Genomic DNA, 447,551 nt, shown 5'->3' on the forward strand with positions numbered 1-447,551 from the left:
AACGTCGGTCGTGGTGGCGACGACACGCTCTTCGCGCTGTCGGCCGGCGCTGTCGAGTTCGGCACCAAGGGCGGCCGCAAGGTCGTCAACATCGTCGCGGCTCAGTAAGTCGCAAGCTTTCTGATCGGGGCGGGCTTCGGCTCGCCCCGACCTGTTTTATCCGGAGGATTCCGATGGTCACGTTCGTCGACGAGGTCACCCTGCACCTGCGCGCGGGAAAGGGCGGCAACGGCTGCGTCTCTGTGCGCCGTGAGAAGTTCAAGCCGCTCGCCGGCCCAGACGGCGGCAACGGGGGGCACGGCGGCGACATCGTGCTGGTCGCAGACCCTCAGGTGACCACGCTGCTGTCCTACCACCACAGTCCGCACCGCAGTGCCGGCAACGGCGGTTTTGGCATGGGCGATCACCGTTCGGGCGCGCTCGGAGAGCCGCTCGAGCTTCCGGTGCCCGTGGGAACCGTGGTGAAGGATCCCAACGGCGAGGTGCTCGTCGACATGATCGAACCGGGCATGCGCTTCGTCGCGGCTCCGGGGGGTCAGGGCGGCCTCGGGAATGCAGCGCTGTCCAGCCAGAAGCGCAAGGCCCCCGGCTTCGCGCTGCTGGGTACGCCGGGCTGGGAGGGCGATGTCGTCCTCGAGCTGAAGACGGTCGCCGACGTGGCGCTGGTGGGCTATCCCTCCGCCGGTAAGTCGAGCCTGATCGCGGCGATCTCCGCCGCTCGGCCCAAGATCGCGGACTACCCGTTCACCACCCTGCACCCCAACCTCGGTGTCGTGCAGTCCGGTGATGTCCGCTACACGGTCGCCGACGTCCCCGGGCTGATCGAGGGTGCCAGCGAGGGCCGCGGCCTCGGCCTCGAGTTCCTCCGTCACGTCGAGCGCTGCTCCGCACTGGTGCACGTGCTCGACTGCGCCACCCTGGAGCCCGGCCGCGATCCGCTCAGCGACCTCGACGTGATTCTCGCGGAACTGGCCGCGTACCCCGTACCGGAGGGCCAGATTCCGCTGCTGGAGCGTCCGCAGGTGGTGGCGCTCAACAAGATCGATGTGCCCGAGGCGCGGGATCTCGCCGACCTGGTCCGCCCGGACATCGAGGCCCGCGGCTTCCGCGTGTTCGAGATCTCCACCGTCGCCCGCAAGGGCCTGCGGGAGCTGAGCTTCGCCCTCGCCGACATCGTGGAGCAGCACCGCGTCGAGACGGCGGCAGCGCCGGCTCCAGAGCGCATCATCGTCCGCCCGCAGGCGTCCGAGAAGGAGTTCTCCGTCACGGTCGAAGGTGGCACCTACGGCAACCTCTACCGCATCCGCGGTGCGAAGCCCGAACGCTGGGTCGCGCAGACCGACTTCACAAACGACGAGGCGATCGGCTACCTCGCCGACCGACTCGAGCGCCTGGGGGTCGAGGACGAGCTCTATCGTGCCGGTGCGACGGCCGGCTCCACCGTGGTGATCGGTGGCGACGGGGGAGTCGTGTTCGACTGGGAGCCTGCGCTCTCGTCCGCGGCGGAGCTGACCGCGGCCCCGCGTGGCACCGACCCGCGTCTGTCGGGTTCCTCGCGTCGTACCACGTCCGAGCGTCGCGAGCAGTACCACGACCGTATGGATGCCAAGGCGGAGGCGCGTGCTGAGATGGAAGCCGAGCGCGTTGCCCAGAAGTACCGGGACGAGCAGTATCTGGAGGAGCGGTGAGCGCACGTTCGCGCGCCGACCTGCCCGGCATTCGTCGGCTGGTCGTCAAGGTGGGATCGTCGTCGATCTCTGGCGAAGGATCGTGGCGTATTCCGATGCTGGTGCACGCCCTCGCTGAGGCGCACCGTTCCGGCACGGAGGTGGTGCTGGTGTCGTCAGGTGCTATCGCGACGGGGATGCCGTACCTCAATCTGGAGAGCCGTCCCACTGACCTCGCGACCCAGCAGGCGGCGGCCGCCGTGGGCCAGAACGTCCTGGTGTACCGGTATCAGGAGGCCCTTCGTCCGTTCGACATCGTCGCGGGCCAGGTGCTCCTCACTGCCGGTGACCTGGAGAACCCGGTTCACCGTTCCAACGCGCGCCGGGCGATGGAGCGACTGCTGAGCCTGCGGATCCTGCCGATCGTGAACGAGAACGACACGGTCGCAACGCACGAGATCCGCTTCGGAGACAACGATCGGCTCGCTGCACTCGTGGCGCAGCTGGTGGGTGCCGACGCTCTCGTGCTGCTCAGCGACATCGCGAACCTCTACACCCGTCCTCCGGGCGAACCCGGGGCCGAACCCCTCGACGTCATCGCCGCGGGCGACGATCTGGCCGGCCTCGAGTTCGGCGCGAAGGTCGTCAACAGCGTCGGCACCGGCGGGGCGGCCACGAAGGTGTCCGCCGCACGGTTGGCTGCCGCAGCCGGAATCGGCGTGCTGGTGACCTCCACCGACCAGGCCGCACAGGCTCTCGCCGGCGCACACGTCGGCACCTGGTTCGAGCCCGCCGATGTCACACCGCAGGCGGCGACCGACGCCATCGCTAAGGTGGAAGCGTGAGTATCCCCGACGCACTCCTGGACCGCTTCCGCGCCGCCAAGACGGCCTCGCGGGAGGTCGCTCGTCTCACAAGCGGCGAGAAGGCGGAGGCGCTGCGCGCCATCGCCACGGCGCTCGAGGCGGCGGCACCGCGCATCATCGAGGCGAATGCCGTCGATCTGGAGCGTGGGCGCACCGAGGGCATCGCGACCGGACTTCTGGACCGGCTCCTGCTCGACGCGGGGCGTATCTCGTCGCTGGCGACAGCCGTCCGTGATGTCGCGGCACTGCACGACCCGGTCGGCCAGGTCGTCGGCGGTCACCGCCTGCCGAACGGCGTCGCCCTGGAGCAGATCCGCGTGCCGTTCGGTGTGGTCGCGGTCATCTACGAGGCGCGCCCCAACGTCACCGTCGACATCGCCGCGCTGGCGCTGCGCTCCGGCAACGCGGTGCTGTTGCGAGGCGGATCCGCTGCCCGGGAGTCGAACATGGTGCTGGTGGAGGTCATGCGCGATGCGCTGGTCGGCCGCGGCATCACGGCGGACGCGATTCAGTCGGTGGACGACTTCGGACGCGAGGGAGCGAACGCCCTCATGAACGCGCGCGGCTACGTCGACGTCCTCGTCCCGCGCGGCAGCGCTCAACTCATCGAGACCGTGGTGACGCAGTCCACGGTTCCGGTGATCGAGACCGGCGCGGGCAACGTGCACATCTTCCTCGATGAGACCGCCCCCGCCGACTGGACGAACGACATCGTGGTCAACGCGAAGGTGCAGCGTCCGAGCGTGTGCAATGCCGTCGAGACCGTGCTGGTTCACCGTGCCGCCGCTGATCGCCTGGTGCCCGATCTCGTCGCAGCGCTGCAGGCGCAGGGCGTCACCGTCCACGGCGACGACGTGGTGGGCTCGCTCGGCAGCGGCATCGTTCCTGCCACGGAAGCCGACTGGGCGACCGAGTACCTCGATCTCGACATCGCGATGCACGTCGTCGCTGATCTCGACGAGGCGCTGGAACACATCCGCACCTACTCGACAGGCCACACCGAGTCGATCATCACCACCGACAGCCGCAACGCCGACCGCTTCCTGGCCGAGGTGGACTCGGCCGTCGTCATGGCGAACGCGTCGACGCGTTTCACCGATGGCGGGGAGTTCGGCTTCGGTGCCGAGGTGGGCATCTCCACCCAGAAGCTGCATGCGCGCGGCCCGATGGGCCTCGCGGAGCTGACGAGCACCAAGTGGCTCGCGCGTGGCTCTGGCCAGGTTCGCGGCTGACCGCAATAGACTGATACCTGTTACAACCCGATCGGAGTTTCCATGTCTCTCTCCACGCTCGTTCTCGCAGCCGCAGAGGAGCACGCCGAGAACGTCATGCTGCACACTTTCCCGGCAGCCATCATCGCCGCGTGCGTGTTCTTCCTGCTCGCGATGGTGACCCTGTCGTACCGCAACGTGGCCAACCGTCACGCGGACAAGGCGGAGAAGTTCGCTCACGAGAACCCCGAGTCGGGCCACGGCGCAGGACACGGAGCCGGCCACTGAGGCCTGCCGCATGACGAGCGAACGGCGACCGCGGATCGGCGTGATGGGTGGAACCTTCGATCCCATCCATCACGGCCACCTGGTTGCCGCGAGCGAAGCGGCACAGTGGTTCGACCTCGACGAGGTCGTGTTCGTGCCGACCGGTCATCCGTGGCAGAAGTCTGACGTCACGGGCAGCGAGCACCGCTACCTGATGACGGTGATCGCCACGGCCTCGAACCCGCGCTTCACCGTGAGTCGCGTCGACATCGATCGCGGCGGACCCACCTACACGATCGACACCCTCCGCGACCTGCACGCCCAGCGCCCGGATGCCGACCTGTTCTTCATCACGGGAGCAGACGCCATCGCTCAGATTCTCAGCTGGCGGGATCATGATGAGCTCTGGGACCTCGCACAGTTCGTCGCGGTGTCTCGGCCGGGCCACGTGCTCAGCACCGAGGGCCTTCCCTCGGAGGTCGTCAGTCAGTTGGAGATTCCGGCGCTGGCCATCTCGTCCACGGACTGTCGCGAGCGTGTTCGTCAGGGACACCCCGTGTGGTACCTCGTTCCCGACGGGGTCGTCCAATACATCGCGAAGCATCACCTGTATCGGAGCACCGCATGACTACCACTGATCACTCCGGGGAGCAGTTGACCCGACGCCAGTTGCGTGAGCTGCGGCTGACCGGCCAGACCCCCGTGGTCGCCGACGAATCGGCTGTCGAGGACAGCGCGCCGGCGGATCCGGTTCCGCCTCGTCGCGACGCACCCGTGAACAACCCGCTGCCACGGGCCGCCGAGCCGATCATCGTCGCGGCCCCGGACACCCCCGCTCGCCCTGCCGCCCACGCGGCGGAGCACCGCCTCACACGGCGTGAGCTGCGTGATCTTGAGCGCGTGCGCACCGCTTCCGTTCCGGTGGTTCGTCCCGCGGGAGATGACACGTCTTCGGTGGCGGAGGATGTCGCTCCGGCCGTGGAGACGGCTGTTCCAGCCGCCGAAGAGCCAGTGGCGGCGGTCGACGAGCAGCAGGAGTCCGCTGCACTGGAGGCCGGCCAGGAGCCTGCGGCCGACGCGGATCACGCAGAAGCTGCGGAGGACGTCGAGCCGACCCCCGATGCATCTGTCGGGGCCGAGTCGTCCGCCGTCGCGGAGCCGTCTGCGCAAACCGAGTCATCTGCCGACGGCGTTGCTTCGTCCGACGCGGATGACGCACCGACGAACGCTGTCGAGACCGACCGCACGTCCGCGGACCACCTCCAGCCCGCGGTCCCTGCAGCCGAGGAATCTCGTCCGGCATGGGCACCGCCGGCGGAAGCCGTGACTCCGCCCCCCACGTTCGAAGCTCCTGCGAAGCTGAAAACCGCCGAGAAGCACCGGGTCGAGCAAGGCGCTGCGACCGACGGTCCCGTATTGAACGCTGCCTTTGGTGCGCAGGTCGCCCCGGGCGTCACGTCGGGCGAGCAGTCCTTCGACGAGCTCATCTCCCGCGACAGCGGAGGATCCACGGCGGCGGGCCATTCGCTCGTGCTCCCGGACTCCGCCCTCCCGCCGCTGACGGCACCGGTCACCTCGACCGGAGCCATGCTCGTCACTGGCACTTTCAACCTCCCCGAGCTCGGCTCCCAGGGGCACGCGCCCGGAGTCGCCGACGGCAAGGATGTGGACGCCGTCCTCATCGACGGAGAGCTGCCCGCCGCGTCATCGCCTACGCCTATCGCCGCCACCGCGGCTGTGAGCCAGGCGAAGGCTCCCGGCGAGATCATCAAGCCTCCCGTGCCGGAGAAGAGCAACAAGCTGATGCTGGTCCTCGCGATCACCGCGGGCGTTCTCGCCCTGGCCCTGGTGGGCGTGATCGTCGGGGCAGCCCTGACAGGAATGATGCAATGACCGCAAGCGAACAAGCTCGCAAGATGGTGCAGATCGCGGCCGTGGCCGCGGACGCGAAGGGCGGCGAGGACATCGTCGCGCTGGACGTGTCTGAGCCGCTTCCGTTCGTCGACGCCTTCGTGATCGTGACGGGGCGCAATGAGCGCAACGTCGCGGCGATCGCGGACGAGGTGGAAGAGAAGCTCCTCGAGGCGGGCCACAAGCGCCTGCGTCGCGAGGGCCGCCAGGATGCCCGTTGGGTGCTCAGCGACTTCGGCGACATCGTGGTGCACGTCTTCCACGAGCAGGAGCGGGTGTACTACGACCTGGAGCGCCTCTGGAAGGATGGCGCGACCATCGACTTCACCCTTCCGCAGCCGGCGTCGATCTGATCGATCCGGCAGGATGGTCGGCAGCACCCTCACGGGTGTTGTAGGCTAAGGGGGTTGGTTCACCAACGCCCATTCCGGGCCTGTGGCGCAGCTGGTAGCGCACCTGCATGGCATGCAGGGGGTCAGGGGTTCGAGTCCCCTCAGGTCCACTCAATGAGGCTCCCGCTCAGCGGGAGCCTCTTCTCGTTGGTGCGTACCCGTGTATCGCGGGTGCAGGCTTAAGCGGTGAACTCGGCGAGAGCTTCGCGATAGCGTTCCGGATCATCGCGGGTTTGAGCGGTGACGAGAAGCGCCCGCGGGCCGATCGTCCGCGTGAAGGAGCCCTCGCAGGGGATAACGACGATCCGCGTCAGTCCTCGCTTCCACGCAGGAATCAGCGCGTCCAAGCTTCTGCGCTCGGGGTTCTCGTTCGCCTTGTGCCGTGCGTGCATCCGGTCGATGAGTCGCCCGGTGTGACGGGACTGCCACGCCTGGAAGGCGTCACCGAGGCCAGCGTCGTCGAACCGGTCGCCCCACGTCGGTCCGGTCAGCTGCTGTAGCAGCTCTGCGTGCTCGGTGGGATCGAGATCCGATCGCATCAGTCTCTCCAGCAACAGGGGACTCTGCTCCTCCGCGGCATGTGCCACCGCACCGCTCCATAGCTGTGGCCAGGCGTGTTCCCACACGGTGACATCCTGCGCGGCGCGGGCGTCGGGGGCTTCCGCCTTCGGCGGATCGATGAGCGGTCCTGGGGCGTCAGCCGTGACCCTCAGGCCCCACGCGTCACGAACCCAGAGCAGTTCCAGGAGAGTAGCCGGATTGTCTTCGACGGTGATGGTCATCTCATGGGGCCAGGGGTTGCCTGGCATCGGCCAGAGGGAGCGCATGGGCGACATGCTACCGCCGACCCGTCGGGGTGCGTCGGCTCGTATGGCGGCTCAGCGGACCTGTTGGATGAGCTCCGTGAGCCACTCGGGCTGGGGGAGCGGCTCGGACTCGAGATACACTTCGCGGCAGCCGCCCACGGGCTCCTCGCCGTCTGCGAGGATCGCGCTGGTCAGCTCGTTCCATGCGCGACCGATGCCAGCCATGTCGCCGCGATAGGGGAGCACCGCGGCGCGCTCGATCGCGGGCAGCGTGATGACCTCCCACGCGGGGTCTGTCTGGGGGACCGGGCCGGCGATCCACGAGACCCAGACGCGCAGATCGTCGGTGCCGGCCACGTTCTCGTACCAGAACACGCCCGGCTCGTGATATTCCACGCCCGACGACTGCAGCGCGTCGTGGAGCGGCGGGAGAAGGCGATCGACGAGGGCGCTCACATCCTCGCCGCCGGGAGCGACGCCGCTCGCCGCGTAGACGGTGACCTCTTCGATCCGGCGGTACTCGATGGCGGGGGTGTCGACTTCGGGCATGGGGTGATTCCTTTCGAGGCCGGAGAGTCGCTGTTCCACGCGTGCGAGCCGGGCCCGCTCCTGGTCGATCGCGGTGTGTAGCTCGGAACGCCGACGCGCGAGCACGGCGATCAAGGCCGCGCGCGCATCGTCGGCGCCCAGTACCGCTGCGGCATCGTCCAGCGAACAGCCGAGGTCGCGAAGCTCCACCACGCGCAGCAGGTCTTCCAGCTGTGCCGGTTCGTAGCGTCGATACCCGCTGAAGGGATCGACCTCGGCGGGGCGCAGCAGGCCGATGGCGTCGTAGTGGCGAAGCATGCGGACACTCACGTGCCCGAGTGCGGCGAACTCTCCGATGGTGTACATGATGGAATCACGCTCCACCCTGACACAGTGGCAGGGTCAAATCGTCGGATCAGGTGTCGTACTCGCCGCTATCCCATGGGCTGTAGAAGGCCATGAAGTCGCCGGGCTCGATGGTGACGTTCCAGTACCACTCATCGTCTTCATCGTCGTCCTCATCGGGCCCGTTAAGGATCATGCCGAATTCCACACCGTCGTACGTCAGGCGGAAGGGGGCGATCGTGATGTCAGCGAACGTGACGGGACCGATCTCCTCCAGCAGCGCTTCCACCGCGCTCTGCTGTCCGGCGAACGCGGAGACGTTACCCGGCATGCGGCCGTCCCCCGGACGCTGTCCGAGCGGGATGATCGTTGCATCGAGCAGCACGCCATCGTCGTCGAACAGATAGCGTGCGGCGAACTCACCGCCGCCCGCCGATGAGTTCGCCCACACGAAGGGCGTGGTCACGAAGAACTGCCGTCCGTCGGCCGTTCGCCCGACGTGGCGCGCGTGGTAGTCATCGTGGGCGATGAGGAAGCGCTCCGGTGCTGTCTCCCCGTTGGCGTCGCGCAGCTGCGTGTTGCTCATGCGATCAGTATGCCGGGAGCCCCGATGGCACGCCGCCGACGCGCGCGAGATGCGGGTCGATTGTGTACCGACCGGCCAGTTCGCTTAGAGTATTCCTGTTCGGTTCGCCGGACGAGATGGGCCTGTGGCGCAGCTGGTAGCGCACCTGCATGGCATGCAGGGGGTCAGGGGTTCGAGTCCCCTCAGGTCCACCACAAGATGAACGTTTGAACCGTGCCTCATTTCATCGTGGGTGCTTTCTGTTTGTGTGTGGTCTGGGGTTGGTTGCGAAGATCATCTCAATCGGCTGAGTGCTCGGGGCTGGTGGATGAGGCTGGGCGCGGGCTTCAGTCTGCGTGCGGTCCAGTCAGTAGCATCAGTGAATGGCCCTCAGTACACGCGACCGCAGATGGAACGACCTTGCGACGACGGTCCCATCGCTCCCAGGCGGGGCAGATTCGCAGTTCACGGCTTTGGTTGGATTGCTCACGCAGTTGCGTGACGGCGTCGACGTCGAGCTGGTGGCGAATGCCTCTGAAGCTGACAAGCTTCAGAGGCAGCTCGGAACGCTCAAGTTCACGAAGCGTGAGGGCCAATCCCTCACACTCACCGACGAGGGACGCGCCTGGCTCGCTGTTGGATCGCCGGAAAGCCTCGCGGCGATCTTCCATGACCGCTACGCCTTTTTTGGCGAGATCGTAGACTTTCTTCAGCGCGAACCCGCGGACGTTGAGGCCATCCGGGCGCACGCATCTGACGTGTTCAAGGTTGGCTGGAGGTCGCTCGATCAAGTTCGGCGTCGTCTCGCGTGGCTGCGCGTGCTAGGCCTCGTTGAGGAAGGCGCCCACCGTCGATATCGGACTACGGATGCCGGAGCGACGTGGCTCGCGGGCATCGAGGTGCTCGGCGCTGTGCCCGATTTGGTGGACAAAGCTGTGTTCGTACCGGCGCCACCGCTTCTCGGGGATCGCCTCGCGAGCCTCGACCACGAAACACGTGTCCTCTCCTGGGATTACCTGCCCAAGGGCCCGGTCGAGGCAATGTCATTCCTGCTTGGGCAAATTCAGGAGCCGCGGCGAAAGAGCGACGTCATCGTGTCTGTCAGTCAGGAACTCGAAATCGCCGCCAGCTCTGCGAAGTCATTCATCGATGGGACAAGTCGGCTTGAGCTTTTCGAGTACGTTGGCAAGTCGGAGATACGCGCTACTCCGCTCGGCTTGGAATGGCTAGCTTCCGCGTCCTCGCTGAATCTCGTCCGACTCCTGCACCGTCGTTTTCTGGGGCTTGGTGAGGCACTCACTGTCACCGATGACGAGCCGCGAACAGTGGGTGAGCTGCATCGGGCTCTCTACGTAGGAATCGAGAGCCCACCGAATCAGAGCCGCACAGCCTCGATGTTCAAGCTACTCACGGACGCTGGGGCGGTTGCACACGTGGGACCCATCCGTTACGTGATTACGGAGGTTGGAAGGAATCTCGCGATTGAGTTGCCGCTCGCAAAGATTGATACGGCTGCTGTTGTCGACTATGAATTGCCCGCGGCTGAAGCGCGAGTTGAGACGGTCGAGGGGGTCGTGGAAGAGCTGATCACCGCCTCGCGGTTTGCCTCTAACCCTGCACGGTTCGAGGCGGCCTGCGCTGCCGCTTTCGAAGCGCTTGATGTGTCCGCGAAGCACCTTGGCGGTCCGGGACGCACCGACGTTCTTGTGACGATCAACTCGAACTTGAGAGTCATAGGGACGGCAATTGTTGATGCGAAGGCCGCGTCGGGACAACTGAACGAGAAGTCGGTGAACTTCGAAGCGCTCAAGGAACATGCACGCAAGGCGCACGCAACGCTCATGGCGGTAGTTGCGCCGACTTATGAGGGTGCCGGACGCATCCGTGAGTGGGCGACTTCGAATGGCGTTGTACTGTTTACCGCCGACGAACTTGGCGAGCTTGTTCGGTCCCATCAGGTATCCCCGTTCTCTGCAGCTGACATTCGCGATCTGCTCACTGTGGAAGGCCACGCCGCCGCGCTCTCGCGTCAACAAGCCAACGTCAACCATCTCGGGCTGGTCGCCAGCGTTGTCGATGAGTTGACGCAGGAGGAAGACGAGCCGGTGTCTGCTCGCGATATTGCGCGCCTCCTCCGCCGCAACGGCCAGAGCACGACAGACGCTGATGTGTCCTCGGTTCTCGAGTTCCTCGCGCTTCCGCAGGTTGCCGCAATCGATGGCGATCCACGAGGCGGATACACGATGCCCTCGTCGCTGGCCGTCGCGGCGAAGCGCCTGCGAGCGATTGCCACAGTGCTAGACGAAGCTTCCGTATAGATCCGACGTAAGACGTTGATCAGCTTGCGCTGTTCATTAGCGCACCTGCATGGTATGCAGGGGGTCAGGGCTTCGAGTCCCCTCAGGTCCACAAACACGACAAAACCGCCGGCATCACGATGTCGGCGGTTTGTGGTTTCTGGCCTTCAGCTATCCGTGGTCAGGGCAGATCCCAGGGCGGCGTGACGGCCAGCTTGATGGGTTCGCTGCGTTCGAGCCCCGCGGTGAACTCCCCGAGCTCCTGTTGCGAGATCACGGACTGGACATCGTACGGACGAGCTCGCAGCCCGGCCAGAAATGACCTTGTCGCGATGTCGCGCGCTGCCCAATCGGTCAGCGTAGCCGCGACGCCGCGAGGCAGGAACGGAGCCGCCTGTCGCAGATCCGTTCGCACTGCCTCGAGAGCACGCCCCTCGGCGACACGCTCGATGACGGCACCGAGGTCTGTCAGAGCCTCGGCGAAGGCGATCGCCGCCCAGGTCTCGAAATCGGGGTACGCGAACTCGCTCGTCTCCTCGTCGTGCCACACCAGGCCGCAGCCTGTTCGGCCATCTGGCGTGCGAACGAGGGTGTACATATCGCCGGCTCCGGACCGCGCGAAGGGCAGAAAGGCGGCGCCGTTCTGAGCCTCGGCGAAGAGCCACTCATCAACGGTCTCGGTTGCCTCGGCCAACGAGAGCCATTCGAGATCGGGATGACCCACCAGCGCGAGCGGGTGGTCGGCGAGGAACTCGCTGAAGGTCGTCTCCAGGGCCGGTGGCAGGCTCGTTCTTCCAGCTTCGATCCAGGCGCGAAGCAGATCGGGAACGCCGATGCCTACGCGCGCCGCGAGGTTGGAGAATCCAGCGAGGTCATCGGGAGCCATGGCGGCGATCCTAGCGGGCACCGGCTACAGGGAGCCCAGCACGTCGCGAGGTTCGGCGTCGAGCGCCAGCGCGTCCAGGACGCTGATCAGTTCGCGCTCCTCGTAGCGGAAATGGGACTCCATGATCGCGGCGATGCCGTCCAGGTGGCCACCGATGTCCTGTGCGGAAGCTGACTCGAGTCCACTGATGAGCATTGCGATCATGGCGTGATCCTGCTGGAGTCGCGCGAGCGTGTCGCCGAGTTCCGGATGGGCCGCGGCGATCGCGGGAAACAGCTGCCGATCCTCGCCCTCGTGGTGCTGGGTGAGGGCGACGCAGAATCCGTGACAGACCAGAAGGAGGTCCCGGGTCACCACAGCATCGGACCCGTCCGCCTCCCTGACCACTGCGAGGGCTGCGCGCAGTCGCGCATGCACAGCGCGCAGCTCGGCACCCCAGGCCACGAGTCGCGCCGATTCATCGGGGATGTTCATCGCCCCCATCCTGCCAGAGCTTCTCCGCGCCGCGACATGCCCCGGGGCTGGAGCATCGGAGCATCGCTGGCGCCGCGAGGCCAGGCTTGAGTGACCAGCTTGGGTACGATGAGCGCGATGAAGGTGGCTGAGTTCGTGGGAGTGCTCGCCGAGGTCGCGGGCCGCATGGGCACCACGCCGGCGTTCACGACCCGCCGTCGTACCTGCCTGGCGGCGTATGAGGAGTTCTTGATCGCCACAGAGTCTGACCCGTCGGCGTTCCTGGTGCATGAGTCGCAGGGTGTCTTTCGCGTGCCCGGGCTGACCGACGAGCCGCTGTTGATTCCTGGCAGCCAGGCACGAGCTGGGGACCCGGAGCTGCTGACCTATGAGGCGGGCAGCATCGTGGAGTTCGGCGGGACCGCCGCCGCAGTGCTCGCCAGCGAGTATGCGTTCCGTCGGGTGGCCCGTCACCCGTTCCGCTTCGCGACGCAGTTCGACGGATACGGGATTTACCAACCGATCAAGGCGCACTGGGAACTACTGTTCAACCCCACCGGATATCCGAACAAGATCTGGGCGTCGGAGAACACGGTCCTCGTGATCCTGAACGAGCTGTCCTGCATTGTCGCCGCTGGTCGGACGCTCACCGATATCGCGTGGGCCGCTGATCAGCTCGGTGCGTCCGACCTCGGGGACGAGTTCTGGGCGCGGTACTGCTCATGAGCGATGCGCGACCATACGGGCCAGGCATCGGGGCCTCCGAGCGGTGACACGCCTCTAGGCTGAAGCGGTGGAGCATCGCTGGATCGTGGGACCGATCGTCGTGGCGATGCGAGAGCACGGGAGCGGTCGCCGGAGCCCGACCGCTCGTGGCACGGGTGAGGAGATGCTAGCCCAGCTCATTCGTGAGTTTGTCGGCGTGGACCTTCCGGTTGGGCGTCGCTGCCCGAACTGCGGGGCGGCAGATCACGGCCGCCCGACCGTGCAGGGGAATGTCCTTACCCTCTCCGTCTCGTACGGATCGGGAGCGGTCGCTGTCGCTGCTGCGCCGAGTGCGGCGATCGCAGCGCTCGGAGTCGACATCGAGGAGGGAGCAGCAGATGTCGAGGCGATCCCCGGAATCACCCTGCGCGACTGGGCTCGCGTGGAGGCCGCCATGAAGGCGGATGGACGGGCAGCACTTCTGGACCCGAGTGCGGCGCTGCTCCATCCGGACGGCGTCCGCTTTCCCGGAGCCCGTGCCTGGGTCAGCACCGTGCTCGACGCGCCGGCCGGGTTCCAACTGGCACTGGCCCATCGCGCGCTGTGATCCGCGAGGAAGTTAGAGACGCCCCTCAGGATCGTCCGAGATCCCGCCGCGGGGGAGCAGGATCACCTCGGTGAGCGGCGCCGGCTCGTGCGCACCAGGAGCTGGCGGTAGCGAGGGGAGTGCCTTCTGCTCCAACCAGGCCTGGAAGAGACCCGTGAGAGCAACGCCGGACACGTCCTCGGCGAGAGCGATGAAGTCCTGGGTCTTCGCCGTCGCGTGAGCAAAGCGACGGGTCCAGGCGCGGAGGAGCTCGAAGAAGCTCTCGTCACCCACCGTCTGCCGCAGCGCATGCAGGGTGAGGGCGCCACGCTTGTAGACGCGGTCATCGAACATGGCGTCCGGACCCGGATCGGAGATCACCAGATCCTGCGCTTCTGTCGCGAGGCGGCCGTGATGTGCGAGCGCCTTACTGTGAGCCGTCGGTCCACCGGAGGCTTCGGACCAGATCCACTCGGCGTAGCAGGCGAATCCCTCGTTGAGCCAGATGTCGCGCCAGCGTGCGAGCCCCACGCTGTTTCCGAACCACTGGTGGGCGAGTTCGTGCGCGATCAGGCGTTCCAGTCCGCCCTCGCCGTCGATGTGGTTGGCGCCGAAGATCCCCATCGCCTGCGCTTCCAGCGGGATCTCCAGCTCGTCGGGCGTCACAACGACGGTGTACCGGTCGAACGGGTACGCGCCGAAGAGCGTCTCGTACGTGCGCATCATGGCATCGAGGTCCGCGAAGTCGCGGGCGACCCGGTCCTGCAAGAGCGGCGGGTACAGGATGATGCCGGCCGTGGAGCCCAGCCGCACGTCCGTACGCGCATAGCGGCCGATCTGCACGGTGGACAGGTACGTGGCCATCGGCGCCGCCTGGGTGAAGGTCCACTCGGATCGGCCCTTCACCAGCCGACGAGTAGCGGGAGCGCCCGTGGCCACGGTGTACAGCGGGTCGGTGGTGAGCACGACCGTGTGCTGCGCCTTATCGGCAGGAACGTCGTTGCACGGAAACCAGGTGGCAGCGCCGATGGGCTGAGAGGCCACCAGCACGCCGTCCTCCAGCTCCTCCCAGCCGAGGGTGCCCCAGCGGGTGCGACGCGGACGCGGCGACCCCGCATAGGAGATGCTCACCTCGAACTCGTCGCCCCGCTCCCGCTCCGCGCTCAGGGCGATCTTCACCTTGCGATCCGACTGGGTGAACGTCGCTCGTGAATCTCCGGCCACCTTCACCTTCGTGACCGCGAGACCGACCAGATCGAGACTGATCGAACGCGACGGTCGACGGAAGCGTCCGCGGATGAGAGCCGTTCCGCTCAGCCGATTGGTCGACGCCTTGTAGTCCAGCTCGAGGTGATACGTCGACACCCGCAGGGAGGAGTCGCCGGAATGGGGTGTGTAGTCGTCCGCGATCACGCGTCGGCGTCCTGATACGACCGCACACGGACAGCGCGCCACGGACCGATCGGGTTGCCGCTCCACCGGCTGCCGACAGGGACCGTCTCTCCGCGCATCACGAGCGACGCGGGACCCACGGTGGCGTGCTTGCCCAGCGTTGCGGCGGGCAGGACCACGCTGTGCGGGCCGAGAGTGGCGCCCTGCTCCAGGGTCACGGTGTCGAGGCTCATCACTCGATCATGGAACAGATGCGTCTGAACCACACATCCGCGATTCACGACGGCACCGTCCCCGAGCCGCACGAGGTCAGGTTCGGGCAGCCAATAGCTGTCGGTCCAGACGCCACGACCGATCTTCGCTCCAAGGGAGCGCAACCAGATCGCGAGGGCGGGAGTCCCGGCCGCAGCGTTAGCGAACCACGGGGCCGCGAGCATCTCCGTGAACGTGTCGGAGACCTCGGTTCGCCAGACGAAGCTGGACCACAGCGGATGCTCGCCGGGACGAATCGGGCCGACGATCATCCACTTCGCCGCCGTGGTCACGGCTGCCGCCACCGCTCCAGCCAGGAGAAGAACCGGACCCGACACCAGGACGGCCACCCAGAGCGCGCTGCTCTCGATGACCCAAGCGAGCGCGATCAGCACAGCCAGCCCCAGCGCGCACGACACGATCACCGGCAGGATGCGGCACAGCTCCCAAGCGGCTCGCGCGTATCGCAACGCGGGACGCGGGCGGTAGGTGAGTTCGAGATCCGCGCTGTTGACGACACGCCGCAATCGTACGGGTGGGGATCCCAGCCACGACGAACCGGCCTTCGCCTTGTCGGGAGCCACAGACAGCACCGCCACCAGAGAGTCCTTCGGGACCTTGTGGCCGGCTCCCGCCATGCCGGAGTTTCCGAGGAAGGCCCGCTTGCCGATACGCGCGGGTGCCAGCCGCATCCATCCGCCGCGCAGCTCGTAGGTGGCGACCATGGTGTCGTCGGCCAGGAAGGCGCCGTCATCGATCGTCGTGAGCGACGGCAGCAGCAACACGGTGGACGCCTCGACATCCCGACCGACCCGAGCACCCAGCGCGCGGAGCCAGACGGGAGTGGCGAGGCTGGAGTACAGCGGGAACAGGATCGTGCGGCTCGCATCGAGCAGGCGCTCGGTCGTCCAGGCCTGCCAGGCGACCCTGCTTCGCACGGGATACACTCCGGGCTTCAGTCCGATGGCGAGCAGGCGAACCACGCCGAGCACCAGCAGGGCGATCGTCAGCCCGACGCTCAGCACCGCGGGAACCACCCAGATGACGAGTCCCGGGATCGCATCGACGATGCGATCCGCTCCGCGTGTTCCCGCTGCCAACACGAGGCCACCGACGCCGAACGAGACGAGCGGAAGCAACCCCAGCAGGGCGGACGAGGCCGCATAGGCCCACAGCCAGCGACGTCGGACGGGCGGTCGATCGGCTGCGAGCGGCCGAGACTTGCCACCAACGCGAACGGCGGGTGATCCGGCCCAGCGTTGTCCGGCGCGCACGCGACCGAAGACGGCGGACCCGGGTGCCACCTCCGCGCCGCGGCCGATGCGCGTACCCGGGGCCAGAGTGCTGCGGGCCCCAATCGTCGCGCCGGCACCGATGCGGATCTCCCCGATGCGGACGGTGTCGCCGTCGATCCAGTAGCCCGCGAGATCCACCTCCGGCTCGATGGCTGCACCTGAACCCACGTGGAGGAGACCCGTGACGGGCGGGAGCGTGTGCAGATCCACGTCTCGCCCGATCTTCGCCCCGAGCGCTCGAGCGTAGTAGCTCACCCACGGAGCACCCGCAAACCCGACGGGGTCGATCTGCTGCGAGATCTGCTCTGCCAACCACAGCCGGATGTGCACGCTTCCCCCGCGCGGATAGTCGCCGCCGCGCACGCCCGCGAGCAGGATCCGTGCGGCGCCCGCGGCGATTGCCATTCGGCCCATGGGAGTGGCGAACACGATCAGCCCGAGGATGAGTGCCCACACGGGAACATGCGGCAGGAAATCGAAGCCGGGAACGAGTCGGAGCAACCACGACGCAGTGAGCAGCCACAGGAGCCATTTGATGCCGCTCAAGACGAAGAGCGGACCGCCGGCAAGAGTCTGGACGATTCGCATCGTGAGTGGAGTGGGTGCAGCGGCTGAGAACGAGACCGCTGTCGATGTCGCGTCGTCGTCATCGATCGCGTCCGCCATGCGGCCCAGCCGCGGGAGGTCGTATACGTCGGCCATGGTGAACTCGGGAGCGCGCTGACGGATGCGTGACACCAGCTGCGCGGCCGCGAGCGACCCGCCACCGAGCGCGAAGAAGTCCGCATTCTCGTCGGTGGGACGCTGGCCGAGCACGCCGAACCACTGCTCGGCCAACCAGGCGGCCGTGCCCGTGAGCCCCGAGTCCGCCGCGTCACCGTCGTCGAGCGGCCAAGGGAGGGCCGCCTTGTCGACCTTGCCTGACGTTCGTACGGGAAGATCCGTCATGAGCGCGAGGAGGGGGATCAGGGGAGTGGGCAGCGTATCGGCGAGGCGCGCGCGTGCCTGCTGGCGGTCGAATCCCTCGGCGGGAACGACGTAGCCGACGAGAAGCGGAACCCCCGCATCGGTGTGACGCACGGCAACAGCGGCGGCGGATACATCGGGCAGATTCTGCAGCGCGGCCTCCACCTCACCGAGCTCGATCCGCCGCCCGCCCACCTTGACCTGATCGTCAGCGCGCCCGAGGAAGACGAGTCCCTCCGGATCCGCGCGGGCGAGGTCGCCGGAGCGGTAGGCACGGTCCCAGCCGAGTGTCGGCATGGGGGCGTACTTCTCGGCGTCCTTTGCCGGATCGAGATAGCGCGCGAGCCCGACGCCCCCGATGATCAACTCGCCCGCTTCGCCGTCGGGCACGCGCTGTCCGTCCCCATCGACCACGGCCAGGGCCCAGCCGTCGAGGGGGAGACCGATGCGGATCGGAACCGTCCCGTCCATGAGCGCCGCACAGGCCACCACGGTCGCCTCAGTCGGTCCGTAGGTGTTCCACACCTCACGATCCGGTGCCACCAGACGGGCGGCCAGTTCGGGCGGACACGCCTCGCCACCGAAGATCAGCAGACGGACGTTCTCGATGGCGTCCTGCGGCCACAGGGCGGCGAGCGTCGGTACCGTCGACACGACGGTGATGCCGTGCCCGAGCAGCCAGGGGCCCAGATCCGAGCCCGCGCGCACCAGGGCACGCGGTGCCGGGACGAGACACGCGCCGTGACCCCACGCGAGCCACATCTCCTCGCAGGACGCGTCGAACGCGACCGACAGCCCGGCGAGCACGCGGTCGCCGTCACTGATCGGCGCAGACTGCAGGAAGAGGCGGCGTTCCGCATCGACGAAGGCGGCCGCTGACCGGTGCGACACCGCGACGCCCTTGGGCACTCCGGTGGAACCCGACGTGAAGATCACCCACGCATCATCGTCGAGGCCCGGTGGGTCGAGGACCGCGAGTGGTCGCGTTGCGGACTGCGTCCCGTCGCCGGCGAACAGGGAGTCCGCCGCGAGACGATCGCCCTCGGCGCTCTGGAACACGCCACCGGCGACCACGACCCCGCGGACGCCGGCTTCGGCGAACACCAGCGCGGCACGCTCGTCCGGATCATCCACGTCGACAGGAACGTACGCGGCACCGGCCGCCAAGGTGCCGAGGATCGCGATGTACAGCCATCGCTCTCCCGACGGCAGCCGGATCCCCACGCGATCGCCGCGGCGGACGCCGGCGTCCCGCAGGCGTTCGGCCGTGCGCCAGACGTGGGCGAGCAGCTCGGTGTAGCTCAGCGACACCTCACCGTCGTCGATGGCCGACGCATCAGGGTGGGCGGCGGCGGAGGCCTGGAGGATGTCCAGCAGGGTTCGCGCTGGTGCTGCTTCCGCTTCGCGGTCGAGAAATGCCTGCATGTCAGGCGAAGAGTGCGATCAGCTCGGCCTTGGACAGTCGGCTGTAGCCCACCCGGCCCTCGGCCTTCGCCCGGGCACGCAGCGCCGCCACCGTGAGGTTCTGGAGCACGCTCGACGTGGCGGCAGGGGTCGCGATACGTGCGCCAGCGGGACGCGGTGAATCGGCGGCGGGGGAGGATGCGAGCACGGCAGGTACGGGGGCGGATCGCTTCTTGCGTGCGGTCTTTTTCGTTTCTGGCTTCTTGCCGGACTTCTTCCGGTCCGACTTCTTCGGGTCCGGCTTCTTCGTGCTGGACTTCTTCTCGCTGGACTTCTTCGCGTCGGACTTCTTCGCGTCGGACTTCTTCTCGCTGGACTTCTTCGCGTCGGACTTCTTCGCGTCGGACTTCTTCGCGTCGGACTTCTTCGCGTCGGACTTCTCGGCATCGGATCGCTTGGCGTCGGACTTCGTGAGGTGGGATTTCTTCGCGTCCGTCTTCTTTGTGCCGGTCTTCCTCTCGCCCGCCTGCGTCTCTCCAGACTTCTTCACGTGCGCTTTCGTCGCCAGGCGCTGCTCAGCCCTCGCGGTCGCGTCGGCGAGCGCCAGGATCGCTTCTGTTGCCGCGCGCTCGATTCGGCGTGGCTTGTCCTCTAGCTGCTTCTTCGTGACGGTGCCCGCCTTCTTCGCGTCGGTGATGAGCGGTGCGAGTTTGGCGGCCTGCTTGTCGGGGAGCGTCTTCGAGAACTTCGCGGCCTTCCGCGCGGCGGTCACGGCGGAGTCCGCTGCCGCGGCGGCGCGGCGGGTCTTGTCCTGGGATGACATCTGTTCCTCACTCGGTCGAAGGCGCGAGAGCGCTGCAGTCCCCGGACGGTAGTGGGCGCGAGCAAACAGCGGGTGTCCGACATAAGAACGAGGGGGGCACGCGTCTCAGGAATCCGCGGGGTGGCACCCATCGCGTTCCAGGGAGGCATGTCTAGGCTGACGTGATCCCTTCGGAGGCCATATGAAACACCGGTCCTCGACATCGATCCCCCTGACGTCGGCGGCACCCCTCGCAATCGCGACCGCGGTCCTTCTCGTGTTCGTGATCCTCGGTGCGACCATGATCGGCAACGGCGAGGCCGGCGCGGCGGTCGCTCCGTCCGTCCAGGCCTCGGCACCGAGCTCGCCGAGTCCGCGGAGCACCGGCGCGGCTCCGACCGCGCGGGTGTCGCCGAGCACGCCGGCACCGTCCGCAGCAGCACCGCCCAGCACGACGGCCGCGCTCGACCGTCTTCATCCGGTCACATCGGCCGCGGGGTTCGTCCATCCCGGTGTGTTCGTCGATCTCGCCGACCTTGCCGCCACCCGATCACACCTTCGCGCGAAGGATGCGCCCTGGACCGCCCTGTTCAACGATCTGAAGTCGTCGCCGTATCTCAGACTCGGCGCACCGGACTTCACATCGTTCGCGCCTGCCGGCTCCGCGACCCTCGGCGGGTCGTGCAACACGTCGAGCTCCGCGGGGTGTGTGTCCTTCTGCGGCTCGTTCAACAACCCCGACGTGGGCTGCTCACAACAGCAGGCCGACGCGCGAGCGGTGTACGGCCAGGCGCTGATGTACTCCTACACCGGCAAGAGCGCGCACGCCCAGCGCGCGATTGCCATCCTGAACGGGTACAGCGCGCACTATCGCGGCAGTGGGGGATCGAACGGACCCCTGGTGACCGCGTGGATGGCGGAGCAGATGATTCGCGGTGCCGAGTTGATCCGCTACACCTACACCCCGGCGAAGGGACAGCCGGCATTTGACGTCGAAGCCTTTGAAGCGATGCTTCGGACCAGCGTGATTCCGACGCTGACGACGTTCGACTACGGCCGAAACAACGGCAACTGGAAGCTCTCCGCAGCAGACGGACTGATGAACGCCGCCGTGTTTCTCGACGACCGCGCGCTGTACGACCAAGCGGTGAGCATGTGGCGGGAGGCGACTCGCGCCTACATTCATCTCACCTCCGATGGTCCCATGCCCGTCGTTCCCGAAGGCGGGGATGGACGGTTCGAGTCTGCGCCGATGCTCAGTTGCCGCTGGCTCGCGGACAAGCCTGCCGCGTGCCAGACGCGCCCGAAGACAGATCCGCAGTTGGCCGTGCAGAACGGGCAGAACCAGGAGTCCTGCCGGGACTTCGGGCACGCATCCATGGGTCTCGCCGCGATCATCAACGGCGCGGAGACCGCGTCTCGTCAGGGCACCAATCTGTACGGCGAGGAGCAGGAGCGGATCATCACCGGTGTGCTCTATACGGTGCAGATCGCGCAGAACCACTCGAAGTACGGGTGGCCGGCCGGCTTCTGCGCGGGGATGACGGAACCAGCCGCGGGGATGGGGCTCACCGAGCTCGCCGCCACTACCGTGTATGACGCATATGTGGTTCGCCGTGGTGTGGCCATGGCTCCGATTGACATCCCCGGCTATCCGGCATCCGGTGATTCGGACCCGCTCCGAACGTTCATCGCCGCGCACCGTACCGCGACCAGCCCCGTCCGAAACGTGAGCGCGTGGGAGGCTCTGACGTCCTACGACGAGAAGATGACGCCTCGGCGGTCCCGCTAGGCCAAGACCTCCGTCACCGGGCGAGCGCGCTCAACCGCACCGATCAGATCATCGCGCAGCCGCTGCCCGCGGTCGGCGAACGCGCGTTGCTGGCGTACGTACTCCGCCTTCCCCTCCGCCGTCTCCACCGGAACGGGGGAGAAGCCCCAGTCGCTCAGGTCGTAGGGAGAGGCGCGCATGTCGAGCTCGCGGATGTCACGAGCGAGCTCGAAGCTGTCCAGCAGTACCGATCCGGGAACGACAGGTCCGAGTTTCAGCGCCCACTTATAGAGATCCATCCCGGCGTGCAGGCAGCCGGGCTGCTCCGATCGGGGTTGCGAATCGCGGGTCAGCTGTCTCTCGTTGCGGGGCTCCGCTTCCGGCGTGAAGAAGCGAAACGCGTCGAAATGCGTGCAGCGAAGGTCGTGCGCCTCCACCACGTCGTCGGTGCCCGCCTGACCCAGGCGCAGCGGCACGGGATGACGGTGCTCGGTCTGGCGATACACCATCGCCCACTCGTGCATGCCGAAGCACCCGAATCGGGCCGGACGAGTCGAGGTCGCCGACAGGAGAGCGCGCACATGCTCGGTGCCGTCGCCACGGTCACGCCAGAACGCGTCGACGTCCACGCTGACCTCACCTGTCTCGCGCAGCAGTCGGTACCAGCGCCAGGTCGCCTGGGGAGCGTCGGCCGCGTCCGCCAGCACCATGCCGGCACCGGGATGCCAACGACGAAGCACGGCGGGTTTGTACGAGTAGTAGGTGAAGAGGAAGTCCCAGACCGGGTGCGTTTCGCGTCGTGCGATACGTTCGCGGTGCGCCGCCGTGAGCTCGTCCGCTCGAGCGATGTGCCGCTCCTGCAGGTCCTGCCAGCGTGCGCGGGGGAGCACAGCAGCCTGAGAGGACGACACCATGAGTCAATTCTCGCGCAGTTTCTGGGGCGGTACGCGCGTGTCAGTAGCATCGACTCATGCATTCATACCCGACCAGTGGGGCTCCAACGGAACGCGTGTTCCGTCAGTCCCAGACGCGAAAGATCATCTCCGCGATCTTCGTGATCGCGATCATCGCGGTGCTCGCGTTCCTGTTCATCCCGAAGTTCCTCCCGAACACCATGACCCACGCGCTGCGCTTCACGGTGGCAGGCGCGGTGGTCGCCGTGGTGGCCGTCCTGATGTTGGGCTCCGCGCTCGTGTGGACGAACATGCGTGTCGTCGTCACGCCGACCACGGTCGAGGTGCGTCGGCCGGGCAAGGTGCTGCACAGCTGGGATCGCGCCGTCACAGGTTTCTCGACGCATGTCGTCAAGCACAGCACGAACGGCATTCCGACGAACACCGAGCGGACGCTGATCGCGCACTATCCCGGGGGTGAGACGAAAGTCACCTTCAGCGCGATGAGCCGTAACGCGTTCAACGAGATGTATGCGCTCCTGACCGCGGAGAGCCGGGCCGCGATGGCGCAGGCCGAGGCTGAGGCACGTGCTCTGGCGGGTCAGCCCGCTGTCGACCCCTCGGGCGCGCCGCTGACGCAGCAGTTCGCGACGACTCCGTCGGCGGCCATCGGGCTTCCGCGCACGTTCACGGTCAACCTGGCACCGATGCGCAAGCGGGGACGGGTCGCGCTCATCGTCGCGGCGATTGTCGCGGTGATTGCGGCGGGTCTGACCTATCTGGGAATTCGGTCGCCGGATGAGTTCACGCTGCTGATGGCCGCGTTTGTCGCCTGGTTTGTTGCTGTCGTCTGCGTTCTGGTCTGGCTTGGTACCGTCACCGAGTCGCGCAAGTACCCGAAGGTCACGGAGATCGGCAGCGCCGGCATCACCATCGACGGCACGGTCTACCCGTACTCGGGCATCAGCCGTATCTGGCTTACGCCAGAAACCTATCAGCAGCGCCGCCTGCAGCTGGTGGGGCCGACCGGTGTCCGCAAGAAGTTCTCCTACGGGGCCGCGGTGGGCAAGCCCGACGCCCAGCCGATGCCGCAGTGGCCTGATCTTGTCCGCACGCTTCAGGCAGCTACCGCCCACAACCCCGGCCTGGTGTCTTTCGATCTCAACTGATGTTGCGCGATCAGGGGCGACGGACGTGGTCCGTCGCCCCTTTTGCGAGCTCGCCCAGGGACTCACCGCGGTGGCTCCGACATGTCGGCGCGGACGAGCTGCCACGCCCGAGGGGAGAGAGGGCGATGTGCACTGCTCGTCTCACCGCTGCCGCGAAGGCCGTCTCTGAGTGAGGTCAACGTGGGGCAGCGAGTGCCCACGTGCGGAAACGGTGAAGGGCCCCGACCGAAGTCGGGGCCCTTCACCGCTGTGCTTACTTGTGCTCGTCGCTCGCGCCGATCGCGGCGTGCTCGTCGCCGTGCGATCCTTCGACGCCGTGTGCGGCATGAGCCTCCGCGGCCTCGACCTCGGCCTGCGTGACAGGAGCGAGACGGTCCTCGAAGAACCAGCGCGAGAGCGATGCCCGCAGGTTCTGCGTCCACGGGATGCGACCCTGAGCGTTGGGACGCACCACGAGGGGGGCGTAGGTCTCGTAGTCCACCAGCTTGACGCGCTCGTAGGCGTCGACCGGCTTGTGGACCTCGATGAACTCGCCACCGGGAAGTCGCACGATGCGACCCGACTCGTAGCCGTGCAGGGCGATCTCGCGATCCTTCTTCTGCAGTGCGATCGCGATGCGCTTCGTGATGAAGTACGCCACGATCGGACCCAGAATGAGCGAGGCCTGCAGGAAGTGGATCACACCCTCCATCGTGAGGTGGAAGTGCGTTGCGATGAGGTCGGACGATGCCGCCGCCCACATGACCGCGTAGAAGGTGACACCGGCGGCGCCGATCGCGGTGCGCGTGGGCGCGTGGCGCGGACGCTGGGCGATGTGGTGCTCGCGCTTGTCGCCCGTGATCCAGGCCTCGATGAACGGGTACAGCGCGACCAGCACGATGAATCCACCGAGGACCACGAGCGGGATGATGATGTACCAGGTGAACGAGTAATTGCCGATGATCGTCTCGAGGTGCGGCGGGATGAGACGCAGCATTCCGTCGGCGAAGCCGATGTACCAGTCGGGCTGGGTACCGGCCGACACGGGGGACGGGTCGTAGGGTCCGTAGTTCCAGATCGGGTTGATCTGGAAGAGCGAGGCCACCAGGACGATCACACCGAAGACGATGAAGAAGAAGCCACCCATCTTCGACATGTACACCGGCATCATCGGGAAGCCCACGACGTTGTTGTTCGTGCGGCCGGGGCCGGCGAACTGTGTGTGCTTGTTGATGATCATCAGCACGAGGTGCAGACCCACCATGGCGATGACGAGCATCGGCAGCAGGAGGATGTGCAGCGTGTAGAGGCGGCCGACGATCTGGTCGCCGGGGAACTCGCCGCCGAAGAGGAGGAACGAGGTCCAGGTACCGATCAGCGGGATGCCCTTGACCATGCCGTCGATGATGCGGAGACCGTTACCCGAGAGCAGGTCATCCGGCAGCGAGTAGCCGGTGAAGCCCTCGGCCATGGCCAGGATGAACAGCACGAAGCCGATCACCCAGTTGAGCTCGCGCGGCTTGCGGAAGGCGCCGGTGAAGAACACGCGCAGCATGTGCACACCGATACCGGCCACGAAGACGAGGGCGGCCCAGTGGTGGATCTGGCGGACCAGGAGACCACCGCGGATGTCGAACGACAGACGCAGCGTGGAGTCCATCGCCGCGGACATCTCGACGCCGTTCATCGGGAGATAGGCACCCGAGTAGTGCGTCTCGACCATCGAGGCCTGGAAGAAGAACGTGAGGAAGGTTCCGGACAGGAACACGACCACGAAGCTCCACAGCGCGATCTCACCCAGCATGAACGACCAGTGGTCGGGGAAGATCTTGCGACCGAGCTCCTTGACGAAGCCCGAGAGGCTCGTACGTTCGTCGAGGTAGTTCGCGACGCCGCCGACGAACTTGCCGCCGAGAGGCTTGTTGGCGTTGGCCTTCTGCTCGAAAGGCTCGCTTGCGGTGCTCAATGACGCTCCCAGAAGCTCGGGCCGACGGGCTCCTGGAAGTCGCTACGCGCGATCAGGTATCCCTCGTCGTCAACGGTGATGGGCAGCTGCGGCAGCGGACGAGCCGCCGGGCCGAAGATGACCTTGGCGTGCTCGGTGATGTCGAACTGCGACTGGTGGCACGGGCACAGCAGGTGATGGGTCTGCTGCTCGTACAGGGCGACGGGGCAGCCGACGTGGGTGCAGACCTTGGAGTAGGCCACGATGCCCTTGTACGACCAGTTCTTGCGGTCCTCGGCCTCGATGAGCTGCTCGGGGTGCAGACGCACCAGGAGCACGATGGCCTTGGCCTTCTCCTCGAGGTAGCCGTCGTGGTGCGAGACGCTGGCGAGCGACTCCGGGATCACGTGAACAGCGGAGCCGAGCGTGAGGTCAGCCGCACGGATGCGGATGCCTTCGGGGTCGCTGGCGAGGTACTCGCCTTCCTTCCACATGGTGTGCTCGAGCAGCTTCACCGGGTCGCCCTTGATGGGGTCGTCCTCGGTGGAGTGCGGTGCGAGCCCGCGGAAGAGCGTGATTCCCGGGATGATCGAGGCCGCGACCGCCGCGATGAGCGAGTTGCGGATCATCGTGCGGCGACCGAAGCCGCTCTCCTCGTTGGCGTCCGCGAAAGCCTGGACAGCGGCCTCGCGGGTGCTCTCCGTGCCACGTGTGGTGTGCCGGTCCTCGACGAACTCCCGGTCGGACATGAGCGCCTTCGACCAGTGGATGGCGCCGATGCCGATCGCGAGCAGCGCGAGGGCGATGCCGAGACCGATATAGAGGTTGTTGTGGCGCACATCGATGAGGCGCCCGCTCTCGATCGGGAACAGCATGTAGGCGGCGACCGCCCAGATGCTGCCGGCGAGAGAAAGGTAGAACAGGGTGTAGACCGTGCGCTCCGCAGCCTTCTCGGCCTTGGGGTCCTTGTCCGTCATCCGCGCCCGGTGCGGGGGGAGCCCGGGGTTACGGGCAGGGTCAGAGACCTCGACGGCGAGACCCGCTGAGGGCTGGAATTCCAGCGCCTTCGAGTCGTCCTCGTGTGCCATTGTGCTCCTCGTACGTGACTTCTTCTGCGGACCGGGTCAGTTGGACTTCGCCGTGATCCACACGGTGATGGCGACGAGCGCGCCGATACCGAAGATCCAGATGAACAGACCCTCGGAGACGGGGCCGAGCGAACCGAGCGTCGCGCCTCCCGGGGAGACCTCCTGCTGCGTGTAGAGCAGCGAGGAGATGATGTCGCGCTTGTCCTCATCCGTCAGCGTCATGTTGTTGAACACCGGCATGTTCTGCGGACCGGTGACCATGGCTGCGTAGATGTGGAGGGCGCTGGTGGACGTCAGCGGCGGGGCGAACTTGCCCTCGGTGAGCGCACCACCTGCGGCGGCGACGTTGTGGCACATGGCGCAGTTGATACGGAAGAGCTCCGCACCGCGCGCAACGTCGCCTTCGCCGTCCAGGACGTGATCGGCCGGGTAGGTGGCACCCGGAGCGACGGACTGCACCCAGGCCGCCATCGCCTTGATCTGGTCCTCGGTGAACTGGACCGGCTTCTGCGGTGCCTGCGGTCCCTGGAACTGCAGGGGCATGCGGCCCGTGGAGACCTGGAACTCGACCGACAGCTCGCCGACGCCGACCAGCGAGGGACCGCTTTCGCTGCCCTCGAGGTTCATGCCGTGGCAGGTGGCGCAGTTGGCCTGGAACAGCTTCTGGCCGTCCTCGATGGTCAACGTGCTCGCTGCACTGGTGTCGGTCGTCGCGGCGACCGCCGCGGATGCTCCGGCGTAGACGCCGCCCGTGACGATGAGGCCCAGGCCGATCATCGCCACCGCGGCGAGGCGGGAACGACGACCCTTCGCGCGAGTCTTCTTCTCTCGTGCCATGTCGGTATCAGCTCCGGTTCTTACTTGAGGAAGTAGATGACGATGAAGAGTGCGATCCACACGACATCGACGAAGTGCCAGTAGTAGGAGACGACGATCGCGGTGGTCGCCTCCTTGTGACGGAAGTTCTTCACGGCGTACGCGCGTCCGATGACGAGGAGGAACGCGATCAGGCCACCCGTGACGTGGAGGGCGTGGAAGCCGGTGGTGAGGTAGAAGGCGGACGCGTAGGAGTCGGCCTGGATCGGCATACCCTCGGCGACGAGGGTGGCGTACTCCCACACCTGGCCGGTCACGAAGATCGCGCCGAGAACGAAGGTGAGCCAGAACCACTCGACCATGCCCCAGCCCAGGAGGCCGCGCTTCTTGGTGGAGTAGGGCTGCATGCGCTCTGCGGCGAACACGCCCATCTGGCAGGTGACCGAGGAGAGCACCAGGATGGCGGTGTTCACGAACGCGTACGGCACGTTCAGCATCTCCGTGCGGCTACCCCAGAGATCGCCCGAGGTGCTCCTCAGGGTGAAGTAGATCGCGAAAAGGCCTGCGAAGAACATGACCTCCGAACCGAGCCACACGATGGTGCCAACGGAGACGGGGTCGGGTCGCTTGATGGTTCGCGCCACGGGGGCATGCGTCACTGTGCTCGTCACAAGTCCCATTATTGCCGATTTTCTGTCAGGGTTTTCGCAGTTGACGCCTTTCAGACGATGGGGCGACACTCAGGCGGGCGTGCGCGCACCCTGGGAACCAGCAGAGCATCAGGGGCGAAGCAGCGGAAGGCCCGCGGGCAACCCGGCAAAGATGCCGACGCACTGTCGGCGTGTCGCTCGCTTATAAGATCGGCACATGACCGAAACGCTCACCTGGCCCGACCTGCTGACCGCCCTTTTGGAGCGTCGTGACCTCAGTGTGTGGGAGTCCACGTGGGCGATGCGACAGGTCATGGCGGGCGAGGTCAGCGACGCTCAGCTGGCTGGCTTCCTGATCGCCCTGCGTGCTAAGGGGGAGACCGTCGACGAGATCGTCGGCTTCCGTGACGCGATTCTGGAAGCGGCCCTTCCGCTGCCCGTGCCGGTCGATGTGCTCGACATTGTGGGTACCGGTGGGGATCGTCACAGCACGGTGAACGTCTCGACGATGGCCTCGATCGTGTGCGCCGCGGCGGGGGTCCCCGTGGTGAAGCACGGGAACAAGGCGGCCAGCTCGTCGTCCGGAGCCTCCGACGTGGTTACCGCCCTGGGCGTCGACCTGTCGCTGTCGCCGGAGGGCGTCGCCGAGGTGCTGGCCCGCACCGGGCTCACGTTCGCGTGGGCTGCAGCCTTCCACCCCGGGTTCCGCCACGCCGGCGCGACCCGCAGTCAGCTCGGCGTGCCGACGGTGTTCAACATCCTGGGCCCGCTCTGCAACCCTGCGCGTGCCGAGGCCAACGCCGTCGGCGTCGCGCAGCTGGATCGCGTTCCGCTGATCACGGGCGTTTTCCGCACGCGTGGTGCCACCGCCCTCGTCTTCCGCGGGGATGACGGTCTGGACGAGATGACCACGACCGGTCACAGTCGTGTCTGGGAGGTGACCCGCGGCGACATCCATGAGCACGACATCGACCCGCGCGATCTGGGCATTCCGTTCGCACGCCTGGAGGATCTCCGTGGCGGTGACCCGCAGCACAACGCCGGAGTCGTTCGCTCCGTGTTGGCCGGCGATGTCGGTCCTGTGCGCGACATCGTGGTGCTGAACGCCGCAGCGGGTATGGTCGCTCACCGTCTCTCGCAGGATGCGACGCAGGTGCAGCGGCCGATGGTCGAGCGTCTCGCCGAAGCCGCGGCCAACGCGCGTGAGGCGATCGACAGCGGTGCGGCCGAGGCACAGCTGGCCTCCTGGATCGACGTCACGCGGGAACTCGCCACCGCCTGAGCGGTGCCAGGGAGCGGACATGGATCCCGTCGCTGCTCTGACTGAGATCGCCACGCTGCTCGAACGGGAGCGGGCATCGAAGTATCGTTCGAAGGCGTTTCGCTCTGCAGCGGCGGCGATCGCCGGACTCACGGCCGACGAGCTGGGCGACCGGCTGCGCTCCGCACACATCGCGGGTGTGGGTGACACGAGCCGGGCGGTCATTCTCCAGGCGCTCGACGGACAGGTGCCCGACTACCTGGCTGAGTTGCGTGCACGATACTCCGTGACGGAGAGCACGCTTCGGCCCCGGCTGCGCGGCGACCTGCACGCACATACGGACTGGTCGGATGGCACCGCCGGCATCGAGGCCATGATCGATGCGGCGGCGGCTCTGGGACACGAGTACCAGGCCATCACCGACCATTCGCCTCGCCTGCGCGTGGCACGCGGACTGACGGCCGAGCGTCTGGCCAGCCAACTCGATGTGATCGACACGATCGAGGCGCCGTTGCGGATTCTGCGTGGCATCGAGGTTGACATCCTCGAGGACGGCACGCTCGACCAGACAGACGAGATGCTCGCGCGCCTGGACGTCGTCGTGGGGTCCGTGCACTCCAAGCTGCGCAGCTCGCGCGAGGACATGACGCGACGCATGATCCGCGCCATCACAGCCGGTCACATGCACGTGCTGGGCCACGTCACGGGACAGCTGGTGTCCGGGGAGCGGGGCACGCGCCCACCCTCCGAACTGGACGCTCGCGCCGTGTTCGCAGCGTGTGCGGAGCACGGCGTCGCGGTGGAGATCAACTCCCGCCCGGAGCGCGCCGATCCGCCCGACGATCTCATCGGTATCGCGATGGAGGAAGGCTGCCTGTTCGCGATCGACTCTGACGCCCATGCGCCGGGCCAGCTCTCGCTCCTGGATCATGGCGCGGCGCGCGCGGAGGCGTGCGGTGTGCCGGCGCAGCGCATCGTCACGACCTGGCCGCTCGCGCGCCTGGAGGCCTGGTTGGCGCGCGCGTGAGCCGAAACGGTGCACGCCTAGACTGAAGTGATGTCCTCCTCAGCCGTGCGCCGTTCCCTCCCTTGGCTGGCGCTGGCGGGCGTGCTGGTCGCAGCGCTGTCGATGCGGTCGCCGATTGTGGCTCCGACGCCGGTGATGTCGCGCATCACCGCCGACCTCGGGATCGATACCGGCACCGCGGGACTTCTCACCACGGCTCCGATTCTGATGTTCGCGCTGATGACGCCCGTCGCCGCGCTGGTGATCCGTCGCCGGGGCGCCGAGTTCGCCCTGATGACCACGCTCGTGGGCGTGCTCGTCGGGACCTTCGTGCGCGGGTTGCCGGGGTTCGGCTGGATGCTCGTCGGGATGATCATCATCGGCGGCTCGATCACGATCGGCAACGTCGTGGCACCCGTCATCATCCGCCGAGAGGCTCCACCGGCGCGCGTGGCGACCATGACGGCCGCGTATACGGCGATGCTCAACGTGGGATCGCTGATCACATCGCTGGCGACCGCTCCGCTGGCGGCAGCGATCGGCTGGCAGTGGGCGCTGATGGCGTGGAGCGGTCTCACGGTGATCGGGATCCTGCTGTGGAGCGCGCACATGGCGCGCCATCGAGCGGCTGCCCCCGTCTACGTCGATGCGCTTCCGGAGCGAGACGCGGTCGCAACGATCACCGGACCGACGCCGGTGGTCAGCGCGGGGTCCCAGAAGAAGAGGATTCGACCGATCACGGTGCTGCTCATGTTGGCCTTCGGCTGTCAGTCGGCGGCGTACTACGCGCTCACCACATGGCTTCCCACGATCGGTGCCGATCGGCTCGGGCTGGATCCCACTGCGGCCGGAGCGATGTCCTCGGTGTTTCAGGGTGTCGCGGTGCTCGGTGCGTTCCTGGTTCCCGTGCTCGCCCGTTACACCCCTCCGATCGTTCCCGTCGTCGTGGTCGGCGCGACCTGGGTCACCACGACCCTGGGTCTCGCGGTTGCCCCTGAGCTGATGCTGCTTTGGATGTGCGTGGGGGCAGTGGCGCAGGCGGGCGGCTTCGTCGCCATCTTCGCGATGATGGTGCAGATCTCCCGCTCCGACGCGGAGGCTGCCGGCATGAGCGCACTGGTGCAGGGCGTGGGGTATGTGATCAGCTCCCTCGGAGCGCCGGTGACCGGTCTGCTCCACGACCTCTCCGGTGGGTGGACCCTGCCGCTGTGGACACTCGTCGGCGTCACCGTGGCATACGCTTTCATGCTCATCGGGGCGGGGCTCACCGCCCGACGCAGCTGATCAGACGTTCACAACCGTGAGGTACCTCTCCAGTGCGGAGGCGTAGCCGTACTTCTCTGCCAGCACTCGTGCTGCGGCGGCTCGGTCTTCGCTCATCGGCGCGATCGTTCCGGGGGTGACGTCGACGTCCACGCCGCGAGCCACGGCGACGACGGTGGGAGCGACCTCCAGATACACCGCTGCCGCCAGGATCTTCTTCTGCACTCCGGCGCTCATGCCGGTCCCGTTCTCCGCCGCGGTGAGAATGCCGGCAAGAGTCTCGTGCTGCTGAAGGAGTGTGGCCGCGGTCTTCTCGCCGACGCCGGCGACACCGGGAAGCCCGTCGGATGCGTCGCCGCGCATCGTGGCGAAGTCCGCGTACTGGTCAGGACGGATCCCGTACTTGGTGATGATGGTCTCGTCGGTCACGACCTCGAGGTTGCTCATCCCGCGCGCCGTATAGATAACGCGCGCGCCGCGGGAGTCGTCGACGAGCTGAAACAAGTCACGGTCACCGGTGACGATGTCCACCGGGTTCGCAGCGCGGGTGGCCAGGGTGCCGATGATGTCGTCCGCCTCATATCCGGGAGCCCCGACGATCGGAATGCCGAGGGACTCCAACATGGCCCGGATAGCCGGAATCTGAGCGGTGAGATCGTCGGGTGTCTCCTCGACGTCGGGTTCGCCGGCGCGCTCCACGACAACGCGATGTGCCTTATACGTCGGGATCAGGTCCACGCGCCACTGCGGCCGCCAGTCGTCGTCCCAGCACGCCACGATCTCATCGGGTCCGTAGGTGCTGACGAGCTTGGTGATGATGTCCAGCAGTCCGCGCACCGCGTTGGCGGGGGAGCCGTCGGGAGCGCGCACGGTGTCGGGGACACCGTAGAACGCGCGGAAGTAGAGCGAGGCGGTGTCGAGAAGCATCGTGCGGGTCACGAGCCCATCTTGCCCTGTCCCCACCTCGTGCGCACGGACACACCCTCGGGAAGCGGCGTACGTTGGTCCTATGGCGAATCGTGACCCGGGTGCGGTGCTTGCGGCACGTCGCACGGCCGCAGAGTCGCGTGCCCAGACAGCAGCCGATCTGCTGGCGCACGTCGGGTCGATGCGCGACAGTGCGGGAGGGGATGACGAGCACGACCCGGAGGGCGTCCCGCTCTCCGAGGAGTGGTCGCGGCTCGACGCCCAGCGCGCGGCGGCAGAGCAGGAGCTCCGCGAGATCGCCGCCGCTGAGACGCGGATCGCAGACGGCCGATACGGCATCTGCGCGGACTGTGGCAAGGTCATTCCTGCAGCACGGCTCGAGGTTCTGCCCTTCGCCCTGCGATGCGTGCCGTGCGCTGAAAAATCGGGTTCGCGTTGAGCGATCACCGACGCGCGCGGGCTACGTCGTTCTGATAGTGTTGACTGTCACGGTTTTGTGGCGGTTTCGCCGCGCCGTGATCAGCAACACAATCATCCAATCGCCTCGCGGCTGAGACGTGCTCGCACGTCGTCGATGTCGCGCGGCCCGAGAAACATCCACACAAGGACAACCCACTACATGACTAACGCAAGCGCCCCGGCCACCAAGCAGGTCGCGATCAACGACATCGGATCTGCGGAGGACTTCCTGGCCGCGGTCGAGAAGACGCTCAAGTTCTTCAACGACGGCGACATCATCGAGGGCACGATCGTCAAGATCGACCGCGACGAGGTCCTGCTCGACGTCGGCTACAAGACCGAGGGTGTCATCCCCTCGCGTGAGCTTTCCATCAAGCACGACGTCGACCCCAACGAGGTCGTCAGCGTCGGCGACCAGGTCGAAGCCCTCGTTCTCCAGAAGGAGGACAAGGAAGGCCGCCTCATCCTGTCGAAGAAGCGTGCGCAGTACGAGCGCGCGTGGGGCGACGTGGAGAAGATCAAGGAGAACGACGGCGTCGTCACCGGTTCGGTCATCGAGGTCGTCAAGGGCGGCCTCATCGTCGACATCGGTCTGCGCGGCTTCCTCCCGGCGTCGCTCATCGAGCTGCGTCGCGTCCGCGACCTGACCCCGTACCTGGGCCAGGAGATCGAGGCCAAGATCCTCGAGCTGGACAAGAACCGCAACAACGTCGTGCTCTCGCGCCGCGCTCTGCTGGAGCAGACGCAGTCCGAGACCCGCACGCACTTCCTCAACAACCTGCACAAGGGTCAGGTTCGCAAGGGTGTCGTGTCCTCGATCGTCAACTTCGGTGCGTTCGTCGACCTGGGTGGCGTTGACGGCCTCGTCCACGTCTCCGAGCTGTCGTGGAAGCACATCGAGCACGCTTCCGAGGTCGTCGAGGTCGGCCAGGAGGTCACCGTCGAGATCCTCGAGGTCGACCTTGACCGCGAGCGCGTCTCCCTGTCGCTGAAGGCGACGCAGGAGGACCCGTGGCAGGTCTTCGCCCGGACCCACGCCATCGGCCAGGTCACCCCGGGTAAGGTCACCAAGCTCGTTCCGTTCGGTGCGTTCGTTCGTGTCGCAGACGGCATCGAGGGCCTCGTGCACATCTCCGAGCTCTCCGGCAAGCACGTCGAGCTCGCGGAGCAGGTCGTTTCGGTGGGCGAAGAGGTCTTCGTCAAGGTCATCGACATCGACCTGGACCGTCGCCGCATCTCGCTGTCGCTGAAGCAGGCCAACGAGTCCGTCGACCCGTACGGCACCGAGTTCGACCCGGCCCTCTACGGCATGGTCGCGGAGTACGACGAGAACGGCGAGTACCAGTACCCGGAGGGCTTCGACGCCGAGACCGGTGCCTGGAAGGAAGGCTTCGACGCCCAGCGCGAGAAGTGGGAGCAGGAGTACGCCGCTGCCCAGGCTCGCTGGGAGCAGCACAAGGCTCAGGTCATCAAGGCCGCCGAGGCCGAGGCGCAGAACGACTCGTTCGACGCGTCCTCGTCCTTCACGAGCGACTCCAGCTCGTCCGGCACGCTGGCCGACGACGAGGCTCTCGCGGCTCTGCGCGAGAAGCTCTCGGGCAACGCCTGATCCAGCCCTTCATGCAACGGGGTCGGGACCTTCGGGTCCCGGCCCCGTTGCCGTTTTCAGACAGGACCGGTGGCAGGATGAAGGCATGCCCCTGATCGCACTCACCGGCGGAATCGCGTCCGGGAAGTCCACTGTCGCGGCCCGTCTCGCCTCCCACGGGGCCATCATTGTCGACGCCGATGCCATCGTGCGTGAGCTGCAGGCTCCGCATCAACCGCTCCTCGATGAGATTGCGGCAGAGTTCGGAGCCGACATGGTCGTGGACGGTGTGCTCGATCGGGCGCGACTCGGGCAGGCGGTGTTCGGCCGGCCCGAGCGGCTTGCGCGGCTCAACGCCATCGTCCATCCGGCTGTCAAGCGTGAGTCGCATCGGCGATTCGCGGAGGCTCGCGAGGCGGACCCGTCGGCAGTCATCGTCTACGACGTTCCGCTGTTGGCGGAGGCGCGAGGCACGGGGGAGTGGGACTTGGTGGTCGTCGCCGACGCGCCTGCCGCCATCAGGGCAGAGCGTCTGGTCACGCTTCGCGGTCTGTCGCCGGACGACGCCGATCGTCGCATCGGATCGCAGGCGAGTGATGATGAGCGTCGCGCCCTCGCGGACGTCGTGATCGACACCGGCGGAACGCTCGAGCACACCTGGGAGCAGACCGACGAGCTCTGGGCCCGTCTGACTCAGCCGGCCTGAGCCGCCCGCTGTTCGCGGCGTCGCCGTCGGCCGCGTCGGATCAGCATCACGCCACCGATCACGAGAGCGACAACGAGCACGATCGCGAGGATCGGGAGCAGGATCGCGAGCACCGAAACGAGGACGGACACGCCATCCTCGATCGTGCTGAGGACGGGCGCAGCCACCCCCGCGGTGGCGAGGTTGGCCACCGGGCGTGCGGTGGCCTTGATCCCGTGCACGACCAGCGCGATCACGACACCCGTGATGATGGGACCCCAGTCGATCGCACTCCACGACGAGGCATCCTCGAGAGTCACGGCTTCGGCACTGGCGCCGGCGCCGAAGACGATCCCGCCCGCGGCGGGGCGGATGGCAGTGTGGATGATGTCGTTCACGGTGTCCAAAGCGGGGATCTTGTCGGCGATCACCTCGACGACGAGCAGCACGCCGATGATCCACAGCGCGACATCGGACGACAGCCACTGCCAGGTTTGCGGCAGCGGCACAAGATCGGTGAAGCGCGACAGCAGGCCCAGCACGAGCAGCGGAATCCAGGCGTTCAAACCGGCTGCGGCGGCGAGCGAGGAGCCCACGAGTGTCTCGATCACTCGGACAGCCTACCCAGCGTGAAGGCGCTCTCATGAGCGTGAGAGAACCCTCATCCCGCTGACCGTGGTGCCTCATCGCGCTTCGTTAGCCTCGAATCACCTCCCTGCGTCCCCGCGTTGAATTCCATTCAGCTTGCAGAGGTACGCCACAATGCACCCCGAAGCGGATGTTCCCGACGACATCCTCCCCGCCACCCGTCGCGCCTCTCGCCGGACGAAGGAGAGCTCCGCGCAACCGGAATCGCGCCAGGACGACGAGCCCACCCCTCGACGCCGCACAGTCATGCGACTCGGCGTCGCTGCCGCTGGCACGGCCGCCCTGGCGGCTGTTGCTGCCGTGATCGCCCCGCGCGGGGGCTCTGCACCCGTGAGCGCGCCATCGCCGAGCGCCTCGCTGATACGCGGCAGCGGACCCGGTGCTGTGCCCACGTCCACGCCCGTACCGGTGCCGCAGCCATCTCAAACGGCAGACTCCTCGGTCTCAACGCAGTCGACCATCAGCCCCGATGAGAGCGCCGACCAGGATCAGGGGGTCGGCCCCGACGCCCCGAAAGACCGCGATGATTCCCTCACGCAGGCGGAGCCGCAACCACCCACCCCGCGGCCCGTGGACCCACCGCTGCCGCGCGAGCCTGACCCCGTTCAGCCCGCGGAACCCACGGACCCTGATGCTCCGGAGACGCCGGATCCTGTCGAGCCGGCGCTGCCTTCCGAACCTTCCGTGCCCTCCGAACCCGCGCTGCCTGCGCCACCGCAGCATCCGATCGACTCCCTGCCGATTCCCGTTGCCGATACCCCCGACGCCCGTCGTCATCTCCTGCGTCGTGCCGGACTCGCGGTGGGCGAGGCCGCGCTGCGGGAGATCGAGACTGTGGGGCTGCGTGCATGGGTTGCCCAGCAGCTCGACCCGGAGGTCGAGGACGCCATCGAGCCGGTGCTGCGCTCCTGGTATCCCGCGTCCTACTTCTCGATCGACGAAGCACGCGCCGCTCTCGCAGACGACGTCGATCCCCGGGCGGCGAGCGAGACCGAGCAGTCCACGTTGGCGCGGCGCCTGTTCGGATCGCGTCAGATCTTCGAACAGATCGTCGACGTCTTCGCGAACACGCTCAACGTGCCGCCGATGTACGGCGACAGCATGACCTGGAGTGTGGCGGACTATCACCGCAGCGTCATCCGCGCTCATGCGCTGGGCAGGTACGCGGACATGCTGCACACGGCCGCCCGGCACCCGGCGATGATGGTCGTGCTCGACAATCGGCGCTCCACGGCGGCGGACGTCAACGAGAACTACGGTCGCGAGCTCCTGGAGCTACACACCGTCGGGTACGGCGCGTACACCGAGGCGGAGGTGCGCAGCTCGTCGATCATCATGTCCGGCCGTCGTATCGCGGATCAGGCCTTCAGCTGGGAGCCCGAGCACCATGCCCTCGGCCCGGTGAGCGTTCTGGGCTTCACCGACCCCAACACGGATGCCGCGGCGGGACTGGAACTCGGCGATCGGTACATCGCCCACCTGGCACGTCATCCGCGCACGGCCGAGACGATTGCACGCAAACTCGCGGTTCGGTTCGTGTCCGATCGCCCGTCTGCCGACCTCGTGGCGAGACTCGCCGACGTCTATCTCTCGACCGACACGGACATCCGAGCGGTGATGGTGGCGCTCATCTGCAGTGAGGACTTCTGGAGCTCGCAATCCACGAAGCTACGCCGGCCGACGGACGATCTCAGCGGAGTGATCCGCTGCATCGGCATGACGATCGATCGAACGAACATCGACGAGGTTCGCCGCATGTTCTGGACGACCGACAACCTCGGCGACGCGCCGCTGCGCTGGGGGCCGCCCAACGGCTATCCGGATGTGGCGGAAGCCTGGCTCGGCGCCGGGCAGGTTGCCGGGCGCTGGGATCACCACCGGGAACTCGTCAACGGTGACCGTCTGACCTTCTCACCGTCCGAGGAGTTCCTGAAGAGCGTCACGCCGCCCTCTGGCCAGACAGCCGCGGGCTGGGCGGATCAGGTGAGCCAGGTTGTGCTCGGCGCTCCGGCTGATGACCGCGACCGCGCCGGCGTCCTCGCGTTCCTCGGCGTCTCTGCAGAGACCACGCTCGATCCTCGCCACGTCAATCAGAGGGCGAGCATTGCGGCGCTCTTCTTCGATTCGCCCCGTTACCTCCTGCGATAGGACCCCGATGAACAACGACTTCATGCCGCACCCGGACTGCCCGGATTGGCGCGACCTCGGACCCAATCACGACGAGGCGATGATCCGCCTGATGGGAGATGCCGTCCGGGCTGACGCCGACGAGCGTCCCGAACAGTGGCGGCGTGGCTTCACGCGTCGCCAGGTGCTCGCGGGCGGGCTCGGCCTGGGTGTCGCCGCACTCGGCGCTCAGCTCGTGACCACGCGCGTGTCCTATGCGCAGGCTGCGGACGACACCGAGCCGAACGGAAACCGACGCACACTGGTCGTGGTGTTCCTGCGTGGCGGGCTGGACGGGCTCTCCGTCCTGGTGCCTGCGGACGACCCGCAGCTGATCGCCTGGCGGCCTGACATCGCGGTCCGCCCCGGCAACCTCATGCGGATGGACGAGCGGTTCGGTCTGCACCCGGCTCTGGGGGCTCTCAAGCCGATGATCGACCGCGGTCGCGTGGCGGCCGTTCCCGACATCGCGACGCCGCAGCTCACGCGCAGTCACTTCCAAGCGCAAGATTGCCTCGAACGCGGCGGGTCCGGCGGGGCGTCGTCTCGTGGCTGGCTGGATCGCGTCCTGGAGGCGAGTGGGGAGGGCACGACCTTTCGGTCGATGTCGATGACGTCCAATCTCACCCGTTCTCTGGCCGGTGTGAGCCGTTCCCTGGTCGCTGAACAGCCGTCCGACCTGACGTTCCGATCGCCCAGCGAGTGGGGTGGCGCCACTCGCGAGGCCCTGTCGACGCTTTACACCGGGCTGGACCATCCGATCGCCGTGCACGCGCGGATCGCACTGGACGTCGACGCGCAGGCGGCGACCATCGCCGCATCTCAGGATTCACGTCCCGACATCTACCCCGAGGGCGAGTTCGGTCAGCAGCTGCGCATGCTCTCCACACTCATCCGCGACGACATGGGTGTGCGGGTCGCCACCGTGGACCTCGGAGGCTGGGACATGCACACGGGCGTCGGTGACGAGGGCAGCGGAGACATGAAGGACATGTTGACCGCGCTCGGCGACGGGCTCGCCGCGTTCTTCACCGACCTCGGCGACAAGGCGGACTCCACCACCGTGATCCTGATGAGCGAGTTCGGCCGCCGCGTGAACCAGAACGCCAGCGGCGGTGTCGATCACGGCCACGGCGGCCTGGCCATCGCGCTCGGCGGCGGCGTGCGCGGCGGCGTCTACGGCGACTGGCGCGGGCTCGACAGCACGATGCTCGAGACCGGAGACCTACCCGGAACCAACGACTTCCGCGACTTCCTCAGCGAAGTCGTGCAGGGCACCGTCGGGCTGAGTTCCGCTCAGACATCCGCCGTGTTCGACGGCTGGCGGCCCACCTCGATGGGTTTCCTCGCGCCGGTGTGAACGCCGAACGTGCGCCCAGAGCGGACGACGAGCTCAATGTCGGTGCCCCGTTCTAGGCTGGAATCATGCAACCAACGCGTGCCGTTCGTCCGTTCGAGGTCGTCAGCGAATATATGCCGTCGGGCGATCAGCCCGGGGCCATCGCCGACCTGGCGGCGCGTATCAACGCGGGTGAGACCGACGTGGTGCTTCTGGGTGCCACCGGTACCGGAAAGTCCGCCACCACAGCGTGGCTCATCGAACAGGTTCAGCGGCCCACGCTGGTGCTTGCCCACAACAAAACACTGGCCGCACAGCTCGCCAACGAGTTCCGCGACCTCATGCCGCACAACGCAGTGGAGTACTTCGTCTCGTACTACGACTACTACCAGCCCGAGGCCTATGTACCGCAGACGGACACCTTCATCGAGAAGGACTCCTCCGTCAACGCCGAGGTGGAACGGCTCCGCCACTCCACCACCAACTCGCTGCTGAGCCGACGCGATGTCGTGGTCGTGTCCACCGTGTCCTGCATCTACGGACTCGGTGCGCCGGAGGAATACCTCCGCGCGATGGTCGCCCTGCAGGTGGGGGAGCGCTACGACCGTGACGCGCTCATCAGGCAGTTCATCGCGATGCAGTACAACCGCAACGACGTCGACTTCTCCCGGGGGAACTTCCGGGTGCGCGGCGACACGATCGAGATCATCCCGGTCTACGAGGAGTTCGCGATTCGCATCGAGATGTTCGGCGATGAGATCGAGGCGCTCTACCGTCTCCACCCGCTCACCGGCGACGTGATCGACAAGCTCGATTCGGTCCCGATCTTCCCGGCCTCTCACTATGTGGCGGCGACGGACGTGGTGCAGCGCGCGATCGGCTCCATCGAGGAGGAGCTCGCGGAGCGACTGGCTGAGCTGGAGGGGCAGGGCAAGCTGCTGGAGGCCCAGCGCCTGCGCATGCGCACCACCTTCGACCTGGAGATGCTGCAGCAGCTCGGCTTCTGCTCGGGCATCGAGAACTACTCTCGGCACATGGACGGCCGTGAGGCGGGGGAGCCGCCGCACACGCTGCTGGACTTCTTCCCCGACGACTTCCTGCTGGTGATCGACGAATCGCACGTAACGGTGCCGCAGATCGGTGCGATGTACGAGGGCGATGCCTCTCGCAAGCGCACGCTGGTGGAGCACGGATTCCGCCTCCCGTCGGCGATGGACAACCGCCCCCTGCGCTGGGACGAGTTCAAGAACCGCATCGGGCAGACCGTGTACTTGTCGGCCACGCCGGGCCGCTATGAGATGGGCATCGCCGATGGCGTCGTCGAGCAGATCATCCGACCCACGGGTCTGATCGATCCGGAGATCGTGGTGAAGCCCTCGAAGGGCCAGATCGACGACCTCCTGGAGCAGATCCGGATGCGGGTGGAGCGGGACGAACGTGTTCTGGTCACCACGCTCACCAAGAAGATGGCGGAGGAGCTCACCGACTTCCTCGGCGAGCACGGCGTGAAAGTCCGGTACCTGCACTCGGATGTCGATACGTTGCGACGTGTCGAGCTGCTGACCGAGCTGCGAGCCGGCGTCTACGACGTGCTCGTCGGCATCAACCTCCTCCGTGAGGGTCTGGACCTTCCGGAGGTCTCGTTGGTGGCCATTCTGGATGCGGACAAGGAGGGATTCCTCCGCAGCGGCACGTCTCTCATCCAGACGATCGGTCGTGCTGCGCGAAACGTGTCCGGTGAGGTCCACATGTACGCGGACGTCATGACCGACTCCATGAAGTCGGCCATCGACGAGACCACGCGGCGCCGGGAGAAGCAGCGTGCGTACAACCTGGAGCACGGTATCGACCCGCAGCCCCTCCGTAAGCGGATCGCGGACATCACCGAAGTCCTCGCTCGTGAGGGCGCCGACACCAAGGATCTGCTGGAGCGCGCCAAGAAGGGCAAGAGCGGTACGAAGTCCAAGCGTGCGGGCATCGGCGCTGAGGGTGCAGAGCGGCTGGAGCAGACCATCGCCGACCTCAGTGACCAGATGCTCACCGCCGCGTCCGAGCTGAAGTTCGAGCTCGCCGCGCGCCTGCGCGACGAAGTGCAGGAGCTGAAGAAGGAGCTGCGCGCCATCGAGCGCGCCGGTCACGCCTGACCTCCGGGCAGGCCGTGACGTCAGGTACACTCGGAGCGGCTGGGGGAGCCGAGCGATCGTCCAAGGGGGACAATATGACGAATGCTGGTTGGTATCCGGATCCGAGCGGTCAGCACGAGCTGCGGTGGTGGGATGGGGCGCGCTGGACTGACCACGTCAGCTCGCGCCCGGACCGAGCGCCGCAGAGCGCGGCGTCGCCCGACGCGGGCGCGCAAGGCGCGGTGCCGTCGGGCACGGCCGGGCAGGGCGTTGTGACGCCGGGTGCGGGCGGAAGGAGCACGGCGCCTCAGGGCTCCGTACCGCACGGCTCTCCGCCTCATGGTGCCGTTCCTGCGGGCGTCAGCTCCCACGGCGTTCTCGCTCCGGGGGGCGGAGCGCCGTATGTCGCCTCGGCCCCGAGCGCGCCGCAGCAGGCCGTGTCGGCGCCTGACACCGCGGCACCGAAGCGGAAGCGCCGCCGGGGCCTTATTGCCGCACTCAGTGTCGTGGCGCTGGTGGTCGCCGGTGGCGGGACAGCCGGTGCGATCTTCCTGACACAGGCCAACCAGACCAACCAGGCCAACCAGGCCAACCAGGCCAACCAGACCAACCAGGCCAGCCAGACCAACCAGGCCAGTGCCACCGTGATCGACGGGCGCCTCTGGCTTCCCGAGATCACCGTGGCGGCCGATCATGAGTTCGCCCTCGACTTCGATACCTCGGTCGATCCATCCTCACTCGTCCCCGAGGAAGCGAAGCTCGACAACGTCGCCAACGGGATGTTCGAGGTCTTCGTGGATTCCGCGCTCACCCGACCCGCAGAGAGCTTCGTTCAGGTATCGTCTCCCGGGTCGGCCTGGAGCGTACGCGGACATAACAACGCCATCCGGATCTCGTCCGGTGAATCATCCGTGGCTCAGATCCCTCGAGGCGACGGGACGGGCGAGGACGTCATCCTGAAGCCGGGGACCGAACGCACGACCGACGACGGTCTCGAGTACAACTCCAGCACCTGGGGCTACTTCTCGCGGTACTACCTCCTGACCTCGGTGGACGATCACGGCCGCCCCCTCGACCAGCCGATCGTGCAACCGTTCCGCACGGAGGAGACTCGTCTGGATCCGGTGCGAGCAACCATTGACCAGACGGCGTCAGAGACCGGCGATGTGGAGATTCGCTGGGATCCGGTCGACGGTGCCACGGAGTACGTGATCGTCCTCAGCGAGCCGTACGCCTCCGGTCGCAGCCTCCAGACGGTGCTGGGTCAGACGACCGAGACACGCTGGTCCAGTGCCGACGCGATCAGCCTGTCCGAGGACTCGGCCATCAGGCAGAACGATGCGCTCCGAGCGTTCGCCTTCAGCGACGACGATCTCAGCGGGGATACCTTCGTCCGGCCCGATGAGCCTCTGCGCGAGGAAAACCACATCGCGATCATGGCCATCTCCGACGACAATTACTCGCCGAAGACCGAGTGGAACTTCGCCGAGACGTTCGGGCTGCTCCCTTATGCGACCGCGTACAACGCGTGGGAGGAGGTTCAGCTTGCCACCGTGAGCGCCGACACGCTGCCCCTGGCATACCCTTACACGACGGTGGACGGCAGGACCGTCACCGCTCCCATGCAGATCCGCCTCGACACCCTGAGGGCGGGCGACACGAACTGGAGCTTCGAAGTTGGGGCGCTCGGAACGAAGCTCACCCAGCTGCTGTGGTTCCCGGCCCTCGCGGGTGTCGACCCGGTTGCCTGGGCCACCGACTTCAACGCCCGGGCGGTTGCCGCAGCGCCCAAGGGCGGCGCGGTCGTCGTCCGGCCTGTCCCGGCGGACGCCGTCGCCAAGCAGGCCGAATGGGCCGAGATCATGGCGGCGGAGCCCGTGTCGACATCCGCTGACGTGGACTATCCCGTGTTCGGCAGCAGCGACTATGCCACCTTCCTGGCGAGCAACCTCATCGCCCGAAAGCCCGCGATCTCTCTCGCGATGTTCGACGACTCGGCGGCAGCCCCCGACGTCTACGACGTGCTGGAGGAGGTGCTCGTACAGAACCCCTACATCCTCGACCTCGACACGTCGATCGGCAGCGACCGAGTGCTGCGGGTGCGGTACACGATGCCCGCGGACGAGTACGAGGCGACGCAGCGCGCGATGTTGGACGCCGCCACGCAAGTGGCCGAGACGCTCTCCGACGAGAGCGATACCGCGAAGGTCACCGCGATCAACCAGTGGCTCGTCGAGAACGGCGAGTACGACTATGCGGCACTGGAGCGGGGCGCAGCCGTACGGCATTCGCCCGAGTACGCCTACGCCTGGCGGGCCGATGGCATATTGCTCGATGGCCGCGGGGTGTGCCAGAGCTATGCGATGGCGTTCAATGCGCTGGCCGCCGCCGCAGGTCTCGAATCAGTCGTTGTCACCGGGCACACCACCGGCGCCTTCGTCGGTCATGCGTGGAACCGTGTGCGAACGGACGGCACGTGGCTGAACGTCGACCCCACCTGGAACGACGGCTCCGACCCATCCCGGTACCTGCTCATCCCGGACTCGGGATTCGTGGACCAGGCAGAGCGGACGGCCGACACGTCGTGGATAACCGACTCGAAGCTGGGGGAGTTCGCCACACCGTGACCTGATGCACTGCCCGTGGCCGCGGTCACGGGCAGTGCATCAGGGGCTTCGGGCCCGTCCGATCGAACGTGTGCTCCGACATGGGGTGGCCGCACAGGGGGCAGGGCGCGCTCTGGCGCGGAGCCGGCGGCTCGGTCTCGTATGGACCGACTGTTGCCGGTCCGGCAACCCGGATCAACGAGGAGTTGAACCAGGCATAGAGACCCCCGGCCTCGCGGATGCGGTCACGCAGACGCTGTTTGTCGCTCATATCATTAGTGTACTAAGTATTTGTCCACGTATGATCGGATCATGGCGGAAAAGGATGAGTATCTGAAGCTCGATGCGCAGCTCTGCTTCGCGCTGGTCACGGCGGCACGCAACGTGGTGGCGATCTATCGCCCGATTCTGGAACCGCTCGGCCTCACCCATCCGCAGTACCTGGTCATGCTTTCCCTGTGGGAGCAGTCGCCTCAGACTCTGGGGGAGCTCGCCGACTCTCTCGCGCTGGAATCGGCAACGGTTTCGCCGCTGGTGAAGCGTCTCGAGGCCCAGGGCCTGGTGCTGCGGCAGCGAAGCGCCGAGGATGAGCGACGCCTCGAGATTGCGGTCACGCCGGAGGGGCAGGCGCTTCGAGAGCGCGCACTCGACGTCCCACCCGCTGTGATGAAGGCCGTGCACATGGATGTGGACCAGGTCAGGGAGCTCCGGGAAGCGCTTCGCCCCTTTGCGGGCGGGCACGACCGCGTCGCCTGATGCCTTCTTCCGTGTCGGCGCGCACAGGGTGAGTCGCTGACATAGGGTGGGCGCATGCGCAGTCCCCGGGAGTCCCAGGATCCTGCGCGATCCCGGTTAGTGGGCGTACCGGGAATTGCTGTGGTCACGTCGATCATCGCCTTTGTCGCCCTGGCCAGCTCGGTCCAGGGCGTTCCGCGCGTGGATCCACCAGACTTCGCCGCTGCCTCGCCGCCGCCGATCACCGCACTGCCGGCCCCGTCCACGGCTCCCGGAGAGGTGCCGACGCCGTCACCCGTTGATGCGGGAGTGTCCGCGACGATCCAGATCGTGCTGGCGGTGCTGCTCGCGGCCGTCGCCCTGGCGCTGGGCATCTGGCTGGTGCGTCGACTGCTCCAATGGATGCGCGAACGGCGCGTCCACGCGCGCGCCGGTGTGAGCGTGAGCGAGAGCATCGGCGGTGTTGCCGAGGCCCAACCCGACGCCCAGGTGATCCGTCGAGGCATCGCCGCCGCCCTCGCGGAGATGGACGCCGAACGTGAGCCCTCTGACGCCGTCGTCGCGGCGTGGGTCGGCCTGGAGGAGTCGGCAGCCGACGCCGGGCTGCGCCGTGAGCCGACCGAGACGGCAGGAGAGTTCGTCGTGCGTATCATCGCCCGGGACGCCACCGCCACCGCCGATGTCGTGGCCCTGCTGCGGCTGTACGAAGACGTGCGCTTCGGCGAACGGAGCATCGACGATGCTGAACTACGACTCGCGCGCGCGGCTCTGCAGCGCATTGAGGCGGTGTGGTCGTGAGACGCCCCACCTTCGGATCGATCGCCGTCGCCCTGCTCGGTGGCGCTGCCGTCTTTGTGGCATGCGCGTTCTTCGGCGTCGAGACGCCGTTCGCGCTGGCGTGGGGTCTCGCTGTGAGCATCGTGATCGCTGCCGCCCGCGTGGTGCAGACAGACGAACTGCCGGTGTGGCCGCCACAGGTTCCCGCCGACGATCGGATCGGCGTCTCCGACGTCGCGCGATTGGCGTGGGTCATCAGCCCGACGTCCGGACATCCGGGACGTAGCGCGGTGCTGCGCGTCACGGATGTGCTGCGTCGCCGCCTGCGGGCGCGCGGTCTGGAGCTCGATGACCCGGATGATGCGGCCGCGATCGACCGCCTTCTGGGCCCCGATGTGCGAGCGGGACTGCTGGCACCGCGCCCGACCGTGAGTGCGCTGGAGGCCGCTGTCGCGGCGGCCGAACGACTTTCACCCGATACACAGGAGAACACATGACGGATGAGTCGACACCGCTGCGAGTGGCCGATGTCGCCGATGCCGGTGCCCGGATTCTCGACCAGGTACATCGGGTCGTGGTGGGGATGGAGGACAGCCTCGAGATCGCACTCGGTGCGGTGCTTGCCGGCGGCCACGTGCTGTTCGAGGATGTGCCCGGTCTCGGCAAGACCGTCGCAGCGCGATCGCTGGCCGCAGCGCTCGGTCTCGACTTCCGCCGCCTGCAGTGCACCCCCGACTTGCTTCCCGGTGACGTCACCGGATCCTTCGTCTACGCCCCCGACACCGGCGAGTTCCGGTTCCGGCCGGGTCCGATCTTCGCCGGACTGCTGTTGGCGGACGAGATCAACCGCACCACGCCGAAGACCCAGTCGGCGATGCTGGAGGCGATGGCCGAGCGACAGGTCACGGTGGAAGGCACGCGCTACCCGCTGGCGGAGCCCTTCCACGTGTTCGCGACCTCCAACCCGATCGAGTTCGAGGGCACGTACGCGCTTCCCGAAGCGCAGCTCGATCGCTTCATGGTCCGCCTGGGAGCCGGCTACCCCAGTCCGGAGGGAGAGACCGAGATCCTGCTTCGTCGTGTGCGCCGTGGGCAGGAAGCCACCAGCGTCGAGCCCGTGACGACCGCCGAGCAGCTGCGTTCGCTCCAGCGAGTGGTCGAGGCCATCCACATCGACGAGGACGTCGCCCGCTACTGCGTCTATCTGACGCGCGCGACGCGATCGGCGCAGCACGTGGCGGTGGGCGCCTCCCCGCGCGGTTCGCAGGCCCTGCTGTTGCTGGCGCGTGCGCTGGCGGCGCTCTCCGGGCGAGAGTACGTCCGCCCCGATGATGTCAAGCGCATCGCCGTTCCCGTGTTGGCCCATCGACTTTCCCTCTCGCCGCAGGCCTGGGCGCAGGGCGTGTCGCCGGAGCGAATCGTGCAATCGGTGGCGGCGCAGGTGCCGGTGCCACCGACCGTGGGCGCACCGCGATGAGTGATCGCCCGCGGGCCACGATGTGGCACCCCAGTGCGGCGCTGGGAATCGCGGCGGCGGGCACCGTGCTGCTCGTTGCGGCGGGCGCCGTGCTCGCTCGCCCCGATGTCGTGATCCTCGGACTTCCCCTCGCGCTGTGGCTGGTGTTGGCGCAGCGTCAGCGCCGGCGATCACCGGGCGTGCGAATCGAGCTTCGGATGGATGAGGCCGCCACCCGTGACGGAGAGCCGCACTCGCGCGTGCGTGTCCACGCCGACGCGGAGGTGGTGGATGCCTGGGTGCTGCAAGGGCGTCGCTCGGTCCGTGAGGTGATCCTGACGCCGGACCAGGAGCTGCGGGCGCGGAGCACGCTGGTCCACTCCGGGCCTGCGCGACTCTTGGATGTTCAGGCACGGGCGCTCGGGGCTGACGGCAGCCTGGTATCCGACACCGTCGACACACGTCCGCTGGACTGGAACGCTGCTCCTCGCCGGAGGCAGATCGGCGAACTCGCCCTCGGTTCCCGCCTCGGTGGCCTCCACGGCGCGCATCCGGGTCGCCGTCCCGGCACGGGAGGCGATTTCCGTGACATCCACCCCTTCGCGCCCGGTGATGAGCTGCGCCGTGTCGACTGGCGTGCGACGGCTCGCCTGGCGCGACGTCCCGGGGACCTGTACGTTCGGCGCACGCAGGCCATGAGCGAAGCCACGATCCTGGTGGTGTTGGACATCGCCGATGATCTCGGTCAGGTCGTCGCCACGTGGGGAAGCGGCGATGAGGAACAGAGCGGCCCGACGTCGCTGGACCTCGGACGCCAGGCCGCGCGTGCCATCGCCGAGTCAGCCCTGGATCGGGGCGACCGGGTGCAGTATCAGGAGCTCGCGGCGGCGGGCCGACTTGTTCGTACGGGCTCCGGGGCGCGTCAGCGAGCGCGCGTTCTCGCGGCGATCAGTGCGGCGCACCAGCGTCCCGCGGGGGAGCGGTATCGACGTTCACCCCTGACGCCGCCGGGCGCGACCGTCTATGTGCTGTCCACGTTCTTCGACGGATCGGCTCCGATGCTCGCGGCTCAATGGCGAGCGGGCGGACACCGCGTCTTCGCCGTCGACATTCTGCCGCAGCCGGACCTGTCCCGGTTGTCGTCGGCACAGCAGCTGGCGGCGCGGACGCTGTTCCTGGAACGTGGGAACACGTTCGCCGAGTTCGCCCGGGCCGGGATCACCGTGCTGGCGTGGTCGGATGACGACTTCGCGACGGACCTCGCGGCGGCACGACGAGATCGGTCGATGACATGAGACCGCGTCTGCATCGGCTGCGAGTCGGACTCGTGGTGCCGGTCGTGGTGCTTCGTGGTCTTGTCCTCGGTGTGCTGTGCGCCGCGGTGTGGTGGATGCCGGGAGGACCGGTGCTCGGGTGGCTCGCCACGGCGACGGCACTGGCCGGGGCCATCCTGCCGCGCTCTCTGGGTACGTGGATCGCTCTCGGTGCCGTGATCGCGGGCAATCTTGTCGTGTCGGCAGAACCCGTCCGCACCGCGCTGCTGATCCTGGTGATCTCGGCAACGCACGGGTTCGGCTCGCTGCTGCTCGTCGCTCCCTGGCGTGCCTGGATCTCGGTGCGCGCGCTCCTTCCCACACTCCGACGCATGCTGCTGATCCAGGTCCTCGCCCAGCCGGTCGCGCTGCTCGTGGGTCTGGTTCCCGTCGTGCGCACGACAGGCGCTGTGCCTCTGGCGGCGGTGGTCGCGGTGCTCGGTGCCGCGGGTCTCGCGGCGCTGCTGTACCGGCTCCTGCTGCCGTCCGAATCCAATGTCCGAGGCCCCGCCTAGACTTGTTCGGTGCCTATCGTTCCTGTCTCCGCCCCGGGAAAACTCACCGTTCGCGGTGCTCGTGTCCACAATCTCCGCAACGTCGATCTTGATATCCCGCGCGACTCACTCGTCGTCTTCACGGGCCTGTCCGGCTCCGGAAAGTCGAGCCTCGCGTTCGACACGATCTTCGCCGAAGGACAGCGTCGCTATGTCGAATCGCTGAGCGCCTACGCGCGCCAGTTCCTCGGTCAGGTGGACCGACCCGACGTCGATTTCATCGAGGGCCTCAGTCCGGCAGTCTCCATCGATCAGAAGTCCACCAATCGCAACCCGCGTTCCACGGTGGGCACCATCACGGAGATCTACGACTACATGCGTCTGCTGTGGGCGCGCGTCGGAGTTCCGCACTGCCCCGAGTGTGGTGCCGTCATCGAGCGACAGACCGTACAGCAGATCGCGGATCGCCTGATGGAGCTGCCCGAGCGCACCCGCTTCCAGGTGGTCGCACCGGTCATCAGCCAGAAGAAGGGCGAGTTCGTCGACCTCTTCCGCGAGCTCGGCGCGAAGGGATTCTCGCGTGCCATCGTCGATGGCGAGATGATCCAGCTGGCCGAGCCTCCGACGCTGAAGAAGTCGTACAAGCACGACATCGCGGTGGTGGTCGACCGTCTCGTGGCCGGGCCCGACATTCTCGGACGCGTGACGGACTCGGTGGAGACGGCTCTGGGTCTCACCGACGGCATCGTGGCGATCAACTTCGTCGACGAGGAGGGCGATGCCGCCTGGACGTCATTCTCCGAGAAGCTGGCGTGCCCCAACGGCCACGCGGTCCAGCTCACCGAGATCGAGCCGCGCACGTTCTCCTTCAACGCACCGTTCGGCGCCTGCCCGTCGTGCTCGGGTCTCGGTACGCGCATGTCCGTGGACACGGATCTCATGCTGGGTGACGAAGACCTCTCGATCCGCGAGGGCGTCATCATCCCGTGGACCACTCAGGGCAAGGGCCTCTACCAGTACTACGAGCGCCTCCTCGAGGGCCTCTCCGCCGACCTCGACTTCTCGCTGGACACGCCGTGGAAGGACCTCGACGAGAGCGTGCAGGAGGCGGTGCTGCGCGGTGACAACTACAAGGTGACCGTGCGGTGGAAGAACCGCTACGGGCGGGAGATGAAGTACTCGTCCGGCTTCGAGGGTGTCGTGCCCTACATCGAGCGTCAGTTCGCCACGGCAGACTCGGACAGCGCACGTCAGCGGTGGCAGGAGTACCTGCGCGAGGTGCCGTGCCCGGTCTGCAACGGCGCGCGTCTCAAGCCCGAGGTGCTGTCCGTCCTGGTGGCGGGCCGCTCGATCGCGGACATCACCTGGCTCAGCCTCGCCGACGCCTACGAGTACTTCCAGACCGTGCAGCTCACCGAGCGCGAGGCGAAGATCGCCGCGCAGGTGCTGCGCGAGATCCGGCTGCGGCTGGAGTTCCTGATCCAGGTGGGTCTCAACTACCTGAACCTGGCGCGGTCGGCCGGCTCGCTCTCCGGTGGCGAGGCGCAGCGCATCCGCCTGGCCACGCAGATCGGCTCCGGCCTCACCGGCGTGCTCTACGTGCTCGACGAGCCGTCCATCGGACTCCACCAGCGCGACAACCGGCGCCTCATCGAGACGCTGGCGAAGCTGCGCGACCTGGGCAACACGCTCATCGTGGTGGAGCACGACGAGGAGACCATCGAAGCCTCCGACTGGATCGTCGACATCGGTCCGGGTGCCGGCGTGAACGGCGGGACCGTTGTGCACTCCGGCCCGTACGCCGAGCTCCTCGCTGAGGAAGAGTCGATGACGGGCGACTACCTGTCCGGACGCCGCAGCATCGAGACGCCGAAGAAGCGCCGCAAGCTTGACAAGAAGCGTCAGATCAGCGTCGTCGGCGCGCGGGAGAACAATCTCAAGAACGTCACCGCGACCTTCCCACTGGGCGTTCTCACGGCCGTCACCGGTGTGAGCGGTTCGGGCAAGTCCTCGCTGGTGAACGACATCCTCTATCGCGTGCTGGCGTCGCGATTGAACGGCGCGCGCACCGTTCCCGGCAAGCACACGCGTGTGACCGGGCTCGACAACCTCGACAAGGTGGTCCACGTCGATCAGGCGCCGATCGGTCGCACCCCGCGGTCCAATCCGGCCACCTACACCGGCGTCTTCGACCGCATCCGCACGCTGTTCGCGGAGACCACCGAGGCGAAGGTGCGCGGCTATCAGCCGGGTCGGTTCTCGTTCAACGTCAAGGGTGGGCGCTGCGAGGCGTGCTCCGGTGACGGCACCATCAAGATTGAGATGAACTTCCTCCCCGACGTGTACGTCGCCTGCGAGGTGTGCGGTGGCAAGCGCTACAACCGCGACACGCTGGCCGTGCACTACAAGGGCAAGAACATCGCCGAGGTGCTGGAGATGCCGATCGCCGAGGCAGCCGAGTTCTTCGAGCCGATCCAGGCGATCCACCGCTACCTGCAGACGCTCGTCGACGTCGGCCTCGGCTATGTCCGTCTCGGACAGTCGGCCACCACGCTGTCGGGAGGTGAGGCGCAGCGCGTCAAGCTGGCCACCGAACTCCAGCGCCGCAGCAACGGCCGCAGCATCTACGTGCTGGACGAGCCCACCACCGGACTGCACTTCGAAGACGTTCGTAAGCTCCTCGAGGTCCTCAACGGACTCGTCGACAAGGGCAACACCGTCATCGTCATCGAGCACAACCTCGACGTGATCAAGTCGGCGGACTGGATCATCGATCTCGGCCCCGAGGGCGGTTCCGGAGGTGGCGAGATCATCGCCACCGGCACTCCCGAGCAGGTTGCCAAGGCGGAGGGCAGCCACACGGGCGCCTTCCTCGCCGAGGTGCTCAAGCGCGACGGCGAGCGCGCGGGTCGCTGATGGCCGACGAACTGCCGTACCGGCCGAAGGCGGGGGAGATCCCCACGAATCCCGGGGTCTACCGATTCCGGGATTCGTCCGGTCGTGTGCTCTATGTGGGCAAGGCGAAGAGCCTGCGGCAGCGGTTGTCGAACTACTTCGCACCGCTGCGCACCCTGCACGAGCGCACCCGCCGCATGGTGACGACCGCGTCGAGCGTGGAATGGACGGTCGTCGACTCCGACGTCGAAGCGCTCCAGTTGGAGTACATGTGGATCAAGGAGTTCGATCCGCCGTTCAACGTCCGGTACAAGGACGACAAGTCGTACCCGTTCCTGGCGATCACGCTGGCGGATGAGGCACCACGTGTGATCGTGACGCGCAACCACCGGATTCCCGGTGCGCGATATTTCGGCCCGTACCCGAAGGTGTGGGCCGTGCACGACACGATCGATCAGATGATCCGGATCTTCCCGATCCGCACGTGCAGCGATGCCAGCTATCGGAAGGCGATGCAGACCGGTCGTCCCTGCTTCCCGGGCCAGATCGGCAAGTGCGGCGGTCCCTGCTCGATGAAGGTGACCATCGAGGAGCATCGCGCGGTCGTCGACGAGTTCATCGCCTTCATGAACGGGGGCGATCAGCGCGTGCGTCGTGACCTCGAGGCGAAGATGGCAGCGGCTGCTGTCGCCATGGACTACGAGTCCGCCGCGGTCTACCGAGACCGCATCGCCTCGGTGGACGCCGTGCTGAGCCGCAGCTCTCTCGTGCTGGCCGAGAACGAGGATGCGGACCTGTTCGGGATCGCGGAGGATGAGCTGTCGGCGGCGGTGCAGCACTTCATCGTGCGGGGTGGACGTGTGCGCGGTGTGCGCGCGACCACGATCGAGAAGGAGATCGACATCTCCGGGGCCGAGCTGGTGGATCAGCTCCTCCAGCGGGTCTACGGCGACGCAGCGGCCGCCGACATCCCCCGCAAGGTGCTCGTGCCGGAACTGCCCGAAGACGCCGAGCAGCTCGAGCAGTGGCTGGAAGAACGACGCGGGAAGCGTGTCTCCCTGAAGCTCGCGCAGCGCGGACGGATGGCGGATCTGCTGCGCACGGCCACGACCAACGCGCAGCAGGCGCTCATCCTGCACAAGACCCGGCGCACGAGCGACTACGTGGCCCGAACGCAGGCGCTCACGGATCTGCAGGAGGCGCTCGGCATGGCCGAGGCGCCGCTGCGCATCGAGTGCTTCGACATCTCGCACCTCTCGGGTACCAACGTGGTGGCCTCGATGGTGGTGTTCGAAGACGGACTGCCGCGCAAAGACCAGTACCGCACGTTCTCGATCACCGAGACCACGGACGACACCGACTCGATGTATCAGACCCTGATGCGTCGCCTTGCTCGGCTGGACGAACCGGTGGAGGCAGAACCTGCGGGCGAGGAAGGGGTGGAGGCACCGCGCAAGCGCCGTCGTTTCTCCTACCCGCCGCAGCTGCTGATCGTGGATGGTGGTCAGCCTCAGGTGGCCGCGGCGGCTCGCGCTCTGCGCGATTCGGGCCGGACCGACATCGCGCTGTGCGGGATCGCGAAGCGGCTGGAGGAGATCTGGCTGCCCGACGATGACTTCCCGGTGATCCTGCCGCGTACGAGCGAAGCCCTGTATCTCGTGCAGCGCCTGCGCGATGAGGCTCACCGATTCGCCATCACCCACCAGCGCCGCAAGCGCAAGCGTGGGATCGCCACAGTGCTGAGCGAGATCCCCGGGCTGGGGGAGTCGCGCATCAAGGTGCTCCTCAAGCACTTCGGTTCGGTGTCGCGACTGCGCGCCGCGACGCCGGATGAGATCGCGGAGGTGAACGGCATCGGCCCCGTGCTCGCCCGCACGATCCACACGCACCTCACCCTGGATGCCCCGAGCACCGCGACGATACCTGAAGAAACCGCGTCCGCTGAGGAGTCGACCGCGGATCGGTAGCATGGTGGTGAGCGAAGGAGAACCCGTGGCTGATCCCCAGGCCGAACACGCGAGCGCCGCCCTCCCCGGCGCCGCGGACTCCGAGGAGGAGCCGGGCGGCCAGAGCGAGGTGCTCATCGTCACGGGAATGTCCGGCGCCGGGCGCTCCACCGTGGGCAACGCCCTGGAGGATCTCGACTGGTACGTGGTCGACAACCTGCCGCCGCAGATGCTCAAACCGCTGCTCGACCTGTCCCTGATCGGCAACTCGGGACTGCCCCGTGTGGCCGCGATCACGGACGTCCGGGGCCGGGATCTGTTCCGCCAGCTCCCGGAAGTCATGCGCGAGCTTCGCAACCGCAGCGACGTGCGCCTGGTGTTCCTGGATGCGTCCGACGAGGTGCTGGTACGCCGGTTCGAGTCCGTGCGCCGGCCGCACCCGCTGCAGGGCGACGGCACACTGCTGGATGGAATCCGGCTGGAGCGGGAGCGGCTGCAGCCCATCCGCGAGGCTTCGGACATCGTCATCGACACCTCGGCGTTCAACGTCCATCAGCTCGCCACGCAGGTCTCGGACCTCTTCAGCGAGGAGGGGAGCGCACGACACACGCTCACCGTGATGAGTTTCGGGTTCAAGTACGGCGTACCCACGGATACGGACTTCGTCGCGGACATGCGGTTCCTGCCCAACCCGTTCTGGATCGACGAACTGCGTCCGCTCACCGGTGAGGACCCGGCCGTCGCCGAGTATGTGCTGAGCCAGCCCGGTGCACAGGAATTCATCGCCGCGTACGAGAAGGCCGTGACGATCGCGCTGGAGGGCTATCAGCGTGAGAACAAGTCCCACTCCACGATCGCGATCGGCTGCACCGGAGGCAAGCACCGTTCGGTGGCGACGGCGATCGAACTCGCCCGGCGGCTCTCCACACACCCCGGTCTGGCCGTGCGCCTCAAGCATCGAGACCGGGGTCGCGAGTAAGCTTGATCCTCTGCGCCACCGCGCAACCCTGAACCATGATTTCTTGACCGGAAACGGTCGAATGTGAGGATCACATCGTGTCATTGACCGCCGACGTCAAGGGCGAGCTTGTCGCCATTCGCGATCCGCGGCCGACCGTCCGGGCAGCCGAACTGACTGCCATTCTGCGCTTCGCAGGCGGACTGCACTCGATCGCCGGTCGAGTAGCCGTTGAAGCCGAAGTCGATGCCGAAGTGCTCGCCCGTCGCGTGACCCGCGACCTGGTCGAGCTCTACGGCGTTCGTCCGGACGTCGCCCATATCCAGTCGTCGAGTGCCCGTACGGGCAATCACTTCGCCGTCCGCGTCATCGACGGCGGTGAGACGCTCGCTCGCCAGACCGGCCTGCTCGACCAGCGTCGCCGCCCGGTGCGCGGGCTGCCGAACCGACTGACCACCGGCTCGCGCGCCGATCTCGCCGCCATCTGGCGCGGCGCGTTCCTCGCGGCCGGCACGCTCACGGAACCCGGTCGCTCCGCGGCTGTGGAGATCAGCTGCCCGTCGGGCGAGGCCGCCATGGCCCTGGTCGGCGCTGCCGGCCGGTTGGGCGTCACGACGAAGGCGCGCGAGGTGCGCGGCGTTCCTCGTGTGGTCGTCCGCGACGGTGAGGCGATCCGTGCGATCCTCGCGATCATGGGCGCCGAGCGCACCGCCGCCGCGTGGGACGAGATGCGTCAGCGCCGTGAGGTGCGCGCCGGCGTGAACCGCCTCGTCAACTTCGACGATGCCAACCTGCGCCGCTCCGCACAGGCGGCCGTTGCCGCGTGCGCCCGGATCGAGCGCGCGCTGGAGATCCTCGGCGACGAGGTGCCCGACCACCTGAAGCAGGCCGGTGAGCTGCGTCTCGCGCACCGCGACGCCAGCCTCGACGAACTCGGTCACCGCGCCGACCCGCCGCTCACCAAGGATGCGGTCGCCGGTCGCATTCGTCGCCTCCTCGCGATGGCCGACAAGCGTGCGGAGCAGGACGGTGTGCCCGGAACGGAAGCCGCCGTGCCGACGGGCGCCGTCGACTGAGACACGTTCTTCGCGAACCCCGCCGATGCTGCTTGCAGCGCCGGCGGGGTTCGTCGTTGCGGGGCGTCATCTGGCGGGAAGCGGCCCCCGTGTCGGTGGGCTTTCACTAGGATGAGAGAGTCCGGCCCCGGCCCTTTCCGGTCTCCCGGGGCGAATAAGCGCCCGCGTGGTGCAGACAGGAAGAAGTGAAGAATGGCGACGTACACGCTGCCCGAGCTGACCTATGACTACTCGGCTCTCGAGCCCAGCATCAGCGGGGCGATCATGGAGCTGCACCACTCCAAGCACCACCAGGCGTACGTGACGGGCGCGAACACCGCGCTCGAGCAGTTGGCGGCCGCTCGCGAGAAGGGCGACTTCGCGAACATCAACAAGCTCGAGAAGGACCTCGCGTTCAACCTCGGCGGTCACACCAACCACTCCATCTTCTGGACCAACCTTTCGCCCAACGGCGGCGACAAGCCGGTCGGCGACCTCGAGGCTGCGATCACCGACCACTTCGGCTCGTTCGATGCCTTCCAGGCGCACTTCACGGCTGCCGCGCTCGGCGTGCAGGGCTCGGGATGGGCTGGTCTGTTCTGGGACTCGATCGGACAGAACCTGATCATCCAGCAGTTCTTCGACCAGCAGTCGCAGTTCGCTGCCGGCTCCGTGCCGCTGCTGCTGCTCGACGTCTGGGAGCACGCCTACTACCTGGACTACAAGAACGTCCGTGCCGACTACGTCAAGGCGTTCTGGAACATCGCCAACTGGGAGAACGTCCAGCAGCGCTTCGAGGTCGCGCGCACGCAGACGAACGGCCTGCTGGTACTGTCGTAAGCGGCGCGGCGTCCCGACGGGGGCGACCCCGTCGGGACGCCGATGTCCCCGATCTGAATCCATCAACGCGCGCGAGCGCATTCATCTCTCAGGGAGACCTACGTGTCTGTCAAGATCGGTATCAACGGCTTCGGCCGTATCGGGCGCAACTACCTCCGCGCGGCTCTCGCGCAGGGTGCTGACCTCGAGATCGTCGCGGTGAACGACCTCACCGACAACAAGACCCTCGCTCACCTCCTCAAGTACGACTCGATCACGGGTCGACTGGACCAGGATGTGACCTACGACGAGACGTCGATCACCGTCGGTGACCGCAAGATCCTCGTCTTCGAGGAGCGCGACCCCGCGAACCTCCCCTGGGGCGAGCTGGGTGTCGACATCGTCATCGAGTCGACGGGCCGCTTCACGAAGGCGGACGACGCCCGCAAGCACATCGCTGCCGGCGCTAAGAAGGTCCTGATCTCCGCCCCCGCGTCGGGCGAGGACCGCACCATCGTCATGGGTGTCAACGAGCACACCTACGACGCTGCCGACGACGTCATCATCTCCAACGCGTCCTGCACCACGAACTGCCTGGCGCCGCTGGCGAAGGTGTTCAACGACGAGTTCGGCATCGAGCGTGGCCTGATGACCACCGTTCACGCCTACACGGCCGACCAGAACCTGCAGGACGGCCCGCACAGCGACCTGCGTCGTGCCCGCGCCGCCGCCGTCAACATCGTTCCGACGTCCACCGGCGCCGCCAAGGCCATCGGCCTGGTCATGCCGGAGCTGAAGGGCAAGCTCGACGGCTTCGCGCTGCGCGTTCCGATCCCCACCGGCTCGATCACCGACCTCACCATCGAGGCCTCGCGTGAGGTGACCGTCGAGGAGATCAAGGCCGCGTACAAGAAGGCTGCGGAGGAGGGGCCGCTCAAGGGCATCCTCAAGTACACCGAGGACGAGATCGTCTCCAGCGACATCGTCACCGACCCGCACTCGTCGATCTTCGACGCCGGTCTGATCCGTGTGATCGGCAACCAGGTGAAGCTGTCCAGCTGGTACGACAACGAGTGGGGCTACTCGAACCGTCTCGTCGACCTGACCGAGTACGTCGCGGAGAGCATGTAATCCATGGGCCTGCGAACCCTCTCCTCGCTCGGCGACCTCGCCGGCAAGCGCGTCATCATCCGCTGCGACCTCAACGTCCCGCTCAAGGACGGTGTGATCACCGATGACGGTCGCGTGCGTGCATCCCTGCCTACGCTGAACGCTCTCATCAACCAGGGGGCGCGTGTGATCGTCGCCTCCCACCTGGGACGCCCCGAGGGCGCGCCCGATGAGCGCTACAGCCTCGCACCCGTCGCCCAGCGGCTGTCTGAGCTGCTCGGCAAGCCGGTGGCGTTCGCTCGCGACACGGTGGGCGAGTCCGCCTCCGATGCCGTGGCGAGCCTGTCCGACGGCGACGTCGCGGTGATCGAGAACCTCCGCTTCAACCCGGGGGAGACCAGCAAGGATGCCGGTGAGCGAGAGGCGTTCGCGGGCCAGCTCGCGTCCCTCGCGGACGTGATGGTGTCCGACGGCTTCGGCGTCGTGCACCGCAAGCAGGCGAGCGTCTACGAGCTCGCGAACCTCCTTCCCTCGGCGGCGGGTCTGCTGATCGAGAAGGAGTTGGAGGTGCTCGACCGTCTGACCGAGAACCCCGAACGCCCCTACACCGTGGTGCTCGGTGGATCGAAGGTCAGCGACAAGCTCGGCGTCATCGATCATCTCCTCCCGCGCGTCAACCGTCTGCTGATCGGCGGCGGCATGCTGTTCACATTCCTGAAGGCCGAGGGCCACGAGGTCGGTGCCAGCCTGCTGGAGCAGGACCAGCTGGACACCGTGCGCGGCTACATCGCGAAGGCGAAGGAACTGGGCGTGGAGCTTGTTCTGCCGACCGATGTCGTCGTCGCCGAGAAGTTCGCCGCGGACGCGGCCCACGAGATCGCAGCGGCAGACGCCATCGAGTCGACCAGCTTCGGTGCCGCAGGCATCGGTCTCGACATCGGACCCGACACCGCAGCGGCCTTCGCCGCCGCCGTTCGCGGGTCGCGCACCGTGTTCTGGAACGGCCCGATGGGTGTGTTCGAGTTCCCCGCCTTCGCCAACGGCACCCGTGCCGTGGCCGAGGCGCTGACGGCCGTCGATGGCCTCAGCGTGGTGGGTGGTGGCGACTCCGCCGCCGCCGTGCGCCAGCTCGGCTTCGCCGATGACCGGTTCGGTCACATCTCCACGGGTGGCGGTGCCAGCCTGGAGTTCCTCGAAGGCAAGAAGCTTCCCGGACTGGAGGTCCTCGGATGGGCGTGAACGCTCGTACCCCGCTCATCGCGGGCAACTGGAAGATGAACCTGGATCACCTCCAGGCGGTGGCGTTCGTGCAGAAGCTGCACTGGACTCTCAAGGACGCGAAGTTCGAAGAGGGATCGGTCGAGGTGGCGGTGTTCCCGCCCTTCACCGACATCCGGAGCGTGCAGACGCTCATCGATGCCGACAAGATCCCCTTCGCGCTCGGCGCGCAGGATATCTCGACGCATGACTCCGGCGCCTACACCGGTGAGGTCTCCGGTGCATTCCTGTCGAAGCTGCAGTGCGGCTACGTCATCATCGGGCACTCCGAGCGGCGTGAGTATCACAACGAGACCGACGAGGTCGTCGCTGCCAAGACGCGTGCTGCTCTGAAGCACGGGATCGTTCCGGTCATCTGCGTCGGCGAGACGGCGGAGGACCTGGAGAAGCACGGCGCCTCTGCCGTGCCGGTGGCGCAGCTCGCCGCCGTCCTCGACGGTCTCGACAAGAAGTCCGACATCGTCGTGGCGTACGAGCCGGTCTGGGCGATCGGCTCGGGCCAGGCAGCCACCCCGCAGCAGGCTCAGGATGTCTGCGCGGCACTGCGCGGTGTGATCGCCGAGAAGCTGGGCGCGGATGCCGCGGCTCGGACGCGTGTGCTCTATGGAGGATCGGTGAAGGCGGCGAACATCGCCTCCTTCATGCGCGAACCCGACGTGGACGGCGCGCTCGTGGGTGGCGCAAGCCTCGTGGTGGACGAGTTCGCCGCGATCGCTCGCTACCAGAAGCACGTCGGCGTCTGACGGCGCGGGCTTCGCGCCCGCTCCGCTCCGCCCCGTATACTGAACGTTCATGCGGTGATTCGTGCCGCGCTCGAAAGGCTGCAACCAAAGTGGAAATTCTCCAGTTCGTGCTGCAGGTGGTGCTCGGCATCACCAGTCTCGCGCTCACCCTTCTGATCCTGCTGCACAAGGGTCGCGGTGGCGGTCTGTCCGACATGTTCGGCGGCGGCACAACGTCGGCGATGGGTTCGTCCGGGTACGCGGAGCGTAACCTCAACCGCCTCACGATCATCCTCGCGCTGGTCTGGTTCGGCGTCATCGTCGCGCTCGGTCTGCTGACGAAGTTCGGTCTCTGATGGCTACCGGAGGTAACGCCATTCGGGGCAGCCGCGTCGGCGCCGGCCCCATGGGCGAGCAGGACCACGGATTCCACGCGGAGCGCGTCGCGGTGTCGTACTGGGATGCCCTCGGCAACGAGACCGTCCGCTACTTCGCAGCGGGCGTCCCGGACGAGGAGATCCCGGAGACGATCGACAGCCCGCACTCGGGTCTGCCCGCGGGTCGCGACAAGGAGAACCCTCCGATGATCGCGAAGCCCGAGCCGTACAAGACGCACCTGGCCTACGTGAATGAGCGTCGCACCGAAGAGGAAGCGGTTTCGCTCCTGGACGACGCCCTCGCCGCTCTGCGTGAGCGTCGCGGTCAGTAACAGCATCACGAGGAAGGGGCGGTCACCGAATGGTGACCGCCCCTTCCTCGTTGTCTGACACGAACGTCGTCTGACAGAGACGCGTTCCGACACAAACGCGATGCCCCACCGAGACGTATCGGTGGGGCATCGTGTTCGTGGTTCAGAACTCCGGATCGATGAGCTCCGGTGGCACCTCGCCGGCCGCAGACTCGTCGGTGATGATGATCGTCCGGTGCGTGCCCTTCGCTCCAGCAGCGGGCACGCTGGCGTAGCTTGCGCCCGCGAGGATCAGACCGAGCGCGCCGGCTTTCTCCGCGCCGGAGATCACCATCCACACCCGGCTGGAGGAGTTGATGACGGGACGCGTGAGCGTGATGCGCTCGGGCGGCGGCTTCGGCGAGTCACGTACGGGGAGCACGGTGCGATCCGTCACCCGCACCTCATCGCGGTCTGGGAAGAGGGAAGCGATGTGCCCGTCCGGTCCGACACCGAGAAGGGTCACGTCGAACGTCGGCCAGGGTCGCTCGTCGGTGCCGAACCGCGCGAGCTCCTGCGCGTACCACTCGGCCGCGGCGTCCAGGTCCAGGCCGTCGTCGGTCGAGGGCATCTCATGCACGTTCGCCGCGGGAATGGGCAGCGCGTCGATGAGAGCCGCCCGCGCCTGCACCGCGTTGCGATCGGCATCGGTGCGGGCGACGAATCGCTCGTCGCTCCACCACAGGTGAACGCGATCCCAGTCGATCAGGGAGACGGCCGGCTGCTCAGCGGCAGCGGCCAGCACCGCGATACCCATGGTGCCGCCGGTCAGCGACACGTGGACCTCGCGGTCCTCGGCGAGACCGAGAACGATCTTGCCGAGGAACCGGCTCGCGACGCTGGTCGCGAGTGTCGACGGATCGGGAGCGACGACGACTCTCTTCTCGGACATGTGCCTACCTCTGCGCGGTGGCGGCGGGCCCCAGCTGGGCCCAACCGTCGCTGATCACTCGACCATACAAGACGTCCGCGTCGAGGCGACGCAGCTCCTCGGCGAGGCACTCGCGCACCGTCCGACGGGGCAACAGCAACTCGTGGTCGGGCTGACCCGGCTGAGTCAGCACGGCGACACCCGGCTCGGGTCGCTCCAGCACGATGTCACCGGAGGCGCGCGTGAGACGGACGGACTTGATGCCCTCGCCCCAGCTGTCGCGTGGCTGGTAGTGCCAGACGACGTCGCACTCCAGCTTCAGCTTCAGCCAGGCGGCCAGCAGACCGGTGGACGGCGAGTCATCTGCACCCTGCACTTCGACCGCTGTGATGGCCTCGTACGGCGGCTGATCGAGCACCGCGGCGAGCTGCTCACGCCAGTGCGTGAGGCGCGTCCAGGCCAGGTCGGTGTCGCCGGGGGCGTAGGACGGACCCAGGAGCGAGACGCGGTCCACGTCCTGGGGCAGCGTCGATGCGTCGGTGATGCGTCGCTGGGCGATGCGACCCAGCGGGGACTCCGCGGGGGCAGCCGGCGGGTTGTCCGGCCACCAGACCACAACCGGGGCGTCCGGCAGCAGCAGGCCCGTGACGAGGCTCTCCTCGTTGGATGCGGCAGCACCAGAGGCGGCGAGGACGATGACCTCGCTCGCTCCCGCGTCGCCGCCGACGCGGATCTGCGCGTCCAGGCGTGACTCGGCCTCCGGAGCTGTGGTGACCACGATCACGCGCATGGGGTGCTCACGCGACGCATCGTTGGCTGCCTCGATGGCCTCCTCCATGACCTCGGCGCGCGTCGCGATGATGAGCGTCAGCACACGACCGAGGGCGACGGCGCCACCCTCTTCGCGCACCTTCACGAGGGTCTTGGCTACAGCCGAGACGGTGGTTTCGGGCAGATCGACGATCACGGGCGCCTCCAGACACGTCCGTCACGGGCCAACAGGGCGTCGGCCGATGCGGGGCCCCAGGATCCGGGACCATACTGTTCGAGCGGGCCGCCCTCAGCAGCCCAGAACTCCTCGATCGGGTCGAGGATCTTCCAGGAGAGCTCGACCTCCTCGTGCCGCGGAAACAGCGGCGGGTCGCCGAGGAGCACATCCAGGATGAGGCGCTCGTAGGCCTCCGGGCTGGCCTCGGTGAAGGCGTGGCCGTAGCCGAAGTCCATCGTCACGTCGCGCACGTTGGTGCCGGCACCCGGAACCTTCGAGCCGAAGCGGATCGTGACACCCTCGTCGGGCTGGATGCGGAACACGAGAGCGTTCTGACCCAGCTCGGCGCTCTGCGCGCGCGAGAACAGATGCTCGGGCGTGCGCTTGAACACCACGGCGATCTCCGTCACGCGGCGACCGAGACGCTTGCCCGTGCGCAGGTAGAACGGAACTCCGGCCCAGCGGCGGGTATTGATCTCCAGCTTGATGGCGGCGAAGGTCTCGGTGGTGGACTGCGGGTCCATGCCGTCTTCGTCGAGGAAGCCGCGCACCTCCTCGCCGCCCTGCCAGCCGCCGGCGTACTGACCGCGTGCTGTGGCCTGTCCGAGGTCTTCGGGAAGGACGACGGCGGCCAGCACCTTCTCCTTCTCGGCGCGCAGGTGCTCCGCCTCCAGGCTGATCGGCTCCTCCATCGCGGTGAGGGCGAGCAGCTGCAGCAGGTGGTTCTGGATGACGTCACGCGCGGCGCCGATCCCGTCGTAGTAGCCCGCGCGGCCGCCGACGCCGATGTCCTCGGCCATCGTGATCTGCACGTGGTCGACGTAGTTGCGGTTCCAGATCGGCTCGTACAGCTCGTTCGCGAAGCGCAGCGCGAGGATGTTCTGCACCGTCTCCTTGCCGAGGTAGTGGTCGATGCGGAAGATCGAGTCGGCTGGGAAGGCGGACTCCAACGCCTCATTGAGGGCGCGAGCTGAGGCGAGGTCGTCACCGAACGGCTTCTCGATCACCACGCGTCGCCAGTGGTCGGGGTCCTGCGTTCCATCGACGAGACCGGACTCGCGCAGCTGCGTGGTGACGACGGGGAAGTCCTTGGGCGGGATCGAGAGGTAGAACGCGTGGTTGCCCATCGTTCCGCGCTCGACGTCCAGCGCGTCGACGGTCGCCTTCAGCCGGGCGAATGCCTCTGCATCGTCGAACGTTCCCTGCACGAAGCGGATGCCCTGCGACAGCTGGTTCCACGTGTCTTCGCGGAACTCGGTGCGCGCGCCGGCCTTGACCGCGTCACGCACCACCTGTGCGAAGTCCTGGTCCTCCCATTCGCGACGGGCGAAGCCGACCAGCGCGAATCCGGGCGGCAGCAGACCGCGGTTGGCGAGGTCGTACACGGCGGGCATGAGCTTCTTGCGGGACAGGTCGCCGGTCACGCCGAAGATCACGAGGGCGCTGGGCCCCGCGATTCGGTTGAGGCGCCGGTCATCGGGGTCGCGCAGCGGATTGTGCCCGCGCGAGATCGATGCGGTCATCGGGGGAAGAACTCCTGTGTCAGTCGGCGTCGTCGAACAGGTCGACGACATCGTTCTGGGGATCGGTGAGGGTGAGGGTGACGACGGGACGACCGAGCGCTGCGAGGACGCGGGCATCGCCCGCTGCCTGTGCGTTGATCAGCTGCCCGAAGGTGTAGGGGCGACCGGGGATCTCCAGGTCGACATCGGTGCTCTCCAGAATCTGGAGGAACACGCCGTTCGCGGGTCCGCCCTTGTGGTACTGACCCGTCGAGTGCAGGAAGCGCGGTCCCCACCCGAAGGTGACGGGGCGTGCTGACGCCGCGGCGGCGAGTTCGCGGAGCCCGACAAGCTGGGGGAGTGCCTCGCGATTGACGTAGGCCTGAATCGCGATGTATCCGTCATCCGCGGCCTGCGAGAACAGCGCGTCGAGTACTCCACGCACGGAACCCGCCGTGACGAGCGTCGCGTCCGAGGAGCGCACCTCGATCCCGCCTTCTACAAAGGCGGGCGCTTCGATCGGGGGGCGCTCGGTCAGGAGGTCGCGAGCAGCGGCCTTGGCCGCTTCCACGTCCGGCTGATCGAAGGGGTTGATCCCGAGGATGCGACCCGCGATCGCCACGGCGTACTCCCACACGAGGAATGCGGAACCGAGGCTCGCGCTGATGAGGATCTCGTCGTAGTGGTCTTCGAAGATGCCGACATCATCGACGTCCTGCACGAAGCGAACGCGCTGCAGGTCGTCCTGCGGCTCCTCCGCCTCGAGGGAGACCTCCGTCAGCACGACCGGAAGGATTCCCGTGCCGTCCTTGCCGGTGGATTCGGCGACGAGCTGCTCGATCCAGTCCGCGAGACCATCCAGGCCCGCGTCCGGTTCGACGATCAGGCCCAGCTTGTCCTTGCGAACGGCGTCGGAGGTGGCACCGGCGATCGCCGCTCCGAGGATCAGAGCGGGATTGTCGGGGCTGTCGATTGCGACGTCCGCGAGAACCGCGTCGGCCTCGTCGAGCACGGCTTCGATATCCGCGCCGGCGAGACCGGACGGGACGAGCCCGAACGCGGTCAGGGCCGAGAAGCGCCCGCCCACGGTCGGCTGCGCAGTGAAAACCCGGTAGCCGCGTTCCGCGGCACGTGCCTCGAGCGGGGAACCGGGGTCGGTGACCACGATGATCCGCTCCGCAGGGTCCAGCCCCAGGTCTGTGAAGGCGGCCTCGAACGCACGCTGCGCCGAGTCCGTCTCCACGGTGGAACCCGACTTCGACGACACCACCAGCACGGTGCGGCGCAGGTCGTCCTCGCTCTCCCCGTCGATCGCGGCGAGCACCTGGCCCGGTGCGGTCGAATCGAGGATCACGAGGGGAGCGTCGGCGCCGCGCGTGATGACTTCCGGAGCGAGCGATGAGCCGCCCATTCCGGCGAGAACGACGCGGTCCAGCCCCCGCCGACGGAGGTCGTCGCGCAGCGCGACGACCTCCGCGACGAGCGGTCGGGAGATCTCGACGGACTGGACCCAGCCCAGTCGGATCTCGGCGTCGGCCTTCGCGACAGATCCCCACAGCGTGGGGTTCTGATCCGCGATTCCTGACGCCACCAGATCGTCGACGAGGGCGGGAACGACCGCCTCGGCCACCTCACGCGGGTGGCCGGAGAGACGCAGTCGGAAGGTCACCGTGCGCTCTCGAGCGCCGTCTGCACGGTGCTCTTGAGGTCCTGCCAGGAAGCGATGAACTTCGAGACGCCCTCATCCTCGAGCAGCTGCGTGACGTCGGCGAAGTCCACGCCGACGGCGGCGAGGCGAGCAACGACGTCGTGCGCGGCGGGGATGTTCGGCGTGATCGTGTCACCGGTGATGACGCCCTCGGCGAAGGTGGCCTCCAGGGTCTTCTCCGGCATGGTGTTCACGGTGTCGGCGGCGACGAGCTCGGTGACGTAGAGCGTCGCCGGCAGTGCGGGGTCCTTGACACCCGTGGAAGCCCACAGCGGACGCTGCGGGTTGGCTCCCGCAGCGGCAAGCTGCTGCGCGCGCTCGGTGGCCGACTTCTGTCCGAACAGCTCGTAGGCCAGACGTGCGTTGGCAAGGCCCGCCTGGCTCTTGAGCGCCAGCGCGTCTTCGGTGCCGATCTCGGCGAGACGCTTGTCCACCTCAGTATCGACGCGCGAGACGAAGAACGAGGCGACCGAGTGGATGCGGCTGATGTCGTGACCGTTGGCCTGTGCCTGCTCGATGCCCGCGTAGTACGCGTCGATCACGTCGTTGTAGCGCTCCAGCGAGAAGATCAGCGTCACGTTGACGCTGATGCCCTCCGCCAGGGTTGCCGTGATCGCCGGGATGCCGGCCTTGGTCGCCGGGATCTTGATGAGCGTGTTCTCGCGGTCGACAGCGGCCCACAGCTCCTTCGCCTGCGCGACGGTGCCCTCGGTGTCGTGCGCGAGGTCGGGGGAGACCTCGATGGACACGCGACCATCGACGCCGCCCGTGGCGTCGTACACCGGACGGAAGATGTCCGTTGCGTTGCGCACGTCGTCGGTGGTGAGCGCGAAGATCGCCTCGTCAACACTGGCACCGGCCTTCGCGAGCTCCTCCAGCTGTGCCGCGTAGTCTCCACCGCCGTTGCTGATGGCGCCCTGGAAGATCGTGGGGTTGGTGGTGACGCCGGAGACGTTGCGCGTCTGGATCAGCTCGGCGAGGTTGCCGGACGTGATGCGCGAGCGCGAGAGGTCGTCGAGCCAGATGCTGACGCCGGCTGCAGTGAGATCTGCCGTGGGGGTGGTCATGAGTTCTCCTTAACGGTCTCGCGGGCCGCCTGCACGACGTGGTCGACAGTGAACCCGAAGTTGGTGAACAGCGTCTTCCAGTCGGCGGAGGCGCCGAAGTGGTCGATCGCAACGGTGCGTCCGGTGTCGCCGACGATGCGGTACCAGCTGGCTGCGGAGCCGGCCTCGACGGAGACGCGAGCCTTGATGCCGGACGGGAGCACGCTCTCGCGGTAGTCCTCGTCCTGCTGCGCGAACCACTCGAGCGAGGGAGCGGAGACGACGCGGGCGTTGATGCCCTCGCCACGCAGCACCTCGCGGGCGCCGACGGCCAGCTGAACCTCGGAACCGGTCGCGATAAGCAGAACGTCCGGGGTTCCGCCCGGGGCCTCCTGCAGCACGTAGGCGCCGCGCGCGACACCGTCGGCCGAGGCGAACGCGTCGCCCGTGGCGGGACCGTCGACGCGCTCATACGTCGGAACGTTCTGGCGGGTGAGGGCCAGACCGATCGGACCCGAGTGGTGACGTAGCGCCTGCAGCCACGCGACGGCGGTCTCGTTGGCGTCCGCCGGACGAACCACCGTCATGTTGGGGATCACGCGCAGCGAGGCGAGCTGCTCGATCGGCTGGTGGGTGGGGCCGTCCTCGCCGAGCGCGACCGAGTCGTGCGTCCACACGAAGACCGGGGCGATGCCCATGAGGGCTGCCAGACGAACCGCCGGACGCATGTAGTCGCTGAAGATCAGGAACGTGCCGCCGAACGGACGGGTGAGACCCGACAGGACGATGCCGTTCAGGATCGAGCCCATCGCGTGCTCGCGGATGCCGAAGTGCAGTACGCGGCCGTACGGGTTTCCGCTCCACTCGTGGGTGGACCACTCGGTGGGGATGAAGGACGGGGCGTCCGTGATGGACGTCATGTTGGACTCGGCGAGGTCCGCCGATCCGCCCCAGAGCTCGGGCAGACGCGCCGCGAGGGCGTTGATGACCTTGCCGGAGGCGACACGCGTGGAGACTTCCTTCCCAGCCTCGAACACCGGCAGGGCGTCCTCGATGTCCGCCGGGAGCGCCTGTGCCTCGAGGCGGTCCAGGAGCTCCTTGCGCTCCGGGTTGGCCTCGGCCCAGGCGTCGAAGTCCCGCTGCCAGGCCGCGTGAACCTCGGCGCCGCGAGCAACCAGGCCGCGGGCGCGCTCGATGACGGCATCCTCGACGGCGAAGTGCTGCTCGGGGTCGAAGTTCAGGACCTTCTTGACGGCGGCGAGCTCGTCGGCACCGAGCGCGGAGCCGTGGATCTTGCCGGAGTTCTGCTTGCCCGGCGACGGCCAACCGATGATGGTCTTCAGGATGATCAGCGAGGGCTTGTCGGAGACGCCCTTGGCCGCTTCGATCTCCGCGTACAGTGCGTCGACGTCCTCGACGTACTCACCGGTCTTCTTCCAGTCGACGACGCGGACGTCCCAGCCGTACGCCTTGTAGCGCGCGGCGACGTCCTCGGTGAAGGCGACGTTGGTGTCGTCCTCGATGGAGATCTGGTTGGAGTCGTAGATGGCGATGAGGTTGCCGAGCTGCTGGTGACCGGCGAGCGACGAGGCCTCGCTGGTGACACCCTCCTGCAGGTCGCCGTCGCCGCAGATCACGTACACATTGTGGTCGAACGGACTAGTGCCCGCTGCGGCCTCGGGGTCGAACAGTCCGCGCTCGTAGCGCTGCGCGTAGGCGAAGCCGACTGCCGAAGCCAGGCCCTGGCCGAGCGGTCCGGTCGTGATCTCCACGCCCTTGGTGTGTCCGTACTCCGGGTGACCCGGCGTGAGGGAGCCCCACGTGCGCAGGCTCTCGATGTCGTTCAGCTCGAGGCCAAAACCGCCGTAGTAGAGCTGGATGTACTGCGTCAGCGACGAGTGGCCGACCGACAGGATGAAGCGGTCGCGACCGATCCAGGTGGGGTCCGACGGGTCGTGACGCAGCACACGCTGGTAGAGCAGGTACGCCACCGGCGCGAGGCTCATGGCAGTGCCCGGATGGCCGTTGCCGACCTTCTCCACTGCATCTGCTGCCAGCACACGCGCGGTGTCCACCGCGCGCTTGTCGACGTCATCCCAAAGAAGTTCCGGCACCGGATCACCTTCCGCGAAGTTGGATGCACGCATCAGCGGTCCGCAGGCCGCATCAGCACGGAAACGGTTCGCACATGCGCACGTATGGTTCCCTGCCAGCATAGTCATGTAGGGGATTCCCGGCGCCGAATCGAGAGTTTGTGACGATTCACTGCGCTGTCGTCTTGCGCGGCTCGGGCCCGTCTGACAGTGCGATGCGATGCCATAGACTGAAAAGACCCGTGCCGACACGTCCGAAGGGGGCGATCGAACTGACTGCGACGTCCACACCGACAGAACAGCTGACCGAGAAGCTGGGAATCGGACGAAAGATCCGAGCCTACGTGGCGCTCACCAAGCCGCGCGTGATGGAGCTCCTGCTGGTCACCACCGTTCCGGTGATGTTCCTGGCGGCACACGGCATGCCGGATCTGTGGCTCGTCGTCACGACGGTCATCGGCGGCGCGATGAGCGCGGGTTCCGCCGCCGCGTTCAACATGTACATCGACCGCGACATGGATGCGCACATGAAGCGCACCAAGGATCGCCCGCTGGTCACGGGGGAGCTCACCCCGCGCAATGCGCTCGTGTTCGCCTGGGTGCTGGCCGCGCTCTCCACGGTGTGGCTGGCCGTGTTCACGAACTGGGTGGCCACGATCTACTCGGTCGTCGCGATCTTCTTCTACGTCGTGATCTACACGCTCTGGCTCAAGCGCCGTACCGAGCAGAACATCATCTGGGGTGGCATCGCCGGATGCTTCCCCGTGGTGATCGGCTGGACGGCCGTGGACCCGACCTTCTCGTGGGCGCCGGTGATCCTGTTCATCGTCGTGTTCCTCTGGACCCCGGCGCACTACTGGCCGCTGTCGATGAAGTACAAGGACCAGTACGGTGCCGTCTCGGTCCCGATGCTCGGCGTCACGCGCGGCACGACCCAGGTCGGGCTGCAGGTGATCCTTTACACGTGGGCCACCGTCATCTGCTCGCTGCTGCTGATCCCCGCGGGGCCGATGCACGCGATCTACACCGTGTCGGCTCTGGTCTCGGGCGGCTGGTTCGTCTACGAGGCGCATCGTCTCTACAACCAGGCTGTGAAGGGAAAGCAGGCTCCCGCGCCGATGCGTGTCTTCCACGCATCGATCACCTACTGCACCATCCTCTTCCTCGCGATCGCGCTGGACGCCCTGTTCCCGATCGCCTTCTGATCTCGAACCGCGAAACGCCCCGGATCATCCGGGGCGTTTCGCATGTGTGGGGGAGTCAGCGGGTGAGGCTGGGCTCCGTCGTGCTGGCGGACTGCTCGCCATCGGCGCCGGTCCGCGGTGTCTCGGACGCTGTAGCGGGCTCCGACTCTGTAGCAGGCACCGACTCCGTGGCGGGCTCCTGGGCCGGGTGGGCCTCGGCGCTCGGCTGTGCAGCGACAGTCTCCGCAGCACCGGTCTGCTCGCCCCAAGCCGGCTCCGGCAGTGGCTGGACGTACTCGGTGGCGGGGGCAGCCGGGGCGGCCGTAGCGACGACCCGCGGCCCCAGAGCCCACACGGCCAGTGCGACCAGCACGCCAACGATTCCTGCGCCCGCCAGGATGGATTCCAGCACCACCCACGACTGACCGCCGTAGACCTGCGCAGTGGTGGCCGAGCCGTCGGTCAGGCCGGCCTCCATCGTCGTGATGCGGCTCACCGCCGCCTGGACACCGTAGGCGGCGACGCCCGCAGAGGCGACCAGCAGAATCCAGAACGGTGCGCGCTTGAGGGCGCTGGGGTTCTTCATCAGTACAAGCTCCTTGTTCGAACGGAGAGACTCTCCGTTCGAACAAGGGTGACAAGCTCGTATCCGAGCCCCCGATGCGCGAGCTATGCCTGTGCTGTGAGGGTCTTCGTCGGCTGCTTGAGAGAGAGGACGACGCTGACCATCGCGGCAGCCGTCAGCGACGCGAGCACCATGTGGATGCCGACGGCGAGTGGCGGCAGGCCGTTGCGCGCCTGGTAGAGGCCGACCGCGATCTGGACCAGTTCGACGGCGAGAAGCAGAACAACCCAGCGCAGGGTCGGCAGCTTCTGGCGCCAGGCGGCGATCGCAAGCACGAGCGTGAGTGCGAACAGCACGTACCCGGGCCAGGCGTGGATGTGTTCGAGGATCGTCGCGTCGAACCCGTTGCGACGCAGCACGTCGTCATCGCCCGAGTGCGGGCCGGCGCCGGTGGTCAGGACGCCGAAGATCACGCTCACGGCCATGGCCAGTGTCGCCACGTGGGTGAGGATGAGGTACCACGTCGGCACTACTCGCTGACGCGGCCCCGTGGGGGAGTACACACGCCACAGCAGAACCGCGGTGATGCACACCAGCGTCAGCGATGCGACGTAGTGGAAGCCCACGATGAAGGGGTTCAGTCCGGTCCACACCGTGATCCCGCCGACCACGGCCTGCGCGAGGATGCCGCCCATCACGATCCACGAGAGGGTGAACAGGTCGCGTCGCTCCTGGCGCATGCGCCAGATCAGCACGAGCAGCAGCAGGGCGAGGATACCCAGCACGGGGCTCATCAGTCGGTTCCCGAACTCGATGTACTTGTGGTACCCCTCCTCCATGCCGGGGACGGGGACGAGGGAGTCCGCCGTGCACAGCGGCCAGGTGGGGCAACCGAGTCCTGAGCCGGTCAGACGCACAGCGCCACCGGTGGCGATGATCACCACGTTGCCGATGAAATTCAGCCACGCGATCACCCGGACGCGGCGATCCGGGACGGCGGGCAGCCACGCGGCGAAACGCGCGAGCGGCGAGGGGGCGGAGGTGGTGGACGCCGACATGCGCAGCCTTCCGGACGGGCGGTGCTGATCGGTGACGGCACCGCGGCAGGTCCGCCCAGTGTCCGAGCAAACCTGTAGAATCGAGGGGTCGAGATGCGGCGTTCGAAGACGCGGCATCCCTACACAGTCTAGGCGTCGGAATCCCGGCGTCTGAGAAAGGCCCGAAGCGGCATCCCCACCCCGTCCACCTCGTCGGGCGTCCGGAATGCCGGGACGGATGAGACCGTTTGGGCCAATTGAGGAGAGTGTGACGCCATGTCTGATGTGCTCATTGACCGACCCGAGCTCGAGGGGCTGGGGGTGTACGAGTTCGGCTGGCACGATCCCGATGCCGCCGGTGCCAGCGCGAAGCGCGGCCTGAGCGAGGCCGTCGTCCGCGACATCTCGGCGCTCAAGAGCGAACCGGAATGGATGCTCAAAACCCGGCTGAAGGGCCTGCAGCTCTTCGGTCGCAAGCCGATGCCCACCTGGGGCGCCGATCTGTCGGACATCGACTTCGAGAACATCAAGTACTTCGTGCGCTCCACGGAGAAGCAGGCGCAGTCCTGGGAGGACCTCCCGGAGGACATCCGCAACACGTACGAGCGCCTGGGCATCCCCGAGGCCGAGCGTCAGCGTCTCGTCGCCGGCGTCGCCGCGCAGTACGAGTCCGAGGTGGTCTACCACCAGATCCGCGAGGACCTGGAGGCACAGGGCGTCATCTTCATGGACACCGACACCGCGCTGCGCGAGCACCCCGAGTTCTTCGAGGAGTACTTCGGCACGGTGATCCCGGCCGGCGACAACAAGTTCGCCGCACTGAACACCGCCGTGTGGTCGGGTGGCTCGTTCGTGTACGTGCCGAAGGGCGTTCACGTCGAGATCCCGCTGCAGGCGTACTTCCGCATCAACACCGAGAACATGGGTCAGTTCGAGCGGACCCTGATCATCGCGGACGAGGACAGCTACGTCCACTACATCGAGGGCTGCACGGCCCCGATCTACAAGTCGGACTCGCTGCACTCCGCCGTGGTCGAGATCATCGTGAAGAAGAACGCCCGCGTTCGCTACACCACGATCCAGAACTGGTCCAACAACGTCTACAACCTGGTGACCAAGCGTGCCGTCGCCCACGAGGGCGCCACCATGGAGTGGGTCGACGGAAACATCGGCTCCAAGGTGACCATGAAGTACCCGTCGATCTACCTGATGGGCGAGCACGCGAAGGGCGAGACGCTGTCCGTCGCCTTCGCGGGTCCCGGTCAGCACCAGGACGCCGGCGCGAAGATGATCCACATGGCGCCGTACACGCAGTCTTCGATCGTGTCGAAGTCGATCGCTCGCGGTGGCGGCCGTGCCGGTTACCGCGGCGAGGTCCGGGTGGATGCCAACGCCCACCACTCCGCCAACACCGTGCGCTGTGACGCGCTGCTCGTGGACACGATGTCGCGCTCCGACACGTACCCCGCGATCGACATCCGCGTGGACGATGTTCAGCTCGGTCACGAGGCCACGGTCTCGAAGGTCAGCGAAGAGCAGCTCTTCTACCTGCAGAGCCGCGGCCTGCCGGAGGACGAGGCCATGGCGATGATCGTCCGCGGCTTCATCGAGCCCATCGCCCGTGAACTGCCCATGGAGTACGCCCTCGAGCTGAACAAGCTCATTGAGATGGGCATGGAAGGATCGGTCGGCTGAGATGACGACCAACACTGAGGCACCCCAGGTGGTGCCGGGTTCCCTCGCGCACAGCGACGGCCCGTTCGTCCCCGTTCAGACGCGTTCCGAGCGTCCCACCTCGTTCGTCCCGGATGAGCTGCCCATGCCCACCGGGCGTGAGGTCAACTTCCTCCACACCCCGGTGGATCGCCTCCGCGGTCTGCTGATCGATGAGCCGGGCGACGAGGGCGCCGTGCAGTACGACCTCGACGGCGTCGAGGCGCACCTGTCGGCCGACGAGGTCGCCAGCGGCGACGAGTTCTTCCGCCCCGAGGACCGCATGGCCGCCATCGCGTTCAAGCAGGCACCGGGCGTGATCCACCTCAGCATTCCCGCGAACGAGGAACTCGACGCTCCGCTCGTGCTGCCCATCCTCGGGACGGGTGCGGACAAGCGCGCTTTCGGCCACATCGTGATCGAAGCCGGCGCGAACGCCCGTGGCACCGTGGTGCTGGATCACAAGGGTTCGGCACAGTACGCGCAGAACGTGGAGATCATCGCTCGCGACGGATCCGACCTCACGGTCGTCTCCGTGCAGCGGTGGGATGAGAACTCGGTACACGTGGCCGCTCACCAGGCGCGTGTCGACAAGGACGCCACCCTCACGCATATCGTGGCCAGCCTCAGCGGCAGTCTCGTGCGCGTGAACCCGTCGGTGGAGCTGTCGGGCTCCGGATCCGAGGGCAAGCTGTTCGGCGTGTCCTTTGCCGACCCGGGCGAGCACCTGGAGAGCCAGGTCTACCTGCACCACAAGGGCCCGCACACCACTGGCGACGTGCTCTACAAGAGCGCACTGCAGGGCGAGACCGCCCGGACCGTGTGGGTCGGCGACGTGCTGATCGGCCCGGACGCCGTGGGTACCGACTCGTACGAGGCGAACCGCAACCTGGTGCTCACCACCGGTGCGCGTGCGGACTCGATTCCGAACCTCGAGATCGAGACCGGCGACATCCAGGGTGCCGGTCACGCATCGGCCACCGGTCGGTTCGACGACGAGCAGCTGTTCTACCTGCAGGCTCGTGGCATCGATGAGGAAGAGGCGCGCCGGCTGGTCGTCGTCGGCTTCCTGGGTGAGATCGTCCAGAAGATCGGCATCGAGTCGCTGGAGCAGGAGCTCTTCGACGCCATCACGGTGGAGCTGGACCGCGGAGCGGACAAGTGACCGCATCCCGCGCCTGCTCCGTGAGCGAGCTGGAACAGGACACCGCGCTGCGCGTCGTGATCGACGACGTGGCGATCTGCATCGTGAAGGATGCGGATGACGTGATCCATGCGATCGGCGACACCTGCACGCACGGCGACATCTCGCTGGCGGACGGGTTCGTCGAGGGCGAGACCATCGAGTGCTGGGCCCACGGCTCGGCCTTCTCGCTCACCAGCGGCAAGCCGCTCACCCTCCCTGCTTTCGAGCCCGTCCCGGTTTTCGACGTCGTGATCGACGGCGACGACGTGCTCATCGACCCGAATGTGAAGAAGGAAATCAACTGATGGCTGTTCTCGAGATCCGCGACCTCCATGTGACCGTCGAGACGGAGGAGGGCACCACGCCGATCCTCAACGGCGTCTCGCTGACGATCAACACGAACGAGACCCACGCGATCATGGGTCCCAACGGTTCCGGCAAGTCGACGCTCGCGTACACGATCGCCGGTCACCCGAAGTACACCGTCACCGGTGGCACCATCACGCTGGACGGCGAGGACGTCCTCGACATGACGGTCGACGAGCGTGCTCGCGCCGGCCTGTTCCTGGCGATGCAGTACCCGGTGGAGATCCCGGGCGTGACCGTCACGAACTTCCTGCGCACCGCCAAGACCGCCATCGACGGTGAGGCTCCGGCCATCCGCACGTGGACCAAGGACGTGAAGGAGGCCATGAAGGGCCTGCGCATGGACCCGAAGTTCGCGTCGCGCAACGTCAACGAGGGCTTCTCCGGTGGCGAGAAGAAGCGCCACGAGATCCTGCAGCTGGAGCTTCTGAAGCCGAAGTTCGCGATCCTCGACGAGACCGACTCCGGCCTCGACGTCGACGCGCTGAAGATCGTCTCCGAGGGTGTCAACCGTGCCAAGGAGAAGACCGGCATGGGTGTGCTGCTCATCACGCACTACACCCGCATCCTCCGCTACATCAAGCCCGACCACGTGCACGTGCTGGTCAAGGGCAAGGTCGCGGAGGAGGGCGGCCCGGAGCTCGCCGAGCGCCTCGAGAACGAGGGCTACGACCGCTTCTTCGCCCCCGGCGAGATCATCGAGGCGTAAGGTCGAATCATGACCGCGACACTGACCCCCGAGAAGTACGACGAGGTGACCGAAGCGCTCAAGGACGTCATGGATCCTGAGCTCAACGTCAACGTCGTCGATCTCGGCCTGATCTACGATCTGGGCTGGGACGAGGAGAACGACGCTCTGGTCATCCACATGACGCTCACCAGTGCCGGGTGCCCGCTGACGGATGTGCTGGAAGCGCAGACGGGCGAGGCCCTGGACGGAGTGGTCGAGCAGTTCCGCATCAACTGGGTGTGGATGCCGCCGTGGGGTCCGGAGCGGATCACCGACGACGGCCGCGACATGATGCGCGCCCTCGGCTTCGCGATCTGACGATTCACCGCAACGAGCCCTGGTCAGGAACTTCTGACCAGGGCTCGTTCCGCCCACGGCACGCACGCGTTCACGCGCGCGGATTGGATACATGACATGACGGACCCGATCGACGCCCTGCCGATCGAGACACTGCGGAGGCGTGGCAGCACCAAGTGGGCGAAGTATCCCGACGACGTGCTGCCGCTGTTCGTCGCGGAATCCGACTTCCCGCTGGCGCCGGCGATCACCGAAGCCCTGGCCGACGCACTCGCCATCGGCGACACCGGCTACACGCCGCCGACGCACCCGCTGCAGGACGCGTTCGTCGACTTCTCGGCACGGCGCCACGGGTGGCAGGTCGACGCGTCACGCGTACGCACGACCGGCGACGTCGTGATGGGACTGGTCGAGATCATGCGCGGCGTGATCGCGCCGGGCGACGGCGTCATCGTCACTCCGCCGGTGTACCCGCCCTTCTTCGACGCCGTTCCGGAGGCCGGGGGCGAGGTCGTGCAGGTGTCGCTCGTTGCCGACGAGGACGGCTGGCGCCTGGATCTGGTCGGCATCGATGCTGCCTTCGCTGCGGGGGCGCGCGCGATGCTCCTCTGCAACCCGCACAACCCGACAGGTACGGTGCACGATCGCGAGACGCTCGTCGAATTGGCCCGTATCGCTCGCGCCCACGGCGGCTTCATCATCAGCGATGAGATCCACGCGCCACTGGTGCGCGAGGGCGTGATGTTCACACCGTTCCTGACGGCCGGTGACGATGCGCGTGAGGTGGGCTTTACCGTCACCAGCGCCAGCAAGGCTTACAACCTGGCCGGCCTGAAGTGTGCGCTGATGGTGACGGCGTCGGACCGCACCACCGATGTCGTGAATCAGCTTCCGGTCGAGGTGGAGTGGCGTACCGGGTGGTTCGGCGTGATCGCGGGTGTGGCAGCGTATGCTCCTGCCAGCGATGCCTGGCTGGCCGCCGTGCGCGCACGTCTGGATCTCAATCGTGAGCTGGTGGCTGACCTCGTCGCCCGGCACTTGCCCGGCGCACGCTATGTCGTCCCGGACGCGGGCTACCTCGCCTGGATCGACGTCCGGCCGCTGGGCTGGGGCGACGATGCGGCCGAGTGGATTCTCGAGAACGCACGCGTCGCGGTCAACCCGGGGCCGACGTTCGGCGAGGAGGGGCGCGGTTTCATCCGTGTGAATTTCGCGACCTCTCCCGAGATCCTCCAGGACGCTTTCGCGCGCCTCGGCGCTCTCGCGTGAGCCGCCAGCAGCGTCCGGTGTCCATCTGGTCGCCGGAGTACGTGTGGACCACGGCGGGTGCCGTGGCGCTCATCTTCCTCGCAGCGTTCGAGTCGCTCGCCGTGACAACCGTCATGCCCGTGGTGAGCGAGGATCTCAACGGCGCATCCCTCTACTCGGTGGCCTTTGCGGGCACGATGGCGGCCAGCGTCATCGGCATGATCGTGGTGGGCATCTGGTGCGACCGCGCACGGCCGCTGTGGCCGGTTGCGACCGCGGTCATCGTGTTCGTCGCCGGCCTTGTCATCGCGGGCGTCGCCACCGAGATGCCGACGCTCGTCGTGGGGCGACTGGTGCAGGGGCTCGGCGGTGGTGGCGAGACGGTCGCGCTGTATGTGGTGGTGGCGCGCGCCTACCCGGCCGCGCTGCACGGCCGCGTGTTCGCCGCCTTCTCCGCCGCGTGGGTGGTCCCATCGCTTATCGGCCCGTTCCTCGCCGGTTTCGTCGCGGACCAGCTGCACTGGCGATGGGTGTTCCTCGGCGTCGCAGTGCTGACCGGGCTCGCCTTCGTCATGGTGTTCGCCCGCCTGCGCACGATCGGAGGGCCGACCGAGCGCGCCTCGAACGAGGGGATCGCCGGTCGGGTCGCCGCCGCGGTCGTCGTTGCCGTGGCAGCGACGGCGCTCAGCATGCTCGGAGATTGGAACCTGCCCGCGCCGGTGCTGGTGATCGGAGCGCTCCTGCTTCTCGTGCTCATCGCTGTCGTCGTGCGTCCGTTGATTCCGGTCGGGACTCTCCGCGCTCGTCCCGGACTTCCCTCCGTGGTGTCGATGCGCGGACTGATCGCCGCCGCGATGCTCGGTGCCGAGGTCTACGTGCCGTACGTGCTCCGTGAGGACTACGGCTTCACGCCTACACTCGCCGGGCTCGGACTCACCGGCGGCGCGATCCTCTGGTCGCTCAGCTCTGAGCTGCAGGGACGCTTCGGGGACCGGGTGGGAAATCGGCGCACCGCGCTGATCGGGCTGACGATCCTGGCCGCATCGATCGGCGCCGTCGCACTGGTGGCGCTGGTCACGGCCCCCGCGTGGCTGATCATTGTCGCCTGGACGGCGGCCGGGGCGGGCATGGGCTTCATGTACCCCCGGCTGAGCGTGCTCGGGTTGGCGTACTCCACGCCTCAGACGCAGGGCTTCGTCTCCTCGTCGTTGACCATTGCCGACTCGCTGACGACGGCATCGGCGATCGCGATCTTCGGACTCATCGTTGCTCTCGGCGGCGGGTTCCCCGCGGTGTTCGCGTTTGCCATGATTCTCGCGCTCGTCGCCTTCATTCCCGGCACTCGGCTCGGACACATCCGCGAGACCACCTCGAACGGCTGAGGCCAGGGGCGTACGTCGCCATGGCCCTGCGTCTCGTCGGAAGCTCCTTGGCGAGAAACCAGACTGGGTGTGCGCTTGATCCGTGCGCGTCAGGGGCGGCGGCGCACGCGATCCGTGTGCGTCAACGTTGGCCGTCGGCCACACGGTGAGCGACACCCGCGAGGAGGGCGTCGAGGCCCACGGTGAACTCGGCGTCTGACGCCGCGATCATCGCGTGCTCATCACCCGTCAGAGCGCCGAACCGGAACGCCGTGAGTCGCTGCTGCAGCACCGAGGCGTTGCCCAGCACGAACTGCAGCACAGCGGCAGCCACCGTGGGGCGCAGTTCCGCCGCCACGGCGGGGCGAAGGGCCGCCTGCAACGCGGCGGCCGCCGGGCTCGTCCCGAGGGAGAGCGCGTAGGTGCTCAGCACGACCTCGGCGCCATCGCGATGGGCGAGTAACGCGGTGCGCAACCGCCGGGCGACGGCAGCGGGGGAGAGGTCCTCGCCCAGCAGCTCCGGCGCCGGCGGCACGATACGGTCGGCGACCGCGGCAAGAAGTTCCTGTTTGTTCGCGATGTGCCAGTAGAGCGCGCTGGGTTGTACGCCCAGTTCGCTGCCGAGGCGGCGCATCGACACGTCAGCCAGACCCAGCTCGTCCAGCAGCCGCAGCGCCGTCTCGACGATGGTGTCTCTGTCGACACGCGGCGTGCGCGAGTTGCGTTCCATGGCCATCTGATCACTATAGTGAACACCGTTCAATGAACACCGTTCAGGAGGCAGCATGACCACCCCATTCGAGACGCGAGACCTTGCTCGCATCGCCGTCTTCGCCGCGCTCATCGTGGCCCTCGGACTCGTCGGTCCGATTCCTGTGCCGGGTCTCGTCCCCATCACCGCGCAGACGCTGGGCGTGATGCTCGCGGGCCTCGTGCTCGGCGCGCGGCGCGGCGCGGCGGCTGTTGGCGTGGTGATCCTCCTGGCTGCGATCGGTCTGCCGGTTCTCTCCGGCGGCCGCGGCGGGCTCGGGGTGTTCTTCGGTCCGACGGTCGGGTATCTGCTCGGCTGGCTGTCCGGCGTCATCATCGCTGGTCTCATCGCTCACTCGGGCCGTCGCACGTGGTGGCGCTTCGGCCTGGGAGCCGTGGTCGGCGGGATCCTCGGCGTGTATGTGCTCGGCATCCCGCTCCAAGCGCTGATCACCGGCGTTCCGCTCGCTCAGACCGCGCTGACGAGCGTCGTCTTCCTGCCGGGCGATCTGATCAAGGCAGCAGCGGCGACGATCATCGCGACGGCACTGCTGCGCGCGTACCCCGCTGCTTTCGCACCGCCGCGATCCCGTGCTCTCGAGCCGAGCGGCGCGCCGGCGAACGCGTGATCGAGACGCGAGACCTCGATGTTCGCGGTGAGGACGGCGCCCTCGTCCTCACCGCGGTATCCGTGCGGCTCCCGTACCGGCGGACCGCTGTGATCGGGGCGAACGGATCGGGCAAGTCAACCTTCGCGCGCGTGCTGGCCGGCCTCGTCAAGCCGTCGCGGGGGTCTGCGTCGGTCACGGGCGTCGATGTGCGGGATCGGAAGCTGCGCGAGATCGTCGGCATGGTGTTCTCCGATCCTGACGCGCAGATTCTGATGCCGACACCGCGCGAGGACATCGCGCTCACCGCGGGCGCCCTCCGCATTGCCGGCGATGAACGTCGCGGGCGCGTGGAAGCGGCCGTCCAGCAGTTCGAGCTGGAGGAGCTGGCAGATCGCTCTGTGAGTGTCCTCTCCGGGGGCCAGAAGCAGCTCCTCGCCCTCGCGAGCATCGCGGTGCGCCGACCCGCGGTCCTCATCGCGGATGAACCGACCACGCAGCTGGACCTGCGCAACTCTCGACGCGTGGGCGCGCTCCTGCTCGGCGATGAGACGCAGGGCACTCCAATGGTCACGGATCGGCTGGTGCTCGTCACACATGATCTGGCGCTGGCGCGTCGGTGTGATCATGCCCTGCGTTTCGAGCGGGGTGAAGTGGTAGACCAGGGCAGCCCGGATGACGTCGTGGCGCGCTACGAACGGGACTGCGCGTGACCGGCGCGGCAAGCACAAGACGCGCCGCGCTCCGCCTCGTAGCGCTGGCACTGCTGGCTGTGGTCGTCTCGCTGATACCGCCCGTTGCCGGTGCGGTCGTGGCGATCGTCATCGGCGGTGGGGCGGTCTGCGTGGGGTGGCGAACGCCTCGACACCGCTCCGTCCTACGCGTGCAGCTGCGGTCCTTCCTGTTCGTCGGAGCGTTCGTGCTGGTGTCGGTCGGCGTGTTCTCCGGTGTCGCGGCAGCGCTCATCGCCACCGGTCGCGTCCTGGGTCTGCTGCTGGTCGCGGCCGTCCTCGCCGTGAGTACGTCGCAGACCGACATGATGGCCGTCATCCGCGCTCTGCTCAGCCCGATGCGTCGATTCGGAGTGAACCCGGATCGTGTCGCCCTGGCACTGTCGCTGACGATCACCACGGCACCCGTGCTGATCCGTCATGCGCGCAGGATCCGGGAGGTGCAGCGTATGCGGGGTCTGCGTGTCGGACCGCGGTTCGTGCTCCCGCTTCTCGTCATCGCGCTCCGCCATGCCGACACCATGGCCGACAGCCTGACGGCGCGGGGCCTGTGACGCCACCGTGATCGGGAGCGAAGGCTGCTCGCACGCGAAGGCGATAGAGTAGGAGGCTGGCCAGTCGGCCGCATCCCCTCACAGAAGGAGCTTCGTCGTGCTCGCCGTGCAGAACCTCGAGATCCGCGTCGGCGCACGCGTGCTGATGGAGGGCGTCTCCTTCCGGGTCAGCCCCGGAGACAAGGTGGGTCTGGTCGGGCGCAACGGTGCCGGCAAGACCACGCTCACGAAGGTGCTCGCCGGAGATCTGCTTCCCGCGGACGGCAACGTCACGCGAAGTGGGGAGCTGGGCTACCTGCCGCAAGATCCGCGCACCGGTGACCCGTCGATGCTCGCCCGCACCCGCATCCTCGATGCCCGTGGGCTCGGCACGCTGGCGCTGGGTATGAAGGAAGCAGCGCTGGCGATGGCGTCGGATGATGCCACGGTGGCCGAGAAGGCGATGCGCAAGTACGGCAATCTCACCGAGCGCTTCGAGTCGCTGGGCGGCTATGCCGCCGAGGCGGAAGCGGCATCCATCGCCCACAACCTGTCGCTGCCGGACCGCATCCTGGATCAGCCGCTGAGCACGCTCTCGGGTGGTCAGCGTCGTCGTATCGAGCTGGCTCGCATCCTGTTCTCCGACGCGGACTCGATGATCCTCGACGAGCCGACCAACCACCTCGACGCGGACAGCGTCGTGTGGCTGCGCGAGTTCCTCAAGAACTACAAGGGTGGCCTCATCGTCATCTCCCACGACATCGAACTGGTCGGGGAGACCGTGAACCGGGTGTTCTATCTGGACGCCAACCGCCAGGTCATCGACGTCTACAACATGAACTGGAAGAACTACCTCCGCCAGCGCGCCGCCGACGAAGAGCGTCGCAAGAAGGAGCGCGTCAACGCGGAGAAGAAGGCCACCCAGCTGCAGCTGCAGGCTGCACGATTCGGCGCCAAGGCTTCCAAAGCCGCTGCCGCGCACCAGATGATCGCGCGTGCCGAGAAGCTGCTCTCCGGTCTCGAGGAGGTCCGCCAGGAGGATCGCGTGGCGAAGCTGCGCTTCCCGAAGCCGGCTCCCTGCGGGAAGACGCCCCTCATGGCGAACGGCCTGTCGAAGTCTTACGGGTCTCTGGAGATCTTCACCGACGTCGACCTCGCGATCGACCGCGGCTCGAAGGTGGTGGTGCTCGGGCTGAACGGCGCAGGCAAGACCACACTGCTGCGCATCCTCGCAGGCGTCGACAAGTCGGATACCGGCGCGATCGAGCCCGGCCACGGCCTCAAGGTGGGCTACTACGCCCAGGAACACGAGAATCTGGACGTCAGTCGCTCCGTGCTGGAGAACATGATGTCCGCTGCCCCCGACATCAACGCCACCGAGGCGCGCAAGGTGCTCGGCTCCTTCCTGTTCACCGGTGATGACGTGCTGAAGCCCGCGGGCGTCCTTTCCGGCGGCGAGAAGACGCGTCTGTCGTTGGCCACCCTGGTGGTCTCGAGTGCGAACCTGCTGCTGCTCGACGAGCCCACGAACAACCTCGACCCCGCGTCTCGCGAGGAGATCCTCGGGGCGCTTGCACATTATGAGGGGGCCGTCGTCCTCGTTTCGCACGATCCGGGAGCCGTCGCTGCGCTGAACCCGGAGCGGGTGCTCATCCTTCCGGACGGCGTCGAGGACATCTGGAACCAGGAGTACCAGGACCTCATCGAGCTCGCCTGACTTGAACGTCAGAACACCCCCGCTGTCTCGGCGGGGGTGTTCTTGTCAGGCGGAGAGGATCGCGTCCTCTTCTTCGGCGTCTCGATCACGCCGCTTCTTCTGCTGTCGCTTGACGGGCGCACGTCCCTCGGCCAGCGCGGCCGCGTCTTCGGCATCCTCACGGCGATGCCGTACCTCGGTGCGGATCATGTAGAAGATGAAGACGAACCCCATGATGGCGAACAGGATCCACTGGATCGCGTAGCTGAGGTGGGGGCCGGGGTCTTCGGTGGGCTTCTCCAGAGCGTGCGGACGCTCGGCGGGCGCCGGCGACTCCTCCGCCATGAGGCCATAAGCGGACGTCTCCACGGCCACACCGCTGACGTCGGCGACGGCCGGCAGGTTGATCGTCGGTACCTGCCCCTCGGGAGCACCACGTCCGGAGGCGGGGAGCATCTCTCCGGGGCGCAGCCGGACCGTCACCGTGACGGTTCCTGCTGGTGGCGCGGGGATGGCGCTGGGGGAGGAGTCCTCTGCGGGCGGGATCCACCCACGGTCGACCACGATGATGCGGCCGTCATCGGTGGCGAACGGCACGAGCACCTCGAAGGCGCTGGTGCCACCCAACGGGCGATTGCGCGCCAGTACAGTGTCGTCTGCGAGGTACTCGCCCGTCAGCAGCACGGGAGCCCACTCATCAGCGGGGTCGAACGCGGCGCCGCTCGGGATGCGTTCCGCCAGCGGCACCGGGGTGGCGTCGTAGTTCGTCTCGATGAGCAGGTTCGCTCGCGCGCGCTCCTGGTTGCGGTCGAACTGCCAGTGGGACAGGAACGCGCACACCACGGCGAACACGATGGCGATCGCGATGTAGATGCTCCAGCGGGCGACGGTGTTCGTGGGCATCAGTCGGACTCGTTCACATCATTCGGTGGGGGAAACTCGCGGGCGGCCGCGCTGTGCGCCTCGACACGCACGGGGAACTCACGCGCCGCGAGGAAGTCGCGCAGATAGGCGACGTGGTCGTCGCAGGCCAACCAGATCTTCTGACGATCCGCCGCGTGGATCCGCGGATTCCGCCAGATCACGCGCTGCGTCGCGGGGGCGGAGCAGCCGGTTCGCGAGCAGGTGTCGGCTCCCGCGCCACCGCCGAAGGTACCGAGGATGTCACCGAGCATCAGACACCTCCTGCAGGCTCATGGCGTACCGCGCGAGTCGGACGCGGTTCCGGTCTGCGGTGGTGTCTCAGTCAGCCGGATGACGCTGGGCCGCACCTCAGCCTCCACAACGTCCGCTGGCGGAGCGTCCAACGACAGCTCGGGAGACTCCACGCTGCGTGCATCGCTCTCCTCACCGGCGTTCGCACGGACGACCGCAATGTAGGGCAGGAAGATCGCGCCCGCCGCGAACACCCAGCTCCACCAGCCGTACGGCTGAATGAGGACCATGAGCAGGAAGCATGCGATACGAATGCCCATGGTGATCGCGTAGCGCTTCAACCGCGATGCCGCCTCATCCTGAGGGGAGCGCGGGAGCGAAGTCGCAGAGTGGGAGGGACGGTTCTTGTTCACGGCCCCTCCAGCCTACGCCGCCGATCGACGACCGGCGGCGTAGGCATGGATCAATAGCCGCTGTAGGTGCTCGCGGCCGCGATGCCGATCACGAGCGCGATGATGCCGAAGACGATCGCGACCGCCCACAGGCCGATCGCGATGTAGCCCATGATGAGGCCCGCGGTGGCCATGCCGGATCCGCCCTCGTGCGTCTGCGCGATCTGCTTGCGCGCGATGTGACCGCAGATGACCGCGACGATCGAGCCGATGAACGGCACCAGCGTCCAACCGGCGATGCCTGCGATCATCGAGACCAGCGCCATGGTGTTGTTCTGCGGCGCGGCGGGGTATCCGTACGCCGGAGCTGCACCGTACGCGGGAGCCGCGCCGTACGCGGGCTGACCGTACGCCGCGTAGGCGTCCCCGGTCGGTGCACCGTAGCCGCCGGCGGTCTGCGTCTGACCGTACGGGTCGGCCGCGGGTGCCGCGTATCCCTGGCCGGCCGACGGGTCGGTGTAGCCGGGCGCCGCATACGGGTCAGCAGGTGCCGCGTACGGGTCGGATGCGGGCGCCTGACCGTAGGTGCCGGCGGACGCGGCATACGGGTCAGCTGCCGGGGCCGCGGGTGCCTGACCGTACGGGTCGGCCGGTGCCGCGTACGGATCGGTCGCGGGTGCCTGACCGTAGGGGTCGGCCGGTGCCGCCGGGGCACCGTAAGGGTCGGCGGGGGTGGCTGCGGCGGCAGCGTACGGGTCGCTCGGTGCGCTGGGTGCGGCCGGGTCGTAGGGGTTGGTGCCGTCGGGCGTGCTCATGAGAAGTCCTTTCAGGGCGTGATCGCCGGATTCCAGCGTGGTCTGGGCGAGCGATCCTGTCAATCCGGCGCCGATAAGCTGGACTCCCGCTCACAAGATTATGGAGGCTCCATGACCACCGATTCCGCTCCCGCACGCGTCGTTCTGGTGACCGGCGGAAACCGGGGTATCGGACGCGCCATCGCCGAGCGCTTCGTACGCGACGGATACCGGGTCGCGGTGACGGCACGGTCCGGGGAAGGCCCGGAGGGCACCCTGACCGTTCGAGCTGATGTCACTGACGCGGCGGCTGTGGATGCTGCATTCGCTGAGGTCGAGGAGAAGCTCGGCCCGATCGACGTGCTCGTCGCCAATGCGGGCATCACGAAGGACACGCTGCTGCTGCGGATGAGCGAGGATGACTTCGACTCGGTGGTGAACACCAACCTCGGCGGCACCTTCCGTGTGGTGAAGCGAGCGTCGAAGAACATGCTGCGACGCAAGTACGGCCGCGTCATCCTGATCTCGTCCGTCGTCGGGCTCTACGGTTCTGCCGGCCAGATCAACTACGCCGCCTCCAAGAGCGCTCTCGTCGGATTCGCCCGTTCGCTCACACGAGAGCTCGGCGCGCGCAACATCACGGCCAACGTCGTGGCCCCAGGCTTCATCGAAACCGACATGACGGCCGCTCTTCCGGAGGAGACGCAGGCCGAGTACAAGCGCAACATCCCCGCGGGTCGTTTCGCCGCGGCCGATGAGGTTGCCGGCGTGGTCACCTGGCTCGCATCCGACGATGCCGCCTACATCTCCGGCGCGGTGATCCCGGTCGACGGCGGCCTCGGCATGGGGCACTGACGGTCTCTCGCCGGCGCAGATCGCTCCGCACCCTTGAGGTGTGGGGCCATCTGCTCATCCGGCGGGATTCAGGGCAGAAGCGGAATCACCTCGGCGAGTGACAGGGGACCGATGACGAGGTCCGCTTCGGCGCGGACACGCGGCTTGGCGTTGAACGCGAGACCAAGATCGGCCGCCGCCATCATGAGCAGGTCGTTCGCGCCATCGCCGATCGCGATGGTCACGTCACAGCCGTGCTCGACCGCCCACGCTTGCAGGCCATCCGCCTTCGCCTGCGCGTCCACGATCGGACCATCCACCTCTCCGGTGAGGGCGCCGTCGGCGACGGAGAGACGATTGGCCCGCCAGACGTCGACGCCGAGAGTCGGAGCGACATGGTCGAGGATCTCGTGGAAGCCGCCGGAGACGACGCCCACCACCCCTCCGCGCTCGTGCACGGCGGCGATCAGGTCGCGAACACCCGGCGTCGGCTCGATGCGCGCGAGCACGCGCTCGAACGCCGTGACGGGAACACCGGCGAGCTGTTGGACGCGGGACCGCAGACTGGCGGCGAAGTCGACCTCGCCGCGCATGGCCGCCTCGGTGGCGGCCGCGACCTCGGCACCGCGACCGGCCTCATCGGCGATGAGTTCGATCACCTCGTTGCGGATGAGAGTGGAATCGGCATCGAGGACGACGAGAACGCGCGGCATACCGCGAGCCTATCGGCACCGGACGGACGCCCCTGCCCGCATGACGACGCGTGAACGATGAGGGGCGGAGAACGCGTCTCGCGCTCTCCGCCCCTCATCCGTGCACTCGTCAGCGAGTGACCCGGACACCCTTCCCCACGACGGTCAGTCCGCTGTCGGTGACGGTGAATCCGCGAGCGATGTCCCGCTCGCGATCAACACCGACGGTGGCGCCGTCTTCGAGAACGACGTTCTTGTCGAGAATCGCGCGATTGACGCGCGCCCCGAGGCCCACCTCGACCCGATCGAACAGCACCGAGTCGGTGATCGTCGAGCCGCCTCCCGCCAGGGTCCACGGCCCGACGACGCTGCGCTCCAGATGGGTGCCGGACAGCACCGACCCCAGCGACACGATCGAGTCGATGGCGTTGCCGATGCGGCCGACGCCGTCCCGCACGAACTTCGCCGGCGGCGAGTTCAGCGCCTGCGCGTAGATCGGCCACTCGGTGTTGTAGAGGTTGAAGATCGGCAGCGTGGCGATGAGATCCATGTGCGCGTCGAAGAAGGAGTCGATGGTACCCACGTCGCGCCAGTACCAGCGATCGCGCGGTGTCGAACCGGGCACCTCGTTGCGCACCATGTCATACACGCCGGCTTCGCCGCGATTCACGAAATAGGGGATGATGTCGCCACCCATGTCGTGGCCGGACGTGGTGTCCTCTCCGTCGGCCTCGACGGCTTCGATCAGGGCGTCCGCGTCGAAGATGTAGTTGCCCATCGAGGCGAGCACCTCGCCCGGCGAGTCCGTGAGCCCGACGGCGTCGTTGGGCTTCTCCAGGAACTCGCGGATGCGGTCGTTCTGCTCAGGCTCGACATCGATCACGCCGAACTGATTGGCCAGCGCGATGGGCTGGCGGATGCCGGCCACGGTTGCTCGCGCTCCCGACGCGATGTGCGCATCGAGCATCTGGCGGAAGTCCATCCGGTACACGTGATCAGCACCGATCACGATGACGATGTCGGGCTTCTCGTCGTTGATGAGGTTGAGGCTCTGCAGAATGGCGTCCGCGGAACCGGTGAACCACCGTTTCCCGAGGCGCTGCTGCGCCGGCACGGACGCGACGTACGAGTTGAGCAGAGCCGACATGCGCCACGTCTGGGAGATGTGACGGTCGAGACTGTGCGACTTGTACTGCGTCAGCACGACGATCTGACGAAGACCGGAGTTGATGAGGTTGGAGATGGCGAAGTCGATCAGACGGTACTGACCGCCGAACGGCACTGCGGGTTTCGCCCGGTCGGCGGTCAGCGGCATCAGCCGCTTCCCCTCACCACCGGCAAGGACGATTCCCAAGACCTTTGGAGCTGCTGGCATGACACCAACCTAGGGGTTGGGGCCGGTCTGTACTAGCGTTCCTCACATGCGCGTCGACATTGTGACGAAGGAGTACCCGCCAGCGATCTACGGAGGGGCGGGGGTGCACGCCACCGAGCTGGTGAAATCGCTGCGAGACGGCGGAACCGAGGTTCAGGTGCGCGCGTTCGGCGCGCCGCGCCCGGAGGCCGACACGACGTCATACGACACGCCGGTGGAACTCGCGGATGCCAACGCGGCCATCCAGACGCTCGGAATCGACCTGGAGATCGTCGGCGATGTCGCGGGTGCCGATGTGGTGCACTCGCACACCTGGTACGCCGGTTTCGCGGGGCACATCGCCGGGCTCTTGCACGGCATTCCGCACGTCACCACGGCGCACAGCCTGGAACCGCTGCGCCCGTGGAAGGCCGAGCAGCTCGGAGGCGGCTACGCGGTGTCCAGCTACATCGAGAAGACGGCGATGGAGGGTGCCGCCGCCGTCATCGCGGTGAGCGAGGGCATGCGCCAGGACATCCTGCGCTCGTACCCGACGCTGGATCCGGCGAAGGTCCGCGTGATCTACAACGGCATCGACGTGGACGCCTGGCGTCCGGTCGATGACGCCGCCGTCCTGGCGCGGTACGGCATCGATCCGAACCGCCCGTCCGTGGTCTTCGTGGGTCGCATCACTCGTCAGAAGGGGCTGCCGTATCTGCTCCGCGCCGTCGCACAGCTGCCGGAGGACGTGCAGGTGGTGCTGTGCGCCGGAGCTCCGGACACCGCGGAGATCATGGAAGAGGTACGGGCCCTCGTCGCGGGCCTGCGCGAGGCCCGCGAGGGCGTGGTCTGGATCGAGGACATGCTGCCGCGCGATGAGCTGTGCGCGATCCTGACGAGCGCCACCACGTTCGTTTGCCCCTCCGTGTATGAGCCGCTCGGGATCGTCAACCTGGAGGCGATGGCCTGCGGTGCTGCTGTCGTCGGCACGGCCACGGGAGGCATCCCTGAGGTTGTCGTGGACGGCGTCACCGGGCGGCTGGTGCCGATCGAGCAGGTGCAGGACGGCACCGGTACGCCTGTGGATCCCGACCGCTACGTGGCCGATCTCGCACGCGTCCTCACCGAGGTCGTGTCCGATCCCGAGGCGGCGCGTGCGTACGGCGAGGCGGGGCGCCGGCGCGCCACCGAGAGCTTCAGCTGGGCACAGATCGCCGCCGAAACGCGGGCGCTGTACGCGGAGGTCATCGCCGCCAGCCGATAGGCTGAGAGCATGTCCCGCGTTCTCGAATTCCGTGACGTCGTCGTGCGTCGCAATGGTCGTCACATCGTCGACGCTTTCGACTGGTCCGTCGAAGAGGACGAGCGCTGGGTGGTGCTCGGCCCCAACGGCGCAGGTAAGACCACCGTGCTGCGCATGGCCGCCACGATCGATCACCCCACGACCGGCGAGGTGGACGTGCTGGGGGAGACCCTCGGTCGCACGGACGTGTTCGAGATCCGTCCCCGCATCGGTTTCGCCTCGACGGCGATGGCCCGGCGTATCCCGGGCGACGAGACGGTGCGCAACGTGGTGATGACCGCGGCGTACTCCGTGCTCGGTCGCTGGAACGAGCAGTACGACGGCATGGACACCGATCGCGCCGACGAGGTCCTCGCCGACTGGAAGCTGACGGAACTCGCCGACCGAGCCTTCGGAACGCTGAGCGACGGCGAGCAGAAGCGCGTGCAGATCGCGCGCGCAGCGATGACGGATCCCGAGATGCTGCTGCTCGATGAGCCGACCGCGAGCCTGGACCTCGGCGCCCGCGAGGAGCTCCTCGCACTGCTGTCGCAGTATGCCCAGGAGCCGATGACTCCGGCGATGGTGATGGTCACCCATCACGTCGAGGAGATCCCGGTCGGCTTCACCCATGCTCTCCTGCTGCGTGACGGCCGCGCCGTCGCACAGGGGTCCATCACCGAGGTCCTCACCGAGGCCAACCTCAGTGAGACCTTCGACCTCCCGATCCGGCTGACGTCGTCCGACGGGCGCTATGCCGCTCGGGCGAGCTGAGCCCCGAGTCTGATAGACTCGATCTTTGGCGCTCGTCGCCACAGACTTTTCTTCCGCACACATCCCATCCCGCAAGGAATCCAATGAAGACTGACATCCACCCCGACTACAAGCCCGTCGTTTTCCGCGACCTGGGTTCGGGCGAGACCTTCCTCACCCGTTCGACCGTGTCCTCGGACAAGACGATCGAGCTCGACGGTGTCGAGTACCCGGTCATCGACGTGGAAATCTCGTCGGCTTCGCACCCGTTCTACACGGGCAAGCAGCGCATCATGGACTCGGCCGGTCGCGTCGAGAAGTTCAACCAGCGCTTCAAGAACTTCGGCAAGTAATCGCCGCAGCGAAGGGCCCGACCAGGTGGTCGGGCCCTTCGTCGTATCCGATGTGCGTCAGGAGCGAACCGCGGTGACGAGCGCCTCCGTGAGTCGCTCGGGCGCCGAGAACTGTGGCCAGTGGGCGGTGTCGAGCTTGACGACGGTGCGGTCGTCGATGGCCGTGTACTCGGCGGCATACGGGCCCCACTCGGCCAGCATCTCCTCCAGGGCATGCTCATCGAGCGATCCCATCAACAGCGTGACGGGCACGCGATAGCGTCGCTCGTCTGTCAGTGGCAGGGGATCGGTGGCCACGCGCGGCGGGATGGAGCCGACGAGATCTGCCGTGGCGGCGCGGTGCTCCGGAGTGAGGTCATACACGTCCTCGTCGGGGAAGAAGTTCCACCCCGGGAAGGGGATGACGCCGTCGACAACCGGGAACTCGCTGATGCCGCGATCGGGTGCCGGGGGCACGGTGTCGACGAAGATCACGCGCGCGACACGCTCGGGTCGGCGGTCCGCGGCGCCCCAGACGACGTTACCGCCTCCGGAGTGACCAACCAGCACGACCGGCTCGCCGGCGGTGTCTATCACTGCCACGACAGCGTTCACCCAGTCCTCGATGCCGATGTCAGCCACCTCGTCCGCCGGGCGGCCGGTGCCCGGCATCGTCTGGGGATGGGCGCGGAGCCCTGCCTCGCGAAGGCCGGCGAGCACCGGATCCCACGAGCGGGCGTCGAGCCAGAGGCCCGGTACCAGAATCATGTCCATGTCGGCACGCTACCCCGCGGCTCCGACATCCGGGAGTCCCGCAGGTGCCGCCGTTAGGATCGACAGCGTGTCATCCCCGTACGCCGCGCAGCTCTCCCGCATTCCCGTGACGCGTCACGAGGCGCCCGCTGCCGGGGGAACCACCGCGTACTGGACGTACGGGCCGGAGGACGCCGACACCACGATCATCGCGGTGCATGGCTTCCGCGGTGAACACCACGGTCTGGAGCCGGTGTTCGCCCAGCTTCCGAACGTCCGCTTCATCGCGCCGGATCTCCCGGGCTTCGGGGAGACCGCACCGCTTCCCGGGCGACGCCACGATCTGGATGCCTACGTTGACTGGCTGGCGGACTTCGCACGCGTGGCCCCCGGCGCGATCATTCTGGGGCACTCGTTCGGATCGATCGTCGCCTCCGCCGCTGTGGCGCGCGGGCTCCAGACCCCGCGACTGATCCTGGTGAATCCGATCGGTGCCCCTGCCCTCGAAGGCCCGCGCGGCTTCATGACCCGACTGGCCATCTTCTATTACTGGGCCGGCGCGCATCTGCCCGCGCGCGTGGGGACGTGGTTGCTCCGCTCTCGCGTCATCGTGCGCATCATGAGCATCACGATGGCCAAGACGCGCGATCCGGCGCTGCGCCGGTTCATTCACAACCAGCACGACACCTACTTCTCGCGGTTCGCTGATCGCGCCCAGCTACACGACGCCTTCGTGACGAGCGTGTCGCACGACGTTCGCGAATCCGCCGCGCGGATCACCGTGCCCACGCTGCTGGTCGCCGCGCAGAAGGACGACATCACGCCGATCGAGAAGGAGCGCGAGCTGGTGCGGATGTTCCCGGATGCCCGACTGGTCGAGATTGCCGACGTGGGTCACCTGATCCATTACGAGACCCCAGAGCCGGCGGCCCGGGCGATTCGGGAGTTCCTCGCGCTGCCCTGAGCGTCAGGCGTCGCGACGCGCCAGCTCCATGAGGCCACCCAGGCGGTAGGGGATGACCTCGCCCATGACGAGCGACGTCTCGGTGCGCTCCACGCCCTCGATGGCGAGGATGCGGGCGTCGGTGTCGAACAGGTGACGGGCGTCACGACACGCGACACGGATGAGCAGGTCCACCTGTCCGCTCAGACCGTGCCCCTGGACGACCTCGGGGATGCGCGCGATCTCGGAGATGATCCGGGGAAGCTCGCTCTGACGCACGCCCACGCTCACGACCGCTTCGAGCGGGAATCCGAGCGCGGTTGAGGAGATCGACCGCTGGAACGAGAGGAAGACGCCGCCGCGTTCGAGCCGCGTCATACGGGCCTGCACGGTGTTGCGCGACAGCCCCAGCCGATCCGCCAGCGCCACCACGGTGGCACGGGGCTCATCCGACAGCGCGGCGAGCAGTTCCAGATCGGTGCGGTCCAGGGTTGTCATAGTGCGCAAGATTAGCAGGATTTCGATCGCACGCATGGCGCATGTTGCTCATGCCGGTCAGATTTGGTTGAGCGAGGTGATGAGCGCGCCTACGCTGGCCACAATCCGGCAATGTCGCCGGTCGACGCGCAGAGCTCACGAGGCGAAGCGCGAAGGAGGCACACAATGGTGTACACGCTGGGAGCAGCGGCCGACCCCGCCACCGGGACCGGGCGCATTCATACGCTCATCACCGCCGAAGGCACGCGCGTTGCGGATGTGAATCTGGATTCGTACGTCGCGGACCTCACGGCGAACGATCTGCGCGAGCTGTATCGCGACATGACGATGGTCCGGCGGATCGACAGTGAGGGATTCTCGCTGCAGCGTCAGGGGCAGTTGGGCCTGTGGGCACCGGTTCTCGGTCAGGAGGCCGCCCAGCTCGGGACCGCGCGAGCACTGCGTGGCGATGACTTCGTCTTCCCCAGCTACCGCGAACTCGGTGTGGTGTATGCACGCGGCGCCACGACGAGCGACCTGGTGAACACGTGGCGTGGTGAGCGCAACTCCACCTATGACCCGTACGAGATCAACACCGCCACGATGCAGATCATCATCGGCGCGCAGACGCTGCACGCTGTGGGCTACGCGATGGGCATCCAGCGCGACGGCCAGGATCAGGTCGCCGTGGCGTACTTCGGTGATGGGGCCACCAGCCAGGGGGACGTGAACGAGGCGATGGTGTTCGCCGCCTCCTTCGCGGCGCCGGTCATCTTCGTCTGTCAGAACAACCAGTGGGCCATCTCGGAGCCGGTCGGGGTGCAGGCCGCGGCGCCGATCGCGGGACGTGCTCCCGGTTTCGGCATCCCGAGCGTGCGCGTCGACGGCAACGACGTCCTCGCGTGCTTCGCCGCGATGCGCTGGGCGCTCAGCCAGGCGCGGTCCGGTCAAGGCCCGGTGTTCATCGAGGCGGTCACCTACCGCATGGGACCACACACCACCTCCGACGACCCGACCAAGTACCGTGACGAAGCCGAGCTGGAGCTGTGGCGCACGCGTGACCCGCTGACGCGCGTCGAGGCCTTCCTCCGTTCGATCGGCGAGTTCGACGACGCCTTTGCGGCCGAGGTCGCCGCTGAGGCGGATGCGCTCGGTGCGGACGTGCGTGCCGCGTGCCTGAGCATCGAGAAGCGCGCCCCCATCGAGGTGTTCGACCACGTGTACGCGGAACCGCACTCCGCGCTCGACCGTGAGCGCGCGCAGTTCGCGGCGTACCTCGCCGGGTTCGAGGAGGACGCACGATGACCATGATGACGATGGGCAAGTCGCTGAATTCGGCCCTGCAGAGCGCGATGCGCCGCGACGAACGCGTGCTCGTGATGGGCGAAGACGTCGGGCGTCTCGGCGGGGTGTTCCGCATCACCGAGGGACTCCTCGATGAGTTCGGGGCAAAGCGCGTGATTGATACGCCGCTCGCCGAGGCCGGGATCATGGGGACCGCGGTCGGGCTCGCGATGCGCGGTTTCCGCCCGGTCGTGGAGATCCAGTTCGACGGGTTCATGTACCCGGCTTTCGACCAGCTGGTGTGCCAGGTGGCGAAGCTGCACTACCGCACCCTCGGGCGCGTGAAGATGCCGCTCACCATCCGCGTGCCGTGGGCGGGTGGTGTCGGCGCCGCGGAGCACCACTCCGAGTCTCCCGAGGCGTACTTCGTTCACACGGCGGGTTTGCGGGTGGTGGCGGTCTCCAATCCGCAGGACGCGCACGTCATGCTGCAGCAGGCGATCGCCAGCGACGACCCGGTGGTGTTCCTCGAACCGAAGCGGCTCTACCACACCAAGGGCGAGGTCGATGTCGACGCGAACCTCGCCGATGCGGCACCGATGGGGCTGGCCCGCGTCGTCCGCCCGGGCACGGACGTGACGCTGGTCACCTATGGCGCGCAGGTGCGCACCGCGGTGGATGCGGCGATCGCCGCTGAAGACGAGGGCGTCTCGATCGAGGTCATCGACCTGCGGTCGATCTCGCCCGTCGACTACGACACGGTTGACGCGTCGGTGCGGCGCACGGGCCGGCTCGTCGTGACGCATGAGGCCGGGCGAGAAGCCGGCGTGGGTGCTGAGATCGTCGCCTCCGTGACGGAGCGCGACTTCGAGTACCTGGAGTCTGCGCCCGTGCGTGTCACCGGACACGACGTGCCGTACCCGCCGTCCAAGCTGGAGCACAGCCACATTCCGGATCTGGATCGGATCCTCGACGGTGTGGACCGTGCGCTCGGGCGCCCGAACAGCCTGACGGGGGTGACCCTGTGAGCACCACCACCGACTTCCGTCTTCCGGACCTCGGGGAGGGGCTTCCCGAAGCCGAACTCATCCAGTGGCACGTCGCCGTGGGCGACATCGTCACCATCAACCAGCCGATCGCCGAGGTCGAGACGGCCAAGGCGGTCGTCGATCTTCCGTCTCCCTACGCGGGCACCGTTGCGGCACTGCACGCGGAAGCCGGCGCGGTCGTCGAGGTCGGGGCGGTGCTGATCACCTTCGATACGGGCGAGGGTGCCGCCGAGCCGAGCGCAGACGCGTCGACAGATGAGGTGGTGCCACCGAACCTCGTCGGATACGGGGCCGCGCCGACCAGCACATCCCGTCCGATGCGCAAGCGACGTGGCGGCGACTCCGCATCGTCGGCGGGCACGGCGACGATGACGGCTCCAGCTCCACCCGCCCCGGCCCCACCGGCGCCAGCGGAGCGCACCGAGCGCCCCCGATCCACCCCGCCGGTTCGCAAGCTCGCTCGTGATCTCGGCGTCGATCTGGCGCAGCTCACCGGCACCGGACCGAACGGGCTCATCACCCGCGATGACGTCTCGGCCGCGGTCGGAGCCCCGACTGAGGTGGCGGCACCCTCACCGGTCGTGTCCGACGGCGATGAGATCCGCATCCCGATTCGTGGCGTGCGCAAGCACACGGCGGCCGCGATGGTGCGCAGCGCCTTCACCGCACCGCATGTCACCTGCTTCCACACGGTCGACGTGACCGAGACCATGTCCCTCGTGCGCCGGCTTCGGGATGATCGCGAACTCGCCGAGCACCGCATCGGACCCCTCGCGATCGTCGCGAAAGCGGTGTCGCTCGCGCTGCGTCGCACTCCTGAACTGAACTCGCGCTGGGATGAGGAGGCGCAGGAGATCGTCCAGCCGCGGCGTATCAACCTCGGCATCGCCGCAGCAACGCCGCGCGGTCTTGTCGTCCCGGTGATCCGCGATGCCGGCTCGCTGGCCCTTCCCGCGCTGTCCGACGCGATCCGAGACCTCGCGGCGACAGCGCGAGAGGGGCGCACGACCCCCGCGGACATGACCGGCGGAACCTTCTCGATCACGAACATCGGAACCTTCGGGATCGAAGCGGGAACGCCGATCCTCAACCCCGGTGAGGCCGGGATTCTGGCGGTCGGGGCGGCGCTCCGGCGTCCGTGGGAGTACAACGGGGAGGTCGCCCTTCGTGAGGTGATGACCCTCAGCCTGTCGTTCGATCACCGCCTGGTCGACGGGGAGCAGGGAGCACGGTTCCTGGTCGACGTCGCGCGGATCCTGGAGGACCCGGCGCGCGCGCTGCTCGTCGCCTGAAGGACGGGGCCGCGGACGATCCGTCCGCGGCCCCGTCTCTACCGTTCGCCGAACAGGCCGTGACCGTGCTCTTCCAACAGAGCGAAAGCATCGGCGTACGTCCTCGGTGCTCGCCCGTCGCCCAGGCCCTCCCGTGCCATCAGCAGCCCGAGGAGTCCGCGCGCGGGTGGGGTGAGCGCCGTCTTGCTGGACTTCATCGTGGCGCGGTCCAGAGTCGCATCGGGGTTGGGCGGTGTCCACATCGGAGTGACGGACGGCCAGGTCGCCGGGTCGCGTGGCGAAGAGAGGTTGAGCGCCACCCGAAGGTCGCGCGCGTCCGCGTCTCGATCGGTGAGAGGTGCCAGTCCGTGCTGATGGCAGAGGGTGGCGATGACGGCAGCGTGGTGCAGCTCATCGTTGACGATCGTGCCGGCGGCCGTGTACGCGGACACCAGGATCGCGGGAACCCGCAGCCCGAGTCGATCGAACCCGAAGTCCATTTCGGTGTCCTCGCGATGGTCGGGCGGAACGGCAGCCGGAGGGGGAACGTGGTCGTAGGTGCCGCCGTGCTCATCGAACGTGATGAGCAGAGCGGTGTTGCGGGCATGCGAACCTGTGGTCGACGCCGCGGTGCGAACGGCGTTGTACACGTCCGCGACCAGCGCCTCGCCGGCGCGCACGTCCGACACTGCGGAGTCGACCAGCGTGGTGTCATCCGCCTGGGCGGTGCGGTACTCGCCGAACGGCGGATGGAAGTCGTTGTGGTTGTAGATCATTCGCGGCTCGATGAAGGCGTAGGCCGGCAGCGTGCCGTTCGCAACGTCGGCATAGAAGTCGCTCATCACGGCGAAGTGCTGTGTCTTCCAATACTTCTCAAGCACGGGGGCATGCAGGAAACCCGTCAGAGAGAGCAGCTGGTCCTCGTCGAAGTAGATTCGCCAACTCAGACCGGCCTCTTCCAGCCTGTTGAAGATCGTGGGTGCGGGGTCTGTGTCCAGCCACTTCCGATATCCGCCGCCGTGGTTAGTCACGAAGCCGTGAGAGGTCGATGCGTGGAAGAACGAGCGGTTGGCGTAGGTCTGCGTCGGCACCGCCGCGTACCAGTTGTCGAAGACAGCGAACTCGCGCGCGAGCGTCGACAGCACCGGGAGCATGTCGGGGGAGAACCCACCCATGATCTGGTCGACCACCTCCGGCGGGGGCGGTGATCCGACCTCGCGCGTCGCGGTGTTGACGTAGTCGGTGATGAATCCGGACATCGTCGGCACACCCGGGTGCGGTGGCAGGTTGTACGGGCTCGTCATCTCCTCCACGCCCCGCGTCGCGTTCGAGGCCGGGAGGACCTCGCCCCACAGCTGGGTGTTGACGTGCGGATACTCCTCACCGGGATCCGGCGCGGGCATGCCCATCACCTCGTCCGTGGTCCCGGTGTACACGTGCGCCGGCACCCGTCGTCCGTCCGGCGTCACATTCGCGTAGGTGCCGAACGCGAGACCGTTGAACCTGCTTCCCGACGGCAACGTGTCGCGGTCGTAGAGAAGCCCGAGCAGGTTGTCGAACGAACGGTTCTCGCCCATCAGGACGATGAGGTGGTCGAACGCGCTCGCAGGATCGGCGGGTGCCGGCGCGAACGCGTCCTCCTCCGTACGAGCGCCCCAGGCGTAGCCGGCGATGCCACCGAGAGCGGCACCCGCCACGCCGATCGCTCCACCCTGCAGGAACCGGCGACGTGAGGTGCCTCGAGTCCGGGGCGCGGTCGGATCGTCCTGCGGCGGCGTGGGGGAATCGTTCGCGTGCACGCCCCGAGCCTACGCGCCGGGCACCGCTGTGGCTGGGGCCGACGAGACCGTGAGTGCCGCCCACGCCGCCGCGGCCAGCTCGGTCGCCGCCACGGCGCGGTCGGCACGCGATCCCCGCAGGGCGTGGGGCGTCGAGTTCAGCAGTCCGAAGACCGCATGCACGCGCAGTCGTGCGACCGCGTCGGAGAGTGCGGGGTCGACGACGCGGAGGGTGCGCACCCAGTCGTCGACATAGGCGCGCTGCAAGGCGCGCACGCGGTCCCGCGCGGCCGGGTCGAGGGATGCGAGGTCTCGATCCTGAACGCGGATGACGTCGGTCTCGGCCAGGGCGAAGCGCGTGTGAAACTCCACCAGTGCGCGCAGTGTGTCGGTCGGCGGCGACCCGGCGGCGCAGACCTCGCGCCCTCCGTCGTGCAGCCGCGTGCTGACTCCCACGAGGAGCTCCTCCAGCACCGTCTGCTTGCCCGGGAAGTGCCGATACACGGCGGGACCGCTGACGCCGACCGCGGTGCCCAGCTGATCGATGGTGACGGCGGCGTAGCCGTGCGCAGCGAACAGTCGCGCAGCGGCGTCGACCAGCGACGAACGTCGTTCGGCCTTCGCGCGATCGCGGGGCGTGGCGGGTCTTGTCATCGTGCGCCTTCCGCGTTAGCGTTCATTTCAGTTAGTAAACACTAACTGAAATCCCGACGACACCGGCAGAGCCGCCACGATCGCGAGGACACATGACCCGGCTGACCAGCGCAGTGGTTCAGGACGAAGCGTTCCACGAGAACGCCGCAGCACAACGCGCACTGCGCGACGACCTTGTCGACCGCCTCGCTCGCGTCGCGCGCGGAGGTTCGGAGCAGGCGCGCGAGAAGCACCTCGCGCGCGGAAAGCTGCTTGCGCGAGACCGCATCGAGCGGCTGCTGGACGTCGGCAGCCCGTTCCTCGAGGTCGGCGCGCTCGCGGCGGAGGCCCTGTATGACGGGCACGCGGCCGCTGCCGGGGTGGTGGCCGGGATCGGCCTTGTGCACGGTCGACACGTCATGGTGATCGCCAACGACGCCACCGTGAAGGGCGGGACTTATTACCCGCTCACCGTGAAGAAGCACCTGCGCGCGCAGGAGATCGCCGAGGAGAACCGGCTGCCGGTGATCTCACTCGTCGATTCCGGTGGGGCCTTCCTGCCCCAGCAGGACGAGGTGTTTCCGGACCGCGATCACTTCGGCCGGATCTTCTACAACCAGGCCCGCATGAGCGCGCAGCGCATTCCGCAGATCGCCGCGGTGCTCGGCTCCAGCACCGCGGGCGGAGCCTACGTTCCGGCGATGAGCGATGAGACGGTGATCGTGCGTGGGCAGGGAACCATCTTCCTGGGTGGTCCGCCCCTGGTGAAGGCCGCGATCGGTGAGACTGTGACCGCCGAGGAGCTCGGCGGCGGTGAGGTCCACGCCCGGCGCTCCGGGGTCGTGGACCACCTGGCCGAAGATGACGACCACGCGCTGGAGATCGTGCGTGACATCGTCGCGACTCTGCCGGCGCCCGCGCCGCTGGCGTGGGAGGTCGTCGACGCACGGGAACCGGAGGTCGCGCCTGACGAGCTGTACGGTGTCGTACCCGTTGACGTCAATCAGCCCTATGACCCGCGCGAGGTGATTGCGCGCCTCGTGGACGGCTCCGACTTCACGGAGTTCAAGAGCGAGTACGGGACGACGCTCGTGACCGGCTGGGCTCGCATCCACGGCCACCCGGTCGGCATCATCGCCAACCACGGCGTGCTGCTCAGCGAATCGGCGCTCAAGGGAGCTCATTTCGTGGAGCTCTGCGACCAGCGAGGGATCCCGCTGCTCTTCCTGCAGAACATCACGGGATTCATGGTGGGTCGTGACGCGGAGGCGGGCGGCATCGCCAAAAACGGGGCGAAGATGGTCACCGCCATCGCGACCTGTCGGGTGCCGCGCCTGACAGTGATCGTCGGGGGATCCTTCGGCGCAGGAAACTACGCGATGAGCGGCCGGGGCTACTCACCGCGCTTCCTCTGGGCCTGGCCCGGCAGTCGGATCTCCGTGATGGGCGGGGAGCAGGCGGCGCGTGTGCTCTCCACCGTGAAGCGCGACCAGATCGAAGCCGGCGGGGGAGAGTGGAGCGACGCCGACGAAGAGGCCTTCCGTGCTCCGGTGCGCGAGCAGTACGAGCGTCAGGGCAATCCCTATTACGCCACCGCCCGACTGTGGGATGACGGCATCGTGGATCCGCTCCAGACCCGCGACCTGCTGGGACTCGCCCTCGACGTCGTTGGTCGAGTGCCCTTTGCTGACAGCCGCTTCGGCCTTTTCCGGATGTGATGGACATGACGACACTGACTTCTCCGCCCTTTCGCACGGTGCTCGTCGCGAACCGCGGTGAGATCGCCCGACGCGTGATCCGCACGCTCCGCCGCCTCGGCATTCGCTCGGTTGCCGTCTACAGCGACGCCGATGCCAACGCTCCGCACGTGCGTGAGGCGGATCATGCCGTGCGCCTGGGGCCCGCGCCCGCCGCAGAGAGCTATCTCAACATCGACGCGGTCATCGCCGCCGCCCGTGAGAGCGGTGCCCAGGCGATCCACCCCGGCTATGGGTTCCTGTCAGAGAACGAGGCGTTCGGTCACGCGTGTGCTGCCGCTGGGCTGGTGTTCATCGGCCCCGGCGAGAACGCACTGGACGTGATGGGCGACAAGATCCGTGCGAAGGAGCATGTGGCCGCATCGGGCGTGCCGACCGTCCCCGGCTTCAGCGCCCGAGACCTCTCGAATGACGAGATCCGCGACAGAGCGGCGGACGTCGGCTTCCCGCTGCTGGTGAAACCCTCTGCCGGTGGCGGGGGGAAGGGCATGCAGGTGGTCAGAGCCGCCGCCGAACTCGATGACGCGCTGGTCACCGCACGGCGTGTGGCCGCGGCGTCCTTCGGCGACGACTCACTGCTGCTGGAGCGGCTGATCGAGCGACCCCGTCACATCGAGGTGCAGGTGTTTGCCGACCAGCACGGCACGGTCATCCACCTCGGCGAACGCGAGTGCACGCTGCAACGGCGGCACCAGAAGGTGATCGAGGAAGCGCCGTCGCCGCTCATCGACGACGCCACCCGTGAACGCATCGGAGCTGCGGCCTGCCGAGCAGCGGCAAGCGTCGACTACGTCGGTGCCGGCACGGTTGAGTTCCTGGTCGCCGCCGACCGACCGGACGAGTTCTTCTTCATCGAGATGAACACCCGACTGCAGGTGGAGCACCCCGTGACGGAGATGGTCACGGGGCTCGACCTGGTCGAACTCCAGCTCCGCGTGGCAGCAGGTGAGCCGCTGCCGCTCCAGCAGGAGGACGTCACCCTCACCGGTCACGCGGTCGAGGCGCGCGTGTACGCGGAGTCACCCGCTCGCGGTTTCCTGCCCGCGACGGGCGATGTGCTCCTGTGGCAGGCTGCCGTGGGCGCGCGCACCGACTCCGCGGTGGAAACCGGCTCCGTCGTCACGGCGGACTACGACCCGATGATCGCCAAGGTCATCTGCTGGGCCGACGACCGCGACACTGCCGTCGCCCGCCTGGACGCGGCGCTCGCCGAGACCGTGCTGCTGGGCGTCGACACGAACATCGGGTTTCTGCGCTCGCTCCTCGACGACGAGCGCGTGCGCGCCGGCGACATGGACACGGGGCTCATCGATCGCCTGCCGGCATACCGTGATCCGGAGCCGACCGCCGCGCTGCTGAGCGCCGCGGCGGCAGCGGTTCCCCGGCACGAAGATGCTGCGCCGACGGGACCGTGGCAGTCGCTTCGCGGCTTCCGCCTCGGTGCCCCCGAACATCGTGGGGCGCTCGCACTGATCGCGGACGACGGCGTGGTTCACACCGTGACCCTCACTTCCGCAGCTCCGGATGACAGCGACTCGGCGACCGACGCGGACGGCGCCGTCTGGGCGCACGCAGACGGACTCACCGCGCGATTCACACCGATCGGACGTCGTGAGCTGGGGGAGAAGCGTCGTCGTGAACGCGACCGCGTGGCGGGCGCTGTCGACCCCATTCTCAAAGCGCCGATGCCCGGCAACGTCGTGGCCGTCCACCCCGGTGGGGCCATCGCGGCCGGAGAGCGGGTGGTCGTCATCGAGGCGATGAAGATGGAGCACCCCGTGCTTGCACCCGCGAACGGAACCGTGATCATCGATGCGCGTGTGGGCGATCACGTGCGACGCGACCAGACCGTCGCCCACTTCACCCACGAGGAATCAGAGGAATCCGCATGACCATGGAACTCACCGACGAAGAACGCGAACTCGCGGGTCTGGTGCGGGCCTTCACCGAGGAGGTCGTCGCACCGGCATCGTACGAGGCGGATCGCACCCACACGCTGCCGCTCGACGTCGTCGCGGCGATGGGAGAGCTCGGGCTGTTCGGGCTGCCGTTCCCGGAGGAGGTGGGTGGCCAGGGCGGCAGCTACTTCGCCCTGGGACTCGCGATCGAGGCGATCGCTCGCGCCGATCAGTCGCTGGCCATCACACTGGAAGCGGGAGTGAGCCTCGGCGCCATGCCGATCTTCAAGTTCGGCACTCCGGAGCAGCAGGCAGAGCTGCTTCCCGAGCTGCTGGCGGGGCGGGCGCTCGCCGGCTTCGGTCTGACGGAGCCCGAAGCGGGTTCGGACGCGGGGGCCACACGCACCACCGCACACCTGGACGGCGACGAGTGGGTGATCGACGGCAGCAAGCAGTTCATCACGAACTCCGGCACCGCGATCACCCGCTTTGTCACCGTCACGGCGGTCACCGGGACGGCGGCCAACGGCAAGCGCGAGATCTCGACGATCATCGTGCCGAATGGAACGCCGGGTTTCACGGTAGAACCCGCGTACGACAAGGTCGGCTGGCACGCGTCCGACACGCATCCGCTGACATTCGCATCGGCGCGGGTTCCGGCCGGCAACCTCCTCGGCGAACGCGGCCGCGGATTCCGCAACTTCCTGGAGATCCTCGACGAGGGACGGATCGCGATCGCCGCGCTGGGCACCGGTGCTGCCGAGGGGTGCCTGGAAGCTGCCGTCGACTACGTCGGCAAGCGGAACGTGTTCGGCTCCGCACTGTCGACGCGCCAGCACGTGCAGTTCCTCCTCGCCCGGATGCGCACTCGTGTTCACACGTCTCGCCTGGCGTGGCAGCACGCAGCACGGCTACGCGATGCCGGGCGTCCGTTCGGCGAAGAGGCGGCGATCGCGAAGCTGGTCTCGAGCGAAGCCGCGATGGACAACGCCCGCGACGCCACCCAGCTGTTCGGAGGCAACGGCTTCATGAACGAGTATCCGGTGGCGCGCCACTATCGCGACTCCAAGATCCTGGAGATCGGCGAGGGCACCAGCGAAGTGCAGCTGCTGATCATCGCGCGGGCGCTGGGGGTGGCGTGATGAGCGACGAGCGCATCGTCGAGCAGCGCGGACTGTTCTTCGAGGAGTTCGAGGAGGGCGTCCGCTACGTTCATCGTCCGGGACGAACCGCGACGGAGGCCGACAATGTGCTGTTCACGACGCTCACCATGAACACGCAGGCACTGCATCTCGACGCGCAGGCTGCCGCGGAGAGCGGCTTCGGCCAGCGATTGATGAACTCCATGTGGACGCTGTCGACGATGGTGGGACTCAGCGTCGCGCAGCTCACGCAGGGCACGCTGATCGCCCAGGTGGGGCTGAGCGACATCGCCTTTCCCGCGCCGCTGTTCGCGGGGGATACGCTCACCGTGTCCTCCCGGGTGACCAGCAAGCGCCCGTCCGCCTCTCGTCCGGGTCAGGGACTGGTGAGCATCGAACACACCGGCACGAATCAGGACGGTGTCGTGGTGGCGACCGCGACGCGCACGGTCCTGGTGCGGATGCGGGATGCCGTATGAGCGCCGCGGTTCTCGACAGCGGTCCTGCGGTCCTGTTCTGTCCTGGCGATCGACCCGATCGCTACGGCAAGGCGCTGGAACGCGCGGACGCCGTCATCCTCGACCTGGAAGATGCCGTACTGCCAGCGGCGAAGCCCGAAGCGCGCATCGCGATGGCCGCCGCTGACCTCGACCCGGAGCGGGTGATCGTGCGCGTCAACGCGACCGGCTCGGAGTACTTCGCCGATGATCTGGCGGCGGTGCGGCGCAGTCCGTTTCGAACGGTGATGCTCGCGAAGGCCGAGTCGACGGCACAGCTGGATGCGATCGGGGACGGGCTCAGCGTGATCGCGCTGTGCGAGACCGCTCGCGGCGTTGTGATGGCCGATGCGATCGCCGCTCACCCCGCCGTTGTTGCGCTGATGTGGGGTGCCGAGGACCTTGTCGCTTCTCTCGGCGGATCATCGAGCAGGAGCGAGGACGGCGGATATCGGGACGTCGCCCGGCACGCGCGATCCCGCGTGCTGCTGGCCGCGGGGGCTTTCGGTCGCCGCGCGATCGACGCCGTCCATGTGGACATCCCGGACCTTGCGGGCTTGGAGGCGGAGTGCCGTGATGCCGTCGCCAGCGGCTTCTCCGCGACCGCGTGCATCCATCCCTCCCAGGTGGAGGTGGTGCGGCGGGCCTATCGTCCCGCGGACGCCGATGTCGCGGCGGCCCGCCGCGTGCTGGACGCGGCCCGTGGTGAGGCCGGTGCCTTCCGCCTGGACGGACGCATGGTGGACGAACCGGTGCTGCGTCAGGCCCGCGAGGTGCTGCGGCGCGCCGGAGGCTGATCGGGAGATTCAGGCGACGGGCAGCAGGTGCGGCTCGTGGACGAGGAGCGTGCCGTTCTCGACGCGCAGCGTGTGGGCCGAGCCGTTCGCGATGCGAAGCCCCGGCAGCGGATCGCCCGTCAGATGGCGCAGCAACGACCCGATGACGCCGCCGTGCGACACGGCCACGACGTGTGTGCCGTCATCGACTCCGGCAGCGATCTCGGCGAGGGCCCGGAGCGCCCGCTCAGCGACCTGCTCGCGCGGTTCCGCATCCGGGATCTCCGCGGTGTGCCAGGAGCCGAAGCGAGTGACCAGTTCGGTATCGGTCATTCCCTCGGCTACGCCGTAGTTGCGCTCCCGTAGTGCCGTGAACGTCTGGGGTCCGGCCCAGCCGCGTTGCGCGCCGATGATCTGGGCGGTTTCCACGGCACGTGCGAGGTCGCTGGAGACCAGCAGCACCGGATCTGTCACGATGAGATCGGCAGCGGCCTCCCGTGCCTGGCGGCGACCGGTGTCGTTCAGCGGAATGTCGGTGGAGCCCTGGATACGGCGGGCGAGGTTCCAGTCGGTCTGACCGTGGCGCACGAGAGTGATGAGAGTCACCGTGCGAGCGTAGCGCGCCGTCGCTGGGACTCCGCCGCGATGAGGGGCGTCAGTCCAGTAGCGCCTGCGTCAACGCCGGCAGGATTTCACCGATCGCACCGTCCAGCTTGAGAGACGCGCGATCATCCCAGCGCGTGAGACCACGGTTGATGACGACCAGCGGCAGATTCCGGCGACGCGCGCGTTCGAGCAGACGTGTCGCCGAGTTCACGACGAGCGAGGAGCCGGCGACGAGCACGGCGTCGGCCGCCGCCACGATTCCCTCCGCAAGACGGAACGTCGCGGTTGGCACGAACTCCCCGAAGAACACCACATCGGGGCGGAGGAGCCCACCGCACACCGTGCAGTCGGGAACGATGAAGTCCGTGGTGTCGGCGGGAATCGCGTCGCCGTCCGGTCCGAGTTTGACGTTCGTGGTCTGTCCAAACGAGGGATTATCGCGAAGGATCCGAGCCGAGACGGCACGCCGATCGAACACCTGGCCGCAGGACAGGCACCGAACCCGGCGCCCGGTGCCGTGCAGCTCCACGACCCGTCGGCTGCCCGCGGCCTGATGGAGACCATCGACGTTCTGTGTGACGACGCCGGTAGCCAGCCCGTCGCGTTCGAGCCGAGCGACGGCGCGATGTCCGGCGTTCGGCTGACGAGTGGAGAAGTCCTTCCAGCCCAACTCGCTGCCAGCCCAGTAACGGCGTCGGTCCGCATCGTCCTGCGCGAGGAAGCGCTCGTGCGTCATCGGCGTCCGCACCGGCGCGCCCTCCCCGCGGTAGTCCGGGATACCGGACTCTGTCGAGATGCCGGCACCCGTGATGATCGCGATGCGATGACCCGCCAGCAGATCCGCCGCGCGGAAGACGTCGGCGACAGAGAAGGAAACAGCGTTCACCACTTCAGCCTAGGCTCGTTCCACCCTGTCACGGCGGGTTCGTGGTCACGGGCGTGCGGCTTCTGTCAGCGCCGTGTCACGGTGTGCCGCTGGGGCGCCCATCGCCGGTGTACCCGTCACTCGCGGTGGGCGGCGCGGGAGTCGGTGGCTGCGCCGCGTCGCCACCCTGACCCGGGTGCGGCGCTGTGCCCGGGACTGGCTGCGCCGGATGGGCCGAGGTTGCGGGCGGGTTCGCGAAACTCGTGGGTGCCGACGGACCCGCGGGCTGCGCCGGTGCGGCCGGGTATCCCTGCGCGGCGGGATACCCCTGCGCTGCGGGGTACGGTTGCTGCCCCGGGGCCGGATAACCCTGCTGCGGCAGGTATCCCTGTTGTCCCGGTGCGGGGTAGCCCGGCTGCGGAGGGTATCCCTGTTGCGCCGGATACGCGGGTTGAGCGCCATAGGCCTGCTGCTCGGGGCGTGGCTGCTGTCCGGGAACCGGGTAGCCCTGCTGCGCGGGATAGCCCTGCTGCGGCGGGTACGCCGGCGCCTGGGGCGGATAGACCGGCTGCGCGTAGCCCTGCGCGACATGCTGCGGCGATGCATCGTCGCGGGGCTGGAAAGCCCGGATGATGAGCGGGATGACGGTGAGCACCACGGCGATCAGCGCGGTGGCTCCGGCCACACGCCACCACCAGTCCGGGTAGTCCGGGGCGGGGAACGCCGCGGGGATCGCGAGCACCAGCGCGGTGAGCCACCCGAACGCGATGGCACCATACCCCGCGATTTTCGACACCTGCGGAGTCGTCACCTTCCGCGTGAACGGGATGTAGAGCTGGGTGATGCCGAGCGCGGCGCGCAACAGCAGGAGAACGCCGATCAGCCGGAGCATCTGAACGGACCACACACGCTCATCGGCGGTGTCAGCAGGCTGACCCCAGCCATTCCAGATCTTGAGGAGCCCGACAGCCACGATCACAACGTTCACCACCGTGGAAGCACCCAGATACCAGGGGTCTTTGCCTCGTGTGATGGCCGTGTCGATGAGAACAGCTCCCGCAAACGCGGCTACCAACAACAGCGTCAGCCAGGCACGACCGGCCACGTTGGACTGGTCGCCGACGATGATGAAGAAGCCACCGAGCAGGGCGGCCGCGACGAGCATGCCGATCGCGAGCCACATCGCGATCCTGCTCACGTTAAGACCGGAGGTCGGTGCGGGACCGGGCTGTTGTGTATGAGACATGAACTCCCCCTTCTGAGTGAGCCCACAGTACCGCGCGGTGCCCGCGAATGCTGGGCCTCAGGGCGCATGTGAGCATCGCGTCGAGGCACCTGTGGACAACCTGCGCGATGATGGAGCGATGCCCGTCCACGAGCACTTCGACCCGACCGACGCACGACTCGCGCCCCTGCGCTCGATGACGGACGCGGCCCACCGTCGCGCGTCCGATGCCGCTTACGGTACCTACGTCGCCGAGTCCCTGCCCGTGCTGGAGCGTGCCATCGCGGTCCGACACCGCGTGCGATCGGTGCTCATCGCACCGCGCTGGCTCGAGCCGGTGCAGGAGGTCGTCGATTCCGACGTCGACATCTTTGTGGGGGAGCCGGGCGAACTCGCCGCTGTCACGGGGTTCGACATGCACCGCGGCGTGATCGCGGTGGTCGAACGTCCCGCGCCCCGCACGCTCGACGCCCTGCTCGACGGGCGTCCCGTGGTGGTCCTGGAGAACATCACCGACCAGGCCAACATCGGCGCGATCTTCCGCAACGCCGCGGCTCTGGGTGCGGCCGGCGTCCTCCTCACGCCGAGCACCGGCGATCCGCTGTACCGGCGCAGCGTCCGCGTGAGCATGGGCACCGTCTTCCAGGTGCCATGGGCACGCGCAACCTCCTGGCGTGAACTCCGCAGCGCTCTCTCCGCCGCGGGATACACGCTCGCGGCGCTCGCGATTGATCGGCGCGCGATCGAGCTGCAGGACTATCACCCGACCGAGCCGGTCGCCCTCATCCTCGGAGCCGAGGGGCCGGGTCTCGCGCCGGAGATCGTCACCTCGGCGGACGACGTCGTGATGATTCCGATGTCCGCCGGTGTGGATTCGCTCAACGTCGCCGCCACCAGCGCCATCGCGCTCTGGCATCTCGGAACAGCTGCGCGCTGAGCGGTTCAGTCCGGGCTGTCGCCCACGGTGCTGACCGGCAGCGGCTCGGGACGCTTCGCGGTGACGGTGTCGCCCGACGACTGGTGACGCAGTCGACGCAGAACCCAGGGGACCAGATGCTCTCGTGCCCAGGAGATGTCGCCGACGCGGGCCTCGCGCCAGGTGCGGGGCACGATCGCGTCCGGTTGCATCGGCACCAGGTCGTTCGGAACGTTCAGCGCACGCAGCACCATCCGCGCCACTTCGTGATGGCCAAGCGAGTTCATGTGCAGCCGATCCTCGGCGAAGAACCGCGCGTCCTGGATCTCCTTGAGCGCCCACTGATCCGCCACGATGCAGTCGTACTTCTCCGCGACCGCACGCACGTTCTCGTTGTAGATGGCGATCTTCCCGCGGAACGGTCGGAAGACCGGGGTGAAGGTGACGTCGATTCCCGTGAACACGACGATCGTGGCGCCGTCGCGGCTCAGTCGCGCAATGGACTCGTCGAACAGCTCCGCGATGTGGTCGGGATCGGTGCCGGGGCGGATGACGTCGTTACCGCCGGCGCAGAAGGTGATGAGGTCGGGCTTGAGTTCGAGAGCCGCATCGATCTGCTCGTCCATGATCTGCTGGATGAGCTTTCCGCGGACCGCGAGGTTCGCGTAGGCGAAGTCATCGACGCCGGAACCCAGGACCTCGGCCACACGATCAGCCCAACCGCGCAAGCCGTTGGGAGCGGACGGCTCCGGGTCGCCTACGCCCTCCGTGAAGGAGTCCCCGAGAGCCACATAGCGCCGCCAGGGGTGGTGTCCGTCGTTGTCACGGGCGGTGTGCGGCAGGGTGTGTCGCATCTCGTCCGGCTGCTCGTCGCGCTTCGTCATGATCGCCTGCTTTCCGCGTCGGGCCGCGCCCACCGGCGGGCCACCCGGAAGCATAACAGCGGTCTCCGATGGTGTCCTCTGCATCGCGCGGAGCAGTGTCGGTGGACGCGACTATCCTTGACCGAGTGCTGTCACCGTCCTATCCGCAGAGAGCCCCGTGGGGTACCGCGGGCAAGCTTCGAGCGTGGCAGCAGGAGGCCCTGGAGCAGTACTTCGCGCAGAACAAGCGGGACTTTCTCGTCGCCGCCACCCCGGGTGCAGGAAAGACGACGTTCGCGCTCACGTTGGCGCAGGAACTTCTGCGCACGGGCGTCGTCGACAAGATGATCGTGGTGGCGCCCACGGAGCATCTGAAGACCCAGTGGGCCGACGCCGCGGCTCGTCTGCACATCCGCCTAGACCCCGTGTTCCGCAACTCCCACGTCGCGCCGGCGCGGTACTACCACGGCGTCGTCGTCACCTATGCGCAGGTCGCCGCCCGTGCTTCTGTGCACCGTCGACTCACGCAGTCCGCCCGCACGCTGGTTGTCCTCGACGAGGTCCACCACGGCGGTGACGCGCTCAGCTGGGGTGACGCGATTCGCGAGGCCTACGGACCCGCCACCCGCCGGCTGTCGCTGTCGGGTACGCCGTTCCGATCCGACACCGCGCCGATTCCGTTCGTGGAGTATCACCCCGACGAGTCGGGCGGACGCGTGTCCACCACCGACTACAGCTACGGGTACGGTCGCGCCCTCGCCGACGGCGTCGTGCGGCCGGTGCTCTTCCACGTATACGCCGGAACCATGCGCTGGCAGACCAGCATGGGCGACGAGCTCGAGGCCAACCTCGGCCAGGAGAACACCAAGGACGTCAACGCCCAGGCGTGGCGCACGGCGTTGGATCCCGAGGGCGAGTGGATGCAGGTGGTCCTGCGATCCGCCAACGACCGCCTCACGGAGATCCGCAAACACGTCCCCGATGCGGGTGGCCTGGTGATCGCGACCGATCAGACCGTGGCGCGCGCGTACGCAAAACTGCTGCAGGGAATCACCGGCCAGCACCCCACCGTCGTTCTCAGTGACGAGAGCGATGCTTCGGCCCGCATCGAGAAGTTCGCGGAGTCGACCAGTCGATGGATGGTCGCCGTTCGCATGGTGTCCGAAGGCGTCGATGTGCCTCGGCTTGCGGTGGGCGTCTATGCCACCTCCTCCTCGACGCCGCTGTTCTTCGCGCAGGCGATCGGTCGCTTCGTGCGTGCTCGGCGTCGGGGCGAGGCGGCCAGCGTGTTCCTGCCGAACGTGCCGCCGCTGATGAAGCTGGCCAACGAGATGGAGAAGCAGCGCGACCACGCACTGGATCGCCAGACGAAGGACGACGACGGACTCGAGGATTCGCTGCTGGATTCCGCGAACCGCGAGGAGAAGGCGGAGGACGCCCTCACCGAGGAGTTCCAGTACCAGGCGATCGCGTCGACAGCGCACTTCGATTCCATCGTCTTCGAGGGCCAGCAGTTCGGTCAGCTCGCCGAACCCGGAACGGCGGAGGAGCTGGAGTTCATCGGCCTGCCCGGACTCCTGGAGCCGGAGCACGTGCACGAGCTGCTGATGCAGCATCAGGCGAAGCAGGCCAAGCATCGCGAGGCCCGGGAAGCGCGTGAGAAGTCCAGCGGCGAGCGGGAGACCTCCCTACCGGAACCGCTGCACCGTACGCTTCGTGAGCAGCGCCAACTGCTGAACACTCTCGTGGGGCTGTATGCGCGCCAGAGCGGCGAGCCACACGGCGTCGTTCACGCCCAACTGCGTCGCGAGTGCGGTGGCCCCGCCGTCGGAACGGCAACCGTGGCGCAGCTGCAGAAGCGCATTGAGGTGATCCGCCGCCGCGTGCGGTCCTGAGCTTCTCGGGGGCCGTTCGGCGGCCCGAAATGCTGGCAATCCGCGAGATTCCGCGGTTTTCGGGCGTGCCGAGACCTACGGTGGAAGCTGCCGTCCCGAGGAGAACGATGTCTGCGCCCGCCCCCGTTGCCCCCACCGATGCCGATCGTCGCCGCTGGGCGAAGTACCTCGCTGACGAGCGCGCCGAGGCTCACGTCTACCGCCGTCTCGCCGAGCGTAAGACGGGGGAGGAGCGTGAGATTCTGCTGGCGCTGGCCGAAGCGGAGGGGCGTCACGAGTCCCACTGGCTGGCGCTGCTCGGAGGCGAGCCCTCCCGGTTGCCCCGCGCCGGTGTGCGGACGCGGATGCTCGGTTGGATGGCGGGGAACTTCGGATCGATCTTCACCCTTGCGCTCGCGCAGCAGGCCGAGGCCCGCTCGCCCTATGCGGACGAGGAGTTCGCCACCGCGGCCATGGCGGCGGACGAGAAGGTCCATCACGAGGTGGTTCGTGGCCTCGCCGCTCGGGGCCGGCGCCGGCTCGCGGGCACGTTCCGGGCGGCCGTGTTCGGGGCGAATGACGGCCTGGTGAGCAACCTGGCGCTGATCATGGGCATCGGCGCCACGGGGGTCGCTCCGCAGTTCGTACTCTTCAGCGGTCTGGCGGGTCTGCTGGCCGGCGCGCTGTCGATGGGTGCGGGAGAGTTCGTCTCCGTGCGCTCGCAGCGTGAGCTGCTCGACGCCACGCAGCCGAGTGATCTCGGCGACGATGCCTTCCTGGATCTCGACCTGGACGCGAACGAGGTCGCGCTCATCTATCGCACGCGCGGCGTTCCGGAAGAGGAGGCGATGATCCGGGCTCGCAGCGTGCTGGAGGCGTCTCGTGCGGGCACCAAGCCCCAGCGCGAGGTGCAGGAGGATGACGAGGTGATCGGCTCCGCCTGGGGTGCGGCGATCTCCAGCTTCCTGTTCTTCGCGTCAGGTGCCATCATCCCCGTCTTGCCGTGGCTGTTCGGCGCGTCCGGTCTGCTCGCCGTGGTGCTCGCCCTGGTGCTGGTCGGCATCGCCCTGATGTCGACGGGCGCGATGGTGGGAATCCTGTCCGGTGGCGCTCCACTCCGTCGCGCCCTGCGTCAGCTGCTGATCGGGTTCGGCGCCGCCGCGGTGACCTATGTGCTCGGCCTGGTCTTCGGCGTCGCCGTGGCCTGAGCCCCCAAGACGGTGACCATGTCTGTCGCTCGCTGTCAACCCGGTTGCTCGCCGGATTGCACGCGGGTGAGCGTGGATTGTCGGCGCGTTCATGCGTCGGCGATCGACGAAAGGACACCCCATGGCTGTTGGAGACAAGGCACAGCACAAGGCTGAGGAGCTCGCCGGCAAGGTGAAGCACGCTGCCGGCAAGGTCACCGGGAACGATGACCTGGAAGCGCGCGGCTTCGCCGAGGAGGAGAACGCCAAGCTGAAGCAGGGCGTCGACAAGGCCCACGACGCTGCGGAGCACGCGAAGGACGAGATCGAGGATCGTCTCGACGACAAGTGACGCCGCGTGCATGGCACCCGCGAGGCATGGAAGTCAACCCCCTCCGGCGCGGATGCACATGACCGTAGCGTGAAGTCCCGGTCGCACCCGCGACCACGGAAGGAGTCCCTCATGAACATCCTGTTCATTGTGATCGTGGTGATCGCGATCGTGCTCGCCATCACGGGCGGACTGGTGCAGTCCCTGAACTTCCTGCTCTGGGTCGGACTGGTGCTGCTGGTACTGGCTGTGATCGCCTGGCTGATCCGGTCGATGACGGGGCGCAGGACGCCCTGATCGGTTCCCGGCGGGAGGGGCGTACGTGCGCAGGCCCCTCCCGCCGGTGGGTCACCGCTCCGATAGGTTGGGGAGGTGACACTGCGCCGCTACACCGAGGTGGACGTCTTCTCGCCCGTGGCGTATCGCGGCAACCCGGTGGCCGTCGTGCATGATGCCGACGACCTGACAACGGAGCAGATGCAGCGTTTCGCGAAGTGGACCAACCTCGCGGAGACGACTTTCCTGCTTCGACCCACGACCCCGGCAGCGGACTATCGCGTTCGCATCTTCTCCGCCTCGCAGGAGTTCCCGTTCGCCGGGCACCCCACGCTCGGTTCAGCTCTCGCGTGGTTGCACGCGGGTGGCGTTCCGCAGCGCTCAGGCGACGTCGTCCAGGAGTGCGGGGCGGGGCTCATCCCCGTGCGCGTCGAGGACGCCAAGCTCGCCTTCGCAGCACCGCCGCTGACGCGATTCGGTCCGGTCGACGAAGCGGAGCTGGGGGAGGTCGCCGAGATTCTCGGCATCGATCGTGCGGCGATCCAGGACGCCTCCTGGCTGGTGAACGGCCCGGAGTGGATGGGCGTGCGACTTGCGAGCGCCGCTGACGTTCTCGCGCTGCGACCGGATCCCGCCGCGCTCGGGGCGCGCTGCATCGGTGTGATCGGCGAGCATCCTCGCGGGAACGAGGTCCGATTCGAGGTGCGTGCGTTCGTCGGGAACGACCCGGTGTGGGAGGACCCGATCACCGGTAGCCTCAACGCCGGACTTGCACACTGGCTGCGGGAGTCGGCCATGGTCACCGACGGATATGTTGCCGCGCAAGGCACGGTGATCGGCCACAAGGGCCGCGTCCACGTGAGTTATGACAACGGTCGGATCTGGGTCGGCGGGAACGCGTTCGTCTGCGTCGACGGCCGCGTCGAGCTCTGATCGCCATCATCAGAGGGGAGAAGGAACATGCTGGTGAAGACCACGTACCGTACGGTGCTGGAGGAGGGCGTTGTCGAGGCAGCGCCGACGGAGATCTGGCGCGTGCTGACCGATCCTGTGGCCATGGTGGCCGTGGACGATCACCCGGTCGAGGTCGTGGAGCTCAGCGGAGCCCCCAGTGTGGCCGGGTCGCGCTGGGTGGAGGTGCACGAACCGTCGTGCGGCAACGACCGCGTGCGCGTGCGGGTCGCTCGATCAGACGAGAACACCCATCAGGTTCTTCAGCTGTGGCAACGCGGAATCCGTATGACGATTGATCGCCGCCTCGAGCAGGTCACGGCTGAGACGACGCGTGTCGTCGTGACCACGAGCTACCAGCCGGCGCTCGCCGGTCGGCCAGGACAGCAGATCCTGCCGTGGTTGTTGCTGGCGATCGGGGTCATGCCGAAGCTGGCTGCGGACTCCGACGACGCATGGTTCGATCGGCTGCGAGAGGCTGCACACCCGAGGTCGGTAACCGCCTGATCAGGCCTCAGCAGCGTCGTCGTGACGCGCCGCGCGCAGCGGTGAGAAGAGCACGATCGCCGCAGCCGCTGCGAAGACGACGGCGCCGATCCCCAGGGTCGCCGCGAATCCGAGCCAGGTCATGAGCCCGCCTGTGAGCAGCGCACCGACGAAGAAGACGACACGATTGACGGTTCGGATCGTGGCGTTCATGCGCCCCTGGATCTCATCCGGTGCCACAGCTTGGCGGTAGGAGATGTCGTTGGTGTCCTCGATGCCCATGGCGAGGCCGTAGACGAACTGGGCGGCCGCCACGACCGGCAGCGCGAGCGCCAGCGCGGTCGCAGGGGAGAGGGGCACCAGCGCCAACGCAAGCCACGGCAGGACGATGAGCGCCCGCCCGAACAGGATCGCCCGTCCGGCTCCGAGCATCGTGCCGATTCGTGGGGCGATCACAGCGCCGAGAAAGCCGCCAACGCCTCCGGCCGCGAGAGCGACGCCGAACGCCCAGTCGGGCAGGTCGAGGTGTCGCAGCGCGAAGACGCCGAAGGTGGTCGTGACAATGCTGTTTCCCAAGAACCAGACGTGCACTGAGAACGCCAGCGGCCTCAGCGTCGGATGCTGGTAGGTGAAGCGCATGCCCTCGGCGATGTCGCGACCGATGTGGCTGCCCGTGTCACGCGGCGCGGGGCGCGGCTCATCCACCCGGATCCGCGACTGCAGCACCGCGGCGACGGCGTTGACAACCGCATCGACCGCGAACAACCACGCCGGCCCGATCAGCCGGAGCAGGAGACCACCGAGCGCCGGACCCGCCGTCGCCGCGACCGTGTTGCTCTGTCCCAGCCGCGCGTTCGCCGCAACGAGGGATTTGCGCGGCACGATCCGCGGGAGCAGCGGCTGCGCGGCGGAGTCCGCGAACAGCGTCAGCACGCCGAGCGCGAGGGTCACGGCGGCCAGCGTCCAGAAGTTGAGGGTGTTCGTAAGGAGCAGCACCGGTACTGCAGCGAGAACGAGGGCTCGTCCGATGGTGGTGATGATGAGTGTGCGCTGCCTGCGCCACCGGTCCATGAGCGCGCCGATGATGAGTCCGAGGAACAGGTACGGCACCACGCTCAGTGCCGCCAGGACGCTGATCTCCGTTGCGTTGGCGTCGAGAACTGTCACGATCAGCACTTGGAATGCCACGCCCGCAACCGCTCCACCGAACGCACGGATAGTGGTGGCGCTCCAGAAGTAGGCGAAAGCAGGTTCTTGGAGGATCTCGGTCCCGTGCTTCGCCACGTCGCGCATGCTCCGAGCGTATCGGCTCGCTCACGCCGGCCGTCACCGAGTGGGTGGGCGCCGGCGTGTGTGTATGGACCTCGCCCCTTTCCGTGTCCTCGGTAGGCTGCCACCATGTGGACACCGTGGTCGAAGTCGCGTCGGGTGAAGAGTCCGGAAGCGCGAGTGCTGGCATTCCTCACCGACTATCAGGATCAGCACAAGACAGCCGCGGGACTGTACGCGCAAGCTCAGCGGCGTGTTGAGTTGCTGGACGAGTTCTTTCGTCAGTGGCGGAGTCTTCTTGAGCCGGTGAGGCAGCGACATTTCGCCGCAGCATCTCCCGTGCGATTGGGGGAGAGCTTCAGTTCTTCTGCCGCGTATGGGTCGCGTCGGGAGGACTACATTCGCACGGACATCGTCGGCGCTGCTGCATATGTGCTCTTCGACAACGCGGGAGGACCGCACCGGGGACTACACGAGTACGTGGTTGAGAATCTCGAGGGCGAGTTCAAGATCGTCGACATCCTCACTCACTACAGCGACCCGGCTTTGCCCTCCGTGGACGCGGCAACCATCGCCGAACTTCAGCGCGATTGCGCCTCCGATGCCGCGTTCATCGCCGTACCGGAGTACGAAGCTTCCCTGGATGAGAACCGAAATTTCACCGATCGAGAGGTGCGCGATCCAGACGACGGGGAGATTTCTCAGGCATCGGTGACTCGTGTGGGCGAGCTGTCCACTGCGACCGGCATTCTCACCATCACGGACTTCGGCTGGGACAACCACTACGCTCGTCCCCTTGCCCACACCGTCGTGCCGGGAACGTACCCCGTGGACCGGGTCACTGCGTTCGGTCGCAACGCGGCCGTTCGCGTCGTGTTCGGCGAGAGGCGTCCGGTCTCCTGGAAGCTCGCGAACTGCGCCGGAGGAGAGAACGACACCGTCGGCGTCGACCACGGTTCCCTCTGCATCGCCGACTTTACGGCGTACCTGTCGATGACTCCACGAGACAAGAACGTGGTGTTCGCGCGGTTCGCGGACGCCCCGAAACCGGCCGCGGGTTCCTTCGGCCTCGGGGCCGGGAACGTGGGCTTCGCTTGCGAAACCGGCTGGGGCGACGGCCGGTACCCCGTGTACTGGGGTCTCGACGAAGACGACCGGATCGTTCAGCTTGTCGTCGACTTCTTCGTACTGGTGAGGAAGGTCGACGGCGAAGATCGCCACATCTGATCACAGAAGGGACAGGGCAGGCTCATTGGTAACACGGCGGTGTGGGGTCATGTCCGATCTGCGGAGGCCGCGGACCATGTCATCTGCGGTCTGTCCTGATCCTGCCAGCCCGGAACGACAGTCACCGGGATACCTTCTGCTTGCCACAGTTCGACGACGCTGGGGTTGTCGTCAATCGCTGCGACGATCTGGAAGCCACGACGGCGAATCGTCTGAAGGATGTCGGCCTTCACCTCAACGTCCGCGCGGTCGTCGTCGTCCGCGCGCATCAGAAGGTGCTCATACGAGACTTCCCATTTCCGCAGCCACACACGCGTCAGGTACTCCCAACGCTGGCGGCGTGCCGTCACGACGAAGACGGTGTGCCCCTCGGCTCGGCGAGCGCCAACCCAGGCGAGCGTGTCCGGCACCGGCGGGCACAGCGCGCTGGCGCGGTGGAAGGCATCGAAGTTGCGATAGCCGTGCTCACCCGAGACGTAGTGACGTACGCCCGCGACGTCGCAGAGAGTTCCGTCGACGTCGACGATCACCCCCGTGCTCGTCACCTCATCCATCTCGGATCCCCCCATCTACGCAAGGAACCGATCCTACGCCCCGCGTGCCGGGCGCCGTGGTCAAATGGACCGATGATCGGCAGACTTCGCGAGGCAACCGGCGCCGACGCCAGCGCGATCACAGCGGTGCACGTCGCTTCGCGTTCGTTCTCATACGGAAGCGCGCTGGACCCGGAGGACGCGCGGCGCGATCGCCTGCCGATGTGGTCTCGCTTCCTCGTGGACGCGGATCGCACGACGCTGGTGATCGAGTCTCCGTCGTCGTCGCTGCTCGGCTTCATTCACTTCCGCGAACCTGCGGATCAGTCGGGGCCGGTTCAGGTTGTGGGGCTCTATGTCGTGCCTCCGGCCATCGGGACCGGGATCGGCGCCCGCCTGTACGAAGCGTTCGAAGCCCGTCGCAACCGTCGTGCCGCCGAGCTCGAGGTGTGGGATGGAAACGAACGTGCGAAGTCTTTCTACCGTCGTCGCGGGTGGGATCCGACCTTGCGGATACGCGAGGGCGTCGCGGGGCAGCCGTTTGTCACCTGGGTTCTCCAGCCCGCAACAGGCCAGCACGGAGCGCGAGCAGGGTGACAGTTGCGAAGAGAAACCGAACGCCGAGAAGACAGATCCAGATGCCGACGGCGGTCGGCAGCGTGAATCGACAGATCACAAGAACGACAGGCGCGACGATCACGTAAGAGACGATCAGGCCTGCAAGTCCTGACCGTGAGCCGAACGCCACCCGCAGGAACGAGAACAGCGAGCCCGCACAGGGCTCAACGAGAAGCTGAACCGTAACGAGAAGTGTGAGCACCGCATCGGACAGCGGACTGTGGCCCAGCGACGCCGACACCGCGAGGAGACCAGCCAGTGGCACCACGATCACCGCGGTCGCAGAGATCGACGCGCCGGCTAATGCGCGACGCGCGCCGGGCTCGCGGAGACTCAGGCGTCCCGCCGTCACTCCGATCATCTTCAACGGAATGATGACCGTGCGGCAGAACGCTACCGCACCCGCGACCTGCGCTCCCACCTCCACCGAGATGCTCGCGGCGATGAGCTGCGCCACAATGAAGAGCAGCATGAACACGGCACCATCGAGCGAGTTGACCGCCCGATCCCAGATCGCTCGGCCGTCGAATGCGGGTGGCGGGAAAACACGCGTGTGGATGTTCGATCGCACAAGTCGGCGTCTGCGTTCGGCGAGCATCGTTCCGGCCATGACGGACCCCACCACGGCCTGCAGCCCGATCGCGGTCAGATCGTCATCGACGAACAACACCACGACGACACCGACGGCGAGGGCGACGGCGCTTCTGCTCAGCGTGATGCTGAAGTTCTCCTTCTCGCGGTCGAGATGCTGGAACACCGACGAGAGCACACTGATGTGCGGGCTGATGAGGTAGCTCGGGATCTGCAAGAGGAAAGCGATCAGGATGCCCGCTCGCGCCAGGGATCCCTGCGGGAGCACCAGCCAGAGCGCCACGGTCGTGATCAGGCTCACCGACAGCGTGACAGCGGAGATCGCAGACGCGATACGAAGATTCCAGGACAGAGCCCGCGCGATCTTGTCGGCATCGTCCCCCGCGTGCGCAAGATCGCGAAGGGTGGCGATGGCAACGCCGACAGTGATCAGCGCGCCGAGACCGGCGATCGTTGCGGACATTCCGGTGACGGTGACGAAGTTGTCCCGACCCAGACTGAGCGCGAGTGAGACGATGACAAATCCTGAGGCGAGAGGAATGAGTTGTGCGAGCATCATGGGCATCGCGTGCCGCATGACCACCCACGTCCGCTTCATATCCCCGTTCCGATCGGGAGTCCCCGACGACCTCGTCCCCGACCGCTCCGGCCCGAGCCTAGCCGGATTTCGCCGCGCAGAAGCCTGACGTCGGTGACTGTGGATTCTCATCGCGCACGAAGGCGGCGGACGCACTGCGCCCGCCGCCTTCGTGCGTAGTCATCGCGACGTGCCCTGGGACACGGATCCCTGCAGCTGACGCTGGAAGAGGATGTACACGACGAGCACTGGGACGATGGTGATGACGACGGCAGCGAACATGGCGCCGAAATCCACCTGATATCCGGCCGCGGATGCGAAGGTCGCCATGCCCTGAGAGAGTACGTAGTTGTCCTGATTCGTGTTGAGCGAGATTGGGAGGAGGAACTGGTTCCAGAGTCCGAGGAAGTTCATGATCGCAATCGCCGCCATACCGGGCTTGGCCATCGGGAGCATCACCTGGAAGAATGTGCGCCATTCACTGGCGCCATCGACGTAGGCGGCTTCCTGGATCTCGTATGGCAGTGATTTGAAGAACGAGAACAGGAAGAACACGGTGAACGGGAGAGCGAACGCCACGTACGTGATGATCAGTCCGGGGAGGGTGTTGAGCAGACCCATGCCCTGCAGGATGAAGAACAGCGGCACGATCGCGAGGAACACCGGGAAGGTGAGACCGGCGAGCATCAGGTAGTACACGACGCGACTTCCCGGCAGGGAGAAGCGCGCGAGCACATACGCGCACATGGCACCCAGGACCATGACGAGCGCCAGGGAGACCCCGACCACGATGATCGTGTTGAGGAACATGCCGCCGAAGTTGTTCTTTACCCACGCGTTCACGTAGTTGTCGAAGTTCCAGCTGGCCGGCAGGCCGAACGGTGACGAGAAGATCTCCGGCGTGGTCTTGAAGGACCCGATGACGGTCCAGATCATCGGGAGGATGACGACCAGCGACCACAGGCCGAGCACCACGTGCGAAGAGATGCCGACCGCACGATCGCCGCGAGTGGTCCCGATCCGTCTGCGTCGCGGAGCCGGGACGGGAGCGGTCGCCGGTGGCGTTTCCTGCTGAACGGTCGTGTCGATCGCGGTCATGCTTTGTCTCCATCATCCTTGCCGCCCAACAGTCGGAACACCCCGATCACGAGCGCGGCGAACACGAGAGTGATGGCCGCGAGAACCACGCCCATGGCACTTGCCAAGCCGAACTGACCCTTCTCAAAGGCGGTACGGAACAGATACTGGCTCATCACGAGCGTGCTGTTGCCCGGCCCGCCGGTGGCATTGAGGCCCGCCATGTAGACGAAGGCGTCCAACGCCAGGATGCCGAGGTAGATGTATGCGGTCTGGACGTTGTCGCGCATCTGCGGCAGCAGGATCGAGACCACGGTGCGGAAGCGACCGGCTCCATCCAGTCGCGCGGCTTCGAGTGTCTCCGCGGGGATGCCTTTGATGGCAGCCACGAAGAGGACCATGTAGAAGCCCACCATGCTCCAGACGATCACGAAGATCGTCGCGCCCATGGCGGTGCGTTCATCACCCAGCCAGGAGAATTCGTTGGTGTCGAGCCCGACCAGGGCGAGCAGTCCGTTCAACAGACCGTTGGGCTGGTAGATCATGTTCCAGAGGATCGCGATGACGATCGCCGGGATGACGTAGGGGAAGAACGAGATCACGCGGTAGAAGCTGGAGCCCTTGAGCCCGCGGACCTGACCGTGGCTCGCGCCGCCCACCGTGATCATGCTGGCGAACACCAGCGCGATGGCGATGGTGATCAGCGGCACCACCACCGCGAGCACGATGTTGTTGCCCATCGCCTGGAGGAACGACGAGTCCTGAAAGAGACGGACGAAGTTGTCGAGCGCGACGAAGTCCATCGCGGGGGAGAAGCCGGTCCAGTTGGTCATCGAGTAGTAGACGGCCTGGAGGAACGGCGAGATGACGAAGATCAGGAAGATCGCGAGCGGCAGCCCGAGGAAGACGAGCAGGAAGGACACGTAGTCGAGCGTGAGCTTGCGGGGCATTCCCGCCCGGGGCGCGCGACGACGCCTCGGGCGGGGTGCCTCGATCTCTCGACCACGCGTCGTGGTCGAGACGGTCACTTGATCTCGATCTTCTCGACGGAGCTGTCGTTGCGGACTTTGTCGACGAGGGCTTGGAGTTGCTTGGTGATCTCTTCGACGGTCATCTTGCCGTCCAGGAACGAGTTCCAGATCGGGAGCTGATCACTGTTCATGCCGTACAGGTTGGTGGACTTGATGGTGAACATGCCCGAGCCTGCCGCGTCGATCATCTCGACCTGCGAGACCAGGGCGGTGGATCCGAACCCGTCGTCCGGGACGGTGCCCTTCACGACCGTGGGAGCGAGCTTCTCCTTCGAGAACGCCGACGCCGCCTCCTTCGACAGCATCGTGCGCAGCAGCTCCTTCCCACCGGCGGGGTTCTTGCTGTTGCTGGGGACCACGAACGGCTCACCGGCCTCGGCGCGCATGTACCCGGCGGGGGTGGTGGCCTTGTCGTCCCAGGGCAGCTCACGCACACCCTTCATCTGGAAGTTCTCGGCCGTGGTCTTCTTCATCTCGTTCTCGATCCACGACCCCGACGGGTACAGCAGCGCCTCCTGGTCGAGGCTCCACTGCGACTGCGCCTGGGTGAACTGCGTTCCACCACCACCTGGCTTGACGTAGCCCGCCTGAATCAGCGCGTGCAGCTCGGTGAGGATCGCCTGCAGCGTGGGGTGGGACCAGCAGTTCTCGGCGAGGTTCTCAAGCGGCAACCGCACGTCGTCACCGGACTGGATGACGGCGGAGTCGATGACGAAGGTCTGGTAGTAGGTCGCGGCCTCCTTGCCCCACAGGAAGAGATACTTGCCCTTCTCCTTCGCGGCAGCACCCAGAGTCTTCAGGTCCTGCCACGTCTTCGGCGGCTCCCAGCCGTTCTCCTCGAACAACGACCCCGAATACCACAACCCATACGTCGTGAACACATAGTTCAACGCCGCGAACTTGTCACCGAACGTGCCCGGAGCCTTCACACCGTCGAACAGCGTGTCGGCGATCTTCTCGCCCTCCAGGTTGTTCGCCTCGAGGACCTCGCTGAGATCCTCCAACTGGTCAAGGATCGTGTTCCAGCCGATCGAGTTCGCACCAGAGTTGTCGATCAGATCCGGCGGGTTCCCACCCACGAACCGCGGCTGCAGCTCCTGAGCGATCTTCGTGGAGGCCGAGACCTTGACCTTGACGCCGGAGAGGCCCTTGTTGCCCTCCATGATCTTCGCCGCGTTCTCGACGTAGTCGACGCCATAGCCACCATCGAAGATGACCGCGTCAACCGTCGAATCCGCAGCAACGCCAAACGGATTATCCGCAGTAATCTCACCCGCCGGAGCGGACGAGCCACCCGTCCCACCGCTTGGCGCCGCACACGACGCCAGAGACAACCCGAATGGCACCAGGACCGCTGTGGCGGCCGCACCACGCAACACCGTACGACGACTGAGGAAAACTTCTGTCTGGTTCATTGCACGACTTCTTCCGATGCGGGGGCGAGGCCGCCGGCGCTTCCGATTCGTGGATCCGAACCCGCCCGCGGCTTCCCGCCCCGATCAATGTGAGAACGAGGAAATGCTCACACGCGCGTGTTTCGTCGGAGTTTCGTTTGGATTCCAAACAAACTCCGCCTGTCGGCGTTCTTGTTCGCGCAAACACCACGGGCGGTGTCCGACCTGGTCGAACACCGCCCGGAGCCTGCTCCTCGGGCTTATTGCTGGATGAAGGCGAGGATGTCGGGGTTGATGACGTCCGCGTTGATGGTGAGCATGCCGTGCGAGTAGCCCTCGTAGATCTTGAGGGTGGCGTTGCTGAGCAGCTCAGCCTGCTTGAGCGCGGCGTCCTGGTAGGGGACGACCTGGTCGTCGTCGCCCTGGAGGACGAGGACGGGGACGGTGATGGCCTTCAGGTCTTCGGTCTGGTCGGTCTCGGAGAACGCCTTGATGCCCTCGTAGTGGGCCTGTGCGCTGCCGGTCATGCCCTGACGCCACCAGTTCGCGATCACCGGCTCGGAGACCTTGGCACCGGGACGGTTGAAGCCGTAGAACGGGCCGGACGCGACGGCCTGGAAGAACTCGGCACGGTTCGCGGCGAGAGCCTCACGGAATCCGTCGAACACCGCGATCGGGGTGCCTTCCGGGTTCGCGTCGGTCTGCACCATCAGCGGCGGGACGGCGGAGACGAGGACGGCCTTCGCCACGCGTCCCTGCGGCTGACCGTACTTCGCGACGTAGCGGGCGACCTGACCGCCGCCGGTGGAGTGGCCGATGTGGATCGCGTTGTGCAGGTCGAGGTGCTCGACCACCGTGTTCACGTCGCTGGCGTAGTGGTCCATGTCATGGCCCTCACCCGTCTGCGAGGAGCGGCCGTGGCCGCGACGGTCGCTGGCGATCACACGGAACCCCTTGCTCAGGAAGTACAGCATCTGGGTGTCCCAGTCGTCCGAGGACAGCGGCCAGCCGTGGTGGAAGAAGATGGGCTGGGCGTCCTTCGGGCCCCAGTCCTTGAAGTAGATGTCGGTGCCGTCTTCGGTGGTCACAAAAGGCATGAGAACTCCCGTTCCTGCGGAGCCGGCTGGTGTGTCGACTCTCGTGGTATCCCGCAGCGTATGTCGGAATACCCGTCCCAACCGCGGCTCCCCGTGGAGGATTCCCGGAATGGATCCCGCGCGTGTCGAACGCGTCCATCTGCGTGCATTCTGCGATCGGGAGGTGTCGCCCCCTGACATTCCTGATGGGAGACGTCTACGGTTGGGGCATGCACACGACCTCAGCGATGCGACTCAGGTCGGCAGCGCGCATTCTCCTCGGCACCACGCTCGCCGTGGCGGGCGTGAGTCACCTCACCTTCGCCCGATCCGACTTTCGAGCTCAGGTTCCGGACTGGGTGCCCCTCAGCAAGGACACCACCGTGGTGGCCTCCGGCGTCGTTGAGATCGCGCTCGGTGCTGCGTTGGTGAGCGGCTGGAAGCGTCGCGCCGTAGGAGCGATTGTGGCCGCGTTCTTCGTCGCGGTGTTCCCGGGGAACGTCTCGCAATGGAAGAACAAGCGCGACGCCTTCGGCCTCGACACAGATCGCAAGCGGCTGCTTCGCTTGCCGTTCCAGATCCCGCTGATCGGTCTGGCGCTCTGGTCTACCTCGTCGCGCCGTCGAAGGTGACTCGCGCTGACGCACGGCGAGAGACGAAACGAATCGCCACACCGTGGTCCGCTGTGAGTTCTACGCTGAGCTGAAAAGCCGACTCGGACAGCGAGCAACGAGCGGGGGCCGCCGGTGGTCGGTCGGCCCCGCCATGCATCGGCTACACGGCCGAACGAACCCACATTCCGTCCTCCAGCGAATATCGGAACCAGCCGGAAATACGCTTCATTTCGTCGACGTTTTTCAGGTCGTAGATCGGACCCTCATAGACCAGAATGTTGGTTCCATCGAGCCACGGCATCTCATCTTCTCGGAGCGAGATGTACGCCGACACCTCGCCTTCGGATGAATCAAGCTCTTCGCCGTCCAAGGGCTGGCCGATGAGAGTCGGATCGCCGCTGGATACGTCGAGCGCCACGATAGTGGTTAACACTGACGCTCGGCCGGCGCAGCAATGCGCAACAGGTGTTCCGGTACAGTCGATTGCCAGCACCGCATCCTCGCTGCCATCTCCGTTGAGGTCAGCCTTGCCGATGAACTTGGTTTCTACGATGCCAGTACCTCGCTCATCGGCGTCGAAGTTCTCTCCCTGCCCGTTCTTCAGCTGAATCGGCTTCGATCCCTCCCACTGCGGGCATGCTCCGGCAGGTATCAGATAATTCGCGACGGCCTCCGGCGAGATCGGCTTGGATTCGAAGGCGTTCTTGTTCAACGAAATGGTCAGAGCTCGCACATTCCGCGGGAAGTTGACCTCTGCGGCGTAGTCGAACGACGACACGATCGCTGGCATGAACGCCAGGACCAGGGAGAATCTCGCTACGAACTTGGCTGCTTGAGCTGCTGCAGCCTTCTCTGCCAACCCGTGTTTCAGCAGCATCGTGGCGTACATCTGAGCGATCTCCGTATCTGCGCCGGACAAGCACTTGAGCACGGAGATCGCGACCTTCGAAGCGTTGTCTGACGAGGCGAAGTCGCTCCAGCAACTCGCGACGGCGATGCTCGCTCCCAGCATCCCGCTGACGTTGTCGACTCCCCACGCAAGAACCAGTTGCGAAATGGTCGAGACGACAAACTGTGCTCCTGTGGGCGCTGGCAGCTCGATCAGGTACTCCGCGTCGTACCCCTTCATCGCGCTCGCCGGGATGCCGTAGCTGATCTCTTGACCAGCTGCCACGAAGCGTCCGTTGTTGAGGAGCTGTCCCATCGCTTTCCCGACCACCTCATCGATGTGCCCGAGCATCTCGATATCAGCCCCGAGCGTGTTCTCCGATGACGAGTTGTACTGCCACGTGGGTTTCACAGCGAGTTCAACAGGGAAGCCGTACCCGCGGTTCGAGCGAGCATTCACAACCAGCAGCTGAGGCTGCGCTTTGTCGTACCCGACGCAGAATCGAACGGGGTCGTCGACGTCCGTGCGTACGGAGATCTCCTGCACCCAGTTGGGCGTCGGAAAGTCACATTCGGGAAGTTCAACGCGGGTTGAGAAGATGTTTCCCACTCCCCAGCGGAGTCCTTCAGCGAAGTCTGTCGCGGAGTCGTTCACCCATTCGCCCACGGCCTGGCCAGCATTCTTCGCCCCTTCGACAATCTCGTCGATGACCTCTTTGCCACCGGCGATGAAGTCGTTCCACCACGACAGATGGTGTACGACCGCGGTGAGGGTGCGCCGGTCGTCAGAGAGTGTTGAGGGGACCGCCTGCCACGATTCAACTTCCGCGTTCCAGAATGCGAATGTCGCCGCAGCAGCCTCCGGGAGGGGAGTCGCGTAGGTGCGGGTGAGAGTCACGCCCGTGTTGGGGATCTCGCCCGCGAGCTCAACGCTCATCGGTGTTCCGGCGACGAAACCGGTGATGGCACCAAGATCCGTGATCCCTTGCCGGGACGGCGCGTCGAGCGGGGCGACTTCGACAGTAGGTTGTGTGTCCGCCTCGACACTGGCGACAATCGCCGTTGGTCTTTCGGGCTTGGCCTGCTCTTCAGGTGCGCAGGAAGCCAGTGAGCTTCCGAGTATCAGCACCGCCGCCAAGGCGGCGACGGCTCGAATGAGTCGGGATCCGGTGCGGGTCGGGTGCATGGCGTCAATCTATCGGGGTGCACACCGGGCGTACACGACGACTACTTCGGGAAGGTACGGACCGCGTAAACCCGAAACATGAACCGCGATCTGCTGTGGTGTGGATGATCCTCGAACGAGGAGTCGATGGTCTGACAGTGGCGCCCGTCGACCGAGCGCGCGGGCCAGAAGCGTGTCATAGGTGTGTCATGAGTTGCACCCAGGAAACAGAAACGGCCCCGAAAAGTCCTGTATGACCAGGACTTTTCGGGGCCAATATCACGTGCGCGAAGGGGGACTTGAACCCCCACGCCCTATCGGGCACTAGCACCTCAAGCTAGCGCGTCTACCTATTCCGCCACCCGCGCGTGATGTTGTGTTGTTCGTCTTCCCGGCTTGTTTCCACGCCGTTCCGACAAGAGTCGACTTTAGCACGACTGTTCGTGACGTCGCGAACACGGGGCGACCTCGGGCGTGCCGTACCGTGGAGACATGGCCCAGGATGAGACTCCCGAGGTCGCGCGCATCGCCGCCGATCTGATCCGATTCGACACCAGCAACTACGGCGAGGGCCGTGCCAACGGCGAGCGTGAGGCCGCCGAGTATGTGGTCGCGTATCTCGGCGCGTTGGGATTGCAGACCGAGACGTACGAGTCTGCGCCAGGGCGCACGAGCGTGATGGCCCGCATCGCCGGACGCGACTCCTCCAAGCCCGCACTCGTCGTGCACGGCCACCTCGATGTCGTCCCCGCTGTCGCGGCGGACTGGAGCGTCGATCCGTTCGCCGGCGAGATCCGCGATGGCCTGCTCTGGGGTCGCGGCGCGGTGGACATGAAGGGCATGGACGCCATGATCCTCACCGCGGTCGCCGAGATCATCCGCGCCGGCGCGAAGCCCGAGCGTGACCTCATCGTGGTGTTCTTCTCCGACGAGGAGGCCGGCGGCGAGTACGGGTCCGCGCGCGTCGTGGAGGAGCGTCCCGAGTGGTTCGCCGGCGCCACCGAGGCGATTAGCGAAGTCGGCGGATACTCCGTTGATGTCGCCGGGCAGCGCTCCTACCTGCTTCAGGTGGGGGAGAAGGCGCTGCTGTGGTTGCGACTGAGCGCGTCCGGCACGGCGGGTCACGGCAGTGGTTACCACCGCGACAACGCCGTCACGAAGTTGGCGCGTGCTGTGGCACTGCTCGGTGAGCGCGACTGGCCGGTGGTTCTCACCGATACGACGCGCGAGCTGGTCGCCCGCATTCGCGAGATCGCCGGCGCCGACACGAACGACCCCGACGAACTGGCCGCGTTCGCCGGTGCTGCACAGCGTTTCCTGCGTTCGTCGTGGCGCACCACCACGAACCCGACCGGTCTCACCGCCGGCTACAAGCACAACGTCATCCCGGATCATGCCGAAGCGCTCATCGACGTGCGTGTCCTTCCGGGTACGGAGGAGCAGTTCCTCGTCGAGCTGCGCGAGCTGCTGGGGGAGGACATCACCGTCGAGACGGTGGTCGGAGACGTCGGGCTGGAGACGCCATTCGCCGGCGACCTGGTCGAGGCAATGGTCGCTGTCCTCGGTCGCCACGACCCGGGTGCTCCCGTGCTGCCCTACCTGCTGTCGGGTGGCACCGACAACAAGGCGCTGGGTCGGCTCGGCATCACCGGATACGGTTTCGCCCCGTTGCGCCTCCCGAGCGACCTGGACTTCACGGGTATGTTCCATGGAGTCGACGAGCGAGTGCCTGTCGACTCACTTGTGTTCGGTCAGCGGGTGCTGATCGACCTTCTCCGGAGCTACTGATACATGCACGTTCTCGAGGCGATCATCCTGGGCATCGTCCAGGGTCTCACCGAGTTCCTTCCCATCTCCTCCAGCGCGCACCTCCGCGTCGTGGGGCTCATGCTCCCCGGCGGAGCCGACCCGGGAGCGACGTTCACCGCCGTCACCCAGCTGGGCACCGAGCTCGCCGTCATCATCTTCTTCTGGCGCACGATCGTCCGCATCATCTCCCGCTGGGCGCAATCGCTCACCGGGAAGGTTCCGCGCAACGACCCCGATGCCCGCATGGGCTGGCTCGTGATCATCGGAACGATCCCGATCGGCGTGATCGGCTTCGTGGCCCAAGAGCAGATCCGCGGACCGTTCCGCAACCTGTGGCTCGTCGCCGGCGTCCTCATCGTGTTCGGCCTGATTCTCGGACTCGCCGACTACCTGGGCAAGAAGAACCGGGAACTGCAAGACCTCACGTACCCCCGCGGACTGGCCTTCGGTCTCGCACAGGTGCTTGCGCTCATCCCCGGCGTCTCGCGCTCGGGAGCCACCACCACGATGGGCCTCGCGCTCGGCTTCTCCCGGACCGCGGCGGCCGAGTACTCGTTCCTGCTCGCCATTCCGGCTGTTTTCGGATCGGGGCTGTACGAGCTCTACAAGAGCTTCGACGAGACCGGCCAGACCTACTCGATGGGCGACACTGCGATCGCGACCGTCGTCGCATTCGTCGTCGGCATTCTCGTGATCAAGTACCTGATGCAGTACCTCAAGAAGGGCAGCTTCCTGCCGTTCGTGATCTATCGCGTGGTGCTGGGGGTCGTCTTGATGATCCTGCTCGGCTTGGGTGTGATCCCGGCGATCTCAGCCTGATTCCGCCCGGCTTGATGGCCCGCCGCGTCACGGACGCTGCGGGCCATCTCCGTCTCGTCGTAGGTACCGCTCGAACTCGCGCGCGAGCGCATCACCCGTGGCGTCGGGGGAGTCCCACTCGTCTCGGGCGCGCTCCAGCTCGCCGACGTAGGCGGCGAGTTCCTCGTCCTCCGCGACCGCGGCGTCGACGGCCGCCTCCCAACGACGCCCTTCGGCATCGAGAGACCCGTGCGACGGCTCCGTTCCGGTGATCTCACCGATCGCGGTGATGAGAGCGAGCGCTCCGAGCGGGCTCGGCCCCTGCCCTGCGGTGTAGTGCGGCAAGCTCGCCCACAGGCTGAGCCCCGGGACCCCGACGCCCTCCATGGCGAGAGACAGGACGGAGAGAATCCCCACGGGCCCCTCGTACTGCGACCGCTCGAACCCAGACTCTCCGCGGATGTCCGCGTTATCGCTCGACGCGTGGATCGGAACCTTCCGAGTGTGCGGCACATCGGACATCATGCCGCCCAATGTCACGAAGCCGGTGATGTCGGCTGCCAACGCCTGGTCGACGATCTCCGCGGCGAAGCCCTGCCAGGCTCGAGCAGGCTCCGTGCCGGACAGCAGCCAGACCTCGGGAAGTCCGTCGCCGAGAGGTCGCCAGAGCGACGCGCCCGGCCAGGTGAGGACGCGCTCGCCGCTCGCCCCGTAGGAGACGGCGGGGCGGGTGTACTGGTAGTCGAAGTAGAGCTCGGGGTCTACCGACCAGACCTTCTCGTACGAGCCAGCCTCGCGCAGTGCGGAGAGCGCGGTCGTCGCAGCCTCGCCCGCATCGTTCCAGCCGTCGAACGCGGCGACGAGGATCCGGGATCCGAGCCCACGGAGCGGGCCATGCCTGTTCGTCATCGCTCCAGCTTAGGCAGGTGCCGGGCGGCTGGGGCGGCAACAGCTAGGCTGGTTCAGTGACTGCGCCCTCTCTCTCCGCTGTGCTCTGGGATATGGACGGAACGATTGTCGATACCGAACCGCTCTGGATGGCGGCGGAGACGGCGCTCGTCGGGTCATTCGGAGGCAGCTGGGACCACGAGCAGGCCCTGCAGCTGGTCGGCATGGGGCTCGACACCTCGGCGCGTATCCTGCAGGACGCCGGCGTGCGCATGTCGGAAGACGCGATCATCGACCACCTCACCGACGCGGTGATGGAGCAGCTCGGTCAGGGCCACGTGGTGTTCCGTCCGGGCGCTCGGGAGCTACTGGCAGCGAATCGTGCCGCCGGCCTCCGTAACGCGCTGGTCACCATGTCGCACCGCCGGATGGCGCTCGTCGTCGCGGGTCTACTTCCGGACGGGACCTTCGACCTCGTCGTCGGCGGAGACGAAGTCCCGCGACCCAAGCCGTTCCCCGACCCCTATCTGCAGGCGGCCGAGACTCTGGGCATCGCACCGGAACAGGCGGTCGTGATCGAGGATTCCCCGGGCGGCACGCGCTCGGGCGTCGCCGCAGGAATCGCCACCATCGGCGTTCCGCACATGGTTCCCCTGGAGGGGCTCGGTGCCACCGTGCTCTGGCCCACTCTCGCTGACCGCACCCCGGATGATCTCCGTGATGTGCACGAAAGGTTCACCCGATGACTTCCGCACGCCCCACCGGCCCGTTCCGCCTCGGCGATCGGGTGCAGCTCACCGGCCCGAAGAACCGGATGCACACCATCACCCTGAAGGAGGGTGGTGAGCTGCACACCCATCACGGCGTGCTGGCGCACAAGGACCTCGTGGGATTGCCGGACGGCTCCGTCGTGCTCAACAGCAATGGCCACGAGTACCTGGCGCTGCGACCGCTCCTGCGCGACTTCGTGATGTCCATGCCGCGCGGCGCCGCGATCGTCTACCCGAAGGACTCCGCCCAGATCGTGTCGCAGGCGGACATCTTCCCCGGCGCCGTCGTGGTGGAGGCCGGCGTCGGCTCCGGCGCGCTGTCGCTGTCGCTGCTGCGCGCGATCGGCCCGGAGGGACGCCTGTACTCCTTCGAACGTCGTGAGGAATTCGCCGATGTCGCGCGTGCGAACGGCGAGACCTTCTTCGGTGCGGTTCCCGAGAACTGGTCGATCACCCTGGGCGACCTCGCCGAAGCGCTGCCGGAGACGGTGAGCAGCGGTTCTGTCGATCGGGTCGTGCTCGACATGCTCGCACCGTGGGACTGCATGGATGCCGTGGCCGAGGCTCTCGCGCCTGGTGGCGTGGTGATCTGCTACGTCGCGACGGCGACACAGCTGTCCCGAGTGGCCGAGTACATCCGCGGCATGGGCGTCTTCACCGACCCGGAGGCGAGCGAGACGATGGTGCGCGGCTGGCACGTCGAGGGTCTCGCGGTCCGCCCCGACCACCGCATGATCGCCCACACGGGATTCCTGTTGACGGCTCGTCGTCTGGCACCGGGAACCGTCGCTCCCGAGGTTCGTCGTCGGGCTTCCAAGTCCAGCTACTCCGATGAGGATGTGGAGCTCTGGACGCCGGGCGCCGTCGGAGATCGCTCGATCACCGACAAGAACCTTCGCAAGCGCGTGCGTGAGGCGGAGAAGGGCGCGGCCGGTGCCCGCATCGCACGCGGTGAGGGCACCGACGCGTCGAGTGAAGCCTGAACGGGATCGTAGACTGACATGGTGCGCAAGATCTCTGCCGTCATCCCCGTCATCGCCCTGACCGCGCTCGCTCTCGTCGGCTGCGCCCCCGCAGCCGGCACGGCGAACTCATTCGGCTGCACGCCGACGAGCGCCCCCGGCCCGATTGCCGACGCGGTCTCCGTGAGCGGTGAGTTCGGTGTGGATCTGAAGATCGAGGCACCGAGCGCCATGAACGTGACCGCTCAAGAGCGTGACGTTCTCATCGCCGGCGACGGCCCACAGATCGTGTCGCCCAATCAGGTGGTGACGCTCAGCTACGCTCTCCTGCGCTCGACGGATGGAGCCGACGGTCCGGCCCAGCCGGTCGGACCTGTCGTCGTGGCGAACCTCGCGCAGGCCGTGCCCACTCTCGACGAACAACTGCTGTGCGCCCGTGAAGGCGACCGCATCCTCGCGAGCCTTCCGGCCAGCGCACTCGACCCGGCCGTCGCGGCACAGAACGGGGTGGGGGAGAGCGAGGGATATCTCATCGCCATCGACGTCACCAAGGTGTTCCCGGACCGCCCGCAGGGGACCGACGTCTTCAACAGCGGCTGGGGGCTCCCCTCCGTGGTGCGCGCCCCGGACGGACGTTCGGGCGTGATCGTTCCGGACGGCAAGGCTCCGGCTGCCACCACCGTCGAGACGCTGGTGCGTGGTGACGGTGCAGCCGTCACCGCAGACGACGCCGCCATCCTCAACGTGCTCGGGGTGGGCTGGAACGACAAGAAGCAGTTCCGGTCGTCGATCGACTCGGGCACCCCGTCGGTCTCCTCCGCAGGGGATCTGCCGAAGGCTGTCACCGACGCCATCACCGGTGCCACTGTGGGCTCGCAGCTGCTCGTGGTGATCCCCGCAGCGGATGCCGCGAGCGAGACGGCGGACACCATGGCACCGAAGGACACCGCACTGATCTACGTCATCGACGTCCTCGGCACGCTGCCCACGTCCTGACAGCGGCGGGCGCTGACGCGCCTCCCGCACCGACGCGTGCAGCGACCATAGGATGTTCTGGTGGCTGAGAAGATTCCCCCGGAGGAGCGTCTGACGAATCTCGTCGTCGCTCTCATGGCGACCGAGATCGGCCTGACCAAGCAGCAGATCCTGGAGTCCGTGTCGGGCTACCGCCAGCGCTACGAGCAGGGCGGCGTGACCACCGCCCTGGAGAAGATGTTTGAGCGGGACAAGGATGACCTGCGCGCTCTAGGTATCCCGATCGAGACGCTCGGCGACCTCGCTGATCCCAACGACCTGCGCGAGGCGCGCTACCGTGTCCCGCAGGCGGAGTACGACCTCCCGGGCGATATCACGTTCACGCCCGCTGAGCTCGCGGTGCTGAGCCTTGCCGGAACCGTGTGGCGCGAGGGATCGTTCTCCCAGGACGCCCGTTCCGGGCTCCGCAAGATCCGTGCGCTGGGCATCGACGTCGACGAGCCGATCATCGGCTTCGCGCCGCGCTTGGACCTCACGGCACCGGCGTTCGCACCGCTGCAACAGGCGATCGAGAATGCAGACGTCGTCACCTTCAGCTATCTCAAGCCTGGCGATGCCGCAGCGCGCCTGCGCAGGATGAAGCCACTCGCGCTCATCGACGCGGAGAACCGCTGGCACGTGTACGGCATCGATGTGGACATCGACGAGGAGCGCACGTTCCTGCTCTCGCGAATCGTGAGCGACGTCACGCCCACGGGGGAGCACTTCGACGCTGATCTGCGCGCGGGTGCGGGCGAGCGCGGACTCGCCGGCCTGCTCGAGGTGCTCGAGCGCAACATCGCACACCTCGAGGTGAACCCGGGTACGGAAGCCGCTCTTCGCCTCAGCCGGCGATCGCGACCCGCCGCGCGGGGAATCGATGTCCCGTATCTGGACGAGTCGATCTTCGCCGACGAACTCGCCTCCTACGGCCCTGAGGTCCGGGTGATCGCCCCCGAGCGGCTGCGGGATGCCGTCATCGTGCGCCTCCGTGCGGTCCTGGAACTCCACGAGGCGGTGAACTGATGGCACGTCGCTCCCAACCGCTGCTGGCGCCGGATCGCGTCAAGCTCTATCTCTCCCTGGTGCCATACCTGGCCGAACGCGGCCAGGTGACCGTCACCGAGGCGGCGTCCGACTTCGATGTCAGCCCCGAGGACATGCGCCGTATGGTGCAGAAGCTCACGGTGATCGGCTTGCCCGGCGAAGACGGATACTGGCAGCTGGACCAAGATCTCTTCAACATCAACTGGGATCTTCTCGACGGCGAGGACGTCATCGAGCTGACGAACACCGTGGCGCTACGCCGGGTTCCGCGCTTCACGGCGCGCGAAGCCGCCGCGCTGCTGTCCGGCCTCCGCTTGGCCCGTGATGTCCCGGGCATGGACGACGACGGAGTTGTCACGGGGCTCATCGAGAAGCTGTCACGCGGTGCATCGGCTGCCCCGGCCGATGTGATCGTCGCCCCGTCGACCACCGATGACGTGCGACGCGTGGTAGCGGAAGGCCTCCGCACCCATCGCGCGGTCCAGTTCACCTACCGCGCCCCCGATGCTGATCCGCTCGTACGCACGGTCGACCCTGTCAAGGTCCATATGACCAGCGGCGAGTGGTACCTGCAGGGTTGGTGCCATCTGCGCCGCGCCATGCGGACGTTCCACCTCGCCCGCGCCAGCGATCCCGTGCTGCTGGACCTTCCGGCAGAGCACGGTGCTGAGCACGCCAGCGAGCTGTTCGGAGGGATGAACGCCACCCCGTCCGCCGCCCCGGAGGACGTCGCGGCCACGATTCGCTTCGCCACGGATACAGCACCGCTGGTCGGCGACTATCTGTCCCGCGCTGAAGCGACGAGCGAAGCGGGTGTCACCACCGCCCGAGTCAACGTGGGAGATCCGCGCTCCCTCAAGCGCCTCGCCGCTCGTCGCGGCGGAGCGGTCGAGGTCGTCGCGCCGCCGGCTGCACGCGCCGCGACGGCGGAGTGGGCGCGCGCCGCGCTCGATCAATACGCGACGTAGTTCCTTTCTGTCTGCCCGCTCCGGGCATGTCGGCGAGGATGCGGGTTAGACTGCACACAGACTTCACGAACGGAGACCACACATGCTCGGTAACCTCACCGGCTGGCACCTGCTGCTTGTTCTCGCCGTCATCCTCCTGTTGTTCGGTGCTGCGAAGCTCCCCGCGCTCGCCAAGAGCATGGGTCAGTCTGCGCGCGCATTCAAGGGCGAAATGAACGCGATGAAGGAGGACGACGCACAGCGCGCCGCCTCCCAGACCGACAACACGGCGACGAACGCGACCCCCGGCGTCACGCTGAACGGCGTATCCGACGGCACGGTCATCAACGGAACGGCTGCCAAGCCCAACGATCCCGCGGCCTGACGCCCTATGGCGACACCGCCCATCGACGACCCCACCGTCGAGGTGCCCCCCGGCGAGAAGCGCATGTCGCTGGGGGAGCACCTCCGCGAAGCGCGTCGTCGCATCATGATCTGCGCTGCGGCGATTCTCGTCGCAGCGGTCATCGGCTTCATCTTCAGCGGCCTGGTGCTGGATGTGCTCTCTCGTCCCATCGAGCTCGTGCGTGAGAACCGTGGCGACACCGACCCGGGCTCGACCGGACTGATGATCCAGACCGTCACCGGTGCGTTCGATCTGCGCATGAAGGTCGCCTTCTCCATCGCCATCTTCCTTGCTGCGCCGGTCTGGCTCTGGCAGATCTGGGCGTACATCATGCCGGCGATGACCAAGAAGGAGAAGCGCTACACGCTGGGCTTCACTCTGGCTGCCGTGCCGCTGTTCTTCCTCGGCTGCTACGTGGGGTTCACCATCGCTCCCCACGTCGTGGAGATCATGGCGTCCTTCCTCCCGGAAGGCGTGAACGCCCTGTACGACTACGCGTACTACTACGACTTCATGTTCAAGCTGCTTCTCGCGGTGGGCGTCGCCTTCGTGATTCCGGTGTTCCTGGTTGCTCTGAACCTCACGGGCATCATGAGCGGACGGGACATCCTCAAGGGATGGCGCGTGGCGATCCTCATCGCCACGATCTTCGCGGCGGTCACCACTCCGGGTGCCGACGTCACGTCGATGCTGCTGCTCGCCGGCATCCTGATCGTGCTTTACTTCCTGGCGGCGCTCGTGTGTCTGCTGTTCGACCGTCGCAAGCGCAAGCGGATGGACGCGTTCATGGCCGCGGAGTCGCCTGCGTGAGCTCCCCTTCGGAGAAGATCCCCGAGGAAACCCCGACTCGGCCCCACCCGCTGACGCGTTCGTTCGCCCGGCTGCAGCGTTTCGCGCTGGATCCCTTCCAGGTCGCAGCGTGCGAGGCGCTGGAAGAGGGCCACGGCGTGCTGGTCGCTGCCCCCACCGGCGCGGGTAAGACGATTGTCGGCGAGTTCGCGATTCACCTCGCGATGTTGACGTCGCGCGACAAGGCGTTCTACACCACGCCTATGAAGGCGCTGTCGAACCAGAAGTTCCGCGAACTGCAGGACGTGTACGGCCCCGAGAACGTGGGCCTGCTCACGGGTGACACCAACATCAACGCGGGTGCCCGTGTGGTCGTGATGACCACCGAGGTGCTGCGTAACATGCTCTACGCCGATTCGCCGGCGCTGCAGGACCTGCGCTACGTGGTGATGGACGAGGTGCACTATCTCGCCGACCGCTTCCGCGGTGCTGTGTGGGAAGAGGTGATCATTCATCTCCCCACGGAGGTGAAGATCGTCGCGCTCAGCGCCACCGTGTCCAACGCCGAGGAGTTCGGCGACTGGCTCGACACGGTTCGCGGCGACACCGAGGTGATCGTCTCGGAGATCCGGCCCGTGCCGCTCGAGCAGCATGTGCTGTTTCGCGGCGACCTGATCCCGCTGTTCGACGAGCGCAGCTCCGCGGCCGCCCACGAGGTGAATCGCGAACTGCTTCGTCAGGGCCGAAGCACTCTGTACGAGAACAACCGCCGGACGCTGCACGGCAGGTCGGAGGGGCGTCGCGGCAAGCCCTCGTATCAGCGCCACGGGACGGCGCGCGCCGATCGGCTGGATCGCTCCGATGTGATCCGGCTGCTCGAGCGCGATTCGCTGCTGCCCGCCATCTTCTTCATCTTCAGCCGCGTCGGCTGCGACGCGGCTGTCGCTCAGACCCGTCGCGCCGGAATCCGGCTGACCACGGGGGAGGAGCGCGCGGAGATCCGCCGCATCGTCGAGGCGCGAACCCGCTCCCTTCCCGACGAGGATCTCAGCGTCCTCGGCTATTTCGAGTGGCTGAATGATCTCGAGCGAGGCGTAGCCGCCCATCACGCCGGAATGCTACCGGCGTTCAAGGAGACTGTCGAGGAGCTGTTCCAGCGCAAGCTCGTGAAGGTCGTGTTCGCCACCGAGACTCTCGCGCTGGGCATCAACATGCCGGCGCGCACGGTGGTGCTGGAGAAGCTCGAGAAGTTCAACGGCGAGGCGCGCGTTGCGATCACCTCGGGGGAGTACACCCAGCTCACGGGTCGTGCCGGTCGCCGCGGCATCGACGTCGAAGGGCACGCGGTCATCCAGTGGAGCGACGCACTGGACCCGCAGTCCGTGGCGGCTCTCGCCTCGCGGCGCACCTACCCGCTGAACTCCTCGTTCCGACCGACCTACAATATGGCGGTCAACCTGATCGACCAGTTCGGACGCGGCCGCGCGCGCGAGATCCTGGAATCCTCGTTCGCCCAGTTCCAGGCCGACCGTTCCGTGGTCGGCGTCGCAGCGAAGGTGCGTGATGCGGAGGAGTCCCTCGCGGGCTATCGCAACGCGATGACGTGCGATCGCGGCGACTTCCTGCAGTACTCGTCGATCCGCCGCGAGCTGAGCGACCTCGAGAAGCAGAACCGTGCTGATGTCAGCGCGCCGCGGGGAAAGCGCGAGAAGCGACTGAAGCGCATTGCGACCCTGCGGACGAACATGCAGCGGCACGCCTGCAACAGCTGCCCCGACCGAGAGGCGCACGCGCGCTGGGCGGAGCGGTACTGGAAGCTCAAGCGTGAGGTCGATCGCATGCGCAAGCAGATCGCCACCCGCACGGGGACTGTCGCTCGCGTGTTCGACCACGTGGTGGACGTGCTCGAGACGATGGACTACATCCGCACCGGCGACGACGGCCAGGCTGCCATCACGGAGGCGGGCGCCCGGATGCAGCGCATCTACGGTGAACGGGACCTGCTGGTGGCGGAGTGCCTGCGCACGGGCCTCTGGCGCAACCTTGATGCGCCCTCGCTCGCAGCGCTGGCCAGCACCCTCGTCTATGAGCCGCGGCGTGGCGAGGACGGCGGCTCCGAGCGCGGCCTGCCTCGCGGAGCCTTCCGCATCGCGCTCTCGGAGACACAGAAGCTCTGGGCCGAGCTCGACGATTTGGAGCGAGACCACCAGCTGCCCGGATCCGAACCGCCCGCCACCGGTATCGCGCAGGCGATGCACTCGTGGGCGCGTGGTTCGCTGTTGGATCGAGTGCTCGACGAGGCTGATCTCGCGGCCGGCGACTTCGTGCGCTGGACAAAGCAGACCATCGATCTGCTCGATCAGATCGGGATGGTGGCCGACGGCGAACTGGCCACCACCGCCCGCCGTGCACTCGACGCGATCCGCCGCGGGATCGTGGCGTACACCGGTCTCTGAGCGGCACCGGCCTAGGCTGATCCAGTGCCCGAGACTGCTGCGCCTGCACCCACCGTCCCGGATCGCTCCGCGCGCAGAACGGAACGTCGAGGCATGCGACAGGCACGTCTGGGACGACCGGTGCTTCCGCTGTGGGCTGCTCTCCTCATCGCGGCCCTCGCGGGTCCGGTTCTCGACGCGGCATACCCCTCGCTCGGCATCTGGCCGCTCGCGTTCCTCGGCATCGCCCTTTCGCTGATCCCGCTGATCGGCCGCAGCGCCTGGTCGGCGCTGCTGGTCGGGTTCGTGTTCGGCGCCTCCTTCTTCCTGATCCACATCATTTGGATCACGCGCTACCTCGGGCCCATTCCGTGGCTCGCGCTGGGCCTGCTGGAGGCCGTGTTCATCGCGCTCGGCTCGGTGCTCATAACCCTGGCCTATCGGTGGCTGCCGCGGGCGCTCCCCGGTCGATGGGCGCGATTGATCGCGCTGCCGCTGCTGGTCGGGGGGATCTGGACGACGCGCGAACTGTTCCAGGGGTCATGGCCGTACACGGGGTTCCCGTGGGCGCGCATCGGGATGAGCCAGTCCGAGAGCCCTCTCGCGCACCTGACGAGCTGGATCGGCGTGAGCGGGCTCAGCTTCGTGATGGTCGCGGTGATCGCGGCTGCCATCGAGGTGGTGCGCATGTGGCGCGGCAGCGGATTCCGACCGATCTCCCTGGTGCCCGTGGCCGTCGGTCTCGTCGTCCTGTTCGCCATCCCGCAGTTCCCGACCACCGACGCGGGAACGATGCGCGTTGGCAGCGTGCAGGGCAACGGCCCGGCGGGGTACTTCGACACGCACACGCCGAACGCCAACATCCAAGCCCAGCTGGACGCCACGGCGCCGGTTCTGGACGATGATGTGGATGTGCTGCTGTGGCCGGAGGGCGGCATCGACTCCGATCCGCTGAACAATGAAAACACCGCCAGAACCCTCACCCGTCTCAGCGAGCGCATCGACGCACCGCTGCTCGTGAACGCGGCGACCACGCGCGGCGACGACATCTTCAACACGTCGATGCTGTGGGATGGCGCGTCGGGGGCCGTCCAGCTGCACGACAAACGCAACCCGGTTCCGTTCGGCGAGTACGTCCCGGATCGGGAGTTCTACGCGGCGATCGTGCCCGACCTGATCGGACTGATCGGTCGCGAGTACACCCCGGGAACAAACGCGCCGTACATGAACGTCAACGGAGTCGGCGTCGGCCTCGCCATCTGCTTCGACGTTATCTACGACAGCGTGATCTGGGAAGGTGCCACCGACGGTGCAGAGGTCTACATGTTCCAGACGAACAACGCCGACTTCCGCGACACCGATGAGAATCTGCAGCAGCTCGCCTTCGCGCGTATGCGGGCACTGGAGACGGGCCGCAGCGTCGTGAACATCAGCACCGTGGGCACCAGCCAGGTCATCTCACCGACTGGCGCGACGATCGACGAGCTTCCGGCGGGCGAAGCCGGAGCCATGATCACCGACGTTCCGCTGCGGACGGGACTCACTCCCGCGGTTCTCTTCGGTTCGACGATCCAGCTGGTGCTGTTCGTCGGCAGCCTGCTCGGCCTTGTCGCGGCTGGCGTCGCCGCGATGATCCGCCGCCGGGCATGAGAAGAGGCGCCGCCCATTGGGGCGACGCCTCGTGTCTTCTCTTCTCGGTGCGATCCGATCAGATCGGTACGCCGCTCAGGCGGCCGCACCACCGCGACGCTGACGCACGAATTCCAGGCGCTCAGCGAGCACCTCTTCGAGCTCTTCGATGGTGCGTCGCTCCAGCAGCATGTCCCACGGGGTGCGCACGGCCTTTTCATCGGCCTGCTCCACCTCGACGTCCTTGCCGTTGACCTGGAGACGTGCCTCGGCACCACAGGTACGGCACTCCCACGTGGCCGGCGGCTCAGCGTCGGCGGCGAAGGTCAGAGTGGTGTCACGGTCGCACTGCGTGCACTTGTAGGTGAACTGTGCGCGGTCCATCAGCACGACGCCGTCCTCACTCTGGAGGCTCTGGGCGCCGAGTCGGATACCGCGAAGGCTTCGTTCTGCCATGGTGAATCCTCTCCTCAGCACTCAGGTATAGCCCTTCAGCCTGGGCGGATGGTCGGAAGGAGAGGAACCGAGCAGGAACTCCCAGCGCACACCCAGGTACAACGACCGATGTTCGGGGTATAAGCGCGCAAAAGCCCGGATGTCAGCCGAAGGCGCGTAGCCCGAGATCCGCTCGGTCCGTCACGATTCCGTCAACACCGAGCTCCACCAGACGCCGCATCTCTGCGACGTCGTTGATCGTCCAGATGTGCACCTCGACGCCCGCTGCGTGCGCGGCGCGCAGGAGTCGCGGCGTGAAGACGGCGATCCCGCTCATGCGCACCGGGATCTGGAGGGCGTCGAGACCCGTCAGAATGCGTTGGACGCGACCGCTCTGGCGGAGAGCAAGTGCCAGCACGAGTTGGATCATGACGCTGCGCCCCGGGGAAGTCGCGGGCTGGCCGCCTGCCGCCCGACACGCGGCCAGCGCTCGAAGTCGTGCAGCATCGTCGAAGCTCGTCAACAGCACGCGGTCGGCGTGTGGCGCGATGATCCGTCCGGCGGGCTCGGCAGCCTCCGGCACCTTCACGTCCACATTGAATCGGAGTTCCGGGAACGCCACCAGCAGGTCGGCGAGGGTGATGAGGCCGCCGCGGTCCGCCATGATCGCAGTGAGCTCGGCGAGAGTGACATCGCGCACCCGCCGCTCGTCACCCGTCACACGGGTGAGCTTCTGATCGTGGAAGATCACGACCTCGCCATCGGCGGTGAGGTGACAGTCGAGCTCGACGTAGCGAGCGCCGGCGGCATCGGCGGCAGCGACGGCCGCCAGAGTGTTCTCCGCAACACCGGCCGAGGCCTCGTCGGGTGTGACGAGGCCTCGGTGGGCGAGCACGCGCGGGTGAGGCGCGAACTGCAGGTACGGATGAGTCATGCCGGCGGGTTCTGACCCGTGCCGAAGTCGATGGCGGGCGGCTCGTCCAGAGGCGGAATGACCTCGGGTTCCGGGATCACCGGATCCTGAACGACACCATCGATGACAGCCGACGACGGCGGCACCGCCGACGGAGGCACGACGGGCGCGTCCGCCGCGGCCTGCGCCGCGGCTTCGGCGCGCGTGGCCGGGGCAGGGGAGACCGGGTTCGGAGCCTTCGGCTTCGGGGGAGTCCACGTCGATGGCGATGCACCACCGGTGAATCCGGAGGCGATGCCCTTGACGGCTTCGGTGAGCTCGCTCGGGATGATCCAGAGCTTGTTCGCCGAGCCCTCGGAGATCTTCGGCAGCGTCTGCAGGTACTGGTAGGCCAGCAGCTTGTCGTCCGGCTGGCCCTCGTGAATCGCGTTGAACACGGTCTCGATGGCCTCGGCCTCACCCTGTGCACGAAGCACCGCGGCCTGCTTGTCACCCTCCGCGCGGAGGATCTCGGCCTGGCGAGCACCCTCGGCCTCGAGGATGGCCGACTGCTTCGTACCCTCGGCCGTCAGGATCGCCGCACGACGGTCACGCTCGGCGCGCATCTGCTTCTCCATCGAGTCCTGGATGGATACGGGCGGATCGATGGCCTTCAGCTCCACACGCGACACGCGGATGCCCCACTTGCCGGTGGCCTCGTCCAGCACGGCGCGGAGCTGGTCGTTGATCTGGTCACGGCTCGTCAGCGCCTCTTCGAGGTTCAAACCACCGACCACGTTACGCAGCGTGGTGGTGGTCAGCTGCTCGACGGCACCGAGGTAGTTGGCGATCTCGTAGGTCGCGGCGCGAGCGTCGGTCACCTGGAAGTAGACGACGGTGTCGATGGAGACGACCAGGTTGTCCTCGGTGATCACGGGCTGTGGCGGGAACGACACAACCTGTTCCCGGACGTCGATGAGTGGTCGCAGGCGATCGATAAACGGGACGAGCACGTTCAGACCGGGGCTGAGCGTCTTGTGGTAGCGGCCGAGCCGCTCCACGATGCCGGCGGTGGCCTGCGGGATGATCCGGATGGATCGGGCGATGATCACGATGACCACGATGACCAGCACGATGCCGACGATGATGCCGACGACCGTGCCGACAGAGATGTCGTTCATGAGTGCGCCCTCCTTTCCTCGGGGTCTTGCCTCATCGGAGGAGACGAGGCGCTGTTCGGGACGAGTGATATCGGGGCGCGGCCTCAGGCGTAGGTGCCTTCGATGCGAGCAGGAACGACCTCGGCGAGAGCGCCGCGGATGACGGTCACTGTCACCGGCGTCTCGGGAGCCAGTGGCAGCCCGTGCGTGCGCGCCGTCCAGACGTCGCCGTTGCTGAGCTTCACGCGGCCCTCGGTGGCGGTGGTGGTCTGCACGACGATGCCGGCCATGCCGATCAGCGCGTCCACATTGCTCTTCGCCTCATCGGCTCCGCGTCGCAGCCGCCGCAGGAGCGGCGGCTTGAGCAGGAAGATGAGCAGCACGCCCGCCACCGCGGCGAGCACGAGTTGCAGCCAGAGCGGACCGCCGAACAGCGCCGTGACAAGGCCCAGCAGACTCGCGATACCCAGCATCAGGAACGTGAACTCGAGCGTGAACATCTCGATGACGAGGAAGAGAACGATGAGCACGAGCCAGGCGACCCAGACGAACTGGAGCAGTGTGGTGATGTCCATGGGAGAACCCCCTCTCCTACAGGAAGCTATCAGATGCCTGCGCTCCCGGAGGGGGACGCGGCCACTTGATAGCGTGGTGTTCACGCGCGATCGCGCACCCGCACACGTTCAAGGAGTACTCGTGTCCCAGATCCTCGCCCCCGGCTCTCTCGATGGGAAGACCGCCCTGGTCACCGGGTCGTCCCGCGGCATCGGAGCCGATACCGTGCGCTACTTCGCCGAGGCCGGCGCGAACGTCGTCATCAACTACCGCAACAAGGCCCCGCGCGCCCAGAAGCTCGCCAACGAGCTGACTGAGCTCGGCGTCGGCACGCTGGTCGCCGGAGCCGACCTGACCGACTCCGCCGCGGTCGCCGACATGCTCGGCGCCGCGAAGGATGTCTTCGGGGGGATCGACATCCTCGTGCTGAACGCCTCGGGCGGCATGGAGGGTGGAATGGCCGAGGACTACGCCCTCACGCTGAACCGCGACGCGCAGGTCAACGCCCTCACCGCCGCCCTGGACGTGCTGAACCCGGGCGCGCGCATCGTCTTCGTCACCAGCCACCAGGCGCACTTCATTCGCACGACGCCCACGATGCCGGAGTACGAGGGCGTCGCCCTCTCGAAGCGTGCCGGCGAGGACGCTCTGCGCGAACTCATCCCGGCGATCGAGGAGCGCGGCTTCTCCTTCGTCGTGGTCTCGGGCGACATGATCGAAGGAACCATCACCGCCACCCTGCTGGAGCGCGCTAACCCGGGGGCCATCGAGGCGCGTCGCGAGTCCGCAGGCAAGCTGCTCAACGTCGCCGAGTTCGCCGCCGAGGTCGCGCGTGCGGCCGTGGAGCCGGTGCCGGCCGACCACACGCGCCTGACGGGCGACGTCAGCGGCTTCGTCGCGGAGTAGTCCACATAACGAGAAGGGCGCTGTCACCGCACGGTGACAGCGCCCTTCTCGTTATGTGGACTCAGCCGCGTCCGAGCGTGAACGCACGCACGAGCTGGACGATGCCCATGACGATCAGCGTGATCGCGATCCACAGCACGATCACCTGGAGTCCGATCAGCGGCGAGAACAGCAGCGCGATACCACCGAGGATCGACACGATCGCGTAGAACACGGTCCAACCCTTCGCCGGCGAGAGCTTCAGCGAGGCGAGTGCGGCCGCACCCTCGAAGATCCACGCGATCGCGATGAAGGTCACCACCATGACACCGACGATCACGGATGTGGTCGACGGGTTCAGGAACGCCACGATGGCAGCGACCACGAAGAGCACGCCGACGAGGACGTGACCGATGCGCGACCAGACGCCTGCGAGCGGTGCCGTGATGCCGATCACCGCATACACGATGCCGGTGAGCAGGGTGTAGAAGGCGAGCACCATCGTCGCGGCGACGACGGCGCTGCCCGGCCAGATCAGCATGATGATGCCGGTGATGAGCGAGAGCGCGCCACCGATACCGAGCCACAGGCGAACCCGCTTGGCCGTCGACTGCACGGCGTCGGAGAGAGTGTTATCAGACATGTTGCGTCCTTTCCGGGGGATAGCACGCACGATACACTCCCAGCCGACACACAGGTACGGGGCTGGCCGTGTTTTGTTTCAGCGCTTCCGGTACAGGTTCTGCGTCTGATACTCGGGCTCGCTGGTGACGTTGACGCCCAGGCTGCGGAAGATCCCTTCATCCACGGAGCCCAGAATCACCGACGTGTGCGCTTCGCAGCCGTGCAATCGCGGGAGCTGATCCAGCGCTGCACGCGCCGCGGCGTTCGTGGTGGCGCCGACGGCCAACGCGATGAGGACTTCGTCGGTGTGAAGCCGCGGGTTGCGACTGCCGAGGTGGCTGGTCTTCAGGGTCTGGATGGGTTCGATCGTCTCCGGCGCCAACAGTGCCTCGGCGTCATCGAGGTTCGCCAGTGCCTTGAGCGCGTTCAGCAGAACAGCGGAGCTCGCTCCCAGCAGCGCGGATGTGCGGCCGGTGACGATCGTGCCGTCCGGAAGCTCGATCGCTGCCGCGGGACCCCGCGAGCTCTTCGCCAGGTCGCGGGTCGGCTGCACCACCGGGCGATCCGTCTGCGCGATTCCGAGCTGCCCCATCAGCAGCGCGATCCGATCCGAGGCATCCGGGTCGAGTCCCTCACGGCGCTCGGTGACGAGGGCCTTGAAGTGGCGACGCAGTACCTCCTGGCGGCTGGCTTCCCGGCACGCCTCGTCATCGCTGATGCAGTGGCCCGCCATGTTCACACCCATGTCGGTGGGGGAGCGGTAGGGCGAGGAACCGGTCAGTTCTTCGAACAGCCGGTTGAGAACAGGGAAGACCTCCACGTCCCGGTTGTAGTTCACGGCTTGTTCGCCGTATGCAGCGAGGTGGAACGGGTCGATCATGTTCACGTCGTCCAGGTCGGCAGTCGCCGCCTCGTAAGCGATGTTCACCGGGTGGTTGAGCGGGAGGTTCCAGATCGGGAACGTCTCGTACTTGGCGTAGCCGGAGTTGATGCCGCGGGCGTGGTCGTGGAACATCTGCGAAAGACAGGTAGCCATCTTGCCGGAGCCGGGTCCGGGTCCGGTGACCACGACGACATCACGCGTGGTCTCGATGTAGTCGTTTCGTCCGAAGCCCTGATCGCTCAGGATCATGCGGACATCGTTCGGGTACCCCTTGATCAGGTGGTGGCGATAGACCTTGAGCCCGAGCCGCTCCAACTTGCGTTTGAAGGCGGTTGAGGCACGATCACCGTCCCCGATCTGCGTGATGACGACGCTGCCGACGAACAACCCCTTCGCTCGGAACTCGTCGACGAGGCGCAGCACGTCGGCCTCGTAGGAGATGCCGAGGTCGGCGCGAACCTTGCTGGAGGCGAGGTCCTTCGCGGAGACGGCGATGACGATCTCGACCTCATCGGCGATCGTCATGAGCATCTCGATCTTGTTGTCCGGGGTGAAGCCGGGCAGCACGCGGGAGGCGTGGAAATCGTCGAACAGCTTTCCGCCGAATTCGAGATAGAGTTTCCCGCCGAACTGGGCGCGTCGGGCATTGATGTGCTCCGACTGCATCCGCAGGTATTCATCGCGGTCGAATCCGATGGTCTGTGGCACGTCGTGATCTCCTCTTCGCCAGCGAGAAGCCTATCCGTCGCCCGATCGGAAGACCGGGAGAGACCCGGCCCACACCGGTTCGTCGAGCGCTTGCTCAGAGACGACTCATAGGGTCGAGACAGCGGATCATCGCCGATCCCGTCCCCACCGTCGACCCGCAGGAGCCGACCCATGAAGACGTCCACCAAAGCCGCCCTCATCTCGATTGCGGTGGTTGTCGTTCTCGCCATCGCCGCGGTGTTCGTCGTTCTTCTCACTCGTCCGTCCGCGCCGCCCTCAGCCGAGACGGAGGGTGCGCTGCCCGGCACACGCGCGAACTCTCATGTGATCGATCGCGCGGGGGAGGACGCCCCAACACTGGTGGAGTACCTGGACTTCGAGTGTGAGGCGTGCGCGGCCTTCCATCCCGTGGTCCAGCAGCTACGTGAGCACTACGACGGTCGTATCAACTACGTCGTGCGGTACTTTCCGCTGGCTGGGCATTTCAACTCCATGAACGCGGCGCTTGCCGTGGAGGCCGCCGCGCAGCAGGATCGATTCTTCGAGATGCATGACAAGCTGTTCGAGACCCAGGCGCAGTGGGGCGAGCAGCAGGTGTCCGCAGCCGACACCTTCCGCGGCTACGCCGAGGAGCTCGGACTTGACCTCGCGGCGTACGACGCTGCCGTCAGTGATCCCGCGACCCAAGCGCGGATCGAAGAGGACATGAACGACGGAAAGCTCGCGGGAGTTCGCGGAACCCCGACGTTCGTGCTGGACGGCAAGCGGCTGCAACTCACGCAGCCCACCGATCTCACGGACGCGATCGACTCCGCGCTCGCTCATTGATGCACGAGCAGTGGGACACGTCACACCGGGCGTGTCCCACTGGCTCAGTTACGGTCGGCGATACAGCGACTCGTAGCGCCAGCCGGTCTTGCCGTTCACGGTGATCTTCGTGCACTCAGAGCCGCCGTAAAGGACGTAGCCCTGGCGGATGAAGTCGCGCGCCTTCACCCAGCTCGCTGTGACGCACTGGCTCTTGGTCGCATACAGCGGACTCCGGAACACGGCGGCCTGCGCGGGCGCGGCAGCGATGACGCTCCCGCCGACCAGCAGGCCAGAGACGAGCAGGACACCGGCGATGCGTTGCTTGAGCTTCATGATGTTTCCCCCTTGCCGCGGGCTAGATCACCCGCGAATACGGTCCACCATAGCGAACCGGCGCGTCTCCTGGGGCGCAGTCCTGCCCATCAGTGGGGTGCGCGCAGCTGGTCCTCAGGGCGCAGTGCAGTGGCGGGGGAGCAACCGAGCTCGCCGGGCTGCAGAAGGATCTTGGGCACGTCAAGCACCGCAACACCCTCCTCGGTCCGCTTCACGAGGAGACAGTCCGCCGCATCGCCCATCGCAAATCCGATCCGGCCGTCGGCGACCAGCGCCCGAGGGTCGAACGCGACTTCGCGTTCTCCGGTGGGCTGTGTCATGCGCCCCGCCACCTCGGCCTCGATCTGCTGGGCGGTGGCATCGTCGGGCGCGGCGGTGAGGATCTCGACGACGAGATCTTCAATACCGTCCGGAACGACCGGCACGGGACGCGTGTCGGCGGGCGGGTTGATCCGCGTCGCGTGAGAGGGGCACTCGATCTCAGGCGCGACCTGTTCATCAATGCTCCAGCCGCGGCGCTCGGGCGTGGACACGCCCCAATAGTCGACAGTCGACTCGAAACACGCGACGTACGTATCCCCGGTCAACACAGCGCGCACGCTGACTCGGTACTGCAGGACGCCGAGCGGCTCGCCGTGCACAGCATCGGGATAGACCTCGTAGCCGACGAGCTCGACGTCATGACTCTTGCGCGTGTCCTCGTCAGCCCAGCGCACGTAGTCATCCATCAGGTCTGTGCCGTGGCGGTAGAGCCCGCGGGAGATGTCTGCCGCGGCGGATTGCGCGGCTTCATGAATCGCCGAACCCGCGGACGGCTCGCTGGTACATCCCGTCATGATGAGCGCCGCAGCGACCACCACGAGGCTGCGCGACAGGGTGAGAAATGGACGCTGCATTCCCTCAGCCTGGACGACGCGGTGTGCTCGGGCAAGAATACTCAGAGCCCGAGCCAGGCCTGTCCGTCTGCCAGACGCCGGATCGTGGCCGGGACAAGCGCGTCCATCACGGCTGTCAACGCGGCAACCCGAGCATGGCGATGCGAAGGTCAAATGCACCGGACAGCAATCCCACGGAGGACAGCCTCGCGAGGAATCCGGTGTCAGTGGGCGGTGCGCGAGCCCGACCAGCTCACGCGTCGTGACGGAGCTTCGCGCTGAGTCGGATCGCCGACACCAGGAAGAAGATCGCGCCGACGGCGGCGTAGCCCGCTGCTCCAACGATCGCGGAGCCGCCCTGCAGCCCCTGGAGCAAGAAGGCCGCGCCGGCGAAGACGGAGATTCCGCCCGAGAGCATCTGTGCAACCTGACCGCGCGTGCGGCGATTGCGGATCGCGGTGATCAGCTGCGGGACTCCGGCGACGATGGCCCATGCACCCCAGACAGCGAGGGCGGTGGACAGGGAGAACGACGAGGTGATTCCGAGAATGATGGCGACCGCCACGCTGACGACGATGCTGACCAATTCCGAGGCTCGCGACCGATGAGCGTCCGGGGTCGCGCGCAGTTGCCACAACACGGCACCCGCATCGAAGAGTGGATAAATGACGAGCAACGCTGTGAGAACGGGGGAGGGGGCGGCAAGGGATGTCGCCACAGCAGCCGTCACACCCACCCAGATGATTGCGAAGGCGAAGCGGACGAAGTAGAGGCTGCGCAGCGATCGGCTTTGCGCGAGCGCGGTTGCGCCATCTGTGGTGGTCATGATTTTCCTGTCCTGTGGGGTTGTTAAGTGCGGAAGTAGAGTTACTAGTTCGTCTACATGATTGAAGGTAGACTAGTTCGTACACCAACGCAACCGGTGGGGAAGATCTCGAGGTCCGCATGAGCGCAGAAACGCCAACAGAAGCAACGCAGCGCCGCTCAGCCGGGGCGACGCGCGAGCGAATCCTTGAGGCGAGCAGTCGACTGTTCTACGCGCAGGGAATTCGGGCGACAAGCGCTGATCGCATCATCGAAGATGTCGGCATCACGAAGGTCACGTTCTATCGTCATTTCCCGACGAAAAGTGATCTCACCGTGGCGTATCTCACCCAACAGGCCGCGATGGAACGGGGCTGGTTCGAAGGCGCGCGCATCCCGGGCGAACCAGTCGCGTCGCTGCGTGCCATTGCAGCCGGAATCGGCACGGCGAGTTGCAGTCCTGGATTTCGAGGATGCGCGTTCATCAACGCCGCCGCGGAGTTCGCCGACGTCGAGGATCCGGTGCGCACCACAGTCGACGCGCATCGCACGTGGATGCTGAGCGAGTTCGCCAGCATCGCCGCAGAGGCCAACGTGGATGACCCCGAGCAGGTCGCGCGCACACTCATGATGCTGCGCGACGGTGCCATGGTGAACGGCTACCTGGGCGACGCCGATCACGTCGCAGAGTCGCTGACAATCGGGTTCACTACTGCGCTGGGAGCATGAACGCCTGGTTGACCCTGGACAGTGTGGCGACTGGCAAGCACCCGTGTCACGTCGTACTGAGTTAGGTGACGCGTGAGCTCCATGGTCCTGACATCGACTCCTCTTCGGCTCAGCTGAGCCTCAGAAATTTGTTCGATTCTCGTGGGTGTCGTGGTGGTCGTCGTGCTCGTCCTCGAGGAGCATCCCGACGGATGTGGCGCAGGCATCGCCCTGCCAGGCATCGATGCCCTCCCGGATCGCGAATGCGGCGATAACTAGGCCCGCGACTGCGTCTGCCCACCACCATCCGAACAAGCTGTTCACGATGAGTCCGATGAGCACTGCGGCGGACAAGTAGGTGCAGATTAGGGTCTGTTTCGAGTCAGCGACCGCGGTGGCGGATCCCAACTCGCGTCCGGTCCGGCGTTCGGCGAGGGACAGGAACGGCATGATGATGACGCTGAGCGCAGTGACGACGAGGCCGAGGGTGGAGTGCTCGACGGCGGCTTGACCGATGAGCGCGAGCACGGACGTCGCTGTGACGTAGACGGCCAGAGCGAAGAATGCGATCGCGATGACGCGGAGCGTGCCCTTCTCCCAGCGCTCGGGGTCGCGTCGGGTGAATTGCCAGGCGACCGCGGCGGCGGAGAGGACCTCGATTGTGGAGTCGAGTCCGAAGCCGATGAGCGCGGAGGACGACGCGACGGTGCCAGCGGCGATCGCGACGATCGCCTCTATCAGGTTGTAACCGATGGTCGCAGTGACGATCCAGCGGATGCGGCGCTGGAGGACGTGCCGGCGGCCGTCCGCCAGCGGGGCATCCGTCGTGGTCATGCGCAGGTGCAGCTTTCTCCGGCGCAGCAGCCGGGCTCGACGTAGAGGACGACGCGCAGCAGCTCGTCGAGCGCCGGGGCCAGGTGGGGGTCGGCGAGCCGATACCAGGTGCGGCGACCGTCTGGCATTGCCTCGACGAGCCCGCAACCGCGAAGGCAGGCGAGTTGGTTCGACATCACCTGGCGGGAGACGCCGAGCGCGTCGGCCAGGTCTGAGGGGTAGGCGGGCGCCTCGCGGAGGGCGAGCAATACCCCCGTGCGCGTGCTGTCGGAGAGTGCGTGCCCGAGTCGTGCCAGCGCTGCAGTGTGGGTGGCTGTCGCGGTTGCCGTGAGGGTTGCCATGCGACCAACAATACAGCGTTCCATGAATTAACGGAAGCGTGTACTAACTGGTGTCGGGTGAACATGCTGCGGCTTGGCGGGGGAGGGGTTGTTGTCTCATCGCCTTCACGTTGGCGATGTATTTGGCGTAGGTGGCGCCGGAGTCGACAGAGTGCCGCTCAAGGGGTTGTCGGGGCATAGCCGAGCGCTTCCGCGGCGATGGTGACGGGGGCGAGCTTGGTGAGTTCATTGATGGTGCCCAGTCGCGCGGCGCGGACTTGAAGATGCTGTCGCAGTCGATTGGCGAGATGGTCGGGATTGACTGGCTGTCCCGGCTTCTGGCCGGGGAAGACCCAGGTGCTGTTCGGGTGTGCGGCGGTCTGCTGATTTCGTGGTGTCTGGCGCAGCTGCCAGTTGTAGCCGATGCGGCGGTGCTCAGGCACTTCGGCCCTCCTGCAGCTGTGCGACGCGTTGCGCGATCATCCGGTGGATCTCCTTCTGCTTGAAGTCGGCTGAGACGCTCGTGTAGATGCCAGTTTTCGAGGCGTTCTGGTGTCCAACCTGTGTCTGAACGAACGTCGGATCGTAGCCGGCTTCGAGGAGGTGGGTGACATACGAGTGGCGCAGGCAATGGAGCGACGCGTGGTTGACGTTCGCTGGGCCATAGAGTCGCGCCGCCCTCAGCCTTCGGAAAGCGATCTCGCTGACCAGGGGAGAGCCAATACTCGAGAAGAGGATCACCCACTCGAACTCCGGGACAGTCAACACTGTGCGCCGTCGCGGGCCTGACCCGGCAGTGCCCTTGCCCCAGCGAACCGTCAGCGCGCCGTAGACGCCGTAGGCCGGGACGTGAGGATTGGGCCCGAAGTCCACCAGTTCGAGCATCGTGAGCTCGCGTTTACGAAGGCCGAAGGCATAGCAGAGCTTGAACGCCACGGAGTTCCTGAGCAGACTCATCCAGCGTCTCGAGCCGGCGGCATACTCCCTGTCGACCGCGTCGTCCATATGGTCGAACAACGCCTGAAGTTCCGGACGAGTCAGAGCCCGCCGCGACGCCGGGACCGCGCTGTCGGACGTGTGGTGCGGAGAGTTCCAGTCGAAGACAATCTGAGACGGGACGTCGCCGAACGTGCCCTCGCAGTAGTCGACCCAGCCATAAGCAGGATTGGTCGCATAGCTGCAGAACTCGCCGATGCCGCCGGCATACATCCTCACCGTCGACCGTGCGCGGGGCTCACCATTGGCCTTCGGCTCGCTCGCAAACTAATGCACGAAACCGACGCCGGTCTGGTGATGACGTGCAAGCACGGGTTCCTAGCGGCGTTCCTCGCGTTCCTGGAATCCGCGTTCGATCGGGACTTCCTTACTGGCACGCTTGAATACTGAGTGATTGCATCTAATGCGACTCAGGTAGTCTGTTGCCGATAATGCACATTATGTCAGATCGTAACGGGTACATCTGCGGAACTTGCAGATGTACCCTCCCCTGATAGCCGGGTTACCGAGTTCTCGAATAGCACGCGGATCAGGACTATTCCGGTCAGTCTGAATGTGGTTGGTGGCGCTCGGGGTGCCTCGCTTGTGCGGGCGCTGAGATGTGCTCTGAACTGGGATTCTCTACGCGCCTCTTGCAGGTTCTGCATCTTCTCTGCAAGATTTGCACTCGATGGATGGGGTTGGTGGTTGGGCGGCTGAGCTGGCTGCCAGTGCCCGACATGCAGGCGGATCCGGATGCCTTTCTGAGCGAAGTCTTGACCGGGTGGAAGCGTCAGCAGCTCGCGCGCTTCGTCGTTGGAGCGTTCGCGAGGCGACCTCGTTGCGGACTGCCTGGACGCTACCGCCGGCGTCGAATGACGACGAATACCACCACCATGACAACGAACAGAGTAGTGAGAACCGCGACCAGGGCTCCGCTGCTGATTCCCATCCGGTCCTCCTTCGGCATCCGCGGGCCTTGTCAGTGGCGCCAGTTTCTCACACAAATGAGGGTTCTCTGCAGCGATAGCTACAAGATCGAGGGCTGAGCTGAAATGACGGCCTCACAAGTCGGTCGCTCAAATCCCCGAAGCAACCAAGCCCTGATCGCAGTCCCCCGTTACTCTCTTTGTGGCCCTCTCGGCGGCCATGCTGAGCGGTGACGGCCTGCCGGGCTCGGCATGAGTTCTGCCCCCCTGTCCTTGATGATCCGTACGTTCGCCTGAACGAGGAGAACTCCGCCCCCGAACGCAGCGGCTCGGTCGCGACGGGCGCCGCGCCTCAGCGCGCCTCCCACTGGAACCAGCGGATCCCGATCCCCGCGAACACGACCAGGTAGCCCGCGACAGCGACGATCGCCCATCCGTCGTCGCTCGTCCACGCAGCGGTGCCCTGCGCCGCGGTGAACAGCGTCATCAGGGCGCCGACCGGCGACCACTTCGCGATGTTGGTGAACGTGTCGCCGAGCACGCCGGAGATCCCGAGGATGCCGAGCAGGAGCAGGACGACGTAGAGCACCCTGCCGAGGGCGTTCACGGCCGTCGACGAGCGCAGCAGGCCCACGACCGCCTGCCCGATGCCGAGGAACATCGCGGCTCCGTAGAGGGCGACAGCGAGGATCAGCAGGTAGGTGCCCACCCCGTAGCTGAGGCCGTGCATGATGCCGCCGACGACGATCACGACGATCGCCGTGACGATCGCGGCCGCGAACTGCACGAGGAGTCGGCTCAGCATGATCGCCCAGGTCGGAGTCGGAGTCACGCGCAGCCGCTGAAACACGCCCGCCTCGCGATCGCGCGCCACGGTGATCGAATACCCCAGCAAGGCGGACGACAGCAGTCCGTAGCTGAGCGCCAGCGCGATCATCATGGCCGGACCCGCCGCACCGAATCCTGCGCCGCCCCTGCGCGTCGCCTGATTCGTGATGATCAGCATGACGATCGGCACGGCGAGGTTCAGGATCAGCGTCTGCCTGCTGCGCAGGAGCACCATGAAATCGGCGGTGAGGAGCGAGCGCAGGGTGAGCCCGATCGGCGGCCGGGCGACGGTGGCATCAGTCACGGAGATCACTTCCCGTCAGGGCGATGAACACGTCTTCCAGGGTCGGGTCGCCGTGCGCGATCGCACGCACGCGCCGGTCGTCCCGGTGCGTCGCGATGAGCTCGGCGGGGCTGCCGGTGGTGACGATCCTGCCGTGGTCGATGATGACGATGCGATCGCACACGGCCTGAGCCTCCTCCATGGAGTGAGTCGTGAGCAGGATGCTTCCGCCTCGTCGTCGAGAGGCCTCGATGCGCTGCCACAGGCTGCGACGGGACTGCGGATCCAGGCCGCTCGTCGGCTCGTCCAGCAGGAGCAGGAGCGGATCGTGCAGAGTCGCTATGAGCAACGAGAAACGCTGGGCCTGCCCTCCGGACAGTCCTTTGAGCCGCTTCGACGCCTCCTGCTCGAGCCCGATCCCGTCGAGAGCCTCCCGTGCCGCCGTCCGCGTCAAAGGCACGCCATAGAGTCCCGCGTACAGACGCAGGAGCTGCTCGATGTTCAGCTCCGGCTGGAACCCGGAGCTCTGCAGCTGCACCCCCAGCCGGGCGCGGGCGTCGATCGGATGGCGCAGGGCGTCGATCCCGTCGACCAGCACCGAGCCGCGCGATGGTCGGCGCAGACCCTCGATCACGCTGAGCGTCGTGGTCTTTCCTGCGCCGTTCGGCCCGAGCAGCCCGAGGATCTTCCCTCGCGCGATACGGAGGCTGATCCCGTCGACCGCGATCCGCGCGCCGTAGGACACGACCAGATCCTCGACCTCGAGCACGGCGCCGCTGGTCGCCGTCTCATCGGTCCTCGTCTCCCCTGATGGTGTGGACATGACTCCCCCCTTCGAGCAGCAGTCATCCTCCAGCCGTTCGCTATCAAACACCCATGAACATCCGGGGATGTTGCTGCCGGGCGTCGAGGCCGACGTATCTACCCGGAACTGATAACCCCGTTATCCAGTCGTAGTCTGATTGCTCCCCTATTTCGCGCGTCACAGCCCCTCCGAGCATTTAGTCGAAGGTGTACGCACCAGGCGACCATCCAGTGACGTCTGCGAGCGTGCCGCGCCAGCTTGAGACCTTCAGAACCTTCGGTCCCGTAAGGATGACGACGTCACGCATGTGAATGTAGCGACGAGCCAGCAACGGTAGATCCTTCGCGATGCGCTCCGCCCGCCACTTGTTCACGTCCTCTCGGAGCATCTGGGTGGCTAAGGAGAATCCCCGCGCCATCGCGTGCTACCTCCGCAATGGATTCAGGTTCGACGGTGTTGAGCGTTCTGACCCCACGGTGCCCGCGATCACTGACGCCCAGATGGTGCGCTAGAGCTCTTCTCCCCCGTGTACAGTCGGGGCCATGACGGCGGACGTGGAGAGCACAACGGCAAAGCCGTGGTTCCTCCGCCTGGTCGTCGGGCTCGTCCTCGACGTGGGCATCTGGCTGGGCCTGTACTACCTGGTTCTTGCGCTCGGCGGCGGTGTGATCGGCGGCTTGATCGCGGCCGGCAGCGTCGCCCTGGTCCGCGCGATCTACCTCGGCATCCGAACGCGCACCCTCGACGCCTTCTTGGCCCTGGTCGTCCTCTCCTTCATCGCGTCGATCCTTCTCGCGCTCCTGACGGCCGACCCACGGGTGCTGCTGTGGAAGGGCGTCCTGATGACGGCGGTGTGGGGCATCACGACGCTCCTGACACTCAGGTTCGCGAAGCCTCTTCTGTTCAGCATCACGCAGCGATTGGTCGCTCCCGGCCCTGACGGTTATCGCGAATGGTCACGACTGTGGGCAACAAGCACCCCCTTTCGGTGGCTGTACCGCCGGTTGACGCTTGTGTGGGGCGCCACATTCCTCGTTCTGGCGGTGGTCCAATCGGCGATGATCATCATGCTGTCTGCGCAACTCGCCGCACCCGTCGGCGCGGCTGTCTCCCAGGTTGTCTACATCGGCCTGATCGCGTGGACCATTGCATATTCTCGATACGCCGAACGGAGCCTCAACCGCCCACTTGTCGACGACGACAACGACCCGCACACGGCGTCCGACAGTCCGCAACTGGCGTCCAATCCAGCAGTGCACGGCCCTCTCCCTCAGCGGGACGCGCCACAGTGAGGTGAGAACGAGGATGAGGCCGCCAGGTCGTCTCGCGAACTGGTGCTCTGGGGTGAGTCACTACCCAGACCCGTGTCCGATCACGGGCCGATGCCCCCGACTCCCTACAGGAATCGGGGCCATCGGCCGGCGCACTACGGCAGCGGTGCGGAGTCGACGACCTCGTACGTGTAGGTCTGTCGGCTCTGCCACTCAGGCAGCCCCTCAAGGGTCGGCTCGCCCCCGGTGAGTGCGGGCGACGAGGTCATCCCCAGCACAAGACCGCGCGAGGTGTCGATGTCGATCAGCGTCCAGGCCGTCCACCACTCGGTCGACCAGGTGAACCGGATCGTCGTCACGCCACCCTCCACAGATTCGACTGTCGACCCAGGGAGCAGTCCCAGCACCCGCAGCCAGGCGGCGCGTCGCTCGGGCGGCGCGGCACCGTCCGTGAGCCGCGCCGTCAGCGTCTCGACGATGGAGCTATCGGATTCTGCACTCTGCGCATCCTCGGCGCCCACAGACAATCGAAGTGATGCGAGGAGCTCCTGCGGGTCGGTCGGCTCGTCTTCCCAGGACTCGCGACCGTCGAGCGTGTAAACCTGGTCTGCTTGACCGCTGTCACCAGGCGCGCTGTAGGTCCCGCCGGGAGCCGCCAGTATCGAGCCGAAAAGCGCGACATGCTCGGCAGCGGCTTGGTCCGCATCAGGCCCGTAGGTCACCACGAGCTCGTCCGGAGCAACCGCGACCACCCAGTCCTGGCTCTGATCCGCGGGAACATAGAGCTCCCTCGTCTGCCGTACCTGGAGGGCGGCCTCGGCATCCGCGGGGTCTCCATTGTTGAAGTGCGACATCTCGTCCGGCATATCGATGTCCCAGTACGCGAATCCGTCCACGCTGCTCGTGATCTTGAGGTACTTCCCCGCCGGCACGTCGAACGCTTCTCCGATGACAGCGATCTCCGCCGCCTTCTCGAACACTGCGGCCGCCGCCGGTGCCAGCACCGACCCGGCCACGATCGCCCCGGTCACGCATGCGGTGACCAGACCTCCCGCACCGATCCATGCCGCGCGGCGCCTTCGGGCCGGTTTCCGCACGGAGCGGGTGATCTCCTGCAGCAGCACGCGACGTGCGGCCGCTACCTGCGAATCATCCACGTGCTCATCGGCGCGAATCTCACGCACTCGTTCCAAAAGCTGCATCGCTCTCCTCCTTCGCCATCCAGGTCAACCGTGCCGCGCCGTGGGATCCGGGCGGCGCGAGCTTGCGTCGGACGCGGTTCAGTCGCGATCGGACGGTACCGACCGGCACATGCAGTGCCTCCGCGATCTGCTCGTAGGTGAGATCGCCCCACGCATACAGCAGCAGCGTGTCTCGGTCCTTCGACGAGAGCGCCGCGATGCGCGGACCCAATGCCCGCACCGCTGCGGACGCGTCGAGCCGCTCATCAGCTTCGCGATCGTGGGATCCGGCGAATCTGTCCTCGACGACCGAGGCGCGATCGAACGCCTTCCACTGTGCGGCTTCACTCGCGCGGTGGCGTTTGATCACCCTCGTCGCGATCCCCAGAAGCCACGGACGCGCCGAGTCATAGCGACGATCGAACGAGGTCCTCCGTCGGAATGCGATCAGGAAGGTCTCGCTGAGGACGTCGTCCACCGCCGCGCCTCCGACACGTCTTCGCGCGTAGTCACCGATCGTTTTCGCATGCCGATCGAAGATCTCCGCGAACAGCGCGGGACTGTCCGTGGAGGCCTCGATGATCTCACTGTCTGTGCTCACACTAGGTATTCCTCATTCCCGGCAACGTGGTTCACACTTTTCCACGCCGGTCGATTCGAGGGCGGAGGCGTGAGCGGTGCCGCTCCGCGGCGGGTGATTACCGAGAGCGCATCGCGGGCCGACTCGATGAACCGCCCACGGCGGAGTGGATGCGCATCAGGACTGCGGACTCGCGCTCATCGACTCCCCTATGACGGTGACGCCGCTCCACGTCGCCCGCGCGCCGGCATCGGGTCCCGCAGCAGCGCCTCGATGGCCTCGACCACCTCATCGATCGGCCGCTGCGCATCCAGTTCGACGTCAGCACTGGCACGCAGCAGCGGCTCGATCTCCGCGGTGTGCTGACGGATCAGGGCTTGATCCCGCGCGGATTTCCCGTACGGGTTGTTGATTCGACGGATCACGCGCTCGATGAGCACCTCTACGGGAGCGCTGAGCAGCACGACGACCTCGAAGCGGTCGGAGAAGCGCCCCTGGTTCTCGACGGTGCCCGACACGACGAGCTCACCGTCGGATGCGAGGAGGTCGGTCACGCGTGCCTCATCCCACGTCCCATCGGGGAGCACCCAACCGTCGTAGTCGGTATCCACCGTCCGATGGCCGCGCTTGCGCAGTTCAGCCAGCACCGTGCTCTTGCCGGTGCCGGACATCCCGGTGATCAGGACTCGCGCGCCGCGTCGCTCAGCGGTCATCGACAGGGAGACCGGACTCATCGAAGCTGACCCCTTCGGATTCGAGTCGCTTGCGCGCAGCATGGTGAACGACGCCTCGCTTGCGCGGATCCGGCTCCAGCAGGCTCAGCAGGGTGGCGCGGGAGGCGTTCGGGTGCGCGGCCACCTCGATCCGCGCGCCCCAGAACCGATCGCGCGCGAATCGAGCCAAAACCGCATCGTCGGCGTCTGGGTTGGCCGCGGCGACCGCCCGGATTCCCTGGTTCGGATCTGCCAGCAGCGCCTCGAACTCGTCTGCCGTGTGCGCGCCGCTCGCCAGCACATAGCGGCGCTGTTCGTCCGCGATCTGCTCCGGTGTTTTCCGCTTGCCCATCGTTGCCTCCCGCTCTCGTGGCCCACGCTACCGTCACGGGCATATTGCGGCCGCCACTTTCCATGTTGGAAAGTAGGATCTATACTTTCCAACATGGAAAGCTCAGAAACCCCACGGACTTCGGCCGCCGCCGATCTCGCATTGGTTGGACAGACGCGAGCAGGCCTGCTGCCGCCGCGAGGTTTCGCCCTCGCGTACGACTCACTGTTCAGCGTCATGTGCGGCGCGTTCGTCGCCGGCCAGGCACTGCCACTAATCCCGCGAATCTCCCTGACTGTGGGCGTTCTCCTGGCCGCCGTCGGGTTGATCACCTGGTGGCGAAATCGGATGGGGTGGTGGCTCAGCGGCTACTCGCCGCGCGGAGCACGCTGGGCGAGCATCGTCCTCGTCGTCGTACTGACGGGGCTCGCCTTCTGGGTGATCGCCGTCCCAGAACTCAGCACGAGCATCACCGCGGGGGTAGCGGCAACCATCGCGGCCTTTGCCGCCAGCCGATTCTGGGCGAGAGTCTGGCGCCGCAAGAACGCTGGCGGGAGGAGTACCACGTGAGCGGTCTGGATGAGCGCGTTCACCACCCGGTGCGACTTCAGTTGTGCGCGCTGCTCAACGCGGTCGACGAGGTTGAGTTCGCGTTCGCGCGCCAGCAGATCGGCGTGGCCGACTCCGTGCTGTCGAAGCACGCGAAGGCACTCGAAGAGGCCGGGTACCTCATCGCGCGCAAGGGGCTGAGCGCCGGACGCCGCCGCACCTGGTTCGCCTTCACCGCGACGGGACGTCGAGCGTTTGCCGAGCACATCCAAGAACTGCAGCGTCTCGCCGGAGGCAGCATCCCGCGATGACCGCGGGCCCGCCTGCCGACACCGACGTCCAGATCGGACGATCGACTGCTCCCGTTGCGGCGTGACGGCCACCAACGAGTCAGCGCGTGCCGCCGGGCGGGCGCAGCGCCTCGCCCCGGGGCGCGGCCAGCGACGCGCCCGCGACATGACGACACGCTACGAGATTCTGCGCGCTCGGGGCGACGACACCTCGCTCGAGCACGTCGATCAGCGCCGCCACCCCCTGCCGACCCAGCTGCTCCCCCGGCACCGCCCAGACATCCAAGCGCGGGTCGATCATGGAGGCGATGTCCGCCGTCGAGTCGATCAGTCCCACGGAAAGATCCTCCGGCACCCGCACACCGAGCGCGCGCAAACCCGCGACGAACCCGGCCGCAAGCAGTTCGTCGTGGACCAGCACGGCGGTGGCGGAGCCATGCTGGGCCACCACGCGTCCGGCCGCGGCGAACCCCGCGTCGGCGGTGCGCGCGGCGCCGAAGGCCGCCGTGCGCATTCCGAGATCCCGCCCGATCCGCTCGAACGCCGCGCGGACCCGCAACGGCGGCGCATAGCCTCCGACGTCGTCCGCGTCGGTCACCGTATCCAGGAGGAGCACGTCGCGATGCCCCAGCGCCTGGAGCCGCGCGAGCGCGTCGGCGACGGTTGCGTCAAAGTCGATGTCCACGTATGCGATCCCCGTGACATCCGTCGTCCGCCCGACCAGAGCGAAGGGCACCCCCTGGGCCTGCAGGAACCGGACGCGCGAATCCTCGGCGTGAACCTCCATGACGACCAGCCCCTCGATGAGGCCGGCACCGGTCAACTCGCCGAGCTCGGCATCGGAGCCCACTGTGGGCGAGACGACGAGCGTGTATCCCTGAGCCTGCGCCTCCGCGGCAGCGCTCGTGAAGAACTGGAACGCGGACCCTTGAACGGCCCGCTGCGCCGTCGGATACAGCAGACCGATCACGCGCGTGCGTTTCGAGGCGAGAGCCCGCGCGATGACGTTGCGACGATAACCAGCCTCGGCCATCGCACGTTCCACGCGCTCGCGCGTCTCATCCAACACAGGCTTCGAGCCGTTGATCACGAAGGAGACGGTCGCGACGGAGACGCCGGCAAGGCGCGCGACATCGCGCATGGTCACCGTGTTGGCCGTCATGTTCTCCACCTGCCCGACGTACGCGGCCACGTAGGCCGCTCCCCCATCATGCCCTACTTCCGGCACGAGCATTTAACCGATTAACTGCGGGTTGACATTTGGCGATCACATCGCCACACTCGTTACCAGTAGCCGCGGTTAACCGGTTTACTGACCATCCGTATCGGCAAAGGAGCCCGTGATGAAGAAGTCCACAGCAATCGCATCGGCCGCGATTCTCGCCCTCCCGCTCGCCCTCGCGAGCTGCAGCGGAGGCCCATCGACCAGCAGCGGAGATGCCGACACCATCACGGTGATGGACTACTACAACAACGAGCCGGACAAGACGATGATCGGCGACGTCATCGACGAGTGCGCGGCCACCATCGGCATCACCGTGAAGCGCACCACGGTGCCCGGCAAGGATCTCATCCAGAAGGTGCTGCAGCAGGCATCCAGCAAGACCCTGCCTGACGTGCTCATGCTCGACAACCCCGACGTCCAGCAGATCGCGGCGACCGGTGGCCTGACCCCGCTCGGCGATCTGGGGCTGGACGCCGCGGGCTCCGCGCAGGGCATGGTCGATGCCGGTACGTACGACGGTGAACTGTACGGACTGGCACCCACCGCCAACACGTTGGGCCTGTTCTACAACAAGAAGCTGCTGGAGGAGAAGGGCATCACGCCGCCCACCACGTGGGAGGAGCTGAAGACAGCGGCCGCCGCACTCACCGCGGGCGACCAGTACGGCGTCGCATTCTCAGCCATCGCGACCTACGAAGGGTCCTGGCAGTTCCTGCCCTTCATGTGGACCAACGGTGGCGATGAGACGGATCTCACGTCACCCGAAGTGGCGGAAGCTCTGCAGCTCTGGGTCGATCTCGTCGATGCCGGTTCGGCCTCCGACAGCGTCATCAACTGGTCACAGGGAGATGTCAAAGACCAGTTCGTGGCAGGCAAGGCCGCGATGATGATCAACGGTCCCTGGCAGATTCCATCGCTGGACGCAGAGACCGATCTGGAATGGGGCAGCGTGCAGGTGCCGGTGAACACCGCCGGCCAGACGCCGATCGCCCCGCTCGGCGGCGAACTCTGGACCATCCCGCAGACCGGAGACAAGGCCAAGCAGGCGAACGCCGCGAAGCTCGTCGAGTGCCTCACCACCGATGAGACCGAGATGAAGCTCGGCACCCAGCGATTCACCGTGCCGGTCCGCACGAGTCTCGCTGCCGACTACGTCGCCGAGATGCCCACGATGGAGGCTTTCGCCACGCAGGTGGAGAACGCGCGCTCGCGCACCGGCAAGCTGGGTGAGGAATGGCCCGAGGTCGCGACGCAGATCTACACCGCGATCCAGCTGGCGCTCACCGGCCAGGCCAATGCCGAGGACGCGTTCGCGCAGGCAGCGGCTGGCTGATCGTCCGATGACAAGCGCAACACTTCGGGTCGCTCCCCCGCGCCGCCGCAGTGGGCTGCGGGGTGAGCGCCTCGCGCAACTGCTGTTCATCGCTCCGGCGGTGCTCTACCTCGTGCTGTTCTTCGGCTATCCGGTCATCAAGAACATCACGATGAGCTTCCAGGACTACACGCAGAAGACCTTCTTCACCGGTGAGGCGCCCTGGGTCGGCATCACGAACTATGTCACCGCGATGTCGAGCCAGCTCTTCGTACCCGCGCTGTGGAACACACTCCTGTTCACGGCCGGCTCCATCGTCGGTCAGCTGATCATCGGGCTCGCACTGGCCTCGTTCTTCAAGCGGCGCTTCCCGCTGTCGGGGCTGCTGCGCTCGCTCCTGCTGCTGCCGTGGCTGCTGCCTCTGATCGTGTCCAGCGCCGTGTGGCGCTCGATCCTTGACAAGGACAGCGGGATCCTGAACCAGGTGCTCTCCGCGACAGGGTTGGAAGCCGTGCCCTGGCTGACCAGCACCCAGTTCGCACTGATCGCGGTCATCATGGTGAACATCTGGATCGGCATCCCGTTCAACGTCACGATCCTCTACGGCGGACTGCAGGACATCCCCGAGGAGCTGTACGAGGCCGCCGCGCTCGACGGAGCCACGAGATGGAAGGCGTTCTGGCACATCACCCTGCCGAACCTCCGGCCCGTGCTGAGCGTGGTGCTGGTGCTCGGCGTCGTCTACACGATCAAGGTGCTCGACATCATCCTCGGTCTCACCAACGGCGGTCCGGCCAATGCCACCCAGACCATCGCGGTGCGTTCCTATCAGGAGACGTTCGTCAACTTCGATTTCGGTGTGGGAGCCGCGTTCAGCAACATCCTGATCGTCATCTCGCTCGTCTTCGCCGTCATCTACCTCCGGGCCTCGCGTCGCCCGGTGGACGAGTAAGGAGGTCGTCATGTCCGTGATGTCCGCCGCCACGTCCCGCGTGGTGCTACCTGCGCGTCGTCGCACCCGCGCTCCGCGATCCGCGCGGTCGTGGGTCTACACCGCCATCGGCATCGTAATTCTCGCGGTCATGCTGTTCCCGGTCTACTGGATGATCAACATGTCGTTCCAGCCCTCCGGCAACACGCTCAACAGCGAGTTCTTCCCCACCCAGCCGAGTCTTGACGGCTACGCCATCGCCATCCGCGACCAGGGCGTCAACCTCCTCACCAGCCTCGTGATCTCCCTCGGTGTGGTGGTGGTGAGCCTCGCGATCGCGGCGCCCGCGGCCTACGCGCTCGCGCAGTTCCGTGGCCGCTGGGTGGACGGGGTCCTGTTGGCGATCCTGATCTCGCAGATGATCCCGCACATCGTGATCGCCAACGCGCTCTACACCGCGTACAACGACCTCGGCATGCTGAACTCGATCCTCGGCCTGATCCTCGCCGACTCCACCACCGCGATCCCGTTCGCGATCCTCATCCTCCGAACCGCGATGGCCGCGGTCCCGGTGTCGATCGTGGAAGCAGCCCGCGTGGACGGGGCGGGCCTCTGGCGTGCGTTCGTCTCCATCGTGCTGCCCGGGGCCCGCAACGGCGTCATCACCGCCGCGCTGTTCTCCTTCCTCTTCTCGTGGAGCGACTTCCTCTTCGCCCTCACGCTGACCACCACGGAGGAAGTTCGTCCGGTGACGCTCGGCATCTACACCTATCTCGGAACTCAGGTGGCCAATTGGGGTGCGGTGATGGCAACTGCCGTCCTGTCCTCGATCCCCGCCATCCTGCTCCTCGTCCTCGCCCAGAAGTTCGTCGCCGCCGGGGCCGCCGGCGGCGCCGTGAAGTGAAACAGAAAGCACCCCTCATGACTCAGAACAACCGCCCCGTCCGCGTCCTCGTGTGGGGCGAGAACCGCCACGAGCAATTGGAACCCGAGGTGGCCGCGCGCTACCCCGACGGCATGCACGGCGCCGTCGCCGACGGCATCCGCGAGAACCTCGGCGATGGAGCCGCCGTGGCTACCGTCACCCTCGATGATCCCGAGCACGGCCTCACCGAAGAGATCCTCGCCGGCACCGACGTGCTGGTCTGGTGGGGTCACGCCGCGCACTCCGAGGTGGCGGACGAGATCGTCGACCGCGTGCACCGACACGTGTTGGAGGGGATGGGCCTCGTGGTGCTGCACTCCGGCCACTGGTCGAAGATCTTCCAGAAGCTCATGGGGACCACGTGCACGCTGCGGTGGCGCTCCAAGCACGATCGCGAGATCGTTTGGACCGTCGATCCGACGCACCCCATCGCTCAGGGCGTGCCGCATCCGTTCATCATTCCGGAGCAGGAGATGTACGGCGAGTTCTTCGACGTGCCCGCACCCGACGAGCTGGTGTTCCTGTCCACCTTCTCCGGCGGTGAGGTGTTCCGCAGCGGTATGACCTATCGACGCGGGTACGGCAAGATCTTCTACTTCTCCCCCGGTGACCAGGACTACCCGGTCTACTTCCACGAGCACGTGCGTCGCGTGATCGCGAATGGCGTGCAGTGGGCGCAGACGCTTCGTCCCGAGCGGGAGATCCCCGTGCTGCTGCGCTACGAGACCGAGGACTTCTGGAACGGACAGGGCTACCGCGGAGCGATGGCGCGATGACGGCAGCACCTCTCCGCCTCATTCAGGTGGGCGCCGGTGCGATGGGGCGCGCCTGGCTGAGGACGATCGCCGACAACCCCGACGTGGAGCTGGTCGCGCTCGTCGATCTCAATACGGCGGCCGCGGAACAAGCGGCCATGGAGCACGACGCCGCGGGTATCGTGATCACCGATTCTCTCGAGGACGCCATCACCCGCACGGCACCGGACGCCGTGGTGGACGTCACGGTTCCCGTCGCCCACTCGGTGGTCAACATCACGGCGCTGCGCGCGGGACTGCCCGTGCTCTGCGAGAAGCCGATCGCTCCCACCGTTGCGGACGCACGGGAACAAGCGCGGGTCGCCGAGGAGACCGGGCTGCTGCTCATGACCAGCCAATCCCGTCGCTACTACCGCGCGCTGTCCCGATTCCGCGACCAGATCCGCGCACTCGGTGCGGTCGGCTCCGTGTCCACGAGGTTCTTCAAGGCTCCGCACTTCGGCGGGTTCCGTGAGGAGATGCGGCATGTGCTGCTGGTGGACATGGCCATCCATGCCTTTGACGCGGTGCGCTACCTCACCGGTAGCGATCCGATCGCCGTGGTCTGCGTCGAGTCGAATCCGCCATGGAGCTGGTTCGCTCACGGAGCCAACGCCGTAGCGGTGTTCGAGTTCGAGGACGGCAGCACGTTCACCTACGACGGCAGCTGGTGCGCGCCGGGTGACGAGACCAGCTGGAACGGCTCCTGGTTCGTCAGCGGCGAGCACGGCACCGCCACCTGGGACGGCGACGGCGACCCGGTGTTGACCGGCTCTGTTGAGCTCGCTCACACTCCTGCCAGCGGCCGTGAGGAGATCGCCGGGGCGCTCGAGGACTTCGTGGACGCGGTGCGCACCGGACGCACACCCGACACGGAAGTGCACGCGAACATCGTGAGCCTCGCGATGGTGGAGGCCGCCGTGCTGTCTGCGGAAGAGGGCCGTCGCGTGCTCCTCGCAGAGGTACTGGGTTCCTGAACCGTGGCGATGGGCCGCCGTCACGCACCCGCGCGAGGGCGGCCCATCGGCGTTCCCCCGCAATTCCCTGGAAAAGCCGGTAAAGTCGGCTGGTGACGTCTGACACCCCCACGACCGAATCCACGCCCGACACCGAGGGCGAGATCCTTCCGACCTTCGCCGACCTCGGCATCGACGGCCCCGTGCTGCATGCCATCCGCGACCTGGGCTACGAGCGCCCGTCACAGATCCAGGCCGCCACCATTCCGGTGCTGCTGGAGGGTCACGACGTCGTCGGCATGGCCCAGACCGGAACCGGCAAGACCGCCGCATTCGCGCTGCCGGCGCTGCAGAACCTCGACCCGGCACAGAAGACGCCGCAGATCCTCGTGCTCGCCCCCACGCGCGAACTGGCGCTCCAGGTGGCCGAGGCGTTCGAGAGCTACGCCGCGCGCATGAAGGGCGTCCACGTGCTGGCCGTCTACGGCGGTCAGGGCTACGGTGTGCAGCTGTCCGCCCTCCGTCGCGGCGTGCAGGTCGTGGTCGGTACGCCCGGTCGCGTGATGGACCACCTCGCCAAGGGCACGCTCGACCTCTCCGAGCTGCGGTACCTCGTCCTCGACGAAGCCGACGAGATGCTCAAGATGGGCTTCGCCGAGGACGTCGAGACGATCCTCGCCGAGACGCCCGACACCAAGCAGGTCGCTCTCTTCTCCGCGACGATGCCGCCGCAGATCCGCCGGATGTCGCAGAAGTACCTGAACGAGCCGCGCGAGATCACGATCGCCGGCAAGACCACGACGAACACGAACATCACGCAGCGCTACCTGATCACCTCGTGGCAGCGGAAGGTGGACGCCCTCACGCGCATCCTCGAGGTCGAGAACTTCGACGCGATGATCATCTTCGTGCGCACCAAGAGCGAGACCGAGGGTCTCGCCGAGAAGCTGCGCGCCCGCGGCTACAGCGCCGCCGCGATCAGCGGTGATGTCACCCAGATCCAGCGTGAGAAGACTGTCAACCAGCTGAAGTCGGGCAAGCTCGACATCCTCGTGGCCACCGATGTCGCTGCTCGCGGTCTGGACGTGGAGCGCATCAGCCACGTGGTCAACTACGACATCCCCACCGACACCGAGTCGTACGTGCACCGCATCGGCCGCACGGGTCGCGCGGGTCGTTCGGGCGATGCGATCAGCTTCGTCACACCGCGCGAGCGATACCTGCTGGCGCACATCGAGCGTGCCACGCGTCAGGCACCCACCCAGATGCAGCTGCCGGGCCTCGCGGAGATCAACTCGACGCGACTGGAGCGTTTCGACGACTCGATCACCGCCGCACTGGAAGACGCCGGCCGTGTCGAGCGGTTCCGGGACATCATCGCTCATTACGTGCGCAACCACGATGTGCCCGAGGTGGACGTGGCAGCAGCACTCGCCATCGTGGCGCAGGGCGAGACTCCCCTCCTTCTCGACGAGGACGAGGACCGTGCGTTCCAGGACGAGCTGGCCTCGCTGGAGCGCGGCAAGCAGCGCACCCCGCGCGAGGGCGGCGACCGCGGCACACGCGAGCCGCGTCGCTCGCGTGACGCCGGCGACTTCGCCTCCTACCGCATCGAGGTGGGACGGCGCCACCGCGTCGAGCCGCGTCAGATCGTGGGTGCCCTCGCCAACGAGGGTGGCCTGCGCCGCGACGATTTCGGCGCGATCAACATCCGTCCCGACTTCTCCATCGTGCAGCTGCCGGCGAACCTGTCGTCCGACGTGCTCGACAAGCTGCGCGACACCCGCATCTCCGGTCGTCTCATCGAGATCAAGCCGGATCGGGGCGCCCCGAACCGCCGGCGCAATGACGATGGGGACGACCGCCGTGGCGGGTACCGTCGCGATGACCGTCAGGGTGGCTACGGAGACCGTCGGGAGAATCGCGACGACCGCGGTTACGGCGATCGCAAGCCGCGGCACCGTCGCGACTGAGCGTTTTCGTGCTCCCGCGCCATGCGCGGGAGCAGGACGTTAGCCGCGCGATTGCGGGCGCGGGCATAATCGATCTATGCCGAAGATCTCCGCCGCGACCGTCGCAGAGCACCGCACCGCGCAGCACGCGGCGCTGCTCGCTGCGGCTGAAGAGCTGCTGCTGAGCGACGGCATCGACGCAGTGACCCCGAGCGCCGTCACGTCGCGTGCCGGCCTCGCGCGGTCGACGTTCTATGAGTACTTCCCGTCGAAAGACGACCTTCTCGTCGCCCTCGCGCGTGAGGCGTTCGAGCTCTGGACCAAGGAGCTCGCCGAATCTGTCGCTGTCGCCGAACCCGGCCGCGAGCAGCTGCGCGCGTACATCGCGGCGACCATCCGTCTCGCCGCCGACGGCAAGCACGACCTCGCCACGGTCCTGCGAGGGGTTGCACTCTCCCCCAAGTCCCAGGCGGATATCGTCGCCCTCCACACAGCACTGGATGACCCGCTCGGCGCAATCCTGCGCACTCTCGTCGGCCCCCACGCCCGCACCGCGGCGCCGCTCATCCACGGCCTGCTGGGAAGCGCGATGAAGCTGGCCACGGCGGGACGGCCGGCGGAAGAGGTGACCGACATGGCGACGCGGATGGTGCTCGACGGCATCGGAATCACCACCGAGTCCTGAACCGACTGTTTTCCCGACACAGTGTCGGATAAACTGCGGACATGGACATCCTCATGAACATTCTGCTGGCGCTGCACATCATCGGCGTCGCCAGCCTCCTCGGCGGCATGCTCGTGCAGATGAAGAAGATGAAGACCGGTGAGACCACGATCCTTCCGGCCATCATGCACGGTGCCTGGACGATGCTCGCCACGGGATTGATCATGGTCGGCATCGCGGAGATGAAGTGGCATCCGGGGGCGGCGTTCCACATCTGGCTCGCGATCAAGGTCGTGATCCTGCTTGTCATCGTCGTGATCGCGCTGATGAACCGAAAGAAGCCGAAGCTCGCCGGATGGGTGCTCCCCGTGCTCGTGGTGCTCACGGTGCTCAACATCTTCGTCGCCGTGTTCCGCCCCCAGGGCAGCTGAGACACCGACACGAAGCGCCGGTTGCGCGAGAGGACGCCGAACCTCTCGCCCGACCGGCGCTTTGTTGTTGCAGACCCCGCCCGATCAGACCGCGGGACTCACGGTGATCCAGTCACCGAACTTCGGCGCTCGACCGTCCCCTGAGCTTGTCCGGGTCAGGCGCCGCTTCACCCACGGCAGCACGTGCTCTCGATAGTAGGAGGCGTTGCGGAGCGCCGGCGCGGTGTCGACGACGGGAAGCGACCACCACCCGTCCGGAACCTGCTCGCCGAGCGCACGGAGTACCCGCGCGGCAACGCGGTGGTGACCCCGAGCGTTCATGTGGAGCCGATCCTCGGACCAGTACCCCGGCTGGGAGAGCTCGCGATCCGGCCAGTTCAGCGCCCGGATGACATCGGGCCGGTGTGCGAGGCGCGAGATCACAGCGTCGGACAGCAGATCACCACGGCGTTGGATCAGCGACGACAGCGGGAGCCCGGCGGAGGGGTTCGCACCGGAGAGGATGATGAGCTGGACACCCTCCTCGTCGCACCGACGCAGCACTCGGGAGAACGCATCCGCGATGTGCTCGACATCGGTGGACGGGCGGAGCATGTCGTTGCCGCCGCCATTGAAGGACAGGTGGGTCGGCTTCAGTGCGAGCGCGGGCTCGAGCTGCTCCTCCACGACCGGCCACGCCAGCTTGCCGCGGATGGCCAGGTTCGCGTACTCGATGTCGGCGCCACGCGAGCGGGCCCAGCCCCGCGCGACCAGATCGGCCCAGCCGCGTGGAACGCCGTTCGCATCCTCATCGCCGACTCCTTCCGTGAAGGAATCGCCGATGGCCGCGAACCGGATCTGAGTCACCCACCCAGCCTACGACCGTCAGCGATTGTCGAGCGCGCGACCGCGGAGGTCGCTGAGTCCCCACGTCGCGATGGCCGCGATCGCGAAGAACACCGCGAACACGACGAAGAGAATGGGCACGCTCCCCCATCCCAGCACCCACGGCACCACCAGCGGCGCCACGATTGAAGCGATCCGGCCGACGCCTGCCGCCCAGCCGGATCCGGTCGCGCGGAGTGACGTGGGGTAGGTCTCCGGCGAGACCGCGTACAGCGCACCCCAGGCACCCAGGTTGAAGAAGGAGAGCAGCATGCCGGCGATGATGATGCCCGTCGGGTCGCCGGCCGTGCCGTAGAGCACTGCCGAGACGGCCGAGCCGACCAGGAACACCGACAGCGTGATGCGCCGCCCCCACACCTCGATGAGCCAGGCGGCGACCGCATATCCGGGCAGCTGCGCGAGGGTGATGATGAGCGTGAACTCGAACGACTTGACGAGCGTGTATCCCTGCGCCACTAGCAGCGACGGAATCCAGATGAACGCGCCGTAGTAGGAGAAGTTGACGCAGAACCAGACGAGCCACAGCGAGAGCGTGCGTCCGCGGAACTCGGGTGCGAACAGCGCGCGGAGTCGTCCGCGAATGTTCTCTCGCGGCTTCACGTCGGCGGGCGGCGTCGCCACGGGAACCGTCCGCCCCTTCGCGGAGACCTCGAACTGACGAACGATCAGATCAGCCTCAGCGTGACGGCCGCGCGATTCCAGCCAGCGCGCGGACTCGGGCAGGCCCCAGCGCACGATCAGTGCGTAGATCGCCGGGATCGCACCGAGAGCGAACGCCCAGCGCCAGCCGTCTGGCGAGCTGGGCACGACGAACACGCCGATGACGGCCGCGGCGAGCCAACCCACGGCCCAGAACGCCTCCAGGAAGACAACGACGCGGCCGCGGATACGGGCGGGCGCGAACTCGCTGACGTAGGTCGACGCCACCGGGAGCTCCGAACCGAGTCCGAGACCCACAATGAATCGCAACACGAGCAGGAGTGCAAGTCCGCCGACGAGCGCACTGGCGCCGGTCGCGAGGCCGTACACGAGGAGCGTGATCGCGAACACCTGTCGGCGACCGAACTTATCGGCCAGCAGGCCGCCGAGGCTGGCACCCACTGCCATGCCGACGAAGCCCACCGAGCTGATCAGGCCCAGCTCTTCCTTGCCGAGCTGCCACTGCACGCCGAGCGCGGCGATGATGAAGGAGATCAGTCCCACATCCATGGCGTCGAGCGCCCATCCGAGACCGGATCCCGTGAGGACTCGACCGAGTTTAGGGGTGAACGGGAGCCGATCGAGACGCGTCGCAACGTCGTCCTCGCGGGGGGCTGAGGTCATTCGCTCATCGTATCGGGCGCCCGCGGAGCGAATGAACCGCCGGGCGCCCATATGACGCTGCGCGACTCAATCGGCCAGCAACGCCCGCACGCGCGGAATGACCTCGGTGCCGTAGAGCTCGATGCTGGTCATCAGGTGCTCGTGCGGCGTGGTTCCGGAGGCGAACTTCATGTCGAAGCGCTGCGCTCCCAGCACCGAGATCGTGTGCGCGATCTTGCGCGCCACGGTGTCGGGCGAGCCGATGTACTGCGACCCGTCGGGTCCCACCTCCTGCAGGAACCGAGCCCGCGAATAGGGCGGCCAGCCGCGCTCCGCGCCGATGGTGTTGTTCATCGCCTCGAGGCCCTCGTAGGTCTGCTCCTGGGCCTCCGCGTCGGTCGCGGCGACATGACCCGGAGAGTGGACGCCGACAGGCAGAGGTGCATGGCCGAACTCCGCCACAGCGTGATGGAACAGGTCAACCAGCGGACGGAAGCGTTCGGGGGCGCCGCCGATGATGGCGAGCATCAGACCATAACCGTACCGCGCGGTCCGCACGACGGACTCGGGCGATCCACCCACACCCACCCAGGCACGAACGCCGTTCGTCGTCTTCGGGAACACGTCCGCGTTCACCAGCTCGGCACGGGTGCGTCCGTTCCACGAGACCGGCTTCTCCTCGCGCAGCCGCGAGAACAGCTCCAGCTTCTCCTCGAACAGCGTCTCGTAGTCGGCGAGGTCGAAGCCGAACAGCGGAAACGACTCGATGAAGCTGCCGCGGCCGAGAATCACCTCGCTGCGGCCGTTCGACAGCGCATCCAACGTGGCGAAGCGCTCATACACGCGCACGGGGTCATCGGAGCTCAGCACCGTCACCGCAGTTCCGAGCTTGATGCGCTCGGTGCGTCCCGCGATCGTGGCCAGCACGATCTCCGGCGCCGAGACGGCGAACTCCTTCCGGTGGTGCTCCCCCACGCCGAAGAAGTCGACACCGACCTTCTCGGCCAGGTCCGCCTGGGCCACCACATTGCGCAGCGTCTCCGCATCCGAGAGGAGGTTGCCGTCCAGATCCCGGCTGATGTCGCCGAAGGTGTCCAGACCGAGTTCGATGTCAGCCACGGGGGCTCCTTTCATCCATGTGAATGCAACGTCGAGGCGCTCACGACATTCCCGAAACGACGAAACGGGCGGGATCCGCAGACCCCACCCGTTTCGTCGTTTCGATATCAGGAACCGAGAATCGCGGTCCGCAGGGTGTCGAGGCCGACGCCGCCCATGTTGAGGGCAGTCCGGTGGAACTCCTTGATGGAGAACGCTTCGCCGGCACGCGCCGCAGCCTCGTCCCGCACCTGCTCCCAGATGCGCTGGCCGACCTTGTAGGACGGAGCCTGCCCCGGCCAGCCGAGGTAGCGGTTCACCTCGAACTTCACGAACTCGTCCGGCATATTGACGTTGGCGCGCATGAAGTCCAGCGCGTAGTCGGCGTCCCAGGTACCGGTGCCATCCAGGCGCGGCTTGCCCAGGTGCACGCCGATGTCCAGCACGACGCGCGCGGCGCGCATCCGCTGACCGTCGAGCATGCCGAGGCGATCCGCCGGTGCGTTGAGGTAGCCGAGCTGCTCCATCAGACGCTCCGCGTACAGCGCCCATCCCTCGGCGTGGCCCGAGGTGCCGGCCAGGAGACGGCGCCACGAGTTGAGTTCGGCCCGGTTGTACGTGGCCTGCGCGATCTGCAGGTGGTGACCGGGAACGCCCTCGTGGTAGACGGTGGTGAGTTCACGCCACGTGTCGAAGGTGGTGACACCCTCGGGGACCGACCACCACATGCGTCCGGGTCGCGAGAAGTCATCAGTGGGACCCGTGTAGTAGATCCCGCCCTCCTGCGTCGGCGCGATCATGCACTCGAGCTTGCGGATCTCCTCCGGGATGTCGAAGTGCGTGCGGCCGAGTTCGGCGACCGCCTGGTCGCTGGTGCGCTGCATCCACTCCTGGAGCGCTTCGGTGCCGTGCAGTTTCAGCGACTCGTCCTGCTCGAGGAAGGCCACCGCCTCCTCCACCGATGCGCCAGGCAGGATCTCGTTCGCGATGGCGGTCTGCTCGGCCACCATGCGGGCGAGCTCCTCGCGCCCCCACTCGTAGGTCTCGTCGAGATCGATGGTCGCGCCGAGGAACGAGCGGGACATCAGAGCATACAGATCGCGACCCACCGCGTCGTGCTCGCTCGCGCCGGCCAGCAGGTCACGGGAGAAGAACTGTCCGAGTTCCTGGTATGCGACGCGCGCGGCGTTGGCGTTGTCTGCGATCTCACGCGCGAGGGATGCGGGAAGCTGTCCCTCGGCGGGCTGCGCGTTACCGGCGAACTCCGCGAAGAAGCCGGAGTCCGCCTGAATGCGATCGATCTGGCCGATCGCCTCGATCACCTGGCGACGCGCAGGGACGATGCCCTGGCGCAGTCCCTCACGAAGCGTCTCCTCATACCCGTTGAGCGCACCGGCCACAGCGGCGAGGCGGGTGGAGATCACCGACCAGTCCTCGACACTGTCGGTGGACATCAGGTCGAACACCTCGCGAACGCTCTGCACCGGCGACGCGATGACGTTCACGTCGCGCAGGTGCCAGCCGGCGTCGCGGATCTCCAGGTCCAGGTCGAGGGAGCTGAGCAGGTCGGTCTGGGTGACGCGGTCGATCGCGTCGACGGGCTCCAGGGCGGCGAGGGCATCGCGTGCGGCGCGCGTCGCCTCCGCGGCGCGCTCGTGTCCGGCCAGGCTGAGGTCGTCCAGACGCGCGTTGTGCTCCGTCCGGCCGATGTAGGTCGCGATCGAGGGGTACAGATCGGCGACTGTGTCTACCCAGGCCTCGGCGACGCCGTCGATGGGCGTGGGGTTTCGGGGGTCAGTCATCCCTTCAGTTTAGGACGTGACCACCCGATCCCGCCTCCGCTCTGCACAGAGCCCCGTACGCGCCGACTCAGTGAGCCGCCTCGTCCCAGTTGGATCCGCGGCCCACCTGCACGTCGAGGGGCACCGAGAGCTCCGCCGCATCGCCCATCCGTGCCCGGACGATCGCCTCCGTGGCATCCCACTCGCCTGCGGCAACCTCCACCACGAGTTCGTCGTGGATCTGCAGGAGCACTCGCGACTTCATGTCGGCTGCGCGCAGATCCTGATGGATGTGGAACAGCGCGATCTTCATGATGTCGGCCGCGCTGCCCTGAATCGGGGCGTTCAGCGCCGCACGTTCTGCGTTCTCCCGCAGCACGCGATTGGGGCTCGTCAGGTCGGGGAACGGCCGGCGACGACCGAAGATGGTCTCCGTGTACCCGTCCACCTTCGCCTTGCCCACGGACTCGCGCAGATAGTCGCGCACGGCTCCGAAGCGCGCGAAGTAGTCCAGCATGAGCTGCTTGGCCTCCGCTTGCTCGATGCGCAGCTGCTTGGACAGACCGAACGCGGACAGACCGTAGACCAGGCCGTACGACATCGCCTTCACCTTCGAGCGCATGGCGCTGGTGACATCGGCCGGCTCAACCCCGAAGACGTGCGCCCCGACGTACCGGTGCAGGTCCTCGCCGGTGTTGAAGGCCTCGATCAGCCCGGGGTCGCCCGACAGGTGCGCCATGATGCGCATCTCGATCTGCGAGTAGTCGGCCGTCAGCAGCGTCTCGTAGTCGGCACCCACCTCGAAGGCAGCACGGATGCGACGGCTCTCCTCGGTGCGCACCGGGATGTTCTGCAGGTTGGGGTCGGTGCTGGAGAGCCGGCCCGTCTGGCTCCCGGTCTGCACGTAGGTGGTGTGCACACGGTGATCGGGCCGGATGGCCACGTCCAGCGACTCGATGATCTGACGGAGCTTCGTCGCCTCGCGGTGCTGCGAGAGCAACTCGAGGAACGGATGCGGCGCCTTCTCCTGGATGTCGGCGAGGGAGGCTGCATCGGTCGAGTAGCCCGTCTTGGTCTTGCGCGTCTTCGGCAGCTCGAGCTGTTCGAAGAGCACCTCCTGCAGCTGCTTCGGTGAGCCGAGGTTCACCTCACGTCCGATAGCACCATAGGCGTCCTGCGCGATCACCTCTGCTCGAGCGCCGAGTTCTGACGAGAAGGTGGAGAGCTTCTCGTGGGAGACCTGCACGCCGGAGAGCTCCATGTCCGCCAGCGCGGCGAGGGTGGGCAGTTCGATGTCCTGCAGCACCGAGACGACACCCTCCGGCATCTGCTCGCGGATCGCCTCGGCGGTGCGCAGAGTGAACCACGACAGCTGTCCCGGTGTGGCACCCTCCGTCTCGGGAACAAGTTGGCGCGGGTCGGCCTCGGGGAGCTTCTCGCCCAGATACCGCTCCACCAGATCCGCCAGGGACTTGTCGGGATAGCTCGGACGCACCAGCCATCCGGCGAGGTTCGTGTCGAAGACGATCCCGGCCAGGTCTCCGCCCAGCGCTCGCACGGCCTTCAGCTGCGGCTTCGCGTCGTGCAGCACCTTCTCCGCCGGCGAGGCGAGCCAGGCGGCGAGATCGGCGTCATCGCTCCAGTCGAACTCGACGGATTCGCTCGCGTCGGCCACGCCCACCCGCGAGGGCGTCAGACCGTTGACCGTGATCGTGAGCGCCAGTGGCGCGTCCTCACGAGCGCGAACCCATGCGACGGCCTCTGCCACACCGACCTCGCGCGCGGGCGGAACGTCCACCGCCGTGTGCGTCTCCGCCTCGCCGGCGTCTCCCCCCGCCGCCTCGAACACGCGCGGCAGCAGCGTTCGGAACTCCAGACGGCCGAACACATCGCGCACGGCCGGCCCATCAAGCGGACGGACAACCAGGTCACCCGGCCCGACGGGAAGCTCGACATCCGTGACGAGACGGTTGAGCTTGCGGTTGCGCCGGACGTCGTCCAGGTGCTCGCGCAGATTGCCGCCCACGACACCCTTGATCTCGTCCGCACGCTCCAGCAGCGCGTCCAAGGAGCCGAACTGCGTCAGCCACTTGACCGCTGTTTTCTCTCCCACCTTCGGCACACCCGGCAGGTTGTCGCTGGTCTCCCCGACCAGAGCGGCGATGTCGGGATACTGCTCCGGCGGCACGCCATAGCGCTCCACCACGGTGGCGGGGTCATAGCGCTTGAGCTGGGAGACGCCTTGAACCGACGGGTACAGGAGGGTGACGTCCTCGTTCACGAGCTGGATCGAGTCGCGGTCTCCCGAGACCACGAGAACCTCGTAACCCTGCTCCCGGCCCTGCACCGAGAGGGTGGCGAGGATGTCGTCGGCCTCGAAGTCCTCCTTGGTGATCACCGTGATACCCATGGCGGCCAAGGCCTCCTGGATGAGCGGGATCTGACCCGAGAACTCCTTCGGCGTCTCCGCCCGGGTGCCCTTGTACTCCGCGTACTCGCGCGTGCGGAACGATTGCCGCGAGAGGTCGAACGCGACCGCCATGTGGCTCGGCTGCTCCGCCTTGATGAGGTTCACGAGCATCGAGAGGAAGCCATAGACGGCGTTGGTGTGCTGCCCGTCTTTCGTGGTGAAGTTCTCGACCGGCAGCGCGAAGAACGCGCGGAAAGCGAGCGAATGGCCGTCAACGACCAGGAGGGTAGGCTTTGCGGAGTCCGTCACCCCTCCAGCCTAATGAGGGGCACCGACATGGAGCGAGGAGAGCATGAGCGAAGGCGCCGCGGAGATCGAGAAGAGCCCCCTGGAATGGGCGCGCGAGCGGGGTCTCGGAGCCCTCGCGGACAAGATGGGCATAGAGCTGGTCGAGTTCACCACCGAGCGTGTCGTGGCCACGATGCCAGTGCTCGGCAACACCCAGCCACTCGGGTTGATGCACGGCGGCGCGTACGTGGTGCTGGGTGAATCGCTCGGTTCGATGCACGCGACCCTGCTCGCAGGACCTGGGCGTTACGCCGTGGGAATCGACATCAACGCCACACACACGGCCTCCATCACCGAGGGTTTCGTGACGGGGGTGTGTACGCCAGTGCACGTGAGTCGCTCGCTCGCGGTGCACGAGATCGCCATCACCGATGATCGGGGCAGGCGCAACTCCACCCTGCGGATCACCAACATGCTGCGCGACGTCCGATAGCAGTGAAACGACGAAGGCCGCCCCGAGGGGCGGCCTTCGTGATGTCGGGGGTTCAGGCCTTCTTCGGCGCGAGCTGGTCGATGATGGCCTTGGCCACGTCCTGCATGGTGAGGCGGCGATCCATCGACGCCTTCTGGATCCAGCGGAACGCCTCGGGCTCGGAGAGGCCCATCTTCTCGTTCAGCAGGCCCTTCGCCCGGTCCACGAGCTTGCGGGTCTCGAAGCGCTCGACCATGTCAGCGACCTCGGCCTCGAGCGTGATGATCTGCTCATACCGCGCCAGGGCGATCTCGATCGCGGGCAGCAGGTCGTTCGGCGTGAACGGCTTCACGACGTAGGCGAGCGCACCGGCCTCGCTTGCACGCTCGACGAGCTCCTTCTGGCTGAATGCCGTCAGCAGCACAACGGGTGCGACGTGGTTCTTGCTCAGCTTCTCGGCAGCCGTGATGCCATCCATCTGGGGCATCTTCACGTCCATGATCACCAGATCGGGGCGCAGCTCGGTCGCGAGGGCAACAGCCGTCTCGCCGTCGCCGGCCTCACCGACGACATCGAATCCGTTGTCGCGCAGGATCTCGACGATGTCGAGACGGATGAGCGATTCGTCTTCCGCAACAACCACACGACGAGGCGTGGGAGCGGCCGGAGTTTCGGTCTGGTCCTGATCGGTCACCAGCCGATTCTATGGCATACATCCGTGATTCACCCGGACAGCCACGCTTCGCGGGAGCCGTGGCCGGAGAACCGATCTGGTGCCGGTGGTGGGACTCGAACCCACACGCCCTTTCGGACAAAGCATTTTGAGTGCTCCGCGTCTGCCATTCCGCCACACCGGCAAGTGCGTTGAAGACCACTCGACACTACCGCACGACTCCGCCGCTTCGCGCATCGCCTGCAACGCGCGCTAGGCTGACCGGCGACACGGGGTGCGCCCACCAGGGCGCTGAGATCACACCCGTCGAACCTGATCTCGTTCACACGAGCGGAGGGATGTCACCATGACGTCGTTCGTCCATACGTCCGTTTCCGTCGAGGACTGCGCACTGCTTCTCGATCGTCTCAGGGAGCGCGCGCCGCTGGTGCAGGCCATCACCAACGGCGTCGTGACCAACTTCACTGCGAACGTGCTTCTCGCCCTCGGCGCGGCACCCGCGATGGTTGACATCCCGGTGGAGTCCGGAGCGTTCGCCGCCATCGCCGACGGGTTGCTGGTCAATCTCGGAACGCCCCACGAAGAACAGCGCCGGGCGATGCGCGAGGCCGCAGAAGTCGCACGCGCCTCGGGCGTGCCGTGGGTGCTCGACCCGGTCGCCGTCGGCTTCCTTCCGGTGCGCACGTCCCTCGCGGCGGACCTGCTCTCTTTCGAGCCCACGATCATCCGGGGCAACGCGAGTGAGATCCTGGCGCTCGCCGGCGTTGGTGCCGGTGGGCGCGGCGTCGACGCGTCGGATGGCGTCGAAGCCGCGAGCGAGACCGCAAGCCAACTCGCGCTCCGCACGGGCGCGGTCGTCGCCGTGAGCGGGCCCGTGGACCACCTCACGGACGGTCGGCGGCGGGTGCGCGTCGGAACAGGGACCCCGCTCCTCACCCGCGTCACCGGTGGCGGGTGCGCCCTGGGCGCCGTCATGGCGGCGTTCGCCTCGCTGACCGATGACGCGCTCCTCGCCGCCACCGCGGCGACCACCGCTTACACGATCGCCGCGCAGACAGCGGCAGCTTCGTCGAGCGGCCCAGGCAGCTTCGCCGTCGCCTTCCTTGACGCGCTCTCGACGCTCACAGCCACCGATGTCCGCGAGCTGGGAGCGGTGTCATGACGATCGCGGGCATCTACCTCGTCACGACCGAGCCCCCGGCGGGAACCAGCCTGCTGGACGTCATCGATGCCGCCGTTGATGCAGGCGTCGAAACCGTGCAGCTGCGAGCGAAGCAGTCGGCGACGCGCGACTTCCTGGACCTCACCGCAGCAGCGTCCGACGTGATTCGTGGGCGGGCGCGGCTCCTCATCAATGATCGGGTGGACATCGTGCTCGCCGCGCGTGCCTCGGGCATTCACGTCGACGGTGCCCATCTGGGACAGAGCGATCTCCCGCCCGCGATAGCCCGCACACTCCTCGGCGACGAGAGCGTGCTGGGGCTCACGGCGGACACGCGCGCACATCTCGCAGCCCTGGACGGCGAACCATCGAGTGCCGTCGACTATCTCGGCGTCGGTGCCATCCATCCCACCAGCACGAAGCCGGATCATCCGCGGCCGCTCGGTGTCTCCGGTTTCGCGGAGTTCGCAGAGAGCGCGCCGCTGCCCTGCGTCGCGATCGGGGGGATCACCGTGGCGGACGTCGCGGCGCTTCGGCGAGCCGGTGCGGCGGCGATCGCCGTGGCCTCAGCGATCTGCGCGGCAACGGATCCCGGCCGCGCCGCCGCCGACCTGGTTTCCGCCTGGACGTCTGCCGAGGTGACGCGATGATCCCGCGCGTGCTCTCGATCGCCGGATCGGACCCGAGCGGCGGAGCGGGGATCCAGGCCGACATCAAGTCGATCAGCGCACTGGGCGGCTACGCAATGGCGGCCCTCACTGCCCTCACTGCGCAGAACACGCGAGGCGTCACGGCCGTGCACGCGGTGCCGCCGGAGATGGTCCGCACTCAGCTCGACACGCTGTCCGCTGACGTGACGATCGACGCCGTGAAGATCGGCATGCTCGGCACCGAGGCCAGCATCGGCGTCGTCGCCCAGTGGCTGCGCGCCCACCGCCCGCCGATCGTCGTCCTGGATCCGGTGATGGTCGCCACGAGCGGTGATCGACTGCTGGAGGCGCCCGCCGAGGCGGCGCTACGCGCCCTCAGCGCCCTGGCGGACGTTGTCACGCCGAATCTGCCGGAGCTCGCCGTACTCGCCGACGAACCAGCGGCGGCGGACTGGCCTGCGGCGCTGGACCAGGCACGACGTGTCTCGCAGCGCGACGGTGTCGTGGTGCTCGTCACGGGTGGCCACCTCAGCGGCGATCGATCTCCGGACGCTCTCGTTGACGCGAGGACCGATCGGGTGATCATCATCGATGGCGAACGCATCGAAACCCGCAACACGCACGGCACCGGCTGCTCCCTCTCCAGCGGCCTGGCCACGATGCTGGCACAGGGTCGGTCGGTGGAGACCGCGCTGCGGGAGACGAAGCACTGGCTCAGTCTGGCGATCACAGCGGGGGCGGCCCTCCAGGTCGGCGGCGGGCACGGACCGATCGATCATTTCGTGCGCTCACGCCCGTTGGACGATCCTGCGCGCTGGTGGTCGCTCATCAAAGACGTCCGCGGGCAGATCGATGGCTGCGCGTTCGTGCAGGCGCTCGGCGACGGAACGCTCGATCCCGCCGCGTTCCGGCACTACGTTCGCCAGGATGCGCTGTACCTGCGCGACTACGCGCGTGTGCTCGCCCGTGCCAGCACGCTGGCTCCCTCACGCGAGGAGCAGACGTTCTGGGCGGATGCGGCCAGTGCGGCGATCACGGGTGAGCTGGAACTGCACACCCGATTCCTCGGTGAGGAGCCCGACGTCGGAGAGATGTCCGGGACGACCCGGGCCTACCTCGACCACCTGCTGAGCGCCGGCCCGAGCTACGCGGTGGTGGTCGCCGCCATCCTCCCCTGCTACTGGATCTATCAGGATGCCGGCGAACGACTCGCCGCCCGAAACCGCGCGGATCATCCGTACGTGACCTGGTTGTCCACGTACGCGGACCCGGCCTTCGCGAACGCCACGCGTCGAGCGGTGGAGTACGCGCGGATGGCGTGTGCGGCAGCGGGACCGGACGAACGGGCGGCCGCGGAACGGGCGTTCATCCGAGCCGCCGAGCACGAGCTGGCATTCTTCCGTCAGCAGGATCATCTGGTGGACCGCTGAGTCGGATGCCGAGACCGCCCCGCCGGACGCCTTCGGATCGGCGATCGGGCGGTACTCGGCTCCTGGCCGGCTGCGCTGGTCGGGACGATCCGCGTCCGATCTCGGATCCACGGTGTCGCCCTTCAATGGTCGCGCGCCACCACAGCACCAGGAGGGTGACCAGCCCGGTGAGCGCGATCACGACGATGGCCCAGGGGGCACGGCCTCGCTCTGCACAGGCGTTGTCAATGATGCGGCGATAGAGTTGCAGCGTCAGATCGCGATCGGGACGACCCGGTCGAGCACGATGTGCGAGGACGACCTCGCGGAAGCACGGAACGCTCGTGACCGTCTCGCAGATCCGTCGGATTCTCTCCCCCGCAGCCCTCTTCCGGCTCGTACTCCCCTGGGCCGCGGTGGTCGCCACCGCCCTCCTTCCCCACGAACTGCCGCTGCCCGCCGTATGGCTCGTGCTCGGAGCCATCGTCGCCGTGATCCTCGTCGCCGCGTTCGGCGTCGTGCACGAGGCCGAAGCGCTGGCACATCGTCTCGGCGACCCCTACGGAACACTGGTGCTCACGCTCAGCATCGTGCTGATCGAGGTGATTCTGATCTCCGCCGTCATGCTCGGCCCCGGTGAGCACGCGACCATCGCCCGAGACTCCGTCACCGCGGTGATGATGATCATCCTGAACCTCGTGGTCGGCGTCTGCCTCCTCGTGGGTGGGCTGCGGCACGGGGCGATGCGCCCGAACCGCTCCGGGTCGAGTGTGTACGTCGCGATGATCGCCGTGCTGTCGGCGACCGCGATGATCATCCCGGCCGCGCTGCCCGGCGGCGCATACCCTGCTGCCGCAGCCGTCGCGGTGAGCGTGATCACGATCGTGCTGTACGGCTTCTTCCTGTGGCGTCAGACGGGTGTGCAGGCGGACGATTACCGCGAGGTCGGCGAGGTTGCGCAGACGCAGCGGGCACCGCTGGCTGACACGGTCCGGGACCACGGGCGCGAGCTCGCTGTGCGTACGGCGCTCCTTGTGGCGACGATGGTGCCGATCGTGCTGCTGTCTCACCACCTCGCGACGCTGCTCGATGTCGCGTTCGACGCGATCGGCGCGCCGACCGCACTCGCGGGCGTCGTGATCGCGCTGATCGTCTTCACGCCGGAGACCATCACCGCGGTGCGGGCCGCCCGCACCGGCGAGATCCAGCGTGTCGTGAATCTCTGTCTCGGTGCGTTCGTGTCCACGGTCGGCCTGACGATCCCCTCGGTGCTGGTCATCGGCTTGGTGACCGGACAGTCGGTCGTTCTCGCCGAGTCGCCGATCATGCTGGTGCTCGTGGCAGCCACCATCGTCACCACCGCCGTCACGTTCCTCGGCAAGCGCGTGACCGCCACGCATGGCGCCGTCCACGCCGCCCTCTTCGCCCTCTTCGCCGTGCTGCTGTTCCTCTAACCCCGCCGAACTCACCCCAACACAATGGCCGGCCCCGAAGGACCGGCCATTGTGTTGCACGAGGGAGTCGTGCGGGGCTGCTTATGCCTCGTAGGCGGGGGCGGCGCCGTGAACGGCGTCACCGACCTTGTGCACGCGCAGATCGTTGGTGGAGCCCACGATTCCGGGAGGGGAACCGGAGATGACCACGACCTTGTCGCCGGGCTCAGCGAGACCGGACGACAGCAGGTGCTCGTCCACCTGGGCGAACATCGCGTCCGTGTGCGACACGAAGTCGACCAGCGTGGTGCGGATGCCCCAGGTCAGCGACAGACGGCGACGGATCGCGGGGTCCGGCGTGTACGCCAGCATCGGGATCTTCGAACGCAGGCGCGACATGCGACGAGCCGAGTCACCCGACTGCGTGAACACGCAGAGGAACTTCGCCTCGACGAAGTCCGCGACCTCGGCGGCCGCCAGCGTGATGGCGCCGCCCTGGGTGCGGGGCTTCGTGCCGATCGGCGCGATGCGCTCCAGGCCGTGGTCCTCAGTCGACTCGATGATGCGGGCCATCGTCTGGACCACGATCACCGGGTAGTCGCCCACGCTGGTCTCGCCCGAGAGCATGACAGCGTCGGCACCGTCGAGAACGGCATTGGCGACATCGGAGGTCTCGGCGCGCGTCGGCACCGGGCTGGAGATCATCGACTCGAGCATCTGCGTGGCCACGATGACCGGCTTCGCCATACGACGCGCCAGCTCCACGGCGCGCTTCTGCACGATCGGCACGGCCTCCAGGGGAAGCTCGACACCGAGGTCGCCACGGGCCACCATGATGCCGTCGAAGGCGTCGACGATCTCTTCGAGCGCATCAACGGCCTGCGGCTTCTCGATCTTCGCGATAGTGGGCAGGAACTTGCCCTCCTCTCGCATGATCTCGTGCACGCGCTCGATGTCGGCGGCGTTGCGCACGAAGGACAGGGCGATGAGGTCCGCGCCCGTCTTGAGAGCCCAGCGCAGGTCCTCCTCGTCCTTCTCGCTCAGCGCGGGGACGTTCACGGCCACGCCGGGAAGGTTGATGCCCTTGTTGTTGGACACGTTGCCGGCCACGATCACGCGGGTGGTCACGGTAGTCCCGTCGGACTCCACGACCTCCACACGGACCTTGCCGTCGTCGATCAGCAGGTGATCGCCCGGCTTCACGTCCTGGGGCAGGCCCTTGAACGTGGTGCCGACGATCTCCTTGGTACCGGGGACGTCTTCGGTCGTGATCTTGAAGATGTCCCCGACTTCGAGGTAGTGGGGTCCGTCCGCGAACTTCGCGAGGCGGATTTTCGGACCCTGCAGGTCCACCAGGACGGCGACGGCGCGACCAGCGTCGTCAGCGGCCCGACGCACGTTCGCGTAGTTCGCGTCGTGCACCGAGTAGTCGCCGTGGCTGAGGTTCAGCCGGGCGACGTCAACGCCCGCGTCGATAATGGCGCGGACACTCTCATAGGTGGATGTTGCAGGTCCCAGGGTTGCGACGATTTTCGCGCGTCTCATCCGTATGTGCTCCGGTTGTCTGGGTGGGGGTTTTCGGGCCGAGGGCCGGTGCCAGCCTACGCGGTGGGCAGACCGATGGCGACTTCGCTCGCCCGGACGGGCGCGGCGAGCGTCGACGTTCCCATCAGGTACGCATCCACGGCTGCTGCCGCGGCGCGTCCCTCCGCGATGGCCCAGACGATCAGGGACTGACCCCGACCGGCATCGCCGGCCACGAACACCCCGGGTGTCGTGGTGCTGTAGTCGTCCTCGCGGGCGAGTGCGCCTCGCTCCGTGAAGACCGCGTTCAGCTGCGCGTCGATGCCGGAACGCTCGGGCCCGGTGAAGCCCATCGCGATCAGCACGAGGTCGGCGGGGATCTCCCGCTCGGTTCCATTCTTGGGCACGCGACGGCCGTCCACGAACTCGGTCTCGGCGACACGCAGAGCGCGCACCTCTCCCGCCTCGTTCGACAGGAACTCGACGGTGGAGGCCAGGAAGACCCGCTCACCGCCCTCCTCGTGCGCGGAGGAGATCTCGAACACGGTCGGGTCCATCGGCCACGGCTGGTGCTCCGGGCGCTCGGTTCCGGGCTGGCGGCCGATCGCGAGGTTCGTGACGCTCAGCGCGCCCTGGCGGTGGGCGGTACCGATGCAGTCCGCACCGGTGTCGCCACCGCCGATGACCACGACATGCTTGCCCTCGGCGCTGATCTGGTTGGCCACGGTGTCGCCCGCAACCACCTTGTTCGACTGCACGAGGTAGTCCATCGCGAAGTGAACGCCCGCAAGGTCGCGGCCGGGGATCGGCAGGTCGCGCGGCACCGTGGAACCGGTCGCAACCACGATCGCGTCATAACGATCCTGCAGATCCGACCAGGTGATGTCCCGACCGATCTCGACGCCGGCGCGGAAACGCGTGCCCTCGTCCTGCATCTGACGCAGGCGCGTCTCGAGGTGGTGTTTCTCCATCTTGAAGTCCGGGATGCCGTAGCGCAGCAGGCCGCCGATGCGGTCGTCACGCTCGAACACCGCCACGGTATGACCGGCGCGCGTCAGCTGCTGGGCAGCGGCGAGACCGGCGGGGCCGGAGCCCACGACCGCGACCGTCTTGCCGGTGATGCGTCCCGGCGGCTGCGGCTGCACCCAGCCGTTGCCGAAGGCCTCGTCGATGATCGTCTGCTCGATCGACTTGATCGTGACGGCGGGCTGGTTGATGCCCAGCACGCAGGCGCTCTCGCACGGTGCCGGGCACAGGCGGCCGGTGAACTCCGGGAAGTTGTTCGTGGCGTGCAGGCGATCGATCGCCGCGCGACCCTCGCCGCGCCACGTCAGGTCGTTCCACTCCGGGATCAGGTTGCCCAGCGGGCAGCCCTGGTGGCAGAACGGCACACCACAGTCCATGCATCGACCGGCCTGACGACGCACGACCGCCGTGTCACCGGGCTCGTACACCTCCCGCCAGTCCATGATCCGCACCGGGACGGGGCGGCGGCTGGGCAGCTCGCGCTGCGTGGTCTTCAGGAATCCCTGGGGGTCAGCCACGGGTCACCTCCAGAATCTGGTGCCAGACGACGTCGCCGTCGGGGTCGAGCCCCGCGGCCTCCGCGTCCTGGCGGGTCTTGAGAACGGCCGCGTAGTCGCGCGGCACCACGCGGGCGAACTGCGGCGCCTCGTCGTGGAAGTTGGCCAGCAGCGAGGCGGCACGGGTGGACCCGGTGCGCTCGACGTGCTGCGTGAGCAGGTCGCGAAGGATCTCCTCGTCCGCGGCCCCCAGCGACTCGACGCGCAGCTCACCGCTGCGCAGGGCGTCCTGGTTCACCAGTTCGCGGCGCAGGCGATACACGTACGCCGTTCCACCGCTCATACCGGCACCGAAGTTGCGTCCGGTGGAACCGAGGATCACGGCCAGACCGCCGGTCATGTACTCGAGCGCGTGGTCACCCACACCCTCGACGACGGCCGTCGCACCGGAGTTGCGCACGAGGAACCGCTCCCCCACGACGCCACGCAGATACAGCTCACCCGACGTCGCACCGTAGCCGATGACGTTGCCCGCGATGACGTTGCGGGAGGCGTCGAAGCGCACCGCCGCCGGCGGCTGCACCGTGACGATCCCGCCGGAGAGGCCCTTGCCCACGTAGTCGTTGGCGTCGCCGGACAGGTTCAGGGTGATGCCGGAAGGCAGGAACGCCCCCAGCGACTGACCGGCGGAGCCCTGCAGGTTCACCGTGATCGAGTCGGCGGGCAGACCGAACTGCCCGCGTGCCTTCGTCACCTGATGCCCGAGCATCGTGCCGACCGCGCGCTCCGTGTTCCGAATCGGCAGATCGATCGTGACCGTGCCGCCATCAGCGATCACCGCGCGGGAGCGGTTGATGAGCTCGACGTCGAAGTGCTTCTCCAGCTCGTGGTTCTGCTCCCGACCGTGCTTGCGCGGCGCGTCTGCGGGCAGGTCCGGGCCGGCGAGAATCGGCGTGAGGTCAAGCCCCTGCGTCTTCCAGTGGCGAACGGCGTTCTCCACGTCGAGCAGCTCGGCGTGGCCGACCGCCTCGTCGATGGAGCGGAAGCCGAGCTTGGCGAGGTACTCGCGCACCTCCTCGGCGATGAACTCCATGAAGTTGACGACGTACTCGGCCTTACCCGTGAAGCGCTCGCGCAGCACCGGGTTCTGGGTGGCGACACCCACCGGGCAGGTGTCCAGGTGGCACACGCGCATCATGATGCAGCCGCTGACCACCAGCGGAGCCGTGGCGAAGCCGAACTCCTCGGCCCCGAGCAGCATGCCGATGATGACGTCGCGTCCGGTCTTCAGCTGACCGTCGACCTGAACGACCACGCGGTCGCGCATGTCGTTGATCATCAGAGTCTGCTGCGTCTCGGCGAGGCCCAGCTCCCACGGAGTTCCCGCGTGCTTGAGCGAGTTCACCGGGCTGGCACCCGTGCCGCCGTCGTGTCCGGAAACGAGCACGACGTCGGACAGCGCCTTCGCGACGCCGGCCGCCACAGCACCGATGCCGGACTGCGACACCAGCTTCGTGTGGATCCGCGCCGACGGGTTCGCCCGCTTCAGGTCGAAGATCAGCTGCTTGAGGTCCTCGATCGAGTAGATGTCGTGGTGCGGCGGCGGAGAGATGAGGCCGACGCCCGGTGTGCCGCCACGCGTGCGTGCGACCCACGGGTACACCTTCTCCGGCGGCAGCTGACCGCCCTCGCCGGGCTTCGCGCCCTGCGCCAGCTTGATCTGGATGTCGTCGGCCTCGGTCAGGTAGAGGCTCGTCACGCCGAAGCGGCCGCTGGCGACCTGCTTGATGGCGCTCCGACGCTTCGGGTCGAGCAGTCGCTCGACGTCCTCTCCACCCTCACCGGTGTTGGACTTGCCGCCGATGCTGTTCATCGCGATCGCGAGCGTCTCGTGGGCCTCGCGGGAGATCGAGCCATAGCTCATCGCTCCGGTGGAGAACCGCTTGACGATCGACGACACCGGCTCCACCTCGGACAGCGGCACCGGCGGACGCATGCCGAAGCGCAGTCCGAACATGCCGCGCAGCGTCTTCAGTTCCGCCGCCTGGTCGTCAACGGCCTTCGTGTACTCGCGGAAGATGTCGTAGCGACGCGTGCGCGTGGAGTGCTGCAGCCGGAACACCGTGTCCGGGTTGAACAGGTGCGGCGGGCCGCTGCGGCGCCACTGGTACTCGCCACCGGTCCACAGCCGCTCGTGCACGCGCGCGGCTTCGTCCTTGGGGTACGCGAAGTCGTGACGCTGCTGGTTCTCGGCCTCCAGCACGGCGATGTCGACGCCGCCGAGCTTCGATTCGGTGCCGACGAAGTACGCGTCGATCAACTGCTGCGACAGACCGATGGCCTCGAACACCTGGGCGCCCGCGTAGGAGCGGACGGTGGAGATGCCCATCTTCGACATGATCTTCAGCACGCCCTTGCCGAGCGCGTGGATCAGGTTGTGGACGGCCTCGTGCTCGGTCACGCCCTCGATGAAGCCGGTGCGCACCAGGTGCTCCACGGTCTCCATCGCCAGGTACGGGTTCACGGCAGAGGCGCCGTAGCCGATCAGGGTCGCGACGTGGTGTACCTCACGAACGTCACCGGCTTCCACGATCAGTCCCACCCGCATCCGCGTCTCGCGACGGATCAGGTGGTGGTGAACGGCGCTGGTGAGCAGCAGCGACGGGATCGGCACCAGGTCCTTGTCGCTGTCGCGGTCCGACAGGATGAGGAACTCGGCACCCGACGCGATGGCGGCGTCGACCTCGTCGTAGATCTCCTCGATGCGCTTCGCGAGCGTGCCGGGACCGGCGTCGAAGTGGTACAGACCGCGGATGGTCGCCGATGAGCGACCCGGCAGCGCCTTCGCGATGTGCTGGATCTTGGCCAGTTCGTCGTTGTCGATCACCGGGAAGTCGAGCGTGACGCTCTGGGCGTGCTCGGGACCCCAGGAGAGCAGGTTCTTCTCCGGACCGATGCCGATGCGCAGGCTCGTCACCACGGACTCGCGGATGGAATCCAGCGGCGGGTTGGTGACCTGCGCGAACTGCTGCGTGAAGTAATCGAACAGCAGGCGGGGGCGGTCGCTCAGCACGGCGATCGGGGTGTCCGAACCCATCGCGCCCAGCGGCTCCGCGCCCGTGCGTCCCATGGGGGCGAGGATCTTGGTGACCTCTTCCTCCGTGTAGCCGAAGGTGCGCTGGCGGCGCGTGATCGACGCCACGGGGTGCACGATGTGCTCGCGGTCGGGAAGGTCGGCGAGGCGCACGGCGCCGGTCAGCCACTCCTCCCACGGCTCCAGGTTGGCAAGCTCGGTCTTCACCTCGTCGTCGCTGATGATGCGACGCTGCTCGGTGTCGACGAGGAACATGCGGCCCGGCTGCAGACGACCGCGGCGCTTGATGCGCTCCGGCTCGAACTCCAGCACGCCGGTCTCGGAACCGATGACCACGAGACCGTCACGCGTCTCGGTCCAGCGTCCGGGGCGCAGTCCGTTGCGGTCGAGCGTGGCACCGACCAGCGTGCCGTCGGTGAACAGCAGCGCGGCCGGTCCGTCCCACGGCTCCATCTGCATCGCGTGGTACTCGTAGAAGGCGCGGAGCTTCGGGTCGATGTCCGACTGCTTCTCGTACGCCTCGGGAACCATCATCATGATCGCGTGCGGGAGGCTCCGACCGGTCAGGGTCAGCAGCTCCAGCACCTCGTCGAAGGAGGCGGAGTCACTCACACCGTCGGTGCAGACCGGAAGCAGGGGTGCCATGTCGCCCAGCAGCTCGGACTCGAGCTGGGACTGACGGGCGCGCATCCAGTTGCGGTTGCCGCCCACGGTGTTGATCTCGCCGTTGTGCGCGAGCATGCGCAGCGGCTGCGCGAGCGGCCATGAGGGGAAGGTGTTCGTCGAGTAGCGCGAGTGCACCACGGCCAACTTCGAGGCGAAGCGCTCGTCCTGCAGGTCCGGGTAGAACGGCTCGAGCTGAAGGGTGGTGACCATGCCCTTGTAGCCGATGGTGCGCGAGCTCAGGGAAACAAAATACGCGCCCTGCTCGGTGCGGGCGCGTGTGCGAAGGCGGTAGGCGAGACGGTCGAGTCCCAGGCTGCTCATGGCCGGAGCGCCACCGATGGCGGGGCGCGACAGGAACAGCTGCTCCACCTGCGGGCGAGCGTTGAAGGCGAGCTTGCCCAGGTTCTCCGGAGCGGTCGGAACGACACGCCAACCCAGCACCTCCAGGCCCTCGGAACGGGCGATGTCCTCGATGGCGGCCTTCTGGGCCAGGCGCGGCTCCTCCTCCAGCGGCAGGAAGGCAGCACCGGCGACGTACTCGCCCACGGCGGGGAGGTCGAAGTCGACGACGGCGCGGAAGAACTCGTCCGGCATCTGGGTGAGGATGCCTGCGCCGTCACCGGTTCCCGCGTCGGAACCGATGGCACCACGGTGCTCGAGGTTGCGCAGCGCCTCCAGGGCGAGGCTCACGATGTCGTGGCCCGCTTCACCGCGAAGGGTCGCGACCATGGCGAGGCCGCAGGCGTCCTTCTCGAAGCGCGGGTTGTACAGGCCCTGCTGGGCCGGGAAGCCGGCGAGGCCGGTGGGAAGGGTCGATGACATGGCGTCGTCCCCGGTTTCTCTCAAGGGGTTCGTGGGACGACGTCGGCCCGCGAGGAGGGTATTAGGCGCCGGCAACCTTCGTGGTTTCGGCGGAGGGTCCGCTCGTGGCGGCTTCGGAATCGTCCGTGGACTGGGCGGGTGGCTCGCTCACGTCGACGTATTCCGGGGTGGCTGCGGACGAGCCTACCGCATTCTGCGGACCACGGCCGACAACGTACGGCGAGGGTTCCTGTCCCTTGTGGCGCGACTGGACGATCAGGACGACCAGACCGATCACGATTCCGAGGATGGCGGACCACACGTTGGTGCGCAGGCCCAGGATGATGTCGCTCGGGTCGATGCGGATCGACTCCCAGACGACACGACCGGCCGAGTACCAGATCAGGTAGACGGCGAACAGGCGGCCCCACTGCATGGCGATCTTCTTGCGCAGCATGAGCAGGACCACGACGCCGAGGACGTTCCAGATGATCTCGTACAGGAACGTCGGGTGGAACAGCGTGTCCTCGCTGAGGCCGACCGGAATGGCATCGTTCGGGCGCGGGATCTCCAGTCCCCACGGCACATCCGTGGGAAGACCGAACAGCTCGTGGTTGAAGTAGTTGCCGAGGCGACCGATCGCCTGCGCGAGCAGCATCCACGGCGCGATCGCATCCGCAAAGGTCCAGAACCGCAGTCCCGTCCACTTGCAGCCCAGCCACGCCCCGATGGCACCGCCGATGAGGGCGCCGTAGATGGCGATGCCGCCCTCCCAAATCTTCAGCCACGCGAGAGGGTCGGTCTGACCCTCACCGAAGTAGAAGCCGAAGTGGGTGAAGACGTGGAACAGCCGCGCACAGATGATCGAGATCGGGACAGTGATCAGCAGGACGTCGACGATCACCCAGGGCTCCGCGCCACGCTTGGTCAGCGTGCGGTTGGCCGCGACCGTCGCGATGATGATGCCCAGGATGATGAACAACGCGTAGAACTTGATAGAGAACGGGATGCCGAACATCGTGAAGTCGAACGAGTTGATCTCCGGGCTCGGAATGCTCGCGGGCAGGGCCAGGGCGGAAAGCAGCATGGTTACGAGTCTACGACGCCCGAGGACGCTCCCCCGTCACCGGCGACGTAACCCGCGGTCAGCGGCGCGTTCCCGCCGACAGGGCGCGTGCCTCCGCGGCGAGGCCATCGACGCCGCCGTCGCGCAGCGCACGGACGAGCGCAGTGCCCACGATCGCACCATCGGCGTATTCGAGCACCCCGGAGACGTGGTCCGCGTTGGAGATTCCGATGCCGACGCAGGCGCGACGGGCCCCCTGCTCACGCAGACGTGCGACCAGCGTGCGCGCCGCCGAGTCCAGCGAGGCGCGCTCTCCCGTCGTTCCCATCGTCGACACCGTGTAGACGAAGCCCGTGGACTTCTCGATGACCATGCGCAGACGCTCGTCGGTGCTGGTGGGTGCCGCGAGGAAGACCCGGTCCAAGCCCGTGCGCTCCGACGCCGCGATCCACTCGCCCGCCGCCTCGGGTGTGATGTCCGGGGTGATGAGCCCGGCGCCGCCGGCAGCCAGGAGATCGTCCGCGTACCGGTCGACGCCGTACTGCAGCACCGGATTCCAATACGTCATGACGAGGATCGGCACGTCGACGCGGTCGGCGATCGCGCGAATGATCGGGAACAGCTGCTTCAGCTTGAAGCCGGCCGCCAGCACCTGCTGCGTGGCCTCCTGGATGACGATGCCGTCCATCACGGGATCCGAGTACGGCGGCCCGAGCTCGAGGATGTCCGCGCCGTTCTCGGCGAGGGCGACGGCTGCCTCCACGCTCGTCTCGATGTCCGGGAATCCGACCGGCAGGTACCCGATCAGCGCTCCGCGTCCCTCGGCTTCGGCACGTGCGATGGCGTCTTCGACGCGGCTCATTCCTGCTCCCCCGCAGCGTCGTCGTACAGCCCGAAGTACCGGGCCGCCGTGTCCATATCCTTGTCGCCGCGACCGGACAGGCACACCGCGATCAGCGCGTCGGGCCCGAGCTCCTTGCCGAGCCGGATGGCGCCGGCCAGGGCGTGCGCCGACTCGATCGCGGGGATGATGCCCTCGGTGCGGCTGAGCAGGCGCAATGCCTGCATGGCCTCGTCATCGGTCGCCGGGATGTACTCGGCGCGTCCGATGGACGCGAGCCACGAGTGCTCCGGACCGACACCGGGGTAGTCGAGTCCGGCCGAGATGGAGTGCGACTCCACCGTCTGGCCGTCCTCGTCCTGCAGCACGAACGTCCTCGCACCATGCAGGACGCCGGGGCGACCGCGTTCGATAGAGGCGGCGTGCTTGTCGGTGTCGACGCCGTCACCGGCCGCTTCGACGCCGTAGAGCTTGACGGACTCGTCGTCCAGGAACGCGTCGAACATGCCGATCGCGTTGGAGCCACCGCCGACGGCTGCGACCACGGCATCGGGAAGGCGTCCCACCTGCGTGAGCAGCTGATCGCGGGCCTCCTCCGAGATGACCTTCTGGAAGTCACGGACGAGCGCCGGGAACGGGTGTGGACCCGCCGCCGTGCCGAAGATGTAGTTGGTGTTCTCGACGCTGGCGACCCAGTCTCGGTACGCCTCATTGATCGCGTCCTTCAGGGTGCGCGATCCGGTCGTCACGGGGATGACCTCGGCGCCCAGCAGCCGCATACGGGCGACGTTGAGCGCCTGACGCTCGGTGTCCACCTCGCCCATGTAGATGGTGCAGTCGAAGCCGAACAGTGCGGCAGCCGTCGCCGTCGCCACACCGTGCTGGCCCGCACCGGTCTCCGCGATCACGCGCGTCTTGCCGAGTCGCTGCGTGAGCAGCGCCTGGCCGATGACGTTGTTGATCTTGTGAGATCCGGTGTGATTGAGGTCCTCACGCTTCAGGAAGATCCGCGCACCACCCGCGTGCTCGGCGAACCGCGGCACCTCCGTGATCGGCGACGGACGACCCGCGTAGCTGGTCAGCAGCTCGCGGTACTGGGCCCAGAATGTCTCATCCGCCATCGCGGACTCCCACACCCCGGTGAGCTCATCGATTGCGGCGATCAGGGATTCCGGCATGAACCGGCCCCCGAAGTCGCCGAAGAACGGACCGTGCTGATCGCGCAGACTCACGGCGTCTGGCTCCCGTCTGCCGACGCGACGAACGAGCCGGCCTGAAGGTACTGGGTGAGGGTCGCCACCGGATCACCGGTGACAAGGGCTTCTCCGATGAGCACCACATCGGCACCTGCGGAGCGGTAGTGACGCACGTCCTCGGGAGAGAGGACCGCGGATTCGGCGATCTTGATGACGTCGGCCGGGAACATGTGCACCAGCGAGCCGAACAGATCGCGATCGAGCTCGAACGTGGACAGATTGCGCGCGTTGACTCCGACGAGCTTCGCGCCGAGTGCGAGAGCGCGCTCGACCTCCTCGGCCGAGTGCGTCTCCACCAGCGGTGTCATCCCGAGCGAGAGGATCAGCTCGTAGAGGTGACGCAGCGTGTCGTCGTCGAGCGCCGCGACGATGAGCAGGACGAGGTCAGCACCGGCGGCGCGCGCCTCGTACACCTGGTAGTCGGTGGCGATGAAGTCCTTACGCAGCACCGGAAGGGTGACCCTGGTGCGGACCGCCTCCAGGTCGGCCAGGCTGCCACGGAACTTGCGTTCCTCGGTCAGCACGCTGATCGCAGATGCCCCGCCCTGCTCGTAGAGAGCTGCCTGGTGCGCGGGATCGGGGATCTCGGCGAGGTGTCCGCGCGACGGTGACGCGCGCTTCACTTCGGCGATGATCTTCACGCCCTCGGCAGGGGCGAGGGCCGCCAGCACATCGAGGGCAGGAACGCGGTCTGCGGCGTCCTGACGGACCCGGTCCAGCGGGCGAACGAGCTCACGTGTGCGGGCATCCGCCACGGAGCCGGCCGTCAGGTCGGCGAGCACCATCAGTGCTGCTTCGCGACGTACTTCGGGCCCTTCACGCCGTAACCGGCCTTCGCCATCGCCCAGCCGACGATCCATCCGACCACCAGGAGACCGGCCGACGCCCAGACGCCGACAGGCACGTCCAGTGCGAAGAAGATGGTTCCCAGCGTGAAGGCGAGGAGCATGATCACCACTGCGGTCCACGCCGCGGGCGAGTGTCCGTGGCCGGGGTCAGCGATGGGGTTGCTCATGGAAATCTCCTCCAGGAAAACGGGTGTTCGGTTCAGTGTATCGAGTCCCCACCAGCGAACAGGAATCCGCGGTGGGTCGGTGGATCAGGACGTGGGGTCGTCTCCGCGGCTCAGTTCATCCCAGCTGTCGACCGCGTCCAGCGGTCCATCGCCGTGGTGCTGCGCGCCACCGGTTCGGTATCGCGAGCTCCCGGTCCGCCACCGCGACGCGGTGAAGAGCACGAAGCCACCCGCCACGACGAGCAGAATCCACGCCGCGAGTGCCACGATCGGCCAGGCCGTGAGGGACACCGAGCCGATGAGTGTCGACACGGCGTCGTCACCGGAGATACCGGTGGCCTTCGTGATTGCGGGAGCGACTGCCGCCAGCGGCACACCGGTGAGGAGGGGAACGGTCTGCGCCAGCAGCGCAGCGCCGATGAGCACGGCGATGACGCCGAACACGTAGCGCAGCACGCGCCCGGCCAGCGAAAGCACGACGCCCAGGGCCATCGCGGCCAGGCTCAGCGGAGTCAGCAGCGGGAGCGCCGCTGAGCCGGTCACCGCCAGCGCCTGATTCGCGCCGTCATCGACGATCACGTTCAGCCATGTCTGGGTCGCGGCGATCAGTCCGAGCGCGCCGCCGAGGAGGATCGCGAGCACAGAGGTCGAGCGCGCGCGCTCGATCATGACGCCGCTCCGGACGTCAGGGGCAGGAACCGGTCATCGAAGCAGGTGCGCGAGCCGGTGTGGCAGGCGGCGCCGGTCTGGTCGACGAGCATCAGCAGCGTGTCGCCGTCGCAGTCGTAGGAGACGGCGTGCACGGCCTGGGTGTGTCCGGACGTGTCACCCTTGCGCCACAGCTCCTTGCGGGATCGCGACCAGTAGACGGCGCGACCCTCGGTCAGCGTGAGCTGCAGCGATGTCTCGTTCATCCACGCCAGCATGAGCACCTCGCGGGTGTCGTACTGCTGCACGATCACGGGCACCAGGCCGTCTGCGTTGAAAGCGACCTGGGGATACAGCTCGCTCATCGGACCAGCACTCCCTCGGAGCGCAGCGCGTCCTTCACATCGCCAACCGTCATCGCGCCCGTGTGGAAGACGCTGGCCGCGAGCACGGCGTCCGCGCCGGCCCGCACCGCGGGTGCGAAGTGCTCCACGGCACCTGCACCGCCGGAGGCGATCACCGGCACCGAGGACAGCTCACGCATGAGGCGAACCAGTTCGAGATCGAAGCCCTCGCGCGTGCCGTCGGCATCGATCGAGTTGACCAGCAGTTCGCCCGCGCCGCGTTCGATGGCTTCGCGCGCCCAGGCGAGGGCGTCCAGGGTGGTCTCGGTGCGACCGCCGTGGGTCGTGACGACGAACCCCGATGTCGTGGCCGCCGAGCGCTTCACATCCAGCGACAGGACCAGCACCTGCGAACCGAAGCGGTCGGCGATCTCGCTGATCAGCTCGGGACGCGCGATGGCGGCGGAGTTCACGCCGATCTTGTCGGCACCGACACCCTGTAGACGTGCGACGTCCTCCGCAGAGCGGATACCACCGCCCACGGTGAGCGGGATGAACACCTGCTCAGCCGTGCGACGCACCACGTCGTAGGTGGTGGTGCGCTCGTCGACGGTCGCCGTCACATCGAGGAAGGTGATCTCGTCGGCGCCCTGCTCGAAGTAGCGCGCGGCCAGTTCGACCGGGTCGCCCATCTCGCGGAGGTTCTCGAAGTTGACGCCCTTGACGACCTTGCCGTCAGCGACGTCGAGACACGGAATGACGCGGGTGGTGACGGTCATCAGAGTCGCGCCGCCTCGATCGCGCTCACCAGGATGGCGCGCGCGCCGATCGCGTAGAGCTTGTCCATCATGAGGTTCATGCCCTTGCGCGGCACCATGACGCGCACGGCCACCCAGGCGGGGTCCTGCAGCGGGGAGATCGTCGGGGACTCGCGTCCGGGGGCGATCGCCACGGCCTCGTCGACCAGGTTGGCCGGCAGGTCGTAGTCGACCAGCACGTAGCGACGCGCGATCATCACACCGCGCAGGCGACGAAGCAGCGTGTCCACTCCCTCTGCACCGGCGGGTGAGGAGATGAGGACCGCCTCGGACTCCAGCATGACGGGACCGAAGATCTCCAGGCCCGCCGCGCGGAGCGTGGTGCCGGTCTCGACGACGTCCGCGATCGCGTCCGCCACACCGAGCTCGACGGCGGACTCGACGGCGCCGTCCAGCGGGACGACAGTCACGTCGATGCCCTTTTCGGCGAGGTACGAGCGCACCAGGCCCGCGTAGGCGCTGGCGATCCGGACGCCGTTCAGGTCTTCCAGCGTGGTGAAGCGCCCGGGGCGTGCGGCGAAGCGAAAGGTGGAGCGGGCGAAGCCGAGCTCCTGGATCTCGGTGGCCTCGCTGCCGGAATCCAGCAGCAGGTCACGACCCGTGATGCCGACATCGAGGGCACCCGATCCGACATAGGTGGCGATGTCCCGCGGACGCAGGAAGAAGAACTCGACCTCGTTGTCCGGGTCGATGAGGTGGAGGCTCTTGGGGTCGCGGCGACCGGCGTACCCGGCCTCGGCGAGCATGGCGGATGCGGTCTCGGACAGTGCGCCCTTGTTGGGCACGGCGATGCGAAGCATGAATCGCTTTCAGGTGGGGAGGTTCAGAGGTGGCGGTAGACGTCGGCCAGGGTGAGCCCCTTGGCGATCATCAGGACCTGCGCGTGGTACAGCAGCTGCGAGATCTCGAGCGCAGTGTCGTCGTCGGATTCGTATTCGGCGGCCATCCAGGCCTCCGCCGCTTCCTCGACGATCTTCTTGCCGATGGTATGGACGCCGCCGTTCAGAAGCTCCACCGTGCGCGAACCGGGCTCCCCCGCCTCTGCCTTCGCGGTCAGTTCACCGAACAGGTCGTCGAAACTCTTCACCCGTCCAGGCTACCGGGTGCGCGAGTGCGTGTGACGCCCCGCGGCGGTGCGGAGGGCCGCGATGGCGTTCGCCGGGTCGTCTGCGCCGAAGACCGCGGAGCCCGCCACGAACGTGTCGGCACCGGCTGCCGCCGCCTGTTCGATGGTGGATTCAGAGATCCCACCATCCACCTGCAGCCACACCTGGGATCCTCGGCGACCGGCTTCGTGCGCCAGTCGCGCGAGTTTCGCCATCTGATCGGCCATGAACGCCTGACCGCCGAAGCCCGGGTCCACCGTCATGACGAGGATCTGGTCGAACTCGTCGAGGACGTCGAACAGGGGTTCGACCGGCGTGGTCGGCTTCACCGCGACGCCGGCGCGCGAGCCGATGTCCCGCAGCCGTCGTGCCAGGGTCACCGGCGCACCGGCGGCCTCGAGATGGAATGTGACGCTCGCAGCTCCCAGCTCGGCGTAGGCCGGGGCCCACCGATCCGCATCGCTGATCATGAGATGCACATCCAGCGGCACGGGGCTGGTGGCCTGGATGCGCTCCACCATCTGCGTGCCGAAAGTGAGGTTCGGGACGAAATGGTTGTCCATCACATCGACGTGCACGAAGTCCGCAGTTGCGATGCGGGCGAGCTCGGCCTGCATGTTCACGAAGTCGGCGGCCAGGATGCTGGGGTTGATACGCACGTCGCTCACCGTCCCATTATGTCCAGCACTCATGCGCGGCGACGCAGGAGGGCGAGGAACATGCCGTCCGTGCCGTGACGATGCGGCCAGAGCTGCGCGTGACCGGAGCCGTCGGCCGGTGCTGGCAAATCGAGTTCGCCCCGCGAAACGTGCTGGAGCGCGGCACGGGCGTCGAGTTCCTCCACGGCCCCGCCCCAGGTGCGCTGCACATCGGCGACGACTCCGGCCGTTTCCGCGAGATGCGGCGAGCAGGTGACGTATGCGACCACACCGCCCGGCTTCAGTGCGCGAAGCGCGGCATCCAGCAACTCGGTCTGCAGCGGAACGAGGTCTCCGACATCGGCCGGCGATTTGCGCCAGCGCGCCTCCGGACGACGCCGGAGGGCGCCGAGCCCGGTGCACGGCGCATCCACGAGAATCCGGTCGTACGTCTCGGCGTGCGCGGCGGCATAGTGTCGTCCGTCCTCCTCGTGCACCATGACGCCGAGCGGAACACCCGCGATCGCCTGGCGCACGAGTCCCGCGCGCGCCGGCGTGATCTCGTTGGCGTCCAACGTCGCGCCGACCTCGAGCGCCCGAGCGGCGAGCAGAGCCGTCTTGCCACCGGGCCCCGCACAGAGGTCCAGCCAGCGCTCCCCCGCTCCGGATCCCTCCAGCCCGGCCAGTGCGAGCGCCACGAGCTGCGAGCCCTCGTCCTGCACGCGCAGTCGTCCCCCGGAACCGCGCACGATAGGATCCGGCGCACCACCGGCGTGACGGAATCCGATCGGCGAATACGGCGTCGGCTCGGCGTCTGTGGGGATCTCGGCGAGCCCCGGCAGCGCGGACAGCGTGACCGCCGGCGAGGCGTTATCTGCCGCCAGCAGGTCGAGAAGCTCGTCCTCGCGTCCCTCCGCCTTCAGCGCACGACGCATCGCGCGGAGAATCCACACCGGATGAGAGCTCGTGACCGCGAGACGCTCGTCGTCGCTGCGTGACCGATCCTCCAGTCGCGCAATCCACGTCTCGGCGTCGTCGGCGGAGATGCGCCGCAGCACGGCGTTCGCGAACCCGGCGGCCTTGGGCCCGCCGGCGGTGCGGGCGATCTCCACCGACTCGTTCACGGCCGCATGCGTCGCGACCCGCGTGGCGAAGAGCTGGTGCACGGCGAGGCGGAGCGCATCCAGCACCTCAGGCTTGATGTGGGTGACAGAACGATCCGCCGCGATCTCGATCACCGCGTCATAGGTTCCCTGACGGCGCAGCGTGCCGTAGGTGAGCTCTGTCGCCAGTCCCGCGTCCGATCCGGACAGACCGGCGCGGGAGATCGCGGTGGGCAGCAGCAGGTTGGCATAGGCGTCGGAGCCGGAGACCGCGCGAAGGACGTCATATGCGACGAGTCGAGCGGGTGAGATACCAGTCATCGCGTGGTTCCTTCGGTTTCAGAGTCGGTGTCCATGGTGGCCGGGTCTACATGGAGCTCGTCGAGGCGCAGACCTCGCCACCAGTCTCCGGCCGCCATCTCCTGCTTACCCGCCGGCTGCACGCGCACCAGCTGGACGGGTCGGTCCACAGTGCCCAGAAGCACCCGCTTCGCCTCCATCCGGATCGTGCCGGCGGGGATCTCGATATCGGCCTCCACTCGCGCCAGCTCAGCGACCTTCAGCGTCGCGCCACCTACGCGAACGTGGGCACCGGGCTCCGGGGTGACTCCGCGGTAGCGTGCGAAGACTGCTTCCGCTCCCGCGTCGGGATCCAGGAGGCCGTCCACCAGTGTGAGCTTGTGCGCGTAGCTCGGCTCGCCGACCTGCTCCACGGGCGTGGCGCCCTCGCCGATCGCCGTGACGATCTCCGGCAACGCCTCGGCGCCGATCTCGGCAAGCGCGCGCAGTGCGTCGGCCGCGGTGGCGTCGGGTTCCGGCGTGTACGGCTCCTGGCGGTAAACCGCCCCAGCGTCGAGTTCGGCCACGAGCTGGAACACCGCCCAGCCCAGCTCGGCCTCGCCGGCGATCAACGCCCGCTGCACCGGCGCAGCACCGCGCCACTTCGGCAGCAGGGAGAAGTGCAGGTTCACCCACCCGGCGCCCAGCCCCGTGAGCAGCGGCTCGCGCACCAGGCCGCCGTAGGCGACGATGACGCCGAGGTCGGCGGCCGTCGCGAGGATCGTCGCCGTGATGTCAGCATCCAGGCGCGCGGCCTTCAGCACCGGGAGGCCCAGCTCCTCCGCCACAGCGGCCACGGGCGACGGCGTGAGCACGCGCTTGCGTCCGAGCGGCGCATCGGGGCGCGTGACGACGAGCGCGACCTCATGGTCGGATGCAGCCAGGGCGCGAAGGGCGGGCACGGCGGCCTCGGGTGTTCCGGCGAAGACGATGCGCATGGCGTTCCTCACAGTTGGGGATCGGCGACGTCGAGTCGCACACGGAGAGTGGTGGCACGGATGTTGCGGTTCCGACCGCGTCGGCCGCGAAGTGCTGCACTGACGACGCTGCCGCGCAGCGAGGCGGCGACGGCGGCTCCGACACCGTACTCGAAGCGCAGTAGGGCGCGCGAGCGGGGGGTGTCGTCTTCATCGGCTCGCACCGGACCGATCACCGCGTCGGGGGGCAGCGTGGGGACTTCGTCGCGAAGCACGCGCAGAGCCTCATCGACGGCGTCCGGATCCCCCTCGATGACCGCGACGCGCGATGCGGGCGGCATATGCAGCGGGACGCGCTCGGCGATCTCCGACCGCGCGAACGCCGGTTGGGTCCACGTGGCCAGTGCCCGCGCGACAGCGCCGGTGACACCGACGAGGTGAACCGGTGCGCCGGGGGCGGCGAGGGCCGCCGCATTTGACCACCAGCGCAGACACGACTCCGCGATCCGGAGGTCATCCGCCATCAGCATGCGGTCGCCGTCCAGCAGGAGCACGGCGGCGTAGCCGCCGTCGGCACGCGGTTCGGCACCGCGAGTGGCCACGACCAGCGCCGGGCGAGAGTCCACTCGCTCCACGAGATGATCACCGTCGGCGATGATCACCCGCGTGTCAGCGAAGGCTCGCCCCAGCTCGTCGGCGGTGCGCTCCGAGCCGGACGATGCGAGACGCACGCGGTCCGAGTCGCAGTTGCCGCAGCGCCAGCCGTGAGCGGTGCGACCGCACCAGCGACAGACCGGGGCTGCTCCGCGGGACGCGGCGAACAGCGGACCGGAACAGTGCGTGCACCGTGCGGCCGTGCGGCAGTCCGCGCACACCAGCACCGGCGCATATCCGGGACGGGCGACCTGCACCAGTACCGGCCCGTGCTCCAGAGCCTCGCGGGCGGCGCGGAAGGCGGCCGACGGCACGCGCGTCCCGGGCCGCTCCCCCTGCGTCGTGGAGGACAGGATCACTCGTGGTGCGTACCGCCGCGCAGCGACGATCTCGCGCAGATAGCCGAGTCCGACCAACCGCTCAGTGTCCGCGGATCGGGTATGACCGATGAACAGCAGCCCATGGCCGAACAGCTCCTGCCGCACGAGCGCCGCGTCTCGGGCGTGCACATACGGTGCCAACGGCTCGTCGAGCAGCGCATCGCCGTCATCCCAGATCGCGACGAGACCGGCCTCCACCGGGGCGTAGACGGCCGAGCGATTGCCGATGACGATGCAGGGAGCTTCGTCCAGCGTGCGAAGGAACGCGCGATAGCGCTCGGGCCCCGTCTGGCGTGCATCCACACGCACCACGAGTTCTCGGGGAACGAATTCCGCCAACGCCAGTTCGAGCGCATCCTGATCGCGGTAGTCGGGCACGACGAGCACGCTGCTGCGCCCGGCGGCGAGCATCTCTGTTGCGGCAGCCGCGAGCAGCACCATTCCGGCGGAGACCGACTGCCCGCCGGCGACGGCTTCCGGACGCGCCGGTGCGTCGACCACGATCCGCTGCTGCTCTCGCAGACCCTCGGTCAGACCGGGAAACGCGCTCAGGATCTCCGTCGCCCGAGCCTGCGCGCCAACGGAATCCCAGCCTGCGGAGTATTCGTCCGCAGGAGCTCCGGGCACAGAATCCGCGCGATTCGCGAGCCACGCCTTCTCCACGCGCACCTGCCGCTTCGGGATCGCCAGCCGCAGGATGTCGCTGACGGATCCCGCTGCCCGATCCGCCACGCGTCGCGCCAGAGCGTACAACCGCGCGGGCATCACAACGGCGTCGGAGACGACCTCCTCGATGTCGGAGAGCGCGCGTTCCGCCGCCTCCTCCACGCCCAGCTCCACGATGAAGCCGTCGACCACTCGCCCGACCGAGCGCAGCGGGACGCGCACCCGCACTCCGGGCCGGGCGGCCTGCTCCAGTTCCGACGGAACGGCATAGTCGAACAGCCGATCCAGCTGGGGAAGCGGCGAATCGATCAGCACCCGGGCGATCGGGCGCGGAGCGCTCCGGGTCATTTCGGCTGCGCTCAGAGGCCGGCGGCGCGACGCAGGTCGTCCACCCGGTCGGTGCGCTCCCACGTGAAGTCGGGCAGCTCCCGACCGAAGTGACCGTAGGCGGCCGTACGCCGGTAGATCGGACGAAGCAGGTCGAGGTCCTCGATGATGGCGGCGGGACGCAGATCGAAGGTCTGCGAGATCGCGCGGGTGATGACGTCGTCCGCCACTGCGCCGGTGCCGAAGGTCTCGACGTACAGACCCACGGGAGCAGCCTTGCCGATGGCGTAGGCCACCTGCACCTCGAGGCGCTCCGCGAGACCCGCAGCCACCGCGTTCTTGGCCACCCAGCGCATCGCGTACGCCGCGGAGCGGTCGACCTTGGACGGGTCCTTGCCGCTGAAGGCGCCACCGCCATGGCGAGATGCTCCGCCATAGGTGTCCACGATGATCTTGCGTCCGGTGAGACCGGCGTCGCCCTTCGGGCCGCCGATCACGAACGGACCTGCCGGGTTGAAGTAGAGCTGGTAGTCGGAGATGTCGAGTCCGGACTCGGCGAGCACGGGATCGATCACGTGCTGCTTGACGAGGTCGCGGAGCGCCTCCTGCGAGATCTCGGGGCCGTGCTGGGTGGAGAGCACGACCGCCTCCACGGTCTTCGGCGTGAAGCCGTCGTATCCCAGGGTCACCTGGGTCTTGCCGTCGGGGCGCAGCCACGGGATGAGCTCGCCCTCGTGACGCACCGCCGCCAGTCGCTCCGCCATCCGGTGCGAGATCCACGAGGCGGCCGGCATCAGCTGCGGCGTCTCGTTCGTGGCGAAGCCGAACATGATGCCCTGATCGCCCGCGCCCTGCTCGTCGCGGAGGTCCCCCGAGCCCTCGCGCGCCTCCAACGCCGTGCTCACCCCGGCGTGGATGTCGCTGGACTGCTCGCCGACGGAGATCGAGACGCCGCACGAGTCACCGTCGAATCCGGTGTCGCTGGAGCGATAGCCGATGTCGGTGATCACCTGGCGCACGATCCCCGTGATGTCGGAGTACGAGTCGGTGCGCACCTCCCCCGCGACGTGCACGAGCCCCGTGGTGACCATGGTCTCCACCGCGACTTTCGCTCCCGGATCCTGGCGCAGCAGGTCATCGAGGATGGCATCGGAGATCTGGTCGCAGATCTTGTCGGGGTGCCCCTCCGTGACGGATTCCGAGGTGAACAGGCGAAGGTCGGTCATCGTGACTCCGAGCGGTCGGGGGGATGGGAAGGGTCGGGAAACGAGTATGCCCGCCGTCACGGACATTCCGAGACGGCGGGCAATACGATGACTTACTCAGCGGCGCGCAGGCGCAGCTTGTCCTCGTTGATCTCGTGCAGGGCGATGGTGAGCGGCTTGTCCTCCACCGACGAGTCGACCAGCGGGCCGACGTTGTCGAAGAGGTTGCCCTCCTGCAGGTCGGAGTAGTAGTCGTTGATCTGACGCGCGCGCTTGGACGCGTAGATCACGAGCTGGTACTTCGAGTCGACCTTGTTGAGCAGGTTGTCGATGGGGGGATCGATGATCCCGCCGTTGTGTCCGGCCATGGCAAACCTCCTGGATGCGGCGACGGATGCGTAATGCGTTGGTGGGCGCGCGAAAATATCAGCGCGCCGGTGCCTCGTACAAGTCTACGACCTCGCGCGCCGCCGTGGCGACATCCTCGTTCACGACACGGAAGTCGAACTCATTCTGGAAGGCCAGCTCGGTCTTGGCGGTGCGCAGTCGACGGGCGCGTTCCTCGGCGTCCTCGGTGCCGCGGCCGACCAGCCGGTTCACCAGCTCGTCCCACGACGGCGGCAGCAGGAACACCAGCGTGGCGCTGGGGTCGTTGTCGCGCACCTGGCGGGCGCCCTGCAGGTCGATCTCGAGCAGGACCTTGTGACCCTCTGCCAGCGCCTTCTCGATCGGACCGCGCGGCGTTCCGTAGCGGTGCTTGTTGTGGACGGTGGCCCACTCCAGCAGCTCGCCCGCCGCGATCATCCGGTCGAACTCCGCGTCGTCCACGAAAAAGTAGTGAACTCCGTCCTGCTCCCCCGGGCGCGGAGCGCGGGTGGTCGCGGACACCGACAGCATGATGTCGGGGTGATCCTCCCGGATCTTCGCGGCGACCGTGCCCTTGCCGACGGCGGTGGGGCCGGCCAGGACGAGCAGCCGGCTTCGTCCGTGCCGTGCACGCCCCTGCGGAACGCGCCAGTCCAGCCACGTCTGCAGCTCGCGCTGCTGACGCGCGCCGAGTCCGCCCAGGCGCTTGACCGGGGAGATGCCGAGTTCCTCCAGAATGCGGTCGCGCTTGCCCACGCCGATCGCGGGGATCGCCGTGAGGAACTCGGTGACGCGCATGGTTCCCGAGGGCGTGGTCGGATCCTCCAGAGCACGCCGCAGCACCTCCTGCGGCGAGACCACGCGTGAGCTCAGGTCACGTTTCAGCGACGCGCGAGCGCGCCGGGCGGCCACCGCCTTCTGCGATGCCGCGATTCGATCCACCTCGGGGGGACGCTGGCCTTCAGCCACGAGCGATCTCCAGTTCTTCGTTGCGCGTGCGGATCGCGGGGATCAGGCCATGAGGGCCGGCACGCAGGATGCCGCGGCTTTCGCTCGCGATGACAGTCGGCGCCAGGGCGCCGAAGATGTCCCCCAAGTCGCGCAGCAACGCGCCCTGCGCACCGAACCCGGGCGCCAGAATCGGCGCGGGCGGGTCCAGGTGCGCGGGAACGCCGCGCGCGGCCAGATCCACGGTCGCCCCGATGACGAAGCCGAAGCTCCCCCACCCCCCAGGCTCCGTAGTCCGTCTGTTGCGCTCGGACACCTCGTCGATGACCTGCTCGGTCACCGTGCGGGCGTCCGCGTCGAACGCGCTCTGCAGCGCGATCGCCTCCGGGTTGCTGGTCGCTGCCAGCACGAAGAGTCCCTTGCCGTACTGCGCCGCCGCCTCGAACGCGGGCTCCAGAGCGCCCACGCCGAGGTAGGGGCTCACCGTGAGAGCATCGCTCTCCAGCGGCGCACCGGGAGCCAGCCACGCCTGGGCATAGCCCTCCGTGGTCGAGCCGATGTCGCCGCGCTTCGCATCGGCGATCACCAGCAGACCGGCTGCACGCGCCTCACGCAGCACCTCCTCCAGCACGGCGAACCCGGCAGCACCGTATCGCTCGAAGAACGACACCTGCGGCTTCACGATGCCGACCTCGCCCGCACTCGCCTCCACCACGCGCAGCGAAAACTCCCGCGCTCCGGCAGCGGAGACGGGCAGACCCCATTCGGTCAGCAGCGCGTCATGCGGGTCGATTCCCACGCACAGCGGTCCCCGCGTCGCGATGGCATCGCGAACGCGGGAACCGAAGGACTGTGTGGTGGTCACCGGGCCGCCCGGTCGGTCGCGTACTCCTGCAGGCTGCGCACGTCGAACGGCGTGCCCATGGCGTCCAGCGCCGTCACCGCGGCACCGAGGACCGCCATCGTGGTGAAGAGCGCCTTGTCGGCGGCAACGGCTGCCGCGCGAATCTCGTAGCCGTCGGCACGAGCGGAGATCCCGGACGGCGTGTTCACCACGATGTCGATCTCACCGGCGTTGATGAGGTCGACGATGTTGCGCTCGCCGCGCTTGTCGCCGCCGTCCTGCGTCTCGCTGTACTTGGTGACGACCTCGACGGCGATGCCGTTGCGGGCCAGCACCTCAGCGGTGCCTTCCGTCGCCACCAGGCGGTAACCCAGCTGCTGCAGGCGGTGTGCCGGAAGCAGCACGGCGCGCTTGTCCGAGTCGGCCACCGAGATGAAGACGGTGCCGGTGCGGGGAATGCCGCCGTAGGCCGCATCCTGGCTCTTGGCGAATGCCGTCGGGAAGTTGCGGTCGATGCCCATGACCTCGCCGGTCGAGCGCATCTCGGGACCGAGGACGGAGTCCACGGTGTGGCCGTCCTTCGTGCGGAAGCGCTTGAAGGGCAGCACGGCCTCCTTCACCGACACCGGTGCGTCCAGGGGAACCCGCGATCCGTCGTTCTGCGGCAGGAGACCCTCGGCCTTCAGCTCGGCGATGGAGGATCCCGCCATGATGCGGGCCGCGGCCTTGGCGAGCGGAATGCCCAGAGCCTTCGACACGAAGGGAACAGTGCGGCTGGCGCGCGGGTTCGCCTCGATCACGTAGAGCACATCTGCGGAGATCGCGAACTGCACGTTCAGCAGGCCGCGCACGCCGACGCCCTGTGCGATGCCCAGCGTCGCCTCGCGGACACGATCGATGTCCGAGCGCCCCAGCGACATGGGTGGCAGGGTGCAGGACGAGTCGCCGGAGTGGATTCCGGCCTCCTCCAGGTGCTCCATGACGCCGCCGATGTAGAGCTCCTCACCGTCGAACAGCGCGTCCACGTCGAGCTCGATGGCGTCGTCGAGGAAGCGGTCCACGAGCAGCGGGTAGCCCTCGCCGATGACGACCTGACCCTCGTTGCGGACGAAGTAGTCGCGCAGGCTCGGGGTGTCGTAGACGATCTCCATGCCACGACCACCGAGCACGAAGCTCGGACGCACCAGCACCGGGTAGCCGATCTCCTCGGCGATCTTCACAGCGCCCGGGGCGTCGACGGCGGTGCCGTGACGCGGAGCCACGAGCTCGGCCGCGTCCAGGATCTGGGAGAACAGTCCGCGCTCCTCCGCCGCGTCGATGGCGGCGGGGCTGGTGCCGAGGATGGTGTAGCCGGCGGCCTCGATCCCCTTCGCCAGGCCCAGCGGCGTCTGTCCGCCGAGCTGGCAGACGACGCCGAGGATGGTGCCCGACTGTGACTCGGCGTCCAGGATCTCCAGCACGTCCTCCAGCGTCAGCGGCTCGAAGTACAGCCGGTCGGAGGTGTCGTAGTCCGTGGAGACGGTCTCCGGGTTGCAGTTGACCATGATGGTCTCGTAACCGGCGTCGGCCAGGGCGAACGAGGCGTGAACGCAGGAGTAGTCGAACTCGATACCCTGACCGATGCGGTTCGGGCCGGAGCCGATGATGACCACCTTGGTGCGGTCGGACGCGGCCACCTCGGTCTCGGTGTCGTACGACGAGTAGTGGTACGGCGTGAGCGCGGGGAACTCGCCGGCACAGGTGTCGACCGTCTTGTACACGGGGCGCAGGCCGATACTGTGGCGGTGCGCGCGCACGTCCGCCTCGGCGAGACCGCGCAGCTCCGCGATCTGGACGTCCGAGAAGCCATGGTCCTTGGCCAGACGCAGCGTCGCCTCATCCAGCTCCGCCGCGGCGGCGACGTACTCGGCCACCTCGTTGATCAGGACGATCTGGTCCAGGAACCAGGGGTCGATCTTGGTCGCCTCGAACGCCTGCTCCGGCGTCGCGCCCTTGCGCAGCGCCTGCTGCAGGGTCACGATGCGACCGTCGGTCGGGATCTTCGAGATCTCCAGCAGCTCCTCGACGGAACGCTCCTCGGTGCCCCAGTGGAACGCCGAGCCACGCTTCTCCAGCGAACGCAGGGACTTCTGCAGGGCCGTGGTGAAGTTGCGGCCGATGGCCATCGCCTCGCCCACCGACTTCATGGTGGTGGACAGCGTGGCGTCCGCCGCCGGGAACTTCTCGAAGGCGAAGCGCGGAGCCTTGACCACGACGTAGTCGAGGGTGGGCTCGAACGATGCCGGCGTCACCTGGGTGATGTCGTTGGGGATCTCGTCCAGGCGGTAGCCGATGGCGAGCTTCGCGGCGATCTTCGCGATCGGGAAGCCGGTGGCCTTCGATGCCAGCGCGGACGAACGCGACACACGCGGGTTCATCTCGATGACGATGATGCGGCCGTTGTCGGGGTCCACGGCGAACTGGATGTTGCAGCCACCGGTGTCCACGCCGACGGCGCGGATGATGTCGATGCCGATGTCGCGCATCTTCTGGTACTCGCGGTCGGTGAGCGTCAGCGCCGGAGCCACCGTGATCGAGTCACCGGTGTGCACGCCGACGGGGTCGACGTTCTCGATGGAGCAGATCACCACGGTGTTGTCCGCGGTGTCACGCATGAGCTCGAGCTCGTACTCCTTCCAGCCGAGGATGGACTCCTCCAGGAGCACCTCGTTGGTGGGCGAGTCATGCAGACCCGCGCCACCGATCAGGCGCAGGTCGTCCTCGTTGTACGCGAAGCCGGATCCGAGGCCGCCCATGGTGAAGGACGGGCGCACCACCAGCGGGTAGCCGAGCTTCTCGGCACCGGCCAGCAGGTCCTCCATCGAGTGGCAGATCACCGATGCCGCGACGTCGGCACCGGCCTCGATCACCAGCTCCTTGAAGATCTGGCGATCCTCACCCTTCTGGATCGCCTCGACCTTGGCGCCGATCAGCTCCACGCCGTACTTCTCGAGGATTCCGAGACGGTCCAGGGTCATCGCCGCGTTCAGCGCGGTCTGACCGCCGAGGGTCGGCAGGATGGCATCGGGCTTCTCCTTCGCGATGATCGACTCGATGACCTCGGGGGTGATCGGCTCGATGTACGTCGCGTCGGCGAAGTCGGGGTCGGTCATGATCGTGGCCGGGTTGGAGTTCACCAGGATGACGCGCACGCCCTCCTCGCGCAGCACGCGGCACGCCTGGGTTCCGGAGTAGTCGAACTCGGCCGCCTGGCCGATGACGATGGGCCCCGATCCGATGACCAGGACGGAATTGATGTCTTCGCGCTTCGGCATTACTCGGAGTCCTTCGTGTTCAGGTGCGCGATGACCAGGTCGCGGAAGCGGTCGAACAGGTAGTTGGCGTCGTGGGGTCCGGCGGCCGCCTCGGGGTGGTACTGCACCGAGAAGGCGGGGATGTCGATGGCGCGCAGGCCCTCGACCACCTGATCGTTGAGCCCGACGTGGCTCACCTCGACCTGTCCGTACCCGTTGGGGCTCTCGAACGTCCCCTCCACGGGGGCGTCGACCGCGAAGCCGTGGTTATGCGCGGTGATCTCGACCCGGCCGGTGGCCTTGTCGAGCACGGGCTGGTTGATGCCGCGGTGACCGAAGGTCAGCTTGTAGGTGCCGAGACCGAGAGCGCGGCCGAACAGCTGGTTGCCGAAGCAGATGCCGAAGTAGGGCAGACGCGCGTCCAGCACCTCGCGGAGCACCGCCACCTGGGCGTCCGAGGCGGAGGGGTCACCGGGGCCGTTGGAGTAGAACACCGCGACCGGGTCGATCGCCTGGATGTCGGCGAATGTGCTCGCCTGCGGCAGCACGTGCACGTCGAAGCCGCGCGCGGCGAGGTTGTCCAGCGTCGCCTGCTTGACCCCGAGGTCGAGCACGGCAAGGTTGCCGAGGCGCTCCCCTGTGGCCGGGATGACGGTCGGGGCCGTCACCGAGACCTCGGCGGAGAGGTTCTGCCCCGCCATCTCGGGGGCTTCGCGGACGATGCGCAGCTGCTCCTCCGGCGCGAGGCCCGCGGCCTCACCGGAGAAGATGCCGCCGCGCATGGAGCCGGCCGAGCGGATGTGGCGGGTCACGGCGCGGGTGTCGATGCCGGAGATGCCGACGATGCCGTCGCGCTCCAGGGAGTCGTCCAGCGAGCCGGTGGCGCGCCAGTTCGACACGACGCGCGAGGCGTCGCGCACGACGTAGCCCGACACCCAGATGCGGCGGGACTCGTCGTCCTCGCCGTTCATTCCGGTGTTGCCGATGTGCGGTGCGGTCTGCAGGACGATCTGACCCGCGTAGGAGGGGTCGGTGATCGTCTCCTGATATCCGGTCATTCCGGTGGTGAAGACCACTTCACCGAGGGTCGTGCCGCGCGCGCCGTAGGCGTTGCCGGCGTGGCGGGTGCCGTCCTCGAGAACGAGGACGGCCGGGTCGAGGGCGAGCAGGGTCATGCTTCTGTTCCAGTCGATGCGGGGGCCGGGATCAGGGAGTCGATCGCGGCGATGAGTTCTTGGGGTGAGGTCTGCTGGAGGCGGATGTAGGAGTCCACCGGCTGACCAGGGGCGATGAGCCAGACCAGGCGCACCAGTCCGTCGCGCTCCACGACCTTGTCGATCGTGACCGTGGCGGTGCCGACGGACACCAGCGCGGTGCGCGGAATGGAGACGGTGGGCTCACCGGTGAGAGCGAGTCGCACGCCATCGTCGAGCACGCTCACCGTCACGCGAGCGCGGTAGGCGAGGTGCTTGATCGCGAGTCGGTTCAGCGCATCGTCGTGTGCCGTGGTGGCCACATACAGTCCCGATGCCTGATACCGCTCGGCGCCGCCGATCGCGGTGACCGGCGCGATGAGCGCGGCGTCTCGCCGCGTTCGTCGTCGCCAGCCCCAGAGCATGAGGCCGATGAGGAGCACGGCGACCGCGATCATCACCAGAAGGGCGCCCTCGCGGCTCACGCTCCGACCTCCCGCAGCACGCCGTCCGCCACTGTGGCAGCACCCTGGTGGATGGTCCACCGGACGCTGCCGGGCAGCTCGCGACCGAGGTAGGGCGAGTTCACGCTGCGACCACGCAGATCGTCGGTGGTGAAGGTTCCGCCGGCGCTCGGGTCGTAAAGCACGAGCTCGGCGGGCTCCCCCGCCGCGATCGGCGTGCCGTGTCCGCTCAGACGTCCGATGCGAGCCGGCGTGCGGCTCATCACGCGCGCGACATCGTCCCAACCGAGCAGGCCGGTCTCGACCATCGCGAGGTGCACGACACGCAGTGCGCTCTCGAGCCCGACCATGCCGTTGGCTGCTGCTGCCCATTCACAGGACTTGTTCTCGGCGGGGTGCGGAGCGTGGTCGGTCGCAACGATGTCGATCGTCCCGTCGGCCAGGCCCTCGCGCACCGCGAGGACGTCCTCTTCGCGACGCAGCGGCGGATTCACCTTGTAGCGCGCGTCGTAACCGCGCACGAGGTCGTCGGTCAGCAGGAGGTGATGCGGAGTCACCTCGGCGGTGACGTTGATGCCCCGCTTCTTGGCCCAGCGGATGATGTCCACCGACCCGGCCGTCGACAGGTGGCACACGTGCAGACGCGAGCCGACGTGCTCGGCGAGCAGAACATCGCGAGCGATGATCGACTCCTCCGCCACCGCGGGCCATCCGGCAAGGCCCAGCTCGGCCGAGACGACGCCCTCGTTCATCTGCGCGCCCTCGGTGAGGCGCGGGTCCTGCGCGTGCTGCGCGATGACGCCGTCGAACGCCTTCACGTACTCCAGGGCGCGGCGCATGATCAGCGGGTCGAACACGCAGAAGCCGTCATCGCTGAAGACGCGGACCTGTGCGCGGGACTCCGCCATCGCACCGAGCTCGGCGAGACGCTCGCCCTTCTGGCCGACTGTAACAGCCCCGATCGGCTGCACGGTGGTGTAGCCGGCGGCCTCGCCCAGGGCGAGCTCCTGCTCCACCACGCCGGCGGTGTCGGCCACGGGCGAGGTGTTCGGCATCGCGAAGACCGCGGTGAACCCGCCGGCCGCGGCGGCGCGGGTTCCCGTGAGGATCGTCTCGGATGCTTCGTAGCCGGGCTCGCGGAGGTGCGTGTGCAGATCGACGAGACCCGGGAGTGCCACGAGGCCGTCGGCGTCGATGCGCTGCGCACCGGCCGCGCTGAGTCCGGTGCCGACCTCGGTGATGCGTCCGTCTGACACGAGGATGTCGGTGCGATCGCCGCCTTCCAGCGACGCTCCGACGATGAGCAGGGCGTCGTTCATGAAAGGTCCTCTCGTTCGTCGCCGGGGCGTTCTCCGGCGAGCAACAGGTAGAGCACGGCCATTCGAACGGCGACGCCGTTCGCGACCTGCTCGAGGACGGTCGATCGGGGTGAATCGGCCGCCGCGGCGGAGATCTCCAGGCCGCGATTCATGGGGCCGGGGTGCATCACCATCGTAGCCCCGGGAAGCTGCGCCAGACGTTCCGGATCCAGTCCCCACCGCCGCGAGTACTCGCGCTCGTTGGGGAAATATGCAGCATGCATGCGCTCCGACTGGATACGCAGCATCATGAGGGCGTCGGGCGCGGCGGCGATGGCCCGGTCGAGGTCGTACTCCACCGTCACCGGCCATGCGGACACGTTCTGCGGGAGCAAGGTGGGCGGGGCGACCAGCGTCACCTCGGCACCCAGCGTGTGCAGGAGCCAGACATTCGAGCGCGCCACCCGGGAGTGCAGGACGTCACCGACGATCGCGACACGGACCCCGGCGAGGTCCTTACCCCGGCTGTCGGCGCCGAACGTGCGCTTGCGGATGGTGAACGCGTCCAGCAGCGCCTGGGTGGGGTGCTCGTGCGTCCCATCACCCGCATTCACCACGCCGGCGGAGATCCATCCGCTGGTGGCGAGCGTCCGCGGTGCACCGGAGGCGCCGTGGCGGACTACGACGGCGTCAGCGCCGATGGCCTGGAGCGTCTGCGCGGTGTCCTGCAGGCTCTCGCCCTTGGACACCGACGAGCCCTTGGCCGCGAAGTTGATGACGTCGGCGCTCAGGCGCTTGGCTGCAGCCTCGAAGGAGATGCGGGTGCGCGTGGAGTCCTCGAAGAACAGGTTCACCACCGTCTTGCCGCGCAGGGTCGGGAGCTTCTTGATCTCGCGCGACTGCGTGTCGGACATGTCTTCGGCCACATCGAGGATGCGCAGAGCATCCTCGCGAGACAGGGACTGCGTGTCGAGAAGGTGCCTCATGACTCGATCGTCACCTCGTCCACGCCATCGATCTCGGCGAGCCGCACGTGCACGCGCTCCTCGCGGGCGCTCGGCAGGTTCTTGCCGACGAAGTCCGGACGGATCGGCAGTTCGCGGTGTCCACGGTCCACGAGGATCGCCAGGCGCACCGCCGACGGACGTCCGATCGACTGCAGCGCGTCGAGCGCGGCACGGATCGAGCGTCCCGAGAACAGCACGTCGTCCACGAGCACCACGGTGCGACCGTCGACGCCGCCGGAGGGGATCTCCGTGGGGCCGGGCGAGCGCGTGGGCTGGCGGGCGAGGTCATCGCGGAACAGCGTGACATCGAGGGAGCCGACCGGAACGGAGACTCCGGCGATGTCGCTCATGATCGCGGACATCCGCTTCGCCAGCGTGACGCCGCGGGTGGGAATACCCAGAAGGACGATGCCATCGACGCCGCGATGCGACTCGATCACCTCGTGTGAGATGCGGGTCAGCGCCCGCGTGATGTCGGCTTCGTGGAGCACAGTTCGAGTGCCCATGGCCGCTCCCTTCTCCGCCTCTCTGGACGGTGTTAAAGGTTGCTTTCGACTGAGACGAGTCTACCGCCGGTCGCGCGCGCCATCGAACCGATGACGCCTGGTGTCAGGCCTCGCTGAGGTCAGCGGGCGCGGTGGCCGCGAGCGTGAGGTCGTCCCCGGCCTTCGACGCACGGATCGGGTGGCCGAACGAGGTGATGCACTTCCCGGTGTTCAGGTCCCACTTCCAGTCGTGCAGGGAGCAGGTGAGAACGCCGTCCTCGTCGATCTTGCCGGTCTTGGTCAGGTCGGCCCGCAGGTGCGGGCAGCGCCGCTGCACCACCCAGTCGCCGATCTGCGCGTCCTCGGTCTGGTCGGACTGCTCGGCGTACCAGTTCTCCGTGTACTCGATCCGGTCCCGCGACAAGCACTTCATGAAGGTGTAGATGAACTCGTTGAACTTGCCGATGCGGGCTGTCTGGAACTGCATCGAGAGGAAGATCGAGTTGGACCAGTCGATCTCGCCGTCGGCGATGTTCGTGGAGACCAGATCGGCGGGGATGCGGAACCAGAAGTTGCACTCCTCCCCCGCGTACTCGCGCAGCTTCGCCTTCGGGAAGTCGACGACCATGTCCAGCTCGCCGATCGTGTAGCGGACGGGTCCGCCCACGCCGTTTCGCATGATGCGTGCGCGGCGCAGCAGCGGCTCCCACCACTCCTTCAGCTTCTCCAGCATCTCGGCAGGCTCCAGCACGGCGGCGCGCGAGGCCTCCTCGTCGCGGATCTCCTGCTGACGCGACGCGCGCTGCTCCTCGAGATAGCCCCACTTGTCGGCGAACATGCGGTCGATCTCGTCCTGCGTGTAGAACGTCTGCTCGACCGAGACATCACCGTCGACGATCGTGACCACCGTGCCGGGGATGAAGACGTGACCGTCGTACTTCGGCGCCTCCTCCTTCATGCGGGCGATGAACTCGACCTGGTCGGTGAAGATGCCCACGGACTCGTTCCGGCCGAGTCCGTTCGAGTCGAACACGTCGTCGCGCAGGAACATCGGCGGCCCCGCCATCGGGAAGACGTGCGGCGCGTCGACCTTGTCGATGTAGAACATCGCGCGCTTGTGCTGCGCCTCCCGCTTGAGGTGCGCGAAGTTCTGCTTCGCGTCCAGCGGCAGGTCGTAGACCATGGGCCACCAGATGGCGCCGGAGAACTGCGTGAAGTAGGCGTCCGGCTTGCCGAACGACAGCAGCGCCTCCAGGTCGAGGGGGTGCGAGTCGTTCTGATTCAGGATCGATGCGGTGCCGTCGTCCAGCGACAGGGACGAGTCGCCGATGGGGCCGTCGCTGGGGGCACGCAGCGGTGTCACCATGATCTTCAGCGGGCCGCGCTCGATCACCTCGCCGGCCTGCGTGTAGGTGATGTTGTGGTAGCCGAGCTTGCGGAGATCCTGCTCCAGATCGTCCGTCGGGTAGTCGGGCAGCAGCACCTCGATGTCCTTGCGGACGTAGGTCTCCAGCAGCCACGGGTCGAAGTGGTCGCGGTGGCGGTGGGAAACGTAGAGGAAGTCGGCCTCGCGACCGAAGCGCTCCCAATCCAGCCCGCGGTTGTCCGGGAACGGGAACCAGGATCCGAAGAACGCCGGCTTCACCCAGGGGTCGCAGAGGACATTTCCCCCGGTGGTCTCGATGAACATGCCGGCGTGGCCCAGTCCCGTGATCCGCATGACTCTCCTTCTCCATGGAACCTGTCGATTCTACGGGGCCGCACCCGGGGGCCACCTGTGGCCCGCCGTGAGAAATGCACCCCTGACCGCCGTCACGTGGCGGGCGGGCAGGTGTCACGCCCTCTAGGCTGGAGGCACGACCTCCGCCCGCTCCGTCGAAGGATTCCCGTGCAGTACATCTCCACCCGTGGCACCGCTCTCGGCCAGTACACCGATGTCCTCGTCGCCGGCCTCGCGCCCGATGGCGGGCTGGCCGTGCCCGCCGAGGTTCCATCGATCTCGGCGGAGACGTTCGAGTCCTGGCGCGCGCTGTCCTACCCGGAGTTGGCGACCGAGGTCATCGGTATGTTCGCCACGGACATCCCGCGCGAGGATCTCGCACGCTTGACCGCCGCCGCCTACGAGGGGTCGAAGTTCGAGGCAGAGGACATCGTCCCCCTGACCGACATCGGCGGGGGCATGACGCTGGTCGGACTGTCCGAGGGCCCGACGCTGGCCTTCAAGGACATGGCGATGCAGTTCCTCGGCGAGGCGATGGAGTACGCCCTCGCGAAGAACCAGGACATCCTCAACATCCTCGGCGCGACCTCCGGCGACACCGGATCCGCCGCAGAGTACGCTTTCCGCGGCCGGGACCGCATCGGCATCTTCATGCTCTCCCCGCAGGGACGGATGAGCGCGTTCCAGCGGGCGCAGATGTACTCGCTGCAGGACGAGAACGTGCACAATATCGCGGTTGAGGGCGTGTTCGACGACTGCCAGCACCTCGTGAAGACCCTCTCGGAGGATCTCGCCTTCAAGAACGCGCAGCACCTGGGTGCGGTCAACTCCATCAACTTCGGCCGCATCTCGGCGCAGATCGTCTACTACGTATGGGCGTGGCTGCGCGCGACGGACGCTGTGGCGGCGGATGATCGCGCGACGTTCGCGGTGTCGTTCGCGGTCCCGTCGGGCAACTTCGGCAACATCCTCTCGGGCTACTACGCCAAGCTGCTCGGCGTTCCGGTGCGTCGTCTGGTCCTCGCCTCCAACGAGAACAACGTGCTGGACGACTTCTTCCGCACCGGCATCTACCGTCCGCGCACCTCCGCGGAGACGCTGGCCACTTCCAGCCCGTCGATGGACGTGTCGAAGGCCTCCAACCTGGAGCGCTTCGTCTTCGACCTGCTCGGTCGCGACGCCGAGCGCACCGCGGGTGCGTGGCGGACGCTGGCGGAGACCGGTTCGTTCGACCTCACCGCCGAGCAGCCCCGCCTGACTGCCGAGTTCGGCTTCGCGTCGGGCACCTCCACCCATGAAGATCGCATCCGCGTGATCCGTGACGTCTTCGAGCGCAGCGGTGTCATCATCGACCCGCACACGGCCGACGGAGCCGGTGTCGCGGCGGAGTTCGTCGAGGACGGCGTTCCGATGCTCGTGCTGGAGACGGCCAAGCCGCGTAAGTTCCCGGAGACGATCGCCGAGGCCCTCGGTGAGACGCCCGAGCCGCCGGCCGCGGTGCGTGAGCTCATGGACGCACCCCAGCGCGTTGTGCGCATGGCCAACGACGAGCAGGCCCTCCGCGAGTTCATCGAGACCCACGCCGTCCGCTGAAACTCGCGTGCGTTCACGAGATGAGGGGAACGTCGCGGAGATAGGGCTCAAGCTACATGGGGCAGCCGCACCGTGACGCCCGCACCGTGACGCCCGCACCGTGGCAGGTCCGCCGAAGCACGCGTGAAGCGCCGTGCGGGCACGAGATGAGGCCAGCGTCGCGAAGATAGGGCCCAAACTGCCCAACACCCCTACTCCGGCGACATCCTCCTACTCCCGTGACGCCCTCCGGGGCCGTCGCACGTCCCGGGGCGGCTCGATGTCAGCGCCGTCGGTCATACCGGCGGGCGCGCACCGCGGCGACGAACGTGACCAGCGGGCGCTCACCGAAGCGCCACTCACGTCCTCGCACGAGCCGAGCACCGAGATCAGGCGTCGCGGCGAGGAGCATCGCCCGCGCGCGGACGGCGTGAACCGGGTCGGAGACGATCGAGATCAGATCGTCCGGTCGCAGCAGGGGCGTCGTGAAGGTGATGTTCTCAACGGTGCTGCGGCTGTCGCCTTCTTCGGTGATCGCGCCGCGCCATCCCTGACGTCGCGCCTCCGCGGCCAGAATCGTCGCCTCGGGCGTGTCGGAATGCACGCGTCCGCCTGACACGATGAGCACGCGTGGAGCGGGCATCGCCCGGAGCGTGCGCAGTCCCGCGCGCACCCGCCAGCGGTTGATGAGGTTGGCCCGGTCTCCCCTGTTGCCGAAGCCCAGGACGACCACGACCGATCGCGTTCCGTGCTGCGCGGCACCGAGGTTCTGGCGCGTCGCGCGCCACGCCTCCCACTGCCCCCAGCTCAGCGCGGCCACCGCGATGAGCAGCGATCCCGCGCCCAGGAGCTTCCATCCCCGTCCCACGCCTCCACGCTACGCGTCAGGTATGCGAAACGCCCGTCCCTGCAGGACGGGCGTTTCGGACGTGATCAGCTCGAGCGGGCGATGCGAGCCAGGACACCGTGCACGAACGCGCCGGAGTCGTCCGTGGAGTACTCCTTCGCAAGCTCCACGGCTTCATCGATCGCGACCGCGGCGGGTACCTCATCGTTGAAGAGGATCTCCCAGCTGGCCATGCGCAGCAGAGCGCGGTCGATGGCCGGCATGCGGTCGATCTTCCAGTCGCGCGCGTGGGTGACGATCTGCTCGTCGATCTCGTCGCGGTGATCGAGCACGCCGTCAACGATCTCGCGTGCGTACAGCCACGAGGCCTCGCGCGCAGGCTCGCCGGCGGCGCGCTGTGCCTCCGCCGCGAGCGTCACCTCAAGCGCGTCGCCACGGACGTCGGACGAGAACAGGATGTCGAGCGCGCGCTTGCGCGCCTTGGTGCGTGCAGACATTCAGCGAATCAGTCGTTGACGCGGCCGAGGTAGTCGCCCGTGCGCGTGTCGACCTTCACCTTGGTGCCGGTCTCCAGGAAAAGCGGGACCTGGATCTCGTACCCGGTCTCGACGGTGGCGGGCTTGGTGCCGGCCGAAGAGCGGTCGCCCTGCAGGCCCGGCTCCGTATAGGTGATCTCCAGCACGACGGATGCGGGGAGCTCAACGTACAGCGGGTTGCCGTTGTTGAGCGCGATCTGCACCGTCTGGTTCTCGAGCATGAAGTTCGCGGCGTCGCCGACCGTTGCGGCGGCGACGGTGAGCTGGTCGTAGTCGTCGACGTCCATGAAGACGAAGTTCTCGCCGTCGTTGTAGAGGTACTGGAAGTCGCGGCGGTCGACGTTCTCGATCTCGACCTTGGCACCGGCGTTGAAGGTGCGGTCGATGGTCTTGCCGGTGACGACGTTCTTGAGCTTGGTACGAACGAACGCACCACCCTTGCCCGGCTTGACGTGCTGGAACTCCACGACGCTCAGCAGCTGGCCGTCGATCTTGAGGACGACGCCGTTCTTGATGTCCGCGGTGGATGCCATGGGAAGTGATTCCGTTTCGTCTGTGGGAGTGGCCGGCGGTGGCCGACTCGTCATTCTATCGGACGCGCCCGGTGATCCCCTGGGTGACCCGGTCCCTCAGCCTTCCGACTGTCCCGTGAGCACGTCGCAGAGGCGCTCGACCGCGCGTGCGTAGCCGGCGACACCCTCACCGATCACGTGCACCGCGGCGAGGTCACGGACGTAGGAGAACTTCCGGAAGTCCTCGCGATTGTTCACGTCCGAGATGTGCACCTCAGCGGTCGGCAGATCGACGCTGGCGAGGGCGTCCCGGAGGACGACCGAGGTATGCGTCAGTCCTCCCGGATTGATGACGATGCCCGCGCAGTCAAGCCGCGCCTCATGGATCGCGTCGATGATCACACCCTCGTGGTTGGACTGCATCGCCCGAACCTCGAAGCCGCGCGCCGCCGCCGTGGTGCGCACGAGGGCTTCGACGTCCGCGAGGGTGTCCGTGCCATAGACCTCCGGCTGGCGCGTGCCGAGGAGGTTGAGGTTGGGTCCATTCACGAGCAGCAGTCGGCGCGGTGCAGTCATGCTCGGAGGCTATCAGCGCGGGCGTCGCCCCCATGTCACGTAGCCTCGAGGAATGTCCCCAACCGCAGCCGAGATCGCCGCCTTCCACGAGGAGGATCCGCCAGCAGGAGCGGATCCCTTCGTCGTCCGCCGCCCCGTCAGTCCGATCGTGATCGCTGAACCGGATCCGAACTGGCCGCTGGTCGCCGAGGGGGTCATGGCGACCGTCCGCGGCGCTCTCGGGCCGCGGTGTCTGCGCATCGAGCATGTGGGATCGACAGCGGTCCTCGGACTGCCCGCGAAGCCGCTGATCGACCTGGACCTCATCGTCGCGCGACCGGACCGGGAGACCGACTACCTCCCCACGCTGACAGCGGCGGGTTTCACCCTGTCGGTGCGCGAGCCCTGGTGGCAGGAGCACCGCATGTTCATCCACGACACCCCCGCGGTGAACCTTCACGTGTTCGGTCCCGCCGCGCCGGAGCCCTGGAAGCACGTAATTCTGCGGGACCATCTGCGCACCGACGCGGCCGATCGACGGCGATATGCCGAGGCGAAGCGCACAGCGGCGGCTGCCGCCACCGCCGCGGGCGAACGCGTCATGGACTACAACGCACGGAAGGAGAGTGTGCTCCGGGAGATCCTGCACCGCGCTCTCACGGCGTCCGGCTGCGCCACGGATGATCCGTCGGGCTCGTTCGCCTAGACACACTCGGCGACGGATCCATAGGGGGTAACCCGGGACTCCCACTGAGGCTCGCGATGCTCTCGCCCGCGCCGTAGCGTGTTCACATGCGAATCCATGTGCACAGCACGGGTCGCGCTGGCTCGTGCGCTTGGCCTTCGGCATCGCCGGACGCGACCTTCATTGCTGTCCGGTCGGATGTGCCCGCCACTGACGCGGCGGCAGATATCGCGGAAGCGATTGCCCCGATCGCACCGGACGCGGTGTTCGCGCACTCGTACCTCGCGATCCCCGCTGCCCTCGCCGTCCGGAATATCCCTGCTACCCGATTGGTGCTGGTGGAACCCGCGTTCTACGACATCGCACGGGGATCACACGATGTCGACGCTCACATAGCCACCGTCGAGCGCGCCCGAGAGCACCTCGCCACAAGCGATCTGTGGGGCTACTGGTCGATCATCCGCCCCCTGATGTTCGGCGGTCCGGCAGAGGAGAACGCCTGGCCCGAGGAGCAGTCCCTCGCGGCGCAGTTCGCACAGCGCACACTCCCCTGGGGCCACAACCTGAGCGCCGACGACCTCGCCGCCGACCGCACGCTGGTGATCACGGGCGGCTGGAACGCGGAGTACGAGGCGATCGCCTCCCGCCTCGTGGCGGCGGGCGCCACCCACGTCGTGCTTGCAGGTCACGCTCACCGTGCGCAGGACCACCCGGGCTTCGCCGAGGTGGCAGCCGCATTCCTCGGCGGGTGAGGCAGGACTCCTACTCCAGCAGTTCCCAGCGGTCTGGTGAGAGCCGCTGGGCGGTGAGATCCGTGATCGCCGCGGACACTTCGGCGCGACTCAGCACATACTGACGCGGGTAGTCGACGGCCTGTCCGCCCACGGTGAGGTCCACGGTGTCATCGTCATCGTCATCGTCATCGTCATCGTCATCGAGCGCAGAATCGCTCGGGGCGAGTGGGCTGAGTGCGTTGGCGATACGAGCGCCATCCGCACTCGTCGCGGTGACCACGAACTCGTCCGGCCCGCCGCCGACCATCACCTCCCATGCTCCGACCCGGCCAGCCACGAGGGAGCGCTCCGCGCCGTCGAGCTCGTCCACGTCCCTCATCAACTCGACGGTCATCGTTGCTCCTTCGTGCTCGCTCCGCCCGAAGCGCCCTCCGGCGGCGTCCGCCGCAGATGAAGTATCGGATAGGGGCGGCCATCACCGTCGGTCTCACTGCGGCCGACCACCTCGAACCCGCGGCGCACGTAGAAGCCGAGGGCCGCGGGGTTCTGCTCGTTCACGTCGACGCGAGTGACGCCGTGTTGATCGACGACGTGCTGGAGCAGCGCCGAGCCCACCCCATGCCCGGCCGCTGCCGGAGAGACGAACAGCATCTCCAGGCCACCGTCGAGCACGCCGGCGAAACCCACCACTCGCCCGCGGTGCTCTGCGACCACGAGTGACACCGCCGGAAAGTAGACGCTGGTCAGGTTCTCCTCGATTCGCGCAAAGTCCGCGGGGTCGAGGAAGTCGTGTGTGGCATGCACCGCGTCCGCCCAGATCTCCGCGAGGACGGGAAACTCAGCTGCCCCGGCCGCAGGACGCACAACAACGGGAAGGGCATGGTCGGCAGTCATCCCTCCATCCTCACATCCCGCACCTCAGAAGTCGGCGATGACGAGCTTCTTCATCTGGAGCATGTGGGCGAAGGCATCCGGACGCTGCATCAGCTCGCCCATGTTCTCCGGAACGATCTGCCAGCTGACACCGAACTCATCGGCCAACCAGCCACATTGCTCCGCTTCCGGCACGGCGCTGAGTGCGTCCCAGTAGGTGTCGATCTCAGCTTGATCGGCGCATCGAACCTCGAGAGACACGCCGCAGTCGAAGAACCACTCGTGGTCAGTGGCGCCGCCGTCCATCGCCGTGAACCACTGGTCACCGATGCGGAACTCGCTGAACATCACGCGCTCCTCCCCCGGATACGGCATCACCGTGCCGACGGCCGCATCGGGGAACAGCGAGGTGTAGCGTTCGACGGCCTCGCGGGCGCGGCCATCCGAGCGGCCGACGAAGGTGAGCGACGGGATGATGAACGGCCGAGGATCGCCCGTCGGATCGGTGAGGGAGAGTTGCCAGGTGAAGCCGAACTTGTCCTGGACCCACCCGTAGCGCTGGCTGAAGGGGTACTCCTGCAGCGGCATCAGCACCTCTCCGCCGTCGCTGAGATGCGCCCATACCGCGTCCAGCGCGTCACGCGCCGCCGCAGGGTCGCCGTCGAACATCAGCGGATCGAAGTTGACCATGAAGGAGATCGAGGGATTGGGACGGAACTCCGGACCCGCGTTGATCAGCGTGAAGCGGAAGTCGCCGATCGTGACGTCGACGGTCAGCGCCTGGCCGGCCAGCGGCTCCTGGAAGTCAAGAAGCCCCTCAGTGGGGTATCTGCTGGTGACCTGCGCCACACCGCCCGGAAGCGCGTCCGCGTAGAAGCGGCCCGCCTCCTCCGCCGTGCCGTTGCACCAGATGTTCGGAATGATCTTCTGCATGGTGGCCTCCCGCCCTTGGTGGGTACGAGAGTACGCCGGGCCACCGACATTGAACATCCCCACCGGGGGACGGAGGGATCAGCCAGAGATCTCCTGATAGGCCGCGAACAGCAGCGACTCGTCAGGCGCCTGCAATACGGTCGGGCGGGCGATGTCGTCCAGCACGATGAAGCGCAGCATGCCGCCGCGAGACTTCTTGTCGCGCTGCATCGTCGACAGCAGCGACGGCCACCGACCGGCGAGGTATGTCGTCGGCAGGCCGAGGCTCTCAAAGATGTCGCGATGCGCTGCCACGGCGTCGTCGCTGAGACGACCGGCCAGGCGCGACAGCTCGGCGGCGAACATCATGCCCACCGAGATCGCGGCACCGTGACGCCAGCGATAGCGCTCGGCGTGCTCGATGGCGTGGCCGAGAGTGTGGCCGTAGTTGAGGATCTCCCGGAGCCCCGCCTCGCGGAGGTCCTCCCCCACGACATCCGCTTTCATCTGGATGGCGAGCTCGATCGTGCGGCGGAACTCGGCGCTGGTGACATCTGTGGCCCGCTCCGGGTCGGCGCGCACGATGTCCAGGATCTCCGGATAGTGGATGAAGCCCGCCTTGACGACCTCGGCGTAGCCGGCGACCGCTTCGTTGCGACTGAGCGAACGCAGCAGCTCCAGATCCGCGACCACGGCGTAGGGCGGCCAGAAGGATCCGACCAGGTTCTTGCCCTCGGCGGTGTTGACGCCGGTCTTCCCGCCCACGGACGCATCCACCATGCCCAGCACGGTGGTCGGCACCTGGACCACCGGAACGCCCCGCAGCCAGGTGGCCGCGACAAAGCCGGCGAGATCGGTGACGGCACCGCCGCCGAACCCGATCACGGCGTCCGTACGGGTGAAGTCGCTCTGGCCCAGGATCTGCCAGCAGAACGCGGCCACCTCGATGCGCTTGCCCTGCTCTGCATCGGGGATCTCGGCCAGCAGCACCTCGCGATCGCTCATGAGCTGCTGACGCAGATTATCCGCCTGCGCGCCCAGCGTGGGCGGGTGGATGATGAGCACCTTGCGGGCGTTCGGCGGCAGCACCGCGCCGAGGTTCGCCAGCAGACCTTCACCGATCGAGATGTCGTAGCCCGGCTCACCGGAGACGTGGATCGTGGTGGTGCTCATGAACGGTTTCCTCTCACCCAGTCGGCGATGCGCTCGACGACGGCCTGGATGCGCCCCGTCGAGGTGTCGAAGGTCGCATCGGCGACCTCCTCGTACAGCGGTCGGCGTTCGTCGCGGATGCGCAGCCAGCGCTGCACGGGATCCTCACCGGTCAGGAGCGGACGCCCTCCACCCGCGATGCGACCCGCCACGACGCGCGGTTCGACGGTCAGCAGCACCACGTCGTGCTCGGCGAGCAGCTCTCTCGTCGCGGCGGTCAGAACGGCACCGCCGCCCAGTGCCACGACTCCGCCGCCCGCGATGGCATCGGCAACCGCACGTCGCTCCAGCTCGCGGAAGTGTGCTTCGCCATGCTCGGCGAAGATCTCCGGAATCGGCCCGTGCTCGCGAGCGATCACGGCATCCGTGTCGATGAACGACCGCTCCAGCACCTTGGCCAGCTTCTTGCCGATGCTGGATTTCCCGGCACCCATCGGGCCGACCAGCACGACGGCGCGAGGGGTCGGCTCAGACACCGCCGGCCAGCGACGGGTCGCTCGCACCTGCGGTGCGAAGGTTCTCCGGGATCGCCGCGAGGTAGCTGTCGAGGTTGCGACGGGTCTCCGCCACGGAGTCGCCGCCGAACTTCTCCAGGACGACATCGACCAGGGTGATGGCCACCATGGCTTCGGCGACCACACCCGCCGCCGGCACCGCGGAGATGTCCGAGCGCTGGTGGTGCGCGGAGGACTCCTCACCGGTCGTGACATCGATCGTGTGCAGCGCGTGCGGCACCGTGGCGATGGGCTTCATTCCCGCGGTCACCCGGAGCACTGTCCCGGTGGACATGCCGCCCTCGACGCCGCCGGCCTTGTCGGACGTGCGGGTGATCCCGTCCGGCGCGGCGCAGAGCTCATCGTGAGCGGCGGAGCCACGACGGGTCGTCGTGACGAAGCCGTCGCCGATCTCCACGGCCTTGATCGCCTGGATGCTCATCACCGCCTGCGCGAGCTTCGCGTCCAGACGACGGTCCCACTGGACGTGAGACCCGAGCCCCGGCGGGAGCCCATAGGCGAGCACCTCCACGGTTCCACCGACCGTGTCGCCCTTCTTCTTCGCGTCATCGACCTCGGCGACCATGCGCTCGGAGGTCGCCGCGTCGAAGCACCGCAGCGGATCGGCGTCCAGCGCGTCGACGTCATCCGGTGTCGGCAGCGGGGCACCGTCCGGAACGCGAACCGGGCCCATGGACAGCGTGTGGCTCACCAGACGGATGCCGAGCTCCGACAGGAAGGACTTCGCGATCGCGCCGAGGGCGACTCGTGCGGCCGTCTCACGGGCGCTCGCACGCTCAAGAATCGGACGCGCCTCGTCGAACCCGTATTTCTGCATGCCGACCAGATCGGCGTGCCCCGGGCGCGGACGCGTGAGCGCAGCACCCCGTCCACGTGACATCTCGGTGAGTTCGACCGGCTCGGGGTTCATCACCTCGGTCCACTTCGGCCACTCGGTGTTGCCGATCCGCAGCGCGATGGGGCTGCCCAGCGAATAGCCGTGACGCACGCCGCCGGACAGGTGCAGCTCATCCGCTTCGAACTTCATGCGCGAACCACGGCCGTAGCCGAGCTTGCGACGGGCGAGATCGCCGCGGATGTCGTCCAGATCGATGCGGACGCCCGCGGGCAGGCCCTCCATCATGGCGACGAGTTCAGGACCGTGGGATTCACCGGCGGTGAGGACGCGAAGCATTCCCCTAGTCTCCCATGAGCGCCGAGCGCATCGCGTCCAAGATGACGCTCTCCGACTCCAGCGGCTCGACAACCTGCCCCGTCACGAAGATGCGCACCTGGAGCAGAGCCTGATGCAGCAGCATCTGCACCCCGGACGCCGCCGGTCGCCCCGCCGCGATCCACGCCTCACCCAGTTGCGTCGGCCACGGCGCGTACACGGCGTCCACGAGTGCGCCGCCGTGCTGCGCCAGGTCCTCGGCGACGGCGTCGTCGATTCGGGTGCCACCCGGAAGGGTCGCGATGGTGGCGTCGACGTCGGTCAGCCCGGCCTCGCTTCCCAGCGCACGCACCGAGACGGACAGACCGAGATCGGCGGCCAGATCCACCAGAGCAGCCGCCTTCTGCGGACTCCGCGCGACGATCTCGAGCTCCCGCACACCGGTCTCAGCCAGCGCGATCACGGCAGAGACCGCGGTGGCGCCGGCACCGACGATGCGCGCACGCTCTGGCGCCTCGACGCCGTTCTCGCGCAGCGCTCCGATGAAGCCGCCGATGTCCGTGTTGAACGCGGCGGGCTCGTCTCCCGTGAGCAGCAGGGTGTTTGCGACCCCGGTGCGCAGGGCGCGGACATCCCGCCAGCCGGCTACCTGCCACGCGGATTCCTTCAGCGGCATCGTCAGCGACAGCCCACGAAGTTCACGACGTGCGGTCACCAGCTCTCGATCGAAGCTGGCCTCGTTGACCTGTCGGCGACCGTACTCCCAGTCCAAGCCGAGCGCCCGGTAGGCGGCCGTGTGCAGCCGGGGCGACCGGCTGTGCCCGATCGGGTCACCCCAGACTTCCAGGCGCTGCATCAATAGCACCCGCTGTCGGGGTTCGCCTCACACCACTGGTGCCACTTCTCTTCGTTGGCCTGCTGCTCGGCGTACGTCTCGGCGAATAGCGTCTCGCCGGTGTCGAGGTTGACCGTCACGAAGTAGAACCACGGGCCGTCCGCGGGGTGCAGTGCTGCCGCGATGGCCGCGTCGCCGGGGCTCGAGATGGGACCCGCGGGCAGACCCGGATGCAGGTACGTGTTGTACGGGTTGTCGTTCTTGCGGTCGGCGTCGCTGGTGGACACCACGCCGAGCGTGAGCTTGCCGACGCCGTACTGCACGGTGGAGTCCATCTGCAGAAGTCCGTGCGTCTCCATGTTCGACGGATCGAGGCGGTTGTAGATCACGCGCGCGACCTTGGCGAAGTCGTCGGTACGGCCTTCGCGCTGGACGATGGAGGCGATCGTCAGGATCTCCTGACGCTTCTCGACCGGGACTCCGGCCTCGTCCAGCGCCTGCACCATGCGGTTGACGAGCGTCTGGATGGCGTCGTGCGCCGACATGCCAGGCTCGAGCGTGTACGTCGCCGGGAACAGCCATCCCTCGAGCGAGGAGGCGCTCACTCCGAACTGCGAGGGGTCGGCGGCGGCGGCCTTCACGTCGTCGACGCTGATCTCCAACACCGTCGCGAGTTCCTCGTAGATGAGCCCCGTGGGCTCGCCCTCGCGAATCAACAGCGTGTTCTCGCGCTTGTTCGCGGGGTCGATGAGCGCTTCGTATGCCGCTTTCGACGTCATGTGGCTGTTGAGCTGGTAGAGCCCCGGATAGAAATCCGCGGGGCTCGACAATCCCCGCACGTAGTCGTAGAACGCCTCACTGGTCTTGGTCACGCCCGCGGTGTAAAGGGTGCCGGAGATGTCCAGTCCGCTATCCCCGGGTCCGATGGTGACAAGGACCGGATCGCCCTCGGTGCCGGCCTCGAAGTCGGCCGGCTCACTCATCCCGAGCACGTCGCGGATCTGGTCACCGAAGACGTTGTACACCGTGACCACGGCGGCCGCGATGCCGCCGAGCACCACGAGCATCACGATGAGTCCCACCAGACAACCGCGACGGCGCTTGCGGCGCTTCTGCTTCACATCGGCCGCAGGGACAGGCTCCGCCGCGAACAGGTCAGCCATATCGGTGAGCCCGTCAGGCGCCTCAGACGTCTCGGCCGCGGCGCGGCGGGTGGGCTGAGCCGCAGCTGCAGCCGCCGTCGCCGAGGCTGCCGCGGCATCCTGCAGCGGAAGCGCGACAGTCGCTGGCGGATCCGCCGGCGGCACCGCATTCCCTGCATCAGAAATCCCTGCATCGGGGCCCACCGCAGCAGGCGCCCCGTGATCGGGCCTCTGCGCCTGCCCGGACGCCGGCACCCCGGTCGGCGGCTGAGCCTCCGAGCCGTTCTGCGATTGCGCCGCAGCGGCACGCGCCTCACGACGCGACATCGGAGCGGATTCGGGCTCGTGGCCAGCAGGATCAGTCACACAGACTCCTGGGGACGGGGTACAGGGATTCCGGGAAGCGCGCCAGAGCGCTTCTCGGTGTCGATCGCCTGCTGCAGCAGCACCACGGCGGCGACCTGGTCAACGATGCCACGGGTATCGCGTTGCTTGCGACCCGAACTGCGCAATTGGCTGTGCGCGGTCACCGTGGTGAGGCGCTCGTCGATGAGACGAACGGGCACCTCACCCGCGGCCAGCGCCGCGGCGAACTCGCGCGAATCCGCGGTCGAGGGGGTGTCCTCGCCGCGCAGGTTGAGCGGCAGACCGACGACGATCTCGATCGCGGACAGCTCTTCCGCAATCGCCAGCACCCGCGAAACGCTGTGCTCGTCGCGCACCACGGTCTCCACCGGGGTGGCAAGCATGCCATCCGGATCGCAGCGCGAGACGCCGACGCGGGCTCGGCCCACGTCGACGCCCACGCGGACGCCGCGACGGAAGCCGGTCATGCCCGCCCGAGCTGGTCGCGAATGCCCTGCAGAGCCGCCGGCAGCGCCGAAGCGTCCGTCCCGCCACCCTGGGCCAGGTCGTCGCGTCCGCCACCGCCACCGCCGAGAACACCGGCAGCCGCCTTGGCGAGCACGCCGGCCTTTGCACCGGCGTCGCGGGCAGCCGGGTTGGTGCCGACGATCACAACCGGACGCTCGCCCGCGATGCCGCCGAGCGCGACGACGGCGGGCTCGGATCCCAGACGCTCACGCACGCTGTTCACCAGGGCACGGACGTCGTCAGCAGAGCCGACGGCCCCGACGTCAGCGGTCACGACGCGGTAGGAACCGACCGAGGTGGCCGTCTCCGCCAGAGCCGGGACGCGGTCGGCGAGTGCACGGGCCTCGAAGGCCGCGATCTTCTTCTCGGCGGCCTTGAGGCCCGCCGAGAGCTCGGCGACACGGGTCAGCACCTGATCGCGCGGAGCCTTGAGCGTGCTGGTGAGTTCGGCGACGAGTGCACGCTCGGCCGTCAGCTCACGGAACGCATCGCGTCCGACGAGCGCCTCGACGCGGCGGTTCGATGCACCGACCGAGGATTCTGCGACCAGGCTGACCAGACCGATCTCCGCGCTGTTGGAGACGTGGGTGCCGGCACACAGCTCCCGCGACCACGGTCCGCCGATGTCGACCATCCGCACTTCGGAACCGTACTTCTCGCCGAACAGCGCCATCGCACCGGCGGCCTTGGCCTCATCCAGCGACATGATGCGCGTGGTGACCTCGAGACCGTCGCTGATGGCGTTGTTGGTGATCTCCTCGATCTCCGTCTTGGTCTCGGCGGAAAGCGCCTGGCTCCAGGAGAAGTCGAAGCGCATGTAGCCGGCGCGGTTGAGGGAGCCGGACTGTGTGGCGGTCTTTCCCAGGGTGTCGCGAAGAGCGGCGTGGACGAGGTGCGTGGCGGAGTGTGCCTGACGCGCGGCGCGGCGGTTCACGGCGTCCACGACGGAGGTCGCGGGCGCGTCGAGCGAGACCTCACCGGTGACGACCTCGACCGTGTGGCTGATCAGGCCGGGAACCGGCTTCTGCACGTCCAGCACGTCCAGCTCGTAACCGGGGCCCACGATCGTGCCCTTGTCGGCGACCTGTCCGCCGGACTCGGCGTACAGCGCCGTCTCCGCCAGGATCACCTCGGCGATCTGACCGACCGATGCGCGGTCGACGCTCCGCCCGTCCACCAGGATGCCGAGCACGCGGGACCCGGTCTCCATCTCGGTGTAGCCCGTGAAGACCGTCTCGCCCTGAGCGCGGTACTCGCGATACACCGACACATCGGCGATGGCGCGCTTGCGCGACTTCGCGTCCGCCTTGGCGCGGGCGCGCTGCTCCTGCATGAGCGTGTCGAACGCGCCACGGTCGACCGTCAGGCCCGCCTCTTCCGCGATCTCGAGGGTCAGATCGATCGGGAAGCCGTAGGTGTCGTGCAGTAGGAACGCCTCGTCGCCGGCGATGGCGGACTTGCCGGCGCTCTTGGTCTCGGCAACGGCTTCGTCCAGGATGGCGGATCCGGCCGCGAGGGTGCGCAGGAACGTCTCCTCCTCCGCGTAGGCATAGGTGGAGATGCGCTCCCAGTCGCTCTCGAGCACCGGGTAGCCCGCCTTCATCGCATCGCGCGAGACCGGGAACAGCTCGGGGAAGGTGGGGCCCTCAACACCGAGCAGGCGCATGGAGCGGATGGTGCGGCGCATGAGCCGGCGCAGGATGTACCCGCGGCCCTCGTTCGACGGGGTGACACCGTCGGAAAGCAGCATCAGGGCGGAGCGCACGTGGTCGGCGACCACACGGAAGCGGACATCGTCCTCGTGCGAGGCACCGTAGGCGCGGCCGCTCAGAGCGACGGCCTTGTCGAGCACGGGACGGACCTGGTCGGTCTCGTACATGTTCTCGACGCCCTGCTTGATGAACGCGACACGCTCCAGGCCCATGCCGGTGTCGATGTTCTTGTGGGGCAGTTCGCCGACGATGTCGAAGTCCACCTTCGAGCGCACGTTCGCGATGAGGTCCTGCATGAACACGAGGTTCCAGATCTCCAGGTAGCGCGTGTCGTCAACGAGCGGACCGCCGTCGGGGCCGTACTCCGGGCCGCGGTCGTAGTAGATCTCCGAGCACGGACCGCCGGGGCCGGGCTGACCGGTGTGCCAGTAGTTGTCTTCCTTGCCCATGCGCTGGATGCGCTCGACCGGAAGACCCGCGATGCGCTGCCAGAGCTCGGCGGCCTCGTCGTCGGTCTCGTACACCGTCACCCACAGCGAGTCCGGGGCGAAGCCGAGGCCACCGTCTTCCTCGGCGGAGGTCAGCAGCTCCCAGGCGAAGCGGATGGCCCCCTCCTTGAAGTAGTCGCCGAAGGACCAGTTGCCGAGCATCTGGAAGAAGGTGCCGTGCCGAGCCGTCTTGCCGACCTCTTCGATGTCATTGGTGCGGATGCACTTCTGCACGTCCGCCGCACGGGGGTACGGAGCCGGCACCACGCCGGTCAGATACGGGATAAACGGCACCATTCCCGCGATCGTGAACAGGATCGACGGGTCGTCGCTCACGAGCGACGCGGACGGAACGATGGTGTGGTTCTGACGCTCGAAGTAGTCGAGGTATCGCTGGGCGATCTCAGCGGTCTTCATGGAAAAGGGCTCGTCCTTAGTTCTTCAATGGGAAAGTCTGCGTCGGCCGAAGCCGAATCAGTCCGCGTTGCGCTTGGCCTCGTCGACGATGGCTTCCAGCGACGCCTCCTGCTCGCGGTACGCCTCGGTCATGCGCTCGGTGAACTCGGTGATTCGGGCGTCGAGCTCGGCGAGTGCCTCGCGTCCGCGGGGGTCCTTGTTGACGAAGTGAGCGGCCACGAAGCCCGCCGCGATTCCGACCAGGAACCAGAGCAGCTTCTTCATGTTTCGCCTTTCGATGTGTTCGTCCGTGCGCGATCGCACGAGGAGCGGGTGATCCGCGGCATCCCTCCATCGTAGACGGCGATGGCCCCGGGGACGACGAAGGGGCACCGGGATATCCCGATGCCCCTTCGTAGGTGCTGTGATCAGCGAGCTGCGTAGTACTCGACGACGAGCTGGACGTCACAGGTCACGGGAACCTCAGCGCGCTTCGGGCGACGCTCGAGCTTCGCCTGCAGCTTGTCGAGCTCCACCGAGAGGTAGCCCGGAACCGGGGGCAGAACGTCGGCGTGACCGCCGGCGGCTGCGACCTGGAACGGCTCGAGGCCTTCGCTCTTGGCCTTGACGTGGATCGTCTGACCCGGCTTCACGCGGAAGGACGGGCGGTCGACGAGCTTGCCGTCGACAAGGATGTGACGGTGTACGACAAGCTGGCGAGCCTGTGCGGTGGTGCGGGCGAAACCGGCACGGAGCACGAGCGCGTCCAGACGGACCTCGAGGAGCTCGACCAGGTTCTCACCGGTCAGACCCTCGATGCGGCGAGCCTCGTTGAAGGCGATGCGAAGCTGCTTCTCGCGGATGCCGTACTGGGCACGGAGACGCTGCTTCTCGCGCAGACGGACGGCGTAGTCGCTGTCAGCCTTGCGCTTGGTGCGGCCGTGCTCACCGGGAGCGTACGGACGCTTCTCGAGGATACGGGCGGCCTTCGGGGTGAGGGCGATACCGAGCGAGCGCGACAGGCGCGCCTTGCTGCGGGTACGGGACTTCGTCGACACGAAGTCTCCTTTCCTAGGACGTGGTCGCGACGTTCACGACTCACGGACGTATCTCCACTCCCTCGCCCGCCTGGTGCGCACGCCGGGGCGCGCCATACGGTGATGCAGAGGAAGGGGATGCCCGATATCGGTAGATCGAGCCGATCAAGCTTACCAGATCAGCACTCTCCGCCATGGGGCGCCGCGTCAGCCCTCGAGGATGCGGCGGATCCGCTCGAGCCGAGCCTGAACGTCCCGCTCCGCGCCGAGCGCCTTCGGGTTGTAGTAGCGCTTGCCGACCAGCTCGTCGGGCAGGTATTGCTGAGTGGCCACGCCGATCTCCATGTCATGGGGATACACGTAGCCTTTGCCATGGCCGAGGCGTTTGGCGCCCGCGTAATGCGCGTCGCGGAGATGCTTGGGCACGCGGCCGAATCCCCCACCGCGCACATCGGCGATTGCCGCGTCGATGGCCAGGTAGGCGGCGTTCGACTTCGCTGTGGTGGCCAGATAGATGGTGGCCTCCGCAAGTGGGATACGACCCTCCGGCATACCGATGAAGGAGACGGCATCCGCCGCGGCGACCGCGATCTGCAACGCCTGCGGATCGGCAAGTCCGATGTCCTCCGCTGCGGAGATCACGAGACGCCGGGCGATGAAGCGCGGGTCCTCCCCCGCCTCGATCATCCGAGCGAGGTAGTGGACGGCGGCATCCGGGTCGGAACCCCGGATCGACTTGATGAACGCGCTGATCACATCGTAGTGCTCGTCGCCCTGGCGGTCGTATCGCAGCAGCGCGCGGTCGACGGCCTGCGCGACGATGTCCGCAGTGACGACGGCGGTGCCGTCTTCCCCGACCTCTGCCACGGTGGCTGCGGCTTCAAGTGCGGTCAGCGCGCGACGAGCGTCGCCGGAGGCGAGATGCACCAGGGCCGCGACCGCGTCGTCGTCGATGCGCACCGCATCCGCGAGACCGCGCGCGTCCGTGACAGCACGACGCACCAGCAGGGTGAGGTCATCGTCGGTCAGTTGCTGCAGCGTGAGCAGAAGAGATCGAGAGAGCAGCGGCGAGATGACCGAGAACGACGGGTTCTCGGTCGTGGCGGCGATGAGGATCACCCAGCCGTTCTCGACGCCGGGCAGTAGCGCATCCTGCTGCGCTTTGGTGAAGCGGTGGATCTCATCGAGGAACAAAATGGTGGTGCGCCCGTAGAGATCGCGCTGATCGAGCGCCTCCTGCATAACCTCGCGCACGTCTTTCACACCCGCCGTGATGGCGGAAAGCTCGACGAAGCGGCGGCCGGAGGAACGCGCGATCGCCTGCGCGAGCGTGGTCTTTCCTGTCCCCGGCGGCCCCCAGAGGATCACCGATACGGCTCCCGGACTGGCGTCCGGATCTGCCAGCTTCACCAGGGGTGAGCCGGGACGCAGGAGATGCTGTTGACCCGCGACCTCGTCCAGCGACGTCGGACGCATCCGCACGGCCAGCGGCGTCTGCCCCTGATGCAGCGCGGTGGGTCGGTTCATGCTTCCAGGCTAGTCCGGGTCTCCGACGTTGCGACCGGCGATGGTTCGTTCGGACCCGGTTTTGCCGCGTCGCCACGCCACTCAGTAGGCTCATCCGCAGTGCGCCCGCACGGGGTGCCAGCTACAGGAGGTGGCGCGTGGCGTCCGGAGGCAAGTCTGCTCGCGAAGAGCGTGACCGTCAGCGCGCAGCACGTGAGCGCGCACGTGTGTACGAAGCACGTGTGCAGGTTCACCAACAGCGCGCCGCTCGTCGCCGTCGCGACAACATCATCGCCGGCATCGTCGGCGGCGTGATCGTGCTCGGCGCGTTCGGAGCGCAGGCGGCCTACTTCCTCGCAGGTCCGGGCGTTCCGGCGCCCGCCCCCTCGCCAACGGTCACCACGGCTCCGAGCAACACGCCCGCTCCGACGGCGGTGCCGAGTGATTCGGCGACGCCCAGCAGCAGCCCCGAGGCCAGCGCATCGCCGACGGCCACAGCCACGGCGACGCCGAGCCCCACGGCGACCGCGACGCCGACGGCCTCCGCAAAGCCGACCGCGAGCCCTTCGCCGACGAAGTAAGTCGTTCTCGCGGACGCGCTTCGTCACGACGCGCCCGACACCCTGCGCTCAGGTGGGCGCTCGTATTAGGCTGGTGGGGTCCTTTCCGCCTCCACACGGCACAGCCGCGCAAGGAGTTTCACGTGTCTGCCACAGATTCCGCCAACAACGAGACCCCGGTCACCGACGCCGCCGACGCAGCCGTCGAGAACGCCTCGGTCGAAACAGACGCGGCGGTCACCGCCGAGGTCGACGAAGCCGCCGTCGAGGCTCCCACCGAGGAAGCCGCCCCTACTGAGGACGCCGCCCCCGCTGAGGACGCTGCACCCGCTGAGGACGCTGCACCCGCTGAGGAAGCTGCACCCGCCGAGGACGCTGCACCCGCCGAGGACGCTGCACCCGCCGAGGACGCTGCACCCGCTGAGGAAGCCGCCCCCGCTGAGGACGCCGCTGCCACCGATGACGCAGCAACCGCCGCCGACGCAACGTCGACTGACGACGCCGCACCCGCCGAAGAAGCCGCGCCCGCTGCCGACGCAACGCTGACCGAGGCAGACGACGCCGCACCCGCTGCCGCCATCCCGGCTCCCGGCCCGCGCGCCGTTCCGTCGCCGGCGTCGATCCGTCCGCGTCCGGTCGCTCCGGCCGGCTCCGACTCGTCCGAGTTCGGTCGCGCGGAGGCCGACGGAACCGTCTCCGTCCTGGAAGGCGAAGTGTGGCGCGTCGTGGGTCAGTACCCGGACGGCACGCCGGCCGAGGCGCTCGCGTACTTCCGTCGGAAGTTCGACGACTTGGAGTTCAAGGTTCGCAACCTCGAGCAGCGTCACGCCGGTGGAGGTGCTGCCGCGTCTGAGCTGACCGGTCAGTCCCGTCACCTGCTCGGTGAGGTTCGTGGCGCGGACGCCGTGGGCGACCTGCTCGGCCTCGCCGGCCGTCTGGAGTCGCTGATCGCCGCGCTCAGCGAGGCCAGCGCCGAGGAGGCCAAGGCTCAGCGCGAAGCCGTCGCCCAGGCGATCGCCGACCGCACCGTCGTGGTGGAGAAGGCCGAGGCACTCGCTGCCCGTGACCCGCAGACGGTGCAGTGGAAGCAGACGTCCGCAGATCTGTCGGCCCTGTTCGACGAGTGGCAGGCGCAACAGGCCAATGGCCCGCGTCTGCCGAAGAACACCGCCCAGGAGCTGTGGAAGCGATTCCGCACCGCACGGAGCACGGTGGAGAAGCACCGCCGCGAGTTCTTCGCGAAGCTGGACGAGACACACAAGTCCGCCCGCGACAGCAAGACCAAGCTCGTTGAGCGCGCCGAGGCGCTTGTCGCGCGCGGTGAGGAGGGCATCCCCGCCTACCGCGCTCTTCTGGACGAGTGGAAGAACGCCGGTCGTGCCGGCCGCAAGGTCGATGACGCCCTCTGGGCTCGCTTCAAGGCGGCGGGCGACGCTCTCTATGGCGCACGCACCGAGCGCGACGCCGCGGAGCAGGCGGAGTCGCAGCCGCGCATCGAGGCCCGTCAGGCGCTGCTCGTCGAGGCGAAGGCGGTCGCAGACGAGTCCGACCTCCGTAAGGCACGGCAGCTTCTCACCGGTATCCAGCGCCGCTGGGATGAGGTCGGTCGCATCTTCCCGCGCGACAAGGAGCGCCAGCTCGACGACGAGATGCGTCGGATCGAGCAGGCCCTGCGCGCCCGCGAGGACGTCGACTGGAAGAAGAACGACCCGGAGACACAGGCTCGCGCCGATGGCATGAACCGTCAGCTCCTGGACGCCATCGAGAAGCTCGAGGCCGAGGTCGCTGCAGCAGAGGCTGCCGGCAACAAGAAGAAGGCTGCTGAGGCCCGTGAGGCGCTCGAGGCGCGTCGTGCCTGGCTGAAGGCCATCGGCGGCTAACGTCGACGACCAACGATGAAACCCCTGTGCTTCAGCGCAGGGGTTTCATCGTTCCTCCCCAGGTTGCCGGCTGTGGACGGCAACGGCATCGCGGCGACCCGTCCCGGCACACTCGGGAGATGCCACGGTTCCACTACTTCCCCGGCGATGGTCTGAGCACAGCTGAGCTCAGCGCCGCATGCCTGGACGGTCATCTCATGCCCGTCGGCGAGGGCTACATACCCGCCGATGTGCCCGAGACCGCGTGGATGCGTGCCCGCTCGCTGGCCCCGCTCCTCGGCATAGACCTGGCGGCCACCCTGCGCACTGCGGCGTGGGTGCACGGAGCCATCGACACTCCCCCCGCACGCCTGGAGGTACAGCGCCGAGTGTCGCGGCGCGGAAAGGTCATTCCGTCGCGACGTGTGACGTATCGGGATGTCCGCATCCCGCTCGTCGATCTGGATCTGTTCGGCGACGTCGCCGTCTCTACTGTGGCGCGCACCATCGCGGATCTCGCCCGCGAGGCGCCGGATGACCCGGCGCTCGCCGCACTCGTTGCCGAGTACCCCGTGGCCGTGCACGCCGCCGTCACCTGGCTCAACACACACTCGCACCGCCCGGGTATCCGGGCCGCACGCGCACTTCTCCGCGAAGCCGCATAGCCGCCTAGCCGCAAGACAGCCGGTCCGACCCGTGCGTGCGGTGATCGCATGCGGAATTGCACGCAGCGCTCAGACCAGCCCGAGGTTACGCCGGCCCGCTCAGCCCACCAACACCGCCCCGCTCAGCCCGAGGTGACGCGGTACACGTCGTAGACCCCGTCGATACGCCGCACCGCGTTGAGGACGCGGTCCAGATGCACGATGTCGCCCATCTCGAACTGGAACCGGCTGAGTGCCAGGCGCTCGGTGGTGGTCTGCACGGTGGCGGACAGGATGTTGACGTGGTGCTCGCTCAGCACGCGGGTGACGTCTGAGAGCAGCCCGGAGCGGTCCAACGCCTCCACCTGAATCTGCACGCGGAATACGCTCTTCGTCGTCGGCGCCCACTCCACCTCGATGAGGCGGTCCTTGTCGGCCATGAGCGACTTCACATTGGTGCAGTCCGCCCGGTGAACGCTGACGCCGCTGCCGCGGGTCACGAAGCCGACGATCTGGTCTCCGGGAACAGGTGTGCAGCACTTCGACAGCTTCACCAGGATGTCCGGCGCGCCCCGCACGAGAACGCCCGAGTCAGCGTTGCGCGGGGTGCGGTGATGCCGGCCCACCGTCGGGAGCTCGATGGGCCCCGTGGTGGTGTCATCGGCGTTGATGAGCGCGGTGACCTTCTCCAGCACGGACTGCGTGGAGATGTGGCCCTCGCCGACGGCGGCGTAGAGCGCCGAGACGTCCTCGTATCGCATCAGACGTGCGACCTCGGCAAACGACTCCTGGTTCATCAGGCGCTGCAGCGGCAGGTTCTGGCGGCGCATCGCACGCGCGATCGCTTCCTTGCCCTGCTCGATCGCCTCTTCGCGTCGTTCCTTGGTGAACCAGCCGCGGATCTTGTTGCGGGCACGGGACGACTTGACGAAGGTGAGCCAGTCCTGACTCGGACCCGCATCGGGGTTCTTCGAGGTGAAGACCTCCACCACATCGCCGGAGTGCAGCTCGGACTCGAGCGGAACGAGCCGTCCGTTGACCTTCGCACCCATGGTGCGGTTGCCGATCTCGGTGTGCACGGCGTAGGCGAAGTCCACCGGGGTGGCGCCGGCAGGCAGGCCGATCACGCGCCCCTTGGGGGTGAAGACATACACCTCCTTGGCACCGATCTCGAAACGCAGCGAATCGAGGAACTCGCCGGGATCAGCGGTCTCCGCCTCCCAGTCCGAGATGCGCTTGATCCAGGCCATGTCGGCGTCGCTCGCCTTGACATCGCCCTTGCCACCGCTCATCCGCTCCTTGTACGCCCAGTGCGCAGCGACACCGAACTCGGCCTGCTCGTGCATCTCGTGCGTGCGGATCTGGATCTCCACGGTGCGGCCGCCGGGACCGATCACCGTGGTGTGCAGCGACTGGTAGAGATTGAACTTCGGGGTGGCGATGTAGTCCTTGAAGCGTCCGGGAAGGGGCGTCCAGCGCGCGTGAATCGCACCGAGCACGGCGTAACAGTCGCGCACGGTGCCGACGAGGACGCGGATTCCGATCAGGTCGTAGATGTCGTCGAAGTCGCGCCCGCGAACGATCATCTTCTGATAGATCGAGTACATCTGCTTGGGCCGGCCCATGACCTTGCCCTTGATGCGCAGGCCACGCAGATCCTCGTCGACCGCCGCGATGACCTGACGCACATACTGCTCGCGCTGCGGAGTGCGCTGCTTGACCAGTCCCTCGATCTCGGCGTACACCTTGGGGTGCAGCACGGCGAACGAGAGGTCCTCCAGCTCGCTCTTGACCGTCTGCATGCCGAGTCGGTGCGCGAGCGGCGCGTAGATCTCGAGGGTCTCGGTCGCTTTCTTCGCCGCCTTCTCCGGCGGGACGAAACCCCACGTGCGGGCGTTGTGCAACCGGTCGGCCAGCTTGATCATCAGCACGCGGATGTCCTTGGACATCGCCACGATCATCTTGCGGACCGTCTCGGCCTGGGCCGCGTCGCCGTACTTCACCTTGTCGAGCTTGGTGACGCCGTCCACGAGGAGCGCCACCTCGTCGCCGAAGTCCGCCGTCAGCTGCTCCAGGCTGTAGCCGGTGTCCTCCACCGTGTCGTGCAGGAGTCCCGCCGCGACGGCGCGTGGTCCGAGGCCCAGCTCAGCGAGAATCTGCGCGACAGCAACGGGGTGCGTGATGTAGGGCTCGCCGCTTTGACGTTTCTGCCCCTCATGCCACTTCGTCGCGGTCGTGTACGCGCGCTCGACGATCGTGAGGTCACCGCGCGGATGATTCGAGCGCACAGTGCGCAGGAGGTGCTCGAGATCGTCGCGACGGACCGATCGGGAGAAGATGCGGGGAACCATCCATCGGAGGCTGCCCGGTTGATGCGATGCAGGGGGAAGCGTCTCGGTCACCTGCTCACCTCCTGCTGCGTTCAGATAATCCTACGGCGTGCGCGGCCGCAGCCGCGCACGCCGTAGGCAGTGCCGTATATCGATCAGGCGTCGACGGTGTCGAGCTCGCGCGCGCGTGCCACCTTCGCGTCGTGCGACTTGATCTTGGGCTCGTTCTCGCGGAACAGCGAGTACAGCGGAGCAGCGACGAACAGCGTCGAGTACGCGGCCACGACGATACCCACCGTGATCGACAGCGAGATGTCGGCGAGCGTCTGCGCACCAAGTCCCAGGGCACCGATGAAGAGGATCGCGGCCACCGGAAGCACGGCCACCACTGAGGTGTTGATCGAACGGATGAGCGTCTGATTCACACCGAGGTTGACCGACTCGCCGAACGTGCGGTGCGAGGCCGATCCTTGCTCGGACGTGGTCTCGCGGATCTTGTCGAACACGACGGTGGTGTCGTAGAGCGAGTAGCCGAGGATCGTCAGGAAGCCGATCACCGCCGCCGGCGAGATCTCGAAGCCGCACAGCGCATAGACGCCGAAGGTGATGACGAGCACGTCGAGCAGACCGATGATGGCTGCGGCCGACATCTTCCACGTGCGGAAGTACAGCGCGAGGATCACGAACGCGAGGGCGAGGAAGATCCCCAGACCCCACAGTGACTGGCGGGTGACGTCCGCACCCCAGCTGGCACCGACGCTGGAGGACGAGACATGCTCGTCGGCGTCCACATCGTAGGCCGTGGCCAGCGCCTCGCTGATCTGCTGAACGGGCGACGCGCCCTCGGAGCTGTCGGCGTCGAGCGCCTCCGTCTGAACACGGATGCCGTCCGCGCCGACGGTGGTGACCTTCGTGGCGACGTCAACCGCGATCGAGTGCACGGCCTCCGTGGCCTTGCCCTGATCGAGGTTCTCTGCGGCGATGCCACTCACCGTGAACTGCGTACCGCCGGTGAACTCCATCGAGAACTGCGGCGGGCGGATGAAGACCACGAGGATCGACAGGAGCACCAGAAGTCCGGCGATCAGGAACCACAGGTTGCGCTTGCCGACGAAGGGGACGCTGGTCTTGCCGGTGTAGAGATCGTTACCGAGCTGGTTCATCGAAGCCATCAGGCGTCGCCTCCCTTCGAGTCGGAGCCACCGGATCGGGCGGCAAGTGCCTCAGCCTGCTTGCGTTCGGCGATGGTCTGGCGTCGTGCCGCTTCACCGCGGCTCTTGGTGTCGCGTGCCGCCTTGCCGCGAACGGGACCGGTCGTCTCGACCGTCCTGAACTGCGCGCGGCCGGCGTAGACGGCGCCGAGCGCCTCGGAGTTCATGCCGGAGAGCACGTGGCCGCCACCGAAGAAGCGGGTGCGCGCCAGCAGCTGCATCACGGGGTGCGTGAAGAGCACGAAGATCAGGATGTCGATCAGGGTGGTCAGGCCCAGCGTGAACGCGAAGCCCTTCACGGTGGCGTCGGCCAGGATGTAGAGCACCAGGGCGCAGAGGATGTTGATCGACTTCGAGATGTAGATCGTGCGCTTGGCGCGATCCCATCCGTCCTCGACGGCGGCGATGACGGACTTGCCGTCGCGCAGCTCGTCTCGTATGCGTTCGAAGTACACGATGAAAGAGTCGGCCGTGAAACCGATCGTCACGATCAGACCCGCGACACCCGCGAGCGACAGGCGGAAGCCCATGCGCCACGCCAGGATGCACAGCACGATGTAGGTGATGACCGCCATCACAGCCAGCGAAGCGATGATCACGAAACCGAGGGCTCGATAGGACAGCAGCGAGTACAGCGCCACGAGTGCGAGACCGATGAGCGCGGCGATCAGACCGATCTGCAGCTGCTGGGTACCCAGCGTTGCGGAGATGACGTTGTCGGATTCCACGCTGAACGACAGCGGCAGAGCGCCGAACTTCAGCTGGTCGGCGAGAACCTTGGAGGTCTCCTGCGTGAACGTGCCGGAGATCTGCGGGCGACCGTCCGAGATGATGCCGTTCATGGTCGGGGCGGAGATCACATCTCCATCGACCACGAACGCGAAGCGGTTGCGCTGCGTGTCACCGGAGGTGGTGTACCCGTACAGGCGCTTGCTCACCTCGGCGAACTTGGTGGCGCCCTCGCTGTTGAAGTTGAGCTGGACGATCCAGAGACCGCGCTGCTGGTCGTAGCCGTTGCTCGCGTCGGTGATCTCGTTGCCGGTGAGTTCCACGGGACCGAGGATGTACTTCTGCTGCTGGGCCACCGCGACCGGGTCGTCGCTATCCGCGCGGTCACAAGTGACGAGCGGCTGGTCCTTCGGGGCGTTGGACAGATCGGCCGGCTTCGAGCAGTCGTACGCGAGGAACTCCGCCTGCAGCTTCGGCGTGAGCCAGCTGTTGTCGGACCCATCGGTGGGCGACGCGGTGGGCGTCGCTGCCAGAGTCGGGTCGGACGGGTCGGGCGTCGCCTTGCCGTCTTCACCGATCGAAGTGGTGGCGGCCCCCGTGGAGAGCAGGACCGAGCGAAGCTCCATCTGAGCGCTGGACTCGATTCGCGCGCGCTGGGCCTCATCCAGCTTGCCGGGAACGGCCACCACGATGTTGGCGTTGCCCTCGGTGGTCACCTCGGCCTCGCCGACACCGGAGGCGTCGACGCGCTGGCGGATGATCGTGACGGCCTGGTTCATCTGCTCGGAGCTCGGCTCACCGCTCTCGGTGTTGGCCTTGAGGATGACCTGCGTCCCACCCTGCAGGTCGAGCGCGAGCTCGGGCGTCCAGGAGCTCTTCTCGAAGGCGTACACGCCCAGTGAGTTGATGCCGAACAGGACGGCGATGATGGCAAGAAGTCCGATCAGTGCACGCCATGCGTGCCGGACGGGCGTTGATGTGGCCACGGAGTCGGGTCAGCTTTCTCGTTACGCCTCGGTCGTCGAGGCGGCGGAATCAGTGCTTGTCGTTGCCTTCGAGACGGCGGCGCGTCTCCTCAGCGGTCTCGATGCGCGGAGCATCGTCGTCGGCCGCGGGCGGGGTCAGCGAGGAAGCGTCGTCCGGGACTTCGACGTTCTCGTACTCCGACACCTCGGCGGTCTCCTCATCCTCCACCTCGGACGGCGTGATGATGCGCGCGATCGCCTGCGTGTGAACGCGGATGACAACGCCCGGCGCGACCTCGATCTGAGCCGGCTCGTCCAGGTCATCGGCGTTGTAGCTGACGATGGTGCCGAAGATACCGCCGTTGAGCATCACCTCGACGCCGGGAACGGTCTGGCGGGCCTTGGCCTCCTGCTCCTCCTTCATCTTCTTCATGCGCTTGCGGGAGTTCCAGAACATGAAGACGACGAGCGCCGCAAGGACGACGAGCAGGATGATGTCCATGGGGCAGACAACCTTTCGGGGAGGAGCGCGCGGGGCGCGAAGAGAAGACCCGGAGGCCTTCAGCGATTATAGGTCATTGAATCTCAGGGCCACGTCGGCATGCGGGACATCGAGGTGCGCGTATGCATATCCCATGTGATCACAGCTCATCGAATCGCAGCGCCACGTCGGCATGCGGGATGCCGAGGTGCGCGTACGCCTCCGGCGTCGCAATCCGCCCACGCGGCGTACGCCCCATGAAGCCGATGCGAACGAGATAGGGCTCCACGACGCTTTCGATCGTGTCCGGCTCCTCACCGGCGGCCACGGCGAGGGTGTTCAACCCGACCGGACCCCCCCGGAACCGACGCACCAGCATGTCGAGCACGGCTCGGTCGAGTCGGTCCAGACCGATCGGATCGACGTCGTACAGCTCCAGAGCGGCGCGAACGGCTGCGACGTCGGTGGTCCCCGTGTTGACCAGCAGGTAGTCGCGCACGCGCCGCAGCAGACGGTTCGCGATGCGCGGCGTGCCGCGCGAGCGTCGGGCGATCTCACCTAGCGCCTGGCTCGACAGCTCCACGCCGAGGACCAGCGCCGAGCGCTCGACGACCTGCTCCAGTTCTGCGGCGTCGTAGTACTCCAGGTGCGCGGTGAACCCGAAGCGGTCACGCAGCGGGTTCGGCAGCATTCCGGACCGGGTGGTGGCACCCACGAGCGTGAACGGCGCGAGCTCCAGCGGGATGCTGGTGGCGCCGGCGCCCTTGCCGACCATGATGTCGATGCGGAAGTCCTCCATCGCGAGGTACAGCATCTCCTCGGCGGAACGGGCCATGCGGTGGATTTCGTCGATGAAGAGCACCTCACCGGGCATGAGGCTCGACAGCAGCGCCGCCAGATCACCAGCGTGTTGGATGGCTGGGCCACTCGACATCCGCAGGGGCCGACCGCTCTCATGGGCGATGATCATGGCCAGCGTCGTCTTGCCGAGTCCGGGAGGACCCGACATGAGGATGTGGTCGGCCGAACGCTGTTGAATCCGCGCCGCTTCCAACAGCAGCTGCAGCTGATTGCGAACCTTCTGCTGGCCGATGAAGGCGTCCAGCGACTGGGGGCGCAGCGCTCCCTCGATCGCCAGTTCGGTGGCATCCTGCGGGGCGGCGTCCAGCGGAGACTCGTCAACCACGGGCCGCTCCCGGGCCGAGGGCGGCGAGCGTGCGCCGCAGCAGTGCCTGCACGTTCGCGCGTTCGCCTTCGGTGGCGGAGACCGCGACCTGCGCGACAGCATCCACCGCGGTGCGTTCGTTCCAGCCGAGGCCCGTGAGAGCCGCGACGACCTGCGTGGTGACATCGGGCGCGACGGATCCGCCCACCACGGCCACCGGCGAGGGCGGGGCGATCTTGCCCGCCAGCTGCACGGAGATGAGCTTGGCCGTCTTCGGCCCGATGCCGGACACCTTGCGGAACGGGGCATCGTCGTCGTTCGCCACGGCGATCGCGATCTGATCCACGGTGAGCGCCGACAGGATTCCGAGGGCCGACTTCGGCCCGACCCCGGTGACACCGATCAGGATGGTGAACAGCTCCAACTCCTCGCGCGTGGCGAAGCCGAACAGGCTCAGCGCGTCCTCGCGCACGACGAGGTGCGTGTGCAGGGCGATGGTGTCGCCGCGATGCGTGGTGCGCGCGACATCCGGTGGCACCGCCACGGAGAAGCCGACGCCCCCCACCTCGACGACGAGCGAATCGGAGGCGATGTGGAGCACGGCACCACGGAGGGAGGAGATCACCTCTCCACCCTAGCGGGGGCATCGTACAAAGTTTCGAGCGACACTCCCCCGCCTACCGACGACTGCGCTTCTCTGCCTCGGCCCACGCTCGCTGCGCCGGCGTGAGCGCACGCTCCGGCGCCCCCGCTGCCACGGGACCACCCCGCCACGCGTGGCAGAGCGCGATCGCCAGCGCATCCGCAGCATCGGCGGGTTGCGGCAGTGCGTCGAGTCGGAGGACGCGCGCCACCATCGTCTGCACCTGCAGCTTGTCGGCGGATCCGTAGCCCGTGATCGCGGCTTTCACCTCGCTCGGCGTGTGCGTGGCGGTCGGCAGACCACGCTCGGCGGCCAGCATGAGGGCGACACCTGAAGCCTGGGCCGTCCCCATCACGGTCGAACGGTTCTGCTGGGCGAAGACCCGCTCGACGGCGACGACGTCTGGGCGATGCGCGTCCAGCACCTCGCGGATTCCGGCGGCGATGCGCGCCAGACGCATGCCGGGCTGCTCGTCGGGTGACGAACGAACCACCCCCACATGCACGAGCCGTGCCGAGCGGTCTCGTGCCACATCCACCACGCCGACACCGCAGCGCGTGAGGCCGGGGTCGATGCCGAGGACACGCAGCTGAGTCACCCGTCTACGCTACGCCGCCGATCCCGGAAACGAGGCAGCACACGACGAAGCCCGCATCCTCACGGGATGCGGGCCTCGCGACGTGACGCTTCTCAGTCCTCGTCGGACTCGAGCTCCGCCTGAACCTCAGCGGAGAGGTCGAAGTTGCTGTAGACGTTCTGCACGTCGTCGCTGTCCTCGAGCGCGTCGATGAGACGGAACACCTTACGGGCGGTCTCCGCGTCGATCTCCACCTTGAGGTTCGGCACGAACGCCGCGTCGGCGGAGTCGTACTCGATGCCGGCCTCCTGCAGCGCGGTGCGCGTGGCGACCAGGTCGGTGGCCTCCGTGATGACCTCGAACGTGTCGCCCTCGTTGGTGACCTCTTCGGCGCCGGCCTCGAGGGCCGCCATCATCACGTCGTCCTCCGTGGTCCCCTCGGCGGGAACCACGATGACGCCCTTGCGGGAGAAGTTGTACGCCACCGAACCGGGGTCTGCCATGTTGCCGCCATTGCGCGACATGGCAGTGCGCACCTCAGCGGCGGCACGGTTCTTGTTGTCCGTCAGACACTCGATGAGAAGCGCCACGCCGTTGGGTCCATAGCCCTCGTACATGATCGAGGTGTACTCGACCGACTCGCCGCCGATGCCCGCACCGCGCTTGATGGCCCGGTCGATGTTGTCCTTCGGAACCGAGGTCTTCTTCGCCTTGAGGACGGCGTCGAACAGCGTCGGGTTACCGGCGAGGTCGGCTCCGCCGAGCTTCGCCGCGACTTCGATGTTCTTGATGAGCTTGGCCCACGACTTCGCACGACGCGCGTCGATGACGGCCTTCTTGTGCTTGGTGGTAGCCCATTTGGAATGCCCTGACATATGTCTCCCGCTCGTTTCGCGCGATTTGCGCCCTCAAGTCTACGCGTTTTCGAGTTCCGACCTGCGGAACCCGCGTCAGCCTTCGCCGCTGGTGCGGCCGGATCGCGCTCGCGCCGCCGTGATCGACGGAGAATCCGGCAGCCGCGCGGGCATGTCCATCGGGCCGTCGGGGACCCAGGTTCCCCACCCCTCATCCAGCGGCCAGCCGCCGGGGGCGATCACTCGCTCGCTCACCTGGTCGGCGAGAGCACGGACGGCGTTCGCCTGTTCCGATGTGAAGCGTCCCTGCTGGACGGCTTCGATGAGTTCGTCCGCGTCCTTCAACCACACGTCCTCGGAGCCCGGATGATCGGCGTCGATCCAGAGGTCCAGCACGAGGTCGCGCGTGAACACCGCGCCTCTGCCCGCCTCATCCACCGCTCGGCGATGCGGGAGCTCGAGGTTCACGTACACACCGTCCGCTGATCCGTCCGCCCGCCGGAAGAACCAGAACGACCACGGCATCCCGGTGGGTGCGACACGGACGACTCCCGGACCGCGCCACGCGGACTCTCGCATCCGCCACGGCACGCTGAATCGCTCTTCGATCGGGATGTCACGCACGCGCCGACCATCCGTGGGTGCCGCTTCCAACCGCGCGGAGCCCGATGGAATCCACACCACGAGAGCACGGTCATCGTCACGGATCACCCGCACGGCTTCGATGTAGCGGTCGTACCGCCACAGGCTCGTGGCACCTGCGGCGAATCGCGGAGCCCCCGCCTGGCCCGCGGGCACTGAGCTGTGCGCGAGGGCGTCGGCGTGCGCGTCCAGATCCCGCTTGCGACGCAGCCGAGTGAGTGCGTCCTCCAGGGACAGCGGCTGGTCGGCGGCCTGCTGCCACCCCTCACCACGACGCCCGATGAGCTGCATCGTGCCGCCACTCGCGCTGACATCTAGGGATCCGATCGGTCGTCGCATCCTCATACGCTAACCATCGTGACGGGCGACCTCCGCGAGGAACTGCCGATGGACACGATCATCGCCGGTGACCTCCGGATGGAAGGAGAGGCCGATCACGTTCCCCTGTCGCACGCCGACAATGGCGTCACGGACGCGCGCGATCACCTCGACTCCGGGCCCATGGGAGACCACGATCGGCGCCCGGATGAACGACACGTCAATCTCGCCCTCGACCCCGGCGACCGGGATCGACGCATCGAAGGAGTCGCGCTGGGATCCGAACGCGTTGCGACGCACCGTGACATCCAGTCCCCCGAACGTCTGCTGGCCGGGTGCCGGGTTCTCGAGCCGCTCGGCGAGCAGGATCAGCCCCGCGCACGTGCCGAGCACCGGCAGCCCCGCCGCGATGGCTTCGCGGATCGGCTCGGCCACCCCGAAGGACCGGGCGAGTCGGTCGATCACACTCGACTCCCCACCCGGCAGGACAAGTCCGTCGAGCCCATCGAGGTCCTCGACCTTCTTCACCAGCCGCACGGCCGCGCCGAGGCCCTGCAGCATCGTCGCGTGTTCGCGGACGCCTCCCTGCAGGGCCAGCACGCCGATCGTCGTCATCGCCGGGCTCGTTTCACCAGCCGCGCTCGGCCAGGCGGTGCGGCGCCGGCACGTCGGCGACGTTGATGCCGACCATCGCCTCGCCGAGGCCACGGGAGACCTGCGCGATGAGGGCCGCGTCCTGGAACGACGTAGTCGCCTTCACGATGGCGGCAGCCCGCGCGGCCGGATTGCCGGACTTGAAGATGCCGGAGCCGACGAACACACCATCCGCGCCCAGCTGCATCATCATCGCCGCATCGGCGGGGGTCGCGACGCCGCCGGCGACGAACATCACGACGGGAAGAGCCCCGGTCTCCGCGACCTCGCGCACCAGGTCGTAGGGGGCCTGCAGCTCCTTCGCGGCGACGTACAGCTCGTCGGTCGTCTTCGCCTTGAGCGCGTTGATCTCGGCGGTGATCGTGCGAATGTGGCGGGTCGCCTCCGACACGTCGCCGGTGCCGGCCTCACCCTTGGACCGGATCATGGCCGCCCCCTCGGTGATCCGGCGCAGCGCCTCCCCCAGGTTCGTCGCGCCGCACACGAACGGCACCTCGAAGTTCCACTTGTCGATGTGGTTGACGTAGTCCGCGGGTGAGAGCACCTCGGATTCGTCGACGTAGTCCACGCCGAGACTCTGCAGCACCTGCGCCTCCACGAAGTGGCCGATGCGCGCCTTCGCCATCACCGGGATCGAAACTGCCGCCTGGATGTCCGTGATGAGGTCGGGGTCGCTCATGCGTGCGACTCCGCCCTGGGCGCGAATGTCTGCGGGCACCCGCTCCAGCGCCATGACCGCGCTCGCTCCGGCATCTTCGGCGATGCGTGCCTGCTCAGCGGTGACGACGTCCATGATGACGCCGCCCTTCAGCATCTCGGCGAGGCCGCGCTTCACGCGCGTCGTTGCAGTGCGGTTCTCGGTCATGGGGACTCCTCTCGCGGCGTCGTTCGCCGCACGAACATGACAATACACGTTTTGGCATAGGCCAATTGCCCAAAGGTGGTCGGACGATAGGATCGAGCCGATGGACGACCACTTCAGCGGCCTGCGGGGCGCTACCGCCGCGGAGCTCGCGGACGAGCTGCGAACACTCATCGAACGTGGTGCCCTCGCCGCTGGTGACGCGCTCCCGCCCGTGCGCGCGCTGGCCGACCTCCTCGGCATGAACCGCAACACCGTGGTGGCCGCCTACCGTCAGCTGGCGAGCGCCGGACTCGTGGAATCACGTGGCCGAGCCGGAACGCGTGTGAGTGGGTCTGCGCGCTCTGCCCAGGAGGGTTTCGCACCCGACAGCGTTCTGCGTGACATCGGCTCCGGCAACCCCGACCCCGCGCGCATCCCCGATCCGTCGCGTGCTCTGGCCCAAGCCGTCGGAAGACCGATCCTGTACGGCGAGGCCGTCGTGGATACCGATCTCGAACGCTGGGCGCGCGAGTGGGTGGGAGCCGACCTGCAGCCCGAAGGGTTCTCGCTGACGATCACCAGCGGAGCAGTCGACGCCGTGGAGCGCCTGCTCGCGCAGGCGCTGGTGCGTGACGACGCCGTCGGACTCGAGGATCCGTGCTTCCTCGCCAGCATCCATACGGTGCGCCTCGGCGGCTACCGCGCGGTCCCCGTGCCCGTCGATGATGAGGGAATGACGGTCGCGGGACTGCGCGCGGCTCTGGATGCGGGTGTGCGCGCCATCGTGGTGACTCCGCGGGCACAGAATCCCACCGGGGCGAGCCTCAGCCCTCGTCGCGCCGCGGAGCTTCGCAGGGTGCTGGCGGATCATCCCTACGTCCTGATCGTGGAAGACGATCACTTCTCGATGCTTTCCCGTGCGCCGTATGAGTCGCTGATCGGACCCGATCACCGCCGCTTCGCTCTCGTCAGATCCGTGTCGAAGTTCCTGGGTCCCGACATGTGCCTCGCGGTCACGGCATCCGATCCCGACACGGCCGCACGCCTCGGGCTCCGCCTCAGCCCCGGAACGACCTGGGTCAGTCACATTCTGCAGCGCCTGGTGGTCGGGCTCATCACCGACGTAGAGGTACGGGAGGAGATCGCAGCGGCCGCCGACCACTACGCCGCGCGCAATGCTGAGTTCGCCGCGGCGGCGGCGTCCGCAGGGTTGCCGGCTGTCTCCTCTGACGGTCTCAACGTCTGGCTCCCGCTCCCCGTCCCCGCGCGGGCTGCGGCCGAGCAGCTGATGCGGCGCGGCTGGCTGGCGCGTACAGGTGACGAGTTCCGGCTTGCACCGTACGCGCCCTCTCACCACCTACGCCTGACAGTGCATGAGCTCGACGACGATGAGCGATCCACCCTCGTCAGCGACCTGGTGGCGTCCATCGCCGCGGCGAGCTGACCGTCGTGCAGCTCTCGCTCTGGGTCACCCTGCTCCTGGCCTGTGTCGTCATCAGCTTCACGCCGGGTGCCGGCGCCATCAACACGATGGGCAACGCGCTCAGCCACGGACACCGTCGCGCGATCTGGGGAATCCTCGGGCAGCAGGCCGCTCTCGTCGTGCACATCGCCATCGTCGCAGCCGGTGTCGGCTTGCTGGTGGCCTCCTCGCCGATCGCCTTCGCCGTCATCCGGTACGCGGGTGCCGCCTACCTCGTGTATCTCGGCATCCGGCAGATCCTCGCGAAAGTCGAGCCCGTCACAGACGAAGATGGGGCCGCTACGACACCGGCCACGCGCACCGAGTCGCGCTGGGCGATGTTCCGGCGCGGGCTCTGGGTGAACCTGCTCAATCCGAAGGCGATCGTGTTCTTCCTCGCGTTCCTGCCGCAGTTCGTCAAGCCCGACCAGCCTCAGCTGCCGCAGTACGTGATCGTCGCCGTCACGTGCATCGTCGTCGACATCGCGGTGATGTGGGGGTTCTTCGCCGTCGCGGCCCAGGGCTTCCGCCGCTTCACGCGCACCGCCCGCGGTCAGCGCACGCTGAACCGCATCTTCGGGGCGCTCTTCATCGCGGTCGGCGTGCTTCTCGCCGTTCTGCACTGAGCAGCAGCGTCACCCGTCGTAGGCCTCGTCCCACAGCGTCGACCACTGCGCTCCGTCGCTCGGGCAGATGTAGCCCATACCGAACACCATCGTCTGCGCGAGGTTCGGCTCCGCGTCGGGGTTGTCGGATTGGGCGACGAGGGCGCTGATCAGCGGTGACGTGCTCACGTGCATCGCGAAGATCGACGAGTCGACATCGTGCGCGTTCAGGATCGCGGTCTCGCACCCGTCGATCGCCAGCGCGAGCCAGATGCTGACCGCCTGAGACGTGACGGTCCCACCCTGCTGCTCGACCCAGGCCGTCTGGTCGTCGATGAACTGCTGCTGGTCCGGCGTCTTCGGCGTCAGCTCCGATCCGTCCATCGGCTGTTGCTGAGCGGCAAAGAACGCGTCACGCTCGGCGAAGACGGCGGCCATGTCGTCCTCCGCGGGGGTCGACTCCGCAACCGTCGACCAATCGCTGGGCGTGCCGGGATCCGCCGTCGGGGAAGGATCGGCCGGGAAGATCGTCACATCGGGGGTGGCAGCGATCGGGCCGCTCGGTGGTGCCAGCAGTGGCGGGATCGTCAACGCTGCGATCAGCCCGATAGCGACGACCGCTCCGCCGCCCACGAGCCAGGGCCACACCGGGCGGCGTGGTCGCGCGGCCACCGCGGTGGACGGCACCACGCCCGGCTGAACACCGTTCGGATGTCCCGGCGGGTACGCCCGCGGCACCTGCGGATACGGCGGCTGCTGTCCCCGTGGATCCTGTGCCCGCGAATACTGCGGATACGGAACCTGCGGCACCTGCCCCTGCGGATTCTGTCCCTGCGGGTACGGAGCCCGCTGCCCCTGCGGCGGATACGACCCCTGCGGATACGGAGCCTGCGGTCCCCGCGGGTACTGCCCCTGCGGATGAGGAGCCTGCGGCCCCCGCGGGTACTGCCCGGGAGGGTACGCAGCCCCCTGTCCCTGTGGGTACGGAGCCTGCGATCCCTGCGGATACTGCCGAGGCCCGGGAACCGGCGGATTCCCCTGCCCCTGCGGTGGATACTCCCCCCGCGGAGACTGCGCCGGGTTCAGCTGTCCGTCCCCCGGCTCCTGCGGTGGATACTCCCGCTCCGACATGTCGCTCCCCTGACGTCGCTGCGCGAAGCCGCGCGCAACGAATCTACCGCTGCGCGGCTCCGTGCACGAGGGCGGGGTCAGTCCTTCGGCCACCCGAGGGCGATCGTCTGACGCATCTCCCCGAGCAGCTGCGGCAGCGCCTTCGTCTTGGCGATGATCGGCAGGAAGTTCGCATCGCCGCCCCACCGCGGCACGATGTGCTGGTGCAGGTGTCCGCCGACGCCGGCGCCGGCGATCGCGCCCTGGTTCATACCGAGGTTGAACCCGTCGCAGCGGGCCACCTCACGCAGCACGCGCATCGCCGTCTGGGTGATCGCACCGATCTCCGCGACCTCTTCCTCGGTCGCCTCGTCGTACATCGCGATATGCCGATACGGGCATACCAGCAGATGGCCGGAGTTGTAGGGGAAAAGGTTGAGCAGCGCGTACGCGGTCTTGCCGCGGTGGACGATCAGCGTCTTCTCGTCGGGCCGCGTGGGCGCGTAGCAGAACGGGCAGTCCGCGACATGCGGCTCGGGTCCCGCCTCGATGTACACCATGCGGTGCGGGACCCAGAGCCGCTGGAACTCGTCGGGGACACCGACGAAGTCGGCCGCCAGCTCGAGTTCCGGTTCGTCACTCATGCGAAGTCGGACTCCGTCATGATGCGCGCGTGGTCGGCGATCGCCTTCGTGATGCGGGCGACAGCATCAGCCACCGGAACGCCGTTGAGCTGCGTGCCGTCGCGGAAGCGGAACGACACGGTTCCGGCCGCACGGTCCTGCTCACCGGCGATGAGGATCAGCGGAACCTTCGCGGTGGTGTGGTTGCGGATCTTCTTCTGCATGCGGTCGTCGGAGTGGTCGACCTCCGCGCGCACCCCGGCGGCCTTCAGCGTTCCGATGACCTCTTCGAGGTAGTCGGCGTACTGCTCCGCGACCGGCACGCCCACGACCTGAGCCGGAGCCAGCCAGAGCGGGAAGTCGCCCGCGTAGTGCTCCAGCAGGATCGCGAAGAACCGCTCGACCGAGCCGAGCAGGGCGCGGTGGATCATCACGGGGCGGTGCTTGGCGCCGTCGGGTCCGGTGTACTCCAGCTCGAACCGCTCCGGCTGGTTGAAGTCCAGCTGGATGGTCGACATCTGCCAGGTGCGACCGATCGCGTCGCGTGCCTGCACGGAGATCTTCGGCCCATAGAAGGCCGCACCACCCGGGTCGGCCACGAGCTCCAGTCCGGATTCCAGCGCCACCTCGCGAAGAGTCTCGATCGCGGTGGACCACTGCTCGGGCTCCCCGAGGAATTTCGGGTTGCCCTCCTCGTTGGTCGACAACTCCAGATAGAAGTCATTGAGACCGTAGTCGCGCAGCAGCGAGAGCACGAGGTTCAGGTTGGTGGTGAGCTCCTCGCGGACCTGATCCTGGGCGACGTAGATGTGTGCATCGTCCTGGGTCAGTCCACGCACGCGGGTGAGTCCGGACAGCGTTCCGCTCTTCTCATAGCGGTAGACGGTGCCGAACTCGGCGAGGCGCAGCGGCAGCTCGCGGTACGAACGTCCACGGGCACGGAAGACCAGGTTGTGGAACGGGCAGTTCATGGGCTTCAGGTAGTAGTCCTGGCCCTGACGCGTGATGTTGCCCTCATCGTCGACGACCTCGTCGAGGTGCATCGGGGGGAACATGCCGTCCGCGTAGGTCTGCAGGTGACCCGACGTCATGAAGAGATCCTTCTTCGTGATGTGCGGGCTGTTCACGAGGTCGTAGCCGTTGCGCAGCAAGTGCTTGCGCAGGTTCTCCTCGATCTCGTACCGGATGATGCCGCCCTTGGGGTGGAAGACCGCGAGCCCCGATCCGATCTCGTCCGGGAACGAGAACAGGTCCATCTCCACACCGAGCTTGCGGTGATCGCGACGCTCTGCCTCAGCGATGCGCTCCTGGTAGGCGCGCAGCTCGTCCTTGGTGGGCCAGGCGGTGCCGTAGATGCGCTGCAGCTGCGGGTTCTTCTCGGATCCGCGCCAGTAGGCGGCGGCCGTACGGGTGAGCGACCAGCCGTTGCCGACCATGCGCGTGTTCGGCACGTGCGGACCCCGGCACAGGTCTTTCCAGGCCACCTCGCCGTCCTTGCGGACGTTGTCGTAGATGGTGAGCTCGCCCTCGCCGACCTCGACATCGGCACCCTCGGCGCCACCGCCCTTCAGGCCGATGAGCTCGAGCTTGAACGGCTGATCGGCAAGCTCAGCGCGCGCCTCGTCCTCGGTGACCACACGGCGCACGAAGCGCTGGCCCTCACGGATGATGCGCTGCATCTCCTTGTCGATGACCTTGAGATCCTCGGGCGTGAACGGGTTCTCCACACCGAAGTCGTAGTAGAAGCCGTCGGTGATCGGCGGGCCGATCCCGAGGTCCACCTGCGGGTTGAGCTTCTGCACGGCCTGCGCGAGAACGTGGGCCGTCGAGTGCCGCAGGATCGCGAGGCCTTCGGGGCTCGAGATGATGATCGGCTCGACGACATCGGTCTCGGTGACGACCGTGGCGAGGTCCTTCTGCTCGCCGTTCACGTGCATGGCGACGACGGAACGATCGGTGAAGAGGGCGAATCCGTCACAGGGATAGGACGGCTGGGGGTTCTCAGACACGAAGATTCTCCAGTTAGCAATGGATGTCGGCAACTCAGCTTCGGACGCTCCCGCGCCCCGCCCGCTCAGGCCTGGGTCGTTCGCGTGCCGGTGACCGCGAGCACGACGAAGTCATCGCTCGTACGAGTCAGCCGGGCGAAATCCATGCGACGAGTCTACGCCCCGACGGTTCGCCCCACTGCCACGGCACGACGCAGCTGGGCGTCGACGCCGCGCCACCCTCCGGTCTCGTAAGCGATGACGACGCCGACGGGCCCTGCCAGCAGGACGAGCAGGCACAGCCACAGCGGGAGTCCGGCGACGGCGAGGACGATCGCCAGCGCCGGCAGCAGCACACCCGGCAGCTGCAGTCCGATGTTCTTCGTGGGCTCGCGTGTAAGCCAGGCATGGAGGCCGTAGAGGGCGAGGCTGTAGACGATGACGGAGACCGCCAGAGCGACGATGACCGTGACCGTCGGCATGTGCACTTCGGGATCGAAGACGTACCCGATCAGGTGAAGGCTGGCGCCGACAGCGGCGATCGCAAGGAAGATGATGGCGTGCGCGTAGCCCCACACGAAGGCGCGCTTGCGATGCACCTCCAGGATCGGAGCCGACGGCAGCAGGAAGTAGGTCCACCAGAGGGCGAAAGTCATCGCGATTCCCGCCGCGATGACGACGATCGAGTTCGCGCTCCAGCCTTCTTCGGCCGTCACCTCCTGAGCCGCGGCGATGGTGCCGATGACGGTCTCACCGAGGGTGATGATCGCGAGCAGGCTGTACCGCTCGGAGATGTGGTGCGGGTGCCAGGGAGTGCCGCCGTTCGCCGACCGGCGCTCGGCGACAATCGGTCCCCCGAGCTCCACGACCCAGCACAGTGCTGCGGCGATGAGGGTGGCGACCAGCGTCATCGGAACCCAGGCGACGATGATCCAGCCGACCTGGGCGATCGCGATGAAGACCACATACGTGAGCGCAGTGGTCCGGTGTTCCGGGTTGCGTGCGGCGCGCAGCCACTGCCCGATCATCGCCACGCGCATGACGATGTATCCCGCAACGAGCACTTGGTTGTTCAGCTGCTCGCCGTGCTCCAGGGATTCGAACATCGGTGCCAGGCCGATCGCCAGCACGATCACGCCCGCCATCTGCAGCATGGTCATCAGGCGGAACGCCCAGTCATCCGTGTCGAAGGCGGATGCGAACCACGAGTAGTTGATCCAGGCCCAGATGATCGCGGCGCCGCCGAAGGCGAATGCACCGAGCGCGGGCATGACCTCCCCGATGGCGATACCGTGCGCGAACTGTGTCCCCAGCACGCCGAATGCGGCGGCGAAGACCAGGTCGAACAGTAGCTCCAACGGCGAGGCCACCCGCCCGTGCTCCGTGGTGCTGCGTCCCAACATCCGGCTGAGGCCGTGCCGGTAGAAACCCTCAGTGTGATCGCTCATGCGTCCCCTCCCGGCGAATATCGTGGCCTTCCGCGAACCACCGCGCAAGGCGACACGGGCATTGTGATCACACTGGTCCCGGTTCAGAGGTGCTTGGACGCCTCACGCACACTGAGCGGACTCAGCGCGGAATGTTCTGCGAGGAACGCTTGGACCCACTCCGGATCCACCCGTGCCGCCTCGCGCAGAGCCCACCCGATCGCCTTGCGGATGAAGAAGTCACGATCGGCGACGTTGGCCTCGATCGTGTCCGCGAGCAGCTGCCGGTCCACCCGCTCGCGTCGGCCCAGCTGGCTGAGGATCGCCAGCCGACGGATCCAGAGGTTCTCATCCGCCATCCACTCGCGCACCACCGCGGACATGGCAACAGCGTCCGCGTCCAGCAGCTCGGCGACACGGTGCGCCAGCTCGTCGGTGATGTCCCGCCACTGGCCGCTGCGCACGAACTTCTCGACAAGAGGAAGGATCACGGGATCGCCGCGATGGGGCCGAAGCGCAAGCAGCGCGAGAGCGGCGTACCACTGCTCGCGAGCGACAGCCCCGTCCCAGAGCCGTACCGCCGCGTCGCGGAGAACAGCAGAATCGCGAGTCCCTCGCGCAGCGTCAGTGGCGATGCGCCGAGCGCGCGGCACGGGAACCCCGAAGAACGGCAGCGCCGATTTCATGTACTCCTGCTGCCGCGGCGCACGCTGCGGATCGCTTTCGGCCCGCAGTGCCGCCGTGATCGCTGCGGCGAGCTCCGCGCCACTCATACGACCTGCTCGACGGCAGCAGCGTCGGGTGTCGTGTCGCGCACCAACGCGTCGATCGCGCGAATCAGGAGCAGGATCCACGTGAACACCAGCCCGCCGGCGACGATCTCCACCGCGGTGAGGGTGTAGTAGCCGACGACGAAGAAGAGCACGAGGCCTGCGCTGATCCCGAGGAACGTCCATCCCAGTACGACGAAGGAACGCGCGATACCGGGAATCCACCGGGCGATCATCACGATCATGCCGGCGAACACCACCAGCATGCCGCTCGCGAAACCCGTGTGCACGAGGAACGAGACATTCACCGGGATGAGCCCGACCACCATCAGACAGCACCCGATGACGATCAGCCCGATGCGCACGTTACGGGTGCCGCGCGGGTCGCGCGCCCAGAGTCCGCGCGTCGCATAGCGGGCGAGAGCGGTGACGAGCACACCTGCCACGATCACCGTCAGGTTGAACAGACTCGACGACGTCTCTCCCACCATGCCGAGCGCGGACAGATTGTCCTCCCACCAGTGCGGATCGTCCGCGGACAGCGTTGCGGCCAGCACGCCTTGAACCAGGAACACGGCGAGGATCAGAGCGAACTGGGTGAGATCGAGCTGTGATGCCGAGATGAAGACGACGTAGCCAGTGATCGCCGCGACAGATGCGGCGATCAGCGCGGACGGCACCGTGTAGACATCCGCATCGACGAACCCGCGCGCCAGGATGTCGGCGACGAGCGACCATGACAGCGCGGCGATGACGCCATACGCCAGTGCGAGCGCGATGCCGTCCACGATGTCGAGGAACCTCGGGCGCTCTCGGGTACGGAGGTAGTCGAGCCACGATGCCAGAGCGAAAGCCAGGACGGCGACCACAGCTGCTGTCACCGCGGCGAACTGACCGATCGAATCCGCACCGGCGATGGGAACGGTGCGGAAGGCGAACGTCACCAGCGCCAACAGCCCGGCGATGACTCCGCCGCTCGCCGCCGCGAGCAGCGCGATGGCCTCGATTCGCTGCAGACTCGGCTCGGCGATGGCCGTTCGAAGCCAGCGCCAACCGGCTCGGATGCGCGTTCTCACACGACGAGCGTACTGGCGCGATTTCCTGGTATGGGACGCACAAACCTGCACCCGGTAGACTGGTGCCGTTGCATCCCCCGCGGCCATGCAACCTGACACCCGGTGTATCTACCTCCGCCCCTGGCGGCACGGCGGCACAAGCCGCGCCGAAACTCCCAGGAGAAACGATGTCAGACACGGCTCAGCCGGCGTCCGCGCCGTCCGATGCATCCACCACTGCCCCGGCAGCCAACCTGATCCGCGCTGCGGGGCTGGCCTACTTCCCCGTCGCCTTCCTCGCACGGCTTCCGTTCGCGATGAACGTGGTGGGAGTCCTCACGCTGGTCGTCGCCGCACGCGACTCCCTCACCCTCGGCGGGCTCACCTCAGCGGCGGTCGGGCTCGGCACCGCCCTCATCGGCCCCCTGCTCGGTGCGGCAGCCGATCGCTACGGCCAGCGACCGGTGCTCCTGGCCGCCGGCATCGGCAACAGCCTGGCGCTGCTCCTCATGGCGTGGGTGGCGTTCGCTCCGGTGGCCGATCCCTGGGTGCTTGTCGTCGCGATCCTGGTGGGAGCCACCGCCCCGCAGGTCTCCCCCATGTCCCGTAGTCGACTCGTCTCGATCATCGATCGTCGAATCGAGCGCTCTCGTCGTGCGAAGACCCTATCGGCGACGCTCGCCTACGAGTCGTCCGCCGACGAGATCGTCTTCGTCTTCGGGCCCGTACTGGTCGGGCTCCTCGCCACGACGCTGAACCCCGCGGCACCGATGATCGGCGCAGCAGTCCTCACCCTCGTGTTCGTGGGTGCGTTCGCCCTGCACCCATCCGGACGAACCTCCACGCACGTCGACGCCGACGTCCCCCTCGTGCAGGCACCCGTCGCGGAGTTGTTCCACCCGCGCGTTCTCGTGCTCGTGGCGGGAGTCCTCGGCATCGGCTTCTTCTTCGGCTCGACCCTCACCTCCCTCACCTCGTTCATGGTGGACGCGGGCAACAAGGAGGCCGCCGGCCTGCTCTACGGCGTGATGGGCGTCGGCTCCGCGATCCTCGCGCTCGCGGTCGCGGTGTTCCCCGCGCGCTTCACACCCCGCTATCGCTGGCTGGTGTTCGCGATCATCCTCGTGGGTGGCGCAGTGCTGATCGCGTCGGCACGCACGGTGGAGCAGATGATCTGGGCGCTTGCCGTCACGGGCATCGGGATCGGCCCGCTCATCGTCACGGTGTACACGTTCGCGGCAATGCGCACTCCCGTTGGTCGCAGCGCGACGCTGATGACGATGGTGGGATCGGGAGTGATCGTGGGTCAATCGTCGTCGTCCGCCATCGTGGGGACGCTCGCAGACGAGCAGGGCACGGCTCTCGCGCAGTGGTCGCCGTTCGTCGCCGCCGTCCTTGTTCTGCTGTGCGCGCTGGTGAACATGGCGCTGTCGCGCGGCGACCGACGCTGACACACCCCCGCAGCACACCTGATTTCGTACAATGGGCGCATGAGTCAGCACGGTGAGCTCCTCGCCGCCGACGATGCGCTGCGCGAACTGCAGCACGAGGCGGACTTCGCGCACGCGCGTCATGGACGGCTGTACGCGGACGCGCTGATGCACTATCACGATCAGCTCTCGGCGCTGCTGACCCAGGCGTTCGACGAGCAGGCGCGGTCCAACGACCTCTCCCTCCCCAAGCGCGACCGACTGGGCTTGCAGCGTCACGCAGCGGAGATCGCGCGCGTGATCGTGACCGATGTGGAACGCGTTCGTGAGGAGTACCGGAAGCTCAGCAGTCGCGCCGTACCGTCGGATTCCAGCGGTCGCGCTCTGGTCGACTCCGTGGTGGTCACCGGCCGCATGCAGGTGTCGGCGTGGTGGAACGGTCACGCGCACCTCGCGACTCCGGCCGCGACGGCGGTCGCCGCACAGAAATGGGAGAGCTTCCGCCCGGTGCCGCGATGGGTCCCGTACGCGGCGGGTGCCGGAGTCGTCGCTGCCGGCGCTTTCCCCATCGCCTCGATCTTCCTGCTCTGATCAGGACGTCGACACAACGAGAAACGGCCCCTCATCTCGAGGGGCCGTTCTGCTGAGCGGATGACGAGACTCGAACTCGCGACCCTAACCTTGGCAAGGTTATGCGCTACCAACTGCGCTACATCCGCATGCCGTCTTGCGACGACTCCTCGAGTTTACCCGATCCTTGCGACGGGAGCGGACATCGTGGGTTCCCCGAGCGTGTCGCACACGCGGCAGTGATGCCCCGCCGATCATCTCGACGGGACATCACTGCCCGGCGCATCAGCTCTGGTTGACGCGCCGGCGGGCGATCATGACGCCCCCGCCAACGGCAAGCACCAGCAAGCCGATCGCCAGCGCTGGGAACGGGTCGGTACCGGTCGCTGGCAGCGAGCCCGTGGCGGACGGGACCGGAGCCGGCGTGGTCGGACCGGCCGTGACAGTCGGCGTCGGCGTGGGCATCGGCGTGGCCACCGCGATGGGCAGAGCGAACACCGTGTCACCAGCGGTGACGACGAGCTCCTGCGCGCCGGAGACGCCCGCGGGGATGCTGACCGCGACGGTGGCGCGACCGACCTCGTCCGTGGCGTCCACCGGGGTGACGTCCACCTCTGCGGCTCCGACGACATCGTCGCCCAACGAGATCTCGACCGTTGCCGGCTTGGTCTCGGTCGTGCTGAAGGAGAGCGACGACAACGCGATATCGATGACGTCGCCCGGACGGTACCCGTCGGCGGGCGCCGTGGGCATCGTGACACCGACCGCACGCTGAGCGAGATCCGGCGTCGCCGTCTGGTGCTCGGCGAACCAGTCGACCATGGACTGCAGATCGGTCCGCCCCGTGTCGGCGGCACCGGTTCCCTCGGCAAAGACGGTGAAGTTATCGCCGCCGGACGCCAGGAACGCGTTGACAGCCACGAGGTAGTTCGCCGACTCATCGAGCGGCTCCCCGTTCAGGAGGATCTGCCCGATGTGCGAACCGGCCGGTGCCGTCGGATCGTACGTGTAGGTCAGCTCCTTCGAGACGCCCAGCTTGAGGTACGGACGCGATGCGGTCTCGGGCTGCCACTGCTGCTCGAGCACCGCACGCACCTGAGCGCCCGAGAGCGTAAGGGTGACGAGAGTGTTGGCGAACGGCTGCACCGTCGCCACCTCGCGGTAGGTGACGTTGCCGTCGGCATCCCCCGCGCCGCTGGAGGCGTAGCGCAGATCGGTGCGGAGCCCACCGGGGTTCATGAAGGCGATGTCGGCGCCGGTCGATTCCCGCTGGACGTCGGCGACGAAGTTCCCGAGCGTGGACTCGCCACCGCGGTTCTCGGTGGTGCCGTCGGACTGCACGGCACGGTTGAAGTCCGCGGTGATCGATCCGATGGTGACGGATCCGAGCTTGTCGGCCTCCGCCTTCGCATCATCGACGATCTTCTGGACCTCGGGATCCGGTGCCGCGATCGGCACACCATCCTGCGTGAGCGCACGGATCTCGTTCGTGATCGACAGCAGTTCCTTCGTGGTCGGGTCGACCTGGAGCTGCATGACGCCCATGTTCTCGCCGTACTGCCCGGCAGAGATCACGGGGCGCCCGTCGATCACGTGGTTGTAGGCGAGGTGCGTGTGCGCCGAGACGATCGCGTCCACCGCGGGCGTGACACCGTACACGATGCGCCCGAGGGCGGATTCCGGCGTGATACTCGTGACATCCGTGGTGGTGGCACCTTCGTGCACCAGGAGGAGGAGCACGTCCGCCTCCCCGTTGCTGTCGTCGCCATCGGTGAGCTCGGTGGCCACGGCGTTCACGGAGTCGACAATGCCACGCACATCGAGCTCCGCGATGCCCGCGGGGCTCACAAGGGTGGGGAGATCCTCCGTGACCGCGCCGATGAATCCGACCCGGACACCGTCGATCTCCTTCACCCAGCTCGGGGCGAGCGCGTGCTCATCGGTGCCCTTGAGGAACACGTTCGCGTTGATGTACTCCCAGTCCGCCCGATCCTGAATGCGGTCGCGAAGGTCTGCCCACCCCTGGTCGAACTCGTGGTTGCCTGTGGCGCTCACGTCCAGGCCGGCGGCGTTCAACGCGTCGATCGTCGGGTTGTCGTTCTGGATGAAGGAGGTGAACGTCGAGGCGCCGATCAGGTCGCCGGCGGCCGCGAAGATCGTGTTCGGGTTCTCCGCGCGCAACTCCTGGACGGCCGTCGCGAGGGAAGCCGCGCCAGCGGACGCGCCGCTCGCTTCGATCCGGCCGTGGAAGTCGTTGATGGTCGCGATCTGGATGTCGACGGGAGCCGTCACCAGAGTCAGACCGACGAGCGCCGGGTCGTGATCGCTCGAGCGGAACGGCGTGCCCGCCTCCGCGGCCGCGTAGTTGTACGCGCGGTCGCCCCACTCCGGCGAGTTGATGCTCCACACGCCCGCACCGGAAACCGACGACGCCAGTGACGGGGAGGCGAGGATGTGATCCAGCGAGCCCAACTCACCGTTGAAGGTATAGGTGTACTGCGAGGCGTCGAATGCCGGAACGAGGTCGGTCCACCCCGCGTCCGCGAACACCTGGATCGGGTCCTCCTGTGCGTAGGCGTTGAAGTCGCCGAGCAGCAGGATGTCGGAGCTTCCCGACGCGGCGGTCACCGCGTCCGCGAGCCTGAGCACCTGCTGCGCCTGCGCGACGCGGTCGGCGTTGAAGAAGCCCTGCTCGTCCGCGGGCTCGGGGGTGGTCTTGTCCGGCGGGCTCTTAGACTTGAGGTGATTGACGATCACCGAGAACGTCTTGCCGTGCGCTTCGAACGTCTGCGCGATCGGCTCGCGGGCGTTGCCCCACACGGTTTCGTCAACCGGAACCGTGGTGCTGTCCCCTACCGGGGTGACCGCGGCCTTCTTATAGATGATCGCCGTCGTGATCACGTCGGTAATGGCAGGATCCTGCAACGCGGTCGGCGTGGACACGAAGGCCCACTCGTCCGATCCGGCGGCCTCGTTGAGACCGGCAACAAGATCGGCTACCGCGGTGTCGACGGGCTTGCCGAACTGGATGCTGTTCTCGATCTCCATCAGCCCGACGATGTCGGCGTCCAGACCCACGATGCCGGCGATGATCTTCGATCGCTGGATCTGGAACAGCTCCGCAGTGGCGGCCCCGCGGGCGTTCTCGTTCTCGCTGCGGAGGGTGGTGAAGTAGTTCAGGACGTTGTAGGTGGCCACCTTCACGTCTCCGCCGACGCTGGGCGGCGACGCTGGCCGCTCATTCCTCGGCACGAATGTCGGCTTGTGCGATGCGTCGCTGCTGTCATCGATCGGGACCACCGGCTGCAGCCGCCACTCGTCGAACCCGTACTGCAGGATGAGGCCCTCAGCCGGGAACTGCACGGCATCGCCGTTGCGGACAACGTCGTCCGTCGTGAAGTAGGGCTGCTCGCCCGGATGGGTGTTGTTGGTGACCTGTGCCGACCAGCCGTCGTCGAGGAGAATCCGATGCGCAGCGTTCTGTGCGGTGATTGCAGCCGCGTCCGCGCCGGGGCGCAGGATTTCCGTGGACTTGACGGCGAGGTCCTCCCCCGCGCTCAGCCAGAGCGTGCCGTAGTTGTAGAGCTCATGGCTCGACGTGAGTCGGTAGGTGCCAGTGGGCGCGACGAGCATGTTCTCGTACTGTTCGCGATCGGTGCCGAGGACCGACTCATCCAACGCAACGGGCTCGGGAACGCCGACGCCCGCTTCGACAACCTCGATGTCGGCAGCGGCGGCAACCGAGACCTGCGTCTGTTCGAAGTACTCACCCACCGTGCCGGTGACGGAGACGAGGTCGCCGCGCTCCAGGGTGACAGCGTTGTTGCCGAGGAACACGAAGATGCCATCGGAGGCACCTTCGCTCTTCGTCTCGCCGCCGGTTCCCTGCGTCTGAATGACGATGCCGCGATACCCCCCGTCGCGATAGTCGCCGGTCACGATGCCCCGCACCGTGACGGTCTGGCCGTCGAGTGGGGAGACATCACCGCTTCCCTGCACCTCGGCGATGGTGTGCGTGGCCTCCGCGGCCAGCGCGGGACCGGCCGCCAGGCCGCCACCGAGACCGGCGACGAGCGCGGTCACGGTGGCCGCGGTGAACAGCGTCAGACTGCGGTGACGTGGACTTGGCGGCGCTTCCAGCGCACGCCGAACGTCGCCCGTTTCGGGGTGATTCACGTGTTCCTCCATGGTTCGGTGGGCGCACCGATCGGTGCACGATCGCGCTGCTGCGAGACAGACACGACCTGCCTTCGACCGTAGAAGAGGAACACGATTCGCGAAAGAGACCTGCCCGGCGTTCTCTCAGCGTTCACCCAAACGCGCGTACGCACCCAGGTTCTGCGCTCAGATGCGCGATCGCTCGGTAACACCCGCGGCGGGAGACAAAGAAGGTGTCCGGGAACACGAAAACCCCCGGAAAACCGGGGGTTGTTCTGTGCGCGATACTGGGATCGAACCAGTGACCTCTTCCGTGTCAGGGAAGCGCGCTACCGCTGCGCCAATCGCGCCCGAGGGCTGTTCAGTTGTCGGGGATCTCTCCCACCGAGCGGATGACGAGACTCGAACTCGCGACCCTAACCTTGGCAAGGTTATGCGCTACCAACTGCGCTACATCCGCATGCCGCCTCGCGACGACTCCTCCACTTTACCCGACGATCGGCACACCGCCGAACCCGCGACCTTCCCGGGTGAGTCGATGTCGCCCTCGCGAAACGACGAGGCCCCCACGATTTCTCGTGGGGGCCTCGTCTCCTGTGCGCGATACTGGGATCGAACCAGTGACCTCTTCCGTGTCAGGGAAGCGCGCTACCGCTGCGCCAATCGCGCCCAAAGGGCTGTTCAGTTGTGGTGGAGGTGACAACGGGATTCGAACCCGTGTAAACGGCTTTGCAGGCCGGTGCCTAGCCGCTCGGCCATGTCACCATGTGGCTCAAGCCACGTGAGGGGATCCATCACAGATCCATCCCACTCGAGCGGATGACGAGACTCGAACTCGCGACCCTAACCTTGGCAAGGTTATGCGCTACCAACTGCGCTACATCCGCGTTGCCGCTCGGTTGCCCTTGCGACTCGGACAACACTACCCGAGACCCGCGTGCAGACCAAACTGGAACCGGTTCGCGCGTGTCGCCCGTTTTGGTCAAACCGCCCCAAATGATCCGCTAGTATCGAAGAGTGCTCGCGAGAGCATGAGGGCGATTGGCGCAGTTGGTAGCGCGCTTCCTTCACACGGAAGAGGTCATCGGTTCGAGTCCGGTATCGCCCACTGAAAGAAAGCCCCGTCAGGACGCAATTCCTGACGGGGCTTCTTCATTGCCTCCTGTCGGCGTGGGGCAAACCTAGGGCAGCCCTCCCCTGCATCAGCTCATCACGGCGGCAGCGCCACTATTAGTCGGCTTGGTGACCACCCCGCGAAGCGGGATCCGGCCGCACGTGGTGGCTCATGCGCGGGGCACGCGGAGCATGACGGCTGCGAGTCCCACGCTCACGCGCGCTCGCAGGACGTGACCGAAGTGGTCGCCATCCAGCTCGACAGCGTGCGGGGTGTCGAATCGGACATCGAACTCACGACCCTGCACATATGCCAGTGCCTGGGTGCGCCACATACCTCCGAATACTCTTCGCCGCCGGGGTGAGCACTGCACCATCTTCTGCATCGTGAGCTGCGCCGCGATCTTCGCCCACCCGAATCGACTCGCTGGCCGCATCATGACAACGTCGAGAAGTCCGTCATCGATGACGGCGTCAGGTATGAGAAGGAAGCGACCCGCGAGTGTGCCGCAATTGCCAACGATGATCGTGTGAGCGCGGGTCGATCGGCGCGGGCCGCGATCGACCTGATAATCCGCGTGAAAGAGGCGGTTGGCGATGATCGATCGAGCTATGGGCGTCACATAGGCGAGCCAGCCGAGACGACGCTTGCCGCCGCGCTCGTGCTTTGCGCCATCTCGGCATCCAGACCGATGCCAGCCATGACTACGAAGACATGTCGCCGCCGACGCTTGTCTGCGCCTTCGAGTTCCGCGATACCCATGTCGATGGCCCGCTCTTGGCCCGAGAACGCCGCAGCCAAGCACGTGGCGACGTCCCCGAGTAGCAGACCCAGGTCCCGGGCGAGGAGGCTTCCCGTGCCGACTGGCACCAGCGCCAACGGAATGGGGCTGCCTTCGAGCTCTTCGATCACGCTTCGCACCGTGCCGTCGCCGCCCGCGACGACGATGACGCGCGGGATGGAACTTATGGCACGCCCGGCGGCGCTTCTGCCGCCGTCGTCCGGGCTTGTGCCGAACCACCGAGTCGGCGCCCACCCGTGCCTGCGCTCTTGCTCGTTGGCTTCGGCACGCAGCCGATCGACGGACACCGCGCGCGGGTTGTAGACGACAGCAGCGTGCCGACGCCGTAGGTCAAGGTCTTCAGGCATGGTGTGTGTCTGAAGGGACAATCGCGCGGCGCTGCTCGATGAGCGGACAGGCGAACACATCACGTTCACCAAGGCCCACTCGATTGATGTAGCGCACAACGATGGCGTACGAGGCGAACAGTCCCGTCTCGGTGTAGATGACGCCATGATCTCGGCAGTACGCGGCGATCATGGGAGCAGCACGGCGCAGATGAGGTCGAGGCATGGACGGAAACAGATGATGCTCGATCTGGTAGTTCAATCCGCCCATGGCGACATCGAGAAGACGACTCCCGCGGATGTTGCGACTCATCATGGTCTGGCGCCGCAAGAAGTCCAGGCTCGCGTCGCGCGGCACGATCGGCATGCCCTTGTGATTCGGGGCGAACGAAACACCCATGTAGAACCCGAACACGCCCAGTTGCACAGCCAGGAACACGACGGCGATTCCCGGCGACAGCACGAGGAAGATCAGCGCGGGATAGGCCAGGAGTCGGACGGCCAAGAGCGCTATCTCAACCCAGCGTCGAGGAAGCGTTCCCCGCCCGAGGACGCGTCGCACACCCGAGGCATGGAGCGAAACGCCTTCGAACAGCAGGATCGGAAAGAAGAACACCCCTTGGTGCGATCTCAGCCACCGAGTGGCGGCATACCGGGGTTCAGCGCCTCCGGGGGCGACGACGATCACCGGCAACTCGATGTCAGGATCAGCGCCGATCTTGTTCGGATTGGCATGGTGACGTGTGTGCTTGTGCTGCCACCAGCCGTAGCTCATCCCCACGAGCAGATCTCCCAAGAGCAGGCTGACCCAGTCGTTCCACCGTCCGGAAACGAATATCTGACGGTGTGCTGAGTCGTGTCCGAGGAACGCGATCTGGGTGAAGATCACGGCAAGCACCGCTGCGGTGAATAGCTGCCACCAGGTGTCCCCGATCCAGACGAAGGCGACTAGCGTAACGCCCAACGCCGCGGGGAGGCCGACGATCTTCGCCCAGTAGTAGCCATACCTCCGCCGAAGCAGACCGCTCGCTCGCACGAGGGCCGCGAGCTCAGTGAAGTCGCTGTTCTGATCGCGGTTACGCCGCGGTGTCCGCCCTGTCATGTTCATGATGCTCACGCAGCATCCTGAAGTCGCGGGCGCTCAGCGCCCGTGGCCTCCTTCAGCAGCCCAGTTCTCCAATTGGGTACGATCATCAAGCTCGACGACGTCGGGATCCGAAGGCAGAAACGCCACCGATTCCGCCAGCGCTGTGACCGCAGCGACCCGAGATTCCTCGATCACAGCCGCCTCACGCCAATGCGCTGCAGCAGCAGCGCGCAGATCTTGGATTTCGGAGCTGATCTCCGCGAGTCTGTCAGCCAGAAGGCTCGCAAGCCCGTCACGCAGTTCCTCCAGCGTCGTATTCGAGATGATGAGCCGTCGATCCGCAACGGCCAGCCTGACCTCCGGATATCCCGCATCGGCCAAGACCTCCAGAGTCCTGGTGCCGAGAAGACCCGTGACCTCATCATGATCCGGCTGCCGCGTAAAACTCGTTTCGACCGAGTATCGAGACGGTGAATGGTCTGTCATCAACGTGGCAGGCAACGAACCCACCAGCACCGATCTCAGGCCCAGCGTGGCGGTGACAACACCGCTCGTTCGTGTCTGCATGTCCATACCACAACGCTACGCACCCAGGATGTGAGCCTCACAGGTTCGCAGCGAGCACCCGAACGGCAGAAGACCAGCACCCGAGACCCCGTTCGCCGTGCGGCATCCGGGTCAGGCAGGATCACACGGGCTGACGTGATGCCCTCAGATGTTCTGCTTGCGGTTGACAGCTCGCCGGGTGATGCCGAAGGTCAGCGTGGCGACCATGAGGACGATGCCGACGATGGCGAGCCAGAGGAGGCCCGGGAACGCGAACCCCACGATCGTGAGGACCGCCCAGATCGCGAGGAGGATGATGATGGCGGTCATGTTCTCTGTGTCTTTTCTCGAAGAGGCTGAGGGTGTTCTTGAGGCTGGGCCGGGGTCGTGTCCGCTGCCGGTCTCGCCCGGTTGTTGCGCGCCGCGTCCCGATCTGTCCGGCGCGCAGCGCGCAGCGCTTTGCGGTCTTTGACAGCGGCCGGGTCAGCGATCGTGTTCGCCGTCTCGACATCGCCGGCGTCATCGCGTTCGGCCGACGTGATCTCCACCCAGGAGTAGCTGTGTCCTCGTCGATGCGACCCGCCTGCTCCAACGAGCTCGGTGAGATCGGTGAGATCGTCGTTCTGAGGAAGATCGACACGTGGCGACCAGCGCCTGATGTTCATGATGCTCACGCATCCTGAGGTCGCAGGCGCTCAGCGCCCGTGGCCCCCTTCATCGGCCCAGTTCTCCAGCTGGACGAAGTCATCCTCGAGCTCGACGACGTCCGGGTCGGACGGGAGAAATGTCACCGACTCCGCCAGGGCCGTGACCGCGGTGACTCGAGACTCCTCGATCACCGCGGCCGTCCTCCATCGTGCCGCCACGGCGGCACGGACGTTCTGGACTCCAGAACTGACCTCCGCAACCCGGTCAGCCAGAACGTGCGCAAGCCCGTCGCGCAGTTCCTCCAACGTCGTATTCGAGATGATGAGCCGTCGATCAGCAACGGCCAGCCTCACCTCCGGATATCCCGCGTCGGCCAGGACTTCGAGCGTCCTGGTACCCAGCACACCCTTCACCTCGTCGTATTCCGGTCGCCGCGTGAAGACCGTTTCGACCGAGTATCGAGACGGTGAGTGGTCTGTCATCAGGGTGGCAGGCAACGAACCCACCAGCACCGATCTCAGGCCCAGCGTGGCGGTGACAACACCGCTCGTTCGTGTCTGCGTGTTCATACCATGACGCTACGCGCCCAGGATGTGAGCCTCACAGGTTCGTGCAGAACGCGTGGACGGCAGAAGACCGAAGGGACGAACTGCGGTGTTGAGCGAGAGCCAGACACTCCTCCACCGCGTCGCCATACGCGACGATATGACGAAGCGACCGCAACGAGGTGCGAGCATGGAGCATTATGGCCCCTGAGATCCAGCTTCGTCCGTACACGCGGGAGCACGCGTCGATTCTGGCGTCGTACGCGTTGGACGAGGTCTACTGCGCGCACGAAGGATGGCCCTATCCCAGTGACCCAGCCCGAATACTCGCCTGGGCCGAACATCTGGCCGATTCCCCCTCCGACGACCTCATTCGCTTGATGGCCTCTGTGGGTGATGTTCCGGTGGGCTATGTCGACTTTCAGAGGGACGACGCCGGCGTGCGAGAGCTCGGCTACGCGATCGCACCATCGCGTCTCTGGGGCCAGGGGCTCGGCACCGCCGCCGCGCGCGCCGCGCTCGACTACGGCTTTGTCGACATGCAGCTCAATCGGATCTGGGCGGAGGCCGTCGAGGCGAACGCCGCGTCGGTGCGCGTGCTTGAGAGGTCAGGGATGACGTTCGTCCGCTACGGTGACGATGCCCGGTGCCTTGACAGCCGCAGGGCGGCAACGGTCCACCGGATGAGACCGACAACACGGCGCTGAGGACGAGACCTGCGACGAAACGCGCGTCCCGTGATTCACGAGAACACGAAGTTCCGCGGTTCTCGTCCATCACACCTCGGTCGTGGCGGGCGAATTCACACCGACACCGCCCACCCGTAGCGCTCGCGAAGCACCACGGCGACATCCGCGAACCGTCGCCGATCCAGCACGGCCGCCTCCCGTCGAAGACCGCGCTCGTGCACTTCATAGAGCTGATCGACGTCCACCCAGCTGGGGCGGCTCTGCCCATCCCAATCCCCACTGCCGATGGAGACGAAGTCGCGGTCTCCGTCGTGGGACTTGCTGGTGAGCCGCACCGCGTAGACGTGCTGGGCATCACAACGGCCGATGATGAGAACCGGACGATCCTTACCACGCCCGTCGGCCTCCTCGTATGGAATCCAGGTCCAGACGATCTCGCCTGCGTCTGGTGCGCCGTCCTTCTCCGGCGAGTACGACACGGTGATCGCGCCCACGCTCCGGTGCAAGACCTTGAACGTCGCTGTCGCGCCCAGCTGTCCCGGGCTCGGCTCTCCGTCCAGCAGACGTTCACGCGCCACCAGTTCGGTGCGTCGCGCCGCTGACAACGTGTCACTCGAGGACCCCGCAGGTTTGTCCGTGGCCGGGTGCTGGGCCTTCGTCGCCGGTCGCGGGGCCGCAGTGCCGGGGCGCGTCTTGTTGCTTCCGGACGGCTGCGTCTTGATGGTGGGTCGCTTCGTGGTCGGTCGCGGCGACTTCGCCGTCGACGGACGCGGGGACTGCCCCGACTTCGCGACGCTCCCACCGCCGCGGTTCAGCAGGAGCGCACGCAACACCTGCCCGACGACGTTCGCCACCTCGACCAGAAACCCGCGACCAGAACCCACCACGCCACCCTATCCGCACGACACAGCGGGCCGACGTCATCGTCGGCCCGCTGTGTCCATTCATTCGCTCAGACGCGAGCGTCCAGCAGGTATCCTTCCTCGCCGTGCACGACCGTGTCGATGCCGGCGATCTCGTCTTCCTTCGTGATCCGGAAGCCCATGGTCCGATCGATGACCCAGCCGATCGCATAGGCGGCGACGAAGGAGTAGACCAGCACGGCCGCAGCCGTGACGAACTGCATGAACAGCTGCGACAGGTCACCGCCGACGAACAGGCCGGTGCCGGTGGCGAAGAAGCCCAGGTAGAGCGTTCCGAGCATGCCGCCCGCAAGGTGGATGCCCACGACGTCCAGCGAGTCGTCGTACCCGAGCTTCCACTTCAGCTCCACGGCGAAGCAGCAGATCACACCCGCGAGCAGACCCAGCAGCAACGACCATCCGGGCGTGAGGTCAGCACAGGCCGGAGTGATGGCGACGAGTCCCGAGACCGCACCAGAGGCGGCACCGACGCTGGTGGACTTCCCGGCCTTCACCTTCTCCACGACGATCCAGCCGAGGATGGCGGCGGCGGTCGCACCGATGGTGTTGATGATGATCAGTCCGGCGCGGGAATCGCCCGTGCCCAGCAGCCCTGCCGTGCCCTCGGCACCGGCATTGAATCCGAACCAGCCGAACCACAGGATCGCGGCACCGAGCAGCACGAGCGGGACGTTGTGGGGCTTGTTGATGCTGCGGTCGAAGCCGACGCGCTTGCCGAGCAGCAGGCACAGGGCGAACGCGGCCGCACCGGCGTTGATGTGCACGGCGGTACCACCGGCATAGTCGATCACCGTGTGGTCCAAGCCCAGCATCTCGCCGAGCTTCATGGCCCAGCCGCCGCCCCAGACCCACGCGGCGACGGGGAAGTACACCAGGGTGCCCCAGACACCGACGAACACCATCCAGGCTCCGAACTTCGCGCGATCCGCGATGGCACCCGAGATCAGGGCGACCGTGATGATCGCGAACGTGGCGCTGAACGCGGTGGTGACGAGTCGATCGTTATCGGCACCGGCAAGGCCCAGGTCGCCGAACGGGTTCCCCGCGAACTCCCACGGCGAGCTCACGCTGCTCATGCTCGCGCCGTACAGGATCCAGAGCACGGCGATCAGGGCGATCGCTCCGAAGCTCATCATCATCATGCTGATGACGCTCTTGGCACGCACGAGGCCGCCATAGAAGAAAGCGACACCCGGTGTCATGAAGAGGACCAGTGCGGTGGCGGTGAGCGCCCACGCGAGGTTGCCGCTGTCCATTCGAGGCTCCATTCGTGAGAGCCGGCGACGTTCGTGCCGGATTCCCCCACGATGCTGGATCGGCGTTTCCGTCGATGACGCTCATCGTGTCGCGGAGGTTACGAATTGGCCCCTTATGTGAACAGCATGTTTCCGATCAGCTGTGAGTCTGGGCGTTCAATCGGGACACCGCGCGCAGGTACTTCTTGCGATAGCCACCCGCCACCATCTCCTCGCTGAACACGTCGTTCAGCGCAAGGCCGGTGGCGCGGATCGGGATCTGAGCGTCGTAGATCCGGTCCACGAGGGCGACGAAGCGGAGTGCCTCCGACTGGTCGGTGAGCTGGCGCACGTTGCGCAGACCGACCGCGTCCAGACCGGTGACGAGGCGCACGTAGCGCGACGGGTGAACCGTCGCGAGATGGCGGATCACGTCGTCGAAGTCGTCGTCCGAGGCGGTGCCCACGGCCGCCAGCGCGGATTCGTATGAGGCGTCATCCAGGGTGACCGCTGTGCCATCGAGCGCGCGCTGGCGATAGTCGACGCCGTCGATGCGCACCGTTTGGAAGCTGTCCGACATCGCCTGGATCTCGCGCAGGAAGTCCTGGGCCGCGAAGCGTCCCTCGCCCAGTGCGTTCGGGGGCGTGTTGCTCGTCGCCGTCACCCGAGTACCCGCAGCCACCAGCTCGCCGAGGAATCGGGTCATCACCATAGTGTCGCCCGGGTCGTCCAGCTCGAACTCGTCGATGCAGAGCAGGCCGGTGCCGCGGAACAGGTCGACGGCATTGCGATAGCCCAGTGCACCGACGAGGGCCGTGTACTCGATGAAGGACCCGAAGTACTTCCGGCGAGCGGGAAACGCGTGGAACACCGATGCAAGAAGATGGGTCTTGCCGACGCCGAAGCCACCGTCCAGGTAGACGCCCGGCTTCAGCTCCGCCTCCTTCGGCGCCTTCCGCCGCGAGAACAGCCCGCCGCGTTTGGCTGTGGATGCCGGGGAGCAGAACGCCATGAGGAGTTCCTTCGCTTCGCGCTGCGACGGATAGGCATCGTCCGTTCGGTAGGTCTCGAACGTCGCCCCGTCGAACTGCGGCGGCGGCACGAGGCTGGCCACCATCTCGTCGCCGGTGAGCTGAGGGTTGCGGTCGGTGAGGTGCACGACTGTGCTGCTCGCGGCGGACGTCATCGAAATCCTGGTCTGTGTCGTCGAAGAGGAGGCAAGTGGGGAACTGACATGTCGTTGTCTTACGAAACGACTCCCCCGTCCGCATCCCGCAATAGGCTGGAAGGGACGGTGAATACCCTACGCCGTCAGCACCCAGCCCGCCCGCACGAAGGAGAACCCGTGGCCGTCGAATTCGACACGTCGTCCGAGAAGATCAGCGAGTACGCACACCCGGAACGTCTCGTGACGACCGAGTGGCTCGCCGCGCACCTGGGCGAACCCGGACTCGTCGTCGTCGAGTCCGATGAGGACGTCCTCCTCTATGAGACCGGCCACATCCCGGGTGCCGTGAAGGTCGACTGGCACACCGAGCTCAACGACCCCGTCGTGCGCGACTACCTCACGGGCGAGCAGTTCGCCGCCCTCCTCGGTGGCAAGGGCATCTCCCGCGACGACACCATCGTGATTTACGGCGACAAGAACAACTGGTGGGCCGCCTACGCCCTCTGGGTGTTCACGCTCTTCGGTCACGAGGACGTCCGTCTCCTCGACGGCGGTCGCGACAAGTGGATCGCCGAGGGTCGCGAGCTGACCACCGAAAAGCCGGTTCGCGACGCCGTCGAGTACCCCGTCGTGGAGCGCGATGACTCCAGCATCCGTGCGTTCAAGGAGGATGTCCTCGCGCACTTCGGCAACCCGTTGATCGACGTGCGCTCCCCCGAGGAGTACAGCGGCGAGCGCACCCACATGCCCGCGTATCCCGAAGAGGGCGCCCTCCGCGGCGGTCATATCCCGTCGGCGCAGAGCGTCCCGTGGGCGAAGGCTGCAGCCGAAGACGCGACCTTCCGCAGCCGCGCCGAGCTGGACGCGCTGTACCGCGATGGTGCCGGCCTGAAGGAGGGCGACGACATCATCGCCTACTGCCGCATCGGCGAGCGTTCGGCGCACACGTGGTTCGCGCTGACGTACCTCCTCGGTTTCGAGGGCGTGCGCAACTACGACGGTTCTTGGACCGAGTGGGGCAGCGCCGTGCGCGTCCCGATCGTCACGGGCACCGAGCCGGGCGAGGTCCCCGCGCGCTGACACCCGCATCCGATGCCCCGCTGGATTCACCTCAGCGGGGCATCGTCGTCTGTGAGCGGGCGGATCCGAGACGCTTCTCACGTGGGAGGATGGAGGGGATGAACGCTGCAGAACTTCCCGCCACGCTCGCCGAGATCCGCGACGAGTTCCTCGAACTCGACGAGTCCGATCGCCTCGAGCTGCTGCTGGAGTTCTCGAACGATCTTCCCGAACTCCCCGCGGAGTACGAGGGACATCCGGAGCTGGCCGAGCGTGTGATCGAGTGCCAGTCACCGGTGTACATCATCGTCGACGTCGATCAGGACGACGTGGTGTCGATGCACGCCACGGCACCTGCCGAGGCGCCGACCACGCGTGGTTTCGCCAGCATCCTCTCGCAGGGCATCACGGGTCTCTCCGCCGACGAAGTGCTGTCGATTCCCGACGACTTTCCGCAGACCATCGGTCTCACGCGCGCCGTGTCGCCGCTGCGGATCGCCGGCATGACCGGCATGCTCATGCGAGCGAAGCGCCAGGTGCGCGAGAAGCGCTGATCACAAGCACCGGTGTGACGCTGTCGTGATCGCGGCAGCCAGCACATGGGGCTCGCTCAGCGGACGGATCAGCTCGGGTCGCTCAGCTCGTGAAGCCCTGCTGCGCGAGCCAGGAGCGGATGTCGCCGTCCCAGCGACTCTGATCGTAGTTCCAGAGCTTCGTGTGGCGTGCCACCGTGAACGTGTCCATCTGCACGATGTCCGGTCGTGCTTGGGCCAGGGCATGGGCGCCGTCGGACGGGACGAAACCGTCGTCATCGGACGCGAGGATCAGCACCGGCACCTGCAGCCGATCGGCGCCGGCCACCATGTCGAGCCGGTCGAACGGAATCGGATCACCCGCCCCCAGCGCGCGTGCGCTCCATCCGCCTTCCAGCGAAGACACCGCGAGGTTTCCGAGCGGCGCCGGGATGCGGTTCTCGTGTGCCTGATAGGTGAGAACGCTCCGCCAGTCGATGACGGGAGACTCCAGCACGATGCCCGCGATCAGCTCGCGATATGCGGAACGCGTTGCCGCCTGGAGCACGATCGCTCCGCCCATGGACCAGCCCATGAGGATGACGCGAGCGGCACCGTGACGCTTGGCGTAGCCGATCGCCGCGTCGACATCGCGCCACTCCGTCTCCCCCAGCGCGTACATTCCGGAACGGCTGCGCGGGGCTTCGCCGTCGTTGCGGTACGAGACGATGAGCGACGTGACGCCGGCATCATGGAACACGGGCACCGCGCGCAGGCACTCCGCGCGGCGCGTGCCGCGGCCGTGTACCTGGATCACCCAGGTGTCTCCGCCGGGGAAGATCCATGCGGGAGCGGGACCGGCAGCCGTACCGATCAGCTCGGGCTGGTACGGCAGCTGCAGCTGATCGGGACTGTCGAAGTACCAGCCGCTGAATGCAGCATCACGCCCCAGTCGCATCGCGCCGTCGACTTCGGTGAGGAGCTTTCGAGTGACGGTGTGCTCATCCTGCGCGAGGACGGAACCCAGCTTGATGTAGTCGACAGTCCCCGTGGTGAACAGCCCGTACCGCCCGGGCAGGCGCGTATCAGGCGTGCTCTGCAGCGTGATGGTCTGCGCCTTGAGATCCAGCCCGACGATTCGGGTGTCGTTCTCGCGGCTCGCCGGCACGACGACTCGGCGCGCGACGGTGCGCACCAGGGCGAACAGCGCCCCCAGCACCACGGCCAGCGTCCCCGCGAGGATCGCAATCAGAACGCGGAGGACAGTGAGGGTACCGGTTGGGACGGCGCGCCTGGGAGTGTTCATCGCCCACTCACTTTAGTCTGTCGGCGTGGCGGGAGACTCACCAGTAGACGCGATCTTCGCGCAGGCTCAGGAGCTGCTGCGTGCAGTGACGTACCGCGAGGACTTCGTCGTCCGCGAGATTCCGGCGCCGCAGGGGCTCGCACCGTATGCGATCGCCCTCGCCGGCGATGTTCGCCCCAGCGACGAGGGTGAGTCCGCCTATGGCACCGGACGCTTCGTGCTGCTCTTCGACCCGTCCTCGCCCGACGCGTGGGACGGACCCTGGCGGATCGTGTGCTTCGCACAGGCTCCGATGGAGCCGGAGATCGGCGCGGATCCCCTCTTGGCAAGCGTCGCCTGGACCTGGCTGCGTGACGCACTCACGTCGCACGACGCCCAGGCGCACGCCGTCTCCGGAACGGCCACGAAGACCATCTCCACCGGCTTCGGATCGCTGGCTGCGGAAGGCGACGGCGCGCAGATCGAGTTGCGAGCGTCGTGGTCTCCGTCCGGAGCGGTGGACGGACACGTGCAAGCATGGGCTGAGCTGGTCTGCATGCTCGCGGGACTCCCGCCGGGCTCGGAGCAGATCGAGATTTTCGGAGCGCGGAATGTGCGGAGCACAGCGGAGTGAGTGTGACTGAGTACCAGGTGATCGACACCTCGGCGGGGCTGGACGCCGCCATCGAGCGGCTTCGTGCGGGCGCGGGCCCCGTGGCCGTCGATGTGGAGCGGGCCTCGGGCTTCCGCTACTCCCAGCGCGCCTACCTCATTCAGGTGTATCGCCGAGGCTCAGGCGTCTTCCTGTTCGATCCGCCGCCGATCGGCGACTTCCAGGCTCTGCAGGATGCGATCGGCGATGTGGAATGGATCTTCCACGCGGCGAGCCAGGATCTGCCGTCGCTGCACGAGCTCGGGCTCTATCCGGCCACCCTGTTTGACACCGAGCTGGCCGCGCGTCTGCTGGGTCACCAGCGCGTCGGGCTCGGCGCGATCGTCGAGGAGGAGCTCGGCATCGTGCTGGAGAAGGCGCATTCCGCCGATGACTGGTCGACGCGTCCCCTTCCTCAGTCCTGGCTGGAGTACGCGGCTCTCGACGTGCTGCACCTGGTCGATCTGCAGGAGAAGCTGCTGGTCGAGCTCGAGGAGCAGGGCAAGACCCGCTTCGCTCGGGAGGAGTTCGACGCCGTGCGCGACAAAGCTCCGAAGCCGGTGCGCGAGGACCCGTGGCGGCGCCTCAGCGGACTGCACACGGTGCGCGGTCGGCGCAACCTCGCCGTGGCCCGCGAGCTGTGGCAGGTGCGCGAAGCCTACGCGCAGGAGCAGGATGTGGCGCCCGGACGACTGATTCCGGACCGGTCGATCGTCGCGGCAGTGCGTGCGGAACCGGCGACGAAGCAGGCACTCGCGTCGCTCAAGGAGTTCACCGGTCGCGCCAGCCGCACGCAGCTGGATCGCTGGTGGTCGGCCATCGAGGCGGGTCGCGCCACCACCGAGCTTCCGCCGGATCGCGTCGCCTCGGACACCCTCCCGCCGCCGCGTGCGTGGGCGGATCGGAACCCGGACGCAGATCTGCGGTACAAGGCGGCGCGCCCCGTTCTCGAAGAGCGCGCACGTGAGCTCGGCATGCCGAACGAGAACCTCCTCACACCCGATTTCCTGCGTCGGGTGTCGTGGGATCACCCGGGCGACGATGTCCCGGCGATCTCCGCGGCGCTGCGCGCGCTGGGAGCTCGAGAGTGGCAGATCGAGGAGACAGCGCCGCTGATCTCCGCGGCGTTCATCGCCGGGCCGCCGCCGGAACTGCCTGACCCGCCGCTCACCGACTGAAAGAACGCCACCCACGGATTCGCGGGTGGCGTTCTGTGTTCCTTCTGCGCTTCCTCCCGCACACTTCCGACCTCCGATTGTCGAAAGCGTGCAAGGCTCGGAGAGCAGTCGGAAGACGATTCGTAGAAACACCCCAACGGCTTCCGATGAACCTGAGTTCCACAATATGCTGGACTCAATCTCACGACATTGGAGGCAGAGTGGCCGAGAACTCGGACGTCTACTTCATCGACGGCATGCGTACGCCCTTCGGGCGAGCCGGCGAGAAGGGCATGTACTGGAACACCCGCGCGGATGACCTCGTCGTCAAGGCGATCATGGGTGTGATGGAGCGCAACCCGCAGGTGCCGGGCGAGCGCATCGATGACGTGGCGATCGCGGCCACCACCCAGCAGGGCGACCAGGGCCTCACTCTCGGACGCACGGGCGCGATCCTCGCGGGCCTGCCGCTGTCGGTTCCTGGATTCGCCATCGATCGCATGTGCGCCGGTGCGATGACCTCCGTCGCCACGATGGCCGGGTCCATCGGCTTCGGCATGTACGACCTCGCCCTTGCCGGCGGCGTCGAGCACATGGGGCACCACCCGCTGGGCGTCGGCGCCGACCCGAACCCCCGCTTCCTCACCGAGAAGCTCGTGTCCGCAGATGCGCTCAACATGGGCATCACCGCCGAGCGCCTGCACGACCGCTTCCCGCAGTTGACCAAGGAGCGGGCCGATCGTTTCGGCATGCAGAGCCAGCTCAAGGCGGAGGCCGCCTACCAGGCCGGCAAGATCCAGCCCGATCTCGTCTCGGTCGCCACACGCGACGCCAACGGCGCGTGGGGTCTCGCCACGGTGGATGAGGGTCGTCGCCCCGAGACAACAATGGAGGGCCTTGCCAACCTCAAGACGCCGTTCCGTCCGCACGGGCGCGTGACGGCGGGTACGTCTTCGCCGCTCACCGACGGCGCCACGATGAGCCTTCTCGCGGGTTCGCACGCGGTTCAGGAACTGGGCCTCCGCCCGAAGATGCGCCTCGTCTCCTTCGCCTTCGCGGGTGTCGAGCCCGAGGTCATGGGTATCGGCCCGATCCCGTCCACGCAGAAGGCACTGGACAAGGCGGGGCTGACGATCGACGACATCGGCGCGTTCGAACTCAACGAGGCGTTTGCCGTGCAGGTCCTCTCGTTCCTCGACCACTACGGCATCGCGGACGACGACCCGCGCGTCAACCCCTGGGGCGGCGCGATCGCACTGGGTCACCCGCTCGCCGCATCCGGTGTGCGTCTGATGATCCAGCTGGCCGCTCAGTTCGCCGAGCACCCGGAGGTCCGCTACGGCTTGACCGCGATGTGCGTGGGTCTGGGCCAGGGCGGATCGATGATCTGGGAGAACCCGAACTACACCGGAAAGAAGTGACCCGATGACCAACTACGACGCCATCGACTTCTCGCCTCTGCAGGCCTTCGCCGCCGATGAGGTGGTCACGCACTCCCCCGTGCGCGACGTCACCCTGCCGTCCGGCAAGGTGCTCGCCCTCATCACGCTCGACAACGGGCGCGACCACACGCGCCCCAACACCCTGGGTCCGGTTTCGCTGACGGAGCTCGGCGAGACCCTCGCAGGACTGAAGGCCCGCGCTGCGAAGGGTGAGATTCAGGCGATCGGCATCACCGGCAAGCCGTTCATCCTGGCGGCCGGCGCTGATCTGTCCGAGGTCGCCAACATCCCGAACCGCGAGGCCGCGCTGCTGATCGCCCAGCTCGGTCACAAGGTCCTCGGCTCGATCAGCGAGGTGGGCGTGCCGTCGTTCACCTTCGTGAACGGCCTCGCCCTGGGTGGCGGTGTGGAGATCGGGCTGAACTCCCACTACCGCACCGTCGATGCGTCCGCGGCCGCGATCGCGCTTCCCGAGGTGTTCCTCGGCATCATCCCGGGCTGGGGTGGTGCGTATCTGCTGCCGAACCTCATCGGCATCGAGAACGCTCTCGAGGTCGTGGTCTCCAACCCGCTGAAGCAGAACCGCATGCTGAAGCCGCAGCAGGCGTTCGATCTCGGCATGATGGACGCGATCTTCCCCGCAGCGAATTTCCTCGAGGATTCGCTGGTGTGGGCGGATGGTGTCCTGAGCGGCACCATCAAGGTGGAGCGCAAGAACGAGCCCGGCAAGATCGAACGACTCACCAAGTGGCCCATCGCGATCAAGATGGCCAAGGGGATGCTGGAGTCGAAGATCGGCACCATGCCTCGCTCGCCCTACAAGGCGCTGGAGCTGCTCGACAAGGCCAAGTCCGGATCCCGGGCAGAGGGCTTCGAGCGCGAAGACGAGGCGCTGGCGGAACTCATCACGAGTGACGAGTTCGCTGCGTCCATGTACGCGTTCGATCTGGTGCAGAAGCGCGCCAAGCGACCGGTCGGTGCCCCCGACAAGTCGCTGGCGAAGAAGGTGACGAAGGTCGGCATCATCGGCGCCGGTCTGATGGCCAGCCAGTTCGCCCTGCTGTTCGTGCGCAAGCTGCAGGTTCCGGTTCTCATCACGGACCTCGACCAGGCCCGCGTCGACAAGGGCCTCGCGTACATCCACGAGGAGATCGCGAAGCTCGAGGCGAAGGGCCGTCTGGATTCGGATACCGCCAACAAGCTGCGTGGCCTGATCCACGGCACCACGGACAAGAGCGAGTACGCGGACTGCGACTTCGTGATCGAGGCGGTGTTCGAGGAGGTCGGCGTGAAGCAGCAGGTCTTCGCGGAGATCGAGCCGATCATCGCCGAGGACGCGATCATCGCGACCAACACCTCGTCGCTGTCGGTTGCCGAGATCGGCGCGAATCTCGCTCACCCGGAGCGTCTGGTCGGCTTCCATTTCTTCAACCCGGTCGCGGTGATGCCGCTGATCGAGATCGTGAAGACGGACACCACCAACGAGCAGGCGCTGGCCACGGCGTTCGTTGTGGCGCGAGGCCTCGGCAAGAACGCGGTTCTCACCGCGGACGCACCCGGCTTCGTGGTGAACCGACTCCTCGCCAAGGTGATGGGTGAGGCCGCCCGCGCGGTCTACGAGGGCACGCCCGTTGAGAAGGTCGAGAAGGCGTTCGGCCCGCTCGGCCTGCCGATGGGTCCGTTCCAGCTGATCGATCTGGTCGGCTGGAAGGTGGCCGCTCACGTGCAGGACACCATGGTGCGCGCCTTCCCCGACCGTTTCTACGCGAACGAGAACTTCCACCAGCTCGCGGAGCTGTCCGACATCGTCGAGAAGGACAAGGGCGGTCGCGTGACCGGCTTCACGAAGGCCGCGGAGAAGGTCCTCAAGCCGGCCGTTGGGAAGACCCCGACAGATGACGCCACGATCCTGCGCCGCGTGCAGGACGGCCTCGCCGAGGAGATCCGGATCATGCTCGACACGAAGGTGGTCCCGGAGGTCGAGGACATCGATCTCTGCCTGATCCTTGGCGCCGGCTACCCGTTCATCGACGGTGGCGTGACGCCGTACCTCGACCGCGAGGGAGCTTCGGCTCGGGCAGCGGGTGGCGCGTTCCACTCCCCCGAGATTCGAGGCATCGCACACCGCTGAGCACGGTGAATCGACGGCGGGCGGTCTCTTCGGAGGCCGCCCGCTGCGTTTTGTGCACGCGAGTCTTAGAGTGAGCGCATGGAGCGAATCACCAATGCTCAGCCCGAGGACCTGAAGCTTCCCCTCGGCGGGCTGGCCGCCGAGCTGGAGGCAGAGGTTCGCGACGCGGCCTGGTCCCAGGTCGTTCGAGGCGAGACAGATCCTGAGCTGTTCGTCGAACTCTACGAGGATGAGCTCGCGGAATGGGACATCGCGAAGGATGTCGCCATTGCCGCGTTCAACCATGTGGTCGCGGCGCGTCGGGCGCAGCAAGCCGCATGGCCGGCAGACGCACACACGAATCTCACTGACGCCTTCGAGGCGCTGAATCGCGCGGGAATCGTCGCCCGGGAGAACTTCAGCTGCTGCGGATCCTGCGCCGCCGCCGAGATCTGGGACGAACGCGACGACTCACGATCCTCGCGCGGCTACGTGACGTACAACCAGCAGGACACGGAGCAGTTGATCGAGCGTCAGCGCGTGTATGTCTCCTACGGCGCCTTCTGGGATGCCTGGATCGCCGAGTCGGAGTGGACGGATCTCAGCGACGAGGCGAGGGAGTCTGCCTATGCGGACATCGTCATAAAGTTGATGATTGAAGAAGTTGTGCCTGTGTTCGAGAAGCGCGGGATCACGGTGACGTGGAATCGCGACCTCGGCACGCGCATACTGCTGGAGAACGCCGACTTCGCGGTGAGGCTCTCGGGCATGTCTGACACCTGAATCGCTGGTGCGCAGAGTATATTGGTGATGTCGCGGCTCCACGCGTGCTCGCGGATCCTCAGGGCTGACCTGGACCGAGGTCGCGAGCACCTTCACGTTGGCCCCACGCTCATCTCCTGCTGCACCGAAGTCGCGCTCGCGCCCCCCGGCTTCTTGGCCCAAGGCATCTCGACCGCAACGGTGTCTGCATAGTGGTCCACGAATTCTCGGCCCTCGGCGGATCCGCGTGAGCCTTGACGGGGCGCCTCAGAAGGGTGGTGGGGTATCTGGCGGTATGCGTCGGGAGGTGCCCGCGCCGAGAGCCGGCACCGGGTCGTCTGAGCTTGCGGGCGTGAATTTCACGGTGTGGTGTGGTGGGGTGTCGATGTACTCGTAGCCGAGCGGGCTGGTCCAGCGAAGGACCCCGCCGCCCAGGTTCTCGACGGTCCAGGCGGAGTTGTGCTTCAAGACGTGGTGTCGCCGGCAGAGGTGGGCGAGGTTGTCGATACAGGTCTCGCCGCCGTCTTCCCACGCTTGCGTGTGGTCGAGGTCACACTGGTGTGCCGGGCGGCGACATCCAGGGAAGCGGCAATGCTCATCGCGCGCGGCGAGCAGACGCCGCATCCCCATCGACGGGGTATACCGATCAACGGCGAGGATCTCGTTGCTCACAGTGTCCGTCATGATGCGCTCCCAGCCCGGCTGGTGTGCAGCGAGAGCGCGCACGGTCTCGGCATCGGCAGGGCCGACACCGGCGAGAATCGCGCCGGTGTCGGTAAGCCCGGCAAGCGTCGTCACGGGGACCGTCACCTGCACCCGACCGCGGATCGCCGCGACGGCGTCCGACGTCGTGGTCGGCGCAGCCCCCAGCAGGAGATCGCAGAGCACATCGACCGCGATCTGCGGCAACGTCCGCGAATCAGCCTCACCGCCCACACCGCCAAGCCGTGAGTCGGCCGCACCAGCCACGTTCTGATCATGAGTTACGCCGTCAGCGGAGGCGTCGGCCGAGGCATCAGGAGCGCCGGTGTGGTCACTGGTGGTGGCGTCGTCCGGTCCGTTTTTGATGGCGCGTGCCATGCTCATGATCCGATCCAACGCACCATGCGCGAGCAGAGTCGGCAGGAATACCGACAGGTTTGACATCCCGTCACTGTCGTCAGTGAGGGTGATGCAACGCGCCTTACGAGCCTCACGGTGACGCTCATCCAGCGTGATGGGCATCACCTGCTCCGCCAACACTGTGAGGATGCCCTTCAACCGCCACGTCGTCGTCGACTGAGCCGTCGCCACAGCCGCCTCCTCGTAGGCGTCACGCGCCACGTCATCAACGATCCCCGCCCCGGCCTGCACGATCACCCGTGCGTGCGCGGCCGTGATCAGCCCGCCATCCAACGCGGCATGCGTCGCTGGGAAAGACGTCACCAGCGTGTACGCATCATTGAACTGACGCAGCACCTGCTGATCACTCAGATTCAACGCTGCACTGAACTCGGCGGCCACCGATCGCACCGCCAACTCCGACGACGACGATGACCGCGACACTGACGACCGCGACCCCGACGAATCGGAGTCCATCGCCCAGGCCAGAACACGGGACCACAACGATGCCTGGACCGCCGCCAGCATCGCTGTCACCCGCTGCAACCGACGAGCCTGCTGCAACAACCCCGCCAACTCCCTCTCACGCCCACCCATCCCGGAGGCGGCGTCGGGCGTCTCCGATGCAACGAGCGCACCCGGCCCACCCCATGCGTCAAGGGCGGAAGAGGCGGAGACGTCAGCGTTCGCAGGAACCCCCGCTCGAGTCGCCGACATCCTGGACACCATTCCCGACACGTCAACAACCAAGAGAGCGCTCATACCGTCGTTCTCCGCTCGAGGTGTCGTCGTTGAAATGGTCATGTTTCATTCTCTCATTCTTCGAACTTATGTTCGAGGCTTTTGGATGAGAAACAAATGAGACCGCGTCACGACCCTCGCGCCCAACGTCACGACACGACGCGCCCGCGACCCCGCGACGCACCGCGCCGCCGCCTCGGCAACTCACCACCCCGCGCGCCCGCCGCCGCACCGGCCCGCCCCGGCGGCAGCACCCGAAGCAGGCATGCCACCGCACCCAGCACGAGACCGATCACCACCGGCACCGTCACCGCGTCGCCAAGCAGAACCCACGCCGCAACCGCAGTGACGGCAGGGATCACGGAGAACACGATCGACGCCTCCCCTGCGCCGACAGTCCGAACGAGCCACGAGTAGCAGGTGGTTCCCGCCGCCCCGATCAGCCCGATCACCAGAATCAGCAGCCAGACACTCCAGCTCGTGGGCATCGCCGGCGGCGCGACGAACAGGAACGGCGCGAGCAAAGGGAGCCCGACACACGCACCGATGGCGTTCAGCGCGATCGGGCTCTCACCGCGCAGACGCTCGCCCTGCCAGAGCGATCCCAGCGACAGCCCGAGCAACGCGAGCACCACGGCGACGAGCACTGGACCGACACGCGGATCTGCCGCGATCTTCGGAAGACAGGCGAACATGACCGCAACGGCGCCCACGAAAACAGCCCACCACGCAGTCGCTCCCTGCCTGCGTCGAAGGATCAACGACGTAGCGACGGCGGTCATCACCGGATTCATGGCGATCACCAGCGCCACCACCCCGGCGCTCGCGCCGTGGCCGAGAGCCCAGTACGACGCGATGAACTGCGCTCCCTGGGTCAGGACGTTCACCCCGATCGCTTCCCACAGGGCGCGGCCGCGCGGAAGTCGAATCCTCATGGTCAGCACAGCGGCCCAGAGCACGATGACGATGACGGCCCACCGCAGCGCCAGCACGAGAAACGGCGCCGCCGAGCGAACCGCGACGGCGCCCAGCACGTAGTTGAGCGCGTACAGCACCACAGTCGCGGCGGCAGAGACGAGCACCGAAGGTTTGAGCATGTTTCGACCGTGCACCGCGACACTGCCGAACAGAATTCCGCATCACGAATCGTGATGGATCGCCCTCAATGCAGGATCCCGACGGCAGACTAAGGAGGTGAGCACACTCGGCATCCCGGAGCTGCGGAGCCTTCTCGCGGTGTCCGCGTTCGCCGGTGTGGGGCGCGCAGCCGAGGCGCTGCACCTGTCCCAACCCGCGGTCACGGGACACCTGCGACGGCTGGAGCGGGAGATCGGCACGCCGTTGCTCGTGCGGCGAGGACGCACGATCGCTCTCACGGCGGTCGGAGAATCCCTCGTGGCCGACGCCTATCGGATCATCGCGGCTCACGACGACGCGCTGGATCGCGCGCGTGGCCGCATCGACGCTGATCTCGTCGTCGCGTCCACGAACATGGCGGGTGTCGGAACCTTGCGCACTGTCTCACGCGTGCTTGCCGCACACGCCCCGGAGCAGCGCCTGTCCATGAGGTTTCACCGCACGGTGCACCTCGAGAAGTTCGCACGCGCCCGCACCGCGGATGTCGTGCTCGGCTATGGCCGATTCGGAGCGGACAGCGTGTCCATCGGGCGAGTGGCTCTGGACTGGTTCACCTCCGCCACACAGCCACGCACGGATGCCCTCGTCGCGTTCACGGCCCCGTGCCTGGTCCGAGAGACGCTGCTCGGCTCCCCCGTCGCCCGCGGCCTCGACCTCGTGCGCGAGAGCATCGACCTGACCGGCCTGCTCATGGCGGTCCGCGCGGGCGAGGGCATGACGGCGCTGCCCCGATCACATCGCGGGGAACCGGGACTCGCCCCGGTGCCTGGGTTCGCGTCGCCAGGAACGCTGCAGCTGAGCGCGGTGTTCTCCGAGCGAATTCCCCGCGATGTCCGCCACGAACTCATCCGCGATCTGCGCGCTTCCCTCGCGGCGGACGTCGCCTAGGACTGGGGAGGCCGGGCGTCCCTCTCCCCCTTGACCGGCCAGAACGACATGGCGCGTTCGGCGAGAGCAGTGATCGTCAGCGAGGGATTCACCCCGGGATTCGCGGGAACAGCGGAACCGTCCACGACAAACAGTCCCGGATGCCCCCACACCCGGTGATACGGATCCACGACACCGTCCGCCGGTGAGGACGAGATCACCGCACCACCCAGGAAGTGCGCCGTGAGAGGGATTCCGAACACCTCCGGCCAGCTGCCGCGTGCTTCCGCGGGCACCCCCGTGTGTTTCTGAATTTGCGCCGCGATCGCCGCCGTCGCGCGATGCGCTTCGGGCAGATAGGACGGATTCGGCTCGCCGTGACCTTGCTCGCTCGTCAGCACGGAGCGGCCGAGGCGGCGGCGTAGCGACAGAGTGAGCGAGTTGTCGGCGGTCTGCATCACGAGCGCGATGATTCCCCGCTCGCTCCAGCGATGCAGGGAGGCGAGGCGGAGCTCCCGGATCGGATGGCGCAGCACCTTTCCGACGAACGACGCGATGCGTCCCGGCAGCCGACGATCGCCAGGAACCAGCACCGTCGCGAGCATGCCCATCAGATTCGATCCGGGCCCGTAGCGCACGTTCTCCACGTGGGTGCGGTCATCGACGTGGAAGGACGTGGTGATGGCCACGCCATCGGCCAGCCCCGCACCGTCCGGGACACGGGTGGTGACCGCGCCGTCCAGCGCTTCCGAGTTGGTCCGTGTCAGTCGACCAAGGGCGGCCGACAGGCGCGGCAGAGATCCCGACGCCCGCATGCGGTGCAACAGCTGCTGCGTTCCCCACGTCCCCGCCGAGACCACCACGTGCTCCGCGCGGATGGTGCGGCGATCGCGACCGAACCACGCGCCGGTGCGCTGCGTGGTGACCACGAAGCCACCGTCCGGATGCTCCCGCACGTCGACGACCGTCCGCAGAGCTTCGATTGTCGTTCCGCGCCGCTCGGCGAGCGCGAGGTAGTTCTTCATCAGGGTGTTCTTCGCACCTACCCGGCAACCCACCATGCAGTTCCCGCAGAGCGTGCACCCCGTGCGATCCGGTCCGTCGCCGCCGAAGAAGGGATCGGGAACCCGGACACCGGGCATGCCGAGGAAGACCCCCACCGGCGCGTGCCGGAACGTGTCGCCAACCCCGAGATCTCCAGCAGCACCGGCCATGATCTGCTCAACCACCCCGGTGTGGGGATAGTGCTCGACAACCCCGAGCATGCGTCGCGCCGTCGCGTAGTGCGTCTCGAGTTCTGCTCCCCAGTCGCGCCCGTCGGGCCACTGCGGATCGGCGAAGAAGGCTGCCCCCGGCTGGTACAGCGTGTTCGCGTAGTTGAGCGACCCGCCGCCCACTCCCGCGCCTGCGAGCACCATGACATGCGGCAGACGATGGATGCGCTGAACTCCGAAGCACCCCAGCCGCGGCGCCCAGAGATATCGCCTCACATCCCAGGAGGTCTTCGCGAAATCCTCGTCCTCGAAACGCCGTCCCGCCTCGTAGATCCGAACGCGATACCCCTTTTCGGACAGTCGCAAGGCGCTCACCGCACCGCCGAAGCCCGACCCGATCACCACGACATCTTCATCGAACCCGTTCATGCGGCCTCCTCTGGGATCAGCATCGTCAGCGCTCCCGGACGCACGCTCACCTGACAAGAGCCCTCGGCGATCCTCTCACCGTCCGCATACACGACCAGATCAGGTGCTGAAACCTCCACCGCCTGCGCCCGCTGGCGCTGGGCTTCCGGGCGATCCAGGTGGGTACCCGCCAGAAGCCGGGGCAGCAGGAGGATCAGCCGAAGCGGCGACAGCGGCGCGACATGCACCACGTCAAGGAGACCGTCGGCCGGATCGGCTCCGATGCACATCGGCATGCCGCCGCCATAGCTGGCTGTGTTGCCGATGGCGATGAGGGTGCCAGGCCGGTGCGTCGCCTCGGCACCGTCGAGCCCCAGACGGAACCGCATTGGGCGAACACGAAGCACCTCGATCGCGATCGCAAGGAAGTAGCGAGCCCGACCACGCGGATACCGCAGGCGGTTCGTCCGCTCGCTGACCTTCGCGTCGAAGCCGAGCGCCGCAATCGTCAGGAAGAGACGCATACCGTCCGCCACGGCGATCGCGCCCACATCGATTCGTCGCACAGAGCCGCTCAGCGCCGCCTCGGCCGCGTCCTCCGGCGCATCGCGCGGAATTCCCAGCGCGCGAGCAAGATCGTTCCCGGTGCCAGCCGGCACCAGCACGACCGGCGTGCCGGCAGACACGAGCAACTCCGCCAGGGCGGACAGCGTCCCGTCGCCCCCGACCACGACGACGGCATCCGGCGCCTCAGCGAGCAGTTCACTCAACAGGCTCACGGCGTCGGATGCGCTCTCGCCCCGCCGATCCGCCACGACGGCACCCCGTCCACGCAGATGAGCGATGGCCGCGTCGCCGATCGCCGCGCCCCTCCCCTTGCCCGCATGCGGGTTCACGAGAACCGCGATCCGGCGTGCCGATTCAGTCACGGTCGGGCACCAGCACACCGGGGTTGAGGACGCCGTGGGGGTCGAGTTCGCGCTTGATCGCCCGCAGGATGCGCACGCCCGTCTCTCCGATCTCGTCGACCAGCCACGGCGCATGGTCACGCCCGATGGCGTGATGGTGGGTGATGGTTCCGCCCGCGGCCATGATGGCATCGCCGACGCGCTGCTTCACCGGCTCCCACGCCGCCAGCTGGTCGCCGCGTACGCCCGCGAGCACGGTGAAGTACAGCGATGCGCCCGTGGGGTACACGTGGGACACATGGCACATGATGAAACTCTTCGCTCCGGCGGTGCTGAACCCCTCCCGAAGAGCAGTGGTGACCGCGTCTCGCAGGTGATGCAGGTTCGACCAGGTGGTCGCGGTCTCCAACGTCTCGCAGAACACACCGGCCCCGAGCAGAGCGTCGCGGAGGTACGGACCGTCGAACCGGCCGTCCATCCACTCCTGGGCGGCGGTCCTCCCGGTGCTGGTTCCCCCTGCTGCAGAGAGCAGCGCCGCTGTCCTGTCGCGCTGAGCTTCGCTTCCGTCGCCCTCGAACACCGTCACGGCGCTGGCCCCGCGCGCGAGCACGCGACCGATCTTGCCCACCTGCGCCAAGCTGACCCCGGTCTCGACCTCGTCGGACAGGCGGATCACCGTGGGCTGTTCGCCGCGCTGGACCACCTGGCGCAGCGCTTCAACACCCGTGGCGAAGTCGGGGAAAGTCCACGACTCCACGATGCGCTCCGTCGGCCGCGGATGCACGCGAACGCGCACCTCGGTGATGACACCGAACACACCCTCGGAGCCGAGGAACACCCGGACGAGGTCCGGCCCAGCGGCCGATCCCGGAGCGCGCCCCAGGGTCAGCTCTCCCGTGGGCGTTGCGACCCGCAGGCCCATCACCATTGTGTCGAACCGGCCATAGCCGGCCGAGTTCTGTCCGGACGAGCGCGCCGCAGCGAAGCCGCCAATGCTCGCATAGCGAAAACTCTGCGGGTAATGGCCGAGCTCGAAGCCGTGTTCGGCGAGGAGCCGCTCGGCCTCGGGTCCGCGTGTACCCGCACCGAGCGTCGCTTCCCCGCTGACCGCATCCAGCGTGATCAGCCCGCTCAGCGACGCAAGATCCAACGCGATGACGGCGGCATGCGCGCCGGGTTCCGGATCCAGGCCGCCCACCACGCTGGTCCCGCCACCGAACGGCACGATCGCGACATCGAGCCCCGCCGCTTCCCGCAGGATGCGGACGATCTGGGCGTGGTCGGCGGGTCGCACGACCCCATCGGGCACATCCTGCTCGCGGGCGCGGCGGCGCAGAAGATCCGGCGTGGACCGTCCTCCCGCATGGCGCAGGCGCGCTTCGTCGGTCACGTCGACTCGATCCGCGCCCGCGATGTCTTCCAGCGCAGCTCGCTGAGCGGACGACAGTCGCGAGGGCCGCACGACGACCTCCGCCAGCTCGGGAGCCGTTGCGGGACGCTGCACACGGCCGAGCAGCGCCGGCAAGAGCGCGCGCACGGCGAGCGGGAGGGTCGTTGCCCGCCCGGGATCGCCCCAGCCGTTCCAGAGCATCTGCGGGTCATCCGGGGTGGTTTCGCGACTCTGCTTCACGGGTTACAGTGTGACACATCATGGAAAAACGTCAACCGCTGCTTGATCCGGCACCGACCCGCTGGGACGACACACAACACCGGATCCTGGACGCTGCCGAGACGCTGATCACACAACGAGGTGTCGGCGGCCTCACGATCGCGGAGCTCGCGCGAACCTCGGGCTTCAGCCGTCCGACGGTGTACCGCAGCTGGCAGGGCGCTGACGACGTGGTCCGGGCAGCGCTGCTGCGGCGTGTGATGATCCTGCTGGCGGAGTTCCCGACCGCATCCAACCGCGACGAGCTGGTCACCGATGTCCTCGATTTCGCGACACGGTTCCGCGAGGACGCGATGTATGCAGCGCTCTTGGAGCGCGAGCCGGAGGTCTTCACTCGATACACCCTGCAGCGATTCGGCAGTAGCCAGCGCGCCATCCTCGATTGGCTCGCGGAGTCGATCTCGCGGGCTCAGCAGCACGGATCCATCAGGCCCGCCCCTCCGGCAGAGATCGCCACCATGCTCCTCCTCATCACACAGTCGGCGATTCTCTCGCACGGAACGGTCACAGCTCTGCTCGATGCCGAAGCCTGGCGGCGCGAGTTGCGATTCGCACTGGACGGCCACCTCCGACCATGACGGCTGCCCGCTCCTCTTTCCTGCCGGACGCGGTGACGCGGCGCGGCGCGCTCGAACATGCCGCCGACGGCATATGCGATGTCCTCGTGATCGGCGGCGGCATCACGGGAGTGGGTGTGGCTTTGGATGCCGCCGCGCGCGGTCTGAGCGTCGTTCTCATCGAGGCGGAGGATCTCGCCTTCGGCACGAGCCGCTGGAGCTCGAAACTCGTCCATGGCGGTCTGCGCTATCTGGCCACCGGTGACTTCGCGACGGCCGTGGAGAGCGCGCGGGAGCGGCACCTGCTGATGACGCGGATCGCACCGCATCTGATCCGCTCGCTCCCCCAGCTCATCCCGTTCGTCCCAGCCGTGGACTGGCGGCAGCGATTCGGCGGGACGGTCGGAATGGCGATGGGCGACCTCCTGCGGATGCGCGCGGGAACCCCGCGCAGCGTACTCGCGCGTCCACGCCTGGTGCGTGCCGATACGGCCCAGCGTCTCGCCCCGGCGCTGGACTCACGGCTCCTGCGCGGTGGCGTGCTCGGCGCCGACGGCCAGCTCATCGATGACGCTCGTCTGGTCGTCACGGTCGCACGTACCGCAGCCGCGCACGGGGCCACGATTCTGACGCGCGTGCGCGCAGAGCAGCTGCGCCGCGACGGTGCCACAGCGGTCGACCAGCTCACGGGCGAGCGAGTCGACATCCGAGCGCGCGCGGTGATCAACGCCACCGGCGTGTGGGCGGGCGCTCTGGATGACAGCATCCGCGTGCGCCCCAGCCGCGGCACCCACCTCGTGGTCGACGCGGCGGCGCTCGAGAATCCGACCGCCGCCGTCATGGTGCCGCATCCGGGTTCGCTGAGTCGCTTCGTCTTCGCGCTGCCGTCTCAACTTGGACGGGTCATCATCGGCCTGACTGACGAAGACGCTCCCGGCCCCATCCCCCCAATACCGACGTCCACCGAGACCGAGATCGATTTCCTGCTCGACACCGTCAATCAGGCGCTGCGGACACCTCTGACCCGCGAGTCCGTGCTCGGTACTTTCGCCGGCCTCCGCCCCCTGATCGACACTGGTGCCACCGAATCGAGCGCCGACATCTCCCGGCGTCATCTCGTCACCCTCTCGCCCGCCGGCTTCGTGAACGTGCTCGGCGGGAAGCTCACCACCTACCGACGCATGGCCGAGGACGCCGTCGACCTCGCGTGCCGGAGCTTCGCACTCCCTGGCGGGCCCAGCACGACGGCAACGCTCCCCCTCGTCGGTGCTGAGGCCCCGCCCCCGGAGACCGCACCGACGGAACTGAGACGGCGATTCGGTGCGGACGCGAGCACCGTCCTCACGTCGGCCCGCCTCGGCGATCCCTTCTCCCCGATCGCCCCGGGGATCGACATCCTGCGATCCGAGATCGAGTTCGCCGTGCGCGCGGAGGGAGCTTTGAACGCCGACGATGTCCTCGACCGCCGTACCCGCATCGGCTTGGTTCCCGCGGATCGCGCCGCGGCCGCTCCTGCGGTCTCGGAGCTCGTGCGGGAGACGCTCGCGTCACTGACACGCTGACCCCGCACGCACAGCACATCCACGCACTGCCATCTTCCCCGGCAGCGAGTGGGGGTGCGCGACATGCGTGGACACGCGCGAGAACCGTAGGCAAAGCCCTCCGTATCGTCGTCGCTCAGTCCACCGCCCTTGCATCCAGAACCTGCCCGCGGTATTTTTTGAACATGTTCGATTCAACAGGTTCCCGATGAACGCCCCGACGCCCGTGGCACCCGAGGATGTGTTCCCCCGAATGTCCGCCACGCCGCTCTGTCGAGCCTCGGCACGCGCACTGCTCTACTTCTCAGTTCTGGTGTCCTTCTTGATGGTTGGCTTCCTGATGAGTTCGAGCGGCGCCGATTTTCTGGCTTTGATCGGCCCGCTCGCTGCGACGGCGTTCATCGCAGCCATCATCGGCACCGTCCCGACGATGATCGCGTACCTGCTCGCTCTCGTGCTCCAGCGCACATTGGACCACAGCCTCCACCGCTGGGTTCATCGGCTGACCGCCGGTGTTCTGGCTGGAACCGTTGCGCTCGGTGTGATGGCGCTCTTACCATCTCCGTTCTCCTGGCCATACCGGCTGGGAGTCGTGGTCATCGTCGTTCTCAGTGCTTCCACGGCTGCGGTCCTTGCCTGGGAGGTCACCCGGCGAAAGATCGACCGGGCCGCGCTCCGATACGGCGTTCATGGCTGAGATCTCTGCCGACAGAGCGGTGATATTTTGAACATGTTCGATAGACGAAGGAGGGAACGATGGCACGCCCGACCACACCCGTGGACTCCGATGACGTGTTCCCCCGGATGTCCAACACCGCACTCTGGCGCGCATCGGTCCGCGCGTTGCTCTACTTCGCAATCACCCTTCCGACCACGAACGCACTGATCGGCGCGATCCTCAGCCCCGTCGAAGCGAACGGATTCTTCTTCCTCACCGGGCTGGTCATGTTCGCCTTCTTCGGCGTGATCTTCGGCGCGATCCCGATGGCGGTCGGCTTTCTTCTCGCGACGCTGATCCAACGGTCACTAAACCGCACCACCCACCGCGGCCTTCATCGGCTTGCCGCGGGTGCACTCGCTGGCTGCGTGGCCGGTGGTCCCGTCGTGCTGTTCCTGCCCGGATATGTGTCCCCCGGCTTCGCGATCCCCGTCGCCCTCGTCGCCGCGGGGTCCGCCGTCGCCGCGTGGGAGGTCACGCGCCGACACCTCGACCGAGACATTGCACGCTACGGCGTTCGCCAGCCCACCCCCGAAGGAGCCCGTTGATGTCCACCCCGAAGAGCGAACGCACCCGCACGGCGATTCGCGATGCGGCGATCGCCTCATTCCGTCAGCGCGGCTTCGACGCCACCACGATTCGCCTGCTCGCCGATGAGCTCGGCATGTCCGTCGGCAGCGCCTACTACCACTTTCCCAGCAAGAGCCACCTCATCCAGGAGCTCTACGTGCAGGTTCAGGCCGATCATCGCGCCGTCCTCACGCCGCTGCTCGCGCGCGAGACGAAACTGGCCCCGCGCCTGAAGGCCTTTCTGCACACGGGTCTCGATCAGCTGGAGCCCTTCGGCGACCACGCCAGCGAGTTCGCCCTTGCGGCGCTGGCGCCCGGATCCGATGCCAGTCCGCTGTCTGCGGAGTCCGGCCCCGCCCGGGACAGCGTCATCACCCTGCTGCGCGAGACCATCGACGGCTCATCCGACCGCCTTCCCGCGGAGGTCGCACAGCTCGCCCCGGAGGCGCTGTACCGGATCTACCTGGCGCTCACCCTCGCATGGGTACAGGACACTTCCCCGGGACGCGAGCGGACGCGACGACTGATCGACAACGGAACCCGGCTGCTGTCGGTGGCACTGCCGGCGCTCAGACTTCCGCCCGTGCGCCGCGCGATCCTGCCGTTGATGGCCGACGTGGCGAAGCTCGGCGAGTGAGGCGAACACTCACCCAACCACAGGTGAACGCTGCGTCGAAAGGCCCGGATCCGCGTCGCGATCGCTGAACAGGCCGAGATGATGGTGCTGTGCAGCAGCCCACATCCGAGGACACCGCATGTTCGACGCGCTGAACGGACTCCTGTCCGGTAGCGGAATGGCCAGTCTCCTGAAGACGGGTACCGCGATCGCGGGCACGCTCCTGGTGATCCCCGCCCTGATCAAACTGTTTCTCGTGACGGTCGATGAGGGCTCGGCCGCCATCCGCACCCGCAATGGGAAGCCGATCATCCGTCGCGCCGGCACCCGGCGGGGATCCGCCGGCGATGTCGTCGTCCTCGCACCCGGCAGCCATGCGGCGTTTCCGCTGCTGTGGTGGTACCGGATGATCGACGTGCGCACCCGGTCCACCGACCTTCCCGTCCGCGAACTCACCGGAGCCGATGACACCCAGCACCGGGTCCACGCCTCTTTCGACTGGCGGCCGCTCGTGACCGGCCATGACCTGCGCGTGTTCGAGCTCGATGTGGTCAGCGTGAAGGAGCGAGCGGGCAACATCGTCAGCGCGGCGCTGCGCGACATCGTGCGAAGCCTTCCCGGGTCTGCGCTCCCGGTGAACGATCTGCTGTCCCCCGCTGTGGTCGATGCGTGTCGCGAGCGAGTGCGCACCGAGTGCGGCATCGAGCTGCTCCGCGTGATGGTGACGGGTGATGCGCTGACCGACGGTTACCTGCTCGCGACAGCGCTGCGCGACCGCGCGGAAGGTCCCGGTGCGATCGCGACCGCTCTGCTGCCGAGCCTGCGCTGATCAGCGGACGATGCCGGTCGAACCCGTCTGCGTCGTGATCTGTCCCGTCCACAGCGCCCCATCCGGGTGCGGACGAGCCATCGGCACGCGGGTTCCCAGCACCTGGGAGACCACATCCTGCGCGATCTTGGTGGCAGTGAGTCCGGCATCCTCGAGCACCTGCTCGCGCGTGGCGTGGTCGATGAACTCGTCAGGCACACCCAACTCGTCGACCGCCGTATCGATGCCGGCTTCGCGGAGCACCTGACGGATGCGTGTGCCGATGCCGCCGACGCGGATGCCGTCTTCCATCGTGATCACCAGACGGTGACGCGCGGCGAGCTCCACCAGAGACTCGGCGACCGGCACCACCCATCGCGGATCGATCACCGTGGCCCCGATGCCCTGCGCACGCAGGCGCTGTGCAACATCCATCGCCAGGTGCGCGAACGGACCGATGCCGACGAGCAGGACGTCCTCGGACTCGGAGCGCGCCAGCACGTCGACGCCGTCGGCCAGCCGCTCCAGCGCAGGCAGATCGTCCGCGACGGCGCCCTTCGGGAATCGGATCACTGTGGGCGCGTCGTCGATGGTTACAGCCTCCCGCAGCGCTTCCCGCAGGCGGTCAGCGTCACGCGGAGCGGCGATGCGAATGTGCGGGATGATCTGCAGCATCGCCAGATCCCACATGCCGTGATGGCTCGGGCCGTCCGGACCCGTGATACCGGCGCGATCCAGCACGAACGTGACGCCTGCCTTGTGCAGCGCCACATCCATGAGCGCCTGGTCGAAGGCGCGATTCATGAAGGTCGCGTACAGCGCGACCACCGGGTGCAGGCCGCCATAGGCCATCCCTGCCGCGGCGGCGACCGCGTGCTGCTCGGCGATGCCGACGTCATACACGCGATCCGGGAATCGCTCGGCGAAGGCCGCGAGCCCCGTGGGACGCAGCATCGCCGCGGTGATCCCGATGACGTTGGACTGATCCTGACCGACGTTCACGAGCTCTTCGGAGAACACATCCGTCCACCCCGTCCGCGCCTGCTTCAGCGCTTCGCCGGTGCGCGGATCGATCGGGTTGACGGCATGGAACTGATCCGCCTCGTCGTTGCGCGCGGGCGCGTAGCCGCGTCCCTTCTCGGTGATGACGTGCACGATGACCGGCGCGCCGAAGGACTTCGCCTGCTCCAGGGTCTCCATCAACATCGGCAGGTCGTGTCCGTCGACAGGGCCGAGGTACTTGATGTCGAGGTTGGAGTACAGGGCGACGTTGTTCGTGAAGCGCGAGAGGAATCCGTGCGTGCCGCCGCGGACACCACGGAAGACGGCACGACCGACGGGCCCGAAAGCCCGGAACAACCGGTCCGACTTGCGGTGCAGATCCTTGTACGCCGCCGCCGTTCGCACCCGGTTCAGGTAGCGCGACATGCCGCCGATGGTCGGAGCGTACGAGCGGCCATTATCGTTGACGATGATGACCAGGTTGCGGTCGTTGTCGTCGGAGATGTTGTTCAGCGCCTCCCACGTCATGCCGCCGGTGAGCGCGCCATCGCCCACCATCGCGACGACGTGTCGGTCGGCGCGGCCCGTGCGAGTGAAGGCACGGGAGATGCCGTCGGCCCAGCTCAGTGAGCTGGACGCGTGCGAGGACTCGACGACGTCGTGCTCGCTCTCGGAGCGCTGCGGGTAGCCGGCGATCCCACCCCGCGCACGCAGCTCGGAGAAGTCCTGGCGTCCGGTGAGCAGCTTGTGCACGTAGGACTGGTGGCCGGTGTCGAAGATGATCGGATCCTGCGGCGAATCGAAGACCCGGTGCACGGCGATCGTGAGTTCCACGACCCCCAGGTTCGGCCCGAGGTGCCCGCCGGTGCGAGCGACGTTCTGCACCAGGAACTCGCGGATCTCAGCGGCGAGTTGGGCGAGTTCGCGCGAGCTCAATCGGTCCAGATCACGAGGTCCGGAGATGGAGGGCAGGATCGCCATGCTTCACTCCTTCTCGGGACGCAGGAAGCGTCCCGTACACCCTCTCAGTCTAAACGGGTGGATCCCAGTCCGTCTGGGAGCACGCGGTCATCACGTGCCTGTCACTGGCCCCGGGGAGCCGCGCAGCAACGAGACGAAGTACGGCGCTCCCACCAGCGCCACCATCCACCCCGCCGGCAGCTGCGACGGGACGATGAGGGTGCGCCCGAGCGTGTCGGCGATGAGCACGAGAAGCGCGCCGACCCCTGCGGTGAACTCATCGCCGCTCCAGCAGCGTGACGACCTGCTCGGCGAACGGGTCAGCGCCCTCGTGATCGTGCGCGGTGATCGTGACGACGGCGTTGCCGTGGAAGATCAGCAGCTGACCATAGGCCCCGTGCAGCCGCCACGCGGCACCGGGACCATCCCACCCGCCGAGGGCATAGCGACGGTACGAGGGGTCTTCAGCATCGTGCTCCGACCACTCGGCGTGCAGGGTGCGCACAGACTCGGGCGAGACGAGCTGTTCACCGTTGTGGCGCCCACCATCGCGGATCAGCCGTCCGACGGCGGCGAGCTCGTCGAGGGTCAGCTCCAGCCCGCCGCCCGCCTCGATGAACCCGTTCGGACAGCGCTGCCACGCCGGTGCCGCGATACCCATGGGTGTGAACAGCCGGTCCTCCAGCCAGGAGCCGACGTCGCCCACCACGGCCGCAAGAGCACGCATCGCGGTGTAGGTGCTGGCGTTCGAGTACTGGAACACCCGGCCCCGGGAGGGTCGGGAGAGGAACTGCACCGCCAGGTCCGGCCAATCAATGAGCAGTGTCGGCGACCAGGGGAAGTCGACGCCGCTGATCATGCCGAGCAGGTGCCGCACGGTGACGTCGCTGGTTTCGGGCGCGGTCGCCAGGTCCGGCAGGTAGTGCGCGACCGGGGCGTCCAGGTCGAAGACACCGTCATCGACGGCGATGCCCGCGGCGAGCACACAGATCCCCTTCGCCACCGAGTGGACATCGCGCCGCTCATCGTCGTCCCAGAGATACCTCGCCGCGTCATCCCCCACGCGTACATGGATGCCGTGTGCACCGAATCGGTCTTGTTCCACCAGCCGGACGAGATGATCGAGAACGTGCTGCGCGGATGCCATACCCCGATTCTTTCATCGCAGCCCGCGAGGCACCCGCCGGCCGGGGCCCGCCGAAAACGCAGACATCCCGCCAGGCCGAAGCCTGACGGGATGTCGGAGCGATCTGGATCAGACCAGCGAGCGCAGCACGTACTGCAGGATGCCACCGTTGCGGTAGTAGTCCGCCTCACCGGGGGTGTCGATGCGGACGACCGCGTCGAACACGACCTCCTGCTTGCCCTCGGGCGAGAACTCGCTCGGCGAAGCGGTGACCTTGACCGTCTTCGGGGTAACGCCCTCGTTCAGCGCCTCCAGGCCCTCGATTGAGACGATCTCGGTACCGTCCAGACCCAGCGATGCCCAGCTCTCGCCCGCCGGGAACTGCAGCGGAACGACGCCCATGCCGATGAGGTTGGAGCGGTGGATGCGCTCGAAGCTCTCGGTGATGACCGCCTTGACGCCCAGCAGGCTGGTGCCCTTGGCAGCCCAGTCGCGCGACGAGCCGGAGCCGTACTCCTTGCCGCCGAACACGACGAGCGGGGTGCCCTGTGCCTGGTAGTTCTGCGACGCGTCGTAGATGTAGGACTGCGGACCACCGGGCTGGGTGAAGTCGCGGGTGAAGCCACCCTCGACCTCGGCACCGTCGTTGACCGCGCGGACCAGCTGGTTCTTCAGGCGGATGTTCGCGAACGTACCGCGGATCATCACCTCGTGGTTACCACGGCGCGAGCCGTACGAGTTGAAGTCCTTCTGCGCCACACCGTGCTCGGTGAGGTACTGCGCGGCGGGGGTGCCGGCCTTGATGTTACCGGCCGGGCTGATGTGGTCGGTGGTGACCGAGTCGCCCAGCGTCGCCATCACGCGTGCGCCAGTGATGTCGGTGACCGGGGTCAGCTCCATCGTCATGCCGTCGAAGTACGGAGCCTTGCGGACGTACGTGGAGTCGGCGTCCCACTCGAAGACCGGACCGGTCGGGGTGGGAAGGCTCTTCCAGCGCTCGTCACCGTCGAACACCGTGGCGTACTGGGTGATGAACTGCTCGCGCGAGATCGAGGAGTCGATGATCTCCTGGACCTCCTCCGGGGCGGGCCAGATGTCCTTCAGGAACACGTCGTTGCCGTCGCCGTCGACACCGAGCGAGTCGTTGTCGAAGTCGAAGTGCATCGAGCCGGCGAGCGCGTAGGCCACCACCAGCGGCGGCGAAGCCAGGTAGTTCATCTTGACGTCGGGGCTGATGCGACCCTCGAAGTTGCGGTTACCGGACAGCACGGCCGTGACCGCGAGGTCGTGGTCGTTGATCGCGCCCGAGACCTCGGGGATGAGCGGACCGGAGTTACCGATACAGATGGTGCAGCCATAGCCGACGGTGTAGAAGCCGAGGCCCTCGAGGTCCTTATCCAGACCCGACTTCTCGTAGTAGTCGGTGACGACCTTCGAGCCCGGGCCGAGCGTGGTCTTGACCCACGGCTTCTGCTTCAGACCCTTCTCGCGCGCCTTACGTGCCAGCAGACCCGCGGCGATCATCACCGAGGGGTTGGAAGTGTTGGTGCACGAGGTGATGGCGGCGAGGGTGACGGCGCCGTTGTCGAGGATGTACTTCTGCCCCTCGGGCGTGGTGACCTCGACCGGGTTGGACGCCTGCGGCGCGGCGGAGGACGCGAGCACCTTGGGTGCCGTCACGGCCGCCTCGATCTCGACCTCTTCACCAGGAACCGAGCCGGCGTCCGAAGCCGGGAAGGATCCGGCGTCGGCCACGTCCACCGGGGTGGCGTCGGCGTAGTTCAGGATGTCCTGCTCGAACTGGGTCTTCGCTTCGGAGAGCAAGATGCGGTCCTGCGGACGCTTCGGACCGGCGATCGACGGAACAACCGTCGACAGGTCGAGCTCCATGTACTCGGAGTAGGACGGCTCGTTCGTGGCGTCGTGCCAGAGCTTCTGCTCCTTCGCGTACGCCTCGACGAGGGCAACGGCGTGCTCGTCGCGACCGGTGAGGCGCAGGTAGTCCAGCGTCACGTCGTCGATCGGGAACATCGCCGCGGTGGAGCCGAACTCCGGCGACATGTTTCCGATGGTGGCGCGGTTGGCCAGCGGCACGGAGCCGACGCCCTCACCGTAGAACTCGACGAACTTGCCGACGACGCCGTGCTTGCGCAGCATGTCGGTGATCGTGAGCACCACATCGGTGGCCGTCACGCCCGCGGGAATCTCACCCGTGAGCTTGAAGCCGACGACGCGCGGGATGAGCATGGACACGGGCTGGCCGAGCATTGCCGCCTCGGCCTCGATGCCGCCGACGCCCCAGCCGAGCACGCCCAGGCCGTTGACCATCGTGGTGTGCGAGTCGGTGCCGACACACGTGTCGGGGTAGGCGCGCAGCACGCCGTTGACATTGCGGTCGTAGATGACCTTGGCCAGGTGCTCGATGTTGACCTGGTGGACGATTCCGGTTCCCGGGGGGACGACCTTGAAGTCGTCGAACGCGGTCTGGCCCCAGCGCAGGAACTGGTAGCGCTCGCCGTTGCGCTCGTACTCGATCTCGACGTTGCGCTCGATGGCGTCGGGACGGCCGAAGAGGTCGGCGATCACGGAGTGGTCGATGACCATCTCGGCCGGCGAGAGCGGGTTGATCTTGTTCGGGTCGCCGCCGAGGGCGGTGACGGCCTCGCGCATGGTGGCGAGGTCGACGATGCAGGGCACGCCGGTGAAGTCCTGCATGACCACGCGCGCCGGCGTGAACTGGATCTCCGTGTCGGGATCGGCGTCCGGATTCCACGAACCGAGGGCCTGGATCTGCTCCTTGGTCACGTTCGCGCCGTCCTCGGTGCGCAGGAGGTTCTCCAGCAGCACCTTCAGGCTGAAGGGGAGCTTCTCGTAACCCGGGACCTGATCGATCCGGAAGATCTCATAGTCGGTGCTGCCGACTGTCAGGGTGCTCTGTGCACCGAAGCTGTTCACCGTTGACACGAGGTTCTCTCCTTAGCGTCTTTCGTCACCGCTGCGTTCCATCTTGGAGCGCCGAACCGATCAGGGCTAGCAAGGCCCGCCTAACCAGTGTGCGCCGCGAACGCCGCTCGCAACAGCAGGGAATTTATCTTGACGTCAAGATAAATCTACCACGGTGCGCGCACCCGGTCCGTCGGCACGCCACAACGCGGCGGCGGGTGTGGCGAAGTCGCCACACCCGCCGCCGCGCGTCGCTGTCTATTCAGTCAGCGGAAGGAGTCGGAGCAGGCGAATCGGAGCCCGTGACAGCGTCGGTGCGGCGGTACAGCGCGCGAACGGTGAGCCACGTGACGGCCACCATCGGCGCGAACAGCGGCAGGCCCATGACGAGCTTCAACGTGCCAAGAAGCGCCACGGCGCTGGACTCGTTCCCGGGCTGCAACGAGGTCAGATAGACCGGGAACTGCACGGCGAGGCGAAGGAAGAACAGCGCGGCCCACGCGATCGCGAGCCAGAAGAACACGCGGCGCTTGCGCTTGGACTGTCGCCACGCGGTGCCCTCCCCCATCAGGTATCCGGCGGCCAGTCCGATCAGCGACCACCCGATCAGCGCGGACACCAGCAGCGCCACACCGTAGGCGGCATTCGTGATGAGACCGGGGACGAAGTTGTTCGACGCGTTCTGGGTGAAGAGCGCGAGCGCAGCGGCGACCACCGCGGCCATCAGCCCACCGATCGCCGCGGTCGGGGTCGACCGAGCGATCAGACGCAGAACCGTGAACACCACGGCGAGTCCGACGGAGATGATGAGAGCCGGGATCAGCTTCTGCATGCTGTCGCCGGTCCACAGCGTGAAGGCGAGGATGAAGGCGAGACTCGGCAGCACCGACTCGGCGATGCCGCGCCAGCCGCCCATCGCGGCCCAGACCACATGTCCAGTAGTCGCCTGACTCGAGGGATCCATGCCGGCCTTGCGGGCAGCGTTGCCGAGAGCGGCGCTCAGCAGCTCGGACGCGGACGGCTCCGGCGGGGTGAGCGCGGCGCCCTCGGCGTCGGGAGCACTCGCCCGCTCGTCGGTCACGCCGCTCCCGGCGCGGCCGGCATCTTGAGCGGAATCAGATCGCGCGGCGGCATCGGAGTCCCACCGCGCACCACGACGATCGACCGGAACAGGTCCTCGACCTGCTCGGCCGCAGCGGTGTCGTTCGTCGCGGCACCACCGATCACACCGCGCAGGAACCACCGCGGACCGTCGACGCCCACGAAGCGGGCCAGCCGCATCTCGGCAGAGCTGCCGGCGACGACCGGAACCTCGGCAAGCAGCTCAGGACCCAGCGGCCCCTCGCGCTCCTCCACCCGACCGCCCTGCTGGCGGACCTGCTCGCTGATCTGTGCGCGGGTCTCCTCCCAGAGTCCGGTGGTGCGGGGAGCCGCGAACGGCTGCACCTGCAGCGACGAATCGGCGTAGTCGAGTCCGACTGCGACGATCCGCTTGCTCTGCTCCTCGACCTCGAGGCGCAGGTTGAGCCCCTCGCGCGGCAAGACCTTGATGCCGCCCAGGTCGATGTACGGACGGACGGGGTTCGCTTCCGACTCGTCGAACGGGCCGCTGGTGGCGCGGTCCTCGGGTGCCGACTTCTCGGCGGGCGTGGGCGTCTCGTCGCTCATGCGTTCACTCCTGTCTGTGTGCCGTAGCCGGTGGATCCGAACCCGCCCTCTCCGCGTGCGGATTCGGGAAGCTCCGCCACGGGGATGAAGGTGGCACGGGTGACCGGCATGACGATGAGCTGAGCAATCCGATCGCCCACGGCCACGTCGTAGGCGGCCTCGCGATCGGTGTTCAGCAGAGAGACCTTGATTTCGCCGCGGTAGCCCGCATCGACCGTCCCGGGCGAGTTGACGATCGTGATGCCGTGCTTCGCGGCAAGTCCGCTCCGGGGCACCACGAAGGCGGCGTAGCCGTCGGGCAGCGCGATCGAGACGCCGGTGGGCACGAGCGCTCGCTCGCCCGGCTCCAGTCGCAGAGCGACCGCTGAGCGCAGGTCGGCACCGGCGTCACCGGGGTGGGCGTAGCTCGGAGGCTCGGATGCGACAATGAGGACGTCAACGGAATCGGTCACCCCACGAGGGTAATGCAGAATGCAGGGCGAAGAATGACCTCCACCCCCACATACCGCGAGCGTCTCACGCCCTCCCTCTGGATCCTGCTGTCCGCAGCGGTGGTGGCACCGATGGTGGCACTGGTGTTCGTCCGCGTCGAACCGACCATGGCGCTGGCCATCGGAGCGGTGGTCGGCTTCGCCATCATCTGCGCGCTCATCGCGCTGTCGCCGCGCATCGAGGTGTCCGGCGGCGAGCTGCGCGCCGGTCGCGCTCACATTCCCGTGGACTTGCTGGGAACTCCGACACACGCGGTGAACGACGAAGCCCGCGCTGCTCGAGGTCAGGGCCTCGATGCGCGGGCTTGGCATCTGATCCGGGGCGGAATCGACGGCATCGTCACGGTTCCCGTGAACGATCCCGCCGACCCGACGCCGGTCTGGGTGGTGTCCTCCCGGACACCGGATCGCCTGGCTGCGGCGATCGTCGCTGCGCAGGTTACGCAGCACACTCCCGACAGATAGGACCGGAAGCGGTCTCGTGGTCCAGCTGGGAACGGTGCTTCACCAGGAAGCAGCTCACGCAGGTGAACTCATCCTCCTGGGGCGGAAGCACGACGACATCGAGTTCGAGGTCGGAGAGGTCGGCACCGGGGAGCTCGAACCCTGACGGGTTGTCTGCATCCTCGGAATCGATCGAACCGGACGCCTTGTCGGGTACGCGTTCCTTGAGGGCCTCGATCGACTCGCTTTCGTCCTCGTTCTTGCGGGGTGCGTCGTAATCGGTGGCCATGACGGGTATATCTCTTCTTCCGTAAATGTGGGGGTCACCTGTGTGAACAGGCGGCGATAGTTTGCATGACCGTGGGAAGTTTCGCAAATGGGTGTTTTCCCAGGTTTGCCATGCATCCCTCGCAGCCGATCAAACTCGCGGCACGCCCACGGTATTCCCCGCCTCCGCCGGTGGGCGTGGGAGCATGAATCGAACCCACACAGCGGAAGAGGCGTGGCGAATGGAACAGCTCACCATCATCGGTACCGAGGGCGATCAGCTCGTCCTGGTCACCGAGGCCGGCGACCGTTATGCGCTCGTCATCGATGACGTCCTGCGGACCGAGCTGAAGAAGGCCGCGCGTCGGGAATCCGCGCCGGAGGCTCCGCACGCGAGCCCCCGGGACATCCAGACGCACATCCGCGCGGGACTATCCACCGCCGAGGTGGCCGAGCTGCTCGGCACCACCGTGGAGGCCGTACAGCGATACGAGGGTCCGGTGCTGGCAGAGCGCGAGCACATCGTGAGCCAGGCACTCGCCGTCCCGGTTCTGGTGGGCAGCGAGGTGGAACCGGATGGAACGCTGAGCTTCGGTATGGCCATCCGCGCCAAGCTCGCCGAGGCGGAGGCGTCCGGAGAGCGCTGGACGAGCTGGAAGGGCGAAGAAGGCTGGATCGTCAAGCTCGAGTTCGTCTCGGCGGAGGTCGAGCACGACGCACGCTGGGGCTTCGATCCGCGCCGCAGCACCCTGTCGCCGCAGAATTCCGCCGCCACCCAGCTCTCCCGCCAGGGTTCGCTCCCCGAGGGGCTGATCCCCCGTCTGCGCGCGCTCGACACCACTCCGGCGGCCTCGGCGACGCCGTGGAAGGACGAGTCCCGCTTTGACAGCGGCGCCTTCGGTCCTCGGCGCCTGCCGGATCCCGCGCCGACGGACGCGGAGACGAACGGGGAGAACTCCCAGCGTCCGAGCACCGCGGCCGACGCGGCGATGAACCGTGCCCCCGAGCCGGATCGCCCGACGCACCCCGACACCGCAGACCTGCTGGAAGCGTTGCGCCGCCGTCGCGGACAGCGCGAACCTGCTCCGGCACTGGAGGATGAGGCGGCACCCGGACTCGTCACGGCACCGGCGCCGCTCGCACGTATCGACGCCGCACCTGCGGCGACCCCGGCACCGGCGGAGACCGGCGACGACGCGGAGATCGTGGCAGAGAAGCAGGCCGCGGCAGAGCGCGACAACGGCAAGAGCCGACGCGGCCGTCCCTCGATGCCCAGCTGGGACGAGATCGTCTTCGGCGCACGCACCGAGGACTGAGTCCGGGCTCAGGCCGCGAACGCACCCGCACGGATCAGGGGGACGATCGTCTCCTCCGGCGTGATTCCACCGTGCTGCCCGATCATCTTCTGCGGGCGCGTGTCGGTTCCCCGATCGTCGTAGTACGCCCAGATGCCGCGACTGACGACGAGCAGATCACCGATGCGGGGCGCGACGTCGGGGTGAACCTCGCCGAACAGACCGAGAGCGATCGCCTCATCACGGGTGAGGACATCCGCGGTGTTCTGCGCACCCGCCGCCCAGCGGGCATGGACGCGCAGTGGATCGGCGCCCTTGTCCGTGTACACGTGCAGCATGCGCGGCTCCCCGCCGACGTGCGCCACGCCCTCCCATCGCGGGTCGTCCTCACCCAGGAGGACGTGCCGGAAGCGCGGCACGTCGATCATGCCGTGATCGGCCGTCATCACCAGCCCGATGTCGTCAGGGATCGGCACCATGAAGGCACCATCCACGTCTTCCAGAGCTGCGCGCCACTGCGCCGACGCGACGCCGAACTTATGGCCGGCCTTGTCGACCTCGGGAAGGTAGCAGTACACCAGCGCCCCGTCATGCTGCGCGGCGAGGCGCACGGCAACGGAGACGCGATTGGAGATGTTGTCGACCGGGACGTACTCGCTGCCGCGCAGGATCGCACGAGTGAATCCGGAGTCGGCGTACTCCCCCGGACCGACCGCGAAGGAGGGGCGTCCCTCTGTGGCCGCACGCTCGAACACCGTCTCGCTGCGCTGCCAGGTGTGCGGATCGACACCCTCGCGCTCCCAGCCGCTCAGCTGGTTCACGAGGACGTCGGCGTCGGGATCGAGCACCTTGTAGCCGACGAGACCATGCTGACCAGGATCCGTGCCCGTCAGCAGCGATGTCAGCGCTGCGGCCGTCGTGGACGGGAAGACCGACCGCGCCACATCGCGTCGACGCATGAGTGAGCCGAGGCGTCGGGCGTGACCGGTGTGCGCGCGCAGTTGCAGCGCGCCCAGACCATCGACGACGCAGAGCACCCCGGAGCGTGCGGTACCGAAACGTCCTTCGCTCCCCAGCGATTCCAGGACATCCGACGCCACCCCGGTGATGCTCCGAGCGTGCGCGGGCGCGGGCGGTAGCATGAGGGACATCGGGGCCAGTTTCGCACATTTCACCCGATGTACCCCTGCTGTCAGGGCGTTTCCCTCCACCCGAGTCTCCGGAGATCCACACCGCATGGCACGCAAGTCGACCGACATCGAGCCCGTCGTCGAGCGCATCGAAGACGTCGATGTCTCGGCCGAGATGCAGGGATCGTTCCTGGAGTACGCCTACTCGGTCATCTACTCCCGCGCCCTGCCCGATGCACGCGACGGCATGAAGCCGGTGCAGCGACGCATCCTCTATCAGATGGCCGAGATGGGTCTGCGCCCCGACCGCGGGCACGTCAAGAGCGCCCGCGTCGTCGGTGATGTCATGGGCAAGCTGCACCCGCACGGCGACTCCGCGATCTACGACGCTCTGGTGCGTCTTGCTCAGCCGTTCTCGCTGCGCGTGCCGCTGGTGGACGGGCATGGCAACTTCGGCTCCCTGGACGACGGTCCCGCCGCGTCGCGGTACACCGAGGCGCGCATGGCTCCTCCCGCCATGGCGATGACGGAGAGCCTCGACGAGGATGTCGTCGACTTCATCCCGAACTACGACGGCCAGTACCAGCAGCCCGCCGTGCTGCCCGCCGCGTTCCCGAATCTGCTGGTGAACGGTGCGAGCGGCATCGCGGTCGGCATGGCCACCAACATGGCGCCGCACAATCTCATCGAGGTCGTCGCGGCCGCCGTCCACCTGCTGGAGAACCCCGACGCGACGACAGAGGACCTCATGGAGTTCGTGCCGGGGCCGGACTTCCCGTCCGGCGGCATCGTCATGGGTCTGGACGGTGTGAAGGACGCCTACGCCACCGGGCGCGGCGCGTTCAGAGTACGAGCGAAGACGTCGATCGAATCGCTCGGTCCTCGCAAGACCGGCATCGTCGTCACGGAGCTGCCCTACCAGGTGGGGCCCGAGCGGGTCATCGAGAAGCTCAAGGACGCCGTCACTGCCAAGAAGCTGCAAGGCATCAGCGACGTCCACGATTTCACCGACCGCAACCACGGTCTCCGGATGGTCATCACGGTCAAGACGGGATTCGATCCGGCGGCCGTACTGGAGGCCCTCTACCGCTTCACCCCGCTGGAGGACTCGTTCTCCATCAACAACGTCGCCCTCGTCGACGGCCAGCCGCAGACCATGGGGCTCAAGGAACTGCTCCGGGTCTACCTCGACCACCGTATCGAGGTGGTCACGCGCCGCAGTCAGTTCCGACTCGATCGCCGGCGCGAGCGCCTGCACCTCGTGGAGGGTCTGCTCGTCGCAATCCTCGACATCGACGAGGTCATCCAGGTCATCCGCACCTCCGACGACTCGGATGCGGCCCGCTCGCGACTGCAGCAGGTGTTCGACCTCTCCGAGCGCCAGGCCGAGTACATCCTCGAGCTGCGTCTGCGTCGCCTCACGAAGTTCTCCCGCATCGAGCTGGAGGCAGAGCGCGACAAGCTGCAGGCCGAGATCGAAGAGCTGGAACGTCTTCTCGGCGACCCGGTGCTGCTGCGCAGCCAGGTGGCACGCGAGCTCGATGCGGCGGCGGAAGCCTATGGCACTCCGCGTCGCACGCTGCTGCTGAACGCCGCTCCGCCGAAGGCGCGCACGGCACGGGCCGCGGCCGCAGCCGACCTGCAGTTCGCCGACGCCCCCACCCTTCTGCTGTTGTCGGCGTCCGGTCGTGCGGTGCGTGTGGACGGCGACGGTGAGACGCCGCTGACGCCACCGTCACGGCGCAGCAAGCATGATGCCGTGCTCGCTCGTCTGCACACGACGACTCGGAGCGAGATCGGGGCGGTGACCTCACACGGTCGGGTGCTGCGCTTCTCCCCCGTCGACCTACCGTCGGTCCCACCGGCATCGGTGCAGCTGGCTGCGGGCGTGCCGCTCAAGGACTATCTCGGGATCACGGATAAGGCGGAGCGGATTCTCGCACTCATCCGTTTCGACGATGACACCCCGCTTGCGCTCGGAACGCGTGACGGCGTCGTGAAGCGCGTCGTCCCGTCCGCGCTTCCCGTGCGACCGGAGCTGGAGATCATCTCGCTGAAGACGAAGGACATGGTCGTCGGTGCGGTCCCCGCGCCAGACGACGCCGAACTCGTGTTCGTCTCGAGCGACACCCAGCTGCTGCACTTCCCCGCCGAGAGCGTCCGCCCCCAGGGTGCGCCGGCAGGCGGCATGGCCGGCATCAAGCTGGGTGCGGGCGCTGCGGTGATCTTCTTCGGCGCCGTGGCTGCCGGCGCGCAAGCGCAGGTGGTCACTGTGTCGGGCTCGGATACGATGCTCGCCGGTACCGACACGGGCCGCGCCAAGGTCAGCGACTTCGCGGAGTTCCCGGGCAAGGGACGCGCCACGGGCGGCGTCCGCTCTCAGGCGCTGCTGAAGGGTGAGGACCGCCTCACGCTGGCATGGGTCGGCGAGGAACCACGTGCCATCGGGGCCGATGGTGCCGTGCGTCAGCTGCCCGCCGGAGGCGCGAAGCGCGATGGTTCCGGCGTTCCCCTGGAGGCCGTCATCGCCTGGGTGGGCACCGCCATCGCGTGACGGCGACCTACACCCACGGGATGGTGTGAGCCGGCACGGACGGATCAGCCGTCGGCCGCGAAGTCGGTGCGATCGCGAGGGTGACGCGCGGAGACTGCTCATACTGCGCGATCGTGACGAGGTACCGGCCGACGGGGCGAGCGATCCGCGGCGTGACGTCCGTCACCAGTCGCCGGCTCGCAAAGCCCGCAGCGCCGGTGAGTTCCTTGAATGTGGGCGCGGCCAGCACCCCGCGGGAGGCGATGACGCTGTGGAAGAACGTCCGCACCGGTCGGTCCGTGCGCGGCGTGGCCGGCGCAAGCACGTCGAGTGCCGCATCGGGACCCAGGTGGATCACGAGGCCATGCTCGCGCTGGCGCTCCGCGGCGTACCGGGTCAGCTGGTCCGCGCGCGTCGGAGCATCGCTGATGTACGACGCGAACGAGTGCGGATCGATCAGACAGAACCAGCCATCGAGGTCGAGCTGCAGGCGGGTCATCTCAGTCACGGTTCCCACCGTAACCGTCCGACGGGGATCAGGCGTCGATCGACTCCCGCGATAGGCGATCCGACGAGTCGATGATGAACTCCCGACGCGGGGCGACATCGTTGCCCATCAGCAGCTCGAACACCTGGTTGGCGGCGTCCGCGTCGGCCAGCGTGACACGACGCAGCAGTCGGCCCCGCTTGTCCATCGTGGTCGTCGCGAGCTGATCGGCATCCATCTCGCCGAGGCCCTTGTAGCGCTGCACCGGTTCCTGCCAGCGCTTGCCCGCCTTGGTGAGCTTTGCGAGCAGCCCGTGCAGCTCAGCCTCGGAGTACGTGTAGATGGTCTCGTTGGGCTTGGAGCCGGGATTCATCACGATAACGCGGTGCAGCGGTGGCACCGCCGCGTACACCCGGCCGGCCTCGACCAGCGGCCGCATGTAGCGGAAGAACAGCGTGAGCAACAGGGTGCGGATGTGCGCGCCGTCGACGTCGGCATCACTCATCAGGATGATCTTGCCGTAGCGCGCCTGCGTGAGATCGAACGTCCTGCCGGAACCCGCACCGATCGACTGGATGATGGCCGCGCACTCCGCGTTGCCGAGCATGTCCGACACGGACGCCTTCTGCACGTTGAGGATCTTGCCGCGGATCGGCAGCAGAGCCTGGTGCTCCGAGTCACGGGCGAGCTTCGCCGTGCCGAGCGCCGAGTCACCCTCGACGATGAACATCTCGGACTGCGACACGTCACTGGAACGGCAGTCGACGAGCTTGACCGGGAGCGACGAGGACTCCAGCGCGTTCTTGCGTCGCTGGGTCTCTTTGTGAGCGCGCGCGGAGATGCGCGCCTTCATCTCGGAGACCACCTTGTCCAGCAGCTGAGACGCCTGGTTCTTGTCGTCGCGCTTGGTGGACGAGAAGCGTTCGCCGAGCTCTTTGCCGACCACCCGGGCGACGATCTGGCGCACCGCGGGCGTACCGAGGACCTCCTTGGTCTGTCCTTCGAACTGCGGCTCAGGAACGGTCACCGTGAGCACGGCGGTGAGACCGGCCAACACGTCGTCCTTCTCAGGCTTGTCGCTGCCGGACTTCAGCCGGCGCGCGTTGGTCGCCACCTGAGCGCGAATGACCTTGAGGAGCTCCTGCTCGAAGCCCTGCTGGTGTGTTCCCCCCTTGGGCGTGGCGATGATGTTCACGAACGACCGGACGGTGGTGTCGTAGCCGGTACCCCACCGCAGCGCGATGTCGACGGCGCACTCGCGCTCGACGTCGGTGGCTTGCATGGACCCGTCCGCCTGGAGCACGGGCACCGTCTCGTGGAAGGATCCCGATCCCTGCAGTCGCCAGGTGTCGGTGATGGGCGCGTCCGAGGCCAGGTACTCGACGAACTCCGAGATCCCACCCTCGTACCGGTGCAGCGTCTCGTTGCCGCCCTCGGCGCGCTTGTCGGTGATGCGGATGCCGAGGCCGGGGACGAGGAAAGCGGTCTGCCGGGCGCGCGTCTCGAGCTCGGCGAGCTGGAAGGCGGCGTCCTTCGTGAAGATCTGGCGGTCCGCCCAGTATCGGACACGCGTGCCGCTGACGCCCTTGCGCACCTTGCCCACGACCCGCAGCTCGCTGCCGTCGGCGAAGGGAGTGAACGGCGCGTCGGGACGGGGTTCCCCCTTGTCTGCGAAAGTGCCCGGCTCCCCGCGTCGGAACGACATCGCGTAGGTCTTGCCGTCGCGGTCCACCTCGACGTCGAGGCGCTCGGACAGCGCGTTGACCACGGAGGCACCAACACCGTGCAGACCGCCCGAAGCGGCGTATGAGCCGCCACCGAACTTGCCGCCGGCGTGCAGCTTCGTGAAGACGACCTCGACGCCGGTCAGACCTGTACGGGGCTCGACGTCGACCGGGATGCCGCGACCGCGGTCCTGCACCTCGACACTGCCGTCGTCACGCAGAACGACGTCGATGTCGGTGCCATTGCCCGCGACCGCCTCGTCCACCGCGTTGTCGATGATCTCCCACAGGCAGTGCATGAGGCCCGGCGAACCGTTGGATCCGATGTACATGCCGGGGCGCTTGCGGACAGCCTCAAGCCCTTCCAGCACCTGGAGATGATGAGCGGAATACTCGGCAGTCACGATTCCCATCGTAATTCGAGCCACCGACACCGCCCGCCAGGCGCGCGGTTCGTCGTCTCCCCCGCGTATTCCCGCGGAATGCGCCCGTACGCGCTGAGCGAAACACGCGGCCGGACGGGCCGCGTGAGCGCTGTACGTGGTTGACTGAAAGCAGTCTTCAGCCGCGTACCCGATCAAGGAGGCACCCGCGATGAACACCACGCTCACCCCCGCCGAGCCGACGGTCTTCCGGCTCACCGCGATGGACCGCTGCGATTCGTGCGGCGCCCAGGCCTACATCGCCGCCGAGGTCAACGGCTCCGAGCTCCTCTTCTGCGCTCACCACGGGCGCAAGTACGAGGCGAAGCTCCGTGAGGTTGCGACCTCGTGGCACGATGAGACCGCCCGACTCGCCGAGGCCAACTGATCTACCGAAAAGGGGCTCCCGCCGCGGCGGGAGCCCCTTTTCGTGCCCGCGGACGTCAGCCCACGTAACGGCGCGGCAGGTCGGACGCCAGACGCAACACGACCTCCTCGCCGATCGTGCCCAGTCGCTCCGCGAGGTCGGTGGCCGAATCAGCGGGTTTCGCACCGAACAGCGTGACGACCTGTCCCGCCTCGGCGTCGTCCCAGTGCGGGATGCGCAGTGTGTCAGCGGCGATCTCGGTGACGGGGAGCCGGCCTCCGGGCGTCGCTGCCGTCAGTGAGCCGGCAGCAGTCGACATGAGTCCGCTGACGTAGCCGGTGCCGATGATCGTGTCCTTGCGACCGACCTTCTCCACTGCGGCCTGGAGTGAGCCCACGACGGCCAGCCCCAGCTCCTGCTCAGACGGACCGTCTGCGGAGCGGATGCCGTAGTGGAACGCGCCGATCCGCACCATGTCGTAGCGGAACTCGGGACGAGCGAAGGCGGCGGCACTCGCCGCGAGGTGGAGCTTCTCGGGTGTGAGCCCGGCCTCGCGCGCCTGCGAAACAGCAGTCTCGAACACCGCGCGCGAGTCGTCGTCATCCGCATCGGACGCCTCGCCGATGTGCGACCAGATTCCGACGACGTGAATGACACCGAGTGCCTCCAGCTGCACGGCACGGTCGACGAACGCCGGCCATTCCTCCGACCGGACCCCGTTGCGGTGCAATCCGGTGTCGATCTTGAGGTGTACGTCTGCGGTGGCTGATTGCGCTTGGGCGACGGCGGCGACATCCTCCAGCAGCTCTGCTGATCCCACACCGATGTCGAGTCGTGCCGACAGCGCGTCCGCCACATCGTCGCGGCCGGCCAGCATCCACGCGAACACGCGCGCCTCGGGCGCCAGCGCGCGCACCGCCACACCGGTGCTCACGTCGAGAGCTCCGATCCACCGGACGCCCTCGGCGATCGCGCGAGGCACGACCGCGTCGAGACCGTGCCGGTAGGCATCATCCTTCACGACAAGCATCGCCTCGGCCGGCGCGACGCGCTCACGCACGGCACGGATGTTGTCGGACAGCGCTGCCAGGTCAACCACGAACTCGGCACTCATGCCACGACCTCCCGCCGCGCCCGATTGCCGATCGCCGGCAGCAGCTCTTCCAAACCGAGACCCGTGAGAGAGATCCACTCCGCCCAGGCGGGCTCTCCAAGATCCGGATCCCCGAGGAACACGACCTCATCACCGATGGCGGTCTCTCCCGCGCCGATGTCGACGACGCAGACATCCATCGCCACGCGACCCACGATGGGACGACGCACGCCGTTCACCGTGACAGCGAGGCGGTTGCCCAGCGAGCGCACGATGCCCTGCGCATAGCCGCCGGTCACCAGCGCGACGCGGGTGTCCTCCGTCGCCGTGAAGGTGTAGCCATAGGACACGCTCTCCCCCGCTCTGAGGATCTTCACGCCGAGCACTTCACCGCAGAGCGTCACCGCCGGCACCGTCTGTGGCAGAGCTCCGGCGGCGACGGCCGCCGTCACCACCGCGAACGTCGGCGGAACCTCGCCCGTGAAAGCGACAGGCCCGTCATCACCCACGACGCCCGCCAGCGACTGCTCACGAGCAACGGATGCGATCAAGTCGGCCCCCAGCCCCCAGCCGTCATGCCGCGCGTCGGCGTAGACCTCACGCGGGTGGCCCGAGAGGTTGCGGGAGACAGCGGAGCGCGACACGCGCAGCGTGGGGTGTGTGCGACCGATGAGGTCGTGCGCGGCGGTCATCGCGTACGGCCTTTCGTGCGTTCGAGCGGGACGTTGTCGTGCATGGGAGCCTTTCGGATGCGCTTCGGGTCCAGCCTCTGAGTGTCTGCAGGCTGGTCCGTCCGCCGGGCGGACACCGCCGTCGATCCTAGCCGTCGCGGCTCCGGAGGCTCTGTGCATCCTGCCTGGACGCACAGGAGCGTTCCGTGCCCGCCGGTAAACTGAGGCGAGAATCAAAGGAGCACCATGGCCTCGTCTGCCTCATCCCTCCCGGTGCGCGTGAAGTACGCGGTCGATCGCGCGCTGCGCATCAACACCGGATCGCTGATCGCGCGCGCCAAGGAGACCGCCGCGCACCACCACCGCGCCGTCCCGGCCGTGGTGCTGGACATGCTGTGGTCCGCAGCTCGTCACGACGTGGGCTTCCAGGACTACGTCGACTACGACTTCGCGATCCTCAGCCGCGCTGAGCGGGCCACCTACATGACGCACCCGATCTCGAATCGCATGTCGCAGCTGCTCGACAAGCCCGAGGGGCGCGCAACCTTCCACGACAAGATCGCTTTCAACCGGGCCTTCGCTCCGTACCTCGGTCGCGAGTGGCTGGTGCTGGGCGAGAATCCGGCGTCTGATGCCGACGCGCTGCAGGCGTTCGCCGAACGACACCCCACCTTCATCGCGAAGACGCCGCAGGGCTCGGCTGGTCTCGGGGTGCACCGCTACCAGGCCGCCGAGGTCTCGGACTGGAAGACGTTCACCGCGGAGCTCGTCGGTCGCGGGGAGCTGCTGATCGAGGAGGTCATCCTCCAGCACGACGACATCGCCGCCTACTGCCCCGGAACGGTGAACACCACGCGGGTCACGGCCTACTTCGATGGCACCAAGACCCACATCCTCGCCGCGGCGCAGAAGTTCGGCCGCGGTGCGGTGAGCGACCAGATGTCGTTCGGCGGCTTCTACACGATGCTCGACGACAACGGTCACGCGCGGAGCGCGGGATACGACTCGCACGAGAACGTGCACGAGCTGCACCCCGACACCCACAAGCGCATCGCCGACTTCCAGCTGCCGATGTGGGATGAGGTCGTGGCGTATGTCGACCGCATCGCGCGCGTCATCCCGTCGATCCCCTACGTGGGCTGGGACATCGTCGTCACCCCGAACGGCCCCGTCGTCATCGAGGGAAACTGGGCGGCCGGCGTCTACGAGAACAAGCCGAGCGTCAGCGGAATCCGCACCGGCCACCGGGAGCGCTACCGCGCTGCCACCGGCATCTGAAGCCTCGCACAACGCGAAAGGGGCTCCGTCAGGAATGACGGAGCCCCTTTCGCGTGTCGGTCAGGCCTTGCGGATCACGCCGAGCGGCGTGGACTGATGGCCCTGTCCCAGAGGGTTGTCCTTGAGAATGCGGACCAGCCGCTGCTCCCCCGCCTTCGACAGCGTGGAGCCCAGGATGTTGCCGCCCAGGTCGTTGATGTCCACGACGGCCACATCGGCCGACGTCTTCAGCAGCGACTTGAGGTGCGCGGCGACCTCAGCCGGACGCTCCGGTCCGAGCACGACCGCCTTGTTGTAGGGCGGGATGGTGCCGCTGGTGGGTCCGTCGATCGCGCGCGCCTTGTCGCCCGCGATGCGATAGAAGTCGCCCTTGCGCCCGAATGCCTTGGTCACGGCGGCCACGGCCGCCGCGAACAGGATCTTCGGGGTGCCGCACTCGCGCAGCGCCATCTCCATGGTCTCGGGCATGCCGAGACCGATGCCGTACGGGGTGCGGGTGACGTACTTGGAGAGGAAGTGCGCCAGCTTGCGCGGCGTGATGTCCTCCACCAGATACGAGCGACCCTGCGTGATCGCGACGATCTTCTCCGTCACGAACAGCGTGTCACCGGGCACCAGCGTGCCCTCGGTGACGTACTGCGTGATGAACGCGTCCAGGTCGTCTCCCGGCATGACGACGTGCGTCTTGATCGGGAGTCGCTGGAACTGCTCGCCGTCGACCTCGATGAGGAGGTTCTTGCCTTCGTTCGCCTCTGCCATGCTCTGTCCCATCACTCCAGGTAGTCCCGGAGCGACTGGGAGCGGCTCGGGTGGCGAAGCTTCGCCATCGTCTTCGACTCGATCTGACGGATGCGCTCACGCGTGACGCCGAACGTGTCGCCGATCTGGTCCAGCGTCTTCGGCTGGCCATCGCCCAGGCCGAAGCGCATGCGGATCACGCCGGCCTCACGCTCGCTGAGCGAGTCCAGCAGGCTCTCCAGCTGACGCTGCAGCATCGTGAAGCCCACCGCGTCGGCCGGAACCACCGCGTCGGTGTCCTCGATGAGGTCACCGAACTCGCTGTCGCCGTCCTCACCGAGAGGCGTGTGCAGCGAGATGGGCTCGCGGCCGTACTTCTGGACCTCGATGACCTTCTCGGGGGTCATGTCGAGCTCGCGCGACAGTTCCTCGGGCGTGGGCTCGCGGCCCAGGTCCTGAAGCATCTGGCGCTGGACACGGGCCAGCTTGTTGATGACCTCGACCATGTGCACCGGGATGCGGATGGTGCGGGCCTGGTCGGCCATGGCGCGGGTGATGGCCTGACGGATCCACCACGTGGCGTAGGTCGAGAACTTGAAGCCCTTGGTGTAGTCGAACTTCTCCACCGCACGGATGAGGCCGAGGTTTCCCTCCTGGATCAGGTCCAGGAACTGCATGCCGCGGCCGGTGTACCGCTTGGCGAGCGACACCACGAGGCGGAGGTTGGCGCCGAGCAGGTGGCTCTTCGCGCGCTGACCGTCGCGAGCGACCCACTGCAGGTCCAGGCCCAGCTGGCTGGACTTCTCTGCCGCGGTCATCTTGGACAGCTTCTCCTCGGCGAACAGACCCGCCTCGATGCGCATGGCCAGTTCGACCTCCTGCTCCGCGTTGAGGAGCGGGACCTTACCGATCTGCTTCAGGTAGTCCTTCACAGGGTCGGCGGTAGCGCCGGAGATCTGAGTGGAGTAGACGGGGACGTCGTCCTCGTCCGACGAGGTGATGACGATCGCGCCCGTGGGCAGCGGCTCGGCGGCGACGGGCTTCGTCGCGCCATCCTCGTCGTCCTTCTCCTCCGTCGTGTCGTCCGACTTGTCGTCGACGAGCTCGACATCGATCTCGACGTCGTCCTCCTCGTCCTCGTCGGGTTCGTCCTCTTCGGACTTCTTCTTGCGTCCGCCGGCCGCCTTCGCGGTGGTCGCGCGAGGCTTCTTGGCCGCGGGCGTCGCGGCGGCCTTTCCGGTCGTCTTCGCAGCAGCGCCGCGCTTGGCGGCGGGCTTCGCTGCGGCCGCAGCAGTGGCGGTCTCGTCCGTCTCGGTGTCCTTCGCTGCGGTCCGCGTGGTCTTGGTCGTGGCAGGGGTCACGGTTCACCTTTCACCGGCGTGCTCCGGAGGTTTCACACACACGTAAGACCCTTGTCAAGTCCCGGAGCCTTTCAGCTCGTAGGGTCGACAACGGGTCGGTCCCCTATTGTCTCACACGTCGGCGCGGGGAAACGCCAATTGACGCGTTGATGAAAACGCGTTCGCTGGCCCCGGTATTCCCGGGGTCCACCGTGGTGCTGCGGCGTGTCGGCGATCAGCCGAGACCCGGAGCGCCCTTGTCTTCGTCGCCCGGCCGATTCGCAAGGAATCGCTCCAGCTCGGCGGCCAGTTCGTCGGCGCTCGGAAGGGGCGCACCGTCCAGCAGAGTCTCACTCGTGTACTCGCCGCGCTCCATCTCATGGAACTGCCCGGCACGGTACGCGTCGTAGCGCGTCTCCAGGGCGGCGATCATGCGCTGCAGTTCTTCGTTGTCGGCGATCTGCTCCTCGACCTTGACGAGGAACTCCCGGTTCGCCTCGACGATCGGATCCGTCGCGAACACGAGTCCGGTGGCCGCCGTCATCTTCTCCAAGGCGACCAGCATGGCACCGGGGTACTCGGTGTCCGCCAGGTAATGCGGGACAAGTAGCACGAGTCCGGCGATGGACGTGCCGTTCTCGGCGAGCCGGTACTCCAACAGGTGTCCGGCGGTCGCCGGCACCTGGGTCTCGGGCTGCCAAACGGACAGCGACGCGATGAGATCCTCACGGTTCCCCGAGACGGTCACGCCGATGGGCCGGGTGTGCGGCACCGGCATGCCGATGGCGTGGACCCAGGTGACGCCCGATACGCGGTGCTCGGCGGCAAGACCCAGGACGACATCCGCGAAGGCCTCCCAGGCGAAGTCCGGCTCATAGCCGGACAGGAGCAGGAACTGCTGTCCCAGCACGTCATGGGCGAGCGAGAGCTCCAGCCGCGGCGGCCGATAGTCGGTGAGGTGATCGCGCACGAAGGTCACGATCGGACGCCGCGCACGGTAGTCCAGCAGCACATCGTTGGAGAACCGTCCCAGCACGTCGGCGGTCCCGTCCTCACGGAAGCGGTTGATCAGCCCCGCGACGGCACCGCCCGCATCGGTGAAGCCCGTCATCAAGACGACCAGCGGGAGGCCGGCCGGAACGGCACGCGGCGGAAGAACGCGTTCGAAGATCTCGGAGGGCTGGGGCATCCTTCCATGCTACGAGCGCCACGAGCAGCGAGGGCCGACCAGGCGACCGCTGTCAGCGAACACGCCGATCCGCGCAGGCCACGTCCTCCTTAGGATGGGGGCATGTCGGTTCCCGAGATTCAGCTCTCTTCGTCCCTGTCATTCGATCCGGAAGCCGAGGCGACTCTCGTGCTCGTTCCGGCGCTCCCAGCCCCCGACGCCCTGACCGCGTGGCCCGGGCTCGCCGAGGCGCTCGCGGCCGTCGGCTTCACCGGCTCGTTCGGCGGCTTCGCCCGCGTGCCGCTGCTCTCGCTCACCGACAAGCCGGTCGCGGTCGTCGGTCTCGGCGATCGCACCGACGCCGCAGCTGTGCGTGACGCGGTGGGAGCCGGCGTGCGCTCTCTCACCGGTTTCTCCGCCGTGCACGTCCACCTCGATGGCGCACCCGAGGGGACCGCTGCGGCGGGCGTGGAGGGCGCCCTGCTCGGCGCGTACACGTTCGACTCGTACAAGACGTCGGGCCGCACGCAGCGAGCCACCAGCGTGACGGTCCACACCACGGAGCAGGTCGACACTGCTGCGGCAGTCAGCGTCGCCGAGGCCGTCGCTCTGGTGAAGGATCTCACCACCACACCGGCCGAGTGGCAGAGCCCGCAGCAGCTGGCCGAGGCCGCACTGACGGCGGTTGACGGCCTCCCGATCGAAGTGACGGTGTGGGATGAGGAGCGTCTCGCGGCCGAGGGCTTCGGGGGAATTCTTGGCGTGGGGCAGGGATCGGACCGTCCCCCGCGTCTCGTGCGCCTCAGCTACGCTCCCGCGGATGCAGCGCGTCACGTCGCCCTGGTCGGCAAGGGCATCACCTTCGACACGGGTGGTCTGTCTCTGAAGCCGGCGTCTTCGATGCTCGGGATGAAGGATGACATGTGCGGTGCAGCCACCGTGCTCGCGGTGGTCCGCGCGGCCGCGCAGCAGCAGCTGCCCACGCGCGTCACCGCGTGGATGTGCATCGCCGACAACATGCCGTCCGGGCGCGCGATCCGCCCCGGTGACGTGCTGCGCATGTACGGCGGCCAGACGGTCGAAGTGCTCAACACCGACGCTGAAGGACGCCTCGTTCTCGGTGACGGCCTGGTGGCTGCCAGCGAGGAGCACCCCGATCTCGTCATCGACGTCGCAACGCTCACCGGCGCGATCATGGTGGCCCTGGGCAACCGCCACACCGGCGTGTTCGGCGACGACGACGCGGTGGAGGCTTTCCTCGACGCCGCGGCCGCCGCGGGCGAGGATGCCTGGCCCATGCCGCTGCCGGATTTCATGGAGAGCGACCTCGACTCCCCCATCGCGGACATGCGCAACGCCAACATGAGCAACCGCAATGGCGGCGCGCTGTTCGCCGGACTGTTCCTGCGTCGATTCGTCGGCCGCGTGTCCGACGAGGAGAACGCTCCGCGCATCCCGTGGATCCACCTGGACATCGCCGCCTCCGCCCTGAATGACTCCGCCCCGTTCGGCTACACCGACAAGGGCATCACCGGAGCGACCGTCCGGTCGATCCTCGAACTGATCTCGCGCTAGCCACAAGCCGCGCGAATCCGAACTGGAGATCACATGACAACCCACACCTTCGACGTCGTCGTCCTCGGTGCCGGCAGCGGCGGATACGCCGCGGCGCTGCGCCTCGCGGAGCTCGGCAAGACCGTCGCGCTCATCGAGCGCGACAAGGTCGGCGGCACGTGCCTGCATCGCGGCTGCATTCCCACGAAGGCGCTGCTGCACGCCGCGGAAGTCGCCGACACCGTTCGTGAAGCCGCGCAGTACGGCGTCACGGCGCAGCTCGACGCCATCGATCCAGCGGGCGTGGCGGCATACCGTCGCGGCATCGTTGCGAAGAAGCACAAGGGGCTGGAAGGGCTGCTGTCAGCCCGAAAGATCACGACCGTCAGCGGCTCCGGGCATCTCGAGGGCGACCGCACCGTCCGCGTCGGCGACGACCTGTACACCGGTACGGACCTGATTCTGGCGACCGGTTCCTACAGCCGCACGCTGCCGGGCGTCGAGATCGGCGGTCGTGTGCTCACCAGCGAGCAGGCGCTGGAACTGGAGGTCATCCCGGAGCGCGTGCTGGTGCTCGGCGGCGGCGTCATCGGCGTCGAGTTCGCCAGCGTCTGGCGCTCTTTCGGGTCCGAGGTCACCATCATCGAGGCCCTCGATCACCTGGTTCCCAACGAGGACCTGGCGGTCAGCAAGGGCTTGGAGCGGGCGTTCCGCAAGCGCGGAATCACGCAGAAGCTGGGTGTGCGCTTCCAGTCCGTTCAGCAGTCCGACGGCGCGGTCACGGTGACGTTGGAGGACGGGAGCACTCTGGAGGGCGACTACCTCCTTGTCGCCGTGGGTCGCGGCCCCGCTACCGCGGATCTCGGCTTCGAGGAGGCGGGGCTCACGCTTGATCGCGGGTTCGTGATCGTCGACGAGCGCCTGCACACGAATGTGCCGGGCGTGTGGGCCGTGGGCGACATCACTCCCGGTCTCCAGCTCGCGCACCGCGGCTTCCAGCAGGGCATCGCCGTCGCCGAGCGCATCGCGGGACTCGACCCCGTGGCCGTTCCCGACTCTCAGGTGCCGAAGGTCACCTACTCGCACCCCGAGGTCGCATCCGTCGGTCTCACCGAAGCACAGGCCGCAGAGAAGTTCGGCACCGATCGCATCCGCGCGTACGAGTTCAATCTCGCAGGAAACGCGAAGAGCGAGATCATCGGAACGGGCGGATTCGTGAAGGTCATCCGCGAGATCGACGGCCCCGTCATTGGCGTCCACCTGCTCGGCGATCGCGTCGGCGAACTCATCACCGAGGGACAGCTGGCCGTCGCATGGGAGGCCTTCCCGGAGGATCTCGCCCCGCTGCTGCACGCTCACCCGACTCAGAGCGAAGCCCTGGGAGAGGCGTTTCTTTCGCTCTCCGGAAAACCGCTCCACGCCCTGTGAATGGTCGCCGACTGCACCGGCGCATCACTAAGCTGGGTATAGACGTTCTGCATTTTTTGAAGGAGAAATCGACATGAGCACATCCGTCGTCCTCCCCGCTCTCGGTGAGAGCGTGACTGAGGGTACGGTCACCCGCTGGCTCAAGAAGGTGGGCGACACCGTCCAGGCGGATGAGGGTCTTCTGGAGATCTCGACCGACAAGGTCGACACCGAGATCCCCTCCCCCGTCAGCGGTGTGATCGAGGAGATCCTGGTTCAGGAAGACGAGACCGTCGAGGTCGGTGCCGTTCTGGCGAAGATCGGGGACGGCAGCGCCGCACCCGCTGAGGCTCCGGCGCCTGCCGCTGAGGAGCCTGCTGCGGCTCCGGCTCCCGCCGCTGAGGCTCCGGCGCCTGCCGCCGAAGCTCCGGCCGCGCCGGCTGCTGCGCCCGCGGGCGACGCCACCCCCGTCAAGCTCCCCGAACTGGGTGAGAGCGTGACCGAGGGTACGGTGACCCGTTGGCTGAAGCAGGTCGGTGACGATGTCGCCGTGGACGAGCCGCTGCTGGAGATCTCGACCGACAAGGTCGACACCGAGATCCCGTCGCCGGTTGCCGGCACCCTGCAGCAGATCCTCGTGAACGAGGACGAGACCGTCGAGGTGGGCGCTGTGCTCGCTCTCGTCGGCAGCGGCGCACCCGCTCCTGCTCCGGCACCTGCCGCCAAGGCCCCCGCGGCTGAAGCGCCCGCCGCTCCCGCACCCGCCGCCTCGGCACCCGCCGCCGCTGCTCCCGCACCTGCCGCTGCTGCTCCCGCTCCTGCGGCCGCCGCTCCGGCACCCGCTGCCGCTCCGGCGCCCGCCGCTGCTGCTCCGGCGCCCGCCGCCGCCCCGGCATCGTCGGGCGAGGAGAAGGTCTACGTCACCCCGCTCGTGCGCCGTCTGGCCGCACAGCAGGGCGTTGACCTCGCCTCCGTCACCGGCACCGGTGTCGGCGGACGCATCCGCAAGGAGGACGTGCTGGCCGCTGCCGCGGCTCCCGCCGCCGCTCCGGCTGCTCCGGCTCCCGCCGCCCCCGCGGCAGCTGCCAAGCTGGAGACGTCGCCGCTGCGCGGTACCACGGCACCGATGACGCGTCTGCGCAAGGTTCTCGCCCAGCGCGCCGTGGCATCGATGCAGGAGACCGCACAGCTGACCACCGTGGTCGAGGTGGACGTCACCAAGCTCGCGAACTACCGCGACCAGGTCAAGGGCGACTTCCTCGCCAAGACCGGCGACAAGCTCTCGTTCCTGCCGTTCTTCGCCCTGGCTGCCGCCGAGGCGCTGAAGGCGTTCCCGATCATCAACTCCACGGTGAACGAGAACAACGAGATCGTCTACCCCGCCACGGAGAACCTCTCCATCGCGGTCGACACCGAGCGTGGCCTGCTCACCCCCGTGCTGCGTGACGCCGGCGACAAGAACATCGCTCAGATCGCCCACGAGATCGCTGACCTCGCCGGTCGCACCCGTGAGAACAAGCTGAAGCCGGACGAGCTGTCGGGCGGCACGTTCACGTTGACCAACACCGGTTCGCGTGGCGCGTTGTTCGACACGCCCGTGGTGTTCCTGCCCCAGTCCGCCATCCTCGGCACCGGCATCGTGGTCAAGCGCCCCGGCGTTGTCACGGTCGACGGCAAGGACGCGATCTCGGTCCGTTCGTACGTCTACCTGGCGCTGTCCTACGACCACCGCACCATTGACGGAGCCGACGCCGCCCGCTTCCTCGGCGCGGTCAAGGCTCGCCTCGAGGACGCGAACTTCGCGGCAGACCTCGGCATCTGATCCACGATGAGGGCCCCGCGGCGATTCGCCGCGGGGCCCTCATTCGTTCACGGACCGAAGACAGAAGCTGGGCCCGTTCCTGAAGAACGGGCCCAGCTTCGGTGTCTCAGCGGGAGTACCCAACGGTGAGGTCGCCCGCTGCCACGCTCAGTTCCAGTGAGTTCGGCGAGGAGGGCGCGGTGTCCACGTCCACGCTCAGATCACCGAAGGTGGCGTCCCGCTCGACCTCGTATGTCCCCTGCGGGAGACGAACTTCGGCGTTACCCGCGGTCACGCTGACACTCGTCTCGCTGGGTGCCGTCCCAGTGACGTCGGCGATGAGTCGTCCCGCGCTGATCGACAGGTCCAGGCTGTCCGCGTCGGTCACGGCGACGTTCGCCTGGCCCGCGTTCACAGTGGTCGAGAGCTCGCGCGAGGTCCCCTCGTAGCTGAGCTCGCCCGCGTTCACCGTCAACTCCAGATCGTTGAATCCGCCGGCCACGGTGGCACGACCGGCGTTCAACGTGACGGAGGCGTCGACCTTGTTCTCCAACGATTGCGGAAGGACGATGTCGGCGCGCACCTCTCCGTCGTTGCGGAAGCCGAACCATCCCCAGCCCCAGCCGCGCCACCCTCGATCCTGAGAAATCACGAGTTCGCCGTCGCGGACGTCCATGCGCCAGCCGTCGGCGGCACGAGAACCGTTCGATGACACCTCGAGCGTCGCCTCACGAACATCGCCGAATCGAACGTCCACTGTTCCCGCGCTCATCTCGATGTCGATCTCCTCGACGCCGTCGACGGCCGCGCTGGTGGAGTAGGTGCCGGCGCCCGCGGGGGCGGCGACAGCCGCGACGGCGCTTCCGCCGATGGTGCCGGCGACGATCACGGCGCCGACGATGCCCACACCGATCGCGAGTCCACGTCCGCGTCGCGTGTTCTGTGGCGGCTGCGCACCCGGCGTGGGCGGAGTGGGTGTGTGAATGAAGTCAGTCATGATCTCTCCTTAGGAGGTGGCGTCGAGATGGGCGAGCACGGCCAGGACTCGGCGGTTGCCCGCAGCGTCCTGGTCGAGGTCGAGCTTGGTGAAGACCGCCGAGATGTGCTTCTCGACGGAGCCCTCCGAGATGTGGAGGGTGCGAGCGATGGCCTGGTTGCTGCGTCCCTGGGCCATCAGCGCGAGAGTCTCGCGCTCCCGATCGGTCAGCCGGTCGAATCGACTGTCCTGGCGCCGACGGGTGAGCAGCTGTGAGACCACCTCGGGATCGAGGACGGTACCTCCCGCGGCGACGGTGGCAGCCGACTCCAGAAAGTCGGCCACATCTGTGACGCGGTCTTTCAGGAGATAGCCGAGACCCCCGGAGCTGGAGGCGATGAGATCCGTGGCGTAGCGCTCTTCGACGTACTGGCTGAGCACCAGAATCGGCAGCCGAGGATCGCGGGCTCGCAGACTGATCGCAGCGCGGATCCCTTCATCGGTGAACGTCGGCGGAAGGCGGACGTCCAGGATGACGAGGTCCGGCGTGCCGTCCACGACGGCGTCTTCCAAGCCGTGCGTGTCCGCCAGAGCAGCCACCACGGTGTGTTGGGAGTCCTCGAGGATACGGATCAGGCCGTCACGGATGAGGCCCGAGTCTTCGCAGATCAGAATGCGCATAGCGGTCTCCGGTTGCTGAATGCGGTGGGTCAGGGCTGCCACGGCAGGCTCACATCGATGGTGGTGGGCCCACCGACCGGGCTGCTCAGAGTGAGCACGCCGCCGGCCGCGGCGATCCGGCCGCTGATGCCGTCGATGCCGCCGCCCGGCACCCGACGCGCACCTCCGCGGCCGTCGTCCTCGATCCGCGCCCAGAGCATGCCGCCGGGTCGCTCCAGCACTGTGACCCGGCACTGGGTGGCGCCGGAGTGCTTGGCGATGTTGGTGATGCTCTCCGCCACCGCGAAGTACAGCGCGGATTCGATCTGCGCCGGGTATCGATGAGGCGCACGGACATCCAGGGTGACCGGGATGGGGCTGCGGGCGGCCAGCGCCGAGAGCGCGGCATCGAGGCCCCGATCCTCCAGCACGGCCGGGTGGAATCCGCGCGCCAGCTGGCGCAGTTCGGTCATCGCTGCCTTGGTGGAGGTATGCGCTTCATCGATCAGACCGATGGCGGCCTGAGGGTCGGTCTCCACTTTGGCGCGTGCCAGTCCGAGCGTCATGCCGATGGAGACGAGGCGCGGCTGAACCCCGTCATGAAGGTCGCGCTCGATGCGGGTGCGCTCGATGCTCGCCGCGCTCACGGCGTCGTCGCGGCGACGGGTCTCGGTGGCCACGGTGCGCTCAAGCTCACGAATGCGCGATGGAGCCAGCATGGCGCGGGAGATTCCGCGGTGAGCACGGGTCAGTCCCCAGACCCCGGCGAGGCACAGCAGAATCGCCAGGAGGCTGATCAGCGCGGCGGCCCAGACGGGCGGATTCAGCGTGCTGTACGGGAGCATCAAGGGTTCGGCGGCGAATGATCCGCGGATCGCGTACACGAGGTATGACGCCACCGCTCCCAGCAGCCAGAGGGCCACACCACCGAGGCAGGTGATGATCAGGAAGTGCAGGAGGGCGAGCCAGTTACGACCGTCCGTGAGCTGCAGCCACAGCGTGTGGGGTATCCGCAGCCAGTCGGTGCGAGTGGAGCGCCGCAGCGCGCGGGTGGGAAGATCGAATCCGTACAGCCCGCTGACCCGCAGCTCCTCGAAACGTGCGACCCCGGACAGGCTCACCGCGAACAGAGCGAGGAACAGCAGTCCGATTCCGAGGAGCAGCAGGAACCCGACGCCCAAGCCCACGAACCCGCCCAGCAGGGAGAGCACGAGCGGTCCGATGAGGCCCAGCGCGGCCAGGTGGCCTGCGGCCAGGGCGTCTTGCGCGAGTCGTTTCTTCATATCTCCACGCTAGGCGGCACTCGGGTCTCGAACAGCCAGGGAATCCCGAACAGTTGCGGGGGTTATCCCCCACAGGGTTCCCGTCAGCGCCGCGACATCCACTCACCCCGGCATCGCGGTCACCTCCCGGATTCGCCATGCGCCATCCACCTGCTCGATGCTCAACAGGCTCGTCTCTCCCTGGTCCTCGATCACGCGCATCACCACGACGCCGCCGAAGTCCTCGACCAGCTCAATGGCCCCGCCTGCCGGGACGTCGGCACGACCGACGCCGTCTGCGACGAGCGGCCCGCAGGTATCCTGCTCGCCGCATGCTGCGACCGCTCCGAGCAACGCAGCCGCTGTCGCGATGATCTCCGTTTCGCGAGACGACGGTGATGCGACCCCCTCCGCCGGCGCAGGAGTCGCCGGATCCGCCGGATCCGGAAGGTCCGGGGTCGCAACGGGCTGCGGGTCCGTCCGGGTTGGCTCGATCTGCCCCGGGTCGGTTGCGGCGAGCTCCCCCGTCGGCGCAGGCGTCGCGGGTGGCATCTGCGAGTCACCCGACGCGCCGCCGCCATTGACCACGTCGTCGGAAGCCGGGGGCGACGAGGTCGCGCCGACAGCCGCCGGGCCATCACCGTCGGGCTGCGGCCACAACAGCCCGACGGTGAGGATGACGGCGGCGAGGGAAGCCCCGAGCAGCACGGGCGTCCGCCGTGAGTGCTTCCGCGGCGCGTCCTCTCGCCCACCACGAGACATCACCAGCTTGCGCGCTGTGCTTCGCAACGCCTCCGCCCAGGCCCCGCTCGAACCGCGTCGGGGCTCGTCATGTCGCCCCGCTCCGATGAACTGCGTCGTGCTCCGGTCTGACTCCCCGTCGCGAGAGCGCAGCTCTCGCGCTTGCATGGGCCGCAGAACCGACGGGTCCGCGACCCGCACGAGGAGCGGGCGAGGAGCGCAGGCCTCGAACATGTCCTCCTCCAGCCGCACGAGGACGCTGGCCGGGGATCGGACCCTGATCGAGTCGGCGGCCTCGGTAGCGAGGCGCACCACCACACGGTCTGCGCAGGAGCCGGCCAGCAGGCTCAGCAGCTCCGCCGTCTCCTCGCGCGCCGGCGCGCCTTCGCCGACTGCGAAGAGCGGACGTCCCTGATCCGTGAGCCACCAGCGGCCGTGTGGAACCGGGACCGGATCATCACCGAAACGGGCGGGCAGGGCTGCCTCCGCGCAGCCACGCATCAGACTGACAGCGAGAGTGACTCCTTCGCCTCCGGACAGCGGCTCGTCTGCTCGCGCGCGGAGGTACGAGCCGACGGTCACGACGCACCACGGCAACACCGCGTCATGGCCGTCCGCTCGACGTGCGACATCCACGGGCGCGAGCAGGTGCGCCGCGGGATCGTCACGCCACCACGGCGACGGGACGGCATCGACGTCGGCCAGAAGCACCGTGTGATCACCTTCCGCGGCAAGCACACCGGCGATCGGCACGTCCGGTGGCGCGACACGACGGATCGGCCGGTACGTGCTCTCCAGAGGGTTCTGAGTCATGTCCTCACTGTGCGCTCGCGCCGGAAGTCGGATGGGCCGAATCCCGCGCGCCGTGGACGAACACGATCAGACGCGAGAGTGGGGAGGAACCGGTGCCGCCGCCCGGTATTCTGGGAGTATGGCCGCACGCAGCACAGCCCCTGAGAAACGTCAGGGCTTCTTCTCCCAGATCAAGACGCTCTTCACCTTCACGAAGGACGTCTTCCCCTGGCTGCCGTGGGTTCTCATCGGCATCCTGGTGCTCGGCGCGGCAATCGGCGTCGTGGTGGGCTTCCTGATTCCGCCGGTGGCGATCTGGAGCATCATCCTGTGGGGCATCACCGGCCTCATGCTCGGCGTGCTCGGCGCGATGATCACCCTGACCCGCTTCGCCACGCAGGCGATGTACCGCAAGCTCGAGGGCGTCCCCGGTGCCACGGGCCACGTCCTCAGCACGGGCCTCGGCCGCTCGTGGACCGCCAGCGACGAGCCGGTGCAGGTCAACGCGAAGACTCAGGAGGCGGTCTACCGCACCGTCGGCAAGGGCGGCATCGTGCTCGTCGGCGAGGGAAGCCCCTCGCGACTGACCCGACTCATCAACGAGGAGCGCAAGAAGGCCGACCGTGTGGCGCACAAGGTGCCCGTGCACGTGCTCTACGTCGGTCAGCACGAGGAAGGCCTCGCCCTCAAGGACCTCGCCAAGGCGATCAAGTCCCTGCCCAAGTCCATCGACAAGGCCACGCGTGTTGCCGTCATCCAGCGACTGGCGTCCATGCAGACGGGTCTGGCTTCGATGCCGATTCCGAAGGGCATCGACCCTACGAAGGTCCGCGCGCCGCGCCCACGCTGATCCGATGACATATGACGATGCCCGCACCGATTCGGTGCGGGCATCGTCATATGTCAGCGCGTGCAGATGAGGATCGTGCCTGCTGCCTTGTCGTGCAAGCCGCGCTGATCCGCATCCCAGATGACCGCGGGAATCACGAGCACCAGCAGAATCGTGCGGACGATCGGACGCCACAGCCCCGTCCAGGCGCCATCGGCGCGGATCAGACGCATGCCCATCACCCGATGCCCCGGGCTGCCGCCGAGGGTCGGAATGAAGAGAATCTGCACGACGGCGAAGATCGCCATGACGATCGACGGGTTGAAGTCCAGAAACGGGATCGGCTCGATGCCCGGTCCGCGATCGAGGGGCGGGAAGAACGCGATGGTGATCATCACGGCGCAGAGGTAGTCGATCAGCAGCGCCACGAGCCGACGACCGGCGCGGGCGATGCTCCCCGGCCCCTGCTGCGGCATTCCCAGACGTTCGCCGGGATAGGTCTGGGGGGATGCACTCACCCCTCCAGTCTATGAAGCGCTCTGTAACAAGCCGGAAACATCCGGGATACGAGTGAGCAATCCCGGACCGCTAGCTTCGTCTCAGCTCCCCTCTCAGGGCCGCTCGAAAAAACGAATCTGGAGTGCGCATGTTCCGCGAACCATCCGAGGTACTGGCTTACATCAAGGAGAACGACGTCAAGTTCCTTGACATCCGCTTCACCGATCTCCCGGGTGTGCAGCAGCACTTCAACATCCCGGCGGCCACCGTCGACGAGGACTTCTTCGTCAACGGTCAGCTGTTCGACGGCTCCTCGATCCGCGGTTTCGCGTCGATCCACGAGTCGGACATGCAGCTCATCCCCGATGTCACCACCGCGTACATCGACCCGTTCCGCGAGGCGAGCACCCTGGTCATGGTGTTCGACATCTACAACCCGCGCACGGGCGAGATCTACAGCAAGGACCCGCGTCAGGTCGCCAAGAAGGCGGAGAAGTACCTCTCCTCCACCGGCATCGCTGACACCGCGTACTTCGCCCCCGAGGCCGAGTTCTACATCTTCGACGAGGTCCGCTACTCGGTGACCGCGGGCGAGAGCTTCTACAAGGTCGACTCCGAAGAGGCCGCGTGGAACAGCGGTCGCAAGGAGGAGGGCGGAAACCTCGGCAACAAGACCCCGTTCAAGGGCGGCTACTTCCCGGTCGCGCCCGTCGACAAGACGGCTGACCTGCGCGACGACATGACCCTGCGCCTCATCGACGCCGGCTTCGAGCTGGAGCGCTCGCACCACGAGGTCGGCACGGCCGGACAGCAGGAGATCAACTACCGCTTCGACACGATGGTGTCCGCCGCGGATGACATCCTGAAGTTCAAGTACATCGTCAAGAACACGGCCCAGGAGTGGGGCAAGACGGTCACGTTCATGCCGAAGCCGCTGTTCGGCGACAACGGCTCGGGTATGCACACCCACCAGTCGCTGTGGCTCGACGGCAAGCCGCTCTTCTTCGACGAGAAGGGCTACGGACAGCTCAGCGACATCGCACGCTGGTACATCGGCGGTCTGTTGAAGCACGCCAACTCGGTGCTCGCGTTCACCAACCCGTCGCTGAACTCCTACCACCGCCTGGTCAAGGGCTTCGAGGCTCCGGTCAACCTGGCGTACTCCGCCGGTAACCGCTCCGCCGCCATCCGCATCCCGCTCACCGGTTCCAACCCGAAGGCCAAGCGCATCGAGTTCCGCGTTCCGGACGCATCGGGCAACCCGTACCTCGCCTTCGCGGCGCAGCTGATGGCCGGCATCGACGGCATCAAGAACCGCATCGAGCCGCTCGAGCCGATCGACAAGGATCTCTACGAGCTTCCCCCCGAGGAGGCCGCCAACATCCCGCAGGTTCCGAACTCCCTGCTGGACTCGCTCGAGGCACTGCGTCAGGACCACGAGTTCCTCCTCGAGGGCGGCGTGTTCACGCAGGAGCTGATCGACACCTGGATCAACTACAAGATCGAGAACGAGATCAAGCCGATCGCCGCTCGCCCGCACCCGTACGAGTTCGAGCTCTACTACGGCGTCTGAGCAAGGCAGTTCATGAAAGAGCTCGCCGCAGCATTGCTGCGGCGAGCTCTTTCGTGCGTTCGCTGCGCGAAGAAGTCACAACGACGGTGGAAACTATGGCGTTGTCGCGTAAGCCATCGTGTGCGAACGTGAGGTTGTGAGTTCAGTCCCCTAGCGTGAAAGCTGGTGGTTGCGGCTCGAGCGTAGGAACTTCGAGGGAGAAGACTCGTCATGGGAAAGGTCACGTGGGGGTTCACAGCGTCCATCGACGGGTTCATTGCCGGGCCGAATCACGATATGTCCTGGCTCGCCGCCGCGGAGCCGCTCGCGGAGGGCACCACCGCGGAGATGGCCGCGAAGGTGGCCGTCATCATCTCGGGCCGCGATGGGTACGATGCGGCCACGGCGCAGCGGGACGAACGCGACGAGCTGACATCCGAGGCGTACGGCGGCGCGTGGTCGGGAACCGAGTTCATCCTGACCCATCGGCCGGAAGAGCTGGCGGGCGACCCGAACGTCATCGCCATCACCGCCACCATTGAGGAAGCGATTGCGCGGGCGCGAGAGATCGCCGGGGATCGGGACATCCAGATCATCAGCGCCGACATCGCCCGCCAGGCGCTCGAACACGACCTGATCGACGAACTGCAGGTGTTTGTCGCGCCCGTCTTCCTCGGCGATGGGACGAGGATCTTCGACGTTCCCGGCGGGCGCCGCTACGACTCGGAACTCGCCTCGATCGACGAGTCCAATGGACGAAGCTTCGCCCGCACCTATCGTCCCAGGCGCAGGCAGGACGACCAGGTCCGCGGTGCGGAGAGCGGCGGCTGACGCACAGCGGGTCACGCGCATCCGCGGCACATGCCCGTGCCTTGCGCAGAACGAGAGCTAACCCAGCAGGCCATCGTGCAGCGCGCGCAGCACCGCATTCGTCCGGTCGCGGGCGCCGAGTTTGGTGAGCAGCGCCGAGACGTGGTTCTTCACCGTCCCCTCGGACAGGAAGAGAGCGTCACCGATCTGGCGATTGCTGTACCCGGAGGCGATGAGGCGCAGCACCTCCCGTTCCCGCTCCGTGAGCTCGCGAGCGACCTCAGCCGCGTCGTCGGGCAGCGGCTGGGACTGCATGGCTCGCAGCATCCGGTCCGTGATCGCCGGGGCGACCAGCGTTCCGCCGGCTGCGAGGGTCTCGACGGCGGCGGTGAGCTGTTCGAGCGTGATGTCTTTCAGCAGGTAGCCGCGGGCGCCCGCACGAACGGCATCCAGCACAAGATCGCCCTCGTCGAAAGTCGTGAGCACGAGGACCGGGGTGTCGATATCGTCGGAGCGGAGTCGACGAAGGGTCCACAGGCCGTCGAAGCGCGGCATGCGCATGTCGAGCAGCACCACATCGGGGCGGGTGCGAGCGATCACCTCGATCGCGGCCGCTCCGTCCGCCGCCTCGCCGACCACCTCCATCCCCGCGATCGCGAGGAGACCCGCGAAGCCCTGCCGCACGAGCGCCTGATCATCGACCACGACCACACGGATCATGCGGGCACCCGCACGGTCACCTCAAAGCCGGAAGCGGAATCCACCCAGAGTGCGCCATCCAGCTCCTCGAACCGCTCGCGCAGGCCGAGCAGCCCGTTGCCGAACCGCACGGGCGAGGTGCCACGGCCATCGTCGCGGGCGCGAAGAGTCACGGAGTCCGCGTCGGTGGACACCGTGATGCGCAGCTCCCGCGCCTCGGCGTGGCGCAGCGTGTTCGTCACGATCTCCTGCGTTGCCCGGATGAGCGCCGTCGTCTCGCGTTCCCCCACACGCACTTCCGGCGCGACATCGATGATCACGTTCAGGCCGGGCAGCGCGTCGGTCATGTCCCGAAGAGCGGATTCGAGATCGGGAGCCTCAGTGCGCAGCCGGCCGACGGTGGCCCGCACGTCCCTCAGCAGGCCCCGCGCGACGTCGTTCGCCCGTTCCGTGTGTGCCCGCGCCTCGACTCCATCCAGGTGACGGGCCGTCTCCAGCTCCAGCGTCAGAACCGTCAACTGGTGACCGATCAGATCGTGCAGGTCGCGAGAGATCCGCAGACGTTCGGTGGTGCGAGCCGATTCGGATAGCAGCACGCTGGCGGCCTGGACACGCACGTGTGCCGCTGCGAGCTCGCGGCGAGCCGTCTGCTCGCGGATCAACGCGGTGGTGCTCAGAAGGGTGGCGAGCTGGATAAGAAGGTAGAAACCCGTGAGGATCCCACCTTCGACCACGTCGCGATCGGTCAGCACCGCGATGATCGCGATCACGGCCGTGTTGAGGACGATAAGCACCAGACCACACCAGAGAGGCACGACATAGACACTCGTCGCGGCGGCCACCACCAGCAGGATCAACAGGATCCCGGTGCTCTGGGCTGTGAGCACAAGGGCCCAGACGGACACCACCGCGACCACCAGAGCGGCGTATCGCAAGGAACGGCGTCCACTGGCGGTGGCGACGATCAATCCGCCCAGGAAGCACAGGAAGATCGCCGTCCACCACAGTCCGGGAATCGTCAGAGGATCCGCCACGAGAAGTGCCGGAGCCGCGACGCCGATGGACACGACCAGCATGGCCACGCCCGCCCATATCTCGGTTCCCCGACCCCGCATGACTCCACCCTAAGCGGCGGACAGCGCTGAGTCCCGTGCCGAAAGTCATGGGCGACAGAGATGACTTCTCGCACGCGCGAGCGTCGCCGTCACAGATCTACCGTGAATCCATGACGAAACCTCCCGCTGCCTTCACGGCCCAGGACGTGACGAAGAGCTACGGCGGAAGACCCGCCCTCACCGACCTGACGCTGCAGGTCGAGGTGGGCGAGACCGTCGGGATCCTCGGCAACAACGGCGCCGGCAAGACCACCGCACTGGAGCTGTTCGCGGGCCTTCGCTCGCCTGACAGCGGCCTCATCGAAGTCTTCGGTCTTGATCCGCGGCGCCGCCAGGACGAGATCCGGCAGGTGCTGGGCGTCCAGCTCCAGCAGGCGAACCTGCACGGCGCGCTCACCGTGGGCGAGCTGGTCACCCTCTACCGCAGTTTCTATCCGAATCCTCGGAGCAGGGACGAGCTGCTCGATATGGTGGGCCTTCGCGAGAATCGACACACTCGATTCGAGAAGCTGTCGGGAGGCCAGCAGCAGCGGGTCTCGATCGCGCTCGCGCTGGCGGGTCGCCCACGCGCCGTGATCCTCGACGAGCTGACCACGGGTCTGGACCCGAGAGCACGGCGACACATGTGGGACACCATCGAACAGCTCAAGGACGAGGGCGTCTCGGTCCTGCTGGTCAGCCACACCATGGAAGAGGTGGCGCGGCTCTGCGACCGCATCGCGTTGCTCGATGCGGGCAGGGTCATCGCGACGGGCACGCCCGGCGCGGTCATTGAGCAGGCTCACGCCACTACGTTGGACGACGCCTTCGTCGCACTGGTGGGACGAGAAGCGGGTGCCCACGAATGACGACCACCGCACGAATCCGCCGGCCCGGCATACGGTCCCTCGGCATCCTCGTCGTCTCCGAGGCGAAGATGGTTCTCCGCGACACCGCCGGCATGATCGTCCCACTGGGGCTGCCGCTGCTCGTGCTCCTGACCAGCGCGGGCTCCGCCGGAGATCTCGTCATCGTGGACGGCCTGACGGCACTGGATCTGTATGTGCTCCCCCTCGTGATCGTCATCATGATCGCCACGATCGGCGTGATCAACATGCCGAGCTTCCTCGCCTACTACCGGCGGGCGGGCATCCTGCGCCGCCTGGCCGTGACACCGGCCTCGCCGTTCCTGGTGCTCGCAGCGCAGGCCATCGTCAGCGCCATACAGATCATTGCGGGCATCGCACTCGCGTTCACGGTCGCAGCGGTCGCGCTCGGTGCCCAGGCACCGAGGAGCATCGCCGCTGCTCTCGGAGTCCTCGCGCTGGTGATCGCCGCGTTGTACGGCGTCGGTCTGATGGTCGCCGCCATCGCGCCCACGCCCAACTCGGCCGTTGCGCTCGGACTCGTGGCGTTCTTCGCCCTCGGGGCGCTCGGGGGGATGTTCGGCGGTCCGGACTCGCTCCCGTCAGCGCTGGCCGAGTTCGGACGCTGGCTGCCCTTCGGTGCGGCGGTCGAGTGCCTCACCATGGCCTGGGCAGGCGACACCATACCGATCGGGCAGTTGTTTGCGCTCCTCGTGACCGTCTGTGTAGGAACGGCGACCGCAGCGGTCCTCTTCCGCTGGGAGTAGTCCTCGCCGAGCGAAATCGGCGTCGCCCTCACAGGGTCAGAACGAACGTGCCCGGCTCCTCACCGACTGCCACGCGGGCGGAGGTGAGATCCGCGACGCGGGGAGCATCCACCGCAGCCCGGAGGTTCGTCTCCCCCACCACGACCAGCTGAGCGCCCGCAGACTGCACAGCGGCAACGCCGGCGTCGGCGTCCTCGAACCCGATGCAGTCCTCTGCGGCGAGGCCGAGGAGTGAGGCTCCGAGGAGGTAGCCGTCGGGGTGCGGCTTGCTGTGCTCGACGCGCTCGGCGGTGACGATCGCGTCGGGCATCGGAACACCGGCCGCGCCCATGCGCGCGAGTGCAAGCGGCAGGCTCGCGCTGGTTACCAGAGCGACGGGCGCGCCGAGCTCCTGGAGGGCCCGGAGCAGGGCCGCTGCACCCGGGATCTCCACGACGCCGTCGAGTCGCGTCTCCTCCTCCGTGTCGACGTACCGGAGCGCCTGCGCGGCCACATCGCCACCGCGGTCGCCGAGGAAGTGGTGAATCGTCGTGCGGGACTGCCGGCCGTGACCGAAGGCGTGCAGCTCCGCGAGGTCCAGACCGTACCGAGTGGCGAGCTCCGCCCAGACCGCCTCCACAACGGCGGTGGAGTCCACGAGGGTTCCGTCCATGTCGAACAGGAAGCCTCGGGCGGTCAGGGTGGTCATGGTCTCTCCTCCATGGGTACGCGGGCGGAGCTCACCCGTAGAACAGCTTCTCGAACACCCGGCGTGATCGACGCGTCGTCGCCAGGTAGTCCTCTTCCACCTGCGAGGCGGATCGCGGCGGGTATCCGAGCAGGCGCGCGATGCCGTCGAGTTGGCGTCGATCGGTCGGAAGCACGTCACTCGTCCGTCCGGTGAGCAGCGTGTTGGCCGAACGGAGCCTGCTAGACAAGAGCCACGCCGCACGCAGCCGCTCGGCGTTCGCATCGTTGACAATGCCTTCCGCCCGCGCCACCTCGAGCGCATCGAGGGTCGACGTGGTGCGCAGCCCAGGAACTCGGTGCGCGTGCTGGAGCTGCCACAGCTGGACCAGCCACTCGACGTCGCTCAGCGATCCGGGCCCCAGCTTCAGGTGGCGCTTGCGGTCGACGCCCTGCGGCAGCCGCTCGTTCTCCACGCGCGCCTTGATGCGCTTGATCTCGCGTACCGCCGCGGGCTCCGCTGTTGCGGGATACCGCACCTCGTCGGCCAGCGCGAAGAACGCCCCGATCAGGTTGTGGCTGCCAGCTGCTCCGCGCGCTCGCAGCAGCGCCTGCGCCTCCCACGGATGCGACCAGCGGCCGTAGTACTCGCCGTACGCGTCGAGCGAGCGGGCCATCGGACCATTGCGCCCCTCCGGACGCAGGTCGGCATCCAGATCGAGCGGCACGCGCGGATCTTCGCTCAACCGACGCAGCTCGGACACCAGTTTCAGGGCGAGCTGCGTGGCCCGCTCCTCCGGAACGTCCTGTGCATCGAACACGAACATGATGTCGGCATCCGAACCGAAGCCCAGTTCGCGTCCGCCGAAGCGGCCCATCGCGATGACCGAGAAATCCAGTGACGCATCTTCCGGGCGCACCACCTCACGGCGTGCTGCGCGGAGCGTCGCCTGGATCGTCGCCTCGGTGATCGAGGTCAACGACTCCGCCAGCTCGGTGATGGTGGTGACATCGAGCAACGCGGCGATCGCGGTACGCAGCAGTTCACGTCGGCGCAGCGCGCGCACCGATTTCATCGCCTCTTCGCTGGTGCTGTGGCGGTCCTGGATCGCCCGCGCCTCATCGAGCAGGGCCGGTACCGTGCGCGGGCGGAGCATCTCGGGATTGTCGAGCCAGGCGACCGACTCAGGAATCCACTCCATGAGCTCACCCGCATATCGCGAGGAGGTGAGCACACGCGTGAGGTGCTCCGCCGCCTGGGAGGAATCGCGCAGCATACGCAGGAACCAGGGCGTGTTACCGAGACGCTCCGAGATGCGTCGGAAGGCCAGCAGGCCGTAATCGGGGTCGATGCCCTCGCTGAACCAGCGCAGCATGACCGGCATGAGGTGTCGCTGAATCGTCGCCTTCCGGCTGAGCCCGGAGGTGAGCGCACCGATCGTCCGGAGCGCGCCGGCGGGGTCGCGGAAGCCGATCGCGGCGAGGCGGCTGTGCGCCTCGTCGGCGGTGAGCGCGCGCTCGTCCTCGCTGAGTCCGGCCACGGCACTGAGCAGCGGTCGGTAGAACAGGCGCACGTGGATCTCCCGCACCTGGCGCCCCAGCTGCTCCCACATGGCCTGGATCTCCTCGCCGGTCTCGGCGAGTCGTGAGGCGCGAGCGAGAAAGCGCAGCCCGTCGGGCGTGCGAGGCATCAGGTGGGTACGACGCAGGCGGTGCAGCTGCAAGCGGTGCTCCCACACGCGCAGCACACGGTACGCGCGGGCGAACGCGGCGGCATCGTCACGTCCGATGTAGCCCTCCGTCACAAGCGCGTCGAGGGCGGCGACCGTCCCCCGCTGACGCACCGCGTCATCGCTCAGGCCGTGCACAAGCTGCAGCAGCTGCACGGTGAACTCGATGTCGCGCAGTCCCCCGGCCCCGAGCTTCAGCTGGTAGCCCTGATCCTCCGCGGGAATGTGCTCCATCACCCGCTCTCGCATGCGCTGCACGCTCTCGACGAAGTTCTCCCGTGCGGCGCTGCTCCAGACCTTTGGTGCCAGGGCGGCGACGTACTGCTCGCCCAGATCGAGATCGCCGGCGATCGCACGCGCCTTCAGCAGCGCCTGGAACTCCCAGCTCTTCGCCCAGCGCTCGTAGTACGTGAGGTGCGACTCGAGGCTGCGCACCAGCGCGCCCTGCTTGCCCTCGGGACGGAGGTTGGCGTCAACCTCCCACAGCGCCGGCTCCGCCTCGGTGCCGGACAGTCCTCGCATGGTCTCCACGGCCAGACGCGTCGCGGCATCAATGGCGCGGGACTCGGAGATCACCTCTTCGTCGGTCGTGCCGCCGACGAAGATGACGTCGACGTCGCTCACGTAGTTGAGTTCACGGGCACCGGTCTTTCCCATCCCGACGATCGCCAGTCGTGTCGCGGCGATCTGCTCTCGGCTGAACGCGGCGAAGGATCCGGCGCTCACGCGCGTGCGTGCGACCGCGAGCGAGGCCTCCAGCGCCGCCGCTGCCGCGTCGGCCAGAGCCGCCGCGACCTCATCGAGCACGGCGACGGCGTCGGGGGCCGCGAGGTCGAAGGCCGCGATGCGTGCCAGCATGCGGCGATACCGAACGCGCAGGTCGATCCACGCCGACTCATCGCCCCGAGCGGCGAATCCATCGACCGCACCGACCGATTCGAGCAGCTCATCACGGAGCTCGGCGGCGGTGGGAAGGCGCTGAGGAACTTCCGCGAGGCCGGTGAACTCGGCGGGCCGACGGAACACGAAGTCGCTCAGCCCCTCGGATGCGCCGAGCACTCGCCAGAGCGCCTCGATGCTCTCGGGCGAGCGCGGAGCTCGACGGGCAGCGTCCGAGTCGCGACGCGCGACGCGCAGAAGGCCCCGCAGTGCCGCGTCTGCGTCGGCCGCCACTCCTGCCGATGCAGCCAGGTCCGCCGTCTCGATCCCCGTGAGATCGGAGAGTTCCACGAGGGCATCGCGCGCTTCGCTCAGCTCGGTGAACCCGCGTCGTGCCAGTTCTGTCAGCGACAGGGCGCGTTCCCGCTCCACCGTCACCTCAGAGCATCTCGAGGTTGGTCTTCAATTCGAACGGCGTCACCTGGGCCCGGTAGTCGGCCCATTCCTTACGCTTATTGTTCAGCACGTACTGGAAGACCTGCTCGCCGAGAGTCTCGGCGACCAGCTCGGACTCCTCCATGTACTCCAGCGCGTGATCGAGGCTCGCCGGCAGCGGCGTGTACCCGAGCGCACGTCGTTCCGCGTCGGTGAGGGACCACACGTTGTCCTCGGCCTCCGGCGGGAGCTCGTACCCCTCTTCGATGCCCTTGAGCCCGGCCGCCAGCATGAGCGCGTACGCGAGATACGGGTTGGCTGCGGAGTCCAGCGCGCGGTACTCGACGCGCGTGGACTGCGTCTTGTTCGGCTTGTACATGGGCACGCGAATCAGTGCCGAGCGGTTGTTGTGCCCCCAGCACACGAAGCTCGGCGCCTCGTCGCCGCCCCAGAGCCGCTTGTAGGAGTTCACGAACTGGTTGGTGACAGCGGTGATCTCGTTCGCGTGGCGCAGGAGCCCGGCGATGAACTGCCGCCCGACGCGCGAGAGCTGGTACTGCGCGCCCTCCTCGTAGAAGGCGTTGGTGTCACCCTCGAACAGCGACATGTGCGTGTGCATACCCGAGCCGGGATGACCTGACAGCGGCTTCGGCATGAAGGTGGCGTAAACGCCCTGCTCGATGGCCACCTCCTTGATCACCGTGCGGAACGTCATGATGTTGTCGGCTGTGGCCAGCGCGTCCGCATAGCGGAGATCGATCTCGTTCTGACCGGGACCACCCTCGTGGTGGCTGTACTCCACCGAGATGCCGATGTCCTCGAGCATGCGCACCGAACGACGACGGAAGTCGTGCGCCGTACCACCCGGCACGTTGTCGAAGTAGCCGGCGGAGTCGACCGGCACAGGTACGCCGTCGGGACCGAGCTGCGAAGACTTCAGCAGGTAGAACTCGACCTCGGGGTGCGTGTAGAAGGTGAAGCCGGCATCCGCTGCCTTCGCCAACGCCCGCTTGAGAACGTGGCGCGGGTCGGACACCGCAGGACGGCCGTCCGGCGTGGTGAGGTCACAGAACATCCGCGCGGTCGGATCGGTCTCGCCGCGCCACGGCAGGATCTGGAACGTCGCCGGGTCCGGCTGCGCGAGCAGATCGGACTCGTACGTCCGCGTCAGGCCCTCGATCGCCGAGCCGTCGAAGCCCAGTCCTTCGGCGAAGGCGCCCTCCACCTCGGCTGGTGCCAACGCGACGGACTTCAGCGTCCCGGTGACATCGGTGAACCACAGGCGGACGAATTTGACCCCGCGCTCCTCGATGGTGCGAAGAACGAAGTCGCGCTGCTTGTCCATTAGATCCTCTCCTGGCCTGGTGCCAGACTACTGGGCTGCCGCCCTGCTCCCGCCGTTCGCGACGCTGGAGTTCACGAACCCCAGGAGTCCTCCTGCGCTTCTTCCTCCGCCCAAGCGCGCGAGCGTGCCTGCAGTACCTCGGGGGCGTTCGCTGCCTCGGCCGCTGAGTGGAACGGACCGATGCGGTCGTATCCCGGCGATTCCATGCCTTCCTCGACGGCACCCGTCTTCGGGTTGAACCAGAACGTGCCGGCTTCGGCGGGATCGGGCAGATTCGTCTCGGACATGGGTCCTCCTTCGTCGTGATCAGCCTACGGTCGAGACCCCCTCTCGACCAGCATCGGGCGGCGCGTCACGCCAGTAGGCTGAACGCATGACTACTTCGCGTGCGATCGGTGTCGATATCGGCGGCACCGGCATCAAGGCCGGCATCGTGGACCTGGAGAAGGGCGAGCTGATCTCGTCCCGCGTTCGCGTGTCGACGCCCGAGGGCGCCGAGCCGAAGGACGTGCTCGCGGCCGTCCAGCAGGTGCTCGAGACGCTCGAGGTCGCCGACTCTGATCTCCCGCTCGGTGTGGCCTTCCCAGCCATCGTGAAGCGCGGGATGACGCTGTCCGCCGCCAACATCTCGCCGCTGTGGGTGAACTTCGAGGCCGAGAAGTTCTTCGAGAACGGGCTCGGACGAGACATCACCTTCGTCAACGACGCGGACGCGGCCGGCGTGGCAGAGGTCCGTCACGGGGCAGCGCGCGGTCAGGAGGGTCTGACGATCCTCACCACGCTCGGCACGGGAGTCGGCTCCGCCTTCCTCTACAACGGCGTGCTGATTCCGAACACCGAGCTGGGTCACCTCAAGCGCAAGGACAAGTCCATCGAGAAGTGGATGGCGTACTCGGCGAAGGAGCGCGACGAGCTGTCGTGGAAGCAGTGGGCCAAGCGCCTGCAGGAGTTCTACGCACACGTCGAGTTCATCTTCTCCCCCGACCTGTTCGTTGTCGGCGGCGGCGTCTCCAAGCACCCGGACGAGTTCCTGCCGCTCCTGGATCTGAAGACCCCGATCATTCCGGCGGTTCATCGCAACGCCGCGGGAATCATCGGTGCCGCCAGCCTCGCCGGCGACGGACACTGAGACCGACGGAAAGGAGCCTCGTCGCGTGACGAGGCTCCTTTTCCATTCGCCAGGGGGTGAACGGGCCGGCCGATACGCCGGGTTCTGTCCGGTGATGAATCACCGTGACGGCCATCTCTCTCGGCGACACGTTGCCGTGCCGCTCCAGCGACCTACCCGAGGACTCGGCGAGCCGCGTCAACATCCTCTGTCTGGTCTTGCTCCGGGTGAGGTTTACCGAGCAGATCGTGTCACCACGACCCCTGGTGGTCTCTTACTCCACCCTTTCACCCTTACCGGGACGGATCCCGGCGGTCTTCTCTCTGTGGCACTGTCTCGCGGATTACTCCGGGTGGGCGTTACCCACCACCCTGCCCTGTGGAGCCCGGACGTTCCTCGGTGCGGTTTCCCGCCACGCGACCGTCTGGCCGACCCGTTCTCCCCCAGTCTACGCCGGGCATCGCGCTACTTCGACGCGTCCTCGCCGATGCGGAGATCGAGACGGAAGTCGAGCGGGAAGTCGCCGAACAGCAGGCGCCCGGCGGCATCCGCCGCATCTGCCACGATCTGTGCGGTGGTCTCGGCCAACGATGCCGGGACGTGCAGCATCACCTCGTCGTGCAGGAAGAAGGCCAGATGTGCGCGACGGCTGAACACCGGCCCCGAGGCGGGCGCGACCTCGTCCGGACGTGCTTCCGGGAGCGCCTCCAGGCGCGTGCGGATCTCCGCCAGCCACACCAGGGCCCACTCCGCCGCCGTGCCCTGCACCACGAAGTTGCGGGTGAAGCGGCCGCGATCCTTCGCCCAGCGCCGCGCTCGTTCCTCGTCGCTGCCGCGCGCGTCCGCATCGGACGCGCGGCGCTGAACGCCGATCCACTCGTCGCCGGGTTCCGGCGATGTCCGACCGAGCAGGGTCGGCACCCGGCCCCCGTCCTCCCCCGTGCGCGCGGCCTCGTCGACGAGTGCCATCGCCCGCGGAAAAGCGCGACGCAGGCGCGGTACGAGCCGCCCCGCTTCCCCGGTGGTCGACCCGTACATGGCCCCGAGCACAGCGATCTTCGCCTCCTGGCGGGTGGCGACGATGCCCGCCTCCACCAAGCCGGTGTAGAGGTCCCGACCGCGCGCCGCATCCGCCATCGCCCGGTCCCCCGACAGCGCGGCCAACACGCGCGGTTCCAGCTGCGACACATCCGCAAGCACCAGCACCCAGCCCGGATCAGGACGCACGACGGGACGGAGCTGACGCGGCAGCTGCAGCGCCCCGCCACCCGCCGATGCCCATCGCCCGGTCACGACGCCGCCGGGAATGTAGATCGGACGGAAGCGCCCATCGTGCACCCACTCCGCAAGCCAGGCGCGACCGTTCGCGCTCTGCAGGCGCGTGATGCGTCGGTATTCCAGCAAGGGCTCGATCGCGGGATGATCGATCTCGGCCAACTCCCACTTGCTGGTGGACTCCACGAGGATGCCCGCGCGGTGCAGTCCGCGCAGGAGTTTCGGCTGGCTGTCCAGACTGAGCGACGGATCGCCCAGCAGCTCACGTACCTGCGCGCCGAGCTCAGCGATCCGACGCGGGGTCCCCGTCGCGTCGCGCGGGCCGAGTTCTGTGTCCAGGATGGCCTCGTGCGTCGGAACGTGCCACGGCAGGCCCGCCGCGCGCAGCTCCGCAGCGATGAGCGCCCCCGCCGACTCGGCGACTGTCAACAGGCGCAGCCGACCGTCGACCGAATCGAGGATGGCGCGCTGACGGGCGAACTCGGCCAGAGCGTCATCGAAGCCGTGCGAGACGCCGCGCGGCGCGTCGTCGAGATCGAACAGGGCGTCCACGCGAGGTGCTTCGAGATCCACCCCCGCGTCCCACCCTGACGGTGTGCGCAGTTGCTGAGCGTGGGGATCAGACGCGGGAACCAGCGCGGAATCCCGCAGAATCACGTGACACAGGCGGAGATCCAGACAGCGCTGGACGCGCACACCGGCGGAGAGAATGTTCGGATACCAGTGTGCGGTATCGCTCCACACCCACCGGGGCCGGATCGTTCGCTCCTGCTCCGCGATCCACCCCGGCAGGTCAGCGCGAGCGAGGTCGACGCGTTCGATCTCGTCCTGATCACGGAGGGACACCTCCACCCTGTCGCCGCGCGAACCGACCACGGCCCACACGGTGGCAGCGGGTGCGGTCATCGCCGAACGCGCGTGGTCACAGCCCTGACTCGTCGGTACGGACGAGGATGGCACCGCACTGCGGGCAGAACAGGACATCATCCGAAGCAGCCGCAGCCACCTCGGCCAGATCGCTGCCGGAAAGCTCCATGCGGCAGGCCTCGCACATGCGGGCACGCAGCAGGCCCGCGCCGTTGCCGGTCCGAGCGAGCCGGTCGTACTGTGCGAGCAGCGCCTCGGGCACCGTCCCAGCGACGGCATCGCGATCGCGGCGCAACTGCTCCACGGCGGTCGTCGCGTCGGCGACCTGTGCCTTCGCCTCCGCTGTCAGACGGGACCCCTCCGCGTTCGTCTCGGCGATCACCGCCTCCTGCTCGGCAACGCTGGCCTCGGCGGTCTCCAGCTTCTCCATCGCCTCGAGTTCCGCATCCTCCAGGTCGTTGAGACGCTTCGCGAGGTTGGTGATCTCGTTCTCGAGCGCCACGGCCTCCTTCGCCGACGCGCTGGTGAGACGCTCCTTGTCACGCTCGCGCCGGGCCCGGGCGGTGGTGACGTCCGATTCGATCCGGCCGATCTCGGCCTTCAGGTCATCACGGACGCCGATGCGCTGCATCAGCTCCTGCGTCTGGGTGGCGCGCTGTGACGTGAGCTCGGCGATACGTGCACGATGCACCGGATTCGTGCGCTGGTGCTCAGCGTGCTTCAGGCGACGGTCAATGTCCGCCACGTCGAGGAGGATGCGCTGGTCTGCCTGGCTCGCTTTCACTCCACCAATCTACCGTGCGGTCGCGGCTCTCACCGGTCGGCGAGAATCTCGTCCACGCTGCCGAGGATCGGCTCATCCTCGTCGATCACCGCGCGCACGATGGCGTTGATCGCGAATGCGGTCGCCCGCCCCAGATCGACATCACCCGGGGCGTGCAGCCACTGCACCTGAAGTCCGTCCATGACACCGAGAATCGCGACCGCGGCATCGGCGATCACGGAGGCGTCGGCGACACCCCGCTCTGCGCACATCTCCGTGAACGCGTCCGTGATCTCGTGTCGCAGCGTGCTGTATCGCCCAGCGAAGTAGTCGCGGGCGGGGTGACTCTCGGTGACCGACTCCCCCGACAGAACGACGAAGGACTGGACGATCCCGGCTCGTCGCGCGTTCGTGAACGCGGTTCGAATGAGGTGGCGGAACAAGTCCGCTCCTCCCGGAATGTGCTGCTCGGCCAGGTGCTCCACATCCGTGCGGTCCCGGAAGGTGAGCACGTCCAGCAGCAGCTGATCCTTCGAGCCGAAATGATGCAGGATGCCCGCGTGGGTCATCCCGACCTGGTCAGCGATGTCCGAGAGCGTGCCTCCAGCAAATCCCTTCGCACCGAACACCTCCGTCGCCGCGCGAAGAATGTCCCGTCGCTTCTCCAGGGTCTCGGGACGCGGCTTCGCCGCCCTGCTCATTGCCGACATCGAGATCTCCTTCGGCGCGAGTTCTTACTTACTCGTCAGTAACGTTAGCATTCCAAGCAGCCGTACCCGGTTGCACGGGAGCACCGAGAGGATTCGCTATGACCACGAGGCCGCCCTATCAGGACGCGACCCTTCCCATCTCCGACCGCGTCGACGACCTCGTCTCGCGAATGAGCGTGGAGGAGAAGGTCGGGCAGATGATGCAGCTCGATGCCCGCGACGACATCGAGGACCAGGTGCTGCGCAAGCACGTCGGCTCGATCCTGCACGCCTCGCCGGAGCGCCTGCAGCAGGCGCATGAGCTCACCGACAGCACACGGCTGCGCATCCCGCTCATCGTGGGCGAGGACTGCATTCACGGCCACTCCTTCTTCGGGGGCGCCACCATCTATCCCACCCAGCTCGGCATGGCGGGATCGTGGGACGCACAGCTCATCGAGCAAGCCGCTCGCGCGACGGCGGTCGAGGTCGCGGCGACGGGCATCCACTGGACCTTCTCCCCCGTGCTGTGCATCACGCGCGACCTCCGGTGGGGTCGGGTGAATGAGACGTTCGGGGAGGATCCGTACCTAATCGGCGAGCTCGCCTCCGCCATGGTGCGCGGATATCAGGGCGAGGGACTGACCGATCCCACGGCGATTCTTGCGACGGCGAAGCACTTTGCCGGCTACTCGGAGACGCAGGGTGGCCGGGATGCCAGCGAAGCGGACATCTCCCGTCGCAAGCTGCGCTCGTGGTTCCTGCCGCCGTTCGAGCGCGTCGCGCGCGAGGGCGCGCGTACCTTCATGCTCGGCTACCAGTCCACCGATGGCGTGCCGATCACGGTGAACGACTGGCTGCTCACCGAAGTCCTCCGTGGCGAGTGGGGCTACACCGGTACTCTCATCACCGACTGGGACAACGTCGGCCGCATGGTCTGGGAGCAGCGGGTGCAGCCGGACTACGCGCACGCCGCCGCTGCCGCGGTCATCGCGGGCAACGACATGATCATGACCACACCCGGGTTCTTCGAGGGTGCGCTGGAGGCGATCGACGCGGGCCAGCTGACCGAGGCGGACCTGGACCGCGCGGTGCGACGCATCCTCACCCTCAAGTTCGAGCTGGGGCTGTTCGAGGATCCGCGCCGTCCCGATGCGGATCGGATCGCCGCCGTGCTGAACACGCCGGAACACCGGGCGCTGAACCTGGAAATCGCACGGCGGTCCCTCGTGCTGCTCGAGAACGACGGGGTCCTCCCCCTCACGGGCCAGACGGCTCAGCCCGCGCGCCGCGTTGCCGTGGTGGGACCGCTCGCGGACGACGCACAGACCCAGCTGGGCGACTGGGCCGGAAACTCCGGCCAGGCCGGGTGGCTGCCGGACGGCCAGCCCCGCGAGCTGATCACGACGGTGCTGGATGGTTTCCGCCGGTTCGCACCCTCGGGCTGGGAGGTCACCTTCGGTCGCGGTGCAGATGTGCTCACGCTGGAGGCAGACCCGGCCGGCGAGTTCTTCCCCGACGGTCAGCCCCGCCCGCAGGTCGTGGTCCCGGCCGAGCCCGATGAGGCGCTCATCGCGGAGGCGGTGGCTCAGGCCGAGGCCGCCGACTGCGTGGTCGCCGTGGTCGGCGACGTCATCGATCTCGTCGGTGAGGGGCGTTCGACGGCCACGCTGGAGCTGATCGGCGGGCAGATCGCCCTCCTCGACGCACTGGCGAAGACCGGAACGCCGATGATCGTGGTGCTGCTGGCGTCCAAGCCCCTGGTCCTGCCCCCGTCCGCACGCAACGCGGCGGCGATCATCTGGGCCGCATCTCCCGGTATGGAGGGCGGACGCGCGATCGCGGAGCTGTGCCTCGGTCTCATCGAGCCCAGCGGGCGGCTGCCGATCTCGTTCGCGCGGCACGTGGGCCAGCAGCCCACGTACTACAACCAGATCCGCGGCCAGCACGGCGACCGCTACGCCGACCTCACGCAGGCACCGGCGTGGCCGTTCGGGCACGGCCTGTCCTATACGACTGTCACCTACGACGGCATGGTTCTCGACGCCGAGTCATACACGCGCGACGAGACCGTGCGCGCCCGCGTGACGGTCACGAACGCGGGGACGCGACCCGTCCGGGAGACGGTGCAGGCGTACGTGAGCGACACGATCACGTCGGTCAGCTGGGCGGACAAGGAGCTGAAGGGGTTCGTCCAGGTCGATCTCGCGCCGGGTGAGACGCGCGAAGTGTTGCTCGAGGTGCCGGTGACCGACTGCACGATCGTCGACGCCGAGGGGCACCGCATCGTCGAGTCGGGTGCGTTCGAGCTGCGCGTCGGCCCGTCGAGTGACGAGGCGCGATTGCTGCGCGCGACCTTCACCGTGAACTGACGCGATTGGCCTCAGTCGATATCGAGGAATCCCAGGGTGGCGCCGCAGTGCAGGCACCGAAAGCCGAACACGGCGAAACCGGCCTCCTGCTGCGCCACCGCCTCGATCGCCTCCTCGCTGATGCCCAGCTCCTCCCGGCGCTCGGGAGCGAGCAGGCGCAGACCGTCGGCATCAAGCTCTCCGATGAAGGCGGCCGCGTCGTCGCAGTGGGACTGCCACTCCTCCGGTTGATACGTCGAGAAGCCGGGTGTCCGCGTGGCCACTTCGTGTTGGATGTCCTCGGCGATGCCTGCTTCGTCCAGGGCCCAGGTGTCGACGAAGAGCGCGCCAGCGCGAGCGGCAGATCCGTCGGCGATGCACCACGGGCAGATGTGTTCCGGCTCCCCGCGGCCGTAGGGGCGTGAGGCGTACTCCCATCCGCGGGGACGCTCGCAGAGCGAGCAGACGTTCGGTGACCGTCGGAGAGATCCGGTCGCAACGGGGTCGGGGTGATAGCGGAACGTGGGTAGTTCCTCGCCGGTGTCGAACGCCATCGGATCGGGAGCGAGCTCGTCGAGCCGCAGTCCCAGCGACTCGATCGGCGCGAACTGCATCTGCCGGTACAGCGTCAGACCGAGCCGTCCCGGGTCCACAGGGTCTGGGAGCAGCGTCAGGCGTTCGAGTTCGGTCCAGCCGACACCGATCACCACGCCATCGGCGGGGAACGGCTGCCCTGGTTGTGGTTCTCCGAACCCTGCGGAGGAGACGACATCGACCGCGCGTGCGGTGGCCGTGGCGCGGGCGATGTCCTTCGCGGTGCGCATCATGCGCTTGCGGTCGCCGTCGTCGCGCACCGGCAGGATCCGCCACGTGCGACCGGTCCTGCCGGCGGTGTCGTCGAGGATGAATCCGTTCTCGGCGAGGAGCCGATCCCGCAGCCAGTCGGGGAATCGAGCACCCACGGCCGTCTCAACGCGGACGATGTCCTGCTCGCGCGCACCGCTCACGCGAACGCCACCAGCGCGGCGCCGGCCCCGGCGAGGCCCCAGCTGATCAGGCTGCCCACGAGAAACTCCTCTGCTTTTGATCCTTCGCCCGCGTTCTTCGAGATCTCAGGAAAGCGGACGATGCCCTTGGCCGCCATCAGGGCCGCGATGATCCCCTGGGCTCCGGCGAGAGCGAGCGCCAGGATGATCCATCTCTCAAGCGGACCGATCAACCGGCCGCCACGCATCTCGCCGGGGCGCAGCGGTTCGGTGAGCCAGCGTGTGCGCAGAGCGTCCGTCATGCGAGCGCCGAGGGTCGGTGCCCCCTGCTGGGTGTGCCCGGTCGCGGTGATGAGCGACGGCTCCTCCGCGACGCGAGCGCGACGCAGTGCACCACGGCAGACAAGGTTCGCACTCAGGCCGAGGAAGAGCGCGACGCCGACCATCGCCACCGGTTTGCCGAGCGGGATCGAGGTTGTCGCCACGTACCCGAAGGTGCCGAACGTCCCAATGAACGGGAGCCCCGTTCCTCCGGCGACCAGGATGCCTGCGATCACGGCGATGTACCCGAGCACCGATGCTGCCCAGAGGCCCGCGAGCACCGGCCAGACGAAGGTGAGAATGGCGAGCACCGGGGCGTAGGCCACCGGGGCCTGCAGCGGCACCGCTGCAACCGCGACGAGGAGCGACCAGACGGCGATCGCGAGGACCCGCGCGGTGAGCGAACGATTCCTTCTCTGCGCACGCGTGATGAGCCAGCCGATGATGTCGGCGCCCGCGATTCCCACCACGAGCAACCCGGCGATCACGTTCACGCGCGTCCTCCCGTCCACAACGACTGCACCGTGACCAGCGTGGCGGCCCCGGAGCGGCGTGCGCTCTGCGACACGGCGGATTGGGTGATCCCCTCCGCTTCCGCGATCTGCGCCTGGGTTCGCCCCTCGATCATCGCGCGGGCGATGCGCACCTCGCGCGGCTTCATCGAGCCGATGAGTTCATCGCGCAGAAGAAGAGCGGCGTTGATGTCGGCGGGTTCATCGTCGTTGTCCACGACCCAGGTTCGCGCGGGTCCGGTGCGCCCGGCGAGCCGGTGCACGGTGTCGATCGCCCGGCGCGCCGCCCACCACGCGCTGCCGTCGTAGATCGGAATCTCATCCGCTGCCCCGGAGACGATGCGGGACTGCCCCTTGCCGATGCCGAAGCGCACGTCGGTGCCGGCGTCGACCGCGGCCAACCGGACCAGGGTCGTGGCGGCGCAGGCTCGCGCCACAGAGGAGTAGGCGACCTGAAACTCATCGCCTGCCGTTGACCAGAGCGGCAGGACGGGCGTCACCACTTGCTGCGCCTCCTGGAACATGGCGTGAACGCTCGCCTGCACCGCGGCGCGATCCGTCGCACGACGTGACGCGACGATGTCAACGATGACTCCGACGATCTCTGACATGCGAGAAGTCTATAGCTTATATTTCCCACATATAAGCCCTTTCGGGCTATCGCGCCGGAATCCGCGCGTCGTAGTCCGCTCGCGAGGTTTCAATGCCCTCGCGGTTCTCGATCGCCCAATCCGCGAGAGCGATAGCGAGCTCCACGAAGCCGCGCCCTCGATCCGTGAGCTCGTACTCGACGCGTGGCGGCACTTCGGCATGGACCGTGCGCGTGAGCAGCCCATCGCGTTCCAGTTGACGGACGGTCAGCGTCAGCATCCGCTGCGAGATCCCCGGAATAGCATGCATCAGCTCGGTGAATCGGAGGCGCTGCTCGTGCAAGGCGCCGATCACCAGGACCGACCATTTGTCGCCGACCCGGTCCAGCACCTCGCGGATGACTCGGCCATGATCGGTTGGCCCGCGCCCGTCGCACGCCGTCTCGTATGCGCTGGGTTCGACGATCGATGTCACCTGCTTACCTCCGTGTGCCTTTTGCATGCGTTCGGATAGTGACGCATCATGAGGTCTGTTACCTATCGTAACTCTGTTCAGAGAAGGAACCTCATGATCATCGCCCTCTGGGTCGTCAACTCCCTGCTCACCCTCGCCTTCCTCGGCGCAGGGGTCAACAAGCTCGCGAAGTCGAAGGATGCCCTCGTCGCGTCCGGCATGGCCTGGGCGAAGGGATTCCCACCCGCCGCGCTGAAAGCGATCGGCGCGGCCGAGGTGGTCGGCGCGCTGGGCCTGATCCTGCCGCTCGCCACGGGGATCGTCCCCGTCCTCTCCCCCATCGCCGCGTCGTGCCTCGCGATCGTCATGATCGGCGCGGTCGTGATCCATCTCCGTCACCGGGACCCGGCGAAGGCGGTGCTGCCGTCCGTGGTGCTGGGCGCGCTCTCCATCGTGAGCGCCGTTCTCGGTTTCGTCGCCCTCTGACCCGCGTTTCCTGTCGGGTGCTCGGCGACCACCGCGCACCCGATAGGATGGACCACGAGGGCCTTTAGCTCAGCTGGTAGAGCGCCACGTTTACACCGTGGATGTCGTCGGTTCGATCCCGGCAGGGCCCACCAGATTTGCGCGGTGTGATCCGCCTCAGATCAGGAACGCATGAGTTCCGTGAGGGACCATTCCTTGCACCTCGACCGGTGCGTAGGACTGGACACATGACTCTTACAGAGATCCTGCCGACACTCAGACGAAGCATTCCCCTTCATTGCGATGCCCGGTTCTGGCCCGAGCACACCGTACCCACTGTCACCGACGTCATTGTCGGCGGGGTGTATCTCACGCGGCTCGTAGAGATCACGGGCACACCTGCGGTTCTCTCGGGCGACCTCCCTCACTCGACGTCGGCTGTGGCACGCACCCCTGGCGCTGGAAGCGATGTGACTGTCCTGGTCTTCCGCATCACCCTCCGCATCGATGACGAAACAGGAAAGCACATCGCCCTCACCGATTGCGGGCTCGAGCACATCAGGCCATGGTGGAATGAGTGCCGGCTCATCGGCCGGGCCTCGACCGCTCAGAACACAGTCATTGAACTGATCCCGGGTGATGCTGGTGCCGCACCCTGGCCTCACCCGCTGGTCTCGCTCCCGGGCGATCTGCACCAGGGCGACGTCCTTGCGGTCCCGTGCTGCGGCACTGTCGCGTTGAAAGATGTACGCCCCAGGCCGCCGAGAGCGTCCGCTATGAGCAACAATCTTGCACCGGTGGCCAACTCATGAGCATCACCCACAGTCTGATCTCCTCCCGGACGATGGCACTGGCTGCTCTCTACCAGGAACCGCGGCTTTGGCCCGCAGAAACAACGTTCACCGACCATGACATCGTCATCGGCCACCAATCCCTCTGCGCACTCGTCGAGGAGAGAGGCGCTCCGTGTCTGATGATTGCGCCGACCGGTGAGGACCCTCGAAGTGATGATTTCCGCACCGTCGTCATCACCAGAGTGTCGGCCTACATCCCAGGCCACGGCCTCCGCCGCGGAGAGGTGAGCGTTGACTGCAATCTCGATCCGCTCGAGTCTCGCGTCCTCGACGTACGACACCTGCGCGACCCCAACGCACCCCGCAGACGGACGACGCTCCTGAGCTCGCGCGCTGGACAGGTGACGATTCGAACCGCGCTCGCCTCGGCGTGCCGGCCGGGCGACCTCCTCGCGCTGACGTGCCTTGGCACGGTCGCACTCGGACAGATCGCCCGACAGGACACGTCCGATTCCGATACTGACGATGATCCGTGGCTGGGCAGATGTCTCAAGTGAACCTTGCTCGCTCCTTACGGCCCCGATGGCTGCAAGCCCAGCAATCCTGACCGTCAACGCGGCGCCCACCCGTGACGCATGTCACGGGTGGGCGTGACATCACGACACTTCTGCGCACCGTGCCGCGCCGGTTGGCTGGAGATATGCGAAAGCCTCTGAAAATCACCCTGATCACCCTCGGCTCTGTGCTGGCGATTCCGGTTCTCCTGCTGGGAACCACGTTCGCCGTCAATGCCGTGGCCACGCGGCAGGAGCTGGCCAGCATCGAAGACTACGGCCAGCGCGTGGACGTCGACGGGCACCAGATGAATGTCGTGATCACGGGCACGGGTGACGACACCATTGTGCTGCTCCCGGGACTCGGCACGGCGTCGCCGTGGCTGGACTACCAGCCGCTGGTCACGAAGCTGGCGGAGGATCACCGCGTGGTGGTGGTCGAGCCGTTCGGATACGGACTCAGTGACCAGACCGACGTCCCCCGCACCACGGAGAACATCGTCGAGGAGGTGCACACCGCCCTGCAGGAGCTGGACATCACGCGCTACACGCTCATGGGCCACTCCATCGCGGGGCTGTACGCCCTCACCTACGCCGAGCAGTATCGGGATGAGCTGCGCGCTTTCGTCGGCATCGACACCAGCGTGCCCAACCAGCCGGGATGGGACGAGCCCGTATCGACCGCAGGGATCGCGGAGCTGCGAGACCTCGGCATCACGCGAGCACTCGCGGCGCTGAGCGGCGATCCCTACGCGGGCCTGCCCTACACCGACGAGCAGAAGCAGCAGATGGGGTACTTCACGACCCGCAATGCCTCCGCCCGCACCGTACTGAACGAACTCGAGACCGCGTACACCAACTTCGTCACCGCCAGCGCCGCAACCTTCCCGAAAGACCTGCCGGTCCTGTTGTTCATCGCCACCCAGGACGAGGACTTCGACACCTGGAAGCAGCTCCACGATGGACAGGTCGCGCAGCTCGAGAACGGCACCGCGATCCCGCTCGACGGGACGCACTACTTGCATCACACACAGTCGGCGACCATCGCAGCGGACACCAACGAGTTCCTCGCGACCCTGCCGGTACGCTGAGCGGATGACGCAGCCCGCGGACCCGGCGACGCGAAGCTCGCGCGATGCCGTGTGGGCACGCCGATCGACGGCTGTGAGCCTGTACGCGATCATCGTCGTGAGCGCCGGCGTCGCCATCGTGGCGGAGCTCATCCCGAGCGATCCACGTTCGGTCATCCTTGCGGTGCTCACGATGATCTCAGCCGTGGCGATGATTCTCGCCGTCCCGGCGGTGGTGCGCCGCCCGAAGCCCCGCAGCGCCAGACATCCGGCGCTCCTGACAGCCGTCGTCGCCGCGGGTGTCGCCTGGATCGTCGCCATCGCCCCGCCGTTCGCCGGGTGGGGGTGGGCGTTCATCCTCGCGGTGTCCGGCGGATTGCTCGCGAGCATTCTGCGGGCACGGTGGGCGGCATGCGCGATCCTCGCCACGGCGAGTGTGATCTCCACGGGGGCCATCACCGCTTTCACGGGCACATCGACATCCGAGACGGCCACTGCTCCGTTCGAAATGCTGGTAACCCTGGCGATGTTCGTGGTCCTTCCGACAAGCGCGATGTGGGCATTGCGCGTCGTGCTGCGCCTCGAAAACGCACGTCAGGTCGCCACCGAGCTTGCGATCGCCCAGGAGCGCCTGCGATTCGCGACCGATCTGCACGACATTCAGGGACACCACCTCCAGGTCATCGCGCTCAAGAGCGAGTTGGCGGAGCGGCTCCTGGAACAGGATCGCGAGCGAGCTGCGGACGAGATCGCGCAGATCCGAGTGATCGCACGCGAGGCGCTGGAAGACACCCGTGCCGTCGTGAATGACTACCGCTCGGTGACCCTCACCGTCGAAGCCCGGAACGCGGCGGCCGTTCTCCGCTCGGCGGCCATCGACTGTGAGGTCGCGCTGGAGACCGTCGGCCTCGAACCCTCGCTGGAGACGCTGTTCGCGGTGGCCCTGCGCGAGGCCACCACGAACATCCTCCGCCACAGCACCGCCACCCACGCGGCGATCCGACTCCAGGCGGTGGGTGGCGCATGGCGACTGACCGTCGCCAATGACGGCGCCGGGACGACGAAGACCAGCGGCACCGGGTTGAGCGGTCTCCGCGACCGTGTGGCACCCCTCGGCGGCAGTGTCACCTCGAGTCGTGACGGCGCATGGTTCGAGCTCACCGTGACGATTCCCGCTCTCGCACCCTCGGAGGTGAACAGATGATCCGTCTTGTGATCGCCGACGACGAGCAGCTCATTCGCGGAGCCCTCGCCGCCCTGCTCGCTCTGGAACCCGATATCGACGTTGTCGGCGAGGCTCAGGACGGGGCAGGTGCCGTGAGCGCCGCCCTCGCTCATCGCCCGGACATCGCCCTTCTCGACCTGGAGATGCCCGGCATGGACGGCGTCGACGCGGCACGAGAGATCATCGCGCAGTCGGACGCGGTCGTCGTGATCGTCACCCGACATGCCCGACCCGGCGCGCTGCGACGGGCACTGTCCGTCGGCGTTCGCGGATTCGTCCCGAAGTCGACGCCCGCTGGCGAGCTCGCCGACATCATCCGTCGCGTCGCGGCCGGCGAGCGCTATGTCGATGCGAGCCTCGCAGCCGCCGCGCTGACGGAGGACGAAAGTCCACTCACCCCGCGCGAGACGGACGTGCTGAGACTCACTGACCAGGGGCTACCGCTGAAGCACATCGCGCGCGAACTAGGTCTGGCGTCGGGCACGGTGCGCAACCACGCCTCGTCGGCGATCATCAAGCTCCACGCCGACAGCCGCCAGTCCGCGGCTCGGATCGCGCGCGAGCGCGGGTGGATCTAGCGTCTCACGGGCCCTTCCAGCCGATACTTCCTTACGCATCACCTCTTGACTTTGTGGCACAAAGTTGCTGTCATTGCAAAGTAGTTGGTGTTGCAGATCGCAGCACCACACGAGTACGGAGGTATGTCATGAGTGCGGAGAGCAGGGCTGTCGATCCCGCCGCGATCCTGCGGGCGATTGCCGACGACAGCAGTAAGGCGAAGACAGCGATGGCGCCGAGCGCACGCCTGTTGTACGTGGCGTGGGGCGCAGCGTGGATCGTGAGCTTCGCGGCACTCTTCCTCACCTTCGCCCCGACCGGCCTCTCCTTTCCGCTCGTGGCGGCTCTCATCATCGCGGTCGTCTGCGTTGGGGCGGCCATCGTGATCTCGACCGTCCACTCGGTTCGCCGCGGGACCGGCACGCGCGGACCCTCCGTGGTTCAGGGGGCGATCTTCGGCAACATCTACCCCGTGGCGTTCGCCCTCATCGGCCTGCTCGGCTGGCGGTTGGCCAGCACGGGAATCCCCGTCGACGTCATGCTCTCCTACTGGATGGCCGGCCCCTGCCTGGTGATCGGCGCCTTGTCGGTCGCCGGTGCCGTGCTGTGGAACGACAGGTCCCAGCTCGTCTTCGGCGTCTGGATCCTCGTGGTCGGCCTCGGATCACTGGCCGTGCCGCCGCCATACAACCTTCTGGCGGGCATTGTCGGAGGCATGGGGTTCCTCGGCCTCGCGATCATCGAGACGGCGAAGCCCGCCCTCATGTCCGGCCCGATCACGGCTGCCGTCCATGGATGAGCTGGATCCCGTCATCCACGTCCAGGCACGACTGCGAATCGTCACGATCCTCGATGCGCTCGGCGTTGGCGACTCGCTGTCTTTCCCGCGGCTGCAGGCTCTCCTCGGCACGACATCAGGCAATCTCGCGACTCACTTGCGCAAGCTCGAGGACTCGGGCTACGCGATTGTCGAGAAGGTGCTGGAGGGCCGGAATCCCGTCACTTACGTGAGCTTGACCGACGACGGCCGACTCGCGTTCCGCGTCTACAAGAAGAACCTCCGCGCCCTGCTCGACGGCGCCACGACCTCCGACATCAGGAGCACATCGTGATCACGACCGCCGAGATCGCCGCCCGCATTACGGGTGACCGGCTTCCGCTGCTCACCCTCGGCGAGTTCTTCGACGGCAATGTCGCGGAGGACTCCCTCGCGCCGAACCGCTGGGGATTCGGTCGACCGACGCTGGCGGAGATCGCTGAACGACTGCGCGCAGTCGAGGCGCGCGATGACGTCGCATGGATTCGCGTGGGGCTTCACGAGGACACGGAGCTGGACGAGGCGATAGGAGACGTCATCGCCGAATCCATCCTGCTGGCGACGACACTTCCGGCAGCCGTGCTGGAGGAGATTCTGGACATCGCGTGGCTGCACAGCGACGGCATCGTCGAATCAGACGAGTCATCGATGGAGGACTACACCGACATTCCGCCCGTCATCGGGCATCACCGCGTCGTGTTCCTCGTCTGGGACTGATGGCTGCAGTTAGAGACCGGCAGCCTTCAGCGCCGCCTCGACATGCAACGCGGTCGTCGGGAACACCGGCACGGGTGCGTCCTGCTGCGTGATGAGCAGCTCGATCTCCGTGCAGCCGAGGATGACGCCCTCGGCGCCGTCGGCGACCAGATGGGCGATGACGTCGCGGTACTTCTGCCGTGACTGCTCGGTGACGATGCCCTGCACGAGCTCGTCGTAGATGACGCCGTGCACCGTCGCGCGATCCTCGGCGCTCGGAATCACCGCGGTGATGCCATGCTGTGCGAGGCGGTCACGGTAGAAGGTCTGCTCCATGGTGAAGGCGGTCCCGAGCAGACCGACCGTCGTCAGGCCCGCTGAGCGGATCGCCTCAGCGGTGGTGTCTGCGATGTGCTGGAACGGAACGTTGATCGCCTCGGTGATCCTGTCGGCGACGAGGTGCATCGTGTTCGTGCACAGCACGATGAGTCCTGCCCCCGCTGCCTCCAGCCCGCGCGCATGGGCGGCGAGGAGCGCGCCCGCTGCTTCCCAATCGCCGGAAGCCTGCATCGCCTCGATCTCGGCGAAGTCGAGCGAATCCAGCAGAATCGGTGCCGAGTGGAAGCCGCCCAGCTCCTGGCGGACCCGCTCGTTGGCCAGCCGATACCAGTCCAACGAGGACTCCCAGCTCATCCCGCCGAGCACGCCGATCATCTGCATGCGTTCACGCTACCGATGAAGCCCGGAAACCTCGGAGACGCCGACGGTCTCCCGAACACGGAACCACAGGGTGAGCTCCCCCAGCGCCCGAGCCGTCGTCGAAGCATCGGTCGCCGATTCCAGATCAGCGAACGAGTCTCGGAACCCCGTGGGGGCCGCTTCGGTACCTCGACGGAACGATCGGTAGCCCATGCTCCAATCGGGGAAGCTCCGCTCTGCGATGGGCTCGGACAGCAGGATCCGCATGTCGTGGTGTCGCGAGTCGCGGCCGATGCGCTCGGCCAGATGCTCGACCGCCGCGCGCTCACCCTCCAGCACCTGAATGAAGCGACCATCCCGAAACAGCAGCATCCCGGTGATCTCGTTCGCCGTGTTGAATCGGCGGAACTCCGCGAGGAGCTGCTCGAGAGCCGTCTCCCGGAACGGCTGCGATGCCGTGCTGACGTAGACGAGGGTGATGAGGGGCTCGCTGGTCGCGGTCACGAGGTCGCTCCTGGGACGTCAGTGGTGGGGTGGATCGGCGTGCCCGGCTGCGCCCGCGTCACCGCTGCCGTGGCCTCACGCAGCGACGGATAGTCCCCCACCGTCTGAGAGCGCGAGTCGTAGGCGCGATAGCCGCCGTCGGGTCTGCGGTCGACGAATCCGAGGAAATCACCGCCGCGGCTGCCGACGTGGAATCCGTCTTCGACACATGCCCAGAGGACATCGGGTTGATACTTCTGTGCATCTGCCACACTCCGATCGTATGGCCCGCGCACCCGGCCGGTCCGCACCGAGCCTGCGACACATCCATAGGATCGGATGGTGAGTGATGCCGAAACCCAGATCCCGAAGCCGGGGGCCGTCTACTACTTCGGGCGCGCGGTGCTGCGCCCCCTGTTCGCGGCGGTCTACGGCGCACGCACCAGCGGACGGGAGAATCTCCCCGCCACCGGGCCGGTCCTCCTGGTGGCCAATCACCTCTCCGGCTGGGACACCGTGCTGATCCCGACCGCGGCATCGCGCCCCGTCCAGTTCCTGACGAAGGCGAGCCTCTTCACGCGCCCCGGTGTGGTCGGCCGCTTCCTCGGCTGGTTCTTCACCTCCATCGGCGGAGTACCGGTGCTGCGCACCGCGGGCCAGGCGGCACAGGCAGCCCTGGAATCCGGGGCGCGGATCCTGCGGGCCGGCAGCGTGTTCGCCGTGTTCCCCGAGGGTACGCGCTCCCGCGACGGCCGGCTCTACAAGGGTCGCAGCGGCGCGGGATGGATGGCGCTGGAGACCGGCGCGGCCGTCGTGCCCGTCGGCGTGATCGGTACGGCCGAGATGACACCGTTCGGCACGCTGCGCGGGCGCACCCGCCCCGAAGTGCGGTTCGGCACCCCGTTGGATCTCAGCGATCTCACCGGCATGCCTCGAGGTGCCGCTCGTCGCATCGCGACCGAACGGATGATGGACGCGATCGCCGCCCTCACCGGTCAGGAGCGGGCCGATGAGGTGAACGGCTCCAGCCGGGACGCCGGCGCATAGGCATTGCCGACACGAATCATGCGGCCTAGCGTGATCGCATGCGCACTCTCCGCTATTACATCAACGTCACCGTCGACGGCTGCGTGGATCACCGCGAGGGCGATCCCACCGAGGATGTGAATCGCGCGGCGACAGCGAGCATCGCGCGCGCCGACGAGCTCCTGTTCGGTCGGATCGTCTATCAGATGATGGAGGAGGCCTGGCGCAATCCACTTCCGGCGGACTCGCCGGCCTGGGAGATCGACTTCGCGGACACGATCAGTCGCGCCCGCAAGACCGTCGTCTCGCGCACCCTGGAGAGCGTCGACTGGAACGCCACGCTGCTTCGTGGAGACCTCGCCGCGGCCGTCACCGCGATGAAATCGCAGCCGGGCGGCGAGATCCTCGTCTCCGGCGTGACATTGCCGACGGCACTCGCTGAACTCGACCTCATCGACGAATACGAGTTCCTCGTGCAGCCGCACGTCGCGGGACACGGGCCCTATCTGCTCGCGGGACTGACGACTCGGCGCCGCCTGGAGCCTGTGTATCGCGAAGAGTTCTCCTCCGGAGCCGTCCTCACCCGCTACCGACGCGTTGGCTGACCGCCGCGAACCTCCTGCTCGCACTGCCGCACGACGCTTCGCGGAATGTGGGTAGGCTGGGGATGCGCATGCCGTGTGATGTCTACAACACCTCCCCGTGCGCCGATCCGCCCCTTTGGCATGATCTGCCAGTACGACGAAAGGTCGCCCGGTGACTGTTCACGACCAGGATCCCTACAGCCAAGAACCTCTCGACAGCGATCCCGAAGAGACCGCGGAGTGGCAGGAATCCCTCACCGATCTCGTTGATGCCAAGGGCCCGCAGCGCGGCCGGGAGATCATGCTCAGCATGCTCTCCACCTCGCGCGAGCTGCACCTGGGCGTGCCGATGGTTCCCACCACGGACTACATCAACACGATCGCCCCCGTCAATGAGCCCGAGTTCCCGGGCGACGAGGAGCTGGAGCGGCGCTACCGCTCCTGGATCCGCTGGAACGCGGCCATCATGGTGCACCGTGCTCAGCGCCCCGGCATCGGCGTCGGCGGCCACATCTCCACCTACGCCGGAGCCGCCACCCTCTATGAGGTCGGCTTCAACCACTTCTTCCGCGGTCACGGCCACCCGGGCGGCGGCGACCAGATCTTTATCCAGGGCCACGCCTCCCCCGGCATCTACGCCCGCTCGTTCCTCGAGGGTCGCCTCTCCGAAGCCCAGCTGGACGGCTTCCGCCAGGAGAAGTCCGCCGGTGCCAACGGTCTGCCCTCGTACCCGCACCCGCGCCTCATGCCGGACTACTGGCAGTTCCCGACGGTCTCGATGGGCCTCGGCCCGATCAACGCCATCTACCAGGCGATGACCAACAAGTACCTCACCAACCGCGGCATCAAGGACGCCAGCGACTCGCACGTGTGGGCCTTCCTCGGCGACGGCGAGATGGACGAGGTCGAATCGCGCGGTCAGCTGCAGGTGGCGGCCAACGAGGGTCTGGACAACCTCACCTTCGTCATCAACGCCAACCTGCAGCGCCTCGACGGCCCCGTGCGCGGAAACGGCAAGATCGTGCAGGAGCTGGAGAGCTTCTTCCGCGGTGCCGGCTGGAACGTCATCAAGGTGGTCTGGGGCCGCGAGTGGGATGAGCTGCTCGCCCGCGACAAGGACGGCGCACTCGTCAACCTGATGAACGTCACCCCCGACGGCGACTACCAGACCTACAAGGCCGAGTCGGGTGCGTTCATCCGCGAGAACTTCTTCGGTCGCGACCCGCGCACGCTGGAGATGGTCAAGGACTACACGGACGACCAGATCTGGGGCCTGCGCCGCGGTGGTCACGACTACCGCAAGGTGTACGCCGCCTACAAGGCCGCGATGGAGCACAAGGGTCAGCCCACCGTCATCATCGCGAAGACGGTCAAGGGCTATGGCCTGGGCCCCCACTTCGAGGGTCGCAACGCCACGCACCAGATGAAGAAGATGACGCTGGACGACCTGAAGCTGTTCCGCGACACTATGCACATCCCGGTGTCCGATGCACAGCTCGAGGCCAACCCGTACCTGCCCCCGTACTACAACCCGGGCGAGCAGGACGAGACCACCCAGTACATGCTGGAGCGCCGCCGTTCCCTCGGCGGCTTCCTCCCGGAGCGTCGCACCACGCACGTGGGCCTGGACCTGCCGGGAGACGACGCTTACAAGCTCGTCAAGAAGGGCTCGGGAACGCAGGAGATCGCCACGACGATGGCGTTCGCGCGTCTGCTCAAGGACCTGCTGCGTGACAAGAACATCGGACACCGCATCGTTCCCGTCATCCCCGACGAGGCGCGCACGTTCGGTATGGACGCGTACTTCCCTACCGCCAAGATCTACAACCCGCACGGCCAGAACTACGTCTCGGTCGACCGCGAGCTGCTGCTGGCGTACAAGGAGAGCCCGCAGGGCCAGATCGTCCACGTGGGCATCAACGAGGCCGGCGCCACCGCCGCGTTCACCACGACAGGAACGTCGTACGCCACGCACGGCGAGCCGCTGATCCCCGTTTACATCTTCTACTCGATGTTCGGTCACCAGCGCACCGGCGACGCTTTCTGGGCAGCCGGCGACCAGATGGCGCGCGGTTTCGTGATCGGCGCCACCGCCGGTCGCACCACGCTCACCGGTGAGGGACTCCAGCACGCCGACGGACACTCGCCGCTGCTCGCCTCCACCAACCCGGCCACCATCGCCTACGACCCGGCGTACGGGTACGAGCTGGCGCACATCGTGCAGGCGGGCCTGGACCGCATGTACGGCGGAAACCACCCGGACCCCGACGTGATGTACTACATCACCGTCTACAACGAGCCGATCGTCCAGCCCGCCGAGCCCGAGGGCGTCGACGTGGATGGCATCCTCCGCGGTATGCACCGCATCTCCGAGGCCACCGGCTCCGGACCCCGCGCACAGCTGCTCGCCTCGGGCGTCGGTGTGCCGTGGGCGCTGGAGGCGCAGCAGCTGTTGGCCGACGACTGGGGTGTGTCCGCAGACGTCTGGTCGGTCACGTCGTGGGGTGAGCTGCGCAAGGACGGCCTGGCTGCCGACGAGCACAACTTCCTCCACCCGGAGGAAGAGCCGCTGGTGCCGTACGTCACCCGTCGACTGAACGAGACCGAAGGTCCCGTGACCGCGGTGAGCGACTACATGCACGCCGTGCAGGACCAGATCCGCCAGTGGGTTCCGCAGCGCTTCGCCTCGCTCGGCGCCGATGGCTTCGGATTCTCCGACACCCGCGCGGCAGCGCGTCGCTTCTTCAAGATCGACGGCCCGTCGATCGTCGTGCGCACGCTCCTCTCGCTGGCCGAGGACGGCAAGATCGACCGCTCGGTCGTGAAGGCCGCCATCGACAAGTACGACCTGTTCAACGTGAACGCCGGGACCAGCGGAAACGCGGGCGGCGAGAGCTGAGAGCGGTGGCGAACGCGCCGGCCGGGGACATCCCCCAGGACAAGGCTGAGACTCTCGCGTGGTTGCGCAAGATCTCGGGTGACCTGGCGACGGTGACCACGAAGCGTCTCGAAGAGAGGCTTCCGTGGTACGCCGAGATGCCCCCGGCACGGCGCTCGTCCGTCGGTCTGGTCGCCCAGGCCGGCATCACCTCCTTCATCCAGTGGTACGAGGACCCCACCTCCACCCCCTGGATCGCGGCGGACATCTTCGCCGCCGCACCACGTGAACTGCTGCGCAGCGTCAGCCTGCAGCAGACGCTGCAGCTCATCCGCGTCACCGTCGAGGTGACGGAGGAGCGCGTGGCCGGCCGCGGCGGTCACGTTCACGAGGCGATCCTGGAGTACTCCCGGGATCTCGCGTTCACCGCCGCAGACGTCTACGCGCGCGCTGCAGAAGCGCGCGGACTGTGGGATGCGCGTCTGGAGGCCCTCGTCGTCGACTCGATCCTCACGGGCGAGACCGATGACGAGCTGCCCAGTCGCATCGCGGCGCTCGGCTGGCACGGGCACGGCGAGGTCAGCGTGCTGGTCGGCACAACGCCCCCGATGTTCGACGTCGATCAGGTGCGCCGCACCGCGCGCAAGCTGGGCGTCGACGTCCTCGTCGGCGTTCAGGGTGCCCGGCTCGTCCTGGTGATCGGGCGTGCACAGGATCCCGCCGCCGATTCCGAGCCCGTCGAAGGGCGACCGTTCGTCGACATCGCCCGGGCGATGGAACCGTGCTTCGGCGCAGGACACCTGGTGCTCGGTCCCACGGTGCCCGCACTCGTCGACGCCAGCATGTCGGCGCGCGCAGCTCTGGCCGGCTTCGCTGTTGCGAGCGGCTGGCGCCACGCGCCGCGTCCCGTCGAGGCAGACGATCTGCTTCCGGAACGCGCGCTGGCCGGCGACCCGCTGGCTCGCACCACGCTGGTGGAGCGCATCTATCGCCCCCTTCTGGCCCACTCCGCAGATCTCGTCGCCACGCTCTGGAGCTACCTCGACAACGGCCGCTCGCTGGAGGCCACCGCGCGCGAGCTCTTCGTGCACCCCAATACCGTCCGCTACCGGCTCAAGCGCGTCAGCGAGATCATCGGCTGGGACGCGACCGGGCCGCGCGAAGCTCTGATCCTGCAGACCGCGCTGATCCTCGGTTCGATCGGTGCCGCTGACGGTGTGCGACGACGCCCGACACGCCGCAACGGCCAAATCCTGTCGACCTCGCACAAACAGTGATCGATTTCTTGTGAGGAGTATGCCAGCGCCTGGCGAGATTCCTTGGCAAACTGAATCAGTGATCGTCCTCGCATGCCCTGGTCAGGGCTCACAGACTCCCGGATTCCTCACCCCCTGGCTCGAGCTGGCGGGCGCTCGTGAGCGTCTGGAGGCCTACTCCGACGCAGCGCAGGTCGACCTGATCGAGCACGGCACACAGTCCGATGCCGACACCATCCGCGACACGTCCATCGCGCAGCCACTGATCGTGGCGGCGAGCCTGCTGGCATTCCACGCGCTCGGCGACGCGGCTGATCGCGCCACCGGTGTCGCGGGTCACTCGGTCGGCGAGGTCGCCGCGCTGGCGGCAACGGGCATCGTCTCGGACGAGCGCGCGATGCACCTCGTGGGTGAGCGCGGTCGCGCGATGGCAGCAGCAGCGGGTGAGGCAGCCACCGGCATGGCCGCTGTGGTCGGCGGAGTCGAGGACGATGTTCTCGCGGCGATCGCCGCTGCCGGTCTCGAACCCGCCAACTTCAACGGCGGCGGACAGATCGTGGCCGCCGGCTCCCTGGAGGGCCTCGCCGCGCTGGGCGAGAACGCCCCGCGCGGAGCTCGCGTGATCCCGCTGCAGGTGGCCGGTGCCTTCCACACCCGTTACATGGCGTCCGCACGTCCTGCACTGCAGACCGCCGTGGAGACTGCATCTGCGGACGGCGTGCAGGCTCCCGATCGGACCCTCTGGACCAACAGCGACGGATCCACCGTTTCTGACGGCGCACGCGCGCTGGAGCTGATCGTGCACCAGATCACCTCCCCCGTGCGCTGGGATCTCTGCATGACGTCCTTCGCCGATGCCGGAATCACCGGCATGATCGAGCTGGCTCCTGCCGGTGCCCTCGTCGGCCTCGCGAAGCGTGGACTTCGTGGCGTGCCGACGGTGGCTGTCAAGACCCCGGACGACCTGGAAGCGGCCGTCGCGATGCTGAACGGAGACAACGCATGAGCGTCACGCTGACCCAGGGGCAGGGCCCCGCCTTCACCCGCATCTACTCCTATGGAGCCGCCCGCGGCGAGAACGCGGTGACCAACGACGAGATCATCGAACCGATCAACTCGTCGGACGAGTGGATCCGCCAGCGCACCGGTGTGATCACCCGCGTTCGCGCGGTTCCGACGACGAGCGCCACCGACCTCGCGACGGCAGCCGCCGAGGAGGCCATCGCGAAGAGCGGCGTCGACCCGTCGGAGATCGATCTCGTCATCTGCGCCACCATCAGCAACGTGCAGCAGACTCCCTCGATGTCCGCCGTGGTCGCCGACCGTGTCGGCGCGAACCCCGCTGCCGCCTACGACAGCAACGCGGCGTGTGCGGGCTTCACCTACGGCGTCGCACAGGCCGACGCTCTCATCCGTGCGGGCGCTGCGAAGTATGCCGTCGTCATCGGCGCGGAGAAGCTGTCCGACGTCATCGACCCCACCGACCGGACCATCTCGTTCCTGCTCGGCGACGGTGCCGGCGCCGTGGTCATCGGCCCGAGTGACACCCCCGGCATCTCCGCCACCGTGTGGGGTTCGGACGGCTCCAAGGCCGACACCGTCGGCATGGACCACACCCTCGTGGAGTTCCGCGACGGCGAGGCGAAGTGGCCCACGCTGCGTCAGGAGGGCCCGAGCGTGTTCCGCTGGGCCGTCTGGGAGATGGCCAAGGTCGCCAAGCAGGCCCTTGAGGTCGCTGGTGTCGAGGCGTCCGACCTCGCCGCTTTCATCCCCCACCAGGCCAATATGCGCATCATCGACGAGTTCGCCAAGCAGCTCGGTCTGCCGGAGAGCGTCGCGATCGCCCGCGACATCGAGACGACCGGCAACACGTCGGCTGCGTCCGTGCCGCTGGCCACGCACCGCCTGCTCGAGGAGCATCCGGAGCTCAGTGGCGGACTCGCGCTGCAGATCGGCTTCGGAGCCGGACTGGTCTACGGCGCGCAGGTCGTCGTTCTCCCCTGACGACTCCCCCATAAACTGTTTCCCGCCCATCCAACAACAAGGAGAAATCATGGCATTCACGAAGGACGAGGTCCTCGCTGGTCTTGCCGAGCTCGTCACCGACGAGACCGGCATCTCGGCCGACGAGGTCGCGCTGGACAAGTCGTTCACCGATGACCTCGACATCGACTCGATCTCCATGATGACGATCGTCGTCAACGCCGAGGAGAAGTTCGGCGTCAAGATCCCGGACGACGAGGTCAAGAACCTGAAGACCGTCGGCGACGCCGTCGACTTCATCGTCGCAGGCCAGGAGTAATTCCTTCGGCGTGCCGCAGCCCTGTGCTGCGGCACGCCGCCCTCTGATACGTCCCTCGCGGACTCAGGTCCCACCAGGACCGCCCCACGCTTTTCGCACAAACCAGGAGAGAGTGCATGACCAAGCGCATCGTCGTCACCGGAATCGGTGCCATCTCCGCGCTCGGCGCGACCGCCGAGGAGAACTGGAAGAACCTTCTCGCCGGAGTGTCCGGTGCCCGCACGCTCGAACACGAGTGGGTGGAGAAGTACGAGCTTCCCGTCACCTTCGCGGCAGAGGCCGTCATCCGCCCCGAGGACGTGCTGCCACGTCACGAGGCCAAGCGTCTGGACCCGTCATCCGCGTTCGCCCTCATCGCGGCCCGCGAGGCCTGGGCCGACGCCGGCTCCCCCGAGGTCGCCCCCGAGCGCCTCGGCGTCGACTTCGCCACCGGCATCGGTGGCGTATGGACACTGCTGGATGCCTGGGACACGCTCCGCGAGAAGGGGCCTCGCCGCGTTCTGCCGCTGACGGTTCCCATGCTCATGCCCAACGCCGCAGCCGGAAACCTGTCGCTGCAGTTCGAGGCGCGCGCTTACGCCCGCACCGTGGTCAGCGCCTGCGCCTCCAGCACCGAGTCGGTCCTGAACGCCTACGAGCACCTGCAGGAAGGACTGGCCGACGTCGTCATCGCCGGCGGTGCCGAATCGGCCATCCACCCGATCACCGTCGCCTCCTTCGCCTCCGCGCAGGCGCTGTCCCGCCGCAACGACGACCCCGCGCACGCCTCGCGCCCGGGTGCCATCGATCGTGACGGATTCGTCATGGGCGAGGGCGCCGCGGTTCTCATCATGGAGACCGAGGAGCACGCGAAGGCCCGCGGCGCGAAGATCTACGGCTACGTCGTGGGTGGCGGCGTCACCGCCGACTCGTACCACATCACCGGCAACGACCCCGAGGGCTCGGGTGCCGCCCGTGCCGTGGAGCAGGCGCTGGCGATGGCCGGTGCGAGCGCGGACGAGGTCACCCACATCAACGCGCACGCCACATCCACGCCGGTGGGCGACCCGAACGAGTACGTCGCCCTGAAGCGCGTCTTCGGTGACCGCATCGACGAGATCCCCGTCTCCGCCACGAAGGCGTCCACCGGGCACCTACTCGGAGGCACCGGCGCGCTGGAGGCGGTGTTCACCATCCTCGCGCTCCGCGATCGGGTGGCTCCCCCGACGATCAACATGACCGAACCGGATCCCGCCGTGCCGTTCCGCCTTTCCGGCGAGCCGCAGCCGCTGGGCGACGGCCCGCAGCTGGCGATCAGCAACTCGTTCGGCTTCGGCGGCCACAACGCCGTCGTCGCCTTCCGCAACGCCTGATCCGATGTGACGAAGCCCCGCCGGTGAACCGGCGGGGCTTCTGTCGTACTGGGCGAAGGATTCGTTTTCACAGGCTCCGGGAGCGGATCACCGGTTCCCGTTACTCGCGCCTCCTCCGCACATCCTGTTGGTGTCGGCCGTTCGCTGATCGTCTCACGAACGACCGACACCGGGCTCTGATCTGACCGGGGGGACTATCCGACCTTGTGCAGCCAGACCACGCGGGAGTCATCCCCGGCGGTGCGGAACGGCTCCAGTTCCTCGTCCCACGCACTGCCCAGGGCGACATCGAGTTCGCGCTGCAGTTCGAACGCGTCCCCCGCGGCGATCTCCATCGCATAGCGGATACGGTCCTCGCCGAGCACCACGTTGCCCGCGGTGTCGGTCTGCGCGAAGTGGATCCCGAGATCCGGGGTGTGCATCCAGCGCCCGCCGTCGCTACGCGGCGTCGGGTCTTCGGACACCTCGTAGCGCAGGTGCTCCCAGCCGCGGATGGCGGTGGCGAGAGCGGCACCGCTGCCGGCGGGACCCTCCCAGTAGAACTCGGCTCGACGAGCACCGGTGAGCACCGGCTGGTCACTCCAGTCGAAATTGACGGCGCGCCCGAGGGCACGGCCGACCGCCCACTCCAGGTGTGGGCACAACGCGCGTGGCGCCGAGTGAATGTAGATCACTCCGCGCGCCTGTGGTGTAGCCACGATCTCTCTCCGTTTCGTCAGGTGCGTCTTCCCCTACGACCTGATCCGAGCGATCTGCTACGAGCTGTTCGTTTCGGCAATCATCTCAGTTCGATCACGAAATGACAAGCGTGTGATTTCGCGATCAGCGCCGACGCGGCTTGTCTTCGCCTGCGGCGGGCGCATCCTGGGAGACATCGACCCGGTCCAGCCCGCGATGGCTGGTCCAGATGAGCTCCTTGCCCTCCGCCGCGTGGTGCGAGGCGCGGACCGCGCGGTTGTCCGCCCAGCCGTTCAGTCGGTGTCCGGCGTGGCCGCGGACGTGCTGGAACTCCACATCGTCGAGGCCGGCCGCCTTGCGCTCTGCGCGCGCCTGCATCAGCGCCTTGAGAATGTCCACGTTCTTGGTCGGCTGCTTGGACGAGGTCTTCCATCCACGCCGCTCATGTCCGTCCATCCACTTCGTGTAGGTGTCGATCGCGTACATGGAGTCGGCTTCGATCACGAGGTGCTGGACGTGCTGGTGGTCTCGGATCGCGTAGAGCACCGCCAGCAGCTCGCCGATGTTGTTGGTTCCGGACGGAATCGATCCCGCCGACCAGTGACCGTCTTCGCCCACCCACGCCCAGCCGGCGGGTCCGGGGTTTCCCTTGCAGGCGCCATCAGTGGCCACGGTGTACCGATCGATCTTCGTCACGCTCATCCTTCCGACGTGTTCACCTGCACACGTTCTTCCATCCTCGCACCGCCGGACGCACACCCTGCCGCAACACAAGTGGGACACCTGAGACAGGTACGATCCCCTCACCATCAGTGGCACGACAAAGGAGCGTTCGTGAGCGACACGGCCGAGAGCCGACGGGCGAACGGGAGCGCAGGCGAGGTCTTCCGTGCGTTCTTCATGCTCGGTCTGACCTCCTTCGGCGGCCCCATCGCCCATCTCGGGTACTTCCGCGCGGAATTCGTGCAGCGCCGCGCATGGCTCGATGACGCTTCCTATGCGGATCTCGTCGCGCTGTGCCAGTTCCTTCCTGGCCCCGCATCCAGTCAGGTCGGCTTCGGCATCGGACTTCACCGCGCCGGGATGCGCGGCGCGCTCGCCGCCTTCATCGCCTTCACGTTGCCGTCCGCCGTGCTCATGACCGCGTTCGCGTTTGGAGCATCGCTCTTCGGCGGAGCGCTCGGTACCGGACTTCTCGCCGGGCTCAAGATCGTCGCCGTGGCAGTGATCGCACAGGCCGTGCTCGCCATGGCTCGCACTCTCACTCCGGATCGACCTCGCGCCGCCATTGCCGTCGTCGCTGCGACCGCGGCCCTGCTGCTGCCCGGGTCGCTGGGCCAGCTCGCGGCCATCGTGGCAGGCTCTGTGGCGGGATGGCTCCTGTGTCGGCCCGCGGTCGGCGAGACGGCGTCCGTCCTACGCATCCCCGTCCGGAAACGCACCGGTGTCGCCTCGCTCGCGATCTTCACGATCCTGCTTCTCGGCCTGCCGGTCCTGGCCATCGCCACCGGGTGGAGCATCGTCGGCTTCGTCGATGCGTTCTTCCGCTCGGGGTCATTGGTCTTCGGCGGCGGACACGTGGTCTTGCCGCTGCTGCACGGTGCGGTCGTCGACACCGGCTGGGTCGCGGAGGCGGAATTCCTCTCAGGATACGGTGCTGCGCAGGCGATGCCCGGACCGCTGTTCACCTTCGCCGCCTTCCTCGGCGCCGTCGCCTCGACGGGCCCGGGTGGTGTGCTCGGCGCGGCGATCGGGTTGCTCGCGATCTTCCTGCCCGGCTTCCTGCTCCTCATCGGTGTGCTGCCGTTCTGGGATGCGGTGCGCGCGCGTCCCCGCGTGCAGGCGATGATGAGCGGCGCCAGCGCTGCGGTGGTCGGCCTCCTCGCTGCGGCGCTGTACTCCCCCGTGTTCACCTCCGCCGTCCTCGGTGCCGCCGAGTTCTGCCTCGCCCTGTTGTGCTTCGTATTGCTGGTCGCCTGGCGCACGCCGCCGTGGATCGTGGTGATCCTCGGCGCTGCGGGCGGTGTGGTCATCGCTCTGGCGGGGTGAGCGAGCAGAGCGGGCGCGTCGCCTACAGTGAAGCCATGACCGCCCCCGAGTCCACGTCCCCCTCTCCCGTGCCCGCCGCTCCGGTGGAGGCTGCGGAGGACGCTGTCGAGACGGCCGAGGATCAGTCCCGCGACGCCGCGCTGGTTGAAACCGCAGACGACCAGGCGGCGCTCGCCGCTGCGGAGCCCCGGCGGCGACCACGATGGACCCGGATCGATCGGCCCTTCGCCTTCGGCTTCCTCGTGACGCTCGGTGCGCTGGCGGCGGTGCTTCTCGGTCTCGCACTGTCGAATCTGTCCACCATCCTCATCTACATCACCTTCGCCCTGTTCCTCGCGCTGGGACTCGATCCCGCGGTGCGGGCATTGGAGCGGCGCGGACTCGCGCGGGCCTGGGCCGTGGTCATCGTGATCGCCGGGCTCGCGGTGGTTCTCGCCGTGATCGTGCTGGCGATCCTGCCCACCGTCATCGATCAGATCAGCTCGTTCGTCGCTTCGATTCCCGGGACCATTCAGGCCTTCCTGGCCAGCGACTTCTACGCGACGCTGGAGGATCAATTCGGCGTCGGGCTCAGCGACGTGATGACCGAGGTGCAGAAGTTCCTCAGCGACCCCTCGCGCATCGCACAGATCAGCGGTGGCGCGCTGCAGATCGGCGGTGCCGCCCTGCAGGTCGGCGCCGCGATCGCCAATGGACTGTCCGGGGCGCTGATCGTGCTGGTGCTGACTCTCTACTTCCTCGCCACGATGCCTTCGATGAAGGCGGGGCTGATCACGCTGGCACCGGCGCGCGACCGTCGCCGGATCGATGACATCTCCTCGCAGATCACCGACTCCGTGGGCGGATACGTGATGGGAATGGTGTCCCTCGCCTTCATCAACGCCCTGTTGGTGTTCGTCGTCTACCTGGTGCTCAAGCTTCCGTTCCCGCCGCTGATGGCGACGGTCGCATTCCTCATCACCCTGATCCCATTGGTCGGCTCTCTGCTGTTCTGGGTCATCGGCACCGGTATCGCCCTGTTCACCTCACCCGTGCTCGCGCTGATCTTCGCGCTCGTCTACTTCGTTTACATGCAGGTGGAGGCATACGTGATCACACCGCGCGTGATGAATCGCGCCATCGCGATCCCCGGCTCCCTCGTGGTGATCGGCGCACTGGTCGGAGGCACCCTGCTGGGGCTGCTCGGCGCCCTGATCGCCGTGCCAGTGACCGCCTCGATCCTCATCATCATCACGCAGGTGTGGGTCCCGCATCAGAATCGGAAGGTGTGAACGGACCTCGCAGCCCGGTCAGGCGCGCACGAGGCGTTCGTACAGCGTGACGACGCAGGCGCTGCCGAGCCCCAGGTTGTGCTGCAGCGCGAGCGTAGCTCCCTCGACCTGACGAGCCCCCGCTGTGCCGCGCAGCTGCCACACCAGCTCGGCGCACTGAGCGAGGCCCGTCGCGCCGAGCGGGTGTCCCTTCGACAGCAGCCCACCGGAGGGGTTGGTCACGGTGCGGCCACCGTAGGTGTTCTGGCCGTCGGACACGAATCGGTCGCTCGTCCCCTCCGGCGTGAGGCGCAGCGCCTCGTAACTGATGATCTCGTTCGCCGTGAAGCAGTCGTGCAGTTCCACCACCGGGACATGCCGCGGATCGATTCCGGAGGCTTCGTACACCGCGTCCGCGGCTCGTCGGGCGATGCCACTGCCGACCAGCTCGATCGCGTCGCCGGCGAAGGTCGTGGCGGTGTCGCTCGTCATCGCCTGCGCACGGATCACGATCGAATCGTCCAGCCCGTGCGAGCGCGCGAACTCCGGTGTGCACAGGATCGCAGCCGCCGCGCCACACGTCGGCGGGCAGCACTGCAGTCGCGTCAGCGGCCCGTAGACGTGAGGGGAAGCCAGCACGTCCTCGACCGTGATCGGATCGCGGAAGACCGCGAACGGGTTGGCTCCCGCATGACGGCGAGCCTTGACGGCCACCTCCGCGAACAGGCGCACATCGACGTCGTACCGGTCCAGGTACGCCTGCCCGGCATCACCGAAGTAGCGCGCTGCGGGTGGCGCGTCGGATGGCGGTCGGTGCGCATCCCGTGTGGCCGCGAACCGCCAGAGCGACTCGGGGCGGTCGGTGTACACACTGCCGATCGCTCCCGGGGCCATCTGCTCGAATCCGACCACCAGCACGCACTGTGCGGCGCCGGATTCGATCGCCTGCCGGCCAAGCCAGAGCGCCGTCGAGCCACTCGCGCAGTAGTTGTTCGTGTTGATCACCGGAATGCCGGTCGGAGCCACGCCGTAGAGGGCGGTCTGGCCCGCTGCGGATTCGGCGTAGACGTAGCCCGCGTACGCCTGATCCAGGTCAGTGACATCGAGTCGGGCATCGCCCAGGGCCGCCCGAATCGCCTGCTCCCCCAGCTTGTCGTAGGTCTCGCTCTGCCGAGGGGTGCGGAAGGGAACCAGCCCGACACCGGCGACGACGGTCGTCACGACGTCTCCGCCAGTCGACGACGCAGTGCAGGTTTGTCGATCTTGCCGACGGGGTTCTTCGGCAGCTCTGGCAGGAGCAGCACTCGCTGCGGGCGTTTGAATGCGGCGAGTGTCTCCGCGACGCGCTCGGTGAGATCGGCCACCGACACGGCAGCCCCGTCACGAACGGCGACATACGCCACCGGAACTTCGCCCAGTACCGGATCGGGGGCGCCGACGACAGCGGCCTCCACGACATCGGGATGGGTATAGAGCGCGTTCTCGATCTCCTTGGGATAGATGTTCTCCCCGCCGCGGATGATCATGTCCTTGATCCGGTCCACGATCTGCAGGTAACCGTCGGCGTCGAATCGTCCGATGTCGCCGGTGTGCAGCCACCCGTCCATGATCGTCCGCGCCGTCTCCTCCGGCTTGCCGAGGTAGCCGGCCATGACCACCGGTCCTGCGATCACGATCTCGCCGACGGCTCCGGCGGGCAGCAGCTGCCCCTGATCGTCCATGATCGCGACCCGCTGGCCCGGTAGCGCAAGCCCCACGGTGCCGGGCTTGCGAACGCCACGCAACGGATTGATCGTGGACGCCGTCGTCGTCTCGGAGAGGCCGTAACCCTCGACGATCGTCACGTCGAATCGCTGTTCGAACCGCGTGATCGCCTCGGCGGGCATCGGCGCCGCGCCGCAGACGGCGAACCGCAGGGAAGACGTGTCCGGTTGGACGGAGTCGTCCAGGGACGATAGCAGTGCATAGATGGCGGGGACCGCGGAGAAGTAGGTGGGGCGCAGCCGTTCGACGTCGGCGAAGAAACGATCGCGGGCGAAACGGCCGGTGATGGAGACCTGCCCTCCCGCGCGCAGGGGCGAGAGCGTGCCCAGGACGATGCCGTTCGCATGGAACAGCGGGAGCACGAGAAGGCTGTGGTCACGAGCGTCGAGTTCGAACCAGGAGATGAAGGAGGAGGTCATCGCGTCGAGGTTCCGATGGGTGAGCATGACGCCCTTGGGTGTCCCCGTGGTGCCGCTCGTGTAGATGAGCAGCGCGAGCTGCTCATCGTCGAGATCGTGTACATCTGCTGCGGCGTCGGCGGTGGCGTCGCCGTCCTCGTCGAGGGCATCGAGACCGATGAGGTCCACGTCCAGGCCCAGGTCGGTGTCGGAGACGATAACCCGCGCACCGGAATCTGCCACCTGGTAGCCGACCTCCGCCGCACCGAGCACGGGATTGATCGGTGTCACCGCCGCCCCCAGCCGCCAGGCGGCGAAGAGCGTGACGATCAGTTCGACGCGGTTCGGGAGCAGGATGGCGACCACGTCCCCCCGACCGACTCCGCGTGCCGCGAGAGCTTTCGCGGCACGATGAACACGATCCCGAAGGTCACGGTTGCTGAGTTCGCCGGCGTCGTCGCGGATCGCCGGAGAATCCGGGGCGACCGCGGCGCGCTCGTCGGGGAGGGTGGAGAGATGCATGGAGACCTTCGCTTGCGGGCGTGCTCGGCGCCAAGAGGAAGCCGTGGTGCTGCCTCACCAGAGGCGGCACCACGGGGTTTAGGAACGGGTGATGACGGGAGCGGCCACGAGTCCGAACGCGCGCAGCTGTCCGAGCAGCTCCTCGTGTCCGAAGGCCTGGCATGCGGATGCGAAGCCCACGCGGCGCGGCGCCTCCTGGATGAGTGAGAACGCCGCGAAGGCCTGCAGCAGACCGGTCTGCTTGTAGTTGCTGTTCCCGTGGATCACCACGTGCGAGCGACGCAGCGGACCGGACGCGTGCACGGAGTCCACCGACCTGTTCAGGCGCGGGTTCTCGCGCGGCGGCATGTCGGCCTGGAGCGATGCGGCGATATCGCCGAGCGCCTTCTCCTGCGCGGCCGGGTCGAGGGGGCGGATCTGGTCCTCGAACATCTGGACCGTCTGACCGACGCCCTCCATCACGGCGCGGTTCAAGACTCCGCCGATGGCACGGACGTTGCCGACCCGTGGGTCGCTCTCGAACCAGATCGGGTGGGACATGCCACCCCACGGCACCGCGATGGCCATCTCGTGGTAGCCGGGGACGGTCACGTCATAGCGCGAGGTGTGGTCCCATTCGACGAGCTTGTTCTGCTCCAGGTAGTACCAGTTGGCCTTCAGGATCGTGAAGATCGTCTGCGTCGAGGCGAAGGTCGGCAGGCCCTTCCACAGGACGAGGATGTCGAGCGTGTCGTAACCGCCGCCCTCGAGCGCGATGTTGGCTGCGATCTCACTCACCGTGTACATGTGCGCGATGCCGGGTGAGAGGAGAAGTCCGGTCTCAGCGAAGGCAGCGCCCCAGGTCTCGCGGGCGTGCAGCACCCAGTCCTGCTCCCCCGTGGTGTCCGTGTAGTGGGCACCGATCTTCAGCGCCGCCTCCACGACCTCGGGACCGAACTTGATGAACGGTCCCGCGGTGTTGCAGATGACCTTCGCGCCCTCGAATGCCGCCGCGAGTGCCTCGGCGTCGTTCTCCACGCCGATCACCTCGTAGTCGGCGGTCTCGATCCCGGGGATCTTGTCGACCACGGCCTGGACGCGCTCCGCGTCTCGTCCGGCGGCGACGAAGGGAACTCCGAGCTCTCGCAGGTACTCGCAGATCAGGCGGCCGGTGTATCCGCTGACGCCGTAGACGACGACGGGCTTGGTTGTGCTCATTTTGGGTCCCTCACATTCCCATGGCGCCGTCGACAGACAGCGTCACGCCGTTGACGAAGGCCGATTCTTCAGACAGCAGGAAGACGACGCCGCGAGCGATATCGTCTTCGGTCGCCAGTCGACCCGACGGGGTCAGGGACACCACGGCTCCAACGGCCGCGTCCACGGAGGGGAACAGTCCAAGCCGCTCCATGTCCACGGCCAGCTGACCGCCCATCGCGTTGGGCACGAGACCCGGACACACGGTGTTCACGCGTACGCCGTAACCCAGGCGACCGGATTCGGCGGCGGCGACCTTCGTCAGCCGCTCCACCGCGGACTTCGAGGCCGAGTACGCCGCGATGCCTGGGAACGCGATCGTCGCAGCGACGGACGCGATGTTCACGATGGCGCCGCCGCCACCGGCTCCGCCCTCTGGTCGCATGGCCCGGAACGCGTGCTTGATCCCGAGCGCGGTGCCGACGACGTTGACGTCGAAGATCCGCCGCATCGACGCCGGGTCGAGGTCGACGAACAGGTCGGAGATCTCGATGCCGGCGTTGTTGACAAGTCCGGTGAGTCCGCCGAGTGCCTCCAGCGCCGCCGGAATGGCTCGGCCCCAGGATTCGTCGTCGGTCACGTCGAGCGGGATGAAGACCGCGGTCCCACCTCCCTCGGACAGCTCGGCCGCGGCCGCTCGACCCGCCGTTTCATCGATGTCCGCGATGGCGACCGCGCCACCGCGGGCGACGATCTCACGTGCTGTCCTGAGTCCGATGCCGTTCGCTGCCCCCGTAAGGAGGGTGCGAGTGCCGGCCATGTCAGAGGTCATGGGTGCTCCAGTTCTTTCGACGGTGAAAGTGGTGCGATCAGTACACCGCACATTTGGACACCTGACAAGGAAAATTTGGACAGCTGTTCAAAACTCGCGATCGCCCGCCACAAAAGCGCGTATCATCGAGGAATTCGGGAGGGTCGAGTATGAGCACCGCGATGCAGCGCGCCGAGCGAGCGGGCACCAACAAGTTCGAACAGCGCCGTCAGGAGCTGGCGGCGGCAGCCCTGGACGCCATCGCTGAGCAGGGCTTCGCACGCACGGGCCTGCGCGACATCTCCGCGCGCACGAACCTCTCCACGGGGATCCTGCACTACTACTTCACCGACAAAGACGACCTCATCGCCCAGGCCATCTGGCAGTACAAGTCGGAGTGCGCCCGTCGATACGACCCGATCGTCGCCACCGCCGTCACTGCCGAGGAACTCGCCGTGCGGTTTGGCGAGGAGATGTCACGCACGCTGCGCGATGAGGCGGACATGCACCGCCTCTGGTACGACCTGAGAAATCAGGCGCTCTTCGACGACGGCTTCCGCGACACGATCGTGGCGATCGATGATCTGCTCGCGGACATGGTGTGGGCGGTCGTGGTCCGTCATGCGGAGTTGCGTGGCGTCTCCCCCGTCGTCGATCGAGAAACCGCGTACGCGCTGTTCGACGGAGTTTTCTTGAACGCGCTGATCGCGTACATGCGTGGCGACCTCCCGGTGTTGAACGACCTGCGGGTCCGCGTCGCCGCCCTCCTCTCGACAAGCGCGCCTGAACGCGCGTAGCGCACTCGCTCACGCGTGCTGAGCCGCGCGCTCACACGTTGCTGACGGGCGCTCTCACGAGTGCGAGCGTGAGCGACGAGTCCGCAGGAACGCTCCGAAGCCGAGCGTCAACAACAGCAGAGCTGCGGTGAGGAGCGCCGTCGGGATCGCAGATCCGGTTGCGGGCAGATCGGGGTCGCCGGCCCCGACCGCTCCTGCCGAGGTGGACGGACTGCCTGTTCCACCCGGGACGGGCACGGGGGAAGTCTCCGTTGCGGTGCGAGTCGGCGTTGCCGATGCCGTGGATGTCGGTGACGGAGATGCCGTCGAGGTCGGGGTGGCGGTCGCGCTCGGTGTCGGCGTCGCGGTCGGCGTGGCGGTGACGCTCGGCGTGGGCGTCACGCTCGGTGTCGGGGTCGACGTAGGCGTAACGGTCGGCGTAGGCGTAGCGGTCGGCGTAGGCGTAGGGGTCGGCGTGGGCGTAGGGGTCGGCGTCAGCGTCGGTGTACCCGTCGGCGTCGGCGTGGGAGTCGGCGTCGGAGTCGACGTCGGAGTCGGCGCAACCTGCTGCTCGTTGACGAAGGTGCAGTCGACGGCGGAGCCTGCCGCAACGTCCACAACGGTGGTCTGCGCCGCCTGCTCCACCTCCACCGGAGCACCCTCAACGGTGCAGGTGACGGAATCGAACGTCCAGCCGTCCTGAGCGCGCTCCGACAGAGTGAGATCGAAGGACCCGCTGCCTGTGGTCACGGTGGTCGTGGCGCTGCCCTCGGAATCCGTGGTGAGCGGTCCGTCCGGGGCAAAGGACGAATCCGCGGCATCGACCGCTGCGTCGAACACCCATCCGACTCCGGGCCGCTGCCCGCCAGCAGCGTCCTCGATCTTGTGAACCGTGACTGTGGATTCAACGGGATCGTCGCGGTTGAGGAAGGTGCACTCCACGCTCGCCCCCGGCACGACCTGTGGAATGCGGACGCCGGTCTGAACTCTCACATCGATCGGGATCCCATCGACCATGCAGGTCACGTCTTCGAGAAACCAGCCGTGGCGCCACTGCTCGGTGATATCGATGTCGAAGGGCGACGGTCCGTTCGTGGTGATCTCGGCAGTCGCCGTTCCGTTCACGTCCGTCACCACCGTGGCATCGGGCGCGATCGCGGCCGCCGCGGAAGTGTCGAGATCGAAGCTCCATCCCTCCCCCGCCGACACCGTCCCGGTGTGTGAACGCTCCTGCTTATGGATCACCACGTCCGTGCGGCAGACCATGGCGTCCACCAGCTCCGAGGTGAGCGATACCAGACGGTCCCAGTCCGCGCTCGCGTAGTCGGCCAGCGCCGCGGGAGTCGCGGGGTATTCGGCGGGGCCGCTGATGGCCTGAATCGATGTCTCGGGTTGCGACGGCACAGAGGTGGCGCCGTCCAGGTTGATTCCGATACCGAAGACGCGCGTGCCCTCGGCCTTGAGCTGATTGGCCGAGTACCGACCCTGGTCGAGCTCGGCGAAGCGCTGCGGGAACGTCGAGGAGGCAGGCATGTACGGCGCCCCCGACTTGTCGGGAAGCCCGTCGGTCAGCACGAAAGCGATGTCGTAGTCGACGTCATCCTCCGCCACCGCCGCAATCCCGCGATCCCAGTTCGTGCCGCTGGAGGTGACGTATGAATCGATGTCGGCGATCAGTTCATCGCGGCCGCTGTCCACGGGTGTGAGCGGGTGCTGGGAGGTGTTGCTCGACGGGGCATAGCGGGAGAACGTGAACAGCGCGGCCGAGGATCCCGACCCGACCAGCCCATCCACGAGCACGCGTCCGGCTTCCTTGACCAACGGCAGGTTCGCCTCTCCGATCGACGAAGACAGGTCGAAGACGATCGCCACGTTCAGCGGACGGCACTCCTGCGTGAGCACCGGGTTGTTGAGCGACAGGCCCAACGTACCGAAGGTGTCGCGCTGAGTGAGATCCGTGTCCGCGCTCGGGTCCACGGCCTCGGGCAGCTGGATCAACGCACCGCCGACCACCTGTTCGGCAGGCACCGGCACGCTGTAGGGAATCTGCCCGCGCTGCCCCGTGCGGTTCGAGGTGTAGAAGGAGTCGACGACGTAGGTGTTCTCGGCCGCTGGGCTGCCCGGCACCGGCTCACCGAAAACCACCCAGAAGTCCGCACCGACGTTCACACCACCGGGCTGGGTGTCGGGGATCACGAATTCGCACATGCCGGCGTCATTGCTGCCGACGGTGCACCGAGCCCAGTCACCGGCTACCGCCTGGCTCCCGTCCGCATCCGCCGCGAGATACAGTGTCTGGCCCTCTGTGAAGCGATGGTCGACGGCCGCGGGGGTGAGTCCCGGGGACACCCGGACGTCGGCGAGCTGAACTCGAACCACGGTTGTCGTAGCCGTCGGTTCCGTAGCGGCCAGCGCGGGAGAGGACCCTGCGGATACGAGCCAGCCAACTCCGATCGCCACCACCGCCGCGAAAGCCAGGCCGCGCCGCGACTGCCGTCGGAGAACTTTGTCGCGGAATGAGCGAAACATCCAGGCCCCCTTCTGCATAATGCATGCCTACCGGGCAGGATACGCAGATCACCGCGGCCGAGGGAACCGATGTGGCACAGAAAGTATGCAGGGCGAGCGATCGGATCCGCCGCGGACCGGGCGGTCTGGGTATCCGGAACCGGCTGACGTCAGCGCTCTGCGCGGCGAGGGAGACCCCGGGCACCGGTGACGAGCGGAGCGGCCACGACATCGAATATCTCCATCGAGTGCTCGCGCGAGAGATTGCAGCCGCTCCCTCGACGGCCGCGAGAAGCTGGGCCGCGACCTGCGAATCCGGGAGCGCTCCCGTCTCCGGATGAGTCAGGCGATATCGTCGCTCCATGAGCGCCAGACAACACGCTGACTTCTCGGGCATGGGAATCGGTGGCGAGAGGTGGCTGACCTCCTCAATCCCCTGTTCATCCGCCGCAGGAACATGCTGCCGGCCTCCGGTGCCGCGCTAGCGGCCCTTCCCGCACCGCGGCGCGAGCGTGTTCTTGTCGCGATCGAGCGCGCGCGGCCGGAGACGGCGAACAGCGTGCGGGAGCTCATCGCTCAGAACGAGTGATCTCAGGCGGACGACAGTCCCCTCCAGCACGATGTCAGGACGGTACACGAGGCAGACCTGACGCACTGCTCACGAGCTGCACGGCCACGACATCGAACACCTCGATCGAGTGCTCGGCGCGAGAAATCGCGACCGCACCCTCGACGGCCGCGAGAAGCTGGGCCGCGAACCCGGCCGCCGCGGACTGATCCACTCCCCCGCCTCCAGCAGTTCGGCGAGCAGGGCGCGCCAATCACGGAACAGCTCGCCGGTCCGGTCGCGCAACTGCCCCGGCCCCGCCGACGCCGTCACGGCCAGGAGGAAGCATCCCACCGCGAAGTCGGTGTGGATCAGCCCCTGCCGCCACGCACCAGTGAATGCGCGGACGATGTCTTCTGGCCCACTCCCCCGCAGCTGCCCCAGGTGCGCGAAAGTTCGCTCAGCATGCGTGTTCAGAGCGAGTTCGATCAGCTCATCCTTCCCGCCCGGGAAGTGGTGATAGATCGACCCGCGAGGGGCACCGGATCGCGCGAGCACGGCGCTGAACGAGGTCGCCTGATACCCCTCCTCCGCCAGAATCCGCACGGCCGTATCGACCATCGAGGTCTTCGCGCTGGCCGTCATCGCTTAGGCACCTTGGATCGCCGCGATCTGCGCACGCGCGGCCTGAACGAGCTCCTCGTTCGTGTGCGCGTGCCCCCACAGCCCCCAACCGCCCTCCGCGGCCTCGGTGAGCATCACCCACGTGCGCTCGACGAGCGTCGGGTCCCCCGCCGCCTCCGCGACAGCCGCGGTCAGCTGTGCCACGACAGCCACCTGCTTCTCGCGGCTCAGAGCGCCCGCGTTGGTCAGAACCTGGACGCGGACGTAGTCGCTGGCTCCATCGACGTTCTGGATCCGACCGGCTGGAACTTCGTGAACTGAGCGTGACGCCATCCCCCAGGGGCCACAACGACGCTGGTCAGAAGGCTTCTCGCCACGCGCGGGACTCTGCCGCGAGAGACGGCTCGCTCATGAGGTACTCGATACTCAGCAGCTGCAGCTCGTCGCGCAGCGGACGACCATCGGCAGCGTGCCAATCCGCAAGGAACGCCCGGTAGCCGGTCTTGTCGTCGAGTGCGAGCCGAATCGCACGCACGTAGTACGCCTGCGCACGAGGGGCGCCGACGGCGATCAGCATGTCCTCGATGTCGGCAAGCCCCTCGCCTCGGGCGTTGAACAAGACCTGAGCGAAACCACCCTGCCGCAGATCCCGCTCGAAGACGGAGAGCCGGCTCTCCAGCTCTCCTCGGAGTTCCGAATTCCCCATAGTCCGCCGCGCTTCGATCGACCGGATGTCAGGCACCGCGACGGGCGCGATAGACGGTGAGTGCCCGGCGAGCCGATCGCACGTGCAGCACGTCAGCGAGCTCCCCGACCTCGCCATCACGGGCGACGCGAGTCGGTCCATTCGGGAGCGCGATCTCCAGCTCCGGCGCGGACACCTCGTGATACTGCTTCACTCGGCCGAGCTGACCGGTGAGGGTGGCGAGCAGAACCACCACCCGCGATCCGCGCGTCGAAACATCGAGGATTCGGAGGTCCAGCAGGCCATCCTGCAGATCGTCTCGCGTGCTCGGCGCGAAGCCCTGGGGCTGGTACTGGCCGTTGCCGAGGAACAGCAGGCTCGACTCCCGCGTCCGACCGTCGACAGTGACGGCCACCGAACGGTTCTTCGCCATCACACGCCACCCGGCCACCAGCGCGGCCAACGGCTTGCCGATGCGCTTCTCCAACCGCTCCCGAATCCGCACGAAGTCGGTGTACGCGCCAACACTCGCGGTGTTGAGGAAGATCTCGTCGTTCGCGTACGCCACGTCGACTTTGCCAACCGTGCCCCGCTGAATCGCCTGCACCGTGCGAACGGCGGAGGCGGTTCCCACAGCTCGGGCGAAGTGGTTGAAGGTGCCGGCCGGGAACACCGCGAGCGGCACGTCATGATCGATCGCCGCCTGGGCTGCGGCACGAACCGTCCCATCGCCGCCGGCAACCGCGAGCACTTCGGCCTCCGAGGCCGCGGCATCCATCACGGCGGATACGTCGTCGTCGGGACCGATCTCGACGACACGCATGTGCGGAAGCCGCCGTCGCAAGGTCTGCGACAGCGCGGCACCGCGTCCGCTGTGCGACGCGGGGTTGACCACGAGGGTCACGCCGGCGCCTGTCGGGCGCGGCTCGACCTGGTCCAACTCCTGCGGCTGAGATCGGGTGGGCGACGGCACCGGCGGTACCAGTCGACGTCCGATCGCGGCCACCGTCCCCCCGAGCAGGAAGCCGGCCGCCACATCCGACGGATAGTGTGCTCCGGTCGCGGTGCGGGAGAAGCCGACCAGACCCGCGAGCACCTGCAGCGGGATGCCGAGTGCCGGGAGTTCGGTCGAGACTGCCGCCGCGAACGCTGCCGCACTCGCGGAATGGCCGCTCGGGAAGGACGACGAGGTCGGAACCCGTCGGGAAAGCCGACCGAGGGGAATCAGCGAGCGCAGCGGCCGTTCCCGGTGATGCAGGCGCTTGGCCAGCTGGTTGGCGATCAGGCTCGTCGCGCCCAGGGTGACGACACCCCGCAGCGCTGCACGCCGCGTTCGACCGCGATTGATGACGTAGAGCCCACCCGCGATCGCGAGCCAGAGCACGGAATGGTCGGCGGCGTTCGTGAGCTTCGGCATCCAGCGATCCAGCACCGGGCTCGGCGTGGTCGCGACGGCGGAGTACACCGCGCGATCGAGCGCTCGGACCTGCGTCCGCGTCTCCGCGGCCGCTCGCCGGATTCTGCCGACGGACTTCTTGCGCAGCATCGGCCACCTCCCCCCTTCACGTTAGCGAACAGCCACGAAACGGGCTGCGAATCGCCGAGACGCAGTGACGGTGTGGAGGGCGTCGATCATGCGCACTGCGAGTCGGTGGGTGACGCGGGCGCGCCTCCCCCGCGATCCTCGTGGCCTGCTCCCCAGCGCGCGAGCGCGGCGATCGCATCGCTCAGCTCGTGGCCACGATCGGTCAGCGCATACGCACGCGTGTTGTGGCGGAGCGGGAGACGTGCGAGGACGCCGGCCGCCTCGAGCTCCCGCAAACGCGTGGCGAGCATGTTCGTCGGGACACCGAGCTCACGCTGCAGATCGCCGTAGCGCTGCGGGCACTCGAGGAGCTGTTCGACGATCAACAGGGCCCACCGCGCCCCGACGACATCGAGTGCCGCGGCGAGGTCGCTCACGCGGTCGCGTCGGCGTCCGGCTTCATCCAGAACGGCGAATAGTGGTAGCCGTCCGGGTCGTCGAACTGGCGCTGGTACATGAACGGGTAGTCGTCGATGTCGCCTACCCGGCCGCCGGCTGCGGCCGCACGTTCGACGAGGTCGTCGACTGCCTCGCGACTTTCGAGGTCGAAGGAGACGGTCACCTTCGAGGGAGTGTCCGCATTGCCGACCAGCTCCTCGACGCCACCGACGCTGGCGTACATCTCTCGGCTGCCGAGCATGACGTACTGATCCGGTGCGATCGCGAAGCACGACACGTTGTGGTCGGACATCTCCGTATTGAGAGTCCAGCCGAGGGCGGTGTAAAAGGCCGTCGAGCGCTCAACGCTCTCTACCGGGCAGGTGATGAAAAGGCTCATGCGGACACACTTGCAAAATGCAAGCGACTCGTCAATAACTTGACCACAACTCCAACACCACGGACGCGGTGCTCTTCAGGTACCCGCATGCGGGTCAGGCGCCATTGGACGCATTCCGAACTTCGATGCGTTCGCAAACACACTTCAATATGCAGTGCTCAGACCACAGCCACATTTCCATCTCATAAAGACCCGACGGTAAAGTCTCTGTGTAGACCTCGGCAACGTCGGCATATGTCCAGGGTTCTGGAATTGAACTGTTGAACGTCAATGCGCTCACGCAAGAACACGTGAGATCAAAGTGAGTCGTGTCATCAACATGGTGGACCCTGATCCGCAACCGAAGGTCATGCAGGACCGGATCGAAAACGAAGCTCGTTAGCTGCCCGCCCCACAGATCATTGACGGTGGGCGACGCGCCCCTCCGAGACCGTCCAGATCCTGCCCCACGTATGCTCCGCATGGGAGTCATTGTAGGGACGACACGCATTTCTGGCGCGTGCATGACCCCCACCGACACCGAGATCACGGCAAGCTGCTGATGGATCTCCCACCCCGGCTGTCCGGACTCTCTGCAGCGCGACTATCGAAGTAGTGCCAACACCGCGTCAGCGAAGGCTTCTGGCTCTTCCTGCGGCACGTTGTGACCGGCGTTCGGGAGCAGACGGTGTTCGTACTCACCGGTGAAGAAGTCGCGATCGTCCGCCGCACTACCGCCGCCGACCCCGTCCGATCCGCTTTCGATGACGATCGTCGGAACCCCGATTCGCGGTTGCTCCGCAAGCCGCCGCTCCAACCGGTCATAGCGAGGATCACCGTCGACGAGCCCGAACCGATGACGGTAGGAGTGAATCACGACATCAACGAAATCGGGATTGTGCAGGGAGATCGCGGATGCGCGGAAGGCCGTCGTCGCCTCCGCCCAGGTGGGCGACCAGTCGCGCCAGAGCATCTCGCGTATCGCCTCGCGGTTCTGTTCAAGACCGCTCCGCCCGCGGGCGGAGTGGAAGTAGTACTGGTACCAGGAGGTCTTCTCCCACGCGGGTGGCGCCGGGTCTCCGGCGTTCGCGATGTCCTGGATGTTGTAGCCGTCGACCGTCACGAGACCATTCACGCGCTCGGGAAAGAGCGCGGCGACGATGCACGCGGCGCGGCCTCCCCAGTCGTAGCCGGCGAGAACCGCCTGATCGATGCGCAAGGCGTCGAGGAGGTCGACGAGGTCCTGTCCGAGCGCCGCCTGCTGTCCCGACCGCATGGTTCCTTGGTCGCAACCGCGTTCGCCCGAAGCTCCGGAGATACGGCGCGATGATGTGCGCTCCTGCGCGAGCGAGCAGCGCCGAGACCTCGTCATAGGCGCGTACGTCGTAAGGAAAGCCGTGCAGCAGGACGACCGTGGGCCCAGCTGGATCACCGATGCTCTCCTAGTCGATCGACAGTAACGGCGTGGAGATCGCTCCGCGATGGCGACAGTACATAGTCATCGTGCTTCCTGTCCCGGCATGCGACCAGCCTGATACAACCCCGTGCACAGTCAAGCTTCTCCGTGGGATTGCTGGGCGACGGGAGCCGGCGCGCCGGTCCGTCGACGGCTCCACAGCAGCAGCAGCGCGGCGCTGACGGCGGTGCCGAGCAGCACGAAGAGCCCGGTGTCGCCGGCCAGATACTCGTTGACGAGGACGGGGTCGGACGCGACGACGAGGTTGGTGCCGATCCAGGCGAACGCGGCATTGTGCCCGAAGTGCGCGAGGACGGCGACCCACACGCTGCCAGATCGCTCGCGCAGCAGGCCGAACAGAATCGAGAACGCGAAGACGCTGCCGGTGAACAACAGGAGCACGATTACGCGGCTTCCGTCGGTGTGGTAGTCGGGGGTCAGCAGGATGTATGGCAGATGCCAGCAGACCCAGACAGCTCCGATAACGATCCACGACCACACCTGCCCCACGCGCCGGGCCAGGTGGGACTGCAGATAGCCGCGCCAGCCGACCTCCTCCGCGAAGGCGAGGATCGGTCCGGTGATGCAGAGGCTGAGAAGGTCAGCCCCGGCCGTCGGCGCCAGGGTGAAATGGGCGGCACCCACTCCGACCACGGCGGCGAACGACAGGAAGCTCACCCCCGCGGTGACGAGCAGGGTGATCGGCCACCAGCCTGCGCCGAGCCGGGTGAACCCGATGGTGCGCCACCCTTCCTTCCTGTAGCCGTCGCGCGTGACGACGAACATCATGAACATCGTCATGAGCAGCGGCGACACCGCGAGAATCAGACCGCCGGCGATCTGCGCCGTGGTGAGGGAGATCAGAAGGACACCGGCGATGAAGATGACGGCCCTGGCTGTGTCGGAGAGAGTACGAAACATCGGCTCGCTTTCGCGTTCGGGATGGGATCTCCAGACACGCTACGAGCGGGCTGGCTTCCGACGCGTCCGTCCAGGGATGCCCGAAGAGTCATCGAAAGTTGCACGATCTCTCGACCCTCGAAGATCGCCTCCGGCGTCGAGCGCTACTCGCTCAACCCGTGCTTCACCGCGAACAGCACCAGCTGGACGCGGTCGCGAAGGCCGAGCTTCGCGAGGATGCGCGACACGTACGACTTCACGGTCGTCTCACTCAGAAACAGGGCGGCTGCGATCTCACTGTTGGTCATGCCCGAAGCCGCACGCAGGAACACACCCCGCTCACTCGCGGTGAGCAGCGCGTACTCATCGGGAAGCGGAGGCCGCGCAGGGTGCTGAAGCGGCGTCGATCGCGCCAGGACCGTTGTGCCGTCGGCGACCGAGCGGATCGCCGAGATCAGGAGCTCCGCACGGGCGTCCTTTAGCACGAACCCGCTGGCGCCTGCGGAGAGCGCGGCCCGTGTGTTGGGGTCATCGTCGAAGGTCGTCAGCACCAAGACGCGCGGCGGATCCGGGAGGCGAGTGATCCGTTCCGTCGCGGCAAGACCCCCCGCTCCGGGCATCTGCAGATCCATGAGGACGACATCGATGCCGCCGTCCTCTTCGACCACGCGCACCGCGTCTTCGCCGGATGCGCACTCCCCCACGATGTCGAGGTCGGGCTGGGTGCTCACGATCATCGCCACACCGGCGCGGAACAGGGCTTGATCGTCGACGATCAACAGACGAATGGTCACGCGGTCCCCCGGCGATCGAGCGGAAGAAACGCTGTGAGGGTGAAGAAGCCGAGCAGGGCGGATGTGCGAACGGTGCCGCCGACGTGATGGGCGCGCTCGTGCATGCCGACGATGCCGTGACCGCCCCCGCTGGGTTTGACGCCTGGGGTGACGGGGTTGGTCACCGTCACCTCCAGCGCCTCCTCCGCCCAGGCCAGGTGCAGCGAGATCTCTTCTGCTGCCCGCCCGTGGCGTATCGCGTTGGTGAGCGCTTCCTGAACGATCCGGAACGCCGCGGCATCGACCTGCGCGGCGAGCGTCCGACGATCGCCGGTCTCGGTCATCGTCACCCTCGCACCAGAAGAACGCAGTTGGGTGAGCAGGCCCTCCAAGCGAGCAAGCGATGGTTGCGGGCTGTCACGTTCCCCTTCGCGCAGCTCCGCCAGGACGCTGCGCACCTCGGCCAACGCGGCGCGCCCCGTCTCGGCGATGGTGATCAACGACCCCGCATCCGCGGTGCCACGCGTCTCGGCGATCATTCGGACGCCCTCGGCCTGCGCGATCATCACCGTCAATGAGTGCGCGACGACATCGTGCACGTCCCGTGCGATCCTCGCCCGCTCCTCCTCGACAGCGATCGCGTGCCGCGCCTGCTCGGCAGCGATGCCTGCGGCCACGCGCTCCCGCGTCGCACGGGAACTGACGACTCGGAGCGTGCCCAGGAGCCACGCGACGAAGAGAATCAGCACGCACAAGGTGGCAAGGAAAGGCACAGAGCCCGGCGCGCTGCCCTCCGCGCTGGGGACCGCGATCGCGAGGAACCATCCGGCGAGCAGCCCGCCGATCACCGCCGAGATCAGACCGAGGATGCTCACGACGCGCGAACCGTACGCTGCGGTCGAATACAGCACCACCAGGATCGCGACGCTCTCCGGCCCGACCTCCTGGACGAACGCCACCTGGATCAACGCACCGGCCCAAGCCAGCACCAGGGCCAGGAGCGGCACGCTGCGTCGGAAGACGACAGCGCCGCACAGCAGGATCGCGACCACCGGCCACGATGAGATGCGCAGCGACTCTGTCGCCTCGCCACCCCACAGCACGAGCGCGCCGCTGACCAGAAACAACCCGAGCGCGAGTGTTCCGTCGATGATCTGCGTTGCCGCCAACGCAGGGCGACGCACAGACGGTGAGTCACGGTGCGATGCAGTCATCCGACCATCATCGACCACGGTGCGGCGAAAATGCCGCGACACAGTGGTCGCGCGACGCAGCGCAGCTCTGGCCGTCGGCGCTGGCACGCCACTGCGGCGGGATGGCGGGACGAACAAGGACGATGACGCCGCCGACGCTGAGTTCTGGACCGCCGTGACCTGCTTCAGTCAGGCCCGCTGGTGACGATGAGCCCGGTCAGCGCGATAGTGAAACAGGTCGTGATACGTATCCTGGACGATGCAGCCATGATCGCATCGCCGACATCCGGCAGGATCCTCGCACCCCCTGGTTGCACGATCTATGTCTCCAGCGTGAGATCAACCCAAACGCTGTCCGGCCACGATTCCACTACCTCGGAAAGCGTACCTTTTACGTTACTCACGTCCACGGCATAGATCATGTCCAGTTGAGGCCAGATTTCCTTTCCCCGCAACTCGAACCCTTCTGCACCGAGAACTCGAATGTTTCTGCGAGTCAGCTCCGCCAGGACATCTCGGACGTAGCGCTTATCAATAGTCATCGTTCCGGGACTAAACCACACAAACGCAGCGCCGAGATCCACACAGATCTGAGCAAGAGCGGCATGGTCGAGAGTCAATCGATTCATCTCGTATCCAACAGGCGTGCTCTCCGCAACATCCAATGTCAGATCAATCCACACATCTTCCGGCCACGCTTCCAGCATCGCAGAGATCGTGCCTTTGGGGTGCTCTGCGTCGATATCATAGATCATGTCGAGCCGCGGCCAGATATCCTTTTCATACAGCTCACATCCTTCTGCGCCGAGAATGCGAGCAGCGCGACGATTAAGTTGCGTGATGACTTCTTCGATCCGAAGCTTCTCGATGGCCAGCATTCCGTGATCAAGCCAAATGAATGAGATTCTGCGGTCGACGCAGATATCGAGCAAAAGAGCCTGTTGTCGGTTCAATCGAATTATCGCATGAATGTCCTGCGGCTCGGCACGACTGGTCGGGACGTTCCGAGTGATGCCCGCGGAATCTGATCGAGAATGGAGCTTTTTAACCGCCCACGCCCAAAGCTCAGTAACTATCGGCGACACGCCCCCTCCTAGATCCCCCAAGCAATGCCTCAGAATATACTCCGCATCGGAATCGCAAGAGGGGAATCTTGGGCCCGCTGCCTGCGGCCGTTCGGACGGACACGCTGGCTCCGATGGCTGTGCAACCGAATGGCGCGAAGTGTGAGCGAGTGACCGGAGAGTCGGCGACACCCCGCCCGTTCGGACAACTGCCCTGATGTGCAAAGACCCCTGAAGGGGCATACGGTAGGGCGGGCGGGACTTGAACCCGCGAATCGTTGGGTTATGAGCCCAGCCTCCTGGACCCCCTGGATGCCTTGATCCTACTGGGATTGAACCCGCATGGCACGTGTTGCTACGGGTGACAAACAGGACTATTGCGGGATAAGTGGACTCATTTGTGGACTATTTTCGGTCGTGGGCTCCCCCGTTGACCGAGGCGCGCTCGCACCGTGATGAGGCGACGCAGTGACGGTTGCTACCGCAGCCGGCCTCGATCGTGATCGGCCCACCGCACGAAGAAGGGCGGTGCGAGCGCCCATCGTCGCCCGCACCGACCTTCTGTGCCGTCAACTGTTGGGTGGTGTCCAGCCGGAGCGGATCGCGTTGTGGACGCAGCTGTCGCACATTTCGTTCTTCGTGTCGACGTAGTTCATCTCGTCGTTGTCGACACGCTCCCCACAGTTCGGGCAAGCGGTCGTCGTCTCCAACTCTTCGACGCATCCGTCGCACAGCCCGTCCGAGCTCAGCGAGTGCACGTCGTCGCCGCAGCGCGAGCACTGCTGGTAGTCATCGTCGGCCGTCGCCGCGATCGCCGCGTTTGCCTCGAGATCGTAGACGCCGTCCGCTTCTCGGTAGCCCTCCGGTGCATGCAGGCCTGCGTTCTGCGCAGCGAGAGACGGAGTGGCCGCGATAGCGGCGGCGATGTCGTTGAGCTCCTTGACCTGGTCAGTTATGTCGACGGCTGTGCCGTTCTCGTCGAATGCCCCGACCAGTGTGAGAGTTCCCTGGTCCCGATCCGATTCGAGACGCAGACGCGTCGCACCACCTGGCATGTGGTCTCGGAGCTCCTGGACGACCGCGAGCTCTACGGCTGCTTGAGCTTCGCGGGTGCGCTCGTTGATGGCATTGAGCTGCTCAATGGTCGTCCCGCGCGGGCGGGACCGCGTGAGATCCAGGTGGAGGGTCGCGCCGTCGTCCTCGGTGCTGAGGCCACGTTCGAAGGGGCTCTCCACGTTCATCGCCGCGCTCGACATGTCCTCGTAGAGTTCGACGTCGAGGTCGTGTTCGTTGTCTCCCCAGATGACGTCTTCGACGCTGATTCGGCGTCCGCCTTCCATCTCGAAGTGGGTGAGCTCGATCCAACTGCCCTCGTCAGACCAGATGAAGGTGGCACTCACGGCGCCTTCGGGGGCAGTCGTGTGGATGAAGTCGAGCGCAGCTTCCTCCGACTCGCGGAACAACGTCGCGTGAGTGAGCTGGAGATCCCCCCGCGTGGAGTTTCCGCTCGGCACGGCCTCTGTCGCGCCTAGGCCGGTCGCGGGAGCGGAGTTGATCTTTCCCGCGAACCGGCCCTTCGTGTCATGGATGTTGTGGCTACGGTCAATCGTCGTCATACCCACATGAGTGCGGCAGACGGCCAAGGCTGACTGGCAACGGCCGCCATCAGCGGCGTCGGTACCCCATGTCATACATCCAGATCGCCCGCATGCAGAAAGCACAGCTGCACCACGTGCTGCCTGACCCCTTTCGACCACCGTTGCAGCGCGCGCAGGAAGGGACAAGGTTCCACCAACTATTCACACCGCCACGTGTCTTTGCGACGATGTGGTCCCGCGTGGACGCAGGACGCTGGCAATAGTGACACTGCGCCCCGCCGGGGATCGGCTTTTTCAACGACACGATTACGACGCCCGCCTCTATTGCCAAGGGATCGTTCTCTCGGAGAGGCTCGGCTACGAGTGGGATCGGAGAAGGCTTACGCATCACACAATTCCTCTCGTCCTTTCCCGCAGACGTCTGCCTTTTGCATGGCGAGCTCCGATGCAAGATGTGGTGCCCTTGGTCGGCACATGCACGGCTCGCGCAGCGTTGCATCGATCGGGCCGTGCACGACGGCGCCGATGTCAGCGCCGCGCGAGTATCTCGATCGGCACGTTGTTCGCGACCTGCGTTGTGATCTCGTCCGCGGCCCGCGGCGCGTCGCTCAACCCTCGACTCGCGTGGGCGTTGAGGGCGCGGAGCAGCTCTGCGCAGTCCTCGTCCCGGCTCATGTCCCAGCGCGGGAACATCAGATCGCACGGCCCGCGAACGCCACGTACGGTATCGATGATCGTGTAGAACATCTGCCCCTTGGGACGGAAATCAGCTTGCCGCGTGAGGATGCTGAAGCGCTCATCGCTCACACGCACGGTCCACCAGCGGGACTCGTTCGAGTCGTGCGCGAGACGCACCTGTTCCCTGACCCTCAGTACCTGGTGGTCGAGAACTTGCGCCTGCCGCCAGCTAACCCCTCCGCCGGATGGCTCACTGCACCCGCCGCACACAACACTCCCATAATGCCCGAACACCCGCACGTGGTAAAGGAGGTTCAGCTCGGCGGGTGTGGGTGCGGCGAACCGCACTGGCCAGACTGCCAGGTCTTTCCGCACGACGACGACATCGCTGTTGAGGACGGTGCGGACGATCGTGGCATCCACATGGGCGAGCTCCCCCGGCCGCTCCTCCGTGGTCACGATAAGAGCCGGCCCAGAGGCGCCGAACCAGGACACGAGCTTCGCAAGTGCGCTCGGCGACGCGACGTCGTCTACGACGAGGGGAACCCCGAGCTTTGCGGCTTCCGCGGCTGCATGCCTCAGCGCCGCGGCGGTACCTTCTGGCGACCACAGAGCGTCGGGAGCGAGCCGGCGAGCCAGAAGCGACTTCCCGGATCCCCGGGGCCCCGCGATGATCGTCACTCCCACCGAGTCATACCAATCAGAGGGACGGACGCCAAGATCGGTGGCGGACCGATCGCGCTCGACTGCACGCAGCGCTGCTGTGTGCTTCCCGCCGGCCTTCTTCGCTGCGTTCTTGCGCGCGTGGTTCTTGACCATGATTCTCCCTGGCCGGTCCCGCGCGCCGACCTGAATCAGGTGGTGTGAGTCGTGCTGAGGGCTCTCCCCAGCTCCGTACGTGATGCGGCGCACCTTGTCCTCGATGCCGGCGGGGCGCGGGCCACACGAGCTCGGAGACGAGAACCGTACGGGCCCTCACACACCACATGCGCGGCAACCGTTACAGAATGTGCACGCGTCCCGAGTCGACGCTCGGGGGCACCTGGCTGGTGTAGTCCGACCAGAGATCCTCGACACTTGCGGAGAGCACTGTCGCACGATCAACGCACGTCTCGGCATGTTCAGCCTCGGTGACGTCGAACGCAGCGAGCGCATCAACCCGGTCGAGCAACCACGCTCGGTACTGCTCCGCATTCATGCACGTGCGCCGCGGTTGACGATGCGCAGATCGTCGACTGAGCCGATTGACCTGCCGCTTGGTCTCGGCGGAGGCCTCGATTACGTGGAACTCGCCATCCATGATGAGAAATTCCTTCGTTTTCACCCGCATCTCTCTGCCCGCATTCCTGTCCGGGGAGGTGCCTTGCCCACTCATGCAAGCACCACAGCATGCTCGTTCGCGTCTTCGGCGATCTTTGCCTCCACGTGAGCAAGCCGTGAGAGCGCGTCCTGCAGTTTTGCCTCATCGGGGAAGTAGGACGTCGCCGCGGCGAATCGGGCCTCATCTGCCTGCGTTGCGCAGTCTTCGGCCGCCTCCGTCCACTCTGTGACGCGTTCTGGAAGCGCATCCAGAACCCGATCGGTCGTGGCAGCGATCAGGTCCGCGACTGGCCGCCATCCGCGCCGGATGAGCTTCGGCGGCACCTGGATGCTCTCGATCGTGTTGTAGTCGACGTCGATGTCCACATGCACGAGCCGTCGGCTCTCGTGTTTCGGGCGAAGCGCAATCCCACGCCAGCTCGCACGCTGAGTGGCTGTGTACGCGAGCCCGTACCCGCCGCCGTTCAACTGGGCGGTGATCCACCCCTCAACGGCCCGTTCAAGGTGCGTGCGCTCGTCATCGGTCGCCGCCTCAGAGATGACCCTCAGCGCTCCCTTCGCCCTTTTCGCAGCCCGACGCAACCAATCAGCGCGTTCGTCGAGCCGCTTGGCGGACTGCTCCGCTTTGCGGATGGACTGAAGGTGGACAGAGCGCATCAGCTGGAGCTTCTTGACTTCGGCTCGGACGGTTGCCTGCTCCAGCAGCAGCGGGTTACCGGACGCCAGCGCCTTGACCTCGCCGTAGCTGATGGACGCAGCCGAGATGTCCTCGATTTCGCGCGCTGTCGCCCCGGTGGCGTACAGCGCATCGAACGAGCGCGACTTCCGCTCCAGCGCCTGCCAGGTGTAGGCATCGAACGTCCCCTCGGTGACGAGCCGCGTGATTCGCACGTGTCCGGACATGTTGCCGGGGCGGATGGCGCGGCCATCGCGCTGAATGACATCCGACGGCAGCCACGGCGCATCGGCATGCCACACATGCGTAAGGCGGGTCTGGACGTTCGTCCCCATACCGGCCTTCGACGTAGACGCGATGAGCACCGACACCTCACCGTCACGGCAGGACGCGAACAAGGCAGCCCGCGCCTTGTCCGTCTTCGCGTCGTGCACGAAGCGAACCTGTGCGGCAGGCACCCCCTGGTCGACGATCGCGCGTCGCAGACGACCATAGGTCGACGAGTCCGAAGGCTTCGGGGTTCCCAAGTCGAGGAACACGAGCTGGAACGCACCGCGCGTCGGGTGAGATCCGAACAATAGCCCCTCGTTCTCGCGGTACGCAGCGCCGACAAGCTCGGCGAGCTTCTGAACCTTTGACGAACGTTCCGAAACGTTCACGAGCTGCGGATCCAGTGCCACTTTCCGCCCGTCGGTGCAGACGAGGAGCATGGAGTCATCCGTCTGACCGCCGGTCACATTGGATCGCCGCTGGGCGGTCTTGTTGCGGATCGCGTCGGCGCGGTTCGCAAGGTCGTGGACGAATGAACGCTGCCCAGGTGTCGGGTCCACGACCACCGTCTCCACAGTGTGCTCCGGCCGGTCGAGCCCGAGCTTCTTGGGGTCGAGAATGTCGGCGACTTGGGCGAAGAGCATCTTGAACTCCGGCGCGTTGATCATCCCGACCGGGCGTCGCTGCAGACGGAATCCGCTGCCGTCCGGCGCGACCTCGATGTTCGTCTCGTAGCGAACGAATGCACTCACCCAGGCGTCGAAAGCGATCAGATCCAGCTCGTGTAGCGCGTCCGGTTGAAGGTAGCGCTGCCATACCCAGGACTCCGACAACGTATTCGACCACGGCGTGCCAGTGAACAAGGAAACGATCGGTGCGCCCGCGGGGCGGCGGGCGGCGAGCGTCTCGATCTTCACGAGAAGGTCAGTGGCACGCTTCGAGGCTCCGGAGCCGAACCCATTGTCACGGCTGGTCGAGTTCGTCGCCAACCGGCGGAAGAGATGGGCTTCGTCGACCATGATGTAGTCGACGCCGAGCTGTTCGAAGAAGATCGCATCGCGGTCCGTGAGCGCGTTGTCCCGCAGCTTCCAGATCCGTGCTTCGAGGGCGCGAATGGCGCGGGAGATCGCTTTCGGACCCTTCTCCTTCCGACCGCCTTCAGTGGTCTGGAGCGCACATCGCAGGTCGAACGTCTCATCGTTCAGCCAGCCGGTCTCCGAGTCCGGGTGCACGGGAATGGACGTGAAGGCACTGTGCGTCATGATCACGGCGTCCCAGTCCCCTGTCGCGCATCGCGCTGCGAACAGCCGGCGGGCGTCCCGTGCCAGGTCCTCCTTCGAAGCCACAAGGAAGCGCCCGGTCGGGAACGTCTGCTGAGCCTCGCGGGCGATCTGGTCCAGGAGATGATTCGGGACGACGATCAGCGGCTTGTTCGCGAGACCGAACTGACGCAGCGTTCGCGCGGCCGCGATCATCGACTTCGTCTTGCCGGCACCCACAGGGTGCGCGATCATCGTTCGCGGAGTGCTCACGATCCGCTCAACCGCTGCTCGCTGATGGGGCCAGAGCGTGAAGTCGACGCCGATGCCAGGAAAGGTGAAGCCGGCACCGGTGTAGACACGGGGAACGTGAGAATTCAGCTTGTCGTTGTACTCGCGGCAGATCCGCGTTGCGCGCTCCTCGTCTTCCCACACCCAGGTGGAGAACCGATCGCGAATGAGTTCCAGCTTCTCGTTCGCCGCAGCGCACTTCTGGGGGTTGCGGATCTGCACCCAGGCCTGTCGATCGCTGTTCCACTCGCGGTCAGTGATCTCGGGCATGCGGGAGTTCAGCGCACATTCGACGAGGTACCACGGGGCTGCGTCTGCGGTGCCGTACTTCAGCTGCGCTGCGGGATCGGACTGCGCATCTCCCACCTCCCAGACGCCGACCTCCGCTGCACGGTGAACGGACGCCCAACGCACACCCATCTCCTGCTGCAGGAACGCCTCAACGTCCGCCGGCTTCACGATCGGCGATCCGAGCCCCATCCTGATTTCCAGCGGTCCCAGATCAGCCGGGGTGACCGAACGCAGCGCAGCGGCAGCGCGGTCATCGCCACGCTGCTCAGCTTCAGCGATCTTGCGTCGGATGTTGCCGGAGAGGAACTGTGCGGCTGGGACCAGCCGCTCCCCGTCATGGAAGACCAGGTCGCCAAGGGCTGCGCGAGCCTCACCGTCGGAGGCAAGGCCGAGCAGGCGGGTGATCACGGACAGGTCCACGCGGCCCGTGGTGCCCATGCTAACGGCGAGTGCTTCAGCGGGCTCGTCCACGCGCTCGATGGGCTTGGGGGCGCGGTTGACGCGGTGCAGGAGGATCGGCGCGGGCCCAGCCTCGCCGGTGTCCTGATCGAAGACCTCGAGTGCCATCACGAGTGGCGCGTCCGGGTCGCGGCGGAAACCACCCATGGGTGGGCGACGCCACGACAGGGCCGGCAGCCCCGTCTCCTCATCGGTGCGCCCTTCGACGAGAGTCCCCCGGTTCAGGTTCCCGAACCGCGACACGTAGGCCGTGTACGCGGCGCGCGCCGAGTCCCGCAGAGGCGCGATCTCTTCGTCCGGGGTGTGAGGGTTGGATTCGGCATCCAGGAGCTCTACGGCGAGGTCGCGGAGTTCGACGAGCGCGGTGAGCTCCTTGTTTGCGCGGAGAGAGACGAGAACGCCGCGCTCCACCCGGAACAGCTGACCGTCCAGGGCGTGGATGGACCCTTCCTTGCGACCCTCAGCGTCTACCAATACGACATCACTCAGGTCGGCGATGTCCGTCCGTTCCGCCATCGGCGGCATCAACTCAATGAGAGCGCCGATCGACCTCGCCACATCCCCTGCCGGGTCCTCAGAGCGGACGACCAGCGGGCTTCGTGTGAACGTTGTGGAACGCATCACCCCCGCCACGTGAGCAGGGTTCAGCTCCCAGTAGCGGGAGACGATAGCCGGCTCGGAGATCTCCTGCCCTGGAACGTCGGGCTCGGCGATCACGACACGAAGATCGCGCGTCTCACGGCGCGGCCGATAGCCGTACGAGTCCCACCCGAGGTCGACCTGTTCGAAGTCCGCGGGACCGGCGTATGCAGTTCGCGTGCACGTCGGGTCGTTCCGGCGGATCACGACGATGTCGGTCACCGCGTCCGTTCCGGACTCCGCGAACGCACCCGACGGCAAGCGAACGGCGCCGATGAAAGCTGCCCCCTGCATGTCGCGGATCGATTCCAGGATCCCGTGCTGTGAGTCGATCGTGTGCCGGCTGGTGACAAGGATGATGTACCCGCCCGGACGGACCGCGGCGACAGCCCGTTCGATGAAGTAGTTGTGCAGCGCCCCACTGCGACCCTCGCTGTCTCGCACGCGGACGGACGAGAATGGGACGTTGCCGACTGCGGCGTCGTAGTGCTCGTCACGAAGAACCGTGTTCTCCAGCTTCCCCACGATGATCTCCGCGGACGGGTGCAGGATGCTGGCGATCCGCGCAGACGTGGGGTCGACCTCCACCCCAGTCCAGTCGATGTCGAGATCAGCGGGAGCTGCGGACATGAACGCCCCTGACCCGCACCCCGGCTCAAGGACACGCCCGCTCGTGAAGCCGGTCGAGCGCAGAAGGTCGAAGACAGCATCAGTGATGTGAGTCGGCGTGAAGAACGAAGTGTCCAGCTGCTCCCCCGCGCGCAGCAGCGCGTCCGCAGGCACAACCTCGTCAAGAAGATCAGCGGCTTCCAGCCACTGCCCCTTCGGCTCCTTCGCGAAGGCACGTGCGAGGGCACCCCAGCCGGCGAACTGGCGAAGCGTGGACTGCTGATCAGCGGTGACGGATCCGCCGAGCATCAGTGTGTGAGCGAGCTTCACGGCGGCGAGCTGGGACGTGATGTGGGAGGAGTGGGCCATGCCTCGCACATGCGCGGCGCATCAGCCACTGCTGCCGCACTCATGTAGGCATGAGCACCATCGACAGAAGCGGCAACATCCACAAGGGCGCCGGCGCCCCGGGAGCGGGACGGTTCGACGGGCGTGTCAATGTCGCCCCGACGGGAACGCTCGTCGAAAACGGATCGATCGAGATGCAGATCGGCCGGTTGACTGCGCACCTGTCCGGCAACCACGGCTACTACAGCGAGGAAACAGCGAGGAGTATCGCCGAGCATCAGATCATTGAAGCCACGGAGTCGGGATGTGATCCTGCATTCGCCGCCGATGTGATCATCCGGTTTTCCCTGGACGCACGCGAGCATCTGAGCCCCTCAGACTTGTGGGCAGCGGGCTATCGGACCCCGGCCGATATCGCGGATGTGATGGAGGCGGTGGAGAAAATGAGCCGCGGCCGTGCGCTCAGGGAAGGCCTGACGGTGGGTCGACTCGCAGAACTGAGAGAGCTCGGGATTCGCAACGCGACCGTCGCTGTCGTCCTCCACCGGGTGGAAGACGACACTCTCGCCGAATGGGTGTCAGCGGTTCAAGGCGATGCGGAGTTCTCGAAGTGGCTTGGGCCCGATCCGCAGAACCTTCTGGCACTCATCGACAGTGGTGTGGAACCAGCACTCGCGAGACGATGGGCGGACGTCGGGGTGAGTTCCGCGAAACTAGGCGCGGTGGGCCGATCTGCGTTGCCAAATGCGGAGTCGGTGGCGGATTTCGCGCGTAGCTCCGGCCTGAACGGAGATCTCGCACTCGACTACGTGCGAAGTGGCGTTCCTGTAGACCCGGAGCTGGCGAGAGCGTTCGGGCCGAGCATCAGTCCAGCCGACGCAGCGACGCTCGTGAGTAATGGGGTGTCCGCGAAGGCCGCGAGGAGCTTGCGTAGCGCTTCCAGCACGTTAACCCCAGTCGATATCGCTGAGCTCGCGAAGGGCGGTGTGACGACAGCTGCTGACTTCCGTGTCTGGCGGAGCGTCTGCGAGCCGAAGCCAGGCGGGCTGTACGGCACGGGATCGGACATGAACCCGCTGTCGACAGGGAACATGATTCGCGACATCGTTGCCGTTCGTGCACGGACCAGCGCACCAGCCTCCGCGGTGATCGAGTACGTGCGTCGCGGCGCGAAAGACCCGCGTGCGTGGGAGGCGCTGTACGGTGCGGGAATCACGGATCTGCAACCGTGGCTGGCACCGATCCGTGACGGCCGCCGTGTGAACATCGACGGTGATCCACAGGCCGCGATCGAGGGGCTGGCCGCGTGGGTGAGCGCGGGAGGAAGCCCAGAGCGTCTCAGGGCGGCGCAGCGGGCGGGGATCCCGATCACTCAAGCACACGAGCACGTGAACGATGACGACCGCACGATGTGGGCTGTAGGTGAAGTGCACAGAACCGCTGCGGTGGGACGAGCGGTCGCAGCAGGATCGAGGGAGGACCAGTCTGCCGCCTGGGAGTGGACGCAGGACACATTCGCCATGTGATGGCGTGCACGGGACCGCCCCCGCCGCACTCATGTGGGCATGACCACCATCGACAGAAGCGGCAATATTCACCGGGGCGCCGGCGCCCCGGGCGCGGGACGATTCGACGGGCGTGTCAACGTCGCCCCGACCAGCGGCCTTCTCGCCGCCCCCGAGAACCAGAAGGAAGCACGCGAGCTCGTCATCGGAGGCGAGAGCCTGAGCATGATCAGCGCAGCGCAAGCTCGACGGGAACTGCCTGTCGGGCAGCGAGTTCAGGTCGTCTACCTCGGTGGGCACCGCAAGGATGACGACGGCACCCCGATCATCCGGACTGTTGCGAAGCAGACACCGTACGACATGACCACGTTGGACGGCAACGGCCGTGGCGTGCACCTGGACTGGGCGCACAAGAGCGCGCGCCAAGACGCCAACGGAAGCATCATCGTGCTCGACACGGACGGGATCCCGATTGTCGCCTACGTTCCGATCGGTGATGACTCCGAAGCCATCCACTCCCCCACGATCGATCTGAAGGTCAGCCGCGACTACGCCGAGGCGAAGATGACCGAGGATCCGAGGGCGCTCGAGCGGCTCGCCAACCACCGAGCCAGCGGCGTGCAGCTCGCGGTCGCGAAGAACCCGAAATCGCCGGCGGACGCTCTCACCTTGATCGCACAGACGTCAGGCGACAACGAGCGGACCCTGCAAGCCGTCGCGGAGCATCCGAACACCGGCTCTTCCACGATGGACATGCTCGCTGAGAGCAACCACCGATCGGTCCGATACGCTGCAGCGTCAAGCGTCAAAACGGACCCGCACACGCTGATTGGGTTGGCACGCGATGGCGATTCGGGCGTGCGATCTGCGGCGGCGCAGAACCCGAACACTCCCACGGCGCTCCTGGATCAGATGGCAGGCGACCGTGATCCGTATGTCCGTCAGTGTGTGGCGTCCAACCCTCGCACAAGCCCGGAAGTGCTCGATCGTCTCGCCAACTCCAGCGGCTACTGCATGGCCGAGGTGGGCGCGAACACGTCGACAAGCCCCGAAACTCTTCGCCGGCTCGCGGATGACACGTCGACGGGCAATCAGACGCGCGCGATGGTGGCGTCGAACCCGGCCGCGCCTCGCGACATAATCGCGCGTTCGGTTCGGGACGCTGATGATTGGGTGCGCGAGCACGCAGCGAAGAACACGAACCTGACGGTTGACGAGATTGCGGCGTTGGCTTCGGATGCGTCCTCGCGGGTGCGCCGAGCTGTCGCCTCGAACCCGCGAGCAGCGGACGCGACCGCACTCGCAGACGATCCCGACCCGTTCGTCAGGCACGCGTTCGCGAAGAACCCGGCCCTGCCGGCCACGATTCTCGAACGCCTTGCTGGCGACGAGCTCCACGCCGTCCGCACTGCCGTTGCACGCAACCCGAACACTCCGGAATCCGTCCTGCGGCGCCTTCGGGGATGACGCCTGTCCGCCTCAACGCCCCAGGTTCACTGTCGCATCGCGACGAGACAACGCGGAAGCTAGCCAGCGTCTGACCATGTGGACTCATTGACGCGCGGGGTAGGCTCTGGGCGCGAAGACCCGCGCACCAGCTCGTCACACCACAGGATAGACGGTGCACAGAACAAGTTCGCCGACAGATGGGTTCAATCTCAACTTTCGCTTTCCTTCATGGCGATCACCCTGCTACCTTCCTCACAGCCGGTACACAGACGGGGATGTCTGAGTTGCCGTTTGATCTGGGGGTTTCAATGAAGAAAGCTACAAGACTCGCGCTCGCATTAGGCATCGCGTTGGCTGTAATCGCACCGTCGGCTGCGGTGGCGGACGAGGGACAATCGAGCAGTCCACCAGGGGCGTCCGAGGCCGCAGAAGCAAGCTCGAGCACAGGTTCTGGCAGTTCGTCCCTGGTAAACAGCAGCGACCTTTCCTCATATGGTCAACCTGAGGACGCGGTTGCGTACGCCGAGCCAGCTGACAAGTCTTTTCCACCCCCGCCCGATATCGACCTCACGACAAAGTTCGTGGGCAGCGACGGGCAGGTGGGCTATCGCAACCCGTTGGCACCGGAGAAGTCCCAGCCACTTGAGCCCGTAATGGATCGCGCATTTCTCTGGTCGGGGAACGGCAGCACGCTTCCTGCCGATGTCAAGGCAGAGCTGCAGGGCGCGGGGATCTCGGCACAATCACTCCAAAGTGGGCCGGTTGGGTCCTGGGCCAGTGAAGTTACAGACTCCCTTCTACTAAAGGCAGGCAACTGTCCCATGGTGATCGGTGACATCTATTTAGCTCGATTGAAGCAATGTGCGCAGGCCGCCTCGTCCGCTCCCGCAACGCCCACGCCGGGCAGCATGGGCTGGGGAACGCCATTGTCCACGGCGCTGCCGACATACACACCGCCCCCACCAATCACAAGCTTTATGGCTGTAGCACCACCGCCCGCAGAATGCGTAACCAAGAATCTGTACATCGTAAACAGGGGTCGCTACGGGGCCTGCGTACTGGATGACAGTACGGGCAAGATCGTGATTCCAAAAACAGGTGAGGTCCTCGGCACCTTCTCGGTTCAGCAGGTGACCATTGTGAAAGGCGCCAAACTCAGCGCTGGCTACGACAGCACCTTCTACATTCGTATGTATCATTCTACGGGAGTGGGTCGAACCAGTTCATATGGCTTGCAAGCCGTGCTCATGTGCTACGTGCCTAAGAACACCTGCGCGGGAACAGAAGGACAACTAAACTCAACGCTCGGAAGTTCATGGCTGAAGGTAACCGGGAAAGTGAAATCGAGTCTCGGCATGGGGACGAAGGGCACCTTGAGCAGTGTTTGGGGCGCCTACATCAAGCCATCCGCTTCGTCCACGATAGCCGGCAGATCAGCCGCTTCACCTCAGTTGCGCTGCGATAACAATGTGGTCTGGGGCATGGGCCACGGATGCGTGAATGATGCAGTGATTCTTGCTCAGACGTGGGATACGCAGAACTGGCCCACCGTCGCAGTCCACATTGACAGGGCCCAAGAGACTGGTCTTGATTACTGGCTAACAAGGGCATGGCCGACCGAGGCCTCCGCCAACCGCGACAAGGCGTGCGACCATGCCCCCCAGGCGAAGCCGCTTTACAGCTGTGACGAGTATCCGTACGCGTCCACCAAAGAAGGCGCATCAACAGGTGGCGGGCCCATGCGGGTACTGAGCGGGTGCGGCTACAAGCAAGTCGCTGGCAGCGGCCCTTCCGGGTGGAGTAGGTGCCAAGTCATTGCCACCGACAATACGAATCATGGCAACTCCCTCAGCAAGTTCTACAAGGAAAACCGCATCATCCCCGGCGACTACTTCGGCGCTGGCGTAGTGGGTCTACCATGAGCGAGGTGCCCCTCGGAGCGATGTACTCGATGATAAACATCCAGCCAGAAGGCGGATCCGGAATGCCCATTTATCCCACAGTTGGAGGGCTGATTGCTCGCATGGATGAGGGCGACGGCGGCGTCGTTTTCACAGGCATAGACACGGGGAAGGTGATGGTTGAAGTCTTGTCCCACAAGGTTGAGCCGGATTTCGACAATTTAGAGGACTGGGAGGACATCGCATGGTTTGATGTTCTTTGCCCGTCCGGCGGACTATATGGGGTCGGGTTTTTTGGAGACGGTCACACCGAGAACTTCGCCCCCGGCGCGGGACGAGTTCGAGTACGTTGCTCCGCGCGCGGCCGGGACATTGACCACCGTGGGTTTGTGCAGTCTAGCCAGGAGCACTACCGCTTCGACGCGTGGCTCATTCCGGACGACGGATCGGAACTTGCGAGCGGGGTAATAAAGGCGACATCGAAAGCGTCGGCGTATGTGATGGACCTCTACACCTAAGGGCAGAGGACGCTGCTAACCAGGTGTCTGCGCTCGGGCTCGCTCGAACACGTCACGAGTGCCCTCTGGGCGACTTGCGTGCACGACTCCTCAGGTTAGCTGACACTGCTTCAAAAGGGCATTGGGCCTATCGAACAGCCTCTGACGCGGTACGCAAGGGTTGCGCGCCTCGTCAGAGGCCTTCGCCATTATCGCCGACGCTCGATCCAGAACCACCTCGATTTTCGAACTAGACGCGCAGCGTCTCGAAGTGACGGCGCGTACTCGGCATGGCCGCCGGCGGTTGGGATCATCAGGCGGATTGGCCCTGGCGCGACCGTCCGGAACTTCGCGTGCAGTGATGCCGGGCCGGAGCCTCGCTGCGCTTCAGTGACGATCTTCTCCCCCGGCGGCAGGAGTCCGGGTCGCGCCTTGTAGATCTCATCCACGGCTGCGAAGAGCTGCTTTTGCCCGAGCACAAGGCCGCCACGAGATGCCTCAGCGAGGACCGTGTTGGCGACATGGATGGGGCTGATCTCATCAATCATGCTGCCTCTGTCTCCAATAGGCGGGCGTGTAGTAGACGTACATGGATCCGTCGGCGAAGAACCATAGGCTGCCCATCCGTTTCAGCGGCTGGGCGACGCCTGCTGGACCGATGGTGTCGACGACAACCCCTTCGGCAGGCAGCGAAGTGCTCGTGCGCGTCCACTGCTCGCTCATTCGCTCCCCCAATCAGTGGTGTTCTTCGCTGCCCGGTACGCGAGTGCTTGGACAACATGCTGCGGGAGCGGCTCAGGGTGCGACCGGATCTCAGCCTTGCGGGCAACTTTCACCCGGCCAGCATCGTCGACGGTCCAGATGCCGCAACCTCCCACGTCGAGCCGATACTCGGGGATCCGATTCGCGACCTTCTCGTAGAGCTCGGCAGGCACTGCGTAGACGAAGCGATTCGTGACGGCGGCCCACGGCGCGCGATTCTGGTGCGTGTCACGTCTCCAGTCCTCGAGCGTGACCTTCACCTCGATTGCTGTGCGCTGCAGGCCGTTGAACATGAGCACGTCAATGCGCCAGGTAGGCGCAGATTCGGCGGTGCGCTCATCCCACAGGTGGTCAGCGATGACGACCTCATGCACGAGCGCGGCGCCCGAGTGATGCGAACGGAGCGCGTTCACGATGAACTTCGCGTCCATCACGACACCGCTGCTGGTTGATTCAGTGTCCACCCACTGTCCGGGTGGAACGTGTGAGTCTCGACCAGCTCGCCACCCCGCCACCGCTGCGCCTCGGTGATGCGATCCGGATACCACAGATACGCTGCCGCGCACTGCGGGTACGGCATGTGACGGAAGCGCGGGAGTGCGGCCTTCGCGGCAGCGAGTGTCGAGTAGACGCCCAGGATCGTCAGCGATTCGTCATAGTCCTGTGCGGGGTCCACGAGAATGACCACCTCAGCGGCGTGCTTCATGTCCATCACTCGCGCCCGCCAGTCGACTGGTCTGGACGCTCAAGCGCTCGACGACGATCTTCACCGTTCACATATGCCTTGATGCGCGTCGCTTGGTGCATCGCTTCTTCAGCTGAGAAGACGTGTCCGTCAATTCGGACGGCGTAGCCCGCGTCGGCTCCGTCGCTCTGGATGAGCGGCACAATCGTGATGTCGAGTTGATCGCTCGTCACCTCCGCCATTCTGCTGGCTGCGGCGACTCGATGCCCGCGCTCGTAGGCGTCCGCATATGCCTGACGCATGTGGACGTGGTGCCGCTCCGGGTAGACACGCAGCGCGACTGCCTCGGCCTCGCGTCGAACCGCGTCAGGCATCGCGTCCGCTCGGTCGCGCTGTGGGGTTCCATGTGCTTCGAGATAGTGCGCGACGAGATCGCGGGCCACCATGTCGAGACAATGGATCCCGCTCTCCCAGAAGCACCCCATCTCGCCGCACTCGGTGAAGTACATCCGCTTGCCCTCCACGCGCTTCGCGGGGTTGTAGTAGCCGAAGTTCCAGTCCGTCGCTTCGTCATGGACACCATGCAGGCCGTTACGAGATAGCCGGTATGTGCGGTCTGCGCTCATCACTCACCGCCAGTCGACTGATCTGCGCGCGCTCGAGCGGCGCGCAGATGGCGATCTCGGGCAGCCGCCGCCTGGCGTTCGGTCATGCGAGTGGATGAACTGCTCGTTGCCCCGCACGCGCAAGCCCACACCCAGTAGCCAGTGCCTCCGGCGGAGACGCTGGAATCCTCATGGCCGGCGATGCGCAGATAACTCATCACGTCCTCCAATCGGCGGATCCGTGACGCCCGCTTCCTCGCGGTGGCTCAGGATGCGACAGTCGAGCACGCAGCCGCAGTCGCATCCATCCCAGCAGCAGTGGCAGAACTCCAGGAAGAACGCCGCGCGCAGCCCGATCACGACGCGCCTCCAATCGACTGATCCGTGCCGTGCACCAGGCGCATCGGCTTGCTCGGAGCGCAGGACGGGCAGTACGTCCGCTGACCGCGACCAGCCATGTAGATACGCCAGCCAACGGCCAACGCCTCGCGGATCATCGGCACCTCGTCGCCCCACCGCTGGGGTTCATAGAGGCGAGATTCCCATCGGTTTCCGCACTTGTCGCAGTACAGCGTGGCCTTCGCCGTCACCGGCTTGACGTTGATCCCGCTCATCACTCACGACCACCAATCGACTGATTGGCGAGCACGTTGCAGATTTCGCGATGCTCGCGCAGGAACTTCGCCGCCTGCTGAGGCGTGCGCCCGACGCATTCCTCGCCGCACGCATCGCACTCGCAGATCCAGTCATCGATGCCCCCGAATGCCATCACTCACCAGCACCAATCGACTGATCCGCGTGCACCACTTCGATGGTGCTTGGCAGGACGAGGCGTGGATCACCGCCGTGGACGCGCGCGGTGTGGTGCACCATGTCATCCACCGCGGCGTCCGGGTCTTCCTCGTACACGGGCTGCTCGAACCCGCAGAGCGTGCATCGCAGCTTCATGACTCACCACCTCCAATCGACTGATCCGCGGCTTCAGCGGCCCTGATGCGGTCAGCGATCTCGAAATACTTGGCCGCTCCCTCGTCTGTCGGCAACGCCGTAGCGATGCACTCAGCGATGAACTCAGCCTCGTCCGCAGTCATCTCCACCAGCTCAGTCATCGCGTCCACCAATCGGCTGATCCGCGGTCTTGTGGACCGGGCAGAAGTCCGTCCCGTACACCGTGCCGTCAGGGTCCGAGTGACGACCACAGACCGAGTGATTCGGGCACGGCATCTTCTCCCCGTTTCCGTCGCTGCGCCGGCGAGAGGCACCGTGCTTCCTGGGCTTCGCGCCACACTCGCACCGGCACCAGCCCTCGTGACCGACTGGCTGCACGCAGCGGTGCAGGTAGTCGAAGTGGCCAAGCGAGCCCCACCAGGAAGCGCAAGAACCGTCCGGGAGCGTGACTACGGGCAAGGGGGTCGGAGCACGCATCACACACCATCACCAATCGGCTGCGCCGGTGCCCGGAATCGGCACCGGCGCCCGCAGGCGTCGAAGTCGTAGCAGGCCGCGCAGTAGATATCGACGCGCTCCGCTCGGGGTTCGTTCATCGCTGCAACCATGCGATCCAGGCGGCGCGATGCTCGGCCAGCGGCTTCGTCAGCGCGGCGCGTCACAACCTCGTGCAAGGCTGCGAGCTGCACTGAGGGGTCAGACATCCGCCCTCCGCCCGCAGCAGCGATCTTGAGCGCCGCGGCGTCGAACGCGTTCATCACGACAGCGGGAACAGTCGGCGCATCCATGAAAGCTTCCTTGCCCACGAAGATGGCGGTTCCACGTGTAGCGGTCGGGGACTCGATTACCGGGATGGTGGACAGGATCCACTGCTCCATCGGCGTCCGGTTGGTCAAGTCGAGTTTGGGTATCACGTTCACTCCGCGCCTCCCATCGGCTTGGCCCGCAATTGACGCTGCGCACACCTGGTCGCGGCGGCTTCGGTCTGGTGCTTGTGGAAGCAGCGCCACCGCCGCTCTCCCGTCGTGACTGGCCCGAGGGCGCTCATGCGCTCATGAGTCTCGTCGATGACGCCGCGCCACGCGCCGTCTTGGCCGGCGCCCGGCCAAAGGACGGCTGCAGCTCGGATCTCGCCGTCGCTCACCGTGTACTCCACAGGTGATGGCGCTCGGGCTCGCCGCAGTAGGTGGTGTCGGTACCGTCCGCTCGGTGCGCGCACTCGGGGTCGTCAGGATGCCCAGCAACACCGATCCAGGGGTGGTCGATGATGGTTCCAAAAAGGCGCACCAGATACTCCATTGCAGCGCGCTGCTCGTCGGACGGATGGTTCTCGTTGCCCGAGTTCCACGCGACGTCGCGCGCCCAGTCGTCGAACCCTTCCTGGTTGATGCCACTGTCTTCGTAGTAGGTCCAGGCGTGCACGTACTTCGCCGCGTTGCGACAGGCCTGGCATGTGTCGCCCGCTGCACTGCTGGAGTTCTGGCCGCAGCATGCGCAGGGCGCAGGCACTTCCTCGCTGGTTGGTGCGTTCTCTGCCCCAATGGCGCGGACGAACTCGATCGCCAGCGCGGTTGCCGTGAAGAGGGACGTCACTCGATAGAGGTGAGCGCCCGAGGTGACGCCCTCGGCCACAGCGAAGCGAGCGACGGTGTCTCGGGTTCCCATGGCTCGGGTGATCCTGAAGGGGTAGGCGCTGTCGCGCTCGAACCACGTGTCCACCGGGATCTCACCCTCGATGGCGGGTACTACCGGAAGCATCAACGCCTGAGAATCGTCGGCGACGAGGATGGCGCACAGCGCGCACGGGGTCCGATGCTGGGGCCTGCCGATGACCGGGTCCACTTCGGTCGTGAACGTCTCGGGGTCGAACCGCAGCGCCCGTGGTGGGCGAGTGTGCGCACGCATGCAGACGGACAGCTGCTCACCCTGCGGGAAGAAGTGCACCCGCCGTGCTTTACGCTGCCGCCGCGGAAAGCCGTCAGCCAGCCACTCGCCTGCTTCCAGTGCAGCGAGCGATGTCACGGCGGCGTCGCGCATTACACGCCCACTGCCGTTCAGCACGACGGACGCACGGCTCGTCTCGTTAGTGCCCGTCAGCGCGGCGCGGGTCTCATCCGGATTGCTGTGGCTCATGCGCTCCACATGCGCGGCAGGCGGCGTGGATGGCTGGACGGAGCGCACGGGGACGAGTCGTGAGCACCATGTCGGGTCGTATGTGTGCGGAGGTCCGTCACAGTTGCACCTCACCATGTCGGCGACCTCATTCCCGCTCTCCGGTGGCACCGTTGGCTGGCATTGGCCGCGATGCATCCGACTGGCGTGCTCGTGCAGCGTCCACGGCTTCCTGCCAGCGGACCCATCTGTCGTTTGCGGCCACGTAGCCGACGTACGCACCGACCAGGGCTACGACGACGTAGCCGGCGATGAGTAGCAGGGCCATCATCCCGACACCTCGACATCTGGACGAGAGACCTGTGCAGGCTGCGGCTTCTTGGCAGCGACCAGCGTCGCGATCGGCCCTCGGAGCTCGCTGAGGGGGCGTTCGAACATGCCGATGGAATGGCTCTCGTCGGCTGAATCGTCGTAGCGCGTTCGATCCTCACCGGGGTCCGTGAGAAATGCGGCGCGGGTGGTGTCGCCTTCATCGATCAGGTAGGCGATGCCCGCCACCTGTCGTGCGTCGCGGAACGCGATCTCGGGCATGTGACCTGCCTCGTTCAGCGAATCGAGCATCTCGTGCAGCGCATCACCATCGGGGACGAAGTACCGGACCACCTGCTCAGGCTCCGGGCCAGGGGCGGCCGCACCTTGGTATGAGCGTCCGGTAATGTCGGGCTCGGCGCGGTTCAGCAAGCCTGCTTGTGCGAGGGCGGAGATCGCCGTCTCGGCGAGTGATCGCCATGCCCAGTCGCCTCCCCCGCTGCGGATGGTTTCGTTGTCGTTGGACCAGCGCGCCATGACGACATCAGTCACAGCGGGTACGGGCCACCCTTCCTCATCGATCAGCGGCGCTTGGCCAACTGGTACAACGCGACTTGCAGCGTCATCGCGCGCTTCCAAGCCGGTCGCCTGGTTCGTTGGAGCGTCGCTCGGTTTTGAGCTCCGGAGCACCGCCGCAACCTCACGCCGGAGCTCCCGGTCTGCAGCTGTCATGCGCTGGCGGTGCGGCAGACGCTGGGCACCGTTCCGATAGCACGCGGCACCCGGCGCTGCGCCGCAGGACGGGCATTCCACACGGTACGGCGAGCGGCCGTTGAGGATCTCCTCGATCAACGACTCGCGCTCGGGTGCAGGAACCTCGCTCGCCCCCTCGCTGCTCATGCCCTGGCCACCCCACCGTCAGCAGCGCGCAGGGCAGCCCGCATGCGTTCTACCACTTCGTCGTCCCAGGAACTCAGATCAGGTGCCGCCAACTCCGGCAAGATGGTCGCGTTCAGAGCGAGGAGCACGCGCGCGTCTTCCGACGACGCCTCTGGCTCACGTTCTTCGGATGCTTGGATCGCGAGTGAGCGCGCGAGCTTTCGGGACAGGGCCTCGGCGGTGGCGCGCCCCTCGCCTGCGTCGCGGAGTGCCCAGTACAGGCGATCGGTCGTGACATCGCCGGTCATGCCAGCGGGGGTCCAGTGAAGACACTCGGATCGAGCGCAGATCGCGTCGGCGATCATCTCGGCCTCACGCGTAGGAAGCGATCCCTGGGGCATGGCGACAGACTCGATGATCTCCACCATCTCGGCCCAGCGTGTCGTTGCATGCTGTCCGACCAGCGATGCCGGTTCAGCATGGTCGGATCCGTCACTGGCGCCGCGCAGAGCCGCGAGGCCCTCTGCGTCCGGATAGTCCTCAGTGGGTTCAACCCCCGCTGAAGGTGAAACGGGTCCCGGTGCAGGCGGAACCGTTTCACTTTCGAGCTGCACGGCCCACCCGAGACCGACTGCGAGAAACGAGGAGACGATCCTTCGCCCTGCGCGAAGGTCGACTGGGTTGTGCCATTCGGTGGGCTGCGGATCGGGGGTCATCTGTCCGCCGTACCGACCTGCTCGGATTGCGCGCGCTGCGATCTCTGCCAGCATTTCGCGTTCGTTGTCGGTCGGGGCGAGCAACGCACCAACTCGGGTGCTTGCGGCTCCCGAGGACCTCTGAGGGATGTTGTCGCTCGCGTTCTCAAGTACCGCGGCGACGGCGCGCGCCGTGTGTAGCGCAGCGCCTTGTCGCTGGCCCTGACTGCCGGCGCTCCAGCCGGGGAAGCCGCCGTACTCCTTGCGGAACTCGTCCTTCGGAAGCCATGCGTCGGGGTCGATCACCTTCGCTGCTTCAACAATCACTTCGTTCGATGTTGCTGTGTCCATATGGAACACATGCGCGGCCAAGCAGCGGCCGACGTCATCATGTTGATGGAACGTCCTGGATCGTGAGCACGAGCTCAAGCCCGAGGGCACCGGCGATCTGCGTGAGCGTGAGAAGCGCCGGATACGATTGCCCGCGTTCGACTCGGCTGATCTTCCCCTGCGGCACTCCTGACGCGAACTCGAGCTCTCGCTGCGTCATGCCGAGCGCGCGACGCCTGTCGGCGAGCATCCCACCTAGTCCGCGTCGATCTGTGGCGGCGATCGTGATGGAGCTCGTGCTGGTGTCAGGCATTCATCTATCGGACCATGCGCGGGCGGGAATGTTCAACGTAGCGGCCCGCTACGCGCCCGCTGCACGGGGATCCGGTGGCTCCGGCCACCTGGGATCCATTGCTGCTGTCAGAGAAGTCCGTGGCCGCCAGCGCACACCGGCGGCCACGGACCTGGTTCAACGTCGCTTCAGCACTCGGTATCGCGACTTCACTCTCATGATGCGATGCGTAGAAGGCGCGCAACCATCGCGGCGCCGGTGAGGAGCGGCGAGGCCGAGCGGCACGATGGGTGCGCGTTCCGAACCCGTCCCGGCCAGCGTCTGCGACTCCGAGTCGGGTGATGCCACGGCGCGCAAGCAATGACCGCCCTCCCGGGGTGGTGGGGAGGGCGGTCATCGCTTGCGCTTCACTGGTTGCGTGCACTGGTGCGTCCCACATGGGCGAGTGATCCCAGAGCGCCTTCTTCACCACATGCGCGGCGGCAACACCACTCGACGTATGACGACGCTGGCATGAGACTGAGCGGTCACCGAGGATCGTCTCGTGTTTCGGCGTCGTTCGCGGCTGAGACTGCAGTCGCATGCCGGATTCGGTTTCCTGGTGGCGCGATCAAGCCCAGGAAACCAATGTCTCGGATGCGGCGCATAGGCCCTATCGCGAGCTGCTGCGCCGCATCCTCTGTTCCGTCGGCACGGCTTTGCAGCGGATCCGCCGCTGAAGTTGCGGTTTCTGTGGATCCGCTGGGCTCGGCGAAACCCATCGGACGAATGGGGTTTTCCCTCAGTGATCTTCCAGAGCGCGTCGAGCTGGGCTCGCGCGGCGCAGACGCGGTGCGGGTGGCGCTGAGGGGCGTCCCCCTCCCGGTGATGGCTCGGGGGCGACTATGGTTGCCGTGAGGGGTGTCACCGGGCGGTGACACCCCTCACCAATGCTCCGGGTGCAGGAATCGAACCCGCGAATCCAGGGGCCAAGACCCTGTCGGCCATGCCAGCAGACCAACCCGGACCGGACAGAAACGCGATCGTGCGGGGCTTCGTCGGCGATCAGTGAGCGGCGCGAGCCACGATGCTGGCGGCCGACTCTCGGCCTCCTGCTTCGAGCACGATCCGATACGCGATTGCGACGTCTGATCCGTCGTCGACCATCGGATGACTCCCGAGCACGGGCGTGCTCTCGGGGAGCCGGAGCACGTTCAGCACGTGAGCAACCACTTCTTCGTCGCTCGTCGGTTCCCACCCTTCTGATGCGTCGGCGATGACGAGGGCGACTGCGCGAGAGATGTCCATGCTCATCACATGCGCGGCGCCGGGCTCAGGGCTCGTCTCCCCCGTCGCCTGGCTCGTCGTCAAGTACGCTGGCGGCGTTCCAGTGCGGGGTATCCCCGATCCGGTGCCCGTCGTCGTGCGCGGCGATGTCGTCGTGGCAGGGACAGTCGCAGGCGAGCTGCATCGCATGACAGTGGACGTGCGAACCGGGTGATGGGTGCTGGCAGAACCCGCTGCGAGTCATGGGGTGTTCAAGCGTCGCCATGATGACCACACGCGCGGCCGCTGCCCGTCGCACTGCAGGGGCTCAAACCGACGATCTCCGGCTCTCGATGCCGGCGTTCCGCTGACCGCGTCAAGTACGTGCGTCTCAGCCGAGGAGGGGGCCGCGCAGGCCCGTGTGGTGCAAGACTGATCGGCATGTGCGGACGATTCGCCCTCGATGCTGAGACAGACACACTGATCAAGGAGTTCGTCGCCGCCGGAGGCGACTTCCGCGAGTGGCGGCCGAGCTATTCGATCGCGCCGACTAACGTGGTGCCGATCGTCCGAGAGCGTGCAGACCGCTCTACGGGTGAGGTGCAGCGCACACTCGATCAGGCGGTGTGGGACTTCCATCCCGCGTTCATGAGGGACTCGAAGCGCCCGAACTTCAACGCGAGGATCGAGACGATCGCCAGCAACGGACTGTGGAAGAGTGCATTCGCCACCTCACGAGCGCTCGTTCCGATGCGCGGGTACTACGAGTGGACGGGCCCAGCCGGCGACAAGCAGCCGCACTTCCTCCATTCCGAGGACGGTGCGCTCCTCGCTGCGGCAGGGATCTACACCGCTCGCAAGGTCGATGACGAGTGGCAGCTCTCAACCGCGATCATTACGCGGCCGGCACGAGACGCTTCCGGCGAAATCCACGACAGGATGCCCGTCTTCCTGGAGACCGACGTCTGGGACGAGTTCCTGTCCCCCGACAAGCTCGACGACGATGGCAAGGCCAACATGATCGCTCTTCTCACCGCGGAATCGAACAGGGTCGCCAGTCGGATCACGAGCTACGAGGTTGATCGGAAGGTCAACAACTCGCGCACGGCAGCACCGAACGACGCATCGCTGATCGCTCCGGTCGGTTAGCTGACGAGCACCAGCTCATCCCAGTGGGTCGTGGCGCGAGGCGTCAACATCTCGCGCTTCATCGACCAGTCCGGGCCCGGTCGCAGGCCTGCCCACCCAAGCCCAAGCAGATCGCGCCCGGCTCTCTTCTGCACGCGGTCGATGAGCTCTGCGACATTGGCCTCCTCATGGGCGTGCCGAAACATCTCCAGTGGCGAGTGAACGCCCGCCGGGCGCAGGTCCGTGAGCATGATTCCGGCGCGCGCGTAGCGGACGCCGTCTTCTAGTTGCGGCAGCAACGAGTACGCAGCCTTGGTGAGCTCAACGGGATCAGCCGTCGGCGACGGAAGCCTGGCCGTCGATGATGGGAAAGACCGCTTCGCGCCTTCTCCCGCATACGCTGCGGTGCCGGCGAACGCGGTGAGCAGTTTCGCCACCTGGTTGTGCTTAACCAGACGAGTCGCCGCTTGTTGCGCGTACACGGCCAGCGCCTGGCGCATCTCGGTCACGGTCGTGATCTTCTTCGAGAAGGATCGACTGACGATGAGCTGTTCCTTCCGTCCCGTGCGATCCTCTTCAGCTTCGATGCAGGCGACGCCGCGAAGCTCGAGCGCCGTGCGCATGACAACGACGTTGAAGTTCTTCCTGATGAACACCGGATCTGCTGCGGCCAGGTCCGCGATCGATGTGATGCCGAGTGCTGCAAGACGTCGTTCGAGCCGGCTCGCGATCCCCCAGACTTCAGAGACTGGTAGCCGGGCCATGAGTGAGTCACGCCAGTCCTGCCGGGTTGCGGGCCAGACGCATACCCCGTCGAAGACGGGGATCTTCTTGGCCGTCCGGTTCGCGAGCTTCGCGAGCGTGCGAGTGGGGGCGATCCCCACGCAGACGGGTACGCCGACGTACCGGCGGAGGGTGTCCTTCATCTCGCGGCCGAGTGCGGTCATCTGATCCGGGTCGTCTTGGATCCGTTTCGGGATCCGCAGGAATGCCTCGTCGATGCTGTAGATCTCGAGGTCTGGGGTGAATCGGGCGAGCACTTCCATGACGCGCCTGGACATGTCGCCGTAGAGCTCATAGTTGGAGCTGAGGGCAGTGAGGTTCAGCCGGTCGGCTTGGGGTCGCAGCTCAAACCAGGGCCTGCCGAGGTCCAGTCCGAGGGCCTTCGCTTCTCGTGAGCTGGACACGATCATGCCATCGTTGTTCGACAGTACGACGACGGGTTTGCCCTCCAGGTCGGGGCGGAAGACGCGCTCGAAGCTGACGTAGGCGGAGTTCACGTCGACGTGGGCGATCATGCTCATCCTGCCTGCGTCAGTCGTGGCATGGCCATTGACCACCCCAGCGATCCTGGGGGTGGACGGTGCCAGCGGAACGAGACGGTGGAGACACCCCAGATCAGCGCTTCTGACCATTCATCGATGACGATGTCCGGCATGTCGGGGTTCTCAGGGTGCAGCACCCAGTCGTGATGGGTGCTAGCTCCTGGGCGGTGAAGGAGCCGTTTGATGGTGAGCTCGCCGTTGATGATCGCGACGACGACGTCGGTGTCGGTGGGGGTCTTCGCGCGGCTGACGATCGCGACGTCACCGGGCCAGATCCCGGCGCCGATCATGGATTCCCCGACGACTCGGACGAGATACGTTGCCGCGTCGTCCTCGATCAGGATCTTCGTCAGGTTGATCGGACCGTCGTACCAGTCTTGTGCCGGTGACGGGTATCCCGCGGGGACCGCCGTTGGCGCGAGCGGCACCATGATCTCGCTCAGGTTCTCGGGGTCTACTTGTTGGAGCACCACTACCTCATGTGCGATGACTCATCACCTCTTCCAACACTGCGGGGACCTTGTGGGTCACGCCCGAAGGCCATCAGAATATCTCTTCGACTGTGGACACGCCCAAATAGAGCACGCATCGAAGATTAGTTGCAGTGTCGGACAATGAGCAGGCCGCCGGTTCGCGATACGGTCAGAGAATGACCACCGTGACCGGCGCAATCCGACCGCGCACCGAGCCGCGCGAACCACTCGGCACATCGACACCGATCAGCGCTGAGGGATCAGACTTCGCAAGCGCGTACCGAGCTCTCCAGGAGCTTGTGCCTGCGGACCACCTGCTGCTCTACGTTCTCGTCGACTGATACCGGCACCTGGCGGACGATCCCCTCCGGCTCGACGTGTGCGCGAGCGGACGAGCGTTGATGCCGAGCGGCTGATCGGCTGCTCGGCCCCGATCATCGGGCGCCGGCGGAGCGTTTTGAAACTTTCTCGTCACGTGTGGACATGACTCCATGAATGGGTCAACGCGATCCATAGAGGAGACAGAATGAAAAACCGCTCGCGAGCAATCACTGTTGCTCTCGCTTCAGCAATCGCTATCGTCGCTGGCGCGCTCACCGGGACTGGCGCAAGTGCTGCAGAGGACGTTGGTTCCGCAGAGGCGCTCTGCGATCAGTACGTAGCCGAGGCTCTTGAGGAGACCGGTGTGGACGTCACATCCGGATACACCTTCGCCTGCACTCCTGGCACTATCTACGTGGAACCAGAGGGTAACGCACCGGTCGAGGTGGCTACCGAAGACCTGCCTTCCGGCATGCAGGAATCGCCGGCGCTCACAGGAACGGAAGCATCAGCCACTTCACGTGCGGCAGCCGCGATCACGTGCCCAGCAGCTCCGATCCGCACGATCATCAGTGGACTCCAGGTCAACATGAACTGGTGTCTGACCTACGGCCAAAGGAATCACGCACAGAACGGGTCATGGACCCACCGCGTTGGCGTCGAATGGAAGCTGTTCACAGGCTGGCCGAAGAACGAGAACTACATCCGCACCACTTCGGGAGACATCGGCGTCGGCCAGGCACAGGTGTGGGGTCGGCTCACGCTCCAGCGACAGCAAGGCATCATTCCGCCACTGGACCTCATCTCGAGTGAGTGGCAGTCATCCGTTGGCGTCACTGGCTACCCGCTGTGGATCGGTGGAACCACGTACATCCAGCAGGGGACGTATGCCGAACGCGTCGACAAGGTGAACGTCACCGACTTCACGAAGAATGTGAGCATCGAGATCCAGGACCCCGCGATCTTCTCGCCCCGCTACTACTGCAACGGGAAGACGAAGCGCTGCTCGTACCCGAATGGCCAGGAAGCCCCGGTTCTCTAAAAGACAAGCAGGCGGCCACGGCCCGGTTCGACGTCCCGGTACCTGATTTCCAGGTTCGGGAGGTCGAACTCCGTCACTAGCTTCAACGCGGGGTCAACGACCAGACGCCCCCGCCCCTCGCGGTCACGGTTGGGGGCGAGAGCCACAAGGATCCTTCCGTCGTTCTGCATCTCTGCAGCATCCAGCCGGTGGCTGTCGTCAGGTCGTCCCCAGATCGGAAGTTCAAGCGGGAACGCGAGCCTCGCCGGTAGTGCTCGCCAGACAACACCACGCGGATCGTACGGGAAGGTTTCTCCCCCGTCGTACACCAGACCACGAGACGCAACGTAAGAAGCCACCACCTGCCCCTCGCTGCTCGAAACTTCGTACGAGTCGATCGATGGCTCAGCATGCAGCCCATAGATCGTGAGACCGTCACCCAGCCTGACCTCAGCTCGACAGTCGAATGCCCGCACGGACCGGTAGTCCGTCAGGATTGAGACGACGTCGAAGAGTGCCTGATCCATCTCACGATCGTAACCCTCAGAGCATCCTCACTCCCCGGCAGCTTGGGTTCGCGCTGCAATGTGGTGTCGCCCCCGAGTTTCCAGGCCGGGACGGACAAGAGCTCGTGCCCACCATGTCCTGAACCCGGGAGTGGCAGCACTACCGAGCAGGATCCGAGTCTTCCCGAACCCGATGCAGGGCCGCGGTGACCGCCCCACGAGGCAATCGTCGCCCGCCGGCCGCCGCGTTCCCTTTCAGCGGCATCGCGTGCTGAAAGCTCGGCACTCCTCTCGTCGAATACCGCCATCTTCCGACGCGAGCTCACTCATGTCATATGCACGAACGGTTCGTGCGGCTGCAGTGGCGAGGGGGGCGGTTGGAATGCGCGCGTATGACGAACTATCGGACGTGGAGCTGGTTGCGGCCACGCGCGAAGGCGACGCTGAGGCATACGGTGCCCTGTGGCTCCGGCACGGCAAAGCCGCGTACCGTGCAGCGAAGTCCGTGACGAACCAGCTCGACGCACACGACATCGCGCAAGAGGCCTTCGAGGTGATCTTCGCGACAATCGGCCGCGGAGCGGGGCCGACATGGGCGTTCCGGCCGTACCTGCTTGCTGCCGTTCGCAACCTCGCGGCCCGCTGGTCGAAGGGTCTGCGCGAAGTCGCCGACGACGAGCTGGACTCCGTGGTCGATCCGGATTGGAGCGACACGGTCGTGGAGGACGCCGTCGACAAGTCGTTCACCGTGAGTGCGTTCCGATCCCTGCCGACGCGGTGGCAAGAAGTGCTGTGGTACACCGTGGTTGAGGATCTCAAGCCGGCCGAGGTGGCGCCGCTTCTGGGCATGCAGCCGGCAGCGGTCGCGCAGCTGGCATTTCGAGCTCGCGACGGTCTGCGGGACGCCTGGATCCAGGCTCACCTGGCATCTGTGCCCCAGCAGTCTGAATGTGGATGGGTGGTCGAGCGCCTCGGCGCCTACGCCCGGCGGACGGTCTCGAAACGAGACCAGAGGCGGGTCGAATCGCATCTCCCAGGGTGCGAGCAGTGCATGAAGGTCGCCGAAGAGGCTGACCAAGTCAGTTCCCGGCTCATGCTCTCGTTAGTCCCGGCACTGGTGGGCACGAGCGGCGCGGGCGCATACCTCCTGCAGCTGCGGAAGCCTGTGACATCCTGCCCGGCCTCAGGCCATGGCGAAGGACCAACGGTCATCGCCCACGCTGCCCGTGGCGTGGGCGTGCCGTCCTCTCGCGAACTGGCAGCCCTGCTGGGCCGTGTCTCGCGCGCCGTGGGCGTCGTCACTGCCCGCGGGATCCGCGTAGCTGTTGGAGCCACGCTTGCCCTCACGATCTCCGCCGAGATCGTTGTCGCCCTCGACAGTACAAGCTTGGCTGATCCGGCACCCGCCTCCAGCTCTGGTGGGTTGCATCGTCTCCATGCCGTCTGGGTGGGCAGCACCCCAAAGCCCATCGAGGCCAGGGCGGCGGCTTAGCGGAGGTTCGAGCCTCCGGCTGGCTTTGAACCGGTCACCAGCAACGTGGTCGCGGCAGGACTTGAACCTGCGGCCTCCTGCACATGGACAGGCGCTCTACCAACTGAGCTACGGGACCGGATGGAAGCCGCGTACCCTACGCTCCATGGCCGGATTCGAACCGAGCCACGTCGGGGACTTGAACCCCTCTCTTCCTCGGGCAAGCCAGCCCGCTTGACCTCTTCACCACCTCGGTTGGGTGGGGGCGGTCATCGCCCATCTCGGCTCCCTGTCGTTGTTGTCGAGCACTCCTCTACGGCCAGGTCGTATGCATCCTCTCCGGCGGCCGGCTCATCCTTAGATGTCTTCAGGACTACGGCTCGTCATCTCCCACATGCGCGGCGCGCGCCCATTCTGTGCACCGTGTGGAATCGGCTCGCTGAAGCTCACCTTCGCGTCGCGCACAGAGCGTTGAGGGCTGTGCCGGCCGTTTTCAGGTCGCTGCTCGCAGCGATCATCTTCGAAGACGCGTCAGCGACTTCCGCCGCATCGCTGAGCGCCCCGTCGGCTTTCAGCTGCGCGAGGGCGTCTGAGATTGAGCTGATCGGTGAGAACATCTCGGCGAACGCGGCCTTGACCTTTGGCTCATCGATCAAGGATTCGACGGTCTGCACGCCCGTGACGATGCTCGCGTACGCTTCGTCGGCGGCCTTCACGTCTCCGGCGGTCATCTCCGTCAGCACGTTGGACACCTGGGCGCTCAGCGTCGCGGTTTCGGTGGAGACGATCTGGCAGGCTTCCGCGACGGTCTGGCCTTCCGGCGTGTCCGAGCATGCGGCCAGCGTAAGCGCACTCAGGGCGATGACGACGGCTGTCGCGGCTCCACGACGAAGGGCATGGAATCGTCGCATGGTGCACCTCCTGTTGGTCATACCCCCACCCCTGCGGCGATTTGAAGTGTGGCAGGTGGGAACCGCGAGACTTCTGCGTCCCTCAGGCCGCGCGGTAGCGGATCATCCGGACACGGGCTCCGCTGCCATAGCTGCCCATGACGATGAAGCCGTGGCGCATGTACCAGGCCACGAGGCTCTGGACAGGCACGCCGAACACTCCGTCGGCCATGAGTTCGATCTGCCAGCCGCGTTCGTCGGCGATCGAGATCAGTCGTTTCAGCTCTCGTGTGCCGAGGCCTCCACGACGATGCTCGGCTGGGACGTAGATCAGGGCGATCGACATGATGCCATCGTTGACGATGTAGTCGCTGCTGACGCCGGCCTCGAGCCGACTGATCGTCGCTGCCATCACGGGCCAGGCGTAGCGACGGTGCCGTCCGATTCGTCGGCGGCTGGGCCAGCGATGATGTTCATCGCGCGGACCGTCTTGCAGGGGAAGACGTCACCGTCTTCGACGCAGTCTCCGTAGATCTCCTTCTGGTGGATCCCGCGGAGCGCTCGCACGAGCAAGGTGAGGCGATCGTCGGACGGAGCTTGGGCGGCCTGGCCCGCGGCATATCCGGTCGCTATTGCGCTGGCGATCAACTGCAGTAACGCGCCCCCGTTGCCGGGCGAGACGACGTTCAGTGCATCGACGGGATCGGCGTGCTCGGCCGCGTCTGACGCGAAGGCGGCGCTGACGAACTCGGAGGCCAGCGTCTGTGCGTGTTCAGGGGAAAGGTCCATGCCCTCCACATGCGCGGCACAGATGCCGAGGATCGCCGACGACGGGGCGCCTTCTTGAAGTCTTCTGAACCCACCCGTCTCAGGAGTAATACTGCAGAGGGTGCCTCCGGCCGCTGCGCCGTGAACTACGCCGGCGGGCGTCGGTGCAGCTCAGGTGTGGTGTCGACGATGACAATGCGGTCCGCGCCGATGCATCGTGCTATCCACGCGTTGATTCGTGCCATCAGGAGGGTCCTGTAGGTCAGGATGCGGTCGCGACTGTCCGAAGCGTGGAGCCCGTACACCTCCACGCGATATCTCCGCGCCTCCCGCAGGTGCCGGGATTCGGCGAAGGCGTGGCCGCGCTTCAGTTCCCACTCAGAGATCACCTGAGGAGTAGCTTCGTCGGGCTCATTCATGCGCGCACATGCTGTTCGCCGCGAACCTGCTTGCTGCTCGCTGATCGCCACTCACCGAACACCTGCTCAGCGGCGTTCGCGCTGATCGCCTCTCGCAGAGCCCAGTCCGTCATTCGATTCGTCTGCTCTCTGAAGGTCCCGGCCCCTGCGAATCGCGGTGCGTATCCGCGCAGCAGCAGTGTCTCCGCCTGTCGACGCAGGTCCCGCCGAATGTCCTTCAGCCGAGGCTCCTCCCCGATGGGATGGCGCACCGCACCAGCGGCTATGAGGACGAGAGAAAGCTCCGCTGCAAGCTCGTCCTCGCCGTCGGGAATCCCGAAGATCACAATGACCTTGCGGCCGTGCCGGCCCACGTCGCTGGTGATGAGGTGAGGCGCGCCTCGGGAGTTGAGATACACGGCGGCAGCATCGGTGTGGCGCCCGATGTCTACGACGTGCCGAAGCGTGGCCATGCACGGGGTGAGTCCCGTGCTCTCGATCGCCTCATAGGCGTGCTCCCGGGCCTTGGCGTGGAGCATGTTGATCGTGATGGACGTTTCGTCTCGCACTGAAGAACTCGACCACCACTGCCGAAGCGAGAGTGCAGCGATTCGGCACTGCTGAGCCCAGCGGGCCTTTCGAGTCTCAGCCCGCTCGACGCTCGCTGCGCTCATCAGTGCAGCGAACGTCGGTGACATGGGAACGTCGAGTGCGCGTGGGTCTGTGGCTCCGAGCGTTGCCAACTGGGCGGAGAGCTGATCCCGTTCCTCGTTGATCCGCTTCACCGCTGTGCGCGCCGGCAACGCGTCCCATGAGTCGATCGCTTGAAGACCGGCGTGCAAGACGGACGCAGCGGCCATGAGCGCGACGCCAACCATGAATATGACCAACCACCAGACCCCGATCCATACGAGCACCTCTCCGAACTGGAGATCGGGGTTCTCAGCGTCCCGGAGCGGCGGGTACCATTCACGCGCCGCCGTGATGTCGAGGATTGCTCCCCGCCAGGGCGGCGTCACCCCGACGGCGACGAGTGCAAACGGGATCAGCATCCCCCACGTGAGTACCTTCATCACACTGCGCACGGCGGCTCCCTTGATCGAATGGGCGCGGAGCACGAAACGATCGTTCGCGCACAGCCCACAGGCACCACATGCGCGGCGAGAGCCGACTATGCGACCGAGCGTGGGATCTTGCCCAGGTTGCCTATTCGGCGGCGAATCCGGAGAACAGGTACTCGCCTACAGTGACGATGCCGTCGGAGAGATCCAGGACCCATCGTGGGTTCGCCCAGGTGAGCACGACCAGCGAGAGCCCGAAGATGCCGAACAGCGCGAACAGCGCGACACTCCTCATCAGGGCGTCGAACTTGTCCTCCGCCAACTGGTCTTGTCGGGCGATGACAGTGTCGAGAATGCGGCGTGAGGTATCGCGAGTCTGCCCGGGAAGAGAGAACTGCGGGTCATCGTTGAGCCGGCTCCGCAGCTTCTTCGCATCGCTGAACAATGCCCGCGGTGCGCCGCTGATCATGGACGCAGTGAAGGGCAGTCTGTTCAGTAGGTCGATCTGTGAAGCGGCATCAAGCCCACGAAGTCGGCTGATGACATCCGGGGTCTCCCCACTCATGTTCCGGCCCTGATCGTGTGACTCATCGGAGCCCCACCATCCCGGCGAAGTCGTCCGGTGAGACGACCTTGACGCCCAGCTGTTCGGCCTTGGCCAGCTTCGACCCTGCACCCTCGCCAGCGACGAGCAAAGAGGTCGACTTCGAGACCGAACCGGACGCTCGTCCGCCGTTGCGTTCGATGAGCTCGTTCATCTCGTTGCGGCCGAACGCCTCCAACTTCGTGCCCTTCGTGGAGCCCGTGACCACGACAGTCAGGCCGGTAAGCGGGGACTCTCCGGCTGCCTGCTCGACACGTGGGTCAATGCCCAGGGCGATGAGGCGTTCGATGACAGGCTTCTCACGCTGGAGGCCGCGGAGGATCGTGGCGGCGCGCTCAGGGCCGACGCCCTCCACCTGCAGCAGACCAGCTTCGGTGGCGGCGCTCAATGCGCTGAGCGAGCGGAAGTGCGCGGCGAGCCGGCGACCGAACGTGCGACCTGTCATGCGGATGCCGAGCGCAGTGATGACACGGTTCAGCGCTTGCGATCGTGCGGCCTGGATGTTGGCGTGGACCTTCGCGGCATTCGCTTCGCCGAACCGGCGGAGACCTCCAGTTGAGGTCTCGCCCATCGGGAGGGTTGACAGCTGCTCCTCGGTGACCTCGAACAGATCGGCGAGGTCGACCACGTCGCGGTGTTCCACGAGCGCGTCGGCGACGGAGCGACCGAGTCCATCGATGTCGAGCACGTCACGGGATGCCGCGTAGGTGAGAAGGGCGCTGGTCGAGTCGGCCGGGTTCGTGCTGACCCAGAACTTGCCGCGCTGCTCGTACGGGAACCCCTCAGCGTCCTCAGTCGGCGGCACCCACGCCTCGGTGCTGTCGTCGTTCGTGACAGACAGCACCTGCGGGATGATGTCGTTCGCCTTGTAGACGATCGCCTTCGACCCGATACGAATGTCTTTGCTGGCGATGAGGTCTACGTTGTGCAGCGACGCGCGGCTGATCGTCGATCCGTCGACGAGTACCGGGTCGAACACCGCGGTGAAGGACAGGTTGCCGGTGCGGCCCACCTCGATGATGATGTCGCGGATCACCGTCTCACCGGTCTGGGCCTCGTACTTGTAGGCGATCGCCCACTTCGGAGCGCGTGAGCCTTCGCCCAGCAGCTCGCGGACGCCGCTGGCCGCGGCCTTGATCACGATGCCGTCGGTCGGGAAAGCGTAGTCGGCGCGCTGCGCACCGAAGGCTTCTACGGCGGCCAGCACTCCTTCGACGCCGTCCCCGGGGAGGACACCGTCGGCGATGAAGATGCCCGCGCCGGGCAGCTCGTCTGCGAAGACGAATCCGGCAAGACCGCCGGTCTCCTCCATCGCGTTCTCTGCACCGATTGTGTGGTCGTAGGCGACGAACGTCATCTGAACGTCGTAGTCAAGCGTTTCGGCGCGGACGGAACCGGCGGTTGCGTTGCGGGGGTTGGCGAACGCGGGCTTGCCTGCAGCGATCCGGTTCGCGTTGCTCAGCTCGAAGTCGGATCGGCTCATCAGCAGTTCACCACGCACCTCGAAGGCGACGGGTGCCGACGTGCCGATCGTACGCGGGAGTCCAGAGATGGTCACGTTGTCACGGAGGACTCGGCTCGTGACATCCTCACCGGTTCGTCCGTCGCCGCGGGTGACGACCTGAACGAGCTTCGCGTCTTCGTAGCGCGCTCGGATTGCCATGCCGTCCAGCTTCGGCTGAACGCTGACTCTGGCGGACCATCCGGTGCCTGCGACGCGGGCGAGGAAGGCAATGATGCCCGCCTCATCGGTGACCTTGTCGAGGCTGAGCATCGGGGTCGGGTGCGGAACGTCACCGGCTGCCAGGGTGCCGGCGGCGACGGCTGTGAACAACTCGTGCTCGATGATGTCGCCCGGCGGGATAGACACCATCTCTGCCGAGGCGATCTCTTCCAGCAGCGCGTCGTACTCGGCGTCCGTCATCAACGGCTCATCACCGGCGTAGTACGCTGCGGCCGCCGCCTGGGCAGCAGCAACAGCTGCCTGGTAGTCCTCGATCAAGGTGGGGCTGTCGTACGAGAGGTTCACGGTCATAAGTCTCCACATGCGCGGTCATCCCGTGGGCTGTGACACGAATTTGCTCAACTCGTACGGTCAGGGACCAGCTGGAGCACCCCAGTGTGTGAGCGGCCAGTACACCCAGACGACTCGCCCGACGATGTCCGGTGAAGGGACGGTGCCATGCACACGGCTGTCGGCGGAGTTGCCGCGGTTGTCGCCCATCACCCACACCTCACCGGCGGGAACCGTCACGTTGAATGGGTCCTGAGTGCTGTGGTGGGCCCAGGGCTCGACGAGTATCGCGCCGTTGATGGCTACGGTGCCGTCAGCGCTCCCGGTGATGGTGTCTCCGGCGACGGCGATGATGCGTTTGACGAGGAAGTCCTCTCGGCCCGCGGCGCCGAGCCAGCCACCGGGGTCGCGGAACACGACGATGTCGCCTCGCTGGTAGTCGGTGAAGTGGGGTGTGAGCTGGTCGACCACGATGCGATCGTCGATGTTCAGGGTCGGTTCCATGGACGCGGACGGCACCCAGAAGCCACGCACAACGAACGCCTGCAGAGCAGAGACCACGAGCAGACAGACGGCGGCGAGGGCGATGAGCTCACGCACTGTCCGCCAGCGCCGTCGCCGCCGGACTCGGTGCCGCGCTGCCCGAAGGTCGCGGCGAAGTGGCGCGGCACCGGTGGTCATCGGGAGGGAGAGACCTGCCCGGCGGATCCTGCGGCCGCACCGGAACGCTTCATGACAGCCGCCCGTCCACGGAAGGAGACGCCGGGTGCTTCGCTCAGGATCTGGACCAGAGTCTGCTGGATTGCTTCGAGTGCGGAACGATCGGCAGACTCGGCCGCGACCCGCACCATGCTCTCGATGTCGGCAATCTGCCCGTCTCGCACAGCCGACCTCTTCGTGTGGCTGGCTGCCTTTCGAACCTTCGCGGCCGCCCTGGTCCTGCACGCTTCGCGTTGTGCCGCGTCGGCAGCATCAGCCGCCTGTAGTTCTCGGAGACGTCGAACGATCGGCATCCTGTCGAAGATCTCGTCGTCAGTGAAGTGGTAGACCTCGTCCGCGCCGGTGTCGTCGGGTTCCGGAAGGAAATGGAACGAGCGTCCGCTCATGTCGTCGCGGACACGGCACGTGCTCCGTGACGTGATCATCCTGAGGATGCGGTCGCGATGGCTCGGGGTGAGGTCCTCAACGGGGATGACGACGCCCTCCCGTGTCGTCCACGTCTGGTCGTTCTGCCACCAGAAGTGGGGCATCGTGAATGCGGTCATATCTGCCACATGCGCGGCCCCGCCTCAACTCGCCTCCGCATCCCCCACACCGTTGTCTCCGACGGGCTCGACTCCATGCTCCAGAGCGTGCTCCCGCGAGACATGGAGCCGCCAGTCGATGGTGGTCTGTTCGAACCCTGCCTCGCCGAGCAACTGGATCATTCCTGGCAGGTGGGCGGCACCCCAGAGCAGAACAACGTCACCGTCTTCCTGGAGCGCAGCGTTCACTGCGTGGAGGTTTCGCGCGTCGAGGACGACGGCCTGGTTGAACAACGCTGCAAGGCCGGTCTCTGGCTCGTCATTGCTGCTCTCAGTCAGAAGCTGTGTCAGAAATGCCGTCGTCATGATCTTGCGGAAAGGGCGCGACGTCACCAGCGATACGAGGAGCCGGAGTCTCAGAAGGTGCAGGTACCGGAAGGCCGCGAACACCGTCGTACTTCCCAGGTCATGGTGCTTCCATCGGGGCGGGTAGCTGAGTGCTTCTGCCTGATTGACGAATCCCATCGCGTCAAACACCAGATTCATCCGCCGTGACATCGCCGCGAAGAGCCGCATCTTTCGACGAGCGTGCCATGGCGCTGAGGCTGCGGAATTCAGTCCCTCGAAGTGCACGACGCTGCCACCGGCCTCCAGGCGGTCCAGCAGCCGCTGAACGTCGGCCCATGCCTGCTGTGGACCGGTGTGCATTACCCCGATCAAGGTGATCGTGCGTTCTGCATGACGCATCGTGACGGTGGGAAGATGCAGTCCCCGGTCGGTGACTCGCCTGTGCCCGTCGTTGAGCGACTCCCTGCCGGGGACGCCGATCTGCTGGTTGGATGCTGACGAAGGCGCGGAAGGGTTGGTCATGCGGACCACATGCGCGGCGGCCGGCTACCGTGGCCGCGAGGTTCGGGCCTTCTCCTGCGCCATCCGCGGGGCGTCCTCGCTGACGTCCAGGATGGGGCGCCCTTGACGGGATGACCAGATCAGCTCCCGACCATCGGCAGCGTGGTGCGATGCTCGGCCGGCGCGCTCATCGGCCCAGCCGTTCAGCCGGTGCCCCCTGTGCCCGCGCACATGAACAAAGGTGACGTCCTCGAGGTCGGCTGCGCGGCGTGCTTGCCTGACGTTCATGAGCGCGCGCAGGATGTCGACGTTCTTCGTCGGTTCGCCGGCGGCGGTGGTCCATCCTCGCCGAGAGTGGGCGTCCATCCATCTCGTGTACATGTCGATCGCATAGGTGGAGTCGGCGACCACCGTGAGCCGGGTCACGTCCTGGTTGTCAGCGATGGCGTGAAGAACGGCGAGGAGTTCACCGACGTTGTTCGTGCCTTCGAGCACGGACCCTGCTGCCCATTGGCCGTCTTCTCCCACCCACGCCCAGCCGGTCGGGCCGGGGTTCCTGCGGCATGCGCCGTCCGTGGCGACGTTGTAGGTGTCGAGCAGTCTCATGCACGGCACATGCGCGGCCCGTCGAAGGGAGAGGTCAGAGGTCCTTGATGGCGTCCCGGATCACGCGTGCAGCTTCGGCCGGTGTCACCTCGATGATGCACTGATGCCCGAGGGCAGCTTCCCACTCTGCGTCCGTGGGGATTCGGGTGAACTGGATGCTGCGCGCTTCGGTAAGTGGCCCGAGCCGCCCGAACACGCGCGCTGCCTCCCCGCTGATCGCGCCCGATGACGCGAGTGCCCAGAGGTCGTAGAGGTCCCGGGGCGCGGCTCGGTCATGCCAGGCGGCAAGTTTCGCTGCGACCTGCGCTGCCGGTGTGAGCACGCGGACCCGCGCCGGTGGGGCGTCGCTGTAACGCTGCTCGATGTCGATGACTTCGGTCGGCCACGCCGGCTGATCAACGCCACGCAGGAGCTGGATCTGGAACCGAGAGGTGCCGACGGCGAGCACTGACGGTTCTGACCCCTTGGTCGCGCTGAGGGGTGGCTCGAACGTGACCGTGCCGAGCGACCGGCCAAGTTCGCTTTCGATCGCGGACTCGATGCGCTCGGCCACGGATCGCCGGTTGCCGCGGGCGATCAGGTCGATGTCTTCGGAGAGCCTCAGATCGGGGAGTTGAGTGCGCGATAGCGCGGTGCCGCCGAAGAACACGACATCGTCTGCGCCGACCGTGGCGATCGCCGCGAGTGTGTGAGAGATGGCGTGATCGCGGAGAACCTGCTCGGGGCCGACGCCGAAGACCTCCTGGACGGCAGCTTGCTCCGTCGGTTCGAGTACGCCGCGGACCGGCCGGCGGAGCACGTCTTCTGGTGGGCTGTTGGGGGTGCGTGCGAACTGCCCGGCGCGATCGCGGCGATACTGTCGAGCTCTCTCAGCCATGCCGGCCCTCACGTTCCAGAGTGTCCAAGGCTGCCCGGAGCGTGGCGTTGGCTCGTGTGTGCCTGCTCATGATCTTCCTCAGGTCCTTGGCTGTGATGGTCGCGAGCAGGTTCTTGATCGCGGCTGCAGCCTCGTCCGGCATGCCGCCCTGCTCTGGCTTCATGGCCAGGTCGAACAGCGTCTGTGCCCGCGTGGTCACGAGCGCTGGACCGAGCTCGGTTCGCTCGAGGACTGCATCGATCCTGTCGAGGTTTCGCGGGATGAAATGAGCACTCCCCCCATGGTCGAGCTCCACGGGCCCACGACCTGCCTCGGGAACGGCGATAGTGGTGACGCCGATCGCGCGCGGGATCGCGGCCCACTGGCGTGCAGCACCGATACCCATGAGGATCGCGTTGCGGTTGCCGAATCGCGCGGTGCCGACGGCGAGGCCGGCTGCTTCCAGCGTGGGCTTCCAGGTTCGTCCGTCGTAGCCATCGGGCGGTGCGGTGTAGACCCCCTTCGCGATGCGCGTGAGCGCACCGTTGTCAACCAGGCGGCCGAGAGTCCGCCGAGGGTGCGTGAGAAGGTGGTCGAGGTCCCGCGCGCGTACCGTTCTCATCGGGGCGCGCGCGATTACCCGAAGTGCCTCGATGTCGTTGCTCATACCCAACACCTCCTTCGCTGAGCATAGCGTGACACATACTGTCACGCCAGGCTCAGCGAACACATGCGCGGTTACCGCGCTGTCAGCAGCTCCACGCTCAGCGCGTGCTCCGCGGCCACCGCGCGCACCCGAGGCAGGGTCACGAGCTCATGCACTCCACCTTCATCGTTCGTGATGAGGATCGCACGGCGCTCGCCGCCGTCGGTGGCGTTCAGCTCCGCAACGGCTTCCAGTGTCGTGCCGGATCCTGCGAACGGATCGAGGATCACAGCACGCGGCCGGTCGCCGGCAAGCGCGGTGAGGATGTCCCGAATGAGCGGGACAGGTTTCGGATACGGGAAGTGGTGACGACCGATGAGGGCCGTGAGCCGAGCAGTCCCCTTCGCGGTGTGATGTTCCTTCCGGCTCCAGATCGTCGGGATCTCCGCCGAAACTGGCACAGCCGAACGCAGGATGAGTGCACCATTCGCGTCGAAGCCGAGCACTTCGATTTCGCCGGCGTCGATCCGCTTCGCGGCGCCGGCGGGGAGATACTTCACGCTGAACGGATTCGGGTTGCCAGGCATGTGCGTCGGGTCCACCTTCACGTGCCCTCTCCCGAGGGCGGCAACGAACGCCGCCCGCGAAAGACGCCAGGAGCACTCCTTGCCGTGACGAGTCACCGGCCACAGTGCGACAGTCTCCTCCTCACGAACGTCATCCTGTGTCAGAGGGTAGGTGTACGGATCGAATTCCTCGCCGGCATCCAGGAGGTCCTGCAGCGACGCACCCACATCGACCACTCGCCTTGTCGAGCGATCAACGATGATCGGGTACACCTGGTTCGGCCACCGCCCCTTCGCCGCGGTCGACAACGTGAGGCCCTCCCAGGGCTGCCGCGCCTCAGATCCGGCCTGCACCCATGGCATCGGGTGAGGGGTGAACCCGTCGGGCAGGGCCAGCAGAAGGTACTCCTCAACCCGTTTCACTCCCCCGCCGGGCTTGCCACCTGACACCTCGACCGTGATCGTGTGCACCTGATGCTGAGGGAACACCTCAGCCATCAGCAACGCGAGGTGGTGCACGCGCTGGTAGCCGATGCTCGCGGCAACCACGCCGCCTTCGGCGAGCATGCTGCTGACGAGCAGTAGCCGGGCACGCATGAAGTCAACCCAGTCCCCACGAGCATCCCCGTACATCCAGTCGGTTTTCCCGGTGTCATATGGCGGGTCAAGGTAGACGATGTCGGCCCGGCCGACATCTGCGGCCACGAGTGGTAGGGCAACGCTGTTGTCACCTTCGATGAGCAGGTGCACCACCTCGCCGCCGCCGCCGATCGCACCGGAAGGTATGAGTGTCGAGGTCATGCCCACATGAGGGCGGCGACGCGGCTCCGCTGCGCAGATCAGGCTGCTGTGCGGCGCGCGGCGACGTGCTTGCGCTTGACGGGTTGCTGCTTCCGTTCCGGCTGCTTCACCACGGTGAGAGTCCCTTCACGTTTCCGTGGCCGCGCAGCACTGCGGATCCCGGCTGGTGCCCCACGCTTGAAATCGATGGGCTCGGCAACATCCCAGAGCCGCTCGAACTCGTGGAAGAACTCGCGGGCAACGGCCTTGTCGTGGATCTCCACCGCGTTCTCCAGGTTGCCGGCGGCACCGGTCGTGAAGTTGAGCGACCCTGTCCACACGGCGACGGGGCGACCTCTCTCCAGTCGGATGAGGAACTTGTGATGCATCAGCCCCGTGAAGCTTCCGCGGGAGCAGTCGCCGATGACGCGGACGGGCGCCTTGGACAGCGAGTACCGTCGCACCCCGCCGCGCAGCGGCCTCAGAGCAAGTCGCTCCTTCGACTGTTGCTGCCGGAGCGCGAACTCCTTGTTGACGATCAGCGCCACGGGGCGATCAGCCAGCGCTCGGATCAGTCTGGGAGATCGCACCCATGCGACGGCGCCGACAACCTGATCGGACTGCCGAATGAACTGCTCGCATGCCGCGGTGACGTCGCCAAAGTGGACGACGGTCGGGCCAACTACAGATGACCTCACCGACGGGTTCAGGAGGTCGTTGATGCCGGTCGAGTACCCCCACTGCGGTTCGAAGCTCATACCCTCCACCCCTGCGGCGCAGCGGTCGCGCGAGCGGGCAAAGTGCGGCATCGCCGTCAAGGATCCTTCTCTTGCGCTGAGCTCCGACGAAGCAGCGGCAGTCACTGGGTCGAGATCATCCTGGGCTAGCGGTCCCGAAGATCTCCAGATGCAGCCGCTTCAGGTCTGGATGGCCCAGTACCGATGCCATCGTTGACCGATCCTCGCTCGTCCAGCCGAGACCCGGGAAATGGCGGCGGAGGGTGTCCACGTCGACTCCGAGGGTGCGGGCCGTTTCGAGGTAGCTGGTTCGCTCCTCCCGGAGCATTCTCTCGGCCCGCATGAGCACCTCTTCGGGCACTCTACGATCGGTGACCTTCTCCCGCAGCCCAAGGACTTGCTGGTACCGGCGCACCGTGTGGACCTCGACGTTGAGGCGGCTGGCGATCTCCTCCATCGAGGTGTTGGCCAGAGTCATCTCCGTGAGTGCATCGATGTCGTCGAGGCGGCGGTATGCAGGCCTGCCGATACCGAGCGCATCGCGCCGACCCCGGATCGTGGGGGTTGAAACCCCGGTCTCGCGAGCGATGGCGGAGATGTTTCGCTCACCGGCGACGAGGAGCTCATCCACGCGGTTGATGCAGGGTGTGCAGATACGGCGCCGGTCGATGGTGCCGTGGCCAGGATCGATTGCTTCGAACTCTTCGATAGGGCGAAGCGTCTTGCAGGATGCGCAGGATCGCGTTGTCTCGGCCGTGATGTCGGTTGATCGGGTGACGGTGCTCACATAGGACCACATGCGCGGCCTGACACCCGCGATGGGCGTTCAGCTCTGTCAGCAGCAGACGGCGACGGTGACGGCCCGTGGGTGGGGCGCCACCGTCGCCGCGTCTCAGCGGTTCGAGGTGCGACGTCTCGCGACGATCAGTACCGCTACGCCGACCGCGCCGAGGATGCTTGCGATGATGCCCCCAGCCGACATATCGGGGCTTCCTGTAGTCGGAAGCGCGCGCGGCGTGCCTGTGTCTGCGCTCTTACCTGGTGCGACCGCCGCCGTCGACGACATCGGAGGTGTCGGTATGACGGTCGTCGAGGACTCCGGAGTCGGGGTCGGCTCAGGTGTCGACGTGGGCGTCGGCTCAGGTGTCGACGTGGGCGTCGGCTCAGGTGTCGACGTGTCGGTGGGCGTGGGCTCCGGCGTCGGCTCGGAAGTTGGCTCAGCCGTGGGCTGAGGCGTCGGCTCCGGCGTCGGGGTCACCGACGGCTCAGGTGTCGGCGTGACCGTAGGCTCCGGCGTCGGCTCTGGGGTCACCGTGGGCTGAGGTGTCGGCGTCGGCTCCACCGTTGGCTCTGGCGTGGGTTCAGTCGTCGGTTCCGGAGTCGGGGTCACCGTGGGCGTAGGAGTCGGTTCAGGCGTAGGTTCCGGAGTGGGCGTAGGAGTCGGCGTGGGCTCAGGGGTGACGGTCGCCGTGGGGGTCGGTTCCGGCGTGGGAGTGGGCGTAGGAGTCGGCGTGGGCTCCGGGCACGAGACCACGGCTGGGATTTCGAACGACCAACTAGCGCGCACCCCGTCCGGGATGTAGTAATCCGTGCTGTGGATCGAGGCATACACGTCCAGCGTTTGACCGCTGCGATACACGTTGTACTGCCCCCACCAAGGGTTCGGGGGTAGGACGACCGTGGCCTCCTCGCCGCACGCGACGTCCGTGTTCAGCGTCGGGGCGACGGGGATCCACTCGGTCATCGGCGTGCCTGGCAAGACGTTGTCCGTATAACCACCGTCAGCCGCAAAGGCGCTCGAACTCATCGGCGTGCGGGTCAGGCACTCGCCCTGTCCCTCGCCGCCGGCGGACCAGCACAGCGAGATCCAAGCGTCCTGCCGAGTGGTGAAATCGACCAGCTCCCAGGTCCAACTCTCAAGACCATTCACCGCCCCCACAGGAGGCTGGTAGTCGTAGTCGAGCTGCAGTCGGGCACCCGACGCCCAATCGGCCTTCCATGTTGTCGAGCGAGACTGCCCAGGCGTCATCACCGATCCTGAGATTTCGATGCCATCGCCGTGACCCAGTTCATAAGCCGTCGTCGGCGCGGGGCCCTCGTTGCCAATCGTGGCTCGATAGACCGGGTGGAACAGGGGGGTCCACGTTGTGGTGTACCTCTGGACCGAGTCGATAGAAACCGAGGTCGTCGGTCCTTTGAGCCACAGCTCATCGACAGCGCCTTCGGGGAGCAATCCTCCGAACTCTCGCTCAAAGGGGAGCACGATCCGCGACGTCAGATCCACATCTGCGCCGTCGAACCACTCCGCGGACGGATCGTCACAGTCAAGCGCCACCGGCGCGTGCCAGGTCTGCATGTACTGCTCGTACCCCTCGTTCACCTCCAGACAGAACTCGATCACGCCGAAGCCCGTGTTCGTGCCATCACTGTGCGTGACGCGCGACGCCGGCTGTGCGGCCGTGCCTGCCGCGAACGCGGTTGCTGCCAACGCGAAAGACCCGGTCGCCACAACGGCAACAGTCGCAATCGCGGCAGCAATCAGACCTCGTGATCTGGTTGTCCTCGTGGCCATTCAGGCCACCTCCCTGTCGTTGTCGCACAGCGGAGAATCTGAGGCGATAAGCCGTTCCCGTTGCTGTGTTGGATTCGATGTACTGACGCTGAGGGGCGGATTCGCGTGCGAACCCGCCCCTCGTTACCTCAGTGGTTGGCGTGCTTGCGGTTGCGCGCCAGACGAAGCGCTGCGCCAGCGACCAGAAGCACGGCGCCAGCGGCGCCGATCATCAGGCCGACGCTGCTGTCCTGGCCTGTCGTCGGCAGCGTGGCCGCAGGGCTCGTGCTCGCAACGGGGACCGTCGGCACACTCGAAGCGGACTTCGTCGGCACCGGCGTCACAGTCGGCTCCAGTGTCTGTGTGGGAGTCGGCTGCGGCGTCTGCGTGGGAGTCGGCTCCGGCGTCTGCGTCGGACTCGGAGTCGGCTCTGGCGTCTGCGTGGGGGTCGAGGTCGGAGTCGGAGTCGGCTCTGGCGTCTGCGTGGGAGTCGGCTCCGGCGTCTGCGTCGGAGTCGGAGTCGGCTCAGGCGTCTGCGTGGGAGTCGGGGTCGGAGTCTGCGTCGGTGTCGGGGTGGGAGTCGGCGTGGGCGTGGGCGTCGGGGTCACCACGGCACACGGATTCTCGATAACGGCGCCGGTCGTGGAGACGAAGCTCGCTCCCGAGAAGACGTCGAGCGACTCGCCATCGAGACTGAGCGTTGCCGGTCGATCCGCCGCCGGGTTAGTCCATCGCACCGGCAGATCCGCGATCGTCAGCTTCAGCTCGGGCGCAACCCCGTCGGCAGGCCAAGGCGCCTTGACGTTCTGGGGATCCACCAGATCGACCATGATGCTGTTCTTCGGGAAGTAGCTCGGGTCCTTGGCGTCCATCCACGTCGGGTGCGACTTGGTGATGCTCGTGAGGTGCGTGAAAAGTTCCTCGGCCACGTCGTCCGTCTTCCAGCCGGCCGCAATCGGCTCAAAGTCGGAGGAGTCCGGCACCAGCTGGACGCTGCTGGCGAGGCCGGCAGCGATGCTCCACATGACGGGTTCCTGACCGTCGTACTCCGGAGACGCGATGAACTCACGAATCGTGTTGGCCCACTTGATGGCCTGCTCGGACGGCGTGTAGCTGACTGTGAAGGTGAGGTTGCCGGTGGCCGCGCCCGCCTCGCATGCGGCGCTGTCCGGATCGATCACGGCGTCGACGATCGTCGTGTTCCACGAACCCGTCGGCGTACCACTCCAGGTGGCCTCGACATCGCCCTTGTCGGTCTTCAGAGACCAGGTGTAGTCGGTCGGGACGTCGTAGTCGGCGGGGTCGTCGAACACGAGGTTGCCGAAGCTCAACGTGTTCGGGCGCAGCACGATGAATTCATCCGGCTTCAGCGTCGTGTCGCTCCACGCGCCTTCACCGTTCCACGCCAGCGTCTCGCCGGTGTTGTGGTTGAGCAAGGTGGCGTTGTTCGGCATGTCCTTGAGCGTGATGGTCGCAGCGGAGTCGTTGCGGACGACGATCAGCACACCGTTCGCTCCCGAGCTGATGAACGGGGCGTAGTCCCCGTCGTACGCGGAGTCCCAGTCGGGCAAGGTGGACACGTCGATCGGATCGAGCTTCGAGCTCAATCCGCCGAGCATGCCGGCGCACTGGACCGACGAGAAGCAGCTGCCGACCTCGACGGTGAGTCCCTTCGGTGCGGTCACGCCATACGCAGGCGCTGCCGCTCGCGGCTGCGCATCCACGCTCGCAGTGAGCGGTGCCGCCGCGGCCGCGGAGATCGGTATGGCCGCGAGAGCCAGCAGCGCGACGGGGGCTGCAGCCGCTGCGAAAAGTCGCTTCGTATTACGGGGCTTTGTGGCCATTCAGGCCACCTCCTTGGGGTGTGGTGACGGAATCCGTCGTGATGTGCTTCGGGTCTGAGGTCGGGCTCACGACGACCCGATGGGACGCACAATGAGCGGGTCGAGTTCGCCGGGCTCGGCGCTGAGCGAGAACATGCGGCCGCCGAGCCGGTCGACGACGGTGGTCATGGGATCGGCCGCGTCGATTACGAACGGCAGATCGTTCGGAGCGCGGCGCTGAAGCGCGTCGAAGAGGGGCGTATCGCTCATGCTCACCATGTGAGCGGCTGCAGGGGTGTCCGTGCACACACGCGCGCAACTGCACCGGTCGGACGCCATCGCCAGGACGTAGAAGCGAGGGCACGGCCACTGATGACCTGTCCGTGAGACCGGGCCTGGAGGCAGCACACGCGCGGTGACACTCATGCTTCGCGCACCCATGCGTCGAACGCCTGGTGATACTCAAGTCGGCCGATCTTGAGCTCGCCCTGGTGATCGACGGGGTCGAGCAAATCCAGCCAGTCCGCGAGCCTCACGCAGACAGATCGGGTGCGGATCGATTCGAAGTGCCGAACGGGCGTCGCTCGCTTTCCCGTGCCGACGTGAAAGACATCCACGGTGCCCCGATGGTCGCTTCCGCGCAGATCGACAACGGCGAACGTGCCGCGTGGGGATACATGCAGGACGGGCAGTGTGGCGATCGCCCCGTTCGGGCCAGTCACGGTAGCGAGCTCAGTGAAGGTCATGGCTGGCCCGCTTCCTTCAGCGCGGCCTCCGCGGTGGTGACCCTGTCGATGAGGGCGAGGACGACGTCAGGTGACGCCGTCTCGAGGTACGCGCGGTCCTCCGGAGAGATCTCAAGCGTGAGCGTGCATTCGGCACGGCATCCGCATCCACCGGTATGGCTCGCTTCGATCACCTCACGGTCGTGCTCGTAGATGCCGACCTCACCGGCACGGCCAACCAGATTCGGAGGACCGTAGCGGAACTGCTCCCACCGCCACGGGCCGCGTGTTGCGGCGCCCGCAGTCGCGGCCAGAGTATCCAGATCGATCGTCACCTGAACCACATGCGCGGTCATCGGCCGTATAGGTCATCTGTCTCGCCGAGCAGCCAGCGAAGTGTGTTGTCCATGACTCGCCCCCGCTCCTTGGTTTTGGGAGTCAGCCGCGGAACAGACTGCGCGGCGGCGAGCTCAGCGCGGATCTCGTCAGTCGACCGGAGCTTGCCTGTGCCACCGGTGAACTTGATCGCCCACCAGAGCACGGCGCGAATCTCATCGATGTGCTGGGGCGCACCCTCCGGGACCGACGACCCGATGCGGCCAGCGGCCCGGGCAGCGGTCATCACCTCGCCCCTGCGGCGACCCCTCGCGAGGCGATCGGCGGGGGCCGAGTTCACTCGTCCAGCGAATCGACCTCCGGAAGGTGTTCCCGCGCCGTGGTGATGATTGCCGCGCTCGTCGATGGTGCCCATACACACCATGAGGGCGGCTTCGCGCTGGCGATGCTCAGGTCATGGGCGGAGTCAGTTGGGCCGGCCCGACAAAACCAGTCCCCGGCCCGGCACTCTCCGGGCCGGGTTTTGCCTTACTCCCGACTGGGATCGAGGGTCCAAAACAGGGGGTGGCCCGACGGCCCGACACTTCCAGAGCACATACATACATGAGACGGAGACATATATCAGCGTCCCCACACCGACATATATCTCTCTATCTCTAGAGGAGATCCTCTTCTACTCACTACTACTACAGGGGTGAACCCCTCCGATCCCAGTCAGGAGTAGGTCAAAACCCGGCCCGACTGGTGTCGGGCCAACCCGGGCCACCCGCGGAATCACGCGGGAAAACTGTCGGGCCACCCGTCGGGCCACTCGGGCCGACCCCACCCCGAAACACGGGAAACTCGCAGCATCCAGACACGCCGAATGCCCCTCAATCTCTCCTCTTTTCAAGCGAACTCACCCTCAGCACATCAGCCAAGGAATGCTGTCCTCGAAGGTCTCACCAGAATCGATCAGGGGCAGGTTTCACGGGGTGCAGCGGTGCCACCAACAGGTGTCAACCATCCCGGAGCCACGATTTTCCAAGGGTTCCGCGTCTTCTCTGGTTCCGTTCCGCACTCAAGGTTCCGCTCCAGCTCCGGGAGGTCAGCGGCAGAGAAACCTGACGCCTGACCCGTGAAGTGCACCACCATCATCACACGACCCCGCCTGACAAGGCAGGTCACGTACTCCGCGTCGGTAGCCTGGCAACTATGCCCATTTCGCAGAGAACGGTCGGACTGCTCATCGACTACGTCGCCAGCACTTCGTCCCAAGGCAACCTCGCCAGCACGCTGATGAAGCACAACCTCAGCGCGGGCGACCCAGGTCCAGATGACCGGCCTTTCTCGAGGATGCCCGTGGTGAAGCGAGTCACCACGGCGCTGGAAGCGGCGATGAAGGCTGGACAGGAGGACGACTTGCTCTCGCTCGCGCAGACAGCGCTGAGAGATCGCGAGGAGAACGACGGCGCTCCCGAATGGGTTCGGGAGCTGCTGGTCTCGCTGCGCGCGGACGGCTTCACTTGCACGCCACGCACCACTGAGGTCCCGGCTGCGTCCATGTGGGCGGCGCCGACGACGGAGACGCGGTGGACCATCACCCCACTCGGATACAGCGAGCTCCCTGTCGCGACGCTTTCGTCTGACCTGTCCCAGCAACTCGTCAACGAGGGTTTCGCCGTGGCCGCCGGTCACTACGATCAGGCGCTTGCCGCGTTCCACCGTCAGGACTGGGCGGCCTCGAACAGCCAGCTCCGAACGACGTTCGAATCAGTCGTGAAGGAGCTTCTGACACGACGAACAGGCGCCGTTGCGACAGGAGGTGGCGCGGCAATCAACGCCCTACAGACAGCCGGCGCGCTCGTCCCCGGACAGACCGAGTACCTCCGCGGGCTCTGGTCCATGAGCCATCCGCAGGGGTCCCACCCCGGGCTCAGCAACGAACAGGACGCACAACATCGCGTGTACGCCATCAGCGCCGCGGTTAGCTGGCTGGTACACACCCTCGCGTGACCGACCCCGGCCATTGACCTACCCGTCGACTACGGGATCCAGCCCGATGAACTTCATGGGAACGTCAGTGCCGCCGTAGTAGCAGGACTGCAGCACAACGTCGCCCTGCAGCCCGATGAGCGCTTCGGTGGTGACCCACACCTTCGGCGTCTCTCGAATGTCCACGACGTTGTATCGGTTGACGATTCCGCCTTGCTCCAGGTCGATCACATCACCCAGCTCGACGGGCAGGATGACGTCCCCGCCGCAGTTGTTGTGGGCTGCCCAGATGGGCGGCATGTCGTGCCGCCGGTACGATCGCATCTCCGTGAACGTGCCGTCGCAGTAGTCCAGCTCAGTCTGCCCACCGGTGGCACCCAGATGCGCGAGCGGGACCTCCTGCAAATTCTGGACGCGCCACTCCCCCACGTCCTGCTGGATACCCCCGTAGACTTCCTCGACTTGGTCGGGCCACACGAGGACGGCGGTGCCCGTGCTGAGGCCGCCCGCGACCAGTAAGCCGCCGAGCATGCCGATGGCCACCCGGCCGGCACTCCGGCGTTTCCGCGCGTGAGTGTGGGCCAGCATTGTTGCCTGATCGCTCACGCTGCACCACGTGACGAAACGCGGTCCGCGTCGATCGCTGCGTCGATTCGATCGGTGAGCCGGGCCCGCCAGTTCGTGACGGAGCTGGTGGACAGGCCGAAGCGTTCACGGATCTCGTCAGCGAAAGCTCCTCGAGCGAACATCTGCACGAGCTCTTCCTGTTCAGCGACGCTGAGCTTCACGTACGAGCGTTTCGTCGAGGAGATAGTGACGGCCGTCTTGCGTGCAGGCCGCGTGATCGCCCCTGCGGACACCAGCTTCCTGCGCCATGCCAGCGCGGACGCCTGGGAGGTTCCGAACCGGTCCGCCAGAGCATCTCCCGTCGCACCCTCGGCAGCAAGCCGACAGAACAGTTCCTGATCGTCTTTGCTCAGCTGGTCGAACCCGCTGGAGCGGTGTCGCTTGCGGGCGATCACCGTGATCGTTCCTGACTGGACGAGCTTCGACCGCCACGAGAGAACGGTGGACTCCGATGTGGCGAACCGGGCGGCCAGTTCGCGCGCCGGGGTACCAAGGGAAGCCAGGCGCCGGAACTCCGTCTGCTCAGTCGGTGCGAGAGCGTCGTACCCGGTGGGCTCCTTGCGAACGATCGTTACGGTGACGTTCGGATCGTGATCAGCATCAGGCCGCACACGCTTGCAGATGAACGCCGAGAGCAGCCGGCCGGCGCCAAGGTTCTTCGCCGTCGCTCTCTTCTCCACCGCCAGGTAGACATCGATCGGAAGCTTCAGCCGGACCTCGACAAATGCGATCGGCGCAGTGTTCGTCATGGGACGCTCCCTCGAAGTGGTGGACTCACTTCACACATGCGCGGCCGCCACGGTGCGCCGCGAACGCCCGCCCACAGCCCTCAGCGCCCGGACAGGAGACGGTCGGTCTCGTCATGCCATCGCGTCGATGCCGCTCGCAGGACCTGCTCATACTCACGCCCGTGGTGAGCGCAGTACAGCAGCTCGGTTCCGTTGACGGTGGCGGCGATGTAAGCCTGAGCTCTGCATCTGTCGCATCGATCCATGGCCGTCAGCCGATGGGGCGGGTGCGGGATTGTCGTGCTCGTTGAGGTTGTCATGGGCGGGCACATGCGCGGTCCGCGCACCAGACCGCGAACAGTGCGTCGGGGTCGCCATCGGAGTACACGCCGCCGTAGAAGAGCTCCTCCCGCACGACGAACCCCGCCTGCTGCAGTTGCTCTGCAGTGATGACCGTCCGGTGCGTTCGATCGATGCCAAGAACATCAACGGTTCGGGGATTCGGCACCGACACAACGATCGTGTTCACCGCCCGTTTCAGACGGGAGACCAAACGCCAGGGGTCGGATAGGTGCTCCAGGATCTCGAGTGCCACGGCGTGGTCCGCCGGTCGGGGCGGGTGCCGGTCCTCCAGATCATGCCGTACATCTACACCGAGGTCGACCGGAATGTACCGTCCCCGCCACGCTCCATCAACGCGAAGGACGACATCCAGTTCCGTCATCCCTGCCCCGAGGTCGTACAGCGTGTGCGAATCATCCAGACCGATCGAGCGCAGCGCCTCGAGGGCAGCACGGTAGCGAACAGCTCGATGCTCGAAGGAGCCCGTCCGCTCGGCCAGATACGCATCAGCTTCCTCGTGAGTGGTCACGCCAGCCACATGCGCGGCGGCCCATTGCACCGACACGCGCTCCCTAGCCGAGGCTGCTCAGCGAAGCCCAGAACAGCAGTGACGGACATCGTCGCGGGTGCCGCAACCGTTCCAGTCGACGTCGGCTCATGTGTGCCCTACCCTGACGCGGCACTAGGAATTCCGGCCCCGGCCCGGGGCGGTGATCTGTCCACGCGCCGTCGGGAATGGAGGTAGCTGTGGACCAGCGTTTCCTACCGGGCGTCGAACTCAGCTTCGATGTGGGCGGGGATACGACCTCGGTCCGAGACCGTGTAGCCGTTCTCGCGTGCCCATGCGCGCACCGCGGCAAGGTCGTTACGACGGGTGCCGGTTGAGCGCGTGAGCTTCGTGCCACCACTGATCTTTCGGCCAGCCTGGATGTAGGGCGCGAAAGCACCGCGGAGTATGGCCGCATTCTCGACCGTGAGGTCGATCTCGTACTGCCGGCCATCGACAGCGAACAACACAGTCTCTCCTTCTCCAGGCTCGAGGACGGTGTTGTCGAGGTCGTCAACAAGCTGGTGGATGATCTTCTTTGCCATGCGGAACACGATAGCGGCGATTCCACCGATATCCACGATTTCCCGCGCTGAGATTTAGAGCACCTGATGCATCCGGATGCGGACGGTTTTGATCTCGAAATCCGGAACGACTTCAGTGATTCGCCATCGAGCGAGCGGCGGAATGATCACTTGCCCGTCGGCACCACGCAGGTAGTGGTCTGCATACAAGTGACTCCTGAGGCGAGGCGTGCGATAGATCTGGTCGGGGACACAGAGGCCACGCCTGATCTCCATCGTGCAAATAATCAGCCATTCCGGGTCAACGTTATGAAAGTCAGCCCCGTCGTAGTGATGCGCGGTTGGTTCGGAGGGAGTGGCAAATGCGAAGCCGCGATCCTCGACGACGGTCGTGTGCCAGGGCTCGCCTGAGTCGAGGTGTTCCCGGATTCCCCAGATGTCCGACGATATCCGGTCAGTGGCGGGCGGCATCCCTAACCCGCGAAACGCGGTGATCGGCTCGTCTAATTCCAGACTCGAACCCAGTGTCGAGAACACCTTCCGTGCATCGTCGACGAACTGCTGATAGGACACATAGCCGTTCCAGTCCATCATCGGCCCCGGCTCGCCGTGTAGGGGTGCGCCGGTCCGCAGGCACCGATTCAGTCCGTAGACGTCGTTCGTGAGTAGCAGCCCGACGACACTGTGCCACTCGTGTAGGCCGAGGAGTTGACGCTCACCGTTTCGGTTGAGGACGGTCTCGTTTCTGTCGGTCGGGTACTGCTGCACGTAGCTGCTAAGGGCGGCCGCCGCCTTTTGCTCTTCCCTCTCCTGCATGCTGCGTTCCAACCACGACATGTCGTCGGGCCAGTCGGTGCGGTCGCTGACGGTGAGGATCGAGCCCCGAAAGAGGGCGTCGCATCGCTCCTGACTGGCGGAAGTCCAGTGGTGCCGGAACCGTTTGTGCTGCTCGTTCGGGCACCGTTGAAGAAATCGCATTGCGTCTGCTCAGAGGGCTTCGCTGTAGTACCTCGGGACCTCCTGAGTGACCGTTGCGATCATCTTGGCGACATCGACGTTGGGGAATTCGATTTCGTTGATGGCCAGTGGAAGGCCACTGGTGATCTTGGCAAGGCCTGGGCGGGGTGCATCAAGGCGGTCACACTCATGGTTGAGCGCAACCATGTATGCGGCGAGTGCGAGGCCAGCCGATTCGGGGCTCACGGTCCAGACCTGACAGAGAAGCCGACCGATGTTGTCGCCGGGGTGGATGAAGTGTCCTGAGGAAGCTAGGGAGCGGGCCGTGATTTCGCCGAAATGGGCGGCAGAGTTCTCGAAGAGGGAACGATATTCGGCGCTTGAGATCGTGATGTCGGTCATTCCGTAATACCCCGTTCAGGTATGGGTGGAGATCTGCCGGACGGCGAGGATGAGGGTAGCAGGAACCATGCAGGGAGCGAACGCGGTCTAGACACCGCAGTGGAAAGCGACCCGAGCCCTCGTCTGAAGGCGCGCGAGCGGGTACACCTCGGCCCGCCGAGGAGGGCGCTGAATGTCATGAATGGTCACCGCCAACTCATGTGGAGCAGCACGCTATCCAGTTCCTGCTTCCGGGCCGAAGCTGCTCAGCGGCGTCCTGCGTCCTTTCGCGAACATCGCGTCCGCGCTCCGCTCGCTGACCCCGGATCCGACGTAGAGCACGGCTCGATCAGCCGCAACGTAGAGCTGAGCTCCGCCCTTGATGCGCTCCACGACGACGATCGCGCCGTCGTTCAGCGGTATCACCGAGAGATCGGCGTCGACCCCAGACCCTGTGCCCCGCGCGAGTTGGCGCAGTAGAGCGGCGCCGTAGTCCGCCAACTCCTGTTCACCCGAGGACAACGCGCCTTCCGGATAGAACATCAGGCTTCCCATCAGCGCTCCCGTGGTTCCGCTGCCTGATCCCGCACCAGTGGCGCGTCCGCACGGAGAAATGCGGCCACTTCAGGGTGCCGCCTTCGCTCCCCGACGAGTCGGAGCCGCCGTTCCAAGGACGCTGCCGTCCAGCAGTCGTCCTCATCAGCGGCCGCGGCCTCCGGGTACCGGTCCAGGAGCGTCCGATCTTCGAAGAGATCGGGGTACCACTCGCGGGCCCTCCGAGGTATCTGACGCCATGCCCACGCAGCAGCGATGGCCTCCGCCAGGACAGCCGAGCTCGCCACGAGGATGATCAGGATGGACCTGATGCAGAGGCCCGCCATGAGTGCTGTCACCGACAGTCCGAGGCCCCAGAGCATTCCCACGAACAGCTGGCGCACATGCCCCACAGCGTCATGTGCCTCACGGCGAGCGGCGGCAGGGTTCAGGATGAGCGAATGCGGGACGATCACGATTGTTCCGATCCAGTGAGCACCCGCGGCTCCCGTTCTCGGCCGACCACTGCCTCCGATGTGACCGACGACCCAGCTGCGTCGCGGACCGCAGTTGCCGTCGTGCGGAGCCATTCCGACAGGGGCGCTACGCGCAGTCCGAGAGTGGCTGCGACGTTGACTTCGAGTCGCGCACCGCCGGACGCTTCCCAGCCCGGGAGAAGCGCGACCGCATCACAGCGGATCAGCTGCTGCAGACCAGCCCGAAGCCACCCGTGGTAGTCGCCCGGTGTCGGATTCACGTTCGTTGACGGGTCCTCGACGCTGTACCCCCGCTCCCTCAGCTCCTGGGCCGCAGCTCGGAACGCCGGGTAGTTGAGCTCCGGCAGGCCGGTCATCGGTCCGGCGACGTAGATCCGTTCGGTCGGCTGTGCTCCATGCTCGCTCATGGTCAGTCGTTCCACGCTTCTTCTGCGGATGCGTTCTGTCGCGGAGCGGGCAGCTCGTGCTCGCCCGGCCACCCGGCGCCCCAGATCCATGCAAGCTCGGCCGTCGCGGAAAGCTGCCGCTCCTCTGCTTCGGTGAGCGCAGCATCATTCTCTGTTCGAAGCCAACCCAGTCGTTCCAGCATCTCCTCGGCCCGTGCGTTGGCGCGGGCGTGGCCGTCGGATGCGTTTCGGTGCTCCCTGACGAGATCGGACACTGGCACATAGGAGTGCTTCACCTGACGCTTACGCCGGCCCGTACCCTCAGTCGCGCTGTATGTCTTGGGATCTCGTTCCCCGATGAGGAACTCTCGAAGCGCACCGTCAGGGAGCGCGTGTGCGGCGTCCAGGGCATTCTGCAGCTGCGCGAGCAGCGGAATGTACTTCGTGAGGTCGCGAGCGATGTCATTGACGGTGTCGACCCGAACCGCACGCTCGTGCACGCGATGCTTCTCGTCACAGCTCAGTGGAGCTATCCCTCGCGCGTAGCCCACCGCAAATGGAAACTGGCCCTCCGCAGCGTCGCTGATGAGCGTGCGGGTCTCGAGGGTGTGCTGGAGAGCGTCAATGCGAGCTGCGCGCTCAGTGAGACGCGCAGCCTGGGCCACAGCTGCGTCCCGTTCGTGGATCATGCCCCGGCGGCGCTGGGGAACGTTTCCGCTGGCCAGAAGCCACCAGATTGGATGAGCGCCAGTGGAGTACGCCTCAGCGCAATGCTGAAGCCGAAGGAGACGGGTTCGCTCCTCATAGCTCTCACGCGCCATGAGGAACGCGACGACATCCTCCCCCGCGACGCTGACCCACTCATAGTCCTCGAGGCCATCCGCACGCTGACCCAAGACCCGGACAGCCAGGCCACCGTCCGGCTGAGGCGTGAAGTCATCAAGGTTCAGTTCGGTCCACGAGGCGAACTTGGGGTGCAGCCGGACGATCACGTCGCGAGCGGTCTCCGGCATCGGCTTATCGAGGTCCCCGAACTCTCGCGCCCAGGCGTCCTCGATGCCAGGAAGGTCTTCACGTGTGAGCTGATACGCGGCGAGGGCGGCGTCGAGAAGCTTGGTCATGGTCACCACATGCGCGGCCTTCGATCAGCTTTGCCGAATGACGCTGCCCAGTGCCTCATCTGTTCTCGCTTGCACGGCTCGCTGGGCGATCAGCATCACTTCGACCAGGATGAGGATGGTCATTGCCCACACCGCCGCCGGTCGGAAGAGGAATGCTGCGAACAGCGCCGCGGTGCCCCACACCGGGACGGTGATGGCTTTGAGCGTGTCCGCGAGCCTCGATCTGGTGATCTGACCCACTCCAACGAGAAAGATGATGACGGAGAGCGACACAGCCGCGCTCAGCAGGACGCACTCCGCTGCGCTCAGTCCGGCGACGTCGATCGGCACCGCTTCGGCACGCGAAACGGGCGTCAGCTGCACGACGACGGTAGTGTCGGACGAGTCAGTCATGGCCGAGTCCGAGCGCTGAGGGGCCGTGGGTGTGCACCTCGTCCGGATGCCAGATCATGTACTCGTTGACGAACCGTTCGTAGTCCTCGGAACTGTCTCGCAGCTCCATGAGCGTGTATCCCGCGAACCGATCCCGGTTCGTCTTCACGAATCCGTGTGCCTCGTACAGTGCGATGGCGCCATGGTTGTCGTCAGCTACCTCCAGCCAGTAGCCGCCCTGTCGCTTCAGTTGGGTGACGAGTGTGTGGCCTTCGCCTGCTCCACGAGCCTCTGGCCTGACGAACAGACACTTCAGGTTGCCGTACGGGGTGAGCAAGCCGACGCCGTTCGTCGTGCGCGTTGTTCGCCAGGACCCCGTCCCAACGTTGAACCATACGAACGGGTCGACGGTCGAGCTCTTCAGGAGCTCGATCGTTTCCCCGTTCATCAACACGTCCGCCATGGATTTGCAGCTCAGGCGGCGGATGATTCGAGCGGACGGTAAATCGCGGCAGCCAGCTCGCTGTCAAGGCGGGCCAGTTCGCTCTCAGCGCGGGCGAGGGCCAGCTGGGCGGTACGGACTTCGTCGCGGCGCTGAGAGACAAGCGCACGCGCGTTCGCTACCTGTGTTGCGAGGTCAGGTGTTGACCCCTTTCGCACGAAGTAGCGCATCGTGCGTCCGTGCTGCATGGGGATCTGCGCGCGATCAGCCTCGGCATAGGTCGCCCAGGTCGTCGGCGTGGATCGGGCGTGCCGGTCCAGCTCGTCATAGTCGTCGGTGTTGAACAGGAGTTCGGCGTTGGCGACTTCATCGGCGGTGAGTACGTAGGAGAGATCGTCGTCACGCAACCAGTACGTGTCGCGGAGGACCAGCTTGCCGTTCCGGAGTCGGGCGACCGCAACACCCTCGCGACAGTAGCGTGGAACGGCGTACTTCACGACGTCGTTCGCCTTGAACGAGGATCGGGTCTGCGGTGCGTGGGATGAGTCTGTCATGCCCACCACATGCGCGGCGGCCTCATCACTAGCGTTCGGAAGTCACGCCTTCCCAGTTGCACGACAGGCCGCCCTGCCGACTGCCGAGCAAGGCGACGCACTCGACTGACCTTCCGCCATCCAGCTGGACTGTCACCGGGACGAGATCAGAGTGGTCGCCCCAGGCGTCCCCGATCTGTTGACGGTCACCCGTCTCGGCTGGCGATCCGCATTGGGTCAGCCCTGGTGCCGCTGCGGCTGTGATCAGGATCCCCATCATCAGCCGACCAAGATTTGCACGCATCATCGTTGCCTTCTGTCTCTGGTGCGCACGCCGGTCGCGTGCCGCACCCAGCACATGCGCGGCGACCCCAATCAGTCAGGCCACCATGCGGAGAACAGCCGCGGCTATCGGTGGTGGGACGACGTTCGCGATCTGCAGAAACTGTGACGACCTGGATCCGGTCCAGGGATAGTCAGCACGGAAGCCGACCAGCTGCCCGGCCTCCGCCGGTGTGAGGAGCTCGCCATCTTCCCGTTTCCAGGATCGGCTGGAACCCGTCAGGCACCATGATGGCCGATCAGCTGAGAATTCGTTGCCACCGGAGCGGCGGGCGCCGCGCGTGTTGATTCGGTGGCCGCCCGCCCATCCGAGCGCTTCGGCCATGTTGACCTGTTTGTCTTCCAGCTCGATCGGCCGCCCCGGGGTGAGCCGGCGAGCGACGAGGAACACACGGCTCCGTCGTGACGGCAGGCCGTGCTCTTCTGCATTGACCCGAACGACGTCCGCCCATTCCCACCCGGCGCTGAACAGTTCGGCGGCGAGGTCTTCCCAGGCGAACTCGACCTTCGGCACCTGCTCCATCACCAGCCAGCGGAGGCCGGCAAGGGTCAGTGCCGTCGCGCCCGCCCAGGCCAGCATTGCGGTGCGAGGATCCTGCACGTCCTCGACGGCACTCATAGCCTCGGCGGCGGGCAGTCCCCATCCGATCCCTGTCCACACATCGAGCACCTTCTGGTAGTCGGCCCAGCCGGTACGCAGCCCGCCCCGACTGAAGGTCGGACACGGCGGCGACATGATCGCCCCGGTGTACCCCTCGAGAGCTGCAGACGACAGGTCACGGACGTCCTGATGCTGGCGGCGATGCCCGGCGGTAATGGCCGTGCGGCACGCGTCACGGGAGTAGTCGACCCCGGTGATGTCCAATCTCTCGTCGAGGAGTCGAGCGCCCTCATCCCACCCGCCGGGACCTGCGAAGAGGTCGATCACACGCTCCATACGGGTCACATGCGCAGCCGGGCTCAGTCATCCGATCCGCTGGCGCTGTTCGCCGCAGGGTACCCAGCGACTCGGCTGCCCGAGGCTTCATCCGTCGCCGCAGGGTATCGAGCAACTCAACGAAAGGCATCTCATGTCCGATGCAACCCTCGTCGCCCTGGCGACACTCATCGTCACCGTCCTCATCTGGTTGATTGACCACATCATCTCCGGCAGGCCCCGTGTCCGGGTCGGCGTCTCCGTGGGCGCGGCTGTCGCGCTCGGGAGTTACTTCCTCGGCGCGACACCCGTGTTGGCCTTGATTCTCGGCATCGGCGCGCCACTCTGGTGGATCGCTGGGACCGACAAGGACGATGACACGACCGTCGCTGAATTCTGGTCGGCCGTGATTCGCTTCATCATCCACGGACCAGACGGCGACTGATGAGCTGGGGCCGGGCCGGAGCGCATCCGGTCCGACCCCAGGCTCACCGTCGCTCTGCGCCCGCGTGTCGACGGATCAAGGACAGGTCAGCGAAAGACTCATACGTGCGCTGCTCTGCGCCCGCGTGTCGACGGATCAAGGACAGGTGCTGCTCTGCCTCAGCGACAGACTCGTACGTGCGCCGCGATACCACGATGTCCATGCCGCCAGCCGGTGCGTCCGCGCTCCTCGCCCAGGACAACGTCCAGCGCAGGTCCACCTCAAACCGTTCCGGGAGGGGAACACCACCGCCCTGATGGCCGGCAACTGCCGCCCGCATGCGATCGATCCCCACTGACAATGCCTGTTCCTCAGTGGAGAACTCGTCCCCGATCGAGTAGGCCGTCGGCAGCGCCCAGTAACTGCGGTCAACTCGGGCTCCGGCTGGGATCGTACGCGCGGTCACATCATCCATGACGACCACATGCGCGGCACTCCGATCCCCGGCGCTCGGAAGAACCGCGAGACCTCCAGCTGACGGTCGACGTCGAACGAGTCAGAAGGCCGCCCATGAGCGCTTGCTAGACGCGCCTGACACGGCCCTTGCCCTGGTGTCCGTAACGCACCACTAGGCCTGACTCCGCGGGATGCGCGCCTCGATGTCCGGGTACCTGTAGCTGACGACTTCGCGAGCCTCGTCCTCAACCCAATCGATGCCACAGCTCAAGAGGCGCTCAATCCAGGCTCGATCCGCGCCCCGCGCCGGCACCAGGGACGCCAGCAAAAGCTCGTCACGGTCATCAAGTCTTGCCGCAGCCAATGCCAGAAACACATCGACGTAGTCCATACGTGCCTTATCCGAGATCTCCCGGATGGCCAGATCGAGAGTCGGTTCCATGACGCTCAGTGCAGGCGGCGCGTTCCCGTCAGTGCCGTTCCTCCACAGGTACGCCCACACACTCATCGTTCCTGAGTCGGTCCCCCAGATGCTCTGCTGCTCATACCCCGGCAGGCTCAACGCATAACGGCTCACATCCACCCCGATCCTTTTAGCCCACACCATCAGGTGTGGTTCGCTCCCCGTGAGATGGCCCACGCGAATGTGCGATGGCTCCTCACATCGACGCCACCCTACAACCGATCGGGTGCCGATCACAGCGATCCTGGGATTATCCGACAATCGATCTCATGTCAACTTTACTAGGCATCGCACAAGTGGTGCGTCATAGGCATGAGGCTGTGGGCCGCTCCCCTTGAGGTCATAGGCGAGCGACCCACAGTCTCAGATCAGCAGGATGTGTAAAGGATGTCCGACATGTTGCCGTTGCGTGGACCGTCCGAAGCGAGCACTTCTGCAGCGAAGCTCAGGGGCGCACCCTTGATGATGGCGCTGAAGGTGCCCTTCATGTGCGTGAACAGGCATGTACGGTTGAGGCGGTATTCCAGGCGGGTGTTGATGTGCGAATACACGAACACCGAGATTCCGGTCCCGTACGAGTTGCCGTTGAGGGTGACGCTGTTGATCGTGTTCCCAGTGAAGTTGACGGTCATGTCCTGGTTCACCCACGCGACACCGATCGACGGGAGGGCGGTGAGCTGATCCGCCGTGTAGTTCTGAGTCTTGGACGCCCGAAGCGCTGCCGACGACGAAGGCGCGAGGTTCCGTGCTTCGCTGCCGGCAGACAACTGTGCGACCGCTTCCCCAGAGGCCGCAACGCTCTGCGCCTCACTGAGAATATACGTCGCGATCACGTCCGGGTCAGAGCTTCCGGCAGCACTCACGAGCTCAGGGCTCACATCCACCGTCACGTCGCTGATGGTAACTGTGCCGCCTGACGCAGCAGAAGCCGCCTGCAACTCTGCATTCAGAGCAGCCGACACGCTCTCATCCGAAGGCAGTCCCGTTGAGGCCGAGGCTGCTGTCGGGAACGCTAGCGCGAGAGCGAGAACGGATCCCGCTGCCGCCCAGGTGATGGCACGTCGCTTCCTGCTGCCAAACATCGTGAAATTCATCTTTGAACCTTTCTTGTTGGGTTGTCAGACCGGCGTTGCAATCAGCAGAACCCCGCTCAAGCCGATGTACGCGGCGATTACGAACGAGATGTACCGAAGAACACGCAAGCGACGCTCCTTGATGAGCAAGCAGCCCACGAGGACGAACATCGCTGCCACGAACAACATTGGCACCCCATAAGTCGTACCAAGTTGCTGTGCGATCCAACCGAGCGCATCTGCGGGTGGAAACCGAATCGTCAGGATCAAGGACGCCACGGCGAAGATGACGATTGCAAGCCATCGCTGCCATGCTGGCGCCTTCCAGCGATCGTTCGACGAAGCTACGGCATCTCCCATGTTGTCCTCCTCGACAGTTCGGCTACCTCGGCGGATACACCGGTCACAACAGGTATGTCCGGTCAACTCTGAAAGGTTCACGCCGATGCAGGAGCTTTCCTTGATCACATCAACTAGCCCCTGGTGTCAAGATACTTCTTGGCTCGCGACCGGAGGGGCGCCGGTGCTCGTCATGATCTGCGAGCGAGACGACGCCTGCACGCATCTGAGCATGTGCGACGCAGGCGACCCGTCGACAGTTGCACGATAGGCGTCCCGCAGCTGGCGCAGCGTAGGTCAGCTGGCAGCATGTGCAACTCGACACCGAGCGTGACCGCACCGGATCCGGCGAAAAGGATCGTGGAGCTTGTCACCGTTCTGATAGCCGAGCATGTCGAGTACCCAGTGCGTCCACGGGTAGGGCTTGGACCCGACATAGTTGTGTCGGTGGCTGATGCCGGCGACCAGGACATCGTTGACGGCCGCGCCGGTACGGTGCACCGATCGCCCCTCGGGGATCTCCACGTACACGGGCTCCCACTTGGCCACGACTCGGGATCCGAACGGGATGGGGTTCAGCTTCACCAACACGCAGCAGAGCGCGCCTGCAGGAAGCGCGGCCCCGTACACGCGGGAGCTGACGTCGTCCGATGATGCGGCGCGCGCAGCGACTTTCGAGCTCGGCTCGCCGAGCCCTGGTTCGTCGGTCATGCTCGGAACTCATCGGGGTGCCATGCGTGCATGAGCACGCCGTTCTCGCCGGCGTACCGCACCGCGTGTCCTGTTCCGCTCGAAGAGCCATCCCATACCGCCAGCAGAAGGTTGGCGGCTCGGACCATGCCCTCGTTGCGCAGCTGCATGGCGCGCGGCGAGTACTCGGAAGCGTAGACGTTCACGGCATCAGCGGACGCCATCTGTTGACGCCAGAATGCCTGGTCGCCTTCATGCCAGCGCCCTGACTGAAGCATCGTCGGCACCTCAGCCACGAATGCCACACGACCAGGATGAGCTGCACGTGCTTCCAGGATCATGGTCGACCACACAGTGTCGGCGCCCAACGCCAATCCGCTGTGCAGAGTCACGTGCTCGTGCACGTCCAGGGCACCGGTGATCGCTGTCCGGAGCGTCTGCCGAAGCAGGTCGTAGAAGGGGGTGGACAGGTCATACCCGTCGAGTTTGTTCGGCCGATGGCCTGTCAGTGACATGTGGAAGCTGGTCATGAGGGATCCGAGAAGTTGCGGACGAGTGCGCCCGGGCTGACGATGCCGCGCCGACGGCTTTCGCGCGGGAACTCGCGCACGGTGATGTAGTCGGTGGCGACGCGCGTGAGCTGGCGGGCGATGGGCAGGGTGAGCGTCTCCAGCGATGGGACGGCCAGTGCCATGACGTTCGATCGGCGAACAGTCCGAGCGCCAGGTCGCAGCACCCAGGTCGGCTCTGCGAGGTCCGGCAGCACGACCACGATGTGCTGGTTGAAGGGCTCGATCGAGTCGTAGGCAGCGACCAGGTACTGATC

General features: G+C 66.9%; 451 protein-coding genes, 15 tRNA genes, 1 other RNA gene and 1 riboswitch (2 of these 468 only partly in view). Of the genes, 181 read left to right on the forward strand and 286 right to left on the reverse strand.

Translation table 11 applies throughout. The annotated features are described in order from the left end of the window. From rpmA to ABTV68_RS09295, 9 genes are all read left to right on the forward strand, one after another. Nucleotides 1-108: the 3' end of a 50S ribosomal protein L27 gene (rpmA, locus tag ABTV68_RS09255; RefSeq protein WP_404923775.1), read on the forward strand. 147 nt of this gene lie to the left of the window's left edge; the window shows 108 of its 255 coding nt (coding positions 148-255); its start codon lies beyond the left edge, outside the window; it ends in the stop codon at nt 106-108. 65 nt (nt 109-173) lie between these two features. Beyond that, entirely contained in the window at nt 174-1,688 is a 1,515-nt protein-coding gene (obgE, locus tag ABTV68_RS09260; protein ID WP_433677345.1) for a GTPase ObgE, read from the forward strand. Beyond that, on the forward strand, nt 1,685-2,512 hold the full coding sequence (gene proB, locus ABTV68_RS09265) for a glutamate 5-kinase (protein ID WP_433677346.1): 828 nt from the start codon (nt 1,685-1,687) through the stop codon (nt 2,510-2,512). Before obgE ends, proB begins: the two co-directional genes overlap by 4 nt. Then, nucleotides 2,509-3,765, forward strand: coding sequence for a glutamate-5-semialdehyde dehydrogenase (locus ABTV68_RS09270; protein WP_433677347.1), 1,257 nt, complete (start codon nt 2,509-2,511; stop codon nt 3,763-3,765). The genes proB and ABTV68_RS09270 overlap by 4 nt, the downstream gene beginning before the upstream one ends. Nucleotides 3,766-3,807: 42 nt before the next feature. Then, nucleotides 3,808-4,032, forward strand: coding sequence for a hypothetical protein (locus ABTV68_RS09275; protein WP_404923779.1), 225 nt, complete (start codon nt 3,808-3,810; stop codon nt 4,030-4,032). A 10-nt stretch (nt 4,033-4,042) separates the two neighbouring features. After that, nucleotides 4,043-4,639, forward strand: a complete 597-nt coding sequence (gene nadD, locus ABTV68_RS09280; RefSeq protein ID WP_231089986.1) for a nicotinate-nucleotide adenylyltransferase — start codon at nt 4,043-4,045, stop codon at nt 4,637-4,639. Next, on the forward strand, nt 4,636-5,904 hold the full coding sequence (locus tag ABTV68_RS09285; RefSeq protein ID WP_433677348.1) for a hypothetical protein: 1,269 nt from the start codon (nt 4,636-4,638) through the stop codon (nt 5,902-5,904). Before nadD ends, ABTV68_RS09285 begins: the two co-directional genes overlap by 4 nt. Further along, the gene (rsfS, locus tag ABTV68_RS09290; protein WP_231089988.1) at nt 5,901-6,275 is read left to right on the forward strand and encodes a ribosome silencing factor; all 375 of its coding nucleotides are present in this window, start codon (nt 5,901-5,903) and stop codon (nt 6,273-6,275) included. The genes ABTV68_RS09285 and rsfS overlap by 4 nt, the downstream gene beginning before the upstream one ends. Nucleotides 6,276-6,351: 76 nt before the next feature. After that, nucleotides 6,352-6,424: transfer RNA gene (locus ABTV68_RS09295), tRNA-Ala, on the forward strand. Nucleotides 6,425-6,493: 69 nt separating this feature from the next. Here the strand turns inward: ABTV68_RS09295 and ABTV68_RS09300 are convergent. Genes ABTV68_RS09300 through ABTV68_RS09310 form a run of 3 tightly spaced genes read right to left on the reverse strand, consistent with a single transcriptional unit; the run spans nt 6,494 to nt 8,579 of the window. Beyond that, complete coding sequence (locus ABTV68_RS09300; RefSeq protein WP_433677349.1) at nt 6,494-7,141, reverse strand: hypothetical protein; 648 nt, start codon at nt 7,139-7,141, stop codon at nt 6,494-6,496. Between the two features lie 51 nt (nt 7,142-7,192). Then, complete coding sequence (locus ABTV68_RS09305) at nt 7,193-8,014, reverse strand: MerR family transcriptional regulator (RefSeq protein ID WP_433677350.1); 822 nt, start codon at nt 8,012-8,014, stop codon at nt 7,193-7,195. 49 nt (nt 8,015-8,063) lie between these two features. Beyond that, the gene (locus tag ABTV68_RS09310) at nt 8,064-8,579 is read right to left on the reverse strand and encodes a hypothetical protein (RefSeq protein WP_433677351.1); all 516 of its coding nucleotides are present in this window, start codon (nt 8,577-8,579) and stop codon (nt 8,064-8,066) included. A gap of 118 nt (nt 8,580-8,697) precedes the next feature. Between ABTV68_RS09310 and ABTV68_RS09315 the strand changes: the two genes are divergently transcribed. Then, nucleotides 8,698-8,773, forward strand: a tRNA-Ala gene (locus ABTV68_RS09315). A gap of 168 nt (nt 8,774-8,941) precedes the next feature. Next, nucleotides 8,942-10,876 (forward strand): hypothetical protein, encoded by a 1,935-nt coding sequence (locus tag ABTV68_RS09320; protein WP_433677352.1) that lies wholly within the window; start codon nt 8,942-8,944, stop codon nt 10,874-10,876. Between the two features lie 160 nt (nt 10,877-11,036). Here the strand turns inward: ABTV68_RS09320 and ABTV68_RS09325 are convergent, their stop codons facing one another. Then, nucleotides 11,037-11,741: a hypothetical protein gene (locus ABTV68_RS09325; RefSeq protein WP_433677353.1), complete on the reverse strand. Its 705-nt coding sequence runs from the start codon at nt 11,739-11,741 to the stop codon at nt 11,037-11,039. A 24-nt stretch (nt 11,742-11,765) separates the two neighbouring features. Continuing rightward, the gene (locus tag ABTV68_RS09330; RefSeq protein WP_433677354.1) at nt 11,766-12,215 is read right to left on the reverse strand and encodes a hemerythrin domain-containing protein; all 450 of its coding nucleotides are present in this window, start codon (nt 12,213-12,215) and stop codon (nt 11,766-11,768) included. Between the two features lie 117 nt (nt 12,216-12,332). Here ABTV68_RS09330 and ABTV68_RS09335 point away from each other — a divergent pair, with 117 nt between their 5' ends. Both ABTV68_RS09335 and ABTV68_RS09340 read left to right on the forward strand, forming a co-directional pair. Then, nucleotides 12,333-12,920 carry a hypothetical protein gene (locus ABTV68_RS09335; RefSeq protein WP_433677355.1) on the forward strand — a complete coding sequence of 196 codons (588 nt, stop codon included), beginning with the start codon at nt 12,333-12,335 and terminating at the stop codon, nt 12,918-12,920. Between the two features lie 67 nt (nt 12,921-12,987). Further along, on the forward strand, nt 12,988-13,506 hold the full coding sequence (locus ABTV68_RS09340) for a hypothetical protein (RefSeq protein ID WP_433677356.1): 519 nt from the start codon (nt 12,988-12,990) through the stop codon (nt 13,504-13,506). Nucleotides 13,507-13,518: 12 nt separating this feature from the next. Here the strand turns inward: ABTV68_RS09340 and ABTV68_RS09345 are convergent, their stop codons facing one another. Genes ABTV68_RS09345 through ABTV68_RS09355 form a run of 3 tightly spaced genes read right to left on the reverse strand, consistent with a single transcriptional unit; the run spans nt 13,519 to nt 19,617 of the window. Then, on the reverse strand, nt 13,519-14,898 hold the full coding sequence (locus ABTV68_RS09345; protein ID WP_433677357.1) for a M1 family metallopeptidase: 1,380 nt from the start codon (nt 14,896-14,898) through the stop codon (nt 13,519-13,521). Continuing rightward, nucleotides 14,895-18,815 (reverse strand): Pls/PosA family non-ribosomal peptide synthetase, encoded by a 3,921-nt coding sequence (locus tag ABTV68_RS09350; protein ID WP_433677358.1) that lies wholly within the window; start codon nt 18,813-18,815, stop codon nt 14,895-14,897. The genes ABTV68_RS09345 and ABTV68_RS09350 overlap by 4 nt, the downstream gene beginning before the upstream one ends. A gap of 1 nt (nt 18,816) precedes the next feature. After that, nucleotides 18,817-19,617, reverse strand: a complete 801-nt coding sequence (locus tag ABTV68_RS09355; protein WP_433677359.1) for a hypothetical protein — start codon at nt 19,615-19,617, stop codon at nt 18,817-18,819. 181 nt (nt 19,618-19,798) lie between these two features. Here ABTV68_RS09355 and ABTV68_RS09360 point away from each other — a divergent pair, with 181 nt between their 5' ends. After that, a complete protein-coding gene (locus tag ABTV68_RS09360; protein WP_433677360.1) occupies nt 19,799-21,388 on the forward strand; it encodes an alginate lyase family protein in 1,590 nt (529 codons plus the stop codon). On the opposite strand, the gene ABTV68_RS09365 is transcribed toward ABTV68_RS09360, so the two are convergent. Continuing rightward, entirely contained in the window at nt 21,385-22,281 is an 897-nt protein-coding gene (locus ABTV68_RS09365; RefSeq protein ID WP_433677361.1) for a 3-methyladenine DNA glycosylase, read from the reverse strand. The genes ABTV68_RS09360 and ABTV68_RS09365 overlap by 4 nt on opposite strands. 56 nt (nt 22,282-22,337) lie before the next feature. Here ABTV68_RS09365 and ABTV68_RS09370 point away from each other — a divergent pair, with 56 nt between their 5' ends. Then, nucleotides 22,338-23,429 carry a hypothetical protein gene (locus ABTV68_RS09370; protein ID WP_433677362.1) on the forward strand — a complete coding sequence of 364 codons (1,092 nt, stop codon included), beginning with the start codon at nt 22,338-22,340 and terminating at the stop codon, nt 23,427-23,429. Between the two features lie 253 nt (nt 23,430-23,682). Here the strand turns inward: ABTV68_RS09370 and qcrB are convergent, their stop codons facing one another. Genes qcrB through ctaE form a run of 4 tightly spaced genes read right to left on the reverse strand, consistent with a single transcriptional unit; the run spans nt 23,683 to nt 27,937 of the window. Beyond that, on the reverse strand, nt 23,683-25,374 hold the full coding sequence (qcrB, locus tag ABTV68_RS09375; RefSeq protein WP_433677363.1) for a cytochrome bc1 complex cytochrome b subunit: 1,692 nt from the start codon (nt 25,372-25,374) through the stop codon (nt 23,683-23,685). Next, nucleotides 25,371-26,441: a cytochrome bc1 complex Rieske iron-sulfur subunit gene (qcrA, locus tag ABTV68_RS09380; protein WP_433677364.1), complete on the reverse strand. Its 1,071-nt coding sequence runs from the start codon at nt 26,439-26,441 to the stop codon at nt 25,371-25,373. Before qcrA ends, qcrB begins: the two co-directional genes overlap by 4 nt. A 36-nt stretch (nt 26,442-26,477) precedes the next feature. Further along, a complete protein-coding gene (gene qcrC / locus ABTV68_RS09385; protein ID WP_231090001.1) occupies nt 26,478-27,278 on the reverse strand; it encodes a cytochrome bc1 complex diheme cytochrome c subunit in 801 nt (266 codons plus the stop codon). 20 nt (nt 27,279-27,298) lie between these two features. Further along, nucleotides 27,299-27,937: an aa3-type cytochrome oxidase subunit III gene (ctaE, locus tag ABTV68_RS09390; RefSeq protein ID WP_433677365.1), complete on the reverse strand. Its 639-nt coding sequence runs from the start codon at nt 27,935-27,937 to the stop codon at nt 27,299-27,301. Nucleotides 27,938-28,124: 187 nt separating this feature from the next. Between ctaE and trpD the strand changes: the two genes are divergently transcribed. From trpD to ABTV68_RS09405, 3 genes are read left to right on the forward strand one after another with little or no spacing between them, the layout of a single operon-like run. Further along, nucleotides 28,125-29,189 (forward strand): anthranilate phosphoribosyltransferase, encoded by a 1,065-nt coding sequence (gene trpD, locus ABTV68_RS09395; RefSeq protein WP_433677367.1) that lies wholly within the window; start codon nt 28,125-28,127, stop codon nt 29,187-29,189. A gap of 19 nt (nt 29,190-29,208) precedes the next feature. Further along, nucleotides 29,209-30,195, forward strand: coding sequence for a PHP domain-containing protein (locus ABTV68_RS09400; protein ID WP_433677368.1), 987 nt, complete (start codon nt 29,209-29,211; stop codon nt 30,193-30,195). A 30-nt stretch (nt 30,196-30,225) separates the two neighbouring features. Then, complete coding sequence (locus ABTV68_RS09405) at nt 30,226-31,458, forward strand: MFS transporter (RefSeq protein WP_433677369.1); 1,233 nt, start codon at nt 30,226-30,228, stop codon at nt 31,456-31,458. Here the strand turns inward: ABTV68_RS09405 and ABTV68_RS09410 are convergent, their stop codons facing one another. Further along, nucleotides 31,459-32,364: a 5'-3' exonuclease gene (locus tag ABTV68_RS09410; protein ID WP_433677585.1), complete on the reverse strand. Its 906-nt coding sequence runs from the start codon at nt 32,362-32,364 to the stop codon at nt 31,459-31,461. An 82-nt stretch (nt 32,365-32,446) separates the two neighbouring features. On the opposite strand from ABTV68_RS09410, the gene ABTV68_RS09415 reads away from it, so the two are divergent. The 3 genes from ABTV68_RS09415 (at nt 32,447) to coaE (ending at nt 35,117) form a co-directional block, all read left to right on the forward strand. Further along, nucleotides 32,447-32,803: a TraR/DksA family transcriptional regulator gene (locus ABTV68_RS09415; protein WP_433677370.1), complete on the forward strand. Its 357-nt coding sequence runs from the start codon at nt 32,447-32,449 to the stop codon at nt 32,801-32,803. A 180-nt stretch (nt 32,804-32,983) separates the two neighbouring features. After that, a complete protein-coding gene (gene rpsA / locus ABTV68_RS09420; RefSeq protein WP_433677371.1) occupies nt 32,984-34,432 on the forward strand; it encodes a 30S ribosomal protein S1 in 1,449 nt (482 codons plus the stop codon). An 85-nt stretch (nt 34,433-34,517) separates the two neighbouring features. Then, nucleotides 34,518-35,117, forward strand: coding sequence for a dephospho-CoA kinase (coaE, locus tag ABTV68_RS09425; RefSeq protein ID WP_433677372.1), 600 nt, complete (start codon nt 34,518-34,520; stop codon nt 35,115-35,117). Here coaE and ABTV68_RS09430 read toward each other — a convergent pair. Then, nucleotides 35,105-35,707 carry a DUF4126 domain-containing protein gene (locus tag ABTV68_RS09430; protein WP_433677373.1) on the reverse strand — a complete coding sequence of 201 codons (603 nt, stop codon included), beginning with the start codon at nt 35,705-35,707 and terminating at the stop codon, nt 35,105-35,107. The genes coaE and ABTV68_RS09430 overlap by 13 nt on opposite strands. A 151-nt stretch (nt 35,708-35,858) precedes the next feature. Between ABTV68_RS09430 and ABTV68_RS09435 the strand changes: the two genes are divergently transcribed. The 4 genes from ABTV68_RS09435 (at nt 35,859) to ABTV68_RS09450 (ending at nt 43,999) form a co-directional block, all read left to right on the forward strand. Beyond that, complete coding sequence (locus tag ABTV68_RS09435; protein ID WP_433677374.1) at nt 35,859-37,892, forward strand: DUF1800 family protein; 2,034 nt, start codon at nt 35,859-35,861, stop codon at nt 37,890-37,892. A gap of 7 nt (nt 37,893-37,899) precedes the next feature. Further along, the gene (locus ABTV68_RS09440) at nt 37,900-39,270 is read left to right on the forward strand and encodes a DUF1501 domain-containing protein (protein ID WP_433677375.1); all 1,371 of its coding nucleotides are present in this window, start codon (nt 37,900-37,902) and stop codon (nt 39,268-39,270) included. A 65-nt stretch (nt 39,271-39,335) separates the two neighbouring features. Beyond that, nucleotides 39,336-41,393: an excinuclease ABC subunit UvrB gene (uvrB, locus tag ABTV68_RS09445; RefSeq protein ID WP_433677376.1), complete on the forward strand. Its 2,058-nt coding sequence runs from the start codon at nt 39,336-39,338 to the stop codon at nt 41,391-41,393. Between the two features lie 74 nt (nt 41,394-41,467). After that, the gene (locus tag ABTV68_RS09450; RefSeq protein ID WP_433677377.1) at nt 41,468-43,999 is read left to right on the forward strand and encodes a DUF2510 domain-containing protein; all 2,532 of its coding nucleotides are present in this window, start codon (nt 41,468-41,470) and stop codon (nt 43,997-43,999) included. Between the two features lie 25 nt (nt 44,000-44,024). Here the strand turns inward: ABTV68_RS09450 and ABTV68_RS09455 are convergent, their stop codons facing one another. Continuing rightward, nucleotides 44,025-44,249, reverse strand: a complete 225-nt coding sequence (locus tag ABTV68_RS09455) for a hypothetical protein (RefSeq protein ID WP_433677378.1) — start codon at nt 44,247-44,249, stop codon at nt 44,025-44,027. A gap of 41 nt (nt 44,250-44,290) precedes the next feature. Here ABTV68_RS09455 and ABTV68_RS09460 point away from each other — a divergent pair, with 41 nt between their 5' ends. The 16 genes from ABTV68_RS09460 to ABTV68_RS09535 all read left to right on the forward strand — a co-directional run bounded on the left by ABTV68_RS09460 (nt 44,291) and on the right by ABTV68_RS09535 (nt 60,245). Continuing rightward, nucleotides 44,291-44,734, forward strand: coding sequence for a MarR family winged helix-turn-helix transcriptional regulator (locus tag ABTV68_RS09460; protein WP_433677379.1), 444 nt, complete (start codon nt 44,291-44,293; stop codon nt 44,732-44,734). A 54-nt stretch (nt 44,735-44,788) separates the two neighbouring features. Next, nucleotides 44,789-45,511, forward strand: a complete 723-nt coding sequence (locus ABTV68_RS09465; RefSeq protein ID WP_433677380.1) for a DUF4129 domain-containing protein — start codon at nt 44,789-44,791, stop codon at nt 45,509-45,511. Continuing rightward, on the forward strand, nt 45,508-45,987 hold the full coding sequence (locus ABTV68_RS09470; RefSeq protein ID WP_433677381.1) for a hypothetical protein: 480 nt from the start codon (nt 45,508-45,510) through the stop codon (nt 45,985-45,987). The genes ABTV68_RS09465 and ABTV68_RS09470 overlap by 4 nt, the downstream gene beginning before the upstream one ends. Beyond that, entirely contained in the window at nt 45,984-46,967 is a 984-nt protein-coding gene (locus ABTV68_RS09475) for an AAA family ATPase (protein WP_433677382.1), read from the forward strand. Before ABTV68_RS09470 ends, ABTV68_RS09475 begins: the two co-directional genes overlap by 4 nt. Continuing rightward, complete coding sequence (locus ABTV68_RS09480; RefSeq protein ID WP_433677383.1) at nt 46,964-48,241, forward strand: DUF58 domain-containing protein; 1,278 nt, start codon at nt 46,964-46,966, stop codon at nt 48,239-48,241. The genes ABTV68_RS09475 and ABTV68_RS09480 overlap by 4 nt, the downstream gene beginning before the upstream one ends. Continuing rightward, nucleotides 48,238-48,774: a hypothetical protein gene (locus ABTV68_RS09485; RefSeq protein ID WP_433677384.1), complete on the forward strand. Its 537-nt coding sequence runs from the start codon at nt 48,238-48,240 to the stop codon at nt 48,772-48,774. The genes ABTV68_RS09480 and ABTV68_RS09485 overlap by 4 nt, the downstream gene beginning before the upstream one ends. 9 nt (nt 48,775-48,783) lie before the next feature. Then, nucleotides 48,784-51,669 (forward strand): excinuclease ABC subunit UvrA, encoded by a 2,886-nt coding sequence (uvrA, locus tag ABTV68_RS09490; RefSeq protein ID WP_433677385.1) that lies wholly within the window; start codon nt 48,784-48,786, stop codon nt 51,667-51,669. Further along, complete coding sequence (gene uvrC / locus ABTV68_RS09495) at nt 51,669-53,615, forward strand: excinuclease ABC subunit UvrC (RefSeq protein WP_433677386.1); 1,947 nt, start codon at nt 51,669-51,671, stop codon at nt 53,613-53,615. Before uvrA ends, uvrC begins: the two co-directional genes overlap by 1 nt. A gap of 25 nt (nt 53,616-53,640) precedes the next feature. Beyond that, the gene (gene rapZ / locus ABTV68_RS09500; protein WP_433677387.1) at nt 53,641-54,573 is read left to right on the forward strand and encodes an RNase adapter RapZ; all 933 of its coding nucleotides are present in this window, start codon (nt 53,641-53,643) and stop codon (nt 54,571-54,573) included. Between the two features lie 77 nt (nt 54,574-54,650). Continuing rightward, nucleotides 54,651-55,628, forward strand: a complete 978-nt coding sequence (gene whiA / locus ABTV68_RS09505; RefSeq protein ID WP_433677388.1) for a DNA-binding protein WhiA — start codon at nt 54,651-54,653, stop codon at nt 55,626-55,628. Nucleotides 55,629-55,820: 192 nt separating this feature from the next. Next, nucleotides 55,821-56,447, forward strand: a complete 627-nt coding sequence (locus tag ABTV68_RS09510) for a superoxide dismutase (RefSeq protein WP_231090023.1) — start codon at nt 55,821-55,823, stop codon at nt 56,445-56,447. 102 nt (nt 56,448-56,549) lie between these two features. Then, entirely contained in the window at nt 56,550-57,557 is a 1,008-nt protein-coding gene (gap, locus tag ABTV68_RS09515; RefSeq protein WP_433677389.1) for a type I glyceraldehyde-3-phosphate dehydrogenase, read from the forward strand. A gap of 3 nt (nt 57,558-57,560) precedes the next feature. Beyond that, the gene (locus ABTV68_RS09520) at nt 57,561-58,775 is read left to right on the forward strand and encodes a phosphoglycerate kinase (protein ID WP_433677390.1); all 1,215 of its coding nucleotides are present in this window, start codon (nt 57,561-57,563) and stop codon (nt 58,773-58,775) included. Then, nucleotides 58,766-59,557 carry a triose-phosphate isomerase gene (gene tpiA / locus ABTV68_RS09525; protein WP_433677391.1) on the forward strand — a complete coding sequence of 264 codons (792 nt, stop codon included), beginning with the start codon at nt 58,766-58,768 and terminating at the stop codon, nt 59,555-59,557. Before ABTV68_RS09520 ends, tpiA begins: the two co-directional genes overlap by 10 nt. 89 nt (nt 59,558-59,646) lie before the next feature. Further along, complete coding sequence (secG, locus tag ABTV68_RS09530) at nt 59,647-59,892, forward strand: preprotein translocase subunit SecG (RefSeq protein ID WP_231090027.1); 246 nt, start codon at nt 59,647-59,649, stop codon at nt 59,890-59,892. Further along, nucleotides 59,892-60,245 carry an RNA polymerase-binding protein RbpA gene (locus ABTV68_RS09535; protein WP_433677392.1) on the forward strand — a complete coding sequence of 118 codons (354 nt, stop codon included), beginning with the start codon at nt 59,892-59,894 and terminating at the stop codon, nt 60,243-60,245. The genes secG and ABTV68_RS09535 overlap by 1 nt, the downstream gene beginning before the upstream one ends. Nucleotides 60,246-60,387: 142 nt before the next feature. Here the strand turns inward: ABTV68_RS09535 and pgl are convergent, their stop codons facing one another. Genes pgl through tkt form a run of 6 tightly spaced genes read right to left on the reverse strand, consistent with a single transcriptional unit; the run spans nt 60,388 to nt 68,492 of the window. Beyond that, nucleotides 60,388-61,155, reverse strand: coding sequence for a 6-phosphogluconolactonase (gene pgl, locus ABTV68_RS09540; RefSeq protein WP_433677394.1), 768 nt, complete (start codon nt 61,153-61,155; stop codon nt 60,388-60,390). Nucleotides 61,156-61,159: 4 nt separating this feature from the next. Continuing rightward, the gene (locus tag ABTV68_RS09545) at nt 61,160-62,101 is read right to left on the reverse strand and encodes a glucose-6-phosphate dehydrogenase assembly protein OpcA (protein WP_433677395.1); all 942 of its coding nucleotides are present in this window, start codon (nt 62,099-62,101) and stop codon (nt 61,160-61,162) included. Beyond that, on the reverse strand, nt 62,098-63,645 hold the full coding sequence (zwf, locus tag ABTV68_RS09550; protein ID WP_433677396.1) for a glucose-6-phosphate dehydrogenase: 1,548 nt from the start codon (nt 63,643-63,645) through the stop codon (nt 62,098-62,100). Before zwf ends, ABTV68_RS09545 begins: the two co-directional genes overlap by 4 nt. A 19-nt stretch (nt 63,646-63,664) precedes the next feature. Next, nucleotides 63,665-65,293 carry a glucose-6-phosphate isomerase gene (locus ABTV68_RS09555; protein ID WP_433677397.1) on the reverse strand — a complete coding sequence of 543 codons (1,629 nt, stop codon included), beginning with the start codon at nt 65,291-65,293 and terminating at the stop codon, nt 63,665-63,667. Further along, nucleotides 65,290-66,399, reverse strand: a complete 1,110-nt coding sequence (tal, locus tag ABTV68_RS09560; protein WP_433677398.1) for a transaldolase — start codon at nt 66,397-66,399, stop codon at nt 65,290-65,292. Before tal ends, ABTV68_RS09555 begins: the two co-directional genes overlap by 4 nt. After that, complete coding sequence (gene tkt / locus ABTV68_RS09565; RefSeq protein WP_433677399.1) at nt 66,396-68,492, reverse strand: transketolase; 2,097 nt, start codon at nt 68,490-68,492, stop codon at nt 66,396-66,398. The genes tal and tkt overlap by 4 nt, the downstream gene beginning before the upstream one ends. Before the next feature lie 245 nt (nt 68,493-68,737). Here tkt and ABTV68_RS09570 point away from each other — a divergent pair, with 245 nt between their 5' ends. Beyond that, complete coding sequence (locus ABTV68_RS09570) at nt 68,738-69,676, forward strand: heme o synthase (RefSeq protein WP_433677586.1); 939 nt, start codon at nt 68,738-68,740, stop codon at nt 69,674-69,676. Between the two features lie 55 nt (nt 69,677-69,731). On the opposite strand, the gene ABTV68_RS09575 is transcribed toward ABTV68_RS09570, so the two are convergent. Together ABTV68_RS09575 and ABTV68_RS09580 are read right to left on the reverse strand one after the other, a co-directional pair. Then, nucleotides 69,732-70,241: a hypothetical protein gene (locus ABTV68_RS09575; RefSeq protein WP_433677400.1), complete on the reverse strand. Its 510-nt coding sequence runs from the start codon at nt 70,239-70,241 to the stop codon at nt 69,732-69,734. Nucleotides 70,242-70,324: 83 nt separating this feature from the next. Beyond that, nucleotides 70,325-71,278, reverse strand: a complete 954-nt coding sequence (locus ABTV68_RS09580; RefSeq protein WP_433677401.1) for a COX15/CtaA family protein — start codon at nt 71,276-71,278, stop codon at nt 70,325-70,327. Between the two features lie 255 nt (nt 71,279-71,533). On the opposite strand from ABTV68_RS09580, the gene sufB reads away from it, so the two are divergent. The 7 genes from sufB to ABTV68_RS09615 all read left to right on the forward strand — a co-directional run bounded on the left by sufB (nt 71,534) and on the right by ABTV68_RS09615 (nt 78,179). Next, nucleotides 71,534-72,952 carry a Fe-S cluster assembly protein SufB gene (gene sufB, locus ABTV68_RS09585; RefSeq protein ID WP_433677402.1) on the forward strand — a complete coding sequence of 473 codons (1,419 nt, stop codon included), beginning with the start codon at nt 71,534-71,536 and terminating at the stop codon, nt 72,950-72,952. 1 nt (nt 72,953) lies between these two features. Continuing rightward, nucleotides 72,954-74,135: a Fe-S cluster assembly protein SufD gene (sufD, locus tag ABTV68_RS09590; RefSeq protein WP_433677403.1), complete on the forward strand. Its 1,182-nt coding sequence runs from the start codon at nt 72,954-72,956 to the stop codon at nt 74,133-74,135. Next, nucleotides 74,132-74,461, forward strand: a complete 330-nt coding sequence (locus ABTV68_RS09595) for a non-heme iron oxygenase ferredoxin subunit (protein ID WP_433677404.1) — start codon at nt 74,132-74,134, stop codon at nt 74,459-74,461. Before sufD ends, ABTV68_RS09595 begins: the two co-directional genes overlap by 4 nt. Continuing rightward, entirely contained in the window at nt 74,461-75,231 is a 771-nt protein-coding gene (sufC, locus tag ABTV68_RS09600; protein ID WP_433677405.1) for a Fe-S cluster assembly ATPase SufC, read from the forward strand. The genes ABTV68_RS09595 and sufC overlap by 1 nt, the downstream gene beginning before the upstream one ends. A 9-nt stretch (nt 75,232-75,240) precedes the next feature. After that, nucleotides 75,241-75,570, forward strand: coding sequence for a metal-sulfur cluster assembly factor (locus tag ABTV68_RS09605; RefSeq protein ID WP_231090041.1), 330 nt, complete (start codon nt 75,241-75,243; stop codon nt 75,568-75,570). Nucleotides 75,571-75,666: 96 nt separating this feature from the next. Then, the gene (locus ABTV68_RS09610) at nt 75,667-76,818 is read left to right on the forward strand and encodes a MalY/PatB family protein (protein WP_433677406.1); all 1,152 of its coding nucleotides are present in this window, start codon (nt 75,667-75,669) and stop codon (nt 76,816-76,818) included. Continuing rightward, nucleotides 76,815-78,179, forward strand: coding sequence for an MFS transporter (locus ABTV68_RS09615; protein WP_433677407.1), 1,365 nt, complete (start codon nt 76,815-76,817; stop codon nt 78,177-78,179). The genes ABTV68_RS09610 and ABTV68_RS09615 overlap by 4 nt, the downstream gene beginning before the upstream one ends. 121 nt (nt 78,180-78,300) lie before the next feature. Here ABTV68_RS09615 and ABTV68_RS09620 read toward each other — a convergent pair whose 3' ends face one another. Beyond that, nucleotides 78,301-78,894, reverse strand: coding sequence for a TetR family transcriptional regulator (locus tag ABTV68_RS09620; RefSeq protein WP_433677408.1), 594 nt, complete (start codon nt 78,892-78,894; stop codon nt 78,301-78,303). Nucleotides 78,895-78,943: 49 nt separating this feature from the next. Between ABTV68_RS09620 and ABTV68_RS09625 the strand changes: the two genes are divergently transcribed. The 4 genes from ABTV68_RS09625 to ABTV68_RS09640 all read left to right on the forward strand — a co-directional run bounded on the left by ABTV68_RS09625 (nt 78,944) and on the right by ABTV68_RS09640 (nt 82,497). Continuing rightward, a complete protein-coding gene (locus ABTV68_RS09625; RefSeq protein WP_433677409.1) occupies nt 78,944-79,537 on the forward strand; it encodes a biotin transporter BioY in 594 nt (197 codons plus the stop codon). Then, nucleotides 79,534-80,229, forward strand: a complete 696-nt coding sequence (locus ABTV68_RS09630; RefSeq protein ID WP_433677410.1) for an energy-coupling factor ABC transporter ATP-binding protein — start codon at nt 79,534-79,536, stop codon at nt 80,227-80,229. The genes ABTV68_RS09625 and ABTV68_RS09630 overlap by 4 nt, the downstream gene beginning before the upstream one ends. Then, nucleotides 80,226-80,801 carry an energy-coupling factor transporter transmembrane component T gene (locus ABTV68_RS09635; protein WP_433677411.1) on the forward strand — a complete coding sequence of 192 codons (576 nt, stop codon included), beginning with the start codon at nt 80,226-80,228 and terminating at the stop codon, nt 80,799-80,801. Before ABTV68_RS09630 ends, ABTV68_RS09635 begins: the two co-directional genes overlap by 4 nt. Before the next feature lie 97 nt (nt 80,802-80,898). Continuing rightward, complete coding sequence (locus ABTV68_RS09640; protein ID WP_433677412.1) at nt 80,899-82,497, forward strand: ABC-F family ATP-binding cassette domain-containing protein; 1,599 nt, start codon at nt 80,899-80,901, stop codon at nt 82,495-82,497. 45 nt (nt 82,498-82,542) lie between these two features. Here ABTV68_RS09640 and ABTV68_RS09645 read toward each other — a convergent pair whose 3' ends face one another. The 4 genes from ABTV68_RS09645 to ABTV68_RS09660 are packed head-to-tail and all read right to left on the reverse strand — an operon-like array spanning nt 82,543 to nt 84,838. Further along, complete coding sequence (locus ABTV68_RS09645; protein ID WP_433677413.1) at nt 82,543-83,379, reverse strand: SURF1 family cytochrome oxidase biogenesis protein; 837 nt, start codon at nt 83,377-83,379, stop codon at nt 82,543-82,545. Beyond that, a complete protein-coding gene (locus ABTV68_RS09650; RefSeq protein WP_433677414.1) occupies nt 83,379-83,651 on the reverse strand; it encodes a hypothetical protein in 273 nt (90 codons plus the stop codon). Before ABTV68_RS09650 ends, ABTV68_RS09645 begins: the two co-directional genes overlap by 1 nt. 18 nt (nt 83,652-83,669) lie before the next feature. After that, nucleotides 83,670-84,044: a DUF3099 domain-containing protein gene (locus ABTV68_RS09655; protein WP_433677415.1), complete on the reverse strand. Its 375-nt coding sequence runs from the start codon at nt 84,042-84,044 to the stop codon at nt 83,670-83,672. Between the two features lie 50 nt (nt 84,045-84,094). Continuing rightward, the gene (locus ABTV68_RS09660) at nt 84,095-84,838 is read right to left on the reverse strand and encodes a DUF4190 domain-containing protein (protein WP_433677416.1); all 744 of its coding nucleotides are present in this window, start codon (nt 84,836-84,838) and stop codon (nt 84,095-84,097) included. Nucleotides 84,839-84,949: 111 nt separating this feature from the next. Here ABTV68_RS09660 and fabG point away from each other — a divergent pair, with 111 nt between their 5' ends. Further along, on the forward strand, nt 84,950-85,672 hold the full coding sequence (gene fabG, locus ABTV68_RS09665; protein ID WP_433677417.1) for a 3-oxoacyl-ACP reductase FabG: 723 nt from the start codon (nt 84,950-84,952) through the stop codon (nt 85,670-85,672). A gap of 68 nt (nt 85,673-85,740) precedes the next feature. Here fabG and serB read toward each other — a convergent pair whose 3' ends face one another. Next, complete coding sequence (gene serB, locus ABTV68_RS09670; RefSeq protein WP_433677418.1) at nt 85,741-86,364, reverse strand: phosphoserine phosphatase SerB; 624 nt, start codon at nt 86,362-86,364, stop codon at nt 85,741-85,743. A 109-nt stretch (nt 86,365-86,473) separates the two neighbouring features. Continuing rightward, on the reverse strand, nt 86,474-87,718 hold the full coding sequence (locus ABTV68_RS09675) for a glucose-1-phosphate adenylyltransferase (protein ID WP_433677419.1): 1,245 nt from the start codon (nt 87,716-87,718) through the stop codon (nt 86,474-86,476). 46 nt (nt 87,719-87,764) lie between these two features. Here ABTV68_RS09675 and glgA point away from each other — a divergent pair, with 46 nt between their 5' ends. The 3 genes from glgA (at nt 87,765) to ABTV68_RS09690 (ending at nt 90,085) form a co-directional block, all read left to right on the forward strand. Then, on the forward strand, nt 87,765-88,961 hold the full coding sequence (gene glgA, locus ABTV68_RS09680) for a glycogen synthase (RefSeq protein ID WP_433677420.1): 1,197 nt from the start codon (nt 87,765-87,767) through the stop codon (nt 88,959-88,961). Nucleotides 88,962-88,970: 9 nt separating this feature from the next. Further along, nucleotides 88,971-89,753, forward strand: a complete 783-nt coding sequence (locus tag ABTV68_RS09685; RefSeq protein WP_433677421.1) for an ABC transporter ATP-binding protein — start codon at nt 88,971-88,973, stop codon at nt 89,751-89,753. An 83-nt stretch (nt 89,754-89,836) separates the two neighbouring features. Continuing rightward, nucleotides 89,837-90,085 carry a type B 50S ribosomal protein L31 gene (locus ABTV68_RS09690; RefSeq protein WP_231090074.1) on the forward strand — a complete coding sequence of 83 codons (249 nt, stop codon included), beginning with the start codon at nt 89,837-89,839 and terminating at the stop codon, nt 90,083-90,085. 57 nt (nt 90,086-90,142) lie between these two features. On the opposite strand, the gene ABTV68_RS09695 is transcribed toward ABTV68_RS09690, so the two are convergent. Next, nucleotides 90,143-90,838 carry an alpha/beta fold hydrolase gene (locus ABTV68_RS09695; RefSeq protein ID WP_433677422.1) on the reverse strand — a complete coding sequence of 232 codons (696 nt, stop codon included), beginning with the start codon at nt 90,836-90,838 and terminating at the stop codon, nt 90,143-90,145. A gap of 67 nt (nt 90,839-90,905) precedes the next feature. Here ABTV68_RS09695 and ABTV68_RS09700 point away from each other — a divergent pair, with 67 nt between their 5' ends. Then, complete coding sequence (locus tag ABTV68_RS09700; RefSeq protein WP_433677424.1) at nt 90,906-91,781, forward strand: alpha/beta fold hydrolase; 876 nt, start codon at nt 90,906-90,908, stop codon at nt 91,779-91,781. 3 nt (nt 91,782-91,784) lie between these two features. Here ABTV68_RS09700 and ABTV68_RS09705 read toward each other — a convergent pair whose 3' ends face one another. Continuing rightward, a complete protein-coding gene (locus ABTV68_RS09705; RefSeq protein ID WP_231090078.1) occupies nt 91,785-92,258 on the reverse strand; it encodes an Lrp/AsnC family transcriptional regulator in 474 nt (157 codons plus the stop codon). 165 nt (nt 92,259-92,423) lie between these two features. Between ABTV68_RS09705 and pdhA the strand changes: the two genes are divergently transcribed. From pdhA to ABTV68_RS09720, 3 genes are read left to right on the forward strand one after another with little or no spacing between them, the layout of a single operon-like run. Further along, nucleotides 92,424-93,542, forward strand: a complete 1,119-nt coding sequence (gene pdhA / locus ABTV68_RS09710; protein WP_433677425.1) for a pyruvate dehydrogenase (acetyl-transferring) E1 component subunit alpha — start codon at nt 92,424-92,426, stop codon at nt 93,540-93,542. Next, complete coding sequence (locus ABTV68_RS09715) at nt 93,539-94,549, forward strand: alpha-ketoacid dehydrogenase subunit beta (RefSeq protein WP_433677427.1); 1,011 nt, start codon at nt 93,539-93,541, stop codon at nt 94,547-94,549. The genes pdhA and ABTV68_RS09715 overlap by 4 nt, the downstream gene beginning before the upstream one ends. Beyond that, nucleotides 94,546-95,862, forward strand: a complete 1,317-nt coding sequence (locus tag ABTV68_RS09720) for a dihydrolipoamide acetyltransferase family protein (protein ID WP_433677429.1) — start codon at nt 94,546-94,548, stop codon at nt 95,860-95,862. The genes ABTV68_RS09715 and ABTV68_RS09720 overlap by 4 nt, the downstream gene beginning before the upstream one ends. Before the next feature lie 38 nt (nt 95,863-95,900). On the opposite strand, the gene ABTV68_RS09725 is transcribed toward ABTV68_RS09720, so the two are convergent. Together ABTV68_RS09725 and ABTV68_RS09730 are read right to left on the reverse strand one after the other, a co-directional pair. Continuing rightward, nucleotides 95,901-97,640, reverse strand: a complete 1,740-nt coding sequence (locus ABTV68_RS09725) for an alkaline phosphatase family protein (protein ID WP_433677430.1) — start codon at nt 97,638-97,640, stop codon at nt 95,901-95,903. A 9-nt stretch (nt 97,641-97,649) separates the two neighbouring features. Then, entirely contained in the window at nt 97,650-98,273 is a 624-nt protein-coding gene (locus tag ABTV68_RS09730) for a TetR/AcrR family transcriptional regulator (RefSeq protein ID WP_433677431.1), read from the reverse strand. A gap of 92 nt (nt 98,274-98,365) precedes the next feature. Here ABTV68_RS09730 and ABTV68_RS09735 point away from each other — a divergent pair, with 92 nt between their 5' ends. From ABTV68_RS09735 to ABTV68_RS09755, 5 genes are read left to right on the forward strand one after another with little or no spacing between them, the layout of a single operon-like run. Next, on the forward strand, nt 98,366-99,970 hold the full coding sequence (locus ABTV68_RS09735; protein ID WP_433677433.1) for a carboxyl transferase domain-containing protein: 1,605 nt from the start codon (nt 98,366-98,368) through the stop codon (nt 99,968-99,970). After that, nucleotides 99,970-101,901 carry an acetyl/propionyl/methylcrotonyl-CoA carboxylase subunit alpha gene (locus ABTV68_RS09740; protein ID WP_433677434.1) on the forward strand — a complete coding sequence of 644 codons (1,932 nt, stop codon included), beginning with the start codon at nt 99,970-99,972 and terminating at the stop codon, nt 101,899-101,901. Before ABTV68_RS09735 ends, ABTV68_RS09740 begins: the two co-directional genes overlap by 1 nt. Further along, entirely contained in the window at nt 101,898-103,049 is a 1,152-nt protein-coding gene (locus ABTV68_RS09745; RefSeq protein ID WP_433677436.1) for an acyl-CoA dehydrogenase family protein, read from the forward strand. The genes ABTV68_RS09740 and ABTV68_RS09745 overlap by 4 nt, the downstream gene beginning before the upstream one ends. After that, nucleotides 103,049-103,528: a MaoC family dehydratase gene (locus ABTV68_RS09750; RefSeq protein ID WP_433677437.1), complete on the forward strand. Its 480-nt coding sequence runs from the start codon at nt 103,049-103,051 to the stop codon at nt 103,526-103,528. Before ABTV68_RS09745 ends, ABTV68_RS09750 begins: the two co-directional genes overlap by 1 nt. Beyond that, nucleotides 103,525-104,343 (forward strand): HpcH/HpaI aldolase/citrate lyase family protein, encoded by an 819-nt coding sequence (locus tag ABTV68_RS09755; RefSeq protein WP_433677438.1) that lies wholly within the window; start codon nt 103,525-103,527, stop codon nt 104,341-104,343. Before ABTV68_RS09750 ends, ABTV68_RS09755 begins: the two co-directional genes overlap by 4 nt. A 9-nt stretch (nt 104,344-104,352) precedes the next feature. Here the strand turns inward: ABTV68_RS09755 and ABTV68_RS09760 are convergent, their stop codons facing one another. The 3 genes from ABTV68_RS09760 to ABTV68_RS09770 all read right to left on the reverse strand — a co-directional run bounded on the left by ABTV68_RS09760 (nt 104,353) and on the right by ABTV68_RS09770 (nt 106,991). After that, complete coding sequence (locus tag ABTV68_RS09760) at nt 104,353-104,928, reverse strand: histidine phosphatase family protein (RefSeq protein WP_433677439.1); 576 nt, start codon at nt 104,926-104,928, stop codon at nt 104,353-104,355. A gap of 49 nt (nt 104,929-104,977) precedes the next feature. Next, a complete protein-coding gene (locus ABTV68_RS09765) occupies nt 104,978-105,814 on the reverse strand; it encodes a Sir2 family NAD-dependent protein deacetylase (protein WP_433677440.1) in 837 nt (278 codons plus the stop codon). 76 nt (nt 105,815-105,890) lie between these two features. After that, complete coding sequence (locus ABTV68_RS09770) at nt 105,891-106,991, reverse strand: hypothetical protein (protein ID WP_433677441.1); 1,101 nt, start codon at nt 106,989-106,991, stop codon at nt 105,891-105,893. Nucleotides 106,992-107,157: 166 nt separating this feature from the next. Between ABTV68_RS09770 and ABTV68_RS09775 the strand changes: the two genes are divergently transcribed. Beyond that, nucleotides 107,158-107,955, forward strand: a complete 798-nt coding sequence (locus ABTV68_RS09775; protein ID WP_433677442.1) for a TrmH family RNA methyltransferase — start codon at nt 107,158-107,160, stop codon at nt 107,953-107,955. 5 nt (nt 107,956-107,960) lie between these two features. On the opposite strand, the gene ABTV68_RS09780 is transcribed toward ABTV68_RS09775, so the two are convergent. After that, nucleotides 107,961-108,788: an SGNH/GDSL hydrolase family protein gene (locus ABTV68_RS09780; protein WP_433677587.1), complete on the reverse strand. Its 828-nt coding sequence runs from the start codon at nt 108,786-108,788 to the stop codon at nt 107,961-107,963. A gap of 98 nt (nt 108,789-108,886) precedes the next feature. Between ABTV68_RS09780 and ABTV68_RS09785 the strand changes: the two genes are divergently transcribed. The 6 genes from ABTV68_RS09785 (at nt 108,887) to ABTV68_RS09810 (ending at nt 113,923) form a co-directional block, all read left to right on the forward strand. After that, entirely contained in the window at nt 108,887-110,692 is a 1,806-nt protein-coding gene (locus tag ABTV68_RS09785) for a DEAD/DEAH box helicase (protein WP_433677443.1), read from the forward strand. A 107-nt stretch (nt 110,693-110,799) separates the two neighbouring features. Further along, nucleotides 110,800-111,879, forward strand: a complete 1,080-nt coding sequence (locus ABTV68_RS09790; RefSeq protein WP_433677444.1) for a VIT1/CCC1 transporter family protein — start codon at nt 110,800-110,802, stop codon at nt 111,877-111,879. A 121-nt stretch (nt 111,880-112,000) separates the two neighbouring features. Then, nucleotides 112,001-112,210, forward strand: coding sequence for a CsbD family protein (locus tag ABTV68_RS09795; protein ID WP_433677445.1), 210 nt, complete (start codon nt 112,001-112,003; stop codon nt 112,208-112,210). A 111-nt stretch (nt 112,211-112,321) separates the two neighbouring features. Next, nucleotides 112,322-112,486: a hypothetical protein gene (locus tag ABTV68_RS09800; protein ID WP_404921781.1), complete on the forward strand. Its 165-nt coding sequence runs from the start codon at nt 112,322-112,324 to the stop codon at nt 112,484-112,486. A gap of 75 nt (nt 112,487-112,561) precedes the next feature. Continuing rightward, nucleotides 112,562-113,398, forward strand: a complete 837-nt coding sequence (locus ABTV68_RS09805) for a PhzF family phenazine biosynthesis protein (protein ID WP_433677446.1) — start codon at nt 112,562-112,564, stop codon at nt 113,396-113,398. A gap of 33 nt (nt 113,399-113,431) precedes the next feature. Beyond that, entirely contained in the window at nt 113,432-113,923 is a 492-nt protein-coding gene (locus ABTV68_RS09810; RefSeq protein ID WP_433677447.1) for an SRPBCC family protein, read from the forward strand. Here the strand turns inward: ABTV68_RS09810 and ABTV68_RS09815 are convergent, their stop codons facing one another. After that, complete coding sequence (locus tag ABTV68_RS09815) at nt 113,924-115,195, reverse strand: MFS transporter (protein ID WP_433677448.1); 1,272 nt, start codon at nt 115,193-115,195, stop codon at nt 113,924-113,926. 105 nt (nt 115,196-115,300) lie between these two features. Here ABTV68_RS09815 and ABTV68_RS09820 point away from each other — a divergent pair, with 105 nt between their 5' ends. Then, nucleotides 115,301-116,398 (forward strand): DUF4241 domain-containing protein, encoded by a 1,098-nt coding sequence (locus tag ABTV68_RS09820; RefSeq protein WP_433677449.1) that lies wholly within the window; start codon nt 115,301-115,303, stop codon nt 116,396-116,398. 47 nt (nt 116,399-116,445) lie between these two features. On the opposite strand, the gene ABTV68_RS09825 is transcribed toward ABTV68_RS09820, so the two are convergent. After that, nucleotides 116,446-116,952: an HAD family acid phosphatase gene (locus ABTV68_RS09825; RefSeq protein ID WP_433677450.1), complete on the reverse strand. Its 507-nt coding sequence runs from the start codon at nt 116,950-116,952 to the stop codon at nt 116,446-116,448. 72 nt (nt 116,953-117,024) lie between these two features. Between ABTV68_RS09825 and ABTV68_RS09830 the strand changes: the two genes are divergently transcribed. Further along, on the forward strand, nt 117,025-117,528 hold the full coding sequence (locus ABTV68_RS09830) for an N-acetyltransferase family protein (RefSeq protein WP_433677451.1): 504 nt from the start codon (nt 117,025-117,027) through the stop codon (nt 117,526-117,528). Here ABTV68_RS09830 and ABTV68_RS09835 read toward each other — a convergent pair. The 5 genes from ABTV68_RS09835 to ABTV68_RS09855 all read right to left on the reverse strand — a co-directional run bounded on the left by ABTV68_RS09835 (nt 117,476) and on the right by ABTV68_RS09855 (nt 123,316). Beyond that, nucleotides 117,476-118,738 carry a hypothetical protein gene (locus ABTV68_RS09835; protein ID WP_433677452.1) on the reverse strand — a complete coding sequence of 421 codons (1,263 nt, stop codon included), beginning with the start codon at nt 118,736-118,738 and terminating at the stop codon, nt 117,476-117,478. The two genes, ABTV68_RS09830 and ABTV68_RS09835, sit on opposite strands and share 53 nt — an antisense overlap. 159 nt (nt 118,739-118,897) lie before the next feature. Beyond that, complete coding sequence (locus ABTV68_RS09840; RefSeq protein ID WP_433677453.1) at nt 118,898-119,815, reverse strand: carbohydrate ABC transporter permease; 918 nt, start codon at nt 119,813-119,815, stop codon at nt 118,898-118,900. After that, entirely contained in the window at nt 119,812-120,744 is a 933-nt protein-coding gene (locus ABTV68_RS09845; protein ID WP_433677588.1) for a carbohydrate ABC transporter permease, read from the reverse strand. The genes ABTV68_RS09840 and ABTV68_RS09845 overlap by 4 nt, the downstream gene beginning before the upstream one ends. Nucleotides 120,745-120,818: 74 nt before the next feature. Further along, the gene (gene ngcE / locus ABTV68_RS09850; protein ID WP_433677454.1) at nt 120,819-122,240 is read right to left on the reverse strand and encodes an N-acetylglucosamine/diacetylchitobiose ABC transporter substrate-binding protein; all 1,422 of its coding nucleotides are present in this window, start codon (nt 122,238-122,240) and stop codon (nt 120,819-120,821) included. Between the two features lie 239 nt (nt 122,241-122,479). Further along, complete coding sequence (locus tag ABTV68_RS09855) at nt 122,480-123,316, reverse strand: alpha/beta fold hydrolase (RefSeq protein ID WP_433677455.1); 837 nt, start codon at nt 123,314-123,316, stop codon at nt 122,480-122,482. Between the two features lie 209 nt (nt 123,317-123,525). Between ABTV68_RS09855 and ABTV68_RS09860 the strand changes: the two genes are divergently transcribed. Then, entirely contained in the window at nt 123,526-123,927 is a 402-nt protein-coding gene (locus ABTV68_RS09860; protein WP_433677456.1) for a DoxX family protein, read from the forward strand. Nucleotides 123,928-124,069: 142 nt separating this feature from the next. On the opposite strand, the gene ABTV68_RS09865 is transcribed toward ABTV68_RS09860, so the two are convergent. Together ABTV68_RS09865 and ABTV68_RS09870 are read right to left on the reverse strand one after the other, a co-directional pair. Continuing rightward, nucleotides 124,070-125,983 (reverse strand): hypothetical protein, encoded by a 1,914-nt coding sequence (locus tag ABTV68_RS09865; protein ID WP_433677458.1) that lies wholly within the window; start codon nt 125,981-125,983, stop codon nt 124,070-124,072. Nucleotides 125,984-126,246: 263 nt separating this feature from the next. Next, nucleotides 126,247-126,330 (reverse strand) — tRNA-Leu (locus ABTV68_RS09870). Between the two features lie 124 nt (nt 126,331-126,454). Between ABTV68_RS09870 and ABTV68_RS09875 the strand changes: the two genes are divergently transcribed. Beyond that, nucleotides 126,455-127,750 (forward strand): M20/M25/M40 family metallo-hydrolase, encoded by a 1,296-nt coding sequence (locus ABTV68_RS09875; RefSeq protein ID WP_433677459.1) that lies wholly within the window; start codon nt 126,455-126,457, stop codon nt 127,748-127,750. Between the two features lie 3 nt (nt 127,751-127,753). Then, a complete protein-coding gene (locus ABTV68_RS09880; protein WP_433677460.1) occupies nt 127,754-128,590 on the forward strand; it encodes an undecaprenyl-diphosphate phosphatase in 837 nt (278 codons plus the stop codon). Between the two features lie 27 nt (nt 128,591-128,617). Here the strand turns inward: ABTV68_RS09880 and ABTV68_RS09885 are convergent, their stop codons facing one another. Further along, the gene (locus tag ABTV68_RS09885; RefSeq protein ID WP_433677461.1) at nt 128,618-129,478 is read right to left on the reverse strand and encodes a proteasome assembly chaperone family protein; all 861 of its coding nucleotides are present in this window, start codon (nt 129,476-129,478) and stop codon (nt 128,618-128,620) included. A gap of 56 nt (nt 129,479-129,534) precedes the next feature. Here ABTV68_RS09885 and ABTV68_RS09890 point away from each other — a divergent pair, with 56 nt between their 5' ends. From ABTV68_RS09890 to lnt, 9 genes are all read left to right on the forward strand, one after another. Beyond that, a complete protein-coding gene (locus ABTV68_RS09890; protein WP_433677463.1) occupies nt 129,535-130,203 on the forward strand; it encodes an HAD family hydrolase in 669 nt (222 codons plus the stop codon). Continuing rightward, nucleotides 130,200-131,210 carry a tRNA (adenine-N1)-methyltransferase gene (locus ABTV68_RS09895; protein ID WP_433677464.1) on the forward strand — a complete coding sequence of 337 codons (1,011 nt, stop codon included), beginning with the start codon at nt 130,200-130,202 and terminating at the stop codon, nt 131,208-131,210. Before ABTV68_RS09890 ends, ABTV68_RS09895 begins: the two co-directional genes overlap by 4 nt. Nucleotides 131,211-131,231: 21 nt before the next feature. After that, the gene (locus ABTV68_RS09900; RefSeq protein ID WP_433677465.1) at nt 131,232-132,185 is read left to right on the forward strand and encodes an FKBP-type peptidyl-prolyl cis-trans isomerase; all 954 of its coding nucleotides are present in this window, start codon (nt 131,232-131,234) and stop codon (nt 132,183-132,185) included. Nucleotides 132,186-132,245: 60 nt separating this feature from the next. Further along, nucleotides 132,246-133,229: a helix-turn-helix transcriptional regulator gene (locus tag ABTV68_RS09905; protein ID WP_433677466.1), complete on the forward strand. Its 984-nt coding sequence runs from the start codon at nt 132,246-132,248 to the stop codon at nt 133,227-133,229. Beyond that, complete coding sequence (locus tag ABTV68_RS09910; protein WP_433677468.1) at nt 133,229-134,218, forward strand: helix-turn-helix transcriptional regulator; 990 nt, start codon at nt 133,229-133,231, stop codon at nt 134,216-134,218. Before ABTV68_RS09905 ends, ABTV68_RS09910 begins: the two co-directional genes overlap by 1 nt. A gap of 82 nt (nt 134,219-134,300) precedes the next feature. After that, the gene (gene tatA / locus ABTV68_RS09915) at nt 134,301-134,582 is read left to right on the forward strand and encodes a twin-arginine translocase TatA/TatE family subunit (protein ID WP_433677469.1); all 282 of its coding nucleotides are present in this window, start codon (nt 134,301-134,303) and stop codon (nt 134,580-134,582) included. 6 nt (nt 134,583-134,588) lie between these two features. After that, nucleotides 134,589-135,413, forward strand: coding sequence for a twin-arginine translocase subunit TatC (gene tatC, locus ABTV68_RS09920; RefSeq protein WP_433677470.1), 825 nt, complete (start codon nt 134,589-134,591; stop codon nt 135,411-135,413). Further along, a complete protein-coding gene (locus ABTV68_RS09925; RefSeq protein ID WP_433677471.1) occupies nt 135,410-137,848 on the forward strand; it encodes a DEAD/DEAH box helicase in 2,439 nt (812 codons plus the stop codon). Before tatC ends, ABTV68_RS09925 begins: the two co-directional genes overlap by 4 nt. Nucleotides 137,849-137,941: 93 nt before the next feature. Further along, complete coding sequence (gene lnt / locus ABTV68_RS09930; RefSeq protein ID WP_433677472.1) at nt 137,942-139,477, forward strand: apolipoprotein N-acyltransferase; 1,536 nt, start codon at nt 137,942-137,944, stop codon at nt 139,475-139,477. A 75-nt stretch (nt 139,478-139,552) separates the two neighbouring features. Here the strand turns inward: lnt and ABTV68_RS09935 are convergent, their stop codons facing one another. The 4 genes from ABTV68_RS09935 to ABTV68_RS09950 all read right to left on the reverse strand — a co-directional run bounded on the left by ABTV68_RS09935 (nt 139,553) and on the right by ABTV68_RS09950 (nt 142,518). Continuing rightward, the gene (locus tag ABTV68_RS09935; protein ID WP_404922580.1) at nt 139,553-139,912 is read right to left on the reverse strand and encodes an RNA polymerase-binding protein RbpA; all 360 of its coding nucleotides are present in this window, start codon (nt 139,910-139,912) and stop codon (nt 139,553-139,555) included. Between the two features lie 142 nt (nt 139,913-140,054). Continuing rightward, complete coding sequence (locus tag ABTV68_RS09940) at nt 140,055-140,825, reverse strand: glycerophosphodiester phosphodiesterase family protein (RefSeq protein ID WP_433677473.1); 771 nt, start codon at nt 140,823-140,825, stop codon at nt 140,055-140,057. Next, complete coding sequence (locus tag ABTV68_RS09945) at nt 140,822-141,964, reverse strand: SPFH domain-containing protein (RefSeq protein ID WP_433677474.1); 1,143 nt, start codon at nt 141,962-141,964, stop codon at nt 140,822-140,824. The genes ABTV68_RS09940 and ABTV68_RS09945 overlap by 4 nt, the downstream gene beginning before the upstream one ends. 83 nt (nt 141,965-142,047) lie before the next feature. Next, nucleotides 142,048-142,518, reverse strand: coding sequence for an NfeD family protein (locus tag ABTV68_RS09950; RefSeq protein ID WP_433677475.1), 471 nt, complete (start codon nt 142,516-142,518; stop codon nt 142,048-142,050). Nucleotides 142,519-142,639: 121 nt separating this feature from the next. Here ABTV68_RS09950 and ABTV68_RS09955 point away from each other — a divergent pair, with 121 nt between their 5' ends. After that, entirely contained in the window at nt 142,640-143,404 is a 765-nt protein-coding gene (locus tag ABTV68_RS09955) for an SDR family oxidoreductase (protein WP_433677476.1), read from the forward strand. A 61-nt stretch (nt 143,405-143,465) separates the two neighbouring features. On the opposite strand, the gene ABTV68_RS09960 is transcribed toward ABTV68_RS09955, so the two are convergent. Further along, nucleotides 143,466-144,026: an HdeD family acid-resistance protein gene (locus ABTV68_RS09960; protein ID WP_433677477.1), complete on the reverse strand. Its 561-nt coding sequence runs from the start codon at nt 144,024-144,026 to the stop codon at nt 143,466-143,468. A 78-nt stretch (nt 144,027-144,104) separates the two neighbouring features. After that, entirely contained in the window at nt 144,105-145,556 is a 1,452-nt protein-coding gene (locus ABTV68_RS09965) for a DUF1846 domain-containing protein (protein ID WP_433677589.1), read from the reverse strand. A 213-nt stretch (nt 145,557-145,769) separates the two neighbouring features. On the opposite strand from ABTV68_RS09965, the gene ABTV68_RS09970 reads away from it, so the two are divergent. Then, nucleotides 145,770-146,426 carry a DsbA family protein gene (locus ABTV68_RS09970; protein WP_433677478.1) on the forward strand — a complete coding sequence of 219 codons (657 nt, stop codon included), beginning with the start codon at nt 145,770-145,772 and terminating at the stop codon, nt 146,424-146,426. Nucleotides 146,427-146,474: 48 nt separating this feature from the next. Here the strand turns inward: ABTV68_RS09970 and ABTV68_RS09975 are convergent, their stop codons facing one another. The 3 genes from ABTV68_RS09975 to ABTV68_RS09985 all read right to left on the reverse strand — a co-directional run bounded on the left by ABTV68_RS09975 (nt 146,475) and on the right by ABTV68_RS09985 (nt 148,442). Further along, entirely contained in the window at nt 146,475-146,741 is a 267-nt protein-coding gene (locus tag ABTV68_RS09975) for a hypothetical protein (protein ID WP_433677479.1), read from the reverse strand. A gap of 89 nt (nt 146,742-146,830) precedes the next feature. Continuing rightward, a complete protein-coding gene (locus tag ABTV68_RS09980) occupies nt 146,831-147,637 on the reverse strand; it encodes a hypothetical protein (RefSeq protein ID WP_433677480.1) in 807 nt (268 codons plus the stop codon). Nucleotides 147,638-147,869: 232 nt separating this feature from the next. Further along, on the reverse strand, nt 147,870-148,442 hold the full coding sequence (locus ABTV68_RS09985; protein WP_433677481.1) for a DUF308 domain-containing protein: 573 nt from the start codon (nt 148,440-148,442) through the stop codon (nt 147,870-147,872). 119 nt (nt 148,443-148,561) lie between these two features. On the opposite strand from ABTV68_RS09985, the gene ABTV68_RS09990 reads away from it, so the two are divergent. Continuing rightward, nucleotides 148,562-149,149 (forward strand): TetR/AcrR family transcriptional regulator, encoded by a 588-nt coding sequence (locus ABTV68_RS09990; RefSeq protein ID WP_433677482.1) that lies wholly within the window; start codon nt 148,562-148,564, stop codon nt 149,147-149,149. Between the two features lie 120 nt (nt 149,150-149,269). On the opposite strand, the gene ABTV68_RS09995 is transcribed toward ABTV68_RS09990, so the two are convergent. The 6 genes from ABTV68_RS09995 to ABTV68_RS10020 form a co-directional block, all read right to left on the reverse strand. Continuing rightward, entirely contained in the window at nt 149,270-149,962 is a 693-nt protein-coding gene (locus ABTV68_RS09995; protein ID WP_433677483.1) for a cation diffusion facilitator family transporter, read from the reverse strand. Next, nucleotides 149,959-150,303: an ArsR/SmtB family transcription factor gene (locus ABTV68_RS10000; RefSeq protein ID WP_433677484.1), complete on the reverse strand. Its 345-nt coding sequence runs from the start codon at nt 150,301-150,303 to the stop codon at nt 149,959-149,961. Before ABTV68_RS10000 ends, ABTV68_RS09995 begins: the two co-directional genes overlap by 4 nt. A gap of 158 nt (nt 150,304-150,461) precedes the next feature. Continuing rightward, the gene (locus ABTV68_RS10005; RefSeq protein ID WP_433677485.1) at nt 150,462-150,725 is read right to left on the reverse strand and encodes a hypothetical protein; all 264 of its coding nucleotides are present in this window, start codon (nt 150,723-150,725) and stop codon (nt 150,462-150,464) included. Continuing rightward, nucleotides 150,718-151,491: a tyrosine-type recombinase/integrase gene (locus tag ABTV68_RS10010; RefSeq protein WP_433677486.1), complete on the reverse strand. Its 774-nt coding sequence runs from the start codon at nt 151,489-151,491 to the stop codon at nt 150,718-150,720. The genes ABTV68_RS10005 and ABTV68_RS10010 overlap by 8 nt, the downstream gene beginning before the upstream one ends. A gap of 1,047 nt (nt 151,492-152,538) precedes the next feature. Next, nucleotides 152,539-153,318 (reverse strand): ABC transporter permease, encoded by a 780-nt coding sequence (locus ABTV68_RS10015; protein WP_433677487.1) that lies wholly within the window; start codon nt 153,316-153,318, stop codon nt 152,539-152,541. Beyond that, nucleotides 153,311-154,120 (reverse strand): ABC transporter ATP-binding protein, encoded by an 810-nt coding sequence (locus tag ABTV68_RS10020; RefSeq protein WP_433677488.1) that lies wholly within the window; start codon nt 154,118-154,120, stop codon nt 153,311-153,313. The genes ABTV68_RS10015 and ABTV68_RS10020 overlap by 8 nt, the downstream gene beginning before the upstream one ends. Nucleotides 154,121-154,644: 524 nt before the next feature. Here ABTV68_RS10020 and ABTV68_RS10025 point away from each other — a divergent pair. Next, nucleotides 154,645-155,394 carry a VC0807 family protein gene (locus ABTV68_RS10025; RefSeq protein WP_433677489.1) on the forward strand — a complete coding sequence of 250 codons (750 nt, stop codon included), beginning with the start codon at nt 154,645-154,647 and terminating at the stop codon, nt 155,392-155,394. A gap of 134 nt (nt 155,395-155,528) precedes the next feature. Here the strand turns inward: ABTV68_RS10025 and ABTV68_RS10030 are convergent, their stop codons facing one another. From ABTV68_RS10030 to ABTV68_RS10045, 4 genes are all read right to left on the reverse strand, one after another. Beyond that, nucleotides 155,529-156,575, reverse strand: a complete 1,047-nt coding sequence (locus ABTV68_RS10030; protein WP_433677490.1) for a hypothetical protein — start codon at nt 156,573-156,575, stop codon at nt 155,529-155,531. Next, nucleotides 156,550-157,155, reverse strand: a complete 606-nt coding sequence (locus tag ABTV68_RS10035; protein ID WP_433677491.1) for an RNA polymerase sigma factor — start codon at nt 157,153-157,155, stop codon at nt 156,550-156,552. Before ABTV68_RS10035 ends, ABTV68_RS10030 begins: the two co-directional genes overlap by 26 nt. A 188-nt stretch (nt 157,156-157,343) precedes the next feature. Further along, on the reverse strand, nt 157,344-157,868 hold the full coding sequence (locus ABTV68_RS10040) for an AAA family ATPase (protein WP_433677492.1): 525 nt from the start codon (nt 157,866-157,868) through the stop codon (nt 157,344-157,346). Further along, entirely contained in the window at nt 157,837-158,199 is a 363-nt protein-coding gene (locus tag ABTV68_RS10045) for a hypothetical protein (protein ID WP_433677493.1), read from the reverse strand. The genes ABTV68_RS10040 and ABTV68_RS10045 overlap by 32 nt, the downstream gene beginning before the upstream one ends. Before the next feature lie 93 nt (nt 158,200-158,292). On the opposite strand from ABTV68_RS10045, the gene ABTV68_RS10050 reads away from it, so the two are divergent. After that, nucleotides 158,293-158,748, forward strand: a complete 456-nt coding sequence (locus ABTV68_RS10050) for a hypothetical protein (protein ID WP_433677494.1) — start codon at nt 158,293-158,295, stop codon at nt 158,746-158,748. Beyond that, nucleotides 158,745-159,038 carry a transcriptional regulator gene (locus tag ABTV68_RS10055; RefSeq protein ID WP_433677495.1) on the forward strand — a complete coding sequence of 98 codons (294 nt, stop codon included), beginning with the start codon at nt 158,745-158,747 and terminating at the stop codon, nt 159,036-159,038. The genes ABTV68_RS10050 and ABTV68_RS10055 overlap by 4 nt, the downstream gene beginning before the upstream one ends. Before the next feature lie 79 nt (nt 159,039-159,117). Here ABTV68_RS10055 and ABTV68_RS10060 read toward each other — a convergent pair whose 3' ends face one another. Beyond that, the gene (locus tag ABTV68_RS10060) at nt 159,118-160,209 is read right to left on the reverse strand and encodes a LacI family DNA-binding transcriptional regulator (protein WP_433677496.1); all 1,092 of its coding nucleotides are present in this window, start codon (nt 160,207-160,209) and stop codon (nt 159,118-159,120) included. Between the two features lie 151 nt (nt 160,210-160,360). Here ABTV68_RS10060 and ABTV68_RS10065 point away from each other — a divergent pair, with 151 nt between their 5' ends. The 8 genes from ABTV68_RS10065 (at nt 160,361) to ABTV68_RS10100 (ending at nt 168,207) form a co-directional block, all read left to right on the forward strand. Then, a complete protein-coding gene (locus tag ABTV68_RS10065) occupies nt 160,361-161,575 on the forward strand; it encodes a sugar ABC transporter substrate-binding protein (RefSeq protein WP_433677497.1) in 1,215 nt (404 codons plus the stop codon). 7 nt (nt 161,576-161,582) lie between these two features. Next, complete coding sequence (locus tag ABTV68_RS10070; protein WP_433677498.1) at nt 161,583-162,506, forward strand: carbohydrate ABC transporter permease; 924 nt, start codon at nt 161,583-161,585, stop codon at nt 162,504-162,506. Between the two features lie 19 nt (nt 162,507-162,525). Then, nucleotides 162,526-163,389, forward strand: a complete 864-nt coding sequence (locus ABTV68_RS10075; protein ID WP_433677590.1) for a carbohydrate ABC transporter permease — start codon at nt 162,526-162,528, stop codon at nt 163,387-163,389. A gap of 17 nt (nt 163,390-163,406) precedes the next feature. Beyond that, a complete protein-coding gene (locus ABTV68_RS10080) occupies nt 163,407-164,186 on the forward strand; it encodes a ThuA domain-containing protein (protein ID WP_433677499.1) in 780 nt (259 codons plus the stop codon). Further along, nucleotides 164,183-165,181, forward strand: coding sequence for a Gfo/Idh/MocA family protein (locus ABTV68_RS10085; RefSeq protein ID WP_433677500.1), 999 nt, complete (start codon nt 164,183-164,185; stop codon nt 165,179-165,181). Before ABTV68_RS10080 ends, ABTV68_RS10085 begins: the two co-directional genes overlap by 4 nt. Nucleotides 165,182-165,273: 92 nt before the next feature. Further along, a complete protein-coding gene (locus tag ABTV68_RS10090; protein WP_433677501.1) occupies nt 165,274-167,133 on the forward strand; it encodes a DEAD/DEAH box helicase in 1,860 nt (619 codons plus the stop codon). A 76-nt stretch (nt 167,134-167,209) separates the two neighbouring features. Next, nucleotides 167,210-167,797 (forward strand): TetR/AcrR family transcriptional regulator, encoded by a 588-nt coding sequence (locus tag ABTV68_RS10095; RefSeq protein ID WP_433677502.1) that lies wholly within the window; start codon nt 167,210-167,212, stop codon nt 167,795-167,797. A 41-nt stretch (nt 167,798-167,838) separates the two neighbouring features. Then, entirely contained in the window at nt 167,839-168,207 is a 369-nt protein-coding gene (locus ABTV68_RS10100; RefSeq protein ID WP_433677503.1) for a hypothetical protein, read from the forward strand. A gap of 84 nt (nt 168,208-168,291) precedes the next feature. Here the strand turns inward: ABTV68_RS10100 and ABTV68_RS10105 are convergent, their stop codons facing one another. The 5 genes from ABTV68_RS10105 to polA form a co-directional block, all read right to left on the reverse strand. Beyond that, nucleotides 168,292-169,044, reverse strand: a complete 753-nt coding sequence (locus ABTV68_RS10105) for an SGNH/GDSL hydrolase family protein (RefSeq protein ID WP_433677591.1) — start codon at nt 169,042-169,044, stop codon at nt 168,292-168,294. A 27-nt stretch (nt 169,045-169,071) separates the two neighbouring features. After that, nucleotides 169,072-170,415 (reverse strand): MFS transporter, encoded by a 1,344-nt coding sequence (locus ABTV68_RS10110; protein ID WP_433677504.1) that lies wholly within the window; start codon nt 170,413-170,415, stop codon nt 169,072-169,074. Nucleotides 170,416-170,481: 66 nt separating this feature from the next. Continuing rightward, nucleotides 170,482-171,528 (reverse strand): LLM class flavin-dependent oxidoreductase, encoded by a 1,047-nt coding sequence (locus ABTV68_RS10115; protein WP_433677505.1) that lies wholly within the window; start codon nt 171,526-171,528, stop codon nt 170,482-170,484. 92 nt (nt 171,529-171,620) lie between these two features. After that, entirely contained in the window at nt 171,621-173,294 is a 1,674-nt protein-coding gene (locus ABTV68_RS10120) for a DUF885 domain-containing protein (RefSeq protein ID WP_433677507.1), read from the reverse strand. Nucleotides 173,295-173,361: 67 nt separating this feature from the next. Further along, a complete protein-coding gene (gene polA, locus ABTV68_RS10125; protein WP_433677508.1) occupies nt 173,362-175,992 on the reverse strand; it encodes a DNA polymerase I in 2,631 nt (876 codons plus the stop codon). Between the two features lie 43 nt (nt 175,993-176,035). On the opposite strand from polA, the gene ABTV68_RS10130 reads away from it, so the two are divergent. Beyond that, nucleotides 176,036-176,464 carry a hotdog fold thioesterase gene (locus tag ABTV68_RS10130; protein WP_433677509.1) on the forward strand — a complete coding sequence of 143 codons (429 nt, stop codon included), beginning with the start codon at nt 176,036-176,038 and terminating at the stop codon, nt 176,462-176,464. A gap of 52 nt (nt 176,465-176,516) precedes the next feature. Here the strand turns inward: ABTV68_RS10130 and ABTV68_RS10135 are convergent, their stop codons facing one another. Then, nucleotides 176,517-177,137 carry an ANTAR domain-containing response regulator gene (locus ABTV68_RS10135; protein ID WP_433677510.1) on the reverse strand — a complete coding sequence of 207 codons (621 nt, stop codon included), beginning with the start codon at nt 177,135-177,137 and terminating at the stop codon, nt 176,517-176,519. A 77-nt stretch (nt 177,138-177,214) separates the two neighbouring features. Continuing rightward, nucleotides 177,215-177,300 (reverse strand) — tRNA-Leu (locus ABTV68_RS10140). A gap of 76 nt (nt 177,301-177,376) precedes the next feature. Next, nucleotides 177,377-177,472, forward strand: a riboswitch (TPP riboswitch). Here ABTV68_RS10140 and thiM point away from each other — a divergent pair. The 4 genes from thiM to ABTV68_RS10160 all read left to right on the forward strand — a co-directional run bounded on the left by thiM (nt 177,463) and on the right by ABTV68_RS10160 (nt 181,791). Continuing rightward, nucleotides 177,463-178,278: a hydroxyethylthiazole kinase gene (thiM, locus tag ABTV68_RS10145; RefSeq protein ID WP_433677511.1), complete on the forward strand. Its 816-nt coding sequence runs from the start codon at nt 177,463-177,465 to the stop codon at nt 178,276-178,278. It overlaps the preceding riboswitch by 10 nt. Next, on the forward strand, nt 178,275-178,928 hold the full coding sequence (gene thiE, locus ABTV68_RS10150; RefSeq protein ID WP_433677513.1) for a thiamine phosphate synthase: 654 nt from the start codon (nt 178,275-178,277) through the stop codon (nt 178,926-178,928). Before thiM ends, thiE begins: the two co-directional genes overlap by 4 nt. Next, entirely contained in the window at nt 178,925-180,358 is a 1,434-nt protein-coding gene (gene thiD, locus ABTV68_RS10155) for a bifunctional hydroxymethylpyrimidine kinase/phosphomethylpyrimidine kinase (RefSeq protein WP_433677514.1), read from the forward strand. Before thiE ends, thiD begins: the two co-directional genes overlap by 4 nt. Nucleotides 180,359-180,681: 323 nt before the next feature. Continuing rightward, nucleotides 180,682-181,791 (forward strand): calcium:proton antiporter, encoded by a 1,110-nt coding sequence (locus ABTV68_RS10160; RefSeq protein ID WP_433677515.1) that lies wholly within the window; start codon nt 180,682-180,684, stop codon nt 181,789-181,791. 81 nt (nt 181,792-181,872) lie between these two features. Here ABTV68_RS10160 and pyk read toward each other — a convergent pair whose 3' ends face one another. From pyk to ABTV68_RS10300, 28 genes are all read right to left on the reverse strand, one after another. Then, nucleotides 181,873-183,315 (reverse strand): pyruvate kinase, encoded by a 1,443-nt coding sequence (pyk, locus tag ABTV68_RS10165; protein ID WP_433677516.1) that lies wholly within the window; start codon nt 183,313-183,315, stop codon nt 181,873-181,875. A 56-nt stretch (nt 183,316-183,371) separates the two neighbouring features. Further along, nucleotides 183,372-184,838, reverse strand: a complete 1,467-nt coding sequence (locus ABTV68_RS10170) for a glutamate synthase subunit beta (protein WP_433677518.1) — start codon at nt 184,836-184,838, stop codon at nt 183,372-183,374. Further along, the gene (gltB, locus tag ABTV68_RS10175; RefSeq protein WP_433677520.1) at nt 184,831-189,399 is read right to left on the reverse strand and encodes a glutamate synthase large subunit; all 4,569 of its coding nucleotides are present in this window, start codon (nt 189,397-189,399) and stop codon (nt 184,831-184,833) included. The genes ABTV68_RS10170 and gltB overlap by 8 nt, the downstream gene beginning before the upstream one ends. Before the next feature lie 61 nt (nt 189,400-189,460). Beyond that, a complete protein-coding gene (gene lgt, locus ABTV68_RS10180) occupies nt 189,461-190,465 on the reverse strand; it encodes a prolipoprotein diacylglyceryl transferase (protein ID WP_433677521.1) in 1,005 nt (334 codons plus the stop codon). Between the two features lie 58 nt (nt 190,466-190,523). Further along, nucleotides 190,524-191,306 carry a tryptophan synthase subunit alpha gene (trpA, locus tag ABTV68_RS10185; RefSeq protein WP_433677522.1) on the reverse strand — a complete coding sequence of 261 codons (783 nt, stop codon included), beginning with the start codon at nt 191,304-191,306 and terminating at the stop codon, nt 190,524-190,526. Continuing rightward, nucleotides 191,303-192,517: a tryptophan synthase subunit beta gene (gene trpB / locus ABTV68_RS10190; RefSeq protein ID WP_433677523.1), complete on the reverse strand. Its 1,215-nt coding sequence runs from the start codon at nt 192,515-192,517 to the stop codon at nt 191,303-191,305. Before trpB ends, trpA begins: the two co-directional genes overlap by 4 nt. Then, nucleotides 192,514-193,323, reverse strand: a complete 810-nt coding sequence (gene trpC / locus ABTV68_RS10195; protein ID WP_433677592.1) for an indole-3-glycerol phosphate synthase TrpC — start codon at nt 193,321-193,323, stop codon at nt 192,514-192,516. The genes trpB and trpC overlap by 4 nt, the downstream gene beginning before the upstream one ends. A gap of 2 nt (nt 193,324-193,325) precedes the next feature. Further along, nucleotides 193,326-193,556: a DUF6704 family protein gene (locus tag ABTV68_RS10200; protein ID WP_433677524.1), complete on the reverse strand. Its 231-nt coding sequence runs from the start codon at nt 193,554-193,556 to the stop codon at nt 193,326-193,328. An 84-nt stretch (nt 193,557-193,640) separates the two neighbouring features. Then, nucleotides 193,641-194,225 (reverse strand): Trp biosynthesis-associated membrane protein, encoded by a 585-nt coding sequence (locus ABTV68_RS10205; RefSeq protein WP_433677525.1) that lies wholly within the window; start codon nt 194,223-194,225, stop codon nt 193,641-193,643. Then, nucleotides 194,222-194,569 (reverse strand): phosphoribosyl-AMP cyclohydrolase, encoded by a 348-nt coding sequence (hisI, locus tag ABTV68_RS10210; protein ID WP_433677526.1) that lies wholly within the window; start codon nt 194,567-194,569, stop codon nt 194,222-194,224. Before hisI ends, ABTV68_RS10205 begins: the two co-directional genes overlap by 4 nt. After that, entirely contained in the window at nt 194,566-195,327 is a 762-nt protein-coding gene (hisF, locus tag ABTV68_RS10215; RefSeq protein ID WP_433677527.1) for an imidazole glycerol phosphate synthase subunit HisF, read from the reverse strand. The genes hisI and hisF overlap by 4 nt, the downstream gene beginning before the upstream one ends. Continuing rightward, nucleotides 195,327-196,166 (reverse strand): ATP phosphoribosyltransferase, encoded by an 840-nt coding sequence (gene hisG / locus ABTV68_RS10220; protein ID WP_433677528.1) that lies wholly within the window; start codon nt 196,164-196,166, stop codon nt 195,327-195,329. Before hisG ends, hisF begins: the two co-directional genes overlap by 1 nt. A 23-nt stretch (nt 196,167-196,189) precedes the next feature. Beyond that, complete coding sequence (locus tag ABTV68_RS10225; protein ID WP_404922532.1) at nt 196,190-196,453, reverse strand: phosphoribosyl-ATP diphosphatase; 264 nt, start codon at nt 196,451-196,453, stop codon at nt 196,190-196,192. Nucleotides 196,454-196,462: 9 nt separating this feature from the next. Continuing rightward, entirely contained in the window at nt 196,463-197,164 is a 702-nt protein-coding gene (gene rpe / locus ABTV68_RS10230) for a ribulose-phosphate 3-epimerase (protein ID WP_433677529.1), read from the reverse strand. Further along, a complete protein-coding gene (locus ABTV68_RS10235) occupies nt 197,161-198,534 on the reverse strand; it encodes an RsmB/NOP family class I SAM-dependent RNA methyltransferase (protein WP_433677530.1) in 1,374 nt (457 codons plus the stop codon). Before ABTV68_RS10235 ends, rpe begins: the two co-directional genes overlap by 4 nt. Beyond that, complete coding sequence (locus ABTV68_RS10240) at nt 198,531-199,490, reverse strand: methionyl-tRNA formyltransferase (protein ID WP_433677531.1); 960 nt, start codon at nt 199,488-199,490, stop codon at nt 198,531-198,533. The genes ABTV68_RS10235 and ABTV68_RS10240 overlap by 4 nt, the downstream gene beginning before the upstream one ends. Before the next feature lie 8 nt (nt 199,491-199,498). Then, nucleotides 199,499-201,517, reverse strand: coding sequence for a primosomal protein N' (locus tag ABTV68_RS10245; RefSeq protein WP_433673561.1), 2,019 nt, complete (start codon nt 201,515-201,517; stop codon nt 199,499-199,501). A gap of 11 nt (nt 201,518-201,528) precedes the next feature. Further along, nucleotides 201,529-202,722 (reverse strand): methionine adenosyltransferase, encoded by a 1,194-nt coding sequence (gene metK, locus ABTV68_RS10250; RefSeq protein WP_433673562.1) that lies wholly within the window; start codon nt 202,720-202,722, stop codon nt 201,529-201,531. Between the two features lie 92 nt (nt 202,723-202,814). Further along, nucleotides 202,815-203,069, reverse strand: coding sequence for a DNA-directed RNA polymerase subunit omega (gene rpoZ / locus ABTV68_RS10255; RefSeq protein WP_231090195.1), 255 nt, complete (start codon nt 203,067-203,069; stop codon nt 202,815-202,817). Nucleotides 203,070-203,127: 58 nt separating this feature from the next. Continuing rightward, complete coding sequence (gene gmk / locus ABTV68_RS10260) at nt 203,128-204,036, reverse strand: guanylate kinase (protein ID WP_433673563.1); 909 nt, start codon at nt 204,034-204,036, stop codon at nt 203,128-203,130. After that, nucleotides 204,029-204,880 (reverse strand): orotidine-5'-phosphate decarboxylase, encoded by an 852-nt coding sequence (gene pyrF / locus ABTV68_RS10265; RefSeq protein ID WP_433673564.1) that lies wholly within the window; start codon nt 204,878-204,880, stop codon nt 204,029-204,031. Before pyrF ends, gmk begins: the two co-directional genes overlap by 8 nt. Further along, on the reverse strand, nt 204,877-208,173 hold the full coding sequence (carB, locus tag ABTV68_RS10270; RefSeq protein WP_433673565.1) for a carbamoyl-phosphate synthase large subunit: 3,297 nt from the start codon (nt 208,171-208,173) through the stop codon (nt 204,877-204,879). The genes pyrF and carB overlap by 4 nt, the downstream gene beginning before the upstream one ends. After that, nucleotides 208,173-209,327 (reverse strand): glutamine-hydrolyzing carbamoyl-phosphate synthase small subunit, encoded by a 1,155-nt coding sequence (gene carA / locus ABTV68_RS10275; protein WP_433673566.1) that lies wholly within the window; start codon nt 209,325-209,327, stop codon nt 208,173-208,175. Before carA ends, carB begins: the two co-directional genes overlap by 1 nt. Further along, on the reverse strand, nt 209,324-209,830 hold the full coding sequence (locus ABTV68_RS10280; protein ID WP_433673567.1) for a hypothetical protein: 507 nt from the start codon (nt 209,828-209,830) through the stop codon (nt 209,324-209,326). Before ABTV68_RS10280 ends, carA begins: the two co-directional genes overlap by 4 nt. Beyond that, nucleotides 209,827-211,128: a dihydroorotase gene (locus tag ABTV68_RS10285; RefSeq protein ID WP_433673568.1), complete on the reverse strand. Its 1,302-nt coding sequence runs from the start codon at nt 211,126-211,128 to the stop codon at nt 209,827-209,829. The genes ABTV68_RS10280 and ABTV68_RS10285 overlap by 4 nt, the downstream gene beginning before the upstream one ends. Further along, on the reverse strand, nt 211,125-212,093 hold the full coding sequence (locus ABTV68_RS10290; RefSeq protein ID WP_433673569.1) for an aspartate carbamoyltransferase catalytic subunit: 969 nt from the start codon (nt 212,091-212,093) through the stop codon (nt 211,125-211,127). Before ABTV68_RS10290 ends, ABTV68_RS10285 begins: the two co-directional genes overlap by 4 nt. Then, entirely contained in the window at nt 212,090-212,620 is a 531-nt protein-coding gene (pyrR, locus tag ABTV68_RS10295) for a bifunctional pyr operon transcriptional regulator/uracil phosphoribosyltransferase PyrR (protein ID WP_433673570.1), read from the reverse strand. Before pyrR ends, ABTV68_RS10290 begins: the two co-directional genes overlap by 4 nt. Before the next feature lie 103 nt (nt 212,621-212,723). Next, the gene (locus tag ABTV68_RS10300) at nt 212,724-214,319 is read right to left on the reverse strand and encodes a Rieske 2Fe-2S domain-containing protein (protein WP_433673571.1); all 1,596 of its coding nucleotides are present in this window, start codon (nt 214,317-214,319) and stop codon (nt 212,724-212,726) included. A 168-nt stretch (nt 214,320-214,487) separates the two neighbouring features. On the opposite strand from ABTV68_RS10300, the gene thrC reads away from it, so the two are divergent. Continuing rightward, complete coding sequence (gene thrC / locus ABTV68_RS10305; protein WP_433673572.1) at nt 214,488-215,912, forward strand: threonine synthase; 1,425 nt, start codon at nt 214,488-214,490, stop codon at nt 215,910-215,912. Between the two features lie 262 nt (nt 215,913-216,174). On the opposite strand, the gene ABTV68_RS10310 is transcribed toward thrC, so the two are convergent. The 4 genes from ABTV68_RS10310 to ABTV68_RS10325 all read right to left on the reverse strand — a co-directional run bounded on the left by ABTV68_RS10310 (nt 216,175) and on the right by ABTV68_RS10325 (nt 218,362). Next, entirely contained in the window at nt 216,175-216,759 is a 585-nt protein-coding gene (locus tag ABTV68_RS10310) for a YdcF family protein (protein ID WP_433673573.1), read from the reverse strand. 65 nt (nt 216,760-216,824) lie between these two features. Further along, on the reverse strand, nt 216,825-217,235 hold the full coding sequence (nusB, locus tag ABTV68_RS10315) for a transcription antitermination factor NusB (protein WP_433673574.1): 411 nt from the start codon (nt 217,233-217,235) through the stop codon (nt 216,825-216,827). 8 nt (nt 217,236-217,243) lie between these two features. Next, on the reverse strand, nt 217,244-217,807 hold the full coding sequence (efp, locus tag ABTV68_RS10320) for an elongation factor P (RefSeq protein ID WP_433673575.1): 564 nt from the start codon (nt 217,805-217,807) through the stop codon (nt 217,244-217,246). Between the two features lie 96 nt (nt 217,808-217,903). Next, nucleotides 217,904-218,362, reverse strand: coding sequence for a type II 3-dehydroquinate dehydratase (locus tag ABTV68_RS10325; RefSeq protein WP_433673576.1), 459 nt, complete (start codon nt 218,360-218,362; stop codon nt 217,904-217,906). 52 nt (nt 218,363-218,414) lie between these two features. On the opposite strand from ABTV68_RS10325, the gene ABTV68_RS10330 reads away from it, so the two are divergent. Beyond that, a complete protein-coding gene (locus ABTV68_RS10330) occupies nt 218,415-219,047 on the forward strand; it encodes a GrpB family protein (protein WP_433673578.1) in 633 nt (210 codons plus the stop codon). Between the two features lie 179 nt (nt 219,048-219,226). After that, nucleotides 219,227-219,778 carry a hypothetical protein gene (locus tag ABTV68_RS10335; protein WP_433673579.1) on the forward strand — a complete coding sequence of 184 codons (552 nt, stop codon included), beginning with the start codon at nt 219,227-219,229 and terminating at the stop codon, nt 219,776-219,778. A 10-nt stretch (nt 219,779-219,788) separates the two neighbouring features. Here the strand turns inward: ABTV68_RS10335 and ABTV68_RS10340 are convergent, their stop codons facing one another. The 13 genes from ABTV68_RS10340 to ABTV68_RS10400 form a co-directional block, all read right to left on the reverse strand. Next, the gene (locus tag ABTV68_RS10340) at nt 219,789-220,154 is read right to left on the reverse strand and encodes a hypothetical protein (protein WP_433673580.1); all 366 of its coding nucleotides are present in this window, start codon (nt 220,152-220,154) and stop codon (nt 219,789-219,791) included. Beyond that, on the reverse strand, nt 220,151-220,654 hold the full coding sequence (locus tag ABTV68_RS10345) for a GNAT family N-acetyltransferase (protein WP_433673581.1): 504 nt from the start codon (nt 220,652-220,654) through the stop codon (nt 220,151-220,153). The genes ABTV68_RS10340 and ABTV68_RS10345 overlap by 4 nt, the downstream gene beginning before the upstream one ends. Before the next feature lie 24 nt (nt 220,655-220,678). After that, a complete protein-coding gene (locus ABTV68_RS10350; protein WP_433673582.1) occupies nt 220,679-221,566 on the reverse strand; it encodes a VOC family protein in 888 nt (295 codons plus the stop codon). A gap of 78 nt (nt 221,567-221,644) precedes the next feature. Continuing rightward, complete coding sequence (aroB, locus tag ABTV68_RS10355; protein ID WP_433673583.1) at nt 221,645-222,718, reverse strand: 3-dehydroquinate synthase; 1,074 nt, start codon at nt 222,716-222,718, stop codon at nt 221,645-221,647. After that, complete coding sequence (locus ABTV68_RS10360; RefSeq protein ID WP_433673584.1) at nt 222,715-223,233, reverse strand: shikimate kinase; 519 nt, start codon at nt 223,231-223,233, stop codon at nt 222,715-222,717. Before ABTV68_RS10360 ends, aroB begins: the two co-directional genes overlap by 4 nt. Then, nucleotides 223,226-224,446 (reverse strand): chorismate synthase, encoded by a 1,221-nt coding sequence (aroC, locus tag ABTV68_RS10365; RefSeq protein ID WP_433673585.1) that lies wholly within the window; start codon nt 224,444-224,446, stop codon nt 223,226-223,228. The genes ABTV68_RS10360 and aroC overlap by 8 nt, the downstream gene beginning before the upstream one ends. A 4-nt stretch (nt 224,447-224,450) precedes the next feature. After that, complete coding sequence (locus ABTV68_RS10370) at nt 224,451-225,281, reverse strand: shikimate dehydrogenase family protein (protein ID WP_433673586.1); 831 nt, start codon at nt 225,279-225,281, stop codon at nt 224,451-224,453. Continuing rightward, nucleotides 225,281-226,768, reverse strand: a complete 1,488-nt coding sequence (mltG, locus tag ABTV68_RS10375) for an endolytic transglycosylase MltG (protein ID WP_433673587.1) — start codon at nt 226,766-226,768, stop codon at nt 225,281-225,283. Before mltG ends, ABTV68_RS10370 begins: the two co-directional genes overlap by 1 nt. Continuing rightward, nucleotides 226,765-227,235, reverse strand: coding sequence for a Holliday junction resolvase RuvX (gene ruvX, locus ABTV68_RS10380; protein ID WP_433673589.1), 471 nt, complete (start codon nt 227,233-227,235; stop codon nt 226,765-226,767). Before ruvX ends, mltG begins: the two co-directional genes overlap by 4 nt. Beyond that, nucleotides 227,232-229,892 (reverse strand): alanine--tRNA ligase, encoded by a 2,661-nt coding sequence (alaS, locus tag ABTV68_RS10385; RefSeq protein ID WP_433673590.1) that lies wholly within the window; start codon nt 229,890-229,892, stop codon nt 227,232-227,234. The genes ruvX and alaS overlap by 4 nt, the downstream gene beginning before the upstream one ends. Nucleotides 229,893-229,949: 57 nt before the next feature. After that, a complete protein-coding gene (locus ABTV68_RS10390) occupies nt 229,950-230,156 on the reverse strand; it encodes an ATPase (protein ID WP_433673591.1) in 207 nt (68 codons plus the stop codon). A gap of 143 nt (nt 230,157-230,299) precedes the next feature. Continuing rightward, on the reverse strand, nt 230,300-230,929 hold the full coding sequence (gene rpsD / locus ABTV68_RS10395) for a 30S ribosomal protein S4 (RefSeq protein WP_433673592.1): 630 nt from the start codon (nt 230,927-230,929) through the stop codon (nt 230,300-230,302). 186 nt (nt 230,930-231,115) lie between these two features. Next, entirely contained in the window at nt 231,116-232,435 is a 1,320-nt protein-coding gene (locus tag ABTV68_RS10400; RefSeq protein WP_433673593.1) for a replication-associated recombination protein A, read from the reverse strand. Between the two features lie 137 nt (nt 232,436-232,572). Between ABTV68_RS10400 and ABTV68_RS10405 the strand changes: the two genes are divergently transcribed. From ABTV68_RS10405 to ABTV68_RS10415, 3 genes are all read left to right on the forward strand, one after another. Continuing rightward, nucleotides 232,573-232,995, forward strand: a complete 423-nt coding sequence (locus tag ABTV68_RS10405; RefSeq protein WP_433673594.1) for a dioxygenase — start codon at nt 232,573-232,575, stop codon at nt 232,993-232,995. Between the two features lie 122 nt (nt 232,996-233,117). Further along, a complete protein-coding gene (locus ABTV68_RS10410; protein ID WP_433673595.1) occupies nt 233,118-234,854 on the forward strand; it encodes a DUF349 domain-containing protein in 1,737 nt (578 codons plus the stop codon). 119 nt (nt 234,855-234,973) lie between these two features. Beyond that, nucleotides 234,974-235,498, forward strand: a complete 525-nt coding sequence (locus ABTV68_RS10415; protein ID WP_433673597.1) for a type IV toxin-antitoxin system AbiEi family antitoxin — start codon at nt 234,974-234,976, stop codon at nt 235,496-235,498. A 122-nt stretch (nt 235,499-235,620) separates the two neighbouring features. Here the strand turns inward: ABTV68_RS10415 and ABTV68_RS10420 are convergent, their stop codons facing one another. The 11 genes from ABTV68_RS10420 to pdxS form a co-directional block, all read right to left on the reverse strand. After that, entirely contained in the window at nt 235,621-237,828 is a 2,208-nt protein-coding gene (locus ABTV68_RS10420) for a RelA/SpoT family protein (protein ID WP_433673598.1), read from the reverse strand. Nucleotides 237,829-237,962: 134 nt separating this feature from the next. Further along, the gene (gene secF / locus ABTV68_RS10425; RefSeq protein WP_433673599.1) at nt 237,963-238,979 is read right to left on the reverse strand and encodes a protein translocase subunit SecF; all 1,017 of its coding nucleotides are present in this window, start codon (nt 238,977-238,979) and stop codon (nt 237,963-237,965) included. Next, nucleotides 238,979-240,733 carry a protein translocase subunit SecD gene (gene secD, locus ABTV68_RS10430; protein WP_433673600.1) on the reverse strand — a complete coding sequence of 585 codons (1,755 nt, stop codon included), beginning with the start codon at nt 240,731-240,733 and terminating at the stop codon, nt 238,979-238,981. Before secD ends, secF begins: the two co-directional genes overlap by 1 nt. A gap of 49 nt (nt 240,734-240,782) precedes the next feature. Further along, nucleotides 240,783-241,214 carry a preprotein translocase subunit YajC gene (locus ABTV68_RS10435; protein ID WP_433673601.1) on the reverse strand — a complete coding sequence of 144 codons (432 nt, stop codon included), beginning with the start codon at nt 241,212-241,214 and terminating at the stop codon, nt 240,783-240,785. A gap of 139 nt (nt 241,215-241,353) precedes the next feature. Then, nucleotides 241,354-242,478, reverse strand: coding sequence for a Holliday junction branch migration DNA helicase RuvB (ruvB, locus tag ABTV68_RS10440; RefSeq protein ID WP_433677593.1), 1,125 nt, complete (start codon nt 242,476-242,478; stop codon nt 241,354-241,356). Next, complete coding sequence (gene ruvA, locus ABTV68_RS10445; protein ID WP_433673603.1) at nt 242,372-242,983, reverse strand: Holliday junction branch migration protein RuvA; 612 nt, start codon at nt 242,981-242,983, stop codon at nt 242,372-242,374. Before ruvA ends, ruvB begins: the two co-directional genes overlap by 107 nt. Before the next feature lie 52 nt (nt 242,984-243,035). Further along, nucleotides 243,036-243,599 carry a crossover junction endodeoxyribonuclease RuvC gene (gene ruvC, locus ABTV68_RS10450; protein ID WP_433673604.1) on the reverse strand — a complete coding sequence of 188 codons (564 nt, stop codon included), beginning with the start codon at nt 243,597-243,599 and terminating at the stop codon, nt 243,036-243,038. A gap of 92 nt (nt 243,600-243,691) precedes the next feature. Continuing rightward, complete coding sequence (locus tag ABTV68_RS10455; RefSeq protein WP_231090230.1) at nt 243,692-244,453, reverse strand: YebC/PmpR family DNA-binding transcriptional regulator; 762 nt, start codon at nt 244,451-244,453, stop codon at nt 243,692-243,694. Between the two features lie 75 nt (nt 244,454-244,528). Continuing rightward, nucleotides 244,529-245,413: a DUF402 domain-containing protein gene (locus ABTV68_RS10460; RefSeq protein ID WP_433673605.1), complete on the reverse strand. Its 885-nt coding sequence runs from the start codon at nt 245,411-245,413 to the stop codon at nt 244,529-244,531. Nucleotides 245,414-245,422: 9 nt separating this feature from the next. After that, complete coding sequence (pdxT, locus tag ABTV68_RS10465; protein WP_433673606.1) at nt 245,423-246,007, reverse strand: pyridoxal 5'-phosphate synthase glutaminase subunit PdxT; 585 nt, start codon at nt 246,005-246,007, stop codon at nt 245,423-245,425. A gap of 13 nt (nt 246,008-246,020) precedes the next feature. Next, nucleotides 246,021-246,911 (reverse strand): pyridoxal 5'-phosphate synthase lyase subunit PdxS, encoded by an 891-nt coding sequence (gene pdxS / locus ABTV68_RS10470; RefSeq protein ID WP_433673607.1) that lies wholly within the window; start codon nt 246,909-246,911, stop codon nt 246,021-246,023. Between the two features lie 100 nt (nt 246,912-247,011). Between pdxS and ABTV68_RS10475 the strand changes: the two genes are divergently transcribed. Then, entirely contained in the window at nt 247,012-248,334 is a 1,323-nt protein-coding gene (locus ABTV68_RS10475; protein WP_433673609.1) for an aminotransferase class I/II-fold pyridoxal phosphate-dependent enzyme, read from the forward strand. A gap of 5 nt (nt 248,335-248,339) precedes the next feature. Further along, nucleotides 248,340-248,978: a LysE family transporter gene (locus ABTV68_RS10480; protein WP_433673610.1), complete on the forward strand. Its 639-nt coding sequence runs from the start codon at nt 248,340-248,342 to the stop codon at nt 248,976-248,978. Nucleotides 248,979-248,987: 9 nt separating this feature from the next. Here ABTV68_RS10480 and ABTV68_RS10485 read toward each other — a convergent pair whose 3' ends face one another. The 6 genes from ABTV68_RS10485 to ABTV68_RS10510 all read right to left on the reverse strand — a co-directional run bounded on the left by ABTV68_RS10485 (nt 248,988) and on the right by ABTV68_RS10510 (nt 255,951). Then, nucleotides 248,988-250,088, reverse strand: coding sequence for a hypothetical protein (locus ABTV68_RS10485; RefSeq protein WP_433673611.1), 1,101 nt, complete (start codon nt 250,086-250,088; stop codon nt 248,988-248,990). A 77-nt stretch (nt 250,089-250,165) separates the two neighbouring features. Further along, on the reverse strand, nt 250,166-250,711 hold the full coding sequence (locus tag ABTV68_RS10490; RefSeq protein ID WP_433673612.1) for an HIT family protein: 546 nt from the start codon (nt 250,709-250,711) through the stop codon (nt 250,166-250,168). After that, a complete protein-coding gene (gene thrS / locus ABTV68_RS10495; protein ID WP_433677594.1) occupies nt 250,708-252,627 on the reverse strand; it encodes a threonine--tRNA ligase in 1,920 nt (639 codons plus the stop codon). Before thrS ends, ABTV68_RS10490 begins: the two co-directional genes overlap by 4 nt. 227 nt (nt 252,628-252,854) lie before the next feature. Next, a complete protein-coding gene (locus tag ABTV68_RS10500) occupies nt 252,855-254,126 on the reverse strand; it encodes a low temperature requirement protein A (RefSeq protein ID WP_433673614.1) in 1,272 nt (423 codons plus the stop codon). Nucleotides 254,127-254,209: 83 nt separating this feature from the next. After that, on the reverse strand, nt 254,210-254,878 hold the full coding sequence (locus ABTV68_RS10505) for a DNA alkylation repair protein (RefSeq protein ID WP_433673615.1): 669 nt from the start codon (nt 254,876-254,878) through the stop codon (nt 254,210-254,212). Continuing rightward, complete coding sequence (locus tag ABTV68_RS10510) at nt 254,875-255,951, reverse strand: DUF998 domain-containing protein (protein WP_433673616.1); 1,077 nt, start codon at nt 255,949-255,951, stop codon at nt 254,875-254,877. The genes ABTV68_RS10505 and ABTV68_RS10510 overlap by 4 nt, the downstream gene beginning before the upstream one ends. A gap of 167 nt (nt 255,952-256,118) precedes the next feature. Between ABTV68_RS10510 and ABTV68_RS10515 the strand changes: the two genes are divergently transcribed. Together ABTV68_RS10515 and ABTV68_RS10520 are read left to right on the forward strand one after the other, a co-directional pair. Continuing rightward, nucleotides 256,119-257,381 carry an MFS transporter gene (locus ABTV68_RS10515; RefSeq protein ID WP_433673617.1) on the forward strand — a complete coding sequence of 421 codons (1,263 nt, stop codon included), beginning with the start codon at nt 256,119-256,121 and terminating at the stop codon, nt 257,379-257,381. A 39-nt stretch (nt 257,382-257,420) separates the two neighbouring features. Beyond that, nucleotides 257,421-257,951 (forward strand): hypothetical protein, encoded by a 531-nt coding sequence (locus tag ABTV68_RS10520; RefSeq protein WP_433673618.1) that lies wholly within the window; start codon nt 257,421-257,423, stop codon nt 257,949-257,951. Between the two features lie 55 nt (nt 257,952-258,006). Here the strand turns inward: ABTV68_RS10520 and ABTV68_RS10525 are convergent. The 7 genes from ABTV68_RS10525 to ABTV68_RS10555 form a co-directional block, all read right to left on the reverse strand. Continuing rightward, nucleotides 258,007-258,079: transfer RNA gene (locus tag ABTV68_RS10525), tRNA-Gly, on the reverse strand. A gap of 136 nt (nt 258,080-258,215) precedes the next feature. Next, a complete protein-coding gene (locus ABTV68_RS10530; RefSeq protein WP_433673619.1) occupies nt 258,216-262,106 on the reverse strand; it encodes an ExeM/NucH family extracellular endonuclease in 3,891 nt (1,296 codons plus the stop codon). 260 nt (nt 262,107-262,366) lie between these two features. Continuing rightward, nucleotides 262,367-262,438 (reverse strand) — tRNA-Val (locus ABTV68_RS10535). A 37-nt stretch (nt 262,439-262,475) separates the two neighbouring features. Continuing rightward, a tRNA-Gly gene (locus tag ABTV68_RS10540) sits at nt 262,476-262,548 on the reverse strand. Nucleotides 262,549-262,685: 137 nt separating this feature from the next. Beyond that, nucleotides 262,686-262,757 (reverse strand) — tRNA-Val (locus ABTV68_RS10545). 22 nt (nt 262,758-262,779) lie between these two features. After that, nucleotides 262,780-262,853, reverse strand: a tRNA-Cys gene (locus tag ABTV68_RS10550). Between the two features lie 49 nt (nt 262,854-262,902). Beyond that, nucleotides 262,903-262,975: transfer RNA gene (locus ABTV68_RS10555), tRNA-Gly, on the reverse strand. Nucleotides 262,976-263,123: 148 nt separating this feature from the next. On the opposite strand from ABTV68_RS10555, the gene ABTV68_RS10560 reads away from it, so the two are divergent. Further along, nucleotides 263,124-263,196: transfer RNA gene (locus ABTV68_RS10560), tRNA-Val, on the forward strand. A gap of 175 nt (nt 263,197-263,371) precedes the next feature. On the opposite strand, the gene ABTV68_RS10565 is transcribed toward ABTV68_RS10560, so the two are convergent. The 6 genes from ABTV68_RS10565 to ABTV68_RS10590 form a co-directional block, all read right to left on the reverse strand. Beyond that, complete coding sequence (locus tag ABTV68_RS10565; protein WP_433673620.1) at nt 263,372-263,824, reverse strand: diacylglycerol/lipid kinase family protein; 453 nt, start codon at nt 263,822-263,824, stop codon at nt 263,372-263,374. Further along, nucleotides 263,821-264,351 carry a diacylglycerol/lipid kinase family protein gene (locus tag ABTV68_RS10570; RefSeq protein ID WP_433673621.1) on the reverse strand — a complete coding sequence of 177 codons (531 nt, stop codon included), beginning with the start codon at nt 264,349-264,351 and terminating at the stop codon, nt 263,821-263,823. Before ABTV68_RS10570 ends, ABTV68_RS10565 begins: the two co-directional genes overlap by 4 nt. Then, entirely contained in the window at nt 264,344-265,438 is a 1,095-nt protein-coding gene (locus ABTV68_RS10575) for a fatty acid desaturase family protein (protein ID WP_433677595.1), read from the reverse strand. Before ABTV68_RS10575 ends, ABTV68_RS10570 begins: the two co-directional genes overlap by 8 nt. Before the next feature lie 33 nt (nt 265,439-265,471). Then, nucleotides 265,472-265,990 carry a hypothetical protein gene (locus ABTV68_RS10580; protein ID WP_433673622.1) on the reverse strand — a complete coding sequence of 173 codons (519 nt, stop codon included), beginning with the start codon at nt 265,988-265,990 and terminating at the stop codon, nt 265,472-265,474. 138 nt (nt 265,991-266,128) lie between these two features. Continuing rightward, complete coding sequence (locus tag ABTV68_RS10585) at nt 266,129-266,293, reverse strand: hypothetical protein (RefSeq protein ID WP_433673623.1); 165 nt, start codon at nt 266,291-266,293, stop codon at nt 266,129-266,131. Nucleotides 266,294-266,658: 365 nt separating this feature from the next. After that, nucleotides 266,659-267,180: a hypothetical protein gene (locus ABTV68_RS10590; RefSeq protein WP_433673624.1), complete on the reverse strand. Its 522-nt coding sequence runs from the start codon at nt 267,178-267,180 to the stop codon at nt 266,659-266,661. A 176-nt stretch (nt 267,181-267,356) separates the two neighbouring features. On the opposite strand from ABTV68_RS10590, the gene ABTV68_RS10595 reads away from it, so the two are divergent. Next, nucleotides 267,357-267,863, forward strand: coding sequence for a GNAT family N-acetyltransferase (locus ABTV68_RS10595; RefSeq protein ID WP_433673625.1), 507 nt, complete (start codon nt 267,357-267,359; stop codon nt 267,861-267,863). A 95-nt stretch (nt 267,864-267,958) separates the two neighbouring features. Here the strand turns inward: ABTV68_RS10595 and ABTV68_RS10600 are convergent, their stop codons facing one another. The 3 genes from ABTV68_RS10600 to zapE all read right to left on the reverse strand — a co-directional run bounded on the left by ABTV68_RS10600 (nt 267,959) and on the right by zapE (nt 271,189). Beyond that, nucleotides 267,959-268,729: a type II toxin-antitoxin system PemK/MazF family toxin gene (locus ABTV68_RS10600; RefSeq protein ID WP_433673626.1), complete on the reverse strand. Its 771-nt coding sequence runs from the start codon at nt 268,727-268,729 to the stop codon at nt 267,959-267,961. A 68-nt stretch (nt 268,730-268,797) separates the two neighbouring features. Beyond that, the gene (locus tag ABTV68_RS10605; protein ID WP_433673627.1) at nt 268,798-270,024 is read right to left on the reverse strand and encodes an ammonium transporter; all 1,227 of its coding nucleotides are present in this window, start codon (nt 270,022-270,024) and stop codon (nt 268,798-268,800) included. Nucleotides 270,025-270,160: 136 nt separating this feature from the next. After that, complete coding sequence (gene zapE, locus ABTV68_RS10610) at nt 270,161-271,189, reverse strand: cell division protein ZapE (protein ID WP_433673628.1); 1,029 nt, start codon at nt 271,187-271,189, stop codon at nt 270,161-270,163. Nucleotides 271,190-271,348: 159 nt separating this feature from the next. On the opposite strand from zapE, the gene ABTV68_RS10615 reads away from it, so the two are divergent. Both ABTV68_RS10615 and ABTV68_RS10620 read left to right on the forward strand, forming a co-directional pair. Further along, the gene (locus tag ABTV68_RS10615) at nt 271,349-272,251 is read left to right on the forward strand and encodes a sulfurtransferase (protein ID WP_433673629.1); all 903 of its coding nucleotides are present in this window, start codon (nt 271,349-271,351) and stop codon (nt 272,249-272,251) included. Between the two features lie 98 nt (nt 272,252-272,349). After that, nucleotides 272,350-272,784, forward strand: coding sequence for a SufE family protein (locus ABTV68_RS10620; protein ID WP_433673630.1), 435 nt, complete (start codon nt 272,350-272,352; stop codon nt 272,782-272,784). A gap of 82 nt (nt 272,785-272,866) precedes the next feature. Here the strand turns inward: ABTV68_RS10620 and ABTV68_RS10625 are convergent, their stop codons facing one another. Then, complete coding sequence (locus tag ABTV68_RS10625) at nt 272,867-274,048, reverse strand: alpha/beta hydrolase family protein (RefSeq protein WP_433673631.1); 1,182 nt, start codon at nt 274,046-274,048, stop codon at nt 272,867-272,869. Nucleotides 274,049-274,073: 25 nt separating this feature from the next. Between ABTV68_RS10625 and ABTV68_RS10630 the strand changes: the two genes are divergently transcribed. The 5 genes from ABTV68_RS10630 to ABTV68_RS10650 all read left to right on the forward strand — a co-directional run bounded on the left by ABTV68_RS10630 (nt 274,074) and on the right by ABTV68_RS10650 (nt 280,171). After that, nucleotides 274,074-274,661 (forward strand): DUF3000 domain-containing protein, encoded by a 588-nt coding sequence (locus tag ABTV68_RS10630; protein ID WP_433673632.1) that lies wholly within the window; start codon nt 274,074-274,076, stop codon nt 274,659-274,661. 2 nt (nt 274,662-274,663) lie between these two features. Beyond that, nucleotides 274,664-275,857, forward strand: a complete 1,194-nt coding sequence (locus ABTV68_RS10635) for a ribonuclease D (protein WP_433673633.1) — start codon at nt 274,664-274,666, stop codon at nt 275,855-275,857. 200 nt (nt 275,858-276,057) lie between these two features. Then, on the forward strand, nt 276,058-277,257 hold the full coding sequence (locus tag ABTV68_RS10640; protein ID WP_433673634.1) for a thiolase family protein: 1,200 nt from the start codon (nt 276,058-276,060) through the stop codon (nt 277,255-277,257). A gap of 4 nt (nt 277,258-277,261) precedes the next feature. Beyond that, entirely contained in the window at nt 277,262-279,409 is a 2,148-nt protein-coding gene (locus tag ABTV68_RS10645; protein ID WP_433673635.1) for a 3-hydroxyacyl-CoA dehydrogenase NAD-binding domain-containing protein, read from the forward strand. Nucleotides 279,410-279,487: 78 nt separating this feature from the next. Beyond that, on the forward strand, nt 279,488-280,171 hold the full coding sequence (locus tag ABTV68_RS10650) for a DUF6891 domain-containing protein (protein ID WP_433673636.1): 684 nt from the start codon (nt 279,488-279,490) through the stop codon (nt 280,169-280,171). 246 nt (nt 280,172-280,417) lie between these two features. Here ABTV68_RS10650 and ABTV68_RS10655 read toward each other — a convergent pair whose 3' ends face one another. Together ABTV68_RS10655 and ABTV68_RS10660 are read right to left on the reverse strand one after the other, a co-directional pair. Further along, nucleotides 280,418-281,968 carry a DUF222 domain-containing protein gene (locus ABTV68_RS10655; protein ID WP_433673637.1) on the reverse strand — a complete coding sequence of 517 codons (1,551 nt, stop codon included), beginning with the start codon at nt 281,966-281,968 and terminating at the stop codon, nt 280,418-280,420. Between the two features lie 173 nt (nt 281,969-282,141). Next, nucleotides 282,142-283,089 carry a DMT family transporter gene (locus tag ABTV68_RS10660; RefSeq protein WP_433673638.1) on the reverse strand — a complete coding sequence of 316 codons (948 nt, stop codon included), beginning with the start codon at nt 283,087-283,089 and terminating at the stop codon, nt 282,142-282,144. Between the two features lie 97 nt (nt 283,090-283,186). On the opposite strand from ABTV68_RS10660, the gene ABTV68_RS10665 reads away from it, so the two are divergent. Next, nucleotides 283,187-284,017, forward strand: a complete 831-nt coding sequence (locus ABTV68_RS10665) for a LysR family transcriptional regulator (RefSeq protein WP_433673639.1) — start codon at nt 283,187-283,189, stop codon at nt 284,015-284,017. Here the strand turns inward: ABTV68_RS10665 and ABTV68_RS10670 are convergent. Genes ABTV68_RS10670 through ABTV68_RS10680 form a run of 3 tightly spaced genes read right to left on the reverse strand, consistent with a single transcriptional unit; the run spans nt 284,014 to nt 288,156 of the window. Continuing rightward, nucleotides 284,014-285,639 (reverse strand): GMC oxidoreductase, encoded by a 1,626-nt coding sequence (locus ABTV68_RS10670; protein WP_433673640.1) that lies wholly within the window; start codon nt 285,637-285,639, stop codon nt 284,014-284,016. The two genes, ABTV68_RS10665 and ABTV68_RS10670, sit on opposite strands and share 4 nt — an antisense overlap. Then, complete coding sequence (locus ABTV68_RS10675; RefSeq protein WP_433673641.1) at nt 285,636-286,547, reverse strand: diacylglycerol kinase family protein; 912 nt, start codon at nt 286,545-286,547, stop codon at nt 285,636-285,638. The genes ABTV68_RS10670 and ABTV68_RS10675 overlap by 4 nt, the downstream gene beginning before the upstream one ends. Further along, entirely contained in the window at nt 286,540-288,156 is a 1,617-nt protein-coding gene (locus ABTV68_RS10680) for an FAD-binding oxidoreductase (RefSeq protein WP_433673642.1), read from the reverse strand. The genes ABTV68_RS10675 and ABTV68_RS10680 overlap by 8 nt, the downstream gene beginning before the upstream one ends. A gap of 20 nt (nt 288,157-288,176) precedes the next feature. On the opposite strand from ABTV68_RS10680, the gene ABTV68_RS10685 reads away from it, so the two are divergent. From ABTV68_RS10685 to ABTV68_RS10710, 6 genes are all read left to right on the forward strand, one after another. After that, complete coding sequence (locus tag ABTV68_RS10685; RefSeq protein ID WP_433673644.1) at nt 288,177-288,773, forward strand: TetR/AcrR family transcriptional regulator; 597 nt, start codon at nt 288,177-288,179, stop codon at nt 288,771-288,773. Then, on the forward strand, nt 288,770-290,314 hold the full coding sequence (locus ABTV68_RS10690) for a glycerol-3-phosphate dehydrogenase/oxidase (protein ID WP_433673645.1): 1,545 nt from the start codon (nt 288,770-288,772) through the stop codon (nt 290,312-290,314). The genes ABTV68_RS10685 and ABTV68_RS10690 overlap by 4 nt, the downstream gene beginning before the upstream one ends. 232 nt (nt 290,315-290,546) lie before the next feature. After that, a complete protein-coding gene (locus ABTV68_RS10695; protein ID WP_433673646.1) occupies nt 290,547-290,990 on the forward strand; it encodes a hypothetical protein in 444 nt (147 codons plus the stop codon). 59 nt (nt 290,991-291,049) lie between these two features. Further along, on the forward strand, nt 291,050-291,559 hold the full coding sequence (locus tag ABTV68_RS10700; protein ID WP_433673647.1) for a hypothetical protein: 510 nt from the start codon (nt 291,050-291,052) through the stop codon (nt 291,557-291,559). Further along, nucleotides 291,559-292,218 (forward strand): TetR family transcriptional regulator, encoded by a 660-nt coding sequence (locus ABTV68_RS10705; protein WP_433673649.1) that lies wholly within the window; start codon nt 291,559-291,561, stop codon nt 292,216-292,218. Before ABTV68_RS10700 ends, ABTV68_RS10705 begins: the two co-directional genes overlap by 1 nt. A gap of 118 nt (nt 292,219-292,336) precedes the next feature. Then, nucleotides 292,337-293,026, forward strand: a complete 690-nt coding sequence (locus ABTV68_RS10710) for an SPFH domain-containing protein (RefSeq protein WP_433673650.1) — start codon at nt 292,337-292,339, stop codon at nt 293,024-293,026. Here the strand turns inward: ABTV68_RS10710 and dxs are convergent, their stop codons facing one another. From dxs to dut, 7 genes are all read right to left on the reverse strand, one after another. Beyond that, the gene (dxs, locus tag ABTV68_RS10715) at nt 293,027-294,988 is read right to left on the reverse strand and encodes a 1-deoxy-D-xylulose-5-phosphate synthase (protein ID WP_433673651.1); all 1,962 of its coding nucleotides are present in this window, start codon (nt 294,986-294,988) and stop codon (nt 293,027-293,029) included. Between the two features lie 90 nt (nt 294,989-295,078). Next, on the reverse strand, nt 295,079-295,216 hold the full coding sequence (locus tag ABTV68_RS10720; RefSeq protein WP_433673652.1) for an iron chelate uptake ABC transporter family permease subunit: 138 nt from the start codon (nt 295,214-295,216) through the stop codon (nt 295,079-295,081). Between the two features lie 28 nt (nt 295,217-295,244). Then, a complete protein-coding gene (locus ABTV68_RS10725; protein WP_433673653.1) occupies nt 295,245-296,114 on the reverse strand; it encodes a serine hydrolase domain-containing protein in 870 nt (289 codons plus the stop codon). Between the two features lie 108 nt (nt 296,115-296,222). Further along, nucleotides 296,223-299,057, reverse strand: a complete 2,835-nt coding sequence (acnA, locus tag ABTV68_RS10730; RefSeq protein WP_433673654.1) for an aconitate hydratase AcnA — start codon at nt 299,055-299,057, stop codon at nt 296,223-296,225. Between the two features lie 241 nt (nt 299,058-299,298). Then, nucleotides 299,299-300,117 carry a DUF3159 domain-containing protein gene (locus tag ABTV68_RS10735; protein WP_433673656.1) on the reverse strand — a complete coding sequence of 273 codons (819 nt, stop codon included), beginning with the start codon at nt 300,115-300,117 and terminating at the stop codon, nt 299,299-299,301. Beyond that, a complete protein-coding gene (locus ABTV68_RS10740) occupies nt 300,114-300,704 on the reverse strand; it encodes a DUF3710 domain-containing protein (protein WP_433673657.1) in 591 nt (196 codons plus the stop codon). Before ABTV68_RS10740 ends, ABTV68_RS10735 begins: the two co-directional genes overlap by 4 nt. Then, nucleotides 300,701-301,156, reverse strand: coding sequence for a dUTP diphosphatase (gene dut / locus ABTV68_RS10745; protein ID WP_433673659.1), 456 nt, complete (start codon nt 301,154-301,156; stop codon nt 300,701-300,703). Before dut ends, ABTV68_RS10740 begins: the two co-directional genes overlap by 4 nt. A gap of 33 nt (nt 301,157-301,189) precedes the next feature. On the opposite strand from dut, the gene ABTV68_RS10750 reads away from it, so the two are divergent. Then, a complete protein-coding gene (locus tag ABTV68_RS10750) occupies nt 301,190-301,660 on the forward strand; it encodes a DUF3093 domain-containing protein (protein ID WP_433673660.1) in 471 nt (156 codons plus the stop codon). Here the strand turns inward: ABTV68_RS10750 and ABTV68_RS10755 are convergent. After that, nucleotides 301,635-301,928 (reverse strand): DUF4193 domain-containing protein, encoded by a 294-nt coding sequence (locus tag ABTV68_RS10755; protein WP_231090282.1) that lies wholly within the window; start codon nt 301,926-301,928, stop codon nt 301,635-301,637. The two genes, ABTV68_RS10750 and ABTV68_RS10755, sit on opposite strands and share 26 nt — an antisense overlap. A 220-nt stretch (nt 301,929-302,148) precedes the next feature. On the opposite strand from ABTV68_RS10755, the gene sepH reads away from it, so the two are divergent. Beyond that, a complete protein-coding gene (sepH, locus tag ABTV68_RS10760; RefSeq protein ID WP_433673661.1) occupies nt 302,149-303,222 on the forward strand; it encodes a septation protein SepH in 1,074 nt (357 codons plus the stop codon). Nucleotides 303,223-303,230: 8 nt separating this feature from the next. Here the strand turns inward: sepH and ABTV68_RS10765 are convergent, their stop codons facing one another. Next, nucleotides 303,231-304,301, reverse strand: a complete 1,071-nt coding sequence (locus ABTV68_RS10765) for an alkaline phosphatase family protein (RefSeq protein ID WP_433673663.1) — start codon at nt 304,299-304,301, stop codon at nt 303,231-303,233. Nucleotides 304,302-304,437: 136 nt separating this feature from the next. On the opposite strand from ABTV68_RS10765, the gene ABTV68_RS10770 reads away from it, so the two are divergent. Continuing rightward, the gene (locus ABTV68_RS10770; protein ID WP_433673664.1) at nt 304,438-306,885 is read left to right on the forward strand and encodes a DNA gyrase/topoisomerase IV subunit A; all 2,448 of its coding nucleotides are present in this window, start codon (nt 304,438-304,440) and stop codon (nt 306,883-306,885) included. Between the two features lie 7 nt (nt 306,886-306,892). On the opposite strand, the gene ABTV68_RS10775 is transcribed toward ABTV68_RS10770, so the two are convergent. Continuing rightward, the gene (locus ABTV68_RS10775) at nt 306,893-307,372 is read right to left on the reverse strand and encodes a hypothetical protein (protein WP_433673665.1); all 480 of its coding nucleotides are present in this window, start codon (nt 307,370-307,372) and stop codon (nt 306,893-306,895) included. Nucleotides 307,373-307,400: 28 nt separating this feature from the next. After that, nucleotides 307,401-309,488, reverse strand: coding sequence for a DNA gyrase/topoisomerase IV subunit B (locus ABTV68_RS10780; protein WP_433673666.1), 2,088 nt, complete (start codon nt 309,486-309,488; stop codon nt 307,401-307,403). A gap of 181 nt (nt 309,489-309,669) precedes the next feature. Between ABTV68_RS10780 and ABTV68_RS10785 the strand changes: the two genes are divergently transcribed. Then, nucleotides 309,670-309,885 carry a DUF7455 domain-containing protein gene (locus ABTV68_RS10785; RefSeq protein ID WP_433673667.1) on the forward strand — a complete coding sequence of 72 codons (216 nt, stop codon included), beginning with the start codon at nt 309,670-309,672 and terminating at the stop codon, nt 309,883-309,885. A gap of 55 nt (nt 309,886-309,940) precedes the next feature. Here the strand turns inward: ABTV68_RS10785 and ABTV68_RS10790 are convergent, their stop codons facing one another. Together ABTV68_RS10790 and ABTV68_RS10795 are read right to left on the reverse strand one after the other, a co-directional pair. Then, nucleotides 309,941-310,978 (reverse strand): alanine racemase, encoded by a 1,038-nt coding sequence (locus ABTV68_RS10790; protein ID WP_433673668.1) that lies wholly within the window; start codon nt 310,976-310,978, stop codon nt 309,941-309,943. Further along, a complete protein-coding gene (locus ABTV68_RS10795) occupies nt 310,975-311,649 on the reverse strand; it encodes an alanine racemase C-terminal domain-containing protein (protein ID WP_433673669.1) in 675 nt (224 codons plus the stop codon). The genes ABTV68_RS10790 and ABTV68_RS10795 overlap by 4 nt, the downstream gene beginning before the upstream one ends. Before the next feature lie 225 nt (nt 311,650-311,874). On the opposite strand from ABTV68_RS10795, the gene ABTV68_RS10800 reads away from it, so the two are divergent. After that, on the forward strand, nt 311,875-312,906 hold the full coding sequence (locus ABTV68_RS10800; protein WP_433673670.1) for a sugar-transfer associated ATP-grasp domain-containing protein: 1,032 nt from the start codon (nt 311,875-311,877) through the stop codon (nt 312,904-312,906). 60 nt (nt 312,907-312,966) lie between these two features. On the opposite strand, the gene ABTV68_RS10805 is transcribed toward ABTV68_RS10800, so the two are convergent. The 3 genes from ABTV68_RS10805 to ABTV68_RS10815 form a co-directional block, all read right to left on the reverse strand. After that, nucleotides 312,967-313,665 (reverse strand): coenzyme F420-0:L-glutamate ligase, encoded by a 699-nt coding sequence (locus ABTV68_RS10805; RefSeq protein WP_433673671.1) that lies wholly within the window; start codon nt 313,663-313,665, stop codon nt 312,967-312,969. Nucleotides 313,666-313,676: 11 nt separating this feature from the next. Beyond that, nucleotides 313,677-315,005 (reverse strand): RNA polymerase sigma factor, encoded by a 1,329-nt coding sequence (locus ABTV68_RS10810; protein ID WP_433673672.1) that lies wholly within the window; start codon nt 315,003-315,005, stop codon nt 313,677-313,679. A gap of 214 nt (nt 315,006-315,219) precedes the next feature. Further along, on the reverse strand, nt 315,220-316,173 hold the full coding sequence (locus ABTV68_RS10815) for a proteasome assembly chaperone family protein (RefSeq protein ID WP_433673673.1): 954 nt from the start codon (nt 316,171-316,173) through the stop codon (nt 315,220-315,222). Between the two features lie 102 nt (nt 316,174-316,275). Between ABTV68_RS10815 and ABTV68_RS10820 the strand changes: the two genes are divergently transcribed. The 3 genes from ABTV68_RS10820 (at nt 316,276) to sucB (ending at nt 320,935) form a co-directional block, all read left to right on the forward strand. Next, nucleotides 316,276-317,727, forward strand: coding sequence for a leucyl aminopeptidase (locus tag ABTV68_RS10820; RefSeq protein ID WP_433673674.1), 1,452 nt, complete (start codon nt 316,276-316,278; stop codon nt 317,725-317,727). Nucleotides 317,728-317,760: 33 nt separating this feature from the next. Next, nucleotides 317,761-319,134 (forward strand): dihydrolipoyl dehydrogenase, encoded by a 1,374-nt coding sequence (gene lpdA, locus ABTV68_RS10825; RefSeq protein WP_433673675.1) that lies wholly within the window; start codon nt 317,761-317,763, stop codon nt 319,132-319,134. A gap of 73 nt (nt 319,135-319,207) precedes the next feature. After that, a complete protein-coding gene (sucB, locus tag ABTV68_RS10830) occupies nt 319,208-320,935 on the forward strand; it encodes a 2-oxoglutarate dehydrogenase, E2 component, dihydrolipoamide succinyltransferase (RefSeq protein ID WP_433673676.1) in 1,728 nt (575 codons plus the stop codon). A gap of 106 nt (nt 320,936-321,041) precedes the next feature. Here the strand turns inward: sucB and ABTV68_RS10835 are convergent, their stop codons facing one another. The 4 genes from ABTV68_RS10835 to ABTV68_RS10850 all read right to left on the reverse strand — a co-directional run bounded on the left by ABTV68_RS10835 (nt 321,042) and on the right by ABTV68_RS10850 (nt 325,366). After that, nucleotides 321,042-321,911 carry a DUF4097 family beta strand repeat-containing protein gene (locus ABTV68_RS10835; RefSeq protein ID WP_433673677.1) on the reverse strand — a complete coding sequence of 290 codons (870 nt, stop codon included), beginning with the start codon at nt 321,909-321,911 and terminating at the stop codon, nt 321,042-321,044. Nucleotides 321,912-321,920: 9 nt separating this feature from the next. Then, on the reverse strand, nt 321,921-322,571 hold the full coding sequence (locus ABTV68_RS10840) for a response regulator (RefSeq protein WP_433673678.1): 651 nt from the start codon (nt 322,569-322,571) through the stop codon (nt 321,921-321,923). A gap of 29 nt (nt 322,572-322,600) precedes the next feature. Further along, nucleotides 322,601-323,833: a sensor histidine kinase gene (locus tag ABTV68_RS10845; RefSeq protein WP_433673679.1), complete on the reverse strand. Its 1,233-nt coding sequence runs from the start codon at nt 323,831-323,833 to the stop codon at nt 322,601-322,603. 102 nt (nt 323,834-323,935) lie between these two features. Further along, nucleotides 323,936-325,366, reverse strand: a complete 1,431-nt coding sequence (locus ABTV68_RS10850; protein ID WP_433673680.1) for a hypothetical protein — start codon at nt 325,364-325,366, stop codon at nt 323,936-323,938. A gap of 118 nt (nt 325,367-325,484) precedes the next feature. On the opposite strand from ABTV68_RS10850, the gene ABTV68_RS10855 reads away from it, so the two are divergent. Beyond that, on the forward strand, nt 325,485-326,195 hold the full coding sequence (locus ABTV68_RS10855) for a DUF4191 domain-containing protein (RefSeq protein ID WP_433673681.1): 711 nt from the start codon (nt 325,485-325,487) through the stop codon (nt 326,193-326,195). A 53-nt stretch (nt 326,196-326,248) separates the two neighbouring features. Here ABTV68_RS10855 and ABTV68_RS10860 read toward each other — a convergent pair whose 3' ends face one another. After that, complete coding sequence (locus tag ABTV68_RS10860) at nt 326,249-326,650, reverse strand: RDD family protein (RefSeq protein WP_433677596.1); 402 nt, start codon at nt 326,648-326,650, stop codon at nt 326,249-326,251. Nucleotides 326,651-326,820: 170 nt separating this feature from the next. Here ABTV68_RS10860 and glnA (ABTV68_RS10865) point away from each other — a divergent pair, with 170 nt between their 5' ends. Beyond that, entirely contained in the window at nt 326,821-328,245 is a 1,425-nt protein-coding gene (gene glnA / locus ABTV68_RS10865; protein WP_433673682.1) for a type I glutamate--ammonia ligase, read from the forward strand. 210 nt (nt 328,246-328,455) lie between these two features. Next, nucleotides 328,456-329,055: a dihydrofolate reductase family protein gene (locus tag ABTV68_RS10870; protein WP_433673683.1), complete on the forward strand. Its 600-nt coding sequence runs from the start codon at nt 328,456-328,458 to the stop codon at nt 329,053-329,055. Nucleotides 329,056-329,112: 57 nt separating this feature from the next. Here ABTV68_RS10870 and ABTV68_RS10875 read toward each other — a convergent pair whose 3' ends face one another. Together ABTV68_RS10875 and ABTV68_RS10880 are read right to left on the reverse strand one after the other, a co-directional pair. Continuing rightward, on the reverse strand, nt 329,113-329,754 hold the full coding sequence (locus ABTV68_RS10875; protein ID WP_433673684.1) for a response regulator: 642 nt from the start codon (nt 329,752-329,754) through the stop codon (nt 329,113-329,115). Next, complete coding sequence (locus ABTV68_RS10880) at nt 329,751-330,848, reverse strand: sensor histidine kinase (protein WP_433673685.1); 1,098 nt, start codon at nt 330,846-330,848, stop codon at nt 329,751-329,753. The genes ABTV68_RS10875 and ABTV68_RS10880 overlap by 4 nt, the downstream gene beginning before the upstream one ends. 110 nt (nt 330,849-330,958) lie before the next feature. Here ABTV68_RS10880 and ABTV68_RS10885 point away from each other — a divergent pair, with 110 nt between their 5' ends. Both ABTV68_RS10885 and ABTV68_RS10890 read left to right on the forward strand, forming a co-directional pair. Then, on the forward strand, nt 330,959-331,696 hold the full coding sequence (locus tag ABTV68_RS10885; RefSeq protein WP_433673686.1) for an ABC transporter ATP-binding protein: 738 nt from the start codon (nt 330,959-330,961) through the stop codon (nt 331,694-331,696). Then, nucleotides 331,693-332,460 carry an ABC transporter permease gene (locus ABTV68_RS10890; RefSeq protein ID WP_433673687.1) on the forward strand — a complete coding sequence of 256 codons (768 nt, stop codon included), beginning with the start codon at nt 331,693-331,695 and terminating at the stop codon, nt 332,458-332,460. The genes ABTV68_RS10885 and ABTV68_RS10890 overlap by 4 nt, the downstream gene beginning before the upstream one ends. A gap of 28 nt (nt 332,461-332,488) precedes the next feature. On the opposite strand, the gene ABTV68_RS10895 is transcribed toward ABTV68_RS10890, so the two are convergent. The 4 genes from ABTV68_RS10895 to ABTV68_RS10910 all read right to left on the reverse strand — a co-directional run bounded on the left by ABTV68_RS10895 (nt 332,489) and on the right by ABTV68_RS10910 (nt 337,802). Continuing rightward, nucleotides 332,489-333,148, reverse strand: a complete 660-nt coding sequence (locus tag ABTV68_RS10895; protein WP_433673688.1) for an HAD-IA family hydrolase — start codon at nt 333,146-333,148, stop codon at nt 332,489-332,491. Nucleotides 333,149-333,179: 31 nt separating this feature from the next. After that, nucleotides 333,180-336,167: a bifunctional [glutamine synthetase] adenylyltransferase/[glutamine synthetase]-adenylyl-L-tyrosine phosphorylase gene (locus tag ABTV68_RS10900; RefSeq protein WP_433673689.1), complete on the reverse strand. Its 2,988-nt coding sequence runs from the start codon at nt 336,165-336,167 to the stop codon at nt 333,180-333,182. A 7-nt stretch (nt 336,168-336,174) separates the two neighbouring features. Continuing rightward, nucleotides 336,175-337,515 carry a type I glutamate--ammonia ligase gene (gene glnA, locus ABTV68_RS10905; protein ID WP_433673690.1) on the reverse strand — a complete coding sequence of 447 codons (1,341 nt, stop codon included), beginning with the start codon at nt 337,513-337,515 and terminating at the stop codon, nt 336,175-336,177. Nucleotides 337,516-337,586: 71 nt separating this feature from the next. Beyond that, nucleotides 337,587-337,802 (reverse strand): SPOR domain-containing protein, encoded by a 216-nt coding sequence (locus ABTV68_RS10910; RefSeq protein WP_433673692.1) that lies wholly within the window; start codon nt 337,800-337,802, stop codon nt 337,587-337,589. Between the two features lie 86 nt (nt 337,803-337,888). On the opposite strand from ABTV68_RS10910, the gene ppgK reads away from it, so the two are divergent. Further along, entirely contained in the window at nt 337,889-338,644 is a 756-nt protein-coding gene (gene ppgK / locus ABTV68_RS10915; protein ID WP_433673693.1) for a polyphosphate--glucose phosphotransferase, read from the forward strand. A gap of 57 nt (nt 338,645-338,701) precedes the next feature. On the opposite strand, the gene rnpB is transcribed toward ppgK, so the two are convergent. The 4 genes from rnpB to ABTV68_RS10935 all read right to left on the reverse strand — a co-directional run bounded on the left by rnpB (nt 338,702) and on the right by ABTV68_RS10935 (nt 342,238). Then, an RNA gene (rnpB, locus tag ABTV68_RS10920) (RNase P RNA component class A) lies at nt 338,702-339,059 on the reverse strand. Between the two features lie 29 nt (nt 339,060-339,088). After that, nucleotides 339,089-340,804 carry a bifunctional 3'-5' exonuclease/DNA polymerase gene (locus tag ABTV68_RS10925; RefSeq protein ID WP_433673694.1) on the reverse strand — a complete coding sequence of 572 codons (1,716 nt, stop codon included), beginning with the start codon at nt 340,802-340,804 and terminating at the stop codon, nt 339,089-339,091. A 16-nt stretch (nt 340,805-340,820) separates the two neighbouring features. Then, nucleotides 340,821-341,549, reverse strand: a complete 729-nt coding sequence (locus ABTV68_RS10930; RefSeq protein WP_433673695.1) for a zinc ribbon domain-containing protein — start codon at nt 341,547-341,549, stop codon at nt 340,821-340,823. A 29-nt stretch (nt 341,550-341,578) separates the two neighbouring features. Further along, nucleotides 341,579-342,238, reverse strand: coding sequence for a TetR/AcrR family transcriptional regulator (locus tag ABTV68_RS10935; RefSeq protein ID WP_433673696.1), 660 nt, complete (start codon nt 342,236-342,238; stop codon nt 341,579-341,581). A gap of 98 nt (nt 342,239-342,336) precedes the next feature. On the opposite strand from ABTV68_RS10935, the gene ABTV68_RS10940 reads away from it, so the two are divergent. Further along, nucleotides 342,337-344,589: a glycoside hydrolase family 3 N-terminal domain-containing protein gene (locus ABTV68_RS10940; RefSeq protein ID WP_433673697.1), complete on the forward strand. Its 2,253-nt coding sequence runs from the start codon at nt 342,337-342,339 to the stop codon at nt 344,587-344,589. Between the two features lie 11 nt (nt 344,590-344,600). Here the strand turns inward: ABTV68_RS10940 and ABTV68_RS10945 are convergent, their stop codons facing one another. The 4 genes from ABTV68_RS10945 to ABTV68_RS10960 are packed head-to-tail and all read right to left on the reverse strand — an operon-like array spanning nt 344,601 to nt 347,452. Then, nucleotides 344,601-345,575, reverse strand: a complete 975-nt coding sequence (locus ABTV68_RS10945; protein WP_433673698.1) for a CbrC family protein — start codon at nt 345,573-345,575, stop codon at nt 344,601-344,603. Continuing rightward, complete coding sequence (locus ABTV68_RS10950; protein ID WP_433673699.1) at nt 345,572-346,369, reverse strand: hypothetical protein; 798 nt, start codon at nt 346,367-346,369, stop codon at nt 345,572-345,574. The genes ABTV68_RS10945 and ABTV68_RS10950 overlap by 4 nt, the downstream gene beginning before the upstream one ends. Beyond that, entirely contained in the window at nt 346,366-346,998 is a 633-nt protein-coding gene (locus ABTV68_RS10955; RefSeq protein ID WP_433673700.1) for a SatD family protein, read from the reverse strand. Before ABTV68_RS10955 ends, ABTV68_RS10950 begins: the two co-directional genes overlap by 4 nt. A gap of 46 nt (nt 346,999-347,044) precedes the next feature. Continuing rightward, nucleotides 347,045-347,452 carry a winged helix-turn-helix transcriptional regulator gene (locus tag ABTV68_RS10960; RefSeq protein ID WP_433673701.1) on the reverse strand — a complete coding sequence of 136 codons (408 nt, stop codon included), beginning with the start codon at nt 347,450-347,452 and terminating at the stop codon, nt 347,045-347,047. Between the two features lie 93 nt (nt 347,453-347,545). Between ABTV68_RS10960 and ABTV68_RS10965 the strand changes: the two genes are divergently transcribed. The 10 genes from ABTV68_RS10965 (at nt 347,546) to ABTV68_RS11010 (ending at nt 353,631) form a co-directional block, all read left to right on the forward strand. Continuing rightward, nucleotides 347,546-347,917 (forward strand): DoxX family protein, encoded by a 372-nt coding sequence (locus ABTV68_RS10965; RefSeq protein WP_433673702.1) that lies wholly within the window; start codon nt 347,546-347,548, stop codon nt 347,915-347,917. A 58-nt stretch (nt 347,918-347,975) separates the two neighbouring features. Continuing rightward, nucleotides 347,976-348,051: transfer RNA gene (locus ABTV68_RS10970), tRNA-Val, on the forward strand. A gap of 93 nt (nt 348,052-348,144) precedes the next feature. Beyond that, nucleotides 348,145-348,708, forward strand: coding sequence for a hypothetical protein (locus tag ABTV68_RS10975; RefSeq protein WP_433673703.1), 564 nt, complete (start codon nt 348,145-348,147; stop codon nt 348,706-348,708). Then, the gene (locus tag ABTV68_RS10980) at nt 348,705-349,247 is read left to right on the forward strand and encodes a hypothetical protein (protein WP_433673704.1); all 543 of its coding nucleotides are present in this window, start codon (nt 348,705-348,707) and stop codon (nt 349,245-349,247) included. The genes ABTV68_RS10975 and ABTV68_RS10980 overlap by 4 nt, the downstream gene beginning before the upstream one ends. Nucleotides 349,248-349,390: 143 nt before the next feature. Further along, the gene (locus tag ABTV68_RS10985) at nt 349,391-350,335 is read left to right on the forward strand and encodes an alpha/beta fold hydrolase (RefSeq protein WP_433673705.1); all 945 of its coding nucleotides are present in this window, start codon (nt 349,391-349,393) and stop codon (nt 350,333-350,335) included. A gap of 4 nt (nt 350,336-350,339) precedes the next feature. Continuing rightward, nucleotides 350,340-351,518, forward strand: coding sequence for a sensor histidine kinase (locus tag ABTV68_RS10990; RefSeq protein WP_433673706.1), 1,179 nt, complete (start codon nt 350,340-350,342; stop codon nt 351,516-351,518). After that, complete coding sequence (locus ABTV68_RS10995; protein ID WP_433673707.1) at nt 351,515-352,117, forward strand: response regulator; 603 nt, start codon at nt 351,515-351,517, stop codon at nt 352,115-352,117. Before ABTV68_RS10990 ends, ABTV68_RS10995 begins: the two co-directional genes overlap by 4 nt. Nucleotides 352,118-352,245: 128 nt before the next feature. Further along, a complete protein-coding gene (locus tag ABTV68_RS11000; protein ID WP_433673708.1) occupies nt 352,246-352,896 on the forward strand; it encodes a hypothetical protein in 651 nt (216 codons plus the stop codon). After that, nucleotides 352,889-353,209 carry a transcriptional regulator gene (locus ABTV68_RS11005; RefSeq protein WP_433673709.1) on the forward strand — a complete coding sequence of 107 codons (321 nt, stop codon included), beginning with the start codon at nt 352,889-352,891 and terminating at the stop codon, nt 353,207-353,209. The genes ABTV68_RS11000 and ABTV68_RS11005 overlap by 8 nt, the downstream gene beginning before the upstream one ends. Further along, the gene (locus ABTV68_RS11010) at nt 353,206-353,631 is read left to right on the forward strand and encodes a hypothetical protein (RefSeq protein WP_433673710.1); all 426 of its coding nucleotides are present in this window, start codon (nt 353,206-353,208) and stop codon (nt 353,629-353,631) included. Before ABTV68_RS11005 ends, ABTV68_RS11010 begins: the two co-directional genes overlap by 4 nt. Nucleotides 353,632-353,640: 9 nt before the next feature. On the opposite strand, the gene ABTV68_RS11015 is transcribed toward ABTV68_RS11010, so the two are convergent. From ABTV68_RS11015 to ABTV68_RS11025, 3 genes are read right to left on the reverse strand one after another with little or no spacing between them, the layout of a single operon-like run. After that, nucleotides 353,641-354,330: an aspartate/glutamate racemase family protein gene (locus ABTV68_RS11015; RefSeq protein ID WP_433673711.1), complete on the reverse strand. Its 690-nt coding sequence runs from the start codon at nt 354,328-354,330 to the stop codon at nt 353,641-353,643. Between the two features lie 9 nt (nt 354,331-354,339). Further along, nucleotides 354,340-354,813 (reverse strand): BLUF domain-containing protein, encoded by a 474-nt coding sequence (locus ABTV68_RS11020; protein ID WP_433673713.1) that lies wholly within the window; start codon nt 354,811-354,813, stop codon nt 354,340-354,342. Then, nucleotides 354,810-355,064: a hypothetical protein gene (locus tag ABTV68_RS11025; RefSeq protein ID WP_433673714.1), complete on the reverse strand. Its 255-nt coding sequence runs from the start codon at nt 355,062-355,064 to the stop codon at nt 354,810-354,812. Before ABTV68_RS11025 ends, ABTV68_RS11020 begins: the two co-directional genes overlap by 4 nt. Before the next feature lie 70 nt (nt 355,065-355,134). On the opposite strand from ABTV68_RS11025, the gene ABTV68_RS11030 reads away from it, so the two are divergent. The 8 genes from ABTV68_RS11030 to ABTV68_RS11065 all read left to right on the forward strand — a co-directional run bounded on the left by ABTV68_RS11030 (nt 355,135) and on the right by ABTV68_RS11065 (nt 364,190). Further along, nucleotides 355,135-355,839: a lysophospholipid acyltransferase family protein gene (locus tag ABTV68_RS11030; protein ID WP_433673716.1), complete on the forward strand. Its 705-nt coding sequence runs from the start codon at nt 355,135-355,137 to the stop codon at nt 355,837-355,839. A 38-nt stretch (nt 355,840-355,877) separates the two neighbouring features. Further along, a complete protein-coding gene (locus ABTV68_RS11035) occupies nt 355,878-356,423 on the forward strand; it encodes a dihydrofolate reductase family protein (protein ID WP_433673717.1) in 546 nt (181 codons plus the stop codon). A 151-nt stretch (nt 356,424-356,574) separates the two neighbouring features. Next, nucleotides 356,575-359,301 (forward strand): pyruvate dehydrogenase (acetyl-transferring), homodimeric type, encoded by a 2,727-nt coding sequence (gene aceE, locus ABTV68_RS11040; protein ID WP_433673718.1) that lies wholly within the window; start codon nt 356,575-356,577, stop codon nt 359,299-359,301. Between the two features lie 5 nt (nt 359,302-359,306). Next, nucleotides 359,307-360,557, forward strand: coding sequence for a PucR family transcriptional regulator (locus tag ABTV68_RS11045; protein ID WP_433673719.1), 1,251 nt, complete (start codon nt 359,307-359,309; stop codon nt 360,555-360,557). A gap of 58 nt (nt 360,558-360,615) precedes the next feature. Next, nucleotides 360,616-361,542, forward strand: coding sequence for an ACP S-malonyltransferase (locus tag ABTV68_RS11050; RefSeq protein WP_433673720.1), 927 nt, complete (start codon nt 360,616-360,618; stop codon nt 361,540-361,542). Further along, nucleotides 361,539-362,540 (forward strand): beta-ketoacyl-ACP synthase III, encoded by a 1,002-nt coding sequence (locus ABTV68_RS11055; protein ID WP_433673722.1) that lies wholly within the window; start codon nt 361,539-361,541, stop codon nt 362,538-362,540. The genes ABTV68_RS11050 and ABTV68_RS11055 overlap by 4 nt, the downstream gene beginning before the upstream one ends. A gap of 49 nt (nt 362,541-362,589) precedes the next feature. Continuing rightward, nucleotides 362,590-362,838 (forward strand): acyl carrier protein, encoded by a 249-nt coding sequence (locus tag ABTV68_RS11060; protein WP_231090329.1) that lies wholly within the window; start codon nt 362,590-362,592, stop codon nt 362,836-362,838. 116 nt (nt 362,839-362,954) lie between these two features. Next, nucleotides 362,955-364,190: a beta-ketoacyl-[acyl-carrier-protein] synthase family protein gene (locus tag ABTV68_RS11065; protein ID WP_433673724.1), complete on the forward strand. Its 1,236-nt coding sequence runs from the start codon at nt 362,955-362,957 to the stop codon at nt 364,188-364,190. Nucleotides 364,191-364,384: 194 nt separating this feature from the next. Here the strand turns inward: ABTV68_RS11065 and ABTV68_RS11070 are convergent, their stop codons facing one another. Together ABTV68_RS11070 and ABTV68_RS11075 are read right to left on the reverse strand one after the other, a co-directional pair. Then, nucleotides 364,385-364,888 (reverse strand): DUF3145 domain-containing protein, encoded by a 504-nt coding sequence (locus tag ABTV68_RS11070; protein WP_433673725.1) that lies wholly within the window; start codon nt 364,886-364,888, stop codon nt 364,385-364,387. A 124-nt stretch (nt 364,889-365,012) separates the two neighbouring features. Then, the gene (locus ABTV68_RS11075; protein WP_433673726.1) at nt 365,013-365,564 is read right to left on the reverse strand and encodes a ribonuclease H family protein; all 552 of its coding nucleotides are present in this window, start codon (nt 365,562-365,564) and stop codon (nt 365,013-365,015) included. A 204-nt stretch (nt 365,565-365,768) separates the two neighbouring features. On the opposite strand from ABTV68_RS11075, the gene chrA reads away from it, so the two are divergent. Beyond that, a complete protein-coding gene (gene chrA, locus ABTV68_RS11080) occupies nt 365,769-366,917 on the forward strand; it encodes a chromate efflux transporter (protein WP_433677597.1) in 1,149 nt (382 codons plus the stop codon). 35 nt (nt 366,918-366,952) lie between these two features. Further along, nucleotides 366,953-368,188 (forward strand): AI-2E family transporter, encoded by a 1,236-nt coding sequence (locus ABTV68_RS11085; RefSeq protein WP_433673727.1) that lies wholly within the window; start codon nt 366,953-366,955, stop codon nt 368,186-368,188. An 18-nt stretch (nt 368,189-368,206) separates the two neighbouring features. On the opposite strand, the gene ABTV68_RS11090 is transcribed toward ABTV68_RS11085, so the two are convergent. From ABTV68_RS11090 to ABTV68_RS11105, 4 genes are all read right to left on the reverse strand, one after another. Further along, a complete protein-coding gene (locus tag ABTV68_RS11090) occupies nt 368,207-369,388 on the reverse strand; it encodes a thiolase C-terminal domain-containing protein (protein WP_433673728.1) in 1,182 nt (393 codons plus the stop codon). Further along, complete coding sequence (locus tag ABTV68_RS11095) at nt 369,385-370,851, reverse strand: class I adenylate-forming enzyme family protein (RefSeq protein ID WP_433673730.1); 1,467 nt, start codon at nt 370,849-370,851, stop codon at nt 369,385-369,387. Before ABTV68_RS11095 ends, ABTV68_RS11090 begins: the two co-directional genes overlap by 4 nt. A 78-nt stretch (nt 370,852-370,929) precedes the next feature. Continuing rightward, nucleotides 370,930-372,048 (reverse strand): DUF5938 domain-containing protein, encoded by a 1,119-nt coding sequence (locus ABTV68_RS11100; RefSeq protein WP_433673731.1) that lies wholly within the window; start codon nt 372,046-372,048, stop codon nt 370,930-370,932. A 10-nt stretch (nt 372,049-372,058) separates the two neighbouring features. Then, nucleotides 372,059-372,859 (reverse strand): SDR family NAD(P)-dependent oxidoreductase, encoded by an 801-nt coding sequence (locus ABTV68_RS11105; RefSeq protein WP_433673732.1) that lies wholly within the window; start codon nt 372,857-372,859, stop codon nt 372,059-372,061. A gap of 149 nt (nt 372,860-373,008) precedes the next feature. On the opposite strand from ABTV68_RS11105, the gene ABTV68_RS11110 reads away from it, so the two are divergent. Further along, a complete protein-coding gene (locus ABTV68_RS11110; protein WP_433673733.1) occupies nt 373,009-373,635 on the forward strand; it encodes a TetR family transcriptional regulator in 627 nt (208 codons plus the stop codon). 54 nt (nt 373,636-373,689) lie between these two features. Here ABTV68_RS11110 and ABTV68_RS11115 read toward each other — a convergent pair whose 3' ends face one another. Continuing rightward, entirely contained in the window at nt 373,690-376,143 is a 2,454-nt protein-coding gene (locus ABTV68_RS11115; RefSeq protein WP_433673734.1) for a prealbumin-like fold domain-containing protein, read from the reverse strand. Nucleotides 376,144-376,537: 394 nt separating this feature from the next. On the opposite strand from ABTV68_RS11115, the gene ABTV68_RS11120 reads away from it, so the two are divergent. Further along, complete coding sequence (locus ABTV68_RS11120; RefSeq protein WP_433673735.1) at nt 376,538-376,711, forward strand: hypothetical protein; 174 nt, start codon at nt 376,538-376,540, stop codon at nt 376,709-376,711. A gap of 69 nt (nt 376,712-376,780) precedes the next feature. On the opposite strand, the gene ABTV68_RS11125 is transcribed toward ABTV68_RS11120, so the two are convergent. The 17 genes from ABTV68_RS11125 to ABTV68_RS11205 form a co-directional block, all read right to left on the reverse strand. After that, a complete protein-coding gene (locus ABTV68_RS11125) occupies nt 376,781-377,314 on the reverse strand; it encodes a TetR/AcrR family transcriptional regulator (RefSeq protein WP_433673736.1) in 534 nt (177 codons plus the stop codon). Between the two features lie 3 nt (nt 377,315-377,317). Then, nucleotides 377,318-377,626 carry a tautomerase family protein gene (locus ABTV68_RS11130; protein WP_433673737.1) on the reverse strand — a complete coding sequence of 103 codons (309 nt, stop codon included), beginning with the start codon at nt 377,624-377,626 and terminating at the stop codon, nt 377,318-377,320. Nucleotides 377,627-377,651: 25 nt separating this feature from the next. Then, the gene (locus ABTV68_RS11135; RefSeq protein WP_433673738.1) at nt 377,652-377,999 is read right to left on the reverse strand and encodes a DMP19 family protein; all 348 of its coding nucleotides are present in this window, start codon (nt 377,997-377,999) and stop codon (nt 377,652-377,654) included. A gap of 28 nt (nt 378,000-378,027) precedes the next feature. Next, nucleotides 378,028-379,524 carry a diacylglycerol kinase family protein gene (locus ABTV68_RS11140; RefSeq protein WP_433673740.1) on the reverse strand — a complete coding sequence of 499 codons (1,497 nt, stop codon included), beginning with the start codon at nt 379,522-379,524 and terminating at the stop codon, nt 378,028-378,030. A gap of 86 nt (nt 379,525-379,610) precedes the next feature. After that, entirely contained in the window at nt 379,611-379,940 is a 330-nt protein-coding gene (locus ABTV68_RS11145; RefSeq protein WP_433673741.1) for a winged helix-turn-helix transcriptional regulator, read from the reverse strand. Further along, nucleotides 379,937-380,341 carry a VOC family protein gene (locus tag ABTV68_RS11150; protein WP_433673742.1) on the reverse strand — a complete coding sequence of 135 codons (405 nt, stop codon included), beginning with the start codon at nt 380,339-380,341 and terminating at the stop codon, nt 379,937-379,939. Before ABTV68_RS11150 ends, ABTV68_RS11145 begins: the two co-directional genes overlap by 4 nt. Nucleotides 380,342-380,924: 583 nt before the next feature. After that, nucleotides 380,925-381,596 carry an alpha/beta fold hydrolase gene (locus ABTV68_RS11155; protein WP_433673743.1) on the reverse strand — a complete coding sequence of 224 codons (672 nt, stop codon included), beginning with the start codon at nt 381,594-381,596 and terminating at the stop codon, nt 380,925-380,927. Nucleotides 381,597-381,872: 276 nt separating this feature from the next. Continuing rightward, complete coding sequence (locus ABTV68_RS11160) at nt 381,873-382,697, reverse strand: lysostaphin resistance A-like protein (protein ID WP_433673744.1); 825 nt, start codon at nt 382,695-382,697, stop codon at nt 381,873-381,875. Between the two features lie 143 nt (nt 382,698-382,840). Beyond that, nucleotides 382,841-383,470: a response regulator gene (locus ABTV68_RS11165; RefSeq protein WP_433673745.1), complete on the reverse strand. Its 630-nt coding sequence runs from the start codon at nt 383,468-383,470 to the stop codon at nt 382,841-382,843. Then, nucleotides 383,467-384,663 carry a DUF7134 domain-containing protein gene (locus ABTV68_RS11170; protein ID WP_433673746.1) on the reverse strand — a complete coding sequence of 399 codons (1,197 nt, stop codon included), beginning with the start codon at nt 384,661-384,663 and terminating at the stop codon, nt 383,467-383,469. The genes ABTV68_RS11165 and ABTV68_RS11170 overlap by 4 nt, the downstream gene beginning before the upstream one ends. A gap of 299 nt (nt 384,664-384,962) precedes the next feature. Next, the gene (locus tag ABTV68_RS11175; RefSeq protein WP_433673747.1) at nt 384,963-385,727 is read right to left on the reverse strand and encodes a hypothetical protein; all 765 of its coding nucleotides are present in this window, start codon (nt 385,725-385,727) and stop codon (nt 384,963-384,965) included. Nucleotides 385,728-385,953: 226 nt separating this feature from the next. Then, nucleotides 385,954-386,024: transfer RNA gene (locus ABTV68_RS11180), tRNA-Ile, on the reverse strand. 251 nt (nt 386,025-386,275) lie between these two features. Further along, on the reverse strand, nt 386,276-387,322 hold the full coding sequence (locus ABTV68_RS11185; RefSeq protein ID WP_433673748.1) for a hypothetical protein: 1,047 nt from the start codon (nt 387,320-387,322) through the stop codon (nt 386,276-386,278). A 49-nt stretch (nt 387,323-387,371) separates the two neighbouring features. Further along, nucleotides 387,372-387,803, reverse strand: coding sequence for an HNH endonuclease (locus ABTV68_RS11190; protein WP_433673749.1), 432 nt, complete (start codon nt 387,801-387,803; stop codon nt 387,372-387,374). 29 nt (nt 387,804-387,832) lie between these two features. After that, a complete protein-coding gene (locus ABTV68_RS11195; RefSeq protein ID WP_433673750.1) occupies nt 387,833-388,894 on the reverse strand; it encodes a hypothetical protein in 1,062 nt (353 codons plus the stop codon). Between the two features lie 88 nt (nt 388,895-388,982). After that, nucleotides 388,983-389,282, reverse strand: coding sequence for a hypothetical protein (locus tag ABTV68_RS11200; protein ID WP_433673751.1), 300 nt, complete (start codon nt 389,280-389,282; stop codon nt 388,983-388,985). A 71-nt stretch (nt 389,283-389,353) separates the two neighbouring features. Then, nucleotides 389,354-394,165 (reverse strand): helicase-related protein, encoded by a 4,812-nt coding sequence (locus tag ABTV68_RS11205; protein WP_433673752.1) that lies wholly within the window; start codon nt 394,163-394,165, stop codon nt 389,354-389,356. Between the two features lie 50 nt (nt 394,166-394,215). Here ABTV68_RS11205 and ABTV68_RS11210 point away from each other — a divergent pair, with 50 nt between their 5' ends. The 4 genes from ABTV68_RS11210 (at nt 394,216) to ABTV68_RS11225 (ending at nt 399,517) form a co-directional block, all read left to right on the forward strand. Beyond that, the gene (locus ABTV68_RS11210; RefSeq protein ID WP_433673753.1) at nt 394,216-395,670 is read left to right on the forward strand and encodes a hypothetical protein; all 1,455 of its coding nucleotides are present in this window, start codon (nt 394,216-394,218) and stop codon (nt 395,668-395,670) included. 39 nt (nt 395,671-395,709) lie between these two features. Beyond that, nucleotides 395,710-397,116, forward strand: a complete 1,407-nt coding sequence (locus tag ABTV68_RS11215; protein ID WP_433673754.1) for a hypothetical protein — start codon at nt 395,710-395,712, stop codon at nt 397,114-397,116. A 257-nt stretch (nt 397,117-397,373) separates the two neighbouring features. Next, complete coding sequence (locus tag ABTV68_RS11220; RefSeq protein ID WP_433673755.1) at nt 397,374-399,020, forward strand: NucA/NucB deoxyribonuclease domain-containing protein; 1,647 nt, start codon at nt 397,374-397,376, stop codon at nt 399,018-399,020. After that, complete coding sequence (locus ABTV68_RS11225) at nt 399,017-399,517, forward strand: hypothetical protein (protein WP_433673756.1); 501 nt, start codon at nt 399,017-399,019, stop codon at nt 399,515-399,517. Before ABTV68_RS11220 ends, ABTV68_RS11225 begins: the two co-directional genes overlap by 4 nt. Before the next feature lie 519 nt (nt 399,518-400,036). Here the strand turns inward: ABTV68_RS11225 and ABTV68_RS11230 are convergent. The 15 genes from ABTV68_RS11230 to ABTV68_RS11300 form a co-directional block, all read right to left on the reverse strand. Then, the gene (locus ABTV68_RS11230; protein ID WP_433673757.1) at nt 400,037-400,219 is read right to left on the reverse strand and encodes a hypothetical protein; all 183 of its coding nucleotides are present in this window, start codon (nt 400,217-400,219) and stop codon (nt 400,037-400,039) included. Then, nucleotides 400,216-400,722 carry a hypothetical protein gene (locus ABTV68_RS11235; RefSeq protein WP_433673758.1) on the reverse strand — a complete coding sequence of 169 codons (507 nt, stop codon included), beginning with the start codon at nt 400,720-400,722 and terminating at the stop codon, nt 400,216-400,218. Before ABTV68_RS11235 ends, ABTV68_RS11230 begins: the two co-directional genes overlap by 4 nt. Continuing rightward, a complete protein-coding gene (locus ABTV68_RS11240; RefSeq protein WP_433673759.1) occupies nt 400,689-400,964 on the reverse strand; it encodes a hypothetical protein in 276 nt (91 codons plus the stop codon). Before ABTV68_RS11240 ends, ABTV68_RS11235 begins: the two co-directional genes overlap by 34 nt. Before the next feature lie 5 nt (nt 400,965-400,969). Next, nucleotides 400,970-401,569 (reverse strand): hypothetical protein, encoded by a 600-nt coding sequence (locus ABTV68_RS11245; protein ID WP_433673760.1) that lies wholly within the window; start codon nt 401,567-401,569, stop codon nt 400,970-400,972. Nucleotides 401,570-401,904: 335 nt separating this feature from the next. Further along, nucleotides 401,905-402,162, reverse strand: a complete 258-nt coding sequence (locus ABTV68_RS11250) for a hypothetical protein (RefSeq protein ID WP_433673761.1) — start codon at nt 402,160-402,162, stop codon at nt 401,905-401,907. Next, nucleotides 402,162-402,317, reverse strand: a complete 156-nt coding sequence (locus ABTV68_RS11255) for a hypothetical protein (RefSeq protein ID WP_433673762.1) — start codon at nt 402,315-402,317, stop codon at nt 402,162-402,164. Before ABTV68_RS11255 ends, ABTV68_RS11250 begins: the two co-directional genes overlap by 1 nt. Beyond that, complete coding sequence (locus ABTV68_RS11260; protein ID WP_433673763.1) at nt 402,317-402,496, reverse strand: hypothetical protein; 180 nt, start codon at nt 402,494-402,496, stop codon at nt 402,317-402,319. The genes ABTV68_RS11255 and ABTV68_RS11260 overlap by 1 nt, the downstream gene beginning before the upstream one ends. Beyond that, nucleotides 402,493-402,657: a hypothetical protein gene (locus ABTV68_RS11265; RefSeq protein ID WP_433673764.1), complete on the reverse strand. Its 165-nt coding sequence runs from the start codon at nt 402,655-402,657 to the stop codon at nt 402,493-402,495. The genes ABTV68_RS11260 and ABTV68_RS11265 overlap by 4 nt, the downstream gene beginning before the upstream one ends. Before the next feature lie 315 nt (nt 402,658-402,972). After that, on the reverse strand, nt 402,973-403,416 hold the full coding sequence (locus tag ABTV68_RS11270) for a hypothetical protein (RefSeq protein ID WP_433673765.1): 444 nt from the start codon (nt 403,414-403,416) through the stop codon (nt 402,973-402,975). Then, nucleotides 403,413-403,640 carry a hypothetical protein gene (locus tag ABTV68_RS11275; RefSeq protein ID WP_433673766.1) on the reverse strand — a complete coding sequence of 76 codons (228 nt, stop codon included), beginning with the start codon at nt 403,638-403,640 and terminating at the stop codon, nt 403,413-403,415. The genes ABTV68_RS11270 and ABTV68_RS11275 overlap by 4 nt, the downstream gene beginning before the upstream one ends. Further along, nucleotides 403,637-404,629: a hypothetical protein gene (locus ABTV68_RS11280; protein ID WP_433673767.1), complete on the reverse strand. Its 993-nt coding sequence runs from the start codon at nt 404,627-404,629 to the stop codon at nt 403,637-403,639. Before ABTV68_RS11280 ends, ABTV68_RS11275 begins: the two co-directional genes overlap by 4 nt. 127 nt (nt 404,630-404,756) lie before the next feature. Further along, on the reverse strand, nt 404,757-404,939 hold the full coding sequence (locus ABTV68_RS11285; protein ID WP_433673769.1) for a hypothetical protein: 183 nt from the start codon (nt 404,937-404,939) through the stop codon (nt 404,757-404,759). Then, nucleotides 404,936-405,817, reverse strand: a complete 882-nt coding sequence (locus ABTV68_RS11290; RefSeq protein WP_433673770.1) for a zinc finger domain-containing protein — start codon at nt 405,815-405,817, stop codon at nt 404,936-404,938. The genes ABTV68_RS11285 and ABTV68_RS11290 overlap by 4 nt, the downstream gene beginning before the upstream one ends. After that, complete coding sequence (locus ABTV68_RS11295; protein ID WP_433673771.1) at nt 405,814-406,863, reverse strand: hypothetical protein; 1,050 nt, start codon at nt 406,861-406,863, stop codon at nt 405,814-405,816. Before ABTV68_RS11295 ends, ABTV68_RS11290 begins: the two co-directional genes overlap by 4 nt. 16 nt (nt 406,864-406,879) lie before the next feature. Next, nucleotides 406,880-407,134 (reverse strand): helix-turn-helix domain-containing protein, encoded by a 255-nt coding sequence (locus ABTV68_RS11300; RefSeq protein WP_433673772.1) that lies wholly within the window; start codon nt 407,132-407,134, stop codon nt 406,880-406,882. Nucleotides 407,135-407,694: 560 nt separating this feature from the next. Between ABTV68_RS11300 and ABTV68_RS11305 the strand changes: the two genes are divergently transcribed. Continuing rightward, entirely contained in the window at nt 407,695-407,832 is a 138-nt protein-coding gene (locus ABTV68_RS11305; RefSeq protein WP_433673773.1) for a hypothetical protein, read from the forward strand. Between the two features lie 213 nt (nt 407,833-408,045). On the opposite strand, the gene ABTV68_RS11310 is transcribed toward ABTV68_RS11305, so the two are convergent. Beyond that, nucleotides 408,046-408,119 (reverse strand) — tRNA-Gln (locus ABTV68_RS11310). Between the two features lie 38 nt (nt 408,120-408,157). After that, the gene (locus ABTV68_RS11315; protein ID WP_433673774.1) at nt 408,158-408,400 is read right to left on the reverse strand and encodes a hypothetical protein; all 243 of its coding nucleotides are present in this window, start codon (nt 408,398-408,400) and stop codon (nt 408,158-408,160) included. Here ABTV68_RS11315 and ABTV68_RS11320 point away from each other — a divergent pair. Further along, nucleotides 408,399-408,593: a hypothetical protein gene (locus ABTV68_RS11320; protein WP_433673775.1), complete on the forward strand. Its 195-nt coding sequence runs from the start codon at nt 408,399-408,401 to the stop codon at nt 408,591-408,593. The two genes, ABTV68_RS11315 and ABTV68_RS11320, sit on opposite strands and share 2 nt — an antisense overlap. 206 nt (nt 408,594-408,799) lie before the next feature. Further along, a complete protein-coding gene (locus ABTV68_RS11325; protein ID WP_433673776.1) occupies nt 408,800-409,507 on the forward strand; it encodes an SOS response-associated peptidase in 708 nt (235 codons plus the stop codon). On the opposite strand, the gene ABTV68_RS11330 is transcribed toward ABTV68_RS11325, so the two are convergent. Both ABTV68_RS11330 and ABTV68_RS11335 read right to left on the reverse strand, forming a co-directional pair. Then, on the reverse strand, nt 409,504-410,790 hold the full coding sequence (locus ABTV68_RS11330; RefSeq protein WP_433673777.1) for a Y-family DNA polymerase: 1,287 nt from the start codon (nt 410,788-410,790) through the stop codon (nt 409,504-409,506). The genes ABTV68_RS11325 and ABTV68_RS11330 overlap by 4 nt on opposite strands. Next, a complete protein-coding gene (locus ABTV68_RS11335; RefSeq protein ID WP_433673778.1) occupies nt 410,787-411,281 on the reverse strand; it encodes a LexA family protein in 495 nt (164 codons plus the stop codon). Before ABTV68_RS11335 ends, ABTV68_RS11330 begins: the two co-directional genes overlap by 4 nt. A gap of 179 nt (nt 411,282-411,460) precedes the next feature. Here ABTV68_RS11335 and ABTV68_RS11340 point away from each other — a divergent pair, with 179 nt between their 5' ends. Next, complete coding sequence (locus ABTV68_RS11340) at nt 411,461-411,625, forward strand: hypothetical protein (protein ID WP_433673780.1); 165 nt, start codon at nt 411,461-411,463, stop codon at nt 411,623-411,625. 344 nt (nt 411,626-411,969) lie between these two features. Further along, nucleotides 411,970-412,647, forward strand: coding sequence for a hypothetical protein (locus tag ABTV68_RS11345; protein ID WP_433673781.1), 678 nt, complete (start codon nt 411,970-411,972; stop codon nt 412,645-412,647). On the opposite strand, the gene ABTV68_RS11350 is transcribed toward ABTV68_RS11345, so the two are convergent. After that, nucleotides 412,644-413,153, reverse strand: a complete 510-nt coding sequence (locus ABTV68_RS11350) for a hypothetical protein (RefSeq protein ID WP_433673782.1) — start codon at nt 413,151-413,153, stop codon at nt 412,644-412,646. The two genes, ABTV68_RS11345 and ABTV68_RS11350, sit on opposite strands and share 4 nt — an antisense overlap. 361 nt (nt 413,154-413,514) lie before the next feature. On the opposite strand from ABTV68_RS11350, the gene ABTV68_RS11355 reads away from it, so the two are divergent. After that, complete coding sequence (locus ABTV68_RS11355; protein WP_433673783.1) at nt 413,515-414,624, forward strand: zf-HC2 domain-containing protein; 1,110 nt, start codon at nt 413,515-413,517, stop codon at nt 414,622-414,624. A 46-nt stretch (nt 414,625-414,670) separates the two neighbouring features. Here the strand turns inward: ABTV68_RS11355 and ABTV68_RS11360 are convergent. The 23 genes from ABTV68_RS11360 to ABTV68_RS11470 all read right to left on the reverse strand — a co-directional run bounded on the left by ABTV68_RS11360 (nt 414,671) and on the right by ABTV68_RS11470 (nt 432,343). Then, nucleotides 414,671-414,742: transfer RNA gene (locus ABTV68_RS11360), tRNA-OTHER, on the reverse strand. A gap of 307 nt (nt 414,743-415,049) precedes the next feature. After that, complete coding sequence (locus ABTV68_RS11365) at nt 415,050-415,514, reverse strand: hypothetical protein (RefSeq protein WP_433673784.1); 465 nt, start codon at nt 415,512-415,514, stop codon at nt 415,050-415,052. An 82-nt stretch (nt 415,515-415,596) separates the two neighbouring features. Further along, nucleotides 415,597-415,908 carry a hypothetical protein gene (locus ABTV68_RS11370; RefSeq protein ID WP_433673785.1) on the reverse strand — a complete coding sequence of 104 codons (312 nt, stop codon included), beginning with the start codon at nt 415,906-415,908 and terminating at the stop codon, nt 415,597-415,599. Next, nucleotides 415,905-416,282, reverse strand: coding sequence for a hypothetical protein (locus ABTV68_RS11375; protein ID WP_433673786.1), 378 nt, complete (start codon nt 416,280-416,282; stop codon nt 415,905-415,907). Before ABTV68_RS11375 ends, ABTV68_RS11370 begins: the two co-directional genes overlap by 4 nt. Before the next feature lie 125 nt (nt 416,283-416,407). Next, nucleotides 416,408-416,680, reverse strand: coding sequence for a hypothetical protein (locus tag ABTV68_RS11380; protein ID WP_433673787.1), 273 nt, complete (start codon nt 416,678-416,680; stop codon nt 416,408-416,410). Next, a complete protein-coding gene (locus ABTV68_RS11385) occupies nt 416,677-417,777 on the reverse strand; it encodes a hypothetical protein (protein WP_433673788.1) in 1,101 nt (366 codons plus the stop codon). Before ABTV68_RS11385 ends, ABTV68_RS11380 begins: the two co-directional genes overlap by 4 nt. A gap of 88 nt (nt 417,778-417,865) precedes the next feature. Next, complete coding sequence (locus ABTV68_RS11390; protein ID WP_433673789.1) at nt 417,866-418,189, reverse strand: hypothetical protein; 324 nt, start codon at nt 418,187-418,189, stop codon at nt 417,866-417,868. A gap of 118 nt (nt 418,190-418,307) precedes the next feature. Continuing rightward, nucleotides 418,308-420,359 carry an NAD-dependent DNA ligase LigA gene (gene ligA, locus ABTV68_RS11395; RefSeq protein WP_433673790.1) on the reverse strand — a complete coding sequence of 684 codons (2,052 nt, stop codon included), beginning with the start codon at nt 420,357-420,359 and terminating at the stop codon, nt 418,308-418,310. A gap of 60 nt (nt 420,360-420,419) precedes the next feature. After that, on the reverse strand, nt 420,420-420,938 hold the full coding sequence (lepB, locus tag ABTV68_RS11400) for a signal peptidase I (RefSeq protein WP_433673791.1): 519 nt from the start codon (nt 420,936-420,938) through the stop codon (nt 420,420-420,422). Between the two features lie 77 nt (nt 420,939-421,015). Beyond that, on the reverse strand, nt 421,016-421,603 hold the full coding sequence (locus tag ABTV68_RS11405; protein WP_433673792.1) for a hypothetical protein: 588 nt from the start codon (nt 421,601-421,603) through the stop codon (nt 421,016-421,018). 24 nt (nt 421,604-421,627) lie between these two features. Then, entirely contained in the window at nt 421,628-422,461 is an 834-nt protein-coding gene (locus ABTV68_RS11410) for a hypothetical protein (protein ID WP_433673793.1), read from the reverse strand. Nucleotides 422,462-422,476: 15 nt separating this feature from the next. Beyond that, nucleotides 422,477-423,037: a ribonuclease H family protein gene (locus ABTV68_RS11415; protein ID WP_433673794.1), complete on the reverse strand. Its 561-nt coding sequence runs from the start codon at nt 423,035-423,037 to the stop codon at nt 422,477-422,479. A gap of 34 nt (nt 423,038-423,071) precedes the next feature. After that, nucleotides 423,072-423,914: a nucleotidyl transferase AbiEii/AbiGii toxin family protein gene (locus ABTV68_RS11420; RefSeq protein ID WP_433673795.1), complete on the reverse strand. Its 843-nt coding sequence runs from the start codon at nt 423,912-423,914 to the stop codon at nt 423,072-423,074. Continuing rightward, on the reverse strand, nt 423,907-424,560 hold the full coding sequence (locus ABTV68_RS11425; RefSeq protein WP_433673796.1) for a type IV toxin-antitoxin system AbiEi family antitoxin domain-containing protein: 654 nt from the start codon (nt 424,558-424,560) through the stop codon (nt 423,907-423,909). The genes ABTV68_RS11420 and ABTV68_RS11425 overlap by 8 nt, the downstream gene beginning before the upstream one ends. A gap of 71 nt (nt 424,561-424,631) precedes the next feature. Continuing rightward, on the reverse strand, nt 424,632-425,906 hold the full coding sequence (locus tag ABTV68_RS11430) for a DNA methyltransferase (protein ID WP_433673797.1): 1,275 nt from the start codon (nt 425,904-425,906) through the stop codon (nt 424,632-424,634). A 38-nt stretch (nt 425,907-425,944) separates the two neighbouring features. Further along, entirely contained in the window at nt 425,945-426,643 is a 699-nt protein-coding gene (locus ABTV68_RS11435; RefSeq protein WP_433673798.1) for a phospholipase D-like domain-containing protein, read from the reverse strand. 115 nt (nt 426,644-426,758) lie between these two features. Next, entirely contained in the window at nt 426,759-427,409 is a 651-nt protein-coding gene (locus ABTV68_RS11440) for a hypothetical protein (protein ID WP_433673800.1), read from the reverse strand. Nucleotides 427,410-427,514: 105 nt separating this feature from the next. Beyond that, a complete protein-coding gene (locus tag ABTV68_RS11445) occupies nt 427,515-429,194 on the reverse strand; it encodes a hypothetical protein (RefSeq protein WP_433673801.1) in 1,680 nt (559 codons plus the stop codon). A gap of 128 nt (nt 429,195-429,322) precedes the next feature. Continuing rightward, nucleotides 429,323-431,017: an LPXTG cell wall anchor domain-containing protein gene (locus tag ABTV68_RS11450; protein WP_433673802.1), complete on the reverse strand. Its 1,695-nt coding sequence runs from the start codon at nt 431,015-431,017 to the stop codon at nt 429,323-429,325. A 66-nt stretch (nt 431,018-431,083) separates the two neighbouring features. After that, nucleotides 431,084-431,266 (reverse strand): hypothetical protein, encoded by a 183-nt coding sequence (locus ABTV68_RS11455; RefSeq protein ID WP_433673803.1) that lies wholly within the window; start codon nt 431,264-431,266, stop codon nt 431,084-431,086. A gap of 152 nt (nt 431,267-431,418) precedes the next feature. Further along, nucleotides 431,419-431,742, reverse strand: a complete 324-nt coding sequence (locus ABTV68_RS11460) for a hypothetical protein (RefSeq protein ID WP_433673804.1) — start codon at nt 431,740-431,742, stop codon at nt 431,419-431,421. Further along, on the reverse strand, nt 431,739-432,077 hold the full coding sequence (locus tag ABTV68_RS11465) for a hypothetical protein (protein WP_433673805.1): 339 nt from the start codon (nt 432,075-432,077) through the stop codon (nt 431,739-431,741). The genes ABTV68_RS11460 and ABTV68_RS11465 overlap by 4 nt, the downstream gene beginning before the upstream one ends. Next, nucleotides 432,074-432,343, reverse strand: a complete 270-nt coding sequence (locus ABTV68_RS11470; protein ID WP_433673806.1) for a hypothetical protein — start codon at nt 432,341-432,343, stop codon at nt 432,074-432,076. Before ABTV68_RS11470 ends, ABTV68_RS11465 begins: the two co-directional genes overlap by 4 nt. A 908-nt stretch (nt 432,344-433,251) precedes the next feature. Here ABTV68_RS11470 and ABTV68_RS11475 point away from each other — a divergent pair. After that, nucleotides 433,252-434,052 (forward strand): hypothetical protein, encoded by an 801-nt coding sequence (locus tag ABTV68_RS11475; protein WP_433673807.1) that lies wholly within the window; start codon nt 433,252-433,254, stop codon nt 434,050-434,052. An 18-nt stretch (nt 434,053-434,070) separates the two neighbouring features. Here ABTV68_RS11475 and ABTV68_RS11480 read toward each other — a convergent pair whose 3' ends face one another. From ABTV68_RS11480 to ABTV68_RS11550, 15 genes are all read right to left on the reverse strand, one after another. Then, nucleotides 434,071-434,637, reverse strand: a complete 567-nt coding sequence (locus ABTV68_RS11480) for a hypothetical protein (protein ID WP_433673808.1) — start codon at nt 434,635-434,637, stop codon at nt 434,071-434,073. After that, complete coding sequence (locus tag ABTV68_RS11485; protein ID WP_433673809.1) at nt 434,634-435,407, reverse strand: hypothetical protein; 774 nt, start codon at nt 435,405-435,407, stop codon at nt 434,634-434,636. The genes ABTV68_RS11480 and ABTV68_RS11485 overlap by 4 nt, the downstream gene beginning before the upstream one ends. Before the next feature lie 80 nt (nt 435,408-435,487). Next, the gene (locus ABTV68_RS11490) at nt 435,488-435,706 is read right to left on the reverse strand and encodes a DUF7455 domain-containing protein (RefSeq protein ID WP_433673810.1); all 219 of its coding nucleotides are present in this window, start codon (nt 435,704-435,706) and stop codon (nt 435,488-435,490) included. Further along, on the reverse strand, nt 435,703-436,257 hold the full coding sequence (locus tag ABTV68_RS11495; RefSeq protein ID WP_433673811.1) for a hypothetical protein: 555 nt from the start codon (nt 436,255-436,257) through the stop codon (nt 435,703-435,705). The genes ABTV68_RS11490 and ABTV68_RS11495 overlap by 4 nt, the downstream gene beginning before the upstream one ends. 233 nt (nt 436,258-436,490) lie before the next feature. Further along, nucleotides 436,491-436,820: a histone-like nucleoid-structuring protein Lsr2 gene (locus ABTV68_RS11500; RefSeq protein ID WP_433673813.1), complete on the reverse strand. Its 330-nt coding sequence runs from the start codon at nt 436,818-436,820 to the stop codon at nt 436,491-436,493. A 54-nt stretch (nt 436,821-436,874) separates the two neighbouring features. After that, nucleotides 436,875-437,777, reverse strand: coding sequence for a hypothetical protein (locus ABTV68_RS11505; RefSeq protein WP_433673814.1), 903 nt, complete (start codon nt 437,775-437,777; stop codon nt 436,875-436,877). Between the two features lie 9 nt (nt 437,778-437,786). Further along, nucleotides 437,787-438,158: a hypothetical protein gene (locus ABTV68_RS11510; protein ID WP_433673815.1), complete on the reverse strand. Its 372-nt coding sequence runs from the start codon at nt 438,156-438,158 to the stop codon at nt 437,787-437,789. A 213-nt stretch (nt 438,159-438,371) separates the two neighbouring features. Next, nucleotides 438,372-438,692 (reverse strand): hypothetical protein, encoded by a 321-nt coding sequence (locus tag ABTV68_RS11515; RefSeq protein ID WP_433673816.1) that lies wholly within the window; start codon nt 438,690-438,692, stop codon nt 438,372-438,374. After that, nucleotides 438,692-439,147, reverse strand: coding sequence for a hypothetical protein (locus ABTV68_RS11520; RefSeq protein WP_433673817.1), 456 nt, complete (start codon nt 439,145-439,147; stop codon nt 438,692-438,694). The genes ABTV68_RS11515 and ABTV68_RS11520 overlap by 1 nt, the downstream gene beginning before the upstream one ends. Then, complete coding sequence (locus ABTV68_RS11525) at nt 439,144-439,575, reverse strand: DUF4406 domain-containing protein (protein WP_433673818.1); 432 nt, start codon at nt 439,573-439,575, stop codon at nt 439,144-439,146. The genes ABTV68_RS11520 and ABTV68_RS11525 overlap by 4 nt, the downstream gene beginning before the upstream one ends. A gap of 2 nt (nt 439,576-439,577) precedes the next feature. Further along, on the reverse strand, nt 439,578-440,675 hold the full coding sequence (locus ABTV68_RS11530; RefSeq protein WP_433673820.1) for a hypothetical protein: 1,098 nt from the start codon (nt 440,673-440,675) through the stop codon (nt 439,578-439,580). A 24-nt stretch (nt 440,676-440,699) separates the two neighbouring features. Continuing rightward, the gene (locus tag ABTV68_RS11535) at nt 440,700-441,068 is read right to left on the reverse strand and encodes a hypothetical protein (protein WP_433673821.1); all 369 of its coding nucleotides are present in this window, start codon (nt 441,066-441,068) and stop codon (nt 440,700-440,702) included. Then, entirely contained in the window at nt 441,061-441,495 is a 435-nt protein-coding gene (locus tag ABTV68_RS11540) for a GNAT family N-acetyltransferase (protein ID WP_433673822.1), read from the reverse strand. Before ABTV68_RS11540 ends, ABTV68_RS11535 begins: the two co-directional genes overlap by 8 nt. A gap of 26 nt (nt 441,496-441,521) precedes the next feature. Further along, nucleotides 441,522-442,043 (reverse strand): hypothetical protein, encoded by a 522-nt coding sequence (locus ABTV68_RS11545; protein WP_433673823.1) that lies wholly within the window; start codon nt 442,041-442,043, stop codon nt 441,522-441,524. Nucleotides 442,044-442,401: 358 nt separating this feature from the next. Next, nucleotides 442,402-443,301, reverse strand: a complete 900-nt coding sequence (locus ABTV68_RS11550; protein ID WP_433677598.1) for a DNA cytosine methyltransferase — start codon at nt 443,299-443,301, stop codon at nt 442,402-442,404. A gap of 133 nt (nt 443,302-443,434) precedes the next feature. On the opposite strand from ABTV68_RS11550, the gene ABTV68_RS11555 reads away from it, so the two are divergent. Continuing rightward, nucleotides 443,435-443,725 carry a hypothetical protein gene (locus tag ABTV68_RS11555; RefSeq protein WP_433673824.1) on the forward strand — a complete coding sequence of 97 codons (291 nt, stop codon included), beginning with the start codon at nt 443,435-443,437 and terminating at the stop codon, nt 443,723-443,725. Between the two features lie 607 nt (nt 443,726-444,332). On the opposite strand, the gene ABTV68_RS11560 is transcribed toward ABTV68_RS11555, so the two are convergent. The 6 genes from ABTV68_RS11560 to ABTV68_RS11585 all read right to left on the reverse strand — a co-directional run. Next, the gene (locus ABTV68_RS11560; RefSeq protein WP_433673825.1) at nt 444,333-444,743 is read right to left on the reverse strand and encodes a hypothetical protein; all 411 of its coding nucleotides are present in this window, start codon (nt 444,741-444,743) and stop codon (nt 444,333-444,335) included. A 248-nt stretch (nt 444,744-444,991) separates the two neighbouring features. Continuing rightward, the gene (locus ABTV68_RS11565; RefSeq protein WP_433673826.1) at nt 444,992-445,513 is read right to left on the reverse strand and encodes a hypothetical protein; all 522 of its coding nucleotides are present in this window, start codon (nt 445,511-445,513) and stop codon (nt 444,992-444,994) included. 228 nt (nt 445,514-445,741) lie between these two features. Further along, a complete protein-coding gene (locus ABTV68_RS11570; RefSeq protein WP_433673828.1) occupies nt 445,742-446,056 on the reverse strand; it encodes a hypothetical protein in 315 nt (104 codons plus the stop codon). Between the two features lie 276 nt (nt 446,057-446,332). Continuing rightward, nucleotides 446,333-446,746 carry a hypothetical protein gene (locus ABTV68_RS11575; RefSeq protein WP_433673829.1) on the reverse strand — a complete coding sequence of 138 codons (414 nt, stop codon included), beginning with the start codon at nt 446,744-446,746 and terminating at the stop codon, nt 446,333-446,335. Next, the gene (locus ABTV68_RS11580; RefSeq protein WP_433673831.1) at nt 446,743-447,255 is read right to left on the reverse strand and encodes an SLOG family protein; all 513 of its coding nucleotides are present in this window, start codon (nt 447,253-447,255) and stop codon (nt 446,743-446,745) included. The genes ABTV68_RS11575 and ABTV68_RS11580 overlap by 4 nt, the downstream gene beginning before the upstream one ends. After that, on the reverse strand, nt 447,252-447,551 hold the 3' portion of the coding sequence (locus ABTV68_RS11585) for a hypothetical protein (RefSeq protein WP_433673832.1). Its footprint extends 57 nt past the window's final position; 300 of the gene's 357 nt are visible here — the last part of the coding sequence; its start codon lies off the right edge, out of view; the stop codon is at nt 447,252-447,254. Before ABTV68_RS11585 ends, ABTV68_RS11580 begins: the two co-directional genes overlap by 4 nt.

This window comes from Microbacterium gorillae, assembly GCF_050990725.1.
GTDB classification, from domain to species: Bacteria; Actinomycetota; Actinomycetes; order Actinomycetales; family Microbacteriaceae; genus Microbacterium; species Microbacterium gorillae_A.

What these genes read in the sequence shown, in the direction of transcription:
- obgE (WP_433677345.1), top strand. Translation starts at nt 174, where the DNA reads ATGGTCACGTTCGTCGACGAGGTCACCCTGCACCTGCGCGCGGGAAAG.
- ABTV68_RS09275 (WP_404923779.1), top strand. Translation starts at nt 3,808, where the DNA reads ATGTCTCTCTCCACGCTCGTTCTCGCAGCCGCAGAGGAGCACGCCGAG.
- nadD (WP_231089986.1), top strand. Translation starts at nt 4,043, where the DNA reads ATGACGAGCGAACGGCGACCGCGGATCGGCGTGATGGGTGGAACCTTC.
- ABTV68_RS09285 (WP_433677348.1), top strand. Translation starts at nt 4,636, where the DNA reads ATGACTACCACTGATCACTCCGGGGAGCAGTTGACCCGACGCCAGTTG.
- rsfS (WP_231089988.1), top strand. Translation starts at nt 5,901, where the DNA reads ATGACCGCAAGCGAACAAGCTCGCAAGATGGTGCAGATCGCGGCCGTG.
- ABTV68_RS09300 (WP_433677349.1), bottom strand. Translation starts at nt 7,141, where the DNA reads ATGCGCTCCCTCTGGCCGATGCCAGGCAACCCCTGGCCCCATGAGATG.
- ABTV68_RS09305 (WP_433677350.1), bottom strand. Translation starts at nt 8,014, where the DNA reads ATGTACACCATCGGAGAGTTCGCCGCACTCGGGCACGTGAGTGTCCGC.
- ABTV68_RS09310 (WP_433677351.1), bottom strand. Translation starts at nt 8,579, where the DNA reads ATGAGCAACACGCAGCTGCGCGACGCCAACGGGGAGACAGCACCGGAG.
- ABTV68_RS09320 (WP_433677352.1), top strand. Translation starts at nt 8,942, where the DNA reads ATGGCCCTCAGTACACGCGACCGCAGATGGAACGACCTTGCGACGACG.
- ABTV68_RS09325 (WP_433677353.1), bottom strand. Translation starts at nt 11,741, where the DNA reads ATGGCTCCCGATGACCTCGCTGGATTCTCCAACCTCGCGGCGCGCGTA.
- ABTV68_RS09330 (WP_433677354.1), bottom strand. Translation starts at nt 12,215, where the DNA reads ATGAACATCCCCGATGAATCGGCGCGACTCGTGGCCTGGGGTGCCGAG.
- ABTV68_RS09335 (WP_433677355.1), top strand. Translation starts at nt 12,333, where the DNA reads ATGAAGGTGGCTGAGTTCGTGGGAGTGCTCGCCGAGGTCGCGGGCCGC.
- ABTV68_RS09350 (WP_433677358.1), bottom strand. Translation starts at nt 18,815, where the DNA reads ATGCAGGCATTTCTCGACCGCGAAGCGGAAGCAGCACCAGCGCGAACC.
- ABTV68_RS09355 (WP_433677359.1), bottom strand. Translation starts at nt 19,617, where the DNA reads ATGTCATCCCAGGACAAGACCCGCCGCGCCGCCGCGGCAGCGGACTCC.
- ABTV68_RS09360 (WP_433677360.1), top strand. Translation starts at nt 19,799, where the DNA reads ATGAAACACCGGTCCTCGACATCGATCCCCCTGACGTCGGCGGCACCC.
- ABTV68_RS09365 (WP_433677361.1), bottom strand. Translation starts at nt 22,281, where the DNA reads ATGGTGTCGTCCTCTCAGGCTGCTGTGCTCCCCCGCGCACGCTGGCAG.
- ABTV68_RS09370 (WP_433677362.1), top strand. Translation starts at nt 22,338, where the DNA reads ATGCATTCATACCCGACCAGTGGGGCTCCAACGGAACGCGTGTTCCGT.
- qcrA (WP_433677364.1), bottom strand. Translation starts at nt 26,441, where the DNA reads ATGGCACACGAGGACGACTCGAAGGCGCTGGAATTCCAGCCCTCAGCG.
- qcrC (WP_231090001.1), bottom strand. Translation starts at nt 27,278, where the DNA reads ATGGCACGAGAGAAGAAGACTCGCGCGAAGGGTCGTCGTTCCCGCCTC.
- ctaE (WP_433677365.1), bottom strand. Translation starts at nt 27,937, where the DNA reads ATGGGACTTGTGACGAGCACAGTGACGCATGCCCCCGTGGCGCGAACC.
- trpD (WP_433677367.1), top strand. Translation starts at nt 28,125, where the DNA reads ATGACCGAAACGCTCACCTGGCCCGACCTGCTGACCGCCCTTTTGGAG.
- ABTV68_RS09400 (WP_433677368.1), top strand. Translation starts at nt 29,209, where the DNA reads ATGGATCCCGTCGCTGCTCTGACTGAGATCGCCACGCTGCTCGAACGG.
- ABTV68_RS09405 (WP_433677369.1), top strand. Translation starts at nt 30,226, where the DNA reads ATGTCCTCCTCAGCCGTGCGCCGTTCCCTCCCTTGGCTGGCGCTGGCG.
- ABTV68_RS09410 (WP_433677585.1), bottom strand. Translation starts at nt 32,364, where the DNA reads ATGCTTCTCGACACCGCCTCGCTCTACTTCCGCGCGTTCTACGGTGTC.
- ABTV68_RS09415 (WP_433677370.1), top strand. Translation starts at nt 32,447, where the DNA reads ATGGCGAATCGTGACCCGGGTGCGGTGCTTGCGGCACGTCGCACGGCC.
- rpsA (WP_433677371.1), top strand. Translation starts at nt 32,984, where the DNA reads ATGACTAACGCAAGCGCCCCGGCCACCAAGCAGGTCGCGATCAACGAC.
- coaE (WP_433677372.1), top strand. Translation starts at nt 34,518, where the DNA reads ATGCCCCTGATCGCACTCACCGGCGGAATCGCGTCCGGGAAGTCCACT.
- ABTV68_RS09435 (WP_433677374.1), top strand. Translation starts at nt 35,859, where the DNA reads ATGCACCCCGAAGCGGATGTTCCCGACGACATCCTCCCCGCCACCCGT.
- ABTV68_RS09440 (WP_433677375.1), top strand. Translation starts at nt 37,900, where the DNA reads ATGAACAACGACTTCATGCCGCACCCGGACTGCCCGGATTGGCGCGAC.
- uvrB (WP_433677376.1), top strand. Translation starts at nt 39,336, where the DNA reads ATGCAACCAACGCGTGCCGTTCGTCCGTTCGAGGTCGTCAGCGAATAT.
- ABTV68_RS09450 (WP_433677377.1), top strand. Translation starts at nt 41,468, where the DNA reads ATGACGAATGCTGGTTGGTATCCGGATCCGAGCGGTCAGCACGAGCTG.
- ABTV68_RS09455 (WP_433677378.1), bottom strand. Translation starts at nt 44,249, where the DNA reads ATGAGCGACAAACAGCGTCTGCGTGACCGCATCCGCGAGGCCGGGGGT.
- ABTV68_RS09460 (WP_433677379.1), top strand. Translation starts at nt 44,291, where the DNA reads ATGGCGGAAAAGGATGAGTATCTGAAGCTCGATGCGCAGCTCTGCTTC.
- ABTV68_RS09465 (WP_433677380.1), top strand. Translation starts at nt 44,789, where the DNA reads ATGCGCAGTCCCCGGGAGTCCCAGGATCCTGCGCGATCCCGGTTAGTG.
- ABTV68_RS09475 (WP_433677382.1), top strand. Translation starts at nt 45,984, where the DNA reads ATGACGGATGAGTCGACACCGCTGCGAGTGGCCGATGTCGCCGATGCC.
- ABTV68_RS09480 (WP_433677383.1), top strand. Translation starts at nt 46,964, where the DNA reads ATGAGTGATCGCCCGCGGGCCACGATGTGGCACCCCAGTGCGGCGCTG.
- ABTV68_RS09485 (WP_433677384.1), top strand. Translation starts at nt 48,238, where the DNA reads ATGAGACCGCGTCTGCATCGGCTGCGAGTCGGACTCGTGGTGCCGGTC.
- uvrC (WP_433677386.1), top strand. Translation starts at nt 51,669, where the DNA reads ATGGCCGACGAACTGCCGTACCGGCCGAAGGCGGGGGAGATCCCCACG.
- ABTV68_RS09510 (WP_231090023.1), top strand. Translation starts at nt 55,821, where the DNA reads ATGGCGACGTACACGCTGCCCGAGCTGACCTATGACTACTCGGCTCTC.
- ABTV68_RS09520 (WP_433677390.1), top strand. Translation starts at nt 57,561, where the DNA reads ATGGGCCTGCGAACCCTCTCCTCGCTCGGCGACCTCGCCGGCAAGCGC.
- tpiA (WP_433677391.1), top strand. Translation starts at nt 58,766, where the DNA reads ATGGGCGTGAACGCTCGTACCCCGCTCATCGCGGGCAACTGGAAGATG.
- ABTV68_RS09535 (WP_433677392.1), top strand. Translation starts at nt 59,892, where the DNA reads ATGGCTACCGGAGGTAACGCCATTCGGGGCAGCCGCGTCGGCGCCGGC.
- pgl (WP_433677394.1), bottom strand. Translation starts at nt 61,155, where the DNA reads ATGTCCGAGAAGAGAGTCGTCGTCGCTCCCGATCCGTCGACACTCGCG.
- zwf (WP_433677396.1), bottom strand. Translation starts at nt 63,645, where the DNA reads ATGACCGCATCGATCTCGCGCGGGCACAATCCGCTGCGCGACCCCGAT.
- tal (WP_433677398.1), bottom strand. Translation starts at nt 66,399, where the DNA reads ATGACCACCCCCACGGCAGATCTCACTGCAGCCGGCGTCAGCATCTGG.
- ABTV68_RS09575 (WP_433677400.1), bottom strand. Translation starts at nt 70,241, where the DNA reads ATGAAGAACCCCAGCGCCCTCAAGCGCGCACCGTTCTGGATTCTGCTG.
- ABTV68_RS09580 (WP_433677401.1), bottom strand. Translation starts at nt 71,278, where the DNA reads ATGTCGGCGTCCACCACCTCCGCCCCCTCGCCGCTCGCGCGTTTCGCC.
- sufB (WP_433677402.1), top strand. Translation starts at nt 71,534, where the DNA reads ATGTCTGATGTGCTCATTGACCGACCCGAGCTCGAGGGGCTGGGGGTG.
- sufD (WP_433677403.1), top strand. Translation starts at nt 72,954, where the DNA reads ATGACGACCAACACTGAGGCACCCCAGGTGGTGCCGGGTTCCCTCGCG.
- sufC (WP_433677405.1), top strand. Translation starts at nt 74,461, where the DNA reads ATGGCTGTTCTCGAGATCCGCGACCTCCATGTGACCGTCGAGACGGAG.
- ABTV68_RS09605 (WP_231090041.1), top strand. Translation starts at nt 75,241, where the DNA reads ATGACCGCGACACTGACCCCCGAGAAGTACGACGAGGTGACCGAAGCG.
- ABTV68_RS09610 (WP_433677406.1), top strand. Translation starts at nt 75,667, where the DNA reads ATGACGGACCCGATCGACGCCCTGCCGATCGAGACACTGCGGAGGCGT.
- ABTV68_RS09620 (WP_433677408.1), bottom strand. Translation starts at nt 78,894, where the DNA reads ATGGCCATGGAACGCAACTCGCGCACGCCGCGTGTCGACAGAGACACC.
- ABTV68_RS09625 (WP_433677409.1), top strand. Translation starts at nt 78,944, where the DNA reads ATGACCACCCCATTCGAGACGCGAGACCTTGCTCGCATCGCCGTCTTC.
- ABTV68_RS09645 (WP_433677413.1), bottom strand. Translation starts at nt 83,379, where the DNA reads ATGCCCACGAACACCGTCGCCCGCTGGAGCATCTACATCGCGATCGCC.
- ABTV68_RS09650 (WP_433677414.1), bottom strand. Translation starts at nt 83,651, where the DNA reads ATGCTCGGTGACATCCTCGGTACCTTCGGCGGTGGCGCGGGAGCCGAC.
- ABTV68_RS09660 (WP_433677416.1), bottom strand. Translation starts at nt 84,838, where the DNA reads ATGAGCACGCCCGACGGCACCAACCCCTACGACCCGGCCGCACCCAGC.
- fabG (WP_433677417.1), top strand. Translation starts at nt 84,950, where the DNA reads ATGACCACCGATTCCGCTCCCGCACGCGTCGTTCTGGTGACCGGCGGA.
- serB (WP_433677418.1), bottom strand. Translation starts at nt 86,364, where the DNA reads ATGCCGCGCGTTCTCGTCGTCCTCGATGCCGATTCCACTCTCATCCGC.
- ABTV68_RS09675 (WP_433677419.1), bottom strand. Translation starts at nt 87,718, where the DNA reads ATGCCAGCAGCTCCAAAGGTCTTGGGAATCGTCCTTGCCGGTGGTGAG.
- glgA (WP_433677420.1), top strand. Translation starts at nt 87,765, where the DNA reads ATGCGCGTCGACATTGTGACGAAGGAGTACCCGCCAGCGATCTACGGA.
- ABTV68_RS09685 (WP_433677421.1), top strand. Translation starts at nt 88,971, where the DNA reads ATGTCCCGCGTTCTCGAATTCCGTGACGTCGTCGTGCGTCGCAATGGT.
- ABTV68_RS09690 (WP_231090074.1), top strand. Translation starts at nt 89,837, where the DNA reads ATGAAGACTGACATCCACCCCGACTACAAGCCCGTCGTTTTCCGCGAC.
- ABTV68_RS09695 (WP_433677422.1), bottom strand. Translation starts at nt 90,838, where the DNA reads ATGGACATGATTCTGGTACCGGGCCTCTGGCTCGACGCCCGCTCGTGG.
- ABTV68_RS09705 (WP_231090078.1), bottom strand. Translation starts at nt 92,258, where the DNA reads ATGACAACCCTGGACCGCACCGATCTGGAACTGCTCGCCGCGCTGTCG.
- pdhA (WP_433677425.1), top strand. Translation starts at nt 92,424, where the DNA reads ATGGTGTACACGCTGGGAGCAGCGGCCGACCCCGCCACCGGGACCGGG.
- ABTV68_RS09715 (WP_433677427.1), top strand. Translation starts at nt 93,539, where the DNA reads ATGACCATGATGACGATGGGCAAGTCGCTGAATTCGGCCCTGCAGAGC.
- ABTV68_RS09730 (WP_433677431.1), bottom strand. Translation starts at nt 98,273, where the DNA reads ATGACAAGACCCGCCACGCCCCGCGATCGCGCGAAGGCCGAACGACGT.
- ABTV68_RS09735 (WP_433677433.1), top strand. Translation starts at nt 98,366, where the DNA reads ATGACCCGGCTGACCAGCGCAGTGGTTCAGGACGAAGCGTTCCACGAG.
- ABTV68_RS09740 (WP_433677434.1), top strand. Translation starts at nt 99,970, where the DNA reads ATGGACATGACGACACTGACTTCTCCGCCCTTTCGCACGGTGCTCGTC.
- ABTV68_RS09745 (WP_433677436.1), top strand. Translation starts at nt 101,898, where the DNA reads ATGACCATGGAACTCACCGACGAAGAACGCGAACTCGCGGGTCTGGTG.
- ABTV68_RS09750 (WP_433677437.1), top strand. Translation starts at nt 103,049, where the DNA reads ATGAGCGACGAGCGCATCGTCGAGCAGCGCGGACTGTTCTTCGAGGAG.
- ABTV68_RS09755 (WP_433677438.1), top strand. Translation starts at nt 103,525, where the DNA reads ATGAGCGCCGCGGTTCTCGACAGCGGTCCTGCGGTCCTGTTCTGTCCT.
- ABTV68_RS09775 (WP_433677442.1), top strand. Translation starts at nt 107,158, where the DNA reads ATGCCCGTCCACGAGCACTTCGACCCGACCGACGCACGACTCGCGCCC.
- ABTV68_RS09780 (WP_433677587.1), bottom strand. Translation starts at nt 108,788, where the DNA reads ATGCGACACACCCTGCCGCACACCGCCCGTGACAACGACGGACACCAC.
- ABTV68_RS09785 (WP_433677443.1), top strand. Translation starts at nt 108,887, where the DNA reads ATGGTGTCCTCTGCATCGCGCGGAGCAGTGTCGGTGGACGCGACTATC.
- ABTV68_RS09790 (WP_433677444.1), top strand. Translation starts at nt 110,800, where the DNA reads ATGTCTGCGCCCGCCCCCGTTGCCCCCACCGATGCCGATCGTCGCCGC.
- ABTV68_RS09795 (WP_433677445.1), top strand. Translation starts at nt 112,001, where the DNA reads ATGGCTGTTGGAGACAAGGCACAGCACAAGGCTGAGGAGCTCGCCGGC.
- ABTV68_RS09800 (WP_404921781.1), top strand. Translation starts at nt 112,322, where the DNA reads ATGAACATCCTGTTCATTGTGATCGTGGTGATCGCGATCGTGCTCGCC.
- ABTV68_RS09815 (WP_433677448.1), bottom strand. Translation starts at nt 115,195, where the DNA reads ATGCGCGACGTGGCGAAGCACGGGACCGAGATCCTCCAAGAACCTGCT.
- ABTV68_RS09820 (WP_433677449.1), top strand. Translation starts at nt 115,301, where the DNA reads ATGTGGACACCGTGGTCGAAGTCGCGTCGGGTGAAGAGTCCGGAAGCG.
- ABTV68_RS09825 (WP_433677450.1), bottom strand. Translation starts at nt 116,952, where the DNA reads ATGGATGAGGTGACGAGCACGGGGGTGATCGTCGACGTCGACGGAACT.
- ABTV68_RS09830 (WP_433677451.1), top strand. Translation starts at nt 117,025, where the DNA reads ATGATCGGCAGACTTCGCGAGGCAACCGGCGCCGACGCCAGCGCGATC.
- ABTV68_RS09835 (WP_433677452.1), bottom strand. Translation starts at nt 118,738, where the DNA reads ATGAAGCGGACGTGGGTGGTCATGCGGCACGCGATGCCCATGATGCTC.
- ABTV68_RS09840 (WP_433677453.1), bottom strand. Translation starts at nt 119,815, where the DNA reads ATGACCGCGATCGACACGACCGTTCAGCAGGAAACGCCACCGGCGACC.
- ABTV68_RS09845 (WP_433677588.1), bottom strand. Translation starts at nt 120,744, where the DNA reads ATGCCCCGCAAGCTCACGCTCGACTACGTGTCCTTCCTGCTCGTCTTC.
- ngcE (WP_433677454.1), bottom strand. Translation starts at nt 122,240, where the DNA reads ATGAACCAGACAGAAGTTTTCCTCAGTCGTCGTACGGTGTTGCGTGGT.
- ABTV68_RS09855 (WP_433677455.1), bottom strand. Translation starts at nt 123,316, where the DNA reads ATGCCTTTTGTGACCACCGAAGACGGCACCGACATCTACTTCAAGGAC.
- ABTV68_RS09860 (WP_433677456.1), top strand. Translation starts at nt 123,526, where the DNA reads ATGCACACGACCTCAGCGATGCGACTCAGGTCGGCAGCGCGCATTCTC.
- ABTV68_RS09865 (WP_433677458.1), bottom strand. Translation starts at nt 125,983, where the DNA reads ATGCACCCGACCCGCACCGGATCCCGACTCATTCGAGCCGTCGCCGCC.
- ABTV68_RS09875 (WP_433677459.1), top strand. Translation starts at nt 126,455, where the DNA reads ATGGCCCAGGATGAGACTCCCGAGGTCGCGCGCATCGCCGCCGATCTG.
- ABTV68_RS09880 (WP_433677460.1), top strand. Translation starts at nt 127,754, where the DNA reads ATGCACGTTCTCGAGGCGATCATCCTGGGCATCGTCCAGGGTCTCACC.
- ABTV68_RS09885 (WP_433677461.1), bottom strand. Translation starts at nt 129,478, where the DNA reads ATGACGAACAGGCATGGCCCGCTCCGTGGGCTCGGATCCCGGATCCTC.
- ABTV68_RS09895 (WP_433677464.1), top strand. Translation starts at nt 130,200, where the DNA reads ATGACTTCCGCACGCCCCACCGGCCCGTTCCGCCTCGGCGATCGGGTG.
- ABTV68_RS09910 (WP_433677468.1), top strand. Translation starts at nt 133,229, where the DNA reads ATGGCACGTCGCTCCCAACCGCTGCTGGCGCCGGATCGCGTCAAGCTC.
- tatA (WP_433677469.1), top strand. Translation starts at nt 134,301, where the DNA reads ATGCTCGGTAACCTCACCGGCTGGCACCTGCTGCTTGTTCTCGCCGTC.
- tatC (WP_433677470.1), top strand. Translation starts at nt 134,589, where the DNA reads ATGGCGACACCGCCCATCGACGACCCCACCGTCGAGGTGCCCCCCGGC.
- lnt (WP_433677472.1), top strand. Translation starts at nt 137,942, where the DNA reads ATGCGACAGGCACGTCTGGGACGACCGGTGCTTCCGCTGTGGGCTGCT.
- ABTV68_RS09935 (WP_404922580.1), bottom strand. Translation starts at nt 139,912, where the DNA reads ATGGCAGAACGAAGCCTTCGCGGTATCCGACTCGGCGCCCAGAGCCTC.
- ABTV68_RS09940 (WP_433677473.1), bottom strand. Translation starts at nt 140,825, where the DNA reads ATGACTCATCCGTACCTGCAGTTCGCGCCTCACCCGCGCGTGCTCGCC.
- ABTV68_RS09945 (WP_433677474.1), bottom strand. Translation starts at nt 141,964, where the DNA reads ATGAACGACATCTCTGTCGGCACGGTCGTCGGCATCATCGTCGGCATC.
- ABTV68_RS09950 (WP_433677475.1), bottom strand. Translation starts at nt 142,518, where the DNA reads ATGGACATCACCACACTGCTCCAGTTCGTCTGGGTCGCCTGGCTCGTG.
- ABTV68_RS09960 (WP_433677477.1), bottom strand. Translation starts at nt 144,026, where the DNA reads ATGTCTGATAACACTCTCTCCGACGCCGTGCAGTCGACGGCCAAGCGG.
- ABTV68_RS09965 (WP_433677589.1), bottom strand. Translation starts at nt 145,556, where the DNA reads ATGCAGTCGGAGCACATCAATGCCCGACGCGCCCAGTTCGGCGGGAAA.
- ABTV68_RS09970 (WP_433677478.1), top strand. Translation starts at nt 145,770, where the DNA reads ATGAAGACGTCCACCAAAGCCGCCCTCATCTCGATTGCGGTGGTTGTC.
- ABTV68_RS09975 (WP_433677479.1), bottom strand. Translation starts at nt 146,741, where the DNA reads ATGAAGCTCAAGCAACGCATCGCCGGTGTCCTGCTCGTCTCTGGCCTG.
- ABTV68_RS09980 (WP_433677480.1), bottom strand. Translation starts at nt 147,637, where the DNA reads ATGCAGCGTCCATTTCTCACCCTGTCGCGCAGCCTCGTGGTGGTCGCT.
- ABTV68_RS09985 (WP_433677481.1), bottom strand. Translation starts at nt 148,442, where the DNA reads ATGACCACCACAGATGGCGCAACCGCGCTCGCGCAAAGCCGATCGCTG.
- ABTV68_RS09990 (WP_433677482.1), top strand. Translation starts at nt 148,562, where the DNA reads ATGAGCGCAGAAACGCCAACAGAAGCAACGCAGCGCCGCTCAGCCGGG.
- ABTV68_RS09995 (WP_433677483.1), bottom strand. Translation starts at nt 149,962, where the DNA reads ATGACCACGACGGATGCCCCGCTGGCGGACGGCCGCCGGCACGTCCTC.
- ABTV68_RS10000 (WP_433677484.1), bottom strand. Translation starts at nt 150,303, where the DNA reads ATGGCAACCCTCACGGCAACCGCGACAGCCACCCACACTGCAGCGCTG.
- ABTV68_RS10010 (WP_433677486.1), bottom strand. Translation starts at nt 151,491, where the DNA reads ATGTATGCCGGCGGCATCGGCGAGTTCTGCAGCTATGCGACCAATCCT.
- ABTV68_RS10020 (WP_433677488.1), bottom strand. Translation starts at nt 154,120, where the DNA reads ATGTCCACACCATCAGGGGAGACGAGGACCGATGAGACGGCGACCAGC.
- ABTV68_RS10025 (WP_433677489.1), top strand. Translation starts at nt 154,645, where the DNA reads ATGACGGCGGACGTGGAGAGCACAACGGCAAAGCCGTGGTTCCTCCGC.
- ABTV68_RS10030 (WP_433677490.1), bottom strand. Translation starts at nt 156,575, where the DNA reads ATGCAGCTTTTGGAACGAGTGCGTGAGATTCGCGCCGATGAGCACGTG.
- ABTV68_RS10040 (WP_433677492.1), bottom strand. Translation starts at nt 157,868, where the DNA reads ATGAGTCCGGTCTCCCTGTCGATGACCGCTGAGCGACGCGGCGCGCGA.
- ABTV68_RS10045 (WP_433677493.1), bottom strand. Translation starts at nt 158,199, where the DNA reads ATGGGCAAGCGGAAAACACCGGAGCAGATCGCGGACGAACAGCGCCGC.
- ABTV68_RS10050 (WP_433677494.1), top strand. Translation starts at nt 158,293, where the DNA reads ATGGAAAGCTCAGAAACCCCACGGACTTCGGCCGCCGCCGATCTCGCA.
- ABTV68_RS10065 (WP_433677497.1), top strand. Translation starts at nt 160,361, where the DNA reads ATGAAGAAGTCCACAGCAATCGCATCGGCCGCGATTCTCGCCCTCCCG.
- ABTV68_RS10070 (WP_433677498.1), top strand. Translation starts at nt 161,583, where the DNA reads ATGACAAGCGCAACACTTCGGGTCGCTCCCCCGCGCCGCCGCAGTGGG.
- ABTV68_RS10075 (WP_433677590.1), top strand. Translation starts at nt 162,526, where the DNA reads ATGTCCGCCGCCACGTCCCGCGTGGTGCTACCTGCGCGTCGTCGCACC.
- ABTV68_RS10080 (WP_433677499.1), top strand. Translation starts at nt 163,407, where the DNA reads ATGACTCAGAACAACCGCCCCGTCCGCGTCCTCGTGTGGGGCGAGAAC.
- ABTV68_RS10085 (WP_433677500.1), top strand. Translation starts at nt 164,183, where the DNA reads ATGACGGCAGCACCTCTCCGCCTCATTCAGGTGGGCGCCGGTGCGATG.
- ABTV68_RS10095 (WP_433677502.1), top strand. Translation starts at nt 167,210, where the DNA reads ATGCCGAAGATCTCCGCCGCGACCGTCGCAGAGCACCGCACCGCGCAG.
- ABTV68_RS10100 (WP_433677503.1), top strand. Translation starts at nt 167,839, where the DNA reads ATGGACATCCTCATGAACATTCTGCTGGCGCTGCACATCATCGGCGTC.
- ABTV68_RS10110 (WP_433677504.1), bottom strand. Translation starts at nt 170,415, where the DNA reads ATGACCTCAGCCCCCCGCGAGGACGACGTTGCGACGCGTCTCGATCGG.
- ABTV68_RS10115 (WP_433677505.1), bottom strand. Translation starts at nt 171,528, where the DNA reads ATGAAAGGAGCCCCCGTGGCTGACATCGAACTCGGTCTGGACACCTTC.
- ABTV68_RS10120 (WP_433677507.1), bottom strand. Translation starts at nt 173,294, where the DNA reads ATGACTGACCCCCGAAACCCCACGCCCATCGACGGCGTCGCCGAGGCC.
- ABTV68_RS10130 (WP_433677509.1), top strand. Translation starts at nt 176,036, where the DNA reads ATGAGCGAAGGCGCCGCGGAGATCGAGAAGAGCCCCCTGGAATGGGCG.
- thiM (WP_433677511.1), top strand. Translation starts at nt 177,463, where the DNA reads ATGACGTCGTTCGTCCATACGTCCGTTTCCGTCGAGGACTGCGCACTG.
- thiE (WP_433677513.1), top strand. Translation starts at nt 178,275, where the DNA reads ATGACGATCGCGGGCATCTACCTCGTCACGACCGAGCCCCCGGCGGGA.
- thiD (WP_433677514.1), top strand. Translation starts at nt 178,925, where the DNA reads ATGATCCCGCGCGTGCTCTCGATCGCCGGATCGGACCCGAGCGGCGGA.
- pyk (WP_433677516.1), bottom strand. Translation starts at nt 183,315, where the DNA reads ATGAGACGCGCGAAAATCGTCGCAACCCTGGGACCTGCAACATCCACC.
- gltB (WP_433677520.1), bottom strand. Translation starts at nt 189,399, where the DNA reads ATGTCATCGACCCTTCCCACCGGCCTCGCCGGCTTCCCGGCCCAGCAG.
- lgt (WP_433677521.1), bottom strand. Translation starts at nt 190,465, where the DNA reads ATGCTGCTTTCCGCCCTGGCCCTGCCCGCGAGCATTCCGAGCCCGGAG.
- trpA (WP_433677522.1), bottom strand. Translation starts at nt 191,306, where the DNA reads ATGAGCCGCGTCGAAGACGCCATCGCACGTGCCGAAGCCGAGGGACGC.
- ABTV68_RS10200 (WP_433677524.1), bottom strand. Translation starts at nt 193,556, where the DNA reads ATGAGCAACCCCATCGCTGACCCCGGCCACGGACACTCGCCCGCGGCG.
- ABTV68_RS10205 (WP_433677525.1), bottom strand. Translation starts at nt 194,225, where the DNA reads ATGATCGAGCGCGCGCGCTCGACCTCTGTGCTCGCGATCCTCCTCGGC.
- hisI (WP_433677526.1), bottom strand. Translation starts at nt 194,569, where the DNA reads ATGAGCGAGCTGTATCCCCAGGTCGCTTTCAACGCAGACGGCCTGGTG.
- hisF (WP_433677527.1), bottom strand. Translation starts at nt 195,327, where the DNA reads ATGACCGTCACCACCCGCGTCATTCCGTGTCTCGACGTCGCTGACGGC.
- hisG (WP_433677528.1), bottom strand. Translation starts at nt 196,166, where the DNA reads ATGCTTCGCATCGCCGTGCCCAACAAGGGCGCACTGTCCGAGACCGCA.
- rpe (WP_433677529.1), bottom strand. Translation starts at nt 197,164, where the DNA reads ATGAGTGCTGGACATAATGGGACGGTGAGCGACGTGCGTATCAACCCC.
- ABTV68_RS10235 (WP_433677530.1), bottom strand. Translation starts at nt 198,534, where the DNA reads ATGACTGGTATCTCACCCGCTCGACTCGTCGCATATGACGTCCTTCGC.
- ABTV68_RS10240 (WP_433677531.1), bottom strand. Translation starts at nt 199,490, where the DNA reads ATGCGCATCGTCTTCGCCGGAACACCCGAGGCCGCCGTGCCCGCCCTT.
- ABTV68_RS10245 (WP_433673561.1), bottom strand. Translation starts at nt 201,517, where the DNA reads ATGACCCGGAGCGCTCCGCGCCCGATCGCCCGGGTGCTGATCGATTCG.
- metK (WP_433673562.1), bottom strand. Translation starts at nt 202,722, where the DNA reads ATGACCGACCTTCGCCTGTTCACCTCGGAATCCGTCACGGAGGGGCAC.
- rpoZ (WP_231090195.1), bottom strand. Translation starts at nt 203,069, where the DNA reads ATGGCCGGACACAACGGCGGGATCATCGATCCCCCCATCGACAACCTG.
- carB (WP_433673565.1), bottom strand. Translation starts at nt 208,173, where the DNA reads ATGCCGAAGCGCGAAGACATCAATTCCGTCCTGGTCATCGGATCGGGG.
- carA (WP_433673566.1), bottom strand. Translation starts at nt 209,327, where the DNA reads ATGACCCTGCTCGCCCTCGACCCGGCCGTCCTCGTTCTCGAGGACGGC.
- ABTV68_RS10285 (WP_433673568.1), bottom strand. Translation starts at nt 211,128, where the DNA reads ATGAACGACGCCCTGCTCATCGTCGGAGCGTCGCTGGAAGGCGGCGAT.
- ABTV68_RS10290 (WP_433673569.1), bottom strand. Translation starts at nt 212,093, where the DNA reads ATGAGGCACCTTCTCGACACGCAGTCCCTGTCTCGCGAGGATGCTCTG.
- pyrR (WP_433673570.1), bottom strand. Translation starts at nt 212,620, where the DNA reads ATGGGCACTCGAACTGTGCTCCACGAAGCCGACATCACGCGGGCGCTG.
- ABTV68_RS10300 (WP_433673571.1), bottom strand. Translation starts at nt 214,319, where the DNA reads ATGCGGATCACGGGACTGGGCCACGCCGGCATGTTCATCGAGACCACC.
- nusB (WP_433673574.1), bottom strand. Translation starts at nt 217,235, where the DNA reads ATGTCTGCACGCACCAAGGCGCGCAAGCGCGCGCTCGACATCCTGTTC.
- efp (WP_433673575.1), bottom strand. Translation starts at nt 217,807, where the DNA reads ATGGCATCCACCGCGGACATCAAGAACGGCGTCGTCCTCAAGATCGAC.
- ABTV68_RS10325 (WP_433673576.1), bottom strand. Translation starts at nt 218,362, where the DNA reads ATGACTGCACCGCGCCGACTGCTGCTCGTGAATGGACCCAACCTCAAC.
- ABTV68_RS10330 (WP_433673578.1), top strand. Translation starts at nt 218,415, where the DNA reads ATGTCCCCAACCGCAGCCGAGATCGCCGCCTTCCACGAGGAGGATCCG.
- ABTV68_RS10340 (WP_433673580.1), bottom strand. Translation starts at nt 220,154, where the DNA reads ATGACCGTCGAGTTGATGAGGGACGTGGACGAGCTCGACGGCGCGGAG.
- ABTV68_RS10345 (WP_433673581.1), bottom strand. Translation starts at nt 220,654, where the DNA reads ATGACTGCCGACCATGCCCTTCCCGTTGTTGTGCGTCCTGCGGCCGGG.
- ABTV68_RS10350 (WP_433673582.1), bottom strand. Translation starts at nt 221,566, where the DNA reads ATGCAGAAGATCATTCCGAACATCTGGTGCAACGGCACGGCGGAGGAG.
- aroB (WP_433673583.1), bottom strand. Translation starts at nt 222,718, where the DNA reads ATGAGCACCACCACGATCCACGTCTCCGGTGAGCCGGGCTACGACATC.
- aroC (WP_433673585.1), bottom strand. Translation starts at nt 224,446, where the DNA reads ATGCTTCGCGTCCTCACCGCCGGTGAATCCCACGGTCCTGAACTCGTC.
- ABTV68_RS10370 (WP_433673586.1), bottom strand. Translation starts at nt 225,281, where the DNA reads ATGCAGCGCCTGGAAGTCTGGGGTGACCCGATCGGGCACAGCCGGTCG.
- ruvX (WP_433673589.1), bottom strand. Translation starts at nt 227,235, where the DNA reads ATGACCGGCTTCCGTCGCGGCGTCCGCGTGGGCGTCGACGTGGGCCGA.
- alaS (WP_433673590.1), bottom strand. Translation starts at nt 229,892, where the DNA reads ATGAAGACCGCTGAGATCGCCCAGCGATACCTCGACTACTTCGAGCGT.
- ABTV68_RS10390 (WP_433673591.1), bottom strand. Translation starts at nt 230,156, where the DNA reads ATGAAGAAGCTGCTCTGGTTCCTGGTCGGAATCGCGGCGGGCTTCGTG.
- ABTV68_RS10400 (WP_433673593.1), bottom strand. Translation starts at nt 232,435, where the DNA reads ATGAACCGACCCACCGCGCTGCATCAGGGGCAGACGCCGCTGGCCGTG.
- ABTV68_RS10415 (WP_433673597.1), top strand. Translation starts at nt 234,974, where the DNA reads ATGCCACGGTTCCACTACTTCCCCGGCGATGGTCTGAGCACAGCTGAG.
- ABTV68_RS10420 (WP_433673598.1), bottom strand. Translation starts at nt 237,828, where the DNA reads ATGGTTCCCCGCATCTTCTCCCGATCGGTCCGTCGCGACGATCTCGAG.
- secF (WP_433673599.1), bottom strand. Translation starts at nt 238,979, where the DNA reads ATGGCTTCGATGAACCAGCTCGGTAACGATCTCTACACCGGCAAGACC.
- ABTV68_RS10435 (WP_433673601.1), bottom strand. Translation starts at nt 241,214, where the DNA reads ATGGACATCATCCTGCTCGTCGTCCTTGCGGCGCTCGTCGTCTTCATG.
- ABTV68_RS10455 (WP_231090230.1), bottom strand. Translation starts at nt 244,453, where the DNA reads ATGTCAGGGCATTCCAAATGGGCTACCACCAAGCACAAGAAGGCCGTC.
- ABTV68_RS10460 (WP_433673605.1), bottom strand. Translation starts at nt 245,413, where the DNA reads ATGCGACGACCGATCGGATCCCTAGATGTCAGCGCGAGTGGCGGCACG.
- pdxT (WP_433673606.1), bottom strand. Translation starts at nt 246,007, where the DNA reads ATGACGACGATCGGCGTGCTGGCCCTGCAGGGAGGCGTCCGCGAACAC.
- pdxS (WP_433673607.1), bottom strand. Translation starts at nt 246,911, where the DNA reads ATGACCGAGAACCGCACTGCAACGACGCGCGTGAAGCGCGGCCTCGCC.
- ABTV68_RS10475 (WP_433673609.1), top strand. Translation starts at nt 247,012, where the DNA reads ATGGACGACCACTTCAGCGGCCTGCGGGGCGCTACCGCCGCGGAGCTC.
- ABTV68_RS10485 (WP_433673611.1), bottom strand. Translation starts at nt 250,088, where the DNA reads ATGTCGGAGCGGGAGTATCCACCGCAGGAGCCGGGGGACGGACAGCTG.
- ABTV68_RS10490 (WP_433673612.1), bottom strand. Translation starts at nt 250,711, where the DNA reads ATGAGTGACGAACCGGAACTCGAGCTGGCGGCCGACTTCGTCGGTGTC.
- thrS (WP_433677594.1), bottom strand. Translation starts at nt 252,627, where the DNA reads ATGCACGTGAACGGCGAGCAGAAGGACCTCGCCACGGTCGTCACCGAG.
- ABTV68_RS10500 (WP_433673614.1), bottom strand. Translation starts at nt 254,126, where the DNA reads ATGAGCGATCACACTGAGGGTTTCTACCGGCACGGCCTCAGCCGGATG.
- ABTV68_RS10505 (WP_433673615.1), bottom strand. Translation starts at nt 254,878, where the DNA reads ATGAGTGGCGCGGAGCTCGCCGCAGCGATCACGGCGGCACTGCGGGCC.
- ABTV68_RS10515 (WP_433673617.1), top strand. Translation starts at nt 256,119, where the DNA reads ATGTCAGACACGGCTCAGCCGGCGTCCGCGCCGTCCGATGCATCCACC.
- ABTV68_RS10520 (WP_433673618.1), top strand. Translation starts at nt 257,421, where the DNA reads ATGAGTCAGCACGGTGAGCTCCTCGCCGCCGACGATGCGCTGCGCGAA.
- ABTV68_RS10570 (WP_433673621.1), bottom strand. Translation starts at nt 264,351, where the DNA reads ATGCCTGAAGACCTTGACCTACGGCGTCGGCACGCTGCTGTCGTCTAC.
- ABTV68_RS10575 (WP_433677595.1), bottom strand. Translation starts at nt 265,438, where the DNA reads ATGAACATGACAGGGCGGACACCGCGGCGTAACCGCGATCAGAACAGC.
- ABTV68_RS10580 (WP_433673622.1), bottom strand. Translation starts at nt 265,990, where the DNA reads ATGGACATGCAGACACGAACGAGCGGTGTTGTCACCGCCACGCTGGGC.
- ABTV68_RS10585 (WP_433673623.1), bottom strand. Translation starts at nt 266,293, where the DNA reads ATGACCGCCATCATCATCCTCCTCGCGATCTGGGCGGTCCTCACGATC.
- ABTV68_RS10590 (WP_433673624.1), bottom strand. Translation starts at nt 267,180, where the DNA reads ATGAACACGCAGACACGAACGAGCGGTGTTGTCACCGCCACGCTGGGC.
- ABTV68_RS10595 (WP_433673625.1), top strand. Translation starts at nt 267,357, where the DNA reads ATGGCCCCTGAGATCCAGCTTCGTCCGTACACGCGGGAGCACGCGTCG.
- ABTV68_RS10605 (WP_433673627.1), bottom strand. Translation starts at nt 270,024, where the DNA reads ATGGACAGCGGCAACCTCGCGTGGGCGCTCACCGCCACCGCACTGGTC.
- zapE (WP_433673628.1), bottom strand. Translation starts at nt 271,189, where the DNA reads ATGACGTCCGCCGCGAGCAGCACAGTCGTGCACCTCACCGACCGCAAC.
- ABTV68_RS10620 (WP_433673630.1), top strand. Translation starts at nt 272,350, where the DNA reads ATGAACGCTGCAGAACTTCCCGCCACGCTCGCCGAGATCCGCGACGAG.
- ABTV68_RS10625 (WP_433673631.1), bottom strand. Translation starts at nt 274,048, where the DNA reads ATGAACACTCCCAGGCGCGCCGTCCCAACCGGTACCCTCACTGTCCTC.
- ABTV68_RS10645 (WP_433673635.1), top strand. Translation starts at nt 277,262, where the DNA reads ATGACCAACTACGACGCCATCGACTTCTCGCCTCTGCAGGCCTTCGCC.
- ABTV68_RS10650 (WP_433673636.1), top strand. Translation starts at nt 279,488, where the DNA reads ATGGAGCGAATCACCAATGCTCAGCCCGAGGACCTGAAGCTTCCCCTC.
- ABTV68_RS10655 (WP_433673637.1), bottom strand. Translation starts at nt 281,968, where the DNA reads ATGTCGGCGACTCGAGCGGGGGTTCCTGCGAACGCTGACGTCTCCGCC.
- ABTV68_RS10660 (WP_433673638.1), bottom strand. Translation starts at nt 283,089, where the DNA reads ATGCTCAAACCTTCGGTGCTCGTCTCTGCCGCCGCGACTGTGGTGCTG.
- ABTV68_RS10670 (WP_433673640.1), bottom strand. Translation starts at nt 285,639, where the DNA reads ATGAACGGGTTCGATGAAGATGTCGTGGTGATCGGGTCGGGCTTCGGC.
- ABTV68_RS10685 (WP_433673644.1), top strand. Translation starts at nt 288,177, where the DNA reads ATGGAAAAACGTCAACCGCTGCTTGATCCGGCACCGACCCGCTGGGAC.
- ABTV68_RS10690 (WP_433673645.1), top strand. Translation starts at nt 288,770, where the DNA reads ATGACGGCTGCCCGCTCCTCTTTCCTGCCGGACGCGGTGACGCGGCGC.
- ABTV68_RS10695 (WP_433673646.1), top strand. Translation starts at nt 290,547, where the DNA reads ATGTCCGCCACGCCGCTCTGTCGAGCCTCGGCACGCGCACTGCTCTAC.
- ABTV68_RS10700 (WP_433673647.1), top strand. Translation starts at nt 291,050, where the DNA reads ATGGCACGCCCGACCACACCCGTGGACTCCGATGACGTGTTCCCCCGG.
- ABTV68_RS10705 (WP_433673649.1), top strand. Translation starts at nt 291,559, where the DNA reads ATGTCCACCCCGAAGAGCGAACGCACCCGCACGGCGATTCGCGATGCG.
- ABTV68_RS10710 (WP_433673650.1), top strand. Translation starts at nt 292,337, where the DNA reads ATGTTCGACGCGCTGAACGGACTCCTGTCCGGTAGCGGAATGGCCAGT.
- dxs (WP_433673651.1), bottom strand. Translation starts at nt 294,988, where the DNA reads ATGGCGATCCTGCCCTCCATCTCCGGACCTCGTGATCTGGACCGATTG.
- ABTV68_RS10725 (WP_433673653.1), bottom strand. Translation starts at nt 296,114, where the DNA reads ATGGCATCCGCGCAGCACGTTCTCGATCATCTCGTCCGGCTGGTGGAA.
- ABTV68_RS10740 (WP_433673657.1), bottom strand. Translation starts at nt 300,704, where the DNA reads ATGAGCGACGAGACGCCCACGCCCGCCGAGAAGTCGGCACCCGAGGAC.
- ABTV68_RS10750 (WP_433673660.1), top strand. Translation starts at nt 301,190, where the DNA reads ATGACCTCCACCCCCACATACCGCGAGCGTCTCACGCCCTCCCTCTGG.
- ABTV68_RS10755 (WP_231090282.1), bottom strand. Translation starts at nt 301,928, where the DNA reads ATGGCCACCGATTACGACGCACCCCGCAAGAACGAGGACGAAAGCGAG.
- sepH (WP_433673661.1), top strand. Translation starts at nt 302,149, where the DNA reads ATGGAACAGCTCACCATCATCGGTACCGAGGGCGATCAGCTCGTCCTG.
- ABTV68_RS10770 (WP_433673664.1), top strand. Translation starts at nt 304,438, where the DNA reads ATGGCACGCAAGTCGACCGACATCGAGCCCGTCGTCGAGCGCATCGAA.
- ABTV68_RS10780 (WP_433673666.1), bottom strand. Translation starts at nt 309,488, where the DNA reads ATGGGAATCGTGACTGCCGAGTATTCCGCTCATCATCTCCAGGTGCTG.
- ABTV68_RS10785 (WP_433673667.1), top strand. Translation starts at nt 309,670, where the DNA reads ATGAACACCACGCTCACCCCCGCCGAGCCGACGGTCTTCCGGCTCACC.
- ABTV68_RS10790 (WP_433673668.1), bottom strand. Translation starts at nt 310,978, where the DNA reads ATGAGTGCCGAGTTCGTGGTTGACCTGGCAGCGCTGTCCGACAACATC.
- ABTV68_RS10795 (WP_433673669.1), bottom strand. Translation starts at nt 311,649, where the DNA reads ATGACCGCCGCGCACGACCTCATCGGTCGCACACACCCCACGCTGCGC.
- ABTV68_RS10800 (WP_433673670.1), top strand. Translation starts at nt 311,875, where the DNA reads ATGGCCTCGTCTGCCTCATCCCTCCCGGTGCGCGTGAAGTACGCGGTC.
- ABTV68_RS10805 (WP_433673671.1), bottom strand. Translation starts at nt 313,665, where the DNA reads ATGGCAGAGGCGAACGAAGGCAAGAACCTCCTCATCGAGGTCGACGGC.
- ABTV68_RS10815 (WP_433673673.1), bottom strand. Translation starts at nt 316,173, where the DNA reads ATGCCCCAGCCCTCCGAGATCTTCGAACGCGTTCTTCCGCCGCGTGCC.
- ABTV68_RS10820 (WP_433673674.1), top strand. Translation starts at nt 316,276, where the DNA reads ATGTCGGTTCCCGAGATTCAGCTCTCTTCGTCCCTGTCATTCGATCCG.
- lpdA (WP_433673675.1), top strand. Translation starts at nt 317,761, where the DNA reads ATGACAACCCACACCTTCGACGTCGTCGTCCTCGGTGCCGGCAGCGGC.
- sucB (WP_433673676.1), top strand. Translation starts at nt 319,208, where the DNA reads ATGAGCACATCCGTCGTCCTCCCCGCTCTCGGTGAGAGCGTGACTGAG.
- ABTV68_RS10835 (WP_433673677.1), bottom strand. Translation starts at nt 321,911, where the DNA reads ATGACTGACTTCATTCACACACCCACTCCGCCCACGCCGGGTGCGCAG.
- ABTV68_RS10840 (WP_433673678.1), bottom strand. Translation starts at nt 322,571, where the DNA reads ATGCGCATTCTGATCTGCGAAGACTCGGGCCTCATCCGTGACGGCCTG.
- ABTV68_RS10845 (WP_433673679.1), bottom strand. Translation starts at nt 323,833, where the DNA reads ATGAAGAAACGACTCGCGCAAGACGCCCTGGCCGCAGGCCACCTGGCC.
- ABTV68_RS10850 (WP_433673680.1), bottom strand. Translation starts at nt 325,366, where the DNA reads ATGACTCAGAACCCTCTGGAGAGCACGTACCGGCCGATCCGTCGTGTC.
- ABTV68_RS10855 (WP_433673681.1), top strand. Translation starts at nt 325,485, where the DNA reads ATGGCCGCACGCAGCACAGCCCCTGAGAAACGTCAGGGCTTCTTCTCC.
- ABTV68_RS10860 (WP_433677596.1), bottom strand. Translation starts at nt 326,650, where the DNA reads ATGCCGCAGCAGGGGCCGGGGAGCATCGCCCGCGCCGGTCGTCGGCTC.
- glnA (WP_433673682.1), top strand. Translation starts at nt 326,821, where the DNA reads ATGTTCCGCGAACCATCCGAGGTACTGGCTTACATCAAGGAGAACGAC.
- ABTV68_RS10870 (WP_433673683.1), top strand. Translation starts at nt 328,456, where the DNA reads ATGGGAAAGGTCACGTGGGGGTTCACAGCGTCCATCGACGGGTTCATT.
- ABTV68_RS10875 (WP_433673684.1), bottom strand. Translation starts at nt 329,754, where the DNA reads ATGATCCGTGTGGTCGTGGTCGATGATCAGGCGCTCGTGCGGCAGGGC.
- ABTV68_RS10880 (WP_433673685.1), bottom strand. Translation starts at nt 330,848, where the DNA reads ATGCGGGGTCGGGGAACCGAGATATGGGCGGGCGTGGCCATGCTGGTC.
- ABTV68_RS10885 (WP_433673686.1), top strand. Translation starts at nt 330,959, where the DNA reads ATGACGAAACCTCCCGCTGCCTTCACGGCCCAGGACGTGACGAAGAGC.
- ABTV68_RS10890 (WP_433673687.1), top strand. Translation starts at nt 331,693, where the DNA reads ATGACGACCACCGCACGAATCCGCCGGCCCGGCATACGGTCCCTCGGC.
- ABTV68_RS10895 (WP_433673688.1), bottom strand. Translation starts at nt 333,148, where the DNA reads ATGACCACCCTGACCGCCCGAGGCTTCCTGTTCGACATGGACGGAACC.
- glnA (WP_433673690.1), bottom strand. Translation starts at nt 337,515, where the DNA reads ATGGACAAGCAGCGCGACTTCGTTCTTCGCACCATCGAGGAGCGCGGG.
- ABTV68_RS10910 (WP_433673692.1), bottom strand. Translation starts at nt 337,802, where the DNA reads ATGTCCGAGACGAATCTGCCCGATCCCGCCGAAGCCGGCACGTTCTGG.
- ppgK (WP_433673693.1), top strand. Translation starts at nt 337,889, where the DNA reads ATGACTACTTCGCGTGCGATCGGTGTCGATATCGGCGGCACCGGCATC.
- ABTV68_RS10925 (WP_433673694.1), bottom strand. Translation starts at nt 340,804, where the DNA reads ATGACCGCACCCGCTGCCACCGTGTGGGCCGTGGTCGGTTCGCGCGGC.
- ABTV68_RS10935 (WP_433673696.1), bottom strand. Translation starts at nt 342,238, where the DNA reads ATGTCGGCAATGAGCAGGGCGGCGAAGCCGCGTCCCGAGACCCTGGAG.
- ABTV68_RS10940 (WP_433673697.1), top strand. Translation starts at nt 342,337, where the DNA reads ATGACCACGAGGCCGCCCTATCAGGACGCGACCCTTCCCATCTCCGAC.
- ABTV68_RS10955 (WP_433673700.1), bottom strand. Translation starts at nt 346,998, where the DNA reads ATGTCAGAGATCGTCGGAGTCATCGTTGACATCGTCGCGTCACGTCGT.
- ABTV68_RS10965 (WP_433673702.1), top strand. Translation starts at nt 347,546, where the DNA reads ATGATCATCGCCCTCTGGGTCGTCAACTCCCTGCTCACCCTCGCCTTC.
- ABTV68_RS10975 (WP_433673703.1), top strand. Translation starts at nt 348,145, where the DNA reads ATGACTCTTACAGAGATCCTGCCGACACTCAGACGAAGCATTCCCCTT.
- ABTV68_RS10980 (WP_433673704.1), top strand. Translation starts at nt 348,705, where the DNA reads ATGAGCATCACCCACAGTCTGATCTCCTCCCGGACGATGGCACTGGCT.
- ABTV68_RS10985 (WP_433673705.1), top strand. Translation starts at nt 349,391, where the DNA reads ATGCGAAAGCCTCTGAAAATCACCCTGATCACCCTCGGCTCTGTGCTG.
- ABTV68_RS10990 (WP_433673706.1), top strand. Translation starts at nt 350,340, where the DNA reads ATGACGCAGCCCGCGGACCCGGCGACGCGAAGCTCGCGCGATGCCGTG.
- ABTV68_RS10995 (WP_433673707.1), top strand. Translation starts at nt 351,515, where the DNA reads ATGATCCGTCTTGTGATCGCCGACGACGAGCAGCTCATTCGCGGAGCC.
- ABTV68_RS11000 (WP_433673708.1), top strand. Translation starts at nt 352,246, where the DNA reads ATGAGTGCGGAGAGCAGGGCTGTCGATCCCGCCGCGATCCTGCGGGCG.
- ABTV68_RS11005 (WP_433673709.1), top strand. Translation starts at nt 352,889, where the DNA reads ATGGATGAGCTGGATCCCGTCATCCACGTCCAGGCACGACTGCGAATC.
- ABTV68_RS11015 (WP_433673711.1), bottom strand. Translation starts at nt 354,330, where the DNA reads ATGCAGATGATCGGCGTGCTCGGCGGGATGAGCTGGGAGTCCTCGTTG.
- ABTV68_RS11035 (WP_433673717.1), top strand. Translation starts at nt 355,878, where the DNA reads ATGCGCACTCTCCGCTATTACATCAACGTCACCGTCGACGGCTGCGTG.
- ABTV68_RS11055 (WP_433673722.1), top strand. Translation starts at nt 361,539, where the DNA reads ATGAGCGTCACGCTGACCCAGGGGCAGGGCCCCGCCTTCACCCGCATC.
- ABTV68_RS11060 (WP_231090329.1), top strand. Translation starts at nt 362,590, where the DNA reads ATGGCATTCACGAAGGACGAGGTCCTCGCTGGTCTTGCCGAGCTCGTC.
- ABTV68_RS11065 (WP_433673724.1), top strand. Translation starts at nt 362,955, where the DNA reads ATGACCAAGCGCATCGTCGTCACCGGAATCGGTGCCATCTCCGCGCTC.
- chrA (WP_433677597.1), top strand. Translation starts at nt 365,769, where the DNA reads ATGCTCGGTCTGACCTCCTTCGGCGGCCCCATCGCCCATCTCGGGTAC.
- ABTV68_RS11085 (WP_433673727.1), top strand. Translation starts at nt 366,953, where the DNA reads ATGACCGCCCCCGAGTCCACGTCCCCCTCTCCCGTGCCCGCCGCTCCG.
- ABTV68_RS11095 (WP_433673730.1), bottom strand. Translation starts at nt 370,851, where the DNA reads ATGCATCTCTCCACCCTCCCCGACGAGCGCGCCGCGGTCGCCCCGGAT.
- ABTV68_RS11100 (WP_433673731.1), bottom strand. Translation starts at nt 372,048, where the DNA reads ATGAGCACAACCAAGCCCGTCGTCGTCTACGGCGTCAGCGGATACACC.
- ABTV68_RS11105 (WP_433673732.1), bottom strand. Translation starts at nt 372,859, where the DNA reads ATGACCTCTGACATGGCCGGCACTCGCACCCTCCTTACGGGGGCAGCG.
- ABTV68_RS11110 (WP_433673733.1), top strand. Translation starts at nt 373,009, where the DNA reads ATGAGCACCGCGATGCAGCGCGCCGAGCGAGCGGGCACCAACAAGTTC.
- ABTV68_RS11115 (WP_433673734.1), bottom strand. Translation starts at nt 376,143, where the DNA reads ATGTTTCGCTCATTCCGCGACAAAGTTCTCCGACGGCAGTCGCGGCGC.
- ABTV68_RS11125 (WP_433673736.1), bottom strand. Translation starts at nt 377,314, where the DNA reads ATGACGGCCAGCGCGAAGACCTCGATGGTCGATACGGCCGTGCGGATT.
- ABTV68_RS11130 (WP_433673737.1), bottom strand. Translation starts at nt 377,626, where the DNA reads ATGGCGTCACGCTCAGTTCACGAAGTTCCAGCCGGTCGGATCCAGAAC.
- ABTV68_RS11135 (WP_433673738.1), bottom strand. Translation starts at nt 377,999, where the DNA reads ATGGGGAATTCGGAACTCCGAGGAGAGCTGGAGAGCCGGCTCTCCGTC.
- ABTV68_RS11140 (WP_433673740.1), bottom strand. Translation starts at nt 379,524, where the DNA reads ATGCTGCGCAAGAAGTCCGTCGGCAGAATCCGGCGAGCGGCCGCGGAG.
- ABTV68_RS11150 (WP_433673742.1), bottom strand. Translation starts at nt 380,341, where the DNA reads ATGAGCCTTTTCATCACCTGCCCGGTAGAGAGCGTTGAGCGCTCGACG.
- ABTV68_RS11155 (WP_433673743.1), bottom strand. Translation starts at nt 381,596, where the DNA reads ATGCGGTCGGGACAGCAGGCGGCGCTCGGACAGGACCTCGTCGACCTC.
- ABTV68_RS11160 (WP_433673744.1), bottom strand. Translation starts at nt 382,697, where the DNA reads ATGTTTCGTACTCTCTCCGACACAGCCAGGGCCGTCATCTTCATCGCC.
- ABTV68_RS11170 (WP_433673746.1), bottom strand. Translation starts at nt 384,663, where the DNA reads ATGACTGCATCGCACCGTGACTCACCGTCTGTGCGTCGCCCTGCGTTG.
- ABTV68_RS11185 (WP_433673748.1), bottom strand. Translation starts at nt 387,322, where the DNA reads ATGACGACGATTGACCGTAGCCACAACATCCATGACACGAAGGGCCGG.
- ABTV68_RS11190 (WP_433673749.1), bottom strand. Translation starts at nt 387,803, where the DNA reads ATGCAACGCTGCGCGAGCCGTGCATGTGCCGACCAAGGGCACCACATC.
- ABTV68_RS11200 (WP_433673751.1), bottom strand. Translation starts at nt 389,282, where the DNA reads ATGGATGGCGAGTTCCACGTAATCGAGGCCTCCGCCGAGACCAAGCGG.
- ABTV68_RS11205 (WP_433673752.1), bottom strand. Translation starts at nt 394,165, where the DNA reads ATGGCCCACTCCTCCCACATCACGTCCCAGCTCGCCGCCGTGAAGCTC.
- ABTV68_RS11210 (WP_433673753.1), top strand. Translation starts at nt 394,216, where the DNA reads ATGAGCACCATCGACAGAAGCGGCAACATCCACAAGGGCGCCGGCGCC.
- ABTV68_RS11215 (WP_433673754.1), top strand. Translation starts at nt 395,710, where the DNA reads ATGACCACCATCGACAGAAGCGGCAATATTCACCGGGGCGCCGGCGCC.
- ABTV68_RS11220 (WP_433673755.1), top strand. Translation starts at nt 397,374, where the DNA reads ATGTCTGAGTTGCCGTTTGATCTGGGGGTTTCAATGAAGAAAGCTACA.
- ABTV68_RS11225 (WP_433673756.1), top strand. Translation starts at nt 399,017, where the DNA reads ATGAGCGAGGTGCCCCTCGGAGCGATGTACTCGATGATAAACATCCAG.
- ABTV68_RS11230 (WP_433673757.1), bottom strand. Translation starts at nt 400,219, where the DNA reads ATGAGCGAGCAGTGGACGCGCACGAGCACTTCGCTGCCTGCCGAAGGG.
- ABTV68_RS11240 (WP_433673759.1), bottom strand. Translation starts at nt 400,964, where the DNA reads ATGAAGCACGCCGCTGAGGTGGTCATTCTCGTGGACCCCGCACAGGAC.
- ABTV68_RS11245 (WP_433673760.1), bottom strand. Translation starts at nt 401,569, where the DNA reads ATGAGCGCAGACCGCACATACCGGCTATCTCGTAACGGCCTGCATGGT.
- ABTV68_RS11250 (WP_433673761.1), bottom strand. Translation starts at nt 402,162, where the DNA reads ATGAGCGGGATCAACGTCAAGCCGGTGACGGCGAAGGCCACGCTGTAC.
- ABTV68_RS11255 (WP_433673762.1), bottom strand. Translation starts at nt 402,317, where the DNA reads ATGGCATTCGGGGGCATCGATGACTGGATCTGCGAGTGCGATGCGTGC.
- ABTV68_RS11260 (WP_433673763.1), bottom strand. Translation starts at nt 402,496, where the DNA reads ATGAAGCTGCGATGCACGCTCTGCGGGTTCGAGCAGCCCGTGTACGAG.
- ABTV68_RS11265 (WP_433673764.1), bottom strand. Translation starts at nt 402,657, where the DNA reads ATGACTGAGCTGGTGGAGATGACTGCGGACGAGGCTGAGTTCATCGCT.
- ABTV68_RS11280 (WP_433673767.1), bottom strand. Translation starts at nt 404,629, where the DNA reads ATGAGCCACAGCAATCCGGATGAGACCCGCGCCGCGCTGACGGGCACT.
- ABTV68_RS11285 (WP_433673769.1), bottom strand. Translation starts at nt 404,939, where the DNA reads ATGATGGCCCTGCTACTCATCGCCGGCTACGTCGTCGTAGCCCTGGTC.
- ABTV68_RS11290 (WP_433673770.1), bottom strand. Translation starts at nt 405,817, where the DNA reads ATGAGCAGCGAGGGGGCGAGCGAGGTTCCTGCACCCGAGCGCGAGTCG.
- ABTV68_RS11300 (WP_433673772.1), bottom strand. Translation starts at nt 407,134, where the DNA reads ATGCCTGACACCAGCACGAGCTCCATCACGATCGCCGCCACAGATCGA.
- ABTV68_RS11305 (WP_433673773.1), top strand. Translation starts at nt 407,695, where the DNA reads ATGCCGGATTCGGTTTCCTGGTGGCGCGATCAAGCCCAGGAAACCAAT.
- ABTV68_RS11320 (WP_433673775.1), top strand. Translation starts at nt 408,399, where the DNA reads ATGCTCATCACATGCGCGGCGCCGGGCTCAGGGCTCGTCTCCCCCGTC.
- ABTV68_RS11315 (WP_433673774.1), bottom strand. Translation starts at nt 408,400, where the DNA reads ATGGACATCTCTCGCGCAGTCGCCCTCGTCATCGCCGACGCATCAGAA.
- ABTV68_RS11325 (WP_433673776.1), top strand. Translation starts at nt 408,800, where the DNA reads ATGTGCGGACGATTCGCCCTCGATGCTGAGACAGACACACTGATCAAG.
- ABTV68_RS11330 (WP_433673777.1), bottom strand. Translation starts at nt 410,790, where the DNA reads ATGAGCATGATCGCCCACGTCGACGTGAACTCCGCCTACGTCAGCTTC.
- ABTV68_RS11340 (WP_433673780.1), top strand. Translation starts at nt 411,461, where the DNA reads ATGACCACCGTGACCGGCGCAATCCGACCGCGCACCGAGCCGCGCGAA.
- ABTV68_RS11350 (WP_433673782.1), bottom strand. Translation starts at nt 413,153, where the DNA reads ATGGATCAGGCACTCTTCGACGTCGTCTCAATCCTGACGGACTACCGG.
- ABTV68_RS11355 (WP_433673783.1), top strand. Translation starts at nt 413,515, where the DNA reads ATGCGCGCGTATGACGAACTATCGGACGTGGAGCTGGTTGCGGCCACG.
- ABTV68_RS11365 (WP_433673784.1), bottom strand. Translation starts at nt 415,514, where the DNA reads ATGCGACGATTCCATGCCCTTCGTCGTGGAGCCGCGACAGCCGTCGTC.
- ABTV68_RS11375 (WP_433673786.1), bottom strand. Translation starts at nt 416,282, where the DNA reads ATGGACCTTTCCCCTGAACACGCACAGACGCTGGCCTCCGAGTTCGTC.
- ABTV68_RS11380 (WP_433673787.1), bottom strand. Translation starts at nt 416,680, where the DNA reads ATGAATGAGCCCGACGAAGCTACTCCTCAGGTGATCTCTGAGTGGGAA.
- ABTV68_RS11390 (WP_433673789.1), bottom strand. Translation starts at nt 418,189, where the DNA reads ATGATCAGCGGCGCACCGCGGGCATTGTTCAGCGATGCGAAGAAGCTG.
- ligA (WP_433673790.1), bottom strand. Translation starts at nt 420,359, where the DNA reads ATGACCGTGAACCTCTCGTACGACAGCCCCACCTTGATCGAGGACTAC.
- ABTV68_RS11405 (WP_433673792.1), bottom strand. Translation starts at nt 421,603, where the DNA reads ATGACCGCATTCACGATGCCCCACTTCTGGTGGCAGAACGACCAGACG.
- ABTV68_RS11415 (WP_433673794.1), bottom strand. Translation starts at nt 423,037, where the DNA reads ATGAGACTGCTCGACACCTACAACGTCGCCACGGACGGCGCATGCCGC.
- ABTV68_RS11420 (WP_433673795.1), bottom strand. Translation starts at nt 423,914, where the DNA reads ATGGCTGAGAGAGCTCGACAGTATCGCCGCGATCGCGCCGGGCAGTTC.
- ABTV68_RS11425 (WP_433673796.1), bottom strand. Translation starts at nt 424,560, where the DNA reads ATGAGCAACGACATCGAGGCACTTCGGGTAATCGCGCGCGCCCCGATG.
- ABTV68_RS11430 (WP_433673797.1), bottom strand. Translation starts at nt 425,906, where the DNA reads ATGACCTCGACACTCATACCTTCCGGTGCGATCGGCGGCGGCGGCGAG.
- ABTV68_RS11435 (WP_433673798.1), bottom strand. Translation starts at nt 426,643, where the DNA reads ATGAGCTTCGAACCGCAGTGGGGGTACTCGACCGGCATCAACGACCTC.
- ABTV68_RS11445 (WP_433673801.1), bottom strand. Translation starts at nt 429,194, where the DNA reads ATGGCCACGAGGACAACCAGATCACGAGGTCTGATTGCTGCCGCGATT.
- ABTV68_RS11450 (WP_433673802.1), bottom strand. Translation starts at nt 431,017, where the DNA reads ATGGCCACAAAGCCCCGTAATACGAAGCGACTTTTCGCAGCGGCTGCA.
- ABTV68_RS11455 (WP_433673803.1), bottom strand. Translation starts at nt 431,266, where the DNA reads ATGAGCGATACGCCCCTCTTCGACGCGCTTCAGCGCCGCGCTCCGAAC.
- ABTV68_RS11460 (WP_433673804.1), bottom strand. Translation starts at nt 431,742, where the DNA reads ATGACCTTCACTGAGCTCGCTACCGTGACTGGCCCGAACGGGGCGATC.
- ABTV68_RS11465 (WP_433673805.1), bottom strand. Translation starts at nt 432,077, where the DNA reads ATGACCGCGCATGTGGTTCAGGTGACGATCGATCTGGATACTCTGGCC.
- ABTV68_RS11470 (WP_433673806.1), bottom strand. Translation starts at nt 432,343, where the DNA reads ATGACCGCTGCCCGGGCCGCTGGCCGCATCGGGTCGTCGGTCCCGGAG.
- ABTV68_RS11475 (WP_433673807.1), top strand. Translation starts at nt 433,252, where the DNA reads ATGCCCATTTCGCAGAGAACGGTCGGACTGCTCATCGACTACGTCGCC.
- ABTV68_RS11485 (WP_433673809.1), bottom strand. Translation starts at nt 435,407, where the DNA reads ATGACGAACACTGCGCCGATCGCATTTGTCGAGGTCCGGCTGAAGCTT.
- ABTV68_RS11490 (WP_433673810.1), bottom strand. Translation starts at nt 435,706, where the DNA reads ATGACAACCTCAACGAGCACGACAATCCCGCACCCGCCCCATCGGCTG.
- ABTV68_RS11500 (WP_433673813.1), bottom strand. Translation starts at nt 436,820, where the DNA reads ATGGCAAAGAAGATCATCCACCAGCTTGTTGACGACCTCGACAACACC.
- ABTV68_RS11505 (WP_433673814.1), bottom strand. Translation starts at nt 437,777, where the DNA reads ATGCGATTTCTTCAACGGTGCCCGAACGAGCAGCACAAACGGTTCCGG.
- ABTV68_RS11510 (WP_433673815.1), bottom strand. Translation starts at nt 438,158, where the DNA reads ATGACCGACATCACGATCTCAAGCGCCGAATATCGTTCCCTCTTCGAG.
- ABTV68_RS11515 (WP_433673816.1), bottom strand. Translation starts at nt 438,692, where the DNA reads ATGGGAAGCCTGATGTTCTATCCGGAAGGCGCGTTGTCCTCGGGTGAA.
- ABTV68_RS11525 (WP_433673818.1), bottom strand. Translation starts at nt 439,575, where the DNA reads ATGAGCGAGCATGGAGCACAGCCGACCGAACGGATCTACGTCGCCGGA.
- ABTV68_RS11530 (WP_433673820.1), bottom strand. Translation starts at nt 440,675, where the DNA reads ATGACCAAGCTTCTCGACGCCGCCCTCGCCGCGTATCAGCTCACACGT.
- ABTV68_RS11535 (WP_433673821.1), bottom strand. Translation starts at nt 441,068, where the DNA reads ATGACTGACTCGTCCGACACTACCGTCGTCGTGCAGCTGACGCCCGTT.
- ABTV68_RS11540 (WP_433673822.1), bottom strand. Translation starts at nt 441,495, where the DNA reads ATGAACGGGGAAACGATCGAGCTCCTGAAGAGCTCGACCGTCGACCCG.
- ABTV68_RS11545 (WP_433673823.1), bottom strand. Translation starts at nt 442,043, where the DNA reads ATGACAGACTCATCCCACGCACCGCAGACCCGATCCTCGTTCAAGGCG.
- ABTV68_RS11550 (WP_433677598.1), bottom strand. Translation starts at nt 443,301, where the DNA reads ATGGAGCGTGTGATCGACCTCTTCGCAGGTCCCGGCGGGTGGGATGAG.
- ABTV68_RS11555 (WP_433673824.1), top strand. Translation starts at nt 443,435, where the DNA reads ATGTCCGATGCAACCCTCGTCGCCCTGGCGACACTCATCGTCACCGTC.
- ABTV68_RS11570 (WP_433673828.1), bottom strand. Translation starts at nt 446,056, where the DNA reads ATGGGAGATGCCGTAGCTTCGTCGAACGATCGCTGGAAGGCGCCAGCA.
- ABTV68_RS11575 (WP_433673829.1), bottom strand. Translation starts at nt 446,746, where the DNA reads ATGACCGACGAACCAGGGCTCGGCGAGCCGAGCTCGAAAGTCGCTGCG.
- ABTV68_RS11580 (WP_433673831.1), bottom strand. Translation starts at nt 447,255, where the DNA reads ATGACCAGCTTCCACATGTCACTGACAGGCCATCGGCCGAACAAACTC.